This window comes from uncultured Xanthomonas sp. (assembly GCF_964278005.1).
Classification (GTDB): domain Bacteria; phylum Pseudomonadota; class Gammaproteobacteria; order Xanthomonadales; family Xanthomonadaceae; genus Xanthomonas_A; species Xanthomonas_A sontii.
Genome location: NZ_CAXYKF010000015.1, coordinates 1 through 454,720 on the forward strand (window position 1 = coordinate 1; position 454,720 = coordinate 454,720).

The 454,720-nt window shown below is 68.9% G+C and carries 394 protein-coding genes, 5 tRNA genes, 2 other RNA genes, 1 pseudogene and 1 CRISPR repeat array (1 of these 403 cut by a window edge); of the genes and pseudogenes, 233 read left to right on the top strand and 169 right to left on the bottom strand.

Going from position 1 to position 454,720, the window contains the following annotated elements; translation table 11 throughout:
* Nucleotides 1-648: 648 nt before the first annotated feature.
* The 9 genes from ACHWVH_RS08470 to ACHWVH_RS08510 all read left to right on the top strand — a co-directional run bounded on the left by ACHWVH_RS08470 (nt 649) and on the right by ACHWVH_RS08510 (nt 12,925).
* The gene (locus tag ACHWVH_RS08470; protein ID WP_267116917.1) at nt 649-2,013 is read left to right on the top strand and encodes an aspartate aminotransferase family protein; all 1,365 of its coding nucleotides are present in this window, start codon (nt 649-651) and stop codon (nt 2,011-2,013) included.
* A 91-nt stretch (nt 2,014-2,104) separates the two neighbouring features.
* Nucleotides 2,105-3,226 carry a polyamine ABC transporter substrate-binding protein gene (locus ACHWVH_RS08475; protein WP_394686992.1) on the top strand — a complete coding sequence of 374 codons (1,122 nt, stop codon included), beginning with the start codon at nt 2,105-2,107 and terminating at the stop codon, nt 3,224-3,226.
* Nucleotides 3,227-3,789: 563 nt separating this feature from the next.
* Complete coding sequence (locus tag ACHWVH_RS08480) at nt 3,790-5,058, top strand: HlyD family secretion protein (RefSeq protein WP_267099279.1); 1,269 nt, start codon at nt 3,790-3,792, stop codon at nt 5,056-5,058.
* Nucleotides 5,055-6,632 (top strand): DHA2 family efflux MFS transporter permease subunit, encoded by a 1,578-nt coding sequence (locus ACHWVH_RS08485; protein WP_017909044.1) that lies wholly within the window; start codon nt 5,055-5,057, stop codon nt 6,630-6,632. Before ACHWVH_RS08480 ends, ACHWVH_RS08485 begins: the two co-directional genes overlap by 4 nt.
* 13 nt (nt 6,633-6,645) lie before the next feature.
* Nucleotides 6,646-8,148 carry an efflux transporter outer membrane subunit gene (locus tag ACHWVH_RS08490; RefSeq protein ID WP_394687166.1) on the top strand — a complete coding sequence of 501 codons (1,503 nt, stop codon included), beginning with the start codon at nt 6,646-6,648 and terminating at the stop codon, nt 8,146-8,148.
* 172 nt (nt 8,149-8,320) lie between these two features.
* Nucleotides 8,321-9,463, top strand: a complete 1,143-nt coding sequence (locus tag ACHWVH_RS08495; RefSeq protein WP_017912269.1) for an ABC transporter ATP-binding protein — start codon at nt 8,321-8,323, stop codon at nt 9,461-9,463.
* A gap of 71 nt (nt 9,464-9,534) precedes the next feature.
* Complete coding sequence (locus tag ACHWVH_RS08500) at nt 9,535-10,410, top strand: ABC transporter permease subunit (RefSeq protein WP_267103668.1); 876 nt, start codon at nt 9,535-9,537, stop codon at nt 10,408-10,410.
* Nucleotides 10,407-11,258, top strand: coding sequence for an ABC transporter permease subunit (locus ACHWVH_RS08505; protein WP_150410992.1), 852 nt, complete (start codon nt 10,407-10,409; stop codon nt 11,256-11,258). Before ACHWVH_RS08500 ends, ACHWVH_RS08505 begins: the two co-directional genes overlap by 4 nt.
* Before the next feature lie 302 nt (nt 11,259-11,560).
* Nucleotides 11,561-12,925, top strand: a complete 1,365-nt coding sequence (locus tag ACHWVH_RS08510; protein ID WP_394686993.1) for an NAD-dependent succinate-semialdehyde dehydrogenase — start codon at nt 11,561-11,563, stop codon at nt 12,923-12,925.
* A 171-nt stretch (nt 12,926-13,096) separates the two neighbouring features.
* On the opposite strand, the gene ACHWVH_RS08515 is transcribed toward ACHWVH_RS08510, so the two are convergent.
* From ACHWVH_RS08515 to ACHWVH_RS08560, 10 genes are all read right to left on the bottom strand, one after another.
* Nucleotides 13,097-14,092, bottom strand: coding sequence for a magnesium and cobalt transport protein CorA (locus tag ACHWVH_RS08515; RefSeq protein WP_017908178.1), 996 nt, complete (start codon nt 14,090-14,092; stop codon nt 13,097-13,099).
* Between the two features lie 49 nt (nt 14,093-14,141).
* Entirely contained in the window at nt 14,142-15,392 is a 1,251-nt protein-coding gene (locus ACHWVH_RS08520; RefSeq protein WP_394687167.1) for a DUF4105 domain-containing protein, read from the bottom strand.
* Nucleotides 15,393-15,436: 44 nt separating this feature from the next.
* On the bottom strand, nt 15,437-16,318 hold the full coding sequence (locus tag ACHWVH_RS08525; RefSeq protein ID WP_026144230.1) for an HlyC/CorC family transporter: 882 nt from the start codon (nt 16,316-16,318) through the stop codon (nt 15,437-15,439).
* Between the two features lie 111 nt (nt 16,319-16,429).
* Nucleotides 16,430-17,047 (bottom strand): hypothetical protein, encoded by a 618-nt coding sequence (locus tag ACHWVH_RS08530; protein WP_394686994.1) that lies wholly within the window; start codon nt 17,045-17,047, stop codon nt 16,430-16,432.
* 171 nt (nt 17,048-17,218) lie between these two features.
* Nucleotides 17,219-17,704 carry an rRNA maturation RNase YbeY gene (gene ybeY, locus ACHWVH_RS08535; protein WP_017908182.1) on the bottom strand — a complete coding sequence of 162 codons (486 nt, stop codon included), beginning with the start codon at nt 17,702-17,704 and terminating at the stop codon, nt 17,219-17,221.
* Nucleotides 17,705-17,757: 53 nt separating this feature from the next.
* Nucleotides 17,758-18,645, bottom strand: coding sequence for a hypothetical protein (locus ACHWVH_RS08540; RefSeq protein ID WP_295927676.1), 888 nt, complete (start codon nt 18,643-18,645; stop codon nt 17,758-17,760).
* Between the two features lie 104 nt (nt 18,646-18,749).
* Nucleotides 18,750-19,316, bottom strand: a complete 567-nt coding sequence (locus ACHWVH_RS08545) for a hypothetical protein (RefSeq protein WP_295927674.1) — start codon at nt 19,314-19,316, stop codon at nt 18,750-18,752.
* Nucleotides 19,313-20,299 (bottom strand): PhoH family protein, encoded by a 987-nt coding sequence (locus tag ACHWVH_RS08550; RefSeq protein ID WP_148828102.1) that lies wholly within the window; start codon nt 20,297-20,299, stop codon nt 19,313-19,315. Before ACHWVH_RS08550 ends, ACHWVH_RS08545 begins: the two co-directional genes overlap by 4 nt.
* 356 nt (nt 20,300-20,655) lie before the next feature.
* Entirely contained in the window at nt 20,656-21,099 is a 444-nt protein-coding gene (locus tag ACHWVH_RS08555) for a hypothetical protein (protein ID WP_267122289.1), read from the bottom strand.
* On the bottom strand, nt 21,096-21,593 hold the full coding sequence (locus tag ACHWVH_RS08560) for an OsmC family protein (protein WP_267122290.1): 498 nt from the start codon (nt 21,591-21,593) through the stop codon (nt 21,096-21,098). The genes ACHWVH_RS08555 and ACHWVH_RS08560 overlap by 4 nt, the downstream gene beginning before the upstream one ends.
* A gap of 71 nt (nt 21,594-21,664) precedes the next feature.
* Here ACHWVH_RS08560 and ACHWVH_RS08565 point away from each other — a divergent pair, with 71 nt between their 5' ends.
* On the top strand, nt 21,665-22,330 hold the full coding sequence (locus tag ACHWVH_RS08565; RefSeq protein ID WP_267103463.1) for a helix-turn-helix transcriptional regulator: 666 nt from the start codon (nt 21,665-21,667) through the stop codon (nt 22,328-22,330).
* 16 nt (nt 22,331-22,346) lie between these two features.
* Here ACHWVH_RS08565 and miaB read toward each other — a convergent pair whose 3' ends face one another.
* Nucleotides 22,347-23,771 (bottom strand): tRNA (N6-isopentenyl adenosine(37)-C2)-methylthiotransferase MiaB, encoded by a 1,425-nt coding sequence (miaB, locus tag ACHWVH_RS08570; RefSeq protein ID WP_295927671.1) that lies wholly within the window; start codon nt 23,769-23,771, stop codon nt 22,347-22,349.
* A gap of 132 nt (nt 23,772-23,903) precedes the next feature.
* Here miaB and ACHWVH_RS08575 point away from each other — a divergent pair.
* A non-coding RNA gene (locus tag ACHWVH_RS08575) (sX9 sRNA) lies at nt 23,904-23,979 on the top strand.
* A 4-nt stretch (nt 23,980-23,983) separates the two neighbouring features.
* On the opposite strand, the gene ACHWVH_RS08580 is transcribed toward ACHWVH_RS08575, so the two are convergent.
* The gene (locus ACHWVH_RS08580; RefSeq protein ID WP_394687168.1) at nt 23,984-24,490 is read right to left on the bottom strand and encodes a glutathione S-transferase family protein; all 507 of its coding nucleotides are present in this window, start codon (nt 24,488-24,490) and stop codon (nt 23,984-23,986) included.
* 12 nt (nt 24,491-24,502) lie between these two features.
* On the opposite strand from ACHWVH_RS08580, the gene ACHWVH_RS08585 reads away from it, so the two are divergent.
* The 7 genes from ACHWVH_RS08585 to ACHWVH_RS08615 all read left to right on the top strand — a co-directional run bounded on the left by ACHWVH_RS08585 (nt 24,503) and on the right by ACHWVH_RS08615 (nt 29,956).
* Nucleotides 24,503-24,808 carry a hypothetical protein gene (locus ACHWVH_RS08585; RefSeq protein WP_394687180.1) on the top strand — a complete coding sequence of 102 codons (306 nt, stop codon included), beginning with the start codon at nt 24,503-24,505 and terminating at the stop codon, nt 24,806-24,808.
* Nucleotides 24,809-24,907: 99 nt separating this feature from the next.
* The gene (locus ACHWVH_RS08590; RefSeq protein WP_394686995.1) at nt 24,908-25,864 is read left to right on the top strand and encodes a lytic transglycosylase domain-containing protein; all 957 of its coding nucleotides are present in this window, start codon (nt 24,908-24,910) and stop codon (nt 25,862-25,864) included.
* Between the two features lie 146 nt (nt 25,865-26,010).
* A complete protein-coding gene (petA, locus tag ACHWVH_RS08595; RefSeq protein ID WP_026143542.1) occupies nt 26,011-26,640 on the top strand; it encodes a ubiquinol-cytochrome c reductase iron-sulfur subunit in 630 nt (209 codons plus the stop codon).
* 3 nt (nt 26,641-26,643) lie between these two features.
* The gene (locus ACHWVH_RS08600) at nt 26,644-27,906 is read left to right on the top strand and encodes a cytochrome bc complex cytochrome b subunit (RefSeq protein ID WP_017908207.1); all 1,263 of its coding nucleotides are present in this window, start codon (nt 26,644-26,646) and stop codon (nt 27,904-27,906) included.
* The gene (locus ACHWVH_RS08605) at nt 27,899-28,645 is read left to right on the top strand and encodes a cytochrome c1 (protein ID WP_026144236.1); all 747 of its coding nucleotides are present in this window, start codon (nt 27,899-27,901) and stop codon (nt 28,643-28,645) included. Before ACHWVH_RS08600 ends, ACHWVH_RS08605 begins: the two co-directional genes overlap by 8 nt.
* Before the next feature lie 170 nt (nt 28,646-28,815).
* Complete coding sequence (locus ACHWVH_RS08610; RefSeq protein WP_010342124.1) at nt 28,816-29,451, top strand: glutathione S-transferase N-terminal domain-containing protein; 636 nt, start codon at nt 28,816-28,818, stop codon at nt 29,449-29,451.
* A 73-nt stretch (nt 29,452-29,524) separates the two neighbouring features.
* Nucleotides 29,525-29,956, top strand: coding sequence for a ClpXP protease specificity-enhancing factor (locus ACHWVH_RS08615; RefSeq protein ID WP_152236429.1), 432 nt, complete (start codon nt 29,525-29,527; stop codon nt 29,954-29,956).
* 292 nt (nt 29,957-30,248) lie between these two features.
* Here the strand turns inward: ACHWVH_RS08615 and ACHWVH_RS08620 are convergent, their stop codons facing one another.
* The 4 genes from ACHWVH_RS08620 to ACHWVH_RS08635 form a co-directional block, all read right to left on the bottom strand.
* Entirely contained in the window at nt 30,249-30,593 is a 345-nt protein-coding gene (locus tag ACHWVH_RS08620; protein ID WP_017908204.1) for a DUF3301 domain-containing protein, read from the bottom strand.
* A 279-nt stretch (nt 30,594-30,872) separates the two neighbouring features.
* The gene (locus tag ACHWVH_RS08625; RefSeq protein ID WP_394686996.1) at nt 30,873-32,021 is read right to left on the bottom strand and encodes a DUF2272 domain-containing protein; all 1,149 of its coding nucleotides are present in this window, start codon (nt 32,019-32,021) and stop codon (nt 30,873-30,875) included.
* A 294-nt stretch (nt 32,022-32,315) separates the two neighbouring features.
* Complete coding sequence (gene nadC, locus ACHWVH_RS08630) at nt 32,316-33,194, bottom strand: carboxylating nicotinate-nucleotide diphosphorylase (RefSeq protein WP_295927661.1); 879 nt, start codon at nt 33,192-33,194, stop codon at nt 32,316-32,318.
* The gene (locus tag ACHWVH_RS08635; RefSeq protein WP_010342118.1) at nt 33,191-33,460 is read right to left on the bottom strand and encodes a Trm112 family protein; all 270 of its coding nucleotides are present in this window, start codon (nt 33,458-33,460) and stop codon (nt 33,191-33,193) included. Before ACHWVH_RS08635 ends, nadC begins: the two co-directional genes overlap by 4 nt.
* A gap of 58 nt (nt 33,461-33,518) precedes the next feature.
* Here ACHWVH_RS08635 and purE point away from each other — a divergent pair, with 58 nt between their 5' ends.
* Together purE and ACHWVH_RS08645 are read left to right on the top strand one after the other, a co-directional pair.
* Nucleotides 33,519-34,022, top strand: coding sequence for a 5-(carboxyamino)imidazole ribonucleotide mutase (purE, locus tag ACHWVH_RS08640; protein ID WP_394686997.1), 504 nt, complete (start codon nt 33,519-33,521; stop codon nt 34,020-34,022).
* Nucleotides 34,019-35,167: a 5-(carboxyamino)imidazole ribonucleotide synthase gene (locus ACHWVH_RS08645; RefSeq protein ID WP_394686998.1), complete on the top strand. Its 1,149-nt coding sequence runs from the start codon at nt 34,019-34,021 to the stop codon at nt 35,165-35,167. Before purE ends, ACHWVH_RS08645 begins: the two co-directional genes overlap by 4 nt.
* 97 nt (nt 35,168-35,264) lie before the next feature.
* Here ACHWVH_RS08645 and ACHWVH_RS08650 read toward each other — a convergent pair whose 3' ends face one another.
* Nucleotides 35,265-35,843: a superoxide dismutase gene (locus ACHWVH_RS08650; protein WP_295935740.1), complete on the bottom strand. Its 579-nt coding sequence runs from the start codon at nt 35,841-35,843 to the stop codon at nt 35,265-35,267.
* A gap of 125 nt (nt 35,844-35,968) precedes the next feature.
* Here ACHWVH_RS08650 and grxD point away from each other — a divergent pair, with 125 nt between their 5' ends.
* The 5 genes from grxD (at nt 35,969) to ppnN (ending at nt 42,754) form a co-directional block, all read left to right on the top strand.
* Nucleotides 35,969-36,289 (top strand): Grx4 family monothiol glutaredoxin, encoded by a 321-nt coding sequence (gene grxD, locus ACHWVH_RS08655; RefSeq protein ID WP_010342114.1) that lies wholly within the window; start codon nt 35,969-35,971, stop codon nt 36,287-36,289.
* Nucleotides 36,286-37,026, top strand: a complete 741-nt coding sequence (locus tag ACHWVH_RS08660) for an SDR family NAD(P)-dependent oxidoreductase (protein ID WP_394686999.1) — start codon at nt 36,286-36,288, stop codon at nt 37,024-37,026. The genes grxD and ACHWVH_RS08660 overlap by 4 nt, the downstream gene beginning before the upstream one ends.
* A complete protein-coding gene (locus tag ACHWVH_RS08665; RefSeq protein ID WP_017907241.1) occupies nt 37,023-37,622 on the top strand; it encodes a MarC family protein in 600 nt (199 codons plus the stop codon). The genes ACHWVH_RS08660 and ACHWVH_RS08665 overlap by 4 nt, the downstream gene beginning before the upstream one ends.
* A gap of 408 nt (nt 37,623-38,030) precedes the next feature.
* The gene (locus ACHWVH_RS08670; protein ID WP_017907240.1) at nt 38,031-41,252 is read left to right on the top strand and encodes a TonB-dependent receptor; all 3,222 of its coding nucleotides are present in this window, start codon (nt 38,031-38,033) and stop codon (nt 41,250-41,252) included.
* A gap of 113 nt (nt 41,253-41,365) precedes the next feature.
* A complete protein-coding gene (ppnN, locus tag ACHWVH_RS08675; RefSeq protein WP_295927651.1) occupies nt 41,366-42,754 on the top strand; it encodes a nucleotide 5'-monophosphate nucleosidase PpnN in 1,389 nt (462 codons plus the stop codon).
* Here ppnN and ACHWVH_RS08680 read toward each other — a convergent pair.
* On the bottom strand, nt 42,744-43,781 hold the full coding sequence (locus ACHWVH_RS08680) for a sensor histidine kinase (RefSeq protein ID WP_017911246.1): 1,038 nt from the start codon (nt 43,779-43,781) through the stop codon (nt 42,744-42,746). The two genes, ppnN and ACHWVH_RS08680, sit on opposite strands and share 11 nt — an antisense overlap.
* 161 nt (nt 43,782-43,942) lie before the next feature.
* Here ACHWVH_RS08680 and ACHWVH_RS08685 point away from each other — a divergent pair, with 161 nt between their 5' ends.
* The 7 genes from ACHWVH_RS08685 (at nt 43,943) to ACHWVH_RS08715 (ending at nt 50,896) form a co-directional block, all read left to right on the top strand.
* Complete coding sequence (locus ACHWVH_RS08685; RefSeq protein WP_081616345.1) at nt 43,943-44,503, top strand: GspH/FimT family pseudopilin; 561 nt, start codon at nt 43,943-43,945, stop codon at nt 44,501-44,503.
* Between the two features lie 25 nt (nt 44,504-44,528).
* Complete coding sequence (gene pilV, locus ACHWVH_RS08690; RefSeq protein ID WP_017911244.1) at nt 44,529-45,005, top strand: type IV pilus modification protein PilV; 477 nt, start codon at nt 44,529-44,531, stop codon at nt 45,003-45,005.
* Nucleotides 45,002-45,970 (top strand): PilW family protein, encoded by a 969-nt coding sequence (locus ACHWVH_RS08695; RefSeq protein WP_295927648.1) that lies wholly within the window; start codon nt 45,002-45,004, stop codon nt 45,968-45,970. The genes pilV and ACHWVH_RS08695 overlap by 4 nt, the downstream gene beginning before the upstream one ends.
* Nucleotides 45,967-46,545: a PilX N-terminal domain-containing pilus assembly protein gene (locus ACHWVH_RS08700; RefSeq protein WP_295927646.1), complete on the top strand. Its 579-nt coding sequence runs from the start codon at nt 45,967-45,969 to the stop codon at nt 46,543-46,545. Before ACHWVH_RS08695 ends, ACHWVH_RS08700 begins: the two co-directional genes overlap by 4 nt.
* 10 nt (nt 46,546-46,555) lie before the next feature.
* The gene (locus ACHWVH_RS08705; RefSeq protein ID WP_295927644.1) at nt 46,556-50,308 is read left to right on the top strand and encodes a pilus assembly protein; all 3,753 of its coding nucleotides are present in this window, start codon (nt 46,556-46,558) and stop codon (nt 50,306-50,308) included.
* Nucleotides 50,308-50,730, top strand: coding sequence for a type IV pilin protein (locus ACHWVH_RS08710; protein WP_295927641.1), 423 nt, complete (start codon nt 50,308-50,310; stop codon nt 50,728-50,730). The genes ACHWVH_RS08705 and ACHWVH_RS08710 overlap by 1 nt, the downstream gene beginning before the upstream one ends.
* An 89-nt stretch (nt 50,731-50,819) precedes the next feature.
* Nucleotides 50,820-50,896 (top strand) — tRNA-Asn (locus ACHWVH_RS08715).
* A 44-nt stretch (nt 50,897-50,940) separates the two neighbouring features.
* On the opposite strand, the gene ACHWVH_RS08720 is transcribed toward ACHWVH_RS08715, so the two are convergent.
* Complete coding sequence (locus ACHWVH_RS08720; RefSeq protein ID WP_394687169.1) at nt 50,941-51,477, bottom strand: GspH/FimT family pseudopilin; 537 nt, start codon at nt 51,475-51,477, stop codon at nt 50,941-50,943.
* A 147-nt stretch (nt 51,478-51,624) separates the two neighbouring features.
* On the opposite strand from ACHWVH_RS08720, the gene uvrB reads away from it, so the two are divergent.
* The 4 genes from uvrB to ACHWVH_RS08740 all read left to right on the top strand — a co-directional run bounded on the left by uvrB (nt 51,625) and on the right by ACHWVH_RS08740 (nt 56,124).
* On the top strand, nt 51,625-53,655 hold the full coding sequence (gene uvrB / locus ACHWVH_RS08725) for an excinuclease ABC subunit UvrB (RefSeq protein ID WP_394687000.1): 2,031 nt from the start codon (nt 51,625-51,627) through the stop codon (nt 53,653-53,655).
* A gap of 98 nt (nt 53,656-53,753) precedes the next feature.
* Nucleotides 53,754-53,828, top strand: a tRNA-Val gene (locus tag ACHWVH_RS08730).
* Between the two features lie 200 nt (nt 53,829-54,028).
* Nucleotides 54,029-54,238, top strand: coding sequence for a hypothetical protein (locus ACHWVH_RS08735; protein WP_226977824.1), 210 nt, complete (start codon nt 54,029-54,031; stop codon nt 54,236-54,238).
* A gap of 251 nt (nt 54,239-54,489) precedes the next feature.
* Nucleotides 54,490-56,124, top strand: a complete 1,635-nt coding sequence (locus ACHWVH_RS08740; RefSeq protein WP_394687001.1) for a type IV secretory system conjugative DNA transfer family protein — start codon at nt 54,490-54,492, stop codon at nt 56,122-56,124.
* 185 nt (nt 56,125-56,309) lie between these two features.
* Here ACHWVH_RS08740 and ACHWVH_RS08745 read toward each other — a convergent pair whose 3' ends face one another.
* Nucleotides 56,310-56,447, bottom strand: a complete 138-nt coding sequence (locus ACHWVH_RS08745) for a hypothetical protein (RefSeq protein ID WP_193312563.1) — start codon at nt 56,445-56,447, stop codon at nt 56,310-56,312.
* A 77-nt stretch (nt 56,448-56,524) separates the two neighbouring features.
* On the opposite strand from ACHWVH_RS08745, the gene ACHWVH_RS08750 reads away from it, so the two are divergent.
* From ACHWVH_RS08750 to ACHWVH_RS08810, 13 genes are all read left to right on the top strand, one after another.
* A complete protein-coding gene (locus ACHWVH_RS08750) occupies nt 56,525-56,947 on the top strand; it encodes a hypothetical protein (RefSeq protein WP_017916128.1) in 423 nt (140 codons plus the stop codon).
* Between the two features lie 61 nt (nt 56,948-57,008).
* A complete protein-coding gene (locus ACHWVH_RS08755; protein ID WP_295927631.1) occupies nt 57,009-58,019 on the top strand; it encodes a VirB8/TrbF family protein in 1,011 nt (336 codons plus the stop codon).
* On the top strand, nt 58,016-58,777 hold the full coding sequence (locus ACHWVH_RS08760; protein ID WP_295927628.1) for a TrbG/VirB9 family P-type conjugative transfer protein: 762 nt from the start codon (nt 58,016-58,018) through the stop codon (nt 58,775-58,777). Before ACHWVH_RS08755 ends, ACHWVH_RS08760 begins: the two co-directional genes overlap by 4 nt.
* On the top strand, nt 58,774-59,952 hold the full coding sequence (locus ACHWVH_RS08765; RefSeq protein ID WP_295927626.1) for a TrbI/VirB10 family protein: 1,179 nt from the start codon (nt 58,774-58,776) through the stop codon (nt 59,950-59,952). Before ACHWVH_RS08760 ends, ACHWVH_RS08765 begins: the two co-directional genes overlap by 4 nt.
* A 19-nt stretch (nt 59,953-59,971) precedes the next feature.
* A complete protein-coding gene (virB11, locus tag ACHWVH_RS08770; RefSeq protein ID WP_017911233.1) occupies nt 59,972-61,015 on the top strand; it encodes a P-type DNA transfer ATPase VirB11 in 1,044 nt (347 codons plus the stop codon).
* Between the two features lie 134 nt (nt 61,016-61,149).
* Complete coding sequence (locus tag ACHWVH_RS08775) at nt 61,150-62,037, top strand: lytic transglycosylase domain-containing protein (protein WP_394687002.1); 888 nt, start codon at nt 61,150-61,152, stop codon at nt 62,035-62,037.
* Nucleotides 62,038-62,110: 73 nt separating this feature from the next.
* Nucleotides 62,111-62,506, top strand: a complete 396-nt coding sequence (locus ACHWVH_RS08780; protein WP_295927623.1) for a TrbC/VirB2 family protein — start codon at nt 62,111-62,113, stop codon at nt 62,504-62,506.
* Nucleotides 62,499-62,810 carry a type IV secretion system protein VirB3 gene (locus ACHWVH_RS08785; protein WP_295927621.1) on the top strand — a complete coding sequence of 104 codons (312 nt, stop codon included), beginning with the start codon at nt 62,499-62,501 and terminating at the stop codon, nt 62,808-62,810. The genes ACHWVH_RS08780 and ACHWVH_RS08785 overlap by 8 nt, the downstream gene beginning before the upstream one ends.
* A 172-nt stretch (nt 62,811-62,982) precedes the next feature.
* Nucleotides 62,983-65,454 carry a VirB4 family type IV secretion/conjugal transfer ATPase gene (locus ACHWVH_RS08790; RefSeq protein ID WP_295927618.1) on the top strand — a complete coding sequence of 824 codons (2,472 nt, stop codon included), beginning with the start codon at nt 62,983-62,985 and terminating at the stop codon, nt 65,452-65,454.
* A gap of 64 nt (nt 65,455-65,518) precedes the next feature.
* On the top strand, nt 65,519-66,304 hold the full coding sequence (locus ACHWVH_RS08795) for a hypothetical protein (protein ID WP_394687170.1): 786 nt from the start codon (nt 65,519-65,521) through the stop codon (nt 66,302-66,304).
* 79 nt (nt 66,305-66,383) lie between these two features.
* Complete coding sequence (locus tag ACHWVH_RS08800) at nt 66,384-67,475, top strand: type IV secretion system protein (RefSeq protein WP_267102493.1); 1,092 nt, start codon at nt 66,384-66,386, stop codon at nt 67,473-67,475.
* A gap of 64 nt (nt 67,476-67,539) precedes the next feature.
* Nucleotides 67,540-67,974 (top strand): DUF4189 domain-containing protein, encoded by a 435-nt coding sequence (locus ACHWVH_RS08805; protein WP_081613217.1) that lies wholly within the window; start codon nt 67,540-67,542, stop codon nt 67,972-67,974.
* Between the two features lie 185 nt (nt 67,975-68,159).
* Nucleotides 68,160-69,770 carry an alpha-amylase family glycosyl hydrolase gene (locus tag ACHWVH_RS08810; RefSeq protein ID WP_295847026.1) on the top strand — a complete coding sequence of 537 codons (1,611 nt, stop codon included), beginning with the start codon at nt 68,160-68,162 and terminating at the stop codon, nt 69,768-69,770.
* Between the two features lie 994 nt (nt 69,771-70,764).
* Here the strand turns inward: ACHWVH_RS08810 and ACHWVH_RS08815 are convergent.
* Together ACHWVH_RS08815 and ACHWVH_RS08820 are read right to left on the bottom strand one after the other, a co-directional pair.
* A complete protein-coding gene (locus ACHWVH_RS08815) occupies nt 70,765-73,515 on the bottom strand; it encodes a TonB-dependent receptor (protein ID WP_017911225.1) in 2,751 nt (916 codons plus the stop codon).
* A gap of 490 nt (nt 73,516-74,005) precedes the next feature.
* Entirely contained in the window at nt 74,006-76,099 is a 2,094-nt protein-coding gene (locus ACHWVH_RS08820) for a glycoside hydrolase family 97 protein (RefSeq protein WP_394687003.1), read from the bottom strand.
* A gap of 239 nt (nt 76,100-76,338) precedes the next feature.
* On the opposite strand from ACHWVH_RS08820, the gene ACHWVH_RS08825 reads away from it, so the two are divergent.
* The 3 genes from ACHWVH_RS08825 to ACHWVH_RS08835 are packed head-to-tail and all read left to right on the top strand — an operon-like array spanning nt 76,339 to nt 81,703.
* Nucleotides 76,339-78,540 (top strand): Six-hairpin glycosidase-like protein, encoded by a 2,202-nt coding sequence (locus ACHWVH_RS08825; protein ID WP_394687004.1) that lies wholly within the window; start codon nt 76,339-76,341, stop codon nt 78,538-78,540.
* Between the two features lie 5 nt (nt 78,541-78,545).
* Complete coding sequence (locus ACHWVH_RS08830; RefSeq protein ID WP_394687171.1) at nt 78,546-80,021, top strand: MFS transporter; 1,476 nt, start codon at nt 78,546-78,548, stop codon at nt 80,019-80,021.
* 8 nt (nt 80,022-80,029) lie between these two features.
* Nucleotides 80,030-81,703 (top strand): alpha-amylase family glycosyl hydrolase, encoded by a 1,674-nt coding sequence (locus tag ACHWVH_RS08835; protein ID WP_394687172.1) that lies wholly within the window; start codon nt 80,030-80,032, stop codon nt 81,701-81,703.
* Nucleotides 81,704-81,764: 61 nt separating this feature from the next.
* Here ACHWVH_RS08835 and ACHWVH_RS08840 read toward each other — a convergent pair whose 3' ends face one another.
* A complete protein-coding gene (locus ACHWVH_RS08840) occupies nt 81,765-82,832 on the bottom strand; it encodes a LacI family DNA-binding transcriptional regulator (RefSeq protein WP_394687005.1) in 1,068 nt (355 codons plus the stop codon).
* A gap of 61 nt (nt 82,833-82,893) precedes the next feature.
* On the opposite strand from ACHWVH_RS08840, the gene ACHWVH_RS08845 reads away from it, so the two are divergent.
* The 23 genes from ACHWVH_RS08845 to ACHWVH_RS08955 all read left to right on the top strand — a co-directional run bounded on the left by ACHWVH_RS08845 (nt 82,894) and on the right by ACHWVH_RS08955 (nt 106,348).
* Entirely contained in the window at nt 82,894-83,037 is a 144-nt protein-coding gene (locus tag ACHWVH_RS08845; RefSeq protein WP_394687006.1) for a hypothetical protein, read from the top strand.
* Nucleotides 83,038-83,161: 124 nt separating this feature from the next.
* Complete coding sequence (thrS, locus tag ACHWVH_RS08850) at nt 83,162-85,066, top strand: threonine--tRNA ligase (RefSeq protein ID WP_394687007.1); 1,905 nt, start codon at nt 83,162-83,164, stop codon at nt 85,064-85,066.
* 48 nt (nt 85,067-85,114) lie between these two features.
* Nucleotides 85,115-85,654, top strand: coding sequence for a translation initiation factor IF-3 (infC, locus tag ACHWVH_RS08855; RefSeq protein WP_081613216.1), 540 nt, complete (start codon nt 85,115-85,117; stop codon nt 85,652-85,654).
* 371 nt (nt 85,655-86,025) lie between these two features.
* A complete protein-coding gene (rpmI, locus tag ACHWVH_RS08860; RefSeq protein WP_010342861.1) occupies nt 86,026-86,223 on the top strand; it encodes a 50S ribosomal protein L35 in 198 nt (65 codons plus the stop codon).
* Nucleotides 86,224-86,233: 10 nt separating this feature from the next.
* Nucleotides 86,234-86,593: a 50S ribosomal protein L20 gene (gene rplT, locus ACHWVH_RS08865; RefSeq protein ID WP_010342859.1), complete on the top strand. Its 360-nt coding sequence runs from the start codon at nt 86,234-86,236 to the stop codon at nt 86,591-86,593.
* 204 nt (nt 86,594-86,797) lie between these two features.
* On the top strand, nt 86,798-87,793 hold the full coding sequence (pheS, locus tag ACHWVH_RS08870) for a phenylalanine--tRNA ligase subunit alpha (protein ID WP_010342858.1): 996 nt from the start codon (nt 86,798-86,800) through the stop codon (nt 87,791-87,793).
* Nucleotides 87,794-87,924: 131 nt separating this feature from the next.
* Entirely contained in the window at nt 87,925-90,303 is a 2,379-nt protein-coding gene (pheT, locus tag ACHWVH_RS08875; protein ID WP_394687008.1) for a phenylalanine--tRNA ligase subunit beta, read from the top strand.
* Between the two features lie 23 nt (nt 90,304-90,326).
* A complete protein-coding gene (locus tag ACHWVH_RS08880; RefSeq protein WP_003466661.1) occupies nt 90,327-90,626 on the top strand; it encodes an integration host factor subunit alpha in 300 nt (99 codons plus the stop codon).
* Nucleotides 90,607-90,963 carry a MerR family transcriptional regulator gene (locus ACHWVH_RS08885; protein ID WP_009597860.1) on the top strand — a complete coding sequence of 119 codons (357 nt, stop codon included), beginning with the start codon at nt 90,607-90,609 and terminating at the stop codon, nt 90,961-90,963. Before ACHWVH_RS08880 ends, ACHWVH_RS08885 begins: the two co-directional genes overlap by 20 nt.
* Nucleotides 90,964-91,066: 103 nt before the next feature.
* Nucleotides 91,067-91,143, top strand: a tRNA-Pro gene (locus tag ACHWVH_RS08890).
* Nucleotides 91,144-91,713: 570 nt separating this feature from the next.
* Nucleotides 91,714-92,406, top strand: coding sequence for a polysaccharide biosynthesis/export family protein (locus ACHWVH_RS08895; protein WP_043092309.1), 693 nt, complete (start codon nt 91,714-91,716; stop codon nt 92,404-92,406).
* A complete protein-coding gene (locus tag ACHWVH_RS08900; RefSeq protein WP_267084498.1) occupies nt 92,403-93,839 on the top strand; it encodes a GumC family protein in 1,437 nt (478 codons plus the stop codon). Before ACHWVH_RS08895 ends, ACHWVH_RS08900 begins: the two co-directional genes overlap by 4 nt.
* 309 nt (nt 93,840-94,148) lie before the next feature.
* A complete protein-coding gene (locus ACHWVH_RS08905) occupies nt 94,149-95,609 on the top strand; it encodes an undecaprenyl-phosphate glucose phosphotransferase (protein ID WP_267092461.1) in 1,461 nt (486 codons plus the stop codon).
* A gap of 178 nt (nt 95,610-95,787) precedes the next feature.
* Nucleotides 95,788-97,059 carry a polysaccharide biosynthesis protein GumE gene (locus ACHWVH_RS08910; protein WP_394687173.1) on the top strand — a complete coding sequence of 424 codons (1,272 nt, stop codon included), beginning with the start codon at nt 95,788-95,790 and terminating at the stop codon, nt 97,057-97,059.
* Entirely contained in the window at nt 97,056-98,153 is a 1,098-nt protein-coding gene (locus ACHWVH_RS08915; RefSeq protein WP_394687009.1) for an acyltransferase family protein, read from the top strand. Before ACHWVH_RS08910 ends, ACHWVH_RS08915 begins: the two co-directional genes overlap by 4 nt.
* A gap of 43 nt (nt 98,154-98,196) precedes the next feature.
* A complete protein-coding gene (locus ACHWVH_RS08920; RefSeq protein ID WP_394687010.1) occupies nt 98,197-99,330 on the top strand; it encodes a glycosyltransferase family 4 protein in 1,134 nt (377 codons plus the stop codon).
* Nucleotides 99,327-100,376, top strand: a complete 1,050-nt coding sequence (locus ACHWVH_RS08925; protein ID WP_267117296.1) for a GDP-mannose--glycolipid 4-beta-D-mannosyltransferase — start codon at nt 99,327-99,329, stop codon at nt 100,374-100,376. Before ACHWVH_RS08920 ends, ACHWVH_RS08925 begins: the two co-directional genes overlap by 4 nt.
* On the top strand, nt 100,373-101,875 hold the full coding sequence (locus ACHWVH_RS08930; protein WP_267117297.1) for a lipopolysaccharide biosynthesis protein: 1,503 nt from the start codon (nt 100,373-100,375) through the stop codon (nt 101,873-101,875). The genes ACHWVH_RS08925 and ACHWVH_RS08930 overlap by 4 nt, the downstream gene beginning before the upstream one ends.
* A 52-nt stretch (nt 101,876-101,927) precedes the next feature.
* A complete protein-coding gene (locus ACHWVH_RS08935; protein ID WP_295927588.1) occupies nt 101,928-103,115 on the top strand; it encodes a glycosyltransferase family 1 protein in 1,188 nt (395 codons plus the stop codon).
* A gap of 51 nt (nt 103,116-103,166) precedes the next feature.
* Nucleotides 103,167-103,958 carry a polysaccharide pyruvyl transferase family protein gene (locus tag ACHWVH_RS08940; protein ID WP_295927584.1) on the top strand — a complete coding sequence of 264 codons (792 nt, stop codon included), beginning with the start codon at nt 103,167-103,169 and terminating at the stop codon, nt 103,956-103,958.
* Nucleotides 103,945-104,736 carry a WecB/TagA/CpsF family glycosyltransferase gene (locus ACHWVH_RS08945; protein WP_295927581.1) on the top strand — a complete coding sequence of 264 codons (792 nt, stop codon included), beginning with the start codon at nt 103,945-103,947 and terminating at the stop codon, nt 104,734-104,736. The genes ACHWVH_RS08940 and ACHWVH_RS08945 overlap by 14 nt, the downstream gene beginning before the upstream one ends.
* Before the next feature lie 74 nt (nt 104,737-104,810).
* Nucleotides 104,811-105,281, top strand: coding sequence for a cupin domain-containing protein (locus tag ACHWVH_RS08950; protein WP_017916102.1), 471 nt, complete (start codon nt 104,811-104,813; stop codon nt 105,279-105,281).
* Nucleotides 105,282-105,298: 17 nt separating this feature from the next.
* Nucleotides 105,299-106,348: a TraB/GumN family protein gene (locus ACHWVH_RS08955; protein WP_295927579.1), complete on the top strand. Its 1,050-nt coding sequence runs from the start codon at nt 105,299-105,301 to the stop codon at nt 106,346-106,348.
* A 128-nt stretch (nt 106,349-106,476) separates the two neighbouring features.
* Here the strand turns inward: ACHWVH_RS08955 and dxs are convergent, their stop codons facing one another.
* From dxs to ACHWVH_RS08995, 8 genes are all read right to left on the bottom strand, one after another.
* Nucleotides 106,477-108,390 carry a 1-deoxy-D-xylulose-5-phosphate synthase gene (dxs, locus tag ACHWVH_RS08960; RefSeq protein ID WP_295927577.1) on the bottom strand — a complete coding sequence of 638 codons (1,914 nt, stop codon included), beginning with the start codon at nt 108,388-108,390 and terminating at the stop codon, nt 106,477-106,479.
* A gap of 150 nt (nt 108,391-108,540) precedes the next feature.
* Nucleotides 108,541-109,200: an HNH endonuclease gene (locus ACHWVH_RS08965; RefSeq protein ID WP_026143548.1), complete on the bottom strand. Its 660-nt coding sequence runs from the start codon at nt 109,198-109,200 to the stop codon at nt 108,541-108,543.
* 112 nt (nt 109,201-109,312) lie between these two features.
* Complete coding sequence (locus ACHWVH_RS08970; protein WP_394687011.1) at nt 109,313-111,097, bottom strand: acyl-CoA dehydrogenase C-terminal domain-containing protein; 1,785 nt, start codon at nt 111,095-111,097, stop codon at nt 109,313-109,315.
* Between the two features lie 103 nt (nt 111,098-111,200).
* On the bottom strand, nt 111,201-111,848 hold the full coding sequence (locus ACHWVH_RS08975; RefSeq protein WP_017911263.1) for a response regulator transcription factor: 648 nt from the start codon (nt 111,846-111,848) through the stop codon (nt 111,201-111,203).
* Nucleotides 111,849-111,936: 88 nt separating this feature from the next.
* Nucleotides 111,937-112,656 (bottom strand): sensor histidine kinase, encoded by a 720-nt coding sequence (locus ACHWVH_RS08980; protein WP_017911264.1) that lies wholly within the window; start codon nt 112,654-112,656, stop codon nt 111,937-111,939.
* On the bottom strand, nt 112,653-115,877 hold the full coding sequence (locus ACHWVH_RS08985) for a protein kinase (RefSeq protein ID WP_394687012.1): 3,225 nt from the start codon (nt 115,875-115,877) through the stop codon (nt 112,653-112,655). The genes ACHWVH_RS08980 and ACHWVH_RS08985 overlap by 4 nt, the downstream gene beginning before the upstream one ends.
* A complete protein-coding gene (locus ACHWVH_RS08990) occupies nt 115,874-116,725 on the bottom strand; it encodes an FHA domain-containing protein (RefSeq protein WP_394687013.1) in 852 nt (283 codons plus the stop codon). Before ACHWVH_RS08990 ends, ACHWVH_RS08985 begins: the two co-directional genes overlap by 4 nt.
* A 46-nt stretch (nt 116,726-116,771) precedes the next feature.
* A complete protein-coding gene (locus ACHWVH_RS08995) occupies nt 116,772-117,599 on the bottom strand; it encodes a DUF6689 family protein (protein WP_223875751.1) in 828 nt (275 codons plus the stop codon).
* Nucleotides 117,600-117,842: 243 nt separating this feature from the next.
* Between ACHWVH_RS08995 and ACHWVH_RS09000 the strand changes: the two genes are divergently transcribed.
* Both ACHWVH_RS09000 and ACHWVH_RS09005 read left to right on the top strand, forming a co-directional pair.
* The gene (locus ACHWVH_RS09000) at nt 117,843-119,246 is read left to right on the top strand and encodes a S8 family serine peptidase (protein ID WP_017912698.1); all 1,404 of its coding nucleotides are present in this window, start codon (nt 117,843-117,845) and stop codon (nt 119,244-119,246) included.
* A gap of 631 nt (nt 119,247-119,877) precedes the next feature.
* Entirely contained in the window at nt 119,878-122,358 is a 2,481-nt protein-coding gene (locus ACHWVH_RS09005; protein WP_394687014.1) for a S8 family serine peptidase, read from the top strand.
* 302 nt (nt 122,359-122,660) lie between these two features.
* On the opposite strand, the gene ACHWVH_RS09010 is transcribed toward ACHWVH_RS09005, so the two are convergent.
* The 5 genes from ACHWVH_RS09010 to ACHWVH_RS09030 form a co-directional block, all read right to left on the bottom strand.
* Nucleotides 122,661-123,659 (bottom strand): HlyD family secretion protein, encoded by a 999-nt coding sequence (locus ACHWVH_RS09010; RefSeq protein WP_153750320.1) that lies wholly within the window; start codon nt 123,657-123,659, stop codon nt 122,661-122,663.
* Between the two features lie 8 nt (nt 123,660-123,667).
* Nucleotides 123,668-123,874, bottom strand: coding sequence for a DUF1656 domain-containing protein (locus tag ACHWVH_RS09015; protein WP_017911897.1), 207 nt, complete (start codon nt 123,872-123,874; stop codon nt 123,668-123,670).
* A complete protein-coding gene (locus ACHWVH_RS09020; RefSeq protein ID WP_394687015.1) occupies nt 123,858-126,026 on the bottom strand; it encodes an FUSC family protein in 2,169 nt (722 codons plus the stop codon). The genes ACHWVH_RS09015 and ACHWVH_RS09020 overlap by 17 nt, the downstream gene beginning before the upstream one ends.
* Entirely contained in the window at nt 126,023-126,520 is a 498-nt protein-coding gene (locus ACHWVH_RS09025) for a MarR family winged helix-turn-helix transcriptional regulator (protein WP_017909053.1), read from the bottom strand. The genes ACHWVH_RS09020 and ACHWVH_RS09025 overlap by 4 nt, the downstream gene beginning before the upstream one ends.
* Before the next feature lie 287 nt (nt 126,521-126,807).
* Nucleotides 126,808-127,284, bottom strand: coding sequence for an LEA type 2 family protein (locus tag ACHWVH_RS09030; RefSeq protein ID WP_017909054.1), 477 nt, complete (start codon nt 127,282-127,284; stop codon nt 126,808-126,810).
* A 683-nt stretch (nt 127,285-127,967) separates the two neighbouring features.
* Between ACHWVH_RS09030 and ACHWVH_RS09035 the strand changes: the two genes are divergently transcribed.
* The 3 genes from ACHWVH_RS09035 to ACHWVH_RS09045 all read left to right on the top strand — a co-directional run bounded on the left by ACHWVH_RS09035 (nt 127,968) and on the right by ACHWVH_RS09045 (nt 129,298).
* Nucleotides 127,968-128,043 (top strand) — tRNA-Phe (locus ACHWVH_RS09035).
* 335 nt (nt 128,044-128,378) lie between these two features.
* The gene (locus ACHWVH_RS09040) at nt 128,379-128,657 is read left to right on the top strand and encodes a hypothetical protein (RefSeq protein ID WP_394687016.1); all 279 of its coding nucleotides are present in this window, start codon (nt 128,379-128,381) and stop codon (nt 128,655-128,657) included.
* A gap of 95 nt (nt 128,658-128,752) precedes the next feature.
* Entirely contained in the window at nt 128,753-129,298 is a 546-nt protein-coding gene (locus ACHWVH_RS09045; RefSeq protein ID WP_043092287.1) for a lipocalin family protein, read from the top strand.
* 265 nt (nt 129,299-129,563) lie between these two features.
* Here the strand turns inward: ACHWVH_RS09045 and ACHWVH_RS09050 are convergent, their stop codons facing one another.
* Genes ACHWVH_RS09050 through queG form a run of 3 tightly spaced genes read right to left on the bottom strand, consistent with a single transcriptional unit; the run spans nt 129,564 to nt 132,452 of the window.
* Entirely contained in the window at nt 129,564-129,950 is a 387-nt protein-coding gene (locus ACHWVH_RS09050; RefSeq protein ID WP_152235990.1) for a hypothetical protein, read from the bottom strand.
* Nucleotides 129,951-129,978: 28 nt separating this feature from the next.
* Nucleotides 129,979-131,319, bottom strand: coding sequence for an exodeoxyribonuclease VII large subunit (xseA, locus tag ACHWVH_RS09055; protein WP_394687017.1), 1,341 nt, complete (start codon nt 131,317-131,319; stop codon nt 129,979-129,981).
* A 26-nt stretch (nt 131,320-131,345) separates the two neighbouring features.
* A complete protein-coding gene (gene queG / locus ACHWVH_RS09060) occupies nt 131,346-132,452 on the bottom strand; it encodes a tRNA epoxyqueuosine(34) reductase QueG (RefSeq protein WP_394687018.1) in 1,107 nt (368 codons plus the stop codon).
* A 23-nt stretch (nt 132,453-132,475) separates the two neighbouring features.
* On the opposite strand from queG, the gene ACHWVH_RS09065 reads away from it, so the two are divergent.
* The 6 genes from ACHWVH_RS09065 to ACHWVH_RS09090 all read left to right on the top strand — a co-directional run bounded on the left by ACHWVH_RS09065 (nt 132,476) and on the right by ACHWVH_RS09090 (nt 140,044).
* A complete protein-coding gene (locus ACHWVH_RS09065; protein WP_394687019.1) occupies nt 132,476-133,963 on the top strand; it encodes an NAD(P)H-hydrate dehydratase in 1,488 nt (495 codons plus the stop codon).
* On the top strand, nt 133,960-134,442 hold the full coding sequence (gene tsaE, locus ACHWVH_RS09070) for a tRNA (adenosine(37)-N6)-threonylcarbamoyltransferase complex ATPase subunit type 1 TsaE (protein ID WP_394687020.1): 483 nt from the start codon (nt 133,960-133,962) through the stop codon (nt 134,440-134,442). The genes ACHWVH_RS09065 and tsaE overlap by 4 nt, the downstream gene beginning before the upstream one ends.
* Nucleotides 134,443-134,522: 80 nt before the next feature.
* Complete coding sequence (locus tag ACHWVH_RS09075; protein WP_394687021.1) at nt 134,523-136,103, top strand: N-acetylmuramoyl-L-alanine amidase; 1,581 nt, start codon at nt 134,523-134,525, stop codon at nt 136,101-136,103.
* 131 nt (nt 136,104-136,234) lie between these two features.
* Nucleotides 136,235-138,121: a DNA mismatch repair endonuclease MutL gene (gene mutL / locus ACHWVH_RS09080; RefSeq protein WP_394687022.1), complete on the top strand. Its 1,887-nt coding sequence runs from the start codon at nt 136,235-136,237 to the stop codon at nt 138,119-138,121.
* Nucleotides 138,121-139,050 (top strand): DUF1684 domain-containing protein, encoded by a 930-nt coding sequence (locus tag ACHWVH_RS09085; protein WP_394687023.1) that lies wholly within the window; start codon nt 138,121-138,123, stop codon nt 139,048-139,050. The genes mutL and ACHWVH_RS09085 overlap by 1 nt, the downstream gene beginning before the upstream one ends.
* 13 nt (nt 139,051-139,063) lie before the next feature.
* The gene (locus ACHWVH_RS09090) at nt 139,064-140,044 is read left to right on the top strand and encodes a TraB/GumN family protein (protein WP_152244385.1); all 981 of its coding nucleotides are present in this window, start codon (nt 139,064-139,066) and stop codon (nt 140,042-140,044) included.
* Nucleotides 140,045-140,686: 642 nt separating this feature from the next.
* Here the strand turns inward: ACHWVH_RS09090 and phaR are convergent.
* The 3 genes from phaR to gluQRS form a co-directional block, all read right to left on the bottom strand.
* On the bottom strand, nt 140,687-141,205 hold the full coding sequence (gene phaR / locus ACHWVH_RS09095) for a polyhydroxyalkanoate synthesis repressor PhaR (RefSeq protein WP_017909334.1): 519 nt from the start codon (nt 141,203-141,205) through the stop codon (nt 140,687-140,689).
* 207 nt (nt 141,206-141,412) lie between these two features.
* A complete protein-coding gene (locus ACHWVH_RS09100) occupies nt 141,413-142,153 on the bottom strand; it encodes a beta-ketoacyl-ACP reductase (protein ID WP_017909333.1) in 741 nt (246 codons plus the stop codon).
* A gap of 62 nt (nt 142,154-142,215) precedes the next feature.
* Nucleotides 142,216-143,142: a tRNA glutamyl-Q(34) synthetase GluQRS gene (gene gluQRS, locus ACHWVH_RS09105; RefSeq protein ID WP_394687024.1), complete on the bottom strand. Its 927-nt coding sequence runs from the start codon at nt 143,140-143,142 to the stop codon at nt 142,216-142,218.
* A gap of 103 nt (nt 143,143-143,245) precedes the next feature.
* Here gluQRS and htpX point away from each other — a divergent pair, with 103 nt between their 5' ends.
* Complete coding sequence (gene htpX, locus ACHWVH_RS09110; RefSeq protein ID WP_017909331.1) at nt 143,246-144,130, top strand: protease HtpX; 885 nt, start codon at nt 143,246-143,248, stop codon at nt 144,128-144,130.
* A 102-nt stretch (nt 144,131-144,232) separates the two neighbouring features.
* Here htpX and ACHWVH_RS09115 read toward each other — a convergent pair whose 3' ends face one another.
* From ACHWVH_RS09115 to ACHWVH_RS09125, 3 genes are all read right to left on the bottom strand, one after another.
* Nucleotides 144,233-146,305, bottom strand: a complete 2,073-nt coding sequence (locus ACHWVH_RS09115) for an EAL domain-containing protein (RefSeq protein ID WP_394687025.1) — start codon at nt 146,303-146,305, stop codon at nt 144,233-144,235.
* 188 nt (nt 146,306-146,493) lie between these two features.
* Entirely contained in the window at nt 146,494-147,690 is a 1,197-nt protein-coding gene (locus ACHWVH_RS09120; protein ID WP_267117048.1) for an NAD(P)/FAD-dependent oxidoreductase, read from the bottom strand.
* The gene (locus ACHWVH_RS09125) at nt 147,687-148,232 is read right to left on the bottom strand and encodes a YaeQ family protein (RefSeq protein ID WP_267099228.1); all 546 of its coding nucleotides are present in this window, start codon (nt 148,230-148,232) and stop codon (nt 147,687-147,689) included. The genes ACHWVH_RS09120 and ACHWVH_RS09125 overlap by 4 nt, the downstream gene beginning before the upstream one ends.
* Before the next feature lie 491 nt (nt 148,233-148,723).
* On the opposite strand from ACHWVH_RS09125, the gene ACHWVH_RS09130 reads away from it, so the two are divergent.
* Together ACHWVH_RS09130 and ACHWVH_RS09135 are read left to right on the top strand one after the other, a co-directional pair.
* Nucleotides 148,724-148,933 (top strand): cold-shock protein, encoded by a 210-nt coding sequence (locus tag ACHWVH_RS09130; protein ID WP_017909327.1) that lies wholly within the window; start codon nt 148,724-148,726, stop codon nt 148,931-148,933.
* Between the two features lie 203 nt (nt 148,934-149,136).
* Nucleotides 149,137-149,829 carry a glutathione S-transferase family protein gene (locus ACHWVH_RS09135; protein ID WP_017909326.1) on the top strand — a complete coding sequence of 231 codons (693 nt, stop codon included), beginning with the start codon at nt 149,137-149,139 and terminating at the stop codon, nt 149,827-149,829.
* 21 nt (nt 149,830-149,850) lie between these two features.
* Here ACHWVH_RS09135 and ACHWVH_RS09140 read toward each other — a convergent pair whose 3' ends face one another.
* The gene (locus tag ACHWVH_RS09140; RefSeq protein ID WP_394687026.1) at nt 149,851-150,744 is read right to left on the bottom strand and encodes an alpha/beta hydrolase; all 894 of its coding nucleotides are present in this window, start codon (nt 150,742-150,744) and stop codon (nt 149,851-149,853) included.
* A 352-nt stretch (nt 150,745-151,096) separates the two neighbouring features.
* Here ACHWVH_RS09140 and ACHWVH_RS09145 point away from each other — a divergent pair, with 352 nt between their 5' ends.
* Nucleotides 151,097-152,668 carry a YdiU family protein gene (locus ACHWVH_RS09145; RefSeq protein WP_394687027.1) on the top strand — a complete coding sequence of 524 codons (1,572 nt, stop codon included), beginning with the start codon at nt 151,097-151,099 and terminating at the stop codon, nt 152,666-152,668.
* 19 nt (nt 152,669-152,687) lie between these two features.
* On the opposite strand, the gene ACHWVH_RS09150 is transcribed toward ACHWVH_RS09145, so the two are convergent.
* Nucleotides 152,688-153,392 carry a TetR/AcrR family transcriptional regulator gene (locus tag ACHWVH_RS09150; RefSeq protein ID WP_267111477.1) on the bottom strand — a complete coding sequence of 235 codons (705 nt, stop codon included), beginning with the start codon at nt 153,390-153,392 and terminating at the stop codon, nt 152,688-152,690.
* Nucleotides 153,393-153,454: 62 nt separating this feature from the next.
* Between ACHWVH_RS09150 and ACHWVH_RS09155 the strand changes: the two genes are divergently transcribed.
* From ACHWVH_RS09155 to ACHWVH_RS09165, 3 genes are all read left to right on the top strand, one after another.
* Nucleotides 153,455-154,618, top strand: a complete 1,164-nt coding sequence (locus ACHWVH_RS09155) for an efflux RND transporter periplasmic adaptor subunit (RefSeq protein ID WP_394687028.1) — start codon at nt 153,455-153,457, stop codon at nt 154,616-154,618.
* 6 nt (nt 154,619-154,624) lie between these two features.
* A complete protein-coding gene (locus tag ACHWVH_RS09160; RefSeq protein ID WP_394687029.1) occupies nt 154,625-157,747 on the top strand; it encodes an efflux RND transporter permease subunit in 3,123 nt (1,040 codons plus the stop codon).
* An 83-nt stretch (nt 157,748-157,830) separates the two neighbouring features.
* A complete protein-coding gene (locus ACHWVH_RS09165) occupies nt 157,831-158,388 on the top strand; it encodes an adenine phosphoribosyltransferase (protein ID WP_017909319.1) in 558 nt (185 codons plus the stop codon).
* Nucleotides 158,389-158,522: 134 nt separating this feature from the next.
* On the opposite strand, the gene ACHWVH_RS09170 is transcribed toward ACHWVH_RS09165, so the two are convergent.
* Both ACHWVH_RS09170 and dbpA read right to left on the bottom strand, forming a co-directional pair.
* Nucleotides 158,523-159,041: a DUF6985 domain-containing protein gene (locus ACHWVH_RS09170; RefSeq protein ID WP_295925991.1), complete on the bottom strand. Its 519-nt coding sequence runs from the start codon at nt 159,039-159,041 to the stop codon at nt 158,523-158,525.
* On the bottom strand, nt 159,038-160,414 hold the full coding sequence (gene dbpA, locus ACHWVH_RS09175; RefSeq protein ID WP_295925993.1) for an ATP-dependent RNA helicase DbpA: 1,377 nt from the start codon (nt 160,412-160,414) through the stop codon (nt 159,038-159,040). Before dbpA ends, ACHWVH_RS09170 begins: the two co-directional genes overlap by 4 nt.
* 135 nt (nt 160,415-160,549) lie before the next feature.
* On the opposite strand from dbpA, the gene ACHWVH_RS09180 reads away from it, so the two are divergent.
* A complete protein-coding gene (locus ACHWVH_RS09180; protein WP_152181709.1) occupies nt 160,550-162,448 on the top strand; it encodes an ATP-binding cassette domain-containing protein in 1,899 nt (632 codons plus the stop codon).
* Between the two features lie 183 nt (nt 162,449-162,631).
* Here the strand turns inward: ACHWVH_RS09180 and ACHWVH_RS09185 are convergent, their stop codons facing one another.
* Together ACHWVH_RS09185 and ACHWVH_RS09190 are read right to left on the bottom strand one after the other, a co-directional pair.
* Complete coding sequence (locus ACHWVH_RS09185) at nt 162,632-163,075, bottom strand: barstar family protein (RefSeq protein ID WP_267123969.1); 444 nt, start codon at nt 163,073-163,075, stop codon at nt 162,632-162,634.
* Entirely contained in the window at nt 163,072-163,542 is a 471-nt protein-coding gene (locus ACHWVH_RS09190) for a ribonuclease domain-containing protein (RefSeq protein WP_267123968.1), read from the bottom strand. Before ACHWVH_RS09190 ends, ACHWVH_RS09185 begins: the two co-directional genes overlap by 4 nt.
* Nucleotides 163,543-163,837: 295 nt before the next feature.
* Here ACHWVH_RS09190 and ACHWVH_RS09195 point away from each other — a divergent pair, with 295 nt between their 5' ends.
* Entirely contained in the window at nt 163,838-164,449 is a 612-nt protein-coding gene (locus ACHWVH_RS09195) for a superoxide dismutase (RefSeq protein WP_043092253.1), read from the top strand.
* A 485-nt stretch (nt 164,450-164,934) separates the two neighbouring features.
* Here the strand turns inward: ACHWVH_RS09195 and ACHWVH_RS09200 are convergent, their stop codons facing one another.
* The 3 genes from ACHWVH_RS09200 to ACHWVH_RS09210 all read right to left on the bottom strand — a co-directional run bounded on the left by ACHWVH_RS09200 (nt 164,935) and on the right by ACHWVH_RS09210 (nt 170,102).
* Nucleotides 164,935-165,822 carry an endonuclease/exonuclease/phosphatase family protein gene (locus ACHWVH_RS09200; RefSeq protein ID WP_017914071.1) on the bottom strand — a complete coding sequence of 296 codons (888 nt, stop codon included), beginning with the start codon at nt 165,820-165,822 and terminating at the stop codon, nt 164,935-164,937.
* A gap of 182 nt (nt 165,823-166,004) precedes the next feature.
* Nucleotides 166,005-168,254 (bottom strand): beta-glucosidase family protein, encoded by a 2,250-nt coding sequence (locus ACHWVH_RS09205; RefSeq protein WP_394687030.1) that lies wholly within the window; start codon nt 168,252-168,254, stop codon nt 166,005-166,007.
* Between the two features lie 75 nt (nt 168,255-168,329).
* Nucleotides 168,330-170,102 carry a M14 family metallopeptidase gene (locus ACHWVH_RS09210; RefSeq protein WP_295926005.1) on the bottom strand — a complete coding sequence of 591 codons (1,773 nt, stop codon included), beginning with the start codon at nt 170,100-170,102 and terminating at the stop codon, nt 168,330-168,332.
* Between the two features lie 168 nt (nt 170,103-170,270).
* On the opposite strand from ACHWVH_RS09210, the gene ACHWVH_RS09215 reads away from it, so the two are divergent.
* Nucleotides 170,271-171,827: an oligopeptide:H+ symporter gene (locus tag ACHWVH_RS09215; protein WP_394687031.1), complete on the top strand. Its 1,557-nt coding sequence runs from the start codon at nt 170,271-170,273 to the stop codon at nt 171,825-171,827.
* A gap of 8 nt (nt 171,828-171,835) precedes the next feature.
* Nucleotides 171,836-172,471, top strand: coding sequence for a rhomboid family intramembrane serine protease (locus ACHWVH_RS09220; protein WP_017912452.1), 636 nt, complete (start codon nt 171,836-171,838; stop codon nt 172,469-172,471).
* 152 nt (nt 172,472-172,623) lie between these two features.
* On the opposite strand, the gene ACHWVH_RS09225 is transcribed toward ACHWVH_RS09220, so the two are convergent.
* The gene (locus tag ACHWVH_RS09225) at nt 172,624-172,830 is read right to left on the bottom strand and encodes a hypothetical protein (RefSeq protein WP_017909505.1); all 207 of its coding nucleotides are present in this window, start codon (nt 172,828-172,830) and stop codon (nt 172,624-172,626) included.
* Between the two features lie 216 nt (nt 172,831-173,046).
* Between ACHWVH_RS09225 and ACHWVH_RS09230 the strand changes: the two genes are divergently transcribed.
* From ACHWVH_RS09230 to ACHWVH_RS09240, 3 genes are all read left to right on the top strand, one after another.
* Nucleotides 173,047-173,331, top strand: a complete 285-nt coding sequence (locus tag ACHWVH_RS09230) for a GNAT family N-acetyltransferase (RefSeq protein WP_017909506.1) — start codon at nt 173,047-173,049, stop codon at nt 173,329-173,331.
* A gap of 104 nt (nt 173,332-173,435) precedes the next feature.
* Entirely contained in the window at nt 173,436-174,263 is an 828-nt protein-coding gene (locus ACHWVH_RS09235) for a PdaC/SigV domain-containing protein (RefSeq protein ID WP_394687032.1), read from the top strand.
* Between the two features lie 142 nt (nt 174,264-174,405).
* Entirely contained in the window at nt 174,406-174,939 is a 534-nt protein-coding gene (locus ACHWVH_RS09240; RefSeq protein ID WP_152247450.1) for a MarR family winged helix-turn-helix transcriptional regulator, read from the top strand.
* A 193-nt stretch (nt 174,940-175,132) separates the two neighbouring features.
* Here ACHWVH_RS09240 and ACHWVH_RS09245 read toward each other — a convergent pair whose 3' ends face one another.
* Nucleotides 175,133-175,915, bottom strand: coding sequence for a hypothetical protein (locus ACHWVH_RS09245; RefSeq protein ID WP_394687033.1), 783 nt, complete (start codon nt 175,913-175,915; stop codon nt 175,133-175,135).
* Entirely contained in the window at nt 175,912-176,445 is a 534-nt protein-coding gene (locus ACHWVH_RS09250; RefSeq protein ID WP_267099211.1) for an RNA polymerase sigma factor, read from the bottom strand. Before ACHWVH_RS09250 ends, ACHWVH_RS09245 begins: the two co-directional genes overlap by 4 nt.
* A gap of 108 nt (nt 176,446-176,553) precedes the next feature.
* On the opposite strand from ACHWVH_RS09250, the gene ACHWVH_RS09255 reads away from it, so the two are divergent.
* Nucleotides 176,554-177,822: a S8 family serine peptidase gene (locus ACHWVH_RS09255; protein ID WP_394687034.1), complete on the top strand. Its 1,269-nt coding sequence runs from the start codon at nt 176,554-176,556 to the stop codon at nt 177,820-177,822.
* A gap of 104 nt (nt 177,823-177,926) precedes the next feature.
* Nucleotides 177,927-178,709 (top strand): hypothetical protein, encoded by a 783-nt coding sequence (locus ACHWVH_RS09260; protein ID WP_394687035.1) that lies wholly within the window; start codon nt 177,927-177,929, stop codon nt 178,707-178,709.
* A 182-nt stretch (nt 178,710-178,891) separates the two neighbouring features.
* Here the strand turns inward: ACHWVH_RS09260 and ACHWVH_RS09265 are convergent, their stop codons facing one another.
* Nucleotides 178,892-181,078, bottom strand: coding sequence for a M3 family metallopeptidase (locus tag ACHWVH_RS09265; RefSeq protein ID WP_192578978.1), 2,187 nt, complete (start codon nt 181,076-181,078; stop codon nt 178,892-178,894).
* A 333-nt stretch (nt 181,079-181,411) separates the two neighbouring features.
* Here ACHWVH_RS09265 and ACHWVH_RS09270 point away from each other — a divergent pair, with 333 nt between their 5' ends.
* Nucleotides 181,412-181,903 (top strand): glutathione peroxidase, encoded by a 492-nt coding sequence (locus ACHWVH_RS09270; RefSeq protein WP_295910686.1) that lies wholly within the window; start codon nt 181,412-181,414, stop codon nt 181,901-181,903.
* A gap of 250 nt (nt 181,904-182,153) precedes the next feature.
* On the opposite strand, the gene ACHWVH_RS09275 is transcribed toward ACHWVH_RS09270, so the two are convergent.
* The 6 genes from ACHWVH_RS09275 to ACHWVH_RS09300 form a co-directional block, all read right to left on the bottom strand.
* On the bottom strand, nt 182,154-182,933 hold the full coding sequence (locus ACHWVH_RS09275; RefSeq protein WP_026143480.1) for a ferredoxin--NADP reductase: 780 nt from the start codon (nt 182,931-182,933) through the stop codon (nt 182,154-182,156).
* Nucleotides 182,934-183,036: 103 nt separating this feature from the next.
* A complete protein-coding gene (locus ACHWVH_RS09280) occupies nt 183,037-183,435 on the bottom strand; it encodes a hypothetical protein (protein WP_295926027.1) in 399 nt (132 codons plus the stop codon).
* Nucleotides 183,436-183,462: 27 nt separating this feature from the next.
* Complete coding sequence (locus ACHWVH_RS09285) at nt 183,463-185,346, bottom strand: ABC transporter ATP-binding protein (RefSeq protein WP_295926029.1); 1,884 nt, start codon at nt 185,344-185,346, stop codon at nt 183,463-183,465.
* A 535-nt stretch (nt 185,347-185,881) separates the two neighbouring features.
* Complete coding sequence (locus ACHWVH_RS09290) at nt 185,882-186,784, bottom strand: dimethylarginine dimethylaminohydrolase family protein (protein WP_152237124.1); 903 nt, start codon at nt 186,782-186,784, stop codon at nt 185,882-185,884.
* A 252-nt stretch (nt 186,785-187,036) separates the two neighbouring features.
* Complete coding sequence (locus ACHWVH_RS09295) at nt 187,037-187,477, bottom strand: carboxymuconolactone decarboxylase family protein (RefSeq protein WP_152243349.1); 441 nt, start codon at nt 187,475-187,477, stop codon at nt 187,037-187,039.
* An 84-nt stretch (nt 187,478-187,561) separates the two neighbouring features.
* The gene (locus tag ACHWVH_RS09300) at nt 187,562-188,443 is read right to left on the bottom strand and encodes an RNA polymerase sigma-70 factor (protein ID WP_394687036.1); all 882 of its coding nucleotides are present in this window, start codon (nt 188,441-188,443) and stop codon (nt 187,562-187,564) included.
* A 101-nt stretch (nt 188,444-188,544) separates the two neighbouring features.
* Between ACHWVH_RS09300 and ACHWVH_RS09305 the strand changes: the two genes are divergently transcribed.
* The 4 genes from ACHWVH_RS09305 (at nt 188,545) to ACHWVH_RS09320 (ending at nt 193,673) form a co-directional block, all read left to right on the top strand.
* Nucleotides 188,545-190,065 carry a fumarate hydratase gene (locus tag ACHWVH_RS09305; RefSeq protein WP_394687037.1) on the top strand — a complete coding sequence of 507 codons (1,521 nt, stop codon included), beginning with the start codon at nt 188,545-188,547 and terminating at the stop codon, nt 190,063-190,065.
* Between the two features lie 109 nt (nt 190,066-190,174).
* Nucleotides 190,175-190,810, top strand: coding sequence for a glutathione S-transferase family protein (locus ACHWVH_RS09310; protein WP_295926040.1), 636 nt, complete (start codon nt 190,175-190,177; stop codon nt 190,808-190,810).
* 359 nt (nt 190,811-191,169) lie between these two features.
* On the top strand, nt 191,170-191,583 hold the full coding sequence (locus tag ACHWVH_RS09315; RefSeq protein ID WP_150411191.1) for a DUF2946 family protein: 414 nt from the start codon (nt 191,170-191,172) through the stop codon (nt 191,581-191,583).
* Between the two features lie 35 nt (nt 191,584-191,618).
* Nucleotides 191,619-193,673, top strand: coding sequence for a TonB-dependent copper receptor (locus ACHWVH_RS09320; protein WP_394687038.1), 2,055 nt, complete (start codon nt 191,619-191,621; stop codon nt 193,671-193,673).
* A gap of 58 nt (nt 193,674-193,731) precedes the next feature.
* On the opposite strand, the gene ACHWVH_RS09325 is transcribed toward ACHWVH_RS09320, so the two are convergent.
* Together ACHWVH_RS09325 and ACHWVH_RS09330 are read right to left on the bottom strand one after the other, a co-directional pair.
* Nucleotides 193,732-194,883 (bottom strand): phospholipase A, encoded by a 1,152-nt coding sequence (locus ACHWVH_RS09325; RefSeq protein WP_267092414.1) that lies wholly within the window; start codon nt 194,881-194,883, stop codon nt 193,732-193,734.
* 142 nt (nt 194,884-195,025) lie between these two features.
* A complete protein-coding gene (locus ACHWVH_RS09330; protein WP_295926051.1) occupies nt 195,026-195,511 on the bottom strand; it encodes a DUF456 domain-containing protein in 486 nt (161 codons plus the stop codon).
* Between the two features lie 239 nt (nt 195,512-195,750).
* Here ACHWVH_RS09330 and ACHWVH_RS09335 point away from each other — a divergent pair, with 239 nt between their 5' ends.
* Nucleotides 195,751-195,969, top strand: coding sequence for a cold-shock protein (locus tag ACHWVH_RS09335; RefSeq protein ID WP_017909030.1), 219 nt, complete (start codon nt 195,751-195,753; stop codon nt 195,967-195,969).
* Nucleotides 195,970-196,054: 85 nt separating this feature from the next.
* Here the strand turns inward: ACHWVH_RS09335 and ACHWVH_RS09340 are convergent, their stop codons facing one another.
* Both ACHWVH_RS09340 and ACHWVH_RS09345 read right to left on the bottom strand, forming a co-directional pair.
* Nucleotides 196,055-196,537 carry a glycine zipper 2TM domain-containing protein gene (locus tag ACHWVH_RS09340; protein ID WP_017912805.1) on the bottom strand — a complete coding sequence of 161 codons (483 nt, stop codon included), beginning with the start codon at nt 196,535-196,537 and terminating at the stop codon, nt 196,055-196,057.
* Nucleotides 196,538-196,788: 251 nt separating this feature from the next.
* The gene (locus ACHWVH_RS09345) at nt 196,789-197,223 is read right to left on the bottom strand and encodes a hypothetical protein (RefSeq protein ID WP_320740470.1); all 435 of its coding nucleotides are present in this window, start codon (nt 197,221-197,223) and stop codon (nt 196,789-196,791) included.
* Between the two features lie 139 nt (nt 197,224-197,362).
* Between ACHWVH_RS09345 and ACHWVH_RS09350 the strand changes: the two genes are divergently transcribed.
* Nucleotides 197,363-198,175, top strand: coding sequence for a ThiF family adenylyltransferase (locus ACHWVH_RS09350; protein ID WP_017912803.1), 813 nt, complete (start codon nt 197,363-197,365; stop codon nt 198,173-198,175).
* Here the strand turns inward: ACHWVH_RS09350 and ACHWVH_RS09355 are convergent.
* The 3 genes from ACHWVH_RS09355 to ACHWVH_RS09365 form a co-directional block, all read right to left on the bottom strand.
* Nucleotides 198,172-199,608, bottom strand: a complete 1,437-nt coding sequence (locus ACHWVH_RS09355) for a bifunctional diguanylate cyclase/phosphodiesterase (protein WP_152239860.1) — start codon at nt 199,606-199,608, stop codon at nt 198,172-198,174. The genes ACHWVH_RS09350 and ACHWVH_RS09355 overlap by 4 nt on opposite strands.
* Nucleotides 199,609-200,081: 473 nt before the next feature.
* Nucleotides 200,082-200,876, bottom strand: coding sequence for a TatD family hydrolase (locus ACHWVH_RS09360; RefSeq protein ID WP_267085533.1), 795 nt, complete (start codon nt 200,874-200,876; stop codon nt 200,082-200,084).
* Between the two features lie 6 nt (nt 200,877-200,882).
* Nucleotides 200,883-201,119 carry a DUF6116 family protein gene (locus ACHWVH_RS09365; protein ID WP_017912800.1) on the bottom strand — a complete coding sequence of 79 codons (237 nt, stop codon included), beginning with the start codon at nt 201,117-201,119 and terminating at the stop codon, nt 200,883-200,885.
* A 173-nt stretch (nt 201,120-201,292) separates the two neighbouring features.
* Here ACHWVH_RS09365 and ACHWVH_RS09370 point away from each other — a divergent pair, with 173 nt between their 5' ends.
* From ACHWVH_RS09370 to ACHWVH_RS09395, 6 genes are all read left to right on the top strand, one after another.
* On the top strand, nt 201,293-202,108 hold the full coding sequence (locus ACHWVH_RS09370) for a glycine zipper 2TM domain-containing protein (protein WP_152235813.1): 816 nt from the start codon (nt 201,293-201,295) through the stop codon (nt 202,106-202,108).
* Between the two features lie 100 nt (nt 202,109-202,208).
* Entirely contained in the window at nt 202,209-203,384 is a 1,176-nt protein-coding gene (locus ACHWVH_RS09375) for an acyl-CoA dehydrogenase family protein (RefSeq protein WP_193314218.1), read from the top strand.
* Between the two features lie 48 nt (nt 203,385-203,432).
* The gene (locus tag ACHWVH_RS09380; RefSeq protein WP_267100476.1) at nt 203,433-203,972 is read left to right on the top strand and encodes a GNAT family N-acetyltransferase; all 540 of its coding nucleotides are present in this window, start codon (nt 203,433-203,435) and stop codon (nt 203,970-203,972) included.
* Between the two features lie 37 nt (nt 203,973-204,009).
* Nucleotides 204,010-204,687, top strand: coding sequence for a glutathione S-transferase family protein (locus ACHWVH_RS09385; RefSeq protein WP_152239865.1), 678 nt, complete (start codon nt 204,010-204,012; stop codon nt 204,685-204,687).
* 52 nt (nt 204,688-204,739) lie between these two features.
* Nucleotides 204,740-205,294 carry an NADPH-dependent FMN reductase gene (locus ACHWVH_RS09390; RefSeq protein ID WP_267085536.1) on the top strand — a complete coding sequence of 185 codons (555 nt, stop codon included), beginning with the start codon at nt 204,740-204,742 and terminating at the stop codon, nt 205,292-205,294.
* Between the two features lie 262 nt (nt 205,295-205,556).
* The gene (locus ACHWVH_RS09395; protein ID WP_017909018.1) at nt 205,557-206,975 is read left to right on the top strand and encodes a replicative DNA helicase; all 1,419 of its coding nucleotides are present in this window, start codon (nt 205,557-205,559) and stop codon (nt 206,973-206,975) included.
* Between the two features lie 83 nt (nt 206,976-207,058).
* Here ACHWVH_RS09395 and ACHWVH_RS09400 read toward each other — a convergent pair whose 3' ends face one another.
* Nucleotides 207,059-207,574: a hypothetical protein gene (locus ACHWVH_RS09400; RefSeq protein WP_295926062.1), complete on the bottom strand. Its 516-nt coding sequence runs from the start codon at nt 207,572-207,574 to the stop codon at nt 207,059-207,061.
* 499 nt (nt 207,575-208,073) lie between these two features.
* Here ACHWVH_RS09400 and ACHWVH_RS09405 point away from each other — a divergent pair, with 499 nt between their 5' ends.
* From ACHWVH_RS09405 to ACHWVH_RS09415, 3 genes are all read left to right on the top strand, one after another.
* A complete protein-coding gene (locus ACHWVH_RS09405) occupies nt 208,074-209,495 on the top strand; it encodes a deoxyribodipyrimidine photo-lyase (RefSeq protein WP_295926065.1) in 1,422 nt (473 codons plus the stop codon).
* A 95-nt stretch (nt 209,496-209,590) separates the two neighbouring features.
* Nucleotides 209,591-211,045 carry a wax ester/triacylglycerol synthase family O-acyltransferase gene (locus ACHWVH_RS09410; RefSeq protein ID WP_017909015.1) on the top strand — a complete coding sequence of 485 codons (1,455 nt, stop codon included), beginning with the start codon at nt 209,591-209,593 and terminating at the stop codon, nt 211,043-211,045.
* Between the two features lie 94 nt (nt 211,046-211,139).
* Complete coding sequence (locus ACHWVH_RS09415; RefSeq protein WP_026143200.1) at nt 211,140-211,844, top strand: OmpA family protein; 705 nt, start codon at nt 211,140-211,142, stop codon at nt 211,842-211,844.
* 95 nt (nt 211,845-211,939) lie between these two features.
* Here the strand turns inward: ACHWVH_RS09415 and ACHWVH_RS09420 are convergent, their stop codons facing one another.
* Nucleotides 211,940-213,037: a LysR family transcriptional regulator gene (locus ACHWVH_RS09420; RefSeq protein ID WP_043092204.1), complete on the bottom strand. Its 1,098-nt coding sequence runs from the start codon at nt 213,035-213,037 to the stop codon at nt 211,940-211,942.
* A 126-nt stretch (nt 213,038-213,163) separates the two neighbouring features.
* Between ACHWVH_RS09420 and ACHWVH_RS09425 the strand changes: the two genes are divergently transcribed.
* From ACHWVH_RS09425 to ACHWVH_RS09450, 6 genes are all read left to right on the top strand, one after another.
* The gene (locus ACHWVH_RS09425) at nt 213,164-213,388 is read left to right on the top strand and encodes a hypothetical protein (RefSeq protein WP_394687039.1); all 225 of its coding nucleotides are present in this window, start codon (nt 213,164-213,166) and stop codon (nt 213,386-213,388) included.
* The gene (locus ACHWVH_RS09430; protein ID WP_394687040.1) at nt 213,385-214,158 is read left to right on the top strand and encodes an SDR family NAD(P)-dependent oxidoreductase; all 774 of its coding nucleotides are present in this window, start codon (nt 213,385-213,387) and stop codon (nt 214,156-214,158) included. Before ACHWVH_RS09425 ends, ACHWVH_RS09430 begins: the two co-directional genes overlap by 4 nt.
* 11 nt (nt 214,159-214,169) lie before the next feature.
* Nucleotides 214,170-215,360 (top strand): efflux RND transporter periplasmic adaptor subunit, encoded by a 1,191-nt coding sequence (locus tag ACHWVH_RS09435; protein WP_394687174.1) that lies wholly within the window; start codon nt 214,170-214,172, stop codon nt 215,358-215,360.
* 141 nt (nt 215,361-215,501) lie between these two features.
* Entirely contained in the window at nt 215,502-218,672 is a 3,171-nt protein-coding gene (locus ACHWVH_RS09440; protein ID WP_394687041.1) for an efflux RND transporter permease subunit, read from the top strand.
* Between the two features lie 31 nt (nt 218,673-218,703).
* Nucleotides 218,704-219,438: an SDR family oxidoreductase gene (locus ACHWVH_RS09445; protein ID WP_017909475.1), complete on the top strand. Its 735-nt coding sequence runs from the start codon at nt 218,704-218,706 to the stop codon at nt 219,436-219,438.
* Complete coding sequence (locus ACHWVH_RS09450; RefSeq protein WP_394687042.1) at nt 219,432-220,892, top strand: efflux transporter outer membrane subunit; 1,461 nt, start codon at nt 219,432-219,434, stop codon at nt 220,890-220,892. Before ACHWVH_RS09445 ends, ACHWVH_RS09450 begins: the two co-directional genes overlap by 7 nt.
* A 384-nt stretch (nt 220,893-221,276) precedes the next feature.
* Here the strand turns inward: ACHWVH_RS09450 and ACHWVH_RS09455 are convergent, their stop codons facing one another.
* Nucleotides 221,277-222,269: a diguanylate cyclase gene (locus ACHWVH_RS09455; protein ID WP_052250742.1), complete on the bottom strand. Its 993-nt coding sequence runs from the start codon at nt 222,267-222,269 to the stop codon at nt 221,277-221,279.
* A gap of 505 nt (nt 222,270-222,774) precedes the next feature.
* A complete protein-coding gene (locus ACHWVH_RS09460; protein WP_167336246.1) occupies nt 222,775-222,948 on the bottom strand; it encodes a hypothetical protein in 174 nt (57 codons plus the stop codon).
* A 412-nt stretch (nt 222,949-223,360) separates the two neighbouring features.
* Between ACHWVH_RS09460 and ACHWVH_RS09465 the strand changes: the two are divergent.
* Nucleotides 223,361-223,514, top strand: a pseudogene (locus ACHWVH_RS09465) (IS30 family transposase); the annotation flags it as partial.
* 78 nt (nt 223,515-223,592) lie between these two features.
* Here ACHWVH_RS09465 and ACHWVH_RS09470 read toward each other — a convergent pair.
* The 5 genes from ACHWVH_RS09470 to ACHWVH_RS09490 form a co-directional block, all read right to left on the bottom strand.
* A complete protein-coding gene (locus tag ACHWVH_RS09470; protein WP_152182078.1) occupies nt 223,593-223,916 on the bottom strand; it encodes a hypothetical protein in 324 nt (107 codons plus the stop codon).
* Between the two features lie 234 nt (nt 223,917-224,150).
* Nucleotides 224,151-224,972, bottom strand: coding sequence for an enterotoxin A family protein (locus ACHWVH_RS09475; protein ID WP_167336245.1), 822 nt, complete (start codon nt 224,970-224,972; stop codon nt 224,151-224,153).
* On the bottom strand, nt 224,969-225,145 hold the full coding sequence (locus ACHWVH_RS09480) for a hypothetical protein (protein WP_295910672.1): 177 nt from the start codon (nt 225,143-225,145) through the stop codon (nt 224,969-224,971). Before ACHWVH_RS09480 ends, ACHWVH_RS09475 begins: the two co-directional genes overlap by 4 nt.
* A 389-nt stretch (nt 225,146-225,534) precedes the next feature.
* Nucleotides 225,535-225,886, bottom strand: a transfer-messenger RNA (tmRNA) gene (gene ssrA, locus ACHWVH_RS09485).
* 107 nt (nt 225,887-225,993) lie between these two features.
* Nucleotides 225,994-226,419 carry a hypothetical protein gene (locus tag ACHWVH_RS09490; RefSeq protein WP_295928618.1) on the bottom strand — a complete coding sequence of 142 codons (426 nt, stop codon included), beginning with the start codon at nt 226,417-226,419 and terminating at the stop codon, nt 225,994-225,996.
* A 46-nt stretch (nt 226,420-226,465) separates the two neighbouring features.
* Between ACHWVH_RS09490 and ACHWVH_RS09495 the strand changes: the two genes are divergently transcribed.
* The gene (locus ACHWVH_RS09495; RefSeq protein WP_295928635.1) at nt 226,466-228,715 is read left to right on the top strand and encodes a S8 family peptidase; all 2,250 of its coding nucleotides are present in this window, start codon (nt 226,466-226,468) and stop codon (nt 228,713-228,715) included.
* Between the two features lie 468 nt (nt 228,716-229,183).
* On the opposite strand, the gene smpB is transcribed toward ACHWVH_RS09495, so the two are convergent.
* Nucleotides 229,184-229,687, bottom strand: coding sequence for an SsrA-binding protein SmpB (smpB, locus tag ACHWVH_RS09500; protein ID WP_010344270.1), 504 nt, complete (start codon nt 229,685-229,687; stop codon nt 229,184-229,186).
* Nucleotides 229,688-229,745: 58 nt separating this feature from the next.
* On the opposite strand from smpB, the gene ACHWVH_RS09505 reads away from it, so the two are divergent.
* Both ACHWVH_RS09505 and ACHWVH_RS09510 read left to right on the top strand, forming a co-directional pair.
* The gene (locus ACHWVH_RS09505; RefSeq protein ID WP_026144297.1) at nt 229,746-230,177 is read left to right on the top strand and encodes a ubiquinone-binding protein; all 432 of its coding nucleotides are present in this window, start codon (nt 229,746-229,748) and stop codon (nt 230,175-230,177) included.
* Nucleotides 230,178-230,182: 5 nt separating this feature from the next.
* Complete coding sequence (locus ACHWVH_RS09510) at nt 230,183-230,437, top strand: RnfH family protein (RefSeq protein WP_152235801.1); 255 nt, start codon at nt 230,183-230,185, stop codon at nt 230,435-230,437.
* A gap of 27 nt (nt 230,438-230,464) precedes the next feature.
* On the opposite strand, the gene ACHWVH_RS09515 is transcribed toward ACHWVH_RS09510, so the two are convergent.
* On the bottom strand, nt 230,465-230,863 hold the full coding sequence (locus ACHWVH_RS09515) for an outer membrane protein assembly factor BamE (RefSeq protein WP_017908545.1): 399 nt from the start codon (nt 230,861-230,863) through the stop codon (nt 230,465-230,467).
* 103 nt (nt 230,864-230,966) lie between these two features.
* On the opposite strand from ACHWVH_RS09515, the gene fur reads away from it, so the two are divergent.
* Nucleotides 230,967-231,389: a ferric iron uptake transcriptional regulator gene (gene fur / locus ACHWVH_RS09520; protein WP_026143876.1), complete on the top strand. Its 423-nt coding sequence runs from the start codon at nt 230,967-230,969 to the stop codon at nt 231,387-231,389.
* Nucleotides 231,390-231,852: 463 nt separating this feature from the next.
* On the opposite strand, the gene recN is transcribed toward fur, so the two are convergent.
* Nucleotides 231,853-233,514, bottom strand: coding sequence for a DNA repair protein RecN (gene recN / locus ACHWVH_RS09525; RefSeq protein ID WP_394687043.1), 1,662 nt, complete (start codon nt 233,512-233,514; stop codon nt 231,853-231,855).
* A gap of 111 nt (nt 233,515-233,625) precedes the next feature.
* On the opposite strand from recN, the gene hrcA reads away from it, so the two are divergent.
* The 6 genes from hrcA (at nt 233,626) to ACHWVH_RS09555 (ending at nt 241,213) form a co-directional block, all read left to right on the top strand.
* On the top strand, nt 233,626-234,684 hold the full coding sequence (gene hrcA, locus ACHWVH_RS09530) for a heat-inducible transcriptional repressor HrcA (RefSeq protein ID WP_017908542.1): 1,059 nt from the start codon (nt 233,626-233,628) through the stop codon (nt 234,682-234,684).
* Between the two features lie 192 nt (nt 234,685-234,876).
* A complete protein-coding gene (gene grpE / locus ACHWVH_RS09535) occupies nt 234,877-235,398 on the top strand; it encodes a nucleotide exchange factor GrpE (RefSeq protein WP_017913573.1) in 522 nt (173 codons plus the stop codon).
* Between the two features lie 145 nt (nt 235,399-235,543).
* Nucleotides 235,544-237,472, top strand: coding sequence for a molecular chaperone DnaK (dnaK, locus tag ACHWVH_RS09540; protein ID WP_150411254.1), 1,929 nt, complete (start codon nt 235,544-235,546; stop codon nt 237,470-237,472).
* A 151-nt stretch (nt 237,473-237,623) separates the two neighbouring features.
* Nucleotides 237,624-238,754, top strand: coding sequence for a molecular chaperone DnaJ (gene dnaJ, locus ACHWVH_RS09545; protein ID WP_017908540.1), 1,131 nt, complete (start codon nt 237,624-237,626; stop codon nt 238,752-238,754).
* A gap of 429 nt (nt 238,755-239,183) precedes the next feature.
* Nucleotides 239,184-240,104, top strand: coding sequence for a pyridoxal kinase (gene pdxY, locus ACHWVH_RS09550; protein WP_295928623.1), 921 nt, complete (start codon nt 239,184-239,186; stop codon nt 240,102-240,104).
* Entirely contained in the window at nt 240,101-241,213 is a 1,113-nt protein-coding gene (locus ACHWVH_RS09555; protein ID WP_394687044.1) for a prephenate dehydrogenase, read from the top strand. The genes pdxY and ACHWVH_RS09555 overlap by 4 nt, the downstream gene beginning before the upstream one ends.
* A gap of 350 nt (nt 241,214-241,563) precedes the next feature.
* Here ACHWVH_RS09555 and ACHWVH_RS09560 read toward each other — a convergent pair whose 3' ends face one another.
* From ACHWVH_RS09560 to ACHWVH_RS09580, 5 genes are all read right to left on the bottom strand, one after another.
* Entirely contained in the window at nt 241,564-241,776 is a 213-nt protein-coding gene (locus ACHWVH_RS09560) for a hypothetical protein (protein ID WP_010344257.1), read from the bottom strand.
* 118 nt (nt 241,777-241,894) lie between these two features.
* Nucleotides 241,895-243,661, bottom strand: coding sequence for an ABC transporter transmembrane domain-containing protein (locus ACHWVH_RS09565; protein ID WP_394687045.1), 1,767 nt, complete (start codon nt 243,659-243,661; stop codon nt 241,895-241,897).
* Nucleotides 243,658-244,251, bottom strand: a complete 594-nt coding sequence (locus ACHWVH_RS09570) for a YigZ family protein (RefSeq protein WP_017913577.1) — start codon at nt 244,249-244,251, stop codon at nt 243,658-243,660. Before ACHWVH_RS09570 ends, ACHWVH_RS09565 begins: the two co-directional genes overlap by 4 nt.
* Before the next feature lie 61 nt (nt 244,252-244,312).
* Nucleotides 244,313-245,467: a hypothetical protein gene (locus ACHWVH_RS09575; RefSeq protein WP_394687046.1), complete on the bottom strand. Its 1,155-nt coding sequence runs from the start codon at nt 245,465-245,467 to the stop codon at nt 244,313-244,315.
* Nucleotides 245,464-246,018: an RNA polymerase sigma factor gene (locus ACHWVH_RS09580; RefSeq protein ID WP_017909180.1), complete on the bottom strand. Its 555-nt coding sequence runs from the start codon at nt 246,016-246,018 to the stop codon at nt 245,464-245,466. The genes ACHWVH_RS09575 and ACHWVH_RS09580 overlap by 4 nt, the downstream gene beginning before the upstream one ends.
* A 219-nt stretch (nt 246,019-246,237) precedes the next feature.
* Here ACHWVH_RS09580 and ACHWVH_RS09585 point away from each other — a divergent pair, with 219 nt between their 5' ends.
* Nucleotides 246,238-249,123, top strand: a complete 2,886-nt coding sequence (locus ACHWVH_RS09585; protein WP_394687047.1) for an EAL domain-containing protein — start codon at nt 246,238-246,240, stop codon at nt 249,121-249,123.
* A gap of 718 nt (nt 249,124-249,841) precedes the next feature.
* Here the strand turns inward: ACHWVH_RS09585 and ACHWVH_RS09590 are convergent.
* The 9 genes from ACHWVH_RS09590 to ACHWVH_RS09630 form a co-directional block, all read right to left on the bottom strand.
* Nucleotides 249,842-250,435 carry a TIGR00730 family Rossman fold protein gene (locus ACHWVH_RS09590; RefSeq protein ID WP_017913415.1) on the bottom strand — a complete coding sequence of 198 codons (594 nt, stop codon included), beginning with the start codon at nt 250,433-250,435 and terminating at the stop codon, nt 249,842-249,844.
* A gap of 144 nt (nt 250,436-250,579) precedes the next feature.
* The gene (lpdA, locus tag ACHWVH_RS09595) at nt 250,580-252,031 is read right to left on the bottom strand and encodes a dihydrolipoyl dehydrogenase (RefSeq protein ID WP_394687048.1); all 1,452 of its coding nucleotides are present in this window, start codon (nt 252,029-252,031) and stop codon (nt 250,580-250,582) included.
* Between the two features lie 149 nt (nt 252,032-252,180).
* A complete protein-coding gene (gene sucB, locus ACHWVH_RS09600) occupies nt 252,181-253,395 on the bottom strand; it encodes a dihydrolipoyllysine-residue succinyltransferase (RefSeq protein ID WP_017909176.1) in 1,215 nt (404 codons plus the stop codon).
* 47 nt (nt 253,396-253,442) lie between these two features.
* A complete protein-coding gene (locus ACHWVH_RS09605; protein ID WP_394687049.1) occupies nt 253,443-256,268 on the bottom strand; it encodes a 2-oxoglutarate dehydrogenase E1 component in 2,826 nt (941 codons plus the stop codon).
* 185 nt (nt 256,269-256,453) lie between these two features.
* Nucleotides 256,454-257,347, bottom strand: coding sequence for a GNAT family N-acetyltransferase (locus ACHWVH_RS09610; RefSeq protein WP_394687050.1), 894 nt, complete (start codon nt 257,345-257,347; stop codon nt 256,454-256,456).
* A 7-nt stretch (nt 257,348-257,354) separates the two neighbouring features.
* The gene (locus ACHWVH_RS09615; RefSeq protein ID WP_394687051.1) at nt 257,355-258,596 is read right to left on the bottom strand and encodes a JmjC domain-containing protein; all 1,242 of its coding nucleotides are present in this window, start codon (nt 258,594-258,596) and stop codon (nt 257,355-257,357) included.
* 285 nt (nt 258,597-258,881) lie between these two features.
* Entirely contained in the window at nt 258,882-259,484 is a 603-nt protein-coding gene (locus tag ACHWVH_RS09620) for a DUF3060 domain-containing protein (RefSeq protein ID WP_267122416.1), read from the bottom strand.
* A gap of 239 nt (nt 259,485-259,723) precedes the next feature.
* Nucleotides 259,724-261,091, bottom strand: a complete 1,368-nt coding sequence (gene purB, locus ACHWVH_RS09625; protein WP_295943482.1) for an adenylosuccinate lyase — start codon at nt 261,089-261,091, stop codon at nt 259,724-259,726.
* A gap of 36 nt (nt 261,092-261,127) precedes the next feature.
* Complete coding sequence (locus ACHWVH_RS09630) at nt 261,128-262,447, bottom strand: hemolysin family protein (protein ID WP_295925567.1); 1,320 nt, start codon at nt 262,445-262,447, stop codon at nt 261,128-261,130.
* Nucleotides 262,448-262,847: 400 nt separating this feature from the next.
* Here ACHWVH_RS09630 and ACHWVH_RS09635 point away from each other — a divergent pair, with 400 nt between their 5' ends.
* Both ACHWVH_RS09635 and ACHWVH_RS09640 read left to right on the top strand, forming a co-directional pair.
* A complete protein-coding gene (locus tag ACHWVH_RS09635) occupies nt 262,848-263,852 on the top strand; it encodes a YiiG family protein (RefSeq protein WP_394687052.1) in 1,005 nt (334 codons plus the stop codon).
* Between the two features lie 320 nt (nt 263,853-264,172).
* A complete protein-coding gene (locus ACHWVH_RS09640) occupies nt 264,173-265,606 on the top strand; it encodes an aspartate ammonia-lyase (RefSeq protein ID WP_267116797.1) in 1,434 nt (477 codons plus the stop codon).
* Between the two features lie 257 nt (nt 265,607-265,863).
* Here ACHWVH_RS09640 and ACHWVH_RS09645 read toward each other — a convergent pair whose 3' ends face one another.
* Both ACHWVH_RS09645 and ACHWVH_RS09650 read right to left on the bottom strand, forming a co-directional pair.
* Nucleotides 265,864-266,304, bottom strand: coding sequence for a hypothetical protein (locus ACHWVH_RS09645; protein WP_017915026.1), 441 nt, complete (start codon nt 266,302-266,304; stop codon nt 265,864-265,866).
* A 79-nt stretch (nt 266,305-266,383) separates the two neighbouring features.
* The gene (locus ACHWVH_RS09650) at nt 266,384-267,751 is read right to left on the bottom strand and encodes a PLP-dependent aminotransferase family protein (RefSeq protein WP_267102936.1); all 1,368 of its coding nucleotides are present in this window, start codon (nt 267,749-267,751) and stop codon (nt 266,384-266,386) included.
* Between the two features lie 161 nt (nt 267,752-267,912).
* Between ACHWVH_RS09650 and ACHWVH_RS09655 the strand changes: the two genes are divergently transcribed.
* Nucleotides 267,913-268,776, top strand: coding sequence for a DMT family transporter (locus ACHWVH_RS09655; protein ID WP_394687053.1), 864 nt, complete (start codon nt 267,913-267,915; stop codon nt 268,774-268,776).
* Between the two features lie 100 nt (nt 268,777-268,876).
* On the opposite strand, the gene ACHWVH_RS09660 is transcribed toward ACHWVH_RS09655, so the two are convergent.
* From ACHWVH_RS09660 to ACHWVH_RS09685, 6 genes are read right to left on the bottom strand one after another with little or no spacing between them, the layout of a single operon-like run.
* Nucleotides 268,877-269,437: a DUF2884 family protein gene (locus ACHWVH_RS09660; protein WP_295925558.1), complete on the bottom strand. Its 561-nt coding sequence runs from the start codon at nt 269,435-269,437 to the stop codon at nt 268,877-268,879.
* A 45-nt stretch (nt 269,438-269,482) separates the two neighbouring features.
* A complete protein-coding gene (locus tag ACHWVH_RS09665) occupies nt 269,483-270,304 on the bottom strand; it encodes a DUF4097 family beta strand repeat-containing protein (RefSeq protein WP_394687054.1) in 822 nt (273 codons plus the stop codon).
* A 43-nt stretch (nt 270,305-270,347) separates the two neighbouring features.
* Nucleotides 270,348-271,340, bottom strand: a complete 993-nt coding sequence (locus ACHWVH_RS09670; RefSeq protein ID WP_043092173.1) for a hypothetical protein — start codon at nt 271,338-271,340, stop codon at nt 270,348-270,350.
* A complete protein-coding gene (locus ACHWVH_RS09675; protein WP_267114386.1) occupies nt 271,337-272,218 on the bottom strand; it encodes an ABC transporter ATP-binding protein in 882 nt (293 codons plus the stop codon). Before ACHWVH_RS09675 ends, ACHWVH_RS09670 begins: the two co-directional genes overlap by 4 nt.
* Entirely contained in the window at nt 272,215-272,577 is a 363-nt protein-coding gene (locus ACHWVH_RS09680) for a GntR family transcriptional regulator (protein ID WP_017908106.1), read from the bottom strand. Before ACHWVH_RS09680 ends, ACHWVH_RS09675 begins: the two co-directional genes overlap by 4 nt.
* Before the next feature lie 2 nt (nt 272,578-272,579).
* A complete protein-coding gene (locus tag ACHWVH_RS09685; protein ID WP_010344229.1) occupies nt 272,580-272,822 on the bottom strand; it encodes a hypothetical protein in 243 nt (80 codons plus the stop codon).
* Nucleotides 272,823-272,952: 130 nt separating this feature from the next.
* On the opposite strand from ACHWVH_RS09685, the gene ACHWVH_RS09690 reads away from it, so the two are divergent.
* From ACHWVH_RS09690 to ACHWVH_RS09720, 7 genes are all read left to right on the top strand, one after another.
* Entirely contained in the window at nt 272,953-273,519 is a 567-nt protein-coding gene (locus ACHWVH_RS09690) for a glutathione peroxidase (protein ID WP_295925556.1), read from the top strand.
* A gap of 100 nt (nt 273,520-273,619) precedes the next feature.
* Nucleotides 273,620-274,570 carry an FKBP-type peptidyl-prolyl cis-trans isomerase gene (locus tag ACHWVH_RS09695; RefSeq protein WP_148827766.1) on the top strand — a complete coding sequence of 317 codons (951 nt, stop codon included), beginning with the start codon at nt 273,620-273,622 and terminating at the stop codon, nt 274,568-274,570.
* A 15-nt stretch (nt 274,571-274,585) separates the two neighbouring features.
* Nucleotides 274,586-275,932: a UDP-glucose/GDP-mannose dehydrogenase family protein gene (locus ACHWVH_RS09700; protein ID WP_017908103.1), complete on the top strand. Its 1,347-nt coding sequence runs from the start codon at nt 274,586-274,588 to the stop codon at nt 275,930-275,932.
* Entirely contained in the window at nt 275,922-276,158 is a 237-nt protein-coding gene (locus ACHWVH_RS09705) for a SlyX family protein (RefSeq protein WP_295925553.1), read from the top strand. Before ACHWVH_RS09700 ends, ACHWVH_RS09705 begins: the two co-directional genes overlap by 11 nt.
* 27 nt (nt 276,159-276,185) lie before the next feature.
* On the top strand, nt 276,186-276,881 hold the full coding sequence (locus ACHWVH_RS09710) for a DUF2058 domain-containing protein (RefSeq protein WP_152182593.1): 696 nt from the start codon (nt 276,186-276,188) through the stop codon (nt 276,879-276,881).
* Between the two features lie 2 nt (nt 276,882-276,883).
* Nucleotides 276,884-279,031, top strand: a complete 2,148-nt coding sequence (locus ACHWVH_RS09715; protein ID WP_394687055.1) for an acyltransferase family protein — start codon at nt 276,884-276,886, stop codon at nt 279,029-279,031.
* Between the two features lie 39 nt (nt 279,032-279,070).
* On the top strand, nt 279,071-279,928 hold the full coding sequence (locus ACHWVH_RS09720; RefSeq protein ID WP_394687056.1) for a transporter: 858 nt from the start codon (nt 279,071-279,073) through the stop codon (nt 279,926-279,928).
* A gap of 121 nt (nt 279,929-280,049) precedes the next feature.
* Nucleotides 280,050-280,534: direct repeats of the CRISPR family, unit length 31 nt; unit sequence GTTTCAATCCACGCGCCCGTGAGGGCGCGAC.
* 236 nt (nt 280,535-280,770) lie between these two features.
* Here ACHWVH_RS09720 and ACHWVH_RS09725 read toward each other — a convergent pair.
* The 4 genes from ACHWVH_RS09725 to ACHWVH_RS09740 form a co-directional block, all read right to left on the bottom strand.
* On the bottom strand, nt 280,771-281,703 hold the full coding sequence (locus tag ACHWVH_RS09725) for an NAD-dependent epimerase/dehydratase family protein (protein ID WP_394687057.1): 933 nt from the start codon (nt 281,701-281,703) through the stop codon (nt 280,771-280,773).
* A gap of 67 nt (nt 281,704-281,770) precedes the next feature.
* Nucleotides 281,771-284,533, bottom strand: a complete 2,763-nt coding sequence (gene metH / locus ACHWVH_RS09730) for a methionine synthase (protein WP_394687058.1) — start codon at nt 284,531-284,533, stop codon at nt 281,771-281,773.
* Nucleotides 284,534-284,636: 103 nt separating this feature from the next.
* Entirely contained in the window at nt 284,637-285,782 is a 1,146-nt protein-coding gene (locus ACHWVH_RS09735) for a homocysteine S-methyltransferase family protein (RefSeq protein ID WP_394687059.1), read from the bottom strand.
* Entirely contained in the window at nt 285,779-286,780 is a 1,002-nt protein-coding gene (locus ACHWVH_RS09740; protein WP_295925834.1) for a metalloregulator ArsR/SmtB family transcription factor, read from the bottom strand. The genes ACHWVH_RS09735 and ACHWVH_RS09740 overlap by 4 nt, the downstream gene beginning before the upstream one ends.
* A 126-nt stretch (nt 286,781-286,906) precedes the next feature.
* Here ACHWVH_RS09740 and ACHWVH_RS09745 point away from each other — a divergent pair, with 126 nt between their 5' ends.
* Nucleotides 286,907-288,055: an acyl-CoA dehydrogenase family protein gene (locus ACHWVH_RS09745; protein ID WP_017907602.1), complete on the top strand. Its 1,149-nt coding sequence runs from the start codon at nt 286,907-286,909 to the stop codon at nt 288,053-288,055.
* Between the two features lie 338 nt (nt 288,056-288,393).
* Here ACHWVH_RS09745 and ACHWVH_RS09750 read toward each other — a convergent pair whose 3' ends face one another.
* From ACHWVH_RS09750 to ACHWVH_RS09760, 3 genes are read right to left on the bottom strand one after another with little or no spacing between them, the layout of a single operon-like run.
* Nucleotides 288,394-291,567 (bottom strand): multidrug efflux RND transporter permease subunit, encoded by a 3,174-nt coding sequence (locus ACHWVH_RS09750; RefSeq protein WP_017907603.1) that lies wholly within the window; start codon nt 291,565-291,567, stop codon nt 288,394-288,396.
* Between the two features lie 12 nt (nt 291,568-291,579).
* Entirely contained in the window at nt 291,580-292,863 is a 1,284-nt protein-coding gene (locus ACHWVH_RS09755; protein WP_267101887.1) for an efflux RND transporter periplasmic adaptor subunit, read from the bottom strand.
* Nucleotides 292,860-293,513 carry a TetR/AcrR family transcriptional regulator gene (locus ACHWVH_RS09760; RefSeq protein ID WP_017907605.1) on the bottom strand — a complete coding sequence of 218 codons (654 nt, stop codon included), beginning with the start codon at nt 293,511-293,513 and terminating at the stop codon, nt 292,860-292,862. Before ACHWVH_RS09760 ends, ACHWVH_RS09755 begins: the two co-directional genes overlap by 4 nt.
* Nucleotides 293,514-293,931: 418 nt before the next feature.
* Here ACHWVH_RS09760 and ACHWVH_RS09765 point away from each other — a divergent pair, with 418 nt between their 5' ends.
* From ACHWVH_RS09765 to ACHWVH_RS09785, 5 genes are all read left to right on the top strand, one after another.
* Complete coding sequence (locus ACHWVH_RS09765) at nt 293,932-298,872, top strand: NAD-glutamate dehydrogenase (protein ID WP_394687175.1); 4,941 nt, start codon at nt 293,932-293,934, stop codon at nt 298,870-298,872.
* A 279-nt stretch (nt 298,873-299,151) separates the two neighbouring features.
* Nucleotides 299,152-299,778, top strand: coding sequence for a hypothetical protein (locus ACHWVH_RS09770; RefSeq protein ID WP_394687060.1), 627 nt, complete (start codon nt 299,152-299,154; stop codon nt 299,776-299,778).
* A 201-nt stretch (nt 299,779-299,979) separates the two neighbouring features.
* A complete protein-coding gene (locus ACHWVH_RS09775) occupies nt 299,980-300,750 on the top strand; it encodes an NAD kinase (protein ID WP_026143327.1) in 771 nt (256 codons plus the stop codon).
* 135 nt (nt 300,751-300,885) lie between these two features.
* Nucleotides 300,886-301,851, top strand: a complete 966-nt coding sequence (locus tag ACHWVH_RS09780; RefSeq protein ID WP_017907609.1) for a 5'-nucleotidase — start codon at nt 300,886-300,888, stop codon at nt 301,849-301,851.
* A complete protein-coding gene (locus tag ACHWVH_RS09785) occupies nt 301,848-302,660 on the top strand; it encodes a fused MFS/spermidine synthase (protein WP_295925841.1) in 813 nt (270 codons plus the stop codon). Before ACHWVH_RS09780 ends, ACHWVH_RS09785 begins: the two co-directional genes overlap by 4 nt.
* A gap of 141 nt (nt 302,661-302,801) precedes the next feature.
* Here ACHWVH_RS09785 and ACHWVH_RS09790 read toward each other — a convergent pair whose 3' ends face one another.
* The 8 genes from ACHWVH_RS09790 to can all read right to left on the bottom strand — a co-directional run bounded on the left by ACHWVH_RS09790 (nt 302,802) and on the right by can (nt 311,862).
* The gene (locus ACHWVH_RS09790) at nt 302,802-303,338 is read right to left on the bottom strand and encodes a DUF2939 domain-containing protein (RefSeq protein ID WP_017914979.1); all 537 of its coding nucleotides are present in this window, start codon (nt 303,336-303,338) and stop codon (nt 302,802-302,804) included.
* A gap of 98 nt (nt 303,339-303,436) precedes the next feature.
* The gene (locus ACHWVH_RS09795) at nt 303,437-304,123 is read right to left on the bottom strand and encodes a DUF2461 domain-containing protein (protein WP_017908451.1); all 687 of its coding nucleotides are present in this window, start codon (nt 304,121-304,123) and stop codon (nt 303,437-303,439) included.
* Nucleotides 304,120-305,559 carry an exodeoxyribonuclease I gene (gene sbcB / locus ACHWVH_RS09800; protein ID WP_295925843.1) on the bottom strand — a complete coding sequence of 480 codons (1,440 nt, stop codon included), beginning with the start codon at nt 305,557-305,559 and terminating at the stop codon, nt 304,120-304,122. Before sbcB ends, ACHWVH_RS09795 begins: the two co-directional genes overlap by 4 nt.
* An 83-nt stretch (nt 305,560-305,642) precedes the next feature.
* Nucleotides 305,643-307,007 carry an NAD(P)/FAD-dependent oxidoreductase gene (locus tag ACHWVH_RS09805; RefSeq protein WP_295925846.1) on the bottom strand — a complete coding sequence of 455 codons (1,365 nt, stop codon included), beginning with the start codon at nt 307,005-307,007 and terminating at the stop codon, nt 305,643-305,645.
* A 46-nt stretch (nt 307,008-307,053) separates the two neighbouring features.
* Nucleotides 307,054-308,325, bottom strand: a complete 1,272-nt coding sequence (gene kynU, locus ACHWVH_RS09810) for a kynureninase (protein WP_150409250.1) — start codon at nt 308,323-308,325, stop codon at nt 307,054-307,056.
* A 139-nt stretch (nt 308,326-308,464) separates the two neighbouring features.
* A complete protein-coding gene (locus tag ACHWVH_RS09815) occupies nt 308,465-310,609 on the bottom strand; it encodes an FUSC family protein (protein ID WP_295925851.1) in 2,145 nt (714 codons plus the stop codon).
* 31 nt (nt 310,610-310,640) lie between these two features.
* Nucleotides 310,641-311,162: a 3-hydroxyanthranilate 3,4-dioxygenase gene (locus ACHWVH_RS09820; RefSeq protein ID WP_152236454.1), complete on the bottom strand. Its 522-nt coding sequence runs from the start codon at nt 311,160-311,162 to the stop codon at nt 310,641-310,643.
* Between the two features lie 37 nt (nt 311,163-311,199).
* Entirely contained in the window at nt 311,200-311,862 is a 663-nt protein-coding gene (gene can, locus ACHWVH_RS09825) for a carbonate dehydratase (RefSeq protein WP_017910923.1), read from the bottom strand.
* A gap of 194 nt (nt 311,863-312,056) precedes the next feature.
* Here can and ACHWVH_RS09830 point away from each other — a divergent pair, with 194 nt between their 5' ends.
* The 9 genes from ACHWVH_RS09830 (at nt 312,057) to ACHWVH_RS09870 (ending at nt 317,801) form a co-directional block, all read left to right on the top strand.
* A complete protein-coding gene (locus tag ACHWVH_RS09830; protein ID WP_017910924.1) occupies nt 312,057-312,596 on the top strand; it encodes a glycoside hydrolase family 108 protein in 540 nt (179 codons plus the stop codon).
* Between the two features lie 70 nt (nt 312,597-312,666).
* Entirely contained in the window at nt 312,667-313,245 is a 579-nt protein-coding gene (locus ACHWVH_RS09835; RefSeq protein ID WP_173003349.1) for a DUF2589 domain-containing protein, read from the top strand.
* Between the two features lie 13 nt (nt 313,246-313,258).
* Nucleotides 313,259-313,891 carry a DUF2589 domain-containing protein gene (locus ACHWVH_RS09840; protein WP_026143450.1) on the top strand — a complete coding sequence of 211 codons (633 nt, stop codon included), beginning with the start codon at nt 313,259-313,261 and terminating at the stop codon, nt 313,889-313,891.
* A gap of 46 nt (nt 313,892-313,937) precedes the next feature.
* The gene (locus tag ACHWVH_RS09845) at nt 313,938-314,198 is read left to right on the top strand and encodes a hypothetical protein (RefSeq protein WP_394687061.1); all 261 of its coding nucleotides are present in this window, start codon (nt 313,938-313,940) and stop codon (nt 314,196-314,198) included.
* The gene (locus ACHWVH_RS09850) at nt 314,198-314,656 is read left to right on the top strand and encodes a hypothetical protein (RefSeq protein ID WP_295925855.1); all 459 of its coding nucleotides are present in this window, start codon (nt 314,198-314,200) and stop codon (nt 314,654-314,656) included. Before ACHWVH_RS09845 ends, ACHWVH_RS09850 begins: the two co-directional genes overlap by 1 nt.
* Nucleotides 314,649-314,837: a hypothetical protein gene (locus ACHWVH_RS09855; protein WP_017910929.1), complete on the top strand. Its 189-nt coding sequence runs from the start codon at nt 314,649-314,651 to the stop codon at nt 314,835-314,837. Before ACHWVH_RS09850 ends, ACHWVH_RS09855 begins: the two co-directional genes overlap by 8 nt.
* A gap of 41 nt (nt 314,838-314,878) precedes the next feature.
* Nucleotides 314,879-315,661, top strand: a complete 783-nt coding sequence (locus ACHWVH_RS09860; protein ID WP_295925857.1) for a hypothetical protein — start codon at nt 314,879-314,881, stop codon at nt 315,659-315,661.
* Between the two features lie 174 nt (nt 315,662-315,835).
* Nucleotides 315,836-316,756 (top strand): hypothetical protein, encoded by a 921-nt coding sequence (locus tag ACHWVH_RS09865; RefSeq protein ID WP_198527614.1) that lies wholly within the window; start codon nt 315,836-315,838, stop codon nt 316,754-316,756.
* 334 nt (nt 316,757-317,090) lie between these two features.
* Complete coding sequence (locus tag ACHWVH_RS09870; protein WP_017912470.1) at nt 317,091-317,801, top strand: response regulator transcription factor; 711 nt, start codon at nt 317,091-317,093, stop codon at nt 317,799-317,801.
* Nucleotides 317,802-317,876: 75 nt separating this feature from the next.
* Here the strand turns inward: ACHWVH_RS09870 and ACHWVH_RS09875 are convergent, their stop codons facing one another.
* Genes ACHWVH_RS09875 through asnS form a run of 4 tightly spaced genes read right to left on the bottom strand, consistent with a single transcriptional unit; the run spans nt 317,877 to nt 320,538 of the window.
* On the bottom strand, nt 317,877-318,497 hold the full coding sequence (locus ACHWVH_RS09875; protein ID WP_017907182.1) for an FMN-binding negative transcriptional regulator: 621 nt from the start codon (nt 318,495-318,497) through the stop codon (nt 317,877-317,879).
* Nucleotides 318,498-318,504: 7 nt separating this feature from the next.
* A complete protein-coding gene (locus ACHWVH_RS09880) occupies nt 318,505-318,819 on the bottom strand; it encodes a hypothetical protein (protein WP_267108450.1) in 315 nt (104 codons plus the stop codon).
* The gene (locus ACHWVH_RS09885; protein WP_295925861.1) at nt 318,816-319,121 is read right to left on the bottom strand and encodes a hypothetical protein; all 306 of its coding nucleotides are present in this window, start codon (nt 319,119-319,121) and stop codon (nt 318,816-318,818) included. Before ACHWVH_RS09885 ends, ACHWVH_RS09880 begins: the two co-directional genes overlap by 4 nt.
* A 22-nt stretch (nt 319,122-319,143) precedes the next feature.
* Nucleotides 319,144-320,538, bottom strand: a complete 1,395-nt coding sequence (gene asnS / locus ACHWVH_RS09890) for an asparagine--tRNA ligase (RefSeq protein WP_017907179.1) — start codon at nt 320,536-320,538, stop codon at nt 319,144-319,146.
* Nucleotides 320,539-320,675: 137 nt separating this feature from the next.
* Here asnS and ACHWVH_RS09895 point away from each other — a divergent pair, with 137 nt between their 5' ends.
* The 6 genes from ACHWVH_RS09895 (at nt 320,676) to zipA (ending at nt 327,374) form a co-directional block, all read left to right on the top strand.
* Nucleotides 320,676-321,023, top strand: a complete 348-nt coding sequence (locus ACHWVH_RS09895; RefSeq protein ID WP_017907178.1) for an iron-sulfur cluster assembly accessory protein — start codon at nt 320,676-320,678, stop codon at nt 321,021-321,023.
* 346 nt (nt 321,024-321,369) lie between these two features.
* Nucleotides 321,370-321,804 carry a 30S ribosomal protein S6 gene (gene rpsF / locus ACHWVH_RS09900; RefSeq protein ID WP_010342529.1) on the top strand — a complete coding sequence of 145 codons (435 nt, stop codon included), beginning with the start codon at nt 321,370-321,372 and terminating at the stop codon, nt 321,802-321,804.
* Nucleotides 321,805-321,815: 11 nt separating this feature from the next.
* Nucleotides 321,816-322,046 (top strand): 30S ribosomal protein S18, encoded by a 231-nt coding sequence (gene rpsR, locus ACHWVH_RS09905; protein ID WP_002804494.1) that lies wholly within the window; start codon nt 321,816-321,818, stop codon nt 322,044-322,046.
* A gap of 191 nt (nt 322,047-322,237) precedes the next feature.
* On the top strand, nt 322,238-322,687 hold the full coding sequence (gene rplI / locus ACHWVH_RS09910) for a 50S ribosomal protein L9 (protein ID WP_010342531.1): 450 nt from the start codon (nt 322,238-322,240) through the stop codon (nt 322,685-322,687).
* A gap of 331 nt (nt 322,688-323,018) precedes the next feature.
* On the top strand, nt 323,019-326,522 hold the full coding sequence (smc, locus tag ACHWVH_RS09915; RefSeq protein WP_295925864.1) for a chromosome segregation protein SMC: 3,504 nt from the start codon (nt 323,019-323,021) through the stop codon (nt 326,520-326,522).
* Between the two features lie 114 nt (nt 326,523-326,636).
* Nucleotides 326,637-327,374 carry a cell division protein ZipA gene (zipA, locus tag ACHWVH_RS09920; protein ID WP_295913938.1) on the top strand — a complete coding sequence of 246 codons (738 nt, stop codon included), beginning with the start codon at nt 326,637-326,639 and terminating at the stop codon, nt 327,372-327,374.
* A 360-nt stretch (nt 327,375-327,734) separates the two neighbouring features.
* Here the strand turns inward: zipA and ACHWVH_RS09925 are convergent, their stop codons facing one another.
* Entirely contained in the window at nt 327,735-328,865 is a 1,131-nt protein-coding gene (locus ACHWVH_RS09925) for a pyridoxal phosphate-dependent aminotransferase (protein ID WP_267109560.1), read from the bottom strand.
* Between the two features lie 423 nt (nt 328,866-329,288).
* On the opposite strand from ACHWVH_RS09925, the gene ligA reads away from it, so the two are divergent.
* The 7 genes from ligA (at nt 329,289) to ACHWVH_RS09960 (ending at nt 341,021) form a co-directional block, all read left to right on the top strand.
* Nucleotides 329,289-331,805: an NAD-dependent DNA ligase LigA gene (ligA, locus tag ACHWVH_RS09930; protein WP_394687062.1), complete on the top strand. Its 2,517-nt coding sequence runs from the start codon at nt 329,289-329,291 to the stop codon at nt 331,803-331,805.
* A complete protein-coding gene (locus ACHWVH_RS09935; protein WP_394687063.1) occupies nt 331,802-332,287 on the top strand; it encodes a GNAT family N-acetyltransferase in 486 nt (161 codons plus the stop codon). Before ligA ends, ACHWVH_RS09935 begins: the two co-directional genes overlap by 4 nt.
* On the top strand, nt 332,287-333,237 hold the full coding sequence (gene epmA / locus ACHWVH_RS09940) for an EF-P lysine aminoacylase EpmA (RefSeq protein WP_394687064.1): 951 nt from the start codon (nt 332,287-332,289) through the stop codon (nt 333,235-333,237). Before ACHWVH_RS09935 ends, epmA begins: the two co-directional genes overlap by 1 nt.
* A 136-nt stretch (nt 333,238-333,373) precedes the next feature.
* A complete protein-coding gene (locus ACHWVH_RS09945; RefSeq protein WP_394687065.1) occupies nt 333,374-334,081 on the top strand; it encodes a DUF3011 domain-containing protein in 708 nt (235 codons plus the stop codon).
* 61 nt (nt 334,082-334,142) lie between these two features.
* Nucleotides 334,143-335,207: an S-methyl-5-thioribose-1-phosphate isomerase gene (gene mtnA, locus ACHWVH_RS09950; RefSeq protein WP_148828289.1), complete on the top strand. Its 1,065-nt coding sequence runs from the start codon at nt 334,143-334,145 to the stop codon at nt 335,205-335,207.
* Nucleotides 335,208-335,417: 210 nt separating this feature from the next.
* The gene (gene gyrA, locus ACHWVH_RS09955) at nt 335,418-338,234 is read left to right on the top strand and encodes a DNA gyrase subunit A (RefSeq protein ID WP_295925877.1); all 2,817 of its coding nucleotides are present in this window, start codon (nt 335,418-335,420) and stop codon (nt 338,232-338,234) included.
* Between the two features lie 357 nt (nt 338,235-338,591).
* Nucleotides 338,592-341,021: a membrane-bound PQQ-dependent dehydrogenase, glucose/quinate/shikimate family gene (locus ACHWVH_RS09960; RefSeq protein WP_394687066.1), complete on the top strand. Its 2,430-nt coding sequence runs from the start codon at nt 338,592-338,594 to the stop codon at nt 341,019-341,021.
* A 241-nt stretch (nt 341,022-341,262) separates the two neighbouring features.
* Here ACHWVH_RS09960 and ACHWVH_RS09965 read toward each other — a convergent pair whose 3' ends face one another.
* Complete coding sequence (locus ACHWVH_RS09965) at nt 341,263-342,117, bottom strand: hypothetical protein (RefSeq protein WP_267104140.1); 855 nt, start codon at nt 342,115-342,117, stop codon at nt 341,263-341,265.
* A 161-nt stretch (nt 342,118-342,278) separates the two neighbouring features.
* On the opposite strand from ACHWVH_RS09965, the gene ACHWVH_RS09970 reads away from it, so the two are divergent.
* Together ACHWVH_RS09970 and ACHWVH_RS09975 are read left to right on the top strand one after the other, a co-directional pair.
* Complete coding sequence (locus tag ACHWVH_RS09970) at nt 342,279-342,683, top strand: hypothetical protein (protein ID WP_043092140.1); 405 nt, start codon at nt 342,279-342,281, stop codon at nt 342,681-342,683.
* A gap of 77 nt (nt 342,684-342,760) precedes the next feature.
* Complete coding sequence (locus ACHWVH_RS09975; protein WP_295925883.1) at nt 342,761-343,249, top strand: GNAT family N-acetyltransferase; 489 nt, start codon at nt 342,761-342,763, stop codon at nt 343,247-343,249.
* A 42-nt stretch (nt 343,250-343,291) separates the two neighbouring features.
* Here the strand turns inward: ACHWVH_RS09975 and ACHWVH_RS09980 are convergent, their stop codons facing one another.
* From ACHWVH_RS09980 to hutI, 7 genes are all read right to left on the bottom strand, one after another.
* Nucleotides 343,292-343,918, bottom strand: coding sequence for a TetR/AcrR family transcriptional regulator (locus ACHWVH_RS09980; protein WP_017909406.1), 627 nt, complete (start codon nt 343,916-343,918; stop codon nt 343,292-343,294).
* Entirely contained in the window at nt 343,918-344,175 is a 258-nt protein-coding gene (locus ACHWVH_RS09985) for an acyl-CoA-binding protein (protein ID WP_017909407.1), read from the bottom strand. The genes ACHWVH_RS09980 and ACHWVH_RS09985 overlap by 1 nt, the downstream gene beginning before the upstream one ends.
* A 93-nt stretch (nt 344,176-344,268) precedes the next feature.
* The gene (locus ACHWVH_RS09990; RefSeq protein WP_295925886.1) at nt 344,269-345,093 is read right to left on the bottom strand and encodes a hypothetical protein; all 825 of its coding nucleotides are present in this window, start codon (nt 345,091-345,093) and stop codon (nt 344,269-344,271) included.
* 140 nt (nt 345,094-345,233) lie between these two features.
* Nucleotides 345,234-346,901, bottom strand: coding sequence for a urocanate hydratase (hutU, locus tag ACHWVH_RS09995; protein WP_017911932.1), 1,668 nt, complete (start codon nt 346,899-346,901; stop codon nt 345,234-345,236).
* Nucleotides 346,902-346,951: 50 nt separating this feature from the next.
* Nucleotides 346,952-347,815 carry an N-formylglutamate deformylase gene (gene hutG, locus ACHWVH_RS10000; RefSeq protein WP_295925891.1) on the bottom strand — a complete coding sequence of 288 codons (864 nt, stop codon included), beginning with the start codon at nt 347,813-347,815 and terminating at the stop codon, nt 346,952-346,954.
* Between the two features lie 124 nt (nt 347,816-347,939).
* A complete protein-coding gene (hutH, locus tag ACHWVH_RS10005; protein WP_295925894.1) occupies nt 347,940-349,478 on the bottom strand; it encodes a histidine ammonia-lyase in 1,539 nt (512 codons plus the stop codon).
* Nucleotides 349,475-350,677, bottom strand: a complete 1,203-nt coding sequence (gene hutI / locus ACHWVH_RS10010; protein ID WP_295925944.1) for an imidazolonepropionase — start codon at nt 350,675-350,677, stop codon at nt 349,475-349,477. The genes hutH and hutI overlap by 4 nt, the downstream gene beginning before the upstream one ends.
* 63 nt (nt 350,678-350,740) lie before the next feature.
* On the opposite strand from hutI, the gene ACHWVH_RS10015 reads away from it, so the two are divergent.
* The 3 genes from ACHWVH_RS10015 to ACHWVH_RS10025 all read left to right on the top strand — a co-directional run bounded on the left by ACHWVH_RS10015 (nt 350,741) and on the right by ACHWVH_RS10025 (nt 355,208).
* Nucleotides 350,741-352,138, top strand: a complete 1,398-nt coding sequence (locus ACHWVH_RS10015; protein WP_394687067.1) for a formimidoylglutamate deiminase — start codon at nt 350,741-350,743, stop codon at nt 352,136-352,138.
* A 49-nt stretch (nt 352,139-352,187) separates the two neighbouring features.
* On the top strand, nt 352,188-352,919 hold the full coding sequence (gene hutC, locus ACHWVH_RS10020) for a histidine utilization repressor (RefSeq protein WP_394687068.1): 732 nt from the start codon (nt 352,188-352,190) through the stop codon (nt 352,917-352,919).
* A 300-nt stretch (nt 352,920-353,219) separates the two neighbouring features.
* Nucleotides 353,220-355,208, top strand: coding sequence for an SDR family oxidoreductase (locus ACHWVH_RS10025; RefSeq protein ID WP_017911925.1), 1,989 nt, complete (start codon nt 353,220-353,222; stop codon nt 355,206-355,208).
* A gap of 158 nt (nt 355,209-355,366) precedes the next feature.
* On the opposite strand, the gene ACHWVH_RS10030 is transcribed toward ACHWVH_RS10025, so the two are convergent.
* The 3 genes from ACHWVH_RS10030 to ACHWVH_RS10040 form a co-directional block, all read right to left on the bottom strand.
* On the bottom strand, nt 355,367-356,368 hold the full coding sequence (locus ACHWVH_RS10030) for a restriction endonuclease (protein ID WP_394687069.1): 1,002 nt from the start codon (nt 356,366-356,368) through the stop codon (nt 355,367-355,369).
* 200 nt (nt 356,369-356,568) lie between these two features.
* Complete coding sequence (locus tag ACHWVH_RS10035) at nt 356,569-357,219, bottom strand: phasin family protein (protein ID WP_295925906.1); 651 nt, start codon at nt 357,217-357,219, stop codon at nt 356,569-356,571.
* A gap of 126 nt (nt 357,220-357,345) precedes the next feature.
* Nucleotides 357,346-358,611, bottom strand: coding sequence for a patatin-like phospholipase family protein (locus ACHWVH_RS10040; protein ID WP_150411307.1), 1,266 nt, complete (start codon nt 358,609-358,611; stop codon nt 357,346-357,348).
* Nucleotides 358,612-358,698: 87 nt separating this feature from the next.
* On the opposite strand from ACHWVH_RS10040, the gene ACHWVH_RS10045 reads away from it, so the two are divergent.
* On the top strand, nt 358,699-359,418 hold the full coding sequence (locus ACHWVH_RS10045; protein WP_267108468.1) for an FFLEELY motif protein: 720 nt from the start codon (nt 358,699-358,701) through the stop codon (nt 359,416-359,418).
* A 221-nt stretch (nt 359,419-359,639) separates the two neighbouring features.
* On the opposite strand, the gene ACHWVH_RS10050 is transcribed toward ACHWVH_RS10045, so the two are convergent.
* Nucleotides 359,640-359,915, bottom strand: coding sequence for a polyhydroxyalkanoic acid system family protein (locus ACHWVH_RS10050; RefSeq protein ID WP_017916064.1), 276 nt, complete (start codon nt 359,913-359,915; stop codon nt 359,640-359,642).
* 114 nt (nt 359,916-360,029) lie between these two features.
* On the opposite strand from ACHWVH_RS10050, the gene ACHWVH_RS10055 reads away from it, so the two are divergent.
* On the top strand, nt 360,030-360,827 hold the full coding sequence (locus tag ACHWVH_RS10055; RefSeq protein ID WP_295925916.1) for an FHA domain-containing protein: 798 nt from the start codon (nt 360,030-360,032) through the stop codon (nt 360,825-360,827).
* Here the strand turns inward: ACHWVH_RS10055 and msrQ are convergent.
* Complete coding sequence (gene msrQ / locus ACHWVH_RS10060; protein WP_043092131.1) at nt 360,796-361,425, bottom strand: protein-methionine-sulfoxide reductase heme-binding subunit MsrQ; 630 nt, start codon at nt 361,423-361,425, stop codon at nt 360,796-360,798. The two genes, ACHWVH_RS10055 and msrQ, sit on opposite strands and share 32 nt — an antisense overlap.
* A gap of 134 nt (nt 361,426-361,559) precedes the next feature.
* Nucleotides 361,560-362,528 carry a protein-methionine-sulfoxide reductase catalytic subunit MsrP gene (gene msrP / locus ACHWVH_RS10065; protein ID WP_152181387.1) on the bottom strand — a complete coding sequence of 323 codons (969 nt, stop codon included), beginning with the start codon at nt 362,526-362,528 and terminating at the stop codon, nt 361,560-361,562.
* Between the two features lie 154 nt (nt 362,529-362,682).
* Here msrP and serC point away from each other — a divergent pair, with 154 nt between their 5' ends.
* The 3 genes from serC to aroA all read left to right on the top strand — a co-directional run bounded on the left by serC (nt 362,683) and on the right by aroA (nt 366,811).
* The gene (serC, locus tag ACHWVH_RS10070; protein WP_295929999.1) at nt 362,683-363,768 is read left to right on the top strand and encodes a 3-phosphoserine/phosphohydroxythreonine transaminase; all 1,086 of its coding nucleotides are present in this window, start codon (nt 362,683-362,685) and stop codon (nt 363,766-363,768) included.
* Nucleotides 363,769-363,847: 79 nt separating this feature from the next.
* Nucleotides 363,848-364,996: a prephenate dehydratase gene (gene pheA / locus ACHWVH_RS10075; protein WP_017916069.1), complete on the top strand. Its 1,149-nt coding sequence runs from the start codon at nt 363,848-363,850 to the stop codon at nt 364,994-364,996.
* 501 nt (nt 364,997-365,497) lie between these two features.
* Nucleotides 365,498-366,811 (top strand): 3-phosphoshikimate 1-carboxyvinyltransferase, encoded by a 1,314-nt coding sequence (gene aroA, locus ACHWVH_RS10080; protein WP_394687070.1) that lies wholly within the window; start codon nt 365,498-365,500, stop codon nt 366,809-366,811.
* Nucleotides 366,812-366,878: 67 nt separating this feature from the next.
* On the opposite strand, the gene ACHWVH_RS10085 is transcribed toward aroA, so the two are convergent.
* Nucleotides 366,879-367,139 (bottom strand): hypothetical protein, encoded by a 261-nt coding sequence (locus ACHWVH_RS10085; protein ID WP_320740406.1) that lies wholly within the window; start codon nt 367,137-367,139, stop codon nt 366,879-366,881.
* Between the two features lie 105 nt (nt 367,140-367,244).
* The gene (locus tag ACHWVH_RS10090; protein WP_394687071.1) at nt 367,245-367,901 is read right to left on the bottom strand and encodes an energy transducer TonB; all 657 of its coding nucleotides are present in this window, start codon (nt 367,899-367,901) and stop codon (nt 367,245-367,247) included.
* 131 nt (nt 367,902-368,032) lie between these two features.
* On the opposite strand from ACHWVH_RS10090, the gene serS reads away from it, so the two are divergent.
* The 3 genes from serS to ACHWVH_RS10105 all read left to right on the top strand — a co-directional run bounded on the left by serS (nt 368,033) and on the right by ACHWVH_RS10105 (nt 370,874).
* Nucleotides 368,033-369,313, top strand: a complete 1,281-nt coding sequence (gene serS, locus ACHWVH_RS10095) for a serine--tRNA ligase (RefSeq protein ID WP_295929993.1) — start codon at nt 368,033-368,035, stop codon at nt 369,311-369,313.
* A 380-nt stretch (nt 369,314-369,693) separates the two neighbouring features.
* The gene (locus ACHWVH_RS10100; protein WP_010342573.1) at nt 369,694-370,683 is read left to right on the top strand and encodes a LysR family transcriptional regulator; all 990 of its coding nucleotides are present in this window, start codon (nt 369,694-369,696) and stop codon (nt 370,681-370,683) included.
* A 101-nt stretch (nt 370,684-370,784) separates the two neighbouring features.
* A tRNA-Ser gene (locus ACHWVH_RS10105) sits at nt 370,785-370,874 on the top strand.
* A 111-nt stretch (nt 370,875-370,985) separates the two neighbouring features.
* Here ACHWVH_RS10105 and ACHWVH_RS10110 read toward each other — a convergent pair.
* Nucleotides 370,986-371,906: an AraC family transcriptional regulator gene (locus ACHWVH_RS10110; protein ID WP_394687072.1), complete on the bottom strand. Its 921-nt coding sequence runs from the start codon at nt 371,904-371,906 to the stop codon at nt 370,986-370,988.
* An 81-nt stretch (nt 371,907-371,987) separates the two neighbouring features.
* Here ACHWVH_RS10110 and ACHWVH_RS10115 point away from each other — a divergent pair, with 81 nt between their 5' ends.
* The 5 genes from ACHWVH_RS10115 to ACHWVH_RS10135 all read left to right on the top strand — a co-directional run bounded on the left by ACHWVH_RS10115 (nt 371,988) and on the right by ACHWVH_RS10135 (nt 375,970).
* Nucleotides 371,988-372,734: a DUF2306 domain-containing protein gene (locus ACHWVH_RS10115; RefSeq protein WP_394687176.1), complete on the top strand. Its 747-nt coding sequence runs from the start codon at nt 371,988-371,990 to the stop codon at nt 372,732-372,734.
* Between the two features lie 220 nt (nt 372,735-372,954).
* Complete coding sequence (locus tag ACHWVH_RS10120; protein ID WP_295925936.1) at nt 372,955-373,518, top strand: hypothetical protein; 564 nt, start codon at nt 372,955-372,957, stop codon at nt 373,516-373,518.
* A complete protein-coding gene (locus ACHWVH_RS10125; RefSeq protein WP_394687073.1) occupies nt 373,515-374,093 on the top strand; it encodes a hypothetical protein in 579 nt (192 codons plus the stop codon). The genes ACHWVH_RS10120 and ACHWVH_RS10125 overlap by 4 nt, the downstream gene beginning before the upstream one ends.
* Complete coding sequence (locus ACHWVH_RS10130; RefSeq protein WP_295925939.1) at nt 374,080-374,673, top strand: hypothetical protein; 594 nt, start codon at nt 374,080-374,082, stop codon at nt 374,671-374,673. The genes ACHWVH_RS10125 and ACHWVH_RS10130 overlap by 14 nt, the downstream gene beginning before the upstream one ends.
* On the top strand, nt 374,666-375,970 hold the full coding sequence (locus ACHWVH_RS10135) for a hypothetical protein (RefSeq protein ID WP_394687074.1): 1,305 nt from the start codon (nt 374,666-374,668) through the stop codon (nt 375,968-375,970). Before ACHWVH_RS10130 ends, ACHWVH_RS10135 begins: the two co-directional genes overlap by 8 nt.
* 68 nt (nt 375,971-376,038) lie before the next feature.
* Here the strand turns inward: ACHWVH_RS10135 and ACHWVH_RS10140 are convergent, their stop codons facing one another.
* The 3 genes from ACHWVH_RS10140 to ACHWVH_RS10150 all read right to left on the bottom strand — a co-directional run bounded on the left by ACHWVH_RS10140 (nt 376,039) and on the right by ACHWVH_RS10150 (nt 377,999).
* Nucleotides 376,039-376,776, bottom strand: a complete 738-nt coding sequence (locus ACHWVH_RS10140) for a BPL-N domain-containing protein (RefSeq protein WP_394687075.1) — start codon at nt 376,774-376,776, stop codon at nt 376,039-376,041.
* A 41-nt stretch (nt 376,777-376,817) separates the two neighbouring features.
* The gene (locus ACHWVH_RS10145) at nt 376,818-377,147 is read right to left on the bottom strand and encodes a hypothetical protein (RefSeq protein WP_267085693.1); all 330 of its coding nucleotides are present in this window, start codon (nt 377,145-377,147) and stop codon (nt 376,818-376,820) included.
* 273 nt (nt 377,148-377,420) lie between these two features.
* On the bottom strand, nt 377,421-377,999 hold the full coding sequence (locus ACHWVH_RS10150) for a DUF3617 domain-containing protein (RefSeq protein ID WP_267103019.1): 579 nt from the start codon (nt 377,997-377,999) through the stop codon (nt 377,421-377,423).
* A gap of 347 nt (nt 378,000-378,346) precedes the next feature.
* Here ACHWVH_RS10150 and ACHWVH_RS10155 point away from each other — a divergent pair, with 347 nt between their 5' ends.
* Nucleotides 378,347-379,534: a DUF2252 family protein gene (locus ACHWVH_RS10155; RefSeq protein WP_394687076.1), complete on the top strand. Its 1,188-nt coding sequence runs from the start codon at nt 378,347-378,349 to the stop codon at nt 379,532-379,534.
* A gap of 27 nt (nt 379,535-379,561) precedes the next feature.
* On the opposite strand, the gene ACHWVH_RS10160 is transcribed toward ACHWVH_RS10155, so the two are convergent.
* Nucleotides 379,562-380,026, bottom strand: a complete 465-nt coding sequence (locus ACHWVH_RS10160; protein ID WP_156117192.1) for a GNAT family N-acetyltransferase — start codon at nt 380,024-380,026, stop codon at nt 379,562-379,564.
* 461 nt (nt 380,027-380,487) lie between these two features.
* Here ACHWVH_RS10160 and ACHWVH_RS10165 point away from each other — a divergent pair, with 461 nt between their 5' ends.
* A complete protein-coding gene (locus ACHWVH_RS10165; RefSeq protein ID WP_026143418.1) occupies nt 380,488-381,135 on the top strand; it encodes a response regulator in 648 nt (215 codons plus the stop codon).
* A gap of 618 nt (nt 381,136-381,753) precedes the next feature.
* On the opposite strand, the gene ACHWVH_RS10170 is transcribed toward ACHWVH_RS10165, so the two are convergent.
* A complete protein-coding gene (locus ACHWVH_RS10170; protein WP_394687077.1) occupies nt 381,754-385,293 on the bottom strand; it encodes a ribonuclease E/G in 3,540 nt (1,179 codons plus the stop codon).
* Between the two features lie 394 nt (nt 385,294-385,687).
* Between ACHWVH_RS10170 and ACHWVH_RS10175 the strand changes: the two genes are divergently transcribed.
* Entirely contained in the window at nt 385,688-386,677 is a 990-nt protein-coding gene (locus tag ACHWVH_RS10175) for an RluA family pseudouridine synthase (RefSeq protein ID WP_043090516.1), read from the top strand.
* 51 nt (nt 386,678-386,728) lie between these two features.
* Here ACHWVH_RS10175 and ACHWVH_RS10180 read toward each other — a convergent pair whose 3' ends face one another.
* From ACHWVH_RS10180 to ACHWVH_RS10195, 4 genes are all read right to left on the bottom strand, one after another.
* Entirely contained in the window at nt 386,729-388,570 is a 1,842-nt protein-coding gene (locus ACHWVH_RS10180; protein WP_394687078.1) for a DUF3300 domain-containing protein, read from the bottom strand.
* A gap of 126 nt (nt 388,571-388,696) precedes the next feature.
* Entirely contained in the window at nt 388,697-389,518 is an 822-nt protein-coding gene (gene zupT, locus ACHWVH_RS10185; RefSeq protein ID WP_394687079.1) for a zinc transporter ZupT, read from the bottom strand.
* An 85-nt stretch (nt 389,519-389,603) separates the two neighbouring features.
* Complete coding sequence (locus ACHWVH_RS10190; protein ID WP_152236258.1) at nt 389,604-390,035, bottom strand: energy transducer TonB; 432 nt, start codon at nt 390,033-390,035, stop codon at nt 389,604-389,606.
* 5 nt (nt 390,036-390,040) lie between these two features.
* Nucleotides 390,041-390,382 (bottom strand): 4a-hydroxytetrahydrobiopterin dehydratase, encoded by a 342-nt coding sequence (locus ACHWVH_RS10195; RefSeq protein WP_017910810.1) that lies wholly within the window; start codon nt 390,380-390,382, stop codon nt 390,041-390,043.
* A gap of 86 nt (nt 390,383-390,468) precedes the next feature.
* On the opposite strand from ACHWVH_RS10195, the gene ACHWVH_RS10200 reads away from it, so the two are divergent.
* Together ACHWVH_RS10200 and ACHWVH_RS10205 are read left to right on the top strand one after the other, a co-directional pair.
* Nucleotides 390,469-391,065: an NfuA family Fe-S biogenesis protein gene (locus ACHWVH_RS10200; protein WP_017915596.1), complete on the top strand. Its 597-nt coding sequence runs from the start codon at nt 390,469-390,471 to the stop codon at nt 391,063-391,065.
* Nucleotides 391,066-391,078: 13 nt separating this feature from the next.
* Complete coding sequence (locus ACHWVH_RS10205; RefSeq protein WP_394687080.1) at nt 391,079-392,800, top strand: transmembrane repetitive protein; 1,722 nt, start codon at nt 391,079-391,081, stop codon at nt 392,798-392,800.
* A 350-nt stretch (nt 392,801-393,150) separates the two neighbouring features.
* On the opposite strand, the gene ACHWVH_RS10210 is transcribed toward ACHWVH_RS10205, so the two are convergent.
* A complete protein-coding gene (locus ACHWVH_RS10210; RefSeq protein WP_017911097.1) occupies nt 393,151-393,612 on the bottom strand; it encodes a cytochrome c in 462 nt (153 codons plus the stop codon).
* A gap of 7 nt (nt 393,613-393,619) precedes the next feature.
* Nucleotides 393,620-394,003: a cytochrome c gene (locus ACHWVH_RS10215; protein WP_026143839.1), complete on the bottom strand. Its 384-nt coding sequence runs from the start codon at nt 394,001-394,003 to the stop codon at nt 393,620-393,622.
* Between the two features lie 194 nt (nt 394,004-394,197).
* On the opposite strand from ACHWVH_RS10215, the gene ACHWVH_RS10220 reads away from it, so the two are divergent.
* Genes ACHWVH_RS10220 through ACHWVH_RS10230 form a run of 3 tightly spaced genes read left to right on the top strand, consistent with a single transcriptional unit; the run spans nt 394,198 to nt 401,905 of the window.
* Nucleotides 394,198-395,316: an efflux RND transporter periplasmic adaptor subunit gene (locus ACHWVH_RS10220; protein WP_295914039.1), complete on the top strand. Its 1,119-nt coding sequence runs from the start codon at nt 394,198-394,200 to the stop codon at nt 395,314-395,316.
* On the top strand, nt 395,316-398,822 hold the full coding sequence (locus tag ACHWVH_RS10225) for an efflux RND transporter permease subunit (protein WP_394687081.1): 3,507 nt from the start codon (nt 395,316-395,318) through the stop codon (nt 398,820-398,822). Before ACHWVH_RS10220 ends, ACHWVH_RS10225 begins: the two co-directional genes overlap by 1 nt.
* Nucleotides 398,819-401,905 carry an efflux RND transporter permease subunit gene (locus ACHWVH_RS10230; RefSeq protein ID WP_394687082.1) on the top strand — a complete coding sequence of 1,029 codons (3,087 nt, stop codon included), beginning with the start codon at nt 398,819-398,821 and terminating at the stop codon, nt 401,903-401,905. The genes ACHWVH_RS10225 and ACHWVH_RS10230 overlap by 4 nt, the downstream gene beginning before the upstream one ends.
* Before the next feature lie 131 nt (nt 401,906-402,036).
* Here the strand turns inward: ACHWVH_RS10230 and ACHWVH_RS10235 are convergent, their stop codons facing one another.
* From ACHWVH_RS10235 to ykgO, 5 genes are all read right to left on the bottom strand, one after another.
* Nucleotides 402,037-403,329 carry a TraB/GumN family protein gene (locus tag ACHWVH_RS10235; protein ID WP_148829478.1) on the bottom strand — a complete coding sequence of 431 codons (1,293 nt, stop codon included), beginning with the start codon at nt 403,327-403,329 and terminating at the stop codon, nt 402,037-402,039.
* 146 nt (nt 403,330-403,475) lie between these two features.
* The gene (locus ACHWVH_RS10240) at nt 403,476-404,360 is read right to left on the bottom strand and encodes a carbon-nitrogen hydrolase (protein WP_394687083.1); all 885 of its coding nucleotides are present in this window, start codon (nt 404,358-404,360) and stop codon (nt 403,476-403,478) included.
* A 141-nt stretch (nt 404,361-404,501) separates the two neighbouring features.
* Nucleotides 404,502-405,539 carry an agmatine/peptidylarginine deiminase gene (locus tag ACHWVH_RS10245; RefSeq protein ID WP_394687084.1) on the bottom strand — a complete coding sequence of 346 codons (1,038 nt, stop codon included), beginning with the start codon at nt 405,537-405,539 and terminating at the stop codon, nt 404,502-404,504.
* Nucleotides 405,540-405,707: 168 nt separating this feature from the next.
* Nucleotides 405,708-406,037, bottom strand: a complete 330-nt coding sequence (locus ACHWVH_RS10250) for a hypothetical protein (RefSeq protein WP_394687085.1) — start codon at nt 406,035-406,037, stop codon at nt 405,708-405,710.
* A 127-nt stretch (nt 406,038-406,164) separates the two neighbouring features.
* Nucleotides 406,165-406,290 (bottom strand): type B 50S ribosomal protein L36, encoded by a 126-nt coding sequence (ykgO, locus tag ACHWVH_RS10255; RefSeq protein WP_010342887.1) that lies wholly within the window; start codon nt 406,288-406,290, stop codon nt 406,165-406,167.
* A 172-nt stretch (nt 406,291-406,462) separates the two neighbouring features.
* Here ykgO and cmk point away from each other — a divergent pair, with 172 nt between their 5' ends.
* From cmk to galU, 8 genes are all read left to right on the top strand, one after another.
* On the top strand, nt 406,463-407,134 hold the full coding sequence (gene cmk, locus ACHWVH_RS10260; protein WP_394687086.1) for a (d)CMP kinase: 672 nt from the start codon (nt 406,463-406,465) through the stop codon (nt 407,132-407,134).
* Between the two features lie 230 nt (nt 407,135-407,364).
* Entirely contained in the window at nt 407,365-409,044 is a 1,680-nt protein-coding gene (gene rpsA, locus ACHWVH_RS10265) for a 30S ribosomal protein S1 (RefSeq protein WP_010342889.1), read from the top strand.
* A gap of 80 nt (nt 409,045-409,124) precedes the next feature.
* Entirely contained in the window at nt 409,125-409,430 is a 306-nt protein-coding gene (locus ACHWVH_RS10270; RefSeq protein WP_010342890.1) for an integration host factor subunit beta, read from the top strand.
* A 73-nt stretch (nt 409,431-409,503) separates the two neighbouring features.
* A complete protein-coding gene (locus tag ACHWVH_RS10275; RefSeq protein WP_010342891.1) occupies nt 409,504-409,803 on the top strand; it encodes a LapA family protein in 300 nt (99 codons plus the stop codon).
* 6 nt (nt 409,804-409,809) lie between these two features.
* The gene (gene lapB / locus ACHWVH_RS10280; RefSeq protein ID WP_017910701.1) at nt 409,810-410,988 is read left to right on the top strand and encodes a lipopolysaccharide assembly protein LapB; all 1,179 of its coding nucleotides are present in this window, start codon (nt 409,810-409,812) and stop codon (nt 410,986-410,988) included.
* Nucleotides 410,988-411,977, top strand: a complete 990-nt coding sequence (locus tag ACHWVH_RS10285; protein WP_394687087.1) for a glycosyltransferase family 4 protein — start codon at nt 410,988-410,990, stop codon at nt 411,975-411,977. The genes lapB and ACHWVH_RS10285 overlap by 1 nt, the downstream gene beginning before the upstream one ends.
* Nucleotides 411,977-413,887, top strand: coding sequence for a polysaccharide biosynthesis protein (locus tag ACHWVH_RS10290; protein ID WP_394687088.1), 1,911 nt, complete (start codon nt 411,977-411,979; stop codon nt 413,885-413,887). The genes ACHWVH_RS10285 and ACHWVH_RS10290 overlap by 1 nt, the downstream gene beginning before the upstream one ends.
* Nucleotides 413,887-414,768 (top strand): UTP--glucose-1-phosphate uridylyltransferase GalU, encoded by an 882-nt coding sequence (galU, locus tag ACHWVH_RS10295; RefSeq protein ID WP_394687089.1) that lies wholly within the window; start codon nt 413,887-413,889, stop codon nt 414,766-414,768. Before ACHWVH_RS10290 ends, galU begins: the two co-directional genes overlap by 1 nt.
* Before the next feature lie 449 nt (nt 414,769-415,217).
* On the opposite strand, the gene ACHWVH_RS10300 is transcribed toward galU, so the two are convergent.
* The 3 genes from ACHWVH_RS10300 to ACHWVH_RS10310 form a co-directional block, all read right to left on the bottom strand.
* A complete protein-coding gene (locus ACHWVH_RS10300; RefSeq protein WP_017913732.1) occupies nt 415,218-416,423 on the bottom strand; it encodes an acetyl-CoA C-acyltransferase in 1,206 nt (401 codons plus the stop codon).
* A gap of 152 nt (nt 416,424-416,575) precedes the next feature.
* Nucleotides 416,576-418,948, bottom strand: coding sequence for a 3-hydroxyacyl-CoA dehydrogenase/enoyl-CoA hydratase family protein (locus ACHWVH_RS10305; protein ID WP_152239117.1), 2,373 nt, complete (start codon nt 418,946-418,948; stop codon nt 416,576-416,578).
* Nucleotides 418,949-418,982: 34 nt separating this feature from the next.
* Nucleotides 418,983-419,615 carry a TetR/AcrR family transcriptional regulator gene (locus ACHWVH_RS10310; protein ID WP_017916933.1) on the bottom strand — a complete coding sequence of 211 codons (633 nt, stop codon included), beginning with the start codon at nt 419,613-419,615 and terminating at the stop codon, nt 418,983-418,985.
* Between the two features lie 214 nt (nt 419,616-419,829).
* Between ACHWVH_RS10310 and ndk the strand changes: the two genes are divergently transcribed.
* The 11 genes from ndk (at nt 419,830) to ACHWVH_RS10365 (ending at nt 432,083) form a co-directional block, all read left to right on the top strand.
* Nucleotides 419,830-420,255 carry a nucleoside-diphosphate kinase gene (gene ndk, locus ACHWVH_RS10315; RefSeq protein ID WP_002812972.1) on the top strand — a complete coding sequence of 142 codons (426 nt, stop codon included), beginning with the start codon at nt 419,830-419,832 and terminating at the stop codon, nt 420,253-420,255.
* An 11-nt stretch (nt 420,256-420,266) separates the two neighbouring features.
* A complete protein-coding gene (rlmN, locus tag ACHWVH_RS10320) occupies nt 420,267-421,472 on the top strand; it encodes a 23S rRNA (adenine(2503)-C(2))-methyltransferase RlmN (protein WP_087963570.1) in 1,206 nt (401 codons plus the stop codon).
* 13 nt (nt 421,473-421,485) lie between these two features.
* A complete protein-coding gene (pilW, locus tag ACHWVH_RS10325; protein WP_267099864.1) occupies nt 421,486-422,277 on the top strand; it encodes a type IV pilus biogenesis/stability protein PilW in 792 nt (263 codons plus the stop codon).
* On the top strand, nt 422,274-423,149 hold the full coding sequence (locus ACHWVH_RS10330) for a helix-turn-helix domain-containing protein (protein ID WP_394687090.1): 876 nt from the start codon (nt 422,274-422,276) through the stop codon (nt 423,147-423,149). The genes pilW and ACHWVH_RS10330 overlap by 4 nt, the downstream gene beginning before the upstream one ends.
* 64 nt (nt 423,150-423,213) lie before the next feature.
* The gene (locus tag ACHWVH_RS10335; RefSeq protein ID WP_295925063.1) at nt 423,214-423,852 is read left to right on the top strand and encodes a tetratricopeptide repeat protein; all 639 of its coding nucleotides are present in this window, start codon (nt 423,214-423,216) and stop codon (nt 423,850-423,852) included.
* Complete coding sequence (gene bamB / locus ACHWVH_RS10340) at nt 423,852-425,207, top strand: outer membrane protein assembly factor BamB (protein WP_017910712.1); 1,356 nt, start codon at nt 423,852-423,854, stop codon at nt 425,205-425,207. The genes ACHWVH_RS10335 and bamB overlap by 1 nt, the downstream gene beginning before the upstream one ends.
* An 18-nt stretch (nt 425,208-425,225) precedes the next feature.
* On the top strand, nt 425,226-426,623 hold the full coding sequence (der, locus tag ACHWVH_RS10345) for a ribosome biogenesis GTPase Der (RefSeq protein WP_017910713.1): 1,398 nt from the start codon (nt 425,226-425,228) through the stop codon (nt 426,621-426,623).
* A 7-nt stretch (nt 426,624-426,630) separates the two neighbouring features.
* Nucleotides 426,631-427,242, top strand: coding sequence for a molybdenum cofactor guanylyltransferase (locus ACHWVH_RS10350; RefSeq protein WP_295909855.1), 612 nt, complete (start codon nt 426,631-426,633; stop codon nt 427,240-427,242).
* Nucleotides 427,239-428,456, top strand: coding sequence for a gephyrin-like molybdotransferase Glp (glp, locus tag ACHWVH_RS10355; RefSeq protein WP_295925066.1), 1,218 nt, complete (start codon nt 427,239-427,241; stop codon nt 428,454-428,456). Before ACHWVH_RS10350 ends, glp begins: the two co-directional genes overlap by 4 nt.
* Nucleotides 428,457-428,621: 165 nt before the next feature.
* The gene (moeB, locus tag ACHWVH_RS10360; RefSeq protein WP_394687091.1) at nt 428,622-429,758 is read left to right on the top strand and encodes a molybdopterin-synthase adenylyltransferase MoeB; all 1,137 of its coding nucleotides are present in this window, start codon (nt 428,622-428,624) and stop codon (nt 429,756-429,758) included.
* 477 nt (nt 429,759-430,235) lie between these two features.
* Entirely contained in the window at nt 430,236-432,083 is a 1,848-nt protein-coding gene (locus ACHWVH_RS10365; protein WP_394687092.1) for a monovalent cation:proton antiporter-2 (CPA2) family protein, read from the top strand.
* 401 nt (nt 432,084-432,484) lie between these two features.
* On the opposite strand, the gene ACHWVH_RS10370 is transcribed toward ACHWVH_RS10365, so the two are convergent.
* Nucleotides 432,485-433,258, bottom strand: coding sequence for an alpha/beta hydrolase (locus ACHWVH_RS10370; RefSeq protein ID WP_394687093.1), 774 nt, complete (start codon nt 433,256-433,258; stop codon nt 432,485-432,487).
* A gap of 4 nt (nt 433,259-433,262) precedes the next feature.
* Nucleotides 433,263-433,559: a DUF1244 domain-containing protein gene (locus ACHWVH_RS10375; protein ID WP_394687094.1), complete on the bottom strand. Its 297-nt coding sequence runs from the start codon at nt 433,557-433,559 to the stop codon at nt 433,263-433,265.
* A gap of 51 nt (nt 433,560-433,610) precedes the next feature.
* Here ACHWVH_RS10375 and folD point away from each other — a divergent pair, with 51 nt between their 5' ends.
* The 3 genes from folD (at nt 433,611) to guaA (ending at nt 437,927) form a co-directional block, all read left to right on the top strand.
* Nucleotides 433,611-434,522 (top strand): bifunctional methylenetetrahydrofolate dehydrogenase/methenyltetrahydrofolate cyclohydrolase FolD, encoded by a 912-nt coding sequence (gene folD / locus ACHWVH_RS10380; protein WP_017913744.1) that lies wholly within the window; start codon nt 433,611-433,613, stop codon nt 434,520-434,522.
* Between the two features lie 281 nt (nt 434,523-434,803).
* The gene (gene guaB / locus ACHWVH_RS10385) at nt 434,804-436,261 is read left to right on the top strand and encodes an IMP dehydrogenase (RefSeq protein WP_267092322.1); all 1,458 of its coding nucleotides are present in this window, start codon (nt 434,804-434,806) and stop codon (nt 436,259-436,261) included.
* A 100-nt stretch (nt 436,262-436,361) separates the two neighbouring features.
* Nucleotides 436,362-437,927 (top strand): glutamine-hydrolyzing GMP synthase, encoded by a 1,566-nt coding sequence (gene guaA / locus ACHWVH_RS10390; protein ID WP_394687095.1) that lies wholly within the window; start codon nt 436,362-436,364, stop codon nt 437,925-437,927.
* Between the two features lie 333 nt (nt 437,928-438,260).
* Here guaA and arsH read toward each other — a convergent pair whose 3' ends face one another.
* Nucleotides 438,261-438,995 carry an arsenical resistance protein ArsH gene (gene arsH / locus ACHWVH_RS10395; protein WP_295928664.1) on the bottom strand — a complete coding sequence of 245 codons (735 nt, stop codon included), beginning with the start codon at nt 438,993-438,995 and terminating at the stop codon, nt 438,261-438,263.
* Between the two features lie 41 nt (nt 438,996-439,036).
* Between arsH and ACHWVH_RS10400 the strand changes: the two genes are divergently transcribed.
* From ACHWVH_RS10400 to ACHWVH_RS10410, 3 genes are all read left to right on the top strand, one after another.
* Nucleotides 439,037-439,351: a helix-turn-helix transcriptional regulator gene (locus ACHWVH_RS10400; protein ID WP_043092091.1), complete on the top strand. Its 315-nt coding sequence runs from the start codon at nt 439,037-439,039 to the stop codon at nt 439,349-439,351.
* A 126-nt stretch (nt 439,352-439,477) separates the two neighbouring features.
* Complete coding sequence (gene arsN2 / locus ACHWVH_RS10405) at nt 439,478-439,909, top strand: arsenic resistance N-acetyltransferase ArsN2 (protein WP_394687096.1); 432 nt, start codon at nt 439,478-439,480, stop codon at nt 439,907-439,909.
* A gap of 40 nt (nt 439,910-439,949) precedes the next feature.
* Entirely contained in the window at nt 439,950-440,471 is a 522-nt protein-coding gene (locus tag ACHWVH_RS10410) for an arsinothricin resistance N-acetyltransferase ArsN1 family B (RefSeq protein ID WP_152244511.1), read from the top strand.
* Here ACHWVH_RS10410 and ACHWVH_RS10415 read toward each other — a convergent pair whose 3' ends face one another.
* Genes ACHWVH_RS10415 through ACHWVH_RS10425 form a run of 3 tightly spaced genes read right to left on the bottom strand, consistent with a single transcriptional unit; the run spans nt 440,472 to nt 444,941 of the window.
* On the bottom strand, nt 440,472-440,951 hold the full coding sequence (locus ACHWVH_RS10415; protein WP_394687097.1) for a winged helix-turn-helix transcriptional regulator: 480 nt from the start codon (nt 440,949-440,951) through the stop codon (nt 440,472-440,474).
* A complete protein-coding gene (locus tag ACHWVH_RS10420; protein ID WP_394687098.1) occupies nt 440,911-443,346 on the bottom strand; it encodes a YbcC family protein in 2,436 nt (811 codons plus the stop codon). The genes ACHWVH_RS10415 and ACHWVH_RS10420 overlap by 41 nt, the downstream gene beginning before the upstream one ends.
* A 23-nt stretch (nt 443,347-443,369) precedes the next feature.
* The gene (locus ACHWVH_RS10425) at nt 443,370-444,941 is read right to left on the bottom strand and encodes a proton-conducting transporter membrane subunit (RefSeq protein WP_394687099.1); all 1,572 of its coding nucleotides are present in this window, start codon (nt 444,939-444,941) and stop codon (nt 443,370-443,372) included.
* A gap of 107 nt (nt 444,942-445,048) precedes the next feature.
* Between ACHWVH_RS10425 and ACHWVH_RS10430 the strand changes: the two genes are divergently transcribed.
* From ACHWVH_RS10430 to ACHWVH_RS10440, 3 genes are all read left to right on the top strand, one after another.
* Nucleotides 445,049-445,939, top strand: coding sequence for a LysR family transcriptional regulator (locus tag ACHWVH_RS10430; RefSeq protein ID WP_267105882.1), 891 nt, complete (start codon nt 445,049-445,051; stop codon nt 445,937-445,939).
* 277 nt (nt 445,940-446,216) lie between these two features.
* Nucleotides 446,217-447,224, top strand: a complete 1,008-nt coding sequence (locus tag ACHWVH_RS10435; protein ID WP_295928655.1) for an alpha/beta hydrolase — start codon at nt 446,217-446,219, stop codon at nt 447,222-447,224.
* A gap of 743 nt (nt 447,225-447,967) precedes the next feature.
* Nucleotides 447,968-448,387, top strand: a complete 420-nt coding sequence (locus ACHWVH_RS10440) for a hypothetical protein (protein WP_267116699.1) — start codon at nt 447,968-447,970, stop codon at nt 448,385-448,387.
* Here ACHWVH_RS10440 and ACHWVH_RS10445 read toward each other — a convergent pair.
* Complete coding sequence (locus ACHWVH_RS10445; protein ID WP_198527667.1) at nt 448,371-449,888, bottom strand: MASE1 domain-containing protein; 1,518 nt, start codon at nt 449,886-449,888, stop codon at nt 448,371-448,373. The genes ACHWVH_RS10440 and ACHWVH_RS10445 overlap by 17 nt on opposite strands.
* A gap of 537 nt (nt 449,889-450,425) precedes the next feature.
* Here ACHWVH_RS10445 and ACHWVH_RS10450 point away from each other — a divergent pair.
* The 3 genes from ACHWVH_RS10450 to ACHWVH_RS10460 all read left to right on the top strand — a co-directional run bounded on the left by ACHWVH_RS10450 (nt 450,426) and on the right by ACHWVH_RS10460 (nt 452,381).
* Nucleotides 450,426-451,256: a helix-turn-helix domain-containing protein gene (locus ACHWVH_RS10450; RefSeq protein WP_394687100.1), complete on the top strand. Its 831-nt coding sequence runs from the start codon at nt 450,426-450,428 to the stop codon at nt 451,254-451,256.
* A gap of 81 nt (nt 451,257-451,337) precedes the next feature.
* Complete coding sequence (locus tag ACHWVH_RS10455) at nt 451,338-451,790, top strand: VOC family protein (protein WP_295864079.1); 453 nt, start codon at nt 451,338-451,340, stop codon at nt 451,788-451,790.
* A 225-nt stretch (nt 451,791-452,015) separates the two neighbouring features.
* Nucleotides 452,016-452,381, top strand: a complete 366-nt coding sequence (locus tag ACHWVH_RS10460; protein ID WP_394687101.1) for a nuclear transport factor 2 family protein — start codon at nt 452,016-452,018, stop codon at nt 452,379-452,381.
* Between the two features lie 80 nt (nt 452,382-452,461).
* On the opposite strand, the gene ACHWVH_RS10465 is transcribed toward ACHWVH_RS10460, so the two are convergent.
* Nucleotides 452,462-453,733, bottom strand: a complete 1,272-nt coding sequence (locus tag ACHWVH_RS10465) for an Nramp family divalent metal transporter (protein WP_394687177.1) — start codon at nt 453,731-453,733, stop codon at nt 452,462-452,464.
* Between the two features lie 225 nt (nt 453,734-453,958).
* Between ACHWVH_RS10465 and mntR the strand changes: the two genes are divergently transcribed.
* Both mntR and tadA read left to right on the top strand, forming a co-directional pair.
* On the top strand, nt 453,959-454,423 hold the full coding sequence (gene mntR / locus ACHWVH_RS10470) for a manganese-binding transcriptional regulator MntR (RefSeq protein WP_026143893.1): 465 nt from the start codon (nt 453,959-453,961) through the stop codon (nt 454,421-454,423).
* Nucleotides 454,420-454,720, top strand: the 5' portion of a protein-coding gene (tadA, locus tag ACHWVH_RS10475; RefSeq protein WP_394687102.1) for a tRNA adenosine(34) deaminase TadA. The gene runs 200 nt beyond the window's last position; 301 of the gene's 501 nt are visible here — the first part of the coding sequence; its start codon is at nt 454,420-454,422; the stop codon falls past the right edge of the window. Before mntR ends, tadA begins: the two co-directional genes overlap by 4 nt.

Below are 454,720 nucleotides of genomic sequence, written 5' to 3' on the forward strand. Positions count from 1 at the left end.
AGCGGCGGCCATCGCGGGGAAAAACCCGAAGGGCGGCGTACATGGATGTACGCCGTCCGCGGCAGGGGCAGGATGCCCCTTCCGCGGATCCCCGTGATGGACGCGGACCCGGAGCGCGCAGCGCGGAGGGCGCGAAGGCAGGGCGCGCTTTCTTTTGGTTACCTTTTCTTTGCGCGAGCAAAGAAAAGTAACTCGCCCGAAAGGGCGAAAGCCTTTAAAGCTTTTGCTGTTGCTTCAAGCTTGAGTGTCAGACGAGAAGAACTGTAGGAGCGGCGGCAGCATCTTCAAGAGCAAAGCTTTCGCCTGGCGGCGAGTCACTTTTCTTTGCTTGTGCAAAGAAAAGTAACCAAAAGAAAGCACACCCTGCCTCGCGCCCTCCGCGCTAACGCGCTCCGGGTCCGCGTCCAACCCGGGGATTCGCGGAAGGGGCATCCTGCCCCTGCCGCGAACGGCGCACGTCCATGTGCGCCGCCCCTTCGGGGTTTTTCCCCGGGCCGGCCGCCGCTTCGGAAGGGAACCCGTTAAAGCAAAGGCAAAGGCAAAGGCAAGGGCAAAGACAGCAAGAGCAAGCGCAACAGCAACAGCAACAGCAACAGCAACAGCAAAGCTTGGCCGCGTTGCGGCCTTGGTACCGACCTTGGAGTGGACATGGACCCGATCGACACGCGCGCCCTGCAGGACCTGGATGCCGCGCACCACCTGCACCCGTTCAACGACAACGCCGCCCTGGCGCAGAAAGGCACCCGCATCCTCACCCGCGGCGATGGCGCCTACGTCTGGGACGCCGACGGCAACCAGTTGCTGGATGCCTTCGCCGGCCTGTGGTGCGTCAACGTCGGCTACGGGCGCAAGGAACTCGGCCAGGCCGCCGCGCGGCAGATGGAACAGCTGGCGTACTACAACAGCTTCTTCCAGTGCACCACCGAACCCACCATCCGCCTGGCCGCCAAGCTCGCCGAACTGGCGCCCGGCGACCTCGACCATGCCTTCTTCACCAACTCCGGCTCCGAGGCCAACGACACCATCCTGCGCCTGGTGCGGCACTTCTGGGCCGTGCAGGACCAGCCGCAGAAGACCATCTTCATCGGCCGCCACGACGGCTACCACGGCACCACCATGGCCGGCGCCAGCCTCGGCGGGATGAAGGGCATGCACCGCCAGGGCGGCTTGCCGATCCCCGACATCCACCACATCGATCCGCCGTACTGGTTCGGTGACGGCGGCGACATGGATCCGGAGGAATACGGGCTGCTCGCCGCGCGGCGGCTGGAGGACAAGATCCTGGAACTGGGGCCGGAGCGGGTGGCCGCGTTCATCGGCGAGCCGATCATGGGCGCGATCGGCGTGTACATTCCGCCGCGCAGCTACTGGCCGGAGATCGAGCGCATCTGCCGCCGCTACGACGTGCTGCTGGTCGCCGACGAGGTGATCTGCGGCTTCGGCCGCACCGGCGAATGGTTCGGGTCGCAACACTTCGGCTTCCAGCCGGACGTGATGACCATTGCCAAGGGCATCACCTCCGGCTACATCCCGCTCGGCGCGGCGATGTTCGGCACGCGCGTGGCCACGGTGCTGAAGGAGCAGGGTGGCGAGTTGGCGCATGGCTGCACCTATTCCGGGCACCCGGTGTGCGCGGCGGTGGCGCTGGAGAACCTGCGCCTGCTGCAGGAAGAGGGCATCGTCGAACGCGCGCGCAACGAGATCGCGCCGTACCTGGCGCAACGCTGGGCCGAGCTGGGCGAGCACCGGCTGGTGGGCGAGGCGCGCATCGTCGGCATGATCGGCGCGCTGGAACTGGTGCCGGATAAGCCGCGCCGGCAGTACTTCCCCGAGCGCGGCAAGGTCGGCGCATTGTGCCGCGACAATGCGCTGCGCCGCGGCCTGATCCTGCGCGCCACCAACGACGCGATGCTGCTGTCGCCGCCGCTGATCCTCAGCCGTGCCCAGGTCGACGAACTGTTCGACAAGGCCTGGCTGGCGCTGGAGGATACGGCCCAGGCGCTGGGCAAATAGCCCGGCGCTGGGTAGTCTGGAACGTCCACCCCGGATCCGGCGCGCGGCGCCGATCTTCCCCCTCTTGCCCATGGACCTGCGGAGACCTGCCATGACCTTGCGACTGCTCACTCTTTCCCTGGCCACGGCGCTGCTCGCCGGCTGCGGCGGCTCCGGCGGCGACGCGGACAAGGCGGGGCAGGGCGGGGCGAAGGTGCTCAACGTCTACAACTACTCGGACTACATCGCCGAGAACACGATTCCCGACTTCGAGAAACAGAGCGGGATCAAGGTCACCTACGACGTCTTCGACAGCGACGAGATGGTGGAGACCAAGCTGCTGGCCGGCGGCAGCGGCTACGACGTGGTGGTGCCGACGCTGAACTTCTTCGGCCGGCAGATCCAGGCCGGCGTGTTCCTGCCGCTGGACAAGAGCAGGATCCCGAACTTGGCCAATCTCGATCCGCAGATCATGCAGCGCATCGCGCAGCAGGATCCGGGCAACAAGTACGGCGTGCCGTACATGGTCGGCACCACCGGCATCGGCTACAACGTGGACAAGGTCAAGGCCGCGTTCGGCAGCACCGACATCGCCAACAGCTGGGACCTGGTGTTCAAGCCGGAGAACCTGTCCAAGCTCAAGGACTGCGGCGTGACCCTGCTGGATACGCCCTCGGACCTGATCCCGATCGCGCTGCACTACCTGGGCGAGGATCCGCACAGCACCGACCCGGCCAAGATCGAGCAGGCCGCGGCGCTGATCAAGCGCATCCGCCCGTACGTGCAGAACTTCCACTCCTCGCAGTACGTGACCTCGCTGGCCAACGGCAGTACCTGCCTGGCGGTGGGCTGGTCCGGCGACATCATCCAGGCGCGCGACCGCGCCGAGGAAGCCAAGAACGGCGTGCACGTGGCCTATTCGATCCCCAAGGAAGGCGCGCCGCAGTGGTTCGACATGCTGGCCATTCCCAAGGACGCCAAGCATCCGGAGAACGCCTACGCGTTCATCAACTACCTGCTGACGCCCAAGGTGGCCGCGGCCAATACCGACTTCATCCACTACGCCAACCCGGTGCCGCAGGCGACCCCGCTGGTGGACGCGGCGATCCGCAACGATCCCACCATCTATCCGCCGCCGGAAGTGGCCGCGAAGATGTTCACCTATTCGATCAACCCGCCCGAGGTGGACAAGCTGTACACCCGCCTGTGGACGGAGATCAAGACCGGCCGTTGAGCCGCCGGCGTTGCGGTCAGGGTAAGGCTTTGCCGGTTCCCCCGGACCGCTATGGCGCTGCGCTTGCCCGAGCGACCAGGGGGAGCGTAAGCGGCTGTTGTGGGAGGGACTTCAGTCCAGACGCGATGCTGCCTGGGACGCATCGCGTCTTCGCCCGTCGCGGCTGAAGCCGCTCCTGGAATTTTTTGCCGGTGCACGCAGGCACCGCGCCGGCACGCTCTCCCGGTTGAGATCGGAGCCAGTAACACCCTCTCCCGCAGGAGCGGCTTCAGCCGCGACGGGCCGTCCCGATCGCACCTCGTCGCGCGAGTGAAGGTCGCCCCGACACATCGCTCCCCCCATCGCGATGAGAGACCGGGAGCATCGCTCCCTCGACCCAAGCGGCCGGGTCGGGCGCCGCACAGCGCCCGCCATCGCGGCGACGCTGCAGCGCCACCGCCACGCGATGCTCACACACTCTGTACTCACCGGTACAAATAATGCGCCGGCCGGCGTACGCTACCGTTTGGTGGCGACGCCGTTCCGACCCGGCGACGTTCTTCCTCTCCCCAGGAATCAGCGACTTGAGCAACCACGACCCAGACTCCTCACAGGCGCCGCGGCAGGCCGCCGCGCGCGACGCCCATGCCGGCCAGGGCCAGTCCGGCTCGCCCCGGGACGACACGGGCCATGACGGCAAGGGCCAAGCCGACGACGGCAAGTCCGACACGCCGTCGCCGCTGAAGAACCCCAAGGTCAAATGGACCCTGCTGCTGATCGGCCTGCTGGTGGTGATCGGCCTGGTGGTGTGGCTGATCTATTACCTCACCACCGGCCGCTACCTGCAGGAAACCAACAACGCCTATCTGCAGGCCGATACGGTGGCGGTGGCGCCGCGGGTCAACGGCTACGTGACCGCGGTGTATGTGCGCGACAACCAGAGCGTGGCCGCTGGGCAGCCGCTGCTGGAGATCGACCCGCGCACCTACCGCGCCACCCTGGAGCAGGCGCAGGCGGCGATCGCGGTACGCCAGGCCGACATCGCTGCCGCCGAGGCCGGGCTGCAGGCGCAGCGCGCCAGCCTGCTGCAGGCGCGCACCCAGGTCACTGCCGCCGCCGCCAGCCTGCGCTTCGCCCAGGGCGAGGCCAAGCGCTTCGGGCCGCTCGCCGCGTCCGGCGCCGACACGCACGAACACTACGAAAGCATCGTCCACGACCGCGACCGCGCGCAGGCGCAGTTCGACGCGGCCAAGGCCCAGGTCGTCGCTGCGGAGAGCCAGGTGCAGGGCACCAGCGCCAAGCTCGACCAGGCCCGCGCCGGGCTGGTGCAGGCGCAGGCCGACGCCGCGCAGGCGGAAGTGGCGGTGGAGGACACCCGCCTGACCGCGCGCATCGCCGGCCGCATCGGCGACAAGACCGTGCAGGTCGGCCAGTTCGTCGCGGCCGGCACCCGGTTGATGAGCGTGGTGCCGGTGGACGCGCTGTACCTGAGCGCCAACTTCAAGGAAACCCAGGTCGGGCTGATGCGGCCGGGGCAGCCGGCGCGGATCGAGGTCGATGCGCTGTCCGGGGTGGAACTGGACGGCGTGGTCGAGAGCATCGCCCCGGGCACCGGGTCGCAGTTCGCGCTGTTGCCGCCGGAGAACGCCACCGGCAACTTCACCAAGGTGGTGCAGCGGGTGCCGGTGCGCATCCGCCTCAAGGCCGGCGCCGAGGCGCGCAAGGTGCTGGTGCCGGGCATGTCGGTGACGGTGACCGTCGATACGCGCAGCGCCAAGGATGCCAAGGAGCGCGTGGAGGAAGAGGACGCGCAGGGCCAGGATGCGGTCGCCCCGCGCGGGCGCACCCCGTGAGCGAAGCGGCCGCGGCGGCCGGCGCGCAGGCGTCGCAAAAGGCCGACACCGGGGCCTGGCTGGCGGTGGCCGCCGGCACCATCGGCTCGTTCATGGCGACGCTGGACATCTCCATCGTCAACGCCGCGCTGCCGACCATCCAGGGCGAGGTCGGCGCCAGCGGCACCGAAGGCACCTGGATCTCGACCTCCTACCTGGTCGCCGAGATCGTGATGATCCCGCTGACCGGCTGGTTCGTGCGCACCCTCGGGCTGCGCAACTTCCTGCTGATCTGCGCGCTGCTGTTCACCTTCTTCTCGGTGGTGTGCGGCCTGTCCAGCAGCCTGACCATGATGATCCTCGGCCGGGTCGGCCAGGGCTTCGCCGGCGGCGCGCTGATCCCCACCGCGCTGACCATCGTCGCCACGCGCCTGCCGCCGGCGCAGCAGACTCTGGGCACGGCGCTGTTCGGCATGACCGTGATCCTGGGCCCGGTGATCGGGCCGCTGCTGGGCGGCTGGCTCACCGAGAACGTGAGCTGGCACTACGCGTTCTTCCTCAACGTGCCGGTCTGTGCCGGCCTGGTGGCGCTGCTGCTGCTCGGGCTGCCGCACGAGCGCATGTATCTGCGCGGTCTGCTCGACGCCGACTGGCTCGGCATCTTCGGCCTGACCGCCGGACTGGGCGCGCTCACCGTGGTGCTGGAAGAAGGCCAGCGCGAGCGCTGGTTCGAATCCACCGAGATCGTGCTGCTGAGCGTGGTCTCGCTGGTCGGCTTCATCGCCCTGGTGGGCTCGCAATTCCTCAGCCGGCAGCCGGTGATCCGCCTGTCGATCCTGCTGCAGCGCAGTTTCGGCGCGGTGTTCGTGATGGTGATGGCGGTAGGCATGATCCTGTTCGGGGTCATGTACATGATTCCGCAGTTCCTGGCGGTGATCTCCGGCTACAACACCGAGCAGTCCGGCTACGTGGTGCTGCTGTCGGGCGTCCCCACGGTGCTGCTGATGCCGATGATGCCCAAGCTGCTGACCACGGTGGATGTGCGCGTGCTGGTGCTCGGCGGGTTGAGCTGCTTCGCCGCGGCCTGCTTCGTCAACATGCACCTCACCGCCGAGTCGGTCGGCATGCATTTCGTCGCCGGGCAGCTGCTGCAGGGCTGCGGGCTGGCGCTGGCGATGATGTCGCTCAACCAGGCGGCGATCTCCTCGGTGCCGCCGGACCTGGCCGGCGACGCCTCGGGCCTGTTCAATGCCGCGCGCAACATGGGCGGCTCGATCGGCCTGGCGCTGATCTCCACCTTCCAGGAGCGGCGCATGGTGTTCCATACGCAGATGCTCGGCAGCGGCACCACCGCCAATTCGCCGCTGGCGCAGGACTACCTGCACGGCATCGCCGCGCAACTGCAGTCGGTGTCCGGCGCCGGCGCGGCGATGCAGTCGCTGGCGCAACTGGCGCGGCTGGTGCAGCAGCAGGCCCTGGTGATGACCTACAACGATCTGTTCTGGATCTTCGGGGTGATCGTGGTCTGCACGATCCCGCTGGCGTTCCTGCTCAAGCCGCTGCCCAAGGGCGGCGCTCCGCTCGCGATGCATTGAGGATTCCATGGCCCTGCGTTTCTCCCGCGTTCTCGTAGCCGCCGCGCTGCCCTCGCTGCTGTCGGCCTGCATGCTCGGCCCGGACTACGTGAAGCCGCCGCCGGTGGCCGAGGCGGCGCTGGCGCAGCCGCGGCTGCACCGCGCCGATGCCACGGCCGCGGCCGCCGGCGTGGTGCCGGCACCGCCGCCGCAGCGCTGGTGGGACACCCTGCAGGATCCGCAATTGACCATGCTGGTCGAGCAGGCCCTGCAGCACAGCCCCAACCTGCGGGTGGCGCAGGCGCGCCTGCGCGCCTCGCGCGCGCTGGTCGACCAGCGCCACGCCGAGCAGTTGCCCAGCGTGGGCGCCAACGCGGCCTATCTCACCGCGCGCGCGCCGGATGCGCTGACCGACCGCCTGGGCAGCATCGCCGCCGGCACCGGCCAGCCGGTGGAGATCGATCCGCGCGCGCAGCTCTACAGCGTCGGCATCGATGCCAGCTGGGAACTGGATTTCTTCGGCCGCCGCCGCCGCGCCAGCGAGGGCGCACTGGCCGATGCCCAGGCCGACGAGGCCGACCTCGCCGACACCCAGGTGCAGATTGCCGCCGAAGTGGGGCAGGCCTACCTGGGCTACCGCAGCACGCGTGCGCGCATGGCCGTGGCCCAGCGCAACCTGGAGGCTGCCCGGCAGACCCTGCAGCTGACCCGGCAGCGCCGCGAGCGCGGCGCCGACGCCGACCTGCAGGTGGAACGCGCGCAGGCGCAACTGCAGCAACAGGAAGCGGTACTCCCGGACCTGCAGGCGCAGGCGCAGGTGGCGCTGGACCAGTTGGCGCTGATGATCGGCCGCGAGCCCGGCGCGCTCGATGCCGAACTGGCCGCCGACCGGCCGTTGCCGACGCTGCCGGCGACGGTGCCGGTGGACGATGCCGGCGCGCTGATCCGCCGGCGCCCGGACGTGCGCCGCGCCGAGCGCCAGCTGGCCGCCTCGTCGGCGAAGATCGGCGAAGCGCTGACCGCGTATTTCCCGCAGGTCACGCTGCTGGGCAACATCGGCATGGCCGCGACCTCGCCGGGCGATCTCGGTCGCGACGCCGTCAACAGCGTGGTGGCGCCGTTCCTGCGCTGGTCGATCTTCGATTTCGGCGGCACCCGCGCCAAGGTCGAGCAGGCCCGCGCCGGCAACGCCGCGCGGCTGGCCGCCTACGAAGGCACGGTGCTGGCCGCGCTGCAGGATGCCAACGGCGCCCTGGCGCGGTTCGGCGCCGCGCGCCAGCAGGCGCTGGCCGCGGACAAGGCCGCCGCCTCGGCCGATCGTTCCGCTGCGTTGCTGCAGCAACGCTATGCCGCCGGCGCCTCGTCGCTGATCGATGCGCTGGATGTGCAGCGCCAGCAGGCCTCCGCCCAGGACAGTGCGCTGCAGGCGCATACCCAGGTGCTGCTGCGCTACGTGGCCCTGCAGAAGAGCCTGGGCCTGGGCTGGGGAGAACCGCAGGCATCGGCGTCCGCGCCAGCGCCAGCCACGGCGCAGTAAGCGCGCCGCTTCTGCGAATCCCCAATCCCGACTCCCGAATCCCGCGCCGCCGCGCGGCGTGGCCGCCGCGGTATCGCCGACGCGGCGCCCACGGCTACACTGAGGCTCACCGCGCCGCGGTCGCCGCCGCAGCGGCGCTCCGCACGACGGCGTGCTTCACGGGGAATCAGCGATGGCGTTGAGCGAAGCGAGAACCGACCATCTGCCGGCACCGCCGCCGGCCAAGGGCGCCGGCTATGTGTCCATCGCCGGCCTGCGCAAGGAATTCGACGGATTCGTCGCGCTGGACGACATCGATCTGGACATCGGCCAGGGCGAGATCTTCGCGCTGCTCGGCGGTTCCGGCAGCGGCAAGTCGACGCTGCTGCGCTGCCTGGGCGGGTTCGAGCAGCCCAGCCGCGGCCGCATCGTGCTCGACGGCCAGCCGCTGGATGGGCTGCCGCCGTACCAGCGCCCGCTCAACATGATGTTCCAGTCCTACGCGCTGTTCCCGCACATGAGCGTGGAGCAGAACATCGCCTTCGGGCTGAAGCAGGACGGCCTGTCGCGCAGCGCTATCGCCAGCCGTGTCGGCGAGATGCTGGAGCTGGTGCGGCTGGGCACGCTCGGCAAGCGCAAGCCGCACCAGCTCTCCGGCGGCCAGCAGCAGCGCGTGGCGCTGGCGCGCTCGCTGGCCAAGCGGCCGAAACTGCTGCTGCTGGACGAGCCGATGGGCGCGCTGGACAAGAAGCTGCGCTCGCAGATGCAGCTGGAACTGGTCTCGATCATCGAGACCTCGGGGGTGACCTGCGTGATGGTCACCCACGACCAGGAGGAGGCGATGACCATGGCCACGCGCATCGCGCTGATGGAGCAGGGCCGCATCCGCCAGGTCGGCACGCCGGGCGACATCTACGAGTCGCCGAACAGCCGTTTCGTCGCCGAGTTCATCGGCTCGGTGAACATGTTCGAGGGCCGCATCGGCGAGGATCATCCCGACCACGTAACCGTGTTGTGCCCGCAGTTCCCGGTGCCGATCTACATCAGCCACGGCATCACCGGCGTGGAAGGGCAGGAAGTGGCGTTCGCGGTGCGTCCGGAAAAGGTCTGGATCACCAAGGGCGAACCCGAGCAGACCTACAACAAGGCGCGCGGCACCATCGAGGACATCGCCTATTTCGGCAGCCACTCGATCTTCCACGTGCGTCTGCCCAGCGGCATCCGCGTGCAATCCAACTTCGCCAACCAGAAGCGCTGGGACAGCGAAGGCATGACCTGGGGCGACACGGTGTGGGTGTCGTGGGACGACAACGACGGCGTGGTGCTGACCGCATGAGCGCGCCCGTCGTCCCGGTGCCGCCCGAGCCGACGCCGCGGCTGCGCCTGCGCCTGCACTCGCTGCCGGCCATGCGCTGGCTGGTGATCGCCGCGCCGTACCTGTGGTTGCTGCTGTTCTTCGCGATCCCGTTCCTGATCGTGCTGCGCATCTCGTTCGCCGAGCAGGCCATCCGCAGCCCGCCGTACAGCGAACTGCTCGAAGTCCGCGACGGCGTGCTGACGCTGAAGCTGACCCTGCAGAACTACCTGGCGCTGCTGCGCGACCACCAGTACATCGAGGCCTACTGGGGCTCGATCAAGATCGCCGGCATCTCCACCGTGCTGACCCTGCTGATCGGCTACCCGATGGCCTACGCGATCGCGCGGCTGTCGCCGTCGGCGCGCAACATCGCGATGATGCTGGTGGTGCTGCCGTCGTGGACCTCGTTCCTGATCCGCGTCTACGCCTGGATCGGCATCCTCGACAGCAACGGCGTGCTCAACCGGGCGCTGCTGGCGCTGGGCCTGATCGATGCGCCGCTTCATATCCTGTACACGCCGGTCGCCGCCTACATCGGCATCGTCTACTGCTATCTGCCGTTCATGGTGCTGCCGCTGTACGCGACCCTGGTCAAGCTCGACCAGCGCCTGCTCGAGGCCGCCTACGATCTCGGCGCGCCGCCGTGGAAGGCGTTCCTGACCGTGACCCTGCCGCTGTCGCGGCCGGGCATCGTCGCCGGCTGCATGCTGGTGATGATCCCGGCGGTGGGCGAGTTCGTGATCCCGGAGATGCTCGGCGGCCCGGACACGCTGATGATCGGCCGGGTGCTGTGGGGCGAGTTCTTCAACAACCGCGACTGGCCGACCGCCTCGGCGGTGGCGATCGCGATGCTGGCGCTGCTGATGGTGCCGATCCTGATCTTCAACCGCTACCAGCAGCGCCAGCTCGAAGGCGGTCAGGCATGAGCGGCGCGCGCGGCGGCATGGGCAGGGTATTGCGCTGGACGGTGCTGGGCGCCGGCTTCGCCTTCCTGTACCTGCCGATCCTGCTGTTGATGGTGTATTCGTTCAACGCCTCCAAGCTGGCGACGGTGTGGGCCGGCTTCTCCACCAAGTGGTACGGCGAACTGCTGCGCGACCGGCAGATCCTGCAGGCGGCGTGGATCAGCCTGAAGGTGGCGTTCTGGACCGCCACCGCGTCGATGGTGCTCGGCACGCTGGCGGCGATGGCGATGACCCGCTTCCGCCGCTTCCCCAGCAAGAGCCTGTTCGGCGCGCTGGTGACCGCGCCGCTGGTGATGCCGGAGGTGATCATCGGCCTGTCGATCATGATGATGCTGGTATCGATGGGCGGCGTGCTCGGCATCCCGCCCAAGGGGGTGATGGCGATCTGGGCCGCGCATGTCACCTTCACCCTGTCCTTCGTCACCGTGGTGGTGTCCTCGCGCCTGCAGGAACTGGACCGCTCGCTGGAAGAGGCGGCGATGGACCTGGGCGCCAACCGGCTCAAGGTGTTCTTCCTGATCACCGTGCCGATCATCGCCCCGGCGCTGGTGTCGGGCTGGCTGCTGGCGTTCACCCTGTCGCTGGACGACGTGGTGATCGCCAACTTCGTCGCCGGCCCGGATTCGACCACGCTGCCGATGACCGTGTTCTCCTCGGTGCGCATGGGCCTGAAGCCCAAGATCAACGCGCTGGCCACGCTGATGGTGCTGGCGGTCTCGATCGCCGCGTTTGTTGGCTGGTGGCTGATGGCGCGCAGCGAGAAGCGCCGCCAGCGCGACATGCAGTTGGCGCAACAGCAGGGGGGATGATGTGCGCTGCTTTTCCGTGGAGCGGCGTCAGCCGCGACACGCATTGCCGGTAAGGCCTGTCGCGGCTTAAGCCGCTCCCACGGGATCGTGCGGCGAGCTTGCCTGGTGCACTGTGGGAGGGACTTCAGTCCCGACGGATTGCGCCATCGGAAAGCACGGAGCGTCGCTCCTGGCTGCTGCATGACAGTCGACTCATACAGGCCACGCGGAACACTGTGAGCCATCGCGCTCTCTGGCATCGCCACGTCGCCGCAACGTCCACGGCGCTAGGCTGGCCGGACACTTTTCCAGGAGTCCGCGCGATGCCTTACGACACCGTCAATCCGGCCAACGGCCAGGTCGAATACAGTCTCGAGCTGATGGATGCCGCCGCCGTCGAACAGCGCCTGGCTGCTGCGGCGCAGGCGTTTCCGGGCTGGGCGGCGACGCCGCTGGAGCAGCGCGGCGCGCTGCTGCGCAAGGTCGGTGCGCAACTGCGCGAACAGCGCGACGCGATCCAGCGGGTGATGACCGCGGAAATGGGCAAGCTGCGCAAGGAGGCCCTGGCCGAACTCGACAAGTGCGCCGCGGCCTGCGACTACTACGCCGAGCACGCGGCCGAGTACCTGCGCGAGCAGGCGGTGGTCACCGATGCGCAGCGCAGCTACGTGCGCTACGAACCGCTGGGCTGCGTGCTGGCGGTGATGCCGTGGAACTTCCCGATCTGGCAGGTGTTCCGCTTCCTGGCGCCGGCGCTGATGGCCGGCAACGTCGCCCTGCTCAAGCACGCCAGCAACGTGCCGCGTTGCGCCGACGCCATCCGCAAGGTGCTGGCCGATGCCGGCGTGCCGGACGGGGTGTTCGACGTGCTGCACATCGACAACGACCAGGCCGCCGAGGTGCTGCGCGATGCACGCGTGGCCGCGGTCACCCTGACCGGCAGCGAGCGCGCCGGCCGCTCCATCGCCGCCAACGCCGGTGGGCAGCTGAAGAAGTGCGTGATGGAACTGGGCGGCAGCGACGCCTTCGTGGTGCTGGACGACGCCGACCTGGACGCTACCGTCGCCGCGGCGGTGAAGTCGCGCTTCGACAACGCCGGGCAGACCTGCATCGCGGCCAAGCGTTTCGTGGTGGTGGAGGCGATCGCCGACGAATTCGTAAGCCGCTTCGCCGCCGCCGCGGCCGAGCGTCGCCTCGGCGACCCGCAGGACGAGGCGACCACGCTGGCGCCGATGGCGCGCCAGGACCTGCGCGACGAACTGCACAAGCAGGTGCAGGCCAGCATCGCCAAGGGGGCAAAGCCATTGCTCGGTTGCGAACCCGAGCGCGGCAGCCACGCCGGCTATCCGGCGTCGATCCTCGACCGCGTGACGCCGGGCATGCCGGCCTACGACGAAGAACTGTTCGGCCCGGTCGCGGCGATCCTGCGCGTGGCCGACGAAGCCGAAGCCGTGCGCGTGGCCAACGACACCACCTTCGGCCTCGGCGGCAGCGTCTGGACCGCCGACCGCGCCCGCGGCGAACGCGTGGCCTGCCAGCTGCAGTGCGGCGCCGCCTTCGTCAACGCCATCGTCAAGAGCGACGTGCGCCTGCCGTTCGGCGGCATCAAGCGCTCCGGCTTCGGCCGCGAACTGGCCGAGCATGGCATCCATGAGTTCATGAACATCAAGTCGGTGTATGTGGCTTGAGTTGGGAATCGGGAATGGAGAATTGGGAATGGGAAAAGCGGCGGCGCCTGATGGCGCCGTCTGTCACGGATGATTGCTGCACGCCTAACGATGCAGCGTTACATCACGACTGCGGCGCGCTGTCCATTCCCGATTCCCGTTTCTCCATTCCCGCCGCCGCTGCGCGGCGGCTCACAACCACCTCGCCCGCTTGAACGCCACATACAGCGCCACGCACACCGCGGCGACGCCGCCGACCATCAGCGGGTAGGCCCAGGGCCATTCCAGTTCCGGCATCTGCTTGAAGTTCATGCCGTACCAGCTGGTGATCAGGGTCGGAGCGGCGAGCAGGGCGGCCCAGGCGCCGAGGCGCTTGACCGTCTCGCCCTGGGCCAGGGTGACCAGCGACAGGTTCACGCTCAGCGCGGTACCGAGCATCTCGCGCAGGGTGTCGATGGCGTCGTTGGTGCGCACCGCATGGTCGAGCACGTCGCGCACGTACAGCCGCACCTCCTCGGCGATCAGCGGGCCGGGGTGGCGCTTGAGGTGCGCCAGCACGTCCTGCAGCGGCGCCACCGCCAGACGCATCTGGTTGAGTTCGCGCTTCAGTTCGTACAGGCGGATCGCGGTGTCGCGCCGATACGACTCGGCGAAGATGTCGGCCTCCAGCCGTTCCAGGCTCTGCCGGAAGGCGTCGAGGATCGGCTGGTAGTTGTCCACCACATAGTCCAGCACCGCGTAGAGCGCGTAGGACGGGCCGAGTTTCATCAGCGAGGCCTCGCGTTCCAGCCGCTCGCGCACCGGCGCGTAGGGCAGCGAGGCGCCGTGGCGCACGGTCAGCAGGAAGCGCGCGCCGAGGAAGGCGTGGGTTTCGCCGTAGACGATGCGTTCGTCGATCACCTGCGCGGTGTGCACCGCCAGGAACAGCGAGTTGCCGAAGGCCTCGACCTTGGGCCGCTGGTGCGCCTTGCGGGTGTCCTCGATCGCCAGTTCGTGCAGCTGGAATTCCTCCTTGAGCTGCTGCAGTACCGCGTCGCCGGGCTCGTACATGCCGACCCAGACGAAGCCGTCGTCGTGGCCGGCCAGCACGTCGCTGATCTGCTCCAGGGCGATGTCGTGGCGGCGGCCATGGCCGTCGTAGTGCACGCAGTTGATGACGCAGGCGGGATTGGCGGTCGCGGAGGCCATGGCGGGAGTGGGTTCGGCGGAGGCGCGCGTGGCGAGTTGCGCGACGGTATCAGGGCTGCGGGCGAGGGCGGGTGAGCGCCCAGGCCAGCGCCGCGTGCACCGGCAGCAGCAATGCGATCCATTGCAGGTTGAATTGCGGCTGCAGCATCGACAGCCAGTGGATCAGCAGCGCGGCACCGGCCAGCGCCACCACCAGCCACAGCAGCACGTCGAACCAGCGTCCGGGGCGGCGCCCGCGCAGCACGGCAATGCCGCCGAACAGCAGCGGCAGGCACAGCGGATCCAGCAGCAACAGGTTGCGGTTGCCCCAGGCGGCACGATGCTCGCTGAAGCCCCACAGGTACAGCAGGACCGTGCCGCCGAGCGCGCATAGCAGCCAGAATGGCAGCGCCAGCGCGGCCAGCCAGCGCGGGCGGCGGCCCAGCGCCAGCACCCCCGCCGCCGCGACCAGCCCGACCAGCAGCCACGGCCACCAGTGCCGCAGCTGTTCCGGCGGTTCCGGCGGCAGCCGCTGCGGCAGCAACTGCTGGCGCGCCTGCACCAGCGGGCGGCCTTCGCTGTTGCGCACCTCGTTCAGGCTCTCGGCCAGGCGCATCGGCACGAACGCCTCTTCCCAGCGCGACAGCGGTTTGTCGGCGTACGGGCCCAGGCCCAGGTCGAAGCCCAGCCACATCCACGGTGCCGGCGAGGCCAGGCGGACCGATTCGCTGCGGTAGGTATTGCCGCGCGAGCGGCCCGACAGCTGCGCGTGCAGCGCGCCGCCCATGGCCCGGTCCAGCGCGTCGCGGACCATCGTGGCGCAGTTGGCGGTGTAGTAGTCGTAGCGGTAGCGCGCGTTTTCCGGGCGCGCGCGCCAAGCCAGCGCCTGCTGCAGCGCGCGTGCCTGCGCCGGGGCCAGGTCCAGCCACTGGATGTCGACGCCGCGGCCGGCTTCGCGGTATTGCTCCAGGTCCTCCTGCAGCGGCAGGGCGACCAGGTAGTAGCGCATGTCGCCGGCGGCGAAGCGGCCGACGAAGCCCGGTTCGCTGGGGTCGAAGAAACCGAAGTTGTACGAGGTGGCCTGGCCCGTGCGCGTGTCGAGCACCACGATGGCGTCGTGGCCGAAGCGCTCGAAGAACACTTCGCCGGGCTGCATCGTCGCCACGCCGATGCGCGGTGCGGGGTCGCTGCTGGCGCTGGCGGCAGTGGTCGCAGCCGCGTCGGGCGCTGCGGGCGCCGCTGCGGCCAGCGGCGGCGGTGCCGCCGGATCCGCAGGCGCGGTCTGCGCGAAGGCCAGCCCGGTCCACAGGGCCAGCAGCATTCCCAGCCAGCAGGCCGCGCGCAAGCGCGGCACGCGGTGCGTGCTCAAGCGCCGTCCTGCGCGGGAGGCGGCAGGATGGTGACGTGGAACGCCTGCACCCGGCGCGCGTCGGCCTTTGCCACGCGGAACGCGAACCGCCCCAGGGTCAGTTCCTCGCCGGTCTCGGGCAGGTGGCCGATCGCCTCGGTGACCAATCCACCGACGGTGTCGTAGTCGTCGTCGGGGAAGTCGGCGCCGAAGCGCTCGTTGAAATCCTCGATCGGGGTCAGCGCATCCACCACGTACTGGCCGTCGGCCTGCGCGGCGATCAGCGAGGCCTCGTCCTCGGCGTCGTCGTGCTCGTCGTCGATGTCGCCGACGATCTGCTCCAGCACGTCCTCGATGGTCACCAGCCCGGCCACGCCGCCGTACTCGTCGACCACGATCGCCATGTGGTTGCGCGAGAGCCGGAACTCCTTGAGCAGCACGTTGAGCTTCTTCGACTCCGGAATCAGCACCGCCGGGCGCAGCAGTTCGCGCACCGTGCCGGGACCGTGGTCGGCGACCACGCCGCGCAGCAGATCCTTGGCCAGCAGGATGCCGAGGATGTCGTCCTTGTTCTCGCCATGCACCGGGAAGCGCGAGTGGCCGGATTCGACCACCTGCTTCATCAGGTCGAGGAAGCGCGACTCCACCGGCAGCGACACCATCTGCGCGCGCGAGACCATCACGTCGCCGACGGTCAGTTCGGAGACCGACAGCGCGCCCTCCATCATGCGCAGCGTGTCGGCGGCGATCAGGCCATCGTGCTGCGCGTCGCGCAGCACCTCGACCAGATCGTCGCGGGTGTGCGGGTCGCCGGAGAACACCGAGGTCAGGCGTTCCAGCCAGCCGCGACGTTTTTCGTGGGATTCCGGGGAGGTACTACTCGGTCCGTCTTCTGACATGTTCTGTGGGTAGGCGCCCGGTCGAACGGGCGGTAGCCGCAAGTCTAGCAGGGCGCTCGCGACAGCATCGCGACGTCGGCGGCCCGCACCGGTCGGCCCGCCGGCGCGGGTTCAGCCGCCCTTGGCCGGCGTATGCAGCGCGTCCGGCGCCGGGGGCGCGCCCGGCTCCTCGGGCAGGTCCAGGCTGTAGCTGCAGCCGGCCAGGGTCTTGCCGGGATGCGATTTCACCGTGGACACGCTGAGGATGATCGACTCGATCATCGGCTCGCCGGTCTTGGGATCGTGGACGTCGCGGCTGAGCACTTCGCGGCCGAACATGGCCTTCTCCGGGGTGTCCACCGCCGCTTCCAGATTCAGGCGCTTGGCCAGCGGCCGCGGGTCGGGCAGGTCCAGGATCGCCATCACGCTGGCGCCGGAGAAGGCGATGCGCTCGCTGCTGTAGCCGAACACCTGGATCGGCCGGGTCAGCGCGTACTCGGTCATGAACAGGTTGGACTGTGGCAGCGGCCGCCAGCCGTGCGCCACCGCCTTCAGCGGATCGGCCAGCAGCGGCGCCAGTGCAGTGAAGTCGGCCACGTGCTGGCGGCATTCCAGCAGCGCCGGCAGGTCGATGGCCGGATCGGCGGTGGCGGTGGCGGCAGGCGTTGCAGTGGGCGGCGCGGCAGGCGCTGCGACGGCAGCGGGGACGGCGCAGGCGAGCGCGAGCAGGACGAGCGAGGGACGAATCAACGCACGGAACCTCGAAGAAAAGCGGGGCTGCGGCGATCGCCGCGCGGCCACGTTACCGCCGGCGCCCGCGCTTGACCAGCGCGGGGTGGTGGGGAACACATTAAGCCCCTCTCCCCCCGGGAGAGGGGTTGGGGTGAGGGTCGGTCGCGACAGCGGGTGTGGGATCTCGGATCAACGCTCGCCGGCGTAGGGGTCGGAGACGCCGAGGTCGGCCAGGATCTCGCGCTCCAGTTGCTCCATCGCCTCGGCTTCCTTGTCGTCCTCGTGGTCCCAGCCGAGCAGGTGCAGCACGCCGTGCACGGTCAGGTGCGCGTAGTGCGCGTTGAGCGGCTTGTCCTGTTCGGCGGCCTCGCGCGCCACCACCGGTGCGCAGATCACCAGATCGCCGAGTAGCGGCAGCTTGACGCCCTTCGGCAACCCCTCGGGCAGTTCGGCCGGGAAGCTGAGCACGTTGGTGGCGTAGTCCTTGCCGCGGTAGTGCTGGTTGAGGGCGCGGCCTTCGCGGTCGTCGACCAGACGGATCGCCAGGTCGGCCTCGCGGATGCGGCCCTTCAGTGCCGCGGCGACCCACTTGCGGAAGCTCGGCGCCGCCGGCAGCCCGGCGCGGGGCAGGGCGTAGCTGACGCCGACATCGAGGCGGACGGGACCTTTGGTCATGGCGGAACGGCCGGGTGCTGCGGTGTGAGCCACAGTATCGCGCTAACGCGCGCTCAGGGCGACGCCCAGTCGCCGGCGTCGTAGGCGATCTCGATCACGGCGGCATTGCCTGCCGCGCGGTCGATGCCAGCGTCTGCGGCGGATTTGCTGCAGTTGAAGCCCTGGTAGAGGGTGCTCTGGCGGACCAGCTGCAGTGCCGCCTGTTCCGGCTTGCCGTTCGGGTCGATCTGGATGGTCGGTGTCGCGCAGCCGCCGACATTGGTCACCTGGATGGCGGGCACGAGCGCGCGCGCCGCCTGGTCGGCGAGGGTGTCGAAGGCATCCGGTCCGATGTCCTGCGCAGCGGCCGACACGCGCACCTTGAAGTAGTAGAGCTGTTTGTAGAACAGATAGCCGTTGGAGCGGGCCGGTGCATCCTCCGGGTCGAGGCGCAGTTCCATCCGCAGCTTTTCTCCGGGCACACGTTGGGCCTCGGCGATCGCCGCGACCAGCGCCTTGTCCAGGGCGCTGGCGGCCTTCGGCGCCGGTTCGACGACGATGCCCAGCTCGAACCGTTGCGCGCCCAGTTCGTGCAGTTCCGCGTAGGTGCCGCCGGAGACCGCTGCGGCCAGATCGGCGCGGAAGCCCGCCATGCCGTCGGCGATGGCCCGCGCCGATTCCTTTTGTCCGGCGGGATAGACGAACACGTTGATGGTCAGTTCCGGATGACCTTTCAGCACGTAGAGGAAGCCGGCGCCGGCGGCCTTGGCGGCCGGGTCGTACTTGCTGCCGCGCAGGCTGAAGTCGCCCACGGTGCCGGGAGCGACCACGTAGCTGGTTTCGACGAAGGGGCGCGCCGGTGTTGCTGCGGGCGGCGCAGCCGTGGCGGCAGCCGCTGGCGCGGCGCAGGCGGCCAGGATCGGCCAGAGCAGACAGGCGAACGACGACGATCGCTGGAACATGGCACCTCCCCGTGCACGGCAGCAGCATCGCAGTGTACGTCGGTCACTGCCGCGTGGTGCGTGCGGTCGCTACGGAGTGCCGCGACAGGCGCGCAGCAGCAGGCTCAAGTCACGCATGCGACCAGGAACAGCAGCGGGGTCTTTTCGTCGTCGACGCGGTAGGCCAGGCTGCCCATCGGGCCTCGCTGGCATTGCGGATTGTCGCGCCGGATGTCCACCGTGGCGGCGAAGCGCCCCGACGCGGGCAGCCACACCGCGGCCTGGCCGTGTTCGAGCAGTTGGCCGACGAGGTAGAGGCTGTCCGCTGGCACCTTTGCGTAGGCCAGCGCGTTGCAGCCGAAGCGGTCGCGCGTCGCACTGGCGGTTTCGGCCGCATCGAGCAGCGCTTGCGCGCGGGTGCCGGCGATCCAGGCCAGGCGTTGCGCCTCGTCGTCGCGCGGCGCGGTCGGCGAGGTACGGGCGATCGACGCGGCGCGCTCGAGGACGTCGCGCGGCAGCCCGATGCTGGCCGCGTCCTGCACGATCGACAGGCACGGCGGGGTCAGCGATTGCGCCAGGGCGACGCGCTGCGGCGCCGGGTCCTGCGCTGGCGGCGGATCCTGCGGCTGGCCGTTGGCGCCGCCGGCCACGCAAAGCAGCGCTGCCAGCAGGCCGGGCCAGGGCCGGATCATGCGGACGGGCCGCTGGCGCGGTCGACCACGTCGCGCTTCTCGTAGGCGTTGACGATGCGCGCCACCAGCGGATGCCGGACCACGTCGCGCGCCTCGAAGAAGGTGAAGCTGACTCCGTCCACCTCGTGCAGCACTTCGACGGCATCGCGCAGGCCGGACTTGACGTGCTTGGGCAGGTCGATCTGGGTCAGGTCGCCGGTGACCACGGCGGTGCTGCCGAAGCCGAGCCGGGTCAGGAACATCTTCATCTGCTCGATGGTGGTGTTCTGCGCTTCGTCCAGGATCACGTAGGCGTCGTTGAGGGTGCGTCCGCGCATGTACGCCAGCGGCGCGATCTCGATGACGTTCTTCTCCAGCAGCTTGACCACCTTCTCCACGCCCAGCATCTCGTACAGCGCGTCGTACAGCGGGCGCAGGTAGGGGTCGACCTTCTGGGTGAGGTCGCCCGGCAGAAAGCCCAGCTTCTCGCCGGCCTCCACTGCCGGGCGCACCAGGATCAGCCGCTGTACCCGCGATTCGTTCAGCGCTTCCACCGCGCTGGCCACGGCCAGGAAGGTCTTGCCGGTGCCGGCCGGGCCGATGCCGAAGTTGATGTCGTGGGTGGCGATCTGGTGCAGGTACTTGGCCTGGTTGGCGCCGCGGCCGCGCACCGTGCCGCGCCTGACCTTGATCGCCACGTCCTGCGGCTGGTACGCGCGCTGCGTCACCTGGTCGACGTTGGACTGGTTGAGCCGCAGGTGGATTTCCTGGTCGTCGAAGGCGACGTGGTCGGCCTCGGCGTACAGCGCCTGCAGTAGCCGCTCGGCCGCCGCCACCGCCGGCTCCGGCCCGGTCACCCGGTAAACGTTGCCGCGGTTGGAGATCTCCACGCCCAGGCGCAGTTCGATCTGCCGCAGATGCGCATCGAACGGGCCGGCCAGGTTGGCCAGGCGCTCGGTGTCGGCGGGATCCAGGGTGAAGTCGCGTTGCGCGGGGGTGGTCATGGCGGGCGCGCGCCGCCGGCGGCGACGTCGAAAAAAAGAGGGGCGCAAAGGGTAGCGCGCGGCGCGTAGCCGGGCCAGTGAAGGGCGCGCGGCGGCGGTGTGGGCGTGTGCACGCCGAAGTCGCCGCCGTGCACCTCGGGGAGCAGCGCCAAGCGCGCCCCGCCACTTGTGCAGTCATCGCGGCTGCAGGGATGGCAACGTTGTCCACAATGCATGTGGATCGATTGTCCAAAAGCCTGTGGACAACCGCGCGAACGCCTTGCCACGCAAGGCGCCGCCCTGTGCTGGCGAAAAAATCGCACCCGTGCGGCCGGCGATGCATCCGTGGCAACGGCGTTCGTCTTTTCCGGGATCGGTTATGACGTGCCTTGGCGGCGATCACCATCGCTAGCGCCGTCTAAACACCGCGCGTCGCGCGCCTGCATCCAGGCGTCCGCAATCGCGCGTGCACCGGCGGGGTCGTCCACGACCAGGATCAGGTGCCCGTGGTGGTCGCTGTACTGCACGGCGATGTTGATGCCGGCGGCGCCGAGCATGCCGGTCAGCAGGCCGAGCTGTCCCGGCGTGTCCTGGTCCAGGCGCAGGCTCACCACCGGGTGTTCGGCGGCCACGTGGAAACCGTGCGCGCGCAAGGTCTCGCTTGCCGGTGCGGCGGCATCGAACAGGAAGTGCGCGACCGCGCGCCCGTCCACGCGCCACACGCCGCCGCCTTCGATGCTGATGCCGGCCGCGCCGAGTGCCTGGGCCATGGCGGACAGAGCGCCGGGGCGTTCTTCGAGGTGGATTTCGACGTCCTTCATCGCGCGGCCTCCGGCGGCTCGCCCGGGCGCACGATCGTCGCCTCGCAACGCACCGGCATGGCGCAGCTGTTGGCGATGAAGCACTGCGCGTGGGCCTGTGCGTGCAAGGCCTGTGCGCGGTGCGCGTCGCTGTCCGTCGCGATGGTCACGCGCGGCGCCAGCGCCACCTCGCGAAAGCGTCCGCCGTGGCCGGGGCGCATCTCCAGCCAGCCCTGGGCCTGGTCCTCGTAGGCCAGCACCTGGATGCCGGCATGCGCGCACAGGGCCAGGTAGGTGAGCATGTGGCAGGCGGCGAGAGCGCCGACGAATAGGTCTTCCGGATTGTGCAGCGCCGGGTCGCCGAGGAAGAGCGGGTCGGCGCTGCCGGTCAGCGTGGGTTTGCCGGGAACGGTCAACGCGTAATCGCGACCGTAGTCGCTGTAGTCGACGGTGCCGCCGCCGCGGTTGCCGATCCAGTGCAAGTGCGATGTGTAGTGGTGCAGCGTGTCGGTCATGCGTCTGCCTCGTGTGGGGAGCAGGCAAGGTAGGCGCCAGCGTGGCGGCATGCTTCGTCTAGAATCGAAGCATGAGCGAGGACACCCTGCTTGCACGTGCCGCCTTTCTGCTCGGCGACCCGGCGCGCAGTCGCATGCTGGCGGCGTTGATGAGCGGACAGGCGCGCACTGCCAGCGAACTGGCGCTGGACGGCGCGGTGGCGCCGTCGACTGCGAGCCGGCACTTGTCGCAACTGGTCGACGCCGGCTTGCTCGCGGTGGCGCGCCAAGGGCGACACCGCTATTTCCGTCTGGCCGGCGCAGACGTCGCCGCGGCGGTCGAGGCGATGATGGGACTGGCGCCGCCGCCGATGACGCGGCGGGTCGGCCCGGCGGATCCCGGTCTGCGCCGGGCGCGGGTGTGCTACGACCACCTTGCCGGCGAACTGGCGATCCGCTGGCGCCAACAGATGGAAGCGCGCGGGCATCTGCTGTGCAGCGACGGCATGGCCTTGAGCGCATCCGGCGCCGCCTGGTGCGCGGCGATCGGCATCGACGTGGCTGCGCTGCGTGCGTCGCGGCGGCCGCTGTGCCGGCCGTGCCTGGACTGGAGCGAGCGCCGCGACCACGTCGCCGGTGCGCTGGGCAGTGCCGTGCTCCGGTATCTCCTCGACACCGGCCTGGCCCGGCGCGTGCCGGATTCGCGGGCGGTGCAGATCGGCCCGCGCGGCGAGCGCTTGCTCAGCGCGCTCGACTAGCGCGCTGAGGCGCCGCTCAGGCCGCGGCGTCGTCCTCGGCCAGGCGCAGGCGGCCGCGCAGCGAATTGCTCAGCGCCTCGGTGATCGTCACCTCGACGAACTGGCCGATCAGGCGCGGGTGGCCGGGGAAGTTCACCGAGCGCATGTTCTCGGTCTTGCCGGTCAGCTCGGCCGGGTTCTTCTTCGACGGCCCTTCCACCAGCACGGTCTGCACGCTGCCGATCATCCCCTGCGAGATCGTCTGCGCATGCGCGTTGATGTGCGCCTGCAGCCGCGCCAGCCGCGCGTGCTTGACCGCCTCGGGGGTGTCGTCTTCCAGGTCGGCGGCGGGCGTGCCCGGGCGCCGCGAGTAGATGAAGGAGAAGCTCTGGTCGAAGCCCACGTCCTCGATCAGCTTCATGGTCTTGTCGAAGTCGGCGTCGCTCTCGCCGGGAAAACCGACGATGAAATCCGAGCTGATCGAGATGTCAGGACGCACCGCGCGCAGCTTGCGGATCTTCTGCTTGAACTCCAGCGCGGTGTAGCCGCGCTTCATCGCGCTGAGGATGCGGTCGCTGCCGGCCTGCACCGGCAGGTGCAGATAGTTGGCCAGCTGCGGCACGTCGCGGTAGGCCTCCACCAGCGAGTCGCTGAATTCCAGCGGATGCGAGGTGGTGAAGCGGATGCGGCCGATCCCCTCGATCTGCGCGATGCTGCGGATCAGCAGGCCCAGGTCGGCGACCTGCGCTTCCTCGCCGGCCTCGGCGTCGGCGTAGGGGCCGCGGTAGGCGTTGACGTTCTGGCCGAGCAGGTTGATCTCGCGCACGCCTTGCGCGGCGAGTTGCGCCACTTCCACCAGCACGTCCTCGAACGGGCGGCTGATCTCCTCGCCGCGGGTGTAGGGCACCACGCAGAACGAGCAGTACTTGGAGCAGCCTTCCATGATCGACACGAAGGCCGAGGGGCCTTCGGCGCGCGGCTCCGGCAGGCGATCGAACTTCTCGACCTCGGGGAAGCTGATGTCCACCTGCGACTTGCCCGATTCGCGGCGCGCGCGGATCAGCTCCGGCAGCCGGTGCAGGGTCTGCGGGCCGAACACCAGGTCCACGTAGGGCGCGCGCTTGACGATCGCCTCGCCTTCCTGCGAGGCCACGCAGCCGCCGACGCCGATGATCACCGGCTTGCCGCCGGCCTTCAGCGCCTTCCAGCGGCCGAGCTGGCTGAACACCTTTTCCTGCGCCTTCTCGCGGATCGAGCAGGTGTTGACCAGGACCACGTCCGCTTCTTCGGGGTTGTCGGTCAGCTCCAGGCCTTCGGACGCGGCGAGCACGTCGGCCATCTTGGCCGAGTCGTACTCGTTCATCTGGCAACCGTGGGTCTTGATGTACAGCTTGCCGCGCACCGGCGCGGGTGCGGCGGCGGTGCCGGCGGAGGGCAGGGGATGCAGGACGGTCCCGGGCATGGCGCTTAATCCAGGCGGGTGGAAAGGAAGCCGGCTAGTCTACTCGTGCCCGCGCGCGGGCGCAGGTCCAAGCGTGGCCGACAAAACGACTGCGCAGCCACCAGGCGGGCGCGGACGGTGCTCGGAATCCTCATGTACCACACGTACACTGCGGTTCCTCCGCGCCGTCCGCACCCACCTGGCGACTGCTCGCGACGTTTTGTCAGCCACGCTTAGCTCGCGGCGGCATCCACCGCCAGCGCGCGCTGCACCGCCGGCCGCGCCGCCATGCGCGCGGCGTAGGCGCGGGTCGGCGCCGGCGGGTCGAGCAGGCCGAACGCCAGCATCCAGCCCAGCGCGCTGCCCCACAGCACGTCGGCGGCGCTGCAGCGCGCGCCGAGCAGGTAATCGCCGCGCGCCAGTTGCGCGTCCACCACCGCCAGCACGGTATCGCAGTCGGCATAGGGCGACATCGCCCGCGGTGGCGGCTCGCGCTTGAGCGCGCGGTCGACGAGGGCCGGCTCGAAGCAGGCGCCGTAGAACGCCAGCCAGCGCAGGTAGGGGCCGCGCAGCGGGTCGCCGATCGGCGGTGCCAGCCCGGCCTCGGGATACAGGTCGGCCAGGTAGGGGTAGATGGCGCCCTGCTCGGTCACCACCGCGCCGGCGTGCACGATCGCCGGCACCTTGCCCATCGGGTTGATCGCCAGGTAGTCCGGCGCCAGTTGCGCCTGCCGCCGCAGGAACCGGCGGCCATGGTCGACGCGGCGATCCGCTACAGCCCGCAGGCGATGGGTTTCGCCCTCAGTGTGCGGCTGCGTGGCAGCGCCGCCGAGCTGGGCGCGCGCATTCCACTGTGGTGCGGCACTCTGCAGGACGAGGCCGAAGGCCACTGCCGGCTGTCGCTGCTGGCCGACGCCGTGCCGTGGCTGGCGGCGCAATTGCTGACCATCGGCGTGCCGTTCGCAGGTCTGGAGGCCACGGCCGAGGTGCGGACGGCGCTGCGCGGGGCGCTGAACGCGTTGCTGGAGCAGGTGCCGGAGCCGGCACCGGTGGAGTAGGTGATACGGACGGGGAGGGCGCACTGGCCGCCCGGCGCTGCTCCGGCCCCGGGCGGTGCGGACTTGGCAAGCGGCGGGGAAGTTGGGACACTCGCCGCCATGAAGGGGATGCTGTGGCTCCTGGGGCTGGGACTCGCCACGTTGACGGCTGCGCCGGCCAGCGCCGGCACCCTGTACAAGTGCACCGGCAACGACGGCGTGCCCAGCTACGGCAGCAAGCGCGTGTCCGGCGCCAGCTGCAGCGTGATCGGCCGCTACACCCCCGACCGCCGCGCCGCACGGACCGCCCCGGCGCCTGCGCCAGCCAGGGCCAGCACCGAGCGGCCGCCCAGCCGCAGCGTCATCGCCAGCGCCGGCACCGTGGCGCCGGCCACCCTGATCAGCGCGCCGGTCGCCGCCCCGGCCCCGGTGACCGCCAACGCCGTGCCCAACCGGGTCGCCCCGGTGTCGCCCAGCAGCAGTGGCGCGCCACGGCGTCTGGTCAGCGGTCAGCTGTATTCGTACATGAAGGACGGCGTGCGCCACTACACCAGTGCGCGTCCGACCCAGGTCGCCAATCTCGGCGCGGTGCGCACGATCCGCTACAGCTTCATGGAAACCTGCTACGCCTGCGCCAATCCGGGGGTCAACTTCGGTGCGGTGCGCCTGAACACCACCGCCTACCAGAGCGAGATCGCCGCCGCCGCGCGCGAGTACGGTGTCGACGAAGCGGTGGTGCGCGCCATCATCCACGCCGAGTCCGCTTACAACCCGACGGCCCTCAGCCGCGCCGGTGCGCAAGGGCTGATGCAGCTGATGCCGCCGACCGCGCGCCGCTTCGGCGTCAGCGATTCGTTTGATGCAGCGCAAAACATTCGCGGCGGCGTGCAGTACCTGGCGTGGCTGCTGAAGCGCTTCAACGGCAACCTCAGCCTGGCCGCGGCCGGCTACAACGCCGGCGAAGGCGCGGTAGACAAACACGGCGGGGTGCCGCCGTACAGCGAGACCCAACGCTACGTGCAGCGGGTGGGCGTGCTCGCCGAGCGCTACCGCGGCGTGCTGGCGACCGCGCATTGAGCCGTCGCCGCGGCCCGGCAGGAGGCGTTGCGCGTCCATTGTCGGCGCGTTAAGGGTTCCGCTACACTGCAGTGGATTCAGTGCGGCTCGACCCCCACCGAGCTGCTGGCAGCCTCACGCTACCCAATCACAGATCGGAGTGCCGGATGGCCAACGATGGGGTCAACGATTCTGTAAATGTAGGACGCCGCCGCTTTCTCACCGCCACCACGTCCGTCGTGGGCGCGGTCGGTGCGGGGTTCGTCGCGGTTCCTTTCATCAAGTCCTGGAATCCGAGCGCAAAGGCCAAGCTGGCCGGCGCGCCGGTCACCGCCGACATCAGTGCGCTACAGGAAGGCCAGCGCCTGATCCTGGAGTGGCGCGGCCAGCCGATCTGGATCGTCAAGCGCTCCAAGGCGATGCTCGATGCGTTGCCGTCGCTGGACAGCCGGCTCAAGGATCCGGAGTCCACCAACAAGGACCAGCAGCCGGACTACGTGCTGAAGAATCCGGAGTACCGCTCGATCAAGCCCGACGTCTCGGTGCTGGTCGGCCTGTGCACCCATCTGGGCTGCTCGCCGGAAATGGTCGCCGAGATCCGCCCCGAACCCTACGACCCCGACTGGAAGGGCGGCTATTTCTGCCCCTGCCACAAGTCGCGCTTCGACATGTCCGGCCGCGTGTTCCAGGGCGTGCCGGCGCCGATCAACCTGCTGGTGCCGCCGCACCATTACCAGGACGACAACACGCTGGTGATCGGCGTGGACCCGAGCGCGTCCGCGAAGGGAGGGGCGTAAGTCATGGCCGACAACATCCTCACCCGCACCGCGGGCAACGTGTTCGACTGGGTCAACGAGCGCGCTCCCGGGCTGATGCCGTTCTACCGCAAGCACGTCACCGAGTACTACGCGCCGAAGAACTTCAACCTCTGGTACTACTTCGGCTCGCTGGCGATGGTGGTGCTGGTCAACCAGATCGTCACCGGCATCTTCCTGACGATGCACTACAAGACCAGCGCGGCCGAGGCGTTCAACTCGGTCGAGTACATCATGCGCGACGTCGAGTGGGGCTGGCTGATCCGCTACATGCACTCCACCGGCGCCTCGCTGTTCTTCATCGTGGTGTACCTGCACATGTTCCGCGGGCTGATGTACGGCAGCTACAAGAAGCCGCGCGAGCTGGTGTGGATCCTGGGCATGTTGATCTACCTGGTGCTGATGGCCGAAGCCTTCATGGGCTACGTGCTGCCCTGGGGGCAGATGTCGTTCTGGGGCGCCAAGGTGATCATCTCGCTGTTCGGCGCCATCCCGGTGATCGGCAACGGCCTGACCGAGTGGATCATGGGCGACTACCTGCCGTCCGACGCCACCCTCAACCGCTTCTTCGCCCTGCACGTGATCGCCCTGCCGCTGGTGCTGTTGCTGCTGGTGGTGCTGCACCTGGGCGCGCTGCACGAGGTCGGTTCCAACAATCCCGACGGCGTGGAGATCAAGAAGGGGCCCAAGGGCAATCGCTGGAGCCCGAACAAGCCGGCCGACGGCATCCCGTTCCATCCGTACTACACGGTCAAGGACCTGGTCGGCGTCGGTTTCCTGCTGATGATCGGCGCTTTCATCATCTTCTTTGCGCCCGGCTTCGGCGGCCTGTTCCTGGAGCACGACAACTTCACCGAGGCCAACCGCCTGGTGACGCCGGAGCACATCAAGCCGGTCTGGTACTACACCCCGTACTACGCGATGTTGCGGGTGGTGCCGAACAAGCTCGGCGGCGTGCTGGTGATGTTCTCGGCCATCGCGATCCTGTTCCTGGTGCCGTGGCTGGATCGCGCCAAGGTCAAGTCGATCCGCTATCGCGGCTGGATCTCGCGGGTGATGCTGGGGATTCTTGCGGTGTGCTTCGTCTGGCTCGGCGTGATCGGTTCCGGCCCCGGCACCGAGATCATCGAGACCTACATCGGCCGCGTGCTGACCGTGCTGTATTTCGCCTTCTTCCTGACGATGCCGATATGGACCTCGCTGGATCGAACCAAGCCGGTGCCGGAGCGGGTGAGCAGCCATGACTAAGCGCCTGATCGCTGTGCTCGCCGGCGTCGCGTCGGCCTTGCTGCTGTCCGCCTCGGCCATGGCCGCCGAGGGTGCCGCCACCCTGCAGGCCGGCAACGACCTGGGCGACCGCGCCTCGCTGCAGCGCGGCGCCAAGCTGTTCATGAACTACTGTTCCGGCTGCCATTCGCTGAAGTACCTGCGCTACCAGCGCATGGCCGAGGATCTGGGCCTGAGCGAGGACGAGGTGATGCACAACCTCAACTTCACCGGCGCCAAGATCGGCGAACACATCGAGACGGCGATGCCGCACGATGCGGCGACCAAGTGGTTCGGCAAGGCGCCGCCGGACCTGAGCCTGATCGCCCGCGTGCGCGGCACCGACTGGGTCTACACCTACCTCAAGTCGTTCTATCTCGACCAGTCGCGGCCGCTGGGCTGGAACAACAAGCTGTTCGCCAACGCCTCCATGCCCAATCCGCTGTGGGACCTGCAGGGCCTGCAGCAGCCGGTCTACGGCAAGGCCGAGCAGCCGGGCGTGGACAAGCCGGTGGAGCGGCTGCAACTGGCGACGCCGGGCAAGCAGAGCCCGGTCGAGTTCGACCAGACGGTGCGCGACATCAGCAATTTCCTCGAATACGCCGGCGAGCCGGCGGCGCTGAAGCGGCAGAACCTGGGCGTGTGGGTGGTGCTGTTCCTGGCGCTGCTGACCTTCCTGGCGTATCTGCTGAAGAAGGAATACTGGAAGGATGTGCATTGAGTCGCGGCCGTTTCGGCCGCGTCCCGGCTGCACCGTTGCTGAGCCGATCCCCTGTTCATCCTATTGGCTTTTGTGAGCGAGGGTTGCACACTCAGGGGCCGTGACGACCGTCCGCAATGTGCGGGCGGCGTCGATGCGGCCGGCGGATTCCGGCCGTCGGAGAGCCTTGAATGGCGGCGAGTTTGCGCATGCGAAATACCTTGACGTTGTTTTCCTCCACGGATGATGTCCTGTGCCACCGCGTCCGCCTGGTGCTCGCGGCCAAGGGCGTGACCTACGATTTCGTGGCGGTGGATCCGCAGAATCCGCCGGAAGACCTGATCGACCTGAATCCCTACCACTCGGTGCCGACCCTGGTCGAGCGCGAGCTGGTGCTGTACGCCGCCTCGGTGGTCAGCGAGTACCTGGACGAGCGCTATCCGCATCCGCCGCTGATGCCGGTCGATCCGCTTTCGCGCGCGCGCCTGCGCCTGGCGATGCTGCGCATCGAGCACGACTGGGTGCCGCAGGTGCAGGCGATCCAGCTCGGCAACAAGGCCCAGGCCGAAGCCGGGCGCAAGCGCCTGAAGGAGCTGCTGACCGCGTCGGTGCCGCTGTTCAAGGCCAGCAAGTTCTTCCTCAATCCGGAGATGAGCCTGGCCGACTGCGCGATGGCGCCGATCATCTGGCGCCTGCAGGCACTGGACATCCCGCTGCCGAAGGACGGCAAGGCGATCGAGGATTACGGCAACCGCATCTTCCGCAATCCGGGGTTCATCCGCAGCCTGACCGATCAGGAAAAGAAACTGCGCGACCTGCCGGCATGATGCTGTCCGCCGCGCCGTTTCCATTGTCTTCCGAGCTGTACCGGCATTGCGCGCCGGCACGTAGAATGGGCGCATGAGCGACGACACTTCCCGCATGACCAGCCATCGCCCGTACCTGCTGCGGGCGCTGGTGGAATGGATCAACGACAACGGCATGACCCCGCACATCCTGGTGGATGCGGGCCTGCCCGGCGTCCAGGTGCCGCCGAGCGCGGTCAAGGACGGGCGGGTGGTGCTGAACATCGCCGAGCGTGCGGTGGTGCGGCTGCAGATCGACAACGAGGGGGTCAGCTTCACCGCCCGCTTCGGTGGCGTCAGCTACCCGGTGCAGGTGCCGATGTCCGCAGTGCTGGCGGTCTATGCACGCGAAACCGGGCAGGGCATGGCGCTGCCGGACGACATCCACGGCGCCAGCGAGCCGCCGGGCGACGACACCCCGCCACCGCCGCGGCCGGGCGGGTCCGACGACGCTGGCAAGCGGCCGCGCCTGCGCGTGGTCAAGTAGCCGATGCGCGGCCTCGGTGGCCGCGCTTCACCCATCCAAGCGTTGGCGTTTCCGGTATTCGTGCGCCGCGCACCGCGTTGTTCCGTCGCAGGAGCGGCTTCAGCCGCGGCGGGCTTACCGGTAACGCCCATCGCGGCTGAAGCCGCTCCTGCATTCGCCGTCCATTCCATGTGGCATGCGCATCGCCCGCGCAATCAGCTTCGCTGTCGCCCGACACGACACGACACGACACGCCGCACGCCATCGGTATCGGTATCGGTATCGGTATCGGTGCACGGCCGTGGTGCACGGCTCAGTCGCGCTGCGCGCGGGCTTCCTGCAGGCTGCTCACGCTGGCGACCGACGGCCCGGTGAACGCGATCAGCTGATCGCCGAGCAGCACCAGGCGACCGCTGTGGCGGTCGGTGCCATCGTAGGAATAGTCGAAGCGGAAGCTGCGCTCGAAGCCGAGCCAGCCATTGGGCAGGCGCCGCAGGCGCAGGCCGGTGCCGTGCACGCTCTGGTCCAGCCACTGCACGTCGGCGGCCTTGCAGGCGTTGCGGCCGAGGATTTCGGCGCGTTCGGCGGCCGCACGCGAGGCGTTCCAGAACGCGAACACCGCGGCGCCGGCGATCATCAACAGGATCAGGCTGGGCATGGCGTCACTGTAGCGAGGTGCCGGTAGGCGGGCAATCTTGCTTGGGGCGGGGATTGGGGATTGGGGATTCGGGAATGGGGATTGGCAAGGGCCGCGCCCTTGGTGGCGGCGCGCGCTGCTCGTAGATGTCTTGGAGCGAGCTGCAGCGGCTGACGGACGCCTCCGGTCCCCGCGATGGTCCTGAGCGAGGCACCTGCGTGCATTGATGACGCGCGGTGTGCGTCCACCGGAATCCCGGTGTTGAGAGGCGCCCTGGCGTTGCGATTGGACGAATACGCCTTAGCGCTGTGGCTGTGACTGCGGTTCGGTCTTGGGTGCCTGGTTGCCGGTGGGTACGGCGGGGTGCGGCGCTGCTGGTGTCGCGCTGGGTATGGGGGATGCCGCCGCCGGCGTGTTCGGGCCGGTGGGTGGTGCGGGCGGTGCCGGCGGGGCGGCGGGCGTGCCGGGGACCGCACTGGCCGCGGGCGCGGCGGGCGTCGTCATCGGCGCGGCGGCGGGATCGGTCGGGGCGGGCGGCAGCAGCACCTGCGTCTGCGGTTGCAGCTTCAGCAGGGCCGACCAGTCCTGGCGATTGAAGTCGCACAGTTCCTCGTGGCCGGGCGTGCATTCGAGCGCGGCGCCTTCGTCGTTCTGGTCCTGCGCCAGCGGCGCATCCAGTTGCAGGCGCCCGCTGCGGTCCAGCTTGAGCTTGCGCATGGTCACCGCGTTGAACACGTTGCCGCCGATCAGGTACAGGGTCTGGTCGCCGCCGACATTGGCCGCGACCACGATGTCGCAATGCGATTCCCACGGCAGCGGGCGGCCGCGCGCCAGCGCCTCGCGCAGGCCGGCGGTGCCGACCGGCTGCCGGCGTCCGCGCAGGAAGCACAGCAGATCGCCGGGGGCAGGCTTTTCCTGCTGCGGGTCGGCGAAGCGATAGGGCAGGCCGTCGGCGCCGGCCTGGTAGGCGGCGCGGATGTAGTCGATATGCCGGATCGAGGTGTGGAAGCCGGCGACGCCGGCGCGCACCATCACGTAGGACACGAAGGCTGCCGACCACGGGTTGTCGACGATGAAGGCGCGGCAGTCGTTTTCGCGGTAGCGCGACCCGTCCAGCTGCTGGCAGCTCTCGGCACCGTCGAAGCGGCCCATTGCGCCCAGCGTGCCGCTGTCGCGCCAGTAGGTGGCGACGCGCTGCCAGGCTTCGATGCCGTCGTCGGCAAGGTCGGCGCGCTCGGCCTCGGTGACGCGCAGGCCGGCCAGGCGGCCGTCGCGATCGATGAACGGGCGCCACCACAGCCGGTGCTCGTTGCAGGCGGTGCGCACGATCGCCACCGCCGCCGGGGTCAGGCCGAAGCGCGGCGGCAGATCGCAGACTTCCGCGGCCGCGGCGCGGCCGGCGGGAAACAGGGCGGCGACACACAGCAGCGCGAACCAGGGGCGGAACATCGGCGGACTCGGTGGGGACGGGGAAGCGCGCAGCGTCGCAGAGCGGCGTTGGCGAGGCCGTGAAGTGTAGGGCGTGCCGCACGATCCAGGCAGATCGCGCCGTCCTGGCTGGCGCGTTCCCGGCGGATCAGGCGCTTGGCGGTTACCCTTTGGGTGGTGGAACTCACCCAGCGGGGTGGAAACGAGCAACGTCGCGACTGGGTCATGCGTGCGGACATGCACGCATGGGATGTATCCGCATTCGCCGCGGGTGTGGAAAGGGCGCGCGGTCGCCTCGTCGCGCGATCTGGCCGCCTACTGCGGCGGCGTTCCGAGTTTCAGCGACAGATCCACGGCCTGCACATGCTTGGTGAGTGCGCCGATGGAGATGCAGTCGACGCCGTCCTGCGCGATCGCGCGCACCGCCTCCAGGTCGACGCCGCCGGAGACTTCCAGCGGAATCGCGCGATTGAACGGTGCGGCCGCGGCGATCGCCACCGCGTCGCGGCGCTGTTCCGCAGTGAAGTCGTCGATCAGGATGCGATCGCAGCCGGCCTGCAGCGCTTCGCGCAGTTGCTCCAGAGTTTCCACCTCGACCACCAGCGGCAGCGCCGGCCACTGCGCGCGCGCGGCGGCCACCGCCGCAGGCAGCGAACCGGCGGCGTGGATGTGGTTCTCCTTGAGCATCACCGTGTCGTACAGGCCGATGCGGTGGTTGCTGCCGCCGCCGCAGCGCACCGCGTACTTCTGCGCCAGGCGCAGGCCAGGGAGGGTCTTGCGCGTGTCCAGGATGCGCGCGCCGGTGCCGGCGACCGCGGCCACGTAGGCGGCGGTGGCGGTGGCGGTGGCCGACAGGGTTTGCAGGAAGTTCAGCGAGGCGCGCTCGGCGCTGACCAGGGCGCGACTGCGCCCTTGCAGCAACGCCAGCACCGTGCCGGCGGCCACGCGCTGGCCTTCGGCCACCTGCCAGTCGATGCGGACCTGCGGGTCCAGCGCCTGGTGGCAGGCGTCGAACCAGGGGCGGCCGGCGATCACGGCGTCCTGCTTGCACAGCAGGTAGGCGCTGTCGGCGCGGTCGGGCAGCAGCGCGGCGGTGACGTCGCCGCTGCCGAGATCCTCGGCCAGCGCACGCGCGACATCGGCGGCGATCAGCTCCGCGGCGGGCGCCTGCGGCGGCGCCATGTCGCGGCTCATTTGGCCGGGAAGTCGGCGAGCTGGGCGGTGCCGATGGCCTCTTCGGCCAGCAGCACCGGAATGCCGTCGTCGACGCGGAACACCTGCTTGCGGTCGCGGGTGATCAGGGCTTCGCGCAGCGGTTGCGCCTGCGCACTGCCATCGGCGCGCTGCACGCCGCCGGCGGCGATGGCGCGGTTCAATGCCTCCAGGCCGCGCGCCTCCAGCAGCGCCAGCGGTTGGCGGGTGTCGGGCGAGCACAGCAGGTCGAGCAGTTTGCGGTCCATCCGGTCTTCGTCTTGCGTGGAAGACGGCTAGAATACGTCTTTAAGGCAGGGGACGGCCATGACCTCCAAGCAAACCGCGCCGCTCGTCGGCATCGTGATGGGTTCCCGCTCCGACTGGGAGACCATGCAGCATGCGGCGCAGAAACTCGATGCGCTGGGTGTGCCCTATGAAGTGAAGGTGGTGTCGGCGCACCGCACCCCCGACGTGTTGTTCTCCTATGCCGAGCAAGCGGCCGGGCGCGGCCTGCGCGCGATCGTGGCCGGCGCGGGCGGCGCCGCGCACCTGCCGGGCATGCTCGCGGCCAAGACCGCGGTTCCGGTGCTGGGCGTGCCGGTGCAGTCCAAGGCGCTCAACGGCATGGACTCGCTGCTGTCGATCGTGCAGATGCCGGCCGGCATTCCGGTGGCGACCTTCGCGATCGGCAATGCCGGCGCGGCCAACGCCGCGCTGTTCGCCGCGGCGATGCTGGCCCACGACCACGCTGAGATCGGTGCCGCGCTGGACGAGTTCCGTCAGCGCCAGACCGACGACGTGATGGCCAAGGACGATCCGCGCCAATGACCACCGTCGGCATTCTGGGGGCGGGGCAGTTGGCACGGATGATGGCGGTGGCCGGCGTGCCGCTGGGCCTGCGCTTCGCGCTGCTGGATCCGGCAGCCGATGCCTGCGCCGGACAGGTCGCGCCGCTGCGGGTCGGCGACTATGCCGACCGAGCCGCGCTGGCCGCGTTCGCGGACGCGGTCGACGTGGCGACCTTCGATTTCGAGAACGTGCCCGCGGATAGCGCGGATGCCCTGGCCGGGCAGGTGCCGGTGTTCCCGAGCCCGGATGCGCTGGCCGTGGCGCAGGATCGCCTGGCCGAGAAGACCCTGTTCCGCGAGCTCGGCATTCCCGTGCCGGCGTTCGCCGCGATCGACACCCGCGCCGATCTGGACGCGGCGCTGGCGCAGGTCGGCACGCCGTGCATCCTCAAGACCCGCCGGCTCGGCTATGACGGCAAGGGCCAGTTCCGCATCGCCTCCGCCGCCGACGCCGATGCGGCCTGGGCTGCGCTGGGCGCGCAGGCGGCCAGCGTCGGCCTGATCGCCGAGGCGTTCGTGCCGTTCCAGCGCGAGGTCAGCGTGGTGGCGGTGCGCGGCCGCGACGGCGAGTTCCGCACCTGGCCGCTGACCGAGAACTGGCATGTGCACGGCGTGCTGTCGGCCAGCCTGGCGCCGGCGCAGGCCGGTGCCGCGCTTGAGCAGGCGGCGGTGGCGCATGCGCGTGCCCTGGCCGAACGCCTGCAGTACGTCGGCGTGTTCGCGCTGGAACTGTTCTGCCGCGACGGTGAACTGCTGGCCAACGAGATGGCCCCGCGCGTGCACAACTCCGGCCACTGGACCATCGAAGGCGCGGAGACCTCGCAGTTCGAGAACCACCTGCGCGCGGTGCTGGGGCTGCCGCTGGGCTCCACCCGCATGCGCGGCCACGCCTGCATGCTCAACTGGATCGGCGCGATGCCCGACGCCGCACCGGTCCTGGCGCAGCCCGGCGGGCATTGGCACGACTACGGCAAGCAGCCGCGCGAAGGCCGCAAGGTCGGCCATGCCACCCTGCGCGAGGACACGCCGGAGGCGCTGGCGCTGGCCCTGCAGACCGTGGGCGCGCAACTGCAGCGCGAGGCCCAGGTCGCCCCGGTGATCGCCGCGTTGCGCGGCGAGCGCTGAACCAGCAGCAGGAGCGCCCAGGCAACGCCTGGGCCAGGAACCGGCAGCCACGGCCGCCGCTCCTGCGAATCTCCAATCCCGACTCCCCAATCCCCGCTCACCGCAGATTGGACGCCGCGAACTCCCAATTGACCAGTTTCCAGAACGCCTGCAGATAGCGCGCGCGGTCGCCGGGATGGTCGATGTAGTAAGCGTGTTCCCAGACGTCGCAGCCGAGCAGCGGCGTGTCGTCCCCGGTCAGCGGGGTGCCGGCGTTGGCGGTGCTGACCACGGCCAGGTTGCCGTCGGGACGCTGCACCAGCCAGACCCAGCCCGAACCGAACAGCGCCAGGGCCATGCGCTCGAACTCGGCCTTGAACCGCGCCACGTCGCCGAAGCTCTTGGCCAGGCGCTCGCCGAGCGCGCCGCCCGGTTCGCCGCCGCCGCGCGGGCGCAGGCCGCGCCAGTAGAACTCGTGATTCCAGACCTCGGCCGCCTCCTGGAACAGCCGGCCCTGCGCGCGCCGCAGCAGGTCCGGCAGCGCCAGCTCGGCCAGGTCGCTGCCGGCGAGCCGCGCATTGAGCCGTTCCACCAACGCGCGCTGGTGCTGGCCGTGGTGCTGTTCCACCGCGGCGGCGGACAGGTGCGGGGCCAGCGCCGCGGCGGCGTAGGGCAGGGGAGCGAGTTCGATGGGCATGGATCCTCTGGCGGTTTCGGGCGCGCGTCGCGGTACTGCCGCGCGCAGGGCTTACACTATGCGGCTACGCGAGAGTCTAGCCGACCGCCAAGGTCGTTCTTTCGCCCCAGCAGGAGAGAACCCGCATGCAGGTGATGGAGCGCATCCAGGCCGACGTCGAACGCCATCCCATCGTGTTGTTCATGAAGGGCACGCCGCAGTACCCGATGTGCGGCTTTTCCAGCCGCGCGTTGCAGGCGTTGCTGGCCGCCGGCGCCGACCGCCTGCACACCGTCAACGTGCTCGACGAGCCGGAGATTCGTGCCAATCTGCCGCGCTATTCGAACTGGCCGACGTTCCCGCAGCTGTTCATCCACGGCGAGCTGATCGGTGGCTGCGACATCACCATGGAGCTGTTCGAGTCCGGCGAGTTGCAGCGCATCGTGACCGAGGCCTACCAGTCGTGAGTGCGCCTGCGTCGCCGCAGGCCGGCGCGCTGGCGCAGCGGGTGGTCCTGGTCAGCGGCGCCGCCGGCGGGCTCGGCAGCGCTGCGGCGCTGGCCTGCGCCCAGGCGGGGGCCACCGTGGTCCTGCTCGGGCACAAGCCGGCACGCTTGAACCGCGTCTACGACGCGATCGCCGCGGTCGGCGCCGCGCCGCTGCTGTACCCGCTGGACCTGCTCGGCGCCACTCCGCCGGACTACGCGACCCTGGCCGAGCGCCTGCAGGGCGAGCTCGGCCGCCTGGACGGGCTGCTGCACTGCGCCGCCGACTTCGCCGGGCTGACCCCGTTCGAGCATGCCGATCCGGCCCAGTTCGCGCGCGCGATCCACGTCAACCTGACCGCCGCGGCCTGGCTGACCCAGGCCTGCCTGCCGTTGCTGCGACAGGCCGAGGATGCCGCGATCGTGTTCGCGGTGGACGATCCGGCGCGGGTCGGCCAGGCCTACTGGGGCGGCTACGGCGCGGCCCAGCACGGCCGCCGCGGCCTGCTGGCGAGCCTGCACGGCGAGCTGGCCGCCTCGCGCGTGCGCGTGTCCGGCCTGCAGCCGGGGCCGATGCGCACCGCCTTGCGCGCCCGCGCCTACACCCATCAAGAAGACCGCGACGCGGTCGATCCGGCGCGCTACGCCGACGCCTGCGTCGACCTGCTGTCGCCCGCCGGCGCCGCGCACCGCGGCGCAATCTGGAATCCCCTGGCATGACCATCCTGTCGGCAGCGCTGCTGCTGTTCCTGATCCTCGACCCGCTGGGCAACATCCCGGTGTTCCTCAGCGTGCTCAAGCCGCTGCCGGCGCGGCGCCAGCGCGTCGTGCTGGCGCGCGAACTGCTGATCGCGCTGGGCGTGCTGATGGGCTTCCTGTGGGGCGGCAAGTACGCCCTGGAAGTGATGCACCTGCGCCAGGAGTCGGTGGCGATCGCCGGTGGCATCGTGCTGTTTCTGATCGGCATCCGCATGATCTTCCCGCGCCCGGAAGGGCTGATGGGCGAAATTCCCGACGGCGAGCCCTTCATCGTGCCGCTGGCCATCCCGCTGGTCGCCGGCCCTTCCGGCATGGCCGCGGTGATGCTGATGGGCAGCAACGAGCCGACCCGGCTGGGCGAGTGGAGCCTGGCGCTGATCCTGGCCTGGCTGGCGACCTCGGCCCTGCTGTTCTCCGGCACGCTGCTGTACAAGCTGCTCGGCATGCGCGTGCTGACCGCGGTCGAGCGGCTGATGGGCATGCTGCTGGTGGCGATCTCGGTGCAGATGTTCCTGGACGGGCTCAGCGCTTATCTGAAGCTGCCGGTCGCCGGCTGAGGTTGCATCGCGGCCGAGTCGGGGGCGCCGTGGGGACGGCGCGCTGGCCCCGGGCGGGCCTCGCTTCGAGCACGCCAGGCTGCTTGCTGCGGCCCCTTCAGGCGGCACGGGTAGGGGGGGGCGTGGCCGGCGGCGGTCCCGGGCGGCCTTCCGTGCCTGTCCCGGCGTTGTCGCCGAAGCCCGCCAGGACTGGGATCGACGTCTTCTGATGTCCGCTTGTGCCGCGCTGTCACGGTTTGGCAACAAATTGGCCCTATGGTGTTAAACTCATGTTAACCCTTGCGGGGAATCGGCAAGGGTGACCAGCCCCCTCATTCCGCGGCCGTGCGTCCGTACCCCGCACGGCCTGCCATGCGCATTTCGTCAAACTCCATCGAGGCTATTGCAATGATTCAACCCCGTCTGCGGATGTCCAAGCTCACTCTGGGCCTCGTTGCGGCGCTGGCCGCGGCGCCGGTGTTCGCCCAGAGCACCTCCGCCGGTGTCGGCGGTGTGGTGACCCACGGCGGCCAGCCGGTCGCCGGCGCCGAGGTGACCATCACCCACGTCGAGTCGGGCACGGTCAGCCGCGCCACCACCGATGCCGCCGGTCGCTACAACGCGCGCGGCCTGCGCGTCGGCGGTCCGTACAGCATCACCATCACCAAGTCGGGCGACGGCACCAAGACCGAAGACGGCGTGTACCTGAGCGTCAACCAGAACGCCACCATCAACGCCGACCTGACCGGCGACATGGCTGCGCCGACCACGCTGGAGACGGTCAACGCGGTCGCCATCGCCACCGGCTCGGAAGTGTTCAGCGCCACCAAGATGGGCTCGGGCACCAACGTCGGCCGCGAGCAGATCGAAGCGCTGCCGTCGATCAACGGCAACATCCAGGACTACATGCGCCTGGATCCGCGCGTGGCCTTCGTCGATCGCGCCTCGGGCACGATCAGCGCCGGCGGCCTGAACCCGCGCTACAACTCGATCAACATCGACGGCGTCTCGGCCAGCGACACCTTCGGCCTGGAAGGCAACAACATGACCACCCGGCGTCAGCCGGTGTCGATGGAAGCGATCGAAGCCATCGACGTCAACCTGTCCAACTACGACGTCAGCATCGCCAGCGCCGCCGGCGCCACCGTCAACGCGGTGACCAAGTCCGGTACCAACGAGTTCCACGGTTCGGTGTACGGCAGCTATCGCGATGGCGACTGGTTCGGCGACAACCCGGACGGCAGCAAGTTCAACGGCTTCACCAAGGAGAAGACCTACGGCGCGACCTTCGGCGGCCCGATCGTCAAGGACAAGCTGTTCTTCTTCGCCAACTACGAGAAGTTCCAGCAGGACGCGCCGGGCCTCGACCTGGGCAGCACCGCGCTGGGCAAGGCCAACGCCAAGTACGGCATGGCCGACGTGACCCGCGCCCAGCAGATCGCCAAGAACTACGGCTTCGACGCCGGCACCCTGGACAGCGACGGCAACACCGACCTGAAGGAATACGCGCTCAAGCTGGACTGGAACATCAGCGACAACCACCGCGCCAGCTTCCGCTACAGCAAGCTCGACCAGAGCAAGCTGCGCATCAATGGTGCCGGCAACTCCAGCCAGGCCTCGCTGAGCTCGTACTGGTACCAGCACGAGAAGTCGGTCGAGAGCTACGTCGGCCAGCTGTTCAGCGACTGGTCCGAGAACTTCTCCACCGAGTTCAAGGTGTCCTACCGCGACTACTCCGCGATCCGCGTGGTGCCGACCAATGCGCCGAGCATCGCCGTGTACTTCGACGGTTCGGTCGCCAACCCGACCGGCGACGTGCTGTTCCTGGGCACCGAGACCAACTCGCAGGGCAACATCCTCACCACCAAGACCTGGAACTACTACGGTGCGGGCACCCTGACCCTTGACAACCACAACCTGAAGTTCGGCGTCGACTACAGCACCAACGACATCTACAACCTGTACGGCCGCAACACCTGGGGCGTGTACACCTTCTTCGGCCTGGACAACTTCGCCAGCGGCCGCTGGAGCTCGTACCAGCTCAACCAGGAGCGTAGCCCGGGTTCGATCGCGGCCGACTACAAGAACAGCAACCTCGGCCTGTTCGTGCAGGACACCTGGTACGTCAACAACAACCTGACCCTGACCCTGGGCCTGCGCGGCGATCGTGCGAGCGTGAGCCCGGATCCGACCTACAACGCTGCGGCGCAGGCCTACTTCGGCTACGACAACAGCAAGATCTTCAACGGCGATTTCCTGATCCAGCCGCGCGTCGGCTTCAACTACACCTTCGACACCGACCGTCCGACCCAGCTGCGCGGTGGCGTGGGCCTGTTCCAGGGCGATGCGCCGCAGGTGTGGATCGGCAACAGCTACTCCAACACCGGCTTCAACTACAACGCCTACAGCTACACCGCCTACAACCCGGCCCTGCCGTTCAGCGCCAACAAGGACACCCAGCCGGTCCCGACCACGCCGGGTTCGGCGACCCAGGGCGTGAGCTTCGTCGGCAACGACTTCAAGCTGCCGTCGCTGTACAAGGCCAACCTGGCCCTGGATCACGAACTGCCGTGGTACGGCATCGTGGCCTCGGCCGAGTTGCTGGTGACCAAGGTCAACAACGGCCTGTACTACAAGAGCCTGAACATCGGTCGCGTCAACAGCCCTGGCCAGGATCCGAGCCCGGCCTACTACGGTCCGGATGGCCGCGCGCTGTACTGGAACCCGGCGCAGACCGGTCGTCCGTGGGCCACTGGGAACAACCGCTACAACCGCAATCCGGCGTATAGCGACGTCTACCTGATCGACAACACCGACAAGGGCAAGACCCAGCAGTTCACCGTGTCGCTGTCCAAGCCGTTCAGCGAAGGCGGCGACTGGTCCTGGACCCTGGGCTACACCTACACCCACGCCACCGAAGTCGGTTCGCTGACCAGCTCCACCGCCAGCTCGGGCTGGGGCTACCAGTACGCCTTCAACGCCAACTCGGAAACCGAGAACACCTCGCGCTACGAGATCAAGGACCGGATCTCCGGCTCGCTGGACTGGAAGCACATGTTCTTCGGCGACTACGAGACCCGCGTGGGCCTGGTCTACGAAGGCCGCAGCGGCCGTCCGTACAGCTACGTGTTCAACGGCGACGCCAACGGCGACGGCCGTTCGACCAACGACCTGTTCTACGTGCCGAAGGGCCCGGGCGACGTGCTGTTCGGCACGCTGAGCAACACCGGTGCGTTCACCGCCAACCCGGCGCTGCAGCAGCAGTTCTTCGACTGGCTGGCCAAGAACCCGCAGCTGGCCAAGTACGCCGGCAGCTACGCCCCGGCCAACGGCTTCCGTTCCGGCTGGATCAACACCTTCGACGTGCGCATCACCCAGCAGCTGCCGGGCTTCTTCAAGGGCCACAAGTCCGAGGTCTGGCTGGACATCCAGAACGTGGGCAACCTGCTGAACAAGAAGTGGGGCCGGATCTACGACTACGGCTTCTACGCCGACGCTCGCGTCGCCAACCTGCAGGGCATCTACCAGGGCAAGTACGTGTACAACACCCTGTACACCGACCAGCCGACGGCCGCCAACGCCGACGCCGACGGCTTCAACACCGGCGTGTCGCAGTGGTCGCTGCAGCTGGGCTTCCGCTATCAGTTCTGATCGCGGCGCACGCTAGCTGAAGCGTTGGAAACGGCCGGGGCGACCCGGCCGTTTTCTTTTTGTGGGGGCTGAAGTTAAAGTCGCCGGCTGACGACACCGACAAGACATTCGATATGACGACCAGCAATACGGCGGCGCGCGCGCTGCCGGTAGTGGATGCGCGGATCTACCCGCGCGGCGGCCTGGACATCCTCTCGCGCGTGGAAGTGGCGCGCCTGCGCGATGCCTCCAGCGGCGGCCTGCACGAACTGCTGCGGCGCTGCGCGCTGGCGGTGCTGACCAGCGGCAGCGCCTCGGACGATCCGCGCGCGGCGCGCGATCTGTATCCCGACTTCGACATCCAGGTGGTGCAGCGCGACCGTGGCGTGCGCATCGACCTGCTCAACGCGCCGGCGATGGCCTTCGTCGACGGCGAGATCATCAATGGCGTGGCCGAGCTGCTGTTCGCCGTGGTCCGCGACCTGGCCTACATGGCCATCGAGCTGGGCCCCGAATCCAGCACCGACCTGCAGTCCAGCGAAGGCATCACCAATGCGGTGTTCGGCCAGTTGCGCAATGCGCGCATCCTGCAGCCGGCCGATCCCAAGCTGGTGGTGTGCTGGGGCGGCCATTCGATCTCGCGCGACGAGTACCTGTACACCAAGCAGGTCGGCTACGAGCTGGGCCTGCGCGGGCTGGACATCTGCACCGGTTGCGGCCCGGGCGCGATGAAGGGGCCGATGAAGGGCGCCACCATCGCCCATGCCAAGCAGCGCAAGCACGACAACCGCTACATCGGCGTGACCGAGCCGGGCATCATCGCCGCCGAGTCGCCGAACCCGATCGTCAACCACCTGGTGATCATGCCGGACATCGAGAAGCGCCTGGAGGCCTTCGTCCGCATCGGCCACGGCATCATCGTGTTCCCCGGCGGTGTCGGCACCGCCGAGGAGATCCTGTATCTGCTCGGCATCCTGCTGCGCGAGGAGAACCGCGACCTGCCGTTCCCGCTGATCCTCACCGGCCCGACCATCGCCGCGCCGTATTTCGAGCAGATCGACCGCTTCCTGCGCCTGACCCTGGGCGAAGTGGCCACCTCGCGCTACGAGATCGTGGTCGGTGATCCGGTGGCGGTGGCGCGCAAGATGGCCGCCGGCATCCAGCACGTGCGCACGCACCGCAAGGAGCAGAAGGACGCGTTCTACTTCAACTGGTCGGTGGACATCCCGCTGGAGTATCAGCGTCCGTTCGAGCCGACCCACGAGGCGATGGCCGCGCTGGATCTGCACCATGGCCGTCCGCCGCATGCGCTGGCCGCGGACCTGCGCCGCGCCTTCTCCGGCATCGTCGCCGGCAACGTCAAGGAAGACGGCATGCGCCGCATCGAGCAGCATGGCCCGTTCGAGATCCACGGCGATGCGGACATGATGCAGGCCCTGGACGAGTTGCTGCGCGCCTTCGTCGAACAGCGCCGCATGAAGATCTCCGGCGAGTATCGGCCCTGCTACCGGGTCATGGCCTGAGTCCGATCCGGATCGTCGCGACGAACCAGGCGCCATCGCTGGCAGTGTGCAGTGAGGCGCCTTCCAGGCTGTCCAGGCGCGTGCGCAGCGCCGACAGGCCGACGCGGTGACCGCGGCCGATATGCGGCGAAAGGCCGCCTATCGGCACCGGGTTGCGCACGCTGATCTCCAGGGCGCCGTCGCGTTCGCCGATGGCGATGCCGATCTCGCCGCCCTCGGCACTGCATTCGATGCCGTGGTGCACGGCGTTCTCCAGTAGCGGTTGCAGCGACAGCCGCGGAATCCGCACCGGTGCCGGCGCCTCCGGCACCTCCCAATGGACGCGCAGGCGTGGCCCGAAGCGGATCGCCTCGATGTCCAGGTAACGCCTGGCCAGGTCGATCTCGTCCTGCAGGTCGACCAGGTCCGGCGCGGCCAGCGCGGCGCGGAACAGATCCGACAGATCCATCAGCAGTTGTTCCACCTGTTGCGGTTGCCGGTGCACCAGCATCACCGCGGTATTGAGCGTGTTGAACAGGAAGTGCGGCTGCACGCGCGCGGTCAGTGCGTCGATCTCGGCCTGCTTGGCGCGTTCGACCAGTTGCTTGATGCGCACGTGGTTGTGCAGCGCGGCCATGCCGAGCAGGCCGATCAGCAGGGCGATGCCGGACAACTGCAGCGACAGCGTCAGCCATGCGCGGTCGGAGAGCTGCCAGTAGTCGCCGAAGGCATAGAGAATCACGCCGCTGATCAGCCAGGTCAGCGCCTGCATCAGGCCCAGTGTGGCCACGGTGATGGACAGGAAGCCGCATCCGGCCAGCGCCCGGCGCAACAGCAGCAGGCTCGCCAGGGTCAGCAGCGCGACCCACTGGATGCCCAGCGACGCCAGCCCGAAGTAGACCCAGCGGCTCCCTGCCATGCCCGTGCCCGGGACCGGGGTCAGGGCCAGGATGGCCGCGATGCACTCGCCAGCCATCACGATCCAGATCAGGGTCGAGGGTTGCTTGAGGACCTGGAGCTGGTCCTTGGAGTAGGCGGAGGCGGGCATCGGGGCGGAAGGCGGTGGGGCAGGGCCGAGGTGCATCATGCCGGCTGGCGCCCTGTCGCGCACGGTCCGTCCACTCCCCCATATCCGCCATCCGTCGGCAACGGCTGGCGCGGTCGCGGTCCGGCCGCTAGCGTGGCCGGCGGGAGAATCTGGGGAAGGATATGGCTGTTCCTTGCGCGCGTGGCCTTGCCGAACGGACGCAGCGTGGTTTCACGCTGGTGGAATTGATGGTCACCGTGGCGGTGCTGGCGATCATCATGGCGCTGGCGGTGCCCAGTTTCACCGGTCTGATCCGCAGCAACCGCTTGACCGGCGCCGCCAACGAACTGATCGCCGCGGTGCAGTTGACGCGCTCGGAGGCGGTGCGCCTGAACGGTGGCGTCAGCCTCTGCCGCAGCGACGACGGTGCGACCTGCGCCAGCGGCGGCAACTGGACCCGCTACCTGACCGTGGCCCGCGACGGCACGGTGCTGCGCAGCACGACCCTGCGCACTGGCCTGGTCGTCACCAGTACGACCCTGGATGCGATGGGCGACAAGCTGACCTTCGGAGCAGACGGCATCGCGCGCAACAGCAGCGGTACGCCGGTGACAGGAGGCATCGTCGTCTGCATGGCGGTTACCAACCCATCCAACAATGTCCGGAGCGTCAAACTGATGGGCGGCAGTCGCGCCCAGGTCACATCGACATCCGACGGCGGCAGCTGCACCACCACCGGCTGAGCCGGTTCCGGCAAGCGGAGACACCATGAAGCGGTTCGAGAGCGGCAGACACATGGCGGGCGTCACCCTCATCGAGGTGATGATCTCGGTGCTGATCCTGGGGGTGGGGATGCTGGGCGTGGCGGCGATGCAGACCACGGCGTTGCGCAACAACCAGAGCGCGCTGCAGCGCAGCCAGATCGTCATGCAGACCTACACCATCCTCGATGCGATGCGGGCCAACCGCAGCGCGGCGATGCTGGGGGCCTACAACACCGGCAGCATGCTCTGCACGGCGCCGGCGGCGGGCGACCTGGTGGCGAACGACAAGGCGGTCTGGCTCAGCGGGTTGAAGGCGGCGATCGGGGGCGACCCGGCGACCACGTGCGGCTCCATCGCCTGCAACGACGGCAATTGCACGATCACCGTGCAATGGGACGACAGCCGCGGCGTGAACTCCAGTGCCGGCGGCAACACCAGCGGCAGCGCGACCCAGACCCTGAGCACGACGGCCCAACTGTGAACATACTGATCGCGCGGGCGCTGCCACGGCGCCAATCCGGCTTCAACCTGATCGAGCTGATGATCTCGATGCTGCTCGGCCTGCTGGTGGTCGGTGCGGCGATCGGCATCTTTCTCTCCAACCGCCAGACCTATGCGGCGACCGAGGGCCTCAGCCGGCTCCAGGAGTCGGCCCGGACCGGTTTCGAGATGATGGCGCAGGATATCCGCGAGGCCGGCGGCAATCCTTGCGATTCCGGATTGCCGGTCGCGAACGTGCTGAACAATCCCACGGCGAGCTGGTGGATGAATTGGGCGCTGCCGCTGACCGGCTACAAAAACAGCAACCCGTCCGGTCTCACCGTCACGGCAGGCACCGACGCGATCCAGATCCTCTCTGCGGGTACCGGCGGCGCCACCGTGACCGCGCACAACCCGGCGAACCAGACGCTGACGCTCAACGCGGCAGCGCCGGACCTGCACAGCAACGCGATCATGCTGCTGTGCGATCGCCAGCAACTGGCGGTGCTGCAGGTGAACAGCGTTTCCGGCACCACGGCCAGTTACGCGAGCGGCGGCCTCAATACCTGCACACGGCTCGGGCGCCTGCCGGGCGTGTGCGTCGCCGGCTCGAACAATTACACCTACGAGATCAACTCCATCCTGACCGAAGTGCGGGCGGTGCGCTGGTATGTCGCGGCCAGTAGCGGAGGAACGGGCGGCACCTCCTTGTATCAGGAAGTGGCCTTGCCGGGCGGTACCAGCCAGAAGAACGAAATCGCCGATGGCGTCACCGGCCTGCAGTTCAAGTACTTGTCCAAGGACGGCACCAGCTACGCAGACGCCAGCCCCGGGACCAACTGGGCCAACGTGATCGCGGTGAAGATCGACATGACCGTCAGCGCCGATACGTCGGCCGGCGCCAACAAGCAGCCGGTGACGCGGACCTTCAGCACGATCGTGAGCATCAGGAACCGGAACCCGTGAACACGTCGCCATCGCCCCGCCGGCAGTCCGGCATTTCGCTCATCGTCGTCCTGTTGCTGTTGCTGGTGATGACCCTGCTGGGGCTCGCCGTCTTGCGCGGCACGCTGCTGCAGGAGCGCATGTCCTCCAACATGTACGACCGCAGCCTGGGGTTCCAGGCCGCCGAAGGCGCCTTGCGCGATGCGGAGAAGGCCATTCAGAACGCCGCCAAGTCCGGCAATACCATCGGTTTCAATTGTTCGTCGGGAACGACGGTATGCCCGGCCGTTCCCAGCAACACGTATACCGGCAATGCCTCCAGCGGCTGTGCGCTGGGCACCCAGGAGTGCTGGGTGGACGGCACGGTGACGCCGACGGGCCAGGCCGTCCCCGCGCAGTACTACATCCAGTATCTGGGCCAGCGCACCAGCGAGGATCAGCTGGGCCTGGGGTCGAGCATCAATCAGAACCAGTACGGCGGCACCGGCGGCACCTCGCTGGAGCACTACTACCGCGTCATCGCGCGCAGCGGCAACCCGGCCGCGTCCAATGGCCGGGCCATCGTCGTGCTGCAGACCAACGTCACCGTCAAGTAAGGATCCCACTATGACCAGTCGAGCGAAGAAGACGACGTACCGGGACTGGCTCCTTGCCGTGGTGGCCGGTCTATTCATCGGTACTGTAGGCGGGGCCGGTGCGGATGTGGATGTCTCGCAGTCGCCGTTATATGTGGGCAGCGACGTGCCGGGCAACCTGGCATTCGTGCCGTCGGTGGAGTTCCCGACGGTGATCAGCAAGGCGAATCTGTCCGATACCTATTCGGCGTCAAGCAGGTTTGTTGGCTATTTCGATTCCGAGAAGTGCTACAGATACCACTACAGCGCCACTGAGAGCGATCGTTATTTCTATCCCGTCAGCTTGCTGGGCAACAATCCGAGCAGCTATGCCTGCGCTGGGGCGGGCGTGTGGGCAGGCAACTTCCTCAACTGGGCCGCAACCCAGACCATCGATCCGTTCCGCTCGGCATTGACGGGCGGCTATCGTTCGCGCGACACGGCGAGCGAGACGCTGCTGGAAAAGGCGGTCGCCGATCGCGTGGCGACCAGTAATTTCCCGCGCCGTTCGATCAGCAACAATGCCACGCTGATCGCGGGAGGGACGGGTGCGCAGTGGCAGAACTTCAACATGCGCATCGACGGGCTGGGCAACCAGATGTTCTTTGCCAACGGCAACCTGGTCGATCCCTCTTCGAATCAGCAGATTGCCTACGATCCAAGCAAGCATTCCTTGAATGGCAGCTTTCTCAAACCGGATGGCTCCCCTTGCGATACACTTTTCAATCTCGGCTGCGTGCGCGATACGACGCTGACGTTCCAGGTCTCGGTGCGGGTCAAGGTATGCGATGCCAGCCTCGGAACCGCCTATCTTGAAGATAACTGCGTTGCTTACCCTAGCGGCTACTACAAGCCGGAAGGATTGATCCAGCAGTATGCCAAACGGATCCGTTACAGCATCTTCGGTTACAAGAATACCGATGATCCGGCCGTGGATAGCGGTATTCTGCGCGCCAACCAAAAATTCGTCGGGCCTTACACCTACAATCCTGATCAAGGGACACTCGCGAATGCGGCGCGAGAGTGGGATCCGCAGACTGGCGTCATCTATCAAAATCCCGATGTTTCCGATGCTGCAGCAACGACCGCGGCGATCGGTGGGACAGATCCGCGCTATCAGATCGTCAACAGTGGCGTCATCAATTATCTGAACAAGTTCGGTCAACTCAATACCGGCAAGAACGTCAAGTCGTACGATGATGTCAGCGAGCTCTATTACGCCGCAATCCGCTATTTCAAGCATCAGGGTAATATCGCGGCCTACTCTTCGTTGAGCGGAAACGCGCAGCAGCGATACCAGCAAGCCGATGGTTTTCCGGTCATCACCCAGTGGAACGATCCGATTTCCTATCGCTGCCAGATCAATGTGATCTTGGGTATCGGCGACACCAATACGCATTTGGACAAGAATCTGCCAGGCAACACCACCAACCTGAGTGGCGAGCCGGCCACACCTCCGGAAGTGACCCGCGATACCTCGGTCAGCGTCATCGACCGTATGACCCAGATCTGGCGTAAGGAAGGCAAGTCTGCCAACGACGCCGCCTCCAGCGCGGTCACGTCGCAGTTCAACAGCGACAAGAACTCCGCCTACATCGCGGCGCTCGCCTACGACGCGCACACCAAGGATCTGCGTCCCGACACCGCCAGCGATGGCTTGCCTGGCAAGCAGACCCTCTCCACACACTGGGTCGACGTTGTGGAATATGGCGATTACAAGTCGCCGAGCACCAACCAGTATTGGCTGACCACGAAGTACGGCGGTTTCCGTGTGCCGGAAGGCTACGATCCGGAGACCAATATCAGCGCCTTGGCGGACTCCACCTGGTGGGACGGCAGCTCCTACGTCAATGGCAATGCCAATTACAAGAAGCCGGACAATTACTACCTTGCCGCCGACGCGGAAAAGATGGTGGCGAGCCTGCGCCAGGCGTTCGAGCGCATCCTGGAGGAGATGAAGGGTTCTGCAGCCTCCCTCGCCAGCAATACGACCAAGCTTGAAGCGGGCGCGCGGACGTACCAGTCCGTGTTCTACAGCGGCACCTGGCGTGGCGATGTGGTGGCGTACGACGTCAACCAGACCACCGGCGCGCTGACGCAGGCGTGGAGCGCGGGCGCGCAGCTCCCGGCCTGGGATACCCGGACGATCAAGTTCGCCAACTCGAACGGGAATCTGGACAATTTCGCCTACGGCAAGCTCGCCGGAACGCCGTTGTCGTCCGCGACGCAGAACCAGATCGACTATCTGCGTGGCGATCGCTCGCAGGAGAAGGCCAACGGTGGCGTCCTGCGTACCCGTAGCGGCATCCTTGGCGACATCGTCAACTCGCAGCCGGTCTATGTGGGAGCACCCAACCCACGGCTGTACACGACGGCGACGTTCAACGGCGCCAGCGCTTATGCCTCCTTCGCTGCGGCCAAGTCCACGCGCGCGCCGATGATCTATGTCGGTGCCAATGACGGCATGCTGCATGGGTTCGATGCCAGCACCGGTGCGGAGAAGTTCGCCTTCGTGCCGAAAGCGGCGATGACCGGGTTGCTGGACTACACCGATCCGAACTACCAGCACCGGTATTACGTGGATGGCGAACTCACCGTGTCGGACGTCTACTCCGGGGGCAGCTGGCGCTCGGTGCTGATCGGCACCATGGGGCGGGGCGGAAAGGGCATGTTCGCGCTGGATGTCACCGATCCCAACAACATCACTCTGCTGTGGGACAAAACCTCCACGGCCACCGATCTCGTCGGACTGGGCAACAATCTCGGCAAGCCGATCATCGGGCAGCTCGCCAACGGCCAGTGGTACGCGATGCTCGGCAATGGTCCTAACAGCAGCGGCGATTCGGCCGATCTCATCCTGGTGAATGCCATCACCGGTGCGTCCAGCCGTATCCAGACGGGGTCGAGCGGCAACAATGGCCTGTCCGGTGTCCTGGCCTGGTCGTCCAACAACGATTTCATCGTCGATCGTCTGTACGCTGGCGATCTCAACGGGAATGTCTGGCGGTTCGACATGTCCGGCGCGACCGGGACGGTGCGCCAGCTGTTCTCCGCCAACTATGCGTCCAAGGCGCAACCGATCACCGCTGCACCCACGGCGGCGAAGGATCCGGCGACGGGCCTGACCTGGGTGTTCTTCGGGACCGGCAAGTACCTGTCCAGCGGCGATCTGGGCAACAAGGACGTGCAGAGTTGGTATGGCTTGATCGACCGCGGTACGACCATCCCCTCCAATCGCTCCACCCTGAACAAGGTCAACATCCTGCAGGAGGGCACCGTCAACGGCTTTGCCGTGCGCGTGATCGAGGACAAGCCCAGCGCCGGGCAGGACGGCTGGTACATGGACCTGCTGTCGCCTCCCGGCACGCCGCAGGGCGAGCGCATGGTGGTGTCCAACTTCTTCCAGGGCACGGCGCTGATCGGGACCACGCGTATTCCGGATTCGGGCGATGTGTGCAGCCCCAGCGGCAAGGGCTTCGTGATGGCGATCAACCCGTTCACCGGCGGCCGGCTGTCGCAATCCTTCTTCGACCTGGACGGCAGCGGCGGATCCAGCACCGGCGATACACTCAATGGCACACCCGTCTCCGGCATCGGCCTGAACAGCAGCCCCAACAGTCCGATCTTCATCGGCAACCAGATGCAGATCGCGTTGGATAACGCGAGTACGACCACGCTCGGTACCAACAGCAGCGCGCTCAGCATGAAGCGCGTGTCCTGGCGCGAACTTCTGAGGAACAATTGATGCGACTTTCTTCCTTTCCGTCCCGCCGGCAGCATGGCTTCACCCTGATCGAACTGATGATCGTGGTCGCGATCGTGGGTGTTCTGGCGGCGATCGCGTTCGCCAGCTATCAATCGCACGTCATCAAGGCACGCCGCTCGGCCGCGTCCGTCTGTCTGCAGCAGGGGGTGCAGCTCATCGAGCGGTACTACACGACCAAGATGTCGTATGCCGATGTGCCGCTGCCGACGTGTCCAAGCGATGCGGTGCAGTTCTATGATCTTTCGTTCAGCGTCCCTCCGACTGCGAATGCGTTCAAGTTGACCGCGACGCCCCGTACGGACAGTCCTCAGGCCAAGGACACCCAGTGCGGCGCGCTCAGCATCGATCAGAAGGGCACGCGTACGACGTCTACCGGTGCTGGCGAGGGCACCTGCTGGTGAAGCTGGGTCGGTAGGGCGCAGTTGCAGTCAGGAAAGCACGGGTTCACCCCTTGCGATCGGCATGAGGCCTCTATACAATGCGCCTCCCCGCCCGAATAGCTCAGCCGGTTAGAGCACTTGACTGTTAATCAGGGGGTCGTTGGTTCGAGTCCAACTTCGGGCGCCAAATCCGCAAAGGCCGCGAGCGATCGCGGTCTTTGCTTTTGTGCGTCAGTCCGGCGTCCGGCAGGGCATCGGTTCGGTCGCTTTTCGCGTGCGGATGCGTCCGGTGTTGTTCACCACCACCGCTGCGCGTAACCGGCCCCGCTCGCAGATGTTGACGGTCAGGTTGCTGCCGGCGCTGCGCCCATCGGGCAGGAAGCGGACCGAGGGGCGGCCTTGGTTCGAGCGCAGAACCAGGTCGCTGGCGCCCGATGCGCTGCCTTCGCTGAGGATGCTGTCCGGCGCGATCGGCTGGCCTTGCCGTTCCGGGTCGCGGAACACCAGCCAGCCGTGGCTCCAGTCGCTGTCGCTGCGGCAGCCGCCTTCCCCGTTGGACGGGCAGGCGCTGACCGGGACGCCGAAGCTGATCGCGCTGCTGCGTGCCAGGGCGAAGTGCGCGCTCAGTTGGTGCGTGGCCGCTGTCAAACGCTGGTTCGCCAGCAGTTCCCGGAGCGCCGGCAGGCCGATGCCGGCGAGCAGGCAGATCACCGCCATCACGATCATGGCCTCGAGCAATGTGTAGCCTTTGGCTGCAGCGTTCCGCATGTCCGTCGTCTCCCGGTGCGAGGTCGCCAGTCTCGCGGCCGGGCGGCAGGGCTTGAATGAGGGGGTTGTGCGTTCCCATGTAGGAAATCTCCCCGGCGCGGGGTCGGCCGACACTGTCGGCCTCGCTCTTCACCTTGAGGCTTGTGCATGTCCGACCGTTTCCAACTCGTATCGCCGTATTCGCCGGCCGGCGACCAGCCGCAGGCGATCGAGAAGCTGGTGGCCGGCTTCGAGGCCGGCCTGGCCAAGCAGACTCTGCTCGGCGTGACCGGGTCGGGCAAGACCTACACCATCGCCAACGTGGTCCAGGCGATCCAGAAGCCGACCCTGGTGATGGCGCCGAACAAGACGCTGGCGGCGCAGCTATACGGCGAATTCAAGGCGTTCTTCCCCAACAACGCGGTCGAGTACTTCGTCAGCTACTACGACTACTACCAGCCCGAGGCCTACGTGCCGTCCTCGGACACCTTCATCGAGAAGGACAGTTCGATCAACGAGCACATCGAGCAGATGCGCCTGGCCGCGACCAAGACCCTGCTGTCGCGGCGCGATGCGCTGGTGGTGGCCACGGTCTCGGCGATCTACGGCCTGGGCGCGCCGGAGGACTACCTGTCGCTGCGGCTGATCCTGTCGATCGGCGAGCACGTGGAGCAGCGCCAGTTGATCCGCCACCTGACCGACCTGCAGTACACCCGCAACGAGTACGAATTGCACCGCGGCAGTTTCCGCGTACGCGGCGAGGTCATCGATGTGTTCCCGGCCGAATCCGACAGCGAGGCCTTGCGCATCGAACTGTTCGACGGCGACGTGGAACAGCTGACCCTGTTCGATCCGCTGACCGGCGAGACGCTGCGCAAGCTGCAGCGCTACACGATCTACCCCAAGACCCACTACGCTACCACCCGCGAGCGCACGCTCAGCGCGGTGGACACGATCAAGCTTGAGCTGAAGGACCGGCTCGAACAGCTGTATGCGCAGAACAAGTTGGTCGAGGCGCAGCGGCTGGCGCAGCGTACCCAGTTCGACCTGGAGATGATGGCTGAGGTCGGCTTCTGCAACGGCATCGAGAACTACTCGCGGCATCTGACCGGCAAGGCGCCGGGCGAACCGCCGCCGACCCTGTTCGACTACCTGCCGCCGGACGCCTTGCTGGTGGTGGACGAGTCGCACGTCACCGTGCCGCAGATCGGTGCGATGTACAAAGGCGACCGCTCGCGCAAGGAAACCCTGGTGGAATTCGGTTTCCGGCTGCTGTCGGCGCTGGACAACCGGCCGCTGCGCTTCGAGGAATGGGAGGCGCGCTCGCCGCGCAGCATCTACGTCTCGGCCACGCCGGGCCCCTACGAATTGCGCGAATCGGCCGGCGAAATCACCGAGCTGGTGGTGCGCCCGACCGGGTTGATCGATCCGGAAGTGGAGATCCGCCCGGTGGCGACCCAGGTCGACGATCTGCTGTCGGAGATCAACCTGCGCGTGGCCGATGGCGACCGCGTCCTGGTCACCACGCTCACCAAACGCATGGCCGAGAACCTCACCGAGTATCTGGGCGAGCACGGGGTGAAGGTGCGCTACCTGCACTCGGACATCGACACGGTCGAGCGCGTGGAGATCATCCGCGACCTGCGCCTGGGCAAGTTCGACGTGCTGGTCGGCATCAACCTGCTGCGCGAGGGCCTGGACATGCCGGAGGTCTCTTTGGTCGCGATCCTCGATGCCGACAAGGAAGGCTTCCTGCGCTCCACCGGCTCGTTGATCCAGACCATCGGCCGCGCCGCGCGCAATTTGCGCGGCAAGGCGATCCTGTATGCGGACAAGATGACGCGTTCGATGCAGGCCGCGATCGACGAAACCGGGCGCCGCCGGGAGAAGCAGGTGGAGTACAACCTGGAACACGGGATCGTCCCGAAGTCGGTGGCGCGCCCGATCGTGGACATCCTGGAGGGCGCGCGCGAGGACGCGGCCGAGGCCAAGTCGGGCAAGGGCAAAGGCAAGGGCAAGGCGCGCCGGGTCGCGGAAGAGCCGGCAGACTACCGGGCGCTGGCGCCAGCGGAGATCGCCGCGCGGCTCAAAGCGCTGGAGCAGGAGATGTACCAGCACGCGCGGGACCTGGAGTTCGAGGATGCGGCGCGGGTGCGCGACCAGATCAAGAAGCTGCGCGATGCCAGTCTGGTCGGCTAGGCGGGCCGCAGCGGTGCCCGATCGGAAGGTGGGTATTGTTCTTGTCCGCCAGGTGGGCTAAGATTCGCGCCCCTGCAGCGGTGCGCCGCGGCAGAGAGGGGCGGTTAGCTCAGCGGTAGAGCACTACCTTGACATGGTAGGGGTCACAGGTTCGAACCCTGTACCGCCCACCACGACGCGAAGAAGCGAACGTGGAAACGACAAAGCCGGCAGACGCCGGCTTTTTTGTGTCTGCGCTCACGCCACCGGGTGCGCTCGGATGCTGGCCGCGCGGCCGGGCTTGCTTTAGCATCCGAGCGGACGATCAGGCGAGGAGGCCAGGCGCATGGTGGAATACCATCATACGGTGCAAGTCAAAGGACGCTACCAGCTCGTGGCGTTGACCCGGGAGCCGGACTACAGCCCGGCCAACGTGGTGGGCTATACGGTCACCACCGATGGCGGTGCGCGGGTGGATCCGCACGACATGTCGTGGGACGAGGCGCGTGTCTTCCTGGACACCCTGGTCGAGCGCGATCGGGACGCGGTCAGCGCGGAAAAGAAGCCTTCGCGGAACAAGCCGAGCACGCGGCAGCGTCGCTAGGGCGCGCCATGCGGGTCTAGGCGGGCGCATACCAGTCGGCAGCGTTGGCGCAGACAGGCGGCGTTGCCACCAGCGCCGTCGGCGTCCTGTCGCATGTGGCGCGGTGGCCTGCCGGCTGTCCGCCGTCTCCGGTCGACGCAGTGCATGCAAGCCTCTCAAAGTGCGCAAGTCGCTCTAGAATGTCGGCCAGGATGGATCAGGGAGGATAGGGCTTGTCGAATCGTAAACTCGTTGCGGCGGCGCTCGTCGTCGTGCTCACGGCCGTCTGCGGCTATTTCCTGTCCGGCTACCTGGTCCTGCTGCTGCTGAAGCTGGACACGCGGATGTTCGGGCTTGGCACCTACTACCAGTACGTTCACGCCATCGGCTTGCCGGAGGTGGCTCCGTACGTCGGCAAGATCAAATGGGCCGGCTACCTCGGCTTCGGCTTGCCCGGCCTGGTGGCCCTGCTGATCCTGGTGCTGATGTTCAGGCCGCCCAAGCGCAGCCTGCATGGCGACGCGCGCTTCGCCGGCGCGGCCGACCTGTCCAAGCATGGGCTGTTCAAGACCAGCGGCGACGGCATCGTGGTCGGCAAGTTCCGCGGCAAGCTGGTGCGCCTCAGTGGCCAGCAGTTCGTGATCCTGGCGGCCCCGACCCGGTCGGGCAAGGGCGTCGGCGTGGTCATTCCGAACCTGCTGGAGTACCAGGAATCGGTGGTCGTCCTGGACATCAAGCAGGAGAACTTCGATCTGACCAGTGGCTGGCGCGCCAGCCAGGGCCAGGAGGTGTTCCTGTTCAATCCGTTCGCCGAGGATCGTCGCACCCATCGCTGGAATCCGCTCAGCTATGTCTCCGACGATCCGGCGTTCCGCGTCTCGGACCTGATGAGCATCGCCGCCATGCTGTATCCGGATGGCTCCGACGACCAGAAGTTCTGGGTCAGCCAGGCGCGCAATGCGTTCATGGCGTTCTCGCTCTACCTGTTCGAGAACTGGGACGACGAGCGCAACATCGGCTTCCCCGGCGGTCTCGGCACGCCGACGCTGGGCGCGATCTACCGTCTGTCGTCCGGCGACGGCACCGACCTGAAGAAGTACCTGAAGTCGCTGTCGGAGCGGCGTTTCCTCAGCGGCAATGCCAAGTCGGCGTTCTCCAACCTGCTGTCGCAGGCGGACGAGACCTTCGCCTCGATCATGGGCACGCTGAAGGAGCCGCTCAATGCCTGGATCAATCCGGTGCTGGATGCGGCCACCAGCGACAACGACTTCCTGCTGACCGACCTGCGCAAGAAGAAGATGACCATCTACATCGGCATCCAGCCCAACAAGCTGGCCGAGAGCCGCCTGATCATCAATCTGTTCTTCAGCCAGATCATCAACCTCAACACCAAGGAACTGCCCAAGAGCAATCCGGCGCTGAAGTATCAGTGCCTGCTGCTGATGGACGAGTTCACCGCGATCGGCAAGGTCGACATCATCGCCTCGGCAGTGTCATATATGGCTGGCTACAATGTCCGCCTTCTGCCGATCATCCAGAGCATGGCCCAGCTCGATGCCACCTATGGCAAGGACATCTCGCGGACCATCATCACGAATCATGCACTGCAGATTCTCTACGCTCCGCGCGAGCAGCAGGATGCCAACGACTACTCCGAGATGCTCGGCTACACCACCTTCCGCAAGAAGAACGTCACCCGCGGCAAGGATGTGACCCGAAGCGTGTCGGAGGAGAAGCGGGCGCTGATGCTGCCGCAAGAGTTGAAGGCGATGGGCAACGATCAAGAGGTGTTCTTGTACGAGGGCATTCCGCATCCGGTGAAGTGCGACAAGATCAAGTACTACAACGATCGCTACTTCACCGCGCGGCTGCGTCCCAAAGTCGACATTCCGACGCTCTCGATATGAAAGTGTGACGAAAAACACCTATTTTTTGGGCTCATTTATCATTTGAACGTTTTTTTGCCAAATGCTTGACGTGGGCATGCCCCTGCGGCACATTCTCGCGAGTATGGCGGTGCGTTGGTAACAGAAACAGGAACAGGGGCGTGGGCCGAACGGCGCACGTAAGGGGTGACATGGAAGGTTTGCTGTCAAATTCCGTTTTCTTCGGCGCTGATCGCGCGGCCTCGGATACGTCCCGTTGTCTGCAGCAGATCCGTGCCCGCGCCGTTCCCGGCGCCTTCCTTGCCGCGACGCGCGTGTCGTGCCGTCGCGTCGAACTTCGCCATCCAGCAGTGGGCCGCCTGCGCGCCGCCCGCTCTCTATACGTTTCCGCAATTCAGAGGCTCGCGTGAAAAGAACGCATATGTTTCGGCTGATCGCTACGTTGAGTGCCGTCGCGCTGTTGAGCGCCTGTGCAACCAGGCCGGCACCCGACTTCCGCGGCAAGTGGAAGCCGGTCAACCGTTTCTCCGAGTCGACCATGGAGATCCCGCTGTACTCGTCGTACGTGTACCAGGCGATCCCGATGGACGGCACGCTCAAGACGATGCTCGAGCGCTGGGCCAAGGATTCGAACATGCAACTGTCCTACGGCATCCAGTCCGATTACACGCTGTATGCCCCGGTCGCCAAGATCAACACCACCAGCATCCAGCAGGCGGTCGCCGAGCTGAGCGTGGTCTATGCGCAGGAAGGGCTGAGCGTGACCGCGGCGGGCAATCGCATCCTGGTGCAGCCGTCGTCGTCGCTGAGCGGCGCGCCGGCAGCCAGCGGCAGCGCGAAGTGACGTCACCGTCGGCCTGCACGCTGCGCGCCGACAGCCACATTACGAAACCTGGTGAAGTCTGATGTTCGGTAAAAAGCCGGTCGAAAGCGAAAACGTCAACAAAGCGGTAGCGAAGGCGGTCAACTACGAAATCAGCATTGCTGATCTGGCTCGCCGCAGCGAGCGCCGTGCGTGGTGGGTCGCGTTCGGGGCCATCATCATGTGCCTGCTCCTCGGCGGCGGGTACTACTACATGCTGCCGTTGAAGGAGAAGGTGCCGTATCTGGTGATGGCCGATGCGTATACCGGCAATTCCTCGGTGACGGTATTGCGCAACAGCGGCGATGTACAGAGTGTCACCAACAGCGAAGCGCTGGCCAAGAGCAACGTGGCGCGCTTCATCACCGCACGTGAGTCCTACGATTCGGAGATGATGGGGCTCAACGACTGGAATACGGTGTTCTCGATGGCGCCGCGGGACACCGCGGTGGGTGCCGAGTACTTCAATCTGCACGCACCCAGCAATCCCTCGGCCCCGTATTACACCTATGGCAAGGCGCGGTCGATTCGGGTCAAGATTCTGAGCATGAACCTGCTCGGCGGGGGCAATAAACCGTATACAGGCGCGAACGTGCGCTTCCAGCGCAGCATTTATGACAAGAGGACGGGGCAATCCACGTTCCTCGACAACAAGTTCGCCATTATCGGCTTCAAGTACAACAGCAATCTGGCCATGGACGACGAACTGCGGGTGCAGAATCCGTTGGGGTTCCAGGTGACCGATTACCGGGTCGACAACGACTACTCGGCCATGCCGGTGCCACCGTCGTCGGCCGTGCAGGCTCCTGAGACCGGCGCGGTTCAGCAGCCTGCGGCCGCGCAGATGCCGGGAGCGGCGGGCGAAGTGCCGATGCAGCGGATGCCAGGTCAGCCGATGGCACCTGGCGCGAACGGTACGGTGCCGGCCACGCAGCCGGCGCCGATGGCCAATCCGGCGAGTGCGCCTGTCTATCCAGGGGCGCAGCCGGCTGCGGCACCCCCTGCACCCAACGTTGCACCTCAGCACAACGGTAATGGAGCGAGCGTTCGATGAGTTTCCTGACGAAAACCGGTTCGGCGCATCTTGCGTTGCTGGCTCTGGGCCTGTTCGCGCCGATTGCATCGGCCCAGGTGGTCCAGCAGTACGAGTACGAGCCTGACAAGATCTATCAGGTGCGTACCGGCCTGGGCATCACCACGCAAATCGAACTGAGCCCGAACGAGAAGATCCTCGATTACAGCACCGGTTTCACCAGTGGCTGGGAACTCAGCCGTCGCGAGAACGTCTTCTACCTGAAGCCGAAGAACGTCGACGTCGATACCAACATGATGATCCGCACCGCCACCCATTCCTACATCCTGGAATTGAAGGTGGTAGCGACGGATTGGCAGCGGCTGGAGCAGGCCAAGCAGGCCGGCGTGCAATACAAGGTGACCTTCACCTATCCGAAGGACACCAGCTTTGCCGCAGCCAGCGACGAGGTGAAGGACGAGTCGCAGCTCGACACGCGCTTGACCAAGGATCGTCATTACTACTTCGACTACGACTATTCCACGCGTTCCAAGCAAATGTGGATCGTGCCGAGCAGCGTCTACGACGATGGCAAGTTCACCTACATCAAAATGGATCTGACGCGTTTCCCCACTGGCAACTTCCCGGCCGTGTTCGGTCGCGAGAAGGAGAACGATGAGGATTTCCTGGTCAATACGACAGTCGAGGGCAACACCCTGATTGTCCATGGGACCTATCCCTTCCTGGTCATCCGCCACGGCAAGAATGTTGTCGGCTTGCGTAGGAACAAGCAAAAGTGAACTCGAATCTACCCCCGTCTGACGAAAACTACGGCAACGACCACGGTCAGCCGCGTTCCCCGCATGCGGACGATGCGCCGCGCGAGAATCCCTATTTCGCTCGCCAGCAGCAGACCGCTGACCCGGATCTGGACGCCAACGAGCCCGTGCTCCGCTCCAGCGATCTGAAGAAGCTCAATCGCAAGGCGCTGGTGTTCCTGGGCGGCATCGCCGCGCTGTTGATCCTGGCGATCTTCTGGCTGGTGAGCGGCAGCAGCACGCCTGAGCCGGCACCGAAGCCGCGCCAGGAAGCGGTGGTGGCGCCTGCGTTGCCGCAGACCGCGGCGCCGCCACCGGTGCAGCCGGCCGAGCCGGTGCCACTTGCCGAGCAACCGAGCCTGCCGCCGTTGCCGCCGATGCCCACCGATACCGACACGCAGATGCAGTCGGCTCCGCGACAGGAGCGTGGGCCGTCCTTGCTGGAGCGGCGCATGGCCGGCCTGCAACAGGACGCCGGTGGCCAGGGCCTGGGTGGCATGATGCCGGGACAGGAGCAGGGTGGCGCGCCGATGCAGCAGGAGCAGGAGACCTCTGCCAAGCCGATCGCCAACCCGGACGGTCTGCTGGTGCGTGGCACTTACATCCGCTGCGTGCTGGAAACGCGGATCATCACCGATTTCCCCGGCTTCACCTCCTGCATCATCACCGAGCCGGTGTACTCCATCAACGGCCGCCGCCTGTTGCTGCCGAAGGGATCGAAGATCCTCGGCCAGTACGGTCCCGGGGAACCGACCGGCCCGCGCATGCAGGTCGTCTGGGATCGCATCACCACCCCTACCGGCATCGATGTGACCTTGGTCGGACCCGGCGTCGATAACCTCGGCAGCGCCGGCCACCCGGGCCAGTACAGTGCGCATTGGGCGAGCCGCATCTCGTCCGCGCTGATGATCAGCTTGCTCAGCGACGCCTTCAAGTGGGCGGCGGCCGAGAACGGGCCGAAGACCACGACCACCGGCATCAATTCCGGCGTGGTTACCGAGCAGCCGTACGAGAGCAACACGGCGCAGTCCATCCAGCGTCTGGCCGACCAGGCCCTGGATCGCCGCCGTCCCGCCACCGTGACCATCAACCAGGGCACCATCGTGAACGTCTACGTCGCCAAGGACGTTGACTTCACGGCCGTGCTGCCGCGTTGACCGAGATCGAGACAGCGACGTGACGTTCGACGACTCTCCGACCGCGCAGATCTCCACGGATTTCCTGGATTACCAGTATTCGGTGCTGGGCATCCTGGATTACCTCAACTCGCCGGACGTGACGGAAATCTGCATCAACCGTCCCGGCGAGCTGTACCTGGAGACCCTGCGTGGCTGGCAGCGAATGGATATCCCTTCGCTGACCTTCGACCGCGCGCGGCAGTTCTGCACAGCGGTGGTCAACGAGAGCAATACCGGCCAGCGCATCACCGATGCCGATCCGGTGGTGTCGTTGACCTTTCCCACCGGGCAGCGCGCGCAGTTCGTGATCCCGCCGGCCTGCGACGCCGGCAAGGTGTCGATCACCATCCGCCTGCCGTCAAAGCACACCAAGACCCTGGAGCAGTACAAGGAAGACGGCTTCTTCCAGGAGATCCTGGAGGTGCAGTCGGGTCTGAGCGAGCAGGATCGTGAGCTTCTCGAGCTCCGGCGGCAGCGCGATTACGCCGAGTTCTTCAAGAAGGCGGTGCTGTTCAAGAAGAATGTGGTGGTTGCCGGGGCCACCGGTAGCGGCAAGACCACCTTCATGAAGTCGCTGGTGAATCACATTCCGCACGAAGAGCGGCTGGTGACGATTGAGGACGCGCGCGAGCTCTTCATCAGCCAGCCCAATTCCGTGCATTTGCTCTACTCGAAAGGCGGACAAAGCTCGAGCAACGTCACCGCGAAGAGCTGCATGGAAGCGTGCCTGCGCATGAAGCCGGACCGCATCATCCTTGCGGAGCTGCGCGGCGACGAGTCGTTCTACTTCATCCGCAACTGCGCCTCCGGTCATCCCGGTTCCATCACCAGCTGCCATGCTGGCAGCATCGGGCAGACCTGGGATCAGTTGGCGCTCATGGTCAAGGCGTCGGCCGAAGGGTCGGGCCTGGAGTTCGCCGTCATCAAGCGGTTGTTGATGATGACCATCGACATCGTTGTCCACATCAAATCGCACGCGGGCCGGCGCTATATCACCGGTATCGATTTCGATCCGGAACGCATGCAGTCGGGTGGGGGATGAATATGTTCATTAAGGTGATAGGGCGAAACAGCGCCGATTGACTTTGAATTTTTCTTCCAACACGATTGATTTGCGACATCTGCGGCGTTCTGGGCGATTTGCCACGACGTCGATGCATAGGGAGTAACCACGGCATGTTGCCAGGCATGGAACTACTCAGCTGTCCCGAAATGGCGGTTCCGGCTGAAGTCATGCAGCACGTTGTGCGCGTCGAGTCGTCGCACAACCCGTTCGCGATCGGCGTGGTCGGCGGTCGCCTGGTGCGTCAGCCGCAGAACCTGTCCGAAGCGGTGGCCACGGCGCGGATGCTGGAAGAGAAGGGCTACAATTTTTCCCTCGGCCTCGGGCAGGTCAACCGCTACAACCTGATCAAGTACGGCCTGGATACCTACGAAAAAGCATTCAAGACCTGTCCCAATCTGCAGGCCGCCTCGAAGATCCTGGCCGAGTGCTATAGCCGCTCCGGCGGTAACTGGGGCAAGTCGTTCAGCTGTTACTACTCCGGAAACTTCGAGACCGGGTACCGCCACGGTTACGTGCAGAAGGTCTACGCGTCGATCAACCAGGGCAGGGCGCTCGCCGCGTCCACCGCTGGTGCGATCCCGGTGATCCCGGCCGGAAGCGTGCGTCGTGCGGTCAACGACTCGGTGAAGGCCGCGGCGGTGCGCGAAGTCGATTCGATCGTGTCGCGGCGCATCGACTCGGCGGCGAACCAGCTTGCCAGCGGCCTGGCCGTGCAAGGTCAGCCATCTCTGCGCCCTCAGGCTGCCGTCGCGGCGCCAACGCAGCAGACCGCTGGGACAGTTGCGGCCGCACCGGCGGCGCAACTGTCCGCTGCAGATTCCGATCTCTACGTAATACGACCTACAGGCGCCGGCAAAGGAGTGGCGGTTCCTGCAGGTGGCGGAGCGTCCCCAGCTCCGCACGTTTCCGCACACGCGCCTCAGGCCGTGGCGGGAGCGACCGTTCCTGGCGCAAGTACGCCGCCGCCGACGCCTGGCGACGGGGCCTTCGTATTCTAGCCAGATGCAGTAGCGCGGCCATGCAAATGGCTTTTTGATCACCCCCTGTTTTCCAGTCAAGGAGATACTCACGATGTTCAAGAACAATCAGATGAAGTCGAACGCCAAGGTCATCGGCACGGCGGCGTTGCAGGCGGCGGTGTTCACCGTGGCCCTGCTCGCGTCCAGCTTCGCGATGGCGCAGGACTATGCCGGTGCCGATACCAAGGTCTGCAACTTCCTCGGCAAGACCAACAACATCCTGAACATGGCATCCATCGTGGTGGTGACGATCGCCGTCGTCTTCGCCGGTTACCAGATCGCGTTCGCGCACAAGCGCATCATGGACGTGGCGGGTGTGCTCGGCGGCGGCGTACTGATCGGCGCGGCCGGCCAGTTGGCCAAGATGCTGATCGGCGACACTGGCCAGAAGCAGTGCACGGCCACTGCGGCGATCGATATGATCCAGCACGTTCTGCACTATGCATAAGAACGTACTTTTCCGGGGCTGCACCCGGCCGGCGATGTTTTTCGGGGTGCCGTACATCCCGTTCTTCATCGGCGCGGGTGGCGGCTTCCTGATGGGTATCTATTTCAATATGTGGCTGCTGCTGCTCATTCCGGTCATCGTCTTCATCATGCAGCAGATGACCAAGCGGGACGAGATGATCTTCCGCATGCTCGGGTTGCGCTGGATGATGCGGATGCGCGTGCGCAACCTGCAGCGCTATTCCGGCATGTGGGTGTTCTCGCCGAATGAGTACAGGAAAGAGGTGCCGGGCGCCAAGCGCTAGCTTGGAAGCCGGCATCGGGTCTCGACCCCATGCACGACGCCTGTGTCGTGCATGGGGTTGTTCGGTTTTTCGTGTCGACTCGCCGGCAATGCTGGTGTGAGCGAGATCGGCGGTTCCCGGTGCATGCGCACCGGGCCTTGGCAAGACGAAACGGATTCTGAGTCACTTCATTATGTTCATCCCGGATACTTCCATCAGCGAGTTCATCTCCATCTCCACGCATGTGGCGCCGTCCGTGCTGAAGACGACGGGAGGAGATTTCATGCTGGTCTGGCACCTGGGCGGGCTTCCGTTCGTGGGCCGCGAAGAGTGGGAGATCGAACACCGGCACAACACCTTCAATCGCATGCTGCAGACGCTGCGTGCCCCGGATTTCGCCAATGTGGCGTTCTGGGTGCACGATGTGCGCCGCCGTCGTCGCATCAAGAACGAGGGCAAGTTCCAGCAGGCCTTCAACCAGGATTTGTCGGACCAGTATTACGGCGCCTTGTCGTCGCAGAAGATCATGCAGAACGAGTTGTACATGACCATGATCTATCGCCCGGTGGTGACAGGTAAGCGTCTCATGGACAAGTCGTCGAGCATTCCGCAGTTGCAGTCCGAGCAGGACCAGGCGATCGCCAAGGTTCTCGAACTGGCAGGCAACGTCGAAGCCGTGCTTAAGGATTATTCGCCGTACCGGCTTAGCATGTACGAGGCCACCAATGGCGTGGTGTTCTCCGAGACGCTGGAGTTCTTCGGTTATCTGATCAATCGCATCGACGAGCCGGTACCGGTGCTGCAGGCGCCGGTGCCCGCCTATCTGCCGGTCAGCAAGCACATGTTCGCCAACAAGACCGGCGACTTCGTGATCAAGACCCCGGAGGGTGTCAATCATTTCGGTGCCATTCTGAACATCAAGGAATACACCGACGGAACCTATCCGGGCATCCTCAATGGCCTGAAGTATCTCGACTTCGAGTATGTGGTGACCCACTCCTTCAGCCCGATGGGACGGCACGATGCGTTGAAGGTGCTCGATCGCACCAAGGGCATGATGGTGTCCTCCGGCGACAAGGCGGTCAGCCAGATCCACGAGCTAGACCTGGCGATGGATCAGTTGTCGTCTGGCAACTTCGTCCTGGGCGAGTATCACTTCACCATTGCCATCTACGCCGATACGCAGGAGAAGCTTTCGCAGCAGGTGGCGACCACCCGCGCGGAACTGTCCAATGCCGGTTTCGTCTCGACCAAGGAGGATCTGGCGGTCGCGTCCTCCTTTTACGCGCAGTTGCCTGGCAACTGGCGCTACCGCACGCGTATCGCCAATGTCAGCTCACTGAACTTCCTCGGTCTGTCGCCGCTGCACAATTTCGCCCAGGGCAAGCGCGAGAACAATCCGTGGGGCGAGTGCGTCACCACCTTGCAGACCACCAACGGCCAGCCGTACTACTTCAATTTCCACGCGACGCATCCGGCGGAAAACTCGCTCGGCGAGAAGGCGATCGCCAATACCATGGTGATCGGCAAGTCGGGTACCGGTAAGACCGCGTTGATCAACTTCCTGCTCAGCCAGGTGCAGAAGTTCGATCCGATTCCGACCATATTCTTCTTCGACAAGGATCGCGGCGCCGAGATCTTCGTGCGCGCCTGCGGCGGCAATTACCTGGCGCTGGAGAACGGCAAGCCCACCGGCTTCAACCCGTTCCAGTGCGAGCGCACCGAAGCAAACGTGCAGTTCCTGGCCGACCTGATCAAGGTCCTGGCCGGCAAGATCGAGTACACCTCGCGCGAGGAGGAGGACATCTTCCGCGGCGTGGAGGGCATGCTCGACACGCCCATGCATCTGCGTAGCATGACCAACTTCCGCAAGAGCCTGCCCAACATGGGCGACGACGGCCTGTACGCGCGTATGCGCAAGTGGACCGCCGGCAACTCGCACGGCTGGGTGTTCGACAATCCGGTCGATACGATCGATCTGGAGAAGGCGAGCATCATCGGCTTCGACTACACCGACGTCATCGACAATCCGGAAGTGCGGGTTCCGGTCATCAACTATCTGCTGCATCGGCTGGAAGCACTGATCGACGGCCGGCCGCTCATCTATGTAATGGACGAGTTCTGGAAGATCCTCGACGGCAAGGGCGGCCTGAAGGAATTCGCCAAGAACAAGCAGAAGACCATCCGTAAACAGAACGGCCTGGGTATCTTCGCCACCCAGAGCCCGGAGGATGCGCTCGCTAGCGACATTTCGGCGGCGCTGGTCGAACAGACCGCGACGATGATCCTGCTGCCCAATCCCAATGCCAGCAAGGAAGACTACATGGACGGCCTCAAGCTCACCGAGGCCGAGTACCAGGTCGTGGTCAGCCTGGACGAGCGCTCGCGCTGCTTCCTGGTCAAGCAGGGCCATGGATCGTCGGTGTGCCAGCTCAATCTGCGCGGCATGGACGATGCGCTGTCTGTCATCTCGGCGTCGACCGACAATATCGAAATCATGCACCATGTGCTGGAGCGCAAGGCCAAGGAGCACGGCGTCGCGCCGGACGATCTGACGCCCGAGCAGTGGTTGAACGAGTTCTACGCACGTCGCAAGGGCTCCGGAAAATCGGGTCCTGCGAGGTCGGTGTCTTCGGATAATCGGGGGGCGGCGGCGGTCAGCTGATCGCTTCGCCCAGTCACGCGTGGCAATCTTCTACAAGATCTGTGTTGAGGTGTTTATGGACAAGATGACGAAAGTCTTTAGCCGTACTGGTGTCGTTGCTGCAATTGCGCTGCTCATGCTGTTGCCCGCGACTGCTTTTGCGCAGTGGAAAGTGATCGACAAGACGCAAATTGACGAGAACAAAGCCAATACAAAGACGCTGGATCAGAAGCTGGACAAGATCCGCGGGGACAACGAGGTCGGCAAGGCCGAGAAACAGAAGTCCAGTGGCGATGAGGTCGACAAGCCGAAGGAAAAGCTGGTCAAGGTCGACGACAACTTCGGTGTGTCCGATTGTGCTAGCAAGACTGCTGGCACTCCTGTGTCAACTGAACAGCAGCAGACCTGCGAATTGATCCAGCGTACGCGCAACTCGCAGTTCAATTACATGGTGGCGATGTACGACATCACCGAAAAGCGGTTGCAGCGCCTGCGCGATCTGGAACAGCAGCGTGCGAAAATCAGCACGAACCAGATCGGCTTGCTGGAAGACAACACGAACAAGCTGATCGCGTTGCGGGCGCTGATGGATATCGATCGCCAGCAGATGGAAGCAGCGATGTTTGCCTACGAGAAGCGCTTGTCCTACCTGACCCAAGTGCAGTCAGCTGGTGGTTGGGCTGCTATGCGCGGCAAGAAAGCGCCTTCCGCCACCAATACTGGTGGAGGTGGCAGCTTGTTCGATGCGTTTGCCGGCCTTAGCGACCTGGCCCAGACGATCGCCGCTGGAGCAGTGATGAAAGGGGCACTGGAGTTGGCTAAGTCGAAAAAGCCTGATGGTGACTATAAGTCTTTGAGTATTGAGAATTAGTCTGTGTTAGGTGCTGCTTGGTTAAAAGTGGCTTGATGGCGGTTTGGCTCAGTGATGAGCATGGCATTATGGAGCGGTCATGAATTTCTTGCAGAATTACGCTAATTACGAGTTCTTCAAAGCCATCAACAATTTTCTGCGAGATGAAATCGACTACTTCCAGTGGTCATTGCTCATTCGCATGTCCGATTGGGTTGCAGTGACCGCGCTGAGCGCGTTGACGCTTTGGATTCTGTTCAAGGGCTACCAAGTTGCGACTGGTCAATCGCGCGAGTCGGCCATGGAGTTGGTCGTCAAGTCGTTGCGGTCGGCGCTGATCATCGGTGTGGCCATGAGCATGGTGGCTGCGGCTCGGCCTGAAGGAATGAAAGGACTGTATTGGAGGCTGACCGATGGGCTGAGCAGCGCGATCGTTTACACGGTGACCGGGAGCTCACAGAGTCCCTATGAGGCAATCGACGACAATCTGGCGATGATGCAGATCGCCATGACAAGTATCGATCAGATCGACAGTGCTGGTAGTCCGGATATCGAGAAGGAGAAGGATCGCGCGAGGCTGTTCAGTGGGATCGGAATGGCTGGTCCTGGAATCGTGGGTGGCTCGTTGCTGTTGCTAAACAAGTTGGCAATGGCACTGTTCATCGGCTTTGGGCCATTGTTCATTCTTTGCCTGCTATTTGATGCCACAAAGTCATTGTTCCAAAAGTGGTTGACTTATGGGATCGGCACGGTGTTCTCCTTGGGTGTGCTTAGCTTCACGGTTGGCTTGGCGACGAAAGTCGTCGCTGTGGTAGGTGCCGCGTTCTTAGCGAAGTGGGCTGTGTCGGGTGGTGCAACTGAGGGCGTCGGCAGCATGTCATTGCAGCAGGGTGGTATCGGTTTGGTATTGAGTACCCTAATCATTACTGCGCCACCTATGGCGGCTGCATTTTTCCAGGGCACGCTCGGCCAATTCTCTCCTTACTCTGGCTTTGGTCAGGTCGGACGGGATCCTGCGTCTGGTAGGCCTCGTGCGCCGCAGTCACCTGGTGGCGAATCGGCGTTTCGAGGAGGAGATTTCAATTCGTCTCAGTCCGTCACTCCTAATCACTCCACAAGGCAGGTTCAGTTTTCTTCTGACGCTTCTGGTCAAACAGGTGCCGGTAGGTACAGGCCGCAGGACGTCGTTTGATAATATGTTTGGAGGTGATGTTTTGAAGGCGATAGTCTTTGCTTCTTGCTTACTGCTCAGTCCGATGGCCTTGGCGCAAACTGCCTGCCCGTCGGGAGTGGCTCCTGGCAGTCCTCAATGTGGCCCGAGCCCCGGAGGCGAGGATGGGTCTGCGCGGTTGACGGGAGAGTGGATCAAGACGTGGGGGGCTATCGCACGCGCGTCCAGCGGAGATGTCGGAAGCAGCACTGGAAGGTTTTCGGAATCGGATGCTGAGGCCGGTGCGCTGGAAAGGTGTGCTGGCCTCGGAAATTCGGATTGCAAGGTTGTTTTTACTTACAAAAACCAGTGTGTTGCCGTTGTCCAAGGTCCTGATGGAACTGGGGTGGGAAAGATAGTGAGTGGCGCGACCGTGAGCGCCGCGAAGAAAGAAGCGCTGCGTCGCTGCAAAGAGGCTTCAGGTTCTGAGTGCACAGTCATAGGGACGGATTGCTCTAAGCCCTACTTCAGGGAATATTGATTTGCTTTTTGCGGTGGCGGATTTAACGAGTCCTGCTCTTGGTGGACGCGTTTTTTCATGTGAGCACTTTCGCCATGTGTGAATACGTATGCAGGGGCCGCTGAAATTCCTGCATCAACGCTACTCTAGCGCAGCGTTTCGCGTGCCCGTCGCACGCGCGATTTCTGCCCGAAGGGGGGCGTTGCATGTCTCAGGCTCCATGGTGGCGCGGTGCCGTCATCTATCAGATCTATCCGCGTAGCTTCCTCGACGCCAATGGCGACGGTATCGGTGATTTGCCGGGCATCGTGCGCAAGCTGGACTACATCGCGGCGTTGGGCGTGGATGCGATCTGGATCTCGCCGTTCTTCAAGTCGCCGATGGCCGATTTCGGCTACGACATCGCCGACTATCGTGAGGTCGATCCGCTGTTCGGTACCATGGCCGACTTCGATGCCCTGCTGGCCAAGGCGCATGCGCTGGGCCTGAAGGTGATGATCGACCAGGTGCTCAGTCACACCTCGGTGGAGCACGACTGGTTCAAGGAAAGCCGGCAGAGCCGCGACAACCCGAAGGCGGATTGGTACGTGTGGGCCGATGCGCGTGAGGACGGGGCGCCGCCCAACAACTGGCTGTCGATCTTCGGTGGCGTGGCGTGGCAGTGGGAGCCGCGCCGCGGGCAGTACTATCTGCACAATTTCCTTGCCTCGCAGCCGGATCTGAACTTCCACAATCCGCAGGTGCAGCAGGCGACCTTGGACAACGTGGAGTTCTGGCTGGCGCGCGGTGTCGACGGCTTTCGCCTGGACGCGATCAATTTCTGCTTCCACGATCCGCAACTGCGCGACAACCCGCCCAAACCGCCGGAAAAGCGCGTCGGCCGCGGCTTCAGCCCGGACAATCCGTACGCCTTCCAGTACCACTACTACAACAACACGCAGGCGGAGAACCTGCCGTTCCTGCAGAAGTTGCGCAGCCTGCTCGACCGCTATCCTGGGACGGTTAGCCTGGGCGAGATCTCGTCGGAGGATTCGCTGGCGACCACGGCCGAATACACCCGCGCCGGGCACCTGCACATGGGCTACAGCTTCGAACTGCTGACCGACGATTTCAACGCGGCCTACATCCGCGAGACGGTCTCGCGTCTGGAAGCGGCGATGACCGAAGGCTGGCCGTGCTGGGCGATTTCCAATCATGACGTGCAACGCGCGGTGACGCGTTGGGGGCAGGGTGCCGAGACGCCGGCCTTCGCGCGGCTGCTGATCGCGATGCTGTGTTCGCTGCGCGGCTCGGTCTGCGTCTACCAGGGCGAAGAACTGGGCCTGGGCGAGGCAGAGGTGCCGTTCGAGGCGCTGCAGGATCCCTATGGCATCGCGTTCTGGCCGAACTTCAAGGGCCGCGATGGATGCCGGACGCCGTTGCCGTGGGATGCAAGCGAGCAGGCCGGTTTCAGCGCGGGGACGCCTTGGTTGCCGATCGCGGCAGCGCATCGCGCACAATCGGTGGCGACGCAGGAGGCCGACCCGCAGTCGGTCCTGCATGCGATTCGCCAGTTCCTGGCCTGGCGCAAGCGCCATCCGGCCTTGCGTGAGGGCGACATCGTCTTCCACGAGACGGCCGAGCCCGTGCTGATGTTCCAGCGTCGCCACGCCGCGCAGCGCTTGCTGCTGGCGTTCAATCTGTCCGCCGAGGCCGCCGACGTGGCGCTGCCTGAGGGCAGCTGGCAGGCGCTGCAGGTGCCGGGCGTGGTCGCGGGTGCGGTCGAAGAGCGCTTGCGTTTGCCCGGCTATGCGATGGTGTGCCTGCAGGGCGCATGAGCGGGACCAAATGATTCCTGCGACGGCAGCGTCGCATCCTGCTGTGTGGCTACGGGACTGCCGAGCTGTTGTTTTGGAAAGACAGTCCGGCGTGCACTGCGTCGGATAGGTCTCATGCATACCACGGGCGTGGGCGCTTGTTGGACGACAAGGATCGCTCTGGAAGTTCAGTGTCCGTAGTAAGCATGTTGCGGTGACCAGGCCACGCCGTCTTCGCGGTTTGGCGTGCCCGGTAATCAGGGCACGTGTCGTCGCCGACAATCACGCCGTCCTGGAACCAAGGCCAGCTCGGAGACTTGCCTTGCTGGCCCACACAACAGACTGCTGCGTCGCTGTCGCTCTTGCTGTCGGCTAGGCGACGCGGCCACGAATCCGCCGTCATCGCTGCGCTGGTGTCCATCGCGGCAATGTCACCATGTCTGCACGCCAGCCTTTGTGATCTGCAACGCCGCTTTTCCAGCAACGCCACCTGGTCTCGATCTCGCGGCCTCCTGGCTGAGTCCCATCGTTGGCGATGGCGGTGCTGGCGTCGATCAGCTGCCGCAGCATCGCGTCGGTGCGGATGCATCCTCCGTTGTGCGGTCAGGCCGGCCAGTTCGCAGTTCAGCGTTGAATGTCCGGGCATGGCGCTTTCTGGCACGCAGAGGGCTTGGGCCATGCACTCCTGAAGTGCAGATTTTTTTCGGCGACGCGGCCATTCCGCGCGCTCGCGGCCTTTTTGTCCGGAAATTCGCGGACGCGGCGAGATCTCCATCAGTTCGCGCGCGATCGCTTTCTGTAGATCTTCTTGCAGGCGAAAGGGCTGGTGTGCGCCCTCCAGGCCGCTCGTCTTGATCCCGATCGGCAAACCAGATCGCCAACGCTGCTCGATCCTGATCTCATCGTTTTCTCTCTGGTCACCCCGGCATTTGACGCAACCGTCCACGGCAACCGCCCCAACGAAAACGCCCGCCGGGTGCGCCGGCGGGCGTCGTCTGCAGCCTCTACGCGGGACTCAGAACTTGTAGTTCACGCCCAGCATGTAGGTGCGTCCCCATTCGACGTACTCCAGCGGGCGATCCTTGGTGCCGGCGTAGGTGCGGTAGGGCGAGTTGGTCAGGTTGCTCGCCTGCAGCAGCAGGCTCAGCCCGGCCAGGCTGCTGCCGTCGGCGAAGGTATAGCTGACCTGCGCGTCGGTGACGTTCTCGCCGACCACGTAGCGCAGCGTGCGGTTGCCGTTGAAGTTGCCGATCTCGCCGATGAAGTCCGAACGCCGCCGCTGGCTGACGCGTGCTTCGAAGCCGTTGCGCTCGTAGTAGGCGGTGAAGTTGTACACGCGCTTGGACAGGCCGGGCAGGTCGATCGGCGCCGAGCCCACGCTGGAGGCGCTTTCGGGATCGACGATCTTGATGTCGCTGTCGTTGAACGTGGCACTGGCCTGGATGCCGAAGCCGCGCAGGCTGTCGGTGAACATGTCCAGCGGAAGCGAGGCGGTCAGCTCGAGCCCGCGCAGGGTGCCGCCCTTGCCGTTCTGCGGCGAGGAGAAGGTGCCGGTGGTCTGCACCGGCACGGTCATGTTGGGCGGCCGAACGTAGCTGGCGAGCAGGGCGGAGAAGTCGTAATCGTCGCGCGACTGCGTGTAGATGTAGCTCTTCAGGTCCTTGTAGAACACCGCGGCGGCCACGTAGGCCTTCTCGCCGAAGTACTTCTCGTACGACAGGTCCAGCGCGTTGGCGCGCCACGGGTCGAGCAGGGGATTGCCGCCGCTGCCGCCGGGCTTGCCGGTGGAGGTGTCCACGCCGAAATCCAGGCCGGCGCGCATCTGGTCCACGCGCGGCCGCGCCACCTGCTTGGCCGCGGCGAAGCGCAGGGTCTGCTGGTGCGGGAACAGGAAGGCCAGGTTGAGGCTCGGCAGCCAGTCGTTGTAGGTCTTGCCAGCGTCGATCGGCAGCACGTTCTGGCCGGCCGGACGCGACTGGTCGAAGTAGCTGGACTGCGAGCTCTGGTCGGCGTGCTGCAATTGCACGCCGATGTTGCCGCGCACGCCGACCTCGCCGATGTCGGTGTTGATGTTGGCGCGGAGCCAGGCCGTGGTGATCTTCTCCTGCACGGTCCACGACTTCGGAATCAGGTAGTCCAGGTTGGTGACCGGATTGAAGGTCATGTAGCGCGAGACCGCCGCCGGCACGTTCCAGGCCGGGATGGTGCCGATGCCGGCGAAGCCGAGGTTGACCGGGTCGTACTGCAGATCGCTGGCGATGCTGGTGTCGCCTTGCGCGCCGAGCAGGATGTTGCCTTCGGCCTGGGTCTTCTGCTTGCGGCGGTCGGCGTAGTTCACGCCCACGTCGATGTCCGAGAACCAGGTCAGCGCCTGCGGCGCCGGCAGGGTCGCCGCCAGGCGGCCGCCCTTCAGCCGGTCCTCGACCTCCGGCACCTTGCCGTAGCCGGAGCCGTAGATGGTGTTGGTCAGGAACAGGTTGTTCGGGTCGGAGTAGTCGCGGCCGGGGGTGATCTGCGAGAAGCCATTCGGCTTGACCACGAGACCGACCGTGTCCAGCTGCGGCATCGGCACCAGCTGCAGGTTGTTCTCCAGGTTCAGCTCCTTGCGGGTGGCCTTGGAGTAGTTCAGATCGGCCATCAGGCGCACGCTGCCGAGGTTGAACTCGTTGTTCCAGCCGAACGCGTCGATCTTGTCCTTGCGCTTGTTGTACATGCCGCGCACCAGCGGATACACGCCGCTGGCGGTGCCGCCGGTGAAGCTGCCGCTGGCGTCGACCTGCGGATTGGTGATCAGCAGGCCGGGCGTGTAGCCGCCGTTGTAGTTGCTGAGATTGACCTCGAACTGGTTGGCGGTGTCGATCTGCTCGGCTTCGGTATGGAATGCGTCGAAGGTGCTGGTCCAACTGCTGGACGGACGGAACTGCACGGTCGCCATCACGCCGTCGCGCTTGTTGTTGCCGGTGCGGCGCAGCGCCTTGATGCCGTCGGAGAAGTAGGTGCCAGGCGCCACGCCGGGGCGGCTGCCGCTGTCGGTGTTCTGCGTGGTCCACGGCTCGTATAGGCCGACCTGGTTTTCCTGGATGGGCATGTCGCTGTGGGCATAGCCGATCGAGAAGCCCAGGGTGTTGTCCAGGAACTGGTCGATGTAGCTGGCGCTGAAGCGGTTGCCGAAGGCGTCGACGTTGGCGGCCTTGCCGAGCGAGCTCTTCTGCAGGCGGCCGCTGACGGCGATCACCCGGTCCGGAAAGCTCAGCGGACGCACGGTCTGCATGTCGATGGTGCCGGACAGGCCCTGGCCGACCAGGCCGGCGTCGGGCGTCTTGTACACGGTCACGCCGTTGACCAGTTCCGAGGGATACTGGTCGAACTCGACGCTGCGGTTGTCGCCGGTGCTGACCACTTCGCGGCCGTTGAGCAGGGTAGTGGCGAAGTCGGGCGACAGGCCGCGCACGCTGATCACCTGGGCGCGGCCGGCGACGCGCTGCGCGGCCAGGCCGGGCAGGCGCCCGAGCGATTCGGCGATGCTCACGTCCGGCAGCTTGCCGATGTCCTCGGCCGAGATCGCTTCGACGATGGACGTCGAGTCCTGTTTGATCGCGATGGCGTTCTCGATGCCGCGGCGGATGCCGGTCACCTGGACCTTGTCCAGTTCGGTGACCGGATCCTTGGACGTGGTGGCGGTGGTATCGGACTGTGCCGCAGCCAGCATCGGCGTCATCGCGACGGCCAGCGCCAGCGTCAGCGCGTTGCGCTTGTGGTTCAACATTTTCCCCTCCCAGGCAATGTTGTCTTGCGAATGTCTGAACCGGCGAGGCGGCCGGATGTGCGTGTCGCGCAGCCGCAGGGCGGTGTCGCGATTGCGCTGTATGGTAGACACGCGGCTTCGTCGCGAACGTCCGCTGCATACGTATTCACTGGCCTGCATCGCATTGGAAGCGCTTTCAGGATCGCAATGTCGTGCGCGCGCCGCTACGCCGGTGCCGCGGCGAGCATGCGTGTGCTTCATGCAGCTGACGTCGCCTGGCATGAACATTCGGGTGCTGCACTGAGAGTGATGCCAGGGAGTACGCTGGCATGCGGACTACGGGCGAGCTGGCAGATGGCGCGACATGGTTAGGCGGACGCGCCACGCCGCGCCGCTGACCTGCCGTGCACGATGGCGCGGCGCCGCAGAGGCGAGCGCCGTGATCCGGCATGGCGAGTGCATCCCACCGCCGCTGTGCTGCCGGCGGTGCCGCGTGCCGCATGGTGGTGCGTCAGCGCGATGCCGCCGTGCCAGCGGAGGCCGGCGCCGGGTCCAGCGGGACGAAACGGATCGCCTGCCCGCCGCCGGGTGCCAGCTTCACCTGCAACTGATCGCGGCTGGTGACCACGCGCTGCTCGCGCACGAAGTCGAACGGATTGTGCTGGTAATCGGCGGCGTCGCCGTCGCGGTAGATCTCGGCGCGATAGCGCACGCCCGGTTCGAGGAAGCCGAGCGCGATCGGCAGCACGCGGCCGTGCTCGTCGGTGATGCTGCCGAGGAACCAGTCGCGGCTGTGGCGGTCCTTGCGCACGATGGTCACGTAATCGCCGATCTCGCCGTCGAGCACGCGGCTGTCGTCCCAGTCCACCGCCACGTCCTCGATGAAGCGGAAGGCGTCGCGGTGCTGCAGGTAGTGCTCGGGCAGGTCGGCCGCCATCTGGATCGGGCTGTACAGGGTCACGTACAGCGCCAGTTGCCGCGCCAGCGTACTCGGAATCGCGCGTCCGCCGCGGCCCGTCAGACTGAGGATGCCGGGGGTGTAGTCCATCGGCCCGGCCAGCATCCGCGTGAACACCAGGTTCACTTCGTGCTCCGGCGGGTTCGGTGGCTCGCCCCAGGCGTTGTACTCCATGCCGCGTGCGCCTTCGCGCGAGAGCCAGTTCGGGTAGGTGCGACGCAGGCCGGTGTCCTTGATCGGCTCATGGGCGTTGACCGACAGGTGGCGCTTGGCGGCTTCCTCCACCACCTTGAGATGGTGGCGGGCCATGAACTGGCCGTCGTGCCATTCGCGCCACAGCGGGCCGCCGTCGGGATTGCGCCGGTCCACCTGGCCGTCGTCGCAGACGTAGCCGGTCTTGAAGGTGTCCACGCCCAGTCGGGCATACAGATCCAGCGCCGCATCGAGCTGGTCTTCGTAGTGCTCCACCGCACAGCCGGTCTCGTGGTGGCCGATCAGGTGCACGCCCTTCTTCGCCGCGTAGGCGCTGAGCGCATCGATGTCGAAGTCGGCGGTGGCGCGGGTGAAGTCGAAGCCGTCGCCGTTGCCGACCCAGTTGCCGTCCCAGCCGGGATTCCAGCCTTCCACCAGAACGCCGCGAAAACCGTGAGCCGCGGCGAAGTCGATGTAGCGGCGGGTATTGGCGGTGGTGGCGGCATGCCTGGGGCCGCGCGCCCAGGTTTCCTGGTTCAGGTGCATCGACCACCACACGCCGATGTACTTGGCCGGGTGCACCCAGCTCACGTCGCCCAGGGCATTGGGTTCGTTGAGGTTGAGGATCAGGTTGGAATCGACCAGGCCACCGGCGGTGTCGCTGATCTGCAGCGTCCGCCACGGTGTGTCGAAGGGCAGGGACCGGCGCACCTTCCAGCCTTCCGCCGAAGGCGACAGTTGCGCATGCAGGCGCTGGCCTTCGCCGCGGCGCAGCCACATGCCGGCGTAGTCGACCAGGGCGGCCTCGTGGATGGCCAGGTGCAGGCCGTCCTGGCTGCGCAGGGTGAACGGCGTGTGCGCCAGCGGCACCTCGCGCAGCGGCGTGCGTCGGTACAGGTATTCGTAGTGGATGGGTGCGCCGGCGGGAATCCACCAAGCTGTGGCGTCGGGGACGATATCGAACTCGGTGAGCTCTTCGTCGATGACGGCCTCCTGCATGCCAGGCTGCTGCGGAAAGCTGTAGCGGAAGCCGAGCCCGTCGTCGTAGACCCGGAACACCACCGCGAAGCGGCGCTGGCGGCCGCCACGCTCGCCCAGGTCCACGCGCAGTTCGTTGTAGTGGTTGCGCACGTAGCGGCGCTCGCCCCACGGCTGTTCCCAGGTCTCGTCGACGCTGCGGCTGTGCTGGCCCAGCACCGCCAGGTCGCGATCCAGCGCGCCGTCGCGCAACTGAAAGCCCAGCCGCGATTCGCCGATCACCGCCTCGCCCAGCCGCTGCACGCGATAGCTGGGAAGGCCGTCGTCCAACTGCAGGGAGACGCGCAGGATCCTGCCCGGCGAGTCCACGCTGGCCACCGTCTGCGGCGCGGCGTGCAGGCATGGCGCAACGCACCACAATGCGCTCGCCAGCAACGACGGCACACGCAGGCGCGACAGGACCTCAAACAGCGGCATATCCCCTCCCAGGGCGACCGTGGCAGCGCATCGACTATAGCGAGGCGGTCCGCGGCCGCCATGGCGCATGCGATGAATACGTATGCAACTGCACGCGCCGCGGTGTCGCCCGTCTACCATGTCCGCAGCGCCCCGCGATGCGGAGGCGGCGACCGCAGCGCCGGCGTGCCGGCCTGCGCTTCCACCATGCAGGCAAAGAGGGAGGGAGGTCGATCGGTGCGAGCCGGTCTGCCGCTTCGATGCTGAAGATGATTTGCTTGGCCGCCACCTTGGGTGCTGCGGCGTCGGCGTCTGCTGGACAGGCGTCATTGCAGTGGCGTGGCCAGACCGCGCAGGCCGAGGCCACCGCCGACGGCGGTTTCGTGCTGCATGCGGCCCAAGGCACACGCACGGTGCCGGCGCAGCCGTTGCGCAGCGAGACCGATAGCCCGTTGTTCGATGCGCTGTTCGCGCTGGCGCAACAGGAACTGCACGACGACCAGGTGCAGGCGATCCGCGACCCGGCGTTCGATCACGGCAAGCCGTTGCCATGCGATTGCTACCAGACCGGCGAGCGCTGGCCCTACGTGTGGACCCGCGACGTCAGCTATGCCGCCGACCTGGCCCTGGCGCGGCTGGATCCGGAGCGCACGCGGCGCTCGCTGCGCTTCAAGCTGTCGCCGATGCGCGGCACCGACGCGCTGCCGGGGCTGTTCGTGGCGCAGGACACCGGCTCCGGCGGCAGTTGGCCGGTGAGCAGCGACCGGGTGGTGTGGTTCCTGGCTGCGCGCCACCTGCTGGACGATCCGGCCTTCGCCGCCGACACCCGTGCCGCACTCACTGCCACGCTGGCGCAGGATCGCGCGTTCGCGTTCGACCCGCGCATCGGCCTGTACCGCGGCGAGACCTCGTTCCTGGACTGGCGCGAGCAGAGCTATCCGGCCTGGACGCGCGAGGATGTCGGCTTCATCGCCAGTTCCTTCGCGCTGTCCACCAACGTGCTGCATTACCAGGCGCTGCGCCTGGGCGAGCGTCTGGCCCGGGAGCAGGGTGATGCACAGGCGGCCGCGCGCTACGCCGGCTGGGCCGACGCGCTGCGCCAGGCGATCGCGCAGCGTTTCTGGCGCGAGGACCGCGGTACCTACGTCGGCTACATCGGCACCGCCGAACACCCGGTGCGCTACGAAAGCTACGATCTGCTGGGCCTGTCGCTGGCGGTGCTGGCCGACGTACTGCCGGCCGCGCGCGCGCGCCAGGCGCTGGCCCGCTATCCCGCGGTGGAGGCGGGCAGTCCGGTGGTGTGGCCGCAGCAGCGCGACGTGCCCATCTACCACAACCGGGCCATCTGGCCGTTCGTCAGCGCCTATGCGCTGCGCGCGGCGCGGCAGACCGACGACAGCGCGCGCATCGACCTGGAAGTGCGCTCATTGCTGCGCGGCGCCGCGCTGGCCGGATCGAACATGGAGAATTACGAGTTCCTGAGCCAGGACGCACATGTCGACGACGGCCCGCTCAGCGGGCCGGTGGTCAATTCGCCGCGGCAGCTGTGGTCGGTGGCCGGCTACCTGGCGATGGTGATGGAGGGCGTGTTCGGCGTGGAGGACGATGGCCGCGTGCTGCCCAAGTTGCCGACCAGCCTGGTGCCCATGCTGTTCGGCGAGCGCCAGGAGATTGCGTTGCAGTTGCAGGACCGACGCATCGTGCTGCGACGGCCGGCGCAACTGCAAGGCGACCTGCTGGTCGCCGGCAAGACCCGTACCCAGGACGGCGTGACCACCGTCGACCTTGTCGCCCGCCACAGCGGCGCTGCGCCAATGCAAATGCTCACCGCCGCAGACGCCTTCGCGCCGCTGGCACCGCCGGCACCGCAGGTGCGGCGCGAGACCGGGGGCTGGCGCGTGCAGGCGGCTGCGGACACGGTGTTGTACGTCGATGGGCAGGCACGCACGGGCAGCGCCGACGGCGCGTTGCTGCCGCTGGCCGAGCGCGTCCAATGCCTGAGTCTCACCCGGAAGGGTGCGCGTTGGGAGTCGTTGCACAGCCCCACTGTCTGCGTCGGCAACGTCGCTCGCGTGGAGGGCGCCGACGGTTGGACGTGGACCGCGCCGCACGATGGCGCCTACCGGCTGAGCCTGCGTTACGTCAACGCGCATGGTCCGATCAACACCGGCGTCACCGCCGCGGTCAGACGCCTGCAGGTGCAGTGCGGCGACGCGCCAGCACAGTCGCAACCGCTGGTGATGCCGCACAGCGTCGGCGAGCAGACCTCCACGACGGCGCTATTCGAGCTGCAGGCCGGGCAACGTTGCGTCGTGCGGCTGCTGCCGGCGGCAAACATGAGCGCATTGCAGCACTTCGCGCGCTACACCGGTGGCCAGGGCGGCGCCGATGGCGTGGTCAATGCCGCCGATGTCGCCGCGCTGCTGATCGCGCCGGCCGGCCCGATCGAGGAGCGTCCATGAGCGCCATGCCACGCGCCAAGCCGGCGCTGTCGTTCTGGCAGATCTGGAACATGTGCTTCGGCTTCCTGGGCATCCAGTTCGGCTTCGCGCTGCAGAACGCCAATGCCAGTCGCATCTTCCAGACCCTCGGCGCCGACATGGACCAGGTGCCGGGGCTGTGGATCGCCGCGCCGCTGACCGGCCTGATCGTGCAGCCGATCGTCGGTTACCTGTCCGACCGCACCTGGAACCGTTTCGGCCGGCGTCGCCCGTACTTCATGGTCGGCGCGCTGTTCACCACGTTGGCCCTGCTGGTGATGCCGAACTCGCCGACGCTGTGGGTGGCGGCCGGCACGCTGTGGGTGCTGGACGCCTCGATCAACATCTCGATGGAGCCGTTCCGCGCCTTCGTCGGCGACCAGTTGCCGACGCGCCAGCGCGCCACCGGTTATGCGATGCAGAGCTTCTTCATCGGCGTCGGCGCAGTGGTGGCGAGCATGCTGCCGTGGCTGCTGGCGCACTGGGGCGTCAGCAATACCGCCGCCCCCGGCGAGGTGCCGGCGACGGTGCGCTACGCGTTCTATGTCGGCGGCGCGGTGCTGTTCCTGTCCATCGGTTGGACCGTGCTGCGCACCCGCGAGTATCCGCCCGAAGACCTGCACGCCAGCGACGTCGCCACGGCGGCCGCCGCGGCGGCGCAACCGCGCCGTGTCGATGGCGCCGCTGCGCTGTGGTGCGCGGTGGGCATTGCCGGCGCGGCGGCCATCGCCTGGTGCCGCGGCGACCGCATGCTGTACGTGCTGGCCGGTCTGTGCATCGCTTACGGCGTGCTGCAGGGCGTGGCGCCGCGGCTGCGCCGCGGACACATGCTGGCGGCGATCGTCTGCGATCTGCAGACCATGCCGCGGGCGATGCGGCGCTTGGCCGGGGTGCAGTTCTTCTCCTGGTTCGCGTTGTTCGCGATGTGGATCAACACCACCGCCGCGGTTACCCAGACCCACTACGGCACCCAGGACGTCACCTCGGCCGCCTACAACGAGGGCGCCAACTGGGTCGGCGTGCTGTTCGCCGCCTACAACGGCTTTGCCGCATTGGCCGCGATCGCCATTCCGCTGCTGGTGCGCGCCTGCGGGCTGCGCATGAGCCATCTGCTCAACCTGTGCCTGGGGGCGGCCGGCCTGCTGTCGTTCCTGTGGATCCGCGATCCGCAGTGGCTGCTGCTGTCGATGGTCGGGGTGGGCTTCGCCTGGGCCTCGATCCTGTCGCTGCCCTATGCCTTGCTGTCGGACAGCGTGCCGGCGGCGAAGATGGGCGTGTACATGGGCATCTTCAATTTCTTCATCGTGATCCCGCAGTTGGTCGCGGTCAGCGTGCTGGGCTTCGTGCTCACGCACTGGCTCGGCGGCCGGCCGCTGTACGCGCTGGCGATTGGCGGCGCCAGCCTGCTGGTGGCGGCGCTGTGCGTGCTGTGGGTGCCGTCGGATTCGGGAGCGAATGCATGATCGATCGGATGTCGCTGTTGGCGCTGGCCCTGCTGGGTGCCTGCGCTGGGTCGGCGCAGGCCCAAGCGCCTGCGCAGGAGGAGTTCTACGGCACGCTGGAGCCGTTCGCCAGCGAGGCGGTGTACTTCGTGGTCACCGATCGCTTCGTCAACGGCGATCCGGGCAACGATCACCGCGACCAGGGCGGCGCGCACCGCACCTTCGACATCCCGATCCCGGCGCCGCCGGGCGAGAGCGACAACATCGGCTACCTCGGCGGCGACTTCAAGGGCGTGGTCGACAACGCCGGCTACATCCGCGACCTGGGCTTCGGCGCGGTGTGGATCACCCCGATCGTCGACAACCCGGACGAGGCCTTCACCGGCGGCAAGCCGATCACCTGGGGCAGCTCGCTGAGCGATCGTGGCAAGACCGGCTACCACGGCTACTGGGGCGTGAACTTCTACAAGCTCGACGAACATCTGCCGAGCCCGGGTCTGGATTTCGCCGGCTTCACCCAGGCGATGCACGCGCAGCAGCTGAAGGTGGTGCTGGACATCGTCGGCAACCACGGCTCGCCGGCCTGGACCATGCCCAAGCGGCAACCCATGTTCGGCCAGGTGTTCGACCGCGACGGCACGCTCATCGCCGACCACCAGAACCTGCCGCCGTCCAGGCTGGACCCGGCGCACAACCCGCTGCACGCGTTCTACAACACCGGCGGCAACCTGGCGCAGTTGTCCGACTTCAACGAGCGCAACCCGGCGGTGATGGAGTACCTGGTCGGCGCCTACTCGCAGTGGCTGGGGCAGGGCGCCGATGCGTTCCGCATCGACACCATCGGCTGGATGCCGGACAGCTTCTGGCACGAGTTCGTGCGCCGCATCCGCGCGCAGCGCCCGGGCATGTTCATGTTCGGCGAGGACTTCGACTACAACGCGCACAAGATCGCCGGCCACACCTGGGCCAGCAACGCGGGCGTCAGCGTGCTGGATTTCCCGCTCAAGCAGGCACTGGCAGCGACCTTCGGCCACGCCCAGCGCGGCTACGAGACGCTGCAGCCGGCGCTGTACCTGGAACGCGGCCCGTACGCCAATTCGTACGAGCTGATGACCTTCTACGACAACCACGACATGGCGCGGCTGGACGCCAGCGACGCCGGCTTCATCGACGCGCACAACTGGCTGTTCACCGCGCGCGGCATCCCGGTGATCTACTACGGCTCGGAGACCGGCTTCATGCGCGGGCGCGCCGAGCATGCCGGCAATCGCAACTACTTCGGCCAGGAGCGGGTGAACGCGGCGCCGAGCAGCCCGATCTTCGCGCCGCTGCGGCGCATCGCCACGCTGCGCCAGCGCAGCCCGGCGCTGCAACGCGGCCTGCAGCTCAATCTGCAGCTGTCCGGTGATGAGGCGGTGTTCTACCGGGTGTTCCAGCATGCGGGCAGCACCCAGACCGCGCTGGTGCTGCTGAACAAGGGCGACGCGCCGCGCACGCTGGAGGTGCGTCGCTACCTGCAGCCCGGCACCTGGCACGATGGCTTCGACGGTAGTGCCACCCAGGTGACCGATGCATTGCGCGTCGAGGTGCCGGCGCATGGTGTGCGCGTTTTCCTGTCCGATGCGCCGATCGTGCGCCCGGACCTGCGCGCGCGGCTGCGTTGGCTGATGGCGGCCAAGGACGGGGTCGCGCCGACGCCGTGAACGCGGCGCTGCCGGTCGGCGTCAGCGCGCCGGCCGTCGGCGCGTCAACGCCCGAGCGGGCTCAGTTGCGCAGCAGCGACGAGCCGCGCAGCGCCAGCGTCACCGGCAGGGTGCGGCTGCTCACCGGCTGCCCGGCGATCTGCGCCAGCAGGGTGTCCACCAGCACCGCACCGGCCAGCTTGGTGTCCTGCTGCACCGTCGACAGCGCCGGATCGACGCTGGCGGCCACCGGGATATCGTCGAAGCCGGCCAGGGCCACGTCCTCGGGCACGCGCAGGCCATGCTCGCGCAGTGCCTTCAACGCGCCGATGGCGATCAGGTCGCTGGCGGCGAACAGCGCATCGAAGCGTTCGCCGCGGCCGAGCAGGGCCAGCGCCGCTTCGTAGCCTGACTGCTCGGTGGTGATCGCATCGACCTGCAGCGCCGGCGTGGCGTCGGCGTCGGCCGCGCGCAGCGCCTGCAGGTGGCCGCGGTAGCGTTCCAGGAATTCGGGGTAATGGTTGGAGGCGTCGCCGAGGAAGGCGATGCGGCGGCGGCCCTGCGCCAGCAGGTGCGCGGTGATGTCGTGCCCGCCCTGGAAGTTGTCGCTGCCGATCGACACCCCCGGCTGCCCGGGCAGCACCGCGCCCCAGCGCACGAAATGCGTGCCCTGGTCGACCAGGTGCTGCAGCCGCTGCTGTGCCTGCAGGTAGTCGCCATAGCCGAGCAGGATCAGGCCGTCGGCCTTCTGGCTGTCGCCGTAGTCGGCGCGCCAGTTGTCCGACAACTGCTGGAACGACACCAGTAGGTCGTAGCCATGGCGGGCGCAGGCGCGGGTGATCGACCCCAGCATCGAGTGGAAGAACGGGTTGATCAGCGAGTCGTCGGTGGTCGGGTCTTCGAAGAACAGCAACGCCAGGGTGCCGGCATTGCGCAGGCGCAGGCTGGAGGCGTGCTTGTCGACTTTGTAGTTCAGCTCGCGCGCGATCGCCAGGATCTTGCGCCGGGTCTGCTCGTTGACCGCCGGGCTGCCGCGCAGCGCGCGCGAGACCGTGGGTTGCGACACGCCCGCGAGATAGGCGATGTCCAGTGAGGTGGCCTTGCCTTTGATGACGGCGCATCCGGTGCGGAGAAAACGTCGGCGAAGCATGCCATGGCGGCTGCTGTAGCTCTTGCTGCGGCGCAGCGAAGGCCTCGGCGGCATACCAGGAATGACCGTTTTGGTAAAAGACCGCGATTACCATTTTGGTAAAAGCTGGTTTACCATCCTGCTCTTCGACCTGATCCGGACATGGGTGGCCCGCGGCGACGCCGGCCGAGCGTGCGACATGAGCACTACCACCGCCCTCGCGTGAGTTCCCGCCCAAGGCTGTCCGAGCAGGCGCCCTTGTGGCGCCTTCTTTCTGTCCCGCGCCCAGGCTGGCCTGCCGCCGAGGTGGCGCGGACGTCATCCCCCAGTTTCCCTTTCCGCCGACTCCCATGATCACGATCACGCTCCCCGACGGCAGCCGCCGCGAATTCGAACATCCCGTCAGTCCCATGGACGTGGCCCAGTCCATCGGCCCCGGCCTGGCCAAGGCGACCATCGCCGGTCAGGTCGATGGCCGCCTGGTCGACGCCTGTGACCTCATCGACCACGACGCCAGCCTGCGCCTGATCACCGCCAAGGACGCCGAAGGCGTGGAGATCATCCGCCACTCCTGCGCGCACCTGGTCGGCCACGCGGTCAAGCAGCTGTACCCCGAGGTCAAGATGGTGATCGGTCCGGTCATCGCCGAGGGCTTCTACTACGACATCTACAGCGAGCGCCCGTTCACCCCGGAGGACCTGGCGGCGATCGAGAAGCGCATGCAGGAGCTGATCGCACAAGACTACGACGTGATCAAGAAGGTCACCCCGCGCGCCGAGGTGATCGAACTGTTCAAGCAGCGCGGCGAGGACTACAAGCTGCGCTTGATCGAGGACATGCCCGAGGACGTCACCGCGATGGGCCTGTACTACCACCAGGAATACGTGGACATGTGCCGCGGTCCGCACGTGCCGAACACGCGCTTCCTCAAGGCCTTCAAGCTGACCCGCATCTCCGGCGCCTACTGGCGCGGCGACGCCAAGAACGAGCAGCTGCAGCGCATCTACGGCACCGCCTGGGCCGACAAGAAGCAGCTCGAGGCCTACATCCTGCGCATGGAGGAGGCCGACAAGCGCGACCACCGCAAGATCGGCAAGCAGCAGGACCTGTTCCACCTGCAGGAAGAGGGCCCGGGCCTGGTGTTCTGGCACCCCAAGGGCTGGTCGATCTGGCAGGTGGTCGAGCAGTACATGCGCAGGGTCTACCGCGACAGCGGCTACGGCGAGGTGCGCTGCCCGCAGATCCTGGACGTGTCGCTGTGGCAGAAGTCCGGCCACTGGGACAACTACCAGGACAACATGTTCTTCACCGAGTCGGAGAAGCGCACCTACGCGGTCAAGCCGATGAACTGCCCCGGCCACGTGCAGGTGTTCAACCAGGGCCTGCACAGCTACCGCGACCTGCCGATCCGCTACGGCGAATTCGGCGCCTGCCACCGCAACGAGCCGTCCGGCGCGCTGCACGGCATCCTGCGCGTGCGCGGCTTCACCCAGGACGACGGCCACATCTTCTGCACCGAGCAGCAGATCGAGGCCGAGGTCACCGCCTTCCACCTGCAGGCGCTGAAGGTGTACGGCGATTTCGGCTTCGACGACATCCAGATCAAGATCGCCCTGCGCCCGGAAAAGCGCCTGGGCGACGACGCCACCTGGGACAAGGCCGAGGCCGCGCTGCGCGCCGCGCTCGGCGCCTGCGGCGTGGAGTGGCAGGAACTGCCGGGCGAGGGCGCCTTCTACGGCCCGAAGATCGAGTACCACCTCAAGGACGCGATCGGCCGCACCTGGCAGCTCGGCACCATGCAGGTGGATTTCATGATGCCCGGCCGCCTCGGCGCCGAGTACGTGGACGAGCACAGCCAGAAGAAGCCTCCGGTCATGCTGCACCGGGCCATCGTCGGCTCGATGGAGCGGTTCATCGGCATCCTGATCGAGCACCACGCCGGCATGTTCCCGGCCTGGCTGGCGCCGGTGCAGGCCGTGGTCATGAACATCACGGACGCGCAGGCAGACTATGTAGACAACGTGCGGAAACTCCTTGCAAATCAAGGCTTCCGCATCGAGGCCGATTTGCGGAACGAAAAAATCGGTTATAAGATTCGCGAACACACGCTGCAGCGGGTGCCGTACCTGTTGGTCGCGGGCGACCGCGAGACGGAAAACGGCGCGATTGCGGTCCGTACGCGATCGGGGGAGGATCTGGGCACCATGTCGGTCGCCGCCTTCGCCGACCGGCTGCGCGCCGAGCAGTTGGCGTGACACCACCCTGGCACGGACGGAGCCTCCGTCCGCGCCAGTCCGATTCCCCTGGGAGATTGCAACATCAGTACCCCTGACAACAAACAGAACCGCAAGAACCAAGAGATCCGCGTGCCGCGCGTGCGCGTGATCGGCGCGGACGGCGAGATGGTCGGCGTGTTGACCCGCGACGAAGCGCTGGCGCTGGCCGAAGAGGATGGACTCGATCTGGTCGAGATCCAGCCGCAGGCCGATCCGCCGGTCTGCAAGATCATGGACTTCGGCAAGTTCAAGTTCGAGCAGCAGAAGAAGGCCAACGAAGCCAAGAAGAAGACCAAGCAGGTCGAGATCAAGGAAATCAAGTTCCGTCCGGTCACCGACGAAGGCGATTACCAGATCAAGCTGCGCAACATGCGCCGCTTCATCGAGGAAGGCGACAAGGTCAAGGTCAACATCCGTTTCCGCGGTCGCGAGATGAGCCATCAGGAGCTCGGTCGCGAAATGGCCGCGCGGATCGAGGCCGATCTGGGCGAAGACATCGTCATCGAATCGCGTCCGCGCCTGGAAGGCCGGCAGATGGTGATGATGATCGCGCCGAAGAAGCGCTGACCCAGGCCAGGATCGCGCCCCGCCCCGTGCGGGCGCGCGGCTGCCTGGGCGCCCACCGACATGGTCATCCCGGCGTTTTTGCCCCGGCGCAGGCTGCGTGGTGACCCCGTGCGCGCCGTTTTCGATTCCCCATTCCCCATTCTCGATTCCCGGCGCGCCAATGCGCGCCCACCCGAACCGCATGATTTGCAAGGCATTCCAAGCCCTGGCATAATGCGCGGCCCAGTTCATCGGGTTTGCCGCTCGCGCGGCAATAGGACCCGCCCGGATCCTCAGTGGATCAAGGGCTTACAAGCAGGTAAGGGCACGGACGGAAAGTGTGGCGCAGCCACCGCCCTGACCAGTGACAAAACACCATCAAGGACATTGCAATGCCCAAGATCAAGACCAACCGGGCGGCGGCCAAGCGTTTCCGCAAGACCGCCTCCGGCAAGTACAAGGCCGGCCACGCCAACCGTAGCCACATCCTCACCAAGAAAGCGACCAAGCGGAAGCGCAACCTGCGGCAGACGAACCACGTCCGTGCCGAGGACGCAGGCCGTCTGGACCGTATGCTTCCCTACCTCTGAGGACTGAACCATGGCTCGAGTCAAGCGTGGCGTCCAGGCGCGCCGTCGTCACAAGAAAGTTCTGAACCTCGCCAAGGGCTACTACAACGCCCGTCGCAAGGTCTTCCGCGTCGCCAAGCAGGCGGTGATCAAGGCGCAGCAGTACGCCTACATCGGCCGCAAGCAGAAGAAGCGCAATTTCCGTTCGCTGTGGATCACCCGCATCAATGCGGCGGCCCGCATCAACGGCATGAGCTACAGCCGTTTCATGAACGGCCTGCTCAAGGCCGGCATCACCCTCGACCGCAAGGTGCTGGCGGACATCGCCGTGCACGACGCACAGGGCTTTGCCGCCCTGGCGGAGAAGGCGAAGGGCGCGCTGGCGGCATAAGTTTGCGAGTCCCTGCAGAAACCCGTGCGTCCACGTGCGGGGTTTCGGCGGGAGCCATCGCAGGCATGCAGGGGAAGGGCGCAAGTCCTTCCCCTTTTGCGTTTTTGGGCACCCCGGCGACGGGGCGCCTGCCGGGTAGGGAGGTTCCGCATCGGCGGGACACGGTGGCCACGGGTTCGGCCGGAGCAGTGAGGCGCGAGTGCAATGAGTGAGATCGATTCCCTGAGCGGGCAGGCGCTGGCGGACATCGCCGCGGCGCAGAGTCCGGAGGCGCTGGAGCAACTGCGGGTCGCGCTGCTCGGCAAGAGCGGCAGCATCACCGCTCAGCTCAAGCAGCTCGGCGCGCTGGCGCCGGAGCAGCGCAAGCTGGCCGGCGAGGCGATCAACCGCGCGCGCGACACGGTGTCCGCCGCGCTGGCCGAGCGGCGCACGCTGCTGGAAACCGCGGCGCTGGACGCGCGCCTGGCCGCCGAGCGCATCGACGTGACCCTGCCGGGGCGGCGCGGCGAACGCGGCGGGCTGCATCCGGTCACCCGCACCCTGGAGCGCATCACCGAGATCTTCGCGCGGCTGGGCTACGAGTTGTCCGACGGCCCCGAGATCGAGGACGACTGGCACAACTTCGAGGCGTTGAATTTCCCGCCGCACCACCCGGCGCGGGCGATGCACGACACCTTCTATTTCGGCGACGGCCGCCTGCTGCGCACCCACACCTCGGGCGTGCAGGTGCGCTACATGGGGGAACATGCGCCGCCGCTGCGCATGATCGCCGCCGGCAAGGTCTACCGCAGCGACAGCGACCAGACCCATTCGCCGATGTTCCATCAGGTCGAAGGCCTGCTGGTCGACGAGCACGCGACCTTCGCCGACCTCAAGGGCACCCTGGCCGAATTCGTGCGCGCGTTCTTCGAGCGCGATTTCCAGATGCGCTTCCGTCCCAGTTACTTCCCCTTCGTCGAGCCCGGCGCCGAGGTCGACATCGCCTGGCAGCAGCCCGACGGCAGCACCCGCTGGCTGGAAGTGCTCGGCTGCGGCATGGTCCACCCGAACGTGCTGCGCAACGTCGGCATCGACCCCGAGCGCTACACCGGCTTCGCCTTCGGCATGGGCGTGGAGCGCTTCGCGATGCTGCGCTACGGCGTCAACGACCTGCGCGCCTTCTTCGAGAACGACGTGCGGTTCCTGCGGCAGTTTGCTTGAGGCTGGGAGTCGGGAAACGGGAATCGGGAATGGGCAAAGCAACGCAAAGGCTCGTTTCCCCTCTCCGTTTCCGTTCCTAGTAGACCGCGTCTTCGATTCCCCATTCTCCACTCCCGATTCCCGGCCCTTCCATGAAATTCAGCGAAAACTGGCTGCGCAGCCACGTTCCGACCCAGGCCACGCGTGAGCAGCTCACCGCGACCCTGACCGCCATCGGCCTGGAGGTCGAGGAGGTCGTGCCGCTCGGCGACGGCCTGCAACAGGTGGTGGTGGCGCGGATCGTCGAGGCTGCGCCGCATCCCGAGGCCGACCGGCTGCAGGTGTGCCGGGTCGATGCCGGGCAGGGCGAATTGCTGCAGATCGTTTGCGGCGCGCCCAATGCGCGCGCGGGCCTGGTTGCGCCGCTGGCGCTGGTCGGTGCGCAGGTCGGCGGCATCGCAATCAAGCCGGCCAAGCTGCGCGGCATCGCGTCCAACGGCATGCTGTGCTCGGCCAAGGAGCTGGGCCTGGACAGCGACGCGTCCGGCCTGTTCGAACTGCCCGACGATGCGCCGATCGGCCAGGCGCTGATCGAGTATCTGGGCCTGCCCGACGCCAGCATCGAGATCAAGCTCACCCCCAACCGCGCCGACTGCTTCGGCGTGCGCGGCATCGCCTACGACGTGGCCGCGGCCTGCGGCAGCTACGTGCTGCCGCTGGCGGTGACGCCGGCGGCGGTGAGCAGCGAGCGCACGCTGGCGGTGGCGCTGGACGCGGGCGCCGACGCGCCGCGTTACTGCGGCCGCGTGGTCGAGGACCTGGATCCGGCGGCGAAGACGCCGCTGTGGATGGCCGAGCGCCTGCGCCGCAGCGGCGTGCGTCCGCTGTCGCTGCTGGTGGACATCACCCAGTACGTGATGCTGGAGCTTGGCCAGCCGATGCATGCCTTCGACCTGGACACCTTGCAGGGCCCGGTCGGCGTGCGCCATGCGCGCGACGGCGAGACCCTGACCCTGCTCGATGGCCGCGAGGCGGCACTGGATCCGGCCTTCCTGCTGGTCACCGACGCCGATCGGCCGGTGGCGCTGGCCGGGCTGATGGGCGGCCACGCCACCCGCGTCACCGAAGCCACCCGCCACGTATTCCTGGAGGCGGCGCATTTCGCGCCGGCGGCGATCATGGGCCGCGGCCGCAAGCTCGGCCTGCACACCGATGCCGGCCACCGTTTCGAGCGTGGCGTCGACCCGGCGCTGCCGCGGCAGGCACTGGAGCTGGCCACGCGGCTGGTGCTGGAGCTGGCCGGCGGGCGGGCCGGCCCAGTGGTCGAGGCCGCCTTGCCCGAATTCCTGCCAGCGCCGGCGCCGATCGCGCTGCGCCGCGCGCGCATCCTGCGCGTGCTCGGCATCGAGATCGCCGACGCCGACGTGGAGCGCATCCTGCGCGCGCTGGGCATGGAGGTGACTGCATCGGCCGATGGCTGGCAGGTCACCGCACCCAGTCGCCGCTTCGATATCGCCATCGAAGAGGATCTGATCGAGGAACTGGCGCGCATCCACGGCTACGACCGCCTGCCGACCACCTTGCCCGGCGGCGCCACGCGCATCGCCATGGACAGCGAGACCCAGTTGGACGAGCGCAGCGTGCGCCGGCAGTTGCTGGCGCGCGAGCTGCTGGAAACCATCAACTACGCCTTCGTCGATGCCGCGCTGCTGGACCAGTGGGGGCTGCACGAGCCGCGCGTGGCCCTGGCCAATCCGCTCAGCGCCGAACTGGCGGTGATGCGTCCGTCGCTGTTGCCGGGGCTGGTCGCGGCGCTGGGCCGCAATGCCGCGCGCCAGGCCGGGCGCGTGCGCCTGTTCGAACTGGGCAAGGTGTTCGCCGCGGCGGCGGAGGCCGGTGCCGCGCCGACCGAGACCCAGCGGGTGGCGGCGGCGGTGTGCGGCGATGCCGACGCCCTGCAGTGGGGCCTGCCGGCGCGCAAGGTCGATTTCCATGATCTCAAGGGCGACCTCGAGTCCCTGGCTGCGGCATCCGGCGCGCGCCTGGACTACCGCGCGTCCACGCACCCGTTCGCGCATCCGACCCGGTCGGCCGACGTGTATCGCGAGGAGACCCGGATCGGCTGGATCGGCCAGTTGCATCCGCGGCTGCTGCAGGCGACGCAGATCGACGTGGACGTGCTGGCGTTCGAGCTGGACCTGGCGCCGCTGGCCGCGCGTGCCTTGCCGCGCGCCGCCGAGCTGTCGCGGTTCCCGTCGGTGCGCCGCGACCTGGCGGTCGTGGTGCCGGACGCGGTCAGTTGGGCGGCGCTGGCGCGCAGCGTGCGCGCGGCGGTGGGGCCCTTGCTGCGCGAGGTGGTGCTGTTCGACCGCTACGTCGGCGCGGGGGTCGAGGCTGGTTGCAAGAGTCTCGCTATGGGCTTGATTTTGCAGGACAACACGCGCACTCTGACAGACCGCGACGTGGAGGCGGTGGTCGCCGATGCGGTGGCCGCGCTGGCGCGGGAACACGACGCGCGGATGCGTGGTTGAGAAGGACAGGGGATAGCAGGGCAATGGCGTTGACCAAAGCGGAAATGGCCGAGCGGTTGTTCGACGAAGTCGGGCTGAACAAGCGCGAGGCCAAGGAATTCGTCGATGCGTTCTTCGACGTGCTGCGCGACGCGCTCGAGCAGGGGCGGCAGGTGAAGCTGTCCGGTTTCGGCAACTTCGACCTGCGCCGCAAGAACCAACGGCCCGGCCGCAATCCCAAGACCGGCGAAGAGATCCCGATTTCGGCGCGGACGGTGGTGACCTTCCGCCCCGGACAGAAGCTCAAGGAGCGAGTGGAGGCATATGCTGGACCCGGGCAGTAACCGCGAACTTCCGCCGATTCCGGCCAAGCGCTACTTCACCATCGGTGAGGTCAGCGAGCTGTGCGACGTCAAGCCGCACGTGCTGCGCTACTGGGAGACCGAATTTCCCAGCCTGGAACCGGTCAAGCGGCGCGGCAATCGGCGCTACTACCAGCGCCACGACGTGCTGATGGTGCGGCAGATCCGCAGCCTGCTGTACGAACAGGGCTACACCATCGGCGGTGCGCGGCTGCGCCTGGAAGGCGAGGGCGCCCGCCAGGAATCGGCGCTGAGCAACCAGATCATCAAGCAGGTGCGGCAGGAACTGGAAGAAGTCCTGCAGTTGCTGCGGCGTTGAACCAGGGCGGCGCCACCGCCGCTAGGAATGCCAGCGGCAAACCCGCTATAATTGCCAACTCGCCGCGAGGCGGGTCCGCCATGACGGCGGAGACGCAACACATCGGGGTATAGCGCAGCCTGGTAGCGCACTAGTCTGGGGGACTAGTGGTCGTCGGTTCGAATCCGGCTACCCCGACCATCTTTCGAAGGCCCATGTCTGCGACATGGGCCTTTTTGTTTGGGCGCGTCGGATCGGCGGCGCGCGTGCGGCCGGTGTCGGCAATGGGCTGCCCGCCGGGATGGCAACGCGTGTCGGTATCGCGACATAGGGCGATCTGTATCGGCGCAGGGAGGCTGGCGCGTCGCCGTAGACAAAATGCGCGGGATTGCGCTGTCCCGCGACGAGGTCGTCGCCCCACCAGAGCGGAAAGCCCCATGGGAACTGGGAGCTGCGCAGCGTCAATGCCTTGACATTGATCACGTTAACATCGCGTCGATGGAACGTTCACGGGTCCTTGCTACGCTGAATAGCCGGACATGTAGTTGAACCCTCACGTTACTGCGTCAAAAAAATGTCGGGTAACGCCTTGGTGGCGGCAGATGCCTGTGCCATAGTGCGTTGCAACACGAAGCTTCGCTGTTGGCCAGGGCCGTTCGTCCCAGGCAGGAATTGACACCGTAATCATCCTCCGACCGGGAACGGAACCCTGGCCGGCTGGGGGAGTGCGGCGCTTCGAAAACCAATCGACAGAGGGCATCAGCATCGCGCATGGGTAAACTTTCCGTGACCTTCCAATGGGCGCTTGCCCTGTTCTGCCTGGGGCTGCTGTCCGCATGCAGCAGCGGGCCGGCGATGCGTACCGACCTGCCGGCAGGCGATCCGCTTGCCGCTTCAATGGGCAAGCCGGAATACCTGCTCGGCCCGGGCGACCTGCTGACGGTCAAGGTGTTCCAGGTCGACGATCTGGAACGGCAGGTGCGGGTCGACAACGAGGGCCGCATCTCGTTGCCGCTGATCGGCGACGTGAAGGCCGCCGGCTCCAGCGTCAATGCGCTGCAGAAGGAGATCGCCGACCGCTACCGCAACGGCTATCTGCAGAACCCGCAGGTGTCGGTGCTGGTCGACGAGTTCACCGGCAACCGGGTCACGGTCACCGGTGCGGTCAGCGAGCCGGGCATCTATCCCATCCAGGGCTCCGCCTTGACCCTGCAGCAGGCGCTGTCGCTGGGCAAGGGCGTCAGCGACGTGGCCAGCCGCGGCAATGTGGTGGTGTTCCGCACGGTGGGCGGGCAGAAGATGCTGGCGCGTTTCGATCTGCGCGATATCCAGAAGGGCGCCGCGCCGGATCCGGCGATCTACGGCGGCGACATCGTGGTGGTGTACCGCTCCGATGCGCTGGTACTGCTGCGCACCGTGGTGCAGCTGACCCCGTTCGTGATGGTCTGGAGGGCCTACCGATGAGCGCCTCCACCTTGCCTCCCGTTTCCGCGCCGCGCCCGCGTCCTGTGGGTGCCCCGCTGAGCCCGGCCGACATCGGCCTGCTGGATTACTGGAATGCGCTGTACCGGCAGCGTTGGCTGATCATCGGCATCACCGGGGCAGTCGTCCTGCTGGCGTTGCTGGTCCTCCTGCTCATGACGCCGAAGTACCGCGCCACCAGCGTGCTGCAGATCGAGCGCGAATCGCTCAACGTCGCCAATGTCGCCAACCTGATGCCGGTGGAATCGCCGCAGGATCGCGACTTCTACCAGACGCAGTACGAACTGCTCGGCAGCCGGTCGCTGGCGCGGCAGGTGATTCGCGAGGCCAAGCTGACCGAGGCGCCGGCGTTCAAGCCGCTGGTCGATGAAGCCCTGGAGAAGCTGCAGGACAACGGCGACGGGCGTGCGCCGACGCCGCAGGCGCGTGCCGCCGCGGCGGAGAACGCGCTGGTCGGTCCGGTGCTGGACGCCTTGACCATCGAGCCGGTGCGCGACTCGCGCCTGGTGCGGATCAACTTCGATTCGCCCGACCGCGTGCTGGCCACGCGCGTGGCCAACACCTACGCCAAGATGTTCATCGCCTCGACCCAGGAACGCCGCCTGCAGGCGTCCTCGTTCGCCGCGCGCTACCTGTCCGAACGCCTGGCGCAGCTGCGCGACAAGGTCGAGGAGTCGGAGAAGAACGCGGTCGACTATTCCAGCCAGGAACAGATCGTGTCGATGGGCGAGGACAAGCCCTCGCTGCCGACGCAGAACATGAGCGAACTGAATGTGCGCCTGGCCGCGGCGCAGGATGCGCGGATCAAGGCCGAGGCGGCCTGGCGCCAGGCCGGCATCGGCGACGGCATGGGCCTGCCGCAGGTGGTCAGCAACCCGTTGATCCAGAATCTGCGCGCCGAGCAGGCCAAGATGACCGCCGATTACCAGCAGAAGTTGGCGACGTTCCAGCCCGGCTACCCGGAGATGCAGCGCCTGCAGAACCAGATCGCCGAGACCAAGCGGCAGATCGCCGACGAGGTCGCCAACATCCGCAGCGCGCTGAAGAACGACTACGAGTCGGCGCGTCAGCAGGAAACCTTGCTGGCCGACCGCATCGCCGCGCTGAAGAACGACGAACTGGACCTGCAGACCCGCAGCATCCGCTACACCATGCTGCGCCGCGAGGCCGACACCAACCGCCAGCTCTACGACGCGCTGCTGCAGCGCTACAAGGAGATCGGCGTGGTCGGCAACGTGGGCACCAACAACATTTCGATCGTCGACCGCGCCGATGTGCCGGGCAAGCCGAGTTCGCCGAAGAAGCTGCTCGGCCTGGCGCTGGCCTTCGTGTTCGGCCTGTTCCTGGCGGTGGCGGTGGCGCTGGTGCGCTACTTCATCCGCGAGGCCGAAGCCGCGGCGGCGGCCTCGGCGTGATGTCGCGGTGTCATGGCGCGCCGCACCGCGCGAGGCGCGGGTGCGTGCCGCACCGCACACAACGGCATCGGTTCGACGCACAGTCTTCAGTGAGGTGATACGTGGTTCAGCTAGGCAATGAGGTGCTCCATTATTTTCCAGCGCGGTTGTACGAAGACGTTGTTCTGTTGAAGTAATCACGGGCTGCCGTGGACCTGGGGTCGGCGAGGGAGGCGCCGCAGCGGTCCACAGGCAGGCGAAATCGAGGCCCGGCGGCGTCGCATGTTCCCCCGCATGCCGATCGACCGGGTTTGGATAGGAATCCCGATCATGCTTTTGGCAGACCTGAGTAGCGCCACCTATACGACCTCCTCGCCGCGCATGTTGTCCAAGTACGCGGCCGCGGCAGACATCCTGTTGCGCGTGTCCGACCTGACCGTCATGGTCGGCGGCGCGTTGCTCACCCACCGGTTGCTGTTCGGCACCTGGATGCCGGAACCGGCCTACCGGGTGGCGATTGGCACCACCCTGCTGTACGCGGTGATCTGCTTCGCGCTGTTCCCGCTGTACCGCAGCTGGCGCGGGCGCGGCCTGTTGCGCGAGATGATGGTGTTGAGCCTGGCCTGTGGCGGTGTGTTCGCCCTGTTCGCCATGCATGCCTTCGTGGTGCAGTTCGGCCAGCAGGTCTCGCGGCTGTGGATCGGCACCTGGTTCGTCACCAGCCTGGCGACGCTGCTGCTCTCGCGCACCCTGGTGCGCGGCGTGCTCAACCGGCTGCGCTCGGAAGGCGTGGACGTGCAGCGCGTGGTCGTGGTTGGCCTGCGCCATCCGGTGGTGAAGATCCACAACTACCTGAGCCGCAATCCCTGGGTGGGCATGCAGGTGGTGGGCTACTTCAGCAGCGACTACGACCTGTCGGTGGCCGACCATCCGCAGAAGCTGCAGTGCCTGGGCGAGGGCACCGCCGACGCGCTGATCGACTACCTCGACGACCACCAGGTCGAGCAGGTGTGGATCTCGTTGCCGTTGGGCGAACGCGACCATATCAAGCAGCTGCTGCAGCGCATGGACCGCTATCCGATCCAGGTCCGGCTGATTCCCGATCTGTTCGACTTCGGCATGCTCAACCAGTCCGGCGACCAGATCGGCAACGTACCGGTGATCAACCTGCGCCAGGGCGGCGTGGACCGCAACACCTACTTCGTGGTTGCCAAGGCGCTGCAGGACAAGCTGCTGGCCCTGGCCGCACTGGCCGTGCTGTGGCCGCTGATGCTGGCGATCGCGGTGGGCGTGAAGCTGAGCTCGCCGGGTCCGGTGTTCTTTCGCCAGCGCCGCCACGGCCTGGGCGGGCGCGAGTTCTACATGTACAAGTTCCGCTCCATGCGTGTGCAGCAGGAGCCCAGCGACGTGGTGGTGCAGGCCACGCGCGGCGACAGCCGGGTAACCCGCTTCGGTGCGTTCCTGCGCCGCACCAGCCTGGACGAGCTGCCGCAGCTGTTCAACGTGCTCGGCGGCAGCATGTCTGTGGTGGGGCCGCGTCCGCACGCGGCGCAGCACAACACCCACTACGAAAAGCTGATCCACCATTACATGCAGCGGCACTACGTCAAGCCGGGCATCACCGGCTGGGCGCAGGTCAACGGCTTCCGCGGCGAGACGCCGGAACTGCGCACGATGAAGAAGCGCATCCAGTACGACCTGGACTACATCCGCCGCTGGTCGTTGTGGCTGGACACGCGGATCATCGTGCTGACCGCGTTCAAGGTGCTCGGGCAGAAGACCGCCTACTGATGCGCCCGATGCGTTTTCTTCCCGCCGACCGTGTACAGCGCCGGCGCCGCCTCCGCGTCGCCGTCGTTCCTGCATTGCCTGCACCGAATGGGCTGGCGCATCGCGCGACGGCGCCACGCCTGGCACGCGTCCAGCGTGGCGTCGTCGCGCGATGCGCCGTCGCCGCAGCGAGGTGCGCATGCTGAGCGCGCCGGACATGCCGCTGCGCGAGCAGCGCCGCAACCTGCTGATCGAGCTGGTGCTGCTGTTCGCGGTCGGCTACAACTTCGTGCTGGCGGTGATCAACGCCAAGGTGTTCCGGGTCAGCCCGGCGATGACCTACGCGGTGGAACTGGCGGTGTACGCCGCCTGCTTCCTGCTCGGCCTGCGCGCGCTGGACCGCAAGCGCATGGCGATGGTGTTCACCGGCATCGCGCTGCTGGCGCTGCTGATGCTGGTGCGCCTGTTCATGGCCTGGACGCTGGATCCGAAGTTCTTCCGCGATGCGCTGATCCCGTTCGCCTTCCTGATGCTGGGCGCGGCCTATACCGGCTCGCTGCCGCGCATGTTCGTGCGCATGGCGCTGCTGGTGTCGCTGGTGGCGGTGTTCGAACTGGCGCTGCCCAAGGTCTACGGCGACGTGGTCAACCCCAAGAGCTATTTCGTCAACGCGCGCGGCGCCAGCGCGTCGAGCTTCTGGAACCAGGACAGCAACCTGTTCGTCAGCGCCACGAGGCCCGGCGCGCGCAACTTCCTGCCGTCCTCGAACCTGCCGCGCGCCTCCTCGGTGTTCATCGAGCCGGTGACGATGGGCAACTTCATCATCTTCTTCACCGCGATCCTGCTGACGTTCTGGCGCTGGATGCGGCCGTTCGCGATCGTCGCCTCGGTGGCGATGATCGGCTTCCTGATCGTGGCCTCGGACGGGCGCCTGGCCGCCGGTACCTGCGTGATGATGGCGCTGCTGAGTCCGCTGCTGCTGCGCATGGACCAGCGCCTGGGCTTCTTGATCTTCTTCGCGGTGATGGGCGGGGCGTGGCTGCTGGTGTGGGCCTCCGGCATCCAGAGCTATGAGGACACCACGCTGGGGCGGGTGTTCTTCACCGTCGATTCGATCCGCAGGATGAGCGCCGAAGCGTGGATGGGGCTGGACGTGGACCAGCCGTACCGCTACTTCGACAGCGGCATCGCCTACTTCATCTCCTCGCAGTCGGTGCTCTTGGTGCTGGCGTTTCTGCTGGCGTACTCGTTCGCGATGCTGATGCGCACCATCGAAGGGCAGTTGTTCAAGAACCTGCTGATCTTCGCCTTCTCGCTGAGTCTGCTGGTTTCCAACGGCTATTTCTCGATCAAGACTGCGGCGCTGTGGTGGTTCGTCTGCGGGTGCCTGTGGCAGATGGCGCCGCGCCTGCGCGAGTCAGCCGCAGTGCCTGCGGCGCCGGCTCCCCGCATCCCGGCGGTGCCGGCATGAGCGCGCCCGCCACGGCCGTCTCCGCGTCCGTGCCGGCGCAGGGGCGCAGCGCACGGGCGAGCGCGCCGCGCGACATGCGCATCGATGCGGCCAAGGCGATCGCGATCCTGCTGGTGGTGTTCGGGCATGCCAAGGGCATTCCGCACGCCTACGTGATCCTGGCCTACAGCTTCCACGTGCCGATGTTCTTCCTGCTGTCGGGCTGGGTCGGCGAGGCCTTCGGCAACCGCCCGCTGACCCTGGCCACGGTCGGCAAGCTGGCGCGCAGCCTGCTGCTGCCGTACGTGGCGTTCTTCTTCGTCGCCTACGCGTACTGGATGCTGACCCGGCATATCGGCAGCAAGGCGCAGCTGTGGGGCGACCGGCCGTGGTGGGAGCCGCTGCTGGGCCTGGTCAGCGGCATCGGCCCCAAGCTCTACGTGATGCCGGCGCTGTGGTTCCTGCCGGCGCTGTTCGTGACCACGCTGGCGTATCTGGCGCTGCGTCGGACGCTGTCCTTGCCTGTGCTGGCCGGGCTGTCGTTGCCGCTGGCCTGGGGCTGGGCGTGCTGGTTCCCGGGGCAGGACATGCGCCTGCCGTTCTCCCTGGACGTGCTGCCGGTGGCGCTGTGCTTCTTCGCGATCGGTGCGCTCGCGGCCACGCGGGCGCAGTGGTGGCCGGCACGGCCGGCCGGCAATGCGCTGGCGGCGGTGCTGCTGGGCGCGGCCTGGTTCGCGATCGCCTGGCACAACGGCCGCGTGGACGTGAACATGCTCAAGTTCGGCGATTCCCCGCTGGAGTTCCTTGCCGCCAGCCTGCTCGGCAGCGCCATGGCGCTGTGCGTTGCTGGGCTGGTGCAGCATTGGGGCTGGCTGCAGTGGATCGGGCGCAACACCTTGCTGATCCTGTGCACGCACACCTTGCTGTTCTCGGTGATGGCCGGCGTCGCCGCCCGCACCGGTCTGGTCCGCGGCGATGCCTGGGGACCGGCCTGGGCGGTGTCGGTGAGTGTGCTGGCGGTACTGGCCAGCGTGCCGATCCGCGTGGTGCTGGTGCGGATCGCGCCGTGGATGATCGGCGTGCGTCGCAGCGCGGTCGCGGGAGCGACGGCATGACGGCGGCGTTGCGGGCCGTGCACGGGCGCGATGGAGGCCGGGCATGAAGGTGGTGCACGTGGTGCGCCAGTTCCATCCGTCGGTCGGCGGCATGGAAGAGGTGGTGCTGAATATCGCGCGCCGCCATCTGCAGCAGGGCCGCGACCAGGTCGAAGTGGTGAGTCTGGAGCGGGTGTTCACCGATCCGCAGCAGCGGCTGGCGCCGCGCGACAGCCATCAGGGTGTGCCGATCGTGCGCTTGCCGTACCGCGGCTCCTCGCGCTACCCGCTGGCGCCGTCTGTTTTGTCGGCAGTGCGCGGCGCGGATCTGCTGCACGTGCACGGCATCGATTTCTTCTACGACTTCCTGGCCCTGACCCGGCCGCTGCACCGTGTGCCGATGATCGTCTCTACCCATGGCGGTTTCTTCCATACCACCTATGCCTCGCGCCTGAAGATGCTCTGGTTCAAGACCCTCACCCGTGCCTCCGCACTTGCCTACGCGCGGGTGGTGGCGACCAGTGAGAACGACGGCCAGCTGTTCTCGCAGGTGGTCGCGCCGCAGCGGCTGCGGGTGATCGAGAACGGGGTGGACGTGGACAAGTTCGCCGGGCAGGGCAGCGCCACGCCGGGGCGCACGCTGATCTACTTCGGGCGCTGGTCGGTCAACAAGGGCCTGCTGGAGACCCTGGACCTGGTGCGCGCGCTGGCCGCGCAGGATCCGGCCTGGCAACTGATCGTGGCCGGGCGCGAATACGACTTCAGCATGGCCGACCTGCAGCAGGCGATCGCCGAGCGCGGCCTGCAGCAGCGGGTACGCCTGCAGGTGGCGCCGACCCAGGCGCAACTGGCGCAACTGCTCGGCAGCGCGCAGTACTTCGTCTGCCTGTCGCGGCACGAGGGGTTCGGCCTGGCCGCGGTGGAAGCGATGAGCGCGGGGCTGCTGCCGATCCTCAGCGACATCCCGCCGTTTGCGCGCCTGCAGCGCGAGTCGGGGCAGGGCGTGCTGGTCGATCCGGCCGATGCGCAGACAGCCGCGGCCACCGTTCGTGCCTTCGCCGCCGGCACCGATGCGGACTTTGCCGCGCAGCGCGCAGCGGCAATGGCCTACGCGCATCGCTACGACTGGGACCGTGTGGTCGGCGCCTATCTGGACGAATATCGCCTGGCGCTGGGCGGCACGGAGGGCGGCCGATGAGCGGCGAGAGCCAGCGCCATGGCACGTCGCAGCAGGCCGCGCCGGCGGTCACCGTGCTGCTGTCCACCGAGCGTCCGACCGCGACCACCAATCCCTATCTGACCCAGCTCTACGCGGCGTTGCCGCCGCAGGTGCAACTGCGCTTCTTCTCGATGCGCGCGGCGCTGCTGTCGCGCTACGACGTGTTGCATCTGCATTGGCCGGAGTACCTGCTGCGGCATCGCACGGCGCTCGGCACGCTGGCCAAGCAGTTCTGTGTCGCCGTTCTGCTGCTGCGCCTGCGCCTGGCCGGCGTGCCGCTGGTGCGCACCCTGCACAACGTGGCGCCGCACGAGGACAAGGGCTGGCGCGAACGCCTGCTGCTGCGCTGGATCGACCGCCAGACCGCGCGCTGGATCCGCATCAATGCGACCACGCCCGCACGCGCGCCGGCCACCGACACCATCCTGCACGGCCATTACCGCGACTGGTACGCGCCGCTGCCGCAACCGCCGCGTGTCCCCGGGCGCCTGCTGCATTTCGGGCTGCTGCGCCCGTACAAGGGCGTGGAGACGTTGATCGCGACGTTCGGCGCATTGCCCGATCCCCAGCTCAGCCTGCGCATCGCCGGCAACCCGATCGATGCGCAGATCCGCGGCGTGGTCGAGCGCGCCTGCGCCGAGGACCCGCGGATCAGTGCACGCCTGCAGTACGTGGAGGACGCGGTGCTGGCGCAGGAGGTCGGGGAGGCGGAACTGGTAGTGCTGCCGTACCGGCAGATGCACAACTCCGGCACCCTGCTGCTGGCGCTGTCGCTGGCGCGCCCGGTGCTGGCGCCGTGGAGCGAGGCCAATGCCGCTATCGCCGACGAAGTCGGCGCGCAGTGGGTGCAGCTGTACCAGGGCGAGCTGGATGCGGCGCAACTGGCGCAGGCCCTGGCGCAGGCGCAGCAGGTGCCCGCCGACGCCGTGCCGGACCTGTCGCGGCGCGACTGGAACGGCATCGGCCTACAGCACTACCGCAGCTATCTGCAGGCGCTGACCGCGCGCCGCGGGGAGGACGCATGAGCAGCGCCGAGACCCCGCGGCCGGCAGCGCCGCAACCCGGACTGGGCGCGCGCGCCGCCGGCGGCGCGGCGGTGACCATGGCCGGGCAGCTGGCCAAGATGGTGGTGCAGTTCGGCGGCATCATTCTGCTGGCGCGGCTGCTGACGCCCTACGACTACGGCCTGATGGCGATGGTGACGGCGATCGTCGGCATGGCCGAGATCCTGCGCGACTTCGGCCTGTCCTCGGCGGCGATCCAGGCCAAGCACGTCAGCCGCGAGCAGCGCGACAACCTGTTCTGGATCAACAGCGGCATCGGCCTGGCGTTGGCGATCGTGGTGTTCCTGTCCTCGTCGTGGATCGCGCACTTCTACCGCGAGCCGGCCCTGCTCGGCATCTCGCAGGCGCTGGCGGTGACCTTCCTGTTCAACGGCATGACCACGCAGTATCGCGCGCACCTGAGCCGTGCGCTGCGCTTCGGCCAGGTCTCGCTGAGCGACGTCGGCGCGCAGGTGCTGGGCCTGCTGGCCGGCGTCGGCGTGGCCCTGGCCGGCTACGGCTACTGGGCGCTGGTCTGGCAGCAGGTGGTGCAGGCGCTGGTCAATCTGCTGATCGCCGGCGCCTGCGCGCGCTGGCTGCCGCGCGGCTACCGGCGCGATGCGCCGATGCGCACCTTCCTGAGCTTCGGCTGGAACCTGATGGCCGCGCAGCTGCTCGGCTACGCCAGCCGCAACGTCGGCCAGGTGATCATCGGCCACCGCATCGGCGCCGAGGCGCTGGGCCTGTACAACCGCGCGTTCCAGCTGCTGATGATGCCGCTGAACCAGATCAACGCACCGGCCACCTCGGTGGCGCTGCCGGTGCTGTCGCAGCTACAGGACGATCCGCCGCGCTTCGGCAACTTCCTGCTGCGCGGGCAGACGGTGATGGTGCACCTGATCGTCGCGCTGTTCTCCTTCGCCTGCGCGCTGGCGATGCCGTTGATCGTGCTGGTGCTGGGCGAACAGTGGCGGCCGGCAGTGCCGCTGTTCCAGGTACTGACGCTCGGCGGCATCTTCCAGACCGCGTCCTACGCCACTTACTGGGTGTTCCTGGCGCTGGGCCTGATGCGCCAGCAACTGGTGTATTCGGTGGTCGGGCGAGTCATGCTGATCGCCTGCATCTTCGCCGGCTCGCTGTGGGGCGTGATGGGCGTGACCGTGGGCTACACGCTGGGCTTGTTGGTGATGTGGCCGCTGTCGGTGATCTGGATCGCGCGCATCGCGCCGCAGATCCCGGCCTGGGAACTGTTCAACAACGCCTTGCGCGCGGTGCTCGGCTACGGCGTCTGCGGCGTTGCCGCGTACTTTGCCGCACAGCAGTGGGGTGGCGCGTCGTTGTGGCTGCAACTGATCGTCGGCGCGGTGGCGATGGCGCTGGGCTGCCTGCTGGTGTTCGCGCTGTGGCCGGCGTTCCGCCGCGACGTGCTGGCGATCCTGCAAATGCGCATGCTGCTGCGCCAGGCGCGGGGGCCGCGATGAACGCCGGATTGCCGCGTCTTTCTTTCCCTTCCACCCGCCTAGGAGCGAGCGCATGAGCGATTCTTCCGCAGCGGCGCTGCCCGCATCGGCACCGGCCGCGGCCACCAGTGGGCGTGCGCCGTGCTATCTGGTGCTGTCGGCGCACGACTACCGCACGCCGCGTCGCGCCAACATCCACTTCATTGCCGACGAGCTGGCCAAGCGCGGCCCCACGCGGTTCTTCTCGCTGCGCTACAGCCTGCTGTCGCGGCTCAAGGGCGACCTGCGCCTGCCGCTGGACGCGACCGCCAACCAGGTGGTCCGCCACAACGGCGTGGACTGCTATCTGTGGCGCGCGCTGCTGCATCCGTTCAACACCCGGCGGCGCTGGCTGCGGCCGCTGGAAGACCTGATGTTCAAGGTCTACGCGGCGCGCGCGCCGGCCACGTTGATCCGCTGGATGCGCGAGGCCGACGTGATCGTGTTCGAAAGCGGCATCGCGGTGGCGTTCATCGCGCTGGCGGCGCGGATCAACCCGACCGCACGCAAGGTGTACCGCGCCTCCGATGGGTTGAGCACGATCAACGTCGCCGACTACATCGAGCGCGAATTCGACCGCGTGGCGCCGAGCCTGGACGTGATCGCACTGGTGTCGCCGGCGATGGCCGAGGAGGTCGCCAGCCGCCACAACGTGTACCACGTCGGCCACGGCGTGGACCACGATCTGCACACGTTGGGCGACCCGTCGCCGTACGGCGAGGGCATCCATGCTGTGGCGGTGGGCTCGATGCTGTTCGATCCTGATTTCTTCGTCGCCGCCAGCCGCGCCTTCCCGCAGGTCACCTTCCACGTGATCGGCTCGGGCATGGGGCGCGCGCCGGGCTATGGCGACAACGTGGTGGTGTACGGCGAGATGAAGCACGCCGAGACCATCCGCTACATCAAGCACGCCCGCTTCGGCATCGCGCCGTACGCGTCCGAGCAGGTGCCGGCGTATCTGGCCGACAGTTCGATGAAGCTGCTGCAGTACGACTTCTTCGGCCTGCCGGCCGTCTGCCCCAATGCCGTGGTCGGCCGCTATCCGTCGCGCTTCGGTTACACGCCCGGCGACGAGGCGTCGATCGTCACCGCGATCGGGCACGCGCTGCAGGCGCCGCACGTGCGCCATCGGCAGTGCCTGAGCTGGTCCGATACCACCGACCGGGTGCTGGACCCGGCCGCCTACCCGGAGACCCGTCTGTTCGCCGACGGCGTGGCCTGAGTCCACGCCCCGGCTTGTCCGCCGTACCCCCCGCGCAACCAAGGAGGACCGATGTCCGCATTGCAAAAATGGATCGATTACGAAGAGCGCCGGGCGCTGTTCTGGTGGAAGCCGAAGAACGGCGAGATCAACGTCGGCGATCATCTTTCCAAGATCATCGTCTCCAACGTGCTTGGCCAGCGCGATCGCACCTTGCTGGACAAGCGCGACAAGCGCACGCGGCTGATCGCGATCGGCTCGGTGCTGCACTTCGCCCGCGACGGCGACACCGTGTGGGGCAGTGGCGTCAACGGCAAGATTCCCGCCGACCGCCATACCTTCCGCCAGCTCGATGTGCGTGCGGTGCGCGGCCCCAAGACCCGCGCGTTCCTGCGCGAGCGCGGCCTGCAGGTGCCGGAGGTTTACGGCGATCCGGGTCTGCTGATGCCGTTGTTCTTCCCGCGCGAGGCGCTGTTGGCGCCATCGGCACGGCAGCCGTTCCTGGTGGTGCCGCACTTCAACGAACCGTTGGACAAGTATGCGCAGTACAAGGACCACCTGGTGCTGCCGAACCGCCAGCCGGCCGCCTTCGTGCGGCAATTGCTCGGCGCCGACTTGGTGGTGTCCAGTTCCCTGCACGGGCTGATCCTGGCCGAAGCCTACGGCGTGCCGTCGGTATACCTGGACTGGGGCAATGGCGAGGACCGCTTCAAGTACGACGACTACTACTCCGGCACCGGCCGCGGCCGCTGGCATGCCGGGCACACGGTGGAGGAATGCGTGGCGCTGGGCGGCAATACCGTGTTCGACCTGGCCGCGGTGCAACGCGGCCTGCTGGAGAGCTTTCCGCATGACCTCTGGTGAGCGCGCGACCGGCGAGGTGCTGGCGCTGGGCGGTTATCCGATCCTGCGCAGCACCGAGACCGAGTTCGTTGCCGCGTTGCTGCAGGCGCTGGCGCGCGGCGAGCGCCGCCAGGTGTTCTTCGCCAACACCAACTTCGTGGTGCAGTGCCAGGCCCTGCGTGCGCAACTGGCCGCGCCGGACGTGTGCATCGTCAACGACGGCATCGGCATGGACCTGGGCGCGCTGCTGGTGCACGGCCGCCGCTTCGCCGGCAATCTCAACGGCACCGACCTGATTCCGGCGCTGTGCCGGCAGAGCCCGCGGCCGCTGCGCTTCTTCCTGCTCGGCGGCCGGCCCGGCGTGGCCGACGCCGCGGCGCAGACCTTGCGGCAGTCGCTGGGGCAGCAGGTGGTCGGTACCTGCGACGGCTATGCCGAGTTCGCCGCGGCCGGCGACGGGCTGGCCGCGCGCATCAACGCCAGCGGTGCCGACGTGCTGCTGGTGGCGTTCGGCAATCCGCTGCAGGAGCGCTGGCTGCTGCAGCACGCGGCGCAACTGCAGGTGCCGCTGGCGTTCGGCGTGGGCGCGTTGCTGGACTTCCTGTCCGGCGCCGCCCGGCGCGCGCCGGCCTGGGTGCGCCGGCTGCGCCTGGAATGGATCTACCGCCTGCTGCGCGAGCCGCGGCGCCTGCTCAAGCGCTACAGCTGGGACCTGCTGGTGTTCTTCGCGCTGTGCCTGCGGCATGGCAGGCGGCTGGGCGCCATGCCGCCTGCACGCGACTCGCTGCGCCCCTCGTGACGTCGAGCGGCCGCCGCCGCGGAAATGGCGCGGCCTGACATCCGCACCGCCGTGCGCCGGATTAGACTGGACGCATGTCCAGCGCCGCCGCTTTCCGAATCGCCGCCTTGGTGCGCGACCTGTCGCTGCTGCCGCACCCGGAGGGCGGGCGCTACGCGCGCGTGCATACCTCGGCTCTGATGGTGCAGCACGAGCAGACGTTGCGCCCGGCCTGCACCGCGATCCGCTTCCTGCTGGCGCAGGGCGAAGTCAGCAATTGGCACCGCATCGATGCCGACGAGACCTGGCAATGGGAAGAGGGCGGTGCACTGGAACTGCTGGGCTTCGATCCGCAGCATGGCTTGCAGCGCTACCGCCTGGATGCCAGCGAGCGTGGCGGCATGCCGTCGGTGGTGATCGCGGCCGGCACCTGGCAGGCCGCGCGTCCGCTGGCCGACTACTGCCTGGTGCGCTGCGTGGTGGCGCCGGGGTTCCTGTGGGAGCGCTTCGAACTGCTGGCGGACACCGACCCGCTGGCCACGCACCTGCCGAAGCTGGCGGACTGATGACGGCGCGGCGCGGGGTGCGCGCAGCGACCGCGCCGGGGGCCGTCGCGCGCCGGCTCGGCGCGGCGTTGTGCCTGGCGGCGGCGTTGCTGGCGGCGGGCATGCCCGCCGCGCAGGCGCAGACCGCGACGCCGGCCGCACCAGCCCATCCGCCGGTGGTCGACCTGGAGGCGGTGCTGGTGAGCGGGCGCCAGCCCGGCCCGGGGCTGTGGCAGGTGCGCCGCGGCGACCACGTGCTGTGGATCCTCGGCACGGTGTCGCCGCTGCCCAAGCGCATGCAGTGGGAATCGGGCGAAGTGGAGCGGGTGATCGCCCAATCGCAACAGGTGATCGCGGCGCCGACCCTCACCCTGGACTCGGGCCTGGGCATGTTCCGCAGCCTGATGCTGCTGCCGTCCTTGCTCAAGGCGCGGCGCAATCCCGACGACCGCACCCTGCAGCAGGTGCTGCCGCCGGAGCTGTATGCGCGTTGGCTGCCGCTGAAGGCGCGCTACCTGGGCCGCGACAGCAGCGTGGAACGCTGGCGGCCGGTGTTCGCGGCGCAGGAGCTGTACGAAGCGGCGATGCGCACTTCCGGCCTGAGCCTGGGCAGCGTCGTGCAGCCGGTGATCGCGCGTGCGGCCAAGCGCGCCAGGGTGCCGATCGTGCCGGTGGTGGTGGAGGTCAAGGTGCCCGACGCCAAGCGCGCGCTGCAGGAGTTCCGGGCGACCTCGCTCAACGACAGTGCCTGTTTCGCGCGCACCTTGCAGGTCATCGATCGCGACCTGGAGACGATGCGCCAGCGCGCCAATGCGTGGTCCGAAGGCGATCTGGACACGCTGGCCGCGCTGCCCGCCAACGATCAGTACCGGGTCTGCCTGGACGCGGTCGGCGAAGCGGCGATCGCGCGCAAGCTGGGCCTGGGCGATGTGCGCCAGCGTGCGCAGGCGGCCTGGTTGCAGGTGGCCGAGCGGGCGCTGGCGCAGAACCGCTCCAGTTTCGCGGCGTTGCCGATGCAGACCCTGCAGGAGCCGGGCGGGCCGCTGGATCGGCTACGCGCCAGCGGCGCCGAGGTGATCGCGCCCTAGGTCACGCGCTGGAGACGCCGACGCAATCGAAAGCGGCATGAGGCACATCGAGAACCGTGCGCAATGCCCCAAGCAGGCACGGCATGCGCCAACCGCCATGCCGTTGCTCTGCTCGCAATCGCGACGGGTCAGCCCGCCGCGGTACGCGGTGCGCTGGCGCTGGAGCCCAGCTGCGGCCAGCGCTTCAACACCGCGGCACGGATGCCGGCGGCGTCGATGCCGGCTTCGGCCAGCAGTTGCTCGCGGCTGGCGTGGTGCTGGAACGCGTCGGGCAGGCCCAGGTGCAGCACCGGGCGCAGCACGCCTTCGGCGTTGAGCAGCTCGGCCACGCCGGAACCGGCACCACCGGCCACCACGTTGTCCTCGATGGTCACGAAGCCTTCGTGGCTCTGCGCAAGTTCCAGCAGCAGGGCGCGGTCCAGCGGCTTGACGAAGCGCATGTTGACCACGCTCAGGCCGAGCTCGCGGCCGACCTGTTCGGCCGCCGCCAGGGTCGCGCCGAACGCCAGCAGCGCCACCGAGTGGCCCTGCGCGCGCACTTGCGCCTTGCCGATCGGCAGGGGTTCCAGCGTGGTCCCGGGGGCGACCCCGGGGCCGGTGCCACGCGGGTAGCGCACCGCGGCCGGACCGGCATGGCGCAGGCCGGTGCTGAGCAGTTGCCGGCACTCGGCTTCGTCGGCCGGCGCCATCACCACCAGGTGCGGCACGCAGCGCAGGAAACTCAGGTCCAGGTTGCCGGCGTGGGTCGCACCATCCGGGCCGACCACGCCGCCGCGGTCGATCGCGAACAGCACGTCGAGCTGCTGCACCGCCACGTCGTGCACCAACTGGTCGTAGCCGCGCTGCAGGAAGGTGGAATAGATCGCCACCACGGGCTTGGCGCCGTGCACGGCCATGCCCGCGGCCAGGGTCACCGCGTGCTGCTCGGCGATGGCCACGTCGAAGTAGCGCTGCGGGTATTCCTTGCTGAAGCGCACCAGGCCGGAGCCCTCGCGCATCGCCGGGGTGATCGCCAGCAGCGCCGGCTCGGCCGCGGCCATGTCGCAGATCCAGTCGCCGAACACGTCGGTGTAGGTCGGCGCCTTGGCGCCCGGCTTGGCCACCAGGCCCTTGCTCGGATCGAATGGGCCCACGGCGTGGTAGCCGATCTGGTCGCCCTCGGCCAGTTCGTAGCCCTTGCCCTTGGTGGTGATGACGTGCAGCAGCTGCGGACCCTTGAGGGTCTTGAGCGTCTTCAGCGCGCCGAGCAGCGCCGGCAGGTCGTGGCCGTCGATCGGGCCGGTGTAGTGGAAGCCCATTTCCTCGAACAGCGTGGACGGCACGAACATGCCCTTCCAGTGCTCTTCCCAGCGCCGCACGAAGCGTGCGGTGGGGTTGCTCTTCTTGTCGCCGAGGATCTTCTTGCCGCCCTCGCGGATGGCGTTGAGGGTCTTGCTGCCGCTCATCCGGCCCAGCATCTTGGTGACCCCGCCGACCGCCTCGGAGATCGACATGCGGTTGTCGTTGAGGATCACCAGCAGGTTCGGTTCCGGGTCCATGCCGCCGGCGTGGTTCAGCGCTTCGTAGGCCATGCCCGCGGTCATCGCGCCGTCGCCGATCACCGCCACCACCTTGCGTTCGTCGCCCATGCGCTGCAGCGCCACCGCCATGCCCAGCGCGGCCGAGATCGAGGTGGAGGAATGGCCGACGCCGAAGGTGTCGTACTCGCTTTCCTCGCGCTTGGGGAACGGCGCCACGCCGTCGGCCTGCTTGACCGTGTGGATGCGGTCGCGGCGCCCGGTGAGGATCTTGTGCGGATAGGTCTGGTGACCGACGTCCCACACCAGTTGGTCGACCGGCGTGTCGTAGAGGTAGTGCAGGGCGACGGTGAGTTCGATCACGCCCAGCCCGGCGCCGAAATGGCCGCCGCTCTTGCCGACGCACTCGATCAGAAAGGCGCGCAGTTCCTCGGCGATGGCCGGCAGCTCCGATTCATCGAAGCGACGCAGTTCGGCGGGGACCTGGATGCGCGAGAGGCGCGGATAGCGGGTGGGGTCGATCATCGGAATGGAGGTTCAGCGGACCTGTCATTTTCCTCTCCATTCCGGGCACGCGCAATCAACCCGTTCATCCGCGGGCGCGTGGATGGCCGGTTTCGGCCGGGGTGCGGCAATCCGTCGCAGCGGGCGTGACGGCGGCGTGAGGCCGCGCGGCTACAACGAGAGCTTCGAGCGCTTCGGCAACTGCGCCTTCAGGAACGACATCTGGTCGGCCAGGATATTGCGGTTGGACAGGATCAGATGCTCGATCCAGCTCGGCCGGTACGGCACCGCCAGCAGCGGCATCGACGCCTGCTGCGGGGTGCGGTTGCCCTTGCGCGAATTGCAGTGGAAGCACGCGGTGACCACGTTCTCCCAGATGTCGCGGCCGCCCTTGGACACCGGCAGCACATGATCGCGGGTCAGCTGCGGGCGGCTGAACTGCTGGCCGCAGTACAGGCACAGTTGCGCGTCGCGGGCGAACAGCGCGGTATTGGTCAGGGTCGGGGTGGGGTCGAGCGCACGCGCATGCGCGTGGCCGCGCGCGGCGATGATCGGGTGCAGCTCCAGCACGCTGCGCTCGCCGCTGGCGCGACAGATGCCACCGTGGATGTGCAGGCACGGCTCGCCGAGGGTCCAGGCCACCGCGCCGCGTGCGTACAGGCAGGCAGCGTCCTGCCAGTTGATCCAGTCCAGCACGCGGCCATGTGCGTCCAGCGACAGCAGCCGGACCGAAGGCAGGTGGGAAGGGGACGCCGCAGGCGACGGGACCGCGGCCGAGGCGCCGCAGGCCCCGGTATCGATCAGACCAAGCGTTGTTGTGTCTGTCTCCATCGGGAAGACAGCTTATACCCGATTGGTGACGGTTTGTGTATCGGTCGCGGCAGGCCGTGTAACCCCGGCACGGCGTGCATGCCGGGGCTGCGTTCGGGCCTGGATGTGCGACTCAGAACTGCGCGTCGGCCAGCGTCATCAGCGGCGCGGCGCCACTGTCGATGGCCGCGGCGTGGGTCAGCGTGCGCGGCAGCAGGCGGGCGTAGTAGAAGCGCGCGGTCTCGCGCTTGGACTGCTTGAACGCCTCGCCATGCGCCGAGGCCTCGGCCGCGGCGACGCTGCGCGCCCACCAGTAGGCCAGCACCACGTAGCCGGAATAGAACACGTAGTCGTAGCTGGCCGCGCCCAGTTCCTCGGGATTGCCGGCGGCGCGCTGCAGGATGCGCTTGGTCAGCGCCGCCCACTCGGCGGCCTTCTCGCGCAGCGGCGCGACGAATTCGGCCACCGCCGGGTTGTCGGCGTGCTCGGTCAGGAAGGCCTCGATCTGCGCCAGGAACAGCTTCAGCCCCGCGCCCTGGCTGGACGCGGTCTTGCGCCCGATCAGGTCCAGCGCCTGGATGCCGGTGGTGCCTTCATAAAGGGTGGTGATGCGGGCGTCGCGCGCCAGTTGCTCCATGCCGTGTTCGTGGATGTAGCCGTGGCCGCCGAAGCACTGCAGGGCGTGATAGGTGTTCTCCACCGCCCACTCGGTCTGGCAGGCCTTGGAGATCGGGGTGAGGAAGCTGACCAGCACGTCGGCCTGCTCGCGCTCGGCCGGGTCCTGGGCGCTGTGCGCGATGTCGATCAGGGTGGCGGCATGCAGCGCCAGCAGGCGGCTGCCTTCGGTCAGCGCCTTCACCGTCAACAGCATGCGGCGCACGTCCGGGTGCACCAGGATCGGGTCGGCCGGCTTCTCCGGCAGCTTGGCGCCGCTCAGCGAACGCGACTGCAGGCGCTCGCGGGCGTAGTGCAGCGCGTTCTGGTAGGCGCGTTCGGACAGACCGATGCCCTGCAGGCCGACGCCGAGGCGCGCGGTGTTCATCATGGTGAACATGGCCTGCAGGCCCTTGTGCGGCTGCCCGACCAGGTAGCCCTCGGCGCCGTCGAAGTTCATCACGCAGGTGGCCGAGCCGTGGATGCCCATCTTGTGCTCCAGCGAGCCGCAACGCAGCGCGTTGCGCTCGCCGACGCTGCCGTCGCGGGCGACCTTGAATTTCGGCACCACCAGCAGCGAGATGCCCTTGGCGCCGGCAGGCGCGTCCGGCAGCCGCGCCAGCACCAGGTGCACGATGTTGTCGGTGAAGTCGTGCTCGCCGGCGGTGATGAAGATCTTGGTGCCGCTGACCGACCAGCTGCCGTCGGCGTTGGGCTCGGCGCGGGTCTTGAGCAGGCCTAGGTCGGTGCCGCAGTGCGGTTCGGTCAGGCACATGGTGCCGGTCCAGCGGCCATCCACCAGCGGCTTCAGGAACACCTCCTGCTGCCAGGCCTCGCCGTGCTGCTTGAGCGCCTCGACCGCGCCGTGCGACAGCAGCGGGAAGTTGCCCCAGGCCAGGTTGGCGGCGTTGACCATTTCGTTGAGCGGCACGCCGAGGGTGTGCGGCAGGCCCTGGCCGCCGAACTCGGCGGCGGCGGTCAGCCCGGTCCAGCCGCCCTCGGCGAACTGCCGGTAGGCCTCGCGGAAGCCGGGCGCGGTGGTCACCGCGCCGGTGGCCTTGTCGAGGGTGCAGCCGTGCTCGTCGCCGACCCGGTTCAGCGGCGCCAGCACGGTGCCGGTGAAGCGCGCCGCTTCCTCCAGCACCGCGTCGATCAGTTCGGCATTGGCGTCGGCATGGCCGAGGCGGGCGAACAAGGCCTCCACCTGCAGCACGTTGTGCAGCGCGAAGCGGAGATCGGTCAACGGGGCTTGATAGGTGCTCATGCGATCGCTCGTGACGAGGGCCGCGGTGCGGCCGAGGCGCCCAGGATACTATGGCGTATGGAGTATGCGCAGCCGCGCCGAACCCGCCGCTGCGCGGTGCCGTTCAGTCGAGCAGGCCGTGGCGGACCGCGTAGCGCACCAGTTCGGCGGTATTGCGCATGCCCAGCTTGTTGAGCACGCGGAAGCGGTGGTTCTCGGCGGTCTTGACGCTGATCTGCAGCACCCGCGCGATCTCCTTGGTGGTGCGGCCCTCCACGATCAGGTGGAACACCTCGCGTTCGCGCGCGGTCAGGCTGCGGTAGGGATCGGGCGGCAGCGCCTGCGGCTGCTGCATCTGCGCCACCAGTGCCTGCGCGGCCTGCGGCGAGAAGTGGCCGCGGCCGGCGTGCAGGTTGCGCACTGCGGCGATCAGGTCGGCGCTGGCGCTGTCCTTGAGCAGATAGCCGGAGGCGCCGGCGCGCACCGCGTGCAGCACGTATTCGTGTTCCTCGTGCATGGTCAGCACCAGGATCCGCGCCAGCGGCACGGTCTCGCACAGCCGCCGGACCACGTCGATGCCGTTGAGCCGCGGCATCGAGATGTCCACGATCGCCACATCCGGGCTGGTCGCCTCGGCCTTGGCCAGCGCCTCGATGCCGTCGGCGGCCTGCGCCACCACCTGGATGCCGTCGATCGCGTCGAGCACGGCGACCAGGCTTTCGCGCACCAGGGTGTGGTCGTCGGCGATGAGGACCCGGATCGGCGCGCTCATGCCGGTGCGCTCCAAGCGCGCCGACAGGGGGGATGTCGCGGCGTGTGCAGCGCCGCGCGGGTGTCGGGGCGGGGCAGGGCGATCACGTTCAATCGGCCTCCAGCGGGACCCGGATCTGCACGCAGCAGCCCTCGCCCGGGGACGATTGCAGGCGCAGGCTGCCGCCGCTCAGGCGCAGGCGTTCGCGCAGGCCGCTCAGGCCGCTGCCGCCGGCCACCAGCGCCTGCTGCGGGTCGCAGCCGCGGCCGTCGTCGAGCACCTGCAGATGCGCCCAGCCGTCGCGGGCCACCAGCCGCAACAGCACCGACTGCGCAGCCGCGTGCTTCAGCGCATTGGTCAGCGCTTCCTGCGCGCTGCGGAACAGCAGGGTCTGCAGCGCTTCGTCCAGCGTCGGCAGCGGGCCGATCTCGACGCTGACCGGGGTGGCGCCGGCGGCGGACTGGCTGCGGCCGAGCCAGCCCAGCGCGGCTTCCAGTCCCAGGTCGTCGAGGATCGGCGGGCGCAGCAAGCGCGACATCTGCCGGGTGTCTTCCAGTGCCTGCGTACACAGCTGGATGGCGTCCTCGAGCGGCGCGCGCAACGCGGCGTCGGCCGCGCCGAGCGCCGCGCCCAGTTGCGCCAACCGGTGCTTGAGCACGGTGAGGTTCTGGCCGACGCCGTCGTGCAGTTCGCGCGCCAGGCGCCGGCGTTCGTCCTCCTGCACCTTGACCACGGCGCGGCCGAGGCGGCGGAATTCGCGTTCGTTGGCTTCCAGCCGCTGCAGCAGCAGGCGGTAGCGTTCGGCGGCGGTCGTGGCGGCGTCGTTCATGGCGTGGTCTGTGCGCGCGCGACAGTGGCCTGTGCCGCGGCGCGGCGGGCGCGTTGTGCGGCGGCGTGGTCGCCGAGCGCGTCCAGGCGCTGCGCGGCCTGCGTGTGCAGGGCGGCGGCGAACAACGGGCTGCCGCGCAGCAGCAGGGCCTGCGCCTGCGCATAGCGCGCCGCGACCTGGTCGGCCGCGCCGTAGCGCAGCGCCTGCTGCAGATAGCGCAGGCGCAGCCCGGCATTGCCCAGGCGGGCGACGTCGCCCTCCAGCGCGGCGAGCGCGGATTCGTCGTGCGCCGCGTGTACCTGGACCTGCAGTTGCAGCAGGCGGGTGCCGCTGGCGCGTGCCAGCGCCTCGGCCTGGCGCAGCGCGGCGGCGGCCGCGGCGTCATCGCCGTCGCGTTCGGCCAGTTGCGCCTGCAGCAGCGCCGCGCTCGCGCGCTGTTCGCTGGACACCGAGGCGGGCGCTTGCCGCTGCACCTGCTGCAGCGCCAGCCGCGCCTGCGCCGGGTCGTCCAACGCCAGCCACACCTGCGCGCGCAGCAGGGCGATGTCGGTCTGCCCGCGCTGGTCGCGGCTCTGCTGGAACAGCCGCTGCGCCTGGTCCAGTTCGGTCAGCGCCACCGCGCGCTGGCCTTGCCAGAACGCCAGTTCGGCCAGGTTGCGCCGGCTCACCGCCACTTCCTCGAGCATCTGGTGGCGCTCGGCCTCGCGCAACGCGTGGCTCAGCAAGGTCTGCGCCTGGGTCCAGTGGCCGCGTGCGGTGGCCAGCAGGCCGAGATTCTGCGCGGTGCGCACGCGGCCGGTGGCGTCGTTGAGGTCGGCATAGGCGCGCGCGGCCTGTTCCCAGAATGCCTGCGCGCTGTCCAGGTCGCCCAACTGGAAATGCGCGAAGCCGATGTTGTTGAGCGTCTCGGCGACGCCGTGCGCATCGCCGATCGCGCGCCAGGCGGTCAGCGCGCCGCGGAACGCCTGCAGCGCCTGCGGATAGTCGCCGCGCTCCTCGGCCAACAGGCCGAGTTCGTTGGCGGCGGCGGCCTGACCGTCGCGGTCGCCCAGCTCGGCGTACAGCGCCTGCGCCTGCTGCAGCTTTTGTTCGGCCTCGGCGAAGGCACCGCCGATGCTCAGCGTGCCCGCCAGGTTGCGCAGGCTGGTGGCGACGCCACGGCGATTGCCGACCTGCCGGCGCAGCTCCACCGCGCGCAGGTACTGCGCCTGTGCCTGCTGCGCCAGGCCGAGCCGGCCGTAGCCCACGCCCAGCGCGTTCACCGTTTCCGCTTCGCCATAGAGGTCGCGCCCGCGGCGGAACAGCAGTTGCGCACGCAGCAGGTCCTCGTCTACCGCGGTGGCGGCGTTGCCGCTGAGGATCGCCAGCTTGCCCAGCGCCAGCCACAACCGCGGGTCGTCGGGATCGCGCTGCGCCAGCGTGCGCAGGCGGTCGCGCGCCGCGTCCAGATGGCCGGCCTGTGCCTGGACGCGTGCGACCTGCAGTTGCACCTCGCTGTCGTCGGGCCGGGCCGTGGCCAACGCCTGCCAGGCGCGGTCGGCAGCGGCGAGATCGTCTTCGGCCTCCAGGCGCAGCGCCGCCAGCAGCGCCAGCGTGCGCGGCCGCGCGGGCGCCACGGGCGCGCGCGCATCCAGCGCCTCGCGCGCCTTCTGTTCTTCACCGATGGCCTGCGCCGCGACCACCTCGGCCAGGCGCAACGGCGCGGACTGCGGCGCCTGCGCGCTGGCCGCGGCGAACTGCTGCAGTGCCTGCGCGCTGTCGTCGTGCTGCTGCGCTGCCAGGCCGCGCGCATACGCCTGCAGCGCGGCGGGTGGGGGCAGGTCGTCGGGTAGGGTGGCGCCTTCGCCGAGCAGCGCCCTGGACGCGATCGGCAACCAGGCGGCGTAGGCCGCGGCTGGATCGGCGGCGGTCGGTCCGTCGATGTGTTGCGGCGCGCCGCTGGCCGGGTGCAGCAGCGCCTGCAGGCGCCAGCCGGCGCCTTGGTGCTGCAGGCTCGGCTGCAGCACGCGCTGCGCCGAAGCGAGCCGGCGCAGCGCCGCCACGTCCAGCGGCGCCTGGCCGGTGGGGTCGTACTGGCGCAACGCCTGTCGCGTACGCGCGTCATCGACCACGGTCAGCGTTTCGCCGAGGCTGCCGCGCAGCCAGGTGCCGAGCGCCAGGCGTTGCTCGGCGCTGCCCGGGTCGCCGGCCAGCGGCAGGACCAGCAGGCGCGGCAGCGGTTGCGCGGCCACCACCGGCGGCGGGGCGCTGGCGCGTTGCGCCTGCCACTGCCAGGCACCGACGCCAAGCAGGGCAACACCGGCGAGCGTCGCGGCCAGGCCCAGGCCGATCCGGCGCCAGCGCCGACGATCGCGCGGTAATTGCCGGCGCTCGATCGCCACGATGACCTCGCCGGCGTGCTGCAAGCGGTCGCGCGGCTGCGGGCGCAGCAGCCGCTGCAGCAACCGCACCAGCCAGCCCGGCACGTCCGCGCGCAGCCGGTCCACCGGCGGCGGCTCACGCAGCATGCGCTGGGCCAGGGTCTCGGACAGGGTGCCGCCGGCGAACGGCACCTGCCCGGCGAGCATTTCGTAGAGGATCAGGCCCAGCGCGTAGAGGTCGCTGCGCGGGTCGAGCGCGTCGCCGCGCGCCTGTTCCGGCGACAGGTAGGCGGGCGTGCCGATGACGTTGCCGAGGGTCGCGCCGAGGCCGCTGCTGGCCATCGAGCAGGCCACGCCGAAGTCGCTGATCAGCGCATCGCCACCACGCTGCAGCAGGATGTTGGCCGGCTTGAGGTCGCGGTGCACGACACCGCGCGCATGCGCCGCCTGCAGGCCGCGGGCGATGTCGCCGGCGATGCGCAGGGCGGTGTCGACGTCCAGCCGTTCCTCGCGCTGCAGCCGCGCCTCCAGCGACTCGCCGTCCACGTAGTCCATGCTGATCAGCCAGCGCCCGGCGTGTTCGGCCAGGTCGTGGATGCGCACCACGTGCGGGCTGGACACCTGCCGCGCCAGCAGCAGTTCCTGGCGGAAGCGGGCGAACGCCTGCGGCCGCTGCGCCAGTTCCGGGCGCAGCAGTTTGACCGCGACGTCGATGCCCAACGCCTGGTCGTGGGCCAGGTACACCAGGCCCATGCCGCCGATGCCGAGCAAACGCTCGATGCGGAAGCGGCCGGCCAGCACGTCGCCCGGGGTCAGGCTCTCCTGCGCGTACAGGCCGGTGGCGGTGGCCGCATCGCTCATGCCGGCCCAGGCTCCTGTTCCGCGCCGGTGTCGCGCAGCGCCTGGCGGGCGGCGATCCACAGCGCGGCGCGCTCGCAGAAGGCTTCGAGCAATTGCATGTCCAGCGCACCGATGGCGCTGCCGGCGCGGCGGCTGTCGGCGTAGATCGCGCCGAGCACGCGGGTGCCGTCGCGCAGCGGCAGGCACAGCAGGGTGCGCAGGCCGGCGGCGCAGACCGAGGCGCGCTCGGCCAGCCACGGCACGCCGCCGACGTCGTGGGCCACGGTGGCCTGGCCGTCGCGCAGGGCGCGGTGCAGGGCGCCCTCGCTGCCGGGGAGGCTGTGCTGCAGCGGCAGCGGCCCGATCCCGTGGCTGGCCGCGACGCGCTGGCCGTGCGAATCGGCCAGAACCAGCAGGCCGCGTTCGGCCTGGGCCAGTTCGACCACCGCGTCCAGGCTGGCGCCGAGCAGATCGTCGAGTCCGCCGATCTGGGCGAGCCCTTGGGTGAGGGCGGTGGCGCGATCGCAGCGGGCGCGCTGGCGGCGTTCGGCCAGTTCCGCATCGGCCGGGCTGAGCGGGGCGAACTCGGCGTAGATGTCGCCAAAGCGCAGCCAGGTCGCGGTCTCCAGCGCGATCGGCGCGGCCACGCGCACCCCGTCGCGGAAGCTGCCGTTCTTGCTGCCCAGGTCGTGCAACTGCCAGTGGCCGTCGGCCTGCGGCTGCAGTTGCGCGTGCCAGCGCGACACCGAGGGGTGTTCCAGCGCCAGCGCGTTGTCGGCCGCGCGGCCGATCGCCAGGGTCTGCCCGGCGGCGAGCAGCAGCGTCGGTGCCGGCGCGTCGGGCAGGTAGGCAGTCAGGCGCGCGGGCATCGCGGCGTGTCCTCCGTCGCGGTGGGTGCGACCGGTCCCGCAGCGCTCAAGGCGCGTAGAGACGTTGGTAGTCGATGGAGAAGCGCAGCGTCGCGGCGCCGGCCAGCAGTTCGCCGGCGGGGTTGCCTGCGCTCATGCCGGCGTTCCAGGTTTGCGCGATGCCATGGCCGGCGCGCGACGACACCTGCTCGCGGAACCCGTCCAGCGCGACCGTGGCGGCGGTGTAGTCGGCATTGGCCAGGGCGCTCTGTACGCTGTTCAGCATCGCGGCCAGCGGCGCCGCCTCACTGGCGGGCAACTGCGCCACCAGCGCCTGCAGCCGGCTCAGCTTGGCGGCCACCACGTTGGCGGTCGGGCGCAGGTCGTGGAGCACGATGAACTGCGAGAAGCCGCCGGTGGTGCCGCGGGCGCGGACGCTGCCTGGGGCGATCTCATCGGTGATGTCGCGGAAATCGCCGCCCTCCGGGGCCTTGAACAGGCGCAGGGTGCTGTCGGCGGTATAGGCCAGCGCATGGGTGTGCAGCTCCACATGCACGACGCGCCGGAACGTCAGGCCGCCGCTCGGTGGCGGTGTCACCGTGATCAGCAGCGGCAACTGCGACGGCACCTGGCCGGTTTGCGTGCTGGGCAGCCGCGGCAGCAAGGCCGTGACCTGGGCCGGGGTCAGCAGTTCTGCGCTCAGGCCGAGGTTGGCCGGGCTGAGACCGCTGGCGTTGTCGAACTCCAGCGTCAGTTCCGCGAGCGGGTGCGGGCCGGCGCCGATTGCCGCCGTCGCCACATTGCCGCTCACGTCCACCTGCACCGGCAGTGGTTGCGCGGCGAGCCCGCCGCACGCCGCGACGGCGCAGAACAGCAGGCAAACCCTTGCGAACATCGTGTGCATCTGAAACCCCCTGTTGCATGTGCCGGCACTGCGCACCGCGCCTGCGTTCCGCCCGGCACCGCGGCGCGCGGCAGCGGCCTTCGTCCAGATCATACCGATCCGTACGGGTGATGCACGCGGCCCTGGGTGTTTCCACCCACGTGCAGTAGGGGCGATCCCGGATAGGCGCCACCGCGCGGCCGCGTCAGGCTGCAGTCACCCGCCCGTCCCGGGCCCACCAACCGGAGATTCCAGATGCCCATCCGTCGTCCCGCACTCGCCATCGGCATTTGCGCCGTGCTCGCCAGTGGCGTCTTCGCTGGCGGCAAGGCCGAAGCCGCCGCGCATCTGGACAGCCTGCTGGAGTCCAAGCTGGCCAGCACGCCGCTGACCGACGAGTTGCAGATCGTCATCACCTACAAGCAGTCCAAGCCGGTTTCGGCGGCGCAGCTGACCGTGTTGCACGACCTGGGCATCACCCGCGGCGTCAGCATGCAGACCCTGCCGATCGCCGGTGCGCTGGCCACGCCGGAGGAGATCCTGGCGCTGGCCGAGCGCGACGACGTCGCTTCGATCTACTACAACGCGCCGCTGCGCTACTTCAACCAGGACGCGCGCCAGGCCACCGGGGTCGACCGCGCGCAGAGCAATCCGGGCGACTTCGGCCGCACCGTGCCGTACACCGGCCGCGGCGTCGGCGTGCTGATCAACGACTCGGGCATCGACGCCACCCACCGCGACCTGGCCTATGGCGACCGCGTGGTGCAGAACGTGCTGGCCAACACCAACCTGCACAATCTGAACTCGATGCTGCCGGTCACCTACCTGGAGGGCGTGCCGAACACCGACGCCGGTTCCGGCCATGGCACCCACTGCGCCGGCACGGTCGGCGGCAGCGGCGCGCAGTCCGGCGGCAAGTACCGCGGCGTGGCGACCGGCGCCAGCCTGGTCGGCTACGGCTCCAGCGGTGTGCTGCTGGTGCTGGATGCGGTGGGCGGCCTGGACTACGCGGCCTCGCACCAGAACAGCTTCAAGGATCCGATCCGCGTCGTCAGCAACTCCTGGGGTACCTCCGGCAAGTTCGACCCGGCCGACCCGGTCAACGTCGCCACCTACGAGCTGTACAAGCGCGGCATCGTCAGCGTGTTCGCCGCCGGCAACGACGGTCCCAAGGAGGACACCCACAACCCGTATGCGCAGGCGCCGTGGGTGATCTCGGTCGCCGCCGGCAATGTCGACGGCACGCTGGCCGACTTCTCCTCGCGCGGCAAGGCCGGCGAGCGCGATACCTTCACCACCGCCGACGGCAAGAGCTGGACCCACATCAACCAGCCCAGCATCACCGCGCCGGGCGTGGACATCATCTCCACCCGCGCCTCCACCGGCCTGTTGCCGCCGCTGGCCGCGCAGAAGGACGAAAAGCTGATCGCACCGGCGCAGCTGCCGTTCTACACCACCATGAGCGGCACCTCGATGGCCACGCCGCATGTGGCGGGTGTGGTGGCGCTGGTGCTGGAGGCCAATCCGAACCTGACCCCGGACCAGGTCAAGGACCTGATCGAGCGCACCGCCACACCGATGGCGGGACGTGCGTCCTGGGAAGTGGGCGCCGGCTATCTCAACGCCTACTCGGCGCTGCGCGAAGCCAGCAAGAAGTGACAGGATCGGGCGGACGCCAGCGTCCGCCCGATCCGCTGCAAGCGCAGTCGACCGCCGTGTCGGTGCTTGCGATGCAGCCCGGAGGCCGCCGTTCTTCGACCAAATGAAGCGCCGTCCGATCGACTGATGTCGTTGACGTTTTCGCGGTTGCCTTCGATCACGCTGTCGCCGTTCGGCGGCGTGGTCGGCAGCCACCGCGATCCCCCGTGCTGGACGTGCGGGGTTCCACCGCTCCCCGGAATGGCGTCCGGGAATCGGAATGGGCCCCGCACGTCCCGCATTCCTTTCGGCCGCACCGCGCGCCGACGCGCCGGATCGGGCACGCCGCTCCCGCACCCTGTTTTTGCCGCATGTCGGCGCCCTCTGCCTGCAATGCACTCTGTTGCCGTTCCAGCCGCGGTGTTCGCTGGATCGGGTGGCATGCCCCGGCGTGTGGCTCGCCGTGCAGTGCCGACTGCCGCGAGCGGCGACAGGGGAGCGTACCCTCCAATCCCGTGGTAGTTGCATGCGCCGCGGCTGGGTGTTTCCACCTGGCCGGCCTGGGTGCGATACCGGATTGGCCGCGCATCGGCGCGCCCGGCACGCTGCGGTGACCGCCCGCTACGGGCTTCGACGATCCGGAGATTCCGCAATGTCCATTCGCCGTCCCGTTCTTGCCGTGGGTATCTGCGCCGTCCTCGCCGGCGGTGTGTTCGCCGGCGGCGACGCCCTGGCCGCCGCCCATCTCGACCAGGTACTGGAAGCCAAGCTCGCCGCTGCGCCGGCCGGCGACGCACTGCAGATCGTGATCACCTACGATCAGTCCGGGCCGGTCTCGGCCTCGCAACTCACCGCACTGCATGCGCTGGGCATCACCCGCGGGATCACCATGCGCACGCTGCCGATCGCCGGCGCGCTGGCCACGCCGGCCGAGATCCGCGCGCTGGCGCAGCGCGACGACGTCGCCTCGATCTACTACAACGCACCGCTGCGCTATTTCAACAAGGAAGCCCGCGAGCTGACCGGCGTTGACCGCGCGCAGGGCAATCCCGGCGATTTCGGCCGCGCGCTGCCCTACAGTGGCCGCGGCGTCGGGGTGATGATCAACGACTCCGGCATCGATGCCACCCATCGCGATCTCGCCTACGGCACCCGCGTCGTGCAGAACGTGCTGGGCACCACCAACCTGTCCAACGTCGATGCGATGCTGCCGATCACCTATGCAGAGGGCGTGCCCAATACCGACCTCGGCTCCGGCCATGGCACGCACTGCGCCGGCACGGTCGGCGGCACCGGCGCGCAGTCCAACGGCGCCTATCGCGGCGTGGCGACCGGCGCCAGTCTGGTCGGCTACGGATCCGGTGCGGTGCTGCTGATCCTGGACGCGGTCGGCGGTCTGGATTATGCGGCCACGCATCAGTTCAGCTTCAAGGATCCGATCCGCGTCACCAGCAATTCCTGGGGCTCCTCCGGCAAGTTCGATCCGCAGAATCCGGTCAACGTCGCCACCTACGAGCTGTACAAGCGCGGCATCGTCAGCGTGTTCGCCGCCGGCAACGACGGCCCCAACGAGGACACCCACAATCCGTACGCGCAGGCGCCGTGGGTGATCTCGGTGGCCGCGGGCGAGAAGGACGGCACGCTGGCCGACTTCTCCTCGCGCGGCAAGCGCGGCGAGAGCGGCAGCTTCACCATGGCCGACGGCAAGACCTGGACCTATCTCAACGAGCCGACGATCACCGCGCCCGGCGTGGACATCGTCTCCACCCGCGATTCCACCGGCGCGCTGCCGCCGTTGGCCGCGGACAAGGACAGCAAGCTGATCGCCCCTGCGCAACTGCCGTTCTACACCACCATGAGCGGTACCTCGATGGCCACCCCGCACGTGGCCGGCATCGTCGCGCTGCTGCTGGAGGCCAATCCGGACCTGACCCCGGACCAGGTCAAGGACCTGCTCGAACGCACCGCCACCAACATCCCCGGGCGCACGTACTGGGAGGCTGGCGCGGGCTACGTGAATGCCTATGCCGCGCTGTTGGAAGCCAGCAAGCAGCGCAGCGGCTTCGGCAAGACGGTCAATTCCCTGCATCAGTTCTACAGCAATGCGCTGGTGCTGCCCGGCGGCAGCCAGCCGTTCGAGGTGGCGTTCTCGCCGGTGGGCACGCCGCAGACCCAGTCGTTCACCGTCGGCAAGGACGTCGCCTGGGTCAGCGCCAAGGCCACCATCGACGCCAACACCCAGGCATTGGTGCTGACCGATCCGGACGGCGTCAGCCATGGCTCGCCGGTGGCGTTGCCGTTGCTGGGCAGCACGGTCAGTGTCGGTGCGCCGGGCAAGCCGGGCACCTGGACCATCAGTGTGCGCGGCATCGGTTCGATCAGCGGCGTGCCGGTGGCGCCCAAGGGCAGCAACGGCATCGCGGCCCCGGGCACGGTGCGCGGCACCCTGGATTTCCTGCGCAGCGGCGGCTACACCGGCCTCAACGACGTCGCCAGCGGCGACCGCGATCGCGGCGCGGTGGAGTACGCGGTCGGCAACCGCCTGATCGACGGTTACGCCGATGGCTTGTTCCGCCCGCAGAATCCGCTCAAGCGCGCGGAGTTGGCGCGCTATCTGGTGATGGGTGCCGGCGTGCGCCAGGCGCTGCCGGCCACGCCCAGCTTCAGCGGGCTCGGCCGCAACGACCCGGCCTATCCGTTCGCCGAGGCGGCAGTGGGCAAGGGCGGGGTGCTGCGCGACCTGCAGCAGAACCAGGCCGCGGTGATGGGGCTGGTCGCCGGCGATTTCCGTCCCAACGACGCCGTCAGCAAGCTGCAGCTGGCGTATTCGCTGGTGCAGGCACTGGGCCTGCAGACGCAGGCGCTGGCCTTCGACGGCACGCTGTCAGTGAGCTACAACAACCAGCGCCTGCCGATCGAGGACGTGGCGGCGATTCCGAGCAACCTGCGCGGCTACGTGCAGCTGGCGCTGGATGCCGGCATCCTCAATGCGCGCTTCGCGGTGACCCAGGGGCCGCAGGACCTGCAGCCGACCCTGCATGCCTACTTCGATCCGGGCAGCACGGTGTCGCGCAGCGGCTATGCGGTGATCGCCGGGCGCTTCCTCGGCGTCAACCGGCAGGCCAAGGACTGAGGACTGCGGTGACCGCGGCGACAGCATGCGCGCAGGTGCAAGGCCTGCGCCGTGCTGGTTTCCTGCGGTAGGCGTCTGCTGCCGCTACGAGCGCGCCACTGGCAACCCGTTGTTGCCGCGGCTCGGCGGGATCTGTCCTTGCAATGTGTGGGAGCGGCTTCAGCCGCGACGCGGTGTAGCAGGAATGCGCGTCGCGGCTGAAGCCGCTCCTGCAAATGACGTTTCGTCGTTGTTGGAGCTGCCCCGAAAACCGCTCCTACACCTGAGCCTCCCTGATCGCTAGGAGCCCCATAGGCGCGGCATCAGTTTTCCCGCGGATGCACGCTCACCGTCGCGGTCATGCCGGCGGCGAGCAGGGTGCCCTGCGGCACGCTGGCCGGATCGATGCGGATGCGCACCGGCACGCGCTGCGCCAGGCGGATCCAGTTGAAGGTGGGGCTGACGTCGGCCAGCAGCGAGGTGCCGGTCGGATTGTCGCTGTCGGAGATGCCGCGGGCGATGCCCTCGACCTGGCCGTGCAGCATCAGGCCGCCGCTCATCAGGCGGATGTCGGCGCGGTCGCCGACGTGGACCCGCGGCAGCTTGGTTTCCTCGAAATAGCCGTAGACCCACATCGCATCGTCGCGGACCAGCGCCAGGCGCGCACTGCCGGCCTGGGCGTAGTCGCCCACGCGCACTTCCAGATTGGTGATGTAGCCGTCGGCGGTGGCGCGGACCTGGGTGCGCTGCAGATCCAGTTCGGCCAGGTCGAGCGCGGCCTGCGCCTGTTCCACCGATGCCACCGCCTGCGCCTGCGCCGCGGTGGCCTGGCCGCGCAGCGCCGCGCTGCGGTGCACGTCGGCCTGCGCCGAACGCGCGGTGGCTTCGGCGTCCGAGCGCGCTTCGGCGGAGATCACCGCGGCGGCGCGCGCGCGCCGTTCGGCCTGGGCGCGGCGCATCTGGAATTCCGCTTCGCTGGCCGCCTGGGTGGCGGCCGCTGCCGACAGGCTGGCGCCGGCCGCACGCGCCTGCGCCTGCGCGACCGCAAGGTTGGCGCGGGCCTTTTCCAGGGCCAGCTCGTAGCGCTTGCGGTCCACGCTGAACAACAGGTCGCCGCGTTTGACATGCTGGTTGTCGCGCACGGCGACCGCATCGACCAGGCCGGACACGTCCGGCGCGATCCGCACCACTTCCGCGCGCACGCGGCCGTCGCGGGTCCAGGGCGAGAGCATGTAATGGCGCCATAGCGCATGCGCCAGCAGGGCGGCGACCAGCACCACGATGGCGGTCAGGGCGAAACGGATCAGGGCAGGGGTCTTCATGGCGGGACTCACGGAAGAAGGAGCAGGCCGAGCGCGGCGAAGGCGCCGACGTAGACGGCCAGACGGAACAGGGAGGGATGCCAGGCGTAGCGGTACAGGCCGGCGCGGCCGGCGACCGCGTCCAGCGCCCAGGCCACCAGCAGCAGGGCCACGCCCAGCACCAGCAGGCCGGGCACGTACACGCCGGCGATCGAGAGTTCAGCGGGCAGCAGCATCGTCGGCTCCTGGGGTGGCGGTGGTCGGCGCAGGCGTATCGGCCAGCGCGGCGAGAACGGAATCGGCGTCGAGCAGCGCGCCGCGCAGCAGCAACAAGTGCTCGCGGGTGGGCTTCCAGCGCAGCGGTACCGCGCCTTCCACCTGGCTGGCGGCCAGCGCTGCCTCCACCCGCTGCAAGGCGTGCCGGTGCCGTTGCGGACTGGGATCGAGATACAGGTCGGCCAGCGCCTGCACGGCGGCCTCCACTGCGGTGGCCAAAGCCGGCGGCAGTGTGCCTTCGGCCGCATCGCGGCGCAGTTCGACCAGGGTGCGCCCGGTTTCGTGCACCGACAGCGCCCAGCCGAGCAGGTCGCGCAGTTCGTCGCTGCCCGGCGGGGTGTGCGCGACGATCTGCTGGAACAGGTCGCGGTTGACGCTCTCCAGTTGCAGCGCCAGCCCCGTCAGCGGCGCACGCGCGGCCAGCGTGGTCTGCCGCCGCAGCCGCTCCAGCAGGCGCCGGCGCTGCCAGCGGGTGCCGATCACCGGCGGCACGAATACGAACGTCGCGCTCACCGCCAGCGTCCCCAGTAGCAGCGGCACCACGCTGTTGAAGGTGGCCGCGGCGTTGAAGCTTGGCGTCGGCTGGACCGCCAGGATCGAAACGAAGGCCAGGTTGGCGCCGGTGGCGAAGCCGTACAGCGCCGGTTTCGAGGCCAGGTACAGGGTCACCAGCAGGAACGGCAGGGTGCCGGCGACGAACAGCACATAGCCGTCCATCTGCGGCAGCACCAGCAACTGGCAGATCACGCCCAGTACGATGCCGAACACGAACCCCTTGAACAGCGAGCGCGCGGCAGCGGGCGCGTTGGCGCTGGACGACAGGATCGCGCTCAGCGCCACCGCTTGGAACACCGCCGTGGCACCGCTGATCCAGCCGGCCTGGATCCACAGCCAGCACATCGTCGCCACCAGCAACGCGCTGCGCAGCGCGGTCAGTGCGGCCGCGGCGTAGTCGTTGCCGCGCACGAACACCGCGGTGTCGCCGCGGTCCTGCGGCGTGCGCCACTGCTGCGGCGCGACCAGGGTCGCCTCGGTGGCCACATAGTCGTGCAGGTCGGCGAAGAACCGCTGCAGCAGCGACACGCCGGTGTCGAATCCCTCGTGCCGTGCCGCCGGCAGGGTCGCACGCGCTTCGGCCGCACGCGTCGCCAGCGCATCGCGGCACGCCGCCAGCTTGCGCGCGGTCGCGGCTGCGCCCTCGCGTCCGCCGCGGTCGCTGAGCGCGGCCTTCAGCGGCCGATACAGGCCGATCAGCGCCTCGGCCACCTCCGCATCGCCGCTGCGCAGCAGCCGGTTGATGTAGTGGTGCAGCGCCTGGAAGCTGGTCGACACCGCCATGAAGCGCTGGTTGAGCAGGCGCAGGCGGCCGCTGCGCACCCGTGCCTCCGGATCCTCGAACACCACCGAACTGCGCAGGTCCTCGATGGTCACCGCGTCGCGCACGAAGCGCAGGTGCGCCTGCTCCATCGCCTCGCGCGGCAGCTCCCCGCCGGTGGCGTCGCGGACGAAGTCCAGGAAGCCGTCGGACGCACGGCGCACGGTATCGCGCAGGGTCTGGCGCAGCCGGCTGGGAAACACCACGTCGCTGACGATGCCGGTCACCAGCAGGCCCAGCACCACCTCGGTCACCCGCGCCACCACCAGGTTGAACACGTTCTGCGGCTGGTTCACCGCCGGCAGCGCGATCAGCGCCACCGTGTAGCCGGACAGCACGAAGGCATAGGCCTTGAAGTTGCGGTAGAGCAGCGCGCCGCCGGTGCAGGCGCCGATCCACAGCGACAGCGCCAGCACGAACAGCACCGGCTCCTGCGGGAACAGCGCCACCATCGTCAGCGCGGCGACGCTGCCGATCAGCGTGCCCAGCACCCGGTAGAAGCCCTTGGCGAAGACCATGCCGGTCTGCCGGTGCATCACCACCACCACGGTGATCATCGCGGTCATCGGCGAGGCCAGGTCCAGACGCAGCGCGATCCAGCCGGCCAGATAGATCGACAGCAGCGTGCGCAGCACGAACAGCCAGGCCTCGCCTTCGCCGCGCAGGGCGTCGGCCAGCAGGGTGCGCAGGCCTGGCGCTGCCTCGGCAGCGGCGGCGTTGGGGTGTTGCGCGCTCATGCGGCGTCCTCGACCCCGCGCAGCAGGGTCTTCAGCAGCGCCTGCAACTGCGCCAGCGCCGCCGGATCCAGATGCTGCACATACGTGTCGAGCTGGGCGGAGAGGTCGGGGATCAGCGCCTCGATCAGGCGCTCGCCGGCCTCGGTCAGGCGCAGCAGCAGCATGCGCCGGTCCTCGGCACTGGGCATGCGCTGGATCAGGCCCTTGTCGACCAGCTGACTGGTCAGACGGGTGATGTTGGCGGACTTCTCGCCCGCCGCGTCGCTCAGCTGGGACGGGTTCAAGGTTCCGTCGGGGCTGGCGTCGATCATCATCAGCACGTTGTATTCGGCGTAGCTCAGGCCATAGGGCCGCAACACCTCGTTGCTCTGGTCGAGGCTGAGCTTGTGCAGCAGCTTGATCAGCCGCAGGACCAGCGCGGCTTGCCGCGGGAAGTGCGGATGCTTGCGGGCGGTCACGTCCAGGCGCTGCTCGGTGGCGGCGAAGCGACTCATACGCGGCTCGATGGTTTGTACATGTGTAAATAATACATTTATGTATTAATTTTGCGGTAACGCCGGCTGAACGCGGCCCGCTGAAGGGGGGAGTCCAGGAAAAACGCGCGGACAGCCCTGCGCCGAGAGCGCCGTGCGTTAGCGTGCCGCGCGGTAGGTCGAAGAAGCGCCTGTGTCCGGTGAAGCGCAGGTCGACGCGCAGGCGCGTTCCGCGCCCGGGAAGCCGGGACGTCGCGTTCGAGAGAGAGAGAGAGCGGGGCAGGTGGCGCCTCAGCGCCACCGCCGGGTCAACGCAGCACGCCGTCCAGGCCGGGCGCGGGCGAGAGCATGTTGCGGGTGTCGATCTCGAAGCTGCGCGGCTTCTTGTCTTCCGGCGTCGCGGCGATGCTGCCCTTCAGGGTGTACTCCAGGCTGCGGCGGCCGGCCAGGGCGTCGGCGACGGCCATGCGCGCGCTCGAGCTGGGCTTCAGCGCGACGCTCACCACGTCCGCCGTCTCCGGGCCGATCGAAATGCCGGGCGCGGCCTGCAGGCTGCCGGCCGCTTCGCCGCCCACGCCCAGGTCCAGGCGCAGGGTGTCGTAGCGCATCGGAATGCTGCTGTAGTTCTGCAGGCGCAGGTCCACCTTCCAGCTGCCGTCCATGTTGACCGTCAGTTGCTGCACGCTGGCGGCCGGGTCGGACACACGCCGCACGATGCCGTCGCTGCAGGCGCCGAGCAACGCGGTGCACAACACGAGCAAGCCGAGGCGGAGCGGGTGACGCATGGGCGGAATCCACGGAAAGGAAGACCGGCGAAGACTACACCACACCCCTGTCTGCCGTGGTGGCGCAGCGATGGCGAGCCTCCCCCGGACTGCGCGGGCTGCGGAAGCTGGCGGCATGCCGGCGGTCGCGCGCGTGACGTGACGTGACGCAAGGCGGACAGCGGACACGCTCTATTGGCGCCTTCGCTTGGTGTCGAGCGCTTCCGCCACTGGAATGGCAGGCCCGCCCAACCTAGCTGCGCGATGGCGTCGTCCACGTCGTGCCATCTGCCGTCAGCCCTCAATCCGGCATGCGGCCGGCCTGTGGGCCGGCCATTACCCCGTTCCGTCATGCCATCCACCTCCGTTGCTGCTTCTCCGATCGCCCTTGGCGCAGCAACGCACCAGATCATCCAGGCTGACCCGCACGTGCCTGCGGACGTTCAGGTACGGCGGAATGACCGCGGCTGGCCGGGCGTCCGGTCGCTGTCCTCGGCGATCCGGCCGGCGGCCATCATCAAGGCGTCCCTGCCGTGCGCCGGCCGGATGCCGAGGACGTGTCCAGCATCGCGTGCCCTCGGATCGGACGCAGTCGGCGCAGGCCGCGGCGGTCGGTAGGAAAATTCTGCAACATTGCGCTTGCCCAATCCCGATCACCTCGCTATGATGCGCGTCCTCGCACCGGTCCTGCCGCGTTGCGCAGTGGCCGAGTAGCTCAGTTGGTAGAGCAGGGGATTGAAAATCCCCGTGTCGGCGGTTCGATTCCGTCCTCGGCCACCATTCTTTCAGGGCTTGCAGCAATGCAGGCCCTTTTCTTTTGCCGCGAGGGTTTGCGGCATCTGCATGCCTTGGCGGTGTGTTGTGCTGCCTTGGTCGCCGTCGTCGAAGGTGGCGTACGGCGTCGCCATTCGGCGTCAGGGCCGATCTCCCGCGCTGTGCAGATTTCCGCATGCGCGAGGCCTGTTGCGACGGTCCTTTGCCCTGATCGGGTGTGAAGAAGGTGTGTCCACGTCCGTAGACAACTGCGCCCAGTTCACGGTTTTTCGGGATCTTCCGCTCAATCAATGGCGCTGCCTGTCGTAATCATAGGCACGGGCAATCGGGGGAACCTGCCAATGACCAGCGGATTCGGACGGAGATGTGGCGGCGTGGCCCTGCTGTTGGCCATGGCCGGCAACGCCGTGGCAGCCCCTTCCCACCGGACCGAGCATGCAGGCGAGCAGGGCGGTCCCGGTGCGGATGCGCCCTACATCGAGCAGGTCGGTTCCGAGTGCGTGATGGTCAATACCTACCTGCAGCGGCGCGACGGGGTGGTCGAGCGCGTGGTGCTGCGCGAGCCGGTGCAGTGCGCCAGCCGGCCGGACCAGCGCTCCATGGCCGATCTGAGCAACTGACCGCCGCGCCATGACGGCCGGCGTCCCGCGCAGCGCTTTACATCACTGCGCCGCTCCTGCATAAGCTGCTGCTTCCCGTCCATCGGAACCTGCGCATGCGTCTTTCGCCGATCGCGCTGCTGTTGCTGGCGTGCCTGTTGTGCCTCGCACCGCCGCTGCGCGCCGCGCAGCCGGTGAGCTCGGTCGCCGCGTTCGATCTCGGCCGTTATGCCGGGCAATGGCACGAGATCGCGCATCTGCCGGTTTCCTTCCAGAAGAAATGCGTCGGCGACGTCACCGCGGCCTATGTGCTGCGCGACGACGGTCAGGTCGGCGTGCGCAACGCCTGCCGCACCGCCAGCGGCGACACGCTGGCGGCCGACGGTGTGGCCCGGCGGGTGGAGGGCCATCCCGGGCGGCTGCAGGTGCGCTTCGCGCCGGATTGGCTGGCCTGGCTGCCGATGGTGTGGGCCGACTACTGGGTGATCGCGCTCGACCCGGATTATCAATGGGCGCTGATCGGCGAACCCGGACGCAAGTACCTGTGGGTGCTGTCGCGCTCGCCGCGCATGCAGCGCAGCGTGTTCGAGGGCATCAAGGCCAAGGCGGTGGCGATGGGGTACGACCTCGACCCGCTGCTGGTGGTCGCGCCGCTGGACTGAGTGGGCGCTGCCGGCGCGTCGTTGCGGGCGGATCGGTGTCACATGGGCGACAGGCGCTGAGGATTGGGCCATCGCTGGGACTTTGCCGCGCGCTGTACGACGCTTGGGGCAGCGACTTGCAGTTCGCTGTGGCCGGCTGCTTCCGCCGGCGGTGGCTGGCGCCCTGGAAGATGTGCCTTGGCGCCTGCTGTCTGGCAGTGCATCGTGCATGCCGGGTGACGCGTCGCAGGCCACCGTGTGGGACGGATGCTGCAACCGCTCGGCGTCAGCCGGGAAATGCCGTCAGTGCCGCGGCCAGCAGGTCTGCGCTGTCGCCGTCGCGCAGCGCCTGCAGGGCGTTGCGGCCATCGGCCAGGCGCACCTCCCGCAGCCATTGCGACAGCGTCGCCAGATCGCTGCCGCAGCCGTTCCAGGCCACGCAGATGGTGTCGCCGACATTGTGCAGGTCGGCGTGGTTCAGATGCTCCAGGGTGCCGTCATACGCCAGCCAGGCGAGTGCGCGTTGCGCATCCTCCGGTGCGCCATAGGCGGCGCCGTCGATCAGCGACAGCAGGTCGCTGCTGTCGGCGCGCCGCCCGGCCCGGCGCCGTTCGGCGCGACGCATGCCCTGCAGGATCGCCTTGATCCTTTCTTCGTGAATGCTGTCGGTCATGAGCGGCGAGGCGATGCGGGTGGACGGGTCACTCTGCGCGCTCGGCACGCAGTTGCAGTTCGCCGTCGGCCAGGCGTGCGCGCAGCCGATCGCCGGGCGCCACCTGGGCGGCCGAGCGCACCACGCTGCCGTCGTCGACGCGGGTCAGGATGCTGTAGCCGCGCGCCACGGTCGCCAACGGGCTGACCGTCTCCAGGGCGCGCGCCAGTGCGCGCAGGCGCTGTGCATCGGTCTGCAGTTGCCGCGCCATCGCCGCCTGCGGACGTCGGCCCAGCGCCAGCAGGCGCACCCGCAGCATCGCCAGCCGCCGTTGCGGCTGCGCGGCGCGCAGCACCGCGGCGGCATGGCGCAATTGGGCATGCCGGCGTTCCTGCTGTTGCCGCCACACCGCCGCCAGCCGCCGTCCGATCTCGTGCTGGCGGCGCTGCAGCAACTGCAGGCGCACCTGCGGGCTCTGTGCCTGCAGGCGCAGCAGGGCGCGGTCGGCGCGTTGCTGCGCTTGCCGCAGCCGGTGCTGCTGCCAGCGCAGCAACGCGGCATGCTGGGAGCGCAGGCGCGCGCCGAGATCGCGCTGGTCGGGGACCAGCAATTCGGCGGCGACCGACGGGGTGGGCGCGCGCAGGTCGGCGGCGAAATCGGCCAGGGTCACGTCGGTCTCGTGGCCGACGGCCGACACCACCGGGGTGACTGCCGCGGCGATGGTGCGTGCCAGGTGTTCGTCGTTGAACGCCCACAGGTCCTCCAGCGAGCCGCCGCCGCGGGTCAGCAGGATCGCGTCGTAGCGGCCGCTGGCGTCGGCCTGGCGCAGCAAGGCGGCAATCTGCGCCGCGGCGCTTTCGCCCTGGACCAGGCTCGGCAGGATGTCCACCTGCAGCAGCGGCATGCGCCGGCCGAGCACGCTCAACACGTCGCGCACCGCGGCGCCGCTGGGCGAGGTGATGACCGCCAGGCGCCGCACGAAGCCGGGCAGGGCGCGCTTGCGCTCGCTGGCGAACAGGCCTTCGGCGGCGAGCCGGGCCTTGAGCTCCTCGAACGCCCGGCGCAACGCGCCTTCGCCGGCTTCCTCCAGATGGTCCAGCACCAACTGGTAGTCGCCGCGCGCTTCGTACAGGGTCAGGCGCCCGCGCGCCAGCACCCGCAGGCCTTCGCGCGGCACGAACCGCAGCCATTGGCTCTTGGGCTTGAACATCGCGCAGCGCACCTGCGCGCGCGCATCCTTCAGGGTGAAATAGAGGTGGCCGGACGACGGGCGGGTGACGTTGCCCAGTTCGCCTTCCACCCAGGCCAGCGGAAAGGTGCTCTCCAGCAGGTCGCGGGCCAGCGTGTTGAGCTGGCTGGGGCTGAGGATCTGGTCGGCGCGATCGGACATGCGGGCAGTGCAGGGCGTACGGGCGCCTATCCTCGCACGTCGGCAGCTGTGGCCGGCTGCGTCGACTTGGCTGCATGCCGGGCCAGCGCCCACTGCACGTGCTCGCGCACCAGCGGCGAGGGATGCTGCGCGCGCGCGCCTAGCGCGGCCAGTACCTGTGGCGTGGTCGGCGCGTTGCCCAGCGCCACTGCCAGATTGCGCAGCCAGCGCTCGTGACCGCTGCGGCGGATCGCGCTGCCTTCGGTGCGGCGCAGGAACTCGTCTTCCTCCCAGGCGAACAGCTGCGCCAGCGTGGCCTTGTCCAGATCGTTGCGCGCGCGGAAGTCCGGCTCGTCGCTGCGCTTGGCGAACTTGTTCCAAGGGCAGATCAGCTGGCAGTCGTCGCAGCCGAAGATGCGGTTGCCGATCGCCGCGCGCAGTTCCTCGGGAATCGCGCCGTCGTGTTCGATGGTGAGGTAGGCGATGCAGCGGCGCGCATCGAGTCGGTACGGCGCGACGATCGCCTGGGTGGGGCAGACGTCGATGCAGCGCGTGCAGGTGCCGCAGTGGGCGCTGGCCGGCGGGTCGATCGGCAGCGGCAGATCGACGTAGATCTCGCCGAGGAAGAACCAGGAGCCGCCGTTGCGGTCGATCAGGCAGGTGTGCTTGCCGATCCAGCCCAGGCCGGCGTCGCGCGCCAGCGCGCGTTCGAGCACCGGTGCCGAATCGACGAACACGCGGTGGCCGAACGGGCCGATCTCGTCCTGGATGCGCTCGGCCAGCTTCTGCAGGCGGTTGCGCATCAGCTTGTGGTAGTCGCGGCCCAGCGCATAGCGCGCGACGTAGGCGCGCTCGCCGTCGCGCAGCGTATCCCAGGCCGAATCGTCGTCGTTGCGGCCGTAGTCCAGGCCCACCGAGATCACCCGCAGCGTGCCGGGGATCAGTTCCGCCGGGCGCGAGCGCTTGTCGCCGTGCTGGGCCATCCAGTGCATCGTGCCGTACAGGCCCTGTTGCAGCCAGTCGCGCAGATGCGCCTCGTCCTGCTGCAGTTCGATGCCGGCGATGCCGCAGCGCTGGAAGCCGAACGTGCGCGCCAGCGCGCGGATGCGCGCGGCCGCGGCGTGGGGATCGGCGATGTCGAGACGGGCGGACATCGCACAAGTATAGAATCCCGGGCATGCACGACTGCTTCGATCTCTATGCCACCGCGGATGCGCGCCGCATCGATGCGCAGGCCACCGCGCTGCTGGGCGGCGACGGCTACACGCTGATGCAGCGCGCCGGCCAGGCCGCGTGGCAGACGCTGTTGCAGTGCTGGCCGCAGGCGCAGCGCATCCTGGTGGCTTGTGGCAGCGGCAACAACGGTGGCGATGGCTACGTGCTGGCGCGGCTGGCGCATCGCGCCGGGCGCCAGGTGCGTGTGCTGCAGTTGTCCGGGCGCGGCCCGCAATCGCCGCTGGCGCAGCGCGCCTGCACCGACTACATCGGCGTCGGCGGTCGCATCGAGGAGTTCGACGCGGCACTGGCGCCGGCCGACGTGGTGGTCGATGCGTTGCTCGGCATCGGCCTCAATCGCGCGCCGGACGCCGAACTGGCGGCGCTGCTCGGCGCGCTGGGCGGACTTGGCGCGCCGGTACTGGCGCTGGATGCGCCCAGCGGCGTGGACGCCGAAACCGGAAGCGTGCCCGGCGCAGTCCTGCCGGCGACGCTGACCTTGCAGTTCATCGTCGCGCACGCCGGCTTGCATACCGGTGCGGCCTTGAACCATGTCGGCGAGCGCGCGCTGGCGACGCTGGAGGTGCCGCCCGCCGCATTCGCCGACTGCGCGCCGCGCGCACAGGCCTGGACCGTCGGCGCCTTGCGCCGCCATCTGGCGCCGCGCCGGCAGGACAGCCACAAGGGCGACTCCGGGCATGTGCTGTGCGTCGGCGGCAATCTCGGCAGCGGCGGAGCGGTGATGCTCAGTGCCGAATCGGCCCTGCGCAGCGGCGCCGGCCTGGTCAGCGTCGCCACCCGTGGCGCGCACGTGGCGCCGCTGCTGGCGCGTTGCCCGGAGGCGATGGCGCATGCGGTCGACGAGGCGGCGGCGCTGGCGCCGTTGCTGCGCAAGGCCAGCGTGGTCGCGCTCGGGCCCGGGCTGGGCCAGGACGATTGGGCGCAGGCGCTGTGGCAGACGGTCCTGGCCGATTCGGACCGCGCGCTGATCCTGGACGCCGATGCATTGAACCTGCTTGCGCAGGCGCCGCGGCCCGTCCCGCAGGCGGTACTGACCCCGCATCCCGGCGAGGCCGGGCGCCTGCTCGGCATCGCCACCGCCGAGGTGCAGCGCGATCGCTTCGCGGCCGCTGCGGCCTTGGTCGAACGCTACCAGGCGACGATTGTGCTGAAGGGGGCCGGCAGCCTGGTCGCCGCGCCGGGGCAGACGCCGCGGGTGATCGCCGCCGGCAATCCGGGCATGGCGGTCGGCGGCATGGGCGATCTGTTGACCGGGGTGGTCGCGGCGCTGCGCGCGCAGGGCCTGTCGGCGTTCGAGGCGGCCAGCGTCGGCGCACTGCTGCATGCCGGCGCCGGCGATCGCGCGGCTGCCGCGGGCCAGCGCGGGTTGCTGCCGACCGATCTGTTGCCGGCGCTGCGGCGCCTGTCCAATCCGGAATCCGAATCATGAGCCTCAGCTTGTTCCTGCCCGACAGCGAGGCCACCGAACGGCTCGGTCGCGCGCTGGCCGCGACCCGCCCGACGCAGGCCGCGGTGCATCTGCACGGGGATCTGGGTGCCGGCAAATCGACCCTGGCACGGGCGCTGCTGCGCGCGCTCGGGGTGCAGGGCGCGATCCGCAGCCCCACCTACACCCTGGTGGAGCGCTACCCGCTTGCCGATGGCGAGGCCTGGCACCTGGATCTGTACCGCATCGGCGCGGCGGGCGAGCTGGATTTCCTCGGGCTGGACGAGGGCGGGGCCACGCTGTGGCTGGTGGAATGGCCCGAGTGCGGCGGCGACGTGCTGGCGCCCGCCGATCTGGACGTGCGCCTGGCCGTGCACGGCGACGGGCGCCGTGTCGCCCTGCAGGCACGTACCGATGTGGGGACCGCCTGGCTGGCGCAGCTGGCCCAGCAGGCCGACTTGCAGGGACTTTTTGCCGGCTGACGCTAGAAAGTGAAGGCAGGTTATGGATTATTAAGGGAAAACCGCTTGCCTTTGACTCCCGGCGATGTTTGAATCGCGTTATGCGCCCGGGGACCCGTTTTTTCGCCAGTTTCGCCGCTGCCGCAGGCTGGTGCCTGGCGGCGCAGACGGCGTTTGCCGGGCAGGTGCAGTCGGTCTCGCTCGACAACGGCGCCACCGGCACCCGCGCCGAGATCCGTCTGCAGGGCAGCGGTGGCTTCAGCACGCTGTCGCTGGCCAATCCCAATCGCCTGGTCGTCGATCTTCCCGATTCCTCCGCTGCCAAGGGCCTGAAGCTGCCGGCCGGCGGCGGCGTGGTCAGCGCAGTGCGCACCGGCCATCCGGTGCCGGGCACCTTGCGCATCGTGTTCGACCTGAGCAGTTCGGTGGTGGCGTTCAAGCCGCAGATGCAGACCATCGGCGGCAGTTCGGTGCTGGTGATCGAGTGGCCGGGCGAGGCCCCGGCGGGCAAGGCGGTCGCCGCCGACGCGCCGGCAACCGTGGCCCCGCTGCCGCAGGCCGCGCCTGTCGCAGCGCCCGAGCCGGTAGTGGATGCGCGCGCCGAAGCCGCACGCGCGACCGCGGCACTGACCTCGTCGGTGGTGCAGCGTGCCAGCCAGCCTGCGCCGGCTCCGGCGCCGCCGCCTGCCGCGCCCGCGCCAGCCCCGACCGTCGTTGCCTCTGCGCCGAGCGTTGCTGCCGCGGCGGCCGGCCGTCCTGTGCCCGGCGTTGTGCCGACGCCTGCGCCTGCGACAGTCGCGCCGCCGGCGAACGCGCCGTCCGAGCGTGACGACGCGGACGACGATGCGGCGGTGGCTGCTGCCGCCGAAGCACGGCCGGTGATGCCGAGCGCGGCCTCGCGGGTGAAGATGGCGCCCGGCATGCGTCCGCTGATCGTGGCCATCGATCCCGGCCATGGCGGCCAGGATCCCGGCGCCAGCGGTCCGACCGGCAAGCACGAGAAGGACGTGACCCTGGCGATCGGCCGCGAACTGGCGCGCCAGATCAACGCCACGCCGGGCATGAAGGCCTACATGACCCGCACCACCGACGTGTTCATTCCTCTGCCGATGCGCGCGCAGAAGGCGCGTGCGGCCAAGGCCGACATCTTCATCTCGATCCACGCCGACGCAGCCGAGAACCGCAGCGCGACCGGCTCCTCGGTGTACGTGCTGTCGACCAAGGGCGCGTCCTCGCAGCGCGCACGCTGGCTGGCGGACAAGGAAAACGCCGCCGATCTGATCGGTGGCGTGCGCCTGCAGAAGACCGACAGCACCCTGGCCAACGTCTTGCTGGACCTGGCCCAGAGCGGCCACATGAAGGCCTCCGAAGATGCGGCTGGGCATGTGCTGGGCGGGCTGAAGCGGATCGGCAACAACCACAAGCCCGAGATCGAGCGCGCGAACTTCGCGGTGCTGCGCACCTCGGACATGCCGGCGATGCTGGTCGAGACCGCCTTCATCTCCAACCCGGACGAAGAACGCCGGCTGACCGATCCGGCCTACCAGCGCCGCATCGCCGGTGCCGTGCTCGACGGCGTCAGCACCTTCTTCACCCGGCAGCCGCCGCCGGGCACGCTGTTCGCCGCGCGCGCGCAGGCCGAGGCGGAAGCGGCCAGCACGGTGGCCGGCGGCAGCCGCTGAGGCGCTATCATTAACGGCTGATCCTCGATGACGGCGTCCGCGCCGCGAGCCGTGCCGATGTTCTTTGCCTGCTGTCGTTTCCCTCCCGCCAATTCCTGTGCGCGCCTGCGCATGCATGGAGCGAAGACGGCATGAGCATCCGGCAGCTGCCCGAGATCCTGATCAACCAGATCGCCGCCGGCGAAGTGGTCGAGCGGCCGGCTTCGGTGGTCAAGGAACTGGTGGAGAACGCGCTGGACGCCGGCGCGCACCGCGTCGACATCGATCTGGAAGAAGGCGGCGTGCGCCTGATCCGCATCCGCGACGACGGTGGCGGTATCGCGCCCGAGGAACTGCCACTGGCCATCTCGCGGCACGCGACCAGCAAGATCGCCTCGCTGGACGACCTGGAATCGGTGGGCACGCTCGGATTCCGTGGCGAAGCGTTGCCGTCGATCGCCTCGGTCAGCCGCTTCACCCTGGCCTCGCGCCGATCCGGAGACGAACACGGCGCTGCCCTGCAGGTCGACGGCGGCAAGGTCGGCGAGGTGCAGCCGCGCGCATTGCCGCCGGGCACCCTGGTCGAGGTCCGCGAGCTGTTCTACAACGTGCCGGCGCGGCGCAAATTCCTGCGTGCCGAGCGCACCGAACTGGGCCACATCGAGGAGTGGCTGCGTTCGCTGGCGCTGGCGCGCCCGGACGTGGAGCTGCGCGTCTCGCACAACGGCAAGCCGTCGCGGCGCTACAAGCCGGGCGATCTGTACTCGGACGCGCGCCTGGGCGAGACCTTGGGCGAAGACTTCGCAAAGCAGGCGCTGCGCGTGGACCACAGCGGTGCCGGCCTGCGCCTGCATGGCTGGATCGCGCAGCCGCATTACTCGCGCGCCAGCGCCGACCAGCAATACCTCTACGTCAACGGCCGCTCGGTGCGCGATCGCAGTGTCGCTCATGCGGTGAAGATGGCCTACGGCGATGTGCTGTTCCATGGCCGCCAGCCGGCTTATGTGCTGTTCCTGGAACTGGAACCGGCGCGGGTGGACGTCAACGTGCATCCGGCCAAGCACGAGGTGCGTTTCCGCGATGCGCGGCTGATCCATGATTTCGTCTACCGCACGCTGCAGGATGCGCTGGCGCAGACCCGTGCCGGCAGCCTGCCCGGCGCGATCGGCGCCGACGCCGCGCTGCCGCCGCCAGCCGCGGGTACTGCGGCCTGGGCGGGCACAGGCGCGCCGAACAGTGGCGGTGGTGGTGGTGGTGGTGGTGGCGGGCAGGGCTACGGTTACGGCGCGCAGTGGCGCCCGGCGCAATCGCCGTTGGGCTTGCGCGTGGAAGAGGCGCCTGCAGCGTACGCGGCGCTGTACGCGCCCACCGCCGATGCGGGAAGCGCCGCAGGCCTGCCGCGGCAGACCCAGGACCCGGCCGGCGGCCTGCCGCCGACTGCCGCCGACAGCGGCGTGCCGCCGCTCGGCTACGCCATCGCGCAATTGCACGGCATCTACATCCTGGCCGAGAACGCCGACGGCCTGATCGTGGTCGACATGCACGCCGCGCACGAACGCATCGGCTACGAGCGCCTGAAGACCGCGCACGACGGCATCGGCCTGCATGCGCAGCCGCTGCTGGTGCCGATCACCCTGGCAGTCGGCGAACGCGATGCCGACACTGCCGAGCGCGAGGCGGAGACGCTGGCCGCGCTCGGGTTCGAGATCACCCGCAGCGGACCGCAATCGCTGCACGTGCGCAGCATTCCCGCGCTGCTGGCGCAGGCCGAGCCGGAGGCCTTGCTGCGCGACGTGCTCACCGACCTGCGCGAACACGGCCACAGCGGTCGTGTCGCCGGCGCGCGCGATGCGCTGCTGTCGACCATGGCCTGCCACGGCGCGGTGCGCGCCAACCGCCGCCTCACCATTCCGGAAATGAACGCACTGCTGCGCGACATGGAAGCCACCGAGCGCTCCGGACAATGCAATCATGGGCGTCCGACCTGGGCGCGGTTCACCCTGGGCGAGATCGATCGTTGGTTCCTGCGGGGGCGGTGATGGACAAGCGGATGTGGACGGCGGCGCTGCTGGCGGCGCTCGTCGCCTTGAGTGGCTGCGGCAAGCAGGCGCCGGCACCGGCCGCGCCGAAGGCGATGGACGCGCGCTTCGTGGCCGACGAACAGGCCTGGCGCGCGCAGCGCCAGCGCGAACTGCAGGCGCCGGACGGCTGGACCAGCCTGGTCGGCCTGCACTGGCTGGAATTGAAGGAGCACTACATCGGCAGCGGCCCGGACAGCGGCATCCGCCTGGCGGTGGGGCCGGCGCGGATGGCGCTGGTGTCGCAGGCGCAGCGCGAGGTGTACCTGACCCCCGAGCGCGGCGCCGCCCTCAGCGTCGCCGGCGCGCCGGTGCAGGGGCGGATCCGCGTGTACAGTGACCACGATCCGCTGCCGACGGTGATCGACTTCGACGACGGCAAGGGCAAGCTCAGCCTGATCGAACGTGGCGGCCGTTATGCGCTGCGGGTCAAGCACGCCGATGCGCCGACCCGGCTCGGTTTCGCAGGCGTGCCGTACTGGCCGCTGACCGAATCCTGGCGCGTGCGCGGGCGTTTCGTGCCCAATCCGCCGGGCACGACCCTGCCCATCGTCGACATCATCGGCGTCACCACGCCATCGCCGAATCCCGGCGCGCTGGAGTTCGAGCGCGGCGGCAAGCGCTACCGCCTGCAGGCGATCGGCGAACCCGGCCAGCCGCTGTTCGTGGTGTTCGCCGACCGCACCAGCGGTCGCGGCAGCTACCCCGCCGGGCGCTTCCTGGACGTGGACCCGCCCGCGGCCGACGGCAGCGTGGTGCTGGATTTCAACCGCGCCTACGACCCGCCGTGCGCGTTCACCCCCTTCGCCACCTGTCCGTTGCCGCCGCCGGAGAACCGCCTCGACCTGGCGGTGGATGCCGGCGAGAAGGCCTACGCCGCCGCCCATTGACCCGAGGATGCCGATGACCCCGTTCCCGCGCCTGTTGCGCCGCCTGCTGCTGGGCCTGTCGCTGTGCCTGGTGCTGCCGGCACTGGCCCGCACGCCGCCGCCGGTGGCCGCGACGCCTGTCGCGCCCGCCGCCGCAGCGCCCACGGTGGTGCCGCCCACGCCGCTGTTGTGGAAGGTCAGCGGCCCGCGCGGCACGCTATACCTGCTGGGCTCGTTCCACATGCTCAAGGCCGATGACTATCCGCTGGCGCGCGAAGTCGATGCGGCCTACGCAGCGTCGCCGCGGCTGCTGTTCGAACTGGCGCCGAAGGACGTGGACGCGCCGCAACTGGGTGCGCAGATGCTGCAGGCGGCGCAACGCCACGACGGCAAGCGGCTGCAGGACGATCTGGACCCGGCGACCTGGGAGCGGCTGCGCCGCTATGCCGCCGGCCACGGCCTGCCGCTGGCGCAGATGAGCGGCTTCGAGCCGTGGTTCGTCGGCCTCAGCATCAGCATCGCCGACATGAAGGCGCAGGGCCTGGAGGCCGATGCCGGGCTGGATCGTCATTTCATGACACTGGCCTTGCAGGACGGCAAGAGTGCCGAGGGCCTGGAGACCGCGCAGGCGCAGATCGACCTGCTCGACGGCATGGACCCGGTGGAGCAGAAGCAGATGCTGACCGAGGCGCTGGACGACGCCGAGCAGGGCGCCGCGCAGACCCTGCGCCTGCACGACGCCTGGCGCCGCGGCGACGAGCGCCAGCTGTGGCAGGAGATCGGCGCGCAGATGAAGCGCGACTACCCGCGGCTGTACCAGCGCATCGACGTGGAGCGCAACCAGGCCTGGCTGCCGCGCCTGGAGCAGCGCCTGAAGGACGGCGGCGGCGACACTCTGGTGGTGGTGGGTGCGCTGCACCTGCTCGGGCCGGACGGCGTGGTCGACGGCCTGCGCGCGCGCGGCTACAAGGTCGAGCGGATCTGCGGGAACTGCAAGCCGGCGAAGTCGCGCTGACACACGCCTGCGAGGCTTCGCCCGTACCCTCATCCGCCCCTTCGGGGCACCTTCCCCCCAAAAGGGGGCCGTGGTCCCGATGGGAGAAGGGAGAAGCTGGAGCCCCTCTCCCGCCGGGAGAGGGGTTGGGGTGAGGGTAGGGGCGCGAAGCGCTCCGTCGAATCAAATCCGTGAGGCTTCGCCCGTACCCTCATCCGCCCCTTCGGGGCACCTTCCCCCAATGGGAGAAGGGAGAAGCTGGAGCCCCTCTCCCACCGGGAGAGGGGTTGGGGTGAGGGTAAGGGCGCGAAGCGCTCCGTCGAATCAAATCCGCGATGCTTCGCCCGTACCTCATCCGCCCCTTCGGGGCACCTTCCCCCCAAAAGGGGGCCGTGGTCCCAATGGGAGAAGGGAGAAGCTGGAGCCCCTCTCCCGCCGGGAGAGGGTTGGGGTGAGGGTAAGGCGCGAAGCGCTCCGTCGAATCAAATCCGCGAGGCTTCGCCCGTACCCTCATCCGCCCCTTCGGGGCACCTTCCCCCCCAAAAGGGGGCCGTGGTCCCAATGGGAGAAGGGAGAAGCTGGAGCCCCTCTCCCGCCGGGAGAGGGGGTGGGGTGGGGGTAGGGGCGCGAAGCGCCCCGCCGAACCTCACCAGATCGCAATCCTCAGCGCGGACGCGACTTCGGTGCGGCGCCCGCCGGCGGTTCGCCAGGCTTGCCGGTGCCCGCGCCAGCGGCTGGGCGACCGAAGCCGGCGCCGAGGTTGCGCTGGAATTCCTGCCACAGCTCCAGGTTGCGCTCGGTGAGCTGGTTCATCATGGTCCACGGGGTCTGCCCCAGCAGATTGCCCATCTGCTGGCGGAACTGCTGCTGCTGGTCGAGGAACACCTGCATGCTGCGCTCCAGGTAGTTGCCCATGAAGCCCTGCAGCGAGTCGCCGTAGAAGCGGATGATCTGGCTGAGCAACTGCGTGGACAGCATCGGTTCGCCGTCCTGTTCCTGGTCGGCGATGATCTGCAGCAGCACTGCGCGGCTGAGGTCTTCGCCGGTCTTGGCGTCGCGGACTTCGAATTCCTCGCCGTCGATGATCAGCTGGCGGACGTCTTCGATGGTGATGTAACTGGAGATCTCGGTGTCGTAGAGGCGGCGATTGGGATACTTCTTGATGATGCGAATCTCAGCCATGAAGCGATCGCTCTGTGACGGTAGGCGCGCAGCATGGCGCAGCGCAGCAGGGCTTGCAACCGCCGAAAGTACCTGAACACGCGGGTGCAGCAAAAAAATCATGCTGCGCAGCATTCGCAGCGCAGCAAAAGTCCACAGGCCGCCGTGGCGGCCAATGCGGGATAGCGTTACCTCGCGCGAAAGCCGCCGCCTGAGCGATTCAGCCGCTCACCACCCCATGTGGTGGCCGCCGTTGATGTCCAGGTTCGAGCCGGTGATCCACGCGGCCTCTTCGGCGACCAGGAACGCCACGGCGTAGGCGATCTCCTCCGGCTTGCCGAGACGCCCGGTGGGGATGTCGGCGGCGATCTTGGCGCGCACTTCCTCCGGCACCGCCATCACCATGTCGGTGGCGACATAGCCCGGCGAGACCGTGTTGACGGTGATGCCGTAGCTGGCGTTCTCGCGTGCCAGGGAAATGGTGAAGCCGTGCATGCCGGCCTTGGCCGCAGCGTAGTTGGCCTGGCCGTACTGGCCCTTGAGACCGTTGATCGAACTGATCTGGATGACACGCCCCCAACGCTTCTGGCGCATGCCCTCGATCACCGGGCGGGTGACGTTGAACACCGAGTTGAGGTTGGTGTTGATGACTTCGTGCCATTGCTCGGCGGTCATCTTGTGGAAGGTGGTGTCGCGGGTGATGCCGGCGTTGTTGACCAGGATCTCGACCGGACCGAGTTGGCGTTCGACCTCACGCACCAGGGTCTGCGCGTGCTCGGGCGAGGCGACGTCGCCGGGCACGATGGCGACGTCGTGGCCACGCTCGCGCATGCGCTGCTGCCAGGCCAGGGCCTTGGCCTGGTCGCGGTAGTTGCTGGCCACGCGGTGGCCCTGCGCGGCCAGCCGCTCGCAGATTGCGGTGCCGATGCCGCCGGTGCCGCCGGTGACCAGCGCAACGCGTGATGTCATGGATGTCGCTCCGGATAGAAATAGTGGGAAAGGACGGCCGCGGCGCGGCCCAGGGTCCGATTCTAGTCAGCCTTGATGTCGCTGGGGATAGCCGGTGCGACTGGCGCCGCATCATCCACGCGTCGGTCCTGCGCCGGCAACCGCGCCGGGTCGAAGGCGCGCAGCGCGGCGGCCAGCAGCGCCGGCACCGACCCGGCGCCGGCCAACGCTGCCGGCGGCTGGCCCAGCGTCGCCCAGACCAGGCGCAGCGCCGGCAGCGGGTCGGCATCGTCCAGCGGCAGCGCCGCGTGCGACTTGGACAGCTTGCGGCCATCGGCGTCGAGCAGCAGCGGCAGGTGCAGGTAGCGCGGCGTGGGCAGGCCCAGCGCACGCTGCAGCAGGATCTGCCGCGGCGTGGAGTCCAGCAGGTCGGCGCCGCGCACCACGTCGGTGATGCCTTGCGCGGCATCGTCGACCACCACGGCCAGTTGGTACGCCCAGCAGCCGTCGGCGCGCAGCAACACCACATCGCCGACCTCGGCATGGACGTCCTGGGCCAGCCGGCCGCGCACCGCGTCGTCGAAGGCCACCACGCTGGCCGTACCGGGCGGCACGCGCAGACGGATGGCCGGCTGTGCGCGTGGCGCGTCGGTGACGCAAGCGTGGTGCACGCCCCCCTGCGCCGCCAGGGCGCTGCGGCTGCAACTGCAGGGGAAGGCGAGGCCGGCCTGCAGCAGCCGCTGCAGGGCGTCGCGGTAGATCGGATCGCGCTCGCTCTGCCGCAGCACCGGTCCGTCGGCCTCCAGGCCGCAGGCGCGCAGGCTCGCCAGTTGCCGTTCGGCGGCGTCGGGCACGCTGCGCGGGCGGTCCACGTCCTCGATGCGCAGCAACCACTGGCCGCAGGCGTGGCGGGCGAGCAACCAACTGCCGAAGGCGGCGAGCAGCGAACCCAGGTGCAGCGGGCCGGTGGGCGAGGGCGCGAAGCGGCCGCGGTAGGGAGGCGGGGACATGGACAAGCTGAATCCTCGGTCAGGTACGCGCTTGAATTCAAGCGGCCGACACCGCAGATTCGAGCCAATCCTTCCATTTAATCTGTGCGGAGCCCACGCTCACATGTTCAATCGTATCGTCCTGTTCCTCATCACCAACCTGGCGGTGCTGGTGCTGGCCGGCATTGTCATGTCCGTGTTCGGGGTCAACCCCAACCAGATGGGCGGCCTGCTGGTGATGGCCGCGATCTTCGGCTTCGGCGGCTCGCTGGTGTCGCTGCTGCTGTCCAAGTTCATGGCCAAGCGCGCCACCGGTGCGCAGGTGATCACCGAGCCGCGCAACCACACCGAGCGCTGGTTGCTGCAGACCGTGCAGCGCCAGGCGCAGGCCGCCGGCATCGGCATGCCCGAGGTCGCCGTGTACGACGGCCCGGAGATCAATGCCTTCGCCACCGGCGCCAACCGCAACAATGCGCTGGTCGCCGTTTCCACCGGCCTGCTGCAGAACATGACCGAGGACGAGGCCGAGGCGGTGCTGGGCCATGAAATCAGCCACATCGCCAACGGCGACATGGTGACCATGGCATTGCTGCAGGGCGTGCTCAACACCTTCGTGATCGTGCTGGCGCGCGTGGTCGGTGGCGTGGTCGACAGCTACCTGTCCGGCAACCGCGATGGCCGCCGCGGCCTGGCCTACTACGCGATCGTGATGGTGCTGGAGCTGGTGTTCGGCCTGTTCGCGACGATGATCGCGATGTGGTTCTCGCGCTACCGCGAGTTCCGCGCCGACGCCGGCGGCGCCAGCCTGGCCGGCCGCGCCAAGATGATCGCGGCGCTGCAGCGGCTGGAACTCAACCATGGCCAGAGCACCTTGCCGTCGCAGGTGCAGGCCTTCGGCATCGCCGGTGGCCTGGGCCAGGGCCTGCGCAAGCTGTTCATGAGCCACCCGCCGCTGTCCGAGCGCATCGCCACCCTGCGCGCCTCGCACGTCAACGCGACGGTGAGCTGATAGTTCGCTAGATCGACACGCCGGCCGGCGGAGCGCAGGCTCCGCCGGCCGTTGCTTTTGCGAATCCCCAATCCCCAATCCCCAATCCCGAATCGCGGCCCCTCAGGCAAAATCGAACGTCATCCCCGGCGCTGCCAGGCCGACGAATTCGCCCTGCACGTAGTCGACGCCAGCGCTGAACAGCAGGCTCATCGAGGTCGCGTCGGACACGAACTCGGCGATGGTGCGGATGCTCGCCGACTGCGCGCGCGCGGTGATCTCGCGGATCTTGTCCTGGTGTTCGCGGGTCTGGGTCAGGTCCTGGGTGAAGCCGCGGTCCAGCTTCAGGAACGAGGGCTGGAAGTGCGCCAGCAGCTGGAACGAATCCAGGCCGGAGCCGAACTGTTCCAGCCCGACCTTGCAGTCCAGGGCGGTGGCGTCGGCCAGGAATTGCTGGGCGTTGCGCAGATGCGTGAACACCTTGGCTTCCGGCGTCTGCAGCCACAGGCGGTCGCCGGGCACGCCGTGCGTCGCCAGTTCGCGCCGGATCAGGTCGACCATCTGCGTGTCGGCGAAGGCCTCCGGGCTGACCTTGACCAACAGGCTGGTGGCGTGGCCGGCGCGCTGGCGCTCGCCGATCACGGCGATCGCACGAGAGACCACCCAGCGGTCGATCTCGGCGGTCAGGCCATGCTCGGCGGCGATGCCGAGGAAGGTCGACGGGCCGATCAGTTCGTCGTTGCGCTCCAGGCGCAGGTAGGCCTCGTACAGCTCGTGCTGGTCGCCCTGCAGGTTCAGCACCGGCTGGTAGTGCAGCAGGAAGCCGTCGCCGGCCAGGGCCTCGCGCAGGTGCTGGACCCAGCGCTGTACGCGCTCCTCTTCGAGGCGATCGGCCGCGCCCGGGTCGAAGATCTTGCAGGCGTTGCCGCCCAGTTCCACGGTCGCCTGCACGTTCTCGCTGGCGCGGGCCAGGACCTGGCCGACGCTGGCGATCTTCTCGCCGATCTGCACGCCGCCGATGCTGACGGTGACCGTGGCCGAGCGCTCGCCGACGCTGAACACCTGGCTGGCGTAGGCCTGCAGCAGGCGCTCGGCCAGCGCCGCGGTGCGCGCGTAGTCGCCTTCCAGCAGCAGGGCGAAGTTGTGCTCGCCGAAGCGCGCCGCCTGTACGTCGCCGTCGATGGCCGCGGCCAGGTGCTGGGCCAATGCGGCGACCAGCGCGTCGGCCGAGTCCAGGCCGATGTCGGCCAGCAGCCGCGCGTAATGATCCGGTTCGACCAGCAGGAAGCCGTACTGGCCCTCTCCGCGGCCGACCTGGGCCACCGCGGTTTCCAGCGCCAGCATGAAGGTCGGGCGGTTGAGCAGACCGGTGACCTGGTCGCGCTGGCGCAGGTCCTCGACCTCGCGCGCCAGTTCCGGGTCGAACTCCTCGCGGCGGCGGAACACCACCTGCACGCAGGCCTCGCCCTCGTAGCTGGCGGTGGCGAATTCCATCGTCGCCGGAAAGCTGTCGCCTTCCAGGGTACGCGCGTCCACCTGGTACTGCGCCGGCGGCGGCTCGCCCTTGCTCAGCGACTTCAGCACCTGCTTGAAACCTTCCACGTGTTGCGGGGCGACCATGTCCAGCAGCGACACGCCTTCGACGTCGTCGAACGACTCGAACCCGAACATCTCCAGGTAGGCGTCGTTGGCGCGGATGTGCATGCCCTCGTGGATGTAGGCGATCGGATCGCGCGAGGAGGCGATCAGTGCGTCGCAGCGGCGCTCGGTCTCGCGCATCTGCGCCTCGATCCGGCGCAGGCCGCGCCGCGCCTGCAGGTCGGCCCAGGTGGTGCGGACCACCGCCAGCAAGTGCTCGGGCCGCTGCCGCAGCGCGATCGCGCGCGCGCCGCCCGCCACGGCCTCCAGCCATTCCTGTTCGTCGATGCGCTCGGCCAGCACGATGACCGGGATGTCCTTGCCGCTGGCGGCGACCCGTTGCAGCACCTGCGGCAGGGGGATCGACTGGGCCTGTGCGCTGAGCACCAGGTCGATCGGCTGCGCGGCCAGCATCGCCGACAACTCCTCGGCGTGCTGCGGCCGCGACGGGCGCACCGCGATGCCGCTGTTGCGCAGGCTGCTGACGATCGCCTCGGCGTCTTCGCCGCTGTCGTCGACGATCATCAGGCGGAGGGTGATGTCTTTGCCTGTGTGCATGAAGCCTCCCGGGGACGGGGTTTAATACACGATGCCCGCTGTCGCGTCCATGTTGTTCGGGAATGGGGAATCGGGAATGGGGAGTCGCAAGAGCGGGCTATTGTGTCTGAACGTTCGCGGGCGGACCGGGACGCGCTCGCAACGAGCGGTGTTTCGATTCCCCATTCCCGATTCCCCATTCCCGGCCGCTAGGCCGCCAAACCAGCCGCATGGCCCGAGGCCCAGGCCCACTGGAAGTTGTAGCCGCCCAGCCAGCCGGTGACGTCGAGCACTTCGCCGACGAAGTACAGGCCGGGTACGCGTCGCGATTCCATGGTCGAGGACGACACCTGGTCGGTGTCCACGCCGCCCAGGGTGACTTCGGCGGTGCGGTAGCCCTCGGTGCCGCTGGCCACCAGCGGCCAGGCGCCGAGCAGCTCGGCGGCGGCGCGCAGCTGTGGCTCGTCCAGCTGGCGCACCGGCTTGTCCGGCAGCCACACCTCGCACAGGCGTTGTGCGAAGCGGCGCGGCAGTGCCTCGCCGAGTACCGTGCGCAACTCGGCGGCGCCGCGCAGGCGTTTCTGTTCGCGCAGCCAGGTCGCCGCGTCCTGCCCCGGCAACAGGTCCAGGCGCAGGTCGTCGCCCGGTTGCCAGTACGAGGAGATCTGCAGGATCGCCGGGCCGCTGACGCCGCGGTGGGTGATCAGCATGAAGTTGCGGAAGCGCGCACCGTTGCAACTGGCCTCCACCGGCAGCGCCAGGCCGGACAGGTCGTGCAGGCGTTCCTGGTGCTTGCCGCTCAGGGTCAGCGGCACCAGCCCGGCGCGGGTCGGGAGCACGGCGTGGCCGAACTGCCGCGCCAGGTCGTAGCCGAAGCCGCTGGCGCCGAGGCTGGGGATGGACAGGCCGCCGGTCGCTACCACCAGCGAGGCCGCATGCACCGGGCCATCGTCGGTGTCCAGGCGGAACCCCTCGCTGCCGCGTTCCACCGCGCGCACGCTGCAGTCGGTGCGCACCGTCACCCCCGCCGCGGCGCACTCGTCCACCAGCATGCGCACGATCTGCTTGGAGGACACGTCGCAGAACAACTGCCCCAGTTCCTTCTCGTGGTAGGCGATGTGGTGGCGTTCGACCAGATCGATGAAATCGGCCGGGCGGTAGCGGGCCAGCGCCGATTTGCAGAAGTGCGGATTGGCGGACAGGAAGTTGCCCGGCCCGGTGCCGGTATTGGTGAAGTTGCAGCGGCCGCCGCCGGACATCAGGATCTTCTTGCCGACCTTGTTGGCATGGTCGATCACCCGCACCCGGCGCCCGCGCTGGCCGGCGGCGATCGCGCACATCAGCCCGGCGGCGCCGGCGCCGAGTACCACGACATCGGTGCGGAGGGGGGCGGTCCCGGCGCTCATGCCGCGGCTTTGCGCACCGTGGGGGTGAAGGCGAAGCTGCCGCTGTCGCCCAGCCACTGCACCTCGCCGTCCTGGATCACCACGTCGAAGCGCATGCTGCGCTGGATCAGCTCGGCCGCCGCAGCGACGGCGTCGGCCGGCAGGTCGATCACCTGTACCGGCTTGAGCTTGATCAGCGCGGACGCGTTCTTGTCCCACCAGATGTCCGCGACGCGGCCGCCGTAGTTGGCCACCACCACCGAGCGCGCCCGGCCGCAGGCCTTGCGTACCCGCGACTCGTCGGGCTGGCCGACCTCGATCCATTGCTCGATCGCGCCGGTGTAGTCCATCCGCCACAGGTCGGGTTCGTCGTCGCTGCTCAGGCCCTTGCCGAACAGCAGGCGCTCCTCGGCGTACAGGGCGAAGGTCAGCAGGCGCGCCATCAGCCGCTGATCGGTTTCGGACGGGTGTTGCGCCAGGGTCAGGGAATGGGCGGCGTAGTAGCCGCGGTCCATGTCGGAAATCTGCAGCTCCGCCTTGCGGAGGGTGGCGGTGAGGGCCATGCGGCTACCGGGATCGAGGGCGCACTAGGATACGGTGTGGGGCCGCCGCTGGCCGGGGACTTGTGGGGAAGCGGGAGAATCGAGGCCGGGGGGGCGCGTGTCCGACCCGGGGCCGGGGTGGGGGGAGGGGGAGCCACAGCCACCTCCGGCGTGGTCGCAGGCTCAGTCGCCGTTGTCCGGTCCAGGGCGGATTTGCGCAGTTTCCGCGGATCGGCAGGCGGATCGGCAGCGCCGGCGTTAACTTTAGGGTGGGGTTCAGCTTCCTTGTGGTGGATCCCGGTTTGTCTACACAAACATGTCGCTTTTTGATCACGACCCGCGTATGGTGGCCCCACTGTGTTTGCTAGAGTCACCGTGAATCGTGGCTTGGTGCAGTAGATCTCACGATCCACTTCATCGTTCCGCTCGCTTTACTAACGCCTGCAACTCAGTCTCGGCCTCGATTTCCGATGGCTGCGATTTCTTCAATTCAATGTTTCAGGAGTTAGCAAATGTCTGAGCGTCAGAACGGTACCGTGAAGTGGTTCAACGATGCCAAGGGCTTCGGCTTCATCACCCCGGAAAGCGGCCCGGACCTGTTCGTGCATTTCCGCGCGATCCAGGGCACCGGCTTCAAGTCGCTGCAGGAAGGCCAGAAGGTGACCTTCGTCGCCGTGCAGGGCCAGAAGGGTATGCAGGCTGACCAGGTGCAGGCCGTCTAAGGACGTCTGCCACCGCAAGGTGCCGAACGCCGGGAGCGCAAGCTTCCGGCGTTTTTGTTTGGGCGTTTCTTTTTCGGACAGCGGGTTCCCGCTGATCGCGGCGCCGTCGCCATGGCGCCAGATGCAGCGACCATGCCCTGCATGCGCGGGTTCACACCTGCATCCGGCTACCATGGCGGCCCCCGAGCTCCGGAGCCGTCGCCATGATCACCGTGCATCACCTCAACCAGTCCCGGTCGCAGCGCGTGCTGTGGTTGCTGGAGGAACTGGCGCTGCCGTACCAGGTGATCAAGTACCAGCGCGATCCCAAGACCATGCTGGCGCCGCCGGAGTTGCGCGCGATCCATCCGCTGGGCAAGTCGCCGGTGCTGGTGGACGACGGTCACGTCCTCGCCGAGTCCGGGGCCATCCTCGACTATCTGGTGGACCGCTACGACACCGGCAGCACGCTATCGCCGGCGCCGCAGCCGCTGGATTCGCCCGAGCGCCTGCGCTACCGCTACTGGATGCACTACGCCGAGGGGTCGGCGATGCCGCCGCTGCTGATGAGCCTGGTGTTCGGGCGGATCCGCTCGGCGAAGATGCCGTTCTTCGCGCGGCCGATCGCCAAGGCCATCGTCGACAAGGCGATGCATGGTTTCGTCGGTCCGCAGGTGCGCCTGCACCTGGACTGGATGGAGCGCGAACTGGCCGAGACCGGCTGGTTCGCCGGCGACCGCTTCACCGCCGCGGACGTGCAGATGAGCTTCCCGGTGCAGGCCGCCGCGGCGCGCATCGGCCTGCAGACGCATCCGAACCTGGCCGGGTTCGTGCAGCGGATCGAGCAGCGCCCCGCCTATCAGCGCGCGCTGCAGCAGGGTGGTCCATTCGAACTGCTCGGCAGCGCGGACGGCTGAGTTCCGTCCGCATCGTCCGGGTCAGCGGGCGGCGGGACGTGCCGGGCAGGCACGCACGAAGGCGATGCTGTCGGCCATGACCGGCAGCGCCGGGTCGTCCTTGCGCAGCGCCAGCACCAGGCGCATGTGGCCGACGCCGGGATAGGTCTTCAGTTCGGCCGGTACCCCGGCGCGCTCCAGCGCGGCCTGCAGCGACTGGCTGTTGTGCGGCTCCACCACGGTGTCGGCGTCGCCGTGCAGCAGCAGCGCCGGCGGCTCGTCGCCGTCGACGAAGTTCACCGGCTGCGAGCGCCGCTGTTGCGCCGGGTCCTGGCCGAACATGCCGATCAGGTCCGGGTCGGTCAGCGGCAGGAAGTCGTAGGGGCCGGCCAGCCCGACCAGGCCGCACAATTGCCGCGGCGACAGGCCCTGCGCCTGAAGCCAATGAGCGTCGGTGGCCAGCAGCGCGGCGATGTGCGCGCCGGCGGAGTGGCCCATCAGCACCAGCCGTTGCGGATCGCCGCCGTAGTCGGCGGCATGGCGCTGGCTCCAGGCCACCGCCGTGGCGGCATCGCGCATGAAGCCGTCCAGGGTCACCTGCGGATACTTGCGGTAGTCCGGCACGATCGCGACCACGCCGTGCCGCGCCAGCGCTTCGCCGGCCCAGCGGTAGTTCTGGCGGTCGCCGGTCTTCCAGGTACCGCCGTGGAAGAACACCACCACCGGCGCGTGCTCCACCCCGGCGGGGCGATACACGTCCAGTGCCAGGCCATGCGCCGCGTCGTAGACGATCCCGCGTTGCTCGTGGAGGCCATGCCGCGAGGAACTGGCGTTGAGGCCGCCGAAGAACAGGCTGCTGCAGGCCGAGACCAGCAGCGAGGACAGGGCGATCAGGGCGTTGCGGGGCCAGCGGGGCGAAGACGGTCGGTCGGACATGGGCGATCCCTGAGAGGAGCGCGGAGCATGCCGGATGCCCATGTCGGCGGCGAGTGGAGGTGGGGCGGGGAGTGAGGATTAGGCAGTGGGGATTGGTGGAAGCGTGGCTTCCTGCGCGTGCGCTGTGCCTTGGCGGCCGACCGACCCTCACCCCAACCCCTCTCCCGTGGGGAGAGGGGCTTGCCCCCCCTTCTCACTCCGGGAGAAGGTGCCCCGAAGGGGCGGATGAGGGTAGGAGCAGCGCCTGGTGCAGTTGAAGCACTGCATGCGCTTCGCGCGTGGCACTGGGTGTGCACCCTATGCTCACCTCGCGGACTTTCCAATGAAGCCTGCGACTTCTACGCTCTTGCCCATGCCTTCCTTGCGTTTCGACAATCGTTTCGTCGCCGAACTGCCTGGCGACCCGGAAACCGGTCCGCGGCGCCGCGAGGTGCTGGGCGCGCTGTGGTCGCCGGTCGAGCCGACGCCGGTCGCGGCGCCGCGGCTGCTGGCGTATTCGCCGGAGGTGGCCGCCTTGCTCGGGCTGTCCGAGCAGGAGGTGCGGGCGCCGGAGTTCGCCGCGGTGTTCGCCGGCAATGCGCGCTATCCGGGCATGCAGCCCTATGCGGCGAACTATGGCGGGCATCAGTTCGGGCATTGGGCCGGACAACTCGGCGACGGCCGCGCGATCTCGCTGGGCGAGGCGCTGGGCGTGGACGGGCGGCGCTGGGAGCTGCAGCTCAAGGGCGCCGGGCCCACGCCGTATTCGCGCGGTGCCGACGGCCGCGCCGTGCTGCGCTCGTCGATCCGCGAGTTCCTGTGCAGCGAGGCCATGCATCACCTGGGCGTGCCGACCACACGTGCGCTGAGCCTGGTCGGCACCGGCGAGACGGTGGTGCGCGACATGTTCTACGACGGCCACCCGCGCGCCGAACCGGGCGCGGTGGTGTGCCGGGTGGCGCCGTCGTTCGTGCGCTTCGGCAGTTTCGAGCTGCCGGCCGCGCGCAGCGACACCGCCTTGCTACGGCGCCTGGCCGATCTGGTGATCGCACGCGATTTCCCGGCGCTGTCCGGCACCGGTGGCGCACGCGATGCGGCCTGGTTCGCCGAGATCTGTGCGCGCACCGCACGCATGGTGGCGCACTGGATGCGGGTCGGCTTCGTGCACGGGGTGATGAACACCGACAACATGTCGATCCTGGGCCTGACCATCGACTACGGCCCCTACGGCTGGGTCGACGACTACGACCCGGACTGGACGCCCAACACCACCGATGCGCAGGGGCGCCGCTACCGCTTCGGTACGCAGCCGCAGGTCGCGTACTGGAACCTCGGCCGGCTCGCGCAGGCGCTGGCGCCGCTGTTCGACGACGTCGCGCCACTGCACGACGGCCTGGAGCGGTTCCGTGCGGAGTATGCGCAGGCCGAGCGCGACAACATCGCGGCCAAGCTTGGCCTGGCGACCTGCGGCGACGCCGATGTGGCGCTGATGCGCGACCTGCTGGATCTGCTGCAGCAGGGCGAGGTCGACATGACCCTGTGGTTCCGCGGCTTGAGCGCGCTGCCGTTGACGCCGTGGACGCCGGCGCAGGCCCTGGCGGCACTGGCCGACGCGTTCTACGACCCCGCCAAGCTGGCGGCGCAGGCGCCGGCGTTCGAGGCCTGGCTGTCCCGCTATGCGCAGCGCCTGCAGCAGGATCCGCTGCCCGCCGCCGTGCGTGCGGAGCGGATGCGCGCGGCCAACCCGCGCTACGTGCTGCGCAACTACCTGGCGCAGCAGGCGATCGACCGCGCCGAGCAGGGCGACACCGGCGGCATCGACGAGCTGCTGGAGGTGATGCGGCGTCCCTACGACGAGCAGCCCGGGCGCGAGGCCTTCGCCGTGAAGCGTCCGGACTGGGCGCGCAGCCGGGCTGGTTGTTCGATGCTGTCGTGCAGTTCCTGAGCGGGGCCGGCGCGTGCGCTCAGGGCGCGGTCGCGCCGCGATAGCGCCAGGCGGCCAGGAAGGTCGCCACCACTTCCTCCGCCAGCGCCTGCTGCGCGGCCGCGTCCGGCGCCTGTCCGTTGAGCATCGCGCCGGGATAGGCATAGCCGAAGGTGGCGCCGATGAACGCGGTGGCGGCGAGGGTGGGGCGTGCGACCTGCACGTCGCCGCGCGCGTGCAGGGTCTGCAGCAAGGCGCTCAGGCGCTCGCGCAGGCGGCCGGCGCGGCGCTGGTGCAGCGACTGCAGCAGGTCCGGCATCTGCGCGCTGGCCTGCACCAGCAGGCGATGCAGGCGCAAGGCGTCGGGCGCGTACAGGTGCGCCGGCACGGTCAGCGCGATCTGCCGCAGGGTCGCGGGCAGGTCCTGCGCGGTGGCGCTGCCGATGTTCTCCAGCCGGGTCTGCAGCTCCTCGCCCAGGGCCTCGAACACCTGCATCAGCAGCTCGGCCTTGCTGGAAAAATGGTTGTACAGGCTCTGCCGGGTGAGCCCGGCCTGGCTGGCGATCTGTTCCAGCGACACGTCCAGCCCGTGTTCCAGCAGCAGGGTGCGTGCCGCCGCCAGCAGGCGTGGCCGCGCCAGTGCCGGCCGTCCACGCGGGCGCGCGGGGACGCCCGTTGTCGCCGGCTCGGACGTCGCCGTCGCAGTTTGCGCATCCTGGCGGCGAAGGGTTGTGCTTCCCTTCATGATTGTTTTTTTGTCTTTGAGTAAATTAAATGATCCTCCCCGCCGTCCCCAGGATCAAGCGCATGCCCGCGCCTTTCGTCCAGCGCCGCCGCGCGCTGCCGTTGCTGCTGTCCGTCGTCGTGCTCGCGTTCGCCGGCTGCAAGGGGGGAGGCAAGGCCCCGGCGCCGGCAGCGAAGACGGTGGAGGTGGTGACCCTGCAGCCGCAGAGCGTGCCGCTGAGCGTGGAACTGGCCGGGCGTACCGTGGCCTCGGAAGAATCGGAGGTGCGGCCGCAGGTCAGCGGCATCCTGCGCCAGCGGCTGTTCGAGGAGGGCGCCACGGTGCGGGCCGGGCAGCCGTTGTTCCAGATCGAGCCGACCCTGTACCAGGCCGCCGCCAACCAGGCGCAGGCCAACCTGGCCACCGCCGAGGCCACGCTCGCCGCCGCCACGCTTCGCGCCGAACGCTACCGCACCCTGGGCAAGACCCGGCTGGCCGCGCAGCAGGACGTGGACGATGCGCAGGCCGCCTACAAGCAGGCGCTGGCCAGCCGCGACGCGCAACGCGCGGCGCTGGACACCGCGCGCACGCAGCTGCGCTTCGCCACGGTGCTGGCGCCGATCGGCGGGCGCATCGGCCGCGCGCGGGTGACCCCCGGCGCGCTGGTCACCGCCAATCAGACCGATGCCATCGCCAAGATCCAGCAACTGGATCCGATGAACGTGGACATCACCCAGTCCGGCAATCAGTTCCTGGCGCTGCGCCGGGCGATCGCCGCCGGCGGTGTGCAGCCGGCCAGCACGCAGGTGCGGCTGACCCTGTCCGACGGTACCGCGTATCCGTTGCCGGGAACGCTGGAGTTCGCCGACCTCGACGTGGAGGAGACCACCGGTGCGGTGACTCTGCGCGCGCGCTTCCCCAATCCCGATGCGCAACTGCTGCCGGGCATGTATGTGCGCGCGCTGGTCGGGCAGGGCGTGCGCCAGCAGGCCCTGCTGGTGCCGCAGGCGGCGGTGGACCGCACCCCGCGCGGCGAGGCGGTGGCCTGGGTGGTGGGCGCCGACGACGTGGTGCGCCAGCGCGAGTTCACCACGCTGCGCGCGGTCGGCGACCACTGGCTGGTCGGCGATGGCCTCAAGCCCGGCGAGCGGGTGGTGGTGGCGGGCCGGCAAGGCCTCAGCGACGGCGCCAAGGTGACGGTGAAGACCGCCGCCGCCACGGCCGCGCCTGCCGCCAGCCAGGGCTGAGCCGGCATGCTGCCGCGTTTCTTCATCCACCGCCCGATCTTCGCCTGGGTCCTGGCCATCTGCATCATGGCCGCCGGCGCCATCGCCGTGTTCACCCTGCCGATCGAGCAGTACCCGGACATCGCGCCGCCCTCGGTCAACGTCACCGCCACCTACAACGGCGCCTCGGCGCAGACCGTGGAGGACAGCGTCACCCAGGTGATCGAACAGCAGATCAAGGGCATCGACCACCTGCTGTACTTCTCCTCGACCAGTTCCTCGTCGGGGCAGGCGCGGATCAGCATCACCTTCGACCAGGCGGCCAACCCGGACATCGCCCAGGTGCAGGTGCAGAACGCGGTCAACCAGGCGCTCAACCGGCTGCCGCAGGAAGTGCAGCAGCAGGGCGTGACCGTGGCCAAGTCGCAGGGCGACAGCCTGATGGCGGTGGCGATCTACGACCGCACCGACCGCATGGACAACGTCGACATCTCCGACTACCTGGTCAGCACCCTGCAGGACCCGATCAGCCGCATCAACGGCGTCGGAGAGATCAACGTGTTCGGCGCGCAGTACGCGATGCGGGTCTGGCTGGACCCGCACAAGCTCAACGCCTACCAACTGATGCCCGGCGACGTGCGCAGCGCGATCCTGGCACAGAATACCCAGGTCACCGCCGGCGAACTCGGCGCGTTGCCCACCGGCGCCGATCAGGAACTCAACGCCACGGTCACCGCGCAGTCGCGGCTGCAGACGCCCGAGCAGTTCCGGCAGATCATCCTGGCCACGCGCGCGGACGGTTCCAGCGTGCGCCTGGGCGATGTGGCGCGGGTGGAGATCGGCGCGGAGAACTATCAGAACAACGCCACGCTCAACGGCCACCCGGCGTCCGGCTTCTCGGTGACGCTGTCGGCCGGCGCCAATGCGATCGCCACCTCCGATGCGATCCACGCCACCATCGAACGGCTCAAACCGACCTTCCCGCCGGGCCTGGACGTGGCCTATCCGCGCGACAGCACGCCGTTCGTGCGCATCTCGATCGAGAACGTGGTGCACACCCTGGCCGAGGCCATCGTGCTGGTGGTGGTGGTGATGTTCCTGTTCCTGCAGAACGCGCGCGCCACGCTGATCCCCGCGATCACCGTGCCGGTGGTGCTGCTGGGCACCTTCGGCATCCTCGCCGCGGCAGGCTTCACCATCAACACGCTGACCCTGTTCGCGATGGTGCTGGCGATCGGCCTGCTGGTCGACGACGCCATCGTGGTGGTGGAGAACGTCGAGCGGATCATGCATGAGGAACACCTGCCGCCGCGCGAGGCTACCGAGCGCTCGATGGGCGAGATCACCGGTGCGCTGATCGGCATCACCGTGGTGCTGGGCGCGGTGTTCCTGCCGATGGCGTTCTTCGGCGGCTCCACCGGCATCATCTATCGGCAGTTCTCGATCACCATCGCCTCGGCGATGGCGCTGTCGGCGCTGGTCGCGCTGACCCTGACCCCGGCGCTGTGCGCGACCCTGCTCAAGCCGGTGGAGCAGGAGCGCAAGCTCGGCCGTTTCTTCCAGTGGTTCAACCGCAGCGTCGAGCGCGGCCAGCAGGCCTACCAGCGCCGCCTCGGCACGGTGCTGCAGCGGCCGCGGCGCTGGATGGCGCTGTATGCGCTGGTAGCGCTGGCGATGGTGGTGCTGTACATGCGCATGCCGACCGGCTTCCTGCCGGTGGAGGACCAGGGTCAGGTGCAGATCCAGTTCACCACCCCGGAAGGCACGCCGCTGGCCAAGACCCAGGCGCTGGGCAAGCGCATCAGCGATTACTTCATGACCCACGAGAAGGCCAATCTCACCGCGATCTTCATGGTGGTCGGCCGCAACAACGCCGGCGCCGGGCAGAACGCCGGCCAGGCCTTCGTGGCGCTCACGCCGTGGGGCGAGCGCAACCGCGACAACACCGCGCAGGCCATCATCGACCGCGCCAACGCGCATTTCCGCGGGGTCGGCGACGCCAAGATCAGCGTGCTGTCGCCGCCGGCGGTGCGCGGCCTGGGCCAGTCCAGCGGCTTCGAACTGTGGATCCGCGACAGCGACGGCGCCGGCCGCGCGGCGCTGCTGAAGGCGCAGCAGCAGGTGCTCAAGGAGGCCGGCGACGATCCGCAGCTGACCGCGGTGCGGCTCAACGGCCTGGGCGACAAGGCGCAACTGCAGGTGGACATCGACCACGCCCAGGCCAGCGCGCTGGGCCTGGCGCAGAGCGACATCAACGCGACCCTGGCCACCGCCTGGGGCGGCAGCTACGTCAACGACTTCATCGACCGCGGCCGGGTCAAGCGCGTGTACGTGCAGGGCGATGCGCCGTACCGCGCGCTGCCGGAGGACATCGCGCAGTGGTACGTGCGCGGCAGCGGCGGGCAGATGGCGCCGTTCGCCAGTTTCGCCAGCACCCACTGGACCCGCGGCCCGCAGTTGCAGCAGCGCTTCAACGGCCTGCCGGCATCGCAGATCCAGGGCGGCGCGGCGGCCGGCAGCAGTTCCGGCGAGGCGATGCAGCGGATGCAGGCGCTGGTGGCCAAGCAGGGGGGCTTCGATCTGCAATGGAGTGGGCTGTCCTACCAGGAGCAGTTGTCCAGCAACCAGACGCTGTGGCTGTACACCGCCTCGATCCTGTTCATTTTCCTGTGCCTGGCGGCGCTGTACGAAAGCTGGTCGATCCCGGTGGCGGTGCTGCTGGTGATTCCGCTGGGTGTGGTCGGCACCGTGCTGGCGACCACCCTGGCAGGCTTCGTCAACGACATCTACTTCCAGGTCGGCCTGCTGACCACGATCGGCCTGTCGGCGAAGAACGCGATCCTGATCGTCGAATTCGCCGAGGCGCGGCAGCGTGCCGGGCGACCGTTGCTGGAGGCGACACTGGAAGGCGCGCGGCTGCGCCTGCGACCGATCGTGATGACCTCGCTGGCGTTCGTCGCCGGTGTGCTGCCGCTGGCGCTGTCCACCGGCGCCGGCGCCTCCAGCCGCCGCGAGATCGGCGTGTGCGTGATCGGCGGCATGGTCACCGGCACCGTGCTGGCAGTGTTGCTGGTGCCGTTGTTCTTCGTGCTGGTGCGCGGCTTGTTTCGCGGGTCCGCGCGGCAGGACGCGAGCGCAGCGGCGACGTAAATCGTAGACCGACGAGGCGGCTCCGCGACGCGGTGCCGCCTTGCGACTAGACTTTGCGTTCCCCCACGCCATACGACTGTGCGATGAACGATTCCTCCTGCTGCGGCGCGCCCAGCGACGCACCGGCCCACTGGTCCGGCCGCATTCGCGATATCGCTGATTTCCCGAAGCCGGGCATCGTGTTCAAGGACATCACCCCGCTGCTGGCCGACGGCCCGGATTTCGCCTCGGCGCTGGACGAGATGGCGCGTCCGTGGCGCACCACGCCGCTGCAGGCGGTGCTGGGCATCGAGTCGCGCGGCTTCATCCTGGGCGCGGCGCTGGCGCACGAACTGCGCACGGGCTTCGTGCCGGTGCGCAAGCCGGGCAAGCTGCCGGGCAGGACGGTGACCCAGGAGTACGCGCTGGAGTACGGCAGCGACCGCATCGAAATGCACGCCGATGCGCTGCCGGCCGGTTCGCGCGTGCTGCTGGTCGATGACGTGCTCGCCACCGGCGGCACCTTGCGCGCGGCCCTGGCGTTGGCGCAGCAACTGGAACTGGAAGTGGTCGGCGCCGCGGTACTGGTGGAACTGCAGGCGCTGCGTGGACGCGATCGCTGGAGCGAGACCTTGCCGCTGCTGGCGACGCTGACGTACTGAGCACGGCCACTGCTCCTGGTAGCGCAGGTGGCGCGGCCGGGGATCGACGTATTGGGCGCGGCCGCGGCGCACATGCGTCGTGGCGATCGCGCATGGCGCGGGCGATGCCTGACGCTGCAACCGCAGGCACCGTGTCAGGTCGGGTAGATCACCGTTTCCAGGCTGGGGTCCGCATGCGCGGCGGCATGGCTTAGGTGGCCATCGAACGGACCGACCTTGCAGATCCGGCCGTCGTCGGCGAACACCAGCTGCAGTCCGTGTTCGGCTTCCCAGTCGCAGTTGCATTCCAGGCTGATGCGCAGGCGGCCGTCGCGGTAGCGGCTGACGTAGGCTTCGCTGCCGAACTGCACGTGCGCCCATATTTCGTCGGGACCGGCGATGTCCGGGCACGGCCATCCGTACTTGGCGCACAGCGCCTGCGTGTGCGTGTAGTAGGCGAACACGTGCGGCGCGGCGGCGGCGAAGACCGCGGCGTCGAGTTGCAGGAACGTCGCAATGGCGGACGCGGCGTCGGCCGGGATGTCGCCGGCGGCGCAGTCCTCCAGGATGAAACAGCAGGTATGGTGCATCCACGCCACCGGCACCGCCTCGCTCCACAGGTTGCCGTCCTCGTCCGGTTGCAGCGACGCCAGGACCTGCTGCGCCGCGGTCACAGCTTGGCGACCCGGAACCGGCGGCCCTTGATCTTGCCGGCCTGCAACTGCGCCAGCGCCTTGCCGGCATGGGCGCGGGCGATGGCGACGTAGGAGCGGGTGGGGTAGATGGCGATCTTGCCGATCGCCGCGCCGGACAGCCCGGCATCGCCGGTCAGCGCGCCGAGGATGTCGCCGGGACGTAGCTTGTCGGTCTTGCCGCCGTCGATGCGCAGGGTGACCATCGCCGCCTGCGGCAGCTGCGCTGGCCGTGCGGTGGCCAGCGGTGCGCGCGACCAGCGCAGCTGTTGGCCCTGCTCGGTTTCCAGCGCCTGCGCGCGCGCGGTCTCGCGCGGCGCCACCAGGCTCAGGGCCAGGCCGTGCTTGCCGGCGCGCGCGGTGCGGCCGATGCGGTGGCGGTAGGTCTCGGTGTCGGTCGGCAGTTCGTAGTTGATCACCGCCGCCAGGTCTTCCACGTCCAGCCCGCGCGCGGCCACGTCGCTGGCGACCAGCACGTTGCAGCTGCGGTTGACGAAGCGCACCAGCACCTCGTCGCGGTCGCGCTGTTCCATGTCGCCATGCAGCGCCAGCGCGGAGAAGCCGAACTGCTGCAGCGAGCCGGCGACCTCGTCGACCTCCTTGCGGGTATTGCAGAACACCACGCTGGATTCGGGAGTGAAGCGCAGCAGCAGGCCGGCCACCGCCTTCTGCCGGTAGGTGGGGTCGACCTCGAAGAACTGCTGGTCGATCTCCGGCGCGCTGTCGGCGCCTTCGACGGTGATTTCCGCCGGTTCCTTCAGCAGGTCCCGCGCCAAGGCGCGGATTTCCTCGGGGAAGGTGGCCGAGAACAGCAGGCTCTGCCGGTGCTTGTCGCAGCGGCTGGCGATCTCGCGGATCGGCTCCTCGAAGCCCATGTCGAGCATGCGGTCGGCCTCGTCCAGCACCAGCGTGCGCACCCCGCCCAGGTGCAGCGCGCGCTTGCGCGCCAGCTCCTGGATCCGGCCGGGCGTGCCGACCACCACCTGCGGGTCGTGCGCCTCCAGCGAGGCCAGTTGCGGCGCCAGCGGCATGCCGCCGGTCAGCACCACCAGTTTCATGTTGGGAATGCCGGTGGCCAGCTTGCGCAACTGCTTGCCGACCTGGTCGGCTAGTTCGCGGGTCGGGCACAGCACCAGCGCCTGCGCGCGGCTCAGCGCCGGATCCAGCTTGTGCAGCAGGCCCAGGCCGAACGCCGCGGTCTTGCCGCTGCCGGTGGGCGCCTGCACGATGACGTCCTGGCCGGCCAGGATCGGCGGCAGGCTCTGCGCCTGCACCGGGGTCATGCGGGTGTAGCCGAGCGCGTCGATGCCGGGCGCGAGCGCCGGGGAAAGGGAGAGGGTGGCGAAATCGTTCATGCGGCATTTTAGCTGGTGGGGCCGGGACTCGGGACCCGGGACCCGGAACGTCAACAGCAAAAGGGCATTTCGACTCGCACGACGCGCCGCTTTTTGCTTTCCGGGTCCCGGGTCCCGGGTCCCGTACAATACGGCATGCCTCTTATCACTCTGCAGAACCTCGACTACAGCGTCGGCGGCCCCTTGCTGCTGGAAAAGACCGACCTGTCGATCGAGCCGGGCGAACGCATCGCCCTGATCGGCCGCAACGGCGCCGGCAAATCCACCCTGATGAAACTGATCGCCGGCGAGCTCAAGCCCGACGACGGCGAGGTCCGCGTGCAGCAGGGCGTGCGCATCGCCCGGCTGGAACAGGAGGTGCCGCATGGCGCCGCCGGCAGCGTGTTCGACGTGGTCGCCGACGGCCTGGGCGAACTCGGCCATTGGCTGGCCGAGTTCCATCGGCTCAGCCATGCCGCCGAATTCGACGGCGATGCGCTGGGCGCGGTGCAGTCCAAGATCGATGGCGCCAATGGCTGGGCCCTGGACCAGCGGGTCAACGAGACCCTGACGCGGCTGGAACTGGATGGCGACGCCGAATTCGCGCGGCTGTCCGGCGGCATGAAGCGCCGCGTATTGCTGGCGCGCGCGCTGGTCTCGGCGCCGGACCTGTTGTTGCTGGACGAGCCCACCAACCACCTCGACATCGAGGCCATCGACTGGCTGGAAGGCTTCCTCAAGGGCTGGAACGGCAGCGTGGTGTTCGTGACCCACGACCGGCGTTTCCTGCGTGCCCTGGCCACGCGCATCGTCGAGATCGACCGCGGCCAGGTCAGCAGCTGGCCGGGCGACTGGGCCAATTACGAGCGCCGCCGCGAGGAGCGGCTCAATGCGCAGGCGCAGGAGAACGCGCGCTTCGACAAGCTGTTGGCGCAGGAGGAAGTGTGGATCCGCCAGGGCATCAAGGCCCGGCGCACCCGCGACGAGGGGCGTGTGCGGCGGCTGGAAGCGATGCGCCGCGAGCGCACCCAGCGCCGCGAACTCGGCGGCAACGTGCGCATGGAGGCCGCGCAGGGCGAGTCCTCCGGCAAGAAGGTGATCGAGGCCAAGGACCTGAGCTTCGCCTTCGGCGCGCGCAGCATGGTGCGCGACTTCTCCACCACCATCCTGCGCGGCGACCGTATCGGCCTGATCGGCCCCAACGGCAGCGGCAAGACCACGCTGCTGAAGCTGCTGCTGGGCGAACTGACCCCGGACCAGGGCGAAGTGCGCGCCGGCACCAATCTGCAGGTGGCGTATTTCGACCAGTACCGCGCCACCCTGCGCGAGGACTGGAGCGCGATCGAGAACGTGGCCGAGGGCCGCGACTTCATCGAGGTCAACGGCAAGCGCAAGCACGTGCACGCCTACCTGCAGGACTTCCTGTTCACCCCGGAGCGTGCGCGCGCGCCGATCACCCGTCTGTCTGGCGGCGAGCGCAACCGCCTGCTGCTGGCGCGGCTGTTCGCGCAGCCGTCCAACCTGCTGGTGATGGACGAACCGACCAACGACCTGGACGTGGAAACCCTGGAGCTGCTGGAAGAACTGCTCGGCGACTACAGCGGCACGCTGTTGCTGGTCAGCCACGACCGCGACTTCATCGACAACGTGGTCACCTCGACCATGGTCATGGAAGGCGACGGCCGCATCGGCGAATACGTCGGCGGCTACAGCGACTGGGTACGCCAGCGCCCGGCGACGCCGGCCAGCGCGATGGCGGTGGCCAAGGCCTCGGCCACCGCGGCGGCGACCACGCCGGTGGCGGCCGCTGCAGCGGCGCCGGCGCCCGCGCCGGCCAAGCGCAAGCTCAGCTACAAGGACGCGCGCGAACTGGAGCAATTGCCGGCGCGGATCGAAGCGCTGGAACAGCAGGTCGCGGCGCTGACCGAGGCGATGGCCGACCCGGCGTTCTATCAGCGCGACGCGGCGGCGGTGACCGCGCATACGCAGGCGCTGAGCCAAGCGCAGGCGGACCTCGATGCGGCGTATGCGCGGTGGAGCGAGCTGGACGGTTGAAGAGCCGGGGCTCGGCACAAACACCCTGGGCCTGCGGCGGCAACGAACACGGCGGCCGCTTTACCGAGATCAAAGACCGGATGCGTGGGCGTTGGGGGGATCGCGTCGGGGCTGAAGCCCCTCCCACATGGGGCATGTGCGGTGGCCTGTTGTGCGAGCGGTTCTCGGCGCAGCGCGGTCAGATCAATCCGACTCGGCGGGCGCTTCCGCTTCCTCGCTGCCGCCCACGAATGCGACGAAGCTGACGCCGTCCTGCGCCCACTCGCGGGCGACGTCGTCGAGAATGTCCAGCAGCACGTCGAAGGCCGGCTGCGCCACCGCCTGCAACTGCCCGGCGTCCTCTAGCAGCAGCGCGTAGCCGCGCGGGGAGGGCAGCCAGGACAGGTCGCGCAGGCCGTCGGTCAGCGCGTCCCAGTTGCGGCCGAAGCCGGGCGGGAAGTCGAGCTGCGCGGTCAGCCGCATCAGCAGCATGGCCTTGCCGGTGCAGCCATGCAGGTCGATCCGGCACAGCCGCAGGCCGGCGTCGCGGGCTAGGGCGGCGACGCTGTCCAGGTCGCGGTTGGCGACGCGGTAGAGGCCGGAGGCGGCCGGCTCGGCCAGGTTCAGCGCGAACGGGAAGCCGCTCATCGCGCCGGCCCCGCGCCACCGACCTGGAAGCTGCGGAAACTGTCGTAGTGGTCGTCGCTGTAATACCAGACTTGCGGCGGCGTGCCGCCGGTGACGATGCGGCGCGTGCCGCGATGCGACAGGCCTGGCGTATCGACGGTGTACTCGCGGTAGTAGCCGCGCGGTTGCGCCGGCAGGCGGTTCTCGCGGTTGCCGAACACGCTGCCGTCCTGGCGGTGCGGGAACGGGCCGCCGCGCTGGATCAATGCCACCGTGGCGCGGGCTTCGGGCGGCAGGAATGCGGGCAGCTCCGGCGCCGCCGCTTCCGATGCGGCGGCTGCCTTGCCGGGCGCGGTGTACGGCGCCTGCGCGGCCGCGTCGAGCGAGGGCGCGAATTGCTGGTGCGGCGGATGCTGCAGCCCGCGGATGCCCCACAGCCCGCCCACCAGCAACACGATGGCGGCGATCAACAGCACGGGCTTGCGCATGGACTCTCCTGCAGGAACGGCGGCGGCGCGCGGCATGGCGCTATCGCGCACAGTATGGGCCGGCCTGCCTGTTCCCGCTCTAAACGCCGCCGGTCACCGCCGTGACGCAGGCGATTCACATCCGACTAACCCGGGCGTGGGGCATGGTAGGCGCCGATTCGCTAGGCCGGTCGGCACCGCCGCCGCGGGATGGGACGATGTTTCCCCAGCCGCGCCCTTGGTAAGGTCGCCGACCGTCCCTACCATTGCTCACGCAACGCTCGTCCTTTCGACGGCGAAAGTCCAGGAGAACCGCATGGCCTACACCCTCCCCAAGTTGCCCTACGCCTACGACGCGCTGGAACCGCACATCGATGCGCAGACGATGGAGATCCATCACACCAAGCATCACCAGACCTACATCAACAACGTCAACGCCGCGCTGGAAGGCACCGAGTACGCCGATCTGCCGATCGAGGCGCTGGTGTCCAAGCTGAAGTCGCTGCCGGAGAACCTGCAGGGCCCGGTGCGCAACAACGGCGGCGGCCATGCCAACCACTCGCTGTTCTGGACGGTGATGGCGCCCAACGCCGGCGGCACCCCCAGTGGCGACGTCGGCAAGGCGATCGACAGCGAGCTGGGCGGCTTCGACAAGTTCAAGGACGCCTTCACCAAGGCTGCGCTGACCCGCTTCGGCAGCGGCTGGGCCTGGCTGAGCGTCACCCCCGACAAGAAGCTGGTGGTCGAGAGCACCGCCAACCAGGACAGCCCGCTGTTCGAGGGCAACACCCCGATCCTGGGCCTGGACGTGTGGGAACACGCCTACTACCTGAAGTACCAGAACCGTCGTCCGGACTACATCGGCGCGTTCTTCAACGTGGTCGACTGGAAGGAAGTGGAGCGCCGCTACCACGCCGCGATCGGCTGATCGCGCGCCAGCGCTGCACCATGAAGAAGGCCGGGTTCGCCCGGCCTTTTTTTGTGTGGATGCCCGCCATAAGCGCTGGAAGTGCGGGTGGGGCGTGGCTGCCAGGTTGGTATGCTGCCCTCGCGCGCGTGACCAGCGTGCTTCAGCAGCGATGGCGGCCTATGCCGCATTGGCCGCCGCTTGCGCCGCTGCGTCGCCAGGGCGCGCTAAACCTTTGGCGTGCAGGCGCAGGAGCGGCTTCAGGGCAGCTCTGCCAACGACGAAAGACAACTGGCAGCAGCGGCTTCAGCCGCGATGGGCGTTACCGGGAATGCTTTGTCGCGGCCGAAGACGCTTCTACAGATGACGCTGTGCGTGACGAAAGCAGGGAATCGGCGATGCCCGATCGTTCCGGTCCGATGGCATGCCGATGCCGATCCACCCCCATGCGCCGCATCGCAAGGCGGTGATCGCACGGCGCGCGAACGTGCCCAGCCTGCCGTCCGCTATGGCGCCGGTTGCAGCGATGTCGGTATCGGGTCCAGCGGTTGCAGCGCCATCAGCAGGCCGCGCGTGCCGGCCACGGGCAGGTCGGGCGCCGGCGCGAGCAGGCGTGCGCCGTGCAGCGGGCGGAAGTGGCCGCGTTCGAAGAACACGTGGTCGGCCGCCGCCGCCGTGCCTGGCGCACGCACGTCGATCCGGTTGCGCGCCGATTCGCCGCGTACGCTGCCGTCCTCGAAGCGCGTTGCCAACGGCGCCAACTCGGGCGCACGCGCCGCGGCGAAGAAGCCACCCGCCAGCAGCGACGGCACGCCCTCGGCGGTGGCATCGATCCAGGCCATCAGGTCCTCGGCCTGTTCGCGGCGGCTGGCGCCGCCGTCGCGCGTCGCGTGCAGGCGGGTGAAGTAAAGGTTCACCGGCTGCCCGTGCAGGTCCACCCGTACCAGGCCGGCGACACTGTAGTCCTCCAGCGGATGCAGCAAGGTCTCGGCCTCTTCCAGCACCGGCAGGCGGGTCAGCAGCGCATTGCCGCGGCGTTGCGGCCGGCTGGGCGGATCGGGGCTGATGAAGTGGCAGTGGTAGCCCAGGCGCGCGGCCAGCCATTGCGCCTGGTTCGGCATCTCCGGCGTCTGCAGCACCTCCTGCAGGGCGATGGCGTCGGGATGCAGGCGCTGCAGGGCCACGGCAATGCGCTCGCGACGTGCGATCCAGTCGTCGCCGTCCTGCGTGGCGCGCGGATCCGGGGCGAGCGTGAGCGTGACCACGGTGAGGGCGGCGTCTGCCGTGGCCGAGGCCGTCGGCACCGCGTCCGCCGCCACGTGCGCCTGCGCCAATGCCGCCACGGCCAGCAACAGCCAGCCGGTGCGATGCCATCGGAAGACGCGGGGAGTCATGCGGGCGATGCTACGGCGCAGCGTCTCAGGGTTGCGTATACAGCCGATGGTGCTGCGGCGTCCGCCACACAATCGGTGCCGCGCAGGTGGCAATGACGAACATCGCCCCACCTCCGGCGCGCACAGGCGCGGAGGCGGGGCGGGGACCGGTACACACGGCGCGCGTGCGCCGCGCGCCTCGGTCAATGCTGCAGCACGCCGTCCTTCAGGTGCAGCGGCGCGCGCGCCTCCACCTGCGTCGCCGAACGGCCCAGCAGCAGTTCGTAGTCGCCGGCGACGATGTGCCAGTGGCGCTGCTTCGGGTCGTAGTCGGCCAGGGTCTTGGGCTCGGCGACGATGCTGACGTGGCGGCTCTCGCCCGGCTTGAGCAGCACCTTGTCCCAGCCGACCAGGCGGATCGGGGTGTGATGGCCCTGCGGCAGGCGCAGGTACAGCTGCGGCACGTCGGCCCCGTCACGATCGCCGGTGTTGCGCACGTCGAAGCTGGCGACGACACGGTGACCGTCCGCCTGCACCTTGAAGTTGCCGTAGGCGAACGTGGTGTAGGACAGGCCGTAGCCGAACGGATACACCGGCTCCAGGCCGCGTGCGGCGAACCAGCGGTAGCCGACGTTGGCGCCTTCGATGCTGTAGTCGACGTTGCTGCCGGCCGGTTGCGCCGGCTTGAAGCCCAGGCCGGGAATCGACGGCCGCGGCAGTTGCGACACGTCGCGCAGCCAGGTCACCGGCAGGCGGCCGGACGGGTTGACCTCGCCCAGCAGCAGCCGCGCCAGGCCTTCGCCACCGCGGATGCCCGGGTACCAGGCTTCCAGCACCGCCGGCACCTGCTGCAGCCACGGCATGGCGACCGGGCCGTTGGTCTCCAGGACCACCACGGTCTTCGGGTTGGCCTTGGCCACGCCGGCGATCAGCGCGTCCTGCTTGTCGGGCAGGGCGATATCCGGCAGGTCCACCGACTCGGCCGACCACTGCGTGGCGAACACGATGGCCACATCGGCTTCGCGCGCGAGCTTGGCCGCCGCCGCCGCGTCGTCGCCGCTGGCGTAGTCGATCTGCGCGTCGGGCAGGGCCTTGCGCAGCGCCTGCAGCGGCGAGGACGGATGGAACATCACCGGGCCCGGCCAGGTGGTCGGGGCGATCCCCGGCACCGCGTTGCCGCCGTTGACGGTGATGCCGACCATCGAGGAGCCGCCGCCGCCGATCACGCCCTTGTCGGCATGGCCGCCGATCACCGCGATGCGGCGCAGGTTGCGCGACAGCGGCAGCAGCTTGCCCTCGTTGCGCAACAGCACCGTGCCTTCCTCGACCACGCGCTGCACGGCCAGGCCGCCGGCGGCGTCGTCGATCGGCTGGTGCTGCGGCGGGTTGTCGAAGCTGCCGGTGGCGATGAAGGCGCGCAGGATGCGCTTGACCATGTCGTCCAGGCGCGCCTGCGGCACGGTGCCGGCGGCCACCGCCATGCGCAGCGGCTGGTCGAAATACACCGCCTTGTCGAACACTTCGCCGGCCGACTGCTGGTCCAGGCCGGCCAGCGCCGCCTTGGAGCCGCTGTGCACGCCGCCCCAGTCGGACATCACGTAGCCGGGGAACTTCCATTCCTGCTTCAGCACCTGGTTGAGCAGGTAGTCGTGCTCGCAGCCGTACACGCCGTTGATGCGGTTGTAGGAGCACATCACCGAGCCGGGCTGGCCGATCTTCAGCGCCAGCTCGAAGGCCAGCAGGTCCGACTCGTGCATGGCCTGCTCGCCGATGTCGGCGCTGTGGGTGTTGCGCCCGGTCTCCAGGTCATTCATCGCGAAGTGCTTCATGGTCGAGACCACGTGCTGGCTCTGCACGCCGCGGATCGATTCGCCGACCATCGTGCCGGCCAGCAGCGGATCCTCGCCGGCGTACTCGAAGTTGCGGCCGTTGCGCGGGTCGCGCTGCAGGTTGACGCTGCCGGCCAGCAGCACGTTGAAACCCTGCTGCCAGGCCTCGCGGCCCATGGTGGCGCCGCCGGCGAAGGCCAGTGCGCGGTTCCAGGTGGCGGCGGTGGCCGGGCCGGAGGGCAGCGCGGTGGCGTGGTCGCCGGGGCGGATGTTGCCGGGGTTGGTCACGCCGAGGCCGGCATCGGCCAGTTGCTGCGACGGGATGCCCAGGCGTTCGATCGCCGGCACGTAGCCGGCCGAGCCGAGCGCACCGGCCGGCTTCGGGCCGCCGTCCTTGCCCAGGCCGAAGTAGCTGTGCAGCATCTGGAACTTCTCGTCCGGGGTCATCGCCCGCACCAGCAGCGCGGCGCGCCGGTCCGGCGACAGGTTGCGGTCGTTCCAAGGGCGCTGCGCAGCGGCGGCGTTCGGCGTGGACGCCGTGCCCACGGCCGCCGCCGGCGGCGCGGCGACGGCAGGCGAGGCCAGCGCGAGGGTCAGGCAAAGGGATCCTGTAAACGTTTTCATATCGGGGCGAACAGCCTCTTCAGCAGATGACGGGAAGGCGCATCGGGGGAGTCGGGGGGAGGGTGGAACCGCGCGTCAGGACGGTGCTTCGTCGCTGCGCATGACCGGGTACAGGCGGTAGCGCTCGTCCCAGGAACTGTGGCGGCGGTAGAAGAACTCCAGCCGCGCCTGCGGATCCTTGGCGAAGGCCGCGTCGTGTTCGAGCTTGTCCTCGAACTCGGCCTTGAGCGCCGGATCGCTGGCCAGCATCTGCCGCGCCACGTCCTCGGCGACGTAGTCTTCCATGTACTCGGCGCGCTCGAACGCGCTGTTGAATTCGCCCCATTGCAGCAGCGAGTCCGGCGCCTGCGGTTCCAGCAGCGCCATCAACAGCCGCGCCTTGGGCTGGGCGATCGGCACGAACAGCGCGCCGGCGCCGACGGCGCGGGTCTCCGGCTTCCAGGCGCCGGCGACGCTGAGCCGCTGGTGGCCTTCGGACGAGCGGGCGGCGAAGCTGGCGGTGTCGGCGCGGAAGGTCTGCACCGGCAGGGTGGCGTCGTGCTCCAGCGTGCGGAAGGCGATGCCGTGCTGGCGCAGCTTGGCGCCGACCAGGGCGGCCTGCGCCGCCGGCACCAGGTAGCCGGCGCGCGGCGCGGCGACTTCCACGCTGGGCACGACCTGGTCGCGCAGCGGCACGCGCCAGATCTGTGGGGTGCGCTCGTCGTAGCGGGTCATCAGCGCGCCGGACACCGGCGAGGGCGTGCGCGTGTAGGCGTAGCCGCGGAAATCCACCAGGTGCGAGGCGTCGGTGGTGCGGTAGTCCAGCGCCACGGTCTTCCCGCCCAGGGCCTGCGCACGAGTGTCGGCCGCCAGCGCGTCGGCGCGCCACTGCGCACCGTGCCGCGCCACCTGCTGCAGCACCGAGACGATGGTGTTGCGGGTGATGCGCACGCGCTCGGGGTAGTGCTTCCAGGAATGCGTTTCCACCAGCATGCCGAAGCGGTTGCGCAGCTGGAAATAGCCATGCGAGAAGCGCGGCGTCGGCACCCCGTCCTCGAAGCCGGAGGCGGGGTCGTCGTTGACCACGAAGGAGGGGTAGTAGGGCAGCGGCAGCGAGCCCTGCCGCTTCAGATCGGCCAGCACGCTGTCGCGCAGGCGCAGGCCGTCGCCGCGCAGCGCGGTATCGCCGGCGTGCAGCGGTTCCACCTGGATCGACACGTCGTGCTCGAACTGCGCGCCGTCGGTGACATGCAGGTCCACGTACAGCAGCGGATCCCATTGCTCGACCAGGCGCAGCATCGCCTGCATCTCCGGCGCGTCGGCCTTGACGTAATCGCGGTTGAGGTTGAGGTTCTGCGCGGTGGTGCGCCAGCCCATCTGTTCCGGACCACGCTGGTTTGGCCGGTTCCAGGCGCCGAAGCGCTCGTGCCCGTCGACGTTGAACACCGGCACGAACAGCCACACCTGCCTGTCCAGCGCGCCGCGCGCGGCCTGGCCGTCGAGCAGTTGGCGCAGCGCCAGGAAGCCGGCGTCCTTGCCGTCGATCTCGCCGGCGTGGATGCCGCCCTGGATCAGCACCACCGGCAGCTTGCGCGCCTGTGCGGCCGCTGGATCCAGCGCGCCCGAGGTGGACACCGCCAGCGCCTTCATCGGCCGGCCTTCCGGGGTGGTGCCGAAGTCGAAACAGCGCACCGCCTGCGGATAGCGCTGCGCGAAGGCATCGCACAGCGCGATGGTTTCGGCGTAGCGGCCGGTGCGCGCGAATCCGCTGCGCTCGGCTTCGGTGGACAGGCCCGCCTCACTGGCCAGCGACGGCATGCTGCACAGCAGCATCGGCAGCAACAGGGTGGCCAGCCAGGGTCGGATCATCTCGGCACCGTCTCGGGACAGGCCCCCATGATGCGGGCAGCGCGCCGATTGCGAAAGCACCTAGGGCGTGTCCTAGCGGTTCGATTCGCCGGAACGATCGGGTAACCTTCTGAAAATTTTGCCTGGACGAGGGCCCGTGAGCAGCCAAGCCACCACGAGACACGCCGCATGAGCGCGGCGCAGGAGCGCACCGCCGCGCGCATGCCGCGGCAGATTCCGTACATCATCGGCAACGAGGCCTGCGAGCGCTTCAGCTTCTACGGGATGCGCAACATCCTGGTGCAGTTCCTGATCACCTCGCTACTGCTGCAGGAAGTGACGGCGCCCGGCCGCGAGGCCGAAGCCAAGCACATCATGCACAGCTTCATGATCGGCGTGTACTTCTTCCCGCTGCTCGGCGGCTGGCTGGCCGACCGCTTCTTCGGCAAGTACAGCACCATCCTCTGGTTCAGCCTGATCTACTGCGTGGGCCACCTGTGCCTGGCGCTGTTCGATGGCCATCGCAACGGCTTCTTCCTCGGCCTGGGCCTGATCGCGCTGGGCGCGGGCGGGATCAAGCCGCTGGTGGCCTCGTTCATGGGCGACCAGTTCGACCAGGGCAACAAGCACCTGGCCAAGGTGGTGTTCGACGCCTTCTACTGGATCATCAACTTCGGCTCGCTGTTCGCCTCGCTGCTGATCCCGCTGGCGCTGAAGAACCTGGGGCCGGCGTGGGCGTTCGGCATCCCCGGCATCCTGATGCTGGTGGCGACCCTGGTGTTCTGGGCCGGGCGTCACCGCTACGTGCGCGTGCCGCTGCCGCCCAAGGATCCGCACGGTTTCGCCCAGGTGGTGCGCACCGCGCTGCTGCGGCAGGCGCCGGGGCAGGGCCGCCCCGGCCTGGTCCTGGCCGGCGTGGCGGTGCTGCTGGCGCTGGCGACGTTCGCCCTCGTGCCGACCCTGGGCCTGGTGATCTGCCTGTGCCTGGCGCTGGTGTTGCTGCTGGCCGGCATCGGCGGCGGCACCTGGTGGCAACTGGAGCGCGCCCGCGCGCTGCATCCGGACGCGGCGGTGGACGGCGTGCGCGCGGTGCTGCGGGTGCTGGTGGTGTTCGCGCTGGTCACCCCGTTCTTCTCGCTGTTCGACCAGAAGGCCTCGACCTGGGTGCTGCAGGGCCAGCAGATGCAGATGCCGGCGTGGTTCAGCGCCTCGCAGATGCAGGCGCTGAATCCGGCGCTGGTGATGCTGCTGATCCCGTTCAACAACCTGGTGCTGTATCCGCTGCTGCGCCGCCGCGGCTACGAGCCGACCGCGCTGCGGCGGATGACCGCCGGCATCGCCTTCAGCGGCCTGGCCTGGGTCGTGGTCGGCACGCTGCAGGTGATGATGGACGGCGGCGACGCCCTCTCCATCGCCTGGCAGATCCTGCCATACGCGCTGCTGACCTTCGGCGAAGTGCTGGTCTCGGCGACGGGCCTGGAATTCGCCTACAGCCAGGCGCCGCAGTCGATGAAGGGCGTGGTGATGAGTTTCTGGAACCTCACCACCACCGTCGGCAACCTGTGGGTGCTGCTGTCCAACGCGGCGGTGCGCAACGACCGCGTCACCGCGCACATCGGCAGCACCGGGCTCAGCGAGACCGCGTTCCTGATGTTCTTCTTCGCCGCCTTCGCGTTCGTCGCCGCACTGCTGTTCGGGCTGTACGCGCGCCGCTACCGCATGGTCGACCACTACCGCCCCGCCTGAGACCCCGCATGCCCTCCGTCACCCCCGTCAACCTGATCCTGATCGTCCTCACCGTGCTGGTGTCGTGGGCGGCGTTCAACAACCGCCGGCTGCTCGACCGGCTGATCCTGTGGCCGCCGGCGATCGACCGCCACAAGCAGTACGACCGGCTGGTGACCTACGGCTTCATCCACGCCGATTTCCCGCACCTGCTGTTCAACATGGTCACGCTGTACTTCTTCGGCGGCCCGATCGAGGTGCTGATGGAGCGGCTGACCGGCAACATGCTGGTGTACCCGCTGTTCTACCTGTCGGCGTTGGTGGTCTCGATCCTGCCCAGCTACCTGAAGAACCAGAAGAACCCCAACTACATGAGCCTGGGCGCCTCCGGCGCGGTGTCGGCGGTGCTGTTCGCCTTCATCCTGATGGCACCGTGGACCGGGATCTTCTTCTTCTTCATCCCGATTCCGATTCCCGCCATCCTGTATGCCGTGTTCTATGTCGGCTACAGCATCTGGATGGACCGCCGCGGCGGCGACAACGTCAACCACAGCGCGCACCTGGCCGGCGCGGCGTTCGGCGTGATGTTCCTGCTGATCATGGAGCCGTCGGTGCTGCAGCACTTCCTGGGCGAGCTGGCGAACCCGCGCTTCGGGCGCGGCTGATCCGCGACGCGGTGGCGTCCGCACGGGCGTGCGGCGCCGCGCGATCGGCACATCTCTCATTCGCTGCGCTGGGTATGCGCCGTGGCGCCGATGCGGTCGTGGGCACGCATCGCGCTTGGGCAGGTGGCGGTCCGTTGGGCCGCCCTCCGGGTTCAGCGGGTCTGCTGCCCGCGCAACTGCACCTTGGCGCTGCCGATGGCGGCGTTCTCGTAGGTGCGCTTGAGGCGCTGGTAGACCTCGTCGTCGAGCTGCTGGAACTCGCCGCCCTGGTGGTCGCCGCTGACCGACAGTTGGAACAGCCCTTCCAGCAAGGAGGCGTTGTGGTCGCCCTGGTCGTATTTGCTCTCGGTCTCGCTCATGCGCGTGGTTCCCTGTTGGATCGCTGCGTGATGGGAGGTGCAACTCCCATGCCAGGTTTTCGGCCTGTCCTGGTGGTATCGGCCGCGCGCGGCACGACTTGAGCGGCGTAGGGCTGACGCGCCGCGTCGGCGGCGTGACGCCCTGGGGCAGGTGTTTCACATCGCCGCGGCAAGCCGCAGCGGACACTGCCTGCTCCGCGACACATCCCACTTCCCATGTCCGCACCGAACGTCCCGATCGCGCACGATCCGCAGCAGCACCGCTTCAGCCTGCAGGTCGACGGCCACCGCGCCGAACTCGACTACGTGCTGGAGCAGGGGCGCATGGTCATCACCCACACCGGGGTGCCTGGCCCGATCGGCGGGCGCGGGCTGGCGGCGCAACTGGTCGCCGCTGCGCTGGACCATGCGCAGGCACAAGGCTGGAAGGTGGTGCCGGCGTGTTCGTACGCGGCCGTGTTCATCCAGCGGCATCCGCAATACGCGGCGCTGCTCGATTGAGCATCGGGCACCGCAACGGCGCGATAATGCGCGCCACTTTTACAGGCATTGCAGGAACAGGGGCAGTCGACGTGAGCAGGGCACAGACGATGGGCAACGGGCGGATGGCATGGACGGCACTGGCGGTCGCCGCGGCGCTGGCACTGGCCGGCTGCAAACGCGAGGAACCGGCCGCCGCACCGGCGCCCGCTGCGGCACCGGCACAAAGCGAGGCTTCCGCGGCGCCGGAGCTGGCGCAGGCCACGCCGCCGGAACTGAAGGACATCGTCGAACACAGCCCCAGCTATGTGGTCGGGATCACTTTTCCGCCGTCGATCAACCGCTATCCCGGACTGGCCGAGGCGGCCAACCGCTACGCGCAGAGCGCGCGCAGCGAGCTGATGGAAGCGGTCGACGGGCTGGGCAACGATCGCCCGCGCGCGCCCTACGAACTCTCGCTGCAGTTCGAGATGCTGCTGGAGCGTCCGGATCTGGTCGCGCTGAGCGCCGATGGCAGCCGCTACACCGGCGGTGCGCACGGCGAACCGCTGGTGGCGCGTTGGGTGTGGCTGCCGCAGCAGCAGCGCATGCTCACCGCCGAGACACTGATCCCGGATGCGTCGCACTGGAAGCAGGTGGCCGGCTATGTCGCCGCGCAGCTGCGCCAGGCGGTGCAGACGCGGGTGGATGCCGAACAGGTGCCGCCGGAGGACCAGGACGAGCAGGTGCGCAGCGCCAGCAAGATGATTGCCGAAGGCACCGAGCCGCAGCCCGGCAACTTCAGCCAGTTCCAGCCGTTGGTCGACGCGGCTGGCAAGATCACCGCCTTGCGTTTCGTGTTCCCGCCATACCAGGTGGGGCCGTACGCCGATGGCACGCAGACGGTGGACGTGCCGGCCAGCGTGCTGCGCGAGCTGGTGGCACCGGAATACGCGCCGCTGTTCGCCGCCTGAGCGGTGGCCGGCGCGCCAGCGCGCGTCGGCGTCGGCGTGCGGTGCACTGCGTCGACAGCATGCGGGAACGCAACGCGTGCCCTCGTCGGAACGATGCGCAATGGGTAGCATTGGCGGCTACCCCACTTGCAATCGATTTCTTATGGGCAGTTTCGATCAGACCGAGCGGCGCGTGGCGCACACCTGCGCGCGCTATCCGGCCTTCCCGCGCGAGCCCGCCGTCCTGGTCCGGCTGGTCAAGCACCTGTACAAGCGCGTGCATGCCAACGCCAGCGGCGTGCTCAAGGAGTACGGCATCAGCCCGCCGGAGTACGAGATCCTGATGATGCTGTACGGCACGCCCGAGCAGTGCATCACCCCCACCGAGGTGGCCGAGGCCGCCAGCGAGAAGCCGGCCAACATCACCCGTCTCACCGACAGCCTGTGCAGCAAGGGGCTGCTGTCGCGCACCGCCAGTCCGGAAGACCGGCGCAAGGTTGCGCTGACCCTGCAGCCGGCCGGCATCGCCCTGATCGAACGTTTGCTGCCGGACGTGTGTGCGTTCCTGGAGACGGAAACCGCGGCGCTGGATGCCGGCGAGCAGCAGCAGCTGGAGAAACTGCTGAAGAAGATGCTGGCCGGCATCGACGGCCTCGACGCTGCCACCGAGTCGAAGACGCAGGCAGCGCTGCCCTGAGGGCACCTCGAAGAAGGTGCGTCAGCGGCATCGAGCGTGAATCGATGTGCTGCAGGAGCGACTTCAGCCGCGACCGGCGTGTCGGAAACGCGCGTCGCAGCTGAAGCCGCTCCTGCCGGACGCGTTCCGGTGTGCTTCGGAGGTGTTCTAGGCGCGTTGCCCATCCCAAAGCAGGCAGGACATCGGCCTGTTCCTAGCGCCAGCCGCGTGCGCGCGCGCGCTGTTCGCCGTCGGCATCCAGCGCCTCGCCGGCGATGCGCGCATCCACCGCCTGAAGCACCGCGGCCGGCATCGGGCTGGCCGCCATGCGCATGCCGCCGCCGTCTTCGCGTTCGCCGGCGGGCGCCAGCAGTTCCACCCGCCATGCGCCGTCGCGCTGGCAGGCCAGGCCGGCGTTGGCGTTCGACAGCGCGAAGGTGCGGCAGTAATGGCCGTCGCGATCGCGGAAGCTCAGGCCGATGCGCACGCTTCCCTGGGACTGGCCGGACAACTGCTGCGTCAGCGCCTGCGCCAGCGCGCCCTCGGCGACGCTCCCCTGGGCCGCCGCGACCGTCGGGCCGTGCGCATCGCCCTGCGGCAATTGCCGCTGCGCGATCCACAGCCCCAGCAACAGCGCCGCCGCCAAGGCCGCCGGCAGCGCCCAGCGGCGCGGCGCACGCGGCCGCAGCGGCGTCGGCCGGCTTGCCTGCGCCGTCGCATGGATGGGTGAGGGCGGCAGCGTCGCGACCGCGTCGTCCTTGCCGGGCGCGCCGGTCGGCCGTGCCCGCGCGGCGGCGAGCAGGCGTGCGGGCAGCGCTTCGTCCAGCACCGGGGCGAAGCCGGCGCGCAACCGCGCCTGCAGGCTGCGCAGCCGCTCCAGCGCCTGCGCCAGTTGCGGGTCGGTACGCAACGCCGCTTCCACCTGGGCGGCCTGCGCCGCATCCAGTTCGCCGTCGGCGTAGGCCTGCAGCGTGAGTGCGTCGATTGTGGTGTTCATGCGGTCGCCTCCAGTGACGCCTGCAGGGCTTCGCGCCCACGCGCGAGCCGGCTGGTGAGTGTGCCGAGCGGAATTTCCAGCACCGCCGCGGCATCCTTGTAGGACAGGCCTTCGATCAGCACCAGTGCGATCGCCAGGCGTTGTTCCTCGGGCAGGCCGGCCATCGCGGCCTGCACGGCCATCCAGTCCTGCTGCCGCTCCAGCGGCGTGTCGCCGACGTGTTCGCCCTCGGTGGCATCGACGAAGACCTGTCGCCGTCGCCGCTGCGCCCGCACCTCGTCGATCCAGGCGTGGCGGATGATGCCGTACAGCCAGTACTGCAGCGGCGTCTCCGGCCGCCATTGCCCGGCGCGGCGCAGCGCGCGCTCGATCGCGATCTGCAGCAGGTCGTCGGCGTCCTCGCGATAGCCGGCGACGGCACGCGCGAAGCGCCGCAACTGCGGCAGCAGGGTACAGATGCCGTCGCCGACGGCGGCCGTCGGATCGGCGTGCATGTCGGTGATACGTTCGGCGGAGGGGTTTTCTTCCATGGGCGCGGCGCGGCGTTCACCGCGTGTCGGGATGGCAGGATTAGTGTGGCACGCCAACAGGGGCGGACAACGGAGCGGGGCATGGCGACGGGCAGACGAATGCGCTGGATGGCCGTGGCATGGCTGGCGGTGGCGACACCGGCATGGGCGCAGCTGGCGCTGCCGTCGGCCGGCGGGCTGGTGCAGGACGTCACCCAGGGCATGCAGGGCGGCATGAATCGGGTGGGGGAGTCGCTGCAGGATGCGCGCGGCGATCTCGAACGGCTGCGCCTGAAACGCCTTCAGGCGCTGCTGCGCAGCGATCCGCGCGGGCTGGAGCGCGACGAGGGCGGCGCCGTGGTGATGCGCGGGCAGGTGGTGGCGCTGGAGCCGGACCCGGCCGCGCTGCAGGCGGCGCAGGCGGCCGGCTTCGCGGTGTTGGAGCAGCGCAGCTTCGGCGAATTCGGCCTGCGCCTGGTGGTGCTGCAGGTGCCATCGGGCCTGTCCACGCGCCGCGCGCTGCAGCAGCTGCGCGAGCGCGATCCGCAGGGCGATTACGACTACAACCACGTCTACAGCGGATCGGCGGCGGCGCCACCGGCGCCCGCCAGCGCCTCCGCCGCTCCGGCAGCCGCTGGCGCCGCGACGGGCGGCTTCGTGGTCGGCCTGATCGACAGCGGCGTGGATGCGGCGCATCCGGCCCTGGCCGGCGTGCAGGTGCAATCCTGGGGCTGCGACGGGCAGGTGCGCGCGCAGCCGCACGGCACGGCGGTCGCCTCGCTGCTGGCCGGACGCGCGGTGGCGCACGGGCCGTTCGCGCGCACGCTGTATGCGGCCGACATCTACTGCGGGCAGGCCGACGGCGGCACCGTGGTGGAGTTGGTCGGCGCGTTGGCTTGGATGGCACAGCGCCAGGTGCCGGTGATCAACATCAGCCTGATCGGCGGCCCCAACCGCGCGCTGCAACTCGCCGTGCAGCGCATGCTCGCGCGCGGCCACGTGCTGGTCGCGGCGGTGGGCAACGACGGCCCGGCTGCCCCGCCGCTGTACCCCGCGGCCTATCCCGGGGTGATCGGCGTCACCGCGGTGGATGCGCGTGCGCGGGTCTTGCCGGAGGCGGGGCGAGGGCCGCAGGTGGCCTTCGCCGCGGTCGGCGAACTGATCGCCGCGGCACCGCAGGGCCGCTGGCAGACGCAGCGTGGCACCTCCTTCGCCGCGCCGCTGGTGGCGCGGCTGGCGGCGCAGGCCTTGCCGCAGCCGGATCCGCAGGCGGCCGCGCAGGTGCGCGCGCAGTTGCAGGCGCAGGCGCGCGATCTCGGTGCGCCCGGCACCGATCCGGTGTACGGCGCCGGGCTGCTCGGCGCGGACCTGCCGCTGCAGCGCGCGCCGGGCGGCTGAACGCATTCTGTCTGCGTCCCGCCTGCACGGGATGTTCTGCGTCGCTCGATTCGTAGGGAAACATGAGAGCCGCAGATGGCCTGCGGCGACACGAGGAGAATGCGATGAACGGCAAGACTCTGTTGGCGAGCGCGGTGCTGGTGGCGTCGGTGGCGCTGACCCCGGGCGTGGCCGGCGCGCAGGTGCTGGGCGGTGCGGGCAGCGTGGGCGGTGCGGTCAACGGCACCCTGGGCGGCCTGGGCGGGGGCAGCCTCGGCGGCAACGGCATGGGCGCCGGCCGCCTGGACGCCGGAATGCCGCTGGATCGCGCCCGCAGCGGCATCGAGCAGTCCTCGCAGCGTGCGCGGATGGCGGCGCAGCGGGCGGCGGCGCGTGGCGCGGCCACCGCAGACGGCGCGGCGCAGACCGCCGGCGCCGCGGTGAACCAGGGCCGCACGCTCGCCGGCAATGCCGCCGCCAGCGGCAGTGCGGCGGCACGCAGCGCGGCCGGCAGCGCAGTCGGTCAGGCCGACGGCGCGCTCGGCGCGGCGACCAGCGCGGCCAATCCCAGCGCGGCGCTGGCGACCGCCGGCAATGCCGCCGGTGCAGTCAATGGCGTGACCGGTAACGGTGCTGCGTCGCGTGCGGCCGGTAACGGCAGCGGCAACGGCGTCGCCAGCGGCGGCAGCCTGCCGACGGTGCTGGCGCTGTCCGGCAGCGGCAGTGCCAACGGCGCGGCCAGCGGCAGTGCGTCGCACAGCGTGGGCACGCACGGCGGGTCGGTGTCGGGCCAGGCGGGTGCGGGTGGCCAGGGCGGTGCGCAGGCCGGTAGCGGTCAGGCGCAGGGGCAGGCCGGCGGCAATGCCTCGCTTGGTGCCAGCATCGACGCCTCCAGGGACGGCCAGTAAGCCGCTGACGGCCACGCGCGGCGTGCCGTGCGTGGCCATCGAAGCCACTGGCTGAAAAAACACGACGCCCGGCTGAGCCGGGCGTCGTGCGTTTCGCTTCATGCGGCGGGTTGGTCGTGGGAGCGTCCCAACGACGTCGTCGCGACGTGGCGGCACGGCCGGAGGCCGTGCCGCAGTGCGCCTCAGCGTGCGCTCGGCGTCGCCGCCGGCGTGGCGTTGAGGCCGCGCTTCTCCAGCAAGGGTTCGATCTGCGGCGCGTGTCCGGCGAAGTCCTGGAACAACTGCATCGCATCGACGCTGCCGCCGCGCGAGAGCAGGGTCTTGCGGAAGCGGTCGCCGTTGGCGCGGCTCAGCCCGCCATGCTGCTTGAACCACTGCTGGGTGTTGGCGTCCAGCACCTCGGCCCAGATGTAGGCGTAGTAGCCGGCCGCGTAGCCGCCCATGATGTGGCTGAAGTACGGCGTGCGGTAGCGCGGCGGCACCGGCGCATAGGCGATGCCGTCGGCGGCCAGCGCCTTGGCCTCGAAGTCCATCACGCCCGATGCCGGCGGCACCTGGCCGGCGCTCAGCTGGTGCCAGCGCTGGTCGAGCATCGCCGCGCCCAGGTACTCGGTGGTGGCGAAGCCCTGGTTGAACTTGGCGGTGGCCACCACCTTGTCCAGCAGTGCCTGCGGCATTGGCGCGCCGCTCTGGTAGTGCTTGGCGTAGTGCTTGAGGATGGCCGGATCGTCGGCCCACATCTCGTTGACCTGCGAGGGGAACTCGACGAAGTCGCGCGGCACGCTGGTGCCGGAGAAGTACGGGTACTTCACGTTCGAGAACATGCCGTGCAGCGCATGGCCGAACTCGTGGAAGGCGGTGGTGACCTCGTCCCAGGTCAGCAGGGTCGGCTGGCCGGCCGGCGGCTTGGGGATGTTGAGGTGGTTGGCGACCACCGGCTTGTCGCCGGTCAGCGCCGACTGCGACACGTAGGAGCTCATCCAGGCGCCGCCGCGCTTGGACTCGCGCGCGTACATGTCGGCGATGAAGATCGCCAGCTGGCTGCCGTCGGCGTCGAACACGTCGTAGACCAGCACGTCGTCGCGGTAGGTCGGCAGGTCGGTGCGCTGCTTGAAGGTCAGCCCGTATTCCTGGTTGGCGGCGTAGAACACGCCGTTTTCCAGCACGTTCTTCAGTTCGAAGTAGGGCTTGAGCTGGGCCTCGTCGAAGTCGTACTTGGCCTGGCGCACCTTCTCGGTGTAGTAGGCCCAGTCCCAGGCCTCGAGCTTGAAGCTGGGCTTGCCGGCGGCTTTCTGCTCCTGGTCGATCATCGCCTGCAGGTCGGCTGCCTCGCGCTTGGCGTTGGCCACCGCGGCCGGGGCCAGCTTGCCGAGCATCGCGTTGACCGCTTCGGGGGTCTTGGCGGTCTGGGTTTCCAGCGAGTAGGCGGCGTGGTTCGGATAGCCGAGCAGCTTGGCGCGGTCGGCGCGCAGGGTCATGATCCGCGACACCAGCGCGGTGTTGTCGTACGGGCCGCCGTGGCTGCCGCGCGACACCGAGGCTTCGTAGATCTTCTGCCGCAGGGCGCGATCCTTGAGCTGGGCCAGCGGCGGCTGGCCGGTGGTGTTGAGCAGGGCGATCACGTACTTGCCGTCGAGCTTGCGCGCCTTGGCCGCTTCGGCGGCCGCGGCGATCTGCGCGTCGGACAGGCCGTCGAGCTGCTTGACGTCGTCCACCACCACCGCGGCGGCGTTCACTTCGGCCAGCACGTTCTGGCTGAACTTGGTGCCCAGTTCGGCCAGTTCGGCGTTCATCGCCTTGAGCTTGGCCTTGTCGGCGTCGTTGAGCTTGGCGCCGTCGCGGACGAAGTCGCTGTGGTACTTCTCGATCAGGCGCACGCCCTCCGCGTCCAGACCGAGCTGGTTGCGGGTGTCGTACAGGGTCTGGATGCGCGCGAACAGCTTGGGATTGAGCGCGATCGCGTCGCGGTGCGCGGCCAGCTTGCCGGCATACTCGGCCTGCAGTTTCTTGCGGGTGTCGTTGGTGTCGGCGCCGACCAGGTTGAAGAACACGGTGGTGGCGCGGTCCAGGACCTGCCCGCTCTTCTCCATCGCCACGATGGTGTTGTCGAAGGTCGGTTTGGCGGTCTGATCGGCGATGGCCTGCATTTCCTTCAGCTGCTGCGCCATGCCGGCGTCGAACGCGGGCGCGAAATCGCTGTCCTTGATCTTGTCGAACTGCGGGTAGTGCAGCGGCAGCGGGCTTTCGGCGAAGAACGGGTTGGCCTGCGTGGCCGCCGTGGCGGCGGTGGGCGTGGTGGCCGGAGCGGCGTAGGCGGGCATGGCGAGTCCGAGCGTGGCGGCGAGGGCAAGGGCGAGGCGAGAGGTCATCAAGCGGTATCCGCAATCATGGTGATCGGGCAGGCTACCCCAGGCCGGCAGGCGTGACCCGTGACGAAAGCCATGGGAGCGCTGCAGCATCGACGCTTGTTTCGCAAGGCTTTGCGGCATTTGGCGTGAACCTTGATGCAGTGCGCTTTCGCGCGTGGCGGCGCCGGTGCGGCCACGCATCGGTGATGCGCTGGCGATGTGCGTTGGCGCGTTCGCGCCCACCTCTGCGACGCCGCCTCGCGTATCGGCCCCGGTTCGCTGGCGACGCGTGCGGCCACCGCGTAGCATCGCCTCGACCCAGCGCCGCTGCGGCGCGCCGCACCACGAGGATCCATGGACACGCCGACCACCGCCTACGCCTTCACCGCGACCACGCTCGACGGGCAGGCGCAGCCGCTTGCCGACTACGCCGGCAAGGTGCTGTTGATCGTCAACGTCGCCTCCAAGTGCGGTTTCACCCCGCAGTACGCCGGACTGCAGGCGCTGTGGCAGCGCTACCGCGAGCGCGGGCTGGTGGTGCTGGGCTTTCCCTGCGACCAGTTCGGCCATCAGGAGCCGGGCGATGCCGCGGAGATCCGTCAGTTCTGTTCGCTCAGTTACGACGTCGATTTCCCGATGTTCGCCAAGGTGCAGGTCAACGGCGATGGCGCGCATCCGCTGTGGCGCTGGCTCAAGCAGCAGAAATCCGGGCTGCTCGGCATCGCCGCGATCAAGTGGAATTTCAGCAAGTTCCTGGTCGGCCGCGACGGCCAGGTGCTGGCGCGTTATGCGCCGACCGACAAGCCGGAAGCGCTGGCCGACGAGATCGAGCAGGCGCTGGGGTAACGATTCGGCCGAGGACGCTCGGCGTGGTCTTGAATGCTGGATGCCTGCTCTTGTGGGAGGGACTTCAGTCCCGACGCGTTTAGCTGAAAAGCGTCGGGACTGAAGTCCCTCCCACAAAATACTCCCCACTATTTCGCTTTGACCTGCCGCCGTGTCGCTTATCCGGCAGGAGCGGCTTCAGCCGCGACGCTTTACCGGTAACGCCTGTCGCGGCTGAAGCCGCTCCTATGATCGGAGACGCGCAGCGCCGTCACTTCTCGACGAACGCGCGCTCGAACACGTAATGCCCCGGCGAGCCGATGCGCGGCGAGGCGACGAAGCCGCGGGCGTCCAGGGTATGGCGCAGGTCGGCCAGCATCTGCGGGCTGCCGCAGATCATCGCGCGGTCGTGTTCCGGGTTCAGCGGTGGCAGGCCGAGGGTGCGCTGCATTTCGCCGCTTTCGAGCAACTCGGTGAGGCGGCCGCGGTTGCGGAAGTCCTCGCGGGTCACCGCCGGGTAGTACAGCAGCTTTTCGCGGATGGTCTCGCCCAGGAACTCGTGCTGCGGCAGTTCCTTCTCGAAATAGTCGCGGTAGGCCAGATCCTTCTCGAAGCGCACGCCGTGGGTGAGGATCACCTTGTCGAAGCGCTCGTAGGTTTCCGGATCCTTGATCACCGACAGCCACGGTGCCAGGCCGGTGCCGGTGCCCAGCAGGTACAGGTGACGGCCCGGGTGCAGGTCGCTGATCAGCAGGGTGCCGGTGGGCTTCTTGCCGACCAGCACCGAATCGCCGGGCTTGATGTGCTGCAGGCGAGAGGTCAGCGGGCCGTCCGGCACCTTGATGCTGAAGAACTCCAGTTGCTCTTCCCAGTTGGCGCTGGCGATGGAGTAGGCGCGCAGCAGCGGCCGCGTCTCCGTCTCCAGGCCGATCATCACGAACTGGCCGTTGTCGAAACGGAAGCCGTCGTTGCGGGTGGTGGTGAAGCTGAAGTAGTCCTCGGTCCAGTGGCGGACATCGAGCACCGTTTCGGGGCCAAAAGCGGAAGACATGCCGTTGATCGTGATGGGGAAGGAACGGCGGCCATTCTACCCCATGCCGGTTCAAATGAGATCAACTCTCATTTGAGGATGGGGCGGGTCACGGCGCTGCGGCTCACTTCTCGAACGAGACCTCGTAGGACAGGTACAGCGGCGCCTGCGGCGGCGCCAGCAGCGGGCGCTGGCGCAGGAAGCGCTCCAGGCACAGGGCCAGCGGCGTGGTGCCGTTGCGCCAGCTGGCGCCGACGCTGCCGTCGGCCTGCACCTGCACGACCACGGTGAACGGCGAGGTGTCCGGGCGCGGCGTGGCGCAGCTGGCCACGCCCTCGTCCAGCGCCGCGCGTTGCAGGGTCTGCAGGCGTTCCTGCATGGACGCCGGCAGGCCGGCCTCGTCGCGGTCGGCCAGGGCCTTGGCCGCGGCGTAGTCGGACGGTGCCGGCGTGTCGGCGGCGGGAGCGGCGAGCGCCGGGACGGCGAGGGCGGCGGCGAACAGGCAGGGCAGGGTGCGGAGCATGGCGGTGTCGGAAGGGGCGGACCAGGCTCAACGATACCCAGCGGCCTGCAGTTCGAACAGTTCCGCGTAGCGGCCGCCCTGCGCCATGAGTTCGTCGTGGGTGCCGCTGGCTTCGATCCGGCCGTCGGCCAGGACCAGGATGCGGTCGGCCATGCGCACGCTGGAGAAGCGGTGCGAGATCAGCACCGCGGTGCGGTTGTCGGACAGTTCCTTGAAGCGCTGGAACACCTCGAACTCGCTGCGTGCGTCCAGCGCGGCGGTCGGCTCGTCGAGGATCATCACCTGCGCGTCGCGCATGTAGGCGCGGGCGATGGCGATCTTCTGCCACTGCCCGCCGGACAGGTCCACGCCGGTCTTGAAGCGGCGCCCGATCACCTGCGCGTAACCCTGCGGCAGGCCGTCGATCAGCTCGGCGGCCATCGCCCGCTGCGCGGCGGCGCGGATCCGTGGCGCGTCGTCCAGTGCGTCGACCTGGCCGACGCCGATGTTCTCGCCGGCGCTGAAGTGGTAGCGCACGAAGTCCTGGAAGATCACCCCGAGGTTGGCGCGCAGGTCGTCCAGGTCGTAGTCGCGCAGGTCGCGCCCGTCGAGCAGGATGCGGCCCTCGTCCGGGTCGTACAGCCGCGCCAGCAGCTTGACCAGGGTAGTCTTGCCGGCGCCGTTCTCGCCGACCAGGGCCAGCACTTCGCCGGCGCGCAGCGCGAAGTCCAGGTGCCGCACCGCCCACTGTTCGGCGTCCGGGTAGCGAAAGCCGACGTTCTCGAACACGAAGCCCTGCACGATCGGCCGCGGCACCGGTACCGCGCCCGGGCGGGTGCGGATCTCCGGGACGATGCGGAAGAACGAGTACAGATCGTCCAGGTACAGCGCCTGCCCGGCCACCTGCGAGAAGCCGATCAGCAGGCCTTCCAGCAACTGCCGCAGGCGCAGGAAGCTGCCGGCCAGGAAGGTCAGGTCGCCGATGCTGAAGTCGCCGCGCACGGTGCGCCAGGCGATGTAGCCGTAGGCGCAGTAGTAGCCCAGCGTACCCAGCGCCGCCAGCAGCGTGCCCCACAGCATGCGCTTGCGCGCCAGCGCGCGGTTGGCCTGGAAGTAGCGGTCGGCCAGGGCGCGGTAGCGCGCGATCAGGAAGTTGTGCAGGTTGAAGATCTTCACTTCCTTGGCGGTCTCGACGCTGGCGCCGAGCTGGCGCAGGTAGTCGAGCTGGCGGCGTTCGGCCGTCCATTGGAAGTTGAGCGAGTAGCCCAGCGCGTTGAAGTGCGCCTCGCCGATGAAGGCCGGCACCAGCGCCACCGCCAGCAGGGCGATGAGCCACGGCGCGTAGACCAGCAGGCCGACCGCGAAGCTGACCACGGTGATCGCGTCCTGCACCTGGCCGAACAACTGGCTCATCAGGTTCATGCGGCCCATGGTCTGGCGCCGCGCGCGGTCCAGCCGGTCCTGCTGCTCCGGATCCTCGAAATCCTCCAGGTCCAGCTGCGCGGCGTGCTCCATCAACTGCATGCTGGTGGTGTTGTTGAACAGCTCCGACAGCAGCGTGTCGGCGTAGCTGACCAGCCGCCCGAGCAGGTCCGAGGCGATCGCCAGCGCCAGCTCCAGGGCCAGCAGTTCCAGCAGCCGGTTCAGGCGGCCGCTGGCCAGGGCCTGGCCCAGCGTGTCGAACCCGGGCGATTGCCCAACCAGGTGGATGGCCTCGTCGATGATCAGCTTGCCGACGTACAGCGCGGCCACCGGCAGCAGCGCGCGGATCACGCGCAGGCCGATGCTGCTGAGGGTCAGCCAGCGGCTGGTCTGCCAGATCTGGCGCAGGAACGGCGGCAGGTTGCGCATCGCGTCGAAGCGCTCGCGCAGGCTCGGGCCGGGGCGGGACGCGGCGCGGGCGCCGCCATGAGAAGGGGAGGAAGATGCCATCGGCGCATTGTGCCGGGGGCGGGTGTGCGCGGGGAGTGTGGGGATTAAGCCCCTCTCCCACCGGGAGAGGGGTTGGGGTGAGGGTCCGGCGCGAAGCGTCTCGCGGAGTTGGATGTGCGAAGCTGCGCCCGTACCCTCATCCGCCCCTTCGGGGCACCTTCCCCCAAGAAGGGGGCCATGGTCCCGAGGGGAGAAGGAACAACCTAGCCTCTTTCCCACCCGGAGACGGGTGTGGGTGCGGCGCGAAGCGTCTCGCGGAGTTGGGTGCACGAGGCGTCGCCTGTACTCTCATTCGCCCATTCCGCGCACCGTGCTATTGCGCCAACCCTTGCCGACGTTCGACGTGGTACTGCTGCAGAGAATCTGTGCCCGCCGGACGTGTCGGCAAAGCCCATCGCGGCTGAAGCCACTCCTACAGGGATTTGCTGGCTTTCTACAGGAGCGGCTTCAGCCGCGACCGCCTGTACTCACAGGAACCCATGAGCGTAAGTCCACTGCGCAGTGCAACGGCCAATCAAATGACGCCGCGCTCGACCTACTCGTCCAAACGCAAGGTCAGGCACTTGGCGGCGCCGCCGGCCTTGAGGAATTCATCCAGCGGGGTCTGCACCACGCGGTAGCCGATCGCGGCCAAAGCGGCGCAGAGCGCGGGCGAGGCGCGGTTGAGCAGCAGGGTGTCGTCCAGGTCCACCGCGTTGCAGGCGAAGGCGAGGGCATCGGCCTCGCCCACGGCGATGCGCCGCGACGCCGGGATGTGCTGGGCGATCGCCTGTTGCGCGTCGGCGTCGAAGGCGGCCGGGTAGTACAGCAGGTAGCCGTCGCGCAGCGGGCAGAAGCAGGTGTCCAGGTGATAGAAGCGCGCGTCGACCAGGCGCAGCGGCACCACCTCGATGTCCAGCAGGTCGGTCAGCTCGTGCGCGGCGGCCAGGTCGCTGCGGTGGCCGTGGCCCATCCACAGCCGGCGAGCGCCGCGGTCCAGCAGCGCGTCGCCGGCGCCTTCGAAATACACCTGCTCGGGCAGTTCGCAGATGCGCAGGCCGGCCTGGCGGCACCAGGCGGCGAACAAGGCTTCCTCGCCACGGCGTTCGGCGTGGCGGAAGCGGCTGGGCACGAAACGGTCGCCGAGCACCAGGCCGGCGTTGGCGCTGAACACCATGTCCGGCAGGCCCGGCGCGGCAGCGATGCAGTCGACGCGGGCGCCTGCCGCCTCGGCAGCTGCCACCAGCGCGTTCCACTGCGCCTGCGCGCGCTCGCGGCTGGCGGCGTGGACGTTGCCTTCCATCCACGGATTGATCACGTAGTCCACCGCGAAGTGCTGCGGCGCGCACATCAGCAGGCGATGGCGGTAGCTGGCGCTGGCGCGGGACTGCGGTTCGGGGGAGGCGAGGGCCAGGTCGGTCTCGTCGGCCAGGCCGACAGCAAGGGCGTTCTCGATCATGCGCGCGCTCCACGTCTGGGATGCGCGCCACGCTAGCGGCGGCGTGTTGCGGGGACATGTCGGTCTTGGTGGCGGGAGTGGGGATTCGGGATTGGGGATTCGTGCAAGCAGAACCGCGCGCGCTGGGGGGCTGCCTGGCGTTGGCGTGTAGGCCGTACGTCCAGCTGCCAGCACTCGGGATTCGGAAGCGCTATGCATCCCGCCGGTTGCGCGATCCTGCCTCCGAATCCCCAATCCCGACGCGCAGCACCCTTACGGCAGCGCCGGCTGCAGTCCCACGCCCAACCGGTTCCACGCGTTGATCACGGCCACGGCCATGGTCAGCGCACTGATCCCGGCCGGATCGAACTGCGCCGCCAATGCGTCGTAGGCGGCCTGCGGCGGCGCGCCGGCAGGCAGCGTGGTCAGCGCTTCGGCCCAGTCCAGCGCGGCGCGCTCGCGGGCGTCGAAGAAGCGGCTGTCGCGCCAGGCGGCGAGGGTGTCGAGCTTGCGCGGTTCGGTGCCCGCCCTGCGCAGGGCGGTGGCATGCATGTCGATGCAGTAGGCGCAGCCGTTGAGCTGGGAGACGCGCAGGAACACCAGTTCGGTGAGGGCACTGCCGAGCGTGCCGTCGTGGACCTGCTGGCTGGCGCTGAGCAGGGCGCGGAATGCGTCGGGTTCGTGGCGGGTGTAGTCGATGCGATGGAAGTGCATGGTGGGTCGCGCATGGCGGCCACCATGGCCGCCTTCCCCTCCAGGACGCGGCGGTGCGTCGCGGCGTGACAGCGCCGGCGCAGGTCAGTCACGGCTGGCTGCAGGTCGCGCCGTCGGCACCGGCAGCTTGTCCGGGTTCATCAGCGTCAGCACCTCGGCGATGCGCTCGCCGTCGATCACCAGCAGCGTCGCCGACTGCAGCCGCGGCCCCAGGAAGCGCAGGATCGCCGGTTCGCCGTTGACCGTGCCGATCCGCGCCTGCAGGCCCAGGCCGCGCCGCGCCACGGCCCAGTACAGCCGGCCGATGCGCTCGGCGCCGTGCAGGGGGCGCAGGCTGGCGGTGACCTTGCCACCGCCGTCGGAGCGCAACTGCGCGTCGGCGTGCAGCAAGGCGGCGATGGCGGCGCGGTCGCCGCGCTGCGAGGCGTGCAGGAAGCGCTCCAGCAGCTGGCGGTGGCGTTCGGGCGTGACCGCGAAGCGCGCCTGGCCCTGGCCGAGCCGTTCGCGCGCCCGATGCACCAGTTGCCGGCAGCCGGCCTCGCTGCGCTCCAGGGTGCGGCCGATCTGCGCGTAGTCGTAGTCGAACGCTTCCTTCAGCAGGAACGCCGCGCGCTCGTGCGGGTTCAGCCGCTCCAGCAATGCCAGGAACGCCAGCGACACCTGCTCGGCGCGGTCATGGCGCTCGGCCGGGTCGGCGTCGTCGGCGATCTCCAGCGGCTCGGGCAGCCACGGGCCGACGTAGTGGACGCGGGCGCTGCGCGCCGCGCGCAGGCGGTCCAGGCCGAGCCGGGTGGTGGCGGTCACCAGCCAGGCCTCGGGGTCGCGGATCGTGCTGCGGTCGCTGGCCTGCCAGCGCAGCCAGGCGTCCTGCACGGTGTCCTCGGCGTCGGCGCGGCTGCCGAGCAGGCGGTAGGCCAGGCCGAACAGCCGGGGGCGGTGGGATTCGAAGGTCGGATCGTGGGTCATGACGACCAGGACGGAACAGGGCGTGCTGGCGTGACAGCGGGCGGGGCCGCCACTTTGCCCTAAAATGGGCGGGTTTCCCCCCGCCAGCCGCAGAGCCAGCCGTGACCTCGATCAAGCAGGAAGACCTCATCCAGTCCGTCGCCGACGCGCTGCAGTACATCAGCTACTACCACCCGGTCGACTACATCAAGAACCTGTCCGCGGCCTACGAGCGCGAGCAGTCGCCGGCGGCCAAGGACGCCATCGCGCAGATCCTGATCAATTCGCGCATGTGCGCCGAAGGCCACCGGCCGATCTGCCAGGACACCGGCATCGTCACCGTGTTCCTCGAGATCGGCATGAACGTGCGCTGGGACGACGCCATCATGGGCGTGGAGGACATGGTCAACGAGGGCGTGCGCCGCGCCTACAACCATCAGGACAACAAGCTGCGTGCTTCGGTACTGGCCGACCCGGCCGGCAAGCGCCAGAACACCAAGGACAACACCCCGGCGGTGGTCAACGTGAAGGTCGTCCCCGGCGACACCGTCGACGTCATCGTCGCGGCCAAGGGCGGCGGCTCGGAGGCCAAGAGCAAGTTCGCCATGCTCAATCCCTCCGACTCCATCGTCGACTGGGTGCTCAAGACCGTGCCGACCATGGGCGCCGGCTGGTGCCCGCCGGGCATGCTCGGCATCGGCATCGGCGGCACCGCCGAGAAGGCGATGCTGCTGGCCAAGGAAGCGCTGATGGAGCCGATCGACATCGTCGACCTGCAGGCCCGCGGCGCGTCCAACCGCGCCGAGGAACTGCGCCTGGAGCTGTACGAGAAGGTCAACGCGCTGGGCATCGGCGCGCAGGGCCTGGGCGGCCTGACCACGGTGCTGGACATCAAGGTCAAGGACTATCCGACCCACGCCGCCAACCTGCCGGTGGCGCTGATCCCCAATTGCGCGGCGACCCGCCATGCGCACTTCAACCTGGACGGCAGCGGCGCGGTGATGCTGGAGCCGCCATCGCTGGAAGACTGGCCCAAGCTGACCTACAACCCGACCAATGCGCGCCGGGTGAACCTGGACACCATCACCCGCGAGGAAGTGGCCAGCTTCAAGCCGGGCGAGACGATCCTGCTCAACGGCAAGCTGCTCACCGGCCGCGACGCCGCGCACAAGCGCATGATCGACATGCTCAACCGCGGCGAGACGCTGCCGGTGGACTTCACCAACCGCTTCATCTACTACGTCGGCCCGGTCGATCCGGTGCGCGACGAAGTGGTCGGCCCGGCCGGCCCCACCACCGCCACGCGCATGGACAAGTTCACCCGGCAGATGCTGGAGCAGACCGGCCTGTTGGGCATGGTCGGCAAGTCCGAGCGCGGCGATGCGGCGATCGCCGCGATCCGCGACAACAAGGCGGTGTACCTGATGGCGGTCGGCGGCTCCGCCTACCTGGTGTCCAAGGCGATCAAGGCCAGCAAGGTGCTGGCGTTCGAAGACCTGGGCATGGAGGCGATCTACGAGTTCGAGGTCAAGGACATGCCGGTGACCGTGGCGGTCGATGCCAGCGGCGAGTCGGTGCACAAGACCGGCCCGCGCGAGTGGCAGGCGCGCATCGGCAAGATCCCGGTGGTGGTCGAGGCCTGATCGGCCGCAGCGCGAACGCCGGCGAAGTCGCCGGCGTTCTGCGCGGCGCTGGCGGTGCGCCGGCGCCGCGGCAATAATCGGCGCTGGTTCCGTCTCCGGGGAAAGCGTCGTGTCCATCGTGCTTTACGGTTCGCCCAGTACCGCCTCGTTCGTCGTGCACTGGTTGCTGATCGAACTGCAGGTCGATTTCGAACTGCGCATGCTCGATTTCGACCGCCAGGAGCAGAAGAGCCCCGAGTACCTGGCGCTCAACCCGCAGGGGCGGGTACCGACCCTGGTGCTGGACGGGCAGGTGCTGACCGAATCGGTCGCCATCGCCATGCACCTGGCCGACCTCTATCCGCACGCCGGCCTGGCGCCGCCGCCCGGCACCCATGAACGCGCGGCCTATTACCGCTGGATGCTGTTCGGCGCCTACACTCTGATGCCGGTCTACCGCGACTGGTTCTATCCCGACGAACCGGCCGGTGCCGACAATGCCGAGCGCGTGCGCGCCAGTGCCCGCGCGTTCCTGGAAAAGGCCTGGGACGAGGTGGCGACCCACCTGGAGCAGGGCGGCCCGTATCTGCTCGGCGAGCACTGCAGCGCCGCCGACTTCGTGCTGGTCATGCTGATGCGCTGGTCGCGCAACATGCCGCGGCCCACCGACAGCTGGCCGGCGCTCAAGGCGCTGGCCGAGCGGATGAAGGCGCGCCCGGCGTTCCACGAGACCTATCGGCGGGAAGGCATTACCGACTGGGCGTGAGGTATGGCGCGGAAGCGTGGTTTCGGAAGCAACGGTGGCTATGTCGTGGGGCGTCGGCTATCGGGGCGCGGCAGCTTTCTCCGGACAACGAAGATAGGTTCGTTGAGACTCCGCTCGTCCGTTTTTTCTGGTCTTCGACATGAGAGCCGAATCAGCAAAGCGCTGATTCACAAGCACGTGCGCTGACCGCTCACGTGATTCACCGCGCGCAAGAGGCGTCGCGCGTCGCCGCGCAGCATGCGGCGCCCCCTCCTGCGTCACGTTGTCGCACCCGCCACTGCGGCTGACCCGCTGCCGACGCGGCCGCCTAGAATGATGCGGTGTCCGTCCTCCGTGCTCCCGCCCGACTGCGCCGCCTGATGCGCTGGCCCGCCTTGCTGGCCGCGCTGTTGCTGGTGGTCGCGCCGGTGGCCAGCCGGCTGCTGGAGACCGCAAGCCTGTCGGTGCCGATGTGCACGACGGCCGGGTTGCAGGCGATGCCGGAACTGCCACCGGAACACGGTGCCGCGCACGCGATCCACGCCGATCACCACGAGGTGTCGGGCGCACAGCGCGACCATGGCCCGGCGCATGCCGCCTGCGATTACTGCCTGCTCGCCGCACGGCTGTTGCCGTGGCTGGCGATCGTCCTGCTGCTGGCTGCGGCCTTGCCGGCGCCAAGGGCCGCGACGCCGCTGCGCCATCGCGTCCATGCCGCCGTGCGCTGGCGTGCGCACGGCGCACGCGGGCCGCCACCGAATCTCCAGAACGCTCTCCTGTTTCCGGTGCGCTAGGCGCGCCGGCGCCGTTCTTTTCTGGAGTTCACCTCATGCCTCAGTTCCTGCCGTCGCCCGCGCGGGCGGCGTTGTCGTGCTGCATTCTTGCCACTCTGTTTCCCGCTTCCGGCCATGCCGAGGCGCCCGATGCCACCACCCTCGACCGGATGCAGGTGACCGCCACCGCGCCGGTCGCGCCGCTGACCTGGACAGTCGATCCGAAGCTGCCGCGGCAGCCGGTGCCGGCCAGCGACGGTGCCGACTATCTGAAGACCGTGCCGGGCTTCGCCGCGATCCGCAACGGCGGCACCAACGGCGATCCGGTGCTGCGCGGCATGTTCGGCTCGCGGCTCAACGTGCTCAGCAACGACGGCACCCTGGTCGGCGCGTGCCCGGCGCGGATGGACAACGCCTTGTCCTACATCGCGCCGGAGACCTTCGACCGGCTCACCATCGTCAAGGGCCCGCAGACCGTGCGCTGGGGGCCCGGCGCCTCCGCCGGCACCGTGCGCTTCGAGCGCGACACCCCGCATTACGCGGCGCCGACGCTGGAGGGCGAGGCCAGCGCGCTGGTCGGGTCCTGGAACCGCAACGACCAGAACCTGGACCTGCGCGGCGGCAACCGCAGCGGCTACGCCCGCGTGGACGCCAACCGCTCCGAGTCCGGCGACTACCGCGATGGCGACGGCGCAGTGGTGCCGTCGCGCTGGCGCAAGTGGAATGCCGACGCCGCGGTCGGCTGGACTCCGGACCCGGACACCGTGCTGGAACTCTCCGCCGGCAGCGGCGACGGCCTGGCCCGCTATGCCGGGCGCAGCATGGACGGCACCCAGTTCCGTCGCACCAGCTACGCCGCGCGTTTCGAGCGCACCGACCTGCCCGGCGCCTGGGAAGCGCTGCGCGCCAACGCCTACGTCAACGACGCCGACCACGTCATGGACAACTACACGTTGCGCCGGCCCAACCCGCAGTCGGCGATGCCGATGCCGATGGCCGCCAACGTGGACCGGCGCACCAGCGGCGGGCGCGTGGAATCGGAGTGGCGCTGGGAGCAGGTCGTGGTCCAGGCCGGCGTCGACACCCAGCAAAGCCGCCACCGCGACCGCAGCGCCAGCGGCGAGGGCGCATACCGGACCGTGCCGTGGCGCACCGACGCGCGGTTCGACAATCTCGGCGCCTTCGCCGAGGCGACCTTCGGCGCCGGCACGGCGCAGCGCTGGATCGCCGGCCTGCGCCTGGATCGCGCGCAGGTCGAGGACACCCGGCGCAGCATCGGCATGATGGGCATGCCCAATCCCACCGCCGGGCAGACGCGCAGCGAAGACCTGGGCAGCGGCTTCCTGCGCGTGGAGCGCAACCTCTCGGCCGACACCGTCTGGTATGCCGGCCTGGGCCGCAGCGCACGCATGCCGGACTACTGGGAGCTGTTCTCTGCCGACATGGGCCCGATGGGCGCGGCCAACGCCTTCGCCGGGCTGCGCCCGGAACGCACCACCCAGCTCGATCTCGGCCTGCAGTACCGCAGCGCGACCGTGCAGGGTTGGGTCTCCGCCTACGCCGGGCGGGTGCAGGACTTCATCCTCTTTACCTATGCCGACGGCGGCATGATGGGCACCACCACCCGCGTCGACAATGTCGATGCCCGCATCGCCGGCGCCGAGGCGGGACTGGATTGGCAGCCGTTGCACGGCCTGACTCTCGGCGGCACGCTGGCCTACGCCTGGGGCGAGAACCGCAGCGACGGCACGCCCTTGCCGCAGATGCCGCCGCTGGAATCGCGGCTCCGACTGGAGTGGGAAGGGCAGCGCTGGTCGGCCGGGGCGTTGCTGCGCGCGGTGGCGCGGCAGGGGCGGGTGGCGTTGGACCAAGGCAACGTGGTTGGCCGCGACCTCGGCCGCAGCGCCGGTTTCGCCACGCTGGGGGTGAGCGGCGGCTACCGGGTCAGTGAGGGGCTGCGGCTGAGCGCCGGCATCGACAACGTGTTCGACCGCCGCTACAGCGAACATCTCAACCTGGCCGGCAGCGCCGATTTCGGCTTCCCGGCCGACCCGGTGCGTATCGCCGAACCGGGCCGCAACCTGTGGCTGAAGGGCAACTACCGGTTCTGAGCGACCGGCGCACGCGACGCCCAGGCGGGCGTCGCGTGCGCCGCTCAGCCGTGGCCGATCAGAACCATTCCAGCAGCGAGATGCCGACGCCGACGTAGGTGGCGCGGTGGTTGTAGTCGATCATGCTCTCGCCATAGCCGTCGAACACCTGCACATGGCCGCGCAGCAGATTGCTGATCGGGAAGCCCCAGTCCAGCTGCACCGCGCCGTGCGAGCGGTCGCCGCCGCGCAGCGAATGCCGTGCCATCAGCGCCACCTCGTGGCCGTTGCGGTTGTAGATCAGGGTCGCGTCGCCGCGGCCCATGTAGTCCTCGATGTCCGGATTGTTGTCCTGCTTGCGGCTCTCCGGGATGCGGTACCAGGGGCGCAGCACCAGCGCCCAGTTGTCGCGGTCCAGGCCGATGTTGAGCATCGCCCGGTTCCAGCTGCGCGACAGCGGATCGCTGCGGCCGTTGGACTGGTGGGTCAGTTGGATGCCGGTCATCCGTCCCTTCCAGCCGAACAGGCTGTAGTTGTTGCGGAACACCAGCATCAGTTCCGGCTCGTAGTTGGTCTCGCGGAACGGCCGCGACTGCTCGGAGTTGTACACCTGCCAGCGCGAGCTCTGGGTATAGGCGCCCCACAGGTCGCCGTTGTCGCCGAAGATGTTCTCCACGATCTTGGTCTTGAAGCTCAGCTGGAACTTCGCCTCCACGCTGTCCAGCGGCTCGGCGGTGGTCACCGTGTTGACCGGGTTCGGCGAGGACGGCAGCTCGTTCTTCTTGCTGGTCCAGAACGCCGGCAGCAGGTACACCGGCTTGTAGGCGCGCAGCTGGAAGGTGCCCAGCTTGGAGTCCTTGGCCAGTTCCCAGCGGCTGTCCAGCAGCGAGCCCTTGCCGGCATTGGCGATGGTGCTGTCGTAGCGGTCCTGCTTGAAGATCGCGGCGGCGCGCTGGCGGGTGCGCTCGGCGACGCCGGCGTCTTCCGGCACGCTGGCGTCCAGCTGTTGCTTCTGGCGTTCGCTGGCAGCCTTTGCCGCGGCATCGGCGGCCTGCGGATCGGCGGTGCGGCGCGACAACGCCTGGTCGTAGCAGGCCAGGCGGGCGGCGTCGCTGGAAATCGCCACGCAGGCTTCCGGCGAGGCGGGGGTGGGCAGGACTTCCTGCGCGTGCGCAAGCGGCACGGCCGCGATCGACAGCAGCAACAGGGGACGGACCTGACGATGGGACATGCGGTTCTCGCTGCAACGGGCGGCGCGGGCGGGTGGTGCGCTGCCGGGGTGAATGGCCGGCAGGGAAAATACAGGAAGCGACGACAACAGGGTCATCACACGTTCATGCTGCCGCCGCGACGCCGGCTTCAGGCGTACTGCGTCAGAGCAGCCAGGCCATCGCGAACACCGCGAGCATCGCCAGCGCCAGGCCGAGCTTGGCGGCGGTACCCAGGACGATGCCCAGCCAGGTGCCGACGCCGACGCGGGTCGCCTGGCGCAGCTCGCGGCCGTGCCAGTACTCCCCGACCAGGGCGCCGACGAAGGGGCCGACGAACAGCCCGATCGGCATGAAGAACATGCCGGCGATCCCGCCCAGCACCGATCCCCACAGCGCCTTGCGGCTGGCGCCGACGCGCTGCGCGCCGAACGCGGTGGCCAGCAGGTCGACCAGCAGCGACAGCGCGGTGAGCACGCCCAGCACGGTCAGCGTCGGCCAGCCCAGCCGCTGGAAGCCGTCGGCCCAGGCCGCCAGCAGCATCCCGGCGAACATCAGCGGCGTGCCGGGCAGGGCCGGCAGCAGCACCCCTGCCAGCCCGACCAGAACCAGGAGACCGGCACAGACGTAATAGATGAACGCAGGGTCCACGTGGCTCACCGCGGGGGAGATTTGGGGGTTGACAGATGGGGTCTTTTTGCTGATTGCATTTTCATTTTGACCGGGGTAAGTTGCAGCCGCTGCGTTTGCAAAGGTCACCGTGAATCGTGGCCTGATGCGGTAGATCCACCGATCCGCTACATCGTTATACCTCGCTTCCTCCTTGCAACCAGCCGCCGCACCCCACGGCGTACCCACCCCTGAGACGTGTTCCAAGGAGTAAGTCGATCATGAACGGCACTGGCAATCGCGAAAACGGCACCGTGAAGTGGTTCAACGATGCCAAGGGTTTCGGTTTCATCAGCCGCGAAAACGGCGAGGACGTGTTCGTGCACTTCCGGGCGATCCAGACCCAGGGCTTCAAGAGCCTGAAGGAAGGCCAGAAGGTCAGCTTCACCGTGGTGCAGGGCCAGAAGGGCCTGCAGGCCGACGCGGTGCAGCCGCTCTGAGGCGCTGTCGCGCGCGGCGCCGCGCGCAGCAAAAAGGCCCGCGCTGCGGGCCTTTTTGCGTTTCGGGGCAGCTCGCCGAGGCCGATCAGCGCGGCACGACGCGCCCGTTGACCACGCGCACGTAGGTGTTCTCGCGCACCCCGGCCAGGTCGCGCTGGTTGACCACGATCACCCGGCCGTCGTCCATCTGCACATGCACGTCGTAGGTGTCGCTGGTGACGTTCTTCTGGATCTGGTTGCCGGCCAGCGCGCCAGCCGCCGCGCCGGCCACCGCCGACACGTTCTGGTTGCCCTTGCTGCCGCCGGTGTGGTCGGAAATCTCGTGGCCGGCGACCGCGCCGACGATGCCGCCCAGGATCGCGCCCGTGGCCGACGGCGCGGTGCGGCCGGACGGTACGGTGTCGATGCGGGTGACGATGCCGCAGTCGGCGCAGCGGGTCTGCGTGTAACCGCCGCGCGCCGGCTGGCTGTAGCCGCCGCCGTAACCGCCGCCATAGCCCGGGGACGTGGCGCAGCCTGCCAGCGCCAGGGTCGCCACGGCAGCGGTGGCCATCAGTTGAATCTTCATGGGTGCTCTCCTCGACAGTGATGGAGCGCGGCGGCAGCGCCGCGTTCGCACGCATCCTGTCCACCCCTGCGTGAATGAAACGCCAACCCTGGCAGGTGCCGTTCAGCCTCGCGCCGGCTTGCGTCAGCGGCAATTCATCGATACGCGCACTGGCACATGTGCGCTGAAGCCACGCCGACAGCGCAGCGAGGCCTGCGTCGGTCCGTCAGCGAAACCCCTGCAGCAAGCTCGGCGCCGCTCTCAGCGAACGCTCAGCGGAAATCGCGGTGGCAGGCGTCGCAGCGTTCGTCGATCTGCTGGCGCGCCTGCGCCAGCGCGGCGCAGTCGGTCGGCGGCTGTGCCAGCGCCGCGTCCACACCGGCGCGCAGCGCATCGGCGTGCTCGCGGAAGCGGCTGTCGTCGGCCAGGTCGGGAAACGCCGTGCCCAGTTCGTCGCCGAGCAGGCGCAGCGTGCGCAGCCGCGCCTGCGGACCCGCGCCGCTGCATTGCCGGTGCGCGGTGTCGCGTTCGAGCAGCGCCAGTTGCTTGCCCATCACCTGCATCAGGCTGCGCGGGAACGGATCCTGCCGCGCCTGCACCGCGCGCAGCGCCATCACCGTCAGCACCAGGCCGAGCAACAGGCCGGCCAGCAGCACGAACAGATAGCGTGAGGTGGAGGCGGGCGGGGATGAGGGCGGCTTGGCCATGGCAGGCATGCGCAGCGGGATGGAGTGCCGATGGTACGCCTGCGGCGACGCGTCGCGCGCGGGCCGCCAAGCCACGCCGCGAATCCCCAGTCCCCAGTCCCCAATCCCGGCTCCCCAGGCAATCCCCTAAAATGCGCGGATGAACGAACAATGGCGCGAACGCTTCGCCGGCATCGACCGGCTCTACGGGCAAGGCACGATCGCGCGGCTGGCGCAGTGCCGGGTGGCGGTGGTGGGCATGGGCGGGGTCGGCTCGTGGGTGGTCGAGGCGCTGGCGCGCTCGGCCGTCGGGCATCTGACCCTGATCGACGCCGACGACATCTGCGTGTCCAACACCAACCGGCAACTGCCGGCACTGGCCGGTCAGTACGGGCGCAACAAGGCGGTGGCGATGGCCGAGCGCTGCGTGGCGATCAATCCGCAGATCGAGGCGGTGGCGGTCGAGGCCTTCCTCACCCCGACCAACATCGCCGACTTGCTCGATGCCGGCTTCGACCTGGTGATCGATGCCTGCGACAGCTTTCGGGTCAAGGTCGAGACCATCGCCTGGTGCCGGCGGCGCAAGCTGCCGCTGCTGACCGTGGGCTCGGCCGGCGGGCGCACCGATCCGACCCTGGTGCGGATCCGCGACGTGTCGCGCACCGAGCACGACGCCATGCTGGCGCTGATCCGCAAGAAGCTGCGCAGCGAATTCAATTTCCCCAAGAACCCGCAGCGCTATTTCGGCGTGCCGGCGGTGTACTCGCTGGAGAACGTGCGCTATCCGCAGGCCGATGGCAGCGTCTGCGGACTGCGTCCTGTGCTGGGGCCGGATGCGGCCTTGAACCTGGACTGCGGCGCCGGGCTGGGCGCGGCCACCCACATCACCGGTGCGTTCGCCTTCGCCGCGGTCGGCAAGGCGCTGGAGATGCTGTTGAAGCGCGCGGTGGCGCGCGAGGCGGCGGCCGCCTAGCGCGCGCTGGACGGCGGCGGCGCGTCCGGGGCGCGCGTGGCCGCGCCGCTCATCAGGTTGCGCTCGGTGCCGGCCTGCAGGAAGGCCAGCCGTTCCAGGTCGTGCGCCGGCTGCGGCCGGCCGAACAGGAAGCCCTGGAAGTGCCGGCAACCCATGGCCGAAAGCATCTCGCACTGCTGCGCATCCTCGATGCCTTCGGCCAGCGCGACCATGCCCATCACCTCCGAGATCTCCACGATCTTGGCCAGCAGGCGCCGCGAGGACTCGTCGGCCTTGGCGTCGTTGACGAACTGCCGGTCGATCTTGAGCTTGGTGACCGGCAGCGTCCTGAGCATGGCCAGCGACGAGAAGCCGGTGCCGAAATCGTCCAGCGCCCAGCCGATGCCGAACGCCTTGAGTTCGTGCATCTTGGCGCGCACCCCGGCGGTATCCACGTACAGCGCCGATTCGGTCAGCTCGAATTCCAGCGACGCCGGCGCCACGCCCTCGCTGGTGATCACCTGCTTCACCGACGCCACGAAGTTGGGATCGAGCAACTGCACCGGGCTGACGTTCACCGCGACCACCAGCGCACGCAGATCCTGCTCGTGCGACCAGCGCCGCAGCGTGCTGCAGGCCTGGCGCAGCACTTCCAGTCCCACGTCCCGAATCAGCTGGCTCTCTTCGGCCAGCGGGATGAACTTGTCCGGGGTCAGCAGCTTGCCGCTGGGATGGCGCCAGCGCACCAGCGCCTCGGCGCCGAGCATGCTGCCGTTCGCGCTCACCTGCGGCTGGTACAGCACCTCGATCTCGCCATTGCCGACTGCGCGCGCCAGTTCCCGCTCCAGCGAAATGCGCGCGTTCACGTCGTTGCGGTAGATGTGCAGGATCGCCGCGAGCAGGCCGGCCGCGCAGGCCATGTTGGAGATCGCGCCGAGCCGGCGCATCCCCGGCGGTGGCGAGGACGCCGGCGCCAGCCAGTCCAGTTCGCCCGAACCGAACGCGACGAAGGCGCCCAGGCATGCCAGCGGGAACACCAGCGCGCGGTAGCGGCGGCTGCGGTCGAACACGAACAGCGCGCCGGCCGCCAGCGGCAGGAAGAAGGTGTGCACCGAGCGCGGCACCGTACCGATCGGCGCATCGATGATCGAGATCACCAGCACCACCACGAACACGCCATGCGCCACCAGCGACAACGAGGCCTCGTCGCAATGGCGGCGGCGGCACAGCGCGAGCAGGCCGACCGCCGTGAGCCCGACGAAGGCGAGCGCCAGTTCCGGCCGGCCGTAGTACAGGTAGCACACGGTCCACAAGGCGCCGAGCGTGGTGCACGAGACCCCGGCCAGGGTCAGGGTGCTGCGCATCTTGCGGCTGCGATTGCTGTCGCGGAATTTCAGGGAGACCCAGCTTTCGCCGTTGGAGACGTGTTTCTCCGAACTCGCGGCGCTTTTCATCGTCGTGGCGCTCGCATGCGCGATGGCTCTGCTCGCGCCGGGGCGGCCGCTGAGGAGGCGATCGCACGCGTGCGCCGCGCGCTGTGGAGAAGCGGGTAGGGGATACGGCTTGCCGGTTGTTTCACGCCAGGATGATCCGATCTGCCAGAACGCGTGCCATCGAGCCGGCCGCCGAGCCTTGTGCTGAGAGCGAACGGGTTCACACTCCGGTGCCTGGCGGACAAAAGATCCGCTCGCCGTTCAGCGCGGTGCACAGTAGCAGAAGCCAGCAGGCGGAGACCCTGTCGAAAGACCGTGATCCGGTAGCCCAGTTCACAGTTTCGTACGAAAGATGCGCGGCAAGCGACGTTCGCGCGGATCGCTGCAGCGTGGAGCTGCGCGTTGACTGGTGTGCCGGTGTGCCGAGCGGCGCTTGCGCGGGGCGCAACCACGCCGGCGAGCGGTGTGCGCTGTGTCTGCGGGACAGTCCTGCGTCAGCCCGGCGCGGCTGTGTCGGGAAGCACGTCGGGCAGGCCGAACAAGCGCTGCGCGTTGGCCGTGGTCTGCGCGGCGATGGAGGCGGCAGGTGCGTCGCGCAGCTCGGCGATGGTGTCCAGCACCGTGCGCAGCCGTGCCGGTTCGTTGCGCTGGCCGCGGATCGCGGCATCGGGCTGGTCCGGCGCATCGGTTTCCAGCAGCAGTTGTTGCAACGGCACCGTGGCGGCGAGCCGGCGCAGGCGCTGCGCCCGTGCGTAGGTGACAGGCCCGCCCAGGCCGATCAGGAAATCCAGCGACTGCAACTGTGCCGCCTGCTCGGCGCTGCCGGCGAAACTGTGCACCACGCCACGCAGGCGCCCGACCTTGCGGATCGCCAGGATCACCGCGTCCACCGCGCGCCGCGCATGCACGATCACCGGCAGGTCGAACTCTCGTGCCAGTTGCAGCTGGCCGGCGAAGTAGCGCTGCTGGTCGGCTTCGTCCAAGCCTTCGACGAAGAAGTCCAGGCCGCATTCGCCGATCGCGCAGGGACGCTCGCGTTCGATCCACTCGCCGAGCAAGGCCAGGTGCTCGGGCCGGTGCTCGGCCAGAAACAGCGGATGCAGGCCATACGCCGGATACAGGCCGGGCGCGGCCGCGCAGACCGCACGCAGCTTCGCCCAGGACGCCGCGGTCACCGCCGGCACCACCTGCGCCTGCACGCCCGCCGCCTGCGCGCGCGCGATCACCGCGTCGCGGTCCGGATCGAACTCTTCCGCGTCCAGGTGGCAGTGGCTGTCGATCAACGGCATCGGCGCTCAGCGGCGCACGCGTTGCGCGGTCGAGTTCAGCGGCTCGGTGGCCGGCGCCGGGGTGCGGGTCTTCCAGTTGGCCAGCAGCAGGGTGCCCAGGCCGAACACGATCTCGTCGATGAAGGGCACCGGATCGGGCAGCAGCACGCTCAGCACGAACAGCCCGGCGGTGATCTTGAACAGCGTCGGGTAGCGCAATTTGCCCGCCCAGCGCAGCAGCGGATAGACGATCGGGTTGGGCATGTCAGGTGCTCCGGGGCAGCGGTGGAAACGCTAACAGCTTTGATATGGCGACGTTCCGGGGGCGTTACCAGTCGCGTGTACGCCGCGTTACTGAATAGGGAGCGGATCGGTTCAGCTTCGGCATGGTAATCACAGCACCGTAGACAACGCGGTCAGCCCGCAGGAGAGCACACATGAAAAGCACTACGACAACCGTTCTGGTCGCGGCTGGCGCCTTGCTGGTCGGCGGCGTCGCCACCGCGGCCTTCATGAACAATCGTGACAAACCGGTGGACGTCGCCAGCAGCGACGTGCGCCCGGCCCTGGACAATACCCGCGGCGACAGCGCGATGGACAACAGCGTCGGCGGCAAGCTCGAGTACGCCGACGTGGTCCGGGTCGACCCGATTACCCAGAAGCAGCAGCGCTACGCCGAGGTGATCGGCACCGAGCCGCTGCGCCAGACCTCCACCACCACCACGCCGCGCCAGGTGTGCAACGACGTGGTGGTACAGGAGCGCCTGCCCGAGCGCGACGGCAATGTCGGCGGCACCGTGGTCGGTGCGGTGGTCGGCGGCCTGCTCGGCAACCAGATCGGCCATGGCAACGGCCGCAAGGCCGCGACTGCGGCCGGCGCGGTGGCCGGTGGCTTCATCGGCAACCGCATCGACCAGAACCACGTCGGCGGCCGCGTGGTCGACCGTACCGAGCGCCAGTGCCACACCGAGAACAGCACCGCGCAGTCCTCGACCATCACCGGCTACAACGTGACCTACCGCAACGACGACGGCACCACCGGCACCATGCGCATGGACAGCAAGCCGGGCAGCCGCATCGCCATGGGCACGCAGGACGTGGTCAAGGGCTATGACGTGACCTACCGTTACGACGGCCAGGAAAAGACCGTGCGCATGGACGACCGCCCGAACAGCGACCGCCTGCCGGTGCTGGACGGCCGCCTGGTCACCCAGACCGCCTCGGCCGGCGACGTCGCCGTCAGCCAGCGCTGAGTCGCAGCGCGGTTGCACCTCCGAAGGCCGGCGCGTGCGCCGGCCTTCGTCTATCTGCGGGCGGCGGCGCGGGCGGGACCGATACAATGCGGTTTTCGCCGTGGATGCCGCCATGCCCCTGCCTTGCGACGACCTGTTCAACGTAGCCGCGCTGCTCAGCGAGGAGGAGCGCGCGATCCAGCAGGCGGTGGCGCGCTTCGTCGATGCGAAAGTGCTGCCGGTGATCGGCGACGCCTTCGACCAGGCGCGGTTCCCGCGCGAACTGGTGCCGGAACTGGCGCAACTGGGGCTGCTCGGCGCCAGCCTGCCGGCCGGGCAGGGCGGTGGCGGCCTCAACGCGGTCTGCTACGGCCTGATCTGTCAGGAACTGGAGCGCGGCGACAGCGGCCTGCGCAGTTTTGTCAGTGTGCAGTCCTCGCTGTGCATGTACCCGATCCATGCCTATGGCAGCGACGCGCAACGCCAGCGCTGGTTGCCGGCGATGGCCGCCGGCACGGCGATCGGCTGTTTCGGCCTGACCGAGTCCCAGGGCGGCTCCGACCCGGCGGCGATGCAGACCCGTGCGGTCCGCGACGGCGATGGTTGGCGCCTGAGCGGCAGCAAGATGTGGATCACCAACGGCAGCATCGCCGACGTGGCGATCGTGTGGGCGCAGACCGACGACGGCATCCAGGGTTTCCTGGTCGAGGCCGGTACCCCGGGCTTCGGCACCCAGGACATCGCGCACAAGATGAGCCTGCGTGCCTCGGTGACCTCGGCGCTGTTCTTCGACGATGTGCGCCTGCCCGACAGCCAGCGCCTGCCCGGCGTGCGCGGTCTGAAGGGTCCGCTGGCCTGCCTGACCCAGGCCCGCTACGGCATCAGCTGGGGCGCGATCGGCGCGGCCATCGCCTGCCTGCGCGAGGCGCTGGCCTATGCCGGCGAGCGCATGCTGTTCGGGCGGCCGCTGGCGGCGACGCAGAGCGCGCAGATCAAGCTGGCCGACATGGCACGGCGCATCGCCAGCGCGCAGTTGCTGGCGCTGCAACTGGGCCGGCTCAAGGACGCCGGCACGCTGCAGCCGGCGCAGGTGTCGCTGGCCAAGTGGAACAACGTGCGCATGGCCCTGGACATCGCCCGCGAATGCCGCGACCTGCTCGGCGGAGCCGGCATCACCACCGACTACGGTGCGATCCGGCATGCGCTGAACCTGGAATCGGTGATCACCTACGAGGGCACCGAGACCGTGCACCAACTGGTGGTCGGTCGCGAACTGACCGGCATCAATGCGTTTTGAAGCCATCGCCCGCGGCCGGCCGCGGGCCTGTTCAAAGGAGAACCGACGATGAGCGTCTTCGATGTGCGCGTGGAAACCGAGCGCCTGGTGCTGCGCCCGCCCACTGCCGAGGATTTCGCGGCGTTCTGCGCCTTTTCCGCCGACGCCGAGACCATGCATCACCTTGGCGGCGTGCAGGCGCCATCGGTGGTCTGGCGCAGCCTGACCTCGCTGGTCGGCAGCTGGCAGTTGCAGGGATTTGCGATGTTCTCGGTGATCGAGAAGCGTAGCGGGCAGTGGATCGGCCGGGTCGGTCCCTGGCAGCCGTACGGCTGGCCGGGTCCGGAGGTCGGCTGGGGCATCGCCCGCGCGTTCTGGGGCCAGGGCTATGCGCCGGAGGCGGCCGCGGCGTCGATCGGCTGGGCGTTCGCGCAATTGGGCTGGGCCGAGGTGATCCACACCATCGTGCCGGACAACGCCAACTCCAAGGCGGTGGCGGCCAAGCTAGGCTCGCGCTACCTGCGCCAGGACCGCCTGCCCGAGCCGCTGCAGGCATTAGACGTGGAAGTGTGGGGGCAGTCGCGCGCGCAGTGGCAGGCGCGGGGCTGAGCCACGACGACGGCGGCATTCGACACAGGAGCGGCGCATGGCATCCGAACGTTTTCCCCTGACCGTGTACGGCATGGCGCTGTCCGGCAATTGCTACAAGGTGCGGCTGTTGCTGGACCAGCTCGGCTGCGGCTACCGCTGGGTCGAGGTCGACAGCGCCAACGGCCAGACCCGCACCCCGGCGTTCCTGGCCAAGAATCCCAACGGCAAGGTGCCGTTGCTGGAACGCGAGGATGGGCGCGTGCTGGCCGAATCCAACGCCATCCTGTGCTGGTTGGCCGAGGGCACCGGGTATCTGCCCGCCGATCCCTGGCAGCGCGCGCAGGCGCTGAGCTGGCTGTTCTTCGAGCAGTACAGCCACGAACCCTACGTGGCGGTGGCGCGTTTCGTCTGCGGCTGGACGCCGCCCGACTCGCCGCGCCGTGCCGAACTGCCGCGCCTGCGCGAGGGCGCGACGCGGGCGCTGGCGGTGATGGAGCAGCATCTGCAGGCGCAGGCCTGGTTCACCGGGCCGGCCTACGGCATCGCCGATATCGCGTTGTTCGCCTATACGCATTGCGCCGGCGATGCCGGCATCGCGCTGACCCAGTATCCGGCACTGTGCGACTGGCTGCAGCGGGTGCGCGCGACGCCGGGTTTCGTGGCGCTGCCGCCGCTGCCGGAGGACGTGCAGGCACGCCTGGCGCAGACCGGGACGTCAACGGCGTTCACCTGACTGCCGCGCGCCGGCAGCTAGCCTGCAGGTCCATTCGGTCAGGAGTAACGCCATGAGCCAGTACCGCATCGCCGTGTTCGTCGGCAGCCTGCGCAAGGAGTCGTTCAACCGGCGCCTGGCGCACGCGCTGGAGCGACTTGCGGGCGACCGCGCCCGTTTCGAGTACGTCGAGATCGGCGACCTGCCGCTGTACAACCAGGACCACGACCACGACTATCCGGCGCAGGGCCGGCGCCTGAAGACGCAGGTCAGCGGCGCCGACGCGGTGCTGTTCGTCACCCCCGAATACAACCGTTCCATTCCCGGCGTGCTCAAGAACGCCATCGACCTGGGCTCGCGGCCGTACGGCGAGAGCGCCTTCGCCGGCAAGCCGGCGGCGGTGTGCGGGACCTCGCCGGGGGCGATCGGCACCGCCATGGCGCAGCAGCACCTGCGCAACGTGCTGGCCTACCTGGACATGCCGGTGTTGGGGCAGCCGGAGATCTTTCTGCAGTTCAGGGAGGGCCTGATCGCCGAGGATGGCGCGATCGACGACGAGCGCACGCGCAAGTTCCTCGCCGGCTTCGTCGACAAGTTCATCGCCTGGATCGACGAACTGCAGGCCTGAGCGCCATTGCGGCGCATGCCGTGGTGCGCGGATGGGGCAGTGAGAGCCTTGTGTGACGCGGCCTCGGCGAGGTTCTCAACCGCTTGTCCCCAGACTTGTCCCCAGCCTCTGGCGAGGCGGGACGACGCAGGTGCCGCCGCTCAGGCAGGCGCCCTGTGTTGAGCGTCGCCCTAGCCCCGGCCGGGCGCGGCGACTAAAATCGGCGCCCGGGCCGCGGTGAGGCCGCGCCCGGCGCCCGCGCCCCACAGAGAAGACCCAGCCTATGTCCGCCCGTCCCGGCTACCGCGGCGATCGCAAAAGCGAGCGCAGCGAACGCAGCGAGCCGCGTCTCGACCAGTTGCGCGTGCCGCCGCACTCGATCGAGGCCGAACAGGCCGTGCTCGGCGGCCTGATGCTGGCACCGGACGCCTACGACCGGGTCAACGACCAGCTCACCGAGAACGATTTCTACCGGCGCGATCACCAGTTGATCTACCGCGCGATCCGCGAGTTGGCCGAGAAGGGACGCCCGTTCGATGCGGTGACGCTGGGCGAGTGGTTCGAATCGCAGGGCAAGCTGGAGATGGTCGGCGATGGCGCCTACCTGATCGAACTGGCCAGCACCACGCCCTCGGCCGCCAACATCGTCGCCTACGCCGAGATCGTCCGCGACAAGGCGGTGCTGCGGCAGTTGATCGAGGTCGGCACCACCATCGTCAACGACGGCTTCCAGCCGGAAGGGCGCGAGAGTTCGGAACTGCTGGCGTCGGCGGAAAAGGCGGTGTTCCAGATCGCCGAGGCCGGCGCGCGCGGGCGCAGCGACTTCGTGGCGATGCCCGGCGCGTTGAAGGACGCGTTCGAGGAACTGCGCAACCGCTTCGAGAACGGCGGCAACATCACCGGCCTGCCGACCGGCTACAACGACTTCGACGCGATGACCGCCGGCCTGCAGCCGACCGACCTGATCATCCTCGCCGCGCGTCCGGCGATGGGCAAGACCACCTTCGCGCTGAACATCGCCGAATACGCGGCGATCAAGTCGAAGAAGGCGGTGGCGGTGTTCTCGATGGAAATGTCCGCCTCGCAGCTGGCGATGCGCCTGATCTCCTCCAACGGCCGCATCAACGCGCAGCGCCTGCGCACCGGCCAGCTCGAGGACGAGGACTGGGCGCGGGTCACCGGTGCGATCAAGATGCTCAAGGAGACCAAGATCTTCATCGACGACACGCCGGGCGTGTCGCCGGAAGTGCTGCGCTCCAAGGCGCGCCGGCTCAAGCGCGAGCACGACCTGGGCCTGATCGTGATCGACTACCTGCAGCTGATGTCGGTGCCCGGCAACAGCGAGAACCGCGCCACCGAGATCTCGGAGATCTCGCGCTCGCTCAAGGGCCTGGCCAAGGAGCTGGGGGTGCCGGTGATCGCGCTGTCGCAGCTCAACCGCTCGCTGGAAACCCGCACCGACAAGCGCCCGGTGATGGCCGACCTGCGCGAATCGGGCGCGATCGAGCAGGACGCGGACATGATCGTGTTCATCTACCGCGACGACTACTACAACAAGGAAAATTCGCCGGACAAGGGCCTGGCCGAAATCATCATCGGCAAGCACCGTGGCGGCCCGACCGGGTCGTGCAAGCTCAAGTTCTTCGGCGAATACACCCGCTTCGACAATCTCGCCCACGACTCGGTGGGCGCATTCGAGTGAGCCTGCGCGCTACGCGCACATCATCTTGCGAGTGCGGCGCCCGGTACGTTCCGGGCGCCGGCTGGTAGCGTATGGAGCGAGGATCACTCGGGGATCTGGATTTCCATGTTGCTAGTGGTGTCGTAGGTGTTGGCACCATATTCTGCGTGGTGAGTGCACACCACGGTGATCTTGCGATAGGTGCCATAGCCGAGGACCCAAGGAGATTTGAAATGCACGTCGACCAGGGCGCCGTTGCGTTCCTCGTCGTAGTCAGACTCGGAGTGGCCATATACGTCGTAGGCTTTGCAGTTCACGTTCATGTAATCGGCGTCGACACGGTTGTTACTGGCATTGGCGAAGCGCGAGTACGCGCGGATCACCACACGCTTGGCACCGGCTGGACCATTTTCGGTCTGATATCCCTGGTTCTGGATCACGCCCTGCAGCGTGTAGACCGGCGTGCTGCCGCCGCCACCACCGCCGCCACACGATGCTTCGGCGTCGCCTTGCAAGACTTCGTTCTGCTGCAGCCCGGGTTCGGGCTCGCACGCCATCGCCAGCGGGGCGGCGAGGCTCAGTGCGAGGGTGAGGGCGGCTTTTGCGATGCGCTTGTCCATGGGTCTTGCTCTCCTGAAATCATTGCGGATGTCGGCGATGGGCGTGGCCGTGCTGCGCCGTTGGCTGCCCGCAGCGCGTCGCGGCCCTGTCGATGCAGGTCCGGGCGCGGGCGGTTCGGGGCGCACGCAACCGCGCTCGCCGGCCGTGATGACCGTGAGATCGCAGAGGCGATGGCGGATGTTCCCCCCGTGCGCGCGAGACGGCCGTGGCCATGTCGTGCGCGGTGCAGCGAAAGCACGAATGACGTCCTTCCCCGGAACGTCATCCATCAGCAGCGGTCGCGGCGCCGTTTCGACATGACGGCGCCCGCCACGGCGTTATAGCAGGGCGGACGAGGCGCGCGTGCGCGGCGCGCGGCGATGTCTACGAAATCCGGCCAGCGCGACACTTGCTGCGCCAGGATCGGCGGTGTCGAAGCATGTGCGACTCGCGCCGCATGCTCACCTGGCCGCTGCACCCGATCCGTATCATGGCGCGTCCTTCGCTGCGTCCCTTCGCATGAGCTACGCCATCGTCTGGTTCCGGCGCGACCTGCGCCTGCACGATCAACCTGCCTTGCAGGCCGCTTTGGATGCCGGCCATACGCCGGTGCCGGTGTATCTGCACAGCCCGGAAGACGAGGGCGCATGGGCCGCCGGCGCGGCTTCGCGCAGTTGGCTGCAGCGCTCGCTGGCGGCGCTGGACGCGCAACTGCGTGCGCGCGGTTCGTGCCTGATCCTGCGCCAGGGCCCGGCCGAGACCGCCTTGCGCCAGGTGATCGCCGACTGCGGCGCGGTGGCGGTGTACTGGAACCGGCGCTACGAGCCGGCCACGCAGCCGCGCGATGCGCGGCTCAAGCGCGAACTGCGCGAGCAGGGCCTGGAGGTGCACAGCCACAACAGCGCGCTGCTGTTCGAACCCTGGCAACTGGCGACGCAGCAGGGCGGCCCGTACAAGGTGTTCACCCCGTTCTGGCGCAGCGCCTTGAGCCATTGGCAGGTGCCCGCGTTGCAGGCCGCGCCGAAGGCGCTGCCAGCGCCGCCCAAGGATCTGGACAGCCTGCCGCTGCAACGACTCGGCCTGGCGCCGGCGCTGGACTGGGACCGCGGCTTCTGGGAGGTCTGGCAGCCGGGCGAGGCGGGCGCACACGAGGCGCTGGACGTGTTCGTCGACGGCGCGCTGCGCGACTATCTCGATGGCCGCGACCGCCCCGACCAGGTCGGCACCTCGCGGCTGTCGCCGCACCTGCATTTCGGCGAGATCGCGCCATGGCGCATCGTCGCGACGCTGGAACGGCAGCGCCGCGCCGCCACCGCCGCGGCGATCGACGGCTACATCCGCCAGCTCGGCTGGCGCGATTTCGCCCACCACCTGCTGCACCATTTCCCGGACACGCCCGAGCGCAACCTCAATCCGCGCTTCGAGCGCTTTCGCTGGGCCAAGCCCGATGCGGCGACATTGCACGCCTGGCAGCGCGGACGCACCGGCGTGCCGATCGTCGATGCCGGCCTGCGCGAGCTGTGGCACACTGGCTGGATGCACAACCGCGTGCGCATGATCGTCGCCAGCTACCTGTGCAAGCACCTGCGCGTGCATTGGTCCGAAGGCGCGCGCTGGTTCTGGGACACCCTGGTCGATGCCGACCTGGCCAACAACACCCTGGGCTGGCAGTGGGTGGCCGGCACCGGCGCCGATGCCGCGCCGTATTTCCGCGTGTTCAATCCGGTGACCCAGGCGCAGAAGTTCGATCCGAAGGGCGAGTACATCGCGCGTTGGGTGCCGGAACTGGCAGCGCTGCCGGTGGCCGACCGCTTTGCGCCCTGGCAGGCACCGCAGCGACTGGCGCACGCCGCCCCGCAGTATCCGCGGCAGCCGATCGTGGACCTGGCCGCCGGCCGCGATGCGGCGCTGGCCGCCTATCGCGAGACCGCCGCCGGCTGAGCACTGCGCGGTGTTGCGTGGCGCAGCACGGCCGCAGGCGCGATTGACGCCCTTCGCGGGGCCATGATTCACTCCGGGCTCGGACAGGAGCCCGCATGGCCACCAGCTCAGCTCGCCGCAAGCCGCAGCGCGAACCGATGTCGCGCGTGGACACCGCCTGGTTGCGGATGGACCGGCCGACCAATCCGATGATGATCACCGGCGTGCTGATGTTCGACGAGCCGCTGACCCTGCCTGCGCTCAAGCAACTGGTGCGCAAGCGCTTCCTGGCCTTCCCGCGGTTCCTGCAGAAGCCGGTGGAGACCGCCACCGGCGCCTACTGGCAGCGCGACGACGATTTCGATCTGGACTGGCACGTGCGCCTGTCGGCCTTGCCCGGGCGCGGGCAGAAGAAGGCGCTGGAGCGCTTCGCCGGGCAGATGGCCTCCACGCCCTTGGACAAGACCAAGCCGCTGTGGCAGTTCCACCTGATCGAGCGCTACGAAGGCGGCTCGGCGCTGGTGGCGCGCATCCACCACAGCTATGCCGACGGCATCGCGCTGGTGCAGGTGCTGCTGTCGCTGACCGATACCCAGCGCACCCCGGAGCCGTCGGCGCAGCTCGGGCGCGCCTGGCTCAAGGACGACGGCAAGGAGGTGGTGCGCCGGGTCGGCGCGGTGGACCGCTACCTCAAGCTCGGCGGGCGCATGCTCGACAAGGGCCGGGCGATGGCGCAGGACCCGAACCTGCCGCAGATGCTGGCGCGCGAAGGCGGGCTGATCGGCCGTGAACTGGTCAATGCGCTGCTGCTGGCCGACGATCCGCCGACGCTGCTGCGCGGCCGCCTCGGCGTCAGCAAGCGCGTGGCCTGGGCCGAGCCGCTGGACCTGGACGAGGTCAAGGCGGTCGGCCGCGCCTGCGACTGCACGGTCAACGACGTGCTGATGGCGACCATGGCCGGCGCCTTGCGCGATTACATGCTCGAACGCGGCGAACGCCTGGACGGGGTGACCCTGCGCGCCACCGTGCCGGTCAACCTGCGCCCGCTGGAGCACGCGCGCAAGCTCGGCAACCACTTCGGCCTGGTGTTCCTGGACCTGCCGGTGGGCGAGGCCAATCCGGTGCGGCGCCTGCAGTGCGTGGCCGAGTCGATGCAGCAGCTCAAGCAGTCGCGCCAGGCGATGGTGGTGTTCGGCCTGCTGGCGGCGGTGGGCATGGCGCCGGCGGCGCTGCAGTCGGCGGCGCTGGACCTGTTCAGCCGCAAGGCCACCACCGTGGCGACCAACGTGCCGGGGCCGCAGCAGCCGCTGTACCTGGCCGGCAGCCGCGTGCGCGAGATGATGTTCTGGGTGCCGCAGACCGGCTCGATCGGCGTCGGCGTGTCGATCATGAGCTACAACCACCGCGTGCACTTCGGCCTGATCGGCGATGCGCGGCTGATTCCCGATCCGGACGCGGTGATGCGGCGGGTCGGCGCCGAATTCGAAAAGCTGCTGTACCTGGCGCTGATGGGCGATTGGGAGCAGCCGCTGCGCGCGGCCGACGCCGAAGACCTGCTGCCGTCTTCCTGAACCGGGCGCATCGCGCGCCGGGCTGCGTTCATCCGCGCCTCGCGTGGCCCTGTTTATGCTGCGGCCACGTCAAACCAGGTTCGGAGAGAACATGATGAAAACGACCACCCTTCGCGGCGTGTCCGTGGCCCTGGCCAGTGCGCTGGTGCTGTCCGCCTGCGCCACCGGCGGCTCCTACGTGCAGCGCGACCAGTACGGCAATCCCACCGAGCAGCAGAACCGCACCGGCCGCGGCGCGCTGATCGGCACCGCGGTCGGCGTCGCCGCCGGCCTGCTCAGCGGCAGCAGCGCCACCGAGCGCCGCCAGCACGCGATGATCGGCGCCGGTATCGGCGCGCTCAGCGGCGCGGCGATCGGCAACTACCAGGATCGGCAGGAACGCGCGCTGCGCGAGCGCACCGCCAACACCGGTATCGACGTGCGCCGCGACGGCGACAACATCACCCTCAATCTGCCCGACGGCATCACCTTCGACTTCAACCAGTCCACGCTCAAGCCGCAGTTCTATTCGGCGCTCAACGGCGTGGCCCAGACCCTGGGCGAATACAACCAGACCATGATCGAGGTGGTCGGACACACCGACAGCATCGGCAGCGATGCGGTCAACCAGCGTCTGTCCGAGCAGCGCGCGTCCTCGGTGGCCGCCTACCTGACCGCGCAGGGCGTGCAGCCCGAGCGCATCCAGACCCTGGGCGCGGGCAAGAAGTACCCGATCGCCGACAACAGCACCGAGGCCGGTCGCGCGCAGAACCGCCGCGTGGAGATCCGCGTGGTGCCGCTGCGCGCCTCGGCCGGCTGACCGATCCGATCCGCCGACCGCAACGACGAACGGGCCGCACTGCGGCCCGTTCGCGTTTTTGCGCTGCTGCTGCGACGCGTTGTGCGCGGCGCGGCTCAGACCAGTGCCGCGTCCTCTTCGTCCTCGGCTTCCGTCTCCAGCGCCGCCGGCACCGGCGCCGGTGTGGCTGCGACGCGGGGCAGGCTGGCCAGCGACTGGGTGTTCATCGCCACACCGCTGCAGAGGGTGAACTCGGCGCCGTCCTCGGCCTGCTGCGTGGCCAGCTTGGCCGGGCACTGCGCCATCATGTAGCTGACGTCGAAGTTGAGCTTGTCGACCAGGAAGTCGACGAAGGCGCGCACCTTCGGCGAGAGCATGCGCCCGCCCGGGAACACCGCGTTGAAGTCCAGGTCCGGCCCGACCCAGCCGCCGAGCACGCGCCGCGCCTTGCCGGCCTCGATCAGCGGCTTGATCGTCGCGTCGCTGGCCAGCACCAGGCCTTCGCCGCAGACCAGGCCGCCGATCAGCGCCGCCGAATCGTTGGCCAGCAGGATCGGCTGGACCAGGAATTCGCCGCTCTGCTTGCCGTTGCGCAGCGGCCAGCACAGCCGGTTGCCGCCGCCGCGGCCGTTGCTCAGCGCCAGCGTGCGGTGGTGCTGCAGATCGTCCGGATGCAGCGGTTCGCCATGGCGCTCGATGTAATACGGGCTGGCGAAGACCTGGGTGCGGAAGGTGGCGAGCTTGCGCGCGACCATGGTCGAATCCGGCAGCGTGCCCATGTGCAGGGCCACGTCCACGCCTTCGGCGATCGGGTCGACCTTGTCGCTGGTCATGATCATCTCCAGGCGCACTTCCGGGTGCTGGCGGTGGAATTCGCCCAGGATCGGCGCCACCCACGAGATGCCGGCCGAATAGGGCACGCTGAAGCGCAGCCAGCCGCGCGGGCCGGCCTGCAGCTGGCCCACCGCGCTCTCGGCTTCCTCCAGTTCGCGGGCGATGCGCTGGCAATGCTCGTGGTAGACCGCGCCGGCCTCGGTCAGCCCGAGCCGGCGCGTGGTCCGGTGCAGCAGGCGCGCGCCCAGCCGCGCCTCCAGGTCCTGCACCTTGCGGCTGACGGTGGTCTTGGGCAGGCCGAGGGCGTTGGCCGCGGCGATGAAGCTGCCTTGCTCGACCACCTTGACGAAGATCAGGGTGTCGTTGAGATCGTGGCTCATGGCGGTTCCTTGAGGTGGAGACGATTGGACCGATAGCGGGACGATTATTCCCCTTAATTCGGACTAATCAAGTGCGACTTTGGCGCCTAATTTGTCCGCATTCGCCACCGCCGACGGTCTTTGCTCATGTCGATGCGCACCCTGTTCCAGTTTTTCGCCTGCCCCGATCGCCAGCTGCGGCGCCGTTCCGCGCCGGTGGCGACGGCGCAATCCCTTTACCCGAGTGCGTTTCGCGAGTTCACGCCGCCGCCGCGGCGGCAGGGCGGCAGCAGCCTGCGCCTGGGCGCGTCCGGCACCGACCGGCTGGGGCGAATCGCGATTGTCCCGTCCGCGGGAGGAAAAGTCCCGTGAGCGGGATGTTGGCCCCCGAAGTCCTGGTCCTCGGGGGCAGCGGCACGGTCGGGCAGGGCGTGGTCCAGGCGTTGCTGGAGGCGGGCAGCCCGGTGCTGGCAGTGGCGCGCGATCGCGCCCGCCTGACCGCGCTGCGCGATCGCCACCGCGACGAACCCGGGCTGGACGTGCTGTCCGGTTCGGTCGGCACCGACGCGGCTGCCGCGGCCCTGGTCGCCGAGGTCGCGCAGCGGCCGCGGCCGCTGGCCGCGGTGGTCGCCGCCCTGGGCAGCCCGCTGCGCCCCGGGCGCCTGCTGGAGCGACCGCTGGGGGCGCTGCGCCGGCGCCTGGATGCGGATCTGCTGCCGCATCTGGCTGCCGCCCGGCATCTGTTGCCGCTGCTGGCGCAGCACGAGCGCGGCGCCCGTTACGTGCTGCTGGGCAGCCCCTGCGCACTGCGTGCCTGGTCCGGGCACGGCGACAGTTCGGTCGCGGCCTCCGCGATCCGCATGCTCGCGCAGGTGCTGCACGAGGAAGCCAAGCCGCTGGGCGTGCACGTGCACCTGCTGTCGCTGTCCGCGCCGGTGTGCCGCAGCGACGACGCCATCGGCGACTGCCCGGAGTGGTTCACCACCCTCGGCGTCGGCCGCGCCGTGGTCCACCTGCTCGCCGATGCGCAGCGGCCGGACCGCGCCCTGGTCGAGATCGACCGCCGCCACTTTGCCCAGCCGCGCAGCGCCTTGCTCACCCCCTTGCCGTTTTCCTTCTCCACCCACGAGGTCTTTCCATGAATCCGATTCCGATGCCGTCGCGCCTGCTGCCGGGCGCACTGCGCCCGCTGGCGGTGGCGCTGCTGGTCGCCACGCTCGCCGCCTGCGGCGGCAAGGCCAACGAACAGGGCGCGCCGCCGCCGCCGAGCGTGGGCGTGGCGCCCGCGCTGCAGAAGCAGATCAGTCAGTGGGACGAGTTCAGCGGCCGCGTCGAGGCGGTCGAGCACGTCGACCTGCGCCCGCGCGTGTCCGGCTACATCGACAAGGTCAACTACGTCGAAGGGCAGGAGGTGAAGAAGGGCGATGTGCTGTTCACCATCGACGCGCGCAGCTACCGCGCCGACCTGGCCCGCGCCGAGGCCGATCTGGCGCGCGCGCGCACCCAGGCCAAGCTCAGCGCCAGCGAGGCCGCGCGCGCCAAGACCCTGTCCGAACAGCAGGCCATCTCCACCGAGAGCTGGGAACAGCGGCGCGCCGCGGCCGAGCAGGCACAGGCCGACGTGCTGGCCGCGCAGGCGGCGGTGGACAGCGCACGCTTGAACCTGGAATGGACCCAGGTGCGCGCGCCGATCGCCGGCCGCGCCGGCCGCGCGATGGTCACCGCCGGCAACCTGGTCAGCGCCGGCGACAGCGCCAGCGTGCTGACCACGCTGGTGTCGCTGGACAAGGTGCACGTGTACTTCGATGCCGACGAAGGCACCTTCCTGCGCTATGCGCAGATGGCGCGCGACGGCCAGCGCCCGAGCGAGCGCGACGGCAGCCTGCCGGTGCAGGTCGGCCTGGTCGGCGAGGACGGCTATCCGCATGCCGGCAAGGTCGACTTCCTCGACAACCAGTTGGTGCGCAGCACCGGCACCATCCACGTGCGCGCGTTGCTGGACAACGCCGATCGCCGCTTCACCCCCGGCCTGTTCGCGCGGGTGCGGCTGCTCGGCAGCGGCCGCTTCGACGCGGTGCTGATCGACGACCGCGCGGTGCTCACCGACCAGGACCGCAAGTACGTCTACGTGGTCGACAAGGACGGCAAGGCGCAGCGGCGCGACGTGCAGCTCGGCCGCAGCGCCGAGGGCCTGCGCATCGTGCGCAGCGGCCTGTCCGCCGGCGACAAGGTCATCGTCGACGGCGTGCAGAAGGTGTTCATGCCCGGCATGCCGGTGCAGGCCAAGCCGATCGCGCAGACCGCGTCGCCTGCCGCACCGCGCCAGGCCGTCGCCCTCGACTGAGTCGCGGGCGCCGACGCAGCACCGGCCGGGTCATGACCTGCCGGCCGCGCCCCGCCGGGCCCGCGATGGCCCGGCGTCGCCACCGGCATGCCTGCGTCCGCGCCCGGCCCCCCGTTTCATCCGTTTCCAGGACCACCACCCATGGACTTTTCCAGATTCTTCATCGACCGGCCGATCTTCGCCGCCGTGCTGTCGATCATCATCTTCGCCGCGGGCCTGATCGCCATCCCGCTGCTGCCCATCGGCGAATACCCGGACGTGGTGCCGCCTTCGGTGGTGGTGCGCACGGTGTATCCGGGCGCCAACCCCAAGGTCATCGCCGAGACCGTCGCCACGCCGCTGGAGGAAGCGATCAACGGCGTGGAGAACATGATGTACATCAAGTCGGTCGCCGGCTCCGACGGCGTGCTGCAGATGACCGTGACCTTCCGCCCGGGCACCGATCCGGACGATGCCGCGGTCAAGGTGCAGAACCGCGTGGCGCAGGCGCAGGCGCGCCTGCCCGAGGACGTGCGCCGGCAGGGCGTGACCACGCAGAAGCAGTCGCCGACCTTCCTGATGGTGGTGCACCTGACCTCGCCCAAGGGCAAGTACGACACCCTGTACCTGCGCAACTACGCGCGCCTGCACGTCAAGGACGCGCTGGCGCGGATCCAGGGCGTGGGCGATGCGCAGGTGTTCGGCGGCGGCGACTACGCGATGCGCGCCTGGCTGGACCCGGAGCGGGTGGCCGCGCGCGGGCTCACCGCCAGCGACGTGGTCGCGGCGATGCGCGAGCAGAACGTGCAGGTCTCCGCCGGCCAGCTCGGCGCCGAGCCGATGCCGGAGAGCAAGTTCCTGACCCTGATCAACGCGCAGGGCCGCCTGCGTACCGAACAGGAGTTCGGCGACATCGTGCTCAAGGTCGGCGCCGACGGCCAGACCGTGCGCCTGTCCGACGTCGCCCGGCTGCAGCTGGGCGCCGGCGACTACACCCTGCGCGCGCAGCTGGACGGCAAGAACGCGGTCGGCATCGGCATCTTCCAGGCGCCGGGCGCCAATGCGCTGCAGATCCGCGACCAGGTCATCGCCAAGATGGACGAGCTGACCAAGCAGTTCCCGGACGACGTGAAGTACGAAGCGGTGTACGACACCACCATCTTCGTGCGCGACTCGATCAGCGCGGTGGTCCACACCCTGCTGGAGGCGGTGCTGCTGGTGGTGCTGGTGGTGATCCTGTTCCTGCAGACCTGGCGCGCCTCGATCATTCCGCTGATCGCGGTGCCGGTGTCGGTGGTCGGTACCTTCGCCGCGTTGTACCTGCTGGGCTTCTCGATCAACACGCTGACCCTGTTCGGGCTGGTGCTGGCGATCGGCATCGTGGTCGACGATGCGATCGTGGTGGTGGAGAACGTGGAGCGCAACATCGAGGAGGGGCTGACCCCGCTGGCAGCCGCCCACCAGGCGATGCGCGAGGTGTCCGGCCCGATCATCGCGATCGCGCTGGTACTGTGCGCGGTGTTCGTGCCGATGGCGTTCCTGTCCGGGGTCACCGGGCAGTTCTACAAGCAGTTCGCGGTGACCATCGCCATCTCCACGGTGATCTCGGCGATCAACTCGCTGACCCTGTCGCCGGCGCTGGCCGCGCGCCTGCTGCAAGGCCACGATGCGCCCAAGGACCGCTTGTCGCGTGGCATGGAGCGGCTGTTCGGCGGCTGGCTGTTCCGTCCGTTCAATCGCTTCTTCCACCGCAGTTCCGACCGCTACCAGGGTGCGGTGTCGCGCATCCTCGGCCGCCGCGGCGCGGTGTTCGCGGTGTACGTGGCGCTGCTGCTGGTCACCGGACTGATGTTCAAGGCGGTGCCGGGCGGCTTCATCCCGACCCAGGACAAGATGTACCTGATCGCCGGTGTGAAGCTGCCGGAGGGCGCCTCGATCGAGCGCACCGACGCGATGCTGCGCAAGGTCGCCACCATCGCCATGCAGACCGATGGCGTGGCGCATGCGATCTCGTTCCCGGGCCTCAACGCGCTGCAGTTCACCAACACGCCCAACACCGGCGTGGTGTTCCTGCCGCTGAAGCCGTTCGCCGAGCGCCACCGCAGCGCGCTGGAGATCAATGCCGAGATCAACCAGCGCATCTCGCAGTTGGGCGAGGGCATGTCGTTCGCCTTCATGCCGCCGCCGATCCTCGGCCTGGGCAATGGCAACGGCTACCAGCTGTTTATCGAGGACCGCGCCAACCTCGGCTACGGCGCGCTGCAGAACGCGGTCAGCACCATGCAGGGCGCGGTGGCGCAGACCCCGGGCATGAGCTTCCCGATCGGCACGTATCAGGCCAACGTGCCGCAGCTCGACGCCGAGGTCGACCGGGTCAAGGCCAAGGCCCAGGGCGTGGCCCTGACCGATCTGTTCGACACCTTGCAGACCTACCTGGGCTCGACCTACGTCAACGACTTCAACCAGTTCGGCCGCACCTGGCAGGTGATCGCCCAGGCCGATGCGCCGTTCCGCGAGAGCGTGGAGGACATCGCCCGGCTGCGCACCCGCAACGCCAACGGCGAAATGGTGCCGATCGGCTCGATGGTGACGATCAAGCAGACCTACGGTCCGGACCCGGTGCTGCGCTACAACGGCTATCCGGCCGCCGACCTGGCCGGCGAAGCGGATGCGCGCTCGCTGTCCTCGGCCGAGGCGATGGCCAAGATCACCCAGATCGCCAAGCAGGTGCTGCCCAACGGCATGGAGATCGAGTGGACCGACCTGAGCTACCAGCAGGCCACCCAGGGCAATGCGGCGCTGGTGGTGTTCCCGCTGGCGGTGCTGCTGGCGTTCCTGGTGCTGGCGGCGCTGTACGAGAGCTGGACGCTGCCGCTGGCGGTGATCCTGATCGTGCCGATGACCCTGCTGTCGGCGCTGTTCGGGGTGTGGCTGAGCGACGGCGACAACAACGTGTTCGTGCAGGTGGGTCTGGTGGTGCTGATGGGCCTGGCGTGCAAGAACGCGATCCTCATCGTCGAGTTCGCCCGCGAGCTGGAACTGCAGGGCAAGGGCATCGTCGAATCGGCGCTGCAGGCCTGCCGCCTGCGCCTGCGCCCGATCGTGATGACCTCCATCGCCTTCATCGCCGGCACGGTGCCGCTGGTGTTCTCGCATGGCGCGGGCGCGGAAGTGCGCTCTGCCACCGGCATCACCGTGTTCGCCGGCATGCTGGGCGTGACCCTGTTCGGTCTGTTCCTCACTCCCGTGTTCTATGTCGCCCTGCGCAAGCTGGCCGGGCGGCCGCTGGTCTCGCATGCGCCGGCCCACGCCGACGCGCCGGCGCACGGCTGATCCTTTTCCCATCCTTCTCAGGAGTTTCGCAATGAACGCAGCACACAAGATCGCCCTGGTCACCGGCGCCACCCGCGGCATCGGCCTGCACACCGTGCGGCAGCTGGCCGAAGCCGGCGTGCACACCCTGCTGGCCGGGCGCGACGCCACCCGCGCCAGCGCCGCGGCCCTGGAACTGCAGGGCGAGGGCCTGCCGGTGGAGCCGTTGACCCTGGACGTCACCGACGCCGCCAGCATCGCCGCCGCAGTGGAGACGGTGCGCGCACGCCATGGGCGGCTGGACATCCTGGTCAACAACGCCGGCATCCTGCGCGACGACCCGCGCCTGAGCGTGTCGCAGCAGAGCCTGGAGACCTGGCGCGAGACCTTCGACACCAACCTGTTCGGCCTGATCGCGGTCACCCAGGGGTTCCTGCCGCTGCTGCGCGAGGCGCCGGCCGCGCGCATCGTCAACGTCTCCAGCGTGCTCGGTTCGCTCGCCCTGCATAGCCAGCCCGGGTCGCCGATCTACGACTTCAAGGTGCCGGCCTACAACGTGTCCAAGAGCGCGGTGAATGCCTGGACCATCCAGCTGGCCTACGAACTGCGCGAGACCCCGATCAAGGTCAACACCATCCACCCCGGCTACGTGAAGACCGACATGAACGCGGGCGAGGGCGAGCTGGAAGTGGCCGACGGCGCGCGCAGCAGCGTGATGATGGCGCTGCTCGACGCCGACGGCCCCACCGGCAGCTACACCCATGTCGGACAGGTGCTGCCATGGTGATCCGTCCCGTCTTCGGCGCACTGGCGCTGGCGCTGCTCAGCGCCTGCGCCAGCGTCGGCCCCGACTACCGCGCACCGGCGCAGCCGCCGGTGACCCTGCAAGGCACCGCGTCGCCGGTGTTCGCGACCGACTCGCCGGTCGCGTCCTGGTGGGCGCAGTTCGACGACCCGGTGCTGGAACAGCTGGTGCACGACGGCCTGGTCGCCAACCTGGACCTGCGCCTCGCCCTGGCGCGCGTGCACGAGGCGCGCGCGGTCTTCGCCGAGCAGCGTCTGGACCAGGCGCCGCATGTCACCGCCGGCGGCGACTACACCCGCGGCAAGGCCCCGGACGCGGACGCCGGCGGCGCGCGCGTGCTCACCGAAAGCTACCGGCTGGGCTTCGATGCTGCCTGGGAGCTGGACCTGTTCGGGCGCCAGCGCCGCGCCAGCGAAGCGGCGCGTGCGAACCTGGAAGCCGAACAGGCGGGCCTGGCCGACGCCCAGGTCACCGTGGCCGCGGAGGTGGCACGCAACTACTTCGCCCTGCGCGGCACGCAGAAGCGCATCGTGCTGGCGCGGACCACGCTGGACAACCTGCGCGACACCCAGCGGCTGACCGAGACCCGTTGGCGACTGGGCGCCGGCAGCGAACTGGACGTGCAGAGCAGCCGCGCGCGGCTGAAGGCGATCGAGGCCGACATCCCGCTGCTGGAAGTCGATGCCGCACAGGCGCGGCACCGGCTGGCGGTGCTGCTGGGCAAGCCGCCGGGCGCGCTCGACGCACTGCTGGCGCCGCAGCCGACCCCGGCCTATGCGCGGGCCTTGCCGCTGGGCGATACCACGCAGTTGCTGCGCCGGCGTCCGGACGTGCGCATCGCCGAACGCCGTCTGGCGGCGGCGACCGCGCGCGTCGGCGTGGCCACCGCCGACCTGTTCCCGCGGATCAGTCTGTCCGGTTTCGTCGGCTTCCTGTCCGGCGATGCCGGCGCCTTGCTGCACGGCCGCAGCAAGGCCTGGTCGCTGACCCCGTCGATCCAGTGGGCGGCGTTCGACATCGGCAGCGTGCGGGCACGCCTGCGCGCGAGCGAGGCGCAGGCCGACGGCGCCGCGGCCGACTACGAGAAAGCCGTGCTCGGCGCACTGGAGGACACCGAGAACGCCTTGACCGCCTATGCCCACGAACAAGCGCGGCTGGCGATCGTGGCCGAACAGACGCAGGCGGCGCAGCGTGCCGAAGCGCTGGCGCAGATCCGCTATCGCGAAGGCTCGGAGGATTTCCTGACTCTGCTCGATGCGCAGCGCACGCAACTGACCGCCGAGGCGGCCCTGGCCGACGCCGAAGCGGCGGTGAACATCGGCGTGGTGCGGGTGTACAAGGCGCTTGGTGGTTGGGGGCAGGACGCGGGCACGGAGGCCGGCAGTAGGGACGTCGCGACCACCGCGGTGGCGGCGTCCGCGGTGCAGGCGCCCTGAGCAGGGCGCTGCAGCTGCCGCGGTGCGGGCCGACCGTTCGCACCGCGGCGCTTGGTCGGCACCGCTCGTCATGTGCTCTCGCCGCCATCCGGCCGCGTCCCAGGTTTGTCTGCAGGAGCGGCGTCAGCCGCGCCGGGCGTTCCCGCTGAAGCCCGGCGCGGCTGCATGGCAGGCGACTCCCGCAATGGCGTGCGGCGAGCCCTCCGTGTGCACTGTGGGATGGACTTCAGTCCCGACGCAGTGGGCCATCGGAACGCACACCACTTCGCACGGCATGACAGGTGACGCCCTCACGATGCTTCCTGCCATTGGAGCCGCCCTGGTGACGGCTACCGGACCGAAGGCCAGCCGGGCACGCGGCAGATCGCTGCGGGTGCTGGTCGCTCAGTCCTGCGCCACGTCCTCGGCGATCACATAACGGTCGCGGCCGTTGTTCTTGGCCTGGTACAGCGCGGTGTCTGCGCGCGAGAACCAGTCGTGCCACTGCACCTCGTCGCACAGCATCGCCGCACCCAGCGACACGGTGATGGTGCCGTTGGGGCCGCGCAGCGCAGAGCGGGTGGCATCGTGCAGGCGCCTGGCGAAGGCGGACAGTTCGGTCGCGGACTGCAGCCGTGCCACCACCACGAACTCCTCGCCGCCGAACCGGAACACCTCGTCCGGCGCACGTACCTGCGCGCGCAGTAGCGCGGCCAGCTCGGCCAGCACCCGGTCGCCCTCGGCATGGCCGTAGAGGTCGTTGACCTCCTTGAAGTGATCGATGTCGAGCACGATCAGCCCATGCCGGCGAGTCGCACGACGCGGATCGGCCACCCGTTGCGACAGGCTGCGCTCGAGCATGCGGCGGTTCGGCAGCCCGGTCAGCGAATCGTGCGACGCCAGTTGTTCCAGCTGCACGCGATCGCCTTCCACCCGCAACGCGAGCATGTAGCCCAGCCCGGTGATCAGCAACGACACCGAGATCATCGAAAAGAAGTGCTCGGCACCCAGGGTGCTCGGGGTCACCACCAGCAGCACCGCGATCAGCGTGGCATTGCAGGCCAGCGCGACATGGCGCGTCACCACGAAGAAATTGCTCATCATCACCAGGTACAGCCACGGCACCGCGGCGTGGCGCAGTGCATGGCAGGCCAGGGCGCTCCCCAGCAACCAGCTCAGCGACAGCAGCGGATCCATGCGGCCGTCGCCACGGTGCAGCGCCAGCCAGGTCGCCAGCGCGGCCAGGCCGGCCAGCGCGGCGCCGGCCAGTGCAGTCAACGGCGCGCCGATCGCCATCTGATAGACGGCGAACAGCAGCAGCACCCCGGCCGTGGACGGACCGAGTGTCTTGATGATGCCGAGCCGGAAGTGCCGACGCAGGGTCAATCCGGCGCTCACGGGGCTGGACTCCGGAGCGGCGCAAGTTCATTGCAGGCGGGCTGGCGAGGGCGGGCAACGAACATGGCGACGTCAGGATGGCGAAGAGGTGTTGCGGTGGCAGAGGCAAGTTCCATGCCTGAGGTTCTTTTGTGGTGAATATCCCGAAGCTGACCGCGGCGCAGCGGGATTGCCGACACGTATGGCATCACGACGACGTCGCATTGGCGGAGGGATCGGCGTCGCGCCGATCAACCTGCGCCACGCGGCAGACGTTGTCTGGCGGCGGGTGGTACAGCGCTGTTGCGAGGACGCTCGCGCCTGCCTCTACCCGCCGGAGAGGGTGGCGCGCAGCGCCGGATGAGGGCACGGGCGAAGCGGGGCGCTAGCCGGGCAAACCGTACTCTCGTCGCGTGGGGGCGGTGTTGTGTGCAGATGGACGCAGCGCCGGCCGGACGGGCTATCTCTGCAGCGCTACCGTCGCCGGCGCGATGGGATGAGCAAGACGTGCCGGCCAGGAGGCGGGTTACGCTTCGCTGCCGTCGATGGCCTTCAACCCCTTCTGGCTGAGCGCCAGATCGCCGTCCTCGCCTTGCGCCGCGTAGTCCTCGCGCACCGCCCAGGTCGCCTCGGCTTCGCTGACCGGGGTGGTGGCATGGATGTCCTGCAGGATACGCAGTTGTTCCTGGGTCAATGGCATGGGGAGTGTCCGAATCGAGGAGGGCGTCTGCCACCGTACAGACCGGCGGTGACGGGTATGTCGGCGCGTCGCCGATGCCGCCATCGCCAGTGCCCGCCTAGGCTCTTGGCGGCGGCGCGGTTGGCATGCGCCGTCATCGCACGGCAACGACGCCGCCGACATCATTTCGCAACGCCTCAAGGACGCCGGCGTAACGGACACGGACGCATGATGCGCCTACCAGCTGTGCGGCCGGGGCGATGCCTGGGGCTGCTTCAAGGATGCAGGCATCCGCGGCTGGACCACTTTCTTCGCGCACCGGCAGGTAGATCGCCTGCTGGTGCGTTGGCATGTCAGCTGGCACTGCGCGAGGCCATGCGCGGCCTGCCGCGCATGGTCGCCTCAGGCGCTCCTGGGTGCCGAACAGCCGTGCATCGTGCATCGTCCGGAGCAGGTGGAGCAACGCCTAGTGCCGAGGCATTGGGAAGGGCGACCTGATCAAGGGCGCGTTCAACCGTTCGTGCGTGGGCAGGCTGGTGGAGCGCAAGGCCCGGCTGGCGGTGCTGTGCGAGAGCAGGGGGCCCGGCCGGCCTCGGAATCCTCAGGTCCCCCACGTATGCTCCGGCTCCTGCGCGTCGTCCACACCCGCCTGGCATCCAGTCGTTCTAATTGGCTAATTCAACGGCCTTTACCGGCTTGTACGCGGCTCCGTCTCCTTCCAGGATGACTTTGACCTTCATCTGGAGGATTTGTGCGGTTTGCGCCAGTTTCAGAATGTTCTGGCCTGCAATATCTCCGCAATACCACTCTCCGCCCTGGAAGTTATGTCCTGTGGGTGACCCCGCGATCTGAAAGAAACAGGTGCTCCCGGTATTGTTCGCCTTGACATTTCTCAGGTATCCGGTTTCGGTATATTCGCCTGCCATTGCATTCAGGCTCAATGACGAAAGGCAGATTGCGATTGCAAAGGCTGGGGGCTTGATTTTCATTGTCGTGCTCCTGTTTTTTCGTGTGGGTCCACTAAAACGAACGACTGCAATGCGCAGACTCGTGTGGGGTGTGGACATCTGTTTGGTTTGTGGCCGTCTACAGTATTTTTGGGGGGGCATCAGATAGAACGTGCACCACCCACTCTCCCGGCAAGCGCAATGCCCGCTGGGTAAACGGTGGTTCGATTTTTCAGGGAAATACTGTGCTGGAGACGGACGTCGGTATGTCGATGGTCAAAGTATAATGCTGGATATTATTTGTTTGTCATAGAGCCTTTTGATGATTTCGTACCTGGGGCATGAATGCGAGGATGCTCTCGATCTGCTCGATGCCGGGAAGCCGTTCGCCGCGTCGCAGACGAAGCGCAGCGGTAGTTCCATCGCATGCTCATTGAGCGCCAGTACCACCTGGCTCGCTGGCTCGTCTACCACCAGGTATGGTGAGTCGCTGGGCTGTTCTCCATCGAAATCAGCGTTGAAAGCGTCCGAAAGATTCCATCGATCCTCCCAGAAGTCGTTCGAGTACAGCACCGAGTCTTCGTCATCGTAATAGTCGTCGACCATCTCTTGGTTGAGCTCGGCGTGACTGATGACTCTGCCGAAAGGAAACCCATCGACCGCCACATATTCGGACATGCCGTCATAGTCGATGATGAGTTGATTGATTCTTTGCCATTCCGGGGAGCCCGCCACATGGCTGTCGCGGACTCTTTGCAGGGAGGACGAAACACTATAGAAATTGCTGCCCGGCATGATCATGTAGATCCATGCGCTCTGATCGCTGCCGACCATGCTCAGGCAATGGTTGACGACTGCTTTCAAATCCGAGCTCGTCGATACGAAGGCGGAGGTATAATGCTCGACACTTTCTCCGGTGAAGTGATGGGCGAGGTCGTAGTCGCGGATTCTGCCGTTGTTGTGCGGATAGAACCCGCCGGCTTGTTGAATTTCATCGGGTGACCGCGTATCGCATCTGAAAAGAAAATCTGGTGGGTCGTTTGCCCAGGCCAGTGAAGGACAGATGATGAGACAGAATAGACAGAGCAGATTTTTCAATTCCAGAACTCCAGCAGATTTCTCAAGGCGATGGCTCCATAGGCGATGAATATGGAAATGATTGTATTTATTGAATATGTACAATTATTAAACTCGCCAATGAAAATGGGCGAAAACTCATTGGCATTTGCGATTGGGTTTTCATATTCAGCCCCATGGTCGGGCAGTTCCATGCCCCCGGCCTTGATGGTGTAGGGGGCGCGCCTGCTTCCCTCGCAACGCGGACAGCGCTTGGCTCGGGAAATCGTCGTTCATGCTCGCGTCCTGTCGCATCCGATCGAATGCCCCCGAGAGTGCTGCAGCGGCGCGCGAGGCAGCCAGACGGGCGACATCGCCCATCGGTAGAAAACGGGGTGCACCAAGTGGCTCGGGCCAGCGAGGGTCCGAAGATCGGTGGGAGCGAAGATGCGCGCCTATGGCACAGCCGGGCGGCGCAGAAAATAAGGCTTCGGCACGGGGTTTGATACCTCGTTTGATACCTGGACCAGGCTCAAATCGATCATCAAACCCCGGGCCAAACCTTCGTAGAATCAAGCGTTTACTGCTCTTTTCCGCGATCAGATGGTGGAGGTGGGCGGAATCGAACCGCCGTCCGAAGGCACTCCATCCCCGGCACTACATGCTTAGCTCATCGTTGGATCTCGCCCCGGAACAGCACGATGTGCGAAGCGCATCCCGGGACCAGCCTGCTTGATTTAGCCAATGGCTGACAGGCAGCCACCACCGGCGATTCCGTGATAATGACCCTACGTCGCGAGCACGGACACAAGCGATTTCGGGGCTAGGCCTTAAGCGGCCAGTGCGTAGTTGTCGTCGTTGGCAACTATAAGTTTGCGGCTGGATTTACGAGGAAAGCTGCCCCCTCGGCATGCGCCAAGCGATTTTGCAACCCCCGTCGAAACCAGTGCACCCCCGGGGACAACGTCAAACGCTGACCCGCACAGTGTAGGGATCGGGGAGGCCAGTCACAAGCCTTGAGACGGGCCCCGCTTAAGCTGGCTTCACTGCGACGCCGGCCCTGTCACGCCGCCGTCCCCCAGGCATTCCCCCAGGCATGGAGCAGCGCAATGGCAAGCAGACAGCCGCGTGGCCGCAGCAACGGGCGTACGCCCAAGGCACCCGTCACGTCCTCGACGTCCACCCCCGGCAAGGCGCCGGCCAAGGCGCCGGCGAGATCTGCCGCCAAGCCGACAGCAACAGCGCGCAAGACGCCAGCGGGTGGTACGCGGGCTGCCAAGGCGGCGAAGAAGACGACGCCGGCATCGGCAGCTCCATCCACGAAGGGACCTGCATCGGCAAGGCTGGCAGCACCGGCCAGATCCGACGCCGCGGCTCCCGGCGCCAGCAGGCCTGCCTCGGCGACGCTCGCCGCCGCGCCACCGGCGGGCACCGCGCTGCGGCCCAAGGCCACCGGCGAAGGTTCGCTGGCGCAGGGGCGGGCACGCACGGTCGTCTACATCCATGGCATCGGCAACAAACCGCCGGCCGAGGTGTTGCGCTGCCAATGGGATCGCGCGCTGTTCGGTCGCGCGATGGGCGAGCGCACGCGCATGGCCTACTGGGTCAACCGCGAACGCTATCCGTCGCCGGAGCCCGGCGATTGCCAGGATCAGGACCGCGGCCCGGTGTTGAACCAGGCCGAGCAGCGCGTGCTCAGCGCACTCGGCGTGGCCCCGCAACTGGCCGATCTGCGCCAGCTCGCCGACACGCTGGCCGCCAGCGAGGCCGAGCGCGCACGGCTGCACCAAGTGCTGGACGAGGTGGAGGCGGCGGTGCCGGCACCGGCGGCTGCAGTCGCCGACGTGCACGCGCAGGGCGTGGTCGACGTGCTCAACCGCGCACTGCTGAAGCTGATCTCCGCGGCGCTGCTGCAGGACGTGCACGACTTCTTCTTCGTGCCGGCGCGGCGTACGCAGATGCGCGAGAGCCTGCTGCAGCGCATCCGCGCCGGTGGCGGCCCGTTCGTGGTCATCGCGCACAGCCAGGGCTCGCTGATCGCCTACGACGTGCTGCGCGAGCTGCAGCCGCAGGACTGCGAGGTGTCGCTGCTGCTCACGCTCGGCTCGCCGCTGGGGCTGCCGGTGGTGCGCAGCATGTTCAAGGAGTGGACCGGCACGCCGAAGCTGCCGTTCCCACCCTGCGTGGCGCGCTGGGTCAATGTCGCCGAACGGCGCGACCCGGTGGCGCTGGACGATGATCTCAGCGACGACATCGCCGATGCCGGCGGGCGCTTCCACAACATCGCCGGGTCGAAGATCAACCCGGATTGGCAGCACAACCCGCATTCGGCCGCCGGCTACCTGTCCATCCCCGACGTGCGCGCCGAGGTGCGGCGCGCGGTGGGCGTGGGCTTCGATCAGCCGATCGCGCATCCGGTGCTGATCAAGGACCTGTCCGACCAGTTGGAGGCGCGCGCGCCGGATTACCGGCATGAGGTGCTGATCGAACTGGAGAGGTTGTCCGAGGCCGGCGATCCGGCGCAGCGCAAGCATGATCTGATCGCCGCGTTGCGCACGCTCACCGAGGCCTCCACCGGCCTGCACGGCGAGGCGCTGGATGCGCAGATCGAACTGGAGGACACGCTGCAGCGCTACGTGTCGGCGCGGCTGACCCGGTTCGAGATCGAGAGCCTGCGCGAGCGCTATCGCGACCTCAACCTCAAGCGTTTGTGGCGCGATGCGGGCAAGCGCGCGCTGATCTACCAGTCGCGCAGCACGATCCAGGTGGACGCGGCACAGGTGGCCTATCGCGCGCTCGGCAGCGGCATCGGCTGGGCGGTGCTGGACAGCGGCATCGCCGCGGCGCATCCGCACTTCCATACCGCCGGGCAACCGGCGACCGTGCTTGCCCAGTGGGACTGCACCCAGCGCGGACGCCCGCGCGTGTTGCGCCCGGGCGAGGCCGGCTTCGACACGCTCGACGGCAATGGTCACGGTACCCACGTGGCCGGCATCATCGCCGGGCAGTGCGAAGCGCCGCTGCCCGGTTTGCCGGCCACTGCGCCACTGCAGTTCGCCGGCATGGCGCCGCTGGCGCGGCTGTACGGGCTGAAGGTGCTGGACGACGACGGCAACGGCCGCGACTCCTGGATCATCAAGGGCGTGCAGCAGGTGGCCGAGCTCAACGAGCGCGCCGGCGAGCTGGTGGTGCACGGGGTCAACCTGAGCCTGGGCGGCTACTTCGACGCCGAGAGCTACGGCTGCGGCTTCACCCCGCTATGCAACGAGTTGCGCCGGCTGTGGCGGCAAGGCGTGGTGGTGGTGATTGCCGCCGGCAACGACGGCCTGGCCTGGCTGATGCAGGGCGATGGCGAGGCTTACCCGCTGAACCTGGACCTGAGCATCGGCGACCCGGCCAACCTGGAGGAATCGCTGGCGGTCGGTTCGGTGCACAAGAGCAGCCCGCACAGCTACGGCATTTCGTATTTCTCTTCGCGTGGCCCGACCGCCGATGGCCGCTACAAGCCGGATCTGGTCGCGCCGGGCGAAAAGATCCTGTCGGCGCACCACGGCTATGCGCTCGAGGATCCCGGCACCTGGATGGTGGAGATGAGCGGCACCAGCATGGCGGCGGCGCATGTGTCCGGGTTGATCGCCGCGTTTCTGTCGGTGCGCCGCGAGTTCATCGGTGCGCCGGATCGGGTCAAACAACTGCTGCTGGCGCAGTGCCTGGACCTGCAGCGCGATCGCTACATGCAGGGCAGTGGGCTGCCGAGCCTGATGCGGATGCTTGGCGGGACGTGAGTGGGGCGGGGATGATCAGCCATTCGGCTGCTGAAAAGCCGGGGATTCGAAATTGGGGATTCGCAACGTCGGTTCCCTGGGCAGCGCGGTCTCCCGTGTGGGAGCGGCTTCAGCCGCGACGCGGTGAGGCCGGGATTTGGGGGCGGGGATCGAGGGGCGAAACAGGCTCGGAGGCCGCATCGCCTTTCATGTCGGAATCTGCTTTCGCCGCAACGGGTGACTGCCGATGTTTCCGGATGAGGGCATGAAACGGGCTGCGCGTCTTCTGCGGCCGGTGCGACCGAATCACGTCGCGTTCCGACTTCATCGCGTCGCGGCTGAAGCCGCTCCCACAAGGGCATCCATGCACCGCGGTGCGCTCTTGCGGCTGCCGTGCCACGGTGTTACGGCGTCGCACTTGCGGCTGAGCTTGTGGGAATGGGAGCTGCGGTTGCGACTCCCCAATCCCGAATCCCAAATCCCAGCTCCTCAGGCATTCTTGTTGTGCCGGCGCATGATGCGCTGCTTGTCGCGGGCCCAGTCGCGGTCCTTGGCCGCGTTGCGCTTGTCGTGGTCCTGCTTGCCCTTGGCCAGCGCGATCTCGAGCTTGATCTTGTTCTTGCTCCAGTACATCGCGGTGGGTACGAGGGTGTAGCCGTCGCGTTCGACGCGGCCGATCAGCTTGTCGATCTCGTTCCGGTGCAGCAGCAGCTTGCGCGTGCGGCGGTCGTCGGCCACCACGTGGGTGGAGGCCTGGATCAACGGGGTGATCTGCGCGCCGAACAGGAACAGCTCGCCCTGGCGCACGAAGGCGTAGCTCTCGCCGATGTTGGCGCGGCCGGCGCGGATCGACTTCACCTCCCAGCCCTGCAGGGCCAGGCCGGCCTCGTAGCGGTCCTCCAGGTGGTATTCGTGGCGCGCGCGCTTGTTCAGGGCGATGGTCTTGTTGGCCGTCGCGCCGTTTGCTTTATCCTTGGCGGGTTTCTTGCTCATCTTGCTATTGTCTCCGATTCGGGGCCTCCCGAACGTCTTGGTCCCACTTCCGTCCCGAATGCCTATCATCCGCCGCAGCGCTCTGGTCGAACACGCCGCAACGCGCATGTTCGATCTGGTCAACGACGTCGCCGCCTATCCGCGCCGGTTCGCCTGGTGCGATGCGGCGCATATCCTCGAGCAGAACGACCGCGTCCTGGTCGCGCGGCTGGACCTGGGTCTGGGTTCGTTCCGCACCTGGTTCACCACCGAGAACAGCCTGCAGCGCCCGGATCGCATCGATATGCAGCTGCGCGACGGTCCGTTCAAGCGCCTGCAGGGGCAGTGGACCTTCCAGGGCTTCAACGAGCACGCCAGCAAGGTCAGCCTGATGCTCGACTTCGAACCCGCCTCGCGCCTGCTGGGGCCGGCGCTGGCGCTGGGCTTCCAGAGCCTGGCCGACCGCATGGTCAACGACTTCGTGCGCGTGGCCGACCGGGAACAGGCCTAGCCGCCATGCAGATCGAGGTGGTGCTGGCTTGGCCGGAGCGCTTCGTGTCGCAGCGGCTGGATCTGCCGGAAGGCGCGACCGTCGCCGATGCGCTGGCCGCCGCCGCGTTGCCCGAAGCGACGCCCGGCATGCCATGCGCGGTCTACGGCGAAGTCGCCGCGCCGACGCGGCTGTTGCAGGACGGCGACCGGGTGGAACTGCTCAGGCCGTTGCTGATCGACCCGAAGGACGCCAGGCGACGCCGCGCCAAGCCGCGCTGAGCGGCGGGGCGCGACGCGGCCGCCGGCTCATTCGCCGCGGCGCTGCTTCTTCTTGTCCTTGGCCAGGTTGCGGCCGAACTGGCGCACGCTGTTCTTGGCCAGCTCTTCGTCCTGGTCCGGGAAGTAGTCGCCTTCCCAGCGGGTGACCATGTCGTTGTCGAAGAACACGACGAAGTTCTTGATCTCGGTACGGCCCACGCGATCGACACGCTCGGTGGAGGTGTAGTCCCAGCGCTGCGCATGGAACGGATCCGGGATCGAGGGGCTGCCCAGCAGCGCGCTGACCTGCTGCTTGCTCTGTCCGACCTTCAGCTGTTCGACGGCCGACGGCTTGATCAGATTGCCCTGGTAGATGGGCTGCTTGTAAATGATGCCGCAGCCAGCGGTGGACAGGGCAACAGCGGCGACCAGCAGGAGATTGCGCATCGGGGACAGGGCTGAATGAAATCACGTCAATGATACACTCCCGGCGACCGCCGCGACCCATTCCCAGGCAGCTGGCGATAAACCAGCTATGAACGGAGACGCCATGGAATCCCACGATCTGCGCAAAGTCGGCCTGAAGGTCACGCACCCCCGGATGCGCATCCTCGAGCTGCTGGAGCAGAAGTCGGCGCGGCACCACATGACCGCCGAGGAGATCTACCGGCAGTTGCTGGACCACGGCGACGAGATCGGTCTGGCCACCGTGTACCGGGTGCTGACGCAGTTCGAGGCGGCCGGGCTGGTGCTCAAGCACAACTTCGAGGGCGGCCAGGCGGTGTATGAGCTGGACCGCGGCGGCCACCACGACCACATGGTGGACGTGGATACCGGCAAGATCATCGAGTTCGAAAGCGCGGAGATCGAGGAATTGCAGCGCAAGATCGCCGCCGATCACGGCTACGAACTGGAAGAGCACTCGCTGGTGCTGTACGTGCGCAGCAAGCGGCCGAGCGGCAAGAAGGGTTGAGTTCTGCGGCCGGGCGAACCCGGTTAGCGTGTCGCCCCTTCCTGTGCGCCAGATGCGCTGGGGCTTCGCCACGTACCCTCACCCCAACCCCTCTCCCGGTGGGAGAGGGGCTAGGGCTTCTCCCTTCTCCCGTCGGGAGAAGGTGCCCCGCAGGGGCGGATGAGGGTGCGGGTGTCACCGCGCGGATCATGTCAGCGGGTCGCTCCGCGCCGGCCCCTCACCCTAACCCCTCTCCCGGTGGGAGAGGGGCTAAGGCGTCTCCCTTCTCCTGCCTGGAGGAGATGCCCCGCAGGGGCGCGGATGAGGGGCCGGGTGTTGCCGCGTGGATCACGTCAGCTGGTCGCTCTGCGCCGAACCCTCACCCCAACCCCTCTCCCGGTGGGAGAGGGGCATTTGATGCTTTCAGTGACCTGTGGCGCCTGAGCAGGGCTGCACTGCCAGGCGCTGCCCGATCGCCAGCCACTCAGCCCGCGCTGAGCAGCAGCCGCTTGGCCGCGGCGCGGGCTTCCTTGCTGACCTCGACCCCGCCCAGCATCCGTGCCAGTTCTTCCTCGCGCTGGCGCGGGGCCAGCAGTTCCACCGAGCTCTGGGTCATGCCTTCGACCGGCGCCTTGCTGACCCGGTAGTGGGCGTGGCCCTGGGCGGCGACCTGCGGCAGGTGGGTCACGCACAGCACCTGGCGCTGCTCGCCGAGCGCGCGCAGCTTCTTGCCGACGATGTCGGCGACGGCGCCGCCGATGCCCGAGTCCACTTCGTCGAAGACCATGGTCGGGACCGCGTCCAGGCCCAGCGCGGCGACCTCGATCGCCAGCGAGATGCGCGACAGTTCGCCGCCGGAGGCGACCTTGCGCAGGGCGCGCGGCGGCTGCCCGGCGTTGGCGGCGACCAGGAACTCGACCCGCTCGGCGCCGGCCGGGTCCGGCCGTTCGGTGTCGTGCGGCTCGAGCTGGATCAGGAAGCGCCCGCCGCCCATGCCCAGTTCGCCGATCAGCGCGGTGGTGTCGTGCGAGAGCGCCTGCGCTCCGCGGTCGCGGGTGGCGGTCAGGGCGGCCGCGGCGCCGCGCCAGGCCTGGGTGGCCTGGGCGATCTCGGCGTCGAGCACGTCCAGCCGCTCGCCGGCGCCGCGCAGGCTCTCCACTTCGGCCAGCAGGGCGTCGCGGTGGTCGGCCAGCGCGTCCACGCCGATCCGGTGCTTGCGCGCCAGGTCGTGCAGGCGGCCGAGCTTGCGTTCCATCTCGTCGAACTGCGCCGGGTCGGCATCCAGGTCGTCGCGGACCCGGTCGATCAGCGCCAGCGCTTCCTCCAGCTGGATGCCGGCGCTGTCGATCAGCGCCTGCACCTCGGCCAGGCGCGGGTCGTACTCGCCGACCTTGCCGAGTTCGTGGCGGGTCTGCTGCAGCAGGTCCAGCACCGCCGGCGCCTCGTCGCCGTTGAGCCGCTGCGCCGCGCCTTCGCAGGCGCCGATCAGCGCGGCGGCATGGGCCTGGCGACGGTGGTTGGCGTCCAGGGCGGCGATCGCCGCCGGATCCAGGTCCTCGCGCTGCAGCTCGGCCAGCTGGTGCTGCAGGAAACCGATGCGGTCGCTGACGTCGCCCTGCGCCAGCAGGGTCTCGCGCTCGCTGAGCAGGCCCTGCCAGCGGGCGGCGGCGGCGCGCACCGCGGCCCGCTCGGCCTCGTTGCGGGCGTAGGCGTCGAGCAGGCCGAGCTGGCTGCCGCGCGAGAGCAGGGCCTGGTGTTCGTGCTGGCCATGGATCTCGACCAGGTGGCCGGCCAGCTCGGCCAGTTGCGACAGGGTCACCGGGCGGCCGTTGATCCAGGCGCGGGAGCCGCCGTCGGCGCGGATCACCCGGCGCAGCTGGCAGTGTTCGTCGTCGTCGAGTTCGTTCTCGCGCAGCCAGGCGCGGGCCTGGGCGGGGGCGACGAACTCGGCCGACAGTTCGGCGCGGTCGGCGCCGTGGCGGACCACGCCGCTGTCGGCGCGCAGCCCGGACAGGAAGCCGAGCGCGTCCACCATCAGCGACTTGCCGGCGCCGGTTTCGCCGGACACCACGGTCATGCCGGGGCCGAATTCCAGTTCGGTGCCGCGTACGACGGCGAAATCCTTGATCGAGAGATGTCTGAGCATGGGGTCTGCATCCGGAGCCGCGCAACGCTAGCATGCGCGGGTAGGTGGGCCAATGACTTGCCAAGCCGGCGTGCAGACATTATCTAAGGACCAGTCTCACGGGTTGATTCCATGCGCGCTTCCCCGGTCCATTCCAGCCTCGATCCGCGTGCCCGGCAGCTGCTGCGCACGCTGATCTCGCGCTATATCCGCGACGGCGAGCCGGTCGGCTCGCAGACCCTGGCCCGGCATGCCGGGCTGGACGTGAGCCCGGCGACGATCCGCAACATCCTGGCCGACCTGGAGGACGCCGGGCTGCTCAGCTCGCCGCACACCTCGGCCGGGCGCGTGCCCACCGCCACCGGCTACCGGGTGTTCGTCGACAGCCTGGTGCAGATGCGCCCGCCGGCCGAAGGCGAGGTGGCACGGCTGCGCGCGGAGATGGCCAATGCCGCCGGCACCCAGGCCTTGCTCGGCAGCGCTTCGGAGCTGCTGTCGGCGATGACCCACTTCGTCGGCGTGGTCAGCGCGCCCAAGCGCGAGCAGTTCGCGTTCCGGCACATCGACTTCGTGCCGCTGGACGCGCGGCGGGTGCTGGCGATCCTGGTGTTCGCCGACAACGAGGTGCAGAACCGGGTCATCGAGCCGCGCAAGGCCTACGAGCCGGCCGAACTGGAGCGGGTGGCCAACTATCTGAACCGGCATTTCGCCGGGCGCGCCCTGGCCGACATCCGCGCCAGCCTGCTGCGCGACCTGCGCCACGCGCGCGACGAGATGGAGCAGCTGCTGGCGCACAGCGTCGAACTGGCCGAGCAGGCGCTGGCCCCGGCCGGCGACGACATGGTGCTGGCCGGGCAGACCAAGTTGATGGGCGTGCAGGACCTGTCGGACCTGGAGCGGCTGCGCGAGTTGTTCGAGGTCTTCGCCAGCAAGCGCGAACTCCTGCAACTGCTCGAACGCACCATCCGCGCGCCCGGCGTGCGCATCTTCATTGGCGAGGAAACCGGCATGGTGCCGCTGGAGAGCGTGTCGCTGGTGACCGCCCCGTACATGGCCGGCGGCCAGGTGCTGGGCGTGCTGGGCGTGATCGGCCCCAAGCGCATGGACTACGACCGGGTCATCCCCCTGGTCCAGACCGCCGCCGACGTCCTCGGCGCCCGCCTGGACCCATCCCCGCCCGGCGACCGCTGAGCCACGCGCAGGGCGCCGCCCGCAGCGCCCTCCGCCAGCCGACCGTCCCGCCGTACCAGGCGAATCCCCAATCCCGACTCCCCGGCTTTTCAGCAGCCGAATGGCTGATCATCCCGGATTCACTTGAATCCGCCCGCACCGCCCACATAGGTGGTCCGGTAAGGCGGGACGTACCCCGCCAGGGACCCGGACATGACGCAAGAGCACCCCGAATTCGATTCCGAACACCTGACCGAGGCGCAGCAGCCCTCGACCGATCCGCTGCAGGCGGAGATCGAGACGCTGCGCAGCGAACTGGCCCTGGTCAAGGCCGACGCCCTGCGCGAGCGCGCCGACCTGGAGAACCAGCGCAAGCGCATCGCCCGCGACGTGGAGCAGGCGCGCAAGTTCGCCAACGAGCGCCTGCTCGGCGACCTGCTGCCGGTGTTCGACAGTCTGGACGCGGGGCTGACCGCTGCCGGCAGCGAGCCCAGCCCGCTGCGCGACGGCCTGGAACTGACCTACAAGCAGTTGCTCAAGGTCGCCGCCGACAACGGCCTGACCCTGCTCGACCCGACCGGCGAGCCGTTCAACCCCGAGCATCACCAGGCGATCAGCCAGGCCGAGGCCGAGGGCGTGGCCCCGGGTCATGTGATCCAGGTGTTCCAGAAGGGCTACCTGCTCAACGACCGCCTGCTGCGGCCCGCTCTGGTGGTGGTGGCCAAGCACGACTGAGCGCGCCGGCCGCCCGCGCCTGAACCCGGCGCGGCGGCGGTGGAACGCTAATTTGCGGCGATGGCTTGAATGACCTGCAGCCATCCCTATATCCGAACCAGATCCCGGCACTGGCCGGCTACACGACCTTTCAGGAGTCATTGCAATGGGCAAGATCATCGGCATCGACCTGGGCACGACCAATTCGTGCGTGGCGATCATGGACGGCGGCAAGGCCCGCGTCATCGAGAATTCCGAGGGTGACCGCACCACGCCTTCGATCGTCGCCTACACCAAGGACGGCGAAGTGCTGGTGGGCGCCTCGGCCAAGCGCCAGGCCGTCACCAACCCCAAGAACACCTTCTACGCGGTCAAGCGCCTGATCGGCCGCAAGTTCACCGACGCCGAAGTGCAGAAGGACATCGGCCTGGTGCCGTACAGCATCGTCCAGCACGACAACGGCGACGCCTGGGTGGCCACCGCCGACGGGCGCAAGCTGGCCTCGCAGGAAATCTCCGCGCAGGTGCTGGAGAAGATGAAGAAGACCGCCGAGGCGTTCCTGGGCGAGACCGTCACCGAGGCGGTCATCACCGTGCCGGCGTACTTCAACGACAGCCAGCGCCAGGCGACCAAGGACGCCGGCCGCATCGCCGGCCTGGACGTCAAGCGCATCATCAACGAGCCGACCGCGGCCGCGCTGGCCTACGGCCTGGACAAGGGCCAGGGCGGCGACCGCAAGATCGCGGTGTACGACCTGGGCGGCGGCACCTTCGACGTGTCGATCATCGAGATCGCCAACGTCGACGGCGAGAAGCAGTTCGAAGTGCTGGCCACCAACGGCGACACCTTCCTGGGCGGCGAAGACTTCGACAAGCGCGTCATCGACTACCTGGTGGAAGAGTTCAACAAGGACCAGGGCATCGACCTGCGCAAGGATCCGCTGGCGCTGCAGCGCCTGAAGGACGCCGCCGAGCGCGCCAAGATCGAGTTGTCGTCCTCGCAGCAGACCGAAGTCAACCTGCCGTACGTCACCGCCGACGCGTCGGGCCCGAAGCACCTCAACATCAAGCTGACCCGGGCCAAGCTCGAGGCGCTGGTGGAGGACCTGGTCAAGCGCACCATCGATCCGTGCCGCACCGCGCTGAACGACGCCGGCCTGCGCGCCAGCGACATCACCGAGGTGATCCTGGTCGGTGGCCAGACCCGCATGCCGAAGGTGCAGCAGGCGGTGGCCGAGTTCTTCGGCAAGGAGCCGCGCAAGGACGTCAACCCCGACGAGGCCGTGGCGCTGGGCGCGGCGATCCAGGGCGGCGTGCTGGCCGGCGACGTCAAGGACGTGCTGCTGCTCGACGTGACCCCGCTGAGCCTGGGCATCGAGACCCTGGGCGGCGTGTTCACCAAGATCATCGAGAAGAACACCACCATCCCGACCAAGGCCTCGCAGGTGTTCTCCACCGCCGAGGACAACCAGTCGGCGGTGACCGTTCACGTGCTGCAGGGCGAGCGCGAGCAGGCCCGCTACAACAAGTCGCTGGCCAAGTTCGACCTGTCCGGCATCGAGCCGGCGCCGCGCGGCCTGCCGCAGGTGGAAGTGTCCTTCGACATCGACGCCAACGGCATCCTGCACGTGTCGGCCAAGGACAAGAAGACCAACAAGGAACAGAAGGTCGAGATCAAGGCCGGCTCCGGTCTGTCGGACGACGAGATCCAGCGGATGGTCGCCGACGCGGAAGCCAACCGCGAGGAAGACAAGAAGTTCCACGAGCTGGTGCAGGCGCGCAACCAGGCCGACGGTCTGATCCACGCCACCCGCAGCGCGATCACCGAGCACGGCAGCAAGGTCGGCGGCGACGTGATCGGCAAGGTCGAGTCGGCGCTGGCGGACCTGGAAACCGCGATGAAGGGCGACGACAAGGGTCAGATCGAGGCCAAGACCAAGGCGCTGGAAGAGGCCGGTCAGTCGCTGTACGCGGCCGCGGCGGCGGGCGAGCAGCAGCCGGGCGGCAACGCCGGCGGCGCGCATGCGTCCTCGGCCCACGCCGACGACGTGGTCGACGCCGAGTTCACCGAGGTCAAGGACGACAAGAAGGCGTGATCCAGCCTTAAGGAATCGGTTTTCGAAGGAGCGGTGCTCAGGCTCCGCTCCTTCGCCGTTTTAAGGTTCCCGGTTTCATCGCCGCTATGACCGATCGCTACAGGATGCCCGTTTTGAACCATTCTCCATTCCCCATCGCCGATTCCCAGCCATGAGCAAACGCGACTATTACGAAGTGCTGGGTGTGGCCCGCACCGCCAGCGACGACGAGCTGAAGAAGGCCTATCGCCGTTGCGCGATGAAGTACCACCCGGACCGCAATCCCGGCGACCAAGCCGCCGAGGCCGCGTTCAAGGAATGCAAGGAAGCCTATGAGGTGCTGTCCGACGGCAACCGCCGGCGCATGTACGACGCGCACGGCCACGCCGCGTTCGAGCACGGCATGGGCGGGATGGGTGGGGGCCCTGGCGGCCCGGACATGGGCGATATCTTCGGCGACATTTTCGGCAACATCTTCGGTGGCGCCGGCGGTGGCGGGCGTGCGCCACGGCGTGGCGCCGACATCGGCTACGTGCTGGAGCTGGACCTGGAAGAAGCGGTGGCCGGCATCGAGCGCCGCATCGAGATTCCGACCCTGAGCGAATGCGAGCACTGCCACGGCAGCGGCTCGGAGGACGGCAAGGTCGAGACCTGTGGCACCTGCCACGGGCGCGGTCAGGTGCGCATCCAGCGTGGCATCTTCGCCATGCAGCAGACCTGCCCGCAGTGCGCCGGTCGCGGCCAGATCGTGCAGAACCCGTGCGGCGTGTGCCATGGCGCCGGGCGCGTGGAAGAGACCAAGGTGCTGTCGGTGAAGATTCCCGCCGGCGTCGACAACGGCGATCGCATCCGCCTGTCGGGCGAGGGCGAGGCCGGTCCGGCCGGCACTCCGCCGGGCGATCTGTACGTGGAAGTGCGCGTGCGCGAGCACCCGATCTTCCAGCGCGACGGCGACGACCTGCACTGCGAGGTGCCGATCCGCATCTCGCAGGCGGCGCTGGGCGACACCGTGCGCGTGGCCACCCTCGGCGGCGAGGCGGAGATCCGCATTCCGGCCGAGACCCAGACCGGCAAGCTGTTCCGCCTGCGCGGCAAGGGCGTGCGCTCGGTGCGCAGCCGCAGCGAAGGCGACCTGTACTGCCGGGTGGTGGTGGAGACGCCGATCAATCTCACCGCCGACCAGCGCAAGCTGCTGGAGCAGTTCGAGTCCACCTTCACCGGCGAGGACGCGCGCAAGCATTCGCCGAAGTCGGCGACCTTCATCGATGGGGTGAAGGGGTTCTGGGACCGGATGACGTCGTGAGGTGAGCCGGGATTAGGGATTCGGGATTAGGGATGACCAGCCTGCGGCTGTCGGAAGCCGGGATTCGGGATTGGTGATGACCAGCCTGCGGCTGTTGAGAGCCGGGATTCGTGATGGTCCCGGTGTTGTTTCCCGCAGTGCTTTTGTGGGAGGGGCTTCAGCCCCGACGCTTTACCGTTAAAGCGTCGCGGCTGAAGCCGCTCCTACAAGTGGAATGCTTCGCCGCTGAGCGGAGTGAGAAATAGAAATTCTTGATTCCGGATGTTGTTTGGACTTCTCCCGCATCCTGGCCCCTGTTGCAGGAGCGGCTTCAGCCGCGACGCTTTCTCGTCGGAGCGTCGCAGCTGAGGCCGTTGTTGCTGAAAGCCCCCGCAACACGGCGCATGCACGCGCCTCTTGGCGCTCTTGCGCCGGCGCTACACTACGGCGATGAACGCTTCCGCCGACAGCTCCGCTGCAAGTCATCTCATCCATGGTCGCCGCCAGCGCCCCGACGGGCCGGTGCCGGTCGACGTCATTTCCGTGCAGTCGCAACTGGTCTACGGCCATGCCGGCAATAGCGCGGCGGTGCCGCCGTTGCGCGCGCTGGGCATGCGCGTGGCCGAGATCCCGACCACCCTGCTGAGCAATGCGCCGTTCTATGCGACCTTGCGCGGCAAGGTGCTGCCGTCGGACTGGTTCGCCGATCTGCTGCTCGGCGCCAGCGAACGCGGCCTGCCGCAACGCGCGCGCATGCTGGTGTCCGGCTACTTCGGCAGCGTCGGCAATGGCGCCGCCTTCGCCGACTGGCTCGACGCCACCCTGCCGCAGTGCCCGACGCTGCGCTACTGCCTGGACCCGGTGATCGGCGATACGCATACCGGCCCCTACGTGGAGCCGGGCCTGGAAGCGATCTTCGCCGAGCGCCTGTTGCCGCACGCATGGCTGGTGACGCCGAATGCGTTCGAACTCGGCCGCCTGACCGGCATGCCGGCACTGGCGCAGGACGAGGCGATCGCCGCGGCACGCGTGTTGCTGGCGCGCGGGCCGGAATGGGTGCTTGCGCATAGCGTCGGCGGCGATGCCGGGCAATTGGTCACGCTGGCGGTGAGCCGCGAGGCGGTCTACCGCTGGTGCTCGCCATTGCTGCCGGTGGATGTCGCCGGCACCGGCGATGTGTTGATGGCGCTGCTGGTGGCGTTCCTGTTGCGCGGCGACAGCTTCGAGGCGGCGATCGGCCGCGCCATCGCCGGCGTGCATGCGGCGCTGGAGGCGACCCTGGCCGCGGACGTGGAAGAACTGGACGTGCTGGCGGCGGCGCCGGCTGCGCTGGCCACGCCGCTGCGCTTCGTCGCCGAGCGCCTGGCGTGAGCCTGCGCCCGGTCGTCGGCATCGTCGGCAGTGCCGGCGCCTATGGTCGCTGGCTGAGCCGCTTCTTCCGCGAGCGCATGCAGTTGCAGGTGATCGGCCGCGATCCGACCGACCCGCAGTCGCTGGCGCCGGAGGCGCTGCTGCAGCAGGCGCAGGTGCTGATCTTCTCCGCGCCGATCCGGCACACGCCGGCGTTGATCGGCGAGTACGTGCAGCGCGCCGGCGGCCGCGAGCGCGACCAGCTGTGGCTGGACGTCACCTCGGTCAAGGCCGCGCCGGTGGCGGCGATGCTGGCCTCGCAGGCGGAAGTGGCCGGCCTGCATCCGATGACCGCGCCGCCGAAGTCGCCCACGCTCAAGGGCCGCGTGCTGGTGGTCTGCGAGGCGCGGGTGGCGCAGTGGCAGCCTTGGCTGCAGCAGCTGTACGCGGCGCTGGAAGGCGAGTGCGTGCGCACCACGCCCGAGCACCACGACCGGGTGATGGCGCTGGTGCAGGCGATGGTCCACGCCACGCATCTGGCCCAGGCCGGCGTGCTGCGCGAGCATGCGCCGGCGCTGGGGCCGTTGCAGGCGCTGCTGCCGTACCGCTCGGCCTCGTTCGAACTGGATACCGCGATCATCGCGCGCATCCTGGCCTTGAATCCGGCCATCTACGAAGACATCCAGTTCGGCAATCCGCATGTCGGCGATGTGCTGGACGGGCTGATCGCGCAGCTGTCGCGGCTGCGCGATCAGGTCGGCCGTGGCGATGATGCGGCGCGCGCGCAGTTTCGTGCCGAGTTTCTCGACGCCAACCGGCAGGCGCTGGGCGAGGCGGTGATCGCGCAGGGCAACTACAGCTACGAACGGGTGGGGTACTTGCTCGCCGATCTGACCGAGCAGGCCACGCTCAGCGTGTACTTGCCGGAAGACCGCGCCGGCTCCTTGCGCGCGCTGCTGCACGTGTTCGAGCGCCATGGGGTGAATCTCGCTTCGATCCACTCCTCGCGCACGCAGGCGGGCGAGCTGCATTTTCGGCTCGGCTTCGATCCGGCCAGCGATGCGGGGGCGGTGCGTGGCGCGGCGGCAGAGATCGATGCCAGTGGGATCGGGCGGGTGCTGGCGGGGTGAATTGCACAGCACGCCGTCGTGGCTGAAGCCGCTCCTGCAGGAACTTGCGGCGAGTTGGCTGGGGCACTGTGGGAGGGACTTCAATCCCGACGCGGTGCGCCATCGGAACGCGCACCGCTTCGCTCCTCGCGGCTTCAGCTGCGCTCCAGAACACATGGACGCACGACGCCCACCTCTGGATTCATCCACAGCGCATGTGGATCGTCACTGCGCAAACATGTGGATAACCCTCGGCGCGCCTTGCTGCGCAAGCCTGTCAAGCCGTGTGGCGAAAAATTCACCAGCTTGCCGCCAGCACCCCGAACGCCAGTGGCGATGACGGGGCATGGCGGCACAGCGTGGTGGCGACGCTAGACCGCGGTCAGGGTCAACTCGCCGCCGGTGGTGACGAACTGCTGGCCGCGGCGGATCAGCTTGCGGCCGTCGGCCAGTTCGTAGCGCAGTCCGCTGTCGGCGTGCGGGTCGTGCTGCGCCTGCTGCTGGCGCGGCGCATCGTCCTGGAACTCGGTGATCAGATAGGCCTCGCCGTCGGGACCGAGGGCGGGCAATTGGCGAAAGGACATCGGAAGCCTCCTGTCGAACGCTGCATCGAATGCGGGACGCCGGAGCGGCGGCCGCGGGCGCGCGGCCGCAGCGCAGACGCGGCTCGACCGTAGTCCCGCCGCCGTTAGCGCGGCGTGCTCAGTCGATGAATTGAAGGCGAGCGAGTTCGGCGTACAGCCCGTCCTGCGCCAGCAGCTCGGCGTGGGTGCCCTGGGCGACGATGCGGCCATGGTCCATCACCACGATGCGGTCGGCCTTCAGCACGGTGGCCAGGCGGTGCGCGATCACCAGGGTGGTGCGTCCGGCCATCAGCCGCTCCAGCGCTTGCTGCACGGCGTGTTCGCTCTGCGCGTCCAGGGCGCTGGTGGCCTCGTCCAGCAACAGGATCGGCGCGTCCTTGAGCAGGGCGCGGGCGATGGCGATGCGCTGCTGCTGGCCGCCGGACAGGCGCGCGCCACGTTCGCCCAGTTCGCTGGCATAGCCCTCCGGCAATTGCCGCAGGAACGCGTCGGCTTCGGCCGAGCGCGCGGCGGCCTCGACCTCGGCCTCGCTGGCCTCGAGCCGGCCGTAGCGGATGTTGTCGGCGGCGCTGGCGGCGAACAGGGTGGGGTGCTGCGGCACCAAGCCGATGGCCGCGCGCAGTTGCGACGGATCCAGCGTGCGCAGGTCCAGGCCGTCCACCTGCACGCTGCCCGATTGCGGATCGTGGAAGCGCATCAACAGCGCCAGCACGGTGCTCTTGCCGGCGCCGGAGGGGCCGACCAGGGCCACGCTCTCGCCGGGCCGCACGTGCAGATCGAAGCCATCCAGCGCCGGGTGATCGGGTCGCTGCGGGTAGCGGAAGCTGACGTTGTCGAAACGCACCTCGCCGCGCAGCGGCTGCGGCAGCGCGCGTGGCTGTGCCGGCGCAACGATGTCGGGGCGTTCCTGGAACAGTTCGGCGATGCGGCCCATGCCGCCGGCCGCGCGCTGCAGGTCGTTCCAGACCTCGGCCAGCGAAGCCACCGAGCCGCCACCGAACATCGCATACAGCACGAACTGGCCGAGCGCGCCGGCGCTCAATTCGCCGGCGGCGACCTCGTGTGCGCCCGACCACAGCACCAGCACGATGGCGCCGAAGATCAGCACGATGGCCGCGGCGGTGATCAATGCCTGTGCACCGACCCGGCGCCGCGCCACCGCCACGGTCTGCGCCAGCGCCTCGCCGAAGCGGCCGCGTTCGTAGCCTTCGCGCGCGTAGGCCTGCACCGTGCGCACCGCGCCCAGGGTCTCGGCGGCCAGGGTGTTGGCGTCGGCGACGCGGTCCTGGCTGGCGCGCGAGATCTTCTGCAGGCGCCGCGCGCCGAGCACGATCGGCAGCACCGCCAGCGGGATGCCGAGCAGGGTGTAGGCGGCCAGGTGCGGGCTGGTCACACACAGCATCACCACGCTGCCGACCGCGGTGACCGTGCTGCGCAGCGCCACCGACATGGTGCTGCCGATGACCCCGCGCAGCAGTTCGCTGTCGGCCGACAGGCGCGAGACCAGTTCGCCGCTGCGGTTGCGGTCGTGGAAGCCGGCGTGCAGGCCGATCAGGTGCGTGTACAGGCGCTCGCGCAGGTCGGCGACGACTTTCTCGCCGAGCAGCGACACGAAGTAGAAGCGCGTGGCGGTCGCCACCGCCAGCACCAGCGCGACTGCGAACAGCAGGGCGAACGACTGATTGATGCGGCTGCTGTCGCTGAAGCCGTGGTCGATCATCTGCCGTACCGCGACCGGCAGGCTCAGCGTGGCGCTGGAGGAGATCGCCAGCGCCACCAGCCAGGCGATCAGCAGGCCGCGCCGGCGACACACGAACGGCCACAGGGTGCGCAGGCTGCCGAGTCTGCGCAGCGACTTGGCCTGGTCGGCCGACGGGGTGTTCATGCGGGGGCGGGTTCCGAACAGCGGACCCGATTGCGAGTGGCGTCGCGCAGGCGGGTTTTCAAGGCGTCGACGCGATCGCGGGGCAGGCGCAGGCGCAGTTCGGCGCCGCCGGCGTCGAAGCGTTCATCGAGTTTTTCCGCGGCGCAGGCGCTCAGCGCGGCATGCACCGCGCCCAGGTCGTCGAAGCCGCAGTGCAGGGTCAGCAGGCTCAAGGCCAGCAACGGTTGCCGCGGCGCCAGGCGCAGGCATTCGGCCGCACTGCCGCCATAGGCGCGGACCAGACCGCCGGCGCCGAGCTTGATGCCGCCGTACCAGCGCGTGACCACCACCACCACGCGGTCGAAGCCCTGGCCGTCGATCGCGGCCAGGATCGGCCGGCCGGCGGTGCCGGCGGGCTCGCCGTCGTCGCTGGAACGGTATTCGTCGCCGTGGCGGTAGGCCCAGCAATTGTGGGTGGCGTCGGCCACCATCACCTGCTGCACGAATGCCAGCGCTGCGCCGGCGTCGGCGATCGGCGCGGCGTGGGCAACGAAGCGGCTGTGCTTGATCTCCACGCTGTGGCTGACGGGGTGCGGGAGCGTATCGGGCATCGGCGGCATTGTAGACGAGGTGCGCTGCCGGCCTGCGGCGCAGGCGCCGGCAGCGCGCGGCTCAGTCCTGCAGCAGCGGGCGCAGGTCTGCAGGCACCGTGCGGTGCGGGTGGGTGCGCTGGAAGCGCAGCAGGCTGGCGCGGGCGACGTCCAGTTCGCCGCCGTCGCGGCGCTCGCGGATCCGTTGCAGCCAGCGCCGCGGGGGCAATCGTGCGTCGGCCTCCACGGCCACTTCCACTGCGGCCGCCAAGACGCCAGCGGAGGACCGTGGCTGCGCCGATGCGGCAGTGGGCGCGGCAGACGACGTCGAAGGTTGCAGCGACAGCGCCTCCGAGGACCCGGTCGCTGCCGCCTGCGCGCGCGGGACGGCCGCCAGCTTGGCCTGGCGGGCGTCGTCGGTGGGCGCGCTGCGTGCCCAGGTGTCCTGCGTCGTTGCCGCGCGCGCCGGTGCGCGCAAGGCCATGGCGGCGGGGGCGGCTTGCTGTTCGGCGGCCGGTGCGGCAGCCGGCTCGCTGCTATCCGCTGCGATCGCCGGTGGCGGTGGTGCCGGGGCCGGCGGTGCAACTGGCGCCACCATCGCCGGTGACGCGGGAGTGGCCAGGCTCTTCGCGGGCACCGGCTTGCGCGCCTGCGCCTCCGGCAGTGGCGCGGCAGGTGCTTCCGCTTCCATGCGCGCCGAGGCCACAGGGGCGGGTGCTGTGGCCTTGGGGGCCGCCGGCGCGGTGGCATCCGGCGCCGGTTCCGCGGAGGGCGGTGCCGGCGATGCGGCTGGCGCAGAAGCGGCGTCGGTGGCGGGCGTCGCTGCCGGAGCAGGCGCTGCCGACGGCATCGGCGCCGAGGGCACCGGCGGGCGTGCGCGCCAGGCGATGCCGGCCACCAGCACCAGCGAGGCGGCCAGGCCGAGCCAGGTCGGCCAGCGTGGCCGCGACGCCGGCGGGGCGGCACGCGATGCGGGCGCCGGGCCTGGCCCGGCCGGGTCGGCGGTCGCGATGGAGGCGGGTGCGGACGCTGGCATCGCGGTGGCGGCTTGCGCCCGTGCGCGCTCCGCGGCGCTGCTGGGATACTCCGGGACCTCGGCGGCTCCCGGTGCGACCGCCGCGCGCGCGGCAGCCAGGATCGCCGCATCCAGCGCCGGCGGCGGCAATGCCTGCCGGCCCAGGCGCAGGCGTTCGGCGAGCGCGCGCTCTTCCGGGGTCAGCGGTTCGTCGGCGCTCATCCGCCCAACCTCGCACGCAGTTTGTCCATCGCATAGCGCAGCCGCGACTTGACCGTCTCGCGGCCGACGCCGGTGATGTGCCCGATCTCGTCCAGGCTCAATTCCTGCTCCAGGCGCAGCAGCAGCACGTCGCGTTGCTCCTCGGGAAGCGCATCCAGCGCCAGTTGCAACTGGCGCCGTTGTTCGAAGGCGGACAACTGCCGCTCCGGGGTGTCGGGGTCCTGCACGCGCGCGGTGCGCAGGTCGGCGTCGGCCGGCGCCGGCGGGCGGTGCTTGGCCGCGCGCCAATGGTCGCCAAGCCGATTGTGGGCGATGCGCAGCAGCCAGGTGGTGAACGCGGCCTGCGGCTGCCAGTCCAGGCGTGCGGCGATCACCCGCTGCCACACGTCCTGGAACAGTTCTTCGGCCAGCGCCCGGTCGCGCAGCTGCCGCAGCAGGTATTGGTACAGGCGGCCGCGATGGCGCAGGTACAGAGTCTCGAACGCGCGTGCGTCGCCGGCGGCATAGGCCAGCATCAGGGCTTCGTCGCTCGCGTCGACCGGGGCGTCCACGGCGGCAAGCCTAAGCGTTCGCCGGTCCGCCGCATAGTCGGGAGGCGGGGGCCCGGGAGAGGGCGTCGGTGACGGACATTCGGACAACATGGGTAGACAAACGCGTATCGCGACACTTCGGGGTCGATCGGGCGTCGATCGGTGCATGCAACGGGTATGCTGGGGGTGAAAGGGCGAGCGTGGAGCAGTTCCGGGGGCCCTGCAGGAGAATCGTTGTCGATGCTGTTCAATTCGTCCGCCACCGCCCGCGAAGACGCTTCCGGCGGCCATGCGCCCGCCCGCACGGCGCAGGCCTTGTGCGGGCTGCTGCCGCCCGGCAGCGCCGTGGTGGTCGGCTGCGGCGACGGCGTGGTCGGGCGCCTCCACGGCGCCAGCGCGGAGGCGCCGGAGTGGCTGCAGGCGCTGGTCGCGCAGACGCTGGCCGCCACCGAGTTGCCGCCGTCGACGACACCGACGGTGCTGCACGTGCATCGCACCGCCGAGGGGGCCTGCGTGGTCATCGGTGCGCAGGTGAGACGGCCGCTGGACGAAGCGTACCGCGCCGCCTGGTGCGAGGCCGCGGTCGCCTTCGGCCTCAACCTGCTCGACACCGAGCGCATGCGCGCGCGCATCGAGGGCCTGGAGAAATCCAAGCAGCTGCAGCAGGCGCTGTACGAGATCGCCGATCTGGCCGGCGCCGATCTGGAAATGAGCCAGATGCTGCAGCGCGTGCATGCGGTGCTGGAATCGCTGATGTATGCGGAGAACTGCTACATCGTCGAATACGACGAAGATCAGCAGAGCATGCGCTTTCTGTACTTCTCCGACCGCCACGACGACTTCGTCGCCGATCCGGAGCAGACCTACTTCCTGCGCGACATGCCGCACAGCCTCACCGTGGGACTGCTGCGCCACGGCCGCGCGGTGCGTGGGCCCTCGGAGCAGGTGCGCGAACGCCTGCAGGTCGGCTACAACGCCGAACACGGCCCGGAGAGCCGCGACTGGCTGGGCGTGCCGATGCTGCGCGAGGGCCGGGTGTGCGGCGCGATCGTGGTGCAGAACTACGACTACGCGCTGCGCTACACCGACGCCGACCGCGCGCTGCTGGCCTACGTGGCGCAACACGTGCAAACCGCGATGGACCGGCGCCATGCGCAGGTGCAACTGGAGCGGCGGGTGCACCTGCGGACCCAGGAACTGCAGCGCGCCAACCGCGACCTGCAGGACGAGATCCAGGAGCGCAAGCGCGCCGAGACGCTGCAACTGGCGCTGTTCCGCATCGCCGAGCTGGCGATCCGCTCGGAGAGCCTGCAGCAGTTCTACACCGAGGTGCACGCCATCGTCGGCGGGCTGATCGACGCGCGCAACCTGTACATCGCGCTGCTGTCCGACGACGACACGATGCTGGAGTTCGTCTACTCGGTGGACGAGTTCACCCCTTACCGGCCGCAACGGCGCCGCGGCCGCGGACTGACCGAGTACGTGATGCGGGTGCGGCGTCCGCAACTGCTCGAACTTCCCGGCATCGACGCCTTGCTGGCGCAGGGCGAGGTACAGGAGTACGGCCAGCGCCCCTACAGCTGGCTGGGCGTGCCGCTGTTCGACGAAGGCGAGGTGATCGGCGCGATCGTGGTGCAGAGCTACATCGCCAAGGTGCGGTTCACCGAGCACGACCAGCGCCTGCTGACCTTCGTCGCGCACAACGTCGGCAGCGGTCTGGCGCGGCAGCGCGCGCAGGAACGGCTGCGGCTGGCGCACGCGGAGCTGGAGCAGCGCGTGGAGGAGCGCACCCGCGAACTGGCCGAGGTCAACGAGCAATTGCTGGCGCAGATCGCTGAACGCTGGCGTGCCGAGCAGCGCCTGACCCACCAGGCGCTGCATGATGCGCTGACCGGGTTGCCGAACCGGTCGCATCTGCTGGACCGGCTCAGCGAGGCGATCTCCCGTGCCCGCGGCGGCGGCAGGACCTTCGCCGTGCTGTTCCTGGATCTGGACCGGTTCAAGCTGGTCAACGACAGCATCGGCCACGCCGCCGGCGACGAGATGCTGGTGCAGGTCGCCAAGCGCATCGTCTCCACGATCCGCGGCCAGGACGTGGTGGCGCGCCTGGGCGGCGACGAATTCGCGGTGCTGACGCCGTGCGAGCACGGCCTGGACGGTGCGCGCGAACTGGCGCGGCGGCTGCTGCACGTGCTCGGCCAGCCGATGTGGGTGGCCGGCCGCGAACTGTTCCCGTCGGGCAGCCTGGGCATCGCGGCCTGGCATCCGCGCTACCACAACGGCGAGGAGATGCTGCGCGACGCCGACGCGGCCATGTACCGGGCCAAGGCGCAGACGCAGGACCGCTGCGTGGTGTTCGACGAGGCCATGCGCGAGGCGGCGCTGCGCAGCCTCGATCTGGAGGCGGACCTGCGTCGGGCGATCAACAACCGCGACTTCGAGCCGTTCTACCAGCCGATCGTGCGCCTGCGCGACGGCGAGGTGATCGGCCACGAAGCGCTGCTGCGCTGGCGCCACGAAAGCCGCGGGCTGCTGGTGCCGAGCCAGTTCATCGACCTGGGCGAGGAGAGCGGCCTGATCGAGCAGGTGGACTGGCTGCTGTACGCGCAGGTGATCCGGCGCCTGGCGCAGAGCGAGGGCGGCTACGTCTCGGTCAACGTCTCGCCGCGGCATTTCCGCTCGCCGGATTTCACCGAGCGGCTGTTCGGGCTGATCGACACCGCCGGCGCCGATCCGCGTCGCCTGCGCGTGGAGATCACCGAGGTGGCGCTGCTCGACGACGCACCGCGCACCCTGACCATCCTGCAGGCGCTGCGCGAGCGCGGCGTGCTGGCGCAACTGGACGACTTCGGTACCGGCTTCTCGGCGCTGTCCTACCTGCACCGCTTCCCGATCTCGGTGCTGAAGATCGACCAGAGCTTCGTCGCCGGCCTGCAGGACGAGGGCAGCACCGGCAGCCACGCGCTGGTACGCGGCATTCTCGCCCTGGCCAGCACCCTGGGGATCGAGACGGTGGGCGAAGGCATCGAGACCGAACAGCAACTGGCGACCCTGCGCGAACTGGGTTGCGACTACGGGCAGGGCTATCTGCTCGGGCGCCCGGCCGCCGCGCCGCAGCTGCTTTGAGGCGATCGGGTGCGGGAGCGCGGCGCCATGCGCCCGTTGCTCGCAGCGCGACGCGTTGCGGCGCGTTTGTTCGATTCGCGCCTCCGATGCTGGAGCGACTGAAGATGCCGCCATGGCAGGTTGCCGCGTAGGAGCGGCTTCAGCCGCGATGGGTTTTATCGAGCACGCCCGTCGCGGCTGAAGCCGCTCTTGCAGGACACGTCCTGTCGGTATGGGCGGTGGCCTAAACGGTTCGCCACGCGCCAAGCGCTTGCCGTGGATCGGATGCGCCTGGCGCAACGCGTTGCGCCGCTTTTTGTCGATCCGCGCCGCAGGAACGATCGTGCGCCGGAATTCATGGCGCGTCGCCACGCGTCATGACGTTGCCGCTTTTCGGCGTCTCAGCGCAACGCGTTGCGGCGCTTTTCATCAATCCGCGCCATGCAAGCAGTGATGCGCCGGAATTTCTAACGCGTCGCCACGCGCGAGGCGCTAACTGCCGATCGGATGCTCTCAACGCAGTGCGTTTCGACGCTTCTCGTCGATCCGCGCCGCAGTGGCGGTGAGGCGCCGGAGTCGGTAGCGCGTCGCCACGCGCATTGACCCCGCCGCCCGTCAGACGCTCCTAGCGCAGCGCGTTGCGTCGCTTTTCATCAATCCGCGCCATGGAAGCAGTGAGGCGCCGGAATCTGTAACGCGTCGCCACGCGCCAGATGCTTACCGCCGATCAGAGATGCTCTCAGCGCAGCGCGTTACGGCGCTTCTCGTCAATCCACTTCGACGCCTGCGCCGGCGTGTACTCCCGCATCCAGCCCAGCATCGTGTCGATGTCGCTGCCGTACCACAGGTCGGCGCGCTGGTCCGGGTGCAGGAAGCGCTCCTCGACCATGCGATCGATCATGCCGATCAGCGGCGCGTAGAACCCTTCCACGTCGAGGAAGGCGCAGGGCTTGTTGCCGATGCCGAGCTGGCGCCAGGTCAGCATCTCGAAGATTTCTTCCATGGTGCCGAAGCCGCCGGGCAGAGCGACGAAGGCATCGGACAGGTCGAACATGCGCGACTTGCGCTCGTGCATCGAGCCGACGATCTCCAGCTCGGTGAGGCCGCGGTGCGCCACTTCCCAGTCGGCCAGCTGCTTGGGAATCACGCCGGTGACCTCGCCGCCGGCGGCGAGCACCGCATTGGCCACGGTGCCCATCAGGCCGACATTGCCGCCGCCATAGACCAGGCGCAGCCCCTGTTCGGCGATGCGTGTGCCCAGCGCGGTGGCACGTTCGACATAGGCGGGCTTGTTGCCGGCGTTGGAGCCGCAGTAGACGCAGATGCTTTTCATCGGGAATGGGGAGTCGGGAATGGGGATAGGGAAAATCAAAAGCCGAAACGCATAACGCCGGACTCGGGCCCGGCGTTATGCAGTGGGAATGCAGTGCCGGGAATGCGCTTGCCATTCCCGATTCTCCATTCCCGTTTCCCGGCTTCAATTGGCCTTATGAATCGCCCGCTTGCTCACCGCCATGGCCGCGTCGTGGATCGCTTCGGACAGGGTGGGGTGGGCGTGGCAGATGCGCGCCAGGTCGTCGGCCGAGCCGTTGAACTCCATGGTCAGCACGCCTTCGTGGACCAGTTCGGAGACGCCGACGCCGACCAGGTGCATGCCCAGGACGCGGTCGGTCTCGGCGTGGGCGATGACCTTGACGAAGCCCGCGGGCTCGCCCATCGCCACCGCACGGCCGATCGCGGCGAACGGGAAGCTGCCGGCCTTGTACGGCACGCCTTCGGCCTTGAGCTGCTGCTCGATCTTGCCGACCCAGGCGATTTCCGGCTCGGTGTAGATGACCCACGGAATGGTGTCGAAGTTGACGTGGCCGGGCAGGCCGGCGATCAGTTCGGCGACCGCGATGCCTTCCTCGAAACCCTTGTGCGCGAGCATCGGCCCGCGCACGCAGTCGCCGATCGCCCACACGCCGTCCACGCCGGTGTGGCAGTGCGCATCGACCTCGATCTGGCCGCGCTCGTTGACCTTGACGCCGGTACCGTCGGCCAGCAGGCCCTTGGTGGCGGCGCGGCGGCCGACGGCCACCAGCAGCTTGTCCACGTTGAGGGTCTTCTCGCCTTCGCTGTCGCTATAGGTGACGATCACTTCCTGCTTCTTGCCCTTGCCGGTGACTTCGGTCTTGGAGACCTTGGCGCCGAGCTTGATGTCCAGGCCCTGCTTCTTGAATTCCTTCAAGGCGGTCTTGGCCACTTCGGCATCGGCCAGGGCCAGGAAGTCCGGCAGCGCTTCGAGGATGGTGACCTCGGCGCCCAGGCGCTTCCACACGCTGCCCAGTTCCAGGCCGATCACGCCGGCGCCGATCACCGCCAGGCGCTTGGGCACTTCGGTGAAGTCCAGCGCGCCGACGTTGTCGACGATGGTCTCGCCGTCGAACTTGGCGAACGGCAGTTCGATCGAATCCGAGCCGGCGGCCAGGATCACGTTGGTGCCCTTCAGCTCGACTTCGCTGCCGTCGTGCTGCTTGACCTTGACCACGTTGCCCGGCTGCCCCGCGTTTGCTTGGAGCTCGCCGAAGCCGTAGTACGGGGTGATCTTGTTCGCCTTGAACAGCATCGCGATGCCGCCGGTGAACTGCTTGACGATCTTGTCCTTGCGCCCGACCATCGCCGCGACGTCGATCTTGGCATCCTTGAAGCTGATGCCGTGCTCGCCGAACAGGTGGCCCATGTTCCAGAACTGGCGCGAGGAATCCAGCAGCGCCTTGGACGGAATGCAGCCCACGCGCAGGCAGGTGCCGCCCAGCGCCGGCTTGCCGTCCTTGCCCAGCGCTGCGTCGATGCACGCGGTCTTCAGACCCAACTGGGCGGCGCGGATGGCCGCGTGATAGCCGGCGGGACCGGCTCCGATGACGACGACGTCGTATTGTTCGCTCATTTCATTCGCTCACACGGGAATGGGGAATAGGGAATGGGGAATCGCAAAAGCGCAGGCGCCTGCCGCCTCCCATCCAGGTCCAGGCGGGAACAGGGCAGGGAAATGGGCGCTTGTCCCATTCCCCACTTTCCATTCCCGATTCCCGGCTCTTACAGACCGAACAGCATCCGGCCCGGGTTTTCCAGCTGGTTCTTGATGTCGACCAGGAACTGCACCGAGTCCTTGCCGTCGATGATGCGGTGGTCGTAGGACAGCGCCAGGTACATCATCGGCGCGATCACGACCTGGCCGTTCTCGGCGATCGGACGCTCCTTGATCGCGTGCATGCCCAGGATCGCGCTCTGCGGCGGGTTGATGATCGGGGTCGACAGCAGCGAGCCGAAGGTGCCGCCGTTGGTCACGGTGAAGGTGCCGCCCTGCAGTTCTTCCAGGCTCAGCTTGCCGTCGCGCGCCTTCTTGGCGTAGTCGGCGATGCCCTGTTCGATGTCGGCGAAGGACTGCCGCTCGACGTTGCGCAGCACCGGGGTGACCAGGCCCTTGTCGGTGGACACGGCGATGGAGATGTCGCTGTAGCCGTGATAGATGATGTCGTCGCCGTCGATCGAGGCATTGACCAGCGGGAAGCGCTGCAGCGCGTTGGCCGCGGCCTTGACGAAGAAGCTCATGAAGCCGAGCTTGATGCCGTGGGCCTTCTGGAACTCGTCCTGCAGCTCCTTGCGCGCCGCCGAGACCTTGGCCAGGTTGACCTCGTTGAAGGTGGTCAGCATCGCGGTCGAGTTCTTCGACTGCATCAGGCGCTCGGCGATGCGCTTGCGCACGCGGGTCATCGGCACGCGCTCTTCCGGACGCGCACCGCTGGCCTTGCCGGCGCCGCCGTTCTTGGCGTAGTTGAGGATGTCTTCCTTGGTCACCGCGCCGCGGCGGCCGGTGCCTTCGACCTGCGACGGATCCACGCCTTCGGTGATGGCGCTGAAGCGCGCGCCCGGCGGCAGGCTGGACACATCACCGGCGGCCTTCGGCGCGTCGGCCTTGGCGGCCTTCGGCGCTTCCGCGGCGGCGGCCTTGGGCGCTTCGGCCTTCGGGGCCTCGGCGACCTTGGCCTCGGCCGGCGCCGCAGCGGCGGTCGCGCCTTCCTCGATGATCGCCAGGATCTGCGAGCTGGTCACGGTGGCGCCGGTCTCGAACTTGATCTCCTTCAGCACGCCATCGACGGGCGAGGGCACTTCCAGCACGACCTTGTCGGTCTCCAGGTCCACCAGGTTCTCGTCGCGCTTGACCGCCTCGCCGGCCTTCTTGTGCCAGCTGGCGATGGTGGCATCGGATACGGATTCGGGCAGTACCGGAACTTTGACTTCGGTGGCCATTGCAGGGGGCGTCCTAGTGGTGTCTTTTTTGAAGTGTGAAAGGGTGTTTATTCAGCGACTTGGTCGTTGAACGGATTCAACAGCGCATCGGCGACCAGCTTCAGCTGCTCTTCCACGTGCTCGGCGAAGTGGCCGGCGGCGGGAGACGGCGAGCGGGCGCGGCCGGCGTAGTGCAGGCTCTGTCCGTCGGCCAGGCAGGCCTGCAGGTGGTGCTTGATCTGGTACCAGGCGCCCTGGTTCTGCGGCTCTTCCTGGCACCAGACCAGGTCGGTGGCATTGCCGTAGCGCTTCAGTTCGGCCGACAGCAGCTCGCGCGGGAACGGATACAGCTGCTCCACGCGCAGGATGGCGACGTCGTCCTGGCCGCGCTTGGTCTGGTCCTCGAGCAGGTCGTAGTAGACCTTGCCCGAGCACGCGACCACGCGCTTGACCTTCTTCGGGTCGGCCTTGGCGTCCGGGATCAGGTGCTGGAACTCGCCGTCGGCCAGTTCTTCCAGGGTCGACACCGCCAGCTTGTGGCGCAGCAGCGACTTGGGCGTCATCACCACCAGCGGCTTGCGCGTGGACATGCGCATCTGCCGGCGGATCATGTGGAAGGCCTGCGCCGGGGTGGTCGGCACGCAGACCAGCATGTTCTCCAGCGCGCACAGCTGCAGGAAGCGCTCCAGGCGTGCGGAGCTGTGCTCCGGGCCCTGGCCTTCGTAGCCGTGCGGCAGGAACAGCGACAGGCCCGAGATGCGGCCCCACTTGGCTTCGCCGGCGGCGATGAACTGGTCGATCACCACCTGCGCGCCGTTGGCGAAGTCGCCGAACTGCGCTTCCCAGATGCACAGCGCGTTGGGATCGGTGGTGGAGTAGCCGTACTCGAAGCCCATCACCGCCTCCTCGCTGAGCAGCGAGTCGATCACGGTGGCGTCTTCCGGGTTCTCCACCAGCTGCCGCAGCGGCAGGTAGTAGCTGTCGGTCTTCTGGTCGTGCAGGATCGCGTGGCGGTGGAAGAACGTGCCGCGGCCCGCGTCCTGGCCGACCAGACGCAGCTTGTGGCCTTCGCCCAGCAGGGTGGCGTAGGCCAGGTTCTCGGCGAAGCCCCAGTCGCCCGGCAGTTCGCCGGCGGCCATCTTCACGCGGTCCTCGTAGATCTTGGCCACGCGCGGGTGCAGCTCGACGCCGCCCGGGATGGTGGTGATGATCTTGGCCAGCTGATCCAGGGTCTTGCGCTTGACCGTGGTGTCGACCTTGTCCGACAGCTTGCCCGACAGGTACTTGGACCAGTCGATGGCGAATTCGTCGGGCTTGCGGGTCGCCAGCTCGGTGGTGTATTCGCCCGAGTCGAGCTTGTTGCGGTAGCCGTCGACCAGCGCCTGCGCCTCGCCGGCCTGCAGCACGCCTTCGCTTTCCAGCTGGGCGGCGTACAGTTCGCGGGTGGTCTTGTGCTTGCGGATGGTCTGGTACATCACCGGCTGGGTGGCCGCCGGCTCGTCGGCCTCGTTGTGGCCCCAACGGCGGTAGCAGACCAGGTCGATGACCACGTCCTTGTTGAACTGCTGGCGGAAGTCGTAGGCCAGGTTGGCCACGAACGCCACCGCGTCCGGATCGTCGCCGTTCACATGGAACACCGGCGCGCCGATCATCTTGGCCACGTCGGTGCAGTACAGCGTGGAACGGGCGTCGTCGCGGGCGCTGGTGGTGAAGCCGATCTGGTTGTTGACCACGATGTGCACGGTGCCGCCGACCGCGAAGCCGCGCGCCTGCGACATCTGGAACAGCTCCATGACCACGCCCTGGCCGGCGAACGCGGCGTCGCCGTGGATGATCACCGGCAGCACCGACTTGCGCGCGGCGTCGCCGTAGCGCTCCTGGCGCGACCGTACGCTGCCGACCACGACCGGATCGACGATTTCCAGGTGCGAGGGGTTGAACGCCAGCGCCAGGTGCACCGACTTGCCGTCGGCCACCGCCACGTCGGCGGAGAAGCCCATGTGGTACTTCACGTCGCCGGTGTGGGCGCGGTCGTCGTGGGCGTGCTCGAACTTGCCTTCGAACTCGTCGAACAGCTTGCGCGGGTTCTTGCCCAGGGTGTTGACCAGCACGTTGAGGCGGCCGCGGTGGGCCATGCCGACCACGATGTCCTTGACCGCGTCGTTGCCGGCGCGCTGCACCAGCACGTCCATCATCGGGATCAGCGAGTCGCCGCCTTCCAGCGAGAAGCGCTTCTGGCCGACGTACTTGGTGTGCAGGTAGCGCTCCAGGCCCTCGGCGGCGGTGATCCGCTCCAGGGTGCGGCGGCGGCTGGCGGTGTCGCCGGCGATGTTGCCGCCCGCGTTCTCCAGGCGCTGGTAGATCCACTGGCGCTGTTCGAACTCGGAGATGTGCATGAACTCGCTGCCGATCGACCCGGTGTAGGTCGCCTTCAGCCGCGCCAGCAGGTCGCGCAGTTTCATCCGCGGCTGGCCGCCGAGGCCGCCGGTGCTGAACTCGCTGCCCAGATCGCTTTCCGACAGGCTGTGGAACGGCAGGCCCAGGTCCGGCGGGTTCACCGGCGGGGTCAGGCCCAGCGGATCCAGGCGCGCGCCGAGGTGGCCGCGCGAACGGTAGGCGGTGATCAGGCGGCCGACATGGCGCTCGCGCTCGTCGCCGCTCGGGCCGGTGCCGCTGTTGGCGGCCTGGCGCGCGGCGCTGGCGATGTGGGCGATGACCGCCGAGTGGGGGACGTCACCGGCATCGCGGCCCTGGAAGCCGTCGAAGTAGGTTTTCCACTTGGGATCGATGCTGTCGGGAGAGACCAGATACTGTTCGTACAGGTCTTCGATATAGGCGGCATTGCCGCCGGCGAGTTGCGATGACTGCGCAAACTGCTTGAGTAGATTGTCCACGATGGTGGGGTGCGGTCGCTTTGTTTGGGGTGGCTTGCGGCAGGAACCGGCGGACGCGAGGGCCGCGCGGGCGTAATCAAGCGCAAAAATTATACCCCCATGAACCAGCCGGGGTGTGCATTCGGCGTGGTCAAGGCCGATCCCGGTTCATCCGTGGCAGTTGCGGCGGCGCGGCCGCGGCTGCCTCACCAGCCCAGTGCGCGCAGTTCGCTGCAGGGCCGGGCGCGCTCCCAGACCCGGTCGAAGGCGGCGCGCAACTGGCGCGCGCGGCCGCCACCGAGCAGGTCGGTCTCGCCGTCGTAACGGTGACCGAGTCCACGGAAGTAGTAGCCGCCGCCGTCGTTGACCAGGTAGGCAGTGGCGTCGCTGCGGTCCACCGGATCGCTGACTTCGCGGAACTGGAACACGCTGGGCAGGCGCTGTGCCAGCGCCAGCAAGGGGGCGCCGGCACGCTGCGGCGCGGTCGCGTCGTGCAGCAACACACGCACCTGCTTGGGATGCGCGGCGACCGCGAAGCGCCGCACCTGTTCCACCACGCGGGCATCGTCGAGCAGGCCGGGATCCAGCATGCGGCTGTGGATCAGCACCTGGCGGCGGGCCTGCGCCAGCACCGCGATGCTGGCGGCGAGTGCCATCGCCGCGTCCTCCACCGCCACCGCGCCGTCGAAGCGGCGGCGCAGCGGCACCGCCTCCGCAGAAGCGGCCACGCCGCCCGGCGGCGGCAGGAAGCCGTGGCGGGCATGGAATGCCAGTGTCGCGGCGGGCGCATGCAGCTCCAGCTGCGGCCAGCCCCGCTGCTGTGCCTGCGCGATCAGGCCGCGCAGCAGCGCGCTGCCGACGCCGCGCCCACGCCAGTCCGGCAGCACCGCCAGCGCGGGGATCCGCCGGTCCGCGCCGAGCCGGGCCGCGCCCACCGCGTGGCCGTCCTCGCTGCGCGCGACCAGATGGTCGCCCAGCGCGTCCAGCGCCGCGGCGTCGGCCAGGTCCGCGGCGGTGCCGGCCGCGGCACGCAGCGCGCGCAGTTCGGCGCCGTCGCGGACGGGATCCAGCGCAGCGATGCGGAAACCGGGGCCGGGCATGGTCGGATCAGGCCGCGTCGGCGTCCTCGTCGGTGGCGTCCTCGGCCTCCAGTGGCTGGTAGAAGCCGCCTGCGATCAGTTCCAGCAGGGTCTGCCTGCCGGCCGCCGACAGCGCCGCGTAGTCGGTGCCGTCGATGTGTTCGGCCGCGGCCAGGCGCTTGGCGTCCTTGACCGGCAGCGCGAACTCCTGGCCGCTGCAGAACAGCATGGCGCCGCGGCTGGCACGCCGCCACGCCGGCCGCGCCCAGGGATGCCGCTGCAGGACCAGGCCCTGTTCAAGCGCGGCGGCGATCTCTTCCGCCGGGGGCAGGCCGGCCGGCGGCAGGATGTCGCCGGCGGCGCGGTAGGTGGTGATGAAGCGGCCGAACCAGGCGCCCAGCTTGTCCGGGTCGTTCATGCGCAGGGCGTTCAGCGCCTCGACCACGCGGCCCATCGCCGCCGCGTCGATCTCGTACGGATCGGCCGGCGCCTGCAGGTCTTCGTCGTGGTAGCGCAATGCCTCGTCGGCGCCGTCGATCAGGGTGTCCAGGTAGTCGGCGATCAGTTCGGCCGAGGACGGTGCGCGCATGCCCACCGAGAAGGTCAGGCAGGCGTCCTCGGCGACGCCGTGGTGCGGCACCAGCGGCGGCAGGTACAGCATGTCGCCCGGCCCCAGCACCCAGTCGTGGGTCGGGTCGAACTGGCGCAGCAGTTTCAGCTCCACGTCGTCGCGGAAGTCGGTCGGCGGCGCCGGGCGGCCCAGTGCGACGCTGGCGTCGATCTGCCAGCGGCGATGGCCGTGGGCCTGCAGCAGGAACACGTCGTAGTGGTCCACGTGCGCGCCGACCGAGCCGCCGCGCGCGGCGAAGCTGACCATCACGTCGTCCACCCGCCAGCGCGGCAGGAAGCGGAACTGCTCGAGCAGGGCGCGGATGTCCGGGTCCCACTTGTCCACGTCCTGCACCAGCAGGGTCCAGTCGTGGTCGGGCATGCCCGGGAATTCGTGCTCCTGGAACGGGCCGCTGCGCACGCGCCAGCGGTCGTTGGCGCGGTCGTGCTCGATCAGCCGCGACAGCGCCGCTTCCTCGCAGGCCAGGCCGGCCAGGTCGCCCGGCTCGATCGGCGAAACGAAGCCGGGGAAGGCGTTGCGGATCAGCAACGGGCGCTTGTGCCAGTAGTCGCGCAGGAAGGTCGCCGCGGGCATGCCCAGCGGTTGCCCGGGGCGGGCGTGGAGTTCGAAGGCGGGAGCGGCGGTCTTGCGGGCAGCCATGTGCGGTGGGTCCTTGCGACGCGGAAGGTAAAGGGCAGGCGCGCAGCGGCGCCGGCCGACCCCGCCATTGTCCGCCGGTTTGGCGCGTGGGGCCATCGCGCTGGCCTTCGCGTGCGCCGCCGTGCGCGTATCGGTGGCCATTCGGAGGCCCTGGCGGCGTGTCGCGACCGCGCAACGTGGGTGACCCCGTGCGCGCAGGCCAGGGGCGGCGCCAGGCGCATCCGGACTGGGCGATGACGGCGACGCCGGGTAGGTCAGGGCAGTGGGGGCGCAGCGCCGCTCGCGCTATTGGACGAGGATGCGGTTGTCGCGGCCGCTGTCGTCGACCTGGGCGCTGCCGCTGCGCTGGACGATGGCATTGCCGTTGCCCTGCAGGGCGATGGTGTCGATCTCGCTGGCCTGCAACTGGTTCTGGTCGCCGGACACGTCCAGTGTCGCGATGCGCGCCATCTGCAGCCGGCCATGGCGGCCGAACAATGCGACCTGCCCAGCATCGCCGCGCATCGCGATCTGGGCGTTGTCGCCGAGCACGCGCAGGGTGTCGGCCCGCTCGATCTGCAGGTTGCCGTTGCGGCCGAACAGACTGACGGTGGCGCAGTGCCCGTGCAGCACCAGGGTGGCGTCGCGGCCAACGATGTTCAGGTCGCGACCGTCGCAATCGATGTCGCCGCTGGCCGAGGCGGCCATGCGGATCGGCGCCTCGGCGTCGCGCTCGTCGCCATCGGCGACGTCGCCGGCCGACGGCGCCGCCGCGATCGGCGGCGCGGCCTGCATGACCACAGTGCGCGGGGCGGCAGTGTGTGCGCCATCGCCGGCGGGCGGGCGTGGCGCCTGCGCGCAGCCGGCCAGGACCAGCAGCGGCAACACAAACAACGGGGTGGGTCTCATCGCGGGGCTCTGCTGTGAGCCACCAGCATGCCCCCGGCCGATTAACCCAGGATGGACGGGGCTAGGGCGTGCCATCGATCCCCGAGCATGCCGCGCCGCGGTCCTTCGGGTCTGGCCTGGTAGGCGCGCTGCCGGCGCCGCGCGGCTCGACCTGACGGCCAGTCAGGCGCTGCGCCACGCAACGCCGGCAGCGCGCCTGCCAGACCCAACGCGGCATACTTGGGAATGGGTGACGCGCCCTAGATGCCGCGTGCCAGCCGCTCGGCGAGGCCGACGTAGCCGCCCGGGGTCAGGTCGCGCAGGCGCTGCTTGGCGTCCTCGGGCAGGTCCAGGGTCTCGACGAAGGCGCGCATCGAGTCGGCGGTGATGCCCTGGCCGCGGGTCAGCGCCTTGAGCTGCTCGTAGGGGTTGGGCAGGCCGTGGCGGCGCATCACCGTCTGCACGGCTTCGGCCAGCACTTCCCAGGCCGCGTCCAGGTCGGCGTCCAGGCGCTCGGGGTTCACGGTCAGCTTGCCCAGGCCCTTGGCCAGCGAGTCCAGCGCCACCTGGGTGTGGCCGAAGGCGGTACCGAGCGCGCGCAGCACGGTGGAGTCGGTGAGGTCGCGCTGCCAGCGGCTGATCGGCAGCTTGGCCGAGAAGTGCTCGAACAGGGCGTTGGCGATGCCGAAGTTGCCTTCGGCGTTCTCGAAGTCGATCGGGTTGACCTTGTGCGGCATGGTCGAGGAGCCGACTTCGCCTTCCTTGAGCTTCTGCTTGAAGTAGCCCAGCGAGATGTAGCCCCAGATGTCGCGCGCCAGGTCGATCAGCACGGTGTTGGCGCGGCGGGTGGCGTCGCCCAGTTCGGCGACGTTGTCGTGCGGCTCGATCTGGGTGGTGTAGGGGTTGAACACCAGGCCCAGGCTTTCCACGAAACGCTGCGCGAAGCCCGGCCAGTCGACGTCGGGGTAGCTGGCGACGTGGGCGTTGTAGTTGCCGACCGCGCCGTTGATCTTGCCGGTCAGCTCGACCGCGGCGATCTGCCGGCGCTGGCGCTCGAGGCGGGCGACGACGTTGGCGATCTCCTTGCCCAGGGTGGTCGGCGAGGCGGTCTGGCCGTGGGTGCGCGAGAGCATCGGCTGTGCGGCCTGCGCATGGGCCAGGGCGCGCAGCGTCGCGATCACCGCGTCCAGGGTCGGCAGCAGCACCTCGCGCCGGGCCTGCTCCAGCATCAGCCCGTAGCTGAGATTGTTGATGTCCTCGCTGGTGCAGGCGAAATGCACGAACTCCAGGGCCGGGCCGAGTTCGGCGTCGTCCTTGAGCTGCTCCTTGATGAAGTACTCCACCGCCTTGACGTCGTGGTTGGTGGTGCGCTCGATCTGCTTGACCCGCGCCGCGTGCTCCACGCCGAAGCCCTCGGCCAGCGCGCGCAGGCGTTGCGCCGCCGCCGGCGAGAACGCGGCCAGCTCGCCGATGCCCGGCTCGGCGCCCAGCGCCAGCAGCCATTCGATCTCCACCTTCACCCGCGCCTTGATCAGGCCGTATTCGGAGAAGATCGGCCGCAGGGCGTCGACCTTGCCGGCATAGCGGCCATCGAGCGGGGACAGGGCGAGCAGGGCGGAATCGGACATGGCGGGGCGTGGGGTGGTGTCGGCGGGGGCGCCATTCTACGTCGGCGCGGCCTCGGCCGGCGCCAGGCGTACCGTCACCGCCTGGATGCGGTGACCGGCCATGCGCTTGACCGTGAACAGGTGGCCGTCGATCTCCAACTGCTCGCCTTCCTCGGGCAGGCGCTGCAACTGGTGCACGATCAGCCCGCCGACCGAGTTGAGGTGCTCCGGCGCGCGCAGGTCGCGGCCGAGCAGGCGTTCGAGGCGGAAGATCGAGGTCGAGCCGGCCACCAGCACGCTGCCGTCGGCGCCGCGGGTCGGCGCGTCCTTGACCACGTGCGGGTGCTCGTCCTCGATGTCGCCGACCACCACTTCCAGCAGGTCTTCCAGGGTGAAGTAGCCGAGGATGCGGCCGTGCTCGTCCACGCACAGCGCCATGTGCGTGGTGCCGGTGCGGAAGCGCTCCAGTACCAGCGGCACGGGCGTTTCCAGCGCGATCAGGTTGGCCGGGCGCAGCAGTGGACGCAGGTCGTCGCTGCGGCGGCCGCGGGCGATCTCCACCAGCAGGTCCTTCATGTGCAGGATGCCCAGCACCTGCTCGCCGTCGCGGTCGAACCACGGATAGCGGCTGTAGCGGCTGTCGGCGAACTCGGCCATCACCGCGTCCAGCGCCATGCCTTCGCGGAACCCGCGCAGATGGTCGCGCGCGCGCATCAGATCGCCGGCCACCAGTTCCGGCAGCTCCAAGGCATGGCTCATCAGGGTCAGTTCGTGATCCGGCGCGCCGCCGGCGGGCTGCTGGCGGCCGACGATCAGCTTCAGTTCCTCGCGCGAATAGCGGTGCGAGGTGTGCTCGACATCGCCCCAGCCCGCGGCCTTCAGCAGCCCGTTGGCGCTGGTGTTGAGCAGCCAGATCGCCGGATACATCGCCCAGTAGAACAGGTACAGCGGTGCGGCGGTCCACAGCGACATGCGCTCCGGGCGGCGGATCGCCATCGACTTGGGGGCCAGTTCGCCCAGCACGATGTGCAGGAACGAGATGACGCTGAAGGCGATGATGAAGGCGCTCAGGCGCGCCGCCTCTTCGCTCAGCCCCAGCAGGTCGAACAGCGGCTGCAGCAGATGCGCGAAGGCCGGCTCGCCGACCCAGCCCAGGCCCAGCGAGGACAGGGTGATGCCGAGCTGGCAGGCCGACAGGTAGGCGTCGAGGTGGCCGTGCACGTTGAGCAGCAGGCGGCCGCGCCAGCCGTGGTGCTCGGCCAGGCCCACGGCCTGCGTGTGGCGCAGCTTGACCAGGGCGAACTCGGCGGCGACGAAGAAGCCGTTGAGCAGCACCAGCAGCATCGCCACTGCCAGCAGCAGGAGGTTGCCGATCATGTGCGTTCCCCGGCGCGCGCGGCTGGCGCGTCATGGCGCCGGGCGGGAGGGGTGGAAACGGCGGGGTGCGTGGTCCGGCGCGGCGTGCGCCGGCATCTACAGTCTGAATCGTCGCCCATGGCGGCGTGAGGGTTCCATCGGTGATACGTCGCCGCAGTCTAGCCGATGCACTGCGTCGCCGCCGCAGGCGCGCGCCATCTCGCGCAGTCCGTCACAGGCAAAGCGTCGCCAACGAATACCGTGGAAGGACGCGCAACTGCTGTTGCGGAATCCTCAATCCCGACTCCCCGGCCTTTCAGCAACCGAATGGCTGATCATCCCAGCCCTCCAACCATCACGCCGCGACGATCTTTTCGTTTGCTAAACTTTCTGTAACCGTTTTCAACCTCGATATTCCCCCATGAAATCTTCCTTGCGTCTGGCGGCGCTGGCCGCCGCTGTGTCCGTTTTTCTCACCGCCTGCGGTGGCAAGCCTGCGGCGACACCGGCCGGTTCCGATGCCAGTGCCGATGCCAACCATGCATCCGCCGACGCCGGCGCCAGCGACGCGGACCAGGCGCTGACCGGCAAGCTCAACGCCTACATCGAATGCTTCAACAAGGTCGATGGGCGCATCCACGAAGGCGCGCAGCAGTACGTACGCTGGATGGCCGATCCCAAGGCCGGCCCCACCGGCAAGGAAACCAGCGTGTACGGGCCCGCCCCGATCGACGAGTACGCGATGAAGCTGTGCGATGCGCCGATGACCCAGGCGATCGCGGCCAAGCCGTCGCTGCCTGCGCTGGATGCCGCGGCCAAGCGTTATCTGGCCGCCTTGAAGACGCTGCAGCCGCTGGCCAACCAGGCGCGCGACTACTACGACCGGGAGGACTACCAGGACGACCAGTTCGCCAAGGGCAAGCAACTGCATGCGCCGCTGATGGCCGCGCTGTCCGAATTCCACGAGGCAAGCGAGGCCTTCAGCCATGAACTGGAGGCGCAGAACGACGCCGCGCAGCGCGAGCAGCTGAAGGCGATGGAAAAGGCCGAGGGCCGCACCCGTGACTTCTATCGGTTGTCGATGATGCTCGAGGCCAAGGACATCGTCGGCCTGATGCAGGACGACGAGTTCGACACCGCCAAGGCCACGGCATTGGTGGCCGGCTTCAACAGCCTATCCGACGAGGCGCATGCCAAGGTCGCCAACCAGGAGCCGGGCAAGTCCGACTGGAGCGGTTTCGAGACCGCGGCGGAGAACTTCCGCAAGGAATCCAAGGCGCGCATCAAGCGGGTGGCGGAGAAGATTCCGTACAGCGAGTTCGAGCAGCGCTCGATGGACAATCCGATCGTCGCGCCGGAGGGTTCGCCGGCACGCTTGCTCAAGAGCTACAACGACCTGGTGTTCCAGAGCAATCGCCAGCAGTAAGCGTCCTGGCCGGCGGCGCAATGCCGCCGGTCCTGCCGCGGCGGTCGCCACGGCAGCCCGCGTGCTGCCGCGTCTTGTCGGCGCTACAGCCGGTCATTGCGTAACGTCGACGGTCACCGCGTTGGCTGCCTGCATCCGCCGATCACCGCGCGCGCCTGGCACGCCTCCAGACATTCCTAACATCCGCCGGCGCACACTGCTGACGCCGGGCGCTGCGCCACGGATAATGCGTGCGCCAGCCGCAATCCCGCCAGCCTGCCTCCCCGGACGTCCGACGACGGCGCCGATGGATTCCCTTTTGCAGATGCGGAGATTGCGCGATGAGTGACACATTCAGGGTCGAACACGACAGCATGGGCGAACTGCAGGTGCCCGCCGATGCCTTGTGGGGGGCACAGACCCAGCGTGCGGTACAGAACTTTCCGGTGTCCGGGCAGCCGATGCCGCGCGGCTTCATCCGCGCGCTGGGCCTGATCAAGGCCGCCGCGGCCGGCGTCAATGCCGACCTGGAGCTGTTGCCCAAGGCCGTCGCCAAGGCGATCCAGGCCGCGGCGCTGGAGGTGGCCGACGGCCGCCACGACGCGCACTTCCCGATCGACATCTACCAGACCGGGTCCGGCACCTCGTCGAACATGAATGCCAACGAGGTCATTGCCACGCTGGCCAACCGCGCCGCCAAGGGCGAGGGCAAGAACGGCAGCAAGGCACGGCCGGCGGTGCATCCCAACGACCACGTCAACCTCGGCCAGAGTTCCAACGACGTGGTCCCCACCGCGATCCGCGTCGCTGCGCTACTGGCGGCGCGCGAGCATCTGCTGCCGTCGCTCAAGCACCTGCGCAAGACGATCGACAAGCGCGCCAAGCAGTTGCAGGGTGTGGTCAAGACCGGGCGCACCCATCTGATGGACGCGATGCCGCTGACCTTCGGTCAGGAGTTCGGTGCCTGGTCGGCGCAGCTGGTGTCGGCGCAGGCGCGCATCGACGACAGCCTCAAGCGCCTGCGCCGGCTGCCGCTGGGCGGCACCGCCATCGGCACCGGCATCAACGCCGATCCGCGCTTTGGCAGCAAGGTCGCCAAGGCGCTGTCGGCGCTGACCGACCATACCTTCGAGAGCGCCGAGAACAAGTTCGAGGGCCTGGCCGCGCAGGACGATGCGGTGGAACTGTCCGGCCAGCTCAACGCGCTGGCGGTGGCGCTGATCAAGATCGCCAACGACCTGCGCTGGATGAATGCCGGGCCGCTGGCCGGCCTCGGCGAGATCGAGTTGCCGGCGCTGCAGCCGGGCAGCTCGATCATGCCGGGCAAGGTCAATCCGGTGATCCCCGAAGCCACGGTGATGGCCTGCGCGCAGGTCATCGGCCACCACACCGCGATCACCGTGGCCGGGCAGACCGGCAACTTCCAGTTGAACGTGACCCTGCCGCTGATCGCGGCGAACCTGCTGGACTCGATCCAGTTGCTGGGCAACGTCTCGGTGTTGCTGGCCGATTCGGCGATCGCCGGGCTCAAGGTGCGCGAGGAGCGGGTACGCGAGGCGCTGGACCGCAATCCGATCCTGGTGACCGCGCTGAATCCGATCATCGGCTACGAGAAGGCCGCGGCGATCGCCAAGCGTGCCTACAAGGAGAACCGGCCGGTGCTGGAGGTGGCCAAGGAGGACAGCGGCCTAGGCGAGGACGAACTGCGCCGGCTGCTGGACCCTGCCGCACTGACCGAGGGCGGCATCCATGCCGGCGCGGGTGGCGGCGGCTGAGTTGCGCCAGCGCTGCACGCAGGCCTGGCACGGCCGTGTGGTCGTGCCAGGCGCAACAGAAGATCGCACGGTGAAAGCAGTTGGGACTGAAGTCCCTCCCACATTGCGCCCAGACACCTCATCGCAAGCTGGCGTAGGAGCAGCTTCAGCCGCGACGGGCCTTCCCGGTAAAGCCCATCGCGGCTGTAGCCGCTCCCAAAGGAAGGGGCCAACTCTTACTGAGGGCTCTCATGCCGGCGCACGCGCGCCGGCACGCCTCAGCGGCGCTCGGCCTGCAGGTTGCCGAAACTGTCGCGGTAGGGCTGCAGCGAGGGAATGTCGCGCAGCACGGCCGCCTGCGCTTCGGTGATCTCCGGGGTCGGCGCGAAGCCCACCGAGCGCATGTTCGGGTCCGGCGCCGCGGTCTCCAGGGTGCGCTGGCGCTGCATCTGCAGGTGCATGAACAACTGCTGCAGTTCGGTGCGCTGCGCGGCGGGCAGCGGCAGTTCGATATCGTCGATGCGCAGGCTGCCGTCGGGCCCAATGGTGGCATTGGCGGCCGGGGCGCGGCGCAGCATCACGTTCATGCTGTCCACCGCCACCCGCGGCTTGCTGCGCTCGGCGCGCGAGGAGGTGGTCTCGCCGCCGCGTCCGCCGCAGGCGGCGAGCAGCAGGCATAACGACAACAGCGAGAACCAGGCGAACAGCGTCTTCTTCATGGAGGCGATGCAGTGGGGGAGTGCGGGCATTCTAGAACGTGCGGCGGCTGCGGTCGTGGCGAGGCGCGCTGGCCGCGCATCAGCTGCGTGAGGTCGAAGCGGACTGCATGGCGCGCGCGAGCACGCTGAAGATCCGTTCGTCGGTGGATTGCGCGACGTTGAAACGCAGGAAATCGCCTGCGCTCAACGACTGGCTGAAGGCATTGCCCGGCGCCAGCACCACGCCTTCCTGCAGGCAGGCGTGCGCGATCGCTGCGGCCTCCATGCCCGCGGGCAGCCTGCACCAAAGGAACAGGCCGGCCCGTGGAATCAGCCAGGGTCGGACGCCGAGACCCTGGAGCCGCTCTACCGTCCTGGCCATCTGCTCCGCCAGGCGCCGCCGCAAGGTCTCCAGATGCCGGCGGTAGCCGCTGTCGGTCAGGGCGATCCGCACGGCCTCGGCCGCCAGCCGGCCGCCGCCGAAGCTGGTGGCGATCTTCAGGTCGGCGAGGCTTTCGATCCAGTCGCCACGTGCGGCGATGTAGCCGCAACGCAGCGACGCCGACACCGTCTTGGAAAAGCTGCCGATCTGGATGACCCGCGCCAGGCCGTCGAAGGCCGCCAGCCGCGGGGCGGGGCTGGTCTCGAAGTCGGCGAAGATGTCGTCCTCGACGATCACCAGGTCCGAGCCCTCGGCCAGGAGCAGCAGCCGGTGCGCCGTCGCCGCGGACAGGGTCGCGCCGGTGGGGTTGTGGATCCCCGAATTGGTGATGTACAGCCGCGGCGCATGCGCCCGCAGCGCCGCTTCGAAGTGCGCCACGTCCGGTCCGTTCGGCGTATAGGGCACGCCCACGACCTGCACGCGATGCGCCTTGAGCAAGGCATGGAAATTGAAGTAGCACGGGTCGTCGACCAGCACCGTGTCGCCGGGCGAGAGCAGGAAACGGCCGATCAGGTCGATCGCATGCGTGCCCGATTCGGCGAGCAGGATCTGTTCGGGCGGCGCCTGCACGCCATTGCCCGCCAGCCGTCGCGACAGGAACTGGCGCAAGCCGGGGTGGCCCAGGGGCGTGGCGTACTCGGTCAGTTCCTGCGTGTCGGCGCGCGCCAGCGTGCGCAGTGCGCGGCGCATGCCCGCGCCGTACAGCCATTCGGGTGGCAGCCAGCCGCAGCCGGGCTTGAGTACGCGCGCATCCGCTTCCAGCGACTGCCGCGACACCCACAGCGGATCGATCTGCCGGTCGAGCTTCGGGCCGAGTTGCGCCAGCGCCAGTGGGGCCACCGACCCGGCCACATAGAAGCCCGACCCTGGGCGCGCCGCGATCGCGCCCTCGGCCGCCAGCCGCTCGTAGGCTTCCACCACCGTCGACACCGACACCCGCAGCGCGCGCGCCTGCGCGCGCACGGAGGGCAGGCGCGCTCCCGGCAGGCTGGTGCGGTTGGCGATGCGGGCGCGGATGTCGGCCATCACCGCATCGATGCGCGTGCCGGGTGCTACGGGTCTGTCCACTGTCGTCAGCTGTACTGGGTCTTGAGCCATAACAGTACTGCGAAACCGTATTGGATCGTATCTGGCCGGATCGGTCCCGCGAGGCGTCTACTGCAACGGCGATGCAGCAGGAGACGCGCATGGAAAAAACCACCGGTGGCTGGATCAATGGATGTATCGGCGTGATGATTTTTGCGGGGTCGTTGCCCGCAACGCGCGTCGCGGTCGCCGATTTCTCCCCCGTGTTCCTGACCTGCGCCCGCGCCAGCATTGCCGCCGCGCTGGGGCTGGCGCTCCTGCTCGGGTTTCGGCAACCGCGTCCGCGCCGCGCCGAACTCCCCGCCTTGGCGATGACGGCGCTGGGGGGCGTGGCCGGATTTCCCCTGCTGACCGCACTGGCGCTGCAGCATGTGACCTCGGCGCATTCCATCGTGTTCGTGGGCCTGCTGCCGTTGTGCACCGCCGTGTTCGCCGTGTTGCGCGCCGGCGAACGCCCGCGTCCACCGTTCTGGGTGTTCTCGCTGGCCGGTGCCTGCAGCGTCGTCGGCTATGCGGCGATCGGCGGGATCGACGCCTCGTGGCAGGGCGATCTGCTGATGCTGGCCGCGGTGGTGCTGTGTGGGCTGGGCTATGCGGAGGGCGCGCGCCTGTCGCGCACGCTGGGCGGATGGCAGGTCATCTGTTGGGCGCTGGTGCTGTCGCTGCCGCTGATGGTGTCCCTGGCCTTGCTGACGCAGCCTGCGTCGTTCGGCACCGTGCGCATGCCGGCATGGCTTGGCCTGGGCTATGTCTCGCTGTTCAGCATGTTGATCGGCTTCGTGTTCTGGTATCGCGGCCTGGCGCAAGGCGGGATCGCGGCGGTCGGGCAACTGCAGTTGTTCCAGCCCTTCATCGGCTTGGGCCTGGCCGCGTTGCTGCTGCACGAAATGGTGAGCTGGACGATGCTGGCGGTGACCCTGGTCGCGATGGTCTGCGTGGCCGGCGCGAAACACTACGCCCGCTGAGACCGCGACCCGCCCGGCAGACGTTTGCACGACTGTGGGGTGGAGCGCGGACTCAGCGGGCGCTCGTGGACGATGGTCGCGGCAGCGTGGCTGCCGCCGATTACGCGGCCGAGTGCTTGCAGTCGCTGACGTCGCCGTCGTCGAGGGTGGAGTAGGGGCGGAACGCCGGCACCTTCTGCATCAGCGCATCCTGCGCGGCGCGCAGCGCGGCGACCTGGTCGCAGATCTTCAGCGCCGCCTGCTTGATCTTGTCGGCCTGCGCTTCGACCTGCGCGCCGATGTGCTCGGTGTCGCCGCTGAGCACGCCGCTGATCGCATCGCCGGCCGCCTTCACGCCGAGTGCCGCGCCGGCCTTGCCGACTTCCACACCCTGCTTGCCGACCGCCTCGATCTGGCTGCGGTAGGCCAGCAACAGGCGCTGCTGCTCGGCGTCCAGCGCGACCGGCTTGCCATCGATCAACAGCTTGCCGTCGCGGGTGATGGTGGCCGGCGGCTGGCCATCGGCCTTCAGGGTGAGGTCGCCGTTGAGGAAGGTCAGGCTTTGCGCGCCACCGTGATCGACGACGACGCGGTCGTTCGACGAGGCCGAGCGCTGGCAGGCGCTGAGCGAGAACAGCACGGCCAGGGCGACGCCGGCCAGGGACAGGGAACGGTACTGCATGGGCGCGTCCTCGTGTGGATGTGGAAGGAGAATCGGGTGACAGGATCAGCGCGGCTTGGGCAGGTTGACGCTGCCACGCACGCCGCGGTGGGTGACGTCGCCGCTGCCGACCTTCTGCACGCTCAGGTTGCCGCCGACGGTGCCGACATCCAGGTCGCCGGAGCCCACGGTCTGCACCGCGACATTGCCGGTGACGTCGCGCAGTTGCACGTCGCCGGAGCCGACGCTGTCGACCTGCACGCTGCCACGCACGCCGTGCACGGTCAGGTCGCCGGAGCCGACGGTGCCGACCTTGACGTCGCCGCCGACCTGATCGGCCTTGACGTCGCCCGAGCCCAGCGTCGGCAGGGCCACGCTGCCGACATTGCGCAGTTCGATGTCGCCGGAGCCGACCGTGGCGCTGACCGCGCCGCGAATGTTCTGCGCGTGCAGGTCGCCGGAGCCGACCTTGGCGTCGAGCGAGGCCACGCCGCTGATCTCGGCGTCGCCGGAGCCCAGTTGCAGCTGCACTGGCAGGTTGGCGGGGATGCTGCCGGCCAAGTTGAGGTAGGCGTAGCGGTTGCCGACGCTGATGCCGTGGATCTTGCCCTCGTGCTTCAGCGTCACCACCAGGGTGTCGCCGTCGTGGCGCTGGCGCAGGGTCAGCTCCTTGAGCATGTCGGCGTCGGAGGCGCAGGCACGGCCGCGCAGAGTGGAGTCGCCGCTGGCGCCGCTGAGCTTGAGGTCGTTCTGCTGCACGTCCAGCAGCACCGACTTGACCCCGGTCAGATCCAGCTTCAGTTCGCGCGGTTCGGAATACTTGCAGTCGTCGGCCATGGCGACGGCCGGCAGCGACAGCAGGGCACACAGGGCGAGGGTCTTGCGCATCGGAAAACTCCTTGCGGAAAAGGGTAGAGAGACGGAGGTGCGATCAGGCTTCGTCGCGCCAGCGGCGCACGTAGATCGCGGCGACGATGAAGGCCACGCCGACCGCGGCGCCGATCCAGATGTCGGGGTCGCGGAACAGCACCCAGCTGTCGCCGAGATGGATCGCATTGACCAGATCCTGCGGACCGCTGATGTGGGTCTCGGCCACCTGCTCGTTCAGCACCGGACCCCAGCTGCCGGGCAGCACGCTGAGCAGGCCGCGGTAGACCACGGTGTACCAGATCAGATTGTGGTTGACATCGAGCATCGGCAGGATGCCCATCATGCTGGCCATCACGCAGCCCAGGATCGGGATCAGCACCGCCCACAGGAACGGCTTGCTGCGCGCCCAGGCCGAGCACAGCATCAGCCAGCCGATCGCCGGCAGCGACCACATCACCTGCACCGGCAGTGCGGCCAGGACCATGCCGATGATGCGCAGCGGGTGCGATTCGGTGAAGACCGCGGTGCTCTGCGGGATACCGTTGACCGACAGGGTCAGGGCGGTGACCACCCACAGTGCAAGGCCGATCAGCAGGCCGATGCCGATCGCCAGCAGCGGCGCCAGCAGCAGCGCCCAGGCGGCCTTGGACAGCACGGTGCCGGTGTCCGACAGCGGCAGCGACTTCCAGAACAGCACGCTGCGGTCGCGGCGGTCGTCGTACAGCGCGCCCAGCGCGTAGAAGAACACCACGAAGCCGACCACGATGCAGGCCAGGATCACCCCGGCGAGCATGGTGCCGTCGCCGACCGCGCCGATGATCTGGTGGGCGTTGTTGGCCTGGCCTTCCCATTGCACATCGTTCAGACGTACGCCGCCGCCGTGGTTGCGGCCGGCGATGCTGCCGATGATCGACAGCACCGTGTACAGGGTGGCGACGATGCCGCCGGTGATGACCGGGGCCCACAGGAAACCGCCGCGGTGTTCCCAGAACTCGCGCTTGAGCAGCCACTTGAAGGTGGACACGGGAGAGATCGATTTGGCGGGAGCGTTCATGCGTAGGTGCCCTTCATGATGGCGACGAATAGGTCGGCCAGGCCGGGGGTGCGGGTTTCGCCGAGTGCGGTCAGCTGCGCCTGCGGCACGCCGTCGTACAGGAACACCGACTTGCCGAACGGCAGGCCGCGTTCGTCGATCGGCTGCAGCGCGCGCGCCGCCTCGATGCGCTCGGCCGGCACCAGCAGTTCGGTGTAGCGGGTGGCCATGTGCTCCATGTCGGCGCTGAGCACGATGCGGCCGTCGCGGATGAACAGCACGTCGGTGAGGATGTGCTCGATCTCCTCCACCTGGTGGGTGGTGATGATGATGGTCTTCTGTTCGTCGAAGTAGTCTTCCAGCAGGCGCTGGTAGAACTCCTTGCGGTACAGGATGTCCAGGCCCAGGGTCGGCTCGTCCAGCACCAGCAGGCGCGCGTCGATCGCCATCACCAGGGCCAGGTGCAGCTGCACGATCATGCCCTTGGACATCTCGCGCACCCGCAGCTTGGGCGAGAGCTTGGTGTTGGCCAGAAAGCGCTCGCACTTGGCGCGATCGAAGCGCGGATGCACGCCGGCGACGAAGTCGATCGCCTCGCTGACCCGCATCCAGCGCGGCAGCACCGCCACGTCGGCGATGAAGCACACTTCGTTCATCAGCGCGTCGCGCTGCTTGCGCGGGTCCATGCCCAGCACGCGCAGTTCGCCTTCCACGGCGGTCAGGCCCAGCACCGCCTTCAGCGCGGTGGTCTTGCCGGCGCCGTTGGGGCCGATCAGGCCGACGATGCGGCCCGGCGCGATGGCGAAGGACGCATCGGCCAGCGCCGGCTTGTTGTTGTAGGTCTTGCGCAACCCCTGCGCGTAGACGACGGATTCGGATGCGGCGACAGCGGCAGTCATGGCGTTTTCCCCGGTGGCAACAAGTCTTGCAATGTCAGGCCCAGGCGCTGGATGCGTTCCAGCACCAGAGGCCACTCTTCGTTGAGGAAGCGCTCGCGCTCGCTGCCGCGCAGCTTCTGCGCCGCTTCCTCGGTCATGAACATGCCCAGCCCGCGACGCTTCTCGACCAGGGCCTCGTCGGCCAGTTCCTGGTAGGCGCGCGAGACGGTGATCGGGTTGAGCTGGTACTCGGCGGCCACCTGGCGCACCGAGGGCAGGGCGTCGCCGGGCTTGAGGATGCCGTCGAGCATCATCGCGATGACGCGCTCCTTCAGCTGGCGGTAGATCGGAGCGCCGTCGCTCCATTGGATATCGCTCATGGTCAGCTCCGTGGGCGCAGGGTGCGCGCGAAGGAGAAATAAGGCACGGACAGCGAAGCCCGCAGACGCCGCACCGCCGGGACGGTAGAAGGTGCGGCGCCGGCGGCGCTGTCGTCGTGCGGCGTGCTGGCGCCATAATCCAGCGGCCGTCCCTGGTGGCGTTGGGCGCCGATCCAGCTCGCGCAGAGCAGGGTGCCGACGATGACCAGGGCCGGAAGACTGCGCTGGAGGCGTTTGAGGTTCATCGTGGGACCTGCTCTGGGTGAGTGGTGTTGTATTTAACTATAACACCGTTACACGGCATGTCAACACGCTGCAGACCCAACTTCTGACCTGGTCGCGTGCCACTTCCTTACTTCTTCTCGACGGTGCCCCATGAAACTTCCCAAGCGTCTGTTTTTCCTCGCGATCCTGGCCGCTGTCGGCACCGTCGGCAGTGTCTGGGCCGGCTCCTTGCTGGACCGGGACTACCGTCCGCTGGCCGGCAAGGAGAAGGTGAACCTGAACAAGACCTACGGCGGCAAGGTGCTGCTGGTGGTCAACACCGCCAGCAAGTGCGGCTACACCCCGCAGTACGACGGCCTGGAGAAGCTGCAGCAGCAGTACGCGGCGCAGGGCTTCAGCGTGCTCGGCTTCCCGTCCAACGACTTCAAGGGCCAGGAGCCCGGATCGGAGAAGCAGATCCAGGAATTCTGCACGCTCACCTACGGGGTGAAGTTTCCGATGTTCGAGAAGGTGCACGTGATCGGCGACGAGGCGACGCCGCTGTACAAGCAACTGACCCAGGCCACCGGCGTGGCGCCGGGCTGGAATTTCCACAAGTATCTGATCGCGCGCGATGGGCGCGTGGTCGCGCAATTCCCGAGCAAGGTCACGCCGGACGATCCGGCCTTGCGCAGTGCCATCGAACGCGAACTGAAAGCGCAGCCGGCGTCGCACTGAAAGCGGGTCAACATCTCGGCCGCACATGCGACAATGCCGGCCTCTGTCTGCGCCAGTTCGGCGCGTCCAGTTCACAGTTCACTTCCAGGGAAAGTAGCGAATGAAGATGGGAATGCGCGGCGCCGTGGCGTCGCTGGTGGTGGGGATGGCGATGGTCGCCGGTCACGCGTCCGCGCAGGCGCCGGCGGCCGGCGGCACGGCGACGACGCTGAGCACCGAGAAGCAGAAGGTCAGCTACGCGATCGGCATGGATGTGGCGCGTTCGTTCGAGCCGATCGCCCAGGACATCGACGTGGACGCGATGCAGCGCGCGATCGAGAACGCCTTCAAGCAGGGCAAGCCGCTGCTGTCCGATGAGCAGACCCAGGCCACCGACACCGCGCTGCGCACGCAGCTGGCCGCGCGCAACGGCCAGCCGGTGCCGGGCATGGCGCCGGGCACGCAGCCGCCGCCGGTGTCCAAGGAGAACGTGGGCCTGATGCTGGGCGACCGTGCGGTCGGTCCGTCGCTGGCGCGGATCCAGAACGACATCGATCTGCCGACGCTGATGGGCGCGGTGCGCACGGTGTTCGCCAAGGGCCAGACCGCGATGACCCAGGAGCAGGCGATGGCCACGCTGCAGGCCTTCGGTGCGTCCAAGCAGGCCGCGGTGGCGACCAAGAACAAGCAGGAAGGCAATGCCTTCCTGGCGCAGAACAAGAACCAGAAGGGCGTGATCACCACCCCGTCCGGCCTGCAGTACATGGTGCTGCGCGAAGGTAGCGGCGCGCGGCCCACGTCCAGCAGCAAGGTGCGGGTGAACTACGAGGGCAAGCTGCTCGACGGCACCGTCTTCGACAGCTCCTACAAGAACGGCCAGCCGGCCGAGTTCGCGCTGAACCAGGTCGTGCCGGGCTGGAGCGAGGGCGTGGCGCTGATGCCGGTGGGGTCCAAGTATCGCTTCTGGATTCCGTCCAATCTGGGCTACGGCCCGCAGGGAATGCCGGGCAGCCCGATCGGCCCGGATGCGATGTTGACCTTCGACGTGGAACTTTTGAACATCCTTCAATAACCGAAAGGAGATTACATGCGCGTAGCGATATTCGGCACCGGCTATGTCGGGCTCGTCACCGGAACCTGTCTGGCCGAAGTCGGCCACCATGTGGTGTGCGTAGACATCGACCAGGCCAAAGTGGATGGGCTCAACAAGGGCGTGGTCCCGATTTACGAGCCTGGCCTCTCGCCGATGGTCAAGGCCAATCACGCCGCACGGAGGCTGTTCTTCACCACCGATGCGGCCAGCGCCATCGCGCATGGGGATATCGTGTTCATCGCCGTCGGCACGCCGCCGGACGAGGACGGTAGCGCAGATCTGCAGTACGTGCTGGCGGTGGCTCGCACCATCGGCCAGCACATCCAGGGGCCGACCATCGTGGTCAACAAGTCGACGGTGCCGGTCGGCACCGCCGACAAGGTGCGTGCGGCGATCGCCGCGGAGCTGGAAGCGCGCGGCGAGGCGATCGAGTTCGACGTGGTCTCCAACCCGGAGTTCCTGAAGGAGGGCGATGCCGTCGCCGATTGCATGCGCCCGGACCGCATCGTCATCGGTAGCAGCAAGCCCGGCTCGGCCGCGCGCCTGCGTCGCCTGTACGCGCCGTTCAACCGCAACCACGACCGCATCGTGGAGATGGACGTGCGCTCGGCCGAACTGACCAAGTACGCGGCCAACGCGATGCTGGCGACCAAGATCAGTTTCATGAACGAGATCGCCAACATCGCCGAGCGCGTCGGCGCCGACGTGGAGAAGGTGCGCCAGGGCATCGGCTCTGATCCTCGCATCGGCTGGCACTTCATCTACCCGGGTGCCGGCTACGGCGGCTCGTGCTTCCCCAAGGACGTGCAGGCGCTGGCGCGCACCGCGCAGCAGGTCGGGCATGCGCCCCGGCTGCTGGATGCGGTGGAAGCGGTCAACGAGGCGCAGAAGGGCCATCTGTACGAGCTGATCCAGCGCCACTACGGTGCGGCGCAGTCGCTGAAGGGCAAGACCTTCGCGGTGTGGGGCCTGGCCTTCAAGCCCAACACTGACGACATGCGTGCCGCCTCCAGCCGCCGCCTGCTGGCGCAACTGTGGGAGGCGGGCGCGACGGTGCGTGCCTACGATCCGGAGGCGACCGACGAGGCCAAGCGCATCTTCGGCGAGCGCGCCGATCTGCATTTCTGCGACGATGCCTTCGACGCGCTGGAAGGCGCCGATGCGCTGGCGGTGGTCACCGAGTGGAAGCAGTTCCGCAGCCCCGACTTCACCCGCATGAAGGAGCTGATCGGCGATGCGGTGGTGTTCGACGGCCGCAATCTCTACGATCCGCAGGAAATCGAGAGCTTCGGCCTGGCGTATTACGGCATCGGCCGCGGACGTTCAATCCATGCAGCATGATTTTTCCACCCGGGATCGGTTGCTGGAGAACCGCCTGATCGAGCTGGAAACGCGCCTCTCCTTCCAGGAGCAGGCGCTGTCGGAAATGAGCGATGCCCTGGCCGAAGCCCGTATCGAAAGCCAGCGCAACGCCGAGTTGCTGCGTCACCTGCTCGAAGATCTGGGCAAGGTGCGCAGCACGCTCTACGCCGATCCGGCCGACGAACCGCCGCCGCCGCATTACTGATCCCCCGAACCGACCGATGCCGTCCCGATGAGCGATACCCTCCGCGAGCAATTGCTGGGCCTGGGCTTCAAGCCCGCGCCGAAACCCGAACGCAAAGCCCCGCCTGCCGCGCCGCGGCCGCAGGGACGGCCGGGCCAGCGCCCGGCACCGGCCGGGGCGCGCGGCGAGCGCGCTCCCGGCGGCGCGCCCAACGCCGGCAAGCCCGGCGGCGGGCGCAGTCGTCCGCACGGGAACGGCCCTGGCCAGGGCAAGCCGCAGGGCGCTGGCGGCCAGCCGGGGCGGCCGCCGCGCAGCCGCGAGGACATCGATCTGGCCAAGGCCTATGCGATCCGTGCCCAGCGCGAGAAGGACGAGCGCATCGAGGCCGAGCGGCAGAAGCAGGAAGAAGCGCGCCTGCGCCGTGAAGCGCGGGCCAAGCTCGACGAACTGCTCAAGGGCCAGGCGCTGAACCACGCCGAGGCCGACATCGCCCGCCATTTCCCCTATGGCGGCAAGATCAAGCGCATCTACGTCACCGCCGACCAGCTCAAGGCGCTCAACGCCGGCGAGTTGGGCGTGCTGCAGCAGAACGGTCGCTACCTGCTGGTGACCGCGGCGCTGCTGGACCAGGCCGAAGCGATCTTCCCGGCGGCGGTGGCGCTGCGGGTCGATCCGAACGCGACGGCAGAAGAAGACCCCTACGCCGATCCCAAGTACCAGATCCCCGACGATCTGGTCTGGTAAACGTGGCGCTGCCAGGGACGGGCACGCTGGCCGTCGGGCGCGGCCACACGCCGCCGCCCGCGCAGGCCGGCGGCGGCTATCTGCCGTACGTGGACGGGCTGCGCGCGATCGCGGTGCTGGCGGTGATCGCCTATCACCTGGACCCGCAGTGGTTGCCGGGCGGGTTCACCGGCGTGGACATGTTCTTCGTGATCTCCGGCTTCGTGGTCAGCGCGTCGTTGCAGCGCCTGCCGGCGGCCGGACAGCTGGGCGTGTTCGCGCAGTTCTATGCGCGGCGCCTGCGCCGCATCGCGCCGGCCCTGGTGGTGTGCCTGCTGGTCACGGCCCTGGCCAGCGGCCTGTTCATTCCCGAGTCCTGGCTCAGCGAGACCAGCGCCAGGACCGGGCGCATGGCCTTCGTCGGCCTCAGCAACTGGGTGCTGGCCGCGACCGGCAACGATTACTTCTCGCCCAAGGCCGAATTCAATCCGTACACGCATACCTGGTCGCTGGGCGTGGAGGAGCAGTTCTATCTGCTGTTCCCGTTGCTGTTCCTGGCCTGGAACCGTGGCGGCCGCGGTCGGGTGTGGTCGACGCTGCTGGTGGCGCTGGCCTCGGCCGCCTCGCTGGCGTTCGCCTGGCGGCATAGCCGCGATGCCGGCGATGCGGCGGCCGCGTTCTACCTGACCACCGCACGCTTCTGGCAACTGGGCAGCGGCGTGTTGCTGTACCAGGTGCTGGCGCTGCGCGGACGCTTCGAGGCCGGGACGCAGGCGTCGCCGCCGGGCGCCTGGAGCTGGCGTTCGCCGTTGCTGGCGATGGCGCTGGCGGCGGTGGTGGTCGGCCTGTGGTGCGCGCGTCCCGGCCACTCGCCGTGGCCGGATGGACTGTGGCCGGTGTTGGGCACACTCGCCCTGCTGGCGCTGCTGCATGGCGCCCCGGCGGGCTGGATCCGGCGCGCGCTGGCGCACCGCGTACCGGTGGCGATCGGCCGCGTCTCGTATTCGCTGTATCTGTGGCACTGGCCGGTGTTCGTGCTGTTCCGCTGGACCGTCGGTCTGGAATCGGCGCCGACCAGAGCCGCGGCGCTGCTGCTGGTCGCCTTGCTGGCGCTGGCCTCGTACCGCTGGGTGGAGCTGCCGTGGCGGCATGGCCGCATCGGCCGCGCGCGCACGCCGGCGCGGACCATCGTCGCCGGGCTGGGCCTGGTGCTGCTCGCCGGCGGCACCCATGCGCTGCTGCAGAACGCCCAGCGCTATTACGGGTTGAGCACGGTCAGCCGGCATCCGCTGGACTGGTACGCCTATGCCAAGGGCCTGCGCCGGGAGTTCCCGCAGTGCGCGCTGCAAACCCGCCAGGTGCCGGTGCAGGTGGGCAGCGCCAAGCTGTTCGAGCGCGGCGCCTGCACGCTGCCCAACCGCGATGACGGCGGCCAGGTGTTCGTGGCCGGCGACTCGCATGCGCTGGCCTACAACGAACTGCTGCGGCGCTTCGCGCTGCAGAGCGGGGTGCCGGTGCGACTTTACGGTGTCGGCGGTTGCCCGATCGTCGGCCTGCAGGCTTGGCAGGCCAGCAATCCCGGCTGCCAGGCCTATGAGCGCAGCACCCTGGCCGACGTCGCCGCGCACGCGCGCGACGGCGATGTACTTTTTCTGCCCGCCCTGCGCGTGCTGCGCCTGGCCGATCAGGACCGCCTGTTCGACGAGACTGCGGCGATGGCCGAGCAGGAGGGTGCCGAGGCGCAGGCCGCGCGCAGCGCTGGCGAAGCGGCTGCGGTCGCGCTGCTGCAGCCCTTGGCGCAGCGCGGCGTGCGTATCGTCTTCGAAGCGCCCAAGCCGGTGCTGCGCGCGCCGCCGTATCGCTGTTCGGACTGGTTCAACCGCGGCAATCCGATCTGCGCGCGCGGCATCCCGATCGCACGCGCGACGATGGAGCGCTACCGTGCGCCGGTGCTGCAGAGCCTGCAGCGCATCGCCGCGCAGCTGCCGCATGCCTCGGTGTGGGATCCGTTGCCGCTGCTGTGCGACGCGCAGTACTGCAGCGGCAGCCGCGACGGGCGCCCGCTGTTCTTCGATGCCGATCACCTCAGCGGCTACGGCAACCGGGTGCTGCTGCCGGGCTTCACATCGCACATTGCGGCGATCCAGGCACACTCGCCGCCGGCGCCTTGAGGCGCAGCCCTCCGCTCCCGCATCGCAAGGAGTTCGCGCATGCCTGTTCTGCCTTTTCTCGCGCCGCAGCGATCGCGGGCGGTGCCGTCGTTCGTCGCCACCCACCATGGCCGCCGGCCGCAGTTGCGCCGCCGCGGCGATGTGCTGCTGCGCGGGGCGCTGCTGCTGGCGGCCACTACCGGCACTGCCGGCGTGGCCTGCGCCGAGGACACGCCGGCGTTCGACCGGCCCGGTATCGGCTTCGCCTCGACCACCCTGCAGCGTGGCCAGTTGGCCTGGGAACAGGCGTTCTTCGATGGCAGCTACGACCGCGACGGCGACGTGCGCAGCACCGAATATGTCGCCAACAGCCGGCTGCGGTTCGGCCTGAGCGCACGCACCGAGTTGCAGCTGGCGATCGACAGCCAGGTGTGGCAGCGCGTGCGCGGCGGCGGGCAGGACCAGCGCGGGCACAGTGGCGGCGACGCCAGCATCGGCTTGAAGCAGGCATTGCCCAGCGCCAGCGACCGCGTCAGCTGGGCGTTGCTCGGCAGCGCCAGCCTGCCGGTCGGGCGCGCGCCGTACGGCGATGCCGGCCACCGCTACGACCTGGGCGTGAGTGCCGGCTGGGACCTGCCGGATGGGCGTAGCCTGGCGCTATACGGCAATGTCAGCGACAGCGAGGACGGCTCCGGCTGGAGCGTCTCGCCGAGCTACACCTTCTACGCCTGCGACACGCTGAGCGCCTACGTCGAGGCCGGCATCGGCGGCGGCGAGGACGAGATGCGCGCGCTTGGCAGCGGCGTCACCTGGCTGTTCGCCAACCGCGTGCAACTGGATCTGTCGGTGCTGCGCGGCCTGTCGTCGCAGACCCCGGACTGGCAGGGCGGCCTCGGCATTTCGGTGTTGCTGCGCTGAGGTCCATGGTGCGGTGATGGCGTGAATCGCGCCTCCGCGCAACCAAGGGCCTGGTACGGTTCCACCCAGGCGCCTTGGATGGCGGGACAGGCATGCGTGAGCGAGTCCCTGCCGGCAAGGGGTTTCAATCCACACGCCCGTAAGGGCGCGACCGGAACCGAGCAGCGCGTCGATCTTGCAAGCCAGGTTTCAATCCACGCACCCGTGAGGGCGCGACTGACGGGCAGCACGATTGTAATTCCAGCGGGAAGTTTCAATCCACGCGCCCGTGAGGGCGCGACCACGGCAACCAGTCGGTTTGCAGGCCGCCGGTGTGTTTCAATCCACGCGCCCGTGAGGGCGCGACCTCCTCATCATCCACCCCTGCAGACCACCGACTATGTTTCAATCCACGCGCCCGTGAGGGCGCGACTCGGGCCTGGTCGAGGCACGCGCGCCCTTGACGAGTTTCAATCCACGCGCCCGTGAGGGCGCGACTGGATTGAAGCAGGCCGACATCTCAAAGATCGAGTTTCAATCCACGCGCCCGTGAGGGCGCGACGCCTTGCAAATGGCGTTGTATCAAGATTTGGGCTGTTTCAATCCACGCGCCCGAGAGGGCGCGACAGCCCTCAGCATAACTGCCGGCCGGGACTAAGGAAAAAGTGCCGATTTCGCGAAACGGGCGTGCGGCGACGTGCAGGGGGCGGGGCTGCCTTGCCCGGTTTCATGGTGCCCAGGCATTTCCCTTTTTCGATCAAGTGCTTATCGGGATTCGCGAACCGGCCGGTAAAACCCCGGGCACTTCCGGTTCGCGCCGACGGCGCACATCCTTGCTCCGCCATCCGAACCCGGTGTGCCGATCAGCGCCGGGCGTTCAGTCGCTGACGGCGCGTCCGTCGTTGGGCGGCAGCACCTCGGGCACGTGCGTGTCGTATTGGTGCAGCACTTCCGCGAAACCATGGCGCGGTTGCCAGCCCAGCGCGTCCAGCGCCCGTTGCGGCGAATAGACGCGATCGATCCGTTCCGGCAGTGCCCAGCCGCGTTGCGCGAACGCCGCCACCAACGTCGGCGCGCGACGGTGCAGGACCGCCGGTGCCGCGGTGTGCAGCTCGGCGCAATCTTCGCGCAGGAACGGGGTGGCGCCGGAAATCACGAACGTCGCGCTTGCCGACCCGGCACGCCGCAATGCCGCCGCATGGGCCTCGGCGACGTCGCGCGCGTCGATGCCGCGATGCAGGCGGAATGCCGCCATCACGTTGACCGGTTCCGGGAAGCAGCGCGACATGCGCAGGATGCGCACGCTCGGACCGCCCTGGTCGGCCGCTTCGCGCAGCAGCGCCTCGGCCTCCAGCTTGGGTGTGGTGGTAGATGGTCTGCGGCTGCGGCGCCAGCGTCTCGTCGACCCAGCCGGCGCTGCCGTCGGGAGTGGCTGCGTCGCCATACAGCGCGGTGGTGCTGGTGAACACGATGCGGCGCACGCCGGCCGCCGCCGCGGCGTCCAGGACGCGGCGCGTGCCGTCGACGTTGACCTGGCGGAAGCGCGCCGCCGGCACATGCGCGACGTGCGGGGCATGCAGCGCGGCCGTGTGAATTACGGCGTCCACGCCCTGCAGTGCGCGCGCCAGCAGTGCGGCATCGTCGAGGTCGCCGACCCAGTCGGCGGTGGAGCAGGGCGTCCGGTCGAAGCCGCTGACGTGGTGCTCGCGCGCGAGCCGGATATGGATCGCGCGGCCGACCCGGCCGGCACTGCCGGTGACCACGATCTTCAATGGGGACGGTGTGGACATGGGCATCGGCGCTGGACTCGAAGGCGCGTGGGGCGGCACAGGCGCTATAGGAGCGCCTGCGGTCGGCGTGGGTTCACTCCGGATCGTAGTCCAGGTTCGAGGCCAGCCAGCGTTCGGCCTGTTGCAGCGAGACGCCCTTGCGCCGGGCGTAGTCGGCGAGTTGGTCCTTGCCCAGCCGGCCGACCACGAAGTACTGGCTCTGCGGGTGGCTGAAGTAGTAGCCGGACACCGCGGCGGTCGGCAGCATCGCGAAGCTCTCGGTGAGCGACATGCCGGCATTGCGACCGGCGTCGAGCAGGGCGAACAGGGTCTGCTTCTCGCTGTGGTCGGGGCAGGCCGGATAGCCGGGCGCGGGACGGATGCCGCGATAGCGCTCGGCGATCAGCGCCTCGTTGTCCAGTGCCTCGTCGTCGGCGTAACCCCAGAACTCGGTGCGCACGCGCTGGTGCAGGCGTTCGGCCAGCGCCTCGGCCAGGCGGTCGGCCAGGGCCTTGAGCAGGATCGCGTTGTAGTCGTCGTGCGCGGCCTCGAAGCGCGCCACGTGCGGTTCGATGCCGATGCCGGCGGTGACCGCGAAGGCACCGATCCAGTCCTGCCTGCCGCTGTCGTGCGGGGCGATGAAGTCGGCCAGGCAGAAGTCCGGGCGCTCGGCGGGCTTGTCGACCTGTTGTCGCAAAAAGTGCAGGGAATGGGGAATGGAGAATCGGGAATGGTCGAGCGGCGCGGTCGCGCCTGACGATTCCCCATTCCCGTTTCCCGATTCCCGGTCCGTCAGGACGACAACATCGTCGCCCACCGACTGCGCCGGCCACAGCCCGAACACGGCCTTGGCGGTCAGCCATTTCTCCTCCACGATCCGCTGCAGCATCGCCCGCGCGTCCTGGTACAGCTCGCTGGCCTGCTGGCCGACGATCTCGTCGGTGAGGATCGCCGGGAACTTGCCGGCCAGTTCCCAGGCCTGGAAGAACGGGGTCCAGTCGATCAGCGGGACCAGGTCGTCCAGCGGGTAGTCGTCGAACACGTGCAGGCCGGGCTGCCTGGGCGCCGGCGGGGTGTAGGCGTCCCAGCCGCCGTCGAAGCGTTGCCCGCGCGCGTGCGCGAGCGAGACCAGGCGCTTGGCGTCGCCGCGGTTCTTGTGGCGCTGGCGGATCTCGGCGTAGTCGGCGTCGTTGGCGGCCACGAAGGCCGCGCGCAGTTCGCGCGAGATCAGCGATTGCGCCACGCCCACCGCGCGCGAGGCGTCCTTGACCCACACCGTCGGCGCCGCGTAATGCGGGTCGATCTTCAGCGCGGTGTGCGCGCGCGAGGTGGTGGCGCCGCCGATCAGCAGCGGCATCGAGAAGCCCTGCCGCTGCATCTCGCGGGCGACGTGGGTCATCTCTTCCAGCGACGGGGTGATCAGCCCCGACAGGCCGATGATGTCGGCGTTCTCGGCACGGGCGCGGTCGAGGATGGTCTGGGTCGGCACCATCACACCCAGGTCGATCACGTCGAAGTTGTTGCAGGCCAGGACCACGCCGACGATGTTCTTGCCGATGTCGTGCACGTCGCCCTTGACCGTGGCCATGACGATCTTGCCGTTGGACTTGCCGGTGTCGCCGCTGCGCAGCTTCTCCGCCTCGATGTAGGGCAGCAGGTAGGCGACCGCCTTCTTCATCACCCGCGCCGACTTCACCACCTGCGGCAGGAACATCTTGCCGGCGCCGAACAGGTCGCCGACCACGTTCATGCCGTCCATCAGCGGGCCTTCGATCACGTCCAGCGGCCGCGCGGCCTGCTGCCGCGCCTCTTCGGTATCGACCTCGACGAACTCGTCGATGCCATGCACCAGCGCATGGCTCAAGCGCTCGCGCACCGTCTTCTCGCGCCACGCCAGCTTCTCCCGGGACCCGGGTCCCGAGTCCCGGGTCCCGGCCTTCTTAAAGCGTTCGGCGATCTCCAGCAGGCGCTCGGTGGCGTCGCGGCGGCGGTTGAGGATCACGTCCTCCACGCGCTCGCGCAGCTCCGCATCCAGTTCGTCGTAGATCGGCATGCCGCCGGCGTTGACGATGCCCATGTCCATGCCCGCGGCGATGGCGTGATACAGGAACACCGAATGGATCGCCTGGCGCACGGTCTCGTTGCCGCGGAACGAGAACGACACGTTGGACACACCACCGGAGACGTGGCAATGCGGCAGGGTGCGTTTGATCTCGCGGGTGGCCTCGATGAAGTCGACCGCGTAGTTGTCGTGCTCCTCGATGCCGGTGGCCACGGCGAAGATGTTCGGATCGAAGATGATGTCTTCCGGCGGGAACCCGACCTGCTCGGTGAGGATGCGGTAGGCGCGGGTGCAGATCTCCACCTTGCGCGCGCAGGTGTCGGCCTGGCCGACCTCGTCGAAGGCCATCACCACCGCCGCGGCGCCGTAGCGCAGCACCTTGCGCGCGTGCTCGACGAACGGCGCCTCGCCTTCCTTGAGCGAGATCGAGTTGACCACGCTCTTGCCCTGCAGGCACTTCAGCCCGGCCTCGATCACGCTCCACTTGGAGGAGTCGACCATCACCGGGATGCGTGCGATGTCCGGCTCGGACATGATCAGGTTGAGAAAGCGCACCATCGCCTTCTCCGAGTCGATCAGACCCTCGTCCATGTTGACGTCGAGGATCTGCGCGCCGTTGGCGACCTGCTGGCGCGCCACCTCCACCGCCTCCTCGTAACGCTCTTCCTTGATCAGCTTGCGGAACTGCGCGCTGCCGGTGACGTTGGTGCGCTCGCCGACATTGACGAACAGCAGGTCCGGAGTCAGCAGCAGTGGTTCCAGGCCGGACAGGCGGGTGTGGCGGGCGGAGGACATGGTCAGCGTTCCGGAAACGGGGAGGTGCCGGCGCACGCGCAGGCGGCAGCGTGCCCGCGCAGGACTGCGCGGGCGGGGGCGGCGGGCGTGCGCGCGACGGACATCAGGCGGCCTGCGCCGGCGCCGCCAGCGGCACGCGCGGCGGCAGCCCGCGCACGGCCTCGGCGATGGCGCGGATGTGCGCCGGGGTGGTGCCGCAGCAGCCGCCGACCAGGTTCAGCAGCCCGGACTCTGCGAACTCGCGCAGCGTCGCCGCCATTTCCTCGGGGGTCTCGTCGTACTCGCCGAAGGCGTTGGGCAGGCCGGCGTTGGGATGCGCGCTGACGTAGCCATCGGCGATCCGCGCCAGGGTCTCCACGTGCGGCCGCAGGTCCTTGGCGCCGAGCGCGCAGTTCAGCCCGACCGAGAGCGGCCGCCCGTGCGCGACCGAGGCATAGAACGCTTCGGCGGTCTGCCCGGACAGGGTGCGGCCGGAGGCGTCGGTGATGGTGCCGGAGATCATCACCGGCAGGCGCCCGCCGCGTGCGTCGAACACCTCCTCGATCGCGTACAGCGCGGCCTTGGCGTTGAGCGTGTCGAAGATGGTCTCCACCATCAGCGTGTCTGCGCCGCCGTCGATCAGGCCGTCGATGGCCTCGCGGTAGGTGGAGCGCAGCTCGTCGAAGCTGGTGTTGCGGAAGCCGGGGTCGTTGACGTCCGGACTGATCGAGGCGGTGCGGCTGGTCGGGCCGAGCACGCCGATCACGAACCGCGGCTTGTCCGGCGTCAGCGCTTCGACCGCGTCGCAGCAGGCACGCGCGACCTGCGCGCCGGCCTTGTTGAGTTCGTAGACCAGGTGTTCCAGGTGGTAGTCGGCCTGGCTGATCGACGTCGCGTTGAAGGTATTGGTCTCGAGCAGGTCGGCGCCGGCGTCGAGGTAGGCGCGGTGGATCTCGGCGATCACCTCCGGCCGGGTCAGCAGCAACAGGTCGTTGTTGCCCTTCAGGTCGTGGCCCTGCGGCGCGTGGTCGCAGCCGGGGCCGTGCACGTGTGCGGCCTGCGCGTCGTAGCCCTCGGCGAAGCGCTCGCCGCGGTAATCGGCCTCCTGCAGCCCATGGCGCTGGATCATCGTGCCCATCGCGCCATCGATGATCAGGATCCGCTCGGACAGGGCCTGCAGCAGCGCCTCGGCGCGCTGGGGGTGGAGCCATTGGGAGGCCGGGAGTGGGGAATGGGGAATGGGGAATGGGGGAGGAGCGACGGCGCTCATGCGACATCTCCTGCGGCCACCTTGGCCTTGGCGGTTGCTTTTTCGATTCCCGATTCCCCACTCCCGATTCCCGGCTTCCCCGCAATCAACGAAATCACTTCGAAGTGCGGCGGGCGCTTCTCGCGGGTCACGGTTTCCAGGCTGGAGACTTCGAGCCTGGCCTTGCCGACGAACTTGCGCAGTTCCTTGGCCGAAAAGCCGAGGTTGACGTGGCCGTAGGCCTGCACCGCGGCCTTGTGCTCGTGGCGCGCCAGGCTGCACAGCAGCAGGCGGCCGCCCGGGCGCAGCACCCGCGCCGATTCGCAGACCGCCTGCGCCGGCTTGGTCGCATAGGTCAGGGCATGCATCATCACCACCAGGTCGAAGCTGGCATCGGCGAAGGGCAGGGCATGCATGTCGCCCTCCCGCACTTCCACGTTGCCGAGCCGGCGCAGGCGTTCGCTGGCCGCGGCCACCACCCGTGCGCTGGTGTCGATGCAGACATAGCGGCGTGCGTGCGGCGCCACCAGTTCGGCCAGCACGCCGTCGCCGGAGGCGATGTCGAGCACATCGCCGGTCTCCAGCAGCGGCAGGGCGGTGCGTGCCAGCGCTTCCCAGGTGCGGCCGGGCGAATAGTGGCGCTCCATGTCGCCGGCCACCGAGTCGGCCCAGTTCTGGTCGGCGGCGCGGTTGGCCAGCACCGCGGCCACGCGCTCGGCGTCCTGGCGCAGCAGCGGGTCGTCGCTGCCGGTGCTCAGCGCCAGCCACAGCGCGCGCTGGGCCGGGTCCAGCAGGGTCTCGTCGAAGCGATAATAGGCCGACACGCCGGCGCGGCGGTCGCGCACCAGCCCGGCCTCCTTGAGCTTGGCCAGGTGGGTCGAGACCCGCGGCTGCGCCAAGCGGGTGATGGCCGACAACTCGGCCACGGTCAGCTCCTCCTGTTCCAGCAGTGCCAGCAGGCGCACGCGGGTGGCGTCGGCGAAGACCTTCAGCCGGGACGACCAGTCCTCCAGATCCATAAATATCTTCCTATCGCGATATAGAGATATTTTGGTCCGCGCGGCGGTTCCGGTCAAGTTGCACACGCCGGCGTATGGTCGGCACGGCTACAATGGCCGGACCAATATGCCCGGGAGGGGTTCGACGTGGATTTCAGCTTTACCGAAGAGCAATTGATGATCCAGGACGTGGCGCGGCGCATCGCCCAGGAGCGCATCGCCCCCAGCGCCGAGCACCACGACCGTGCCGGCGAGTTCCCGCTGGAGAACATCCGCCTGCTGGGCGAGAACGGGCTGATGGGCATCGAGGTGCCGGAAGAGTACGGCGGCGCCGGCATGGACCCGATCGCCTATGTGCTGGCGATGGTCGAGATCGCCGCTGGCGATGCGGCGCATTCGACCATCATGTCGGTCAACAACTCGCTGTTCTGCGCCGGCATCCTCAAGAACGGCAACGAGGAACAGAAGCAGAAATACGTGCGCGCCATCGCCGAGGGCCGCGAGATCGGCGCCTTCGCGCTGACCGAGCCGCAGTCCGGCTCCGACGCCACCGCGATGCGGTGCCGCGCGGTGCGCCAGGACGACGGCAGCTTCGTCATCAACGGCAAGAAGAGCTGGATCACCTCCGGCCCGGTCGCCAAGTACATCGTGCTGTTCGCGATGAGCGAGCCGGACAAGGGCGCGCGCGGCATCACCGCCTTCGTGGTCGACACCGACAAGCCCGGCTTCCACCGCGGCAAGACCGAGCCCAAGCTCGGCATCCGCGCCTCGGCCACCTGCGAGATCGAGTTCCAGGACTACGTGGCCAGCGCCGACGAGGTGCTGGGCACGCCGGGCGAAGGCTTCAAGATCGCGATGAGCGTGCTCGACGCCGGCCGCATCGGCATCGCCTCGCAGGCGATCGGCCTGGCCCGCGCCGCCTACGAGGCGACCCTGGAGTACGTGAAGGAGCGCAAGGCGTTCGGTTCGCCGATCGGCGCGTTCCAGATGACCCAGGCCAAGATCGCGGACATGAAGTGCAAGCTGGACGCGGCGCTGCTGCTGACCTTGCGCGCGGCCTGGCTGAAGGGGCAGGGCCAGCGCTTCACCACCGAGGCCTCGGTGGCCAAGCTGACCGCCTCCGAGGCGGCGATGTGGATCACCCACCAGGCGGTGCAGATCCACGGCGGCATGGGCTATTCCAAGGAGATGCCGCTGGAGCGCTACTTCCGCGATGCCAAGATCACCGAGATCTACGAAGGCACCAGCGAGATCCAGCGCCTGGTGATCGCGCGTAACGAGACCGGGTTGCGGTGAGGCCGGGAGTGGGGATTCGGGACTGAGGATTCGCCGGTTCCCGAATCGGTTGAGGCATCAGGAGAAGCGGCCGCAAGGCCGCTTTTTCTTTTTGTGGAAAAGGGATGAGTGAGGTTCGGGCTGCAACGCGCCGGGACTGAGGTCCCTCCCACAAGGAGCGCTCAGCCTTCAAGGAGCGCTCCGCCTGCATGGGGTGTTGGGTCGCGCTTCCCGACCAGATTCCCGGACAACAAAAAGCGGCCTTGCGGCCGCTCTTTGTTTGCCTCTACAAGGCGGAAGGATCAAGTCCGAGAGGAGGATTCACGAATCCCCACTCCCGAATCCCCAATCCCGGCGCCTCAGCGATCCGGCTGATGCCGCGCCAGGCCGGCTTCCTGCATCTGCGTGAACTCCTTCGACGGCTCGTCCAGCTTGTCGCCGAGCATGCGCCGCACCATCACGAAGAACAGCGGGATGAACAGCACGCCCAGCACGGTGGCGAACAGCATGCCGCCGATCACGCCGGTACCGATGGCGTGGCGAGCGTTGGCGCCGGCGCCGGTGGAGATCGCCATCGGCAGCACGCCGAGGATGAAGGCGAACGAGGTCATCAGGATCGGACGGAAACGCAGGTGCGCCGCCTCGGCCGCGGCCTCGCGCAGGGTCTTGCCCATCGCCCGCTGCTCCACCGCGAACTCGACGATCAGGATCGCGTTCTTGGCGGCCAGGCCGATCACCGTGATCAGGCCGATCTTGAAGTAGATGTCGTTGGGCAGGCCACGCAGCAGCGAGAACGCCACCGCGCCGAGCACGCCGATCGGCACCACCAGCAGCACCGACACCGGGATCGACCAGCTTTCGTACAGCGCCGCCAGGCACAGGAACACCACCACGATCGACAGCACCAGCAGCAGCGTGGCGGTGTTGCCGGCGATGATTTCCTGGTACGACATGCCGCTCCAGTCGAAGCCGAAGCCCGGCGGCAGGTCGTTGTTGACGATGTCCTCCATCGCGCTCATCGCCTGGCCGGAACTGCCGCCCGGCGCCGGGTTGCCGACGATGTTGATCGCCGAGTAGCCGTTGTAGCGGCTCAGCGACGGCGAGCTGTAGATCCAGTCCGAGCTCACCACCGTGCTCAGCGGGATCATCTGCGGCAGGCCGCTGCTATCGGAGGCGGTGCTGCTGGGCACATAGAAGTTGCGCAGCGACTCCGGACCGGTGCGGAACGGCGCGTCGGCCTGCATGTTGACGCGCTTGATGCGGCCTTCGTAGAAGAAGTCGTTGACGTACACCGGCGCCAGCATCAGCTGGATCGACTGGTAGATGTCGTTGACCGACAGGCCCATCGACTGCGCCTGCACGCGGTCCACCTTCAACTGCAGTTGCGGCGAGTTCTCCAGGCCGTTCGGACGCACGCCGGCCAGGGTGTCCTGGCGCTGCGCGGCCTTGCCGAGCACGATGTTGCGTGCCTGCAGCAGGGCTTCCTCGCCCTGGCCGCTGCGGTCCTGCAGCCACATGTCGAAGCCGCCGAACTGGCCCAGGCCGTTCACCGTGGGCAGGTTGACCACGAAGATCTGCGCGTCCTTGATGCCGTAGAACATCCCGTTCAACTGCTGGATCAGGTCGCCGGCGGCGATGTCGCGCTCGTCCCAGGGCTTGAGTCGGATGAAGCCCATGCCCACGTTCTCGCCGCGGCCCAGGAAGCTGAAGCCGGCCACCTGCAGCATGCCTTCGACCGCCTTCTGCTGCTGCAGCACGCCGCGCATCTGCGCGAACACCTCGTTGGTGCGGGTCTTGGTCGCACCCGGCGGCAGCTGCACGATCGCCAGCGCGAAGCCCTGGTCCTCTTCCGGCAGGAAGCTGCCCGGCATGCGCGTGAACAGGAAGCCGCACAGCACCACCAGCAGGGCGAACACCGCCATCCAGCGCGGCGCGCGGCGGATGGTGTTGCCCACCGCGCCGACGTAGCGGTGCGCCAGCTTGTCGTAGTACTTGTTGAAGGTGCGGTAGACCCAGTTCGGGTTGTCGTTGTGGGTGGGCTTGAGGAACGCCGCACACAGCGCCGGGGTGAAGCTCAGCGCCAGGAAGGCGGAGAACGCCATCGACATGGCGATGGTGATCGCGAACTGCTTGTAGATCGCGCCGGCCGCGCCGGGCTGCATCGCCGACGGAATGAACACCGCCGCCAGCACCACGGTGATGGCCACCACCGCGCCGGTGATCTGGGTCATCGCCTTGTGCGTGGCCGCCTTCGGCGCCAGGTGCTCCTCGGACATGATGCGTTCGACGTTCTCGATCACCACGATCGCGTCGTCGACCACGATGCCGATCGCCAGCACCATCGCGAACAGGGTCAGCTGGTTGATGGTGAAGCCGATCGCCCACATGCCCAGGAAGGTGCCCAGCAGCGCCACCGGGATGACCAGGGTGGGGATGATGGTGGCGCGGAAGTTCTGCAGGAACACCAGCATCACCAGGAACACCAGCACGATCGCCTCGGCCAGGGTCTTGACCACTTCCTCGATCGAGATCTTGACGAAGGTGGTGCTCTCGTACGGCGTGAACCAGGTGACGCCCTGCGGGAAGCTGGGCTGCAGCTCGTCCATCTTGGCCTTGACCGCCTCGGACACGCTCAGCGCATTGGCGCCCGGCAGCAGCTGGATGGCGAAGGCGCCGGTCGGCTTGCCGTTGTACTGGGTGTCGAAACCGAAGTTGGTCGGGCCGAACGCGACCCGGGCCACGTCCTTCAGCCGCACCACGGTGCCGTTGCCGTCGGCGCGCAGGATGATGTTCTCGAACTGCTCGGGCGAGGTGAAGCGGCCCTCGGCGCTGACCGTGGCGGTGAACGACTGGCCCTGCGGCGCCGGATCCGAACCGAGCGAGCCGGCGGCGAACTGCACGTTCTGCGCGCGGATCGCGTTGTACACGTCCGTGGCGGACATGTGGTAACCCTGCAGCTTCTCCGGGTTCAACCAGATGTCCATGGCGTACTCGGCACCGAACTGCTGGGTGCTGCCGACGCCGGGCACGCGCGAGATCTGTTCCAGCACGCGCGACCCGACGATGTCGTTGAGCGCGTCGCGGTCGATCGACGGGTTGTCCGAACGCAGCGCGATCACGCTGAGGAAGCCGGCGTTGGCCTTGGCCACCACCACGCCCTGCGCGGTCACTTCCGAGGGCAGGCGCGGGGTCGCCAGCGACACCTTGTTCTGCACCTGCACCTGGGCGATGTCCGGGTCGGTGCCGGTCTCGAAGGTCAGGGTGATGGTGGCGCTGCCGCTGGAGGACGACGACGAGCTGAAGTACAGCAGGTGGTCGATGCCGGTCAGCTGCTGCTCGATGACCTGGGTGACCGAGCGTTCGGTGGTGCTGGCGCTGGCGCCGGGATAGGTGGCGTTGACGGTGACCTGGGGTGGGGCGATCGAGGGATACGACTCGACGCCGAGATTGAGGATGGCGATCACGCCGCTGAGCGAGATCAGGATCGCCACCACCCAGGCGAAGACCGGGTGTTCGATGAAGAACTTAGGCATGGGGGGAGTCCGTTACTGCTTCGGCTGGTCGGAAGGCGAGGCGGCGTTCGGCGCATCGCCGTGCGCTGCGCCCTGCGCCGGGGCGGCGCCCTTGGCCGGCGCCGCGGCTCCTTGGGCACCTTGGCCGGGCGCTGCGCCGGCACCCGGGCCCTGGCCCTGGGCGGCGGCATTCGGATCCCACGGCTTGGCCACGGCCGGTGCGCCTTCCTTGACCTTGGGCAGGCCGCTGACCACGACCTGGTCGCCGTTCTGCAGGCCGCCGCTGACGATCCACTTGTCGCCCTGCTGGCCGACCGTGGTCAGATCCTTGCGCAGCACCTTGCTGTCCTTGCCGACGACCAGCGCATAGGCGCCCTTGGCGTCGCGCAGCACGGCCGCCTGCGGGATCAGGTACACGTCCTTGCGCTGGCCCAGGTTGGCCGAGAAGCTGACGAAGGCGCCGGGCAGCAGCACCCGGTCCGGATTGGGCAGCAGCGCGCGCAGCGTCACCGAGCCGGTGCTCGGGTCGACCGCAGCGCCGGAGAAGTCCAGGGTGCCGGCATGCGCATAGGTGCTGCCGTCGCCGAGCTTGATCTGCACGGTGGACTTGTCCTCGGCGTTGAGGGCGACGTTGCCTTCGGTCTGCGCCTGGCGCAGCTGCGCCAGTTCGTCGGAACTCATCGAGAAGTTGACGTACAGCGGGTCCAGCTGGTCGATCGTGGTCAGCAGCGTGCTGTCGCCCTGGCCGACCAGCGCGCCCTCGGTGACCTGCTGCTTGCCGGCGCGGCCGGCGATCGGCGCAGTGACGGTGGCGTAGCCGAGGTTGATGCGCGCGGTTTCCACCGCCGCACGGGCCTGCTGCACCGACGCGGCGGAGCTGCGTTCGGTGGCCTCGGCGTTGTCCAGGTCGGACTTGGACACGTAGGCCTGCGGCGCCAGGCTGCGCGCGCGGGCGGCGGCGGCCTTGGCGTTGGCGTAGGTGGCTTCGGCCGCGGCCAGCTGGCCCTGCGCCGAGGCCAGGGTCGCACGCAGCGGCGCCGGGTCGATCTGGAACAGCGGCTGGCCTTCCTTGACGTCGGTGCCTTCGGTGTACAGGCGCTTTTCCAGCACGCCGGGCACGCGGGCGCGCACGTCGGCGCTGCGGAACGCGGACAGGCGGCCGACCAGTTCGCGCTCAAGCGGCACGGTCTGCGGCTGCGCCTGCAGCACGCCCACTTCCGGCGGCGGCATGGCCTGCTGCTGCTCCTGTTTCTTGCAGGACGCCAACACCACCACGACGGCGCAGGCCAGGGCGAGAGAACGCAACGGGGAGGTCATCGGGTGGTACTCCGGTCTGGTTTTGTAGAAGGAAGGAAAGGGGCGGCGGCGAACGCGCGCAAGAAGCCGTCCACGGCGAACTCGGCCCAGGCGCGCTGCGCGGCGGCGTCGCCGCGATGCGCGCTGTGAAAGCGCTGACGCTCGAAATCCATGCCGACGATCATGCTCAACAGCAGCTCGGCCATGAAGTGCGGATCGTCATGCCGGAGCTGGCCGCGCGCCATGGCGCCGCGCAGACGCTCGCTCAGGCGCTGCATCAGCGCGCCGGCGCTGTCGCGGAACATGGCGCGCGCTTCTTCGGGGAAGTGCCGCGACTCGGCGGCGATCAGCTGGCAACTCTGCAGCACACGCGGTTCCGACAGCTGTTCCAGGTACTCGCAGGCGAAACGCAGCAGGCTGCCGCGCAGGTCGTCCTGCACCGGCTCCAGGTGCGCGGTGGCCAGGTCCAGGTGATCCTGCATCGCCCGCCGCAGCAGGCCCTGCTTGCTGCGGTAGCGGCTGTACAGGGTCTGCTTGGAGCAGCCGGCACGTGCCGCCACTGCATCCATGCTCAGGCCCATGCCTTCCTCGGCCAGCAATTCGCGCACGGCAGCGTACACGCGCTGGTCGCGCGCCTGGCGCTGTGCGGCGGAGGCGAGGGGAGTGCTCATCGATTGTGGACTATACCGTCCAGTTTAGAATTAGAACAGCCTTGACACAGGGGTGTTCTTGCTGACAACAGCGTGGCCGGCAAAGCATGGTGACCGCCGCGTGATGATGGTGTTGCGGTCGCTTTGCGCGATCTGGCGCGTCGCCGCGGCCGCTCCATTGGTTTGCGATGCAGCAAGGTAGTTGAACGGAGCACCGGTACAATTCCGGCTTTCCCATCGAGCATCGTTGCTGCTCTCCGTCATGAAACCCAAACACGCCGCTTCCCGTTCCAAATCTTCGGCCGCCACCCGCACCTCCGCGACCCCGTCCGCCACCAAGCCGGCCAAGGCGCCTGCCAAGACCAAGGCGGCCGCCAAGCCTGCGGCCAAGGCCGCCGCCCCGCGCAAGGCCGCGACGCCGCCCAGGCTGGCCGCGACCGTGCCGGCAACCGCCAAGGTGATCGACGCGGCGCCCGCCGCCAGCGCCTTCAGCCTGGCCTCGGTGTTCGCGGCGCTGCGCAAGCGCTATCCGGCCGTGCGCCAAGAGGAGGCGCAGACCTTCGCCGAAGAGTTCTACAAGCGCATGGAGGAGGACGAGTTCCCCCACCACAGCGCGCAGGAGTGGGCAGCGCTGGCCGCGTCGATGCTGGAGTTCGCACGCAAGCGCAAGCCGGGGACGGTCAACGTGCGGGTGTTCAACCCGAACCTGAAGGACGACGGCTGGGAGTCGTCGCACACGGTGCTGCAGATCGTCAACGACGACATGCCGTTCCTGGTCGACTCGGTGAGCATGGCGCTGGCCGAGCTGGGCATCGGCGTGCACGTGCTCGGCCACCCGGTGCTGCGCATGCAGCGCGACAAGAACGGCACGCTGGAGAACGTGGGCGAGGGCAAGGCGGAATCGCTGATGGCGCTGGAGATCGACCGCCAGCCGCCGGAAGACATGGCGCAGGTGGAAGCGGCGATCCGGCGCATCCTCGGCGAGGTGCGCAACATCGTGCGCGACTGGGGCGGCATGCGCGAGAAGATGCTGGCGCTGGCCGACGACCTGACCACGCGGCGCCTGCCGGTGGACGACAAGGGCCGGCGCGAGGCGCAGGAATTCCTGCGCTGGGCCGCGGCCGACCATTTCACCTTCTTCGGCTACCGCGAATACCGGGTGGAGAAACAGGGCGGCGAAGACGTGCTGGCGCCGCTGGAAGACAGCGGCCTGGGCCTGCTGCGCGGGCAGGACAAGTCGCCGGCGCGGCCGGTGCGCACGCTGGCCGCACACGGTCTCAGCGAGTCCGGTACCAAGGAAGCGCTGATCCTGACCAAGACCAATGCGCGCTCGCGGGTGCACCGCAGCGGCTACATGGACTACATCGGCGTGCTGGAGTTCGACGCCAAGGGCCGCATCGTCGCCGAACAGCGCTTCCTTGGCCTGTTCACCTCCAGCGCCTACAACCGCCGCCCGTGGGAGATCCCGCTGGTGCGCGAGCGCTTCGACTACGTGATGCGCAAGTCCGAACTGACCCCGAGCAGCCACAGCGGCAAGGCGCTGCGCCATATCCTGGAGACGCTGCCGCGCGAGGAGCTGTTCCAGTCCAACGAGGAAGAGCTGTACCGCACCGCGATGGGCATTCTCGGCCTGCAGGAGCGGGTGCGCAGCCGCCTGTTCCTGCGCCGCGACAAGTACGGTCGCTTCATTTCCGCGCTGGTGTATATCCCGCGCGAGCGTTTCAACACCGACGTGCGCCTGCGCATCGAGGCCTTGCTGAAGGACGCGCTGCACGGCGAGTACATCGATTCCAACGTGGTGCTGGGCGAATCGCCGCTGGCGCAGCTGCACATGATCGTGCGGCCCAAGCCCGGCGAGGCGCTGGAGTTCGACACCACCGAACTGGAATCGCGCCTGGCGCACCTGCTGCGCAACTGGCACGACGACCTGCGCGAGGCGCTGGTGGCCAGCTGCGGCGAGCGCGATGGTCTGCGCCTGGCCGCCGGCTACGGCCGCGCGCTGCCGGCCGGCTACATCGAGGAGTCGACCGCGCAGATCGCCGCGCGCGACGTCGAACGCCTGGCCGCGCTGCGCGGTCCGGAAGACCTGCACCTGAGCCTGCAGGCGCTGCGTCGCGACGGCGCCGACAGCCTGCGCCTGAAGCTGTACCGCCAGCACGACGACCTGCCGCTGTCGGACGTGCTGCCGATGATGGAGAACCTGGGCCTGCGGGTGATCTCCGAGCGTCCGTACCGGCTGGTGGTCGACGGCACGCCGCTGTCGATCCAGGACTTCGAGGTCGAGCCGCTGGCCGGCAGCATCGATGTGGCCGCGGCCGACGCGCCGCTGTGCGAGGCGTTCGTGCGGATCTGGCGCGGCGACGCCGAGAACGACGGCTTCAACCGCCTGATCGTCGGTGCCAGCCTGAGCTGGCGCCAGGTCGCGGTGCTGCGCGGCTACTGCAAGTACCTGCTGCAGACCGGCGTGCCGTTCTCGCAGGCCTACGTTGAAGAGACCTGCAACCGCTATCCGCTGCTGGCGCGGCTGCTGGTGGAGCTGTTCGAGGCGCGCTTCGATCCGGCCACCGGCAACGAGAGCAAGGCGCAGATCGCCGAGGGACAGGCCGCGCTGACGGCGCAACTGCACCTGCTGGCCAAGGACGATGCCGCGGTGCTGAAGGCGCTGCAGCCGGTGATCGATGCGCGCAGCGGCAGCCGCGACGCGCAGCTGGAGGCGGTCTCGGCCGCGTTGCTGAAGCTGTTCGACCAGGTGGCGAGCCTCGACGAGGACCGCATCCTGCGCAGCTTCAAGGGCGTGATCGAGGCGACCCTGCGCACCAGCCACTACCAGCGCACCGCCGATGGCGGGCTGGGTCACTGCATCAGCTTCAAGCTGGATTCGGCCAAGGTGCCGGACCTGCCCAAGCCGCGTCCGTACCGCGAGATCTTCGTGTACGGCCCGCGCGTGGAAGGCGTGCACCTGCGCTTCGGCGCGGTGGCGCGTGGCGGCCTGCGCTGGTCCGACCGGCGCGAGGACTTCCGCACCGAGGTGCTGGGCCTGGTCAAGGCGCAGATGGTCAAGAACACGGTGATCGTGCCGGTCGGCGCCAAGGGCGGCTTCTTCTGCAAGCGCCCGCCGGTCGGCGGCGACCGCGACGCGGTGCTGGCCGAAGGTATCGCCTGCTACAAACTGTTCATCCAGGGCCTGCTGGACATCACCGACAACATCGTCGGCGGCAAGATCGTGCCGCCGCCGCAGGTGGTGCGCCACGACCAGGACGATCCGTACCTGGTGGTCGCCGCCGACAAGGGCACGGCCACCTTCTCCGACATCGCCAACGGCCTGGCGCTGGACCACGGCTTCTGGCTGGGCGATGCGTTCGCCTCCGGCGGCTCGGTCGGCTACGACCACAAGGGCATGGGCATCACCGCGCGCGGCGCCTGGGAGTCGGTCAAGCGCCACTTCCGCGCGCTGGGCCGCGACTGCCAGAGCGAGGACTTCACCTGCGTGGGCATCGGCGACATGTCCGGCGACGTGTTCGGCAACGGCATGCTGCTGTCGCGCCACATCCGCCTGCTGGCCGCGTTCGACCACCGCCACATCTTCCTCGACCCGAACCCGGACGCGGCGGCGTCCTTCGCCGAGCGCGAGCGCCTGTTCAAGCTGCCGCGCTCCAGCTGGGCCGACTACGACGCCAAGCTGATCAGCGCCGGCGGCGGCATCTACCCGCGCACGCTCAAGTCGATCGAGATCAGCGCGCCGGTGCGCGAGGCGCTGGGCCTGGAGCCGGGCGTCAAGCAACTCTCGCCGAACGACCTGATGAACGCCATCCTCAAGGCGCCGGTGGACCTGTTCTGGAACGGCGGCATCGGCACCTACGTCAAGGCCGCCAGCGAGACCCACGGCGACGTCGGCGACCGCGCCAACAACGGCCTGCGCGTCAACGGCGGCGAGCTGCGCTGCAAGGTGGTGGGCGAGGGCGGCAACCTCGGCCTGACCCAGCTCGGCCGCATCGAGGCCGCGCAGGTCGGGGTGCTGCTCAACACCGACTTCATCGACAACTCGGCCGGCGTGGATACGTCCGACCACGAGGTCAACATCAAGATCCTGCTCAACGACGTGGTGCAGGCCAAGAAGCTGACCCTGGACGCGCGCAACAAGCTGCTGGCGTCGATGACCGACGAAGTGGCCGAGCTGGTGCTGTGGGACAACATCCGCCAGAACCAGGCGCTGAGCCTGATGGAGCGGATGAGCGTCACCCGCCTGGGCTCCAAGCAGCACTTCATCCGCACCCTGGAGGCGCAGGGCCTGCTCGACCGGCAGATCGAATACCTGCCCTCGGACGCGGAGATCTCCGCGCGCAAGGCGCGTGGCCAGGGCCTGACCCGGCCGGAACTGGCGGTGCTGCTGTCCTACTCCAAGCTGGTGGCGTTCCAGCAGTTGCTGGAATCGGACATCCCCGAGGACCCCTACCTGTCCAAGGAACTGCAGCGCTACTTCCCGCAGCCGCTGCAGAAGAAGTACGCCGATGCGATGGAGCGGCACCGCCTCAAGCGCGAGATCATCGCCACCGCGGTGACCAACACCACCATCAACCGGATGGGCGCCACCTTCCTGATGCGCATGCAGGAAGACACCGGCCGCAGCATCGCCGAGGTCGCCAAGGCCTACACCATCAGCCGCGAGACGCTGGATGCACGCGCGCTGTGGACGCAGATCGACGCGCTGGACGGCAAGGTGCCCGAGTCGGTGCAGATCGACGCGCTGGAGGTGATCTGGACGCTGCAGCGCGCCTTCGTGCGCTGGCTGCTTTTCCGTCCGGGCCCGATGCCGGGCATCACCGCCGCGGTGGAGCGCTACTACGAGCCGTTCAACGATATCCGCGTCGCCTCCGGCGTGCTGCCCGATTCGCAGCGTCCGCGCTACGAGGCGCTGGTGCAGGAGTGGCAGGACAAGGGCCTGCCGCCGGCGCTCGCCCAGCAGCTGTCGGAACTGCGCTTCCTGGAGCCGGCGTTCGACATCATCGAGATGGCGCGCACCCGCAAGCTCAAGCCGGTGGAGGTGTCGAAGGTGCACTTTCGCCTCGGCGAGGCGCTGCAGTTGCCGTGGCTGTTCGAGCAGATCGACGCGCTGGAGGTCAACGGCCGCTGGCATGCGGTGGCCCGCGGCGTGCTGCGCGACGAACTGGCCAAGCACCACGGCGTGCTGGCCGGCCAGGCGCTGAGCCTGCCGGGCGGCACCGCCGAAGCCAAGGTGCAGCACTGGCTGCAGCGCGACGACAGCAGCCTGCGCTTCACCCTGAGCATGCTGCAGGAACTGGCTGCGCAGAAGACGCTGGACTACCCGACGGTGTCGGTGGCGGTGCAGCGACTCGGCCAGCTGGCGGCGCACGGCGTCTGACCGATCGCGCCGGATGGCCAGGCCCGCGCGCGCGGGCCTGGCCCACTGCGGTACCGCGTCGCCCGATGGCGACGCATGGCGCGTGGCAGGCGATTGCTGTCGCGCGTCCTTGGCGGGGATCCGCGCTCGCCCCACGTTCTTCGTTGGAGCCAGGCCGGCGGCGCACCGCTGCGGCGACCGACGGCGTCACGCAAGGCCGCGGGATTCTGACAGCCCGCGCTGATACGATCCGCGCCATCGGGCGAGCACACGGCTGCAGCGCCGCATTTCGAGGCGTACATGCTGTACCTGGCCATCCCCGCGGTGCTCCTGTTGTTGATCGTCTTCCTGGCACTGCAGCCTCCGCTGAAGCTGCGGCTGCAGCGTGCGCTGCAGCAGGCACGGCAGGGCGACCTGCGACGCTTGCGTGCACTTGCCAGGAAATCGGTGGGCGATGCCGCGTATGCGCTGTTCCTGCAACTGGACGCCAACGGCGAGCAGGCCGCGGCACTGGCGGCACTGAAGCGTGCGGTCTATGCCCGCACCTGGCTGGACATCCGTGGCTGCAGCGTGGCCATGCGCGCGTACGGCCGCCGTCGCTTCCTCGGCGTGGGCACCATCCCGGACCATGCCGCGCTGCTGGCCGAATGGAGCCGTCCCGGCTGGTGCTCGGGTGCCGGCTGGGAACCCGAACTGGCCTGGATCCAGGCCTGCGGCCCGGAGCCGTGCCGGGATCTGGCGCGCGCCTGGTATTGGCTGTGCCTGGCCGATGCGCGCAGGCAGGAGGGGATGGGCGAGATCCGATCCGTGGAGCTGGCGCAGCAGGTGCGGGAGCATCTGGGCCCGTTGGTGCCGGCATCGGTGCGCCAGGCGATGCAGGAGCAGGCGACGGAGACTGCGTGCCGCGACTTCATGTCCGGCAGATAAGGCGGGCGGAGCGACTCGGCCCGGTACCGGGCACCGGCCTGCAATGGCTGTCGCCGCAGATCCCATCACATCGCGGTGCGGACGCGGCATGCAACTGCCGCGGATTGGCCGCTGCCTCGGCTGCAAGCGCGTGCCGCCGGTTCGCCGCCGCGCGCCGGTCATGGCGCCCCGGGTATGATCGGGGCCATGAATGCTTCCGTCCTGCCGTCCTCGCCCCGCATCTGTTTCCTCGCCAGCGTCGCGCCGGAGGCGCAGCACGCGCGTACCCAACTGGTCGGGCGCTACGGCGATTGCGAGCCGGCCGATGCCGATGTGCTGTGCGCGCTCGGCGGCGACGGCTTCATGCTGCAGACCCTGCACCGCCACGGCAGCCTGGGCAAGCCGGTGTTCGGCATGAAGCTGGGCACGGTCGGCTTCCTGATGAACCAGTTCCGCGACGACGACCTGGTCGCGCGCCTGGCCCTGGCCGAGCCGGCCAAGCTGCGCCCGCTGGAAATGCTGGCGCAGACCGAATCCGGCGCCACCACCGGCTCGCTGGCCTACAACGAGGTCTCGCTGCTGCGGCAGACCCGTCAGGCCGCGCACGTGAGCATCGATCTCAACGGCCAGACCCGGGTCGATGAACTGATCTGCGATGGCGTGCTGGTGTCGACCCCGGCCGGCAGCACCGCCTACAACTCCTCCGCGCACGGACCGATCCTGCCGCTGGGCTCGCACACCCTGGCGCTGACCCCGATCGCGCCGTACCGGCCGCGGCGCTGGCGCGGCGCGATCCTCAAGGCCGACATCGAGGTGCGCTTCCGCGTGCTGGATCCGTACAAACGCCCGGTCAGCGTCACCGCCGACTCGCACGAGACCCGCGACGTGGTCGAAGTCACCATCCGCGAATCCCGCGACCGCCTGGTCACCCTGCTGTTCGATCCGGAGCACAATCTGGAGGAGCGGATCTTGAGCGAGCAATTTATGGTGTAGGAGCGGGGAGTGGGGAATCGGGAATGGGGAATCGCAAGAGCGGTTTCCTGACAATTCCCTTTCCCTGGATAACTTCCACGCCCGCAAACCGCTTTTCCCTATTCCCCATTCCCGATTCCCCAGTCACAGCCCAAAATGTCCGACAACTCCCCCCGTCTGCTCACCGTCGCGGTCACCTCGCGCGCCCTGTTCGATCTGGAAGAGGGCCATGCCCTGTTCGAGCGGGAGGGGGTGGAGGCGTACAGCGCGTATCAGCGCGAGCGCGAGGACGATGTGCTGGCGCCCGGGGTGGCGTTTCCGGTGGTGCGCAAGCTGCTGGCGCTGAACCAGGGCACGCCGCCGGAGACGCCGCCGGTGGAGGTGATCCTGCTGTCGCGCAATTCCGCCGACACCGGGCTGCGCATCTTCAATTCGATCCAGCACTATGGGCTGGGCATCGTGCGTGCCACCTTCACCTCCGGTGAGGCGACCTGGCCTTACGTCAAGCCGTTCGGCACCGATCTGTTCCTCTCGGCCAACCCGGAATCGGTGCGCCGCGCGCTCAGCCACGGCATCGCCGCGGCGACCATCCTGCCCAAGCCGCCCGGCGAGCATGCGCAGGAAGCGGCCGCCGCCGCCGGCGCGATCGATGCCGACCGCCTGTCCACCCAGCTGCGCATCGCCTTCGACGGCGATGCGGTGATCTTCGGCGACGAGGGCGAGCGCTTCTCGCGCGAGCAGGGCGTGGAAGCGTTCGGCCGCTACGAGCGCGAGAACGCGCGCGAGCCGCTGACCGGCGGGCCGTTCCGTAATTTCCTGTCGGCGCTGCATGCGCTGCAGTCCGCATTCCCGGCCGGCGAAGCCTCGCCGATCCGCACCGCGCTGGTCACCGCGCGCTCCGCGCCGGCGCACGAGCGGGTGATCCGCACCCTGCGCGAATGGGGCGTGCGCCTGGACGAGGCGCTGTTCCTCGGCGGCCGCCACAAGGGGCCGTTCCTGCAGGCCTTCGGCGCGGACATCTTCTTCGACGATTCGCAGCACAACATCGACAGCGCCGCCCGCGAGCGCGTCGCCGCCGGGCATGTGCCGCACGGGGTCGCCAACGACATCGCCAAGCCGTGAATGCGGCGCCCGGCGGCGGCCGCTGGGCCGCGCTGCGCCGCCTGCTGCGGCAGGGAGCGGGCGTGCCCGCCGACCTGCGTCCCGGGCGGCCTTACGTGCGCCACGGCTGGCGCTACACCAGCCTGCAGTTCAAGGGCGAGGTGACCCAGAGCCGCATGTACACCTGGTGGCCGGACGTGCTGCAGGTGGGCTACACCCGCAGCATGCTCGCCGCGCTGTTGCTGCGCCCGGACCCGCGGCGGATCTGCATCGTCGGCCTCGGCGGCGGTTCGCAGGCCAAGTTCTGCTATCGGCACCTGCCGCAGGCGCGGATCGAGGCGATCGAGGCCGACGCCGACGTGCTGGCCCTGCGCGCGGCCTTCCGCATCCCGGACGACGATGCGCGCTTCGAGGCCGTGCACGGCGACGGCGCGCGGTTGTTGCGGCAACGGCGCGACCGCTACGACCTGCTGCTGCTCGACGCCTACGATGCCGACGGCATCCCGGCCGCGCTGCTCAGCCGCGGCTTCTACGAGGACTGCCACGCGGCGCTGGCGCCGGGCGGGGTGCTGGCGGTGAACCTGTACGACACCGACACGCGCCGCCACCTGGCGCATCTGCGCGCGCTGTTCGGCGGCCGCGTGCTGCGCCTGGACGAGCCACAGATGGACAACCATGTGGTGTTCGCCTGGACCGGTGCACTGCCGGCGCTGGATGCGCACGCGGCCCTGGCCCGCCTGCCGTGGTCGGCGCGCTGGCAACTGCGCACGCCGTTCCGGCGCGTGCAGCAGGCGCTGGCGGGCAGGACGGGGCCGGACGGGGGGCGTTAGCCGGGGCTGCGCTGTCGGGGGATGGCTGCGTCGGCCAGACGGTTCAGTCCACGCCATGCCGCCGCCGGTGCAAGCACGACGGGGGGAGACAATGCATGCGGTCCCGGGCGACACCACGCGCCAGGACGATGGCAAGTCGCCCTACAACGGCAACAGGATGTTGCTGAGCTTCCAGCGCAGGCCCTCGCGGGTGAATACGAAGGGTACGGCGGTACCGTCGGCGGTGTGCACGGTGGCGACGAAGCGCGTGGTCGATTCGAAGCGGTGTTCGGCCTGGCGCAGTGGTTGTGGCGGGCGCGGCGCGGCGTAGGTATCGCCGCCGACGGTGTCGCCGCTGGCGCGTTTCCACAGCGCGTCGCCCTGCATCAGCGCGCCGATGCCGGTCGGGGTGACCATCGCATCCACGCTCATGCCGCCGAGGCCGCCGGCCAGCGACAGCAGCGCCCCGCCGAACAGGCTGGACTGCAGGTCGGGGCCGGCGCGGCGCACCAGCGCATCGTCCACCTGGGCCTTGAGGTTGACCCGCAGGGTGGGAAAGTCGACGTAGCGCTCCAGTGCCGCGGCATCGCGCTCGCGCAGCGCTTGGTCGATGCCGCGGATGGCCAGGTAGGGTCCGGCGACGACGTAGCCGCCGAGGGCGAGCAGGGCGAGGAACAGCAAGGCCAGCCATTTCTTCATCGCATGTCTCCTTGCGTGTGGGCGTTCTGCAGGAGCGGATTAGCCGCGACGCGTGACCGGGAATGCCTGTCGCCGCTGTACGGGGAAGCACTGCCGTTCTAGAACTCCAGGTCCAGCGCCGCGCACAGATAGTCCACGAACGGGCCCAGCGTCTGCAGGTCGGCGGCGACCTGCGTGCGCAGCCGCGGGCCGGTCATGGTCGCGTCGTCGAGCTGGCGCCAGAACACCCAGTTCTTGTGCTTGAGGTCGTCGATGCACTCGAAGTCGGCCGGGAAGCCGCGCGGCGGCCGCACCAGCATCTCGCTTTCCTCGAAGTCGAAGCGGCGGCGCAGCGCCGGCGCATGCGCGGCGGCCTTCCAGCTGCCGGGATTGTCGAAGATGAACTGGCGCACCTTGCGCTGCGTGTCCGGCTCCGGATGCCACAGCCCGGCGCCGACGAAGCTCTCGCCCGGCTGCAGGTGGATGTAGAACGACGGCGCCGGCACCTGCTTGCGCCGCTCGTGGAACAGGCGCGCACCCTGCCAGGTCTTGTACGGCGACTTGTCGTGGGAGAAGCGCGCGTCGCGGTGGATGCGGAACAGCGAGCCGCCGACGCCGCGCGGGTCGGCGCGGAAATGCTCGCTGACCTGGGCCAGGTCCGGCTGCAGGTCGGTGATCAGGCGCAGGAACGGCTGGCGCACGTGTTCTTCGTACTTGTGCCGGTTGTCGTTGAACCAGGCCTTGTCGTTGTGCCGTGCCAGGGCACGCAGGAACTTGAAGCTGGCGTCGCTGAAATAGCTGGTCATAGGCTGCGTTGCAGGTCGTGGCCCCAGGCGGCCAACTGGTCGAGCAGGGCTTGCTTGGTAGCATCCTGCGGGTGAGCCAGGCGTAAAGCGGCAAGTTCCGCGTAGAAGGCGTCGAAGCTCAGTTCGGACAGGCCGCTGTCCTGCTGCAGGCGCTGCCGCCGGTAGTCGTCCCAGCGCGCCTGTTCGGCGATGGACAGGCTCTGCGGCCAGTTGCGCGCGCGGTAGCGGAACAGCAGCTCGGGCAGGCGCGGATCGCGGAACTGGCCTTCCAGCGCGGCCAGTTGCGCCGGTGGGGTGGCGCGGACCTGGGCCATCGTGCGCTTGTCGCCATCGGCCAGGAAGCCGTCGTACAGCGACGCGTCGACATCGGCCGGTACCGCGGCGCGCTCGCTGGCGAACACCCGCCGCACCTTCTCGGCCAGCGCCGGGCCGGCCTCGCGCAGGCGCGCGGCCTTGGCCAGCAGTTGCGCGGGGTCCAGCCGCAGCCGGGCGAAATCCGCTTCGCGCAGGTGCGCCCAGGCGACCAGCGCCGGTGCCTTGTTCAGATGCACTTCCTTGAGCGGGATACGCTGTTCGCCCTCGGGCAGGTCGGCCTGCGGGGTGTACAGGCGGTCGGCGATCTGTTCCGGCGTATAGCGCAGCAGCGGCTCGATGTCGCCTTCCAGGTCGAACACCAGCACCCGGCTGTCGATGCGCGGATGCCGCGCCAGCGGCAGCACCGGCGCCGCGCACAGGCGCGCGGCCGGATAGCGCATCGACACGTGCAGCACCGGCTGCATCGCCACCGCGTCGAGCAGGCTGCCGCAGAAGCGCTTGTCGCGCAGCTTCAGCGCGTACTCCCACAGCCGCGGCTGGCTGCGGCGGAAGTGCCGGGCCATGCCGATGGTGGCATAGACGTCGGACAGCGCTTCGTGCGCATCGCCGTCGCGCACGCCGTTGGCCAATGCCAGTTGCTCCAGCTTGAACGAGGTGGCGCCGTCCTCGCGCTGCGGCCAGACGATGCCCTCCGGGCGCAGCGCGTGCATCAGCCGCAGCATGTCCAGCAGGTCCCAGCGCGAGTTGCCGTTGCGCCACTCGCGTTCGTAGGGATCGTAGAAGTTGCGGAACAGGCCGTGGCGCACGAACTCGTCGTCGAAGCGCAGCGAGTTGTAGCCCAGCGTGCAGGTCTGCGGCCGCGCCATCTGCTCGGCGATGCGTGCGAACGCCTCGGCTTCGCTGACGCCCTCGCGCAAGGCCTGCTGTGGGGCGATGCCGGTGATCAGGGTGGCGACCGGCGAGGGCAGCAGGTCGTCGGCGGGCTTGACGAAGAAACTAATCGGCTCCTCGATCACGTTGAGCTCGGCATCGGTGCGCACCGCGGCGAACTGCGCGATGCGCGTGCGCCGCGGATCGGCGCCGAAGGTTTCCAGGTCGTAGAAGAGGAAGCTGTCTGGCATGACGAATCGAATGGTGCGAGGCAGGCGAGGCTAGTAGCGTGGGGATGCTTGTAGGAGCGGGTGTCCGGATAGGCTACGCCGGTTCAATGCGCCCCCTCCAGCGGTGCCAGCCGCGCGTGCACGATGCCCTCCAGCCAGTTCCAGTCGATCCGCGACAGGTCGCTGTGGCCCTGCGTGGCCTGGACCAGGATGTCGCGCTGCACTTCGCTGCGTTCCAGCGCCTGCGCGTACGGCGTGCGCAGGAAGGTGACCATGGTGTAGTGCGGCACGAAGCGGGTCGGATGCCGCGCCTGCAGTGCCTGGCCGAGTTCGCGCTGCAGCAGGAAGCCGGCGTCGCCGACGCGGTCGCGCATTTCCACGTAGTTCTCCAGCGCCATCTGCTGGATCGCGCCGGCATTGGGCTTACGCTCGGCCTCGAAGGCGGCATAGGCGCGCGCCAGGTCCGGCTCGCGCTGCAGGTGCGCGGCCAGCGCCGCGCAATCCTCGAACGCGCAGTTCATGCCTTGCCCGTGGAACGGCACCATCGCGTGCGCGGCGTCGCCCAGCAGCACCGCGCGGCCGCCCAGGTGCCATCGCTCCAGGCGCAGCGTGCCGAGCAGGCCCGGCGGGTGCTGCTCCCAGTGCTCGGCCAGTTGCGGCATCAGCGGCAGCGCATCGGCGAAATCGCGCGCGAACAGCGCCAGCGCCTCCTCGCCGTTGCGCACGGTGGCGAAGCTGGGCTCGCCCTTGTTGGGCAGGAACAGGGTGACGGTGAAAGTGCCTTCGTGGTTGGGCAGGGCGATGCACATGTAGTGCCCGCGCGGCCAGATATGCAGGGCGTTGGCTTCGATGCGGAAGCCGCCGTCGGCGCCGGGCGGGATCTCCAGTTCCTTGTACGAGTGGTCGAGGAACTCGATGTGCTCGGCCATCGGCGCCTTGCGCTGCATCGCCGCGCGCAGCGCCGAGCCGGCGCCGTCGGCGCCGATCATGCTGTCGAAGCGGATGTCGTGCGGCTGGTCGTCGCGGTCGTCGATGAAACGCGCATAGCCGGCATCGAAATCCACCGTGTGCAGGCGCCGGTAGAAGTGGATGCGCGCGCCGGCCTGCTCGGCCAGCTGCAACAGGGTGATGTTGAGATCGTTGCGGTGGACCGACCAGATCACCTCGCTGTCGTCGCGGCCATAGCGCTGCAACTGCTGGTGGCCGTCGGCGAAATGCACCATGCGCCCGCGCATCATCACCGCCTTGGCCATCACCGCGGCATCGGCGCCGGCCTGGCGCAGCGCGTGCAGGCCGCGTTCGGCCAGGGCCAGGTTGATCGAGCGGCCGCGCTCGTAATCGTGCACGCGTGGGTCGCCACGACGCTCGTAGACGGTGACCTGCCAGCCCTGGCGCGAGAGCAGGATGGCGAGCAGGGAGCCGGCCAGGCCGGCGCCGATCAGGGTGATGCTGCGGGGGGATGCGTTCAATGCGGTGTCCGGAAGGCGCGGCAGGCCGCCGCGCGAAGAAGGCGGCTCAGACGCCGGCCCAGGTTTCCACTTCCTCGACGAAGCGGTAGACGTCGCGGTAGCGGTTGTACAGCGGCACCGGGCTGATCCGGATCACGTCCGGCTCGCGCCAGTCGCCGAGCACGCCGACCGATTGCAGGTACTCGAACAGGGCGCGACCGCGCTCCCGCCCGCCGGCCACGCGCAGCGACAACTGGCAGCCGCGTTGCGCCGGGTCGGACGGGGTGATGATCTGCAGGGTGTCGGCCAGGCGGGCGCGGATCAGCGTCTCCAGGTAGCCGGTCAGTTGCTGCGATTTCTGCCGCAGCGCGTCCAGCCCGGCACGCTCGAACAGGTCCAGCGAGGCGCGCAGCGGGGCCATGCTCAGGATCGGCGGATTGCTCAGCTGCCAGCCGTCGGCACCGGGCGCGGCGACGAATTCGGGCGCCATGCGGAAACGGGTGCGCTTGTCGTGGCCCCACCACCCGGCGAAGCGCGGGGTGTCGCCGTGGCCGTGGCGTTCGTGCACGAAGGCGCCGGCGACCGCGCCGGGGCCGGCGTTGAGATATTTGTAGTGGCACCACACCGCGAAGTCCGGCGCGGCATCGTGCAGGTGCAGCGGCACGTTGCCGATGGCGTGGGCCAGGTCGAAGCCGACCGCGGCGCCGGCCGCGCGCGCCAGCCGCGCCACCGCGGCCAAGTCGAAGGCCTGGCCGGTGCGGTACTGCACGCCCGGCCACAGCACCAGCGCCAGGCGCGGGCCGTGCTCGGCGATGGCGCGCTCGATCGCCGCCAGCGACACGGTGCCGTCGGCGCCGTCGGGCTGCACTTCGATCAGGTCGGTGGCCGGGTCGAAGCCGTGGAAACGGATCTGCGAGGCCACCGCATGCTGGTCGGAGGGGAACGCGCCGGCCTCGATCAGGATCGCCGGGCGCTCGCGGGTGGGCCGGTAGAAGCTGACCATGAGCAGGTGCAGGTTCACCGTCAGCGTGTTCATCGCCACCACTTCGTGCGGGTGCGCGCCGACCAGGCGCGCCAGCGGCGCGGCCAGCAGTTCGTGGTAGGTCATCCACTGGGTGTCGCCGTTGAAATGGCCTTCCACCGCCAGCGACGACCACTTGTCCAGCACTTCCTGCACCGCGGCGCGCGCGCCGCGCGGCTGCAGGCCCAGCGAGTTGCCGACGAAATAGGCCTGGTCGGCGCCCTGGTGCTGCGGGAACAGGAACTCCTGGCGCAGGGCCCGCAGCGGATCGGCGGCGTCGAGGGCGATGGCGTGCTGGCGGGACAGGATCTCGTTCATCGGCATTGGATTCCGGGAAGCAGGGCGAGAGTCTAGAGCGTGTGGGACGACGGGAGGTGAGTGCATGGCATGGCGCGGGGCACGGCCGCGTGGACCTCTGCAACAGCGAATGCGCGGCCGGCGCGAGGCGACGGCGCGTTCATCCGCTGCGGCGCGCGGTCACCTGCGTTTGTTCCTTGGCGGCCGCGGCAGCCGGCAACAAGGCGCTGCGGACCAGGTGGGTCAGGGTGCCGACGCTGTCGGCGACGCGGTCGCTGGTGTCGGCCAGCGCGGGCAGCGCGCCGCCGTCGCTGCCGTCCTGCGGCTGCGCGGCCAGCGCCTCGGCCAGGCGCCGCTCGTCCGCGCGCAGGCTGGCCTGCGCCGGCGGCGTGCCGCTGCGCAGGCTTTCGGCCAGTTCGGTCAGTGCGGCATGCGCCTGTTGCCGGAACTGCTGCAGTTCCGGCAACGGCGGCAGCGGCGGCGCATCGCGCAGCACCGCCTCCAGCGCCAGCGAGGCGCGGATCAGCCGGTTGCCGTTGGCCAGCACCGATTCGGCCAGGGTCAGTTCGCGCAGGTTGCGCTTGCGCCGCGGCTCGCCGCGCAGGCGTTCGATCGAGGCCTGCGCGTTGGTGCGCGCGGTGCGCGAGGCCGCGCGGGTGTCCGGCAGCGCCTGCAGGCGGCCTTCCAGCACCGCATCGAGATGGTCGCGGTAGGCGAGCAGCAACTGCGCCAGGATCGCGCGGATGTGCTTGCGTTCCCAGGTCGGCCACAGCGCGTAGGCCGCCAGCGCCAGCGCGCTGCCGAGCACGGTGGCCTGGATGCGCTCGCCGATCGCCTCGCCCGGGGCCATGCCCTCGAACGACAGCAGCAGCACCAGCATGCCGGTCAGGCAGGCCACGCCGAGCCCGTAGTTGACCTGGGTCAGCAGGCGGAACCCCAGGCAGAACACGGTCAGCAACAGCAGCCGCACCACCGCCCCGTCCATCACGAAGTGCGCCAGCACGGTGGCCAGCAGCAGCCCGCCGAAGGTGCCGGCCACGCGCAGCGCGCCGAAGCTGAGGGTGCCGCCGAAATCCGGCTTCAGCACGATCGCGGTGGTCATCGGGATCCAGTAGCCGTGCGGGATCGCCTGCCAGCGGGCGAACAGCACCGCCAGCGCCAGGCACACGCCGCAGCGCAGCGCGTGGCGGAACGCCACCGAGGACAGCTTCAGATTCGCCCGCAAGGTCTGCAGCGGCGCCAGTGGACGCAGCGCCGCCGGCAACTGCGCCTCGGCCAGTTCGGCCTGGATCTCGCCGCGGCTGCTGGCCCAGCGGCCATTGCGCGCCAGCGCGCGCAGCTGGCCGCCCAGGCCCTGCGCACGGGCCACGGCGATGCGCAGCAGGCGGCGTTCGCGGGTGTCCTCGGTCTGCGCCTGCACTTGCGCCAGCGCATCCACCAGATCGTCGAATCCGGTCATCGAGGCGGTGGCCGCGTCTGGGTCCTCGGCGCTGTCCAGCGCGTGCGCGAGCTGGTCCAGCACCACCGCGCTGCGTTCGAGTACGCGCTCGATCGGCAGCCGCGCGGGCGACCCTGCGTCCAGGCGTCCGTGCAGGTCGGCCAGGGTCAGCAGCTCCAGCCGCGCGCGTTCGCACAGCTCGGCGATGACCCGGAACGCCTGCACCGCACGTCCGCGCGAGCGGTGCTCGCCGTGCAGCATCACCATCGCCTCGAGCACCGCTTCGGTGGCCGGCGGCGCCGCGGTCGCGCCGGGCCGCTGGCGGGCGATGCCGGCCAGTTGCCGCATCAGGTCGGCCAGGGCGAAGCGTTCCGGGCGGTAGCGCTGCAGCGGCCAGGCGGCCAGCGCCATCAGCATCTGCAGCACGCCGCCGGCGAAGATCAGCGTGGCCACGCCGACGCTCTGCAGTGGCGGCAGGCGCACGTCGGCGCTGACCACCAGCAGGATCATGCTGGTCAGCCCGACCCGCGCCGCCACCGGACCCAGCGCCACCAGCAGGCCGCCGCCGAGGCCGAGCAGCAGCGCGCTCAGCGCCAGCGCCACGGTGTGCGCGCCGATCAGCATGCCCAGCAGCGCGGCCACGCCTGCCGCCAGCGCGGCCATCAGCATGCGCTGCATCCGCGCGCGGTACGGGCCGGGCTGGTCGGAGAACATGGTGTTGAGCGCGCCGGTGGACACCGCCAGGCCCAGCTCGGCATGGCCGGCGGCCACGCCCAGCGCCAGCGGCGCGACCACCGCGGCGGTGTTGCGCAGGGCCACGCGCACCGGCACGTCGCGCGGCTTGAGCGCGATCAGGCTGCGCAGCATCGCGAGCCGGAACGGCGCGGGGGCAGGGCGGTCACGGCGCGTCGGCCGCCGGCCGCGGATGCACGTGGCCGCAGCGGGCGCAGGTGCGCAGCGATTCGGAGGCGTAGAAGCGCGCGAACACCGGCGGGAAGTCGGTCTCGATGTCCTGCAGCGGGAAGTAGGCTTCGTACAGCAGGTGGTTGCAGCGCTCGCAGAACCACAGCAGGCCGTCCTGCTCGTGCGGCAGGCGCCGCCGCTCGATCACCAGGCCCACCGAGTTCGCGCCGCGCTGCGGCGAGTGCGGCACCTTCGGCGGCAGCAGGAAGGTCTCGCCGGCGCGGATCGGGATCTCGCGCACCGCGCCGTCTTCCTGGATCTTCAGCACCATCTCGCCTTCGAGCTGGTAGAACCACTCCGGGCCTTCGTCGTAGTGGTAGTCGCTGCGCGCGTTCGGCCCACCGACCACCATCACGATGAAGTCGCCGGCGTGGATGCACTTGTTGCCCACCGGCGGCTTCAGCAGGTGCCGGTGGGCGTCGATCCAGGCGTGCAGGTTGAGCGGGCCGGGGAGCATGCGGATCCTTGATCGAGATGGCGGAGCGGCGCGCCGCTCAGCGGTCCTCGCGGTCCTGGCTGATGCGCGCCAGGGCGGCATCGTAGCGCGGCGCCAGGTCGTCGATGCGGTCAAGTTCCATGCCCAGGTCGTGCACACGGCCGTCGCGCAGGCTGTAGACCCAGCCGTGCACGGTCAGTTCCTGGCCGCGCGCCCAGGCGTCGAGCACGATCGAGGTCCGGCTGACATTGACCACCTGCTCGAGCACGTTGAGCTCGCACAGGCGCGCATGCTGCACGTTGAGGTCGCCGGCCTGCTGCAGGCAGTGCTCGTGCTTCTCGGCCACGTCGGTGACGTGGCGGATCCAGTTGTCGACCAGGCCCAGCCGCGCGCGGGTCAGGCCCGCGTGCACGCCGCCGCAGCCGTAGTGGCCGACCACCAGGATGTGCCGCACCTTCAGCACCTCGACCGCGAACTGGATCACCGACAGGCAGTTCAGGTCGGTATGCACGACCACGTTGGCGATGTTGCGGTGGACGAACACCTCGCCCGGCGCCATGTCGATGATCTGGTTCGCCGGCACCCGCGAGTCGGAGCAGCCGATCCACAGGTACTCCGGGGTCTGCTGCTTGGACAGGCGGCTGAAGAACTCCGGATCCTCGCGGTTGATGCGTTCGGACCAGGAGCGGTTGTTGTCCAGCAGTTGTTCGATTTTGCTCATAGCCCGGCATTATTCCAGAAGCCTGCGGCCGGTGCGCGGCGCGTGCCGACGCCGCTGCCCGGATCGCGGGGAACCGCATGCACACGGCGCCTCAGTGCGCAGCCGCCGCCGGATCGGGCTTTTGCCGATCCCGCCGATGCGGCGCGCTGCGCAGACTTCCTCCACGCCCACACCGGGCATCAGCGGAGGATCCCATGGCCGACTTCAACGCGTTCTTTCCGACCCTGCTCAAGCACGAGGGCGGCTTCGTCAACGATCCGGTGGATCCGGGCGGCGCCACCAACAAGGGCATCACCCTGGCGACGTTTCGCTTATACGCCAAGAGCCTGCTGCAACTGGAACCGACCCTGGACAACCTGCGCGCGCTCACCGACGCGCAGGCCGGGGTGATCTACAAGACCTGCTACTGGAATGCGGTGCACGGCGACGAGATCGCGCTGCAGCCGCTGGCCAACATCCTGTTCGACTTCCAGGTCAACGCCGGCAACAACGCCATCAAGCTGCTGCAGCGCGTGCTCAACGCGCAGGCGCCGGCGCTGCAGCTGCCGGAGGACGGCAAGTTCGGCCCGGCCACCCTGGCGGCGCTGAAGGCCGCCGATCAGCGCGATCTGTACGCACGCTACAAGCAGGGCCGGCGCGACTACTACCAGCGCCTGGTCGCGGCCAAGCCGCCGCTGGGCAAGTTCCTCAAGGGCTGGCTGGCGCGCACCGACTCCTTTCCCGACCTGAGCTGAGCGCGCGCGCGGCAAGCGCCGCCGATCCGCTGCCGTCGCCGACGGCGGCCTTCTTTCTCCAGGAGCGACCATGGCTGGACCGACCGCATTGAACGACCTGATCGAAGCGCTGGCCGGCGCCGTGATCGAGGCGCAGGACCGCATCGAGCAGCACCAGATGGCCAACCTCGGCGATTACTTCGACGAGTTCCACCGGCCCAAGAGCGTGATCATCCGCCTGCCGTCGCAGCACCCGCAGGCCGCCGAAGGCGACGAGGACTACTACCGCGCGCCGCTGCTGCCGCTGGTCTCGACCAACGTGCTGCGGATCAAGGACGTGGAGATCAGCTTCGATGCGCAGCTCGGCGACCTCGGCGGCCTGCAGTCGGCCGACGGCTTCTTCGCGCCGGAGTCGCCCGGCCCGCGCGGTGCCTGGCAGGCCAAGCGCACCGCCACCCGTTCCAGCGTGCGCGTGGATACCAGCGCCAGCGCGCGGAGCCAGCGCCAGAGTGCCGTCCACGTCGTGTTGCGCGTGGAAGGCACCGAACCGACTGACGGAGCGGCCAGATTGCTCAACCATCTGGCGCAGACGCAGGGCGTGTTCAAGACGGTCATGGCCGACAAGCCGGACGTCGCGGGCACGGACGATGTAACCAATCCCACCAACTGAAGGAGTCACTGCAATGGCTGACGAACTCGTCAATATGTCAAGTCAATTCAAGGGTCTGCCGATGGGCGACCTGATCGGCGGCCCGCTCGATGCGGCCTGCGACGCGCAGGTCAAGCTGGCCCGCGCCACCGCCGATTTCATCCGCGTCATCGGCTTCCTGCCGCCGGACAACCCCGACCCGAAGAATCCGCAGGCAACCGGCGCGACCCGTACCGCCAGCTTCCGCTTCAAGCGGCCGGTCGACGACCCGGACAAGGCCGGCGGCATCGCCGAGGAGGAGGTCGAACTGGAAGTGCCGCTGCTGGCCATCGTCAACGTGCCCAGCCTGAGCATCCAGACCGTGGACATCACCTTCGACATGGAAGTGAAGTCGTCCTTCTCCTCGAAGGAGAAGACCGATGCCTCGGCGTCGATGTCGGCGGACGTGGAATACGGCTTCGGTCTGTTCAAGGCCAAGGTGCATATCCAGGGCTCGGTCTCCACCAGCAAGGAGAACACGCGCAGCTCGGACAACTCGGCCAAGTACCACGTCTCGGTGCATGCCGCGGACAAGGGGCCGCCGGAAGGTCTGGCGCGGGTGCTGGACATCCTGCAGACCTCGGTGGCGCCGCGCAAGATCGGCAAGCCCGAGCCGGTTCCCGCGTAAGTCCATAGCGGTCCGTTGAACCATCTCGTCGGGGGACTCGTCAACGATGTTCGACCTTACTGAAGTCAAGTTCGTCAAGCGGGTCGTGGTCGGCAGCGACAACCCGACGCAGATGCAATCGCCCGAGCAGATCGAAGCCGCGCGGGCCTTGCTCAACCGCTGCCTGAGCGATTCGCCGAAGGGCGCGATCATCGGCACCGAGAAGAATTTCGCCGTGCTGCAGATCGGCGAGCACCAAGTGGTGATGCAGTGGCTGTGCTACCACGTGGGCTTCCCGCGCAAGCCCGGCTGGATGAAGGACGAATGATGGCCAGCCTGCGCTGCGAGTTCGACCTGCTGCTGCAGGGGCTGTCGGCGGCCCTGCTGGATGCGCAGCGGCGCTGCCGCGCGCGTCACGCACAGGCCTTGCGCGCCTGCTTCGGCGCAGGCGAGACGCTGCCGTTGGCGACGGACGCGGCCGAGCCGCCGTCGCTGCAGATCCCGTTGTGGGAACTGCGCGCCTGGCAATTGCCGCAGATCGGCGAACTGGCCCTGGCCTTCGACGTCGAACTGGACGTGGAGGAGGTGCCGGACGAGGCGCCGCGCCTGCTGCTGCAGGTGTTGCCGCGCCGGCCGCGGCGGCCCGGGCACCGCCTGCAGATCCTGTTCCGCGGCACCCACACCCCGGTCGGCGAGGTGCTATTCGACGGTCAGCGGCTGAAGCTGTGGCAGCTGTCCGATGCGCCCGCCCCGCACGATCCCGCCCAGGAGACCGCACATGCGTAGACACGGCTTCATCCTGTCCCGGCACGACACCGACCTGTGGTGCCGAGAACTGCACATCGACCTGCGCTCGCTGGCCCGCGCGCAGCGGCTGCGCCGGCGTCGACGCCGGGCGCTGTGGCTGCTTGCCGTACTGTGCCTGGTGGCGGCCGTGGTGGCGCTGCTCTGGTTCGGTCTGTCCTGACCGCGCCCATCGTTTCCTTTCGTATCCAACAGGAGAGTCGCATGCGTATCCGTTCGCGTGGTGTTGCGCGTTTCCCGCTCTGGCTGGCGCTGTGCCTGGCCATGCCGTTCGCCGCCGGTGCCGCACCGCAGGCGCCGACGCCTGCTGCGCCGGCCGCAGCGGCCAACGCAGACGCGCTGCCGCCCGGCGAATGGAGCGGCACCCTGGCGCTGGATGCGCAGCGCCTGGCCGCCGTGCGCCTGGTCCAGCGCGAGGGAAATGCCAGGCTGATATTCGCCTCGCCGTTGAACTGCGTGTTGCTGGTCAAGCCGCAGCCGGGTAACGGTTTCGCACTGGAGTCGATCAATGGCGGGGCCTATTGCGACAAGCTCATGGGCAAGCCGCTGCGCCTGCAGCGCAGCGGCGACGACCTGCGCTTGAACGTCGACGGCAAGGATCTGCCGGTGGTGCTGCATGGCGATCCGGGTCAGCCCAGCCCGCTGCAGGGCAAGTGGCGCGGGATGGCGCGCCCCGAGCGCGGCGATCGGGACGTTGCCGTGGACCTGAGCGTCGCCGCGACGCCGCAGGCACCGGGCAAGCCCTCGGTGCAACTGCGCTACGGCGCACCACGCGAGTGCGCAGTGCAGGCGTATTACGCCGGCATGCGCGAAGGAACGTCGATGTATTCGCTGGATATTGCCCGTGGCGGCTATTGCGATCTGCTGAGCGACGGCCAGTTGACCCTGCGCGCCAGAACGGACGGCAATCTCGAACTGCAGGTCCTGGACCGCACCGGGACGCGTCGGGACAGCGCGCTATTGGAACGCGTCCCCGCCAACCCGTAATCCGTCGCGCAGACGCGCCGGCCGTCGTTTCCGTCCAGGAGTCGTGCGATGAACCTCGTCTGGATCAAGACGCTGGCCGGCGCCGCGTGGCGCCGGCTCACCGCGGCCCGCCGTGCCGGACCGCGGCTGCCGCCGCCTGGCATCCTGCCGCAACTGCGCGCCGAATGCGAAGCGATGGCGCGCTATGCGCTGGAGCACGGCATGGCGGTGCCGCCGGAGCTGATCGCCCGCCTGTCGGCGCTGCTGGGCGCCGGCACGCCGGACGCCGATGGCGGCGACATCGAGGTGCACGCGCACGAACTGGCGGTCACCCACCGGCGACTGGCGCAGCTGATCCGCCCGGCCACACCGCAGGCGGTGTTCCTGCTCGATGCCGAGCGTCGCCGCCCGCACTGGGCGACCCTGCTCGGCCCGCTGCCGCTGGTGCGCGCGCTGACCACGACCTCGCTGCTGTTCCTGTTCGCGGTGGTGGCGACGGCCCTGTCCAGCAAGGTCAGCGCGGACAACGTGCGCCTGGGCTTCCTGGATTCCTCGGGCAGCGTGCTGCTCTGGAATGCGCTGTTCCTGCTGTTCTGCGCCGGCCTGGGCGCCTCGTTCTCCTCGCTGTTCCAGGTGCACCGCTACGTCGCCGACGCCAGCTACGACCCCAAGTACGACGCCTCCTACGGCGCGCGCATGATCCTGGGCCTGATCGCCGGGCTGATCCTGGTCGAAGTGTTGCCGCCGGATCTGTTCGAAAGCGGCAGCATGCGCAGTTTCGGCAAGCCGACTCTGGCGATGCTGGGCGGCTTCTCCGCGACCGCGGTGTACCGCCTGCTGCAGCGTCTGGTCGATCTGATGGAGACGCTGGTGCGCGGCGATACCTCGGCGCAGGCGCAGGCGTCGCTGGAAGTGCAGCGCGCCAGCAACGACACCGAGCGCATGCGCTGGCAGGGCGAGTTGGCCGCGCAGTTGATGGCCCTGCAGCAGTCGATCGAGGCCGGCACACCGCCGGCGGCGATCCAGCAGCGGCTCGCCGAGTTCGCCCGCGGGATGCTGCAGGTGGAAGCCGCGCGTCTGCCGCCGCCGCCATCGCCATCGCCGGCAGCGGAATGAACCCGCCGGCGCGGCACCGGCGCATCGCCGATGTTCCCATCATTGTTCATCGGCGCAGGACTTCGTTCTGCGTCACAGCGCGTGCGCGGTAGCACGGGATTCTGTCTACGAACCGAGACGAATGCGGCAATCCGCACAAGTTCAGCCGTCGTCGCCATCCATATCAGCCTGAAGCCGATGGCCGCCATGACGCGGCGTGACAAGCTGAGAACGTAACGCAAGCGCAGGTTCAGCGCTGTCGTATCGATTGAAAAAGGGGCGCGTCGCGCTGCAGGGGGACGCGGGTTGCCGCGCGGTCGCGCGTTGGGAGTTCCATTGCCAACACAGGTAGAGAATGAACACACGTATCGTGATTGCCGCCGAACGCAGCATCGTGCTGGAGGGCATGGTGGCCCTGCTCAACAACACGCCGGACATCGATGTCGTCGGCCACGCGGTCGACGGACTGGAGTGCGTGCAACTGGTGACCCGACGGCAGCCGGATATCGTGCTGATGGACGTGATGCTGCCGGGCCTCAACGGCATCGAGGCCACCCGCCGGCTGCTGCAGCGCAGCCCACGCAGCAAGGCGATCTGCATCGCCGCCTCCGATGCCGCGGCCAACGTGCGCGCCGCCATCGACGCCGGCGCCAAGGGCTACCTGGCGCGCAACAGCACCTTCCACGAATTGCTGCGCGCGATCCAGCAGGTCGGCAACGATCAGCTGTACATCAGCCCGCAACTGTCGCAGTCGCTGGTCAGCGAGTATCGCTGTCCGCCCGGCGATGCCGTCTCCGCCTACACGCTGCTGACCTCGCGCGAACGCGAGATCGTGCAGTTGCTGTCCGAGGGGCTGTCGACCAAGGAGATCGCCGCGCGCCTGCACATCAGCGTCAAGACCATCGGCACCCACCGCGAGCACATCATGCTCAAGCTGGGCATGCAGAGCATCGCGCAACTGACGCGCTACGCGATCCGCGAAGGTCTGTCGCCGCTGGAGGGAGGCAGGGCCAGTGCGCGCCATGCCGGGCACGACCGGCAGGGACCGGCCAGCCGTTGTGGGTGAGGCGGCGCGCGCCGCCGCGCGTCCCGTGGCGGTGCGCACAACTGCATGGTCGGCCGCGCTGCGTGGCGGCGTGCTTCAGTCCGGACGTCGCGCGTGCATCAGCGCCGCGACGGCCTGCGCGCCGGGATCGGCCTGGCCCTGCAGCGCCTCGCGTACCGCGGCCTGGTTCGCTGGCGGATGGTTCTGGCTGAGCTTGAACTTCAACTCGACCCGCTCGACCTCCAGGCGGAAGCCGACGATGCCGCGCAACTGGCGCCGGTGCGTGTCGTTGTCCGGCTCGTAGCGCCAGTCGCTGCCCAGCGCGCGTTCGTGGCGTTCGCTCAGCCGCGCCACCACATCGGCCAGCAGTGCTTCGTCGTCGCTGGGGTGCAGCTGCCCGTGCAGGTGCGCGGTGGCGTAGTTCCAGGTCGGCACCCGCGCCATCGCCTCCTTGTCCGGATACCAGCCCGGGGAGACGTAGGCATGCGGGCCGTGCACGATCAGCAAGGCCGGCCCGGCGTGCCGCGCCTGCGGGTTGGCCCGCGACCAATGGCCTTCGACCAGGATGCGTTCGCCGTCGCGCCGGTACAGCACCGGCAACGGCGTGGCGCAGGGCAGGCCGTCGGCGACGGTGACCAGGGTGGCGAACGGGTGGTCCGCGATCAGCGCATCGAGCGCGCCCAGGTCGTGTTCGGCGAAGGCGGGTGCAACGTGCATCCCCGGATCAGGCGCGCGCGCCCAGGGTCTGGGTCATGCGCCCGCGCAGGCCGGCGTCGTCGTCGGCCTGCGGCGGCGACACCTCGCCCAACGAGAAGCCGCGCGCCCGCGCATCGTCCTCGTCCAGGCCATCGAAGGCGACGAATTCGGCATCGAACAGCGCCGCGCGGGCGGTGTCCTCGCTGTCGTAGCTGAGGGTGTTGCCGTCGCTGTCCAGCACCTCGGCGGTGCCGGCGTCGCGCACGCGCAGGCGTGCCCACACCAGCAGGCGGCCGAGGCTGGCCAGGTACCACTGATCGTGGGAGGGAGAATCTGAGGTCATGGACTCACCAGGGAAAGCAGCCAGAGCAGGGCGGCCATGCCCAGGCCGAAGAAGATCGTCATCAGCGACAGCCAGGCCGGCGTGGCCAGCCCGGAGAGCCCGCGGTCGCCGAGCGGACGGTAGCGCCGCGCCAGCAGCCAGCCGAGCGCGACCGGCTTGAGGAAGGCGCCCGGCCCGAACGCCGCCACCAGCGGCGGATGGCGGTCGCGGATGTGCACCAGGGTCAGCGGCCAGAAGATCAGGAACGCGCTGGCCCCGGCGATCGCCACGCCGACGAAGCACAGCGCGAAGAACAGGATCATGGCGTGCGCTCCCTGGCTCGCCTCAGAACTCGGCGCTGCCCGGCGCGCGCGGGTAGGGGATGGCGTCGCGGATGTTGCTCAGCCCGCACACGTACACCACCAGGCGCTCGAAGCCCAGGCCGAAGCCGGCATGCGGCACCGTGCCGTAGCGGCGGAAGTCGCGGTACCAGCCGTAGTGCTGCGGATCCAGGCCGAACTGCAGCATGCGCGCGTCCAGCACGTCCAGGCGCTCCTCGCGCTGGCTGCCGCCGATGATCTCGCCGATGCCGGGGGCCAGCACGTCCATCGCCGCGACGGTCTTGCCGTCGTCGTTCAGGCGCATGTAGAAGGCCTTGATGTGCTCGGGGTAGTTGGTCACCACCACCGGGCGGCCGACGTGCTGCTCGGTCAGCCAGCGCTCGTGCTCGGTCTGCAGGTCCAGGCCCCATTCCACCGGGAACTCGAACTTCTGCCCGGACTTCTGCAGCAGGCCGATCGCATCGCCGTACTCGATGCGCTCGAACGGCGAGTTGATGAAGGTCTCCAGCTTGCTGATCGCGGTCTTGTCCACGCGCTCGGCGATGAACGCCAGGTCGTCGGCGCGCTCGTCCAACACCGCGCGGAACAGATACTTCAGGAAGTCCTCGGCCACGCGCGCGTCCTCGGCCAGGTCGGCGAAGGCGATCTCCGGCTCGATCATCCAGAACTCGGCCAGGTGCCGGGTGGTGTGGCTGTTCTCGGCGCGGAAGGTCGGGCCGAAGGTGTAGACCTTGCTCAGCGCCAGGCAGTAGGCCTCGACGTTGAGCTGGCCGGACACGGTCAGGAAGGTCTCCTTGCCGAAGAAGTCGCGGCCGAAGTCGACCTGACCCTGCGCGTCGCGCGGCAGGTTGGCCATGTCCAGGGTGGAGACGCGGAACATCTGCCCGGCGCCTTCGGCGTCGGAGGTGGTGATGATCGGCGTGCTGATCCAGTTGTAGCCGTTCTGGTGGAAATAGCGGTGCACCGCCTGCGCCAGGCAGTTGCGGATGCGCGTCACCGCACCGAACAGGTTGGTGCGCGGGCGCAGGTGCGCGACCTCGCGCAGGAACTCCGGCGACATCGGCTTGGGCTGGATCGGGTAGGTCAGCGGGTCCTCGACCCAGCCCACCACCTCGACCGCGCTGGCCTGGATCTCGTACGACTGGCCCTTGCCCTGCGACTTGACCAGCACGCCCTTGGCGATCAGCGAGCAGCTGCCGGTGAGCCGCTTGACCTCGTCGAAGTTGGGCAGGGCGTCGGTCGCCACCACCTGGATCGGGGCGAAGCAGGAGCCGTCGGACACGTTGATGAAAGCCAGTCCGGCAGATCCGCGCAGCGTGCGCACCCATCCCCGCACCGTGACTTCGCCGCCTTCCGGGATCTTCCCGGCCAGCGCATGTGCAACGCTCACCACCGTCATGACTTGAATCCTCGCCGCAGCGACTCGATATGGAAGGGGCAAGTGTACTGGCTGGAGCGCAGCGCTTGCGAGGCGTGGCGGCGATTGGCCGCCAACCTTCCTATAATGTCCGCTCGCAGTCGCCGGAGTCGTTCGTCATGGCCATCCGTCTCACCCCCGTCGCCCATGCTCGCGTGCAGCGCTTCGTCGCGCAGACGCCTGGCGCGCTGGGCTTGCGTTTCGGCGTGGAGCGCACCGGCTGTTCGGGGTGGGGCCACGTCACCGACCTGGCGCGCGAGGCGCGTGCGGACGACGCGGTGTTCGAGCAGGACGGCGTGCGCATCTATGTCGATGCCACCAGCCTGCCGCTGGTGGACGGCACCGAGATCGACTTCGCCAAGCAGGGCCTGGGCGAGACCTTCGTGTTCCGCAATCCGAATGCCACCGCCGAGTGCGGCTGTGGCGAGAGTTTCACCACCGACGCCGCGCACGCCGGCGCGGCCTGAGCGTCGCCGCTGCGGCGGCGCGACCTCCTTGTGGGATGAGCTCTAAAGCCGGGACCCGGGGCCCGGAACCGGGGGCCCGGAAGAGCGGTCCGGATGCTCTGCCTGGTGCAGGAGGGTTGAGACACGTCGCCTCGAAAGGCAGGGTGGCCTCGCTTTTCCGGGTCCCGGGTCCCGGCTTCATCGAGTCAGGACATCACCCGGCCGCCCGTCACGGCACCTTGTCCGCAGCGGCACTTCTACGCCATAATGTGCGGCTTCCTGCCTTCCCGGCAGGAGTCCTTGCCCCACCGCCGTCGCACCGCGGGGGGCTGTCCGGCCGCAAGGCCACATCCGAAAGGTACACACCATGAGTCGTCATTACGAAATCGTGTTCCTGGTCCACCCGGATCAGAGCGAGCAGGTCCCGGCCATGATCGAGCGCTACAAGTCGCTGGTCGAGAACGGCAAGGGCACCATCCACCGTCTGGAAGACTGGGGCCGCCGCCAGCTGGCGTACCCGATCCAGAACCTGGTGAAGGCCCACTACGTCATGCTGAACATCGAAGTGGACCAGGCCGTGCTGAGCGAGCTGGTCGAGAGCTTCCGCTTCAACGACGCCGTGCTGCGCCACCTGGTGATCAAGCGCGACGGCGCCGACACCGAGCAGTCGCTGATCATGAAGAGCAAGGACGAGAAGGCCGACAAGCCCGAGCGCGGTGAGCGCCGTCGTCGCGACGACGAAGAGGGCGATGCGCCCGCCGCCGCCACCGAAACCGACGGCGACGCCGCCGAAGCCGCCTAAGGAGCACGCTCATGTCCAAGTTCTTCCGTCGTCGCAAGTTCTGCAAGTTCACCGCCGAGGGCGTCAAGGAGATCGACTACAAGGATCTCAATACCCTGCGCCAGTACCTCACCGAGAACGGCAAGATCGTGCCGAGCCGCGTGACCGGCACCAAGTCCAAGTACCAGCGTCAGCTGGCCACGGCGGTCAAGCGCGCGCGTTTCCTGGCGCTGATCCCGTACACGGACAACCACGACGTTTAATTCCGGGTTTCCCGGAGCGATACGGCCCGCACCCTCCGGTGCGGGCATTCAAGCGAAGTCTGGCGATTAGAAAAGTGCGGTGCCGTCGGGCGCAATCCCGACTCCCCAATCCCCAATCCCGGCTTCTCCTATTCGGACAGCACCCGTTGCGGCGGCCGCGTGCCGACGCTAACGAATAACGGAGCAAGACCATGCAACTGATTCTTCTGCAGAAAGTGACCAACCTGGGCGGCCTCGGCGACAAGGTCGACGTCAAGCCGGGCTACGGCCGCAACTACCTGGTGCCGCAGGGCAAGGCCGTGCCGGCCACCGCCGCCAACATCGCCGAGTTCGAAGCCAAGCGCGCCGAGTACGAAGCCAAGGCCAAGTCGATCCACGACGACGCCGAAGCCCGCGCCGCCAAGCTGGAAGGCGCCAGCGTGACCGTCAAGGCCAACGCCTCCACCGAAGGCAAGCTGTACGGCTCGGTCGGCCCGCGCGACATCGCCGAGGCCTTCACCGCCGCCGGCATGCCGCTGGAGAAGGGCGAAGTGGTGCTGGGCGAAGGCGCGTTCCGCAACATCGGCGAGTACGAGGTGCTGGTGCGCCTGCACGCCGACGTGGAAACCACGGTCAAGGTCGTGGTCGAAGCCGACGCCTGATCCCTGCGTCATCGCTGTACCGACACGGGCACCGCAAGGTGCCCGTGTCGTTTTTGCCGACCGGCGCCGCCCTCGGCGGGCCATGCGGCCCTGGCCGGGCGCGGCCGGCGCAAGACCCGCCGGCTGCGAGTGCGACCGCCGTCGCATCGCCGCCGCCCGGCGTAGGCCGCCCCAGCCTCGCGCGGGGGCCGCTATACTCAGCGTCTCGTGTCCGATGTCGGCCCGGCGGTGTAGCCGCATCAATGGGTTGGAAGCAGGACCTCACCTGGATCTTCATTAGCGGCAGCGCAGCTCGGAATGCCGGCGGCGTCTGCCATGGATTGCCCGCACCATGCGCCTGTCGACCATCAAGCTGTCCGGCTTCAAGTCCTTCGTCGATCCGACCACGCTGCACCTGCCGACCAACATGACCGGCATCGTCGGTCCGAACGGCTGCGGCAAGTCGAACATCATCGACGCGGTGCGCTGGGTGATGGGCGAAAGTTCGGCCAGCCGGCTGCGCGGCGATTCGCTGACCGACGTGATCTTCTCCGGGTCCTCGGCGCGCAAGCCGGTGTCGCAGGCCACGGTGGAGCTGATCTTCGACAACACCGACCACACCATCGCCGGCGAGTACGCCTCGTTCAACGAGATCTCGGTCAAGCGCCAGGTCAGCCGCGACGGCAGCAGCAGCTACTACCTCAACGGCACCAAGTGCCGCCGCCGCGACATCACCGATCTGTTCCTGGGCACCGGTCTGGGCCCGCGCAGCTACTCGATCATCGAGCAGGGCATGATCAGCCAGATCATCGAGGCGCGTCCGGAGGACCTGCGCGTGTACCTGGAGGAGGCCGCCGGCATCTCCAAGTACAAGGAGCGGCGCAAGGAGACCGAGACCCGCATCCGCCACACCCGCGAGAACCTGGAGCGCCTGGGCGACCTGCGCGAGGAGATCGGCAAGCAGCTCGAGCACCTCAAGCGGCAGGCGCGCCAGGCCGAGCAGTACCAGGCGCTGCAGGAAGAGCGGCGGATCAAGGACGCGCAATGGAAGGCGCTGGAATACCGCGGCCTGGACGGACGCCTGCAGGGCCTGCGCGAGGCGCTGGGCCAGGAAGAGACGCGCCTGCAGCAGTTGATCGCCGAACAGCGCGATGCCGAGGCGCGCATCGAGACCGGCCGCGTGCGCCGCGAGGAGGCCGCCGAGGCGCTCAGCACCGCGCAGGCCGAGGTCTACAAGGTCGGCAGCACCCTGGCCCGGATCGAGCAGCAGATCCAGCACCAGCGCGACCTGTCGCAGCGCCTGCACAAGGCACGCGACGAGACGCAGACGGCGCTGGCCGAACTCGGCCAGCACATCGGCACCGACGAGGCCAAGCTGGCGCTGCTGCGCGAATCGGTGGACGTGGCCGGCCCGCAATTGGAGCAGCTGCAGGAAGACAACGAATACAAGCAGGAAGCGCTGCGCGAGGCCGAGGCGCGCCTGGCCGACTGGCAGCAGCGCTGGGAATCGCACCAGCGCAACACCGCCGAAGCCTCGCGTGCCGGCGAAGTGGAGCGCACCCGCGTCGATTACCTGGACCGGCAGTCGCTGGAGGCCGAGCGCCGCCGCGAGGCGTTGCTGGCCGAGCGCGCCGGGCTGGACCTGGACGCGCTGGCCGAGGCCTTCGCGCAACTGGAACTGCAGCACGAGACCCAGCGCGCCGCGCTGGACGGGCTGACCGAGCAGGTCGAGGCGCGCAAGCAGGCGGTGGCGGCGCTGCAGGACCAGCAGCGCAGCGCGCAGGCCGAACTGGCCGACGTGCGCAAGCAGGCGCAGGCCGCGCGCGGCCGGCTGTCGTCGCTGGAAACCCTGCAGCAGGCCGCACTCGGCCAGGAGCAGGGCGCGGCGGTGGCCTGGCTGCAGGCGCGCGGGCTGGATTCGGCGGCGCGCGTCGGCGAACGGCTCAACGTCGAGAGCGGCTGGGAGAACGCCGTCGAAGGCGCGCTCGGGCAGTTGATCGAAGGCGTGCTGGTGGAGGCGCCGGAACAACTGGTCGACGCGCTGGGCGAACTCGGCGAAGGCCGCATCGCCTTGGTCAGCGGCGAGGAGGCGGCCGAGACCTTCGCGCCGACCTCGCTGGCGGCCAAGGTGCAGGGGCCGATCGCGATCCGCCGGCTGCTGGCGCGGCTGCACGCGGCCGAGGATTTGAGTGCGGCGCGGGCGCTGCTGCCGCAACTGGGCGAGGGCGATTCCATCGTCACCCGCGACGGCGCGCGCCTGGGCCAGGGCTGGCTGCGCGTGTCGCGTTCCGGCGCGGCCAAGCAGGGCGCACTGCTGCGCGAGCGCGAGATCCAGAGCCTGCGCGGGCAGATCGAGACGCTGCAGGAGCGCGAGGCCGACCTGGAACACCGCCTCGGCGAGATGCGCGCCCAGTTGCTGGCTGGCGAGCAGCAGCGCGAGGACGCGCAGCGCCAGTTGTACCAGGCGCACCGCAGCGCCTCCGAACTGGCCGGGCAGTTGCAGAGCCAGCAGGGCAAGGTCGACGCCGCGCGCACCCGCATCGAGCGCATCGAGCTGGAGGTCGCGCAGCTGCTGGAAACCCTGGACAGCAGCCGCGAGCAGGCGCGCGAGGCGCGCTCCAAGCTGGAAGACGCGGTCACCAGCATGGGCGACCTGGAATCGGTGCGGCACGCGCTGGAAAGCGAGCGTCGCCAACTCACCGAGGCGCGCGACCTGGCCCGCGACGCCGCGCGGCGGGTGCGCGAGGCCTCGCACGCCCTGGCCCTGACCCTGGAGTCGCAGCGCACCCAGATCGCCTCGCTGAGCCAGGCGCTGGAGCGGATGGGCAACCAGCGCGGGCAACTGGACGCGCGCCTGGGCGAACTCAGCGCGCAGTTGAACGAGGGCGACTCGCCGGTGCTGGCGCTGGAGGCCGAACACCAGGCTGCGCTCAGCGAGCGCGTGCGCACCGACCGCGCGCTCGGCGAGGCGCGCGCGCTGCTGGACGGCATCGACAACGAATTGCGCGCGCTGGAGCAGACCCGCCAGCAGCGCGACGAACAGGCGCTGGCGCAGCGCGAACGCATCGCCCAGCGCCGGCTCGACCAGCAGGCGCTGGTGCTCAGCGCCGAGCAGCTGTCGGCGGCGGTGGTCAAGGCCGGCTTCGTGCTCGAGGACGTGATCAACGGCCTGCCCGAACACGCCGACCCCGCCGAGTGGGAGCAGGCGGTGCAGCAGATCGATGGACGCATGCGCCGGCTGGAACCGGTCAACCTGGCGGCGATCAGCGAGTACGGCGAGGCCGCGCAGCGCGCCGAGTACCTGGAAGCGCAGGACGTCGACCTGAATACCGCGCTGGAGACCCTGGAAGACGCCATCCGCAAGATCGACCGCGAGACCCGCGGCCGCTTCAAGGACACCTTCGACCGGGTCAACTCCGGCGTGCAGGCGCTGTATCCGCGCCTGTTCGGCGGCGGCCACGCCTACCTGGAGCTGACCGGCGAGGACCTGCTGGACACCGGCGTGGCGATCATGGCGCGGCCCCCGGGCAAGCGTGTGTCCAGCATCTCGCTGCTGTCCGGCGGCGAGAAGGCGATGACTGCGGTTGCCCTGGTGTTCGCGATCTTCCAGCTCAACCCGGCGCCGTTCTGCCTGCTCGACGAGGTGGACGCGCCGCTGGACGAGGCCAACGTCGGCCGCCTGGCGGCGATGGTCAAGGAAATGAGCGAGAAAGTGCAGTTCCTGTTCGTCAGCCACAACAAGGCGACGATGGAGGCGGCGCATCAGCTCAGCGGCGTCACCATGCGCGAGCCCGGCGTCAGCCGCCTGGTCAGCGTGGACCTCGAGGAGGCCGCGCGTTTGGCGGGCGCGGCCTGACGTGACATGCTAAAGGACGTGATGCGCGTCGAGGCTTGGTTCCCGCGTTGGCGGACCCGATGCGCACCCGCCAGTTATTTTCCCCCTGTGTACCCTTGCCGGAGTAACCCCTGAATGTCCGACATGGCAATGCTACGCATCGGCATCCTCGCCGCCGGCTTGCTGTTGATTGCGGCGATCTTCCTGTTCGGCCGCCCGAAGAAACCGAGCCAGGGCCGGCGCGTGGAGCCGGCCGATCCGGCCGCGCCGCGCCGCGAACCCTCGCTGGGCGACGCCGCCCCGGCCGCCGGCGACGACGCGCTGGCCGCGCCCGGCGCGGACGGCGAAACGCACCAGCCCGACCTGGGCCTGCCAGCGGCGGAGGCGCCCGGCGCCGACCTCGGCAAGCGGCCGAGCCAGGATTTCGACAAGATCGTCTCGCTGTACGTCGCCGCCCGCGCCGGGCAGGTGCTGCGCGGCGAGGACATCGTGGTGGCCGCGGAGAAGACCGGCCTGACCTTCGGCCATATGAACGTGTTCCACCGCCTGGTGGAAGGGCATCCCGAGCGCGGCCCGATCTTCAGCATGGCCAGCATCATGAAGCCGGGCAGCTTCGACATGGCGCACATCCGCGAGATGGAGACCCCGGCGATCGCCTTCTTCCTGACCCTGCCGGCGCCGCTGACCGCGCTCGACGCCTGGGAGAAGATGCTGCCGACCGTGCAGCGCATGGGCGAACTGCTCGACGGCGTGGTCCTGGACGACAGCCGCAACGCCCTCGGACGCCAGCGCATCGCCCACATCCGCGACGACCTGCGCGCCTACGACCGCCAGCACCAGGCACCGCCGTTGACGAAGGCGCCGCGCTGGTAGCTTGGTGCCGGTAATAGGGAAACGGGAATGGGGAATCGTAAAAGCGATTCCCTGGTGCTGATTGCCATGAGAGTTTTTCCCTTCTCCCTCCGGGACCATGGCCCCCTTCTTGGGGGAAGGTGCCCCGAAGGGGCGGAAGAGGGTACGGCCGCCGCCGATGCCAAAGCCCCTGGCTTTGACTGTTGCGAATTCCCAGTGCCTTCCCGAATCCCGACTCACCGCCAATCGAGCGTTGGCGCCGAGGCTAGCGAATCGCGAATTCGCAACGGCAATGCCAGGGCAAAACCAGCCACGCCTCAGCCGCACGACAACCCGCTTTTACGATTCCCGATTCTCCATTCCCCATTCCCGGCCCCCAAGCTACTTGCGCGCCTTAACAAACGCATCCCGAAACCGCAGCATCTCCGCTTCGCTGCCGACGGTGACGCGCACCAGCTTCGGCCAGATCGGCCAGCTGCGGCCGACGATCACGCCTTGCTTGGCCATCGCCGCAGCGAAAGCGGCGCCGTCGCGCTTGACGTCGACCATGAAGCAGTTGGCCTGCGACGGCAGGCACTTGTAGCCCTTGCTCTGCAGCCAGGCGATGGTGGCGTCGCGGATGCGCGCGTTCTCGGCGCGGCGGGTCGGCACCAGTTGCAGGTCCTGCAGGCTGGCGATGCCGGCGGCCAGTGCAGGCACCGACACCGGATTCTGGCCGAACGCGGCCAGCCTGGTCTGCAGCCCCGGCGCGGCCACCGCCAGGCCCAGGCGCAGCCCGGCCATGCCGTACAGCTTGGAGAAGGTGCGCAGCACCAGCAGGTCCTGGCGCTGGCCGATCAGGTCGATCACCGACGGCTCGTCGCTGTAGTGCAGGTAGGCCTCGTCGACCAGCAGCACGCTGGACGCAGGCTTGTTGGCCAGCAGCCATTCGATGTCGGCGCGCTTGGTCACCGACCCGGTCGGGTTGTTGGGATTGCACAGATAGATCAGTCCGGCGTTCGGATCGGCGCTGGCCATGGCCTTGACGTCGTGCGCGCCGTCGGCGCGCAGCGGTACCCGCCGCACCGGCGCGCCATGCGCGGCAGCTACATCGGCCACCGCCTCGAAGGTCGGATCGGCCACCACCACGCCGGCGCGCGGCGTGGTGAAGGCGCGCGCGGCGCGGGCGAGCGGCTCGCTGGAACCGGGATACACCGCCACGTGGTCGGCCGGCAGGCGCTGCTGGCCGACGAAGGCGGCGATCAGCTCGTCCGACAGCTCGAACAGATAGCGCCCGCTACGCGGCAGGATCGCCTGTGCCGCGGCCAGCGCCGCGGGCGAGGGGCCCAGCGGGCATTCGTTGAAGTTCAGGTACACCGTGCCGGTTGCTGGCACTACGCCAGGTGTTGCCGCAGCAGTGTCGGCGGCCTTGCGCCGCGCCGCCTCGGCGACGGGCGCTAGGCCCACGGCGCCCAGCGCCAAACCGGAGGTAGCCAGGGACAGGAAGGAACGGCGCGAGACCGGTAGCGACACGTGGCTCTCCAGAGCGGGCGGGGGAGGTCACGTTAACGAGGTGTTAATGGCGGGGCAAGGGAGTGAGGGGCCGGGATTCGGGATTTGGGATTTCGGGAGTGGCTTGAGGCTGGGATTAGGGATTGGGGATTAGGGATTGGCAAAAGCCGGGGTGGTAACGTCGACGGCGCTTCGCGCCCCGTACCCTCACCCCAACCCCTCTCCCGGTGGGAGAGGGGCTTTGGACTTTTCCTTCTCCCATCGGGAGAAGGTGCCCCGCAGGGGCGGATGAGGGTACGACTGCCGCTGACACCAGAAGTCCGAGCTAGGGCTGTTGCGAATCCCAATCCGCAATCCCGGCCGTCCGGCCGTCAAGCCACCCCCCCAATCCCAGCCTTCAAGCTACTATCGCCCCCCTCTCCGTTACCCCGATTTCCGCTGCGCATGACCGCAATTCCCGATCCCCAGCAGCGTGCCGCCGAGTTGCGCCAGCGCATCGACGACGCCAATCACCGCTACTACGTGCTCGACGACGCGTCGATTCCCGATGCCGAGTACGATGCGCTGATGCGCGAGTTGGAGGCGCTGGAAGCCGCGCACCCCGAGTTGGCCAGCGCGGATTCGCCGACGCGCAAGGTCGGTGCGCGGCCGGACGGCGGCTTTCCCGAAGTGCGCCACGCGATCCCGATGCTGTCCCTCGCCAATGCCTTCGAAACCCCCGGCGTGGCCGAGGACGCCGACGACCGCACGCGCTTTGCCGAGGTCGCCGATTTCGAGCGCCGCATCGAGCGCGAACTCGAACTGGCCGCGCCGGTGTTCTCGGTGGAACCGAAGCTCGATGGCCTGGCGATCAGCCTGCGCTACGAGGACGGCGTGTTCGTGCAGGGCGCCACCCGCGGCGACGGCAGCACCGGCGAGGACGTCACCGCCAACCTGCGCCAGGTGCGTTCGGTGCCGCTGAAGCTGCGCGACCTCGGCGTGCCGCCGCCGGCGGTGCTGGAAGTGCGCGGCGAGATCTACATGCCGCGCGCCGCCTTCGCCGCGTGGAACGCGCAGGCGCTGGAGCGCAACGAAAAGCTGCTGGCCAACCCGCGCAACGGCGCCGCCGGCTCGCTGCGCCAGCTCGATCCGGCGGTCACCCGGCGCCGGCCGCTGGCGTTCTTCGCCTATTCGGTGGGCGAGGTCCGCGGCCTGGAACTGCCCGAAACCCATTCGCAGACGCTGCAGCTGCTGCGCGACTACGGCTTCCCGGTGGCGCCGGAGGCGGACACCGCCACCGGCTTCGACGGTCTGATCGCCTATTTCCGCCGCATCGGCGCCGCTCGCGACAGCTTGCCTTACGACATCGACGGCGTGGTCTACAAGCTCGACGATTACGACCAGCAGGAGGCGATGGGCTTCGTCTCGCGCGCGCCGCGCTGGGCGCTGGCGCATAAGTTCCCGGCGCAGGAACAATCCACCGTGCTGCGCGCGATCGAGGTGCAGATCGGCCGCACCGGCGCGGTCACCCCGGTGGCGCGGCTGGAGCCGGTGCAGGTCGCTGGCGTCACGGTTACCAACGCGACGTTGCACAACGCCGACCAGATCGCGCGGCTGGACGTGCGCGAAGGCGACACGGTGATCGTGCGCCGCGCCGGCGACGTGATCCCGGAAGTGGTGCGGGTGATCGAGGAACGGCGTCCGCCGGGCACCGCGCCGTGGACGATGCCGGCGGCGTGCCCGGTGTGCGGTTCGGAACTGGTCAAGGAAGAGGACGCGGTGGCCTGGCGCTGCAGCGGCGGCCTGGCCTGCGCCGCGCAGCGCAAGGAGGCCGTGCGGCACTTCGCCTCGCGCCGCGCCATGGACATCGAAGGCCTGGGCGAGCGCCAGGCCGATGCCCTGGTCGAGTTCGGCTTCGTGCAGTCGCTGGCCGACCTGTACGCCTTGAGCGTGGAGGACCTGGTACGGATGAAGGCCGCGCTGGACGCGGCCACCGCCGTCGACCTGCTGCAGGCGGTGGAGGACAGCAAGGGCGCGCTGGCGCTGGACGCGGCCGGCCGCGCCGCGTTGGAGGACGAGGCCGCCCAGTGGCGGCACGCCGACTTCCTGCGCGCGCACCTGACAGTGGACCTGGGGGGCAAGCTGGCGACCAAGTGGGCCGAGAACCTGGTCGCCGGCATCGACGCCAGCCGCGCCACCACGCTGCCGCGTTTCCTGTTCGCGCTGGGCATTCCGCACCTGGGCGAGACCACGGCCAAGGCGCTGGCCTACTGGCTGGGCTCGCTGGCGTTCGTGCGCAGCACCCCGGCGGTGCTGCTGCAGGCCTTGCCGGACATCGGCGGCGAGGTGGCGCGCTCGATCGCCACGTTCTTCGAACAACCCGGCAACGCCGCGGTGGTCGATGCGCTGATCGCCGCCGGCATTCGCTTTTCCGACGAGGGCACGCCGCCGGCGGAACTGCGTGAGCGCCTGGATCTGGCGCATCTGCTGGGCACGCTGCCGGTGGACAAGCTCGGCGGCAAGAGCGCGCAGCGCCTGGCCGCCACCTACGGCACCCTGGAGGCGTTGCTGCGCGCTAACGAAAGCGGCTGGACCGGCGCCGGCCTGTCCACGGCCGGCGCCGCCAACCTGGCCGCGTACCTGGACGATCCGGCACAGAAGCAGGCGCTGTTGGACGCCGAGGCGGCGATGCAACGCCTGCTCGATGCCGCGCCGGCGCAGACGCAGCGTCGCGCCGGCCCGCTGGATGGGCAGACCGTGGTGCTGACCGGCACCCTGACCGCGCTGACCCGCGACGAGGCCAAGGCGCAACTGGAGGCGCTGGGCGCCAAGGTCGCCGGCAGCGTATCGAAGAAGACCGCGTTCGTGGTCGCCGGCGAGGCTGCCGGTTCCAAGCTCGACAAGGCGCAGGAGCTGGGCGTGGCGGTGTGGGACGAGGCGCAGTTGCTGGCGTTCCTGCAGTCGCAGGGGCAGGGCGCATGAGCGCGCTTGGCACCACGCAGGAGGAACTGCGCTGGCGCACCGCCAACGCGGCCGATGAGCCAGCCTTGCTGGCGATGCTGCAGGCGTTCTACGCCGAGGACGGCATCGCGTTCGACGCCGAGCGCGTGGCGCGCGGCCTGCAGGCGTTGCTGACCCAGCCGGCACTGGGCGAGGTGCTGTTGTGGCTGGCGCCGGACGGCGCGGTGGTGGGCTATGCGCTGATCACCGCCTGTTTCAGCGTCGAACTGGGCGGGCGCTATCTGCTGCTCGACGAGTTGTACCTGGGCCCGGCCGCACGCGGGCGCGGCTGGGGGCGGCGCGCGGTGGCGCTGGTCGAGGCGCGCGCCCGCGCGCTGGGGGTGGACGTGCTGCGGATGGAGGTCAATCACCACAACGCCGCCGCCAAGCGCCTGTACCTGGGCCTGGGCTATCGCGACGACGCGCGCGACCAGCTGAGCCGCCGGCTCGACACGGCGCCGTGATGGACCTGCTGTCCACCCTGCAATTGCGCGCCCGGCTCAATGCCGCCATCCGCGGCTTCTTCGCCGCGCGCGGCGTGCTGGAAGTGGAGACGCCGATGCTGTCGGCGGCCGGCAACACCGAGCCGAACATCGACAGCTTCCAGACCCGCTTCAGCGGCCACGTCGACGCCGGTCCGGCGCTGCGCTGGCTGCGTACCTCGCCCGAGTATCCGCTGAAGCGGCTGCTCGCCGCCGGCATCGGCGATTGCTACGAACTGGGGCGGGTGTTCCGCAACGGCGAGGCCGGCGGCCGCCACAATCCCGAGTTCACCATGCTCGAGTGGTACCGGGTCGGCTGGGATCACCGGCAACTGATCGAGGAAACCGTGGAGCTGGTGCGCACGGCGCTGGCCCTGGTCGGGCGCAGCGCCACGCTGCAGGTGCTCAGCTATCGCGAGCTGTTCCAGCAGGGGCTGGACCTGGATCCATTCGCTGCGCCGTTGGAGGCGCTGCAGCAGCCGCTACGCGAGATCCGCATCGATGCCGACGGCCTGGGCCGCGACGACTGGCTGGACCTGCTGATGACCCATTGCCTGCAGCCGGCGTTCCCGGCCGACCGCCTCACCGCGGTCCACGACTGGCCGGCCAGCCAGTGCGCGCTGGCGCGCGTGCGCGACGGCGACCCGCCGGTGGCCGAGCGCTTCGAGCTGTACCTGGGCAGCTACGAACTGGCCAACGGCTACCACGAGCTCAACGATGCCGCCGAGCAGCGCCGGCGCTTCCTGCGCGACCATGCGCTGCGTCAGGCGCGCGGCGCGGTGCTGCCGCCGCTGGACGAGCGGCTGCTGCAGGCGCTGCCGGCCTTGCCCGACTGCGCCGGCGTCGCGGTCGGCGTGGACCGGCTGCTGATGGCAATGCGCGGCACCGCGCAGATCGGCGAGGTGCTCGCCTACGATTTCGCGCATGCCTGAACCGGCCGTCACGTGTTTTCGCGGCGCGTTGTTGCGTTGTCCACACCGATGATGGTTTGATCGGGCACGGCATGCGCACGCCGCGCGCCAGCAGGTCTTCGTTGTTCAGGTTCTAGGCATAGGGGCAGAGCCAAGCATGAAGTGGGCGTACGGGCTCGGTGGCTGGTGTTGGCTGGGGTTGGCGGCAAGCGTGTGGCCGATGCCGTCGCCGGCGCAGGACGCCGATGCGTACGATGCCGCGGTGGTGCGCTGCGAGTCGCGCGACATGACCTGGGTGCATTGCCCGATGCCCACCGATCAGGGGGTGCAACTGGTGCGGCAACTCTCCGACAACGACTGCATCCGCGGCAGCGAGTGGGGGTCTGACGCCACCGGCGTGTGGGTCACCCTCGGTTGTCGCGCCGAATTCCGTCCCAATCCGGTGGAAGCGCCGCGCAGCGCGATGCGCCGCGTGTTGCGCTGCGAGTCCGATGGTCGCCTTGAGAGTTGCCCGGTGATGCTGCGCGGGGCGCCGGTGCGGCTGATGCGGCAGTTGTCGTCGGTGCCGTGCCGCGAGGAGCGCAGCTGGGGCGTGCGCCGCAACGAGATCTGGGTCGCGCGCGGCTGCCGCGGCGAGTTCGAGATCGGCGCCGCCGACGGCTCCGGCTTCCCCGCCGGCCCGCGGCCGGTGCTGTGTGAATCCAAGGGCAAGGCGCGGCGCCGCTGCGGCGTCAGTGTGCAGGATCGTGTCGAACTGCGCCGGCAACTGTCCGGCGCGCCCTGCGTGCAGGACGACAGCTGGGGCTGGGATCGCGACGGTATCTGGGTGGACAAGGGCTGCCGCGCCGAGTTCAGCGTCAACTGAGCGCGCCGGTGCGGTGGCGCAGCGTCCTCAATCCGCAATCGCCGGCGTTTACAATGGCGCGATGAACGCCGCCCTCGATATCGATTACGCCCGCTACGACCATATCCGCCCGATCCTGTGGACCGGCGACGCGCTGGAGCTGCTGGACCAGCGCAAGCTGCCGTTCGCGGTCGAACACGTGCGCTGCACCGACAGCGACCAGGTCGCCGCGGCGATCCACGCTCTGGCCGTGCGCGGCGCGCCGGCGATCGGCATCGCTGCAGGCTGGGGCACGGTGCTGGCCGCGCGCGAGGTGCAGGCCGAGAACGGCGCCGAGGCGTTGCTGAAGCTGGAGCCGGCCCTGCAGCGGCTCAATGCCGCGCGCCCGACCGCGGTCAACCTGGCCTGGGCGCTGGCGCGCATGCGCGGCGCGCTGGGCGCGGCAGGCAGCGACTGGCCGTCCGTGCTGGAGCGCGAGGCGCAGGCGATCGCCGAAGAGGATCTGGCCGCCAACCGGCACATGGGCGCGCTCGGTGCCGGCCTGATCGTGCCGGGCAGCGGCGTGCTGACCCATTGCAACACCGGCTCGCTGGCCACCGCCGGCTTCGGTACCGCGCTGGGCGTGATCCGCGCCGGCGTCGCCCAGCAGCGCATCGCCAAGGTGTTCGCCGGCGAGACCCGGCCGTGGCTGCAGGGCGCGCGGCTGACCGTGTGGGAGCTGCAGCAGGACGGCATCGACGCCACCCTGATCGCCGATTCGGCGGCCTCGCACCTGATGAAGACCGGCGCGGTGCAGTGGGTGATCGTCGGCGCCGACCGCATCTGCGCCAATGGCGACACCGCCAACAAGATCGGCACCTACCAGCTGGCGATCGCCGCGCGCCACCATGGCGTCAGGTTCATGGTGGTGGCGCCGTCGTCCACCGTGGACATGGACACCGCCGACGGCGCGCAGATCGAGATCGAGCAGCGCGATCCGGGCGAGCTGTTCGGCGTCGGCGGCACCCGCACCGTGGCCGACGGCATCGCCGCCTGGAACCCGGTGTTCGACGTGACCCCGGCGGACCTGATCGATGCCATCGTCACCGAGCGCGGGGTCATCGAGCAGCCGGACCCGGCGCGCATGCGCGCCGCCTTCGGCGGCTGAGTTCCAGGGAGCGCCGCCGCGCCCGGCAGAGGCGGCCGGTGGCGCGCAAGTGCTTGTTCGCGCCGGCAAAAACCGGGCAATCGGGCGCCTGTCATGATAGAATCCGGCGGTTCGATCGACCGCCGTGTGCCTTAGGCGTGCGGCCGCGGCGGGCCCGCCTGTCGCGGGCCGGCGTGGTGGTCGATCCGCCACCAGACTTACGGAACCCGAATGGCAGAATCCGCCAAGGAAATCATCCAGGTCAACCTGGAAGACGAGATGCGCAAGAGCTACCTCGATTACGCCATGAGCGTGATCGTGGGGCGTGCCCTCCCGGATGCGCGCGACGGCCTCAAGCCGGTGCATCGCCGCGTGTTGTTCGCGATGAACGAGTTGGGCGCGCACAGCAACAAGCCCTACTACAAGTCGGCGCGTATCGTCGGCGACGTCATCGGTAAGTACCACCCGCACGGCGACCAGTCGGTGTACGACACCCTGGTGCGCATGGCGCAGCCGTTCTCGCTGCGCTACCTGATGGTGGACGGGCAGGGTAACTTCGGCTCGGTCGACGGCGATTCCGCGGCGGCGATGCGTTACACCGAGGCGCGCATGTCGCGGCTCGCGCACGAGATGATGGCCGACATCGACAAGGAAACCGTCGATTTCCAGCCCAACTACGACGAGAAGGAACAGGAACCGTCGGTGATGCCGACGCGCTTCCCGAGCCTGCTGGTCAACGGCTCGGCCGGCATCGCGGTGGGCATGGCCACCAACATCCCGCCGCACAACCTGACCGAGTCGATCAACGCCTGCCTGGCGCTGATCGACAATCCGCAGATCGACGTCGACGGGTTGATGGAGCACATCCCCGGCCCGGATTTCCCGACTGCCGGCATCATCAACGGCACCACCGGCATCGTCGCTGGCTATCGCACCGGCCGCGGCCGCGTGCGCATGCGCGCCAAGGCCGAGATCGAGATCCAGGACAACGGCCGCGAAGCGATCGTGGTCACCGAGATCCCGTACCAGGTCAACAAGGCGCGGCTGATCGAGAAGATCGCCGAGCTGGTCAAGGAAAAGAAGCTCGAGGGCATCAGCGAGCTGCGCGACGAGTCCGACAAGGACGGCATGCGCATCTACATCGAGGTCAAGCGCGGCGAAGCCGCCGACGTGGTGCTGAACAACCTGTACCAGCAGACCCAGATGGAGTCGGTGTTCGGCATCAACATGGTGGCGCTGGTCGACGGCCGCCCGCAGCTGATGAACCTCAAGCAGATGCTGGAGGCCTTCGTCCGCCACCGCCGCGAAGTGGTCACCCGCCGCACCATCTTCGAACTGCGTAAGGCACGCGCCCGCGCGCATATCCTCGAAGGTCTGACCGTCGCGCTCGCCAACATCGACGAGATGATCGAGCTGATCAAGACCTCGGCGAACCCGAACGAGGCCCGCGAACGCATGCTGGCCAAGACCTGGCAACCGGGCCTGGTCGGCGCGCTGCTCAACGCGGCCGGCGCCGAGGCCTCGCGCCCGGAAGACCTGCCCAGCGGCGTTGGCCTGGTCGGCGGCGGCTACCAGCTGACCGAGGTGCAGGCTACGCAGATCCTGGAAATGCGCCTGCACCGCCTGACCGGCCTGGAGCAGGAGCGTCTGACCGAGGAATACAAGCAGCTGCTGGACGCCATCGCCGGGCTGATCCGCATCCTGGAAAACCCGGACGTGCTGCTGCAGGTGATCCGCGAAGAGCTGGTCAACATCCGCGAGGAATACGGCGATGCGCGCCGCACCGAAATCCGCCACAGCGAAGAGGATCTGGACATCCTCGACCTGATCGCGCCGGAAGACGTGGTGGTGACCCTGTCGCATGCCGGCTACGCCAAGCGCCAGCCGGTCAGTGCCTACCGCGCGCAGCGTCGCGGCGGCCGTGGCCGCAGCGCGGCGGCGACCAAGGAAGAGGATTTCATCGACCAGCTGTGGCTGGTCAACACCCACGACACCCTGCTGACCTTCACCAGCAGCGGCAAGGTGTTCTGGCTGCCCGTGCACCAGTTGCCCGAGGCAGGGCCGAACGCGCGCGGCCGCCCGATCGTCAACTGGATTCCGCTGGAGAACGGCGAGCGCGTGCAGGCGGTGCTGCCGGTGCGTGAGTACGCCGAGGGCCGCTACGTGTTCTTCGCCACCCGCAACGGCATGGTCAAGAAGACCCCGCTGAGCGAGTTCGCGTTCCAGCGCAAGATCGGCAAGATCGCGATCAACCTCGACGAGGGCGACGCCCTGGTCGGCGTGGCGCTCACCGACGGCGAGCGCGACGTGCTGCTGTTCGCCTCCAACGGCAAGACCGTGCGCTTCTCCGAGCGGCCCAAGGACGACGAGGCCGATGATGCGGCCATCGACGAGGCCGGTGCCGACGACGGCGCCGTGGCCGACGACGAGGCCGCGGGCGAGGAGGGCGACGACGCCCGCGGCGCGCGGCGCAAGAGCCGCGGCGGGGTCAAGCCGACCGGGCGCAGCAGCCGCGGCGTACGCGGTATCCGCCTGGCCAAGAGCGAGTACGTGGTCAGCCTGATCGTGGCCGAGCCGGCCGTGGGCCAGGACGAGGATGCCGAGGACGTCGACGCCGCGGCGGACACCGAGGCCGATGCCGAGGCGCGCAACGGCGACGAGGCCGATGCCTACATCCTCACCGCGACCGAGAACGGCTACGGCAAGCGCACCCCGCTGGGCGAGTATCCGCGCAAGGGCCGCGGCACCCAGGGCGTCATCGGCATCCAGACCAGCGAGCGCAACGGCAAGCTGGTCGGTGCGGTGCTGCTGAGCACCCGCGACGAAGTGCTGCTGATCTCCGACGGCGGCACCCTGGTGCGGACCCGCGCCTCGGAAATCTCCCGCGTCGGCCGCAACACCCAGGGCGTGACGCTGATCCGACTGTCCAAGGGCGAGAAGCTGCAGGCGGTGGAACGCCTGGACGGCTCGCTGGTCGAGGAGGACGTGCTGCCGGGCGAGGACGGCGTCGCCGAAGGCGCTGGCGAGGCTGCACCGCCGCAGGCGTGATCCGCTCCTGAGCGAACGACGACGCCGGCCTCGTGCCGGCGTCGTCGTTTTCGGGGCTGGCCACCGCAACGATGCGGATGCTCTGCTGCGAGCGTGCACGCGGCGCCACGGCGGCCATTTGTACGACCGCCGCGTCACACCGACTGACTATGCCGCCGGGTCGTCGTCGCCCTCGACGACACGGGTCGCGTGATGCCCGGGTCGATGCTGGATCACGAGGACGGCAAGATTGCGTGTCAGCGTGTGTCAGCAGGAAACGCGCGGCATTCACCGGCCGCTTGGGATAAGGATGCGCGGCGCGCATGCGCCGCTGCCACGGCGGATGTTCCGCGTGGCCGTGTCCTGCAAGGAGTGGCAATGAACGAATTCGAACGAACCCAGCGTCGCGGCGGCTGGCCGCTTCGGTTGCTCGGCGGCGCCTGCGTGCTGATCGGCGTGGTGCTGGCGATCGGTGGCGCCTGGCTGCTGGCGCTGGGCGGCTCCTGGTACTACCTGGTCGCCGGCCTCGGCCTGACGATCTCCGGCGTGCAACTGTGGCGCGCGCGGCGCAATGGTGCGCTGTGGTTTGCGGCGACCTTCCTGCTGTCGCTGTTGTGGGCGGCATGGGAGTCGGGCACCGATTACTGGCGCTGGGTGCCGCGCATGGGCCTGATGGTGTTCCTGGCGCTGCTGCTGGCGTTGCTGCTGCCGCGGCTGGACCGGCCGTTCTCGCGCAGGTTGTCGCGCTCGCTCGCCGCGGTGCTGGCGCTGGTGTTCGTCGGTGCGTTCGCGCTGGCGGTCCTGCCCTATGGCGTGACCGAGGCCGAAGGCACGTTGGCGCATGCGGCGGGCATGGCCGCAGCGCTGGCAAGCCCGCGCACCGGCGCGCAGCCGGCCGACGCGTCCGTCGATGCCGACTGGGCCGCCTACGGTCGCGACAATGCCGGCAGCCGCTACACGCCGCTGCGGCAGATCGCTCCGGGCAACGTGGCGCAGCTGCGCACCGCCTGGACCTTCCGCACCGGCGACCTGCCGGACAAGCGCTGGGGCGCGGAAACCACGCCGCTGAAGATCGGCGACAGCCTGTACCTGTGCAGCGCACGCAACCAGATGATCGCGCTGGATGCGCGTAGCGGCCGCGAGCGCTGGCGCTACGATCCCAAGGTGGCGGACAAGGCGATCCCGTATACCGCCGCCTGCCGCGGTGTCAGCTACTACGCGGTGCCCGACGCCCAGGCCACGGCGTCGGCGGCCTGCCGCCAGCGCATCATCGAAGGCACCCTGGACGGGCGTCTGATCGCGGTCGATGCGGCCGACGGCAAGCCCTGCGAGGACTTCGGCCAGCACGGCCAGGTCGACATCACCGTCGGCATGGGCTCCACGCCGCCGGGCTACGTCTCGATCAATTCGCCGCCGACCATCGTGCGCGGGGTGGTCGTCACCGGCCACCAGGTGCTGGACGGACAGAAGCGCTACGAACCGTCGGGCGTGATCCAGGGCTTCGATGCGGTGACCGGCGCGCTGCGCTGGGCCTGGGACATGACCCATCCGGACTGGACCGGCGCGCCGCCGCCGGGGCAGACCTGGACCCGTGGTACGCCCAACATGTGGACCAGCGCGGCCGGCGACGAGCAACTCGGCTACGTGTACCTGCCGATGGGCAATTCCTCGGCCGACTACTGGAGCAGTTCGCGCACCCCGCAGGAAGACCGCTATGCGACCTCGCTGGTCGCGCTGGACGTCACCACCGGCAAGCCGGTGTGGAATTTCCAGACCACCCACATCGACGTGTGGGACTACGACCTGGGTTCGCAACCGACGTTGCTGGATTTCCCGCACGACGGCACCACCGTGCCGGCGGTGCTGCTGCCGAGCAAGCAGGGCGAGCTGTACGTGCTCGACCGGCGCACCGGTAAGCCGCTGGTCGGGGTCGAGGAACGCGCGGTGCCGGGCGGCGGTGTGGAGCCGCAGCGCCGCGCCAAGACCCAGCCGTTCTCGCTGTACCACTCGCTGCGCAAGCGCGACCTGACCGAACGCGACATGTGGGGCATGACCCCGATCGACCAACTGGTGTGCCGCATCCAGTTCCGCAGCGCCAGCTACAAGGGCATCTACACGCCGCCGGAAGCCGACCGCCATTCGATCGAGTACCCCGGCTACAACGGCGGCTCGGACTGGGGCAGCGTGGCGGTGGATCCGCGGCGGGGGGTGATCGTCGCCAACTACAACGACATGCCCAACTACAACCTGCTGGTGCCGCGGGCCAAGGCCGACAAGATGGGCTGGGCGCCGCGCGACCAGGTGCGCGGCGACAGCGGCGGTGCCGAGGGCGCGGGCGATCCGCAGGCGGGCACGCCGTACGCGATCAACGTCAACGCCGGCTGGCGCCTGCCGTTCACCGGGCTGCTGTGCAAGCAGCCGCCCTATGGCGGCATCCGTGCGATCGACCTGGCCAGTGGCAAAACGCTATGGGACCGTCCGTTCGGCAGCGCGCGCGGCAATGGCCCGTTCGGCATCCACTCCGGCTTGCCGATCGAGATCGGCACGCCCAACAACGGCGGCGCCGTGGTCAGCGCCAGCGGCCTGATCTTCATCGCCGCGGCCACCGACGACCTGATCCGCGCGATCGACCTGGCCAGCGGCAAGACCCTGTGGCAGGCCAAGCTGCCGGCCGGTGGCCAGGCCACGCCGATGGTGTACGCGGTCGACGGGCGCGAGTACCTGGTCATCGTCGCCGCCGGCCATCACTTCATGGAGACCAAGCGCGGCGACTACGTGATCGCCTACGCGCTGCCGCCGGCAGGCTGATGCGGGCCGTCGCTGCGAGGTCGCGATGCGGCTTCGCGGCGGCGGGACGGGGTGGATGCGGGAAGGGTGTGATTGGCCTTGTGCCGCGAACACGCCGATCCCGTCGCGGTGCGTGCGTTTACGCATGTGTGATTTGTCGACGGAGCGGCTTCAGCCGCGACAGGCGTTCACCGGAAGGCCTGTCGCGGCTGAAGCCGCCCCTACGAGAAAACATCGCGATACGCTCAACTTGCGCCGGCGTCTACTCCAACTGATCGCGGGCAAACGCCGCGTCCAGCGCTTCCATCGCATCGCGCGGCTTGAGCTTGGCGGCCTTCTCGAACGCCGCGGCGGCGGCGTCCTCGCGCTTGTCCCCATGCAGCAACAGCAGCACGTTGGCGTGTTCGACGTGGGCGATCGGCGCGTCCGGCACCAGCTTCAGCGCCTGCTGGATATGCTGTTCGGCGGTGGCGGCCTTGGCCCCGTAGGTCAGGCCGCCGATCATCGCGCCGACCTTGCCGATGATCTCGGCGTGGTACAGGGCCAGCGCCATGTGCGCCTCGGCATGCTTGGGCTCCAGCTCCAGGGCCGCTTCCAGCGAGGCGCGCACCTTGCTGGCGATGCCCTGCTTGAGCGCCTTGACGATGCTCAATCCCTGGCTGTAGCGGCCAAGCGCGAAGGCGTGGCGGTAGTGGCTGTTGGCCTCGTCCGGCAGCGCGGCGATCGCCGCCTCGGCCAGCGTCGCCGCCTGCTGCAGCCGCTGCAACTGCTCTTTTTCGTCCTCGACCAGATAGCCGGCGTGGATGCCGATCGCCTTGACCGCGACCGAGGCGCCGAACACGCCCAGCGCCTTGCCGGCCTCGTAGGCCTGCTGGAACTGCCCCTGGTGGAACGCCCGCCAGGCCTCGATCAGCGCGGCCGACAGGGTCTGCGCGTCGTGGCCCTTGCCGGCCTTGCCGGCTGCGTCGAGCAGGGCCTGCGCGCGTGCCGGGTCCGGATAGGGTTCGCGGTCGCCAGCGTGCAGCTTGGGCCACGCTTTCTTCAGCGCCTCGCCGGCGTAGGCGTAGGCCTTGGCGTCGTACGGAAACGGCGCCCACGCGCCCGATTTTGCTGCCATGTGGATCTCCCTGTGCGGCGCCGGGCCACGGCGTCCGCGCCGAGCATGGCGCCGCTGCCGGCGCGTGGCAAGGGTGCGGCGCCGATAGTGTGTTTGCTCAAGCCGCCGGCGCCAGCATGGTGCGCATCGGGGCCACTGCCGGCCTCTCTGGAGATCCTGCGATGGCGACCAAGAAGCGTTCCCCCTCCGCGCTGCGGCCGGACCGGCTGAACCCGCGGCACCTGTGGCTGGCCGGGCTGGGCGTGGTCGCGCTGACCCGCAAGCGCGCGCTGGCCGCCGCCGCCGATGCCGCGCAGGGCGCGGCGACGCTCAAGGCGCTGGCCACGCAACTGGCCGACGAGGCCGAGAGTAGCGTGCGCGAGGGCGCGGCGGCGCTGCGTGGTCAGGTGCAGCCGTTGAGCGCCGAGGTCGAGGCGCGTCTGCAGCCGGTGCTGGTGAAGTTGGGGTTGCAGGCGCGTCCGCAGTCGCGCAAGCGCGCCGCGACGGGCAAGCGCGGCGCCAAGCCGGCGGCGGCCAAGCGCAGCCCGGCCAAGCGCGTGACTGGCCGTCGTCGCGCTGGCGCCTGACCCGGCGCCTCCGCACGCATGGCGGCCGGCCACGCTCGGGCATACTCGCCGGCCACGACCTGACGAGAGACGGCACCATGCAGATCCGGCCCGCCACGCTTGACGATGCCGAGGCGATGGTCGCGGTGCAGGACGCGATCTTCGCGGCCGGCCTGCGCAAGGCGCCGACCGATCTGGCGACGGTGCGCGCGACCTACCTGCAGCATCCCGATCGTCTCCAGTGCGTGCTGGCCGAGGACGCCGATGGGCGTGTCCTCGGCTTCCAGTCGCTGCGCATCGCGTGTCCCGGCAATGCCTACGACGTGGCCGAGGGCTGGGGCATCATCGGCACCCACGTCGACCCGCGCGCGGCGCGCCGTGGGGTCGGCAGCGCGCTGTTCCGGGCCACCTGTGCGGCCGCGCGCAGCGCCGGGCTGGCGCAGATCGACGCCAGCATCGCCGCCGACAATGCGCTCGGGCAGGCGTACTACGAGGCCATCGGCTTTCGCACCTACCGCACCCCGCCGGGCCTGGTCTGCAAGGTCTACCGGCTCGACGGGCCAGCCGCGCAGGCCGCCGCCGACTGAGCGGCACCGCCCCGCCTGTGCTTGCGCGCAGGGCAGGGCGCTTCAATCCAGATAGGCGTCCATCAACGCCGCCAGGTGCGCGCGTTCGGCGTCGCGCAGGAACGGCGCGATCAGTTGCATCACCTGCACGATGCCGTGGCGGATCGCCACTTGCTCGTCCTTCTCGCCGCGCGCGGCCGCGTAGTTGAGCCAGAACGTGGCCACCACCAGCACGTTGGTGGCCACGCCGCCGCGTTCCTGGGCGCTGGCGCGCATCGCGCCGGTCTGCGCCAGTCCCTCGAACACCGCCTGCACGCTGGCGTCGGCACGGCGCAGGATGCGCGCGAAGCGCAGGCGCAGGCGCCGGCTGCGGCTGAGGATCTCGACCAGGTCGCGGTACAGGAAGCGGTAGTCCCAGATGCACTCGAACACCAGGTGCAACTGCAGCCAGATATCCTCCAGCCCCGGCAGGCGCGCGCTCGGCAGCGCCAGCGCCGTGTCCATGCGCTCCTCGTAGCGCGCGAACAGGTGCTCGATGATGTCGTCCTTGTTGCGGAAGTGGTAGTACAGGTTGCCGGGGCTGATCTCCAGCTCGTCGGCGATGTGGTTGGTGGTGACGTGCGGCTCGCCCTGCGCGTTGAACATCGCCAGGGCGGTCTCGAGGATGCGCCGCCGGGTGTCGCGGGCCATCAGGCCAGCAGCTTCTTCACCAGGTCCACGTATTTCTTCTGCGCTTCCGCCTGCGGCACGCCCTTGAGCTTGGCCCAGGCCTCGTACTTGGCGGTGCCGACGAAGTCGAAGAAGCCCGGCTTGGCGCCGCTGACGTCGCCCTCCGAGCCTTGCTTGTACAGCGCGTACAGCCGCAACAGGGTGTCGTTGTCGGGGCGCTCGGCCCGCTGCTTGATGTCCTGGACCGCTTTCTCGAAGGCCGCCTTGCTGTCTGCCATGATCCCGCTCCGCCCTGACCGGCAGGCATCACAGCACGGGCGGGAGGCCGGGTCAACGCGGGCCGCGGCCGGTGGCCGGCGCGGACGCCGCGGTTACAGCATCGACAGTGCGTCGGCCTGGCGGCTGTCGGCGATGCGTTCGTGTGCATGCGCGGCCTCTTCGTGGGCGGCCTGCGCCTGCCGCGCCAGCGAGGCCTTGGCCGCGATGGAACGGATCGCATCGGTAACTTCGGCCAGCGGCACCTGCGTGCTGAGCCGCTGGAAGGTGTCGCGGCTGTTGTAGCCGGAACCGTCGCGCAGGTATTGCTCGTACATGGTCAGCAGTTCGGTGCAGGCGGCGGTGAGGGTTTCCATGTTGTTGCGCGCCAGCGCATGGCCGACCTGGTCCAGGTTGTGCAGGCAGTCGGACAGCCAGTGCAAGTCGTAGCGCGCGCTGGCCGGCTCCGGGCCGTTGTGGCCGCGGCTGTAGGCGCTGTAGCGGCGGATGCTGCGCGCCACGCGGGCGACGTGGGCGAGCAGGGTGCCGACTTCGTCGGCGATGTCGATCTGTGCCAGGGCGATGGTCGAGGGCGGCGCGGCCGGAGGCGCCGCCGGTGCCGGCCCCGGCTTCGGGGAGGCGGGCGAAGGCGCCGCGGCCGGTGCGGCGTTGGCGGACGCCGCCGCAGCGGGCGCTGCCTCGTATTCGTAGGTCGCGCGCAGGCGCTCGTGGTCCTGGCGCAGCGTTTCCAGTTCCTGCGCGCTGGCGGCGGCCTGCGCCTTCAGCTGGCTCAGCGCCGCCTGATACCGCGCGATCGTCTCCTTCGCAGTCGCGTCGCGCCGATAGGCATGCCCCAGACGCTGGAACAAGCCATGCGCGAACGCTGTGGCAACGGCAGCCCACAGCGCCACGGCAGGAGTGAGGTAGATCAGGATGCCCATGCAGGCTCCTTGAAACGATGCATCCCTTGTCGGCGCAGCTCGGCCGAACTTGAGGCTGTATCGTGCGAGGGGTGACGCAGTTCCGCTTTGCCGCGTCGTGCGCCCGCCCGCCGCGCGCAGGCGGCGGACGGGCGCCGGCCTCAGCGCAGGATGCCGGGCAGGTCCAGGTGCTTGTCGCGGGCGCAGTCGAGGGCGATGGCATACCCCGCATCGGCATGACGCATGACGCCGGTCGCGGGGTCGTTCCACAGCACCCGGGCGATGCGCTTGGCCGCCGCCTCGGTGCCGTCGCAGACGATGACCATGCCTGCGTGTTGCGAGAAGCCCATGCCGACGCCGCCGCCGTGATGCAGCGACACCCAGGTGGCGCCGCTGGCGGTGTTGAGCAGGGCGTTGAGCAGCGGCCAGTCGGAGACCGCGTCCGAGCCGTCGGCCATGGCCTCGGTCTCGCGGTTCGGCGAGGCGACGCTGCCGCTGTCCAGGTGGTCGCGGCCGATCACCACCGGCGCCTTCAGTTCGCCCTTGGCGACCATCTCGTTGAACGCCAGCCCCAGGCGGTCGCGGTCGCCAAGGCCGACCCAGCAGATGCGCGCCGGCAGTCCCTGGAACCGGATCTTCTCGGCGGCCATGTCCAGCCAGCGGTGCAGGTGCGGGTTGTCCGGAATCAATTCCTTGACCTTGGCATCGGTCCTGGCGATGTCCTCCGGGTCGCCGCTCAGCGCCGCCCAGCGGAACGGGCCGACGCCGCGGCAGAACAGCGGGCGGATGTAGGCGGGGACGAAGCCCGGGAAGTCGAAGGCATTGGCCACGCCTTCCTCCAGCGCCATCTGCCGCAGGTTGTTGCCGTAGTCCACGGTCGGCACGCCCAGGGCGTGGAAACCGAGCATGGCGCGGATGTGGTTGGCCATCGAGGCGCGCGCGGCCTGTTCCACCTCCTTCGGTGCGGAGACGCGCTTGGCGTCCCACTGCTCGACCGTCCAGCCCTGCGGCAGGTAGCCGTTGACCGGGTCGTGCGCGGAGGTCTGGTCGGTCAGCAGGTCCGGCTTGATCCCGCGCGCCAACAGCTCGGCCAGCACGTCGGCGACGTTGCCGAGCAGGCCGACCGAGCGCGGCGTCTTCGCCGCGCAGGCCTCGGCGATCAGGCGCAGCGCCTCGTCCAGCGAGTCGGTCCAGGTATCCAGGTAGCCGGTGCGCAGGCGCATGTCGATGCTGCTCTTGCGGCACTCCACCGCCAGGCACGAGGCGCCGGCCATCACCGCGGCCAGCGGCTGCGCGCCGCCCATGCCGCCGAGACCGCCGGTGAACAGCCACTTGCCGGATAGGTCGCCACCGTAGTGCTGCCGGCCCATTTCGACGAAGGTCTCGTAGGTGCCCTGGACGATGCCCTGCGCGCCGATGTAGATCCAGCTGCCGGCGGTCATCTGGCCGTACATGGCCAGGCCTTTCTTATCGAGTTCGTTGAAGTGGTCCCAGTTGGCCCAGCGCGGCACCAGGTTGGAATTGGCGATCAGCACCCGCGGCGCGTCGGCATGGGTGCGGAACACGCCGACCGGCTTGCCCGACTGCACCAGCAGGGTCTGGTCGTCGTCCAGGCGCTTGAGCGTCTCGACGATGGCGTCGAAGCTCTCCCAGTCGCGCGCGGCGCGGCCGATGCCGCCGTACACCACCAGTTCCTGCGGGCGCTCGGCCACGTCCGGGTGCAGGTTGTTCATCAGCATGCGCAGCGGCGCTTCGGTCAGCCAGCTCTTGGCGGTGAGGGTGCTGCCGGTGGGCGCTTGGATGGTGCGGGTGGCGTCGAGGCGGGTCATGCGGGAATCCTCAGGTGGATGCGCGGAAGGCGGAACGCGGTGCGCGCGCGTCAGGCGGTGGTGCGGGCGGATGCGGCGGGGCTGCGGACGAAGTCGAGGCAGGCCTGCAGCACCTGCTGCAGCACCGCGCGCAGCGGCGCGGCGTACTCGGGTTGCCACGGCGAGGGCCAGTTGCCGGGGTCGACCGTGTCGGGTTCGTGCATGTAGCCGCGGCAGGCCAGTTCCATCTGGATCGCGTGCACGCCGTCGGCCGGCGCGCCGTGGTGGCGGGTGCTCCAGCCGCCCTTGAAGCGGCCGTTGCGCACGTGGCTGAAGTCGCTGCCGGCGCAGACGCGCTCCACCGCATCGGTCAGCGCTGCCGCGCAACTGCTGTCCACCGCGCCGGAGGCACCGGCACTGCCGATGTTGAACTGCGGCAGCTCGCCGTCGAACAGGTGCGGAATGCGCGAGCGGATCGAATGCGCGTCGTACACCACGATGGCCGGGTGCAGGGCGCGCAGGCGCGCGATCTCCGCGTCCAGCGCGGCGTGGTAGGGCGCGAACCACTGCGCGCGGCGCGCGTCGATCTCGGCCGCATCCGGCTCGGCCCCAGGCCGGTACAGCGGCTGCGCATCGAAGGTGGTCAGCGGGCACAGCCCGGTGGTGTTCTGCCCGGGATACAGCGACACCCCGGCCGGGTCGCGGTTGACGTCGATCACCGAGCGCGAGATCGCGGTGCGCACGGTGGTCGCGCCGAGCGTTTCGGCGAAGTCGTACAGCAGGTGCACCCACCAGTCGGCATCGCGCTGCGCCAGCCATGGCGAGACGAAACGGTCGGCCAGCGCTTCCGGCAGGTCGGTGCCGGTGTGCGGGAAGCTGAGGATCAGCGGCGCATCGCCGCGGTGCACAGTGAGCCAGTCGGGCAGGGATGTCATACGGCCTCGCGTTGTGCTGTTCTGTGGAAGCGGCTTCAGCCGCGAACGGGGCATTACCTGGTAAAGCCCGGTCGCGGCTGATCCCAAAAAGGGGCAGAGCTGCTCCTACGACGGGTTCTTCAGATCAGACGCTAACCTCGGGCAGCCGCATCCCCACCGCCGCGGCCAGCGCGCCGTCGCGCACCAGCGCGGTGGCGGCCAGCATGTCCGGATGGAAATAGCGATCGTCCTGCAGCGCCGGGACGCGGACGCGCAGCAGCGCGCGCGCCGCTTCCAGGGCGGCGCTGGAGCGCAGCGGCGCGTGGAAATCGCAGCCCTGTGCGGCGGCCAGCAGTTCGATGCCGACCACATTGGCCGCGTTCTCGGCCATCGCCAGCAGGCGGCGCGCGCCGTGCGCGGCCATCGACACGTGGTCTTCCTGGTTGGCCGAGGTCGGGATCGAATCGACGCTGGCCGGGTAGGCGCGTTGCTTGTTCTCCGACACCAGCGCCGCGGCGGTGACCTGCGGGATCATGAAGCCGGAGTTGAGGCCGGGCTTGGGCGTCAGGAACGCCGGCAATCCGGACAGCGCCGGATCCACCAGCATGGCGACGCGGCGCTCGCTGATCGAGCCGATCTCGCATACCGCCAGCGCCAGCATGTCGGCGGCGAAGGCCACTGGTTCGGCGTGGAAGTTGCCGCCGGACAGCGCCTCGCCGGTGTCGCTGAACACCAGCGGGTTATCCGACACGCCGTTGGCCTCGGTGGCCAGGGTGGTGGCGGCCTGGCGCATCACGTCCAGCGCCGCGCCCATCACCTGCGGCTGGCAGCGCAGGCAGTACGGGTCCTGCACGCGCACGTCGTTGTCGCGGTGCGAATCGCGGATCGCCGAGTCGTGCATCAGTTCGCGCAGCGCCGCGGCGGTGGCGATCTGCCCGGGCTGGCCGCGCAGCGCGTGGATGCGCGGATCGAACGGGGTGTCCGAGCCTTTCGCGGCCTCGGTGGACAGCGCACCGGCGACCAGCGCGGCATGGAACACGCGCTCGATCTCGAACAGCCCGGCCAGCGCGTAGGCGGTGGAGAATTGCGTGCCGTTGAGCAGCGCCAGGCCCTCCTTGGCGCCCAGCGTCAGCGGCTGCAGCCCGGCCTGGGCCAGCGCCTGCGCCGCCGGCAGGCGCGCGTCGCCGACGAAGGCCTCGCCGACGCCGAGCATCACCGTGGCCAGGTGCGCCAGCGGCGCCAGATCGCCGGAGGCACCGACCGAGCCCTGGCACGGCACCACCGGGATCACCTCGTGGCGCAGCAGCGCTTCCAGCAGCGCCAGCGTCTGCGGCTGCACCCCGGAGGCGCCCTGGGCCAGGCTGGCCAGCTTCAGCGCCATCATCAGCCGCACCACCGGCACCGGCATCGGCGCGCCGACCCCGGCCGCGTGCGACAGCACGATGTTGCGCTGCAGGGCCTCCAGGTCCTCGCGCTCGATGCGCACGCTGGCCAGCTTGCCGAAGCCGGTGTTGATGCCGTACACCGGCGCGCCGGTGGCGACGATCGCCTCCACCGTGTGCGCGCTGCGCAGTACCGCGTCGGCACAGGCCGGGTCCAGGCGCACGCTGGCGCCGCGGTACACCGCGCGCCACTGCGCCAGGCTCACCGCGCCGGGGCGCAGCAGGATCTCGTCGTCGCTCATTGTCCTCTCCAGATACGCGCATGCAGCGGGTTGAAGCCCATGCGATAGACCAATTCGGCCGGTTCGGCGATGTCCCAGATCGCCAGGTCGCAGGCCAGCCCGGCGCGCAGCCGGCCGACCTGGTCCTGGCGCCCGAGCGCACGCGCCGCCTCGCGGGTGAAGCCGGCGATGCATTCGGTCACGGTCAGCCGGAACAGCGTCGCCGCCAGGTTCATCGCCAGCAGCGGGCTGGTCAGTGGCGAGGTGCCGGGGTTGCAGTCGGTGGCCAGTGCGCGCGGCACGCCGGCGGCGCGCAGCGCGGCGATCGGCGGCAACTGGGTGTCGCGGGTGAAATAGAACGCGCCCGGCAGCAGCACCGCGACGGTGCCGGCGGCGGCCATCGCGGCCACGCCGGCGGCGTCCAGGTATTCGACATGGTCGGCCGAGCGCGCGCCGTAGCGGGCGGCCAGCGCCGCGCCGCCCTGGTTGGACAATTGCTCGGCGTGGATCTTCAGCGCCAGCCCATGGCGTTGCGCGGCCTGGAACACCTGCTCGGTCTGCGCCGGGGTGAACGCCAGATGTTCGCAGAACACGTCCACCGCCTCGGCCAGGCCCTGCGCGGCGACCGCCGGGATCATGCGCTCGCAGACCTCGTCGATGTAGGCCTGCGCCTCGGCCCCGGGCGGCACCGCGTGCGCGCCGAGGAAGGTCGGCGACACCGCCACCGGGCGCAGCTCGCCCAGGCGCCGCGCCACGCGCAGCAGGCGCAGTTCGTCCTCAAGCGTCAGGCCGTAGCCGGACTTGATCTCCACCGTGGTCACGCCCTCGGCCAGCAGCGCGTCCAGCCGCGGCAGGCTGGCGGCGAGCAGGGCGTCCTCGTCGGCGGCGCGGGTGGCGCGCACCGTGGAGACGATGCCGCCGCCGGCGCGGGCGATGTCGGCGTAGCTGGCGCCGAGCAGGCGCTGCTCGAACTCGCCGGCGCGGTTGCCGGCATAGACCAGGTGGGTGTGGCAATCGATCAGGCCGGGGCCGATCCAGCGTCCGCCGCAGTCGATGCTGCGTTGCGCCGACAGCGGACCAGGCAACTGCGCGGCGGCGCCGGCATAGACGATGCGGCCGTCGCGGCAGGCCACCACGCCGTCGTGGACCAGCCCCAGGCCGCCGTCCTCGGCGTCGAGCGTCATCAGGTGCGCGTTGTGCCAGAGCGTGTCGCAGGGCATGGTCACGGGCAGGCTCGTCGGTTATTTTGTATATACAATATTGTGGTCGATGGAGGGTGTCCAGTGCAGACCCAGGCGCAGCAGCAGGCTGACGGCAACGCGGGATCGGGCGAATTCTGGTGCGCGCACGCGCTGCTGCCGCAGGGCTGGGCGCGCGCCGTGCGCCTCGGCGTGCGCGATGGCCGCCTCGCCGCGGTGGACAGCGGCGTGGCCGCCGCGCCGGGCGATCAATGCCTGGGCATCGTGGTGCCCGGGCTGGGCAATCTGCACAGCCACGCCTTCCAGCGCGGCATGGCCGGCTTGACCGAGATCGGCGGGCGCAGCGGCGACAGCTTCTGGAGCTGGCGCGAGCTGATGTACCGCTTCCTGCAGCGGCTGAGCCCCGACGATCTGCAGGCCATCGCCGAGCAGGCCTACGTGGAAATGCTCGAGGCCGGCTTCACCCGGGTCGGCGAGTTCCATTACGTGCATCACGCCGCCGACGGCCGGCCCTACGCCGACCGCGCCGAGATGGCGCAGCGCCTGGCTGCCGCGGCGCAGACCAGCGGTATCGGCATGACCCTGCTGCCGGTGTTCTATGCGCATGCCGACTTCGGCGGCGCCGCGCCGAATCCGGCGCAGCAGCGCCTGCTGCACGACGTCGACGGCTTCGCCGCGCTGCTGGACGGCAGCCGCCGCGCCCTGCAGGGACTGGACGACGCGGTGCTGGGGCTGGCCCCGCACAGCCTGCGCGCGGTCACTCCGGACGAACTGGCGGCGCTGCTGCCGCTGTGCGACGGCCCGGTGCACATCCATATCGCCGAGCAGACCCGCGAGGTCGACGCCTGCCTGGCCTGGAGCGGGCAGCGCCCGGTGCAATGGCTGCTGGCGCACGCGCCGGTGGATGCGCGCTGGTGCCTGGTGCATGCCACCCATGTCGACGCCGCGGAAGTGCAGGGCATCGCCGCCAGTGGCGCGGTGGTCGGGCTGTGCCCGATCACCGAGGCCAACCTCGGCGACGGCCTGTTCCCGATGCAGGACTTCCTGCGCGCCGGCGGCCGTTTCGGCGTGGGCTCCGACTCCAATGTGCTGATCGATGCGGCCGAGGAACTGCGCCTGCTCGAGTACGGCCAGCGCCTGAGCCTGCGCGGGCGCAATGTGCTCACCGGCGACACCGCGCTGTCCAGCGGCCGCCTGCTGTTCCAGTCCGCCGCGCAGGGCGCGGCGCAGGCGCTCGGTGTCGAACACGGTCTGTGCGAGGGCGCCCTGGCCGATCTGGTCGAACTGGACGCCGCGCATCCGGCCTTGCAGGCGCGCGACGGCGACGCCTGGCTGGACAGTTGGCTGTTCGCCGCGCGCGGCGGTGCGGTGCGTTCGGTCTGGCGCCACGGGCGTGCGCTGGTCCGCGAGGGCCGCCACCTGCAGCGCGAGGGCGTGGCCGCCCGCTACGCGCGTGCGCTGAACCGGCTGCTGGACGCATGAGCCGCGACCCGCGCGCGCTGTGCGCTGCCTGCCGCGGCACGGACTGCCGATGACGCCGGCCGCGCCGACGCTGCCGCTCAGCCAGCGCATCCGCCGCGACATCCAAGCGCACATCCGCAGCGGCGCGTGGCCGCCCGGCCATCGTATTCCGTTCGAGCACGAACTGATGGCGCAGTACGGCTGCTCGCGGATGACCGTCAACAAGGTGCTGGCGCTGCTCGCCGACGCCGGCATGATCGAGCGCCGACGCCGCGCAGGTTCGTTCGTGGCGCGGCCGCATCCGCACATGGAGCAGGTCGCGCTGGAGATCCCGGACATCCCGGTCGAGGTCGCCGCGCGCGGCCATGTCTACCGTTTCGAACTGCTGGAGCGGCAGCAGCGCGCGCCGCGCGCGGCGTTGCCGCAGGAAGCGGAGGTCGCTGCTGAGGGCAGCCTGCTGGCGCTGCAATGCCTGCACTACGCCGACGGCCGTCCGTTCGCGCTGGAAGAGCGCGTGATCAATCCGGTGGCGGTGCCGGAGGCCTTGCAGATGGACTTCGCGGTCACCGTGCCCGGCAGTTGGCTGCTGCAGCACGTGCCCTGGACCCGCGCCGAACACCGCATCAGCGCGGTCGGCGCCAGTACCGCGCAGGCGGCGCGGCTGCAGGTGCCGGCCGGCACCGCGTGTCTACTGATCGACCGCCGCACCTGGCGCGGCGAGCAGGCGGTGACCTTCGTGCGCCAGGTGTTCCTCGGCGACACCTACGACCTGGTCGCGCGGTTCTCGCCCGGCGCGCGCTGAGTCCGGCGCGCGCGGCGACTGCAAGGCGGCGCAATGACGTCGGGAAGCATCCTGTAGGAGCGGCTTGAGCCGCGACGCGCTTGTCCGTGCGGTCGCGGTTGAAGGCGCTCCTCCACGACCACATGGCCCGAGGCGAACGCAGGTGCTAGCGGCTCCCACCGTCGCCTCTGCGCTGCGCAATGCTGCGATGCCGCACGTTCGCCATACGCCGGCGTGCGTTTGTCCTGCCCGCCGCACTCTGGCAAGTTAGCGCCGGGGCCGGGCGAGGGGCCGTGGCCGCGGAACGAGGGATGGTTCGGCATGACGTATTTCGTGACAGGCGCCACCGGTTTCATCGGCCGCTACCTGATGGCCAAGCTGATGCGGCGCAAGGGCGTCGTGCATGTCCTGCTGCGCAAGGAGTCGCAGCGCAAGTTCGATGCGCTGGTGCGCGAGCAGGGCTGGGATCCCAAGCGCCTGGTGGTGCTGCACGGCGACGTCGGCGCCGAGTACTGCGGGCTGTCCGCGGCGCAACGCAAGGCGCTGCACGGCAAGGTCAAGCATTTCTTCCATCTGGCTGCGCTGTACGACCTCACCGCCAAGGCCGAGGACCAGCGCATCGCCAACCTCGACGGCACCCGCAATGCGCTGGAACTGGCCGCGCAGCTCGGCGCCGGCATCTTCCACCACACCAGTTCGATCGCGGTGGCCGGGCTGTACCCGGGCATCTTCCGCGAGGACATGTTCGAGGAAGCCGAGGGCCTGGACGATCCCTACCTGCGCACCAAGCACGACGCCGAGGCGCTGGTGCGCGCCGAGACCCGGATCAAGTGGCGCATCTACCGCCCGGCGATGGTGGTCGGCGATTCGCGCACCGGCGCCATCGACAAGATCGACGGCCCGTACTACTTCTTCCCGCTGATCAAGAAGCTGCGCCAGCTGCTGCCGCCGTGGGCGCCGATGCTGGGCATCGAGGGCGGACGGATCAACCTGGTGCCGGTGGACTTCGTCGCCGACGCGATGGACCACATCGCGCACAAGCCCAAGCTCGACGGCCACACCTTCCACCTCACCGACCCCGAGCCGCTGCGCGTGGGCGAGGTGCTCAACGTGTTCTGCCGCGCCGGCCACGCCCCGGAGATGACCCTGCGGGTGGACGCGCGCATGTTCGCGTTCGTGCCCTCCAGCATCCGCGCCGCGGTCGGCAGCCTGCCGCCGATCCGCCGCTTCACCGGCATGCTGTTGCGCGACTTTCGCATCCCGCGCGAAGTGCTGAAGTTCATCACCTATCCCACGCGTTTCGACAGCCGCGAGACCGAGCGCGCGCTCAAGGGCAGCGGCATCGCCGTGCCGCGGCTGGAAGACTACGCCTGGCGTCTGTGGGACCACTGGGAACGGCACCTGGACCCGGACCTGTTCGTCGACCGTTCGCTCAAGGGAAAGGTCCGCGGCAAGGTGGTGTTGATCACCGGCGGCTCCTCGGGCATCGGCCTGGCCACCGCGCAGCGCGTCGCCGAGGCCGGCGCCATCACCGTCATCGTGGCCCGCGGCGAACAGGAGCTACATGCCGCACGCGATGCGATGAACGCCAAGGGCGGCAAGGTCTTCGCCTATACCGCCGACCTGTCGGATCTGGCCGATTGCGACCGCCTGCTCAAGACCGTGCTGGACGCGCATGGCCATGTCGACGTGCTGATCAACAACGCCGGCCGCTCGATCCGCCGCTCGATCGAACTGAGCTACGACCGCTTCCACGATTTCGAGCGGACCATGCAGCTGAACTACTTCGGCAGCCTGCGCCTGATCATGGGCGTGCTGCCGGGCATGACCGCGCGGCGCAAGGGCCACATCATCAACGTCAGCTCGATCGGCGTGCTGGCCAACTCGCCGCGCTTCTCCGCCTACGTCGCCTCCAAGGCGGCGCTGGACGCCTGGAGCCGCTGCGCGCAGGGCGAGTTGTCGGGCAAGGGCATCAGCTTCACCACGGTCAACATGCCGCTGGTGAAGACCCCGATGATCGCGCCCACCAAGATGTACGACAGCGTGCCGACGCTGAGCGTGGACGAGGCCGCCGACCTGATGGTCAAGGCGATCATCGAACGCCCCAGCCGCGTGGCCACGCGCCTGGGCATCTTCGCCGCCCTGGTCAACGCCGTGGCGCCGAAGGCCTACGAGGTGGTGATGAACACCGCCTTCGAACTGTTCCCCGACTCGGCCGCGGCCAAGGGCGACCGCAAGGCGCTACGCGAGACCAAGCCCAGCCAGGAGCAGATCGCGTTTGCCGCGCTGATGCGGGGGGTGCATTGGTAAGAGCCGGGAATCGGGAATGGGGAGTAGGGAATCGGAACAGCGCTGGCTGCACGCGGTGCGGGTTCTGTCCTGTCAGGCAGGAACGTCACGGGTGCATGCTCGTTGCGTGCCGATAGCCCGCTCTACCGATTCCCCATTCCCGATTCCCCAATCCCCGCTCAGAACGTCCTGCATTGCCGCCACCGCACCGGTTCCTCGTGGCCCGGGCGCGGGTTGAGCTGGATGCGGACGGTGCGCAGGGACGGGTAGCGTTCCACTTCGCGGCAGATGCGCGGCCACACCTGGGCGTCGTCGCCGCTGCGGTCGACCACCAGGGTCATTTGTGTCTGCCAGATGCCGCGGATCACGCCCGGGGTGGCGGCCAGGGCCTTGGAGAGTTCCTGGCGGTTGCGCTGTTCGGTGGCGGGGTCGGGCTCGGCCAGGTCGCCGGCGTCGTCCAGCGCAGGCGGGGGCGCGGCAGCGGTGGTGCTCGTTGGCGTGGTTGCGGCCGGCGTAGGCGCGGCTGCGGCAGCGGGCGTAGGCGATGACGCCGTTGCGGCCACGGCTGCCGGCGGCGCTGCGGGCTGCTGCAATGCCAGCGCACCGACGCCGGTCACCACGCCCAGGGCGAGCGAGGCCAGGCCGGCGATGGCGATGTGGCGCTGCGCGCGGCGGCGGCTGGCGCCGATCACGCCGTCTTCCAGTTCGCTGGGCAGGTAGGGCTTGAGCATCGGCCAGATGCGCGGGCCGTCGAGGATTTCCACCGCCTGCTTCTCGGCCGCGGCGATGCCGTCGCGCTGCACCTTGCCCTCGGTGATCAGGATGCCGCCCTGCGCGCCCATCAGCCGTGCCGCCGCGCCCAGTTCGTTGACCGCGGCCGAGCCGATCCGGTAGGCACGGCCGTGCTTGCACGACAGCAGCCAGCGCACGTCGCCGCGGGTCATCACGAAGTCGCTTTGCGGTTCCTGGCTCGTGTGCTCGTCGACGGTGGCGTCCTGCAGGTCGCGCTGTTCGCGCATCGCGCGCCGCACCATGTAGGAGAAATCGCGCCAGTGCAGGCCGGCCAGCGCGTGCAGCCCGGCCATGGCCTCATTCTCGCGGCGCCGTACCAGCCACAGGTAGAGGCTGGCCGCCAGCCATGCCGCGACTGCCAAGATCGCTGCCGCTATCCAGGAAAACATGCTCGCACCCGCACACGCGCCGTAAGGAAGTCAGTGTATCGCCAGCGTGTCACGGCGCCGGCAAGGCGACAGCGGTGGACGGCGGACAAAAAAGACCCGCCAGTCCGAAGCCGAGAGGGGAGGGGAGCAAACGGTCTTCTGATGGACTGGCGGGTCCGTTTCGATTGTCTGGAAAAACGTGTTGCTTTGCAACAATTCGGTTACTCGGCCGTGGTCGGCGTCTCGCTGCGCTTGCGGCTGGCGCGCTTGGGCGCGGTCGCGCGCTTGGCTGGCGCGACCTTGGCGACCACCGGGCCGGCAGGTCGGCGCGCCGGTGCCGCGCGCTTGGCCGTGGCGGGGCGCGGCGCGGCGGTCTTCCTGGCGGCCTTCTTCGGCGCCGGCGCCTTGCCCGCCGCCTGCGTGGCACGGCCGCCGCGCAGATGCCGCAGTTCGCCATTGAGCGCGTCCACGCGCTCGATCAGCGCACCCAGGTCCTCGCGACTGGGGACTTCCAGGCGGCGCAGCGCGCGCTGCACGCGGTCCTCGAATACCTTCTCCAGGCGGTCCCAGGTGTCGGCGGCGCGCTCGCGGGCCTGGCCGACCCGGTTCTCCACCGCATCGCGCACCGCGTCGACCCCGCCGCCGGCCAGCTTGCGCGTGCTCTGCTCCAGGCTCAGGCCTTCCTTCACCAGGGTCTCGAACAGCTTGCCGCCCTCGGCCTGCGCACGGCCGAACGCGCCAACCCCGGCCAGCCAGACCTGCTGCGCCGATTCGCCCAGGCGCTTGGACAGCTTTTCCGCCTGCGCCTGCAGGGTGTCGTCGGCAGCGGCGGTGCTGCGCTTCTTGCGGGCGGACTTCTTCAGAGTGGCCATGACGGTGCGGTTCCTTCGGCGGGTGAGTGGCGGGGTTCGAGACTCGGGACTGTGACTAGAGTAATCACACCAGCGGACGCAGGACGTGCGCGGGGTGCGATGGCGCCGTCGGCCGGGGCGGTAGCGCTACGCCTCCGGCGAACGGCGGGTGCGGCGCTTGGCGCGGCGGTTGGCGATGACCTGGTCGACGTCGTCCAGCGCACGCCGCAGCCGCGCGGTGGTCTCGGTCATGCGCCGCGGCTGCACGTCCACGCCATCGAGGAAGGTGCGCTTGCGGTCGTTGAGGATATCGTGGCGCAGCGCGATGCCGTGTGCGGCCAGCAGCGGCTCCAGCGTCTGCGCGTTGCGGCGCAGGTCGGACAAGGTGTTGCGGTAGGCGAGCTGGCACACGCGGTGGCGCGCGGCGTAGCTGAAGAGATTGGTGAAGAACAGCTCGCCGTTGTCGGCGTTGGGCTCGAAGACCAACTGGTCCACCTGCGGGTATTGCCGCGCGTACTTCTCCAGCCCCACTTGCATGCGCGATTGCAGCAGGGTGCGGAAGGTCTGTGACAGCACCGCCGGCAGGCCGCCGGCGAGCAGCCGCGCGCGGTCGATGTGGCCATTGCGGCGCGGCGCGTGGGTGGCGTCGTAGGGCACCAGCGGGTTGATCCCGATCATCAGGTCGATGCCGCGCTCCAGCAAGGTGGAGGCATGCATGGTGCGGCGCAGCGCGCCGTCCACGTAATGGTGGCCGTCGATCTGCACCGGCGGGTACAGCCCTGGCAGCGCCGCGCTGGCCTGGATCGCCAGCGAGATCGGCACGTGGTCCATGCCCGGCTCGCCGAAGCGCACCGCACGTCCGCTGTCCAGGTCCACAGCGACCACGAACAGATTGGCGTCGAGGTCGCGGAAATCGTTGCTGCGGCCGCGGCGGCTGAACACGTCCTGCAGGAAACGCTCGACCCCGGCGTTGTCGAACAGGCCGCTGGGCACCAGTCCGCCGAAGCGGGTGATCAGGTCCGACCAGCGGGTCTTGCGCGGTTCGGTGAGCAGGTCGTGCCACCAGCCGTAGGCCAGCCCCGGCAGGGTCGCGGCACGGCGCAGATACTCGTAGACGTTGGGCCGCAGGAAGTCTTCCGGGCGGAACCGCGCATCGTCGCTGTTGCCGGTGACGAAGATCCGGCAGATCTCGGCACTGCTGATGCGGTTGGCCAGCCCGGCGGTCAGGAATGCACCGGAGCTGACGCCCACGTAGCAATCCAGGCGGGTCAGGTCCAGTCCGTCCAGCGCCTCGTCCAGGGCACGCAGCGCACCGAGGCCGTACATGCCGCCGATCGGCCCGCCGCCGGCGATGGCCAGGCCGATGCGGCCGTTGGAATGGGGACGGGGCGAGGCGCTGTGGAGGGAAAGCATGCGCGGTCCGCAGGAGGCAGTGGCGCGAGTGTAGCCGAGCGCCGTGACGCTTGCGGTCGTGCCGGGCTGCGACCATCATCGGCGCCCATGGCGCGCAGCACTCCCGTCCTGGAACGACTCGGCCGCCGCCTGGCGTGGCACCAGGCGCTGCACGACCCCGTGCGCGAACCGCGCAATGCGCTGCGCTGGCTGCAGGAACTGCGGCGCTGGCAATCGGAGCGGCTGGAACGCAGCTTCGAGCATTTCCTGGAGGATCCGCAGCGGCGTCCGGCGGCGATGTTCTTCCTGACCGACGTCTATGGCGACCGCGACTTCAGCCGTCGCGACGCCGACATCGTCAAGGTGTTGCCGATGATGCAGCGGCTGATGCCGGCGTCGTTGCTGGACACGGTCGCCGACGGCATCGAGCTGGGTGCGCTGACCCACGCTCTGGACCTGCGCATGGCCGAGGCGCTGCAGGCCCTGGCGCCGCGGCGCAAGCGCCTGGACGAAGCGCTGTATGCCGAGGCCTATCGGCAGACCGGCTTGCCGCGGCTGCGCCAACGCCAGATCGACCTGATCGCCCGCGTCGGTCTGGGCCTGGCCAAGGCGGTGCATACGCCGGGCGTGCGCATGCTGCTGCGCTTCGCCCGCGGCCCGGCCAAGGCGGCGGGGTTGTCGGAACTGCAGGGATTCCTGGAGCGGGGTTTCGACGCGTTCTCCAAGCTGGGCGATGCCGAGGGGTTCATCGGCGATATCGAGACCACCGAGCGCGCCGTGTCGGAACGATTGTTCGCGGGCGATCCGGATCCGTTTGCGTTGGAGTGAGTCAGCGGTCGGACCCTCACCCCAACCCCTCTCCCGACGGGAGAGGGGCTTTGGCTGCTCCCTTCTCCCCTCGGGACCATGGCCCCCTTTTGCGGGGGAAGGTGCCCCGAAGGAGCGGATGAGGGTACGAGCGCAGCCTCGCGCAACTGATTGCGTCAGCGCTTGACGCCGCACCCTCACCCCAACCTCTCTCCAGAGGGGAGAGGGGCTCGATGCACTGATCAGCCCAGCTTTTCCGACAGCACGCGGCGAATCTCGCTTTCCACCGTGCCCTTCATCGCCGACAGCAGGAAGCCCAGCTCGGCAGTCACGTGCACCTGCTTGGGCAGCAGCTCGATGCGTCCGTCCACGCCCGAGCGCGAGAACAGCAGGGAATCGCCATCCCAGTGCGATTCCAGGTCGAAGCGCTCGGACAGTTTCTTGGCGGCGGTTTCGATGGCCTTGCGGGCCTGCGCGGGGGTCTTGTCGTGGTCGTGGCGGATGTCGATGCTGGACATGCTGGCTCCTGTGCGGGCGGGTGCCCGCGTGAACGATCAGGCATTGTGCGTATGCGCGGTGCATTGTCCAGCGCGCGCTTCTGCGCGCGCAGGCAACCTGCTAGGCTGCCCGCCGTGCACGATCTGCTAGTCCATTTCAGCAACCGCCAACATCCCGACCGGCCCCTGCGCGCGGGCGTGCATCGCATCGTGCGGCTGGCCTCCGGCCAGGTCAGCGTGGTCGACGACACCCAGGGCGCGTTGCTGCTGGCGCAGTTCTGCCTGGACCGGCGCGGTCTGTGGCTGCAGGTCGCCAACGGCAGCCGCGGCATCCACGTCAACGGCCGCCCGGTGCGGCGCATGGCGCTGCTGCGCGCCGGCGACGCGGTCTACGCCGATGGCGTCGAAATGGTGGTGCAGGGCAAGTGCGACCCGCTGCAGCGCCTGCCCGAGGTCAGCGAGGCCGAGCACGACGATCCGCGCCTGGTTCTGCGCGGCGTCGGCGGCCCGCACCATGGCCGCAGCTTCACCGTCGACCGCGTACGCAGCGTCGGCCGCCTGCGCGAGTGCGACATTCGCATCGACGATCCGGCCTGCGCCGAGCAGCACGCGCGCCTGGAACGGCATGGCGAGCGGGTGCTGCTGCGCGGCTTCGGCGATGCGCAGACCCAGGTCAACGGCGTGGCGGTGCGCAGCTGCTGGCTGCAGCCCGGCGACCAGGTGGTGTTCGATGCCCAGCACCGCTTCGTGCTGGAGGTCCCGCAGGTCGTCGGCGCCGAGCCGCTGCGCGACGACCCCGCCCTGGCCGCGCTCGCGCTGACCCCGGCGGTGGCGCCACGCCCGGCCACCGCGCGGCGCTGGCCGTGGCTGTTGCTCAGCGCCTTGTTGCTGGCCGCCGCGCTCAGCGGCCTGCTGTGGTTCGGCGCGCGCTGAGCGCCCGCCAGCCGCGCCAGCCCAGCAGTACCGCCAGGATCGCCGCGTACAGCAGCGGTTCGCGGATGTCGGACTTCACCAGCCACCAGAAGTGCAGCACGGCGAGCACGCCGATCGCATAGATCGCCTTGTGCAGCTTGCCCCAGTTGCGCTTGAGCCGGCGCATCCAGCCCTGTGTCGAGGTGATCGCCAGCGGCACAAGCAGCAGCCAGGCCAGGAAACCCACGGTGATGTACGGGCGTTTGACGATTTCCTCGAAGATCTGCGTCCAGTAGCCGCGCAGGTCCAACCCCAGATAGGCCGCCAGATGCACGGTCGCGTAGAAGAACGCGTACAGCCCGAGCATGCGCCGGAAACGCAGCAGCACTGATTGCCCGGTCAGTTGCCGCAGCGGGGTGATGGCCAGGGTCAACAGCAGCAGCCGCAGCGCCCACAACCCGGTGCGGTGCTCGACCTCGGCCACCGGATCGGCACCGAGCGCATCGCTGCCGGTCTGCCACACCTGCCAGAACTGCCAGCCCAGGTACGCCATCGGCGCCAGCGCCAGCGCATGCACCACCGCCTTGGCGGCGATCAACGAAGCGGAGGTCTTAGCCATGCGCCGTCATCGCGCCGTGTCGGCACAGGTGCCACGCGGCACGCCGACTGCGACTCCAGCCGTCGCGCGAGGCAACCACCAGGCGCCGCGCTTTTCCCATTCCCGATTCCCAGTTCCCCATTCCCAGCCTCTCCTCAATACCATTTCTTCAGATCCATCCCCGCATACAGCGACGCCACCTGATCGGCATAGCCGTTGAACGGGCGGGTGGGAATGCGCTCGGCGAACAGCTTGCTGGCCTTGCCGGCGATGCGGCGCTCGGTCTTCTGGCTCCAGCGCGGATGGTCCACCGCCGGATTGACGTTGGAGAAGAACCCGTACTCGGACGGCTGCAGCTCGTGCCAGGCGGTTTCCGGCATGCGCTCGACGAAGCGGATCTCCACGATCGACTTGATGCTCTTGAAGCCGTACTTCCACGGTACCACCAGCCGCAGCGGCGCGCCGTTCTGCTGCGGCAGCGGCTTGCCGTACAGGCCGGTGGCGAGCAGGGTCAGCGGGTGCATGGCCTCGTCGATGCGCAGGCCTTCCTTGTACGGCCAGTCGATCGAGCTGTAGCGGATGCCGGGCATCTGCTTGGGATCGGCCAGGGTGGTGAAGGCGACATACTTGGCCTTGGAGGTCGGCGCGAAGCGCTTGAGCACGTCGCCCAGCGGCACGCCCAGCCACGGGATCACCATCGACCAGCCTTCCACGCAGCGCAGCCGGTAGATCCGCTCCTCGGGCGTATGGCCCTTGAGCAGGTCGTCCAGGGACAGCGTGCCGGGCTTCTCGCATTCGCCGGAGACCTTCACCGACCACGGCGAGGTGCGCAGGGTCTTGGCCGCCTTCGACGGATCGGTCTTGTCGGTGCCGAATTCGTAGAAGTTGTTGTAGCTGGTCACGTCCTCGTAGCGGGTCAGCTCCTCGTTGGTGCGGAACCCGCTGCGCGCCTGCTCCGGCGTCACCACGGTCTTGGGCGGGGCCGGCGGCTCGGCGTCGGCGCAGCCGACCAGGCCGGCCACCGGGGTCAACGCCAGGGCCTGCAGCAGGCGCCGCCGGTCGCGGTAGACCGCCTCGTCGGTGATCTCGCGGCTGGGAACGGTGAGGGCATCGCGCAACGACATGGCGGACTCCTGGAGCGAAGGGGGCGAGCAGTGGCGGGGACTTCACCACAGACTACGCATGCGCAGGGCGAATGGATGCAAATGCAACCTAAATTGCCCGGGCCGCAAGCTGTTGCGCTGCGGCATACTAGGGGTCCTGTCCGATAGGTGCCCCATGACGCGCGCGTTCAATTTCAGTGCCGGCCCCGCTGCCTTGCCGGAATCGGTCCTGCGCCAGGCGCAGGCGGAGATGTTGGAGTGGAACGGCGTGGGCGCCTCGATCGTGGAGCTGAGCCACCGCGGCGCCGAGTTCATGGAGGTTGCGGCACAGGCCGACGCCGACTTGCGCCGGCTGATCGGCATTCCCGACGACTATGCCGTGCTGTTCCTGGCCGGTGGCGCCACCACCCAGCAGGCGCTGCTGGCGCTGAACTTCGCCGCGCCCGGGCAGACCGTGGACTACGTGGTGACCGGGCACTGGGGCAAGACCGCGATCAAGCAGGTCGGGCCGTACGTCGACGTGCACGTGGCCGCCAGCAGCGAGGCCGACGGCTTCCGCGACATCCCGCCGCGCGCGGCCTGGCAGTTGCGCGAGGATGCCGCCTACGTCCACATCACCGCCAACGAGACCATCCACGGCGTGGAGTTCCGCGACACGCCGGACGTCGGCGCGGTGCCGCTGTTCGCCGACTTCAGCTCCAGCATCGCCTCCGAGCCGATCGACGTGTCCAGGTACGCGCTGATCTACGCCGGTGCGCAGAAGAACCTCGGCCCGGTCGGCGTCACCGTGGTGATCATCCGCCGCGACCTGCTCGAACGCGCCGGGCAGCCACGCGCGGACATCTTCGATTACCGCTCGCATGTGGCGCGCGACTCCATGCTCAACACGCCGCCGACCTGGAACTGGTACCTGGCCGGGCTGGTGTTCAAGTGGATGCTGGCCGAGGGCGGCGTGGAGGCGTTCGCCGCGCGCAACCAGGCCAAGTCGGCGCTGGTGTATTCGGCGATCGACGCCTCCGGTGGCTTCTATCGCAACGAAGTCGCGGCGGCGGTGCGCTCGCGGATGAATATCCCGTTCTTCCTGCCGGACGAGACCCTCACCACGCGCTTCGTCGCCGAGTCCAAGGCGGCCGGATTGCTGGCGCTGAAGGGCCACAAGGCGGTCGGCGGCATCCGCGCCTCGCTGTACAACGCCATGCCGCTGACCGGCGCGCAGGCACTGGTTGCGTTCATGCGCGACTTCCAGCAGCGCCACGGCTGAGTCGCCGATTTTTGTAGGAGCGGCTTCAGCCGCGACCGGATCGCGCCGGCGATCCGGACCACCGAGGAACCCCCGATCCATGGCCGCAAAGCCGAAGAAATCTCCCGCCGCCGACGCCAAGCCGGCCAAGTCCGCGAAACCCGCCGCCACGCCGGCCCTGGCCGACGTGCGCGCCAAGATCGACGAGATCGACCGCACCATCCAGGCGTTGATCGCCGAGCGCGCGCAGTTCGCGCACCAGGTCGGCAAGGCCAAGGGCAAGCTCGCCGCGGCGGTGGACTATTACCGGCCCGAGCGCGAGGCGCAGGTGCTGCGCATGGTGGTGGACCGCAACCAGGGCCCGCTCAGCGACGAAGTGCTGGTGCACGTGTTCCGCGAGATCATGTCCGCGTGCCTGGCGCAGCAGGAGCCGCTGAAGATCGGCTACCTGGGGCCGGAAGGCACCTTCAGCCAGCAGGCGGTGCTCAAGCACTTCGGCCGCTCGGCGGTGGGCCTGCCGATGGCCACCATCGAGGAAGTGTTCCAGGAAGTGGAAAGCGGCAACGCCGACTTTGGCGTGGTGCCGGTGGAGAACTCGGGGCAGGGCACGATCCAGGTCACCCTGGACATGTTCCTGACCTCCAACCTGAAGATCTGCGGCGAGACCGAGCTGCGCGTGCACCAGTTCCTGCTCTCGCGCAGCGGGCGGCTGGACGCGATCGAGAGGATCTACGCGCATCCGCAGTCGTTCGCGCAGACCGCCGGCTGGCTGCGCGCGAACCTGCCCAAGGTGGAGAAGATTCCGGTCTCCAGCAACGCCGAGGGCGCGCGCCGGGCGCGCAATGCCGACGATGCGGCGGCGATCGGCGGGGAGAGCGCGGCGCATGTGTATGCGCTGAAGAAGGTGATCATGAAGTCGATCGAGGACGACGCGGACAACACCACGCGCTTCCTGGTGATCGGGCGGCAGATCTTCCCGCCGTCGGGGCACGATCGCACGTCGGTGCTGGTGTTCATCCACGACAAGCCGGGTGCGCTGTTCGATGTGCTCAGTCCGTTCGCGCGGCATGGGATCAGCATGAATCGGATCGAGTCGCGGCCGTCGCATCAGGCGAAGTGGGAATACGGGTTCTTCATCGATCTGGCGGGGCATGTGGAGGATGAGGCGATGAAGTTGGCGTTGGCGGAGTTGAAGGCGCATTCGGCGCAGATCAAGGTGTTGGGGTCGTATCCGGTGGCGGTGCCTTGATCGAGCCGGTCGGCCTTTGCGACATCACGTCGCAAATCAAAGACCCTCTCATTAACAGTCAAGTGCTCTGAGTGGTTGGCTGCAGAAAAGCGGTACGGCAACAGCTTTCGCGCTTGCGCGCGAGTCACTTTTCTTTGCTTGTGCAAAGAAAAGTAACCAAAAGAAAGCACACCCGGGCGGGCTGCCCCGCGCTGCGCGCGGGGTCCGCGGACACGACGGGAATTTTCGGAAGGCACATCCATGTGCCTGCCGAAAACGACGCGCATCCTGCACGTCGCCCCTCACGGGGTTTTACCCGCCGTGTCCGCCAGCCCTCACGGGGGGATTGAGAGCAACAGCGAAAGCAAGAACAACGGCAACAGCAAGAGCAACGGCAAGAGCAACGGCAGCGGCGGTGGCTGACTTGGTGTAGGCCATCGTGGCAGCAGCGCAAGCGCGCTCTAGCGGCGCCGATGTCGCCGGGTGGTGGTGAATCTTCGGGTGGTTGGACTTTCAGGAACGATGATGAGCAACGAGCAAGGCTGGATCGCAACGCGCGGCACTGCGCTGCAGGGCACGCTGACGGTGCCGGGGGACAAGTCGGTGTCGCACCGGGCGGTGATGTTCGCGGCGTTGGCCGATGGCACGTCGCGGATCGAGGGGTTTCTCGAGGGCGAGGACACGCGTTCGACGGCGGCGATCTTCGCGCGGCTCGGGGTACGGATCGAGACGCCGTCACCGTCGCAGCGCATCGTGCATGGCGTGGGCGTGGATGGGTTGCAGGCGCCGCAGGGCGAGCTGGATTGCGGGAACGCCGGCACCGGCATGCGTCTGCTCGCCGGGCTGCTCGCGGCGCAGCCGTTCGACAGCGTGCTGGTCGGCGATGCATCGCTGTCCAGGCGGCCGATGCGCCGGGTCACCGAGCCGCTGGCGCTGATGGGCGCGCGCATCGACACCGAGGCCAATGGCGTGCCGCCGCTGCGCATCCATGGCGGCCAGCCGCTGCGCGGCATCGACTTCGTCTCGCCGGTGGCCAGTGCCCAGGTCAAGTCGGCGGTGCTGCTGGCCGGTCTGTATGCCGACGGTGTCACCACGGTGCAGGAGCCGCATCCCACCCGCGACTACACCGAGCGCATGCTGTCCGCGTTCGGCGTGGAGATCGAGTTCGCGCCCGGCCAGGCGCGCCTGCGCGGCGGCCAGCGTCTGCGCGCCACCGATATCGCGGTGCCGGCGGACTTCTCCTCGGCGGCGTTCTTCATCGTCGCCGCCAGCATCATTCCCGGCTCGGACATCACCCTGAAGGCGGTCGGGCTCAATCCGCGCCGAACGGGTCTACTGGCCGCGCTGCGCTTGATGGGCGCGGACATCGTCGAGCACAACCACAGCGAGCACGGCGGCGAGCCGGTGGCCGACCTGCGGGTGCGCTACGCGGCGCTGCGCGGCGCTACGATTCCCGAGAGCGTGGTGCCGGACATGATCGATGAGTTCCCGGCGCTGTTCGTCGCCGCCGCCGCCGCCGACGGCCAGACCGTGGTCAGCGGTGCGGCGGAGCTGCGGGTCAAGGAGTCGGACCGCCTGGCGGCGATGGCCACCGGGCTGCGCAGCCTCGGCATCGTCGTCGATGAGACCCCGGACGGCGCCACCATCCACGGCGGCACGCTGGGCGCCGGGACCATCGAGAGCCACGGCGACCATCGCATCGCCATGGCCTTCGCCATCGCCGGGCAACTGGCGCAGGGCGAGGTGCGGATCCAGGACGTGGCGAACGTGGCGACGTCGTTCCCGGGTTTCGACACGTTGGCGCGGGGCGCGGGCTTCGCGTTGCGCACCGCCTGATCGCCTGCGCAGCACCGGCCGCGTGCAAGCGCGGCCGGGGGAAGAGGCAAGTAGGGCTGTCGAAACGTCAGTGCGTCGGCTGTGGACGCGGCGGATCGTTGGCGGGTGTCGACGGTGTCGACTGGGTAGCGCGGTAGCCGCTACCGTCGTCGTCGCGGTCCACCGCCAGCCACCAGCAGGCCACCGCCAGAGCCAGTGCGATCACGATCATCCAGGCCCACGGCGACCCGCGATCGGCCCGCGCATGCACTTCACCGCGCGCAGACGACGGGCGGGCGGGGCGCTTCCACGCGTCCAGCGGCTGTGTCGACTTGTACGGGGTGGGCATGGCGGCAACTCCGGTGCCGTGGGACGGGTCCAGTGTCACCCAGGACATGCCTCAGGGGTGTCACCCCGATGTGAACGCCGCCCGCGCGTCCGGGCGGCGGTTCAGTTACGGACCCGGCTTGAAGTCGAACGGAATCTCGATGCTGGCCGGCACTGCACGGCCGTTCTGCTGCGCCGGGCGGAACTTCCAGCGGCGCACGGTTTCCATCGCCGCGCGGTCCAGATCGCGCGAGCCGCTGCGCCGGAGCAGGGCCACGCCGGCGGGCGCACCGCTGGCATCGACCTCGACCCGCACCACCACCGTGCCGGCATCGCCACGGCGCAGCGCCGCCGGGGGATAGCGCGGGGGCGGGGTCTGCCCTTCCAGCGGCACCGGGCGGTTGCCCGGTGCCAGCGCGGTGGCTGTGTTGCCGACGGCATCGGGACCGGCGGACGGTGCCGGCGCTTCCGTGGTCGGCGGCGGCGCCGGTGCGGTCTCCACCAGCTTCGGCGCGTCGCCGGCGGGCGCGGGCTTGGCCTGCGGCATGCTGCTGGCGGCGCTGCCGGCGGGCAGCGGCTCGGGCAGCGGCTTCACCTGTTCGGTGTCCTGCTGCACCTGCTGCGCCGGCTGCGGCTTGTAGAAATCGTTGTCCTTGCGTCCGACCAGCCACACCACCAGGAACAGCAGCAGGCCGGCAGCGAAGGCGATGCCGACGATCGCGAGCAGGCGCCGCGGCAGATGCAGCACGATGCCGGACTTGGAGGACGAGGGCGACGTGGACATGGGACTCACCGTAGGGAACCCTTCGATTCTGGCATAGCCGCAGTGAATCGCGCGCCGCGGCGGGCGCGAGTCGGCAAAACCGCGACGGACAGGCGATAATCCCGGGTTCGTTCCCCTGGCACCCCGCGCCCATGCTCGATCCCGCTCTGCTTCGCCAACAGCCCGCCGACCTCGCCGAGCGCCTGCGCACCAGTCGCGGCTATGCGCTGGACGTGGCCGCCCTGGAGGCCCTGGAGGCCGACCGCAAGCGCATCCAGGTGCGGACCCAGGAACTGCAGAGCCTGCGCAACAGCCGTTCCAAGGCGATCGGCCAGGCCAAGGCCAAGGGCGAGGATGCGAGCGCGCTGATGGCCGAAGTGGCCGGCTTCGGCGACGAATTGAAGGCCTCCGAGCAGCGCCTGGACGAGATCCGCGCGCAGCTGGAGACGCTGGCGCTGGAGATTCCCAACCTGCCGCAGGCCGATGTGCCCGCCGGCAAGGACGAGGCCGACAACGTCGAGCTGCAGCGCTGGGGCAGCCCGCGCAGCTTCGATTTCGAGGTCAAGGACCACGTCGAACTCGGCGCGCGCCACGGTTGGCTGGACGGCGAGGCGGCGGCCAAGCTGTCGGGCGCGCGCTTCACCGTGCTGCGCGGGCCGATCGCGCGTCTGCACCGCGCCCTGGCGCAGTTCATGCTGGACCTGCACACCGGCCCACATGCCTACCAGGAAACCAACGTGCCGGTGATCGTCAACGCCGACAGCCTGTACGGCACCGGCCAGTTGCCGAAGTTCGAGGAAGACATGTTCGCCACCGCGCTGGGCGAACAGAAGCGCTACCTGATCTCCACCTCGGAAATCTCGCTGACCAACCTGGTGCGCGACGAGATCGTCGAGGCCGAGCGCCTGCCGTTGCGCATGACCGCGCACTCGCTGTGCTTCCGCTCCGAGGCCGGCAGCGGCGGCCGCGACACCCGTGGCATGATCCGCCAGCACCAGTTCGAGAAAGTGGAACTGGTCAGCGTGTGCCGCCCGGAAGACAGCGCCGCCGAACACGAGCGCATGACCCGCTGCGCCGAAGTGGTGCTGGAGACGCTGGGCCTGCCGTACCGCAAGATGCTGCTGTGCACCGGCGACATGGGCTTCTCGGCCAGCAAGACCTACGATCTGGAAGTCTGGCTGCCGTCGCAGCAGACCTATCGCGAAATCTCCTCCTGCTCCAACTGCGGCGATTTCCAGGCGCGGCGCATGCAGGCGCGCTGGCGCAACCCGGCCACCGGCAAGCCCGAGCTGCTGCACACGCTCAACGGCTCCGGCACCGCGGTCGGCCGCGCCATGATCGCGGTGATGGAGAACTACCAGAACGCCGACGGCTCGATCACCGTGCCAGACGCGCTGCGCCCGTACATGGGCGGGGCCGAGCGGATCGGCTGATCGCTCGGGCCCGGGGCGTCGGCCCCGGGCGCGCCTCGCGTCGCCTTGCTGCGGCGACGCCCTCCTGTCCGTCCCTGCGCTCAGGCAACGTGTCCTGATGCGGGCAGTGCACCGCCTTGCGCCACGGTGGGGCTTCGACCCGGACGGGGCAGGGCGTTCGCATGCATCGCTCACTGCAGGACTCGCCGCAGCGGCGTTCCGCGTGCGCCGAACTCCCGTCCCGTCACTTCGCGCTAGCCCGGTCGGGGTTACCCTGCGACCGCCTCCATCCGTGCCTGAGCCACCGCGCGAGCGCGACCGGCGTCCCTGCAGCGCAAATCGTTGTAGGAGTAGAATGAACCGGATCCGATTGTCCCCATCGTTCTAAATATCGAAAGAACATGCACGACCTCAACGATCTGTACTACTTCGCCATGGTGGTCGACCACGGCGGGTTCGCCGCCGCCGAGCGCGCCCTGGGCATCCCCAAGTCGCGCCTGAGCCGCCGCATCAGCCAGCTGGAGAGCGACCTGGGCGTGCGCCTGCTGCAGCGCTCCACGCGCCGTTTCGCCGTCACCGACCTGGGCATGAGCGTGCACCGCCACGCCCAGACCATGCTGGCCGAGGCGCAGGCCGCGCGCGAAGTGGTCGACCGGCTCAGCGCCGAGCCGCGCGGGCTGGTGCGGGTCAGCGTGCCGGTGTCGCTGGCGCAGATGCAGCTGCCCAAGCTGCTGCCGATGTTCCTGGACCAGTACCCCAAGGTGCGGCTGCAACTGAACATCAGCAACCGCCGCGTCGACATCATCAACGAAGGCTACGATGTCGCCCTGCGCGTGCGCTCGCGCCTGGACGACGACGGCAGCCTGGTGATGCGCAGCTTCGGCCAGGTGCAGGAACTGCTGGTCGCCAGCCCCAAGTACCTGGACCGCGCCGGCCGCCCCAAGGATCCCGAGGAGCTGACCTCGCACGTCACCCTCAGCATCAGCGAGGACGAAGCCCGGCAGCGCTGGGAACTGCACGGCCCGGCCGGCGAAGTGCGCCGCGTCGACCTGCAGCCGCGCGTGGCCGGCTTCGATTTCCCGTTGCTGCAGTCCATGGTCAAGGACGGCTTCGGCATCACCCTGCTGCCCGAGACCGTCTGCGCCGAAGCCGTGCGCAACGGCGAACTGGAAGTGGTGCTGCCGGAATGGTCGCTGCCGCAGGGCATCTGCCACGCCGTGTTCGCCTCGCGCCGCGGCCTGCTGCCGGCGGTGCGCGTGTTCATCGACTTCCTCGCCGAACACCTGCCGCGCCAGATCGAGGCCTCGCGCCTGGACTGCGGCGGCAACTGCCCCGAACGCACCAAGGCCCGGCACTCGACCCTGGGCGCGATGGCGGTCGAGGCGGGTTGATCCAGACGCCGGCCGCGCACGTCGGCCGAGCAAAACCGCCGCGGGCGTGCGAAAATGCCCGCCCTTACCGACGGTTCTTGGTTACCGCCGCGTTCGCAAACGGAGAGATGGCCGAGCGGTTTAAGGCACCGGTCTTGAAAACCGGCGAAGGGTCAAACCTTCCGTGGGTTCGAATCCCACTCTCTCCGCCACACTGGCGGTCAAGGCGTGATGGCGTTTGCGGAGTCCAAGGGTGGGACGCCTGCGTTGATCTAGGGCGGTGGGACCTAAGCAGTGTTTGCGTCCTTAAGACACCCACAGCGTCAGAACTTGGCCGCTATTGATTGCGCGCGATACTGGCTGGGCGATGCATCGAAGTTGCGTTTGAATGCAACCGCGAACGCGCTTTCAGACGAGTAACCGACAGACATCCCGATCGCACCGACCGACAGCGTCGACGTCAGCAGACGATGAGACGCCAGGGCCATGCGCCACCGGGTCAGATAATCCATCGGCGTCTCGCCGGTGACGCGCTCGAAATGTGCGGCGAAGCTGGAGCGCGACATCCGTGCGGCGGCGGCCAATTCTGCGACCGTCCACCGATGGCTGACGTTCGCGTGCATGGCCGTCAGGGCACGATGCAGTGCGGGCACGCCGAGCGCGGCCAGCCATCCCATCTGCTGCTGGCCTGTCTCGAGATGGGCGCGCAAGGCCTCGATCAAGAGCGCCTGCGCAAGGTGTCCAGCGAGCAGATCGCTGCCTGGCCGAGGTTCGCGCAGTTCGACGATGAGGCGCCGTACGCTGGCTTGAAGCGCCGCCTTGTGATCTTGAGACCGGATGTGGACCACCGGCGGTACCGCTGAAAGGATGGCCGCAGCATGTTGGCCGCGCAACGAAAAGAATCCCCCGATGCCTCGACACACCCCGCCGCCATTGAGTTCAGCGACGTGGCCAGGCGGCACCTGTGTCAGGAACGAGATGGCGTCCTGCCACGTCACGGGGGCGCCTGCATACAGCTGCATGGCGGCTCCTCCTTGCACAAGAATCACATCACCCGGTTCCAAGGCGATATGAGAGCGGGCGTCCTGCAGCACGATCCTGCAATCCCCCGAATCGATGGCAAAGCATCGGATGCCGTCGGCTGGTGGGAAACGCAGTCCCCAGTCGCTCCCAGCGTCCAACCCGCGAAATCCATACGAGTCGAGCTGAACGAGGGTGAGGATGTCGGAAAGCGGGTCGGTCATGTCTGGACGATAGCGACAGATGTTTCGACGATCGAACATGGGCTCGGCTGCCCGGCACCGATAGTGTTGCACTTGAAGGACGTGGCGGACATGCCGCGGCTTGAAATCCGGCCCATGGCCGCATTTGTCATTCCAGGGAGCAGCATGATGCATTCGGCGTATCGGTCGCAGGCAAGCACGACAGCGAAATCCAGACGGTCGGGCTATGCATGGGGCGTGCTCGCTGTGTTGAGCGGCATAGTCGCCCTGGTGTCCTATCGCTATCTGTTCGACCGAGGCCCCGTGCCACCTGGGGTCGCAGCCAACCGGCATGTGCATCCATGGTTGATCGTGCACGCGACCAGCGCCGCGACGGCGCTGCTCTGTGGGCCCTTGCAGTTTGTTCGCCGGCTTCGTCTGCGTCACCCGGGGTGGCATCGGGCGACCGGACGCGTGTATGTCGCGTGTTGCATGGTCGGAGGCCTCTCCGCCCTGTTTCTTGCTGCCGGGATATCCACCGGGCCTGTCGCTGGCGCGGGGTTCAGCGCACTTGGAATCGCGTGGATGGCGACAACGGCCATCGCGCTACGCAAGGTTCTGACAGGTCGGCTGGCTGAGCATCGGCGCTGGATGATGCGCTCGTTCGCCTTGACCCTGTCTGCGGTGACGCTGCGTCTTTACCTGCCTTTCTCGACGTTTGTCTTGGGCATCGAATTTGTCGTGGCCTATCGGGCAATTGCCTGGTTATGCTGGCTACCGAATCTTCTGGTGGCCGAGTGGCTGATGAAAGCGCGCCCATCGGCCCTCGGGCGAGATGACGTTAGCCCCGATTTCAAGCGCTCAGAATAGGCACCCGCGTCGTGGGATCCGCGATAAGCGCCTTGTCTCTCGCTTGGAGCATTTGCAAGGTGGTCTGGAAGTAGGATCCACAGTGCGGACGGTATACTGCTTCTCTTCATTCAGTTGCGGGTTGCACGTCTTCGCAACCCGGTGCTACCGTCCGGCCGAGCTTCCAAAAGGGTCACCCGGTTTGGTGAGCAAAGCATCTCTAGGACAGTGGCGGACACGGATGCTGGCCGGGATCGGTGGCATTGCCGCGATCGTGGTGGGGTGGGGCATCGGCCTGTTCGAGGCCAAGGACGTGCCGGTGCCGCCCGCGCTGCAGGCCGGGAAGGACGTTGCCGCAGGCGAATGGTCGCTGCGCTTCGATCACGTAGAGAGCAGCGACCGGTTACCGGATGGCGAGGTGGTGTCGCGCGACGGTCGCAAGGCGATCGTGTTGTATCTGCAGGCCACCAATCGCACCGCGCAGACCAGTGGCTCGCTGGTGCAGGCGGTGGCGTTGAAGGCGCCGCTGCGCGGGGCCGATGCGCGGCCGACTGCTTATCTCTTGCGCGATCGCGCGGCGACTACCGAATTGCAACCGGGTCTGCCGGAACAGATTGCCCTGGTCTGGACCTATCCGGCGACGGAACAGGTGGCTGGGCGCGTGCGCTTCGACATCACCGCCAGGACCTTCAGGGCCTTCGACAATCTCTACGCGCAGCCGATATGGACCGATCCGCATCCGGTCGGCGTCGTGGAGTTGCCGCTTGGCGCAGCGCGTGCCGGCGCACAGGCGGGTGAACCGTGAAGCGGCTGGCCGCCATCGCGGTCCTGCTGCTCGGCTTCGTGCTGCTTGCCGGGATGCGCTGGACGATGCCGCGCTACGAACGCATCACCGGTACGATCGCGGTGTCCGGAGCGCCGGGCAGTTGGGTGCAGACCGACAATCTGGCCGTGAATGCCGGCACGCCGCAGCTCGCGCATACGATCCGCTTCAAGGCGGCGGGCGCGCTGCAGCAGCGCGACAGCGGCGGCGTGTGGCTGGTGGTGCCGGTGCGGTCGAAGGTCGCGCGCGCGACCGCGCGCGTGTACGGCCGGGTCTGGGCAACGCCTGATGGCCGCCGCTACCGCGCCAGCGGCCGCGCGGAGATGGGCGATGCGGTGCTGTCGTCGATCAAGACCCTGCAGCCCGGCTTGGAGCGCAAGGACGTGCTGGTGTTCGAACTGCCGACCGCGCTCGCCAGGGCCGGCGGCACGCTGCTGCTGTCGGAGGACCGCGACCCGCAGCTGACGGCCGAGGCGCAGGTGCGCTATCCGCCGCTCCCGCCCGCAACGGCGGTCACCGATGTGCTCGATCTGGATGCGTTGCATGCACGCCTCTGACCGCGACGTGACCCCGGCCGTTTCCGAGCGGCGCATGCGCTGGCTCGCACTGGCGGCATTGGTGGTGCTGGTGCCGTGCACGATGGCCGCGACCGGCTGGCGCGACCTGCGGGAACTGCTGCATGCGCGCGAATGGCGGCCGGTGGATGTGGCGATGGCGCAGACCGTGGACTACGACGGTGCCGCCGTTCGCCTCGCGTCGGTCGACGTGCTGCCGTTCGAGGCGGGGCTGCCCGCCGATCGCACCTTCGTGCGCACGCGTCTGGCGCTGCTGCCGGGCGCCGCCGGTGCGCAGTGGAACGATTGCACGCTCAAACTGATCGACAGCACTGGCCGATCCTGGTCCGCGATCGATACCGTGCCGGACCTGTTGCAGCGTGCCCTGGCCAAGCCTGGCGAGTCGCCCGGCGTGGCCTGCGATGGACTGGCGGTGTCCGCGGCCAAGCCGGGCGTGCCGTTGGCGATCGACGGCTACTACCTGGTGCCGCGTGCGGTGGCTGCGCAGCTGCACCTCACCGTGAGCACGCGCGGCGGTCGCCCACATTACCTCCGTTTCGCGCGGGGGCAAGGCCATGACTGAGTTGGCGCTGCGCGGCGGGCCGCTGGGACTGATCGGCGACACGCTGCGGCTGTGGTGCCGCTACCTGCCGCAACTGCTGGCCGTGGCGTTGGCCGGCGTGTTGCTCAACGAACTGCTGCTGCAGGCCGCGGTGTGGATCGGCTACCAGAATCGGCTCGCCGGTCTGTTGTCGCTGACGCTGGTGGTACTGGTCAAGCTGGTGATCTTCGTGCTGCTGTTCGAAACGCTGCGCCCGGCCTTGCCGGGGATCGCCAGTGCGGCGCTGGCCGACCAGGCCGACGCGACGACAGCGCAGGACGAGGGCAGGGCGCGCTGGCGTCGCCTGTCGGCGATCGTCTCGCAGGCGCTGGTGCCGTTCTTCGCCTATTACGCCGCCTGGGGGTTTCTCGGCGAGACCATCCGCGCCTACGGACGCGAGGGCTTGGGACAGTTCAATCCGTTCGACCCGACTTACCGGGGATCGCTGTTCGAGGTGTCGGGCGGCTGGTGGCTGGCGGCGTCGGTGGCGCTGCTGTGGCTGATCCGGCGCGGCGCGAAAAAACAGAAGCAGCGCAGCGCGCATCCGGCGTGGAACGTGCTGATCGTGCTGTGCGAGGCCGGCTGGACCTTCGTCGGCATGTACGTGCTCACCGAATGGAAGGGCGGGGTGTTCCGCTGGCTGGCGCATCTGCGCATCGCCGATCTCGGCCAGCAACTGTGGCAGGGCATCAGCCATCCGATCGGCGTCGCGCATGCCGCGCTGCCGGGCGCGGTGGAGCAGGCGCCGCCGGGCGTGGCGGACACGTTGGTGGTGATCTTCTTCTCGGCCTTGTTGCCGGTGGTCTGGCTGGCATTGGCCGCGCTGATCTACCGCTACGACGTGCACAACGCCGAATGGAATGCGCGCGGCAAGTGGTCGAGCAAGGTCGACGGCACGCTGGGGCTGTGGCGGAAGCTGCCAACGTGGTTGCGCGACTTCATCGGCCATTTCTGGGCGGGCACCGTTTCGCGCTATCGCGCTGCGGCCAACAGCGTGCAGTTGGCCGGCGCCACCGGGCTGGCGGCCCTGGTCACCTTGATCGTGCTGTATCGCGCCCTGGACTGGGCCTCGGCCTGGGCCTGGATGGGACTGACCCGGTTGATCGGCCCGCACCCGCAGGTGGTGTGGCAGGCGATCGCCAATCAGCTGTCGGTGGTGCTGGGCACGCCTAGCGACCCGGGCGATGGCATCCTGCCGCAGACGCTGAAGATCTGCCTGCTCGCGGCGACCCTCGAGCGGGCCTTCCGTGCCGGTCGGAGCTGGCGGGCGTTGAAGTAGTCCGCGCCGCCCGAGCCGCGCGCATCGGGCGGTAATGCGTCAGCCGGCGGCGGTCGGCACCGATGGACTCAGGGCTGCGACGCCGGCAGGGCGAACTCGTCGAACAGCGCCTGCAGGACCGGCGTCCTGGGCATCCTGGCCAGCGGGATCTCGGCCTGTTCGAACCAGCTCCGGTCCGCCTCGGGATGCGGACCGCTGAGCACGACGGTGCCGCGGCCGAAGCTGTAGCGCGCCGCGGCCACATCGCCATTGGCGTAGGTGGCGAGCGCGCGGAAGCCACTCTGGGTGCTCTTCGGGAAGTAGGGGCCGTCCTGGAAGAACACGCTGTCGGGGCGGCCCTTCCAGCGAACCGCGACGGCCTCCTCATCGATGGTGGTGACGGGGAAGCCGGGTCGGCCGACCTCGCCATCGAGATCGTCGCCGATCAGGCCCATGTTGGTGTCATCGGCAAGATAGGCGCCCATGCACAGGCCCAGATAGCCGCCGCCCTGCGCGACGAAGTCGCGGATGGCGGCGATCCGGCGCTCGCCCATCGCCTGCAGCGCGGCCGGAATGTCCTGCCCGCCGCCCGGTTGCACATAGATCGCATAGCCGCGCAGGGTGGCGGGCGTGACGTCTTGCGCCTCCTTCGGGCCGATGATGTCGACATTGTGCTGCGGACTCAGTGCCTCGATCGCTTCTTTGGCGGTTTCTGAGCAATCGTCGCAGCCGGCTGCGCCGCGATAGACCGCGACACGGATCGTGGGTTGCGCATTCGCCGCGGACACGCAGGCGAACGCGAGGCAGCACAGCGCCGCCAGTCGCAATGGAAGTTTCATGGTCGGCGCTCCTGGCGCAAGTCGGAGATTCAGTGTTTGTGCGAATGCGGCAATGCGACCAGTCGGTAGTCGCCGTCGCCGATCGACGGCCCGATCTTGCAATCGGTGAGGCGAACCGCCTCCTTGCCGGCCACCATGCGCGGCAGGCAACTGCCGCCATGCGTACAGAACGCGCCGCCCGACGGCGTGTCGCGCGCGATGTCCACCGGCAAGGTCTGGCCCTTGTTCCAGGTGTTGTGCATGTCGTCCTTCACCGTGGCAAGCATCATCGCGTGACAGTCCGGCGCCGGCGTGCGTGCGCTCGCCAGGGCGGGTACTGCGGCCAGCGCGATGATCGTGGCCAGAAGGGTGTTGCGCATGGGTGTCTCCTGTTCGTTGTGGGGCGGCACGGCAAGGACGCAAGGAGCGACGCGGCTGTCGCTGGAGGCGTACATTCGGCCGATCGGCCTGCAACCAGGTATGAACAGGCCAGTGCCTCGCTGCGCAGGCAACTGGTCGGAGGGTGGATCGCGCCGCGGCAAGCGCGGACGCGCGCATGAAAAACGCCGCGACGGGTCACCGTCGCGGCGCTTGGAACAGGACTGGGATGCTTCCAAAAGCGACGCTGGGCGTCGGCATCAGGACAGGCGCGCTCAGCCGGCAGCCGGCGCCTTGGTATCGCCGGCCTTGATATCGCCCGGCTGGCACTCGCCCAGGCGCTTGCCGTCCATCTTCATGTGCGTCTTCATCGACATGCCGCCCGGCAGGCCGGTGATCGTGGAATGCGATTCGGAGGCCATCTCGGTGGCGCTGAAGGTGCCGGTGCTGGTGCCGGCAACCTTGATGTCGCCCATCGTGCAATGCATCTTCGCGTCGATCTTTCCGTCCTTCATGCTGAAGGAGTCGTACACGCAGTTCTTCTGCATCGGCGAAGCGCTGCCGAAGAGGCTGGTGGGATCGTTGATCTGCTCGGCGGTGAGGCAGACCTTGGCGGTGCTCGGCGGCACCTTCGGCATCTGCGGCATGTTGCCGGAGCCGCCGCTGGTCTCGCTGCTCACTTGCTCGACCCGCATCTCCCATTGGCCGGGCTGCAGCTTGGCCGCCTGCACCTTGGCCACGTCGGCGACCGAGGCGTTGGACATCGCGACGTTGTCGCCGTTCTTGTCGCCACCCTTGCCGCAGGCAGCGAGCAGCACACATACAGCAACCGTTGCCGGCATGGTCAGACGCATGAACTTCTCCCTAAGTTATGTGAGGTGCGCGGAGCATAGCCGGGGGCATAATTAAGATGACGTCGACGCCGGGCGCTGCCGTTGGCGCGTGCCTGGTCACGCAGGAGGCGGCGGAGAGGCTGGATCCGACCGCCGCAGGCACGCGCGTCGGCGGCAGAAGAAGCAGCAAACCCCGCGCAATCGCACGCCGCCACCGCGCCTGCATGCGGGGCGTGGCCGCGCGATCCCCGCGATCACTGCGTATGTTGTTCAGGTGCCTGCCGTGCACTGACCATTCCGTTCGGCTCTGCTAGCGTCTGCGCCGCCGCGCGTGACCCCCACGCCATCCGCTCCAGGTCCGACCTTCGATGCCCAGCCTCGCCGAACGTCCCGTCATCCTCGAACGCAAACGCACGTTGAAGATGGCCCGCTCCGCCCACGCCTATGTCCGCGGCAACACGCTCAAGTTCTACGAATGGCTGGCAGCGTCGCCGGCGGCGCGGCGCGTGCCGATGGGACCGGCGATCTGGATCTGCGGCGACTGCCATCTCGGCAACCTGGGCCCGGTCGCCGACGGCGAGGGGCGCGTCGAGATCCAGATCCGCGACCTCGACCAGGGCGTGATCGGCAATCCTGCGCACGATCTGATCCGCCTGGGCCTGTCGTTGGCCACCGCGGCACGCGGCTCGGACCTGCCCGGCGTCACCACGGCGCGGATGATGGAGGCGATGATCGACGGCTATGGCGCCGCCATTGAGGATCCGACCCGCGATCACGCCGGTGCCGAACCCGAGACCGTGCGCAGCATCCGCCGCGAGGCCTTCGGCCGGCGCTGGCGGCATCTGGCCAAGGAACGCCTGCAGGCGGTGGAGCCGCGTATCCCGCTGGGCGAGAAGTTCTGGGCATTGGCGCCGGAAGAGCGCGAGGCGCTGGAGCGGTTGTTTGCCGATCCGGCGGTCGCGCAGATGGTGCTGTCGCTGAAGGGAAAGCCCAAGGATCGCGAGGTGCGCCTGGTCGATGCCGCGTACTGGATGAAGGGCTGCAGTTCGCTCGGCCTGCTGCGCTACGCGGCGATCGTCGGCCTGAAGACCGGCAAGGGCCACTGGTCCTATGCGTTGGTCGATCTGAAGGAGGCGGTCGCCCCGATCGCGCCGGCAGCGCCCGGTGCACGGATGCCGGCGGACAACGCCGAACGCGTCACCGCCGCGGCGCGGGCGCTGTCGCCCTACCTGGGCAGCAGGATGATGCCGGTGCATCTGCTGGGCCGCTCGTTGTTCATTCGCGAACTCTCGCCGCGCGACCTGAAACTGGAAGTCGACCAATTCAATCACGTCGAGGCGGTGCGCTCGGCGCGCTACCTCGCCTTCGTCGTCGGCAAGGCGCATGCGCGGCAGATGAAGCCCAGGACGCGGGCCGCGTGGCTGCAACAGTTGGATGCCGACCGGCGCAAGGCCATCGACACGCCGTCGTGGCTGTGGGAGAGCGTGGTCGCGCTCGCCGGGCATCACGAAGCCGGTTATCTGGAGCACTGCCGCCGCTACGCGTTGACCGCCTGACGGCGACTCCGTGGTGCGCGATCCGTTTCAGCCGCGCGTGAGGTCCAGGTCCAGCGCCATGTCCCAACGGTCCAGCCCCGGGCCGTAGCCGTCCGCCACCACGCGCTCGACGGCGAAGCCGAAGCGTGCGTAGAACGCATGGGTGTGCTGGCTGGTGTCCAGCTCGATCCGCGACAGGCCGGCGCTGCGCCGGCAGGCCGCGAGCCGCGCTTCGGTCAGCGCGCGGCCCAGGCCCTGGCCGTGCAGGCGGCGCTCGACCATGCCCCAACCGAAGCCGGCGACGCGGCCGTCGGCGCTGAGCGCGTGGCCGCCACAGGCCACGACCGCGCCCGCGCGGACGATGACCAAGTAGTGCCAGGCGCCGACGTCGTGTTCAAGGAAGCGCTCGAAGACGGCGCGTTCGCTGCGGTCGAAGAACTGCGGGACGTTGCTGTCGAACAGCGCCAGGCAGGCGGCGCGGTCCTGCATGACGTAGGGGCGGATCGTGTTCACTCGGGCAGTGTGCCGCAGGCGGCCAGGCATGTCGTGGCTGCGCCGCGTGCGGGAGGTCGCATCGGCCATTTCCGACGCGAGTGTCGGAAAATTTCGCGGGGCCTGTCCGGGATCCGCAGTGGGGTGGTGTCCGGAAGCGGGAAGGGGGAGGGTCAGATAATTCTGACGTGAGATCAGGATTGTCCTGATAACGCTTTTCCCGCCGCACCAGCATACTGGCCTCGGCCTGACGCAGGGACCGTCGCGCGCCTTACGGGGAGAGCGCTGGCAGGTCACTCGACCCTGCGTGCCGAGCCTTGAGTAAGCTCGGCAGGGTTTTGATGACGACACGATGACGTTTCGCGAAGTGCAGATGAGCACTCCGTGAAGCGTCGTCGTTTGTCTACGAATTCGTATTGCCCTGAATAATTCACGCAGATAGTCTGGATGGTGCGGTATCCGCTGCGTTGGGGTTATACGAGATGGCCATCAGGGTTTTTCTGGTCGATGATCACGCTCTTGTCCGTACGGGCATGAAGCTGATCCTGTCGAATCAAACGGATATCGAGATCGTCGGCGAGGCCGACAGTGGCGAAAATGCACTTCCGCAGATCCGGCAGCTGAAGCCGGACATCGTCCTGTGCGATCTGCACATGCCCGGCGTCAGCGGGCTGGAAGTCACCGAGCGCATCGTCAAGGGCGACCACGGCACCAAGGTCATCATCGTCTCGGTGCTGGAAGACGGCCCGCTGCCCAAGCGCCTGCTGGAAGCCGGTGCGTCCGGCTATGTCGGCAAGGCCGGCGACGCGCAGGAGCTGCTGCGCGCGGTCCGCGACGTGGCGATGGGCAAGCGCTACCTCGGCGCCAACATCGCGCAGAACCTGGCGCTGGCCAATCTGGAAGGCGGCGGTTCGCCATTCGACGCGCTGTCGCCGCGCGAGCTGGAAGTGGCCCTGCTGCTGACCCGCGGCCTGCGCCAGGAAGACATCGCCAAGCGCCTGAGCCTCAGCGCCAAGACCGTCAACACGCACAAGGCGCGGCTGTTCGAAAAGGTCGGCATCCAGGACAACATCGCCCTGGCGCGCCTGGCCACGCAGTACGGCTTGCTGGATCCGACGCATCCGCTGTAATCGGTGTTGCCTGCCGAGCTGACACGAGAGCGGCCTTCGGGCCGCTTTTGCGTTGTGCTTGCGCCAACGTGCGGACCTGCTCGCAATGGCTCGATTGCGAACCTGTGTCCGCGGGTATCGCCGACGCCCCCGGCACTGGCGCGTGCCGCGGTCGGAATGGCTGGGTGCCGCCGCGGCAGCACTTGGCGAAAGCGATGGAGTAGGGAGTGCGTGCTCTGCGCGAATGCATCGCTCGCGACTGCAGCGATCGCACAACGACGCGGACGTGCATGTGGTGGTGGGTCTTCAAGACACTTCGGTCGCAGCGTTCCGCGCAGCACGTACTGCACGCATCGCGTGTTTTCGCAGGGGCGGCTTCAGCCGCGACCGGCGCATCGGGAAAGCCCCGTCGCGGCTGAAGCCGCTCCTGCAAGGTGATGGTGTGTCTCGTCGAGTCACGGCAAAGCGAGTTTCGCCGTGGCTTTGAAGCCGCTGCTGCTGCGCCGAACAGGACGCGCGAAAGACAGTGCGCGTGCGGACGATCGTCTTGAGCCGTAGCGATGGATGCGCTTGACGGGCGCCCACAAAAAAAGCGGCCCGAAGGCCGCTTCTTTCATGCTGCAACGGCAGGGGCGGGGATCAGCCGCGATCCTTGTGCTCGTCGCTGTCCGCCTTGTCCGCGGCATGCGGCGCAGGCGCTGCGGACTGCGCCGCGGCAGCAGCACGTTCCTTCCGCGCCGCCTCGTCCACAGCCGGGATCTCCGCTTGCGCCGGCGTCGCCGGAGCAGCGACGGACGTTGCGCTGTCGTCGCGTGCCGGCGTGACCGATGCGGCCTCGGTCGACGCTGCGGCCGCTGCCTGACCACTGTGCGGAACCGCCGCCGGCGCCTCGGCGAAGGCGTCGAGCAGGGTGGTCTGCACTGGCGCGTAGGCTGGCTTGGCCGGGGCAGCGTCTTCCGCACGCGGTTCCGCGGGAGCGGTGGGCGTGGCGGCCGGCGCTGCGCTCGGCGCGACGGTGGTTGCCGCCGGCGTGGTCACGCCCGCCGGATCCTCGACGGTGGCCGTGGCATCCGCCGCGTCCGGCTCGGCGACCGGCGCCTTGGCGGCGGTGGCAGTCGGTTGCTCGATGGCGGTGGTGACCGCCTGCGGCTGCGGCGCGACGGCCGGCGTTGCGGGTTCGGCCGGTGCCGCGGCGCGCTCGGTGGCGACGGTTTCCTGCGCGACCGGCTTGGTCTCGGCGACTGCGGCCGCCACCGGTGCGGCCGCGACCACGGTGTCGGCGTGGGCCACGGCGGCATCGCTGACGCCCTGGGCTGCAGCGGCCGGCGCGGTCGGCGCAGGCGATGCGGTCACGGCCTCGACGGGGGCGGCCGGCTGCATCGGTGCGGTGGCCGGCGCAGGCACGGGGTCGGCGGTGATCGGCGCGGGGGCCTGGGCAGCGACGTCGGCCGGTGCCGGTGCACCGACAGCAGCCGGACGCTCGCGACGCGGCTCACGCTTCTCCTGCGGCTCGCGCTTTTCCTGCACGGGCGGCTGCGACTTGGCCGGAGCGGCATCGGTGGTGCCGTCGTCGTCGAAGTCGAACTCCGGCTGGCTGCGGCTCGGCGCCGACGCGCTTTCGCCGTCGCTGTCGCCGGCATCCAGGTCGGCATCGTCCAGGCCGGCGGCATCGCCGGCAGCACCGGCTTCGCCATTGCCACGGCGACGGCGGCGGCCACCGCGACGGCCACGACGGCGGCGGCCGCCGGCATCGCCGGTACCGTCCTCGCCCTCGGCGCCTTCGCCGGCGGGCACGGCCTGCGCGGTTTCGGCGGCGTTTTCGCGTTCATCGATGCTCGCTGCTGCCGCGGTCTGCGCCGGCTGCACCGGTGCGGCGGCTGCCGCGTCGACGGCTGCTGCCGGTTCCTGCGACGCGGCGATCGCGCCACCGGCGACCGCGGCGGCGGCCAGGGTAGTGGCGTCCTGCACCGGGGTCGCCGGTGCGGTGGCGACCGGTGCGGCCTGCTGCTTGGCGACGGACTCCTCCGCACGCGGCTGACGCGGCGGCTTGTCGCCCTGCACGGCGGCCTGCGCCGGCTCTTGCTGCGGCTTCGGCTGGCGCGGCGGGTTCTGCGGCTGCTGCTGCTTCGGCGGCTTGGGCTGCTGCGGCTGCTGCTGTGGCTTGGCCTGCTGCGCGGCCTGCTCGTTGCGCGGCGCCTTGGGCTGCTGGTTCTGCTGCCCGGCCGGCGCGGCGGCGCCGTTGCCGGCGCGGCGCTCGTCGCGGCGCGCGTTGCCGCTGCCGTTGTTGCCGTTGCCACGCGCGGCATTGCCGCCCTGGCCGCCGTTGCGGTTGCCGTCGCGGCGCGCATTGCGGTCGTGACGATCGCCACGGTCGTTGCGGTTGCGGTTGCCGTCCTGCGGGCGCTGGCGCTGGGCCGGCTCGGCCGGGGCCGGGGCCGGGGCCGGGCTGTCGCCGGCGCCGAAGATGCGCTTCAGCCAGCCGACCACGCCGGTGGCCGGCGGTGCGACCGGGGCCGGCGCAACCACGGGCGCCGGTGCCGGTGCGGCCACCGGTTCCTCGACCACTTCGCGCACCGGGGCCGGCTGCGAGTGCTTCACATTGGTCACCGCGGGCGCCGGGATGTTCAGCTGCGCCTTGGTCAGCGCGTGCACCGGCAGCTTGCGCGGGGTGCCGCGCTGGTAGCTGGGCTTGGTGCTTTCCTCGCCCAGCTCGTTCTCGCGCAGGCGGGTCACTTCGTAGTGCGGGGTGTGCAGTTGCTCGTCGGCGACGATCACGATCGGCGCGTCGTGGCGCTTCTCGATCTCGCTGAGCGCGCGGCGCTTCTCGTTGAGCAGGTAGTTGGCGATCTCCACCGGGGCCTGCACCAGCACCTGCCCGGTGTTCTCCTTCATCGCGTGCTCCTCGGCGACGCGGATGATCGACAGCGACAGCGACTCGACGCTGCGCATGCGGCCGTGGCCGTCGCAACGCGGGCAGACGATCTGGCTGGATTCGCCCAGCGACGGACGCAGGCGCTGGCGGCTCATCTCCAGCAGGCCGAAGCGCGAGATGCGGCCGATCTGCACCCGTGCGCGGTCGTACTTGAGCGCGTTCTGCAGGCGGTTCTCGACCTCGCGCTGGTGCTTGTTGGAGGCCATGTCGATGAAGTCGATCACCACCAGGCCGCCGAGGTCGCGCAGGCGCAGCTGGCGCGCAACCTCTTCGGCCGCCTCCAGGTTGGTCTGGAACGCGGTGTCCTCGATGTCGCTGCCCTTGGTGGCGCGCGAGGAGTTGACGTCCACCGCGGTCAGCGCCTCGGTCTGGTCGACCACGATCGAGCCGCCGGACGGCAGGCGCACGCTGCGCTCGTAGGCGGCTTCGATCTGCGACTCGATCTGGAAGCGGTTGAACAGCGGGATGTCGTCGGTGTAGTGCTTGAGCTTGCGCAGGCTCTGCGGCATCACCTGCTGCATGAACTCCTGGGCATCGCCGTACATCTCGGCGGTGTCGACCAGGATCTCGCCGATGTCGGCGCGCAGGTAGTCGCGCAGGGCGCGGATGATCAGCCGCGATTCCTGGTAGATCAGGAACGGCGCCGGCTTGGCCAGGGCGGCCTCGGCGATCGACTTCCACACCTGCAGCAGGTAGTCCAGGTCCCACTGCAGTTCTTCGGCATCGCGGCCGACGCCGGCGGTGCGGATGATCACGCCCATGTCGTCGGGGATGTTCAGCTTGTCCAGCGCTTCCTTCAGCGCGGCGCGGTCCTCGCCCTCGATGCGGCGCGAGACGCCACCGGCGCTGGGCGAGTTCGGCATCAGCACCATGTAGCGGCCGGCCAGGGAGATGAACGTGGTCAGGGCCGCGCCCTTGTTGCCGCGCTCTTCCTTGTCCACCTGGACCACGACTTCCTGGCCCTCGCGCAGCAGTTCGCGGATCGTCGCCTTGTTGTGGTCGACGCCGGCCTGGAAGTAATCGCGGGAGATTTCCTTCAGCGGCAGGAAGCCGTGGCGCTCGCCGCCGTATTCGACGAAGGCCGCTTCCAGCGAGGGTTCGAGCCGGGTGATGCGGCCCTTGTAGATGTTGGACTTCTTCTGTTCCTTGGACGGCTGCTCGATGTCGATGTCGTACAGGGTCTGGCCGTCCACGATGGCCACACGCAGTTCTTCTGCCTGCGTGGCGTTGATCAGCATTCGCTTCATTGTTGCGTTCCTCGCGCTGCTACCGCGCGGAACGCCATGGGGTTTCGCTTCTGGTCACGCTTCGTCGCCCATCGCGCAGGCGCGGGGTGGGCGTCTTGGGTTTCCAGCGCTACGACACCACGGCGAGCCGCGGGAGCGCTTCTTGCTTTTAGGTGGTTCAGGACCGGCGGCGACTCCAGCCAGGCTGGGCGCCGCACGGGGCATGTTCAGCGCGGACGCTTGCGGCATCCGGCGATGGCCGGGTAGGCCGGTGAGCCGCTAACATGGCCGCCCCGGGGGCGGTGGTCGCGCACTGTGCCGGAATCGTCGTAAGCCGGGCTTCTGGCCCTCAACTAACTTCCAACGAAATCAAACCCTTATCTCGCCCCCCGAGTGTAACAGAATAAACTGCCTGATGACTTCCCCCCCGATCCCTCCAAAGCCGCGCGATGTCGCGACCAGCGCGGTGCGCATTCTCAAGGTCCCGGAAGACAGGGCCGGACAGCGCGTAGACAATTTCCTGCTCGGCCAGCTCAAGGGCGCGCCGCGCAGCCTGATCTACAAGCTGATGCGCAGCGGCCAGGTGCGGGTCAACGGCGGCCGCACCAAGGCCGAGCGCAAGCTCGAGGCCGGCGACGAGGTGCGCATCCCGCCGGTGCGGCTGACCGAGGAGGGCGAGAAGAGCGCGCCGCCGGACGCGTTCATGGCCCGGCTGGAGGCGGCGATCGTCTACGAGGACGCGCGGCTGCTGGCGCTGAACAAGCCATCCGGCGTCGCCAGCCACGGCGGCAGCGGAATCAGTTTCGGCGCCATCGAGACGCTGCGTGCGCTGCGTCCCAATCAGTCGCTGGAGTTGGTGCACCGGCTCGACCGCGACACCTCTGGGCTGCTGATCGTGGCCAAGAAGCGCTCGGCGCTGACCGAATTGCAGGCGCTGATGCGTGAGGACGACCGGGTCCAGGGCCGCGGCATCAGCAAGCGCTACCTGACCTTGCTGGTCGGGCGCATGCCCGACGGCACCATGAGCGTGGACGCGCCGCTGCACATCGGCCTGCGCCAGGGCGGCGAGCGCCACGTGCAGGTGAACGCGGCCGGCAAGCCGTCGCTGAGCCACTTCCGGGTGCTGGAGCGGCGTGGCGGGCATTCCTATTGCGAGGTGCGGATCGAGACCGGTCGCACCCATCAGATCCGCGTGCACGCCCAGCATCTGGGACATCCGGTCGCCGGCGACGACAAGTACGGCGATCCGGCGGTCAACAAGCGCCTGCGCGAACAGATCGGGCTCAAGCGCCTGTTCCTGCATGCCGCCTCGCTGGAATTCAGCCTGGACGACGGCAAGACGCCTTATCTATTGAATGCCCCGCTGGCCGACGAACTGGCCGAAGCGCTGAACCGCCTCGGCTGAGGCGAGGCTCCTGAACCCGGGAGCGGCATCGTGGCCGCCCCCGGATCGTGCTCAGCTCTCGTGGTGGTCGTGATCGTGGTGCCCGTCGTGGTGGGCGGGTGCCGGGCGTTGTGCCGGATGCGACTCGGCCGGCCGCGGCTCGGGCATGCGCGGTGGCGGGGAGAAGCGGGCCACGCGCTGCTCCTGGCGTTGTTCCTGACGCTGCTCCTGGCGCGGTTCCGGCATCGGCGCACGCATCGCCTCGCGCGGCATCTGCGGCGCGCGCGCCTCGCGCTCGGGCGCCGGCGCATGCCAGGCCTGCGCGCGCGGGGCTTCGCTCGGCAGTGCCTGGCGCGGCGGCTCCGTGCGTGCCATCTCGCGGGCGAAACCGGACGGCTGCATGCCCGGGTCGCCGCGCCGCGGCGGTTCCGCAAAGCGCGCTTCCGGCATGCCGCGATTGGCGATGGCCTCGCGCGGCGCCTGGCTGGGCGTCAGCGCCTGCGGTACCGGGCGGCCATGGAACTGCGGGACCGGCATCGCCGGAGCCGCGCGCGGCGCGTTCGGCTGGGCCATCGCCACGCTGCGTTGCGGAGCCGCGGCATGCTGGGCGAAACCGGGCAGCAGGCGCTGCTCACGTGCGGCGGCCATGGCCGCTGGCGTGCCCGGAGCCGGCAGGCGCTGCACCGGCGGTGGCATCGCTGCCACCGGGCGGCCGGCCTGCAGCATCTGGCTGGTGAAATGCGGCATGGTCTGCGGCATCGCCGGGGGTTGGGCCCGCGCGGGTCCGAACGCCGCTGCCGGCGCACGCGCCGACATCGCCGCGGCGGCCATCGCGGCGCCCGCCGGCGCACGCGCGCCAGCGAAGGCCTGCTGCCCGCCCGGACCGCCCATCGGCGCGGCCGGCGGCGGCGCACCGCGGTAGTCGTTGTGCACGTAGCTGCGGTTGTCGTAGTGGTTGTTGATGATGGTGGTGCGCGGCGCGTACACGCTGTTGCGGTAGACCACGTAGTTCGGCGCCGACGGCGGCGCGTTCCAGTTCACCCCCCAGTTGTTCCAGCCCCAGCTGTGCCACGGCGGCGCCGGTTCCAGCCAGCCGAACACGCTGTGGTGGTGGTGTTCGAGCGCGTCGCCGACCAGTACGCCGACGCCGAAGGAAATGATGCCGGCGGTGACCAGGTCGCCGGTGTCGTAGTAGGGGCGCGGCGGGCGATAGCGGTACTCGCGGTAGACGTTGACCGGTGCGCCGTAGACCACGTCGGGGTCGTAACGCGGCACGTAGACCACGTCCGGCTGCGCCGGTTCGATGACGATGGTGCGGGTCGGCGGCGGCACCGCGTCGGCGTAGGCCGGGGCCGGTTCCACCACGGTGCGCTGCACCACCTGCACGCGTTGCTGCGGGGTGCTGCGCAGGTGGCCCTGCGCCTGCGCGCGCTGGCGCATCACCTGCACCGCGTCCAGCACCTGGTTGGGATCGTGGGCATAGGCGTCGCCCAGCGCGCGGGTCCAGTCGCCGTTGCCGGCCAACTGGTCGACCACGTCGGGGAAGGCGGTCAGCGCCTTGACGCTGGGGTCCCAGGGTTGCGCCGCGGCCGCCTGCAGGCGGTCGGTGGCGGACAGGGTACGGTTGTTGCGCAGCCAATCCTGCGCGGACACCACCTGGTCCGGATACACCGAGGCGGCCAGGGTCTGCGCCAGCAGCTTGTCCGGAAACAGCGCGATCGGCGCGACCAGTTGATAGAGCTGGTCGGCGGTCGGGGCCACATAGGGGGCAGGTGCGGGTGCCGCGGCCGGGGCCGGCGCATCGGCCTGGGCCGCAGGAGTGGGCGTGTCCTGCCGCTGGCAGGCGCCCAGCGCCACCACGCTCAGTGCGGTGAACAGGGCCAGCCTGGCCGGGGGCAGGGGACGGAGATCCATGCGACACCTCATCGAGCGGGGCGAAGGTGGCCGCAGCATGCGCCGCCTTGGGTGTCTGCGACCTTTCTGCGCAGCGCGCTCGCGCAGGCCAGCGAGCGCGCGTTCAGCCGGCGTCGGCCGCTGCCATCAGACCGGTGCGGACAGTCGGAACAGCACCAGGCTGAGCGCCAGCGTGGCCATGCCTGCGACCAGGCCGTACACCGTCTCGTGCCCCTGTGCGTAGCGCTTGGCGGCCGGCAACAATTCGTCCAGGGCCAGGAACACCATCACCCCGGCGATCAGCCCGAACACCGCACCGAACACCGCCTCGGACAAAAAGCGCGCCAGCGCGACGTAGCCGATCAGCGCACCGATCGGCTCGGCCAGGCCGGACAGCAGGCTGGCGGCGAAGGCATAGGACTTGCGCCCGGTGGCGTAGTGCACCGGCACCGCGATGGCGATGCCTTCGGGGATGTTGTGCACGGCGATGGCGAAGGCCAGCGGCATGCCCACCGCCGGGCTCTCCAGTGTGGCGAAGAAGGTGGCCAGGCCTTCGGGGAAGTTGTGCGCGGTGATCGCCACCGCGGTGAGCAGGCCGACGCGCTTGACGTAGGCGCGGTTGTCGTCGCGGAACAGCGGATCGCGGCTGTTGAGGCTTTCGTGCGGATTGGGCACCAGCCGGTCGATGACCACGATCAGCACCATGCCGGCCAGGAATGCCAGGGTGGCATAGGCCTGGCCCAGGCGCGGATCGAAGGCGGCGCTGAAGGCGGTGATCGACTTGCCGAGGATTTCGGTCAGCGACACATACACCATCGCGCCGGCGGAGAACGCCAGGCCGAAGGCGAGCAGGCGCGGATTGGGTCCCTTGCTGAACAACACCAGCACGCTGCCCAGGCCGGTGGCCAGTCCGGCGCCGAGGGTCACGGCGAGCGCGACCAGGACATTGTGCAGTGGGATCTCCAGCATGCGCCGGCGGCTCCGAGGAAGAGGCGTCGATCAGACCCGGCGCGGTGCCGGTGTCGCGTGAAGGCGCGCGGTGCGCGCCTGTGGCTCAGCCGGCCTTGTGCGCCTGCGCGTCCAGCGCGAAGCACCGGTCCGGGCGCGGCTGCGGCGGATTGAAGTTGACCGGTACCTGGATGGTCCACGGCACCGCCTGGCCGTTGCGGGTAGCGGGATTGAAGGTCCAGCCGCGCACCGCTTCCTGCGCCGAGGCGTCGAGCTTGGCCTGGCCGCTGCCGGTGACCACGTCGACTTCGGTGGGCTTGCCCTGCACGCCGACCACCACCTTCAGCACCACGGTGCCGCCGATGCCGGCGCAGGCCACGTCGATCGGGTAGTCCGGCGGCGGTGTCTTCACCGCGGCGACCTCGGTCGGCGGCTGGGTCACGGTGTGTTGCTGGGATTGCTGGGATTGACCGCAGGCGCTGAGCAGCACGGCGCTCAGGCAGGCCAGGGGGAGCAGATGGCGGGCGGTGGCGGTCATCGTGATCATTCCGGAAGGGCGGACGCCTTGGCGGCGCAGATGAAGTCGTTCTCGCTGAGGCCACCGACGTCGTGGGTGGAATAGCGCACCACCACGCGGTCGTAGTGCACGCCCAGGTCGGGGTGGTGGTCTTCGCGGTGCGCGATCCAGGCCAGTGCGTTGACGAAGGCCAGGGTGCGGTAATAGTCGGGGAAGCGGAAGGTGCGGCTGATCGCGTTGCCGTTCTCGACCACTTCCCAGCCGGGCACCTGCGGCAGCAGTTCGGCCAGGCGCGCCTGGGTCAGTCTGTATTCGCTGCCCTTGCAGGGCGAGCAATGGGCCTGGGCGAGCGGGATCAGGTCGTTCATGGAAGGTCTCTGCGGTGGAACGGACAGGGCCGGTCAAGATACCGCCCGCGATGAGCGCAGGGCGTGGAAGGGTCTAGAATACCCGCATGATCCAGATCTCAGACAACGCACAGGCCCATTTCCGCAAGTTGCTCGAACGCGAGGCCGTGCCCGGCATGGGCGTGCGCCTGAGCGCGGTCGATGCCGGCACCCCGCGTGCCGATGCGCGGCTGGAGTTCGCCGAGCCGGCGGACCTGGCCGGCGACGAATGGGCGATCGATTGTGACGGTTTCACCCTGTACGTGGCGGCCGACAGCGTCGGCTGGCTCGACGGCGCCGAAATCGACTACGTCACCCAGGGCACCGGCCAGCAGCTCACCATCAAGGCGCCGAAGATCAAGGGCGAAGCCCCGGGCGAGGCGGCCTCGCTGGTGGAGCGGGTGCGCTGGGTGGTGGAGAACGAGGTCAATCCGCAGCTGGCCCAGCACGGCGGCCGCGTGGCGGTGCAGGAAGTCTCCGCCGACGGCGTGGTGCTGCTGCGCTTCGGCGGCGGCTGCCACGGCTGCGGCATGGCCGACGTGACCCTGAAGCAGGGCATCGAGAAGACGCTGATGGGCCGCGTGCCCGGGGTGACCGCGGTACGCGACGCCACCGACCACGACAGCGGCAGCGCTCCCTACATTCCGCGCGATTCGGCCGCCTGACGTCCCGCTGCCGGTGACGCGCGCCACCGACATCCTCGATGTGTTGTTGGCGCGCACGCCGCGCAAGCTGCTGCGCGATCGCCGCACCGGCCTGCCGTATGCATGGGCGCACTGGATCGCGGCGCAGCCTGCGCTGCCGCGGCCGTTCGCGGCCCCCGAACTGATCGCGGCGATGCCGCTGGCGCAGCCGCCGGCGACCCTGCGCCTGCCGGCCTTGCCGCTGTGGCAGGCGTTCCGCCGGCTGTGGTGGCAGCACTGGGATCCGGCGCCGTACGACCAGCGCTGGTGGCGGCGCATCGCCGTGCTGCTCAGCCTGCTGCTGCATCTGCTGTTCGCCATCTTCCTGCTGTGGGTGGCGTTCGTGCGCTGGCTGCCGCCGCTGACCGATGCGGACCAGGCTGGACGCGTGCAGGTGGAATTCGTCGGCCGCGGCACGCCCGCCGAGAGCGGCGGCGGGGCGCCGGCCGAAGCGGCCGCATCCACGGAGGCGACGTCGCCGACCCCGCCGCGTGCGCAGCGCGCCGTGTCGCGTGCGAGCCCGACGCCGCCGGCCGCTGCAGCGCCCGCGCCTGCACCGGCCGCGGAGCCAGCGCCGGCTCCGCCGGTGCCCGCGCCGACCACGGCCAGTGCGCCGCCACCGCCGCCGGTTGAGCAGCCGCTGCAGGTGACCGAAACGCCGACGCCCACCCGCGACTTCGTACTGCCGCCGCCACCGCGCGCGCGTGTCCCGGTGACGCCACCGCGCGCGGTGGTGCCGCCCGACGTGCAGGTGCCGGTGCGCGAGGTCGAAGTGGTCACCGACGTGCCGACCGTGGCGCAACTGCGGCCGCGCGACATCGCGGTGCCGCGCCCAGTCGCACCGCAGGTACAGGTGCGCGAACGGGAAGTGCCGACACCGCTGCCGCAGGTGCAGGTTCCCGCACCACAGCTGCGCACGCCGACGCCCACGCCGGTGTTGCGCAGTGCGGACGTGCCGCAGGTGCGGCAGATCGAAGTGCCGGCGCCGAGCACCGCCACCGCGAGCGCACCCACGCCGGCACCGGCGGCGGCCCCGGCCGCAAGCTCGGACACGACGCCGGCGAGCGTGCCGACCCCGCAGCCGGCGCCGGCCGGCACTGCCAGCGCTGCGGCCAGTGCGACTGCCAAGCCGACTGCGCCCGCGGCCGGCACCGCGCCGCCCGGCAGCCAGGCCGTGAGTCCGGGCAGCGGTCCGGCGCCGGTCGCACGTGACGGCAGCTGGGCCACGCCGCAGCGCGGCGACGACTGGGGCGCGGCCGCACGCAACCGCCCCGGCGATGCCGGTGCCGGCGCCAGCAAGGGCGGCGGCCTGTTCAATGCCGACGGCAGCGTGCGCCTGGCCGATGGCCGCGGCAACGACCAGGCACCGGCGCGCAGCGCGCCTGGCTCGGAGACCGACACCTGGACGCGCGAGCGCATCGAAAAGGCCGGGGAATGGCTCAAGCGGCCGCCGTACGACTACACGCCGACCTCGTTCGACAAATACTGGCTGCCGAACGCGACGCTGCTGGAAGAGTGGGTGCGGCGCGGCATCAAGTCGGTGAAGATCCCGATTCCGGGCACCACCAGCAGCATTTCCTGTGTGGTCTCGATTCTGCAGGTGGGCGGCGGCTGCAGCATCACCGACCCCAATCTCAACGAGCAGCCGGCTGGCGCGCGGCCGCCGCCGAACGTGCCGTTCAAGCGCGAGCTGCAGGAAGACAACGGCAGTCGCTGAGTGGTGGGGTACCCGCCCGCTCACACATGCGGGCGCCGCACATCACCAGCTGCGGCACACGCGGACCGGGCGCGGTTTGGTCCGAGTGGACGACTTCAGCTGGCACGGCGTTGCCTGCGAGGGCTCATCGCGGATGAAGCCGCTCTTACGTGTGTGCCTCACGTCGTTGGATAGGGTCGAAGCGCCACCGGATCGCGCACCACGCGAAAGTGGCGGCGAGCTGGTCACGCGTCGATGGCGGCGCATCCGGAGCACGCGCTGTGCGCGGTCCCGTCGCCGCTGCTCGGCGCAGCCTGGTGCAGGCGACCGCGCGCGTCATGTGGCGTGCGAGGTCCCTGCGCGCCGTGCGCTCAATTCACGCCGTGCAAATCGCGCAACTGGCTGCTGCGCGAGCCGAAGTAGGCCGCCAGGTCGGCGATGTCCTGGTCGCTCAGCTGCGCTGCCTGCGGGCTCATCAGCGGATGCGTGCGGGTGCCGCCGCGGTAGGCCTGCAGCGCGTGTGCCAGGTAATCGCCGTACTGGCCGCCGAGCTTGGGATAGGTCGGGTCGATCGGCGCGTTGCCGTCGGCGCCGTGGCAGTCGATGCAGCTCTGCCCGGTGGCCTTGCCCTTGGCGTGGGCCAGCTTGTCGCCGGCGTCGATGCGCCCGCCGGGCAGGCCGGCGGAGGAGCCGGAACCGTGCTCGCCGCTGGCGTGGCCAGGGTCGCCGGCGGATTTGCTGGTGGATTCCACCTGCGATTGCGAACAGGCCCCCAGGCACAGGGCGGCAAGCAGGACGAGGGCGGGACGCAAGGCGTGCGCGGCGTTCGGCATGGGAGGCCTACTTGAGGGTGGACAGGAAAGCGGCGATGTCGGCGATCTCCTGGTCGGAGAAGCTTTCCGCCTGGGCCTGCATGGTCGGATGCTTGCGCTTGCCGAGCCGGTATTCGGTCAGCGCCTGGGTCAGGTACTGCGCCGACTGCCCGCCGATCTTGGGGATGCGGTAGCTGGGATAGGCGTTCTTGTAGCCGGTGACGCCGTGGCAGCCCTGGCAGGTGTAGGTGAGCACCCGGCCGTTGGCCGCGTTGCCCTGAACAGGCGCGGGTGCCGCGGCTGCGGCGGCGGGAGCGGCGGGCGCCGGCGCGGTCTGCGCCATGGCCGGGGCGGCCCCAACAGAAACGAGTACGGCCAGAGCAAAACAAGCGGCTAGCGGCTGCGTGCGCATGGTTTCGTGGTCCGGAGGACGGATTGGGGTTCCGGCGTGGGGGAACACGGAACGGCCCGAGTATAGCCTCACCTTTCGCGGCTCCGAAACTGGCGGCGGTGGGCGACCCGTGACCTTTGGGGCATTCGGCACGACGTCGATTGGTGATCTACTTATCTACAACACCATTCACGCCATCCACCAAGGACACGACGATGACGCGACCGCTCACGCGCCGCACTGCCACTTGCGCTGCCGCGCTGTTGGTCACCACCACGCTGCTGCTCGGCGGCTGCAAGCCGGCGGCGGAGGCCAAGGCCAAGGCCGCCGACAGCGAAAAGGCGCCGGAGGCGGTGCCGGTGGAGGTGGCGGCGGCCAGCCGCCGTGCGGTGGCGGCCAGCTACAGCGGCACCGCGGCGCTGGAGGCGCGCGCCGAATCGCAGGTGGTGGCCAAGACCTCCGGCGTGGCCCTGGCGGTGCTGGCCGAGGAAGGCCAGCAGGTGCGCGCCGGGCAGCCGCTGGTGCGGCTGGACCCCGACCGCGCGCGGCTGGCGCTGGCGCAGAGCGAGGCGCAACTGCGCAAGCTGGAGAACAACTACCGCCGCTCGCAGCAGCTGGTGGGCCAGCAACTGGTCAGCGCCGCCGACGTCGACCAGATCAAGTACGACCTGGCCAACGTGCGCGCGCAACACCAGTTGGCGGCGCTGGAACTGTCCTATGCCACGGTGGTGGCGCCGATCTCCGGAGTGATCGCCTCGCGCTCGATCAAGACCGGCAACTTCGTGCAGATCAATACGCCGATCTTCCGCATCGTCGACGATTCGCGGCTGGAAGCCACGCTCAACGTGCCCGAGCGCGAACTGGCCACGCTCAAGACCGGGCAGCCGGTGACCCTGCTGGCCGATGCGCTGCCGGGCAAGCAGTTCCGCGGCCGGGTCGACCGCATCGCGCCGGTGGTGGATGCCGGCAGCGGCACCTTCCGCGTGGTCTGCGCCTTCGACGAAGGGGCGGAGGCGCTGCAGCCGGGCATGTTCGGCCGCATCCGCATCGATTACGACCAGCGCGCCGATGCGCTGGTGGTGCCGCGGCTGGCGCTGCTCGACGACGGCGAGCCGGCGGTGTTCCGTGTGGTCGCCGGCAAGGTCGCGCGGGTGCCGGTGACGCTGGGCTATGCCGAAGGGCCGTGGGTGGAGATCCGCCAGGGCCTGCAGGCCGGCGACCAGGTGGTCACCGCCGGCAAGGTCGCGCTGCGCGACGGCAGCCGCGTGCAGGTGATCGCGCCGCAGCGCGAGGTTGCCGACGCCACCCCGGCCGCCACCGCCGGAGCGCGCTGATGCACGGCGCCGATTCCGACGCGCACGCACCGCCTGCGCCCGCCGCCGCGCAAGGCGGCGGCCTGGTCGAGTTCGCCACCCGCCGTCGCGTGACCATCGCGATGATCACGCTGACCATGCTGCTGTTCGGCGCGATCGCGCTGCACGGGCTCAAGGTCAACCTGCTGCCGGACCTGAGCTATCCGACCCTGACCGTGCGCACCGAGTACGCCGGCGCCGCGCCGTCGGAGATCGAGACGCTGGTGACCGAGCCGGTCGAAGAAGCGGTCGGCGTGGTCAAGAACCTGCGCAAGCTCAAGTCGGTCTCGCGCACCGGGCAGAGCGACGTGGTGCTGGAGTTCGCCTGGGGCACCAACATGGACCAGGCCAGCCTGGAGGTGCGCGACAAGATAGAGGCGCTGTCGCTGCCGCTGGAGGCCAAGGCGCCGGTGCTGCTGCGCTTCAATCCCTCCACCCAACCGATCATGCGCCTGGTGCTGTCGAGCAAGACCGCCGCGCACACCGACGCCGAGGCGGTGCGCGCGCTGACCCAGTTGCGTCGCTACGCCGACGAGGACCTGAAGAAGAAGCTGGAGCCGGTGGCGGGCGTGGCCGCGGTCAAGGTCGGCGGTGGGCTGGAGGACGAGATCCAAGTGGATATCGACCAGCAGCGGCTGGCGCAGCTCAACATGCCGATCGACACGGTGATCGCGCGGCTCAAGGACGAGAACGTCAATCTCTCCGGCGGACGCCTGGAGCAGGGGACGCAGCGCTACCTGGTGCGCACGGTCAACCAGTTCGCCGACCTGGACGAGATTCGCAACCTGTTGCTGACCACCCAGGGCGCCGGCGGCAACGCGGCCGACGTGGCCCTGCAGCAGATGTATGCGATCGCCGCCTCCACCGGCTCGGAAGCCGCGATTGCGGCGGCCTCGGCGGCGCAGAGCGCGACGTCCAGCACCACCACCACCGTCGCCGGCGGCATGCCGATCCGGCTCAAGGACGTGGCGCAGGTGCGGCAAGGCTACAAGGAGCGCGAGGCGATCATCCGCCTGGGCGGCAAGGAGGCGGTGGAACTGGCGATCTACAAGGAAGGCGACGCCAACACCGTGGCCACCGCGGCGGCGCTGCGCAAGCGCCTGGAACAGCTGCAGGCGCAGATTCCCGCCGACGCCGAACTGACCACGCTGGAAGACCAGTCGCGCTTCATCGAACACGCCATCGGCGACGTCAAGAAGGACGCGGTGATCGGCGGCCTGCTGGCGATCCTGATCATCTTCCTGTTCCTGCGCGATGGGTGGAGCACGTTCGTGATCGGGCTGTCGCTGCCGGTGTCGATCGTGACCACGTTCTTCTTCATGGATCGGCTCGGCCTGAGCCTCAACGTGATGTCGCTGGGCGGCCTGGCGCTGGCGACCGGCCTGGTGGTGGACGATTCGATCGTGGTGCTGGAAAGCATCGCCAAGGCGCGCGAGCGCGGGCTGAGCGTGCTCGATGCGGCGATCGTCGGCACCCGCGAGGTGGGCATGGCGGTGGTCGCCTCGACCCTGACCACGATCGCGGTGTTCCTGCCGCTGGTGTTCGTGGAGGGCGTGGCCGGGCAACTGTTCCGCGACCAGGCGTTGACCGTGGCGATCGCCATCGCGATCTCGCTGGTGGTGTCGATGACGCTGATCCCGATGCTCAGCTCGCTGAAGGGCCGTGCGCCGCTGGCGTTCCCGGTGGAGCCGGCGCCGCCGCACTGGCAGCCGCGGCGCGGCTGGCTGAAGCCGCTGGCCTGGAGCCGGCGCGGCGCAGGTGCGGCGGTGCGCGGCGTGTTCTTCGGCGCGGCCTGGCTGTGCGTGCGGCTGTGGCGCGGTGCGGTGGCGGTGGTCGCCCCGGTGATGCGCAAGGCCAGCGCCCTGGCGATGGCGCCGTACGCGCTGGCCGAGCGCGGCTATCTGCGGCTGCTGCCGGGTGCGTTGGCGCGTCCCGGCTGGGTGCTGGGGCTGGCGGCGCTGGCCTTCGCCGCGACCCTGGCGGTGGCGCCGCTGCTGGGCGCCGACCTGATCCCGCAGCTGGCGCAGGACCGCTTCGAGATGACGGTGAAGCTGCCGGCCGGCACGCCGCTGCGGCAGACCGATGCGCTGGTGCGCGAACTGCAGGAGGTGCACGGCAAGGACGCGGGCGTGCAGGCGCTGTACGGGGTCAGCGGCAGCGGCACCCGGCTCGACGCCAACCCCACCGAGAGCGGCGAGAACATCGGCAAGCTGACCATCGCCATGGCCGGCGGCGGCAGCGCGCAGTTCGAGGCGCAGCAGAGCGAGCGCATGCGCGCGACGATGCGCAACCATCCGGGCGTGCAGGTCGGTTTCAGCCGGCCGGAGCTGTTCAGTTTCTCCACGCCGCTGGAGATCGAACTGCGCGGCCAGGATCTGCAGACCATCCAGCACGCCGGGCAGAAGCTGGCGGCGCTGCTGCGCGGCAACGGCCACTTCGCCGACGTCAAATCCACGGTGGAGGAGGGCTTTCCGGAGATCCAGATCCGCTTCGACCAGGAACGTGCCGGTGCGTTGGGACTGACCACGCGGCAGATCGCCGACGTGGTGGTGAAGAAGGTGCGCGGCGACGTCGCCACCCGCTACAGCTTCCGCGACCGCAAGATCGACGTGCTGGTGCGCGCGCAACAGAGCGACCGCGCCAGCGTCGACAGCATCCGCCGGCTGATCGTCAACCCGGGCAGCAGCCGGCCGGTGACGCTGGACGCGGTCGCCGACGTGGTCGCCACCACCGGTCCCAGCGAGATCCACCGCGCCGACCAGATCCGCGTGGCGATCGTCTCGGCCAATCTGCGCGACATCGACCTGGGCACGGCGGTGCGCGAGGTGCGTGAGATGGTGGCGCGCGATCCGCTCGGCGCCGGCGTCGGCATGCACATCGGCGGGCAGGGCGAGGAACTGGCGCAGTCGGCGCGCTCGCTGCTGTTCGCGTTCGGCCTGGCGGTGTTCCTGGTGTACCTGGTGATGGCCTCGCAGTTCGAGTCGCTGCTGCATCCGTTCGTCATCCTGTTCACCATCCCGCTGGCACTGGTCGGCGCGGTGCTGGCGCTGCTGCTGACCGGCAAGCCGGTGTCGGTGGTGGTGTTCATCGGCCTGATCCTGCTGGTGGGCCTGGTGACCAAGAACGCGATCATCCTGATCGACAAGGTCAACCAGTTGCGCGAGGAGGGCGTGGCCAAGCGCGCGGCGCTGATCGAAGGCGCACGCTCGCGGTTGCGGCCGATCGTGATGACCACGCTGTGCACGCTGTTCGGCTTCCTGCCGCTGGCGATCGCCAGCGGCGAGGGCGCCGAGGTGCGCGCGCCGATGGCGATCACCGTGATCGGCGGGCTGCTGGTGTCCACGCTGCTGACCTTGCTGGTGATCCCGGTGGTCTACGACCGCCTGGACCGCCGCGCCGACGCGTACTACGCCGAGCGCGGGCGGCGTGCGCGGCAACGTGAAAACGGCGAGCAGCGCCTGCAGGACGGCGAGGGCGCGCCGGCATGAGCGTCGCCGAGTTCAGCATCCGCCGTCCGGTCACCACCATCATGTGCTTCGTCTCGCTGGTGGTGGTCGGGCTGATCGCCGCCTTCCGCCTGCCGCTGGAGGCCTTGCCGGACATCTCCGCGCCGTTCCTGTTCGTGCAGCTGCCGTACACCGGCTCCACTCCGGACGAGGTCGAGCGCAACCTGGTGCGGCCGACCGAGGAAGCGCTGGCGACGATGACCGGGATCAAGCGCATGCGCTCGACCGCCACCGCCGACGGCGCCAACATCTTCATCGAGTTCTCCGACTGGGACCGCGACATCGCCATCGCCGCCTCCGATGCGCGCGAGCGCATCGACGCGATCCGCGCCGACCTGCCGGCCGACCTGCGGCGCTACAACGTGTTCAAGTGGTCCAGCAGCGACCAGCCGGTGCTGAAGGTACGCCTGGCCGGCGCGGCCGACCTGACCGGCGCGTACGACATGCTCGATCGCGAGTTCAAGCGCCGCCTGGAGCGCATTCCCGGGGTGGCCAAGGTGTCGGTATCGGGCGCGCCGCCGAACGAGGTCGAGATCGCCATCGCCCCGGACCGGCTCAGCGCGCACAACCTCAGCCTCAACCAGCTCAGCGAGCGCCTGGGCAAGCTCAACTTCTCGCTGTCGGCTGGGCAGATCGACGACAACGGCCAGCGCCTGCGGGTGCAGCCGGTTGGCGAACTGCGCGACCTGCAGGAACTGCGCGACCTGGTCATCGACGCCAAGGGCCTGCGCCTGGGCGACATCGCCGAGGTGCGGCTGAAGCCGACCCGGATGAGTTACGGCCGGCGCCTGGACGGGCGTCCGGCGGTGGGCCTGGACGTGTTCAAGGAGCGCAGCGCGAATCTGGTCGAGGTCTCGCGCGCGGTGCTGGCCGAGGTCGAGCAGATCCGCAAGCAGCCGGCGCTGAGCGACGTGCAGATCAAGGTCATCGACAACCAGGGCAAGGCGGTGACCTCGTCGCTGGCGGAGCTGGCCGAAGCCGGCGCGGTCGGCCTGCTGCTGTCGGTGACGGTGTTGTTCTTCTTCCTGCGGCACTGGCCGTCGACCCTGATGGTGACCCTGGCGATCCCGATCTGCTTCGCGATCACCCTGGGCTTCATGTATTTCGCCGGGGTCACCCTCAACATCCTGACCATGATGGGCCTGCTGCTGGCGGTGGGCATGCTGGTGGACAACGCGGTGGTGGTGGTGGAGAGCATCTATCAGGAGCGCGAGCGCATGCCCGACCAGCCGCAGCGCGCCTCCATCCTCGGCACCCGCAATGTCGCCATCGCGCTGTCGGCCGGCACCCTGTGCCACTGCATCGTGTTCCTGCCGAACCTGTTCGGCGAGACCAACAACATCAGCATCTTCATGTCGCAGATCGCCATCACCATCTCGGTGTCGCTGCTGGCGTCGTGGCTGGTGGCGGTGAGCCTGATCCCGATGCTGTCGGCGCGCATGCGCACCCCGGCGCTGGTGCATTCCCCGGACGGGCTGATCCCGCGCCTGCAGCGCCGCTACGCGCGGGTGCTGGCCTGGTCGCTGGCGCACCGTGGCTGGAGCGTGTGCGCGATCGTGCTGATCAGCGCGCTGAGCGTGATCCCGATGCTGCAGACCAAGAAGGACATGTTCGGCGGCGACGGCGGCGAGCAGGTCTTCATCGGCTACCAGTGGAAGGGCGCCTACACGCGCGAGCAGATGGCCGAGGAAGTGACCCGGCTGGAACGCTTCATCGACGCGCGCCGCGCGCAGTACCACGTGACCCAGGTGTATTCCTGGTTCAGCGAGGAGGAGGGCAGCAGCACCACGCTCACCGTCGATCTGAAGCAGGTCCGCGACCTGCCGGCACTGATGGAACGCATCCGCAAGGAACTGCCGCGCTCGGCGCGGGTGGATTTCCACGTCGGCAACAGCAACGGCGGCGATGGCGGCAACGGCGGCGGGCAGACCGTGCAGGTGCAATTGGTCGGCGATTCCACCGAGGCGCTGCGCGCGCTCGCCGACGACGTGGTGCCGGTGCTGGCGCGGCGCAAGGAGCTGCGCGACGTGCGCGTGGACAGCGGCGATCGCAGCGCCGAACTGGCGGTGCGGGTGGACCGCGAGCGCGCCGCCGCGTTCGGCTTCAGCGCCGAGCAGGTCGCCAGCTTCGTCGGCCTGGCGCTGCGCGGCGCGTCGCTGCGCGAGTTCCGCCATGGCGACAACGAGGTGCCGGTGTGGGTGCGCTTCGCCGGTGCCGAGCAGACCTCGCCGGAAGACCTGGACAGCTTCAACGTGCGCACCCAGGACGGGCGCAGCGTGCCGCTGCTGAGCCTGGTCGAGACGCAGCCGCGCGCGGCCGCGACCCAGATCGCCAGGACCAACCGGCAGACCACGCTGACCATCACCGCCAACCTCGGCGCCAAGGTCACCGCGCCGGAAGCCAAACAGGCGATCGAGGACACCCTCAACGCAGTCAGCTTTCCGGTCGGCTACCGCTACAGCTTCGACGGCGCGGACGGCCAGGACGACGACCAGGCCAGCAAGCAGATGCTGTTCAATCTGCTGATCGCGCTGGTGATGATCTACGTGGTCATGGCCGCGATGTTCGAATCGCTGCTGTTCCCGGTGGCGATCATGAGCGGTGTGCTGTTCTCGGTGTTCGGCGTGTTCTGGCTATTCTGGATCACCGGCACCAGCTTCGGGATCATGGCCTTCATCGGCATCCTGGTGCTGATGGGCGTGGTGGTGAACAACGGCATCGTGATGATCGAGCACATCAACAACCTGCGCCGGCGCGGGCTGGGCCGCACCGAGGCGCTGATCGAAGGCTCGCGCGAGCGCCTTCGCCCGATCATGATGACCATGGGCACGGCGATCCTGGCGATGGTGCCGATCTCGCTGACCACCACGCAGATGTTCGGCGACGGCCCGGCCTACTACCCGATGGCGCGTGCGATCGCCGGCGGCCTGGCGTTCTCGACCGTGGTCAGCCTGCTGTTCCTGCCGACCATCTACGCGATCCTGGACGATCTGAGTAACGGCGTGGCGGGCTTGGTGCGTCATGCGCGTGGGCGTCGCGACGTGGCCGCGCAGATGGTGTCCTGATCCGGAGGCTTCAGACCACCTGTGGGAGGGGCTTCAGCCCCGACGTCGTACCGCCGAGGCGTCGGGACTGAAGTCCCTCCCACGAAGGCGAACCCGCGCGGTGACAGTTGCCGCCGCCGCGCGGCGGGTGTTCAACCCGCCAGCTTGCCGAAGATGCGGAAGCCGGCCAGCCACACGCCGAGCATGCTGCCCAGGTTGGTCAGCAGGAAGGTCAGTACCACCCGCGAGACGCGGTTGCGGTACCAGCCGCGCAGATTCTGCGCATCGTCGCGCAGCGCCAGGAAATCGCCATAGGCCGGCTTGCGCATGTGCACTTCGACGAGGGCGCTGAACGCCCCGGCCGGCACGCCCGGGCGGAACGGCTTCAGCGGCGCGGCGATGGCGCCGGCGATCACGCTCAGCGGATGCCCGCCGGCCAGGATGCAGCCCAGCCCGGCCAGGCCGCCGGTGAACAGCACCCACTGCAGCAGCAGGTCGGTGCCCAGGGCGAAGCCGCCGTGCCAGTAGCCCCAGGCCACGCCGCCCAGCACCAGCGCGGTCAGGGTCAGGGTGATCCACGGCACCTTCTTCTTGGTTTGCACCTCTTCCAGCGCCTTGCGCAGCGTCGCCGGGTCGTCCTGGTCGCCCTGCAGGTGCCGCGCCAGGCCGGCCAGGTGGCCCGCGCCGACCACCGCCAGCACGTCGCGCACGCCGGCACCGGGGGCGCCATCCAGCGGTTCGGCATTGCCGGCCAGCGGCAGCGCGCGCTGTTGCGCCTGTTCCTCGCGCAGGCGCGTGGCCATGTAGCGGTCGCGCTCGGCGATGATGGTGTCGTACAGCGCCGGGCTCTCGCTGGCGAAATCGCCGAAGCTGGCTTCGAGCATGTCGCCCTGCTTGAGCTTCTCGATCTCCGCCTCGCCGACCTCGTCGGAGGCGAACAAGCCGCCGAGCAGGCCGCTGGCCAGCTTCAGCTTGCCGAAGAAGCCGAGCCGGCTGGAGGCGCGCTTGAAGGTCAGGCCGACTTCGCGATCGATCAGGTACACCGGCAGTTGCCGTTCGCGCGCCAGCAGGACTGCGCGCTTGAGTTCAGCGCCGGGCTCGATGCCCAGTTGCTCGGCCAGGCGCCGCTGGTAGGCGGCCAGCGCCAGATTGGCGGCGAACAGGGCCACGCGGCCCTTGCGGATCACCTGCACCAGGTCCAGCTTGGTCAGTGCGTCCGGGTCGGTCAGCGCCTGCAGGCGTTGCGGATCCAGTTCCACCGCCACCGCATCGAAACGGCCGCTGCCGATCGCCCGTTCCACCGCGGCGACGCTGGCCAGGGACACGTGTGCGGTGCCGAGCAGGGTGTAGCGGATGCCATCGCGTTCGACGATGCGGTACGGCTGGCCGTCGAACAGCGCATCGTCGCCGTCGGCCTGGGAAAGTTCGTTCATTCCATCACTCATCGGAGGGCGCCTCGTCGGCGCCGGGGCTCAGCGGGCATGGGGGTGTGAGGGCATCGGCCGCGACAGGCATGGGCGCCTGCGGCCGGGTCGCGCCGCGCCGCAGTCAACGGCGCTGCACAAGCGAAGACCCGGCACGGCGCTGCGGGTCAGTCGATGTAGCGCTTCAGCAGGTCGCCGTAGGCATCGATGCGGCGGTCGCGCAGGAATGGCCAGATCCGCCGCACGTGCTCGCTGCGCTGCAGGTCGACGTCGCAGACCAGCACGGTCGGCTCGCCACCGGCCTCGGCGATGAACTCGCCCTGCGGACCGAGCACGTGGCTGTTGCCCCAGAACTGGATGCCCGACGCGCCCAGCGGCGACGGCTCGTGGCCGACCCGGTTGCAGCTCAGCACCGGCACGCCATTGGCCACGGCATGGCCGCGATGGCTGAGGATCCAGGCATCGCGCTGGCGTTCCTGCTCGGCTTGTTCGTCGTTGGGATCCCAGCCGATCGCGGTCGGATACAGCAGCAGTTCGGCACCGGCCAGCGCCATCAGCCGCGCCGCTTCCGGGTACCACTGGTCCCAGCACACCAGCACGCCGAGGCGGCCGACCGAGGTCTGGATCGGGGTGAAGCCCAGATCGCCCGGGGTGAAGTAGAACTTCTCGTAGAAACCCGGATCGTCGGGGATGTGCATCTTGCGGTACTTACCGACCAGGCTGCCGTCCTTTTCGAACACCACCGCGGTGTTGTGGTACAGGCCGGCGGCGCGGCGCTCGAACAGCGAGCCGACCAGGACCACGCCATGGCGCTTGGCCAGCGCGCCCAGGCGCTCGGTGCTGGGGCCGGGAATCGGCTCGGCCAGGTCGAATTCGTCCACCGATTCGTGCTGGCAGAAGTACGCGCCGTTGTGCAGTTCCTGCAGCAGCACCAGCTGCGCGCCCTGCGCGGCGGCCTCGGCCACACGCGATTCGATCGCTGCCAGGTTCGCCGCGGCGTCGCCGTGGTTGCGCTCCTGGATCAGCGCGACGGAAAGAGTGGTTCGGGTCATTGCGGAATCAAGGTTCGCGGTAAACCGGCATGGTAGCGCGGATGGCCGCGCGGCAGGTTCCGGGGAGATGAATCCCGCGCCACGCGTGGCGGCGGCGCGGGTGCTCGGTGCTGCGCCGGCGTGCGGCGCAGGCGCGGCGGTTCAGTCCGCCAGCAGTCCGGCCGGCAGTTGCATGGTGATGCAGTGCAGGCTGCCGTTCTGCCAGATCAGCGCGCGGCAGGGGATCGGCACGATCTCGTGCTGCGGGAAGGCCTGCGCCATCACCGCCTGCGCCTGCGCATCGGCCGCGTCGCCGTAGGCCGGCATCAGCACCGCGCCGTTGACGATCAGGAAATTGGCGTAGGACGCGGCCAGGCGCCGGCCCTGATCGATCACCGGCTGCGCCCACGGCAGCGGGAACAGGCGATAGGGCGCGCCCTCGGCGGTACGCAATGCGGCCAGTTCGGCGCCCATCGCCTGCAGCTCGGCGTAGTGCGAATCGCCGGCGTCGTCGCAGGCCTGGTAGACGATGGCGTCGGGGCCAGCGAAGCGGGCGAGGGTGTCGATGTGCGCGTCGGTGTCGTCGCCTTCCAGGTAGCCGTGGTCCAGCCACAGCACGCGCTGCTGCGCCAGCCAGTCGGCCAGATCGTGGCTGAGCGATTCGCGGCTGCGCTGCGGGTGGCGCTCGTGCAGGCACTGCCAGGTGGTCAGCAGGGTGCCGGCGCCGTCGCAGTCGATGGCGCCGCCTTCCAGGGCGAAGTCGATGCGGCGCACGTCGCTGTCGGCGAACAGGCCCTGCTCGGCCAGCACGCTCACCAACTGGTCGTCACGACTGGCCTGGAACTTGCCGCCCCAGCCGGTGAAGCGGAAGTCCAGCAGCTGGAAGCCGCCGCCGGCGCGCGCCAGGGTGATCGGGCCGGAATCGCGCAGCCAGGTGTCGTCGTACTCGGCCTCGACGAAGCGCACCCGCTGCATGTCCACCCGCGCCGAGCGCAGCCGCGCCTCGGCGTAGATCTGCAGGTCGGCGTCGGCCACGCAGATCAGCACCCGCTGGAAACGCACGATCGCCGCGACCAGGGCGATGTAGGTTTCCTCGACCTCGGCCAGGCGCTCGGCCCAGTCGGTGCCGGCATGCGGCCAGGCGATCAGGATGGCGGACTGGGGCTCCCATTCGGCGGGAAGGCGAAGACGATCAGACATTGCGACCACTACTCAGGTTGTGCCCGGCATCGCGCCAGGGTGTGTGTCGTTCGTATCCCGCACCGGCGGGGCGCGGGAGCTTTGCGCCGCGCCGCGGCTGGGCGACCGCGACGCGGCAGTGCTGGGGTGCTCGGCCAGGCGCACGCGCGACCGGGCGCAGGGTCGGCGTCAGCGGATCGCGGGTTTCGGGCCGATCTCGTTGGCGTCGGCCTTGTTGGCGACCACGTCCACCACCTTCTGTCTCTCGAAGTACACGGTGAAGGCCGGATAGACCCAGCGGTTGATGGTCGGCCATTGCCGCTTCTGGCCGCCACGCGGCTCCAGCTTCTGCTGCGGTGCGCCGTGGCGCGCCTGCACCTGGGCCATGCTCAGGCCGCGGGTCGGCAGCGCCGCGGCGGGCTCTTCCTTGACCCGGTCGACCAGCAGGGTCTCGGCGTGGGCGCCGCCGGCCAGGCCCAACACGGCCAGCAGCGGCAGGACGGACAGACGATGCTTCATCACGTGTACTCCCCAGAGGACGAGCGCCGATTACAGCAAACTTCGATAACAAAAAACCGCCCGAAGGCGGCTTTCGTCGACGACCGGCCATCGCTGCGCGCGGCGCGGCAGGGCAGGCCGGGTCGGATCAGCGCTGACGCGCCTTGAAACGGGGGTTGGACTTGCAGATCACGAAGACCTTGCCGCGGCGGCGGACCACCTTGCAGTCGCGGTGACGGGCCTTCGCCGACTTCAGGGAGGACAGGACTTTCATGGCACACCTCGGCGTAAACTTGTGGATTCGAAGGAGGGCGGCACGGCCGAAACCATGGCGCGGGATCAGTAAGCCGGCGATTGTAGCCTGGTTTTCTTCATGGTTTCAACTGCTTGCGCCAGCCCGGCCGGCGTCGGCGCTACAATGCGCCGCCCCCCGTCCGAGGAACCGCATGAACGAGCCCGCTCCCGTCCTGACCATCGATGGCCCTTCCGGGGCCGGCAAAGGCACCGTCAGCCGCATCGTCGCCGCCCGCCTGGGCTGGCATTACCTGGATTCGGGGGCGCTGTACCGGGCGGTCGGGGTGGCGGCCAGCTGGGCCAATCTGGACATTTCCGACGCCGCCGCCCTGGTGCGCTGCGCGTTCGACACCCGGGTGGATTTCGACGAGGTCGCCGATGGCGGCCTGCGGGTGCGGATCAACGGCGCCGATGCCACCGACGAGCTGCGCCTGGAGACCACTGGTGCGGTGGCCTCGGCGATCGCCGCCATCCCCGAGGTGCGTGCGGCGCTGAAACAGCGCCAGCGCGCCTTCCGCACCCCGCCGGGGCTGGTCGCCGACGGCCGCGACATGGGGACGGTGATTTTTCCGGACGCCCCGTACAAGGTGTTCCTGACCGCCAGCGCCGAGGAGCGCGCCCAGCGCCGGCATAAGCAGTTGAAGGAAAAAGGGGTTTCGGTTATATTCGACGACCTGCTGCGCGAGATCATGGCCCGCGACGCACGCGATGCGCAACGCGCGGTGGCCCCGCTGAGGCCGGCAGACGATGCCGTCCTCCTCGATACCACCGGCATGGACATCGACCAGGTGGTGGGCCGCGTCCTGCAGTTGCTGCCGGTCTGAGCGGCACGCAGGGCAGGGCAGCAGTTTGGTGGCGTCATGCACGCCACCGGTTCCTCGTTACACCCGCAACATCCATGTTCCACCGATAGCGTCAAAGGCTCCGCTGCGCAATTCCGCGCTGCGGTTTTTCCATTCCACACCCGGCCGCTGTTCGGGCCGACTAACAGGTGGACAGTCGCTGTTTTCCAGAAGAAAACGCCCTGTCCGTGTGTCCACTAGAGTAATTTCAAATGACCGAATCTTTTGCCGAACTGTTCGAAGCCAGCCAAGCCAACCTGGCCAAGCTGAAGCCCGGCGCCATCGTCACCGGTACCGTCGTGGAAGTCCGCGGCGACGTGGTGGTGATCAACGCCGGCCTGAAGTCCGAAGGCATCGTGCCGATCGAGCAGTTCCGTAACGACGCTGGCGAAATCGACGTCGCCGAAGGCGACCTGGTCAAGGTCGCGCTCGACTCGCTCGAGAACGGCTTCGGCGAGACCGTGCTGTCGCGCGAGAAGGCCAAGCGCGCCATGGTGTGGGACGAGCTGGAAGAAGCGTTGGAGAAGAACGAGACCATCACCGGCCGCATCAGCGGCAAGGTCAAGGGTGGTTTCACCGTGGACATCAAGGATGTCCGCGCGTTTCTGCCCGGTTCGCTGGTGGATGTGCGCCCGGTGCGCGACCCGGCCTACCTGGAAGGCAAGGAACTGGAGTTCAAGCTGATCAAGCTGGACCGCAAGCGCAACAACGTGGTGGTCTCGCGTCGTGCGGTGGTCGAGAGCGAGCACTCGGAAGAGCGCGAGCAGCTGATGGACAAGCTGCAGGAAGGCGCGATCCTGAAGGGCGTGGTCAAGAACCTGACCGACTACGGCGCGTTCGTGGACCTGGGCGGCATCGACGGCCTGCTGCACATCACCGACATGGCCTGGAAGCGCGTGCGCCATCCGTCCGAAGTGGTCAACGTCGGCGACGAGCTGGACGTGCGCGTGCTGAAGTTCGATCGCGAGCGTAACCGCGTCAGCCTCGGCCTGAAGCAGCTGGGCGAGGATCCGTGGGACAACATCGCGCGTCGTTACCCGGCCAACAGCCGCGTGTTCGGCAAGGTCTCCAACGTCACCGATTACGGCGCGTTCGTCGAGATCGAGCCGGGCGTGGAAGGCCTGGTGCACGTGTCCGAGATGGACTGGACCAACAAGAACGTCAACCCGTCCAAGGTCGTGCAGGTCGGCGACGAAGTCGAAGTGATGGTGCTGGACGTGGACGAAGAGCGTCGCCGCATCTCGCTGGGCATGAAGCAGGTCGCCGCCAATCCGTGGGAGACCTTCGCCGCCACCCACAAGAAGAACGACAAGGTGTCCGGCCAGATCAAGTCGATCACCGACTTCGGCATCTTCATCGGCCTGGACGGCGGCATCGACGGCCTGGTGCACCTGTCCGACATCAGCTGGAACACCACCGGCGAAGACATCGTGCGCAACTTCAAGAAGGGCGACACGCTGGAAGCCGTGGTGCTGGCGGTGGACCCGGAGCGCGAGCGTATCAGCCTGGGCGTCAAGCAGCTGGAGCAGGATCCGTTCGGCCAGTACATGGCCGCCAACCCGAAGGGCTCGAAGGTCGAGGGCGTGGTGCGTGAAGTGGACGCCAAGGGCGCCACCATCGACCTGGCCGACGGCATCGAAGGCTACGTCGCCGCGCGCGACATCGCCAACGAGCGCGTCGACGACGCCAGCCAGCACCTGAAGGTCGGCGACAAGATCGAAGCCAAGTTCGTGGGCATGGACCGCAAGGGCCGCACCCTGCAACTGTCGATCAAGGCCAAGGACGATGCCGAAATGCGCGAAGTGCTGGAGGAATACCAGTCCGCGTCGGGCGGCACCACCCAGCTGGGCGCGCTGCTGCGTGCGCAGCTGAACGGCAACAAGTCCGAGTAATCCGCCACACGCAGCGTTACTGGCACGGCCCGGTGTTCCCGGGCCGTGCCAGGTTGCGACCCCACTGCACGCATCCGTAAATGACCAAATCCGAGCTGATCGAAATCCTGGCGCGCAAGCAGGCGCATCTGAAGTCGGACGACGTCGATCTGGCGGTGAAGTCGTTGTTGGAAATGATGGGCGGCGCCCTGTCCGGCGGCGATCGCATCGAGATCCGCGGCTTCGGCAGCTTTTCCCTGCATTACCGGCCGCCGCGCCTGGGACGCAATCCCAAGACCGGCGAGTCCGTCGCGCTTCCCGGCAAGCACGTGCCGCATTTCAAGCCCGGCAAGGAGCTGCGCGAGCGCGTGAGCGGCGTCGTCCCGGTCGAATCCGACACGCCCTGAGCCCGGCGTCCGGCGCTTGCCGGAATCCACGCCTGTTCGGCTAATCTAGTGTCTCCCGACGCTGGAGTTGCTCATGAAGATCGCACGACTGCTGATCCTGCTGGTGTTGCTGTTGGCCGGCCTGGTCATCGGGTCGCTCAATTCGCAGCCGATCCAGATCAACTTCGTGTTCTCCAGCATCGCCACCACCTCCGGCATCGCCATCATCGTCTCGCTGTTCGCCGGCGTGCTGATCGGCGCCTCGCTGGTCCTGGCGGCCCTGGTGATCCCCCTGTATGCCAAGCTGCGTCGCGCCAACAAGGCCGCGAACGCCGCTGCGCCGGCCGTCGCGCCGGTCTCCCCCCACGCCCACCAGCCCTTGGACGGACGCTGATCTTCGATGGACTTTCTGACCGAGTGGTTCTGGTTCTTCCTGTTCCTGCCGCTGGCGGCATTGAGCGGCTGGGTGATCGGCCGCCGTGGCGGCCAGCGCCATGGCGATACCCAGGTCAGCCGGCTGTCCAGCACCTATTTCCGCGGCCTCAACTACCTGCTCAACGAGCAGCCGGACAAGGCGATCGAGCTGTTCCTGCACATCGCCGAACTGGACAAGGAAACCTTCGAGACCCAGGTCGCGCTGGGCCACCTGTTCCGTCGCCGCGGTGAGGTCGACCGCGCCATCCGCCTGCATCAGGGCCTGGTCCAGCGCGGCGATCTGAGCGACGCGCAGCGCGTGCAGGCCTTGCTGGCGCTGGGCGAGGACTACATGAAGTCGGGGCTGCTGGACCGCGCCGAAACCGTGTTCACCGAGCTGGCGCAGATCGACCAGCGTGCGCCGCAGGCGCTCAAGCACCTGATCGGCATCTACCAGGCCGAACGCGACTGGGAAAAGGCCATCGACAACGCCACCCGCTACGAAGAGGTGACCGGTGAGCCGATGGGCAAGCTGATCGCCCAGTTCGAATGCGAGCTGGCCGACCGCTACCGCGCCTCCGGCAAGAACGATCTGGCGCGGGAGGCGATCGCGCGCGCCTACCAGGCCGATGCCAAGTCGGTGCGTGCCGGCATCCTGGAAGGGCGCATCGATGTCGACGACGGCAACGACGAGGCCGCTATCCGCGCCTTCGAGCGCGCCGCGCGCCACGACCCGGACTACCTGCCGGAGATCATGCCGGCGCTGATGGAGTGCTACCGCCGCGGCAACGATCTCAGCGGCGCGCGCGCGTTCCTGTCGGAGATGACCGAGCACTACCGCGGCATCGCGCCGGTGCTGGCGCTGACCCGCCTGATGGAGTCGCAGGAAGGCATTTCCGCCGCGCGTTCCTACCTGGGCCGGCAGCTCAAGGACCGGCCGTCGGTGCGCGGCGAGTCCGCGCTGATCGACCTGACCCTGGCCGAGGGCGCCGATTCCACCGCGACCCTGCAGGATCTCAAGCACATCACCGACCAGTTGCTGGTGCGCAATCCCAGCTACCGCTGCACCCGCTGCGGCTTCGGCGCGCGCACCCACCACTGGCAATGCCCCAGTTGCAAGGAGTGGGGCACGGTCAAGCCCCTGCTCAACTACGCGGTGGTGTAGTGCCCATCGCAGGAGCCGCGCTGCTCTTGGCGCTTGGGGTGTTCAGCGCGGCCGGCACCTGGCTGTCGCGCCAGTACGCACTCAAACGCAAGCTGATGGACGCGCCCGGCGAGCGGCGCAGCCACACCGTGGCCACGCCGCGCGGCGGCGGCGTGGCGATCGTGGCGGCGGTGCTGCTGGCCTGCGGCTGGGCGGCCCTGCAATGGCCGCAGCACGGCGGGGGCATCGCCACCGTCGCCGCCGGCCTGGTGCTGGTCGCCGGCGTCGGCTGGTGGGACGACCACCGTTCGCTGTCGGCAGCGCTGCGATTGCTGGTGCATGCGGTCGCCGCGACCCTGCTGGCTGCACTTGTCTACAAGGCGAGCCAGCCGCTGTGGATGGTCGCGCTGGTGTGGTTGGCGACGGTTTCGCTAATCAATATCTGGAATTTCATGGACGGCATCAATGGCCTGGCCAGCAGCCAGGCGATGCTCGCCGCCCTGGGATTCGCCTGCCTGCTGCCGGCGCCGCTGCGCTGGCCGTGCTGGGTGCTGCTGGTGGCCTGCGCGGGATTTTTGCCGTTCAACTACCCCCGGGCGCGCATTTTCCTCGGCGATGTCGGCAGTGGCGCGCTTGGCTACCTGATCGCCGCGCTGTTCGCCTGGTGCCTCGTCGCCGGCGGCCAGGCGCCCTGGCTGCCGGCATTGCCGCTGTCGGCCTTCGCCATCGACGCAGGCTTCACGCTCGTCTCGCGCATGCTCGCCGGCGAACGCTGGTGGCAACCGCACGCGCAACATTTCTACCAGCGTTGGGTACACACCGGCAGTAGCCATACTGTCGTCACGCTCGCCTACGGTCTGTTCAGCATTGTCGCGATTACAATTGCGCGGCTGGGCAGGCCCCTGGATGCGGGCACGCAGGCCGGTCTGATGATCGCCTGGTTCTGTTCGGCAGGTGTGCTTTGGCTGGCCTTGCGCAACCGGATGCGCCGAACTCTCACGGATCACTGATGCTTTCCACGCGCGACCGAGTCACCGAGCTGTTTCCCAAGGCCTCCGTGGTCGTCCACGATCTGGCGATCGTCTGGGTCTGTTGGCAATTGCTGCACGCCGCGCGCTACACCATGCTTCCCGGCGAGCACCCGCTGCCGCTGTGGAACCTCAACACCGCCATCGTGCTGGTGGCGCAGGGGCTGGTGTTCTGGAAGGTCGGCCTGTACCGCGGCCTGTGGCGCTTCGCCAGCGTCCCGGACCTGCTCAATATCTTCAAGGCCAGCTTCTACGGCCTGGTCGCGATCGTGCTGGGGCTGGCCTACAGCCGCTTCGACGCGATCCCGCTCTCTGTGCTGATGGTGTATCCGTTCGCGCTGTCGGCGCTGCTCGGCGCGCCGCGGCTGCTGTATCGCGCCTGGAAGGACTACCAGATCGCCCATTCGGACGACACCGCGCGGCGCGTGCTGATCGTCGGCGCCGGCCGGGCGGCCGAGGCACTGGTGCGCGACCTGCGCCGTTCCGGTGCCTATCACCCGGTCGGCTTCGTCGACGATGCCGGCCACCTGCACGGCGCCAAGCTGCAGGGCCTGCCGATCCTGGGCCGGATCGACGAGGCCGGCGCGATCGCCAAGGAAACCGCGGCCAAGCTGCTGGTCATCGCGATTCCGTCTCTTGACGCGGCCGGCATGCAGCGCGTCGTGGCGATCTGCGAAAGCACCGGCCTGCCGTTCCGCACCGTGCCGCGCCTGCTCGATGTGCTCGACGGACATTACCTGCCGGGCGAACTCAAGGAGGTCGCGATCGAGGACCTGCTCGGGCGCAAGCCGGTGACCCCGGACTGGAAGCTGATCAAGGGTTGGTTGTCCGGGCGGACCGTGCTGGTCACCGGCGCCGGCGGCTCGATCGGCTCGGAACTGTGCCGTCAGTGCGCGCGTCACGGCGCGCGCAAGATCGTGCTGCTGGAGATCAACGAGCTGGCGCTGATCACCATCCATGCCGACCTGCACCGCACGTTCCCCGATCTGGAGATCGACTGCGTGCTCGGCGATTGCGGCGATCCGGCGGTGATCCGCCACGCCATGCAGGTGGCCGAGCCGGACGCGGTGTTCCATGCCGCCGCCTACAAGCAGGTGCCGCTGCTGGAGCGGCAGTGCCGCGAGGCGGTGCGCAACAACGTGCTGGCCACCGAGAACGTGGCGCGCGCCTGTGTCGCGGCCAAGGTCTCCACCTTCGTGTTCATTTCCACCGACAAGGCGGTCAATCCGGTCAACCTGCTCGGCGCCTCCAAGCGCTACGCCGAAATGGTGTGCCAGTCGCTGGACGACCAGGCGGTGAGCACGCGCTTCGTCACCGTGCGCTTCGGCAACGTGCTGGACTCTGCCGGCAGCGTGGTGCCGCTGTTTCGCGAGCAGATCCGCCAGGGCGGCCCGGTGACGGTCACCGATCCGCAGGTGACGCGCTACTTCATGACCATTCCCGAAGCCAGCCAGCTGATCGTGCAGGCGGCGGCCTCGGCGTCGCATGGCGCCATCTATACGCTGGACATGGGCGAGCCGGTGCCGATCCGCCTGCTTGCCGAGCAGATGATCCGCCTGGCGGGCAAGCAGCCCGGGCGCGACATCGCCATCGTCTATACCGGCCTGCGTCCGGGCGAGAAGCTGCACGAGACGCTGTTCTACGCCGACGAGAACTACCGGCCCACCTCGCACCCGAAGATCCTCGAGGCCGGCGTGCGCAGCTTCTCGCGCGAGGACGTGCTGCGCGGCGTGCAGCAGTTGCGCGCCGCCGTGGCCGACTACGACAGCGACACCATCGAGAAGGTGTTGCGCATGACCATGCCGGAGTTCGCGCCCTTGCGTCAGCAAGATGGTCACGACGGCTCCGCTACCATCGTTCCATTCCCCGCACGCGAGGCCAGAAGGCTCTGATGAGCAAGAGAATCCGCAAGGCAGTATTCCCGGTGGCAGGTTTGGGTACCCGCTTCCTTCCCGCCACCAAGACCGTTCCCAAGGAAATGCTGCCGATCATCGATCGGCCGCTGATCCAGTACGCCGTGGACGAGGCGATCGAAGCCGGGTGCGACACCCTGATCTTCGTCACCAACCGCTACAAGCACGCGGTCGCGGATTATTTCGACAAGGCCTACGAACTGGAGCAGAAGCTGGAGCGTGCCGGCAAGCACGAGCAGCTGGAAATGATCCGCCACGTGCTGCCGGACGGCGTGCGCGCGATCTTCGTGACCCAGGCTGAAGCGCTGGGCCTGGGCCACGCCGTGCTGTGCGCCAAGTCGGTCATCGGCGACGAGCCGTTCGCGGTGCTGCTGCCGGACGACCTGATCTGGAACCGTGGCGACGGCGCGCTGAAGCAGATGGCCGATCTCAACGAACGCAGCGGCGCCAGCGTGATCGCGGTGGAAGACGTGCCGCACGAGAACACCGCCAGCTACGGCATCGTGGCCACCGAGGCCTTCGACGGCCGCAAGGGCCGCATCGCGCAGATCGTCGAGAAGCCCAAGCCGGAGGACGCGCCGAGCGATCTGGCGGTGGTCGGGCGCTACGTGCTCAGCGCGAAGATCTTCGAACTGCTGGAAAGCACCGGCACCGGTGCGGGCGGCGAGATCCAGCTGACCGACGCCATCGCCGCGCTGCTGAAGAGCGAGGAAGTGGACGCCTACCGTTTCGAGGGCACCCGTTTCGACTGCGGGACCCACCTGGGCCTGGTCGAGGCGACCATCCGGTTTGCGCTGGAGAACAAGAAGCTGGCCAGGCCGGCGCGCGAGAAGCTGACCCAGATGCTCGCCGAGGAGTAAGCCTGGTGCCGTGCGCCGCTGTAGGCGGCGCACGGGCCAATGAGCTTCAGGAACTGATCCGATCCAGATAGGCCGAATCAGGTGACAAACAGAAAAAGGCAGCCGTGAGGCTGCCTTTTTCTGTTTTTGCGCTTGTCTGACAACAACGCTTGGTGCCGGACCCTCACCCCAACCCCTCTCCCGGAGGGAGAGGGGCTTGAGCGTGCGCGAGGCTGCTTCAGCCATCGAGATCTCTCCTTCCTTCTCCCACCGGGAGAAGGTGCCCCGAAGGGGCGGATGAGGGTACGGGTGCCGCTACGTACAACGAAACCCAGCGCTGCCTTGCATCGCGAGTCGCTTCGCGCCGGACCCTCACCCCAACCCCTCTCCCGGTGGGAGAGGGGCTGTGTACTGCTCCCTTCTCCCGTCGGGTGGCCCGCAGGGCCGGATGAGGGGAGGGCGCCGCGCGCTTACAGCGCCTCGATGATCCCCGCGGCGCCCATGCCGGTGCCGATGCACATGGTGACCATGCCGTACTTCTGCTTGTGGCGGCGCAGGCCGTGCACCAGGGTGGCGGTGCGGATCGCGCCGGTGGCGCCGAGCGGATGGCCGAGGGCGATGGCGCCGCCCAGCGGATTGACCTTTGACGGATCCAGGCCGCTGTCGCGGATCACCGCCAGCGACTGTGCGGCGAAGGCTTCGTTGAGCTCGATCCAGTCCAGTTGGTCCTTGCTCAGGCCGGCCTGCTTGAGCGCCTTCGGAATCGCCTCGATCGGACCGATGCCCATCACTTCCGGACGCACCCCGGCGACCGAGAAGCTGACGAAGCGAGCCAGCGGGGTCAGCCCGTAGTCCTTGATCGCCTGCTCGGAGGCCAGTAGCACCGCACCGGCGCCGTCGCTCATCTGCGAGGAGTTGCCGGCGGTGACGCTGCCGCCGAACTGGCCATTGCGGAACACCGGGCGCAGCTTGGCCAGGCCTTCGATCGAGCTGTCCGGACGCGGGCCTTCGTCGGTATCGACCAGCTTCTTGCGCAGGGCGATGACGTTGCCGGCCAGGTCGGGCTGGTGCGAGAGGATCTCGTAGGGGCTGATCTCGTCGCGGAACTCGCCGGCGGCGATCGCGGCGATGGCCTTCTGGTGCGAGGCGAGGGCGAAGGCATCCTGGTCCTCGCGCGACACCTTCCATTCCTCGGCCACCTTCTCGGCGGTGATGCCCATGCCGTAGGCGATGGCCACGTGGTCGTCGGCGAACACGCTCGGCGACAGCGCGACCTTGTTGCCCATCATCGGCACCATCGACATCGACTCGGTGCCGCCGGCCAGCATCAGGTCGGCATTGCCCAGGCGGATCTGGTCGGCGGCCAGCGCCACCGCCTGGATGCCCGAGGAGCAGAAGCGGTTGATGGTCTGTCCGGCCACCGAATTCGGCAGGCCGGCCAGCAGCACGCCGATGCGCGCCACGTTCATGCCTTGCTCGCCCTCGGGCATCGCGCAGCCGATGATCGCGTCGTCGATGCGCGAGGTGTCGATGCCCGGCGCCTGCGCCACCACCGCGCGCAGCACGTGCGCCAGCATGTCGTCGGGACGGGTGTTGCGGAACATGCCCTTGGGCGCCTTGCCGACCGGGGTGCGGGTGGCGGCGACGATGTAGGCTTCCTGGATCTGTTTGCTCATGGCTTTCTCCGAAAGCCGGGAATAGGGAATGGGGAGTCGGGAATCGTAAAGCGATTCGCGCGATCTGCAGCAGTCCTATTTCCGGCAGAAAATTAGGGGGAGAAGGAGGAGCCGGGAATGCATTTCCATTCCCGATTCCCCATTCCCGATTCTCAGTTCCTAAGCGGCTTACCCGTCTTGAGCATGTGCCCGATGCGCGCCTGGGTCTTTTCCTGCTGGGCCAGTTCGACGAAGTGCTTGCGCTCGAGCTTGAGCAGCCATTCCTCGTCCACCAGCGCGCCGCGGTCGACTTCGCCGCCGCACAGCACGGTGGCGATGCGGGTGGCGATCTCGTAGTCGTACTCGCTGATGAAGCGGCCTTCCAGCATGTTGACCAGCAGCATCTTGAAGGTGGCGATGCCGACGTCGCCGGCGACCTGGATGCGTCGCGCCGGCAGCGGCGGGCGGTAGCCGCCTTCGGCCAGGGCGCGCGCCTCGGCCTTGGCGATGTACAGCGATTCGTAGCTGTTGAACACCACCTTGTCGGTGCCGCGCAGCAGGCCCAGTTCCTTGGCGTTGACCGCCGAGGTGGAAACCTTGGCCATGGCCACGGTCTCGAAGGTCTTCTTCAGCTCGGCGAACACGTCGCCGCCCGGACCCGCCGCCTGCGCCGCGCGCACCGCGATCTCCTTGAGGCCGCCACCGGCCGGCAGCAGGCCCACGCCGGCCTCGACCAGGCCGATGTAGCTCTCCAGCGCGGCCACGCTCTTGGCGCTGTGCATCTGGAACTCGCAACCGCCGCCCAGCGCCAGCCCGCGCACCGCCGCGACCACCGGCACCAGCGAGTACTTGATGCGCTGGCTGGTGGCCTGGAAGTTGGCGACCATCGCCTCGAACGCATCGACCTTGCCGGCCTGCAGCAGGCCCAGCGCGCCGGCCAGGTCGGCGCCGGCGGAGAAGGGTTCCTTGTGCTGCCACAGCACCAGGCCCTTGAAGTCCTTCTCGGCGCGGCCCACCGCTTCCTGCAGGCCGTCCAGCACCTGGTCGGAGACGGTGTTCATCTTGGTCTTGAAGCTGACCACGGCGATGTCGTCGCCGTCGTGCCACATGCGCAGGCCGTCGTTCTCGAACACGGTCTCGCCCTGCGCGAACTTCTCGCCCAGCAGCGGATCGGGGAAGCGCTGGCGCTTGTACACCGGCAGCGCCGAGCGCGGCAGCTTGGCGTCGCGCGCCGGGCTGTACGAACCTTCGGCGGCGTGCACGCCGTCGCGGCCATCGAACACCCAGTTCGGCAGCGGCGCGCTGCTCATGCTCTTGCCGGCGGCGATGTCGTCGGCGATCCACTGTGCGACCTGCTTCCAGCCCGCGGCCTGCCAGGTCTCGAACGGACCCAGCGCCCAGCCGTAGCCCCAGCGGATCGCCAGGTCCACGTCGCGCGCGGTCTCGGCGATGTCGGCCAGGTGGTAGGCGCTGTAGTGGAACAGGTCGCGGAAGGTCGCCCACAGGAACTGCGCTTGCGGATGCTGGCTCTCGCGCAGCTTGGCGAACTTCTCGGCCGGGTTCTTGATCTTCAGGATCTCGACGACTTCCGGTGCGGCGGCGCGGTCGGCCGGGCGGTAGTCCTGCTTCTGCAGGTCCAGCACCACGATGTCCTTGCCGACCTTGCGGAAGATGCCGGCGCCGGTCTTCTGGCCCAGCGCGCCCTTGCCGATCAGCGCCTCCAGCCACTTCGGCGCCTTGAAGAAGGCATGCCACGGATCGTTCGGCAGGGTGTCGCCCATGGTCTTGATGACGTGCGCCATGGTGTCCAGGCCGACCACGTCGGAGGTGCGGTAGGTCGCCGACTTGGGACGGCCGACCAGCGGGCCGGTGAGACCGTCGACCTCGTCGAAGCCCAGGCCGAACTGCTCGGTGTGGTGGATGGTGGACAGGATCGAGAACACGCCGATGCGGTTGCCGATGAAGTTCGGGGTGTCCTTGGCGTAGACCACGCCCTTGCCCAGGGTGGTGACCAGGAAGCTTTCCAGGCCTTCCAGCACCGCAGGCTCGGTGTGCTTGGCCGGGATCAGCTCGGCCAGGTGCATGTAGCGCGGCGGGTTGAAGAAGTGCACGCCGCAGAAGCGGTGACGCAGCTGTTCCGGCAGCACGTCGGACAGGGCGTTGATGCCCAGGCCGGACGTGTTGGAGGCCAGCACCGCATGATCGGCCACGAACGGCGCGATCTTCTTGTACAGGTCCTGTTTCCAGTCCATGCGCTCGGCGATGGCTTCGATGATCAGGTCGCAGCCGCGCAACTGCTCCAGGCCGGAGTCGTAGTTGGCCGGGGTGATGGCTTCGGCCAGCGCGGTGCTGGCCAGCGGCGCCGGGCTGAGCTTGGTCAGGTTGGCGATCGCCTTGAGCACCACGCCATCGGCGGGGCCTTCCTTGGCGGGGAGGTCGAACAGCACGGTGTCGACGCCGGCGTTGGTCAGGTGCGCAGCGATCTGCGCACCCATCACGCCCGCGCCCAGGACGGCGGCACGGCGGACGAGCAGGGGATTGGACATAGCGATCAGCCTCTGTGGGTCAACGTTTGCGGGATCAGGGAACCGAATGGGCGAGGAAGCCGGCTTCGGCGAAACGGATGAGTTCGCGGGCGGCGTGGGCGCGGTGCGCGCCCTCGCTGACGCCGGCGGGGCGCTTGATCAGGCCGAAGTCGGCCATGGCGTAGGTCAGGGCGCCGGCCAGGAAATCCAGGCGCCAGTACAGTTCCTGCTTACTCAGCCCGGGCACGCAGGCGGCGATGGCCTTGCCGAACTCGCGCAGCACATGGCCGTAGTGGTCGGACAGGAACTGGCGCAGGCTGTCGTTGTTCTCGGCATAGGCGCGGGCGATCACCCGCACGAAGGCGCCGCCGCTCTGCCGCTCCTGGGCCATCGCCAGGGCCGGCTCGACGAAGGCCGCCAGCACCGGGCCGAGCTGGCCGGGATGCTGCCGTTGCGCTGCTTCCAGCTGCGCCATGCGCGCGGCGGTCATTTCGTCCATGCGCCGCCGGAACACCTCGTTGACCAGGTTTTCCTTGGACCCGAAGTGGTAGTTCACCGCGGCGATGTTGACGTCGGCCTGGCTGGTGACCTGGCGCAGCGAGGTGCCGGAAAAGCCGTGCTGCGCGAACAGTTCCTCGGCCGCGCTGAGGATGCGGTCCTTGGTCGAGAAGTGCGCTTGCTTTGCCATGCGGCCGCCAGAATCAATCAAACGATTGTTTGAGTCTAGGCCCGGGCGGTGGGTGCGTCATGCTGCTTTGCAGCACGATTCAGCCTGGCCGTGCAAAGCCGGCGCCGATTGGATAGAATTGTCCATCGCAATTCTGGCTAAGCCCGCGTTTTGACGCGGGTTTTTTTCATGTTAACCTCGGGCCTTCAGTGGCCCGCCCAACGGAGAACTTCCCATGGCGCTGGAGCGCACCCTGTCCATCATCAAGCCCGATGCCGTCGCCAAGAACGTCATCGGCGAAATCTACTCGCGCTTCGAGAAGGCCGGCCTGAAGGTCGTGGCCGCCAAGTACAAGCAGCTGTCGCGCCGCGAGGCCGAGGGCTTCTACGCCGTGCACCGCGAGCGTCCGTTCTTCAACGCGCTGGTCGAGTTCATGATTTCCGGCCCGGTGATGATCCAGGCGCTGGAAGGCGAAAACGCCGTGGCCGCGCACCGCGACCTGCTGGGCGCCACCAATCCGAAGGACGCCGCGCCGGGCACCATCCGCGCCGACTTCGCCGATTCGATCGACGCCAACGCCGCGCACGGCTCGGATTCGGTCGAGAACGCCGCCAACGAAGTGGCGTATTTCTTCGCCGCCACTGAAGTGGTTTCGCGCTAACCGAGGTCGTCGTGAACGAGGTCGTCCATCCTCCCTTGGCCATCGCCGATCCCGTGCGGACCGGCGCGGCGGCCAAGCAGAATCTGCTCGACCTCGATCGCGAGGGGCTGGAGCGCTTCTTCGCCGAGACCCTCGGCGAAGCGCGTTACCGCGCCCACCAGGTGATGAAGTGGATCCACCACCGCTACGTCACCGACTTCGACCAGATGACCGACCTCGGCAAGGCGCTGCGCGCCAAGCTGCAGCAGCATGCCGAGGTCGTCGTCCCCAACATCGTGTTCGACAAGCCTTCCGCCGACGGCACCCACAAGTGGCTGCTGGCGATGGGCGTGGACGGCAAGAACGCGATCGAGACCGTCTACATCCCCGACAAGACCCGCGGCACGCTGTGCGTGTCCTCGCAGGTCGGCTGCGGCCTCAACTGCACCTTCTGCTCCACCGCCACCCAGGGCTTCAACCGCAACCTCTCCACCGCCGAGATCATCGGCCAGGTGTGGGTGGCGGCGCGGCATCTGGGCAACGTGCCGCACCAGATGCGCCGCCTCACCAATGTGGTGATGATGGGCATGGGCGAGCCGCTGATGAATTTCGACAACGTCGTGCGCGCGATGAGCGTGATGCGCGACGACCTGGGCTATGGCCTGGCCAACAAGCGCGTGACCCTGTCCACCTCGGGCCTGGTGCCGCAGATCGACCGCCTGTCCAGCGAGAGCGACGTGTCGCTGGCGGTGTCGCTGCATGCGCCCAACGACGCGCTGCGCGAGACGCTGGTCCCGCTCAACAAGAAATACCCGATCGCCGAACTGATGGACGCCTGTGCGCGCTACCTGCGCGCCAACAAGCGCCGCGAGTCGGTGACCTTCGAATACACCCTGATGAAGGGGATCAACGACCAGCCCGAACACGCGCGGCAGCTGGCGCGGCTGATGCGCCAGTTCGACAATGCGGTGCAGGCGTCGAACGCCGGCAAGGTCAACCTGATCCCGTTCAATCCGTTCCCGGGCACGCGCTACGAGCGCTCCGGCGAGACCGAGATCCGTGCATTCCAGAAGATCCTGCTGGACGCACAGGTGCTGACCATGGTGCGGCGCACGCGCGGCGACGACATCGATGCCGCCTGCGGGCAGCTCAAGGGGCAGGTCATGGACCGTACCCGCCGGCAGGCCGAGTTCAAGCGCGAATTGCAGACGCGGGCGGATCGGGATGCGGCGGCGTAGCCAAGGGCGTTCCATCGCGGTGGTGGCGATCGCAGTGCTGGCCTTGCCGGGCTGCAACTGGATCGCTGCCAAGACCGGCACCGTGCGCACCGCCGAACAGGTGCAGCCGCATTATTCCTTCCGCGACAGCCGCGCGGTGAAGTCGCGCGTGGCCTTGCAGGAACAACTCGGCCTGGCCGCCAACGGGCTCGCCTCCAACGACCTGGATGCAGCGCAGACGCACGCGCGCAAGGCGCTGGCGATGGACGCCGACTCGGTCGACGCACTGACCGTGCTGGCGGTGGTCGCCGATCGCAAGGGCGATGCCGCGACCGCCGGTGGGTACTACCGCAAGGCCGCCGAGCTGGCGCCGAGCAACGGCGCGACCTTGAACAACTACGGCGCCTGGCTGTGCGCGAACGGCTCGCCGGCGGAGTCGCTGGCCTGGTTCGACCGCGCGCTCGCGCTGCAGGACTACGCCACGCCAGCCTCGGCGCTGGCCAACGCCGGTGGCTGCGCACTGCAGGTCGGCCAGCGCGAGCGTGGCGAACGCGACCTGCGCAAGGCGCTGGAGCTGGATCCGGACAACGCGTACGCGCTCGAGGCGATGGCCCGCAACGAGGTCGCGCAAGGGCGCTTTTTCGAGGCGCGGGCCTTCTCCGAGCGGCGTCTGGCGGCTGCGCCTGCCACCGCTTCCGTGTTACAACTTGCTATTCAGATTGAGCAAAGGCTGGGCGACAAGGCTGCCGCCGGCCGTTACCAACAGCGGTTGCGCAAGGAGTTTCCCGACGCCGCGACCACGACACCCGGGGCTAGTGCATTGTGATCAGTGATTCCAATCCGAACGCTTTCGATGGCGCCAAAGGCTGCGGGCAACAGCTCCGCGAAGCGCGCGAAGCGGCCGGCCTGAGCATCGACGACGTCGGCAGCCGACTGCGCATGCCGGTGCATGTGGTGCAGGCACTCGAGTCGGAGCAGTGGCAGCGCCTTGGCGCGCCGGTCTTTGTCCGCGGGCAGCTGCGCAGCTACGCGCGCCTGCTCGGCGTCGACCTGGAGCCCTTGCTGCAGACCGCGCAGATCGCGCCGGTGCAACCGGTCGAATTGATCAGCCACACGCACACGCCGCCGCTGCGGCGCATGCTCGAGAGCGCCACGCGGCGCATGGTCTACGTGGTGATCACCGCCGGATTGGCGGTACCGGTGTGGTACGCCACCCGTAGCCATTTCGCCGACGAAGGCGGCCCCAGCACCGCCTCGCTGGACGTGGTGCCGGGCACGCCGGGCACGACCGCTGCCGCGACGGCGCCGCCGGCCAACGGCGCTGCTGCTTCGGTGCCGACCACGTCGGCGGCCGCGCGTCCGGCGCCAAGCGCCGCGGCGCCGTACATCGCGTCGCTGACGCCGATGCCGCGTCCGGCGGCGGAGCCGGAGAAGAGCAGTCTGAGCCTGTCGTTCCAGGGCGACAGCTGGGTGCAGATCCTCGCGCCCGACGGCACGCCGGTGGAGAAGGCACTGCTGAAGGCCGGCGAGACCCGCACGTATGCGCCGGGGCAGGTCGGACGTGTGGTGCTGGGCAATGCCTCGGCGGTCCAGGTTCAGCAATCCGGGAGTACCGTGGATCTGACTCCGTTCAGGCGCGCGAACGTGGCGCGCTTTGCGGTATCCTCTGACGGTTCCGTGGTGCCCGCCTCCGAGTGACGGCGGCGCGGTTCCTCATCTTCAACATTTCATGTCCCGTCGCAGCGGCGGGGCGAGAGTACGCATGGCGATTGACGACCTGCTCGACGAGCACGAACAAAGCGAACGCGTCCGCACTTGGCTCAGGAAGAACGGCGCCGGCCTGATCGGCGGCATCGTCCTGGGCCTTGGCGCGATCATCGGCTGGCAGTGGTGGACCAAGCAACGGTCCAACGATCTGGCCCAGGCCAACGCCCGCTACGAAGCGGTGCTCAAGAGCATCCAGGCCAATCAGCTGGACAAGGCGGCCAAGGACATGGCCGAACTGCAGCAGGGCTCGACCAACATCTACGCCGAACTGGCGGCGCTGCGCCTGGCCAAGGCGCAGGTCGATGCCGGCAAGTCCGATGCCGCGTTGACCACGCTGCGCGCGCTCAAGGCCGACGGCGAAATGAAGGTGCTGGTCGACCATCGCGTGGCGCGGTTGCTGATTTCCGGCGGCAAGCCGCAGGACGCGCTGGCGCTGGTGGCCTCGGCCACCGATTCGCAGGGTCTGGAGATTCGCGGCGATGCGCTGATCGCGCAGGGCAAGCGCGAGGCGGCGCGCGATGCGTACGCCAAGGCGCTGACCAGCCTGGACGTGGCCTCGCCGCAGCGGCGCGTGGTCGAAACGAAATTGATGGATGCGGGCGGCAGCGTGCCGAATGCCGCGGAGCCGATCTGATGAAGGTAGTCATGTTCAAGCGTGTCGCCACCGTGGCCCTGCTGGGTCTGGCCTTGTCGGGCTGCACCACCGTCAAGGGCTGGTTCGCCGGCAAGGATGCGGCCGCCAAGAAAGCCGCCGAGCCTGCCGAACTGGTGAAGTTCACCCCGTCGGTGAAGGTGGTGAAGCTGTGGTCCACCGACGCCGGCAAGGGTGAGCGCCAGATCGGCGTGCGCCAGCGTCCGGTGGTCGCCGACGGCAAGGTGTATGCGGCCGCGACCTCCGGCACGGTGTACGCGCTGGATCTGCAGACCGGCAAGACCATTTGGGAATACGACGCCAAGCAGGCGCGCAAGCAGCAGCTGTCGCAGGCCGAGGACCAGCCGAAGAGCCAGGTCGAGAGCGAGTCCGGCAAGAACCTGTCCAAGGACGAGCGCGCCGCCTACAAGCAGCGCCTGCGCAACGAGAAGCAGCAGGCCAAGGAGCGCAAGCGGCTCGAGAAGAAGCGTCCGCTGCCGCGCTTTGCCGGTGGCCCGGGCGTGGGCGACGGCCTGGTGGTCGTCGGTGCGCTGGACGGCGCCGTGATCGCGCTCGATGCCGCCAACGGCACCGAGAAGTGGCGCGCCAAGGTGCCCAACGAAGTGATCGCCGCGCCGGTGATCGCGCAGAACATGGTGTTCGTGCGCAGCAACGACGGCCGCACCACCGCCTTCGATGCGGCGACCGGGCAGCAGCGCTGGTTCAATGCGCAGGAACTGCCGAGTCTGACCGTGCGCGGCAATGCGCCGGTGGTGGCGGGTCCGGGCGTGCTGTTCATCGGCAACGACGACGGCACGCTGGCCGCGCTGGCGATGCAGGACGGTCGCGTGCTGTGGGAGCAGACCATCGGCGTGCCGGAAGGCCGCACCGAGCTGGAGCGCATGGCCGACGTCGACGGCGCTCCGGTGCTCGACGGCACCACGCTGTATGCGACCAGCTTCAAGAACGAGACCGTGGCGCTGGAAGGCCCGAGCGGCCGCCCGCTGTGGAACCGCGATCATGGCGGCGCCGGCGGTGTCGGCGTCAGTTCCGGCAACGTGGTGGTGGCCGACAACGCCGGCACCGTGTGGGCGCTGGACAAGGCCTCCGGATCGGCCATGTGGTCGCAGCCGGGGCTGGCGCGCCGGTCGCTGACCGGCGTGGCGATCCAGGGCGATTACGCCGTGGTCGGCGACTACAAGGGCTATCTGCACTGGCTCCGGCTCGATAACGGCGAGTTCGCCGCGCGCGAGCGGGTCGGCCGCAAGCCGCTGGTGGCGCAGCCGGTGGTCGCGGACGGAATCCTGCTGATGCAGAACACGAAAGGCGACCTGACCGCGTTCCGGTTGGGTCAATAACAAGAGAAGGATGTCGCGATGCTGCCGCTGGTCGCCCTGGTTGGACGGCCGAATGTCGGCAAGTCCACGCTGTTCAATGCGCTGACGCGCAGCCGTGACGCGCTGGTCCACGACCAGCCCGGCGTCACCCGCGACCGCCACTACGGGGTATGCCGGCTGCAGCCGGACACCCCGTTCGTGATCGTCGACACCGGCGGCATCTCCGGCGAAGAGGAAGGCCTGGCCGGCGCCACGGCCGAGCAGGCGCGCGCCGCCGCCGGCGAGGCCGACCTGATCCTGTTCGTGGTCGATGGTCGCGAGGGATCGTCCGCGCTCGACGACGAGATCCTGGCCTGGCTGCGCAAGCTGGCGCGGCCGACCCTGCTGCTGATCAACAAGATCGACGGCACCGACGAGGACCAGGTGCGCGCCGAATTCGCGCGCTACGGTCTCGGCGACGCCATCGCGGTCTCCGCCGCGCATCGCCACGGCATCGACGACCTGCTCGACGAGGTCCTGGAGCGGCTGCCGGAAGAGGGCGCTGGCGAGACCCTGGACACCGACCCGGCGCGCATGCGCATCGCCTTCGTCGGCCGCCCGAACGTCGGCAAGTCGACCCTGGTCAATCGCCTGCTGGGCGAGGAGCGCATGATCGCCTCCGAGGTGCCCGGCACCACCCGCGACTCGATCGCGGTGGACCTGGAGCGCGATGGCCGCCTGTACCGGCTGATCGACACCGCTGGCCTGCGTCGCCGCGGTCGCGTCGAGGAGGCGGTGGAGAAGTTCAGCGCGTTCAAGACGCTGCAGGCCATCGAGCAATGCCAGGTCGCGGTGCTGATGCTCGATGCCGGCGAGGGCGTGACCGATCAGGACGCGACCGTGCTCGGCGCGATCCTCGATGCCGGCCGTGCCCTGGTGGTGGCGATCAACAAGTGGGACGGGCAGAGCGACTACCAGCGTGCGCAGGCCGAAGACCTGCTGTCGCGCAAGCTCGGCTTCGTGGCCTGGGCCGAGGCTGTGCGCATTTCGGCCAAGCACGGTTCGGGCATGCGCGAACTGTTCCAGGCGATCCATCGCGCGCACGCCTCGGCGGTGCGCGAGTTCAGCACCAGCGAAGTCAACCAGGCGCTGGAAATCGCCTACGAGAGCAATCCGCCGCCGAGCATCCGCGGTCACGTCTCCAAGCTGCGCTACGTGCATCCGGGCGGCAGCAATCCGCCGACCTTCATCGTCCACGGCACGCGCCTGAAGGTGCTGCCGGAGTCGTACAAGCGCTACCTGGAGAACTTCTTCCGCAAGCGCTTCAAGCTGGTCGGCACGCCGGTGCGCTTCATGTTCCGCGAAGGCGCCAATCCGTACGAAGGCAAGAAGAACGTGCTGACCGAGCGCCAGATCGCCAAGAAGCGGCGCCTGATGAAGCACGTCCGCGGCAAGTAGCCGCATGATGGATACGCGGCGCGCGATCACCCTCGGCATTCTCGCCGGCGGCCGCGCGCAACGCCTGGGCGGATGCGACAAGGCCTGGCTGCAGCGCGACGGGCAGGCGCAGGTGCAATGGCTGGTGCAGGCGCTGGCGCCTCAGGTCGCCCAAGTGCTGGTCAGCGCCAACCGCAGCTTGCCGCGCTATGCCGCCATCGGCCTGCAGGCCGTGCCGGACCGCGTCGCGGCACCGGCCGGGGCGGAACGTTCCTTGGGACCGATCGCCGGGCTGGACGCGCTTGCCGCCGCCTGTGCCACGCCCTGGCTGCTGACCGTGCCGGTCGATATCTGCGTGTTGCCGCGTGATCTGCCTGCGGTGCTGGCCGCAGCCGCAGCCGCTGACGAGTGTGATGGCGCCTGGGTCGAGGATGCCGCCGGCGTGCAGCCGCTGGTGGCGCTGTACCGGTTGGCCGCGCTGCGTCCGGCGCTGGAGGAGGCGCTGGCAGCCGCCCGCTACGCGCCACGCTCATTGCAGCAGCGCCTGCGGATGCGGCCGGTGCCGCTGCCGGAGATCGTGCTGGGCAATCTGAACACGCCGCAGGATCTGGCCGCAGCGGGTATCCTGCCGCCATCATGACCGACTATCCCTCCCGGATCGCCTACACCGACGCGCTGGCGATCGTCGCTGCCGCTGCGCGTGCCCGTCCCGTCAACAGCGAGCGCCTGGCAGCATCACGTGCCGATGGCCGCATCCTGCTGGAGCCGCTGGATGCGCCGATCGACCTACCGCCGTTCGCCAACAGCGCGATGGATGGCTTCGCGCTGCGCCATGCCGATCTGACCCCGGGGGCGGCGACCGACTTGCGGCTGGCCGGCGAGCAGTTCGCCGGCGCCGATCGGCACCAGGCGCTAGCGCCCGGCCAATGCCTGCGGGTCACGACCGGCGCGCCACTGCCGGCCGGGGCCGATACGGTGGTGATCAAGGAGAACGTGCACGAGCATGACGGCGTAGTGCAGATCCCCGCCGACGTCGCCGTCGGCGCACACGTGCGGGCGCGCGGCGAAGACGTGCGCGCCGGCGAGCGCGTGCTCGAGGCCGGCATGTTGTTGACGCCTTCGCGCATCGGCCTGGCCGCGGCCTTGGGCGTGGACCAGCTGGTGGTGGCGGCGCGGCCGACCGTGGCGGTGTTCGCCACCGGCGACGAACTGGTCGAGCCGGGCCTGCCGTTGCAGCCTGGGCAGATCTACAACAGCAACCGCGACATGTTGATGGCGCAACTGCGCCTGCTCGGCCTGGCGCCGACCGCGTGGCCGACCCTGCCGGACGATCCGCAGCGCATCCAGGCCATGCTCGCCGACGCCGCCTCGGCGTTCGACGTGGTGCTGACCTGCGGCGGCGTCTCTGCCGGCGAGAAGGACTACCTGCCGCGGCTGCTGGCCGAGCACGGCCGCATCCTGTTCTGGAAGGTGCGCATGCGCCCGGGCATGCCGCTGCTGTTCGGCGAGTGGGACCGCGCCCTGTTCCTGGGTCTCCCGGGCAATCCGGTGTCGGTGCTGGCGACCTTCCTGGCGATCGGGCGACCGTTGCTGGATGCGTTGCAGCGGCGCAGCGAACCGCATCGGGCCTGGCGTGCCCGGCTGGCTGCAGGCTGGGACAAACGCCACGACCGGCTGGAGTTTCTGCGCGGGCGCATGCGCTGCGACGCCCACGGTCAGCTGTGGGCAGAGCCGAATCCCGCGGACGGCTCGCATCGCCTGCGCGGCGCCGCCGACAGCGACGTGCTGCTGCGGCTGGAGGAGGGCGCACGCCAGTTCCAGGCCGGCGACGTGGTCGAGGTGGTGCCGTACTGAGGGCACCCCCTAAGCACCTGCATCCAACATCATCAAGCCGGATACAGCATGCCTGTGGGAATGGTTTCAGCGGGACGGGGCGTTCCCGGGCAAGCGCGTCGCGAGGTTCCTTCAGCCGCGCCGTCGACAGCGGACGCGGAACCGGTTTGCGCCGATAATGCGCGCATGGGCATTCGAGAACTGACCCCGGCACAGGCGCAGGCGCGGCAGGCGCAGGGCGCGCGCCTGATCGACATCCGCGAGGAGCACGAGCGCGTCACCGGCATGGCCGAGGGCGCGCGGGGCGTGGCCCGCGCGCAGTTGCAGGCCGACCCGGCTGCCTATCTTGGCGCCGACACCGAGGTGCTGCTGATTTGCCAGAGCGGCAAGCGTTCGCACGATACCGCGGTGTTCCTGGAGCAGGCCGGTTACACCCATGTCGCTTCCGTGCTGGGCGGCACCACGCGCTGGCAGCGCGAAGGCTTGCCGCTGCAGCGGCCGGCGCTGGAACCGGGGCAGGAAGACTTCTTCGACCGCTATTCGCGGCATCTGCGCCTGCCCGAAGTCGGGGTCGAGGGCCAGCGCCGGCTGCAGGCCGCGCGCGTGCTGCTGGTCGGCGCCGGCGGCCTGGGTTCGCCGGCCGGTTTTTACCTGGCCGCGGCCGGGGTGGGGCAGTTGCGCATCGCCGACGACGACGTGGTCGAGCGCAGCAACCTGCAGCGGCAGATCCTGCACGGCGAGGCGCGGATCGGCCAGGCCAAGGTGGAGTCGGCCGCGGCGAGCCTGGGCGCGTTGAATCCGGGCGTGCGGGTGGAGGCGGTGCGTGAGCGGGTCACCGCGGACAACGTCGAGCGGCTGCTGCAGGACGTGGACGTGGTGCTGGACGGCTCGGACAACTTTCCCGCGCGCTACCTGCTCAACGATGCCTGCGTGAAGCTGGGCAAGCCGCTCGTCTACGGCGCGGTGCAGCGCTTCGAGGGCCAGGTCAGCGTGTTCGATGCCGGCCGCCGGCGTGGGCAGGCGCCGTGCTACCGCTGCCTGTTCCCGGAGCCGCCGCCGCCGGAATTCGCGCCGAACTGCGCCGACGCCGGCGTGCTCGGCGTGCTGCCCGGCATCGTCGGCCTGCTGCAGGCCAACGAGGTCTTGAAGCTGCTGCTCGACATCGGCGAACCCCTGCGCGGCCGCCTGCTGCACTTCGATGCCCTGGCGATGCGCTTCCGCGAAACCCGCCTGTCCGCCGATCCGCAGTGTTCCTTGTGTGCGCCGGAGCGGCCGTTCCCTGGCTATATCGACTACGCGCGGTTCTGTGGGGCTGAGGGTTAGCTGCTACTAGCTGTCGTTGTACGCGGCGGCATCCGTACCCTCATCCGCCCCTTCGGGGCACCTTCTCCCGGTGGGAGAAGGGAGGCGGGGGCTCGATGGCTGAAGCAGCGTCGCGCACGCTCAAGCCCCTCTCCCTGCGGGAGAGGGGTTGGGGTGAGGGTACGGCGCGAAGCGACTCGCGATGCAGGGCAGCGCTGGCTTTCGTTGTACGCAGCGGCCCCCGTACCCTCATCCGCCCCTTCGGTGCACCTTCTCCCGGTGGGAGAAGGCAGATGCGGTCTCGATGGCGGAAGCAGCGCCGTGCGCGCTCAAGCCCCTCTCCCTTCGGGAGAGGGGTTGGGGTGAGGGTGCGGCGCGCAGCGCGCGACCGCTTGCATGTCGCACAAGAAGTTCCTTGCGCGCAGCACGCAGTGCGCCGCGTCTCATGTCGCATCCCGCTCCATGGGGATGCTGCGGCCTTGTGCGTAGAATCGGCGCATGACCAGTCCAGCCGACAGCAGCGAATTGATCAAGGTGGTGGCGCTGCTCGGCGCGGCCGTGGTGGCGGTGCCGGTGTTCCGGCGGCTCGGCCTGGGGTCGGTGCTCGGCTATCTCGCCGCCGGCCTGGCGATCGGGCCGTTCGGCCTGGGTTGGTTCTCCGATCCGCAGGCGATCCTGCACGTCGCCGAATTGGGCGTGGTCATGTTCCTGTTCGTGATCGGCCTGGAAATGCGGCCCTCGCACCTGTGGAGCCTGCGCAAGCAGATCTTCGGCCTGGGTACCGCGCAGATCATCGTCTGCGCGAGCGTGCTGACCGGGGTCGGACTGGCCTTCGGCTTTCCATTGCCGGTGGCCTTCATCGCGGCCTCCGGCTTCGTGCTGACCTCCACCGCGGTGGTGATGCAGTTGCTCGGCGAGCGCGGCGACATCGCCTTGCCGGCGGGGCAGAAGATCGTCGCGATCCTGCTGTTCGAAGACCTGTTGATCGTGCCGCTGCTGGCGGTAGTGGCGTGGATGGCGCCGGTACCGGCGGACGCGTCTGCGCCGTCGCGCTGGATCGGCATCGGTATCGGCGCCGCGGCGATCGTCGGCCTGCTGGCGGCGGGGCGCTGGCTGCTCAACCCGCTGTTCCGGCTGCTGGCGGCGGCCAAGGCGCGTGAGGTGATGACCGCGGCCGCCCTGCTGGTGGTGCTGGGCGCGGCGCTGCTGATGCAGCTCGGCGGGTTGTCGATGGCAATGGGCGCCTTCCTGGCCGGCGTGCTGCTGTCCGAATCGACCTTCCGCCACCAGATCGAAGCCGACATCGAACCGTTCCGCGGCATCCTGCTGGGGCTGTTCTTCCTCGGTGTCGGCATGGCGCTGAACCTGGCGGTGGTGGCGGCCAACTGGACGCTGATCCTCAGCGGTGTGCTTGCCTTCATGGCCGCCAAGGCCGCGTGCATCTACCTGGTCGCGCGGCTCACCGGCAGCGGCCATGCGCAGGCGCTGGATCGCGGCGTGCTGATGGCGCAGGGCGGCGAGTTCGCCTTCGTGCTGTTTGCCGCCGCCAGCGGTGCCGGCGTCATCGACGCGCAGATCAATGCCAACCTGACCGCCATCGTGGTGCTGTCGATGGCGCTGACGCCGCTGTTCGTGCTGCTGTACCGGCGCTGGGCACCGGTGGAGGCGCCGTCGATGGAAGGCGTGGATGCAGCCGACGGCCTCACCGGCAGCGTGCTGATCATCGGTTTCGGCCGCTTCGGCCAGGTCGCCAGCCAGTCGCTGCTGGCGCGCGACGTGGACGTGACCATCATCGACAACGACATCGAGATGATCCAGAGCGCGGCCAAGTTCGGCTTCAAGATCTACTACGGCGACGGCACCCGCCTGGACGTGCTGCACGCTTCCGGTGCGCACAGCGCCCGCGCCATCGCGGTGTGCGTGGACAACCGCGAAGCGGCCAACCGCATCGTCGAACTGGCCACCACCGAGTTTCCGCAGGCCAAGCTGCTGGTGCGCTCCTACGACCGCGAGCACGCGCTGGAGCTGATCGCCGCCGGTGTGGATTACCACATCCGCGAGACCTTCGAATCGGCGGTGGAATTCGGCCAGGCCGCGCTGATCGAACTGGGCATGGAGGAGAGCGAGGCGCGCTCCATCGCCCGCGAGATCCGCCGCCGCGATGCCGAGCGGCTGGAACTGGAGATCGCCGCCGGCGACGTGCGTGCTGGCAGGGGCCTGATGTACGGCAACATCACCCCAGTGGTGCCGACCCCGACTCCGTTCACGCCGCCGCGGCGCGAGAGCCGCACGCTCAATCCGGAAGGCGTGCCGGTCGAGCCCGGCGAGCCGCGTCGCGGCGATTAGCCACGGCAAGGCAGCATTGTGTGCGGTGCCCGTGGGGGAACCGATGACGCACGACCGGTAAAGCCCGTCGCGACTGAAGGGCACCTCCAGTTGCCTCGGGAAGCGTCCTCTAGGAGGGGCTCAGCCGCGACGGGGCGTTTTTCAGGCAAAGCCCGGTCGCGGGCTGAAGCCGCTTCTACCGTGCAACCAGCATCCGGCTCGATGGTGCCGGATGCGGGTTATTGGAAGTGCCTCGAAGCCGCTCCCACAGGGACTTGCGACGAGCCCGCCGGATGCACTGTGGGAGGGACTTCAGTCCCGACGCATTGCGCTTTCGGAAGCACACACCACTTCGCGCGTCGTGGCTGCATGACAGTCGACTCCCGCGTACCTTTCGAGTACCCCGCCCGAGCGATGCCGCCTCAGCGCAAGAACGCCTGCAGCGCCAGCACGTAGCCTGGATCGTCGCTGATGTCGTTGTGGTCGGCCCGTGCGAAGGCGACCACGGTCGGATGCTGCGGCAGGGCCTCGAGCAGGGCGTCGGTGCTGGCCGGCGGCACCACCTGATCGCGGCCGGCGCGCAGGATCAGGAGTGGGCCGCGATAGGCGCGCAAGGCGCGCGCCGAGTCGTAGCGATCGCGCAGCAGCCAGCGCACCGGCGCCCAGGGGTGGTGCGCCTGCGCCGCCGACACCAGGCTATCGAACGGCGTCACCAGCACCAGCTGCGCCACCGCGCGCCGCGCCGCCAGTTGGCTGGCCACGCCGCTGCCCAGGCTGCGCCCCAGCACCGCGATCTGTGCCTGCGGCTGCGCGGCGCGAACATGGTCGTACAGCGCCACGGCATCGCCCACCAGTGCGGTCTCGCTGGGCTTGCCGTCGCTGGCGCCGTAGCCACGGTAGGCGAGCAGGTAGAGGCTGTGGTCGGGCAGGGCGGCCTGCAACTGCGCGCGTGCGAAACGCAGATCCTCGGCATTGCCGCCGAAGTACAGCAGCACCTTGTCGCGACCGGGATTGACCTGCCAGCCGCGCAGCTCCACGTCCGCGCCGCGACGCAGCGCGAAATCGGTCTGCGCCGGTGCCACCCGCGTGCCCTGCGGGAAATACAGCAGGTCGCGCTGGCCCAGGTAGAGCAAGGCACAGACCACCATATAGGCCGCGGCGAGAATGGCTGCCGCGATCGCGGTGTAACGCAGCATCGCGCTAGCCGTGCTTGCGCTGCGCCTCGGCGAAGGCGGCCAATTGCTCAGGTGTGGCCTCGGCCTGGTGCTGCGCCTTCCAGTCGGCGAACGGCATGCCGTAGACGCGCTCGCGCGCCTGTTCCTTGCTGAGGTCCTCGCCTTCGGCGACCGCCGCCTCGCGGTACCAGTCGGCCAGGCAGTTGCGGCAGAACCCGGCCAGGATCATCAGGTCGATGTTCTGCACGTCGGGGCGGTCCTGATTGAGGTGCTGCAGCAGGCGACGGAAAGCGGCGGCCTCGATGCGGGTGGTGTCGGTCATGGCGGAATCGGGGACAATGGACATCCCCCGACTCTACACCCGCCCGCCCCGATGACCGATTCCGCGCCCGTCTCCTCCGTCCCGGCCCGCATCCTCGACGGGCGGCGCATCGCCGAAGACCTGCTCGACGAACTGAAGGCGCGGGTCGATGCGCGGCTGGCGGCCGGGCAGCCGCGGCCCGGATTGGCGGTGGTGCTGGTGGGCGGCGATCCGGCCTCGGCGGTGTACGTGCGCAACAAGCGCCGCGCGGCCGAGAAGGTGGGCATCGAGGCGTTCGACTACGACCTGCCGGCGGGCACCAGCGAGGCCGAGCTGCTGGCGTTGATCGACCGGCTCAATGCCGACCCCAAGATCCACGGCATCCTGGTGCAACTGCCGCTGCCGGGCATCCCCGACGCCAGCCGGCTGATCCACCGCATCGATCCGCGCAAGGACGTGGACGGCTTCCATCCGGAGAACGTCGGCCACCTGGCGCTGCGCGAATTCGGCCTGCGCCCGTGCACGCCGCGCGGCATCGTCACCCTGCTGGCGCACACCGACCAGCCGGTGCGCGGGCGCAACGCCACCATCGTCGGCGTCAGCAACCACGTCGGCCGGCCGATGGCGCTGGAGCTGCTGATCGCCGGCTGCACGGTCAGCTGCTGCCACAAGTTCACCCCGCCGGAGGTGCTGCAGGCGCGGGTGCGCGACGCCGACATCCTGGTGGTGGCGGTGGGCCGGCCGGGGCTGATCCCGGGCGAGTGGGTCAAGCCCGGCGCGGTGGTGATCGACGTCGGCATCAACCGTCTGGACGACGGCCGCCTGGTCGGCGACGTCGGCTTCGACGCGGCGGCGCAGCGCGCCAGCTGGATCACCCCGGTACCGGGCGGGGTCGGGCCGATGACCGTGGCCACGCTGATGCAGAACACGATCGAGGCCGCTGAGGCGGCGGGGAGTCGGGATTCGGGATTCGGGATTCGTTGAGGGCAGTGGCCGGGATTGGGGACTAGGGATTCGGGATTCGTTGAAGGCTGCGCGGGATTGGGGATTCGGGATTCGGGATTCGTTAAAGGCAACAGCAAAAGCGCATGCGCGGCCTTTCCGGTTTGCATGCGGGATCGGCAGGCCGTCGAGATCGCCCTGCTGAAAGAGAGGCAAACGGCACGACCGCGCAGGGCGAGGTCTTGACGAATCCCCACTCCCGACTCCCAAATCCCCGCCCCAATGCGTTAAAATGCCGCGCTTCCCCACACTCGGGTCCGCCGATGCTGCGCATCCAGGCTGAAGCTCTCACCTACGACGACGTCTCGCTCGTCCCCGCCCATTCGACCGTCCTGCCCAAGGACGTCAGCCTGGAAACCCGGCTGACCCGCGACCTGCGCCTGAAACTGCCGATCCTCTCGGCCGCGATGGACACGGTCACCGAGCACCGCCTGGCGGTGGCCATGGCCCAGCTCGGCGGCATCGGCATCATCCACAAGAACCTGACCCCGGCGCAGCAGGCGGCCGAAGTGGCCAAGGTCAAGAAGTTCGAGGCCGGCGTCATCACCGAGCCGTTCACGGTCGGTCCGGAGACCACCATCGGCGAGGTGCTCAAACTCACCCGCGCCCGCAACATCTCCGGCGTGCCGGTGGTCGACGGCAGCGAACTGGTCGGCATCGTCACCAGCCGCGACATGCGCTTCGAGAAGAAGCTCGACGATCCGGTCCGCCACATCATGACCAAGAAGGATCGCCTGGTCACCGTGCGCGAAGGCGCCAGCGACGAGGAAGTGCTGCAGCTGCTGCACCGCCATCGCATCGAGAAGATCCTGGTGGTCAACGACGGCTTCGAGCTGCGCGGCCTGATCACGGTCAAGGACATCCAGAAGAAGACCGACAACCCCAACGCCGCCAAGGACGCCGCCACGCGGCTGCTGGTCGGTGCCGCGGTGGGTGTCGGCGGCGATACCGAACAGCGCATCGAACTGCTGGCCGCGGCCGGCGTGGACGTGGTCATCGTCGATACCGCGCACGGTCATTCGCAGGGCGTCATCGACCGCGTGTCCTGGGTCAAGAAGACCTACCCGCAGTTGCAGGTGATCGGCGGCAACATCGTCACCGGCGATGCCGCGCTGGCGCTGATGGACGCCGGTGCCGACGCGGTCAAGGTCGGCGTGGGTCCTGGCTCGATCTGCACCACGCGCGTGGTCGCCGGTGTCGGCGTGCCGCAGATCACCGCGATCGACATGGTCGCCGAGGCGCTGCAGGACCGCATCCCGCTGATCGCCGACGGCGGCATCCGCTACTCCGGCGACATCGGCAAGGCACTGGTCGCCGGCGCCTCCACGGTGATGGTCGGCGGCCTGTTCGCCGGCACCGAGGAAGCGCCGGGCGAAGTCGAACTGTTCCAGGGCCGCAGCTACAAGAGCTACCGCGGCATGGGCAGCCTGGGCGCGATGGAGAAGGGCAGCAAGGACCGTTACTTCCAGGATGCCTCCGACGCCGACAAGCTGGTGCCGGAAGGCATCGAAGGCCGCGTGCCGTACCGCGGCCCGCTCAGCGGCATCATCCACCAGTTGATCGGCGGCCTGCGCGCGACCATGGGTTACGTGGGCTGCGCCACCATCGAGGACATGCGCACCAAGCCCAAGTTCGTCACCATCACCGGTGCCGGCCAGCGCGAAAGCCACGTCCACGACGTGCAGATCACCAAGGAACCGCCGAACTACAGGATGGGCTGACGCCCATCCGGGAATGGGGAATCGGGAGTCGGGAATCGATGAACCAGCGTCTGTACCGCTTTGCCCATTCCCGATTCCCCGTTCCCGATTCCCGGCCCCAATGACCAACATCCACAGCGACAAGATCCTCATCCTCGATTTCGGTGCGCAGTACACGCAGTTGATCGCGCGGCGCATTCGCGAACTGGGCGTGTACTGCGAGATCTGGGCGTGGGACCACGATCCGGCCGAGATCGCCGGCTTCGGCGCCAAGGGCATCATCCTCTCCGGCGGCCCGGAATCGACCACGCTGCCGGGCGCGCCGGCCGCGCCGCAGGAAGTGTTCGACAGCGGCCTGCCGATCTTCGGCATCTGCTACGGCATGCAGACCCTGGCCGCGCAGCTCGGCGGCGCCACCGAAGCGGCGGACCAGCGCGAGTTCGGCCATGCCGAGGTCGAGGTGGTCGCTGCCGATGCGCTGTTCTCCGGGTTGACCGATCACGCAGGCGCGTCGCGTTTGAACGTGTGGATGAGCCACGGCGATCACGTCTCGCAGGTGCCGCCGGGCTTCACCATCACCGCCGTCACCGACCGCATCCCGGTCGCGGCCATGGCCAACGAGGCCAAGCGCTGGTACGGCGTGCAGTTCCATCCGGAAGTCACCCACACCCTGCAGGGCAAGACCCTGCTGCGCCGCTTCGTGGTCGACGTGTGCGGCTGCGCCACGCTGTGGACCGCGGCCAACATCATCGACGACCAGATCGCCCGCGTGCGCGCCCAGGTCGGCGACGACGAGGTGATTCTCGGCCTGTCCGGCGGCGTCGATTCGTCGGTGGTCGCCGCGCTGCTGCACAAGGCGATCGGCGACAAGCTGACCTGCGTGTTCGTCGACACCGGCCTGCTGCGCTGGCAGGAAGGCGACCAGGTGATGGCGATGTTCGCCGAGCACATGGGCGTCAAGGTGATCCGGGTCAACGCCGCCGACCGCTACTTCCAGGCGCTGGCCGGCGTCAGCGACCCGGAAGCCAAGCGCAAGATCATCGGCAACCTGTTCGTGGAGATCTTCGACGAAGAGTCGAACAAGCTCCGCAATGCCAAGTGGCTGGCGCAGGGCACCATCTACCCGGACGTGATCGAGTCGGCCGGCAGCAAGACCGGCAAGGCCCACGTCATCAAGAGCCACCACAACGTCGGCGGCCTGCCCGAGCACATGAAGCTGGGCCTGGTCGAACCGCTGCGCGAACTGTTCAAGGACGAAGTGCGGCGCCTGGGCGTCGAACTCGGCCTGCCGCGCAGCATGGTCTACCGCCATCCGTTCCCCGGCCCCGGCCTGGGCGTGCGCATCCTCGGCGAAGTGAAGCGCGAGTACGCCGAACTGCTGGCCAAGGCCGACGCGATCTTCATCGACGAACTGCGCAAGGCCGACCTGTACGACAAGACCAGCCAGGCTTTCGCCGTGTTCCTGCCGGTGAAGTCGGTCGGTGTGGTCGGCGATGCCCGCGCCTACGAGTGGGTGATCGCGCTGCGCGCGGTCGAGACCATCGACTTCATGACCGCGCACTGGGCGCACCTGCCGTACGACTTCCTCGGCACCGTGAGCAATCGCATCATCAACGAACTGCGCGGGGTCTCGCGGGTGGTCTACGACATTTCAGGGAAGCCGCCGGCGACGATCGAGTGGGAGTGAGGTGACCTCCTTCGTGGGCGCCGCTGCTGATCGGCGCGCCCTGAAGCAGGCTTGGCATTGCGGTAGTGTTTCGGCTCGCCTTCCAGCATCGCGTCCAGCAGGTCGCTGTCCGTCAACTCGGGATGCCGTAGCTTCGGCGCGTGATACGGCGTGCCTTTCTCCCGAAGAACCTCTCGTGCCGTCAGCCCGGATGCGGCGATCTGCTCCACAAGTCGCTGCCGGCTTGGAGAGGTCTTGAGGTATGCGACGACCTAAGGGTGTGCGCCCGCGTGGCGGATCAGGGCGAGGCGTTGCGCGAGGTGCCGCATTCCGGGTTGTGGCAGATCACGGCCTTCATGGCGCGGTCTTTGCCGCCTGGGTGGCTTCGACCGCGCCTGCGGCCGCCGCCAGTGCAGCGGCGGCCTGCGTGTCCTTGCGCTCGCTGTAGCGGTCGACCAGGTAGTCGCTGCGGCCGCGCACCAGATAGGTGAACTTCACCAGTTCCTCCATGACGTCCACCACGCGGTCGTAGTACGCAGACGGTTTCATGCGGCCATTGGCGTCGAACTCCTGCCAGGCCTTCGGCACCGACGACTGATTCGGGATGGTCACCATCCGCATCCAGCGACCAAGCAGGCGCAGCGCGTTGACCACGTTGAAGGATTGCGATCCGCCGCAGACCTGCATCACCGCGAGCGTGCGTCCCTGCGTCGGGCGGACGCTGCCTTCCTGCAGGGGCAGCCAGTCGATCTGATTCTTGAAGACCGACGACACCGCGCCATGACGTTCGGGGCTCACCCAGACCTGGCCTTCCGACCACAGCGAAGCGGCGCGCAGTTCCTGCACCTTCGGATGGTCCGGGCCGACGGCATCGACCATGGGCAGGTCGTGCGGATCGAAAACGCGGGTCTCGGCGCCGAAGTAGTCGAGCAGCCGTTGCGCTTCCAGTGCCAGCTTTCGGCTGTAGGACTCCGGACGCAGCGATCCATACAGGATCAGGATGCGCGGCTTGTGCTCGGCATCGCCGGCGGCCAGGTGCGCGCGATCCGCTGCGGGCGCAAGCGTTGCATCCAGATTGGGAAGGTCCATGATCGATTGCCTGGTTTCATTAATTCCATTATTCTAAAATAATGGAACATTTGACCGCAACCAAGGCCTTGTCGGCACTGGGCCACGAGACCCGTCTGGCCATCTTCCGGCTGCTCATCCAGGCCGGACCGGCGGGCAAGCTGGCGGGCGAGATCGCCAGCGCGCTGACCCTGCCGGGGCCGACCCTGTCCTTCCACCTGAAGGAGCTGGCTGCTGTCGGAATGATCCGCGCCGAGCAACGGGGCAGGACGGTCTGCTATCGCGCCGAGTTCGACACGATGACGCGCCTGCTCGATTACCTGACCGAGAACTGCTGCGGCGGCGACGTGCGTTGCGAAGCAGGACGGACTTGCTGAAACTTGGCCACTCGATGCGAGATGGCTGCGACATGAGCGTGGACACGGCTCATGTCGCGCCGACGGCGCATCGCCAGGCTGCCGCCAACCGCCGTGTCGTTCTTCTGCACATACCGAGGTGAGGTCATGGACGTCGTGATCAGCCTGTCGCAGTTCGATCCGCAGACGGAAGAACTGCTGCAGTCCTCGGGGTTGCCGACCTCCGACCTGATCGCCGGTCACGCGTCGCGACAGTTCCTTGCCGCGCGTCGGGATGGGTTGGTCGGTACGGTGGCTGTCGAATTCCATGGCGAACACGGCGTGCTGCGGTCGTTGTGCGTCGTGGAGGGGCATCGCGGTGATGGACTCGGGCGTCGGCTGGTTCGGGAGGCGGAGCGCCTGGCTGTGCAGCGTGAGGTGCTTGCCTTGTATCTGCTGACCACGACGGCGCAGGATGTGTTCGCCGCCATGGGCTACGTGCAGTGCGACCGGGGGCAGGTGCCGCCGCTGGTCGGGGCGTCGAGCCAGTTCGAACGCCTCTGTCCGTCCAGCGCTGTCTGCATGTCGAAGCGCCTGTGATCCAGGCCTTGCCTCTCATCAACAAAGGAAGCCGGTGACCGTGACAGCGACCATCGTTTCGGCCAGTCCCGTGCATGCCCAGCGCATCGCGGACATCTACAACCACTACATCGCCAACACGTGCGTCACGTTCGAACTGGATGCCGTGACGTCGGCCGACATGGCCAGGCGCATTGAAGACGTACAGAGCGTCGGCCTTCCGTGGCTGGTGGCGCTGGTGGGCGACGAGGTTGCCGGGTATGCCTACGCCACACAATGGAGAGCGAGAAAGGCGTACCAGCGTTCGGTGGAATCCACGATCTACCTGGCTGATGGGCATCGCGGGCGAGGGCTGGGCGCTGTCCTGTATGGCGCGCTGCTGGAAACACTGCGACGGCTGGAGTTGCACGCAGTCATCGGCGGTGTCGCTCAACCGAACGATGCAAGTGCCCGGCTGCACGAGGCGCTGGGGTTCAAGAAGGTCGCGCACTTCGAGCAGGTCGGTTACAAGCTCGGCCGTTGGGTGGATGTCGCTTACTGGCAGTTGCTTCTTCCAGTCGCGCCCCACGAAAACGGAGTCTGACTAACGCCGCTGGTAGACGTCGCCCTGAACCAAGACCTGATCTTGCTCCGGCGCCTCGTCGAAACGTCGATGCGCTTCGGCAATGGCGCGTTGATTCTCGTTCGCCCAATGGACCAGCGCCATGACCGGCTTCAATAGCGTGCGTCCAAGGTCGGTCAGTGCGTAATCGACGCGCGGAGGAATCGTCGGATACAGCGTGGGCGTGACCAATCCGTCGCGTTCCAGTCCGCGCAGGGTCAGCGTCAGCATGCGCTGGGAAATGCCGTCGATGCCACGCTTCAATGCGTTGAAGCGCTGCGGGCCGTTCGCCAGCATGGCGACGATGTAGAGACTCCACTTGTCACCGATGCGATCCAGGATCTGACGCGTCGCCAGGCAGCCGCCCGCATCAGGTGCAGGGACGTCGACAGGTGGGTCGATGTGACCAGGTGACATCCGGTCACGCGTGTGCCGGCACGGCGCTGCGCTTGGGCGGCGCATCGCCAGGACACGCCTCCCAGCGCAACTCGCCGGTGTAGCGCGACGCCATGCGCCCTTCGTCGTCCAGCGCGAACAGATGCAGCCACCGATTGTCGAACAGCGCGCGAACCTGCGGGTGACGTTCGAGGATGTCGCCGATCGCCTCCGTCGGTGCCTCGATCAGCACGGAAAGCCGCAGCGGTTCGTGGATCAGCCGTTCGCCGTCGTGGACCGACTGCCAGGGGAGTCCGCCGCGCAGCAGACCGCCGTTGCCCTCGACCACGCCGATGCCGCCGGTGACGTTGTGCAGCAGCTTGTTGCCGGCGCCGAAGACCTCGGGCGCGACGGTCGAGCCGTAGTACTGCAGGCTGATCCAGCTGGCGACCACGACCGGTGCGGTCAGGATCAATTCCAGCACACCGAAACCTTCGTCGCGCCGCCAATCGTAGTCGTGCAGGAAGGCGCGTCCTGCCAGGTCGCGCCCGGCCGTGCGCGCGCGCGGCGCGGCGATGAAGGCCTGGCAGCCGGCCAGGGCCCATTCCGGGCGCAGCTCGGCCCAGTCGCGGGCGCGAGGCGCGATGTCCTGGCTCCGCTGCGCGCGTGGCAGGCGCAGCGCGCGCTCGCCACGGGCCAGCGCGCCGGCCGTGTGCAGCCAACGCGCCGCCTGGTCGAGGTCGGCGGCATGGTCGGGCGAAGGATGGTCGGCGCTGTAGAGCGTGACCGCATCGGTCGTGGTGTCGTGCAGGGCGCCGACGAACAACGTATCAGCGGGGATTGTGATGCCGCGTTCGGCTAGACCGGCGCGTACCTCGGAGTCGTTGAGCAGCGCGGCCAGCAGACGCGCGTTCACTTCGCCGGAGTAGCCGCCGCAGGCGCCGCAGTGCAGGGCGCTGGCGTGCGGATTGTTGACCACGTTTGCCCCGTGGCCGGCGATCACGACAAGTCGGGCGAACCCGCTGGTGAGCGACATCGCGGTGACGATGCGCGTGGCCATGGTCAGTCGCGTGTCGAGGTCGAGCGCCTCGGCCGGGCGCGGCGCGGGATCGTTCGGCGCCGAGTGCCGCGTCAGTCCCAAGCCATCGCGCAGCAGCTTGGCGACGTAGATCGGGCCGGTGGCCTCGACGAAGGCGAACGAGGAAATGGCGGCCAGCTTGAAGCGTCCCCAGGCACGCTTCGCGCGGGCCGCGATCCGTGCGGCGAGGTCCGCCTCGGACATCGACGACGTCGCCGCTCCCGCGCAGGTGTGCACCGCTGGTGTCAGCAGCACCGGAAGGCGTGCCTCGACCACGTCTGAGGCGAACCGGCGATGGCCGATGCCCAACCCGAAGAATCCGGCGAATCCCAGGGTATGGACGCCGGCATCCAGGCTTTCCAGCGCGCGGCGGAACACTTCCGAGCGTACGTCGATGCAGAAGGCCATCTGCAACGTCATCCGGTCGGGAGCGACCGGGGCCGAGACGGACGCTGCAAGCACGCTGCCGAGCCGCCGCTGTGCGGCTCGTTCGGCCGCTTCCTGCAGGATGCTGTCGACGACGTCGTCCGAAGTCGCCGCCACCGGCGTGACGTAAGCGGCGACGGCGCTTCGCCACTGCGGCGCGATCACCGCGCCGAACTTGCCCAGCATTGCGGCTTCCCAACTGATGCGGATGGCGAGCAGGTCGGTGACGCAGGCATCGGTTCCGCCGCTCAACTCCGCTTGCCAGAGCCGATACCGCGCAATCTGGCTCCAGCCGCCCAGCGTGGTCAGCAGGCGGTGGAAGTAGCTGTCCAGTGCCTCCGGCGCGAGGCCGAGGCGGGCGACGCCCTCGACGATCGCCTCTTCGGCAGTCGCTGGCGCGTCCGCCACCTGCTGCGCGAATCGGGTGAGCCCGGCGATTTCCGGCGTCAGATCGTGCATCGCGACCAGCCGCCACGCGTTGTAGGCGCCGCCGGGCTGCCCGGCGACCCACAGCGCCTGGCCCTGATCGAAGTAGCTGGCGGCCCAGTGTCCGATGCGCTCTTCGACGATGCCCGGCCAGTCGACCTGCGACGCATCGCGTGCCAGATCGGCGACGGTCGGGATCGCCTGCGGAGCAGGGCGCATGGCATCGACGTCGAGTTTGAGCGCGGCCACCGTCGGCGGACGCAGCGCCGCCGGCGCGTTGTTCCAGGCCGCCTGCAGATCCTCTTCGGCGATCTCGCCGGACTGCAGTCGCTGCGCATACCAGGCGCGCGGCATGGTCACGGCGATGCCGGCGGCGCGCCGCAGCCGCGCCGCCGCGATCGGCAGCGGTTCGCCGGTCTGGCCGAGGAAGGGGTTGACCGCCACGCTCGAGGCGAGCGGCCAAAGCGGGGGAATGGCCCGCGCCGCACGCGCGGCAGCGGCGATGATCAGCTCGTGAGACAAGGACGGTGCGTCGGTGGTGGTCATCAGCATGGGGGTGTCCTGGCGGTGAAGGGTCACGAGGTCTTGCGGATGGACCAGCCGCCGAGCAGACGATCGAGCGTGGCGTTGGCGTACAGGCCATTGGCGAGATGCACGCGCAGTCCGGCAGCGGCCGGGTGCGAGGCCCACAGCGGGAACAGCGCCTGCGCCACCGCCACCAGGCCGAAACTCAGCACCGCCAGCGCCATCAGTGTCCACTCCAGCCGACCCGGCGCCGGCGTCGCCGGCAGCACCCCCGTGGTCAGCCATTCGGCTGCGGTCTGCAGCGCGAAGTAACCGACCGCGGCGGCGCTGGCGTAGAGCGCGGTCCTGCGGGTGAGCGGACGCGGCGCGGCATCGGCCAGACCCTGGGCCAGCAGATAGGCCACACCGAAGATCAGGATGGCGCCCAGGGCCAGGGCCTGCGGCGACTTGTGCCCGAAGCCGAAGGCGAACCCGAAGGCGGCGCCGATCCCGACATAGATCGCCAGCGCGATCAGGAAGGCGCGGCCGACCGCGGCCCCATTGGGCACGGCGACCGGCCCGGGCCGGCGAATGGACGCCACCTGCTCGACGGCGCCGCCGGAGGCCAGGAAGGCATGGGCCTTGTAGAGCGAGTGCGCGACGATGTGCAGCAGTGCCAGCGGGAACAGCGCCAGCCCGCACTGCAGGATCATGAAACCCATCTGCGCGACCGTGGACCAGGCCAGCGAGGTCTTGACCGCGGGTTGGGTCAGCATCACCAGCGCGCCGAACAGCGCGGTGAACCCGCCCAGCATGGCCAGCACGGCGAGCACGCCGGGGGCCGCCAGCATCAGGTCGGCGAAGCGGATCAGCAGGAAGCCGCCGCCGTTGACCACGCCGGCATGCAGCAGCGCCGACACCGGCGTAGGCGCCTCCATCATCTCGGTGAGCCAGCCGTGGGTGGGGAACTGCGCCGATTTCAGCACCGCGGCCAGCGCCATCAAGGCGGCCGCCGCGGTAAGGGCCCCGCCATGCTGGCCGTTCCGCGCCAGCGTGTTGATGGTGGCGATGTCGGTGGTGCCCAGGCTCTTCCAGACAAGCAGCGCCGCGCAGATCAGGGCGATGGCGCCGATGCTGGAGAACAGGCGCTTCTTGCGCGCGGCGCGTTGCGCGGCCACACGCTGGGGATAGAACAGCAGCAGACGATTGAGCGCGATGCTGGTGGCGATCCAGGCCACCACGACCTGGACCAGGTTGCCGGCCTGCACGAGCAGCAGCACCGCGGCGAGCGCGACGCACAGCCAGCCGGTGAAATAGCCCTGCCGCGCTTCGCCATCCAGATAGGTGAGGGTGTAGCGCACCACGATCCAGCCGACGAAGGCGACCAGTAGCAGCATCGTGGTGCTCACCGCATCGAGCCGGACCGACAGGCCGATGCCGCTCCATCCGATCGATGCGCTGCCGCCGGCGCCGCGGGCGATCAGCAGCGCCAACGAGGCGATGGCGACGAGCAGTGCGCCGAGCGCGGCACGTTCGGCGAAGGCGGGGAGGAAGCGGGGGCGTCGGCCGCTGCGGACAAAGCCGAACACGGCTGCGACCAGCAACAGGAGTGGGGCAGAGAGCGGCAGCAGATAGAGCGACAAGGCAATCCCCTTGGATCGAGCGCAGTGGCGGGCGGCGCCACGATAGCGATCGGCGGGGCCGAACAAAAATTCATTGTTTTCACGATATCGTTCGTTATTATCGAACGATGGCCGCTTTGAACTACAACCACCTGCGTTACTTCTGGGCCGTGGCCCACGACGGCAACCTGACCCGCACCGCCGAGCGGCTCAACCTCACCCAGTCCGCCTTGTCGGTGCAGATCCGCAAGCTGGAGGAGCGTTTGGGCCATGCACTGTTCGAGCGGCGCGGGCGGCAACTGCACCTGACCGAGGCCGGGCAGATCGCGCTGGACCACGCCGATGCGATCTTCGCCACCGGCGACGAACTGCTGGGCACGCTGCGGCAGACCGGCGCCGCGCGGCAGGCGCTGCGGGTCGGCTCGCTGGCCACGCTGTCGCGCAACTTCCAGCTGGAGTTCCTGCGGCCGCTGCTCGGCCGAACCGATATCGACCTGATCCTGCGCTCAGGCAGCGCCGGCGAACTGCTACGGGCGCTGGAGGCGCTCAATCTCGACGTGGTCCTGCTCAACCAGGCGCCGGCCACCGACGCGCTGACCCCGTTCGTGACCCATCGGCTCGCCGAGCGCCCGGTCAGTTTGGTGGGCACGCCGGACCGGTTGGGTCATGCCGCCAGCATCGCCGATCGGCTTCGTCAGCATCCCATCATCCTGCCGACGGTGGACAACAGCGTGCGCGCGGGATTCGACGCCCTGGCCGATCGCCTGGGCGTGCGCCCGCAGATCGTGGCGGAAGTGGAGGACATGGCGATGATGCGATTGCTGGCACGCGAGGACATCGGCCTGGCCGTGCTCCCGCCGATCGTGGTCAAGGACGAGATCGCCGCCGGCGTGCTGGTGGAGGGCGATCAATTGCCGGACATCGTGGAGACCTTCCACGCCGTCACCATGTCGCGGCGCTTCCCGAATCCGTTGGTGCGGCTGCTGCTGCAGCCTGCGGCGGTACGAGGCGACGTCTAGCGCACACGGCGGCGCCGGGAATGACGCAGCGCTGTTGCGGCGTCTTCTGCAGGGGCTGCGGCGCTGGTGCAGAAGCTGGCGTGCTCCACCGCCAGACCGTCGCCGATGGTGCATGTGCCAGTTGATGTTGCAGACGACATGAGCGCTGCGGTTGAGTAGGCTTGCACAATGAAGAATCGATCGGTCCGGCAGGCCACGATCATCGGCTTCGATCGGGAGTCGGCTCGCTTGCAGGACGGACCCTCGCCCCTCGGAACAAGAAGGTCTCGGGACCACAATGAGTGACTATCCCCATGGGGTCCGCGCGCCGGCACGCCTGATTCCCTTCCCGTCGTCGATCAGCCCCGAGGCGCGCGCGAACCTGGAGCGCATGGTGGATGCGGATGGCATTCCTCGGAACGCCAGCTACACGATGCCATTGCCGCATGACCGCGCCGGATGGATGAAGGTCAAGGCGGCGGCGGATGCGCACTATGCGGCCTCCCTCGGCGGTCTGGACGGGAGGCTGCGCGCGAGCGCGGAGACGATTCGTGTCGGTGATGCGACCATCCATGTCGCGATCCCGGATACTCTCTCGATGCAGGACTGCGCCTATCTGGATTTTCATGGTGGTGCGCTGGTGTTCGGTGGCGGCGAGGCTTGCCGCGTCCAGGCCAGGATGCAGGCGGAGCAGCATGGCGTGCCGTGCTACGGCGTCGATTACCGGTTGCCGCCCGAACATCCGTATCCGGCGGCGTTGGACGATGCCATGGCGGCGTACCGCCATGTACTGCAGCACCACGCGGCCTCGCATGTCATCGTGGGCGGTCGATCGGCCGGTGGCAATGTGGCCGTCGCCATGCTGCTGCGCGCAAAAGACGAGGGGCTTGCGATGCCCGCCGCCTTGATCCTGCTTTCGCCGGAAGTCGATCTGACCGAGTCCGGCGACAGCTTCCAGGTCAACCAGATGGTCGACGTCGTGCTGCCGGGCTCGCTGATGCGAAACAATCAGCTCTACGCCGACGGAGCCGATCTGTCGCATCCCTTTCTTTCGCCCTTGTTCGGCGATCTGGCCGGTCTGCCTCCGACGTTTCTGCAATCGGGTACCCGTGACCTGTTCCTGTCCAACACGGTGCGCATGCACCGCGCCTTGCGCAGGTCTGGCGTCGCTGCCGAACTGCATGTCTTCGAAGCGATGCCGCATGGCGGGTTCATGGGCAATACGCCCGAAGACAGCGAGTTGGCCGACGAGGTTTCCCGATTCGCCCGGACGCACTGGAACAAAGGTCTGGGCGAGCAGCCGTGATCCCGATAGCCGTCGGAGGCTGCCGCCTCGCACTGCACCGCGCCATGGCGACGCGGACGCCATCGGACCTGGCAGGCATTCGAACACGACGGGCGCGCCGAGCTGTGCGCTGAGATGCTGTTTGTCCGCTTCGTAGGCGGCCGGTTCCCCGGGGATGCGACGACATGCAACATGATCGCGGCATGCACTTGGGATGTTTCCATGGGCGGTGGGCAACGCGCGGATGGCGGGCACGGGCCCTGCGTCAGGCCCAGCACGAGCTGGAGGCCCTCGGGCCATCGTCCCAGTACGCGCTGTCCAGGCGATCGGCATAGCGCGATTAGGATGCCTCCCTCTGCGGCCGTGCAAGGACCTGTCTGAGTTGCAGGCAGCGCGCGGCTTCCGTTGCTCGACGCCAGGATTCTTTGCGTAGCTCCTGGAAATCACGTCCAGCTCATCCGCCGGCTCGCAGGTTCAGCCTTTGCGTTGCCGGAAAGCGCGACGGCCAAGGCAGTTGCGGACAGCAATGCACGCATGTGTGGAGGGCGGTGACGGATTGCCGTGATGCGGGAACGGCTGCCTGCCATTGTCGCGGTGGAACTGCTGGAGGTGAACAGGCAGCGCCAGAGAGCCGGTCTGCGCATTGGTCGCAGTTGCCTCGTACCGCGTCCATGGCGGTGTTTACCGCTTCCGCGTCCGTACCACGTACCTTGATCCCGCCTGAGATGCAGGCGGAATTCCCCGGGTGGGAAAGGATCGATGCAATGGAAACGAAGGCGAAGGGCTTGGCAATCGTGGTCGCGGCGGGGTTGGCGCTGTCATTTCAGGCGCAGGCGCAGTCCTGCTGCCCCTCCGGCGGGCATGGGGTGGTGGGCAAGGGCCTGGGCGAAAGCGTGCCCAAGGCGCTGAATCTCGCGATGGATTCGGCCTGGCGCGTCTATGAGTTCTCGCGCGATGGCGTGAACTACCTGCAGATCAACGACGCCAGCGGCGTGGTCCGTGCCGCGGTCGGCCGCATCGGCAAGACCCTGTGGGTGCTGCCGATGGGCAGCGACGTGGGGCGGGTCTCGTTGACGGCATCGCCTGCGATGCCGTCGCGCGTGATCTACCGGACGGCCGATGTGGTGGTGCGCCTGCGCTCGGATGCACGCGGTGACGCGTGGGAGGTCACGGCGGTGGAGTGAGGCTGCTGGAGGCCGGGCTTTCGGACACCAGAAAGCTGAAGCTCAACGCATGGCGGCGCCGGCAGGTGCCGCCATGCGCCTGCAGGCGGACCGCCAGTTCCCGCTCGGGCGCTTCCGGACGGCGCCGCAACGCGCTCAGCATCGCCGCATCGGCGGTGATGCGGATGGCGATGCCCTGTCGCCCCCGGGCACGCCATACCCGCGCCTGCAGCAGGTGGGTGTGGGCGACGGGCAGCGTCTCGAGGGCGTCGAGGATGCAGCGATAGGCGACCAGTTGCAGGCCCAGCGACAGGCGTCGCGGGTCGCCATGCAGGCGGCAGCGGAACTCCGTGGCGCACAGGTTGGCGAAGGTCGGCGAGTGCAGCGTGTGGTACAGGCCGTGCGTCTCGATGCCGAGCGGGTAGAGCGCGGTGACGTATTCGTCCAGCAACTGCGCCTGGATCACGCCGGTGCGGGTCATCTGCATGGCCGCGGCGTAATGTCCGCGTGCGCGCAGATCCTCCACCACATCGCGGCGCAGCTTGTTGATCTGGGTGCTGAGGTCGGTGTAGTCGACCACCCGTCGGCGCAGCGTGCGTTCGGCCGAGAGGTAGCCAGCCTGTGCGAAGGCCAGCGCCTGTTCGCGCAGGCGGCCGTCATCGCGCATGTGCCGATAGGCGGCGGAGATCCGTGATCCGAACGCGAACATCACCGTGGCGGTGGCGGCGAGCAGGATCTGCACCACGAACGCATCGGCGTCGTGCATGCCCGGTGCGACGACCTTGGGCATGGACAGGGCCACCGCAACGTTCGCCATGACCACGCCGAGCGCCGCGCCCCGCCAGCCATGGCGCAGCGTCAGTACGATCGCCGGGACCACCAGCAGGACCATCAGCAACTGCCGCAGCAGCGCGTCGCCGGCCACGGCGATCGACGCCGACAGCACGACGACCACGGCGATCGACGCCAGCCCCTCGCGCAACAGCGAGGCCCGCAGTCGCGTGGGTTCGTCCCGGCGCAGCCACAGCAACGCCGGCAGCACGAACATCAAGGTGCCCAGGTAGTCGCCAAGCCAGTAGCGCAGCAGCACATCGAGCGGCGCCGGCCCGGCGGGGCCGCCCAGCGCGGTGTTGATCGCGATGTTGCAGAGCGTGCTCCACAGCGCGGTCGCCAGCGTCAGCGGCAGCAGCCAGTGATCGTTGCGTGCCAGGTCAGGCACCCGCTGACGCGCCAGGACCGGCAGCAGCGACACGGCGGGCATCAGCAGGAACGGACTCAGGTATGCCCAGGTGGCACTCGCGCCCCAGGTCTCGCTCATGGGAATGCGCAATGTCAGCAGCGCGGCGGCATCGCCGGCCAGCAACCACGGCCAGCGCCGTGCGGGCAGGAACAGCAGGCTCGCGACGCGCACGCCGGCCGGCAGATACCACTGGTCCACGGAACACCGCCAGGCCAGCAGGAAGGCGGCGCAGTAAGTGGCGCTCAGTAGAACGCCTTTGGCGATATCTCTTGCCGCGGCCATTCCCGCCATCCGTGGTATGTCGCGGCTACTGTATAAGCCGGATCGGCGGCGAGGGTAGACAGTTGGCGGTGTCGAAGACAGTGTGAGATGCGGCGCAGGTGCGCGACGGATGCAGGCGAATGCCGGGTGTTCTTTCGCCCGGATTCGCGAGCCGGCAAGGGGGCGCTTGCAGTCGTGCCGCTGTTTCGTCTGCGTGATGCTGCGCGTCGCTCGTGCAGGCGGCAGCATGTCTTCCACTTCGATGTCGAGCCACGCGAGCATGGCTAGGTGCGATGATGCATGGCCACGTGCTCCTCGAAAGTGACTGCGACAGCAGGGCAAGGATGTGCGCCAGCAAACCTGAAACGTCCTGCCACAACGGATACGGCATGATCACTGCAGGTGCGTCGCGGAGGCATTGCGAGGGCGTCCGATACTCCTGCGTGACCGAATCGGATCGATGCCGGCGACGTGCGGTCGAGCCTGTGCGACAGCGCTCGATCATCGCGTCGTCGGGCGGACTACCGACGGGGCCGGTGACAGGCGTAGCATCGCGCCATGGCGTCCATGCATCGACCTCCCGTTTCCGCATTGCGCGGTCTGGTGACAGCGGTGTGGGCGCACGAGCCCGCACCGGTGTCGGCGGCCGTGCGGCTGCCTGCGCGCGAGCACGTGCTGCCGACCGGTGCCACGCATCTCGCCGTGCGGATCGGCGGTGCACCGTTGCAGGTGTTCGACCACGCGGCCGACCTGCGCGGCCATTGCCTCGGCCACGCGGTGGTGGGTGGGGTACGCACGGCGTATCACGTGCGCGATGTCACGCAGCCTGCGGTCTCGGTCGGTGCGATGTTGCGTCCAGGCGCCACCAGCGTGCTGCTCGGCGTGCCCGAATCCGCATTGGCCGGGCATCACACGCCGCTGGAACTGCTGCTGCCTGCCGGCGAGGTCGATGCGCTGCTGGAGCGGTTGCATGCATGCGCCGAGGCGCCGGCGCGCCTGGCTGCCTTCGAACGGTGGCTGGTCGACCGCGCCGGCGGCCGCCCGCCCGTGCGGCATCCGGCGCTGTGCGTGCTGCGTTCCGGTGGCTGGCATCCGGACGTGCGCGTGGAGACCCTGGTGCGCGCCAGTGGACTCAGCCATCGGCATTGTATCGCCCTGTTCCGGCAGGCGACCGGTCTGGCACCGAACGCCTGGCTGCGGCTGCAACGCTTCTCGCACGCGCTGGACCTGGCGTGCGACCGCTCGCTGGGCTGGGCCGACATTGCCGCCGCCAGCGGCTTCGCCGACCAGGCGCACCTGGCCAACACCTTCCGCAGCGTGGCCGGTGTCACCCCGTCCGCCTGGCGGCGGGCGGCCGATCCCGCCGCCCCCCGGCATGTGCCGCGCTGATCGCGGCGCAGGTCAATTTCCTGCAAGACGCGGCGCACGCAGGGTTCCACAATGGGCGCCTGGCCCACACGAGGACATGCCATGGCGATCCACGAACTGTATGCCTATCTGTGCGTGCGCGACGCCGCCGCCGCGATGGCGTTCTACGCCCGCGCGTTCGGTGCGCGCGAACTGTTCCGCCTTACCGAGCCCGATGGACGGATCGGTCATGCCGAGGTGGATCTCGATGGCCACATCCTGATGCTGTCGGAAGAGTATCCGGACATGGGCGTGCGTAGCCCGGAACACCTCGGTGCCACGCCGGTCACGCTGCACCTGCACGTGGACGATGCCGACGCGTTGGTCGCCCGCGCGCTCGGCGCCGGCGGCACGCTCGAGCGCGGTATGCAGGACCACTTCTACGGCGAACGCTCCGGCACCGTGCGCGATCCCTTCGGCCACCGCTGGCTGATCGGCCACGCGATCGAGTCGGTGACGCCGGAGGAAATGCAGCGGCGTTATACGGCGCTGTTCGCGAAAGCAACGACAACCTGAGAGGGCGCGAGATCGTCAGCGCCCGTGCATGCCGGTGCGTACCGGCAGGAACTCCGGTTTCGCCGTCACTGCCGATGCACGAGACTTCTGTATCGGGTCGTTGCAACGCTTGCGTGCGTCGCCGGTCGCTCGCGCGGCGAGCCGCTGAGGCGTGTACGCAGGTGCGACACGGGCGACGCTAGGTTGGCGCCATCTCGACCGTTCCCAGCCAGAGGAGGCCATCCGATGACCGAGGCGAACCAGCACGTCCTGCAGGCCGCGAACGTCGCCATCGCCGCAGGCGATTACGAAGGCTTTCTCGCCCATTGCACCGAAGATACGACCTGGCACTTCATCGGCGAGCGCACATTGCGGGGCAAGCAGGCGGTCAGGGAGTGGATGGCCGATGCCTACCGGCAGCCGCCGCAGTTCGACGTTCGCAAGTACATCATCGGCGACGGCCACGTCGTGGCCCTCGGCCAGATCACGCTCGAGACTGGCGACGCCGGGACGTCGCGGTTCTCCTACTGCGATGTCTGGCGGTTTCGCGATGGGCGGATGGCGGAACTGGAGGCGTACGTGGTGCCGCTGGCTGCATCCCAGGACAGGTAGCGACGCGCATGTGCTCGGACGTCCGTTCGCAGCGCGGCCATCCTGTCCGCGTCTGCGCACGGCGTCGGCGGCGGGATCGCTCAGTGCAACAACGTATCCGCCAGTAGCTTCAGATTGAGCACCACGATCAGCGCGGCGATCGTCCAGGCCAGCCAGGCCAGCCCGCGGCGCACCACCAGCGGGCCCATGCGGCGCTTGTCGGTGACGAAGCGCACCAGCGGGATCACCGCAAACGGCAACTGCATCGACAGCACCACCTGGCTCAGCACCAGCAGCTTGGCGGTGCCCTGTTCGCCGTACAGCGAGGTCACCGCGACCACCGGCACGATCGCCAGGCCACGGGTCAGCAGGCGCCGCGCCCATGGCGGCAGGCGCAGATGCAGGAAGCCCTCCATCACGATCTGCCCGGCCAGGGTGGCGGTGACGGTGGAGTTGATGCCGGAAGCCAGCAGCGCCACCGCGAACAGGGTGGAGGCCAGGCCGACGCCGAGCATCGGCGCTAGCAACTCGTGGACCTGTTCGATCTCCTGCACGTCGGTGCGGCCGTGCGCATGGAACACCGCGGCGGCCAGGATCAGGATCGCAGCGTTGACGAACAGCGCCAGGCTCAGCGCGATGGTGCTGTCGGCCAGCGCCCAGCGCAGCGCCGAGCGGCGGCCCTGGTCGGTGCGCTCGTAGGCGCGGGTCTGCACGATCGAGGAATGCAGGTACAGGTTGTGCGGCATCACCGTCGCGCCGATGATGCCGATCGCCAGGTACAGCGCGGCCGGATCGGTCACCACCTGCGCACGCGGGATGAAGCCTGACAGCACCTCGCGCAGCGGCGGCGCGGCCAGCACGATCTGCACCAGGAAGCAGGCGAAGATCACCGTCAGCAGGGCGATCACGAACGCCTCCAGCGCGCGGAAGCCGCGGCGCATCAGGAACAGCACCAGCAGCGCGTCGATCGAGGTGATGATCGCGCCAGCGGTGAGCGGGATGTCGAACAGCAGCTTCAGCGCGATCGCCGTGCCGATCACTTCGGCCAGGTCGCAGGCGACGATGGCCGCTTCGCAGGCCAGCCACAACAGGAAGTTCACCGGCTTGGAGTAGTGCGCACGGCAGGCCTGGGCCAGATCCAGCCCGGTGGCGATGCCCAGGCGCGCGGCCAGGCCCTGCAGCACGATCGCCATCAGGTTGGACAGCAGGATCACCGACAGCAGCAGGTAGCCGAAGTGCGAACCGCCGGCGATGTCGGTCGCCCAGTTGCCCGGATCCATGTAGCCGACCGAGACCATGTAGCCGGGCCCGAGGAAGGCCAGGAAGCGGCGCCAGCCCAGGCCGCTGCGCGGCACGGCCACGCTGGCATGCATCGCGCCCAGGCTGGGACGCGCCTCTCCGCGGCTGGCGTGCGCGGCAGCGGAACTCGGCAGGGGCAGGGGGGCGGCCATGGCAATGACACGTGGGGCGGGGTGCGAACGAGTATATAGCAGGTGCTATATGGATTAGCATTGGCAATTCAGATCGCTGCGATAGCCCGGATTCGGCCAGAATAGGCGGGTGGCCGGCGGGCGCCGGCACAGGACAAGGGCGTTGCGATGCAGAAAAGCGGGAAGTCGATGGCGCCGCCGGCGGTGCTGCTCGACGCCGAAGTGCAGGTCGAAAGCTTCCGCCAGGTGCGCGAGGCGCACCGCCTGGAGCTGATCGAGGACTACGTGGAGCTGATTTCCGACCTGCTCGCCGACGGTGGCGAAGCGCGGCAGGTGGATATCGCCGCGCGCCTGGGCGTGGCCCAGCCGACCGTGGCCAAGATGCTCAAGCGCCTGGTCAAGGGCGGTTGGGTGGTGCAGCGGCCCTACCGCGGCGTGTTCCTGACCGCCGAGGGCGAGGCGCTGGCCGCGGCCAGCCGGCAGCGCCACCAGACCGTGGAGCAGTTCCTGCTGGCCCTGGGCATCGACGCCGACACCGCGCGCCGCGATGCCGAGGGCATCGAGCATCATGTCAGCGAAGCCACGCTGGCGGTCTTCGCCGAGTTCGTGCGCAAGCACGGCGCGTCGCGATGAGCGTCGGCGACGACGCGCAACGGGCGCGCGATGCGTATTGGATGCGCCACGCCCTGGCCCTGGCCGAGCGTGCCGAGCGCGAGTTCGACGAGATCCCGGTCGGCGCGGTGCTGGTCTCGGCCGAGGACGAGGTGCTGGGCGAGGGCTGGAACCTCAACATCGCCGAACACGATCCCAGCGCGCATGCCGAGATCGTCGCGCTGCGCCAGGCCGGCCGCCGGCTCGGCAATCACCGCCTGGTCGGCAGCCGCCTGTACGTGACCCTGGAGCCGTGCGCGATGTGCGCGATGGCGGTGG

Bases quoted from the DNA above. Each gene is read 5' to 3' on its own strand.
- ACHWVH_RS08470 (WP_267116917.1), top strand. From the start codon at position 649: ATGGACCCGATCGACACGCGCGCCCTGCAGGACCTGGATGCCGCGCAC.
- ACHWVH_RS08475 (WP_394686992.1), top strand. From the start codon at position 2,105: ATGACCTTGCGACTGCTCACTCTTTCCCTGGCCACGGCGCTGCTCGCC.
- ACHWVH_RS08495 (WP_017912269.1), top strand. From the start codon at position 8,321: ATGGCGTTGAGCGAAGCGAGAACCGACCATCTGCCGGCACCGCCGCCG.
- ACHWVH_RS08500 (WP_267103668.1), top strand. From the start codon at position 9,535: ATGCGCTGGCTGGTGATCGCCGCGCCGTACCTGTGGTTGCTGCTGTTC.
- ACHWVH_RS08505 (WP_150410992.1), top strand. From the start codon at position 10,407: ATGAGCGGCGCGCGCGGCGGCATGGGCAGGGTATTGCGCTGGACGGTG.
- ACHWVH_RS08510 (WP_394686993.1), top strand. From the start codon at position 11,561: ATGCCTTACGACACCGTCAATCCGGCCAACGGCCAGGTCGAATACAGT.
- ACHWVH_RS08515 (WP_017908178.1), bottom strand. From the start codon at position 14,092: ATGGCCTCCGCGACCGCCAATCCCGCCTGCGTCATCAACTGCGTGCAC.
- ACHWVH_RS08520 (WP_394687167.1), bottom strand. From the start codon at position 15,392: ATGCTGCTGGCCCTGTGGACCGGGCTGGCCTTCGCGCAGACCGCGCCT.
- ACHWVH_RS08525 (WP_026144230.1), bottom strand. From the start codon at position 16,318: ATGTCAGAAGACGGACCGAGTAGTACCTCCCCGGAATCCCACGAAAAA.
- ybeY (WP_017908182.1), bottom strand. From the start codon at position 17,704: ATGACCAAAGGTCCCGTCCGCCTCGATGTCGGCGTCAGCTACGCCCTG.
- ACHWVH_RS08540 (WP_295927676.1), bottom strand. From the start codon at position 18,645: ATGTTCCAGCGATCGTCGTCGTTCGCCTGTCTGCTCTGGCCGATCCTG.
- ACHWVH_RS08545 (WP_295927674.1), bottom strand. From the start codon at position 19,316: ATGATCCGGCCCTGGCCCGGCCTGCTGGCAGCGCTGCTTTGCGTGGCC.
- ACHWVH_RS08550 (WP_148828102.1), bottom strand. From the start codon at position 20,299: ATGACCACCCCCGCGCAACGCGACTTCACCCTGGATCCCGCCGACACC.
- ACHWVH_RS08555 (WP_267122289.1), bottom strand. From the start codon at position 21,099: ATGAAGGACGTCGAAATCCACCTCGAAGAACGCCCCGGCGCTCTGTCC.
- ACHWVH_RS08560 (WP_267122290.1), bottom strand. From the start codon at position 21,593: ATGACCGACACGCTGCACCACTACACATCGCACTTGCACTGGATCGGC.
- ACHWVH_RS08565 (WP_267103463.1), top strand. From the start codon at position 21,665: ATGAGCGAGGACACCCTGCTTGCACGTGCCGCCTTTCTGCTCGGCGAC.
- miaB (WP_295927671.1), bottom strand. From the start codon at position 23,771: ATGCCCGGGACCGTCCTGCATCCCCTGCCCTCCGCCGGCACCGCCGCC.
- ACHWVH_RS08585 (WP_394687180.1), top strand. From the start codon at position 24,503: ATGGTCGACGCGGCGATCCGCTACAGCCCGCAGGCGATGGGTTTCGCC.
- ACHWVH_RS08590 (WP_394686995.1), top strand. From the start codon at position 24,908: ATGAAGGGGATGCTGTGGCTCCTGGGGCTGGGACTCGCCACGTTGACG.
- petA (WP_026143542.1), top strand. From the start codon at position 26,011: ATGGCCAACGATGGGGTCAACGATTCTGTAAATGTAGGACGCCGCCGC.
- ACHWVH_RS08600 (WP_017908207.1), top strand. From the start codon at position 26,644: ATGGCCGACAACATCCTCACCCGCACCGCGGGCAACGTGTTCGACTGG.
- ACHWVH_RS08605 (WP_026144236.1), top strand. From the start codon at position 27,899: ATGACTAAGCGCCTGATCGCTGTGCTCGCCGGCGTCGCGTCGGCCTTG.
- ACHWVH_RS08610 (WP_010342124.1), top strand. From the start codon at position 28,816: ATGGCGGCGAGTTTGCGCATGCGAAATACCTTGACGTTGTTTTCCTCC.
- ACHWVH_RS08615 (WP_152236429.1), top strand. From the start codon at position 29,525: ATGAGCGACGACACTTCCCGCATGACCAGCCATCGCCCGTACCTGCTG.
- ACHWVH_RS08620 (WP_017908204.1), bottom strand. From the start codon at position 30,593: ATGCCCAGCCTGATCCTGTTGATGATCGCCGGCGCCGCGGTGTTCGCG.
- ACHWVH_RS08625 (WP_394686996.1), bottom strand. From the start codon at position 32,021: ATGTTCCGCCCCTGGTTCGCGCTGCTGTGTGTCGCCGCCCTGTTTCCC.
- nadC (WP_295927661.1), bottom strand. From the start codon at position 33,194: ATGAGCCGCGACATGGCGCCGCCGCAGGCGCCCGCCGCGGAGCTGATC.
- ACHWVH_RS08635 (WP_010342118.1), bottom strand. From the start codon at position 33,460: ATGGACCGCAAACTGCTCGACCTGCTGTGCTCGCCCGACACCCGCCAA.
- purE (WP_394686997.1), top strand. From the start codon at position 33,519: ATGACCTCCAAGCAAACCGCGCCGCTCGTCGGCATCGTGATGGGTTCC.
- ACHWVH_RS08645 (WP_394686998.1), top strand. From the start codon at position 34,019: ATGACCACCGTCGGCATTCTGGGGGCGGGGCAGTTGGCACGGATGATG.
- ACHWVH_RS08650 (WP_295935740.1), bottom strand. From the start codon at position 35,843: ATGCCCATCGAACTCGCTCCCCTGCCCTACGCCGCCGCGGCGCTGGCC.
- grxD (WP_010342114.1), top strand. From the start codon at position 35,969: ATGCAGGTGATGGAGCGCATCCAGGCCGACGTCGAACGCCATCCCATC.
- ACHWVH_RS08665 (WP_017907241.1), top strand. From the start codon at position 37,023: ATGACCATCCTGTCGGCAGCGCTGCTGCTGTTCCTGATCCTCGACCCG.
- ACHWVH_RS08670 (WP_017907240.1), top strand. From the start codon at position 38,031: ATGTCCAAGCTCACTCTGGGCCTCGTTGCGGCGCTGGCCGCGGCGCCG.
- ppnN (WP_295927651.1), top strand. From the start codon at position 41,366: ATGACGACCAGCAATACGGCGGCGCGCGCGCTGCCGGTAGTGGATGCG.
- ACHWVH_RS08680 (WP_017911246.1), bottom strand. From the start codon at position 43,781: ATGCCCGCCTCCGCCTACTCCAAGGACCAGCTCCAGGTCCTCAAGCAA.
- ACHWVH_RS08685 (WP_081616345.1), top strand. From the start codon at position 43,943: ATGGCTGTTCCTTGCGCGCGTGGCCTTGCCGAACGGACGCAGCGTGGT.
- pilV (WP_017911244.1), top strand. From the start codon at position 44,529: ATGAAGCGGTTCGAGAGCGGCAGACACATGGCGGGCGTCACCCTCATC.
- ACHWVH_RS08705 (WP_295927644.1), top strand. From the start codon at position 46,556: ATGACCAGTCGAGCGAAGAAGACGACGTACCGGGACTGGCTCCTTGCC.
- ACHWVH_RS08710 (WP_295927641.1), top strand. From the start codon at position 50,308: ATGCGACTTTCTTCCTTTCCGTCCCGCCGGCAGCATGGCTTCACCCTG.
- ACHWVH_RS08720 (WP_394687169.1), bottom strand. From the start codon at position 51,477: ATGCGGAACGCTGCAGCCAAAGGCTACACATTGCTCGAGGCCATGATC.
- uvrB (WP_394687000.1), top strand. From the start codon at position 51,625: ATGTCCGACCGTTTCCAACTCGTATCGCCGTATTCGCCGGCCGGCGAC.
- ACHWVH_RS08745 (WP_193312563.1), bottom strand. From the start codon at position 56,447: ATGGCGAAGTTCGACGCGACGGCACGACACGCGCGTCGCGGCAAGGAA.
- ACHWVH_RS08750 (WP_017916128.1), top strand. From the start codon at position 56,525: ATGTTTCGGCTGATCGCTACGTTGAGTGCCGTCGCGCTGTTGAGCGCC.
- ACHWVH_RS08755 (WP_295927631.1), top strand. From the start codon at position 57,009: ATGTTCGGTAAAAAGCCGGTCGAAAGCGAAAACGTCAACAAAGCGGTA.
- ACHWVH_RS08760 (WP_295927628.1), top strand. From the start codon at position 58,016: ATGAGTTTCCTGACGAAAACCGGTTCGGCGCATCTTGCGTTGCTGGCT.
- ACHWVH_RS08775 (WP_394687002.1), top strand. From the start codon at position 61,150: ATGTTGCCAGGCATGGAACTACTCAGCTGTCCCGAAATGGCGGTTCCG.
- ACHWVH_RS08780 (WP_295927623.1), top strand. From the start codon at position 62,111: ATGTTCAAGAACAATCAGATGAAGTCGAACGCCAAGGTCATCGGCACG.
- ACHWVH_RS08785 (WP_295927621.1), top strand. From the start codon at position 62,499: ATGCATAAGAACGTACTTTTCCGGGGCTGCACCCGGCCGGCGATGTTT.
- ACHWVH_RS08790 (WP_295927618.1), top strand. From the start codon at position 62,983: ATGTTCATCCCGGATACTTCCATCAGCGAGTTCATCTCCATCTCCACG.
- ACHWVH_RS08795 (WP_394687170.1), top strand. From the start codon at position 65,519: ATGACGAAAGTCTTTAGCCGTACTGGTGTCGTTGCTGCAATTGCGCTG.
- ACHWVH_RS08800 (WP_267102493.1), top strand. From the start codon at position 66,384: ATGAATTTCTTGCAGAATTACGCTAATTACGAGTTCTTCAAAGCCATC.
- ACHWVH_RS08805 (WP_081613217.1), top strand. From the start codon at position 67,540: ATGGCCTTGGCGCAAACTGCCTGCCCGTCGGGAGTGGCTCCTGGCAGT.
- ACHWVH_RS08810 (WP_295847026.1), top strand. From the start codon at position 68,160: ATGTCTCAGGCTCCATGGTGGCGCGGTGCCGTCATCTATCAGATCTAT.
- ACHWVH_RS08815 (WP_017911225.1), bottom strand. From the start codon at position 73,515: ATGTTGAACCACAAGCGCAACGCGCTGACGCTGGCGCTGGCCGTCGCG.
- ACHWVH_RS08820 (WP_394687003.1), bottom strand. From the start codon at position 76,099: ATGCCGCTGTTTGAGGTCCTGTCGCGCCTGCGTGTGCCGTCGTTGCTG.
- ACHWVH_RS08825 (WP_394687004.1), top strand. From the start codon at position 76,339: ATGCTGAAGATGATTTGCTTGGCCGCCACCTTGGGTGCTGCGGCGTCG.
- ACHWVH_RS08830 (WP_394687171.1), top strand. From the start codon at position 78,546: ATGCCACGCGCCAAGCCGGCGCTGTCGTTCTGGCAGATCTGGAACATG.
- ACHWVH_RS08835 (WP_394687172.1), top strand. From the start codon at position 80,030: ATGTCGCTGTTGGCGCTGGCCCTGCTGGGTGCCTGCGCTGGGTCGGCG.
- ACHWVH_RS08840 (WP_394687005.1), bottom strand. From the start codon at position 82,832: ATGCTTCGCCGACGTTTTCTCCGCACCGGATGCGCCGTCATCAAAGGC.
- ACHWVH_RS08845 (WP_394687006.1), top strand. From the start codon at position 82,894: ATGACCGTTTTGGTAAAAGACCGCGATTACCATTTTGGTAAAAGCTGG.
- thrS (WP_394687007.1), top strand. From the start codon at position 83,162: ATGATCACGATCACGCTCCCCGACGGCAGCCGCCGCGAATTCGAACAT.
- rpmI (WP_010342861.1), top strand. From the start codon at position 86,026: ATGCCCAAGATCAAGACCAACCGGGCGGCGGCCAAGCGTTTCCGCAAG.
- rplT (WP_010342859.1), top strand. From the start codon at position 86,234: ATGGCTCGAGTCAAGCGTGGCGTCCAGGCGCGCCGTCGTCACAAGAAA.
- pheS (WP_010342858.1), top strand. From the start codon at position 86,798: ATGAGTGAGATCGATTCCCTGAGCGGGCAGGCGCTGGCGGACATCGCC.
- pheT (WP_394687008.1), top strand. From the start codon at position 87,925: ATGAAATTCAGCGAAAACTGGCTGCGCAGCCACGTTCCGACCCAGGCC.
- ACHWVH_RS08880 (WP_003466661.1), top strand. From the start codon at position 90,327: ATGGCGTTGACCAAAGCGGAAATGGCCGAGCGGTTGTTCGACGAAGTC.
- ACHWVH_RS08885 (WP_009597860.1), top strand. From the start codon at position 90,607: ATGCTGGACCCGGGCAGTAACCGCGAACTTCCGCCGATTCCGGCCAAG.
- ACHWVH_RS08895 (WP_043092309.1), top strand. From the start codon at position 91,714: ATGGGTAAACTTTCCGTGACCTTCCAATGGGCGCTTGCCCTGTTCTGC.
- ACHWVH_RS08900 (WP_267084498.1), top strand. From the start codon at position 92,403: ATGAGCGCCTCCACCTTGCCTCCCGTTTCCGCGCCGCGCCCGCGTCCT.
- ACHWVH_RS08905 (WP_267092461.1), top strand. From the start codon at position 94,149: ATGCTTTTGGCAGACCTGAGTAGCGCCACCTATACGACCTCCTCGCCG.
- ACHWVH_RS08910 (WP_394687173.1), top strand. From the start codon at position 95,788: ATGCTGAGCGCGCCGGACATGCCGCTGCGCGAGCAGCGCCGCAACCTG.
- ACHWVH_RS08915 (WP_394687009.1), top strand. From the start codon at position 97,056: ATGAGCGCGCCCGCCACGGCCGTCTCCGCGTCCGTGCCGGCGCAGGGG.
- ACHWVH_RS08920 (WP_394687010.1), top strand. From the start codon at position 98,197: ATGAAGGTGGTGCACGTGGTGCGCCAGTTCCATCCGTCGGTCGGCGGC.
- ACHWVH_RS08925 (WP_267117296.1), top strand. From the start codon at position 99,327: ATGAGCGGCGAGAGCCAGCGCCATGGCACGTCGCAGCAGGCCGCGCCG.
- ACHWVH_RS08930 (WP_267117297.1), top strand. From the start codon at position 100,373: ATGAGCAGCGCCGAGACCCCGCGGCCGGCAGCGCCGCAACCCGGACTG.
- ACHWVH_RS08935 (WP_295927588.1), top strand. From the start codon at position 101,928: ATGAGCGATTCTTCCGCAGCGGCGCTGCCCGCATCGGCACCGGCCGCG.
- ACHWVH_RS08940 (WP_295927584.1), top strand. From the start codon at position 103,167: ATGTCCGCATTGCAAAAATGGATCGATTACGAAGAGCGCCGGGCGCTG.
- ACHWVH_RS08945 (WP_295927581.1), top strand. From the start codon at position 103,945: ATGACCTCTGGTGAGCGCGCGACCGGCGAGGTGCTGGCGCTGGGCGGT.
- ACHWVH_RS08950 (WP_017916102.1), top strand. From the start codon at position 104,811: ATGTCCAGCGCCGCCGCTTTCCGAATCGCCGCCTTGGTGCGCGACCTG.
- dxs (WP_295927577.1), bottom strand. From the start codon at position 108,390: ATGATCGACCCCACCCGCTATCCGCGCCTCTCGCGCATCCAGGTCCCC.
- ACHWVH_RS08965 (WP_026143548.1), bottom strand. From the start codon at position 109,200: ATGGAGACAGACACAACAACGCTTGGTCTGATCGATACCGGGGCCTGC.
- ACHWVH_RS08970 (WP_394687011.1), bottom strand. From the start codon at position 111,097: ATGAGCACCTATCAAGCCCCGTTGACCGATCTCCGCTTCGCGCTGCAC.
- ACHWVH_RS08975 (WP_017911263.1), bottom strand. From the start codon at position 111,848: ATGAGCGCGCCGATCCGGGTCCTCATCGCCGACGACCACACCCTGGTG.
- ACHWVH_RS08980 (WP_017911264.1), bottom strand. From the start codon at position 112,656: ATGAACGACGCCGCCACGACCGCCGCCGAACGCTACCGCCTGCTGCTG.
- ACHWVH_RS08985 (WP_394687012.1), bottom strand. From the start codon at position 115,877: ATGAGCGATGCGGCCACCGCCACCGGCCTGTACGCGCAGGAGAGCCTG.
- ACHWVH_RS08990 (WP_394687013.1), bottom strand. From the start codon at position 116,725: ATGCCCGCGCGCCTGACTGCCTACCTGCCCGACGCGCCGGCACCGACG.
- ACHWVH_RS08995 (WP_223875751.1), bottom strand. From the start codon at position 117,599: ATGTTCGCAAGGGTTTGCCTGCTGTTCTGCGCCGTCGCGGCGTGCGGC.
- ACHWVH_RS09000 (WP_017912698.1), top strand. From the start codon at position 117,843: ATGCCCATCCGTCGTCCCGCACTCGCCATCGGCATTTGCGCCGTGCTC.
- ACHWVH_RS09005 (WP_394687014.1), top strand. From the start codon at position 119,878: ATGTCCATTCGCCGTCCCGTTCTTGCCGTGGGTATCTGCGCCGTCCTC.
- ACHWVH_RS09010 (WP_153750320.1), bottom strand. From the start codon at position 123,659: ATGAAGACCCCTGCCCTGATCCGTTTCGCCCTGACCGCCATCGTGGTG.
- ACHWVH_RS09015 (WP_017911897.1), bottom strand. From the start codon at position 123,874: ATGCTGCTGCCCGCTGAACTCTCGATCGCCGGCGTGTACGTGCCCGGC.
- ACHWVH_RS09020 (WP_394687015.1), bottom strand. From the start codon at position 126,026: ATGAGCGCGCAACACCCCAACGCCGCCGCTGCCGAGGCAGCGCCAGGC.
- ACHWVH_RS09025 (WP_017909053.1), bottom strand. From the start codon at position 126,520: ATGAGTCGCTTCGCCGCCACCGAGCAGCGCCTGGACGTGACCGCCCGC.
- ACHWVH_RS09030 (WP_017909054.1), bottom strand. From the start codon at position 127,284: ATGCGTCACCCGCTCCGCCTCGGCTTGCTCGTGTTGTGCACCGCGTTG.
- ACHWVH_RS09040 (WP_394687016.1), top strand. From the start codon at position 128,379: ATGACCAGCGGATTCGGACGGAGATGTGGCGGCGTGGCCCTGCTGTTG.
- ACHWVH_RS09045 (WP_043092287.1), top strand. From the start codon at position 128,753: ATGCGTCTTTCGCCGATCGCGCTGCTGTTGCTGGCGTGCCTGTTGTGC.
- ACHWVH_RS09050 (WP_152235990.1), bottom strand. From the start codon at position 129,950: ATGACCGACAGCATTCACGAAGAAAGGATCAAGGCGATCCTGCAGGGC.
- xseA (WP_394687017.1), bottom strand. From the start codon at position 131,319: ATGTCCGATCGCGCCGACCAGATCCTCAGCCCCAGCCAGCTCAACACG.
- queG (WP_394687018.1), bottom strand. From the start codon at position 132,452: ATGTCCGCCCGTCTCGACATCGCCGATCCCCACGCCGCGGCCGCGCGC.
- ACHWVH_RS09065 (WP_394687019.1), top strand. From the start codon at position 132,476: ATGCACGACTGCTTCGATCTCTATGCCACCGCGGATGCGCGCCGCATC.
- tsaE (WP_394687020.1), top strand. From the start codon at position 133,960: ATGAGCCTCAGCTTGTTCCTGCCCGACAGCGAGGCCACCGAACGGCTC.
- ACHWVH_RS09075 (WP_394687021.1), top strand. From the start codon at position 134,523: ATGCGCCCGGGGACCCGTTTTTTCGCCAGTTTCGCCGCTGCCGCAGGC.
- mutL (WP_394687022.1), top strand. From the start codon at position 136,235: ATGAGCATCCGGCAGCTGCCCGAGATCCTGATCAACCAGATCGCCGCC.
- ACHWVH_RS09085 (WP_394687023.1), top strand. From the start codon at position 138,121: ATGGACAAGCGGATGTGGACGGCGGCGCTGCTGGCGGCGCTCGTCGCC.
- ACHWVH_RS09090 (WP_152244385.1), top strand. From the start codon at position 139,064: ATGACCCCGTTCCCGCGCCTGTTGCGCCGCCTGCTGCTGGGCCTGTCG.
- phaR (WP_017909334.1), bottom strand. From the start codon at position 141,205: ATGGCTGAGATTCGCATCATCAAGAAGTATCCCAATCGCCGCCTCTAC.
- ACHWVH_RS09100 (WP_017909333.1), bottom strand. From the start codon at position 142,153: ATGACATCACGCGTTGCGCTGGTCACCGGCGGCACCGGCGGCATCGGC.
- gluQRS (WP_394687024.1), bottom strand. From the start codon at position 143,142: ATGTCCCCGCCTCCCTACCGCGGCCGCTTCGCGCCCTCGCCCACCGGC.
- htpX (WP_017909331.1), top strand. From the start codon at position 143,246: ATGTTCAATCGTATCGTCCTGTTCCTCATCACCAACCTGGCGGTGCTG.
- ACHWVH_RS09115 (WP_394687025.1), bottom strand. From the start codon at position 146,305: ATGCACACAGGCAAAGACATCACCCTCCGCCTGATGATCGTCGACGAC.
- ACHWVH_RS09120 (WP_267117048.1), bottom strand. From the start codon at position 147,690: ATGAGCGCCGGGACCGCCCCCCTCCGCACCGATGTCGTGGTACTCGGC.
- ACHWVH_RS09125 (WP_267099228.1), bottom strand. From the start codon at position 148,232: ATGGCCCTCACCGCCACCCTCCGCAAGGCGGAGCTGCAGATTTCCGAC.
- ACHWVH_RS09130 (WP_017909327.1), top strand. From the start codon at position 148,724: ATGTCTGAGCGTCAGAACGGTACCGTGAAGTGGTTCAACGATGCCAAG.
- ACHWVH_RS09135 (WP_017909326.1), top strand. From the start codon at position 149,137: ATGATCACCGTGCATCACCTCAACCAGTCCCGGTCGCAGCGCGTGCTG.
- ACHWVH_RS09140 (WP_394687026.1), bottom strand. From the start codon at position 150,744: ATGTCCGACCGACCGTCTTCGCCCCGCTGGCCCCGCAACGCCCTGATC.
- ACHWVH_RS09145 (WP_394687027.1), top strand. From the start codon at position 151,097: ATGCCTTCCTTGCGTTTCGACAATCGTTTCGTCGCCGAACTGCCTGGC.
- ACHWVH_RS09150 (WP_267111477.1), bottom strand. From the start codon at position 153,392: ATGAAGGGAAGCACAACCCTTCGCCGCCAGGATGCGCAAACTGCGACG.
- ACHWVH_RS09155 (WP_394687028.1), top strand. From the start codon at position 153,455: ATGCCCGCGCCTTTCGTCCAGCGCCGCCGCGCGCTGCCGTTGCTGCTG.
- ACHWVH_RS09160 (WP_394687029.1), top strand. From the start codon at position 154,625: ATGCTGCCGCGTTTCTTCATCCACCGCCCGATCTTCGCCTGGGTCCTG.
- ACHWVH_RS09165 (WP_017909319.1), top strand. From the start codon at position 157,831: ATGAACGATTCCTCCTGCTGCGGCGCGCCCAGCGACGCACCGGCCCAC.
- dbpA (WP_295925993.1), bottom strand. From the start codon at position 160,414: ATGAACGATTTCGCCACCCTCTCCCTTTCCCCGGCGCTCGCGCCCGGC.
- ACHWVH_RS09180 (WP_152181709.1), top strand. From the start codon at position 160,550: ATGCCTCTTATCACTCTGCAGAACCTCGACTACAGCGTCGGCGGCCCC.
- ACHWVH_RS09185 (WP_267123969.1), bottom strand. From the start codon at position 163,075: ATGAGCGGCTTCCCGTTCGCGCTGAACCTGGCCGAGCCGGCCGCCTCC.
- ACHWVH_RS09190 (WP_267123968.1), bottom strand. From the start codon at position 163,542: ATGCGCAAGCCCGTGCTGTTGATCGCCGCCATCGTGTTGCTGGTGGGC.
- ACHWVH_RS09195 (WP_043092253.1), top strand. From the start codon at position 163,838: ATGGCCTACACCCTCCCCAAGTTGCCCTACGCCTACGACGCGCTGGAA.
- ACHWVH_RS09200 (WP_017914071.1), bottom strand. From the start codon at position 165,822: ATGACTCCCCGCGTCTTCCGATGGCATCGCACCGGCTGGCTGTTGCTG.
- ACHWVH_RS09205 (WP_394687030.1), bottom strand. From the start codon at position 168,254: ATGAAAACGTTTACAGGATCCCTTTGCCTGACCCTCGCGCTGGCCTCG.
- ACHWVH_RS09210 (WP_295926005.1), bottom strand. From the start codon at position 170,102: ATGATCCGACCCTGGCTGGCCACCCTGTTGCTGCCGATGCTGCTGTGC.
- ACHWVH_RS09215 (WP_394687031.1), top strand. From the start codon at position 170,271: ATGAGCGCGGCGCAGGAGCGCACCGCCGCGCGCATGCCGCGGCAGATT.
- ACHWVH_RS09220 (WP_017912452.1), top strand. From the start codon at position 171,836: ATGCCCTCCGTCACCCCCGTCAACCTGATCCTGATCGTCCTCACCGTG.
- ACHWVH_RS09225 (WP_017909505.1), bottom strand. From the start codon at position 172,830: ATGAGCGAGACCGAGAGCAAATACGACCAGGGCGACCACAACGCCTCC.
- ACHWVH_RS09230 (WP_017909506.1), top strand. From the start codon at position 173,047: ATGTCCGCACCGAACGTCCCGATCGCGCACGATCCGCAGCAGCACCGC.
- ACHWVH_RS09235 (WP_394687032.1), top strand. From the start codon at position 173,436: ATGGCATGGACGGCACTGGCGGTCGCCGCGGCGCTGGCACTGGCCGGC.
- ACHWVH_RS09240 (WP_152247450.1), top strand. From the start codon at position 174,406: ATGGGCAGTTTCGATCAGACCGAGCGGCGCGTGGCGCACACCTGCGCG.
- ACHWVH_RS09245 (WP_394687033.1), bottom strand. From the start codon at position 175,915: ATGAACACCACAATCGACGCACTCACGCTGCAGGCCTACGCCGACGGC.
- ACHWVH_RS09250 (WP_267099211.1), bottom strand. From the start codon at position 176,445: ATGGAAGAAAACCCCTCCGCCGAACGTATCACCGACATGCACGCCGAT.
- ACHWVH_RS09255 (WP_394687034.1), top strand. From the start codon at position 176,554: ATGGCCGTGGCATGGCTGGCGGTGGCGACACCGGCATGGGCGCAGCTG.
- ACHWVH_RS09260 (WP_394687035.1), top strand. From the start codon at position 177,927: ATGAACGGCAAGACTCTGTTGGCGAGCGCGGTGCTGGTGGCGTCGGTG.
- ACHWVH_RS09265 (WP_192578978.1), bottom strand. From the start codon at position 181,078: ATGACCTCTCGCCTCGCCCTTGCCCTCGCCGCCACGCTCGGACTCGCC.
- ACHWVH_RS09270 (WP_295910686.1), top strand. From the start codon at position 181,412: ATGGACACGCCGACCACCGCCTACGCCTTCACCGCGACCACGCTCGAC.
- ACHWVH_RS09275 (WP_026143480.1), bottom strand. From the start codon at position 182,933: ATGTCTTCCGCTTTTGGCCCCGAAACGGTGCTCGATGTCCGCCACTGG.
- ACHWVH_RS09280 (WP_295926027.1), bottom strand. From the start codon at position 183,435: ATGCTCCGCACCCTGCCCTGCCTGTTCGCCGCCGCCCTCGCCGTCCCG.
- ACHWVH_RS09285 (WP_295926029.1), bottom strand. From the start codon at position 185,346: ATGGCATCTTCCTCCCCTTCTCATGGCGGCGCCCGCGCCGCGTCCCGC.
- ACHWVH_RS09290 (WP_152237124.1), bottom strand. From the start codon at position 186,784: ATGATCGAGAACGCCCTTGCTGTCGGCCTGGCCGACGAGACCGACCTG.
- ACHWVH_RS09295 (WP_152243349.1), bottom strand. From the start codon at position 187,477: ATGCACTTCCATCGCATCGACTACACCCGCCACGAACCCGACGCATTC.
- ACHWVH_RS09300 (WP_394687036.1), bottom strand. From the start codon at position 188,443: ATGACCCACGATCCGACCTTCGAATCCCACCGCCCCCGGCTGTTCGGC.
- ACHWVH_RS09315 (WP_150411191.1), top strand. From the start codon at position 191,170: ATGCGCTGGCCCGCCTTGCTGGCCGCGCTGTTGCTGGTGGTCGCGCCG.
- ACHWVH_RS09320 (WP_394687038.1), top strand. From the start codon at position 191,619: ATGCCTCAGTTCCTGCCGTCGCCCGCGCGGGCGGCGTTGTCGTGCTGC.
- ACHWVH_RS09325 (WP_267092414.1), bottom strand. From the start codon at position 194,883: ATGTCCCATCGTCAGGTCCGTCCCCTGTTGCTGCTGTCGATCGCGGCC.
- ACHWVH_RS09335 (WP_017909030.1), top strand. From the start codon at position 195,751: ATGAACGGCACTGGCAATCGCGAAAACGGCACCGTGAAGTGGTTCAAC.
- ACHWVH_RS09340 (WP_017912805.1), bottom strand. From the start codon at position 196,537: ATGAAGATTCAACTGATGGCCACCGCTGCCGTGGCGACCCTGGCGCTG.
- ACHWVH_RS09345 (WP_320740470.1), bottom strand. From the start codon at position 197,223: ATGGCCAAGCCGCCCTCATCCCCGCCCGCCTCCACCTCACGCTATCTG.
- ACHWVH_RS09350 (WP_017912803.1), top strand. From the start codon at position 197,363: ATGAACGAACAATGGCGCGAACGCTTCGCCGGCATCGACCGGCTCTAC.
- ACHWVH_RS09355 (WP_152239860.1), bottom strand. From the start codon at position 199,608: ATGAAAAGCGCCGCGAGTTCGGAGAAACACGTCTCCAACGGCGAAAGC.
- ACHWVH_RS09360 (WP_267085533.1), bottom strand. From the start codon at position 200,876: ATGCCGTTGATCGACAGCCACTGCCACCTGGACGCGGAAGAGTTCGAT.
- ACHWVH_RS09365 (WP_017912800.1), bottom strand. From the start codon at position 201,119: ATGCCCAACCCGATCGTCTATCCGCTGCTGCGCTGGGCGGGCAAATTG.
- ACHWVH_RS09370 (WP_152235813.1), top strand. From the start codon at position 201,293: ATGAAAAGCACTACGACAACCGTTCTGGTCGCGGCTGGCGCCTTGCTG.
- ACHWVH_RS09380 (WP_267100476.1), top strand. From the start codon at position 203,433: ATGAGCGTCTTCGATGTGCGCGTGGAAACCGAGCGCCTGGTGCTGCGC.
- ACHWVH_RS09385 (WP_152239865.1), top strand. From the start codon at position 204,010: ATGGCATCCGAACGTTTTCCCCTGACCGTGTACGGCATGGCGCTGTCC.
- ACHWVH_RS09390 (WP_267085536.1), top strand. From the start codon at position 204,740: ATGAGCCAGTACCGCATCGCCGTGTTCGTCGGCAGCCTGCGCAAGGAG.
- ACHWVH_RS09395 (WP_017909018.1), top strand. From the start codon at position 205,557: ATGTCCGCCCGTCCCGGCTACCGCGGCGATCGCAAAAGCGAGCGCAGC.
- ACHWVH_RS09400 (WP_295926062.1), bottom strand. From the start codon at position 207,574: ATGGACAAGCGCATCGCAAAAGCCGCCCTCACCCTCGCACTGAGCCTC.
- ACHWVH_RS09405 (WP_295926065.1), top strand. From the start codon at position 208,074: ATGAGCTACGCCATCGTCTGGTTCCGGCGCGACCTGCGCCTGCACGAT.
- ACHWVH_RS09410 (WP_017909015.1), top strand. From the start codon at position 209,591: ATGGCCACCAGCTCAGCTCGCCGCAAGCCGCAGCGCGAACCGATGTCG.
- ACHWVH_RS09415 (WP_026143200.1), top strand. From the start codon at position 211,140: ATGAAAACGACCACCCTTCGCGGCGTGTCCGTGGCCCTGGCCAGTGCG.
- ACHWVH_RS09420 (WP_043092204.1), bottom strand. From the start codon at position 213,037: ATGAGCCACGATCTCAACGACACCCTGATCTTCGTCAAGGTGGTCGAG.
- ACHWVH_RS09425 (WP_394687039.1), top strand. From the start codon at position 213,164: ATGTCGATGCGCACCCTGTTCCAGTTTTTCGCCTGCCCCGATCGCCAG.
- ACHWVH_RS09435 (WP_394687174.1), top strand. From the start codon at position 214,170: ATGCCGTCGCGCCTGCTGCCGGGCGCACTGCGCCCGCTGGCGGTGGCG.
- ACHWVH_RS09440 (WP_394687041.1), top strand. From the start codon at position 215,502: ATGGACTTTTCCAGATTCTTCATCGACCGGCCGATCTTCGCCGCCGTG.
- ACHWVH_RS09445 (WP_017909475.1), top strand. From the start codon at position 218,704: ATGAACGCAGCACACAAGATCGCCCTGGTCACCGGCGCCACCCGCGGC.
- ACHWVH_RS09450 (WP_394687042.1), top strand. From the start codon at position 219,432: ATGGTGATCCGTCCCGTCTTCGGCGCACTGGCGCTGGCGCTGCTCAGC.
- ACHWVH_RS09460 (WP_167336246.1), bottom strand. From the start codon at position 222,948: ATGCCATTGACCCAGGAACAACTGCGTATCCTGCAGGACATCCATGCC.
- ACHWVH_RS09470 (WP_152182078.1), bottom strand. From the start codon at position 223,916: ATGAAAATCAAGCCCCCAGCCTTTGCAATCGCAATCTGCCTTTCGTCA.
- ACHWVH_RS09480 (WP_295910672.1), bottom strand. From the start codon at position 225,145: ATGGAACTGCCCGACCATGGGGCTGAATATGAAAACCCAATCGCAAAT.
- smpB (WP_010344270.1), bottom strand. From the start codon at position 229,687: ATGAGCAAGAAACCCGCCAAGGATAAAGCAAACGGCGCGACGGCCAAC.
- ACHWVH_RS09505 (WP_026144297.1), top strand. From the start codon at position 229,746: ATGCCTATCATCCGCCGCAGCGCTCTGGTCGAACACGCCGCAACGCGC.
- ACHWVH_RS09510 (WP_152235801.1), top strand. From the start codon at position 230,183: ATGCAGATCGAGGTGGTGCTGGCTTGGCCGGAGCGCTTCGTGTCGCAG.
- ACHWVH_RS09515 (WP_017908545.1), bottom strand. From the start codon at position 230,863: ATGCGCAATCTCCTGCTGGTCGCCGCTGTTGCCCTGTCCACCGCTGGC.
- fur (WP_026143876.1), top strand. From the start codon at position 230,967: ATGGAATCCCACGATCTGCGCAAAGTCGGCCTGAAGGTCACGCACCCC.
- recN (WP_394687043.1), bottom strand. From the start codon at position 233,514: ATGCTCAGACATCTCTCGATCAAGGATTTCGCCGTCGTACGCGGCACC.
- hrcA (WP_017908542.1), top strand. From the start codon at position 233,626: ATGCGCGCTTCCCCGGTCCATTCCAGCCTCGATCCGCGTGCCCGGCAG.
- grpE (WP_017913573.1), top strand. From the start codon at position 234,877: ATGACGCAAGAGCACCCCGAATTCGATTCCGAACACCTGACCGAGGCG.
- dnaK (WP_150411254.1), top strand. From the start codon at position 235,544: ATGGGCAAGATCATCGGCATCGACCTGGGCACGACCAATTCGTGCGTG.
- dnaJ (WP_017908540.1), top strand. From the start codon at position 237,624: ATGAGCAAACGCGACTATTACGAAGTGCTGGGTGTGGCCCGCACCGCC.
- pdxY (WP_295928623.1), top strand. From the start codon at position 239,184: ATGAACGCTTCCGCCGACAGCTCCGCTGCAAGTCATCTCATCCATGGT.
- ACHWVH_RS09560 (WP_010344257.1), bottom strand. From the start codon at position 241,776: ATGTCCTTTCGCCAATTGCCCGCCCTCGGTCCCGACGGCGAGGCCTAT.
- ACHWVH_RS09565 (WP_394687045.1), bottom strand. From the start codon at position 243,661: ATGAACACCCCGTCGGCCGACCAGGCCAAGTCGCTGCGCAGACTCGGC.
- ACHWVH_RS09570 (WP_017913577.1), bottom strand. From the start codon at position 244,251: ATGCCCGATACGCTCCCGCACCCCGTCAGCCACAGCGTGGAGATCAAG.
- ACHWVH_RS09575 (WP_394687046.1), bottom strand. From the start codon at position 245,467: ATGAGCGCCGACGAACCGCTGACCCCGGAAGAGCGCGCGCTCGCCGAA.
- ACHWVH_RS09585 (WP_394687047.1), top strand. From the start codon at position 246,238: ATGCTGTTCAATTCGTCCGCCACCGCCCGCGAAGACGCTTCCGGCGGC.
- ACHWVH_RS09590 (WP_017913415.1), bottom strand. From the start codon at position 250,435: ATGAAAAGCATCTGCGTCTACTGCGGCTCCAACGCCGGCAACAAGCCC.
- lpdA (WP_394687048.1), bottom strand. From the start codon at position 252,031: ATGAGCGAACAATACGACGTCGTCGTCATCGGAGCCGGTCCCGCCGGC.
- sucB (WP_017909176.1), bottom strand. From the start codon at position 253,395: ATGGCCACCGAAGTCAAAGTTCCGGTACTGCCCGAATCCGTATCCGAT.
- ACHWVH_RS09610 (WP_394687050.1), bottom strand. From the start codon at position 257,347: ATGCCCGGCCCCGGTTTCCGCATCGCTGCGCTGGATCCCGTCCGCGAC.
- ACHWVH_RS09615 (WP_394687051.1), bottom strand. From the start codon at position 258,596: ATGGCTGCCCGCAAGACCGCCGCTCCCGCCTTCGAACTCCACGCCCGC.
- ACHWVH_RS09620 (WP_267122416.1), bottom strand. From the start codon at position 259,484: ATGAGACCCACCCCGTTGTTTGTGTTGCCGCTGCTGGTCCTGGCCGGC.
- purB (WP_295943482.1), bottom strand. From the start codon at position 261,091: ATGTCCGATTCCGCCCTGCTCGCCCTGTCCCCGCTCGATGGCCGCTAT.
- ACHWVH_RS09630 (WP_295925567.1), bottom strand. From the start codon at position 262,447: ATGATCGGCAACCTCCTGCTGCTGGCAGTGGCGATGCTGCTGGTGCTG.
- ACHWVH_RS09635 (WP_394687052.1), top strand. From the start codon at position 262,848: ATGAAATCTTCCTTGCGTCTGGCGGCGCTGGCCGCCGCTGTGTCCGTT.
- ACHWVH_RS09640 (WP_267116797.1), top strand. From the start codon at position 264,173: ATGAGTGACACATTCAGGGTCGAACACGACAGCATGGGCGAACTGCAG.
- ACHWVH_RS09645 (WP_017915026.1), bottom strand. From the start codon at position 266,304: ATGAAGAAGACGCTGTTCGCCTGGTTCTCGCTGTTGTCGTTATGCCTG.
- ACHWVH_RS09650 (WP_267102936.1), bottom strand. From the start codon at position 267,751: ATGGCCGACATCCGCGCCCGCATCGCCAACCGCACCAGCCTGCCGGGA.
- ACHWVH_RS09655 (WP_394687053.1), top strand. From the start codon at position 267,913: ATGGAAAAAACCACCGGTGGCTGGATCAATGGATGTATCGGCGTGATG.
- ACHWVH_RS09660 (WP_295925558.1), bottom strand. From the start codon at position 269,437: ATGCAGTACCGTTCCCTGTCCCTGGCCGGCGTCGCCCTGGCCGTGCTG.
- ACHWVH_RS09665 (WP_394687054.1), bottom strand. From the start codon at position 270,304: ATGCGCAAGACCCTCGCCCTGTGTGCCCTGCTGTCGCTGCCGGCCGTC.
- ACHWVH_RS09670 (WP_043092173.1), bottom strand. From the start codon at position 271,340: ATGAACGCTCCCGCCAAATCGATCTCTCCCGTGTCCACCTTCAAGTGG.
- ACHWVH_RS09675 (WP_267114386.1), bottom strand. From the start codon at position 272,218: ATGACTGCCGCTGTCGCCGCATCCGAATCCGTCGTCTACGCGCAGGGG.
- ACHWVH_RS09680 (WP_017908106.1), bottom strand. From the start codon at position 272,577: ATGAGCGATATCCAATGGAGCGACGGCGCTCCGATCTACCGCCAGCTG.
- ACHWVH_RS09685 (WP_010344229.1), bottom strand. From the start codon at position 272,822: ATGAACCTCAAACGCCTCCAGCGCAGTCTTCCGGCCCTGGTCATCGTC.
- ACHWVH_RS09690 (WP_295925556.1), top strand. From the start codon at position 272,953: ATGAAACTTCCCAAGCGTCTGTTTTTCCTCGCGATCCTGGCCGCTGTC.
- ACHWVH_RS09695 (WP_148827766.1), top strand. From the start codon at position 273,620: ATGAAGATGGGAATGCGCGGCGCCGTGGCGTCGCTGGTGGTGGGGATG.
- ACHWVH_RS09700 (WP_017908103.1), top strand. From the start codon at position 274,586: ATGCGCGTAGCGATATTCGGCACCGGCTATGTCGGGCTCGTCACCGGA.
- ACHWVH_RS09705 (WP_295925553.1), top strand. From the start codon at position 275,922: ATGCAGCATGATTTTTCCACCCGGGATCGGTTGCTGGAGAACCGCCTG.
- ACHWVH_RS09710 (WP_152182593.1), top strand. From the start codon at position 276,186: ATGAGCGATACCCTCCGCGAGCAATTGCTGGGCCTGGGCTTCAAGCCC.
- ACHWVH_RS09720 (WP_394687056.1), top strand. From the start codon at position 279,071: ATGCCTGTTCTGCCTTTTCTCGCGCCGCAGCGATCGCGGGCGGTGCCG.
- ACHWVH_RS09725 (WP_394687057.1), bottom strand. From the start codon at position 281,703: ATGCCCATGTCCACACCGTCCCCATTGAAGATCGTGGTCACCGGCAGT.
- metH (WP_394687058.1), bottom strand. From the start codon at position 284,533: ATGTCCTCCGCCCGCCACACCCGCCTGTCCGGCCTGGAACCACTGCTG.
- ACHWVH_RS09735 (WP_394687059.1), bottom strand. From the start codon at position 285,782: ATGAGCGCCGTCGCTCCTCCCCCATTCCCCATTCCCCATTCCCCACTC.
- ACHWVH_RS09740 (WP_295925834.1), bottom strand. From the start codon at position 286,780: ATGGATCTGGAGGACTGGTCGTCCCGGCTGAAGGTCTTCGCCGACGCC.
- ACHWVH_RS09750 (WP_017907603.1), bottom strand. From the start codon at position 291,567: ATGCCTAAGTTCTTCATCGAACACCCGGTCTTCGCCTGGGTGGTGGCG.
- ACHWVH_RS09755 (WP_267101887.1), bottom strand. From the start codon at position 292,863: ATGACCTCCCCGTTGCGTTCTCTCGCCCTGGCCTGCGCCGTCGTGGTG.
- ACHWVH_RS09760 (WP_017907605.1), bottom strand. From the start codon at position 293,513: ATGAGCACTCCCCTCGCCTCCGCCGCACAGCGCCAGGCGCGCGACCAG.
- ACHWVH_RS09770 (WP_394687060.1), top strand. From the start codon at position 299,152: ATGCTGTACCTGGCCATCCCCGCGGTGCTCCTGTTGTTGATCGTCTTC.
- ACHWVH_RS09780 (WP_017907609.1), top strand. From the start codon at position 300,886: ATGTCCGACAACTCCCCCCGTCTGCTCACCGTCGCGGTCACCTCGCGC.
- ACHWVH_RS09790 (WP_017914979.1), bottom strand. From the start codon at position 303,338: ATGAAGAAATGGCTGGCCTTGCTGTTCCTCGCCCTGCTCGCCCTCGGC.
- ACHWVH_RS09795 (WP_017908451.1), bottom strand. From the start codon at position 304,123: ATGACCAGCTATTTCAGCGACGCCAGCTTCAAGTTCCTGCGTGCCCTG.
- sbcB (WP_295925843.1), bottom strand. From the start codon at position 305,559: ATGCCAGACAGCTTCCTCTTCTACGACCTGGAAACCTTCGGCGCCGAT.
- kynU (WP_150409250.1), bottom strand. From the start codon at position 308,325: ATGAACGAGATCCTGTCCCGCCAGCACGCCATCGCCCTCGACGCCGCC.
- ACHWVH_RS09815 (WP_295925851.1), bottom strand. From the start codon at position 310,609: ATGCTGCGCAGCCTGATCGCGCTCAAGCCGCGCGACGTGCCGGTGCGC.
- ACHWVH_RS09820 (WP_152236454.1), bottom strand. From the start codon at position 311,162: ATGCTCCCCGGCCCGCTCAACCTGCACGCCTGGATCGACGCCCACCGG.
- can (WP_017910923.1), bottom strand. From the start codon at position 311,862: ATGAGCAAAATCGAACAACTGCTGGACAACAACCGCTCCTGGTCCGAA.
- ACHWVH_RS09830 (WP_017910924.1), top strand. From the start codon at position 312,057: ATGGCCGACTTCAACGCGTTCTTTCCGACCCTGCTCAAGCACGAGGGC.
- ACHWVH_RS09835 (WP_173003349.1), top strand. From the start codon at position 312,667: ATGGCTGGACCGACCGCATTGAACGACCTGATCGAAGCGCTGGCCGGC.
- ACHWVH_RS09840 (WP_026143450.1), top strand. From the start codon at position 313,259: ATGGCTGACGAACTCGTCAATATGTCAAGTCAATTCAAGGGTCTGCCG.
- ACHWVH_RS09845 (WP_394687061.1), top strand. From the start codon at position 313,938: ATGTTCGACCTTACTGAAGTCAAGTTCGTCAAGCGGGTCGTGGTCGGC.
- ACHWVH_RS09850 (WP_295925855.1), top strand. From the start codon at position 314,198: ATGGCCAGCCTGCGCTGCGAGTTCGACCTGCTGCTGCAGGGGCTGTCG.
- ACHWVH_RS09855 (WP_017910929.1), top strand. From the start codon at position 314,649: ATGCGTAGACACGGCTTCATCCTGTCCCGGCACGACACCGACCTGTGG.
- ACHWVH_RS09860 (WP_295925857.1), top strand. From the start codon at position 314,879: ATGCGTATCCGTTCGCGTGGTGTTGCGCGTTTCCCGCTCTGGCTGGCG.
- ACHWVH_RS09865 (WP_198527614.1), top strand. From the start codon at position 315,836: ATGGCGCGCTATGCGCTGGAGCACGGCATGGCGGTGCCGCCGGAGCTG.
- ACHWVH_RS09870 (WP_017912470.1), top strand. From the start codon at position 317,091: ATGAACACACGTATCGTGATTGCCGCCGAACGCAGCATCGTGCTGGAG.
- ACHWVH_RS09875 (WP_017907182.1), bottom strand. From the start codon at position 318,497: ATGCACGTTGCACCCGCCTTCGCCGAACACGACCTGGGCGCGCTCGAT.
- ACHWVH_RS09880 (WP_267108450.1), bottom strand. From the start codon at position 318,819: ATGACCTCAGATTCTCCCTCCCACGATCAGTGGTACCTGGCCAGCCTC.
- ACHWVH_RS09885 (WP_295925861.1), bottom strand. From the start codon at position 319,121: ATGATCCTGTTCTTCGCGCTGTGCTTCGTCGGCGTGGCGATCGCCGGG.
- asnS (WP_017907179.1), bottom strand. From the start codon at position 320,538: ATGACGGTGGTGAGCGTTGCACATGCGCTGGCCGGGAAGATCCCGGAA.
- ACHWVH_RS09895 (WP_017907178.1), top strand. From the start codon at position 320,676: ATGGCCATCCGTCTCACCCCCGTCGCCCATGCTCGCGTGCAGCGCTTC.
- rpsF (WP_010342529.1), top strand. From the start codon at position 321,370: ATGAGTCGTCATTACGAAATCGTGTTCCTGGTCCACCCGGATCAGAGC.
- rpsR (WP_002804494.1), top strand. From the start codon at position 321,816: ATGTCCAAGTTCTTCCGTCGTCGCAAGTTCTGCAAGTTCACCGCCGAG.
- rplI (WP_010342531.1), top strand. From the start codon at position 322,238: ATGCAACTGATTCTTCTGCAGAAAGTGACCAACCTGGGCGGCCTCGGC.
- smc (WP_295925864.1), top strand. From the start codon at position 323,019: ATGCGCCTGTCGACCATCAAGCTGTCCGGCTTCAAGTCCTTCGTCGAT.
- zipA (WP_295913938.1), top strand. From the start codon at position 326,637: ATGTCCGACATGGCAATGCTACGCATCGGCATCCTCGCCGCCGGCTTG.
- ligA (WP_394687062.1), top strand. From the start codon at position 329,289: ATGACCGCAATTCCCGATCCCCAGCAGCGTGCCGCCGAGTTGCGCCAG.
- ACHWVH_RS09935 (WP_394687063.1), top strand. From the start codon at position 331,802: ATGAGCGCGCTTGGCACCACGCAGGAGGAACTGCGCTGGCGCACCGCC.
- epmA (WP_394687064.1), top strand. From the start codon at position 332,287: ATGGACCTGCTGTCCACCCTGCAATTGCGCGCCCGGCTCAATGCCGCC.
- ACHWVH_RS09945 (WP_394687065.1), top strand. From the start codon at position 333,374: ATGAAGTGGGCGTACGGGCTCGGTGGCTGGTGTTGGCTGGGGTTGGCG.
- mtnA (WP_148828289.1), top strand. From the start codon at position 334,143: ATGAACGCCGCCCTCGATATCGATTACGCCCGCTACGACCATATCCGC.
- gyrA (WP_295925877.1), top strand. From the start codon at position 335,418: ATGGCAGAATCCGCCAAGGAAATCATCCAGGTCAACCTGGAAGACGAG.
- ACHWVH_RS09960 (WP_394687066.1), top strand. From the start codon at position 338,592: ATGAACGAATTCGAACGAACCCAGCGTCGCGGCGGCTGGCCGCTTCGG.
- ACHWVH_RS09965 (WP_267104140.1), bottom strand. From the start codon at position 342,117: ATGGCAGCAAAATCGGGCGCGTGGGCGCCGTTTCCGTACGACGCCAAG.
- ACHWVH_RS09970 (WP_043092140.1), top strand. From the start codon at position 342,279: ATGGCGACCAAGAAGCGTTCCCCCTCCGCGCTGCGGCCGGACCGGCTG.
- ACHWVH_RS09975 (WP_295925883.1), top strand. From the start codon at position 342,761: ATGCAGATCCGGCCCGCCACGCTTGACGATGCCGAGGCGATGGTCGCG.
- ACHWVH_RS09980 (WP_017909406.1), bottom strand. From the start codon at position 343,918: ATGGCCCGCGACACCCGGCGGCGCATCCTCGAGACCGCCCTGGCGATG.
- ACHWVH_RS09985 (WP_017909407.1), bottom strand. From the start codon at position 344,175: ATGGCAGACAGCAAGGCGGCCTTCGAGAAAGCGGTCCAGGACATCAAG.
- ACHWVH_RS09990 (WP_295925886.1), bottom strand. From the start codon at position 345,093: ATGGGCATCCTGATCTACCTCACTCCTGCCGTGGCGCTGTGGGCTGCC.
- hutU (WP_017911932.1), bottom strand. From the start codon at position 346,901: ATGACCCGCCTCGACGCCACCCGCACCATCCAAGCGCCCACCGGCAGC.
- hutG (WP_295925891.1), bottom strand. From the start codon at position 347,815: ATGACATCCCTGCCCGACTGGCTCACTGTGCACCGCGGCGATGCGCCG.
- hutH (WP_295925894.1), bottom strand. From the start codon at position 349,478: ATGAGCGACGACGAGATCCTGCTGCGCCCCGGCGCGGTGAGCCTGGCG.
- hutI (WP_295925944.1), bottom strand. From the start codon at position 350,677: ATGCCCTGCGACACGCTCTGGCACAACGCGCACCTGATGACGCTCGAC.
- hutC (WP_394687068.1), top strand. From the start codon at position 352,188: ATGACGCCGGCCGCGCCGACGCTGCCGCTCAGCCAGCGCATCCGCCGC.
- ACHWVH_RS10025 (WP_017911925.1), top strand. From the start codon at position 353,220: ATGACGTATTTCGTGACAGGCGCCACCGGTTTCATCGGCCGCTACCTG.
- ACHWVH_RS10030 (WP_394687069.1), bottom strand. From the start codon at position 356,368: ATGTTTTCCTGGATAGCGGCAGCGATCTTGGCAGTCGCGGCATGGCTG.
- ACHWVH_RS10035 (WP_295925906.1), bottom strand. From the start codon at position 357,219: ATGGCCACTCTGAAGAAGTCCGCCCGCAAGAAGCGCAGCACCGCCGCT.
- ACHWVH_RS10040 (WP_150411307.1), bottom strand. From the start codon at position 358,611: ATGCTTTCCCTCCACAGCGCCTCGCCCCGTCCCCATTCCAACGGCCGC.
- ACHWVH_RS10045 (WP_267108468.1), top strand. From the start codon at position 358,699: ATGGCGCGCAGCACTCCCGTCCTGGAACGACTCGGCCGCCGCCTGGCG.
- ACHWVH_RS10050 (WP_017916064.1), bottom strand. From the start codon at position 359,915: ATGTCCAGCATCGACATCCGCCACGACCACGACAAGACCCCCGCGCAG.
- msrQ (WP_043092131.1), bottom strand. From the start codon at position 361,425: ATGGCTAAGACCTCCGCTTCGTTGATCGCCGCCAAGGCGGTGGTGCAT.
- msrP (WP_152181387.1), bottom strand. From the start codon at position 362,528: ATGTCGTTGCGCGATGCCCTCACCGTTCCCAGCCGCGAGATCACCGAC.
- serC (WP_295929999.1), top strand. From the start codon at position 362,683: ATGACGCGCGCGTTCAATTTCAGTGCCGGCCCCGCTGCCTTGCCGGAA.
- pheA (WP_017916069.1), top strand. From the start codon at position 363,848: ATGGCCGCAAAGCCGAAGAAATCTCCCGCCGCCGACGCCAAGCCGGCC.
- aroA (WP_394687070.1), top strand. From the start codon at position 365,498: ATGATGAGCAACGAGCAAGGCTGGATCGCAACGCGCGGCACTGCGCTG.
- ACHWVH_RS10085 (WP_320740406.1), bottom strand. From the start codon at position 367,139: ATGCCCACCCCGTACAAGTCGACACAGCCGCTGGACGCGTGGAAGCGC.
- ACHWVH_RS10090 (WP_394687071.1), bottom strand. From the start codon at position 367,901: ATGTCCACGTCGCCCTCGTCCTCCAAGTCCGGCATCGTGCTGCATCTG.
- serS (WP_295929993.1), top strand. From the start codon at position 368,033: ATGCTCGATCCCGCTCTGCTTCGCCAACAGCCCGCCGACCTCGCCGAG.
- ACHWVH_RS10100 (WP_010342573.1), top strand. From the start codon at position 369,694: ATGCACGACCTCAACGATCTGTACTACTTCGCCATGGTGGTCGACCAC.
- ACHWVH_RS10110 (WP_394687072.1), bottom strand. From the start codon at position 371,906: ATGACCGACCCGCTTTCCGACATCCTCACCCTCGTTCAGCTCGACTCG.
- ACHWVH_RS10120 (WP_295925936.1), top strand. From the start codon at position 372,955: ATGCTGGCCGGGATCGGTGGCATTGCCGCGATCGTGGTGGGGTGGGGC.
- ACHWVH_RS10130 (WP_295925939.1), top strand. From the start codon at position 374,080: ATGCACGCCTCTGACCGCGACGTGACCCCGGCCGTTTCCGAGCGGCGC.
- ACHWVH_RS10135 (WP_394687074.1), top strand. From the start codon at position 374,666: ATGACTGAGTTGGCGCTGCGCGGCGGGCCGCTGGGACTGATCGGCGAC.
- ACHWVH_RS10145 (WP_267085693.1), bottom strand. From the start codon at position 377,147: ATGCGCAACACCCTTCTGGCCACGATCATCGCGCTGGCCGCAGTACCC.
- ACHWVH_RS10150 (WP_267103019.1), bottom strand. From the start codon at position 377,999: ATGCGTCTGACCATGCCGGCAACGGTTGCTGTATGTGTGCTGCTCGCT.
- ACHWVH_RS10155 (WP_394687076.1), top strand. From the start codon at position 378,347: ATGCCCAGCCTCGCCGAACGTCCCGTCATCCTCGAACGCAAACGCACG.
- ACHWVH_RS10165 (WP_026143418.1), top strand. From the start codon at position 380,488: ATGGCCATCAGGGTTTTTCTGGTCGATGATCACGCTCTTGTCCGTACG.
- ACHWVH_RS10170 (WP_394687077.1), bottom strand. From the start codon at position 385,293: ATGAAGCGAATGCTGATCAACGCCACGCAGGCAGAAGAACTGCGTGTG.
- ACHWVH_RS10175 (WP_043090516.1), top strand. From the start codon at position 385,688: ATGACTTCCCCCCCGATCCCTCCAAAGCCGCGCGATGTCGCGACCAGC.
- ACHWVH_RS10180 (WP_394687078.1), bottom strand. From the start codon at position 388,570: ATGGATCTCCGTCCCCTGCCCCCGGCCAGGCTGGCCCTGTTCACCGCA.
- zupT (WP_394687079.1), bottom strand. From the start codon at position 389,518: ATGCTGGAGATCCCACTGCACAATGTCCTGGTCGCGCTCGCCGTGACC.
- ACHWVH_RS10190 (WP_152236258.1), bottom strand. From the start codon at position 390,035: ATGACCGCCACCGCCCGCCATCTGCTCCCCCTGGCCTGCCTGAGCGCC.
- ACHWVH_RS10195 (WP_017910810.1), bottom strand. From the start codon at position 390,382: ATGAACGACCTGATCCCGCTCGCCCAGGCCCATTGCTCGCCCTGCAAG.
- ACHWVH_RS10200 (WP_017915596.1), top strand. From the start codon at position 390,469: ATGATCCAGATCTCAGACAACGCACAGGCCCATTTCCGCAAGTTGCTC.
- ACHWVH_RS10210 (WP_017911097.1), bottom strand. From the start codon at position 393,612: ATGCCGAACGCCGCGCACGCCTTGCGTCCCGCCCTCGTCCTGCTTGCC.
- ACHWVH_RS10215 (WP_026143839.1), bottom strand. From the start codon at position 394,003: ATGCGCACGCAGCCGCTAGCCGCTTGTTTTGCTCTGGCCGTACTCGTT.
- ACHWVH_RS10220 (WP_295914039.1), top strand. From the start codon at position 394,198: ATGACGCGACCGCTCACGCGCCGCACTGCCACTTGCGCTGCCGCGCTG.
- ACHWVH_RS10225 (WP_394687081.1), top strand. From the start codon at position 395,316: ATGCACGGCGCCGATTCCGACGCGCACGCACCGCCTGCGCCCGCCGCC.
- ACHWVH_RS10230 (WP_394687082.1), top strand. From the start codon at position 398,819: ATGAGCGTCGCCGAGTTCAGCATCCGCCGTCCGGTCACCACCATCATG.
- ACHWVH_RS10235 (WP_148829478.1), bottom strand. From the start codon at position 403,329: ATGAGTGATGGAATGAACGAACTTTCCCAGGCCGACGGCGACGATGCG.
- ACHWVH_RS10240 (WP_394687083.1), bottom strand. From the start codon at position 404,360: ATGACCCGAACCACTCTTTCCGTCGCGCTGATCCAGGAGCGCAACCAC.
- ACHWVH_RS10245 (WP_394687084.1), bottom strand. From the start codon at position 405,539: ATGTCTGATCGTCTTCGCCTTCCCGCCGAATGGGAGCCCCAGTCCGCC.
- ACHWVH_RS10250 (WP_394687085.1), bottom strand. From the start codon at position 406,037: ATGAAGCATCGTCTGTCCGTCCTGCCGCTGCTGGCCGTGTTGGGCCTG.
- ykgO (WP_010342887.1), bottom strand. From the start codon at position 406,290: ATGAAAGTCCTGTCCTCCCTGAAGTCGGCGAAGGCCCGTCACCGCGAC.
- cmk (WP_394687086.1), top strand. From the start codon at position 406,463: ATGAACGAGCCCGCTCCCGTCCTGACCATCGATGGCCCTTCCGGGGCC.
- rpsA (WP_010342889.1), top strand. From the start codon at position 407,365: ATGACCGAATCTTTTGCCGAACTGTTCGAAGCCAGCCAAGCCAACCTG.
- ACHWVH_RS10270 (WP_010342890.1), top strand. From the start codon at position 409,125: ATGACCAAATCCGAGCTGATCGAAATCCTGGCGCGCAAGCAGGCGCAT.
- ACHWVH_RS10275 (WP_010342891.1), top strand. From the start codon at position 409,504: ATGAAGATCGCACGACTGCTGATCCTGCTGGTGTTGCTGTTGGCCGGC.
- lapB (WP_017910701.1), top strand. From the start codon at position 409,810: ATGGACTTTCTGACCGAGTGGTTCTGGTTCTTCCTGTTCCTGCCGCTG.
- ACHWVH_RS10290 (WP_394687088.1), top strand. From the start codon at position 411,977: ATGCTTTCCACGCGCGACCGAGTCACCGAGCTGTTTCCCAAGGCCTCC.
- galU (WP_394687089.1), top strand. From the start codon at position 413,887: ATGAGCAAGAGAATCCGCAAGGCAGTATTCCCGGTGGCAGGTTTGGGT.
- ACHWVH_RS10300 (WP_017913732.1), bottom strand. From the start codon at position 416,423: ATGAGCAAACAGATCCAGGAAGCCTACATCGTCGCCGCCACCCGCACC.
- ACHWVH_RS10305 (WP_152239117.1), bottom strand. From the start codon at position 418,948: ATGTCCAATCCCCTGCTCGTCCGCCGTGCCGCCGTCCTGGGCGCGGGC.
- ACHWVH_RS10310 (WP_017916933.1), bottom strand. From the start codon at position 419,615: ATGGCAAAGCAAGCGCACTTCTCGACCAAGGACCGCATCCTCAGCGCG.
- ndk (WP_002812972.1), top strand. From the start codon at position 419,830: ATGGCGCTGGAGCGCACCCTGTCCATCATCAAGCCCGATGCCGTCGCC.
- ACHWVH_RS10335 (WP_295925063.1), top strand. From the start codon at position 423,214: ATGGCGATTGACGACCTGCTCGACGAGCACGAACAAAGCGAACGCGTC.
- bamB (WP_017910712.1), top strand. From the start codon at position 423,852: ATGAAGGTAGTCATGTTCAAGCGTGTCGCCACCGTGGCCCTGCTGGGT.
- der (WP_017910713.1), top strand. From the start codon at position 425,226: ATGCTGCCGCTGGTCGCCCTGGTTGGACGGCCGAATGTCGGCAAGTCC.
- ACHWVH_RS10350 (WP_295909855.1), top strand. From the start codon at position 426,631: ATGGATACGCGGCGCGCGATCACCCTCGGCATTCTCGCCGGCGGCCGC.
- glp (WP_295925066.1), top strand. From the start codon at position 427,239: ATGACCGACTATCCCTCCCGGATCGCCTACACCGACGCGCTGGCGATC.
- moeB (WP_394687091.1), top strand. From the start codon at position 428,622: ATGGGCATTCGAGAACTGACCCCGGCACAGGCGCAGGCGCGGCAGGCG.
- ACHWVH_RS10365 (WP_394687092.1), top strand. From the start codon at position 430,236: ATGACCAGTCCAGCCGACAGCAGCGAATTGATCAAGGTGGTGGCGCTG.
- ACHWVH_RS10370 (WP_394687093.1), bottom strand. From the start codon at position 433,258: ATGCTGCGTTACACCGCGATCGCGGCAGCCATTCTCGCCGCGGCCTAT.
- ACHWVH_RS10375 (WP_394687094.1), bottom strand. From the start codon at position 433,559: ATGACCGACACCACCCGCATCGAGGCCGCCGCTTTCCGTCGCCTGCTG.
- folD (WP_017913744.1), top strand. From the start codon at position 433,611: ATGACCGATTCCGCGCCCGTCTCCTCCGTCCCGGCCCGCATCCTCGAC.
- guaB (WP_267092322.1), top strand. From the start codon at position 434,804: ATGCTGCGCATCCAGGCTGAAGCTCTCACCTACGACGACGTCTCGCTC.
- guaA (WP_394687095.1), top strand. From the start codon at position 436,362: ATGACCAACATCCACAGCGACAAGATCCTCATCCTCGATTTCGGTGCG.
- arsH (WP_295928664.1), bottom strand. From the start codon at position 438,995: ATGGACCTTCCCAATCTGGATGCAACGCTTGCGCCCGCAGCGGATCGC.
- ACHWVH_RS10400 (WP_043092091.1), top strand. From the start codon at position 439,037: ATGGAACATTTGACCGCAACCAAGGCCTTGTCGGCACTGGGCCACGAG.
- arsN2 (WP_394687096.1), top strand. From the start codon at position 439,478: ATGGACGTCGTGATCAGCCTGTCGCAGTTCGATCCGCAGACGGAAGAA.
- ACHWVH_RS10415 (WP_394687097.1), bottom strand. From the start codon at position 440,951: ATGCGCCGCCCAAGCGCAGCGCCGTGCCGGCACACGCGTGACCGGATG.
- ACHWVH_RS10420 (WP_394687098.1), bottom strand. From the start codon at position 443,346: ATGCTGATGACCACCACCGACGCACCGTCCTTGTCTCACGAGCTGATC.
- ACHWVH_RS10430 (WP_267105882.1), top strand. From the start codon at position 445,049: ATGGCCGCTTTGAACTACAACCACCTGCGTTACTTCTGGGCCGTGGCC.
- ACHWVH_RS10435 (WP_295928655.1), top strand. From the start codon at position 446,217: ATGAGTGACTATCCCCATGGGGTCCGCGCGCCGGCACGCCTGATTCCC.
- ACHWVH_RS10440 (WP_267116699.1), top strand. From the start codon at position 447,968: ATGGAAACGAAGGCGAAGGGCTTGGCAATCGTGGTCGCGGCGGGGTTG.
- ACHWVH_RS10445 (WP_198527667.1), bottom strand. From the start codon at position 449,888: ATGGCCGCGGCAAGAGATATCGCCAAAGGCGTTCTACTGAGCGCCACT.
- ACHWVH_RS10450 (WP_394687100.1), top strand. From the start codon at position 450,426: ATGGCGTCCATGCATCGACCTCCCGTTTCCGCATTGCGCGGTCTGGTG.
- ACHWVH_RS10455 (WP_295864079.1), top strand. From the start codon at position 451,338: ATGGCGATCCACGAACTGTATGCCTATCTGTGCGTGCGCGACGCCGCC.
- ACHWVH_RS10460 (WP_394687101.1), top strand. From the start codon at position 452,016: ATGACCGAGGCGAACCAGCACGTCCTGCAGGCCGCGAACGTCGCCATC.
- ACHWVH_RS10465 (WP_394687177.1), bottom strand. From the start codon at position 453,733: ATGCATGCCAGCGTGGCCGTGCCGCGCAGCGGCCTGGGCTGGCGCCGC.
- mntR (WP_026143893.1), top strand. From the start codon at position 453,959: ATGCAGAAAAGCGGGAAGTCGATGGCGCCGCCGGCGGTGCTGCTCGAC.